Annotated in this window: 367 protein-coding genes, 7 tRNA genes, 3 rRNA genes, 4 pseudogenes and 2 riboswitches (2 of these 383 cut by a window edge); of the genes and pseudogenes, 131 read left to right on the top strand and 250 right to left on the bottom strand. The window is 70.8% G+C overall.

What is annotated here, in order from left to right:
* The 3 genes from NUT86_RS29795 to NUT86_RS29785 form a co-directional block, all read right to left on the bottom strand.
* Positions 1-1291, bottom strand: the 5' end (the start) of a protein-coding gene (locus NUT86_RS29795; RefSeq protein ID WP_174876323.1) for a DNA translocase FtsK. Its footprint begins 1484 nt before the window's first position; only the first 1291 of its 2775 coding nucleotides appear in the window; it begins with the start codon at positions 1289-1291; its stop codon lies off the left edge, out of view.
* A 93-nt stretch (positions 1292-1384) separates the two neighbouring features.
* On the bottom strand, positions 1385-2044 hold the full coding sequence (locus NUT86_RS29790) for a response regulator (RefSeq protein ID WP_018092947.1): 660 nt from the start codon (positions 2042-2044) through the stop codon (positions 1385-1387).
* Between the two features lie 255 nt (positions 2045-2299).
* A complete protein-coding gene (locus NUT86_RS29785) occupies positions 2300-7834 on the bottom strand; it encodes a HAMP domain-containing protein (protein ID WP_262040347.1) in 5535 nt (1844 codons plus the stop codon).
* A gap of 261 nt (positions 7835-8095) precedes the next feature.
* Between NUT86_RS29785 and NUT86_RS29780 the strand changes: the two genes are divergently transcribed.
* Together NUT86_RS29780 and NUT86_RS29775 are read left to right on the top strand one after the other, a co-directional pair.
* Positions 8096-10765, top strand: coding sequence for a SpoIIE family protein phosphatase (locus NUT86_RS29780; protein WP_202466543.1), 2670 nt, complete (start codon positions 8096-8098; stop codon positions 10763-10765).
* A gap of 144 nt (positions 10766-10909) precedes the next feature.
* Entirely contained in the window at positions 10910-11956 is a 1047-nt protein-coding gene (locus tag NUT86_RS29775) for a YncE family protein (RefSeq protein WP_274738430.1), read from the top strand.
* Between the two features lie 67 nt (positions 11957-12023).
* Here NUT86_RS29775 and NUT86_RS29770 read toward each other — a convergent pair.
* The 8 genes from NUT86_RS29770 to thyX form a co-directional block, all read right to left on the bottom strand.
* Positions 12024-12099: transfer RNA gene (locus NUT86_RS29770), tRNA-Thr, on the bottom strand.
* A 63-nt stretch (positions 12100-12162) separates the two neighbouring features.
* Positions 12163-12840, bottom strand: coding sequence for a DegT/DnrJ/EryC1/StrS family aminotransferase (locus NUT86_RS29765; RefSeq protein ID WP_093641463.1), 678 nt, complete (start codon positions 12838-12840; stop codon positions 12163-12165).
* 114 nt (positions 12841-12954) lie between these two features.
* Positions 12955-13071 (bottom strand): 5S ribosomal RNA (rrf, locus tag NUT86_RS29760).
* Positions 13072-13145: 74 nt separating this feature from the next.
* Positions 13146-16265, bottom strand: a 23S ribosomal RNA gene (locus tag NUT86_RS29755).
* A gap of 300 nt (positions 16266-16565) precedes the next feature.
* Positions 16566-18094: ribosomal RNA gene (locus NUT86_RS29750) — 16S ribosomal RNA — on the bottom strand.
* The 16S, 23S and 5S rRNA genes sit together here, the layout of an rRNA operon.
* A gap of 608 nt (positions 18095-18702) precedes the next feature.
* A complete protein-coding gene (locus tag NUT86_RS29745) occupies positions 18703-20388 on the bottom strand; it encodes a ribonuclease J (protein WP_018093345.1) in 1686 nt (561 codons plus the stop codon).
* A gap of 114 nt (positions 20389-20502) precedes the next feature.
* On the bottom strand, positions 20503-21402 hold the full coding sequence (gene dapA, locus NUT86_RS29740) for a 4-hydroxy-tetrahydrodipicolinate synthase (RefSeq protein WP_018093346.1): 900 nt from the start codon (positions 21400-21402) through the stop codon (positions 20503-20505).
* A gap of 197 nt (positions 21403-21599) precedes the next feature.
* Positions 21600-22358: an FAD-dependent thymidylate synthase gene (gene thyX / locus NUT86_RS29735; RefSeq protein WP_018093347.1), complete on the bottom strand. Its 759-nt coding sequence runs from the start codon at positions 22356-22358 to the stop codon at positions 21600-21602.
* A 233-nt stretch (positions 22359-22591) separates the two neighbouring features.
* On the opposite strand from thyX, the gene NUT86_RS29730 reads away from it, so the two are divergent.
* Together NUT86_RS29730 and NUT86_RS29725 are read left to right on the top strand one after the other, a co-directional pair.
* Positions 22592-22828 carry a hypothetical protein gene (locus NUT86_RS29730; RefSeq protein WP_018093348.1) on the top strand — a complete coding sequence of 79 codons (237 nt, stop codon included), beginning with the start codon at positions 22592-22594 and terminating at the stop codon, positions 22826-22828.
* Between the two features lie 101 nt (positions 22829-22929).
* A complete protein-coding gene (locus tag NUT86_RS29725) occupies positions 22930-23487 on the top strand; it encodes a PH domain-containing protein (protein ID WP_159485884.1) in 558 nt (185 codons plus the stop codon).
* Positions 23488-23564: 77 nt separating this feature from the next.
* Here NUT86_RS29725 and NUT86_RS29720 read toward each other — a convergent pair whose 3' ends face one another.
* The 6 genes from NUT86_RS29720 to eccD all read right to left on the bottom strand — a co-directional run bounded on the left by NUT86_RS29720 (position 23565) and on the right by eccD (position 30616).
* Complete coding sequence (locus NUT86_RS29720; RefSeq protein ID WP_274738429.1) at positions 23565-24020, bottom strand: hypothetical protein; 456 nt, start codon at positions 24018-24020, stop codon at positions 23565-23567.
* Positions 24021-24025: 5 nt separating this feature from the next.
* A complete protein-coding gene (gene dapB / locus NUT86_RS29715; protein ID WP_018093351.1) occupies positions 24026-24778 on the bottom strand; it encodes a 4-hydroxy-tetrahydrodipicolinate reductase in 753 nt (250 codons plus the stop codon).
* Positions 24779-24816: 38 nt separating this feature from the next.
* Positions 24817-26196: a M16 family metallopeptidase gene (locus NUT86_RS29710; RefSeq protein ID WP_093645217.1), complete on the bottom strand. Its 1380-nt coding sequence runs from the start codon at positions 26194-26196 to the stop codon at positions 24817-24819.
* Positions 26193-28412 (bottom strand): polyribonucleotide nucleotidyltransferase, encoded by a 2220-nt coding sequence (locus NUT86_RS29705; RefSeq protein WP_018093353.1) that lies wholly within the window; start codon positions 28410-28412, stop codon positions 26193-26195. The genes NUT86_RS29710 and NUT86_RS29705 overlap by 4 nt, the downstream gene beginning before the upstream one ends.
* 294 nt (positions 28413-28706) lie before the next feature.
* Positions 28707-28994: a 30S ribosomal protein S15 gene (gene rpsO / locus NUT86_RS29700; RefSeq protein WP_006602744.1), complete on the bottom strand. Its 288-nt coding sequence runs from the start codon at positions 28992-28994 to the stop codon at positions 28707-28709.
* Positions 28995-29152: 158 nt separating this feature from the next.
* Entirely contained in the window at positions 29153-30616 is a 1464-nt protein-coding gene (gene eccD, locus NUT86_RS29695) for a type VII secretion integral membrane protein EccD (RefSeq protein WP_018093354.1), read from the bottom strand.
* A 254-nt stretch (positions 30617-30870) separates the two neighbouring features.
* On the opposite strand from eccD, the gene NUT86_RS29690 reads away from it, so the two are divergent.
* Positions 30871-34827 carry a type VII secretion protein EccC gene (locus NUT86_RS29690; RefSeq protein ID WP_026170315.1) on the top strand — a complete coding sequence of 1319 codons (3957 nt, stop codon included), beginning with the start codon at positions 30871-30873 and terminating at the stop codon, positions 34825-34827.
* 113 nt (positions 34828-34940) lie between these two features.
* Here NUT86_RS29690 and NUT86_RS29685 read toward each other — a convergent pair whose 3' ends face one another.
* Complete coding sequence (locus tag NUT86_RS29685) at positions 34941-35687, bottom strand: WXG100 family type VII secretion target (RefSeq protein ID WP_274738428.1); 747 nt, start codon at positions 35685-35687, stop codon at positions 34941-34943.
* Positions 35684-35992 (bottom strand): hypothetical protein, encoded by a 309-nt coding sequence (locus NUT86_RS29680; protein ID WP_109892867.1) that lies wholly within the window; start codon positions 35990-35992, stop codon positions 35684-35686. Before NUT86_RS29680 ends, NUT86_RS29685 begins: the two co-directional genes overlap by 4 nt.
* A 239-nt stretch (positions 35993-36231) precedes the next feature.
* On the opposite strand from NUT86_RS29680, the gene NUT86_RS29675 reads away from it, so the two are divergent.
* From NUT86_RS29675 to NUT86_RS29665, 3 genes are all read left to right on the top strand, one after another.
* The gene (locus tag NUT86_RS29675) at positions 36232-36639 is read left to right on the top strand and encodes a hypothetical protein (RefSeq protein WP_018093358.1); all 408 of its coding nucleotides are present in this window, start codon (positions 36232-36234) and stop codon (positions 36637-36639) included.
* Positions 36640-37018: 379 nt separating this feature from the next.
* Positions 37019-39151 carry an ATP-binding protein gene (locus tag NUT86_RS29670; RefSeq protein WP_274738427.1) on the top strand — a complete coding sequence of 711 codons (2133 nt, stop codon included), beginning with the start codon at positions 37019-37021 and terminating at the stop codon, positions 39149-39151.
* Complete coding sequence (locus NUT86_RS29665; protein ID WP_274738426.1) at positions 39148-40479, top strand: SUKH-4 family immunity protein; 1332 nt, start codon at positions 39148-39150, stop codon at positions 40477-40479. The genes NUT86_RS29670 and NUT86_RS29665 overlap by 4 nt, the downstream gene beginning before the upstream one ends.
* A gap of 98 nt (positions 40480-40577) precedes the next feature.
* On the opposite strand, the gene NUT86_RS29660 is transcribed toward NUT86_RS29665, so the two are convergent.
* A complete protein-coding gene (locus NUT86_RS29660) occupies positions 40578-40877 on the bottom strand; it encodes a hypothetical protein (RefSeq protein WP_109892863.1) in 300 nt (99 codons plus the stop codon).
* A gap of 432 nt (positions 40878-41309) precedes the next feature.
* Here NUT86_RS29660 and NUT86_RS29655 point away from each other — a divergent pair, with 432 nt between their 5' ends.
* Positions 41310-41639 (top strand): WXG100 family type VII secretion target, encoded by a 330-nt coding sequence (locus NUT86_RS29655; protein WP_274738425.1) that lies wholly within the window; start codon positions 41310-41312, stop codon positions 41637-41639.
* Positions 41640-41784: 145 nt separating this feature from the next.
* Complete coding sequence (locus NUT86_RS29650) at positions 41785-42813, top strand: WXG100-like domain-containing protein (RefSeq protein ID WP_187413083.1); 1029 nt, start codon at positions 41785-41787, stop codon at positions 42811-42813.
* A 208-nt stretch (positions 42814-43021) separates the two neighbouring features.
* Here NUT86_RS29650 and NUT86_RS29645 read toward each other — a convergent pair whose 3' ends face one another.
* The 7 genes from NUT86_RS29645 to NUT86_RS29615 all read right to left on the bottom strand — a co-directional run bounded on the left by NUT86_RS29645 (position 43022) and on the right by NUT86_RS29615 (position 50537).
* Complete coding sequence (locus tag NUT86_RS29645; protein ID WP_274738424.1) at positions 43022-44389, bottom strand: S8 family serine peptidase; 1368 nt, start codon at positions 44387-44389, stop codon at positions 43022-43024.
* A 91-nt stretch (positions 44390-44480) separates the two neighbouring features.
* Entirely contained in the window at positions 44481-45983 is a 1503-nt protein-coding gene (locus tag NUT86_RS29640) for a hypothetical protein (RefSeq protein ID WP_274738423.1), read from the bottom strand.
* A 40-nt stretch (positions 45984-46023) separates the two neighbouring features.
* A complete protein-coding gene (locus NUT86_RS29635; protein ID WP_109892854.1) occupies positions 46024-46371 on the bottom strand; it encodes a hypothetical protein in 348 nt (115 codons plus the stop codon).
* Positions 46372-46391: 20 nt separating this feature from the next.
* A complete protein-coding gene (gene mycP / locus NUT86_RS29630; RefSeq protein WP_018093365.1) occupies positions 46392-47516 on the bottom strand; it encodes a type VII secretion-associated serine protease mycosin in 1125 nt (374 codons plus the stop codon).
* 315 nt (positions 47517-47831) lie between these two features.
* Entirely contained in the window at positions 47832-48125 is a 294-nt protein-coding gene (locus NUT86_RS29625; RefSeq protein ID WP_018093366.1) for a WXG100 family type VII secretion target, read from the bottom strand.
* A gap of 121 nt (positions 48126-48246) precedes the next feature.
* Positions 48247-48570: a WXG100 family type VII secretion target gene (locus NUT86_RS29620; RefSeq protein ID WP_026170319.1), complete on the bottom strand. Its 324-nt coding sequence runs from the start codon at positions 48568-48570 to the stop codon at positions 48247-48249.
* A 365-nt stretch (positions 48571-48935) separates the two neighbouring features.
* Positions 48936-50537 (bottom strand): type VII secretion protein EccB, encoded by a 1602-nt coding sequence (locus NUT86_RS29615; RefSeq protein WP_274738422.1) that lies wholly within the window; start codon positions 50535-50537, stop codon positions 48936-48938.
* A 344-nt stretch (positions 50538-50881) separates the two neighbouring features.
* Between NUT86_RS29615 and eccE the strand changes: the two genes are divergently transcribed.
* The 3 genes from eccE (at position 50882) to NUT86_RS29600 (ending at position 56115) form a co-directional block, all read left to right on the top strand.
* Entirely contained in the window at positions 50882-52108 is a 1227-nt protein-coding gene (eccE, locus tag NUT86_RS29610; protein WP_018093369.1) for a type VII secretion protein EccE, read from the top strand.
* Positions 52108-52950 carry a hypothetical protein gene (locus tag NUT86_RS29605; protein ID WP_148590170.1) on the top strand — a complete coding sequence of 281 codons (843 nt, stop codon included), beginning with the start codon at positions 52108-52110 and terminating at the stop codon, positions 52948-52950. The genes eccE and NUT86_RS29605 overlap by 1 nt, the downstream gene beginning before the upstream one ends.
* A gap of 333 nt (positions 52951-53283) precedes the next feature.
* Positions 53284-56115, top strand: coding sequence for an SCO5717 family growth-regulating ATPase (locus NUT86_RS29600; protein WP_274738421.1), 2832 nt, complete (start codon positions 53284-53286; stop codon positions 56113-56115).
* Between the two features lie 392 nt (positions 56116-56507).
* On the opposite strand, the gene NUT86_RS29595 is transcribed toward NUT86_RS29600, so the two are convergent.
* The 9 genes from NUT86_RS29595 to rimP form a co-directional block, all read right to left on the bottom strand.
* Positions 56508-57455: a bifunctional riboflavin kinase/FAD synthetase gene (locus NUT86_RS29595; RefSeq protein ID WP_018093372.1), complete on the bottom strand. Its 948-nt coding sequence runs from the start codon at positions 57453-57455 to the stop codon at positions 56508-56510.
* A gap of 205 nt (positions 57456-57660) precedes the next feature.
* Positions 57661-61746, bottom strand: a complete 4086-nt coding sequence (locus NUT86_RS29590) for a hypothetical protein (protein ID WP_274738420.1) — start codon at positions 61744-61746, stop codon at positions 57661-57663.
* Positions 61747-62072: 326 nt separating this feature from the next.
* The gene (gene truB, locus NUT86_RS29585) at positions 62073-63002 is read right to left on the bottom strand and encodes a tRNA pseudouridine(55) synthase TruB (RefSeq protein ID WP_018093374.1); all 930 of its coding nucleotides are present in this window, start codon (positions 63000-63002) and stop codon (positions 62073-62075) included.
* Positions 62999-63454, bottom strand: coding sequence for a 30S ribosome-binding factor RbfA (rbfA, locus tag NUT86_RS29580; RefSeq protein WP_018093375.1), 456 nt, complete (start codon positions 63452-63454; stop codon positions 62999-63001). The genes truB and rbfA overlap by 4 nt, the downstream gene beginning before the upstream one ends.
* A 65-nt stretch (positions 63455-63519) precedes the next feature.
* Positions 63520-63813: a DUF503 domain-containing protein gene (locus NUT86_RS29575; protein WP_018093376.1), complete on the bottom strand. Its 294-nt coding sequence runs from the start codon at positions 63811-63813 to the stop codon at positions 63520-63522.
* A gap of 194 nt (positions 63814-64007) precedes the next feature.
* The gene (infB, locus tag NUT86_RS29570; RefSeq protein ID WP_274738419.1) at positions 64008-67121 is read right to left on the bottom strand and encodes a translation initiation factor IF-2; all 3114 of its coding nucleotides are present in this window, start codon (positions 67119-67121) and stop codon (positions 64008-64010) included.
* Between the two features lie 161 nt (positions 67122-67282).
* On the bottom strand, positions 67283-67570 hold the full coding sequence (locus NUT86_RS29565) for a YlxR family protein (protein WP_063822565.1): 288 nt from the start codon (positions 67568-67570) through the stop codon (positions 67283-67285).
* A gap of 136 nt (positions 67571-67706) precedes the next feature.
* Positions 67707-68696 carry a transcription termination factor NusA gene (gene nusA, locus NUT86_RS29560; RefSeq protein ID WP_018093379.1) on the bottom strand — a complete coding sequence of 330 codons (990 nt, stop codon included), beginning with the start codon at positions 68694-68696 and terminating at the stop codon, positions 67707-67709.
* Between the two features lie 2 nt (positions 68697-68698).
* On the bottom strand, positions 68699-69232 hold the full coding sequence (gene rimP, locus NUT86_RS29555) for a ribosome maturation factor RimP (RefSeq protein ID WP_274738418.1): 534 nt from the start codon (positions 69230-69232) through the stop codon (positions 68699-68701).
* A 160-nt stretch (positions 69233-69392) separates the two neighbouring features.
* On the opposite strand from rimP, the gene NUT86_RS29550 reads away from it, so the two are divergent.
* The 3 genes from NUT86_RS29550 to NUT86_RS29540 are packed head-to-tail and all read left to right on the top strand — an operon-like array spanning position 69393 to position 71445.
* A complete protein-coding gene (locus NUT86_RS29550; protein WP_274738417.1) occupies positions 69393-69920 on the top strand; it encodes a hypothetical protein in 528 nt (175 codons plus the stop codon).
* 46 nt (positions 69921-69966) lie between these two features.
* Positions 69967-70482: a ferritin-like domain-containing protein gene (locus tag NUT86_RS29545; protein WP_018093382.1), complete on the top strand. Its 516-nt coding sequence runs from the start codon at positions 69967-69969 to the stop codon at positions 70480-70482.
* 51 nt (positions 70483-70533) lie between these two features.
* Positions 70534-71445, top strand: a complete 912-nt coding sequence (locus tag NUT86_RS29540; RefSeq protein ID WP_159485914.1) for an aminoglycoside phosphotransferase family protein — start codon at positions 70534-70536, stop codon at positions 71443-71445.
* A gap of 113 nt (positions 71446-71558) precedes the next feature.
* Here the strand turns inward: NUT86_RS29540 and NUT86_RS29535 are convergent, their stop codons facing one another.
* The 10 genes from NUT86_RS29535 to NUT86_RS29490 form a co-directional block, all read right to left on the bottom strand.
* Complete coding sequence (locus NUT86_RS29535) at positions 71559-73268, bottom strand: proline--tRNA ligase (RefSeq protein WP_018093384.1); 1710 nt, start codon at positions 73266-73268, stop codon at positions 71559-71561.
* 581 nt (positions 73269-73849) lie between these two features.
* Positions 73850-74386, bottom strand: a complete 537-nt coding sequence (locus NUT86_RS29530; protein WP_018087093.1) for a GNAT family N-acetyltransferase — start codon at positions 74384-74386, stop codon at positions 73850-73852.
* A 24-nt stretch (positions 74387-74410) separates the two neighbouring features.
* Positions 74411-75256 carry a GNAT family N-acetyltransferase gene (locus NUT86_RS29525; protein ID WP_018087094.1) on the bottom strand — a complete coding sequence of 282 codons (846 nt, stop codon included), beginning with the start codon at positions 75254-75256 and terminating at the stop codon, positions 74411-74413.
* Positions 75257-75432: 176 nt separating this feature from the next.
* Complete coding sequence (gene ispG / locus NUT86_RS29520) at positions 75433-76590, bottom strand: flavodoxin-dependent (E)-4-hydroxy-3-methylbut-2-enyl-diphosphate synthase (protein WP_026169182.1); 1158 nt, start codon at positions 76588-76590, stop codon at positions 75433-75435.
* Between the two features lie 173 nt (positions 76591-76763).
* Positions 76764-78065, bottom strand: a complete 1302-nt coding sequence (locus NUT86_RS29515) for a M50 family metallopeptidase (RefSeq protein ID WP_018087096.1) — start codon at positions 78063-78065, stop codon at positions 76764-76766.
* Positions 78062-79327, bottom strand: coding sequence for a 1-deoxy-D-xylulose-5-phosphate reductoisomerase (dxr, locus tag NUT86_RS29510; protein ID WP_018087097.1), 1266 nt, complete (start codon positions 79325-79327; stop codon positions 78062-78064). Before dxr ends, NUT86_RS29515 begins: the two co-directional genes overlap by 4 nt.
* 148 nt (positions 79328-79475) lie before the next feature.
* Positions 79476-81395, bottom strand: coding sequence for an acyl-CoA dehydrogenase family protein (locus tag NUT86_RS29505; protein WP_018087098.1), 1920 nt, complete (start codon positions 81393-81395; stop codon positions 79476-79478).
* 490 nt (positions 81396-81885) lie between these two features.
* Positions 81886-83346, bottom strand: coding sequence for an aldehyde dehydrogenase family protein (locus NUT86_RS29500; RefSeq protein ID WP_274738411.1), 1461 nt, complete (start codon positions 83344-83346; stop codon positions 81886-81888).
* A gap of 264 nt (positions 83347-83610) precedes the next feature.
* Positions 83611-85257 carry a PucR family transcriptional regulator gene (locus tag NUT86_RS29495; RefSeq protein ID WP_274738409.1) on the bottom strand — a complete coding sequence of 549 codons (1647 nt, stop codon included), beginning with the start codon at positions 85255-85257 and terminating at the stop codon, positions 83611-83613.
* Positions 85258-85558: 301 nt separating this feature from the next.
* A complete protein-coding gene (locus tag NUT86_RS29490) occupies positions 85559-87760 on the bottom strand; it encodes an ATP-binding protein (RefSeq protein ID WP_274740667.1) in 2202 nt (733 codons plus the stop codon).
* Positions 87761-88035: 275 nt separating this feature from the next.
* Here NUT86_RS29490 and gabT point away from each other — a divergent pair, with 275 nt between their 5' ends.
* Positions 88036-89385, top strand: a complete 1350-nt coding sequence (gabT, locus tag NUT86_RS29485; protein WP_159485922.1) for a 4-aminobutyrate--2-oxoglutarate transaminase — start codon at positions 88036-88038, stop codon at positions 89383-89385.
* Positions 89386-90055: 670 nt separating this feature from the next.
* The gene (locus tag NUT86_RS40495) at positions 90056-90694 is read left to right on the top strand and encodes a phosphatase PAP2 family protein (protein ID WP_342456263.1); all 639 of its coding nucleotides are present in this window, start codon (positions 90056-90058) and stop codon (positions 90692-90694) included.
* A 56-nt stretch (positions 90695-90750) separates the two neighbouring features.
* On the opposite strand, the gene NUT86_RS29475 is transcribed toward NUT86_RS40495, so the two are convergent.
* The 6 genes from NUT86_RS29475 to NUT86_RS29450 all read right to left on the bottom strand — a co-directional run bounded on the left by NUT86_RS29475 (position 90751) and on the right by NUT86_RS29450 (position 98114).
* Positions 90751-92169, bottom strand: a complete 1419-nt coding sequence (locus NUT86_RS29475; RefSeq protein WP_274738406.1) for an NAD(P)/FAD-dependent oxidoreductase — start codon at positions 92167-92169, stop codon at positions 90751-90753.
* A 5-nt stretch (positions 92170-92174) separates the two neighbouring features.
* Positions 92175-93020 (bottom strand): ABC transporter permease, encoded by an 846-nt coding sequence (locus NUT86_RS29470; protein WP_018087105.1) that lies wholly within the window; start codon positions 93018-93020, stop codon positions 92175-92177.
* The gene (locus NUT86_RS29465; protein ID WP_266445266.1) at positions 93020-93958 is read right to left on the bottom strand and encodes an ABC transporter permease; all 939 of its coding nucleotides are present in this window, start codon (positions 93956-93958) and stop codon (positions 93020-93022) included. Before NUT86_RS29465 ends, NUT86_RS29470 begins: the two co-directional genes overlap by 1 nt.
* Positions 93955-95118 (bottom strand): ABC transporter ATP-binding protein, encoded by a 1164-nt coding sequence (locus tag NUT86_RS29460; protein ID WP_093647034.1) that lies wholly within the window; start codon positions 95116-95118, stop codon positions 93955-93957. Before NUT86_RS29460 ends, NUT86_RS29465 begins: the two co-directional genes overlap by 4 nt.
* Positions 95119-95178: 60 nt before the next feature.
* Complete coding sequence (locus NUT86_RS29455) at positions 95179-96426, bottom strand: ABC transporter substrate-binding protein (RefSeq protein ID WP_159485930.1); 1248 nt, start codon at positions 96424-96426, stop codon at positions 95179-95181.
* A 170-nt stretch (positions 96427-96596) separates the two neighbouring features.
* The gene (locus tag NUT86_RS29450) at positions 96597-98114 is read right to left on the bottom strand and encodes a gamma-aminobutyraldehyde dehydrogenase (RefSeq protein WP_148589700.1); all 1518 of its coding nucleotides are present in this window, start codon (positions 98112-98114) and stop codon (positions 96597-96599) included.
* Between the two features lie 201 nt (positions 98115-98315).
* Between NUT86_RS29450 and NUT86_RS29445 the strand changes: the two genes are divergently transcribed.
* Together NUT86_RS29445 and NUT86_RS29440 are read left to right on the top strand one after the other, a co-directional pair.
* Positions 98316-98939, top strand: a complete 624-nt coding sequence (locus NUT86_RS29445) for an NADAR family protein (RefSeq protein WP_148589699.1) — start codon at positions 98316-98318, stop codon at positions 98937-98939.
* Between the two features lie 129 nt (positions 98940-99068).
* Positions 99069-100088 carry an adenosine deaminase gene (locus NUT86_RS29440; protein ID WP_266445272.1) on the top strand — a complete coding sequence of 340 codons (1020 nt, stop codon included), beginning with the start codon at positions 99069-99071 and terminating at the stop codon, positions 100086-100088.
* 148 nt (positions 100089-100236) lie between these two features.
* Here the strand turns inward: NUT86_RS29440 and NUT86_RS29435 are convergent, their stop codons facing one another.
* Both NUT86_RS29435 and NUT86_RS29430 read right to left on the bottom strand, forming a co-directional pair.
* Entirely contained in the window at positions 100237-101418 is a 1182-nt protein-coding gene (locus tag NUT86_RS29435; RefSeq protein ID WP_274738401.1) for a polyamine ABC transporter substrate-binding protein, read from the bottom strand.
* A gap of 121 nt (positions 101419-101539) precedes the next feature.
* Positions 101540-102994: a gamma-aminobutyraldehyde dehydrogenase gene (locus tag NUT86_RS29430; protein WP_266445275.1), complete on the bottom strand. Its 1455-nt coding sequence runs from the start codon at positions 102992-102994 to the stop codon at positions 101540-101542.
* Positions 102995-103173: 179 nt separating this feature from the next.
* Between NUT86_RS29430 and NUT86_RS29425 the strand changes: the two genes are divergently transcribed.
* The 4 genes from NUT86_RS29425 to NUT86_RS29410 all read left to right on the top strand — a co-directional run bounded on the left by NUT86_RS29425 (position 103174) and on the right by NUT86_RS29410 (position 107129).
* Positions 103174-103647 carry an Lrp/AsnC family transcriptional regulator gene (locus tag NUT86_RS29425; RefSeq protein WP_018087114.1) on the top strand — a complete coding sequence of 158 codons (474 nt, stop codon included), beginning with the start codon at positions 103174-103176 and terminating at the stop codon, positions 103645-103647.
* A gap of 2 nt (positions 103648-103649) precedes the next feature.
* Complete coding sequence (locus NUT86_RS29420) at positions 103650-105011, top strand: aspartate aminotransferase family protein (RefSeq protein ID WP_018087115.1); 1362 nt, start codon at positions 103650-103652, stop codon at positions 105009-105011.
* Positions 105012-105225: 214 nt separating this feature from the next.
* A complete protein-coding gene (locus tag NUT86_RS29415) occupies positions 105226-105966 on the top strand; it encodes an ABC transporter ATP-binding protein (protein ID WP_109892818.1) in 741 nt (246 codons plus the stop codon).
* Positions 105948-107129: a hypothetical protein gene (locus tag NUT86_RS29410; protein WP_159485940.1), complete on the top strand. Its 1182-nt coding sequence runs from the start codon at positions 105948-105950 to the stop codon at positions 107127-107129. Before NUT86_RS29415 ends, NUT86_RS29410 begins: the two co-directional genes overlap by 19 nt.
* A 254-nt stretch (positions 107130-107383) precedes the next feature.
* Here NUT86_RS29410 and NUT86_RS29405 read toward each other — a convergent pair whose 3' ends face one another.
* Complete coding sequence (locus NUT86_RS29405) at positions 107384-107812, bottom strand: RidA family protein (protein WP_148590019.1); 429 nt, start codon at positions 107810-107812, stop codon at positions 107384-107386.
* Positions 107813-107947: 135 nt separating this feature from the next.
* On the opposite strand from NUT86_RS29405, the gene NUT86_RS29400 reads away from it, so the two are divergent.
* The 3 genes from NUT86_RS29400 to NUT86_RS29390 all read left to right on the top strand — a co-directional run bounded on the left by NUT86_RS29400 (position 107948) and on the right by NUT86_RS29390 (position 110626).
* Positions 107948-108355 carry a MarR family winged helix-turn-helix transcriptional regulator gene (locus NUT86_RS29400; RefSeq protein ID WP_018087119.1) on the top strand — a complete coding sequence of 136 codons (408 nt, stop codon included), beginning with the start codon at positions 107948-107950 and terminating at the stop codon, positions 108353-108355.
* Position 108356: 1 nt separating this feature from the next.
* The gene (locus NUT86_RS29395) at positions 108357-109523 is read left to right on the top strand and encodes an LOG family protein (RefSeq protein ID WP_410177223.1); all 1167 of its coding nucleotides are present in this window, start codon (positions 108357-108359) and stop codon (positions 109521-109523) included.
* Between the two features lie 164 nt (positions 109524-109687).
* Positions 109688-110626, top strand: coding sequence for a hypothetical protein (locus tag NUT86_RS29390; protein ID WP_018087121.1), 939 nt, complete (start codon positions 109688-109690; stop codon positions 110624-110626).
* Positions 110627-110720: 94 nt separating this feature from the next.
* Here the strand turns inward: NUT86_RS29390 and NUT86_RS29385 are convergent, their stop codons facing one another.
* From NUT86_RS29385 to NUT86_RS29365, 5 genes are all read right to left on the bottom strand, one after another.
* Positions 110721-111794 carry an ABC transporter ATP-binding protein gene (locus NUT86_RS29385; protein ID WP_093647052.1) on the bottom strand — a complete coding sequence of 358 codons (1074 nt, stop codon included), beginning with the start codon at positions 111792-111794 and terminating at the stop codon, positions 110721-110723.
* Complete coding sequence (locus NUT86_RS29380; RefSeq protein ID WP_274740665.1) at positions 111795-113447, bottom strand: ABC transporter permease; 1653 nt, start codon at positions 113445-113447, stop codon at positions 111795-111797.
* A 68-nt stretch (positions 113448-113515) separates the two neighbouring features.
* Positions 113516-114592: a thiamine ABC transporter substrate-binding protein gene (locus NUT86_RS29375; protein WP_274738395.1), complete on the bottom strand. Its 1077-nt coding sequence runs from the start codon at positions 114590-114592 to the stop codon at positions 113516-113518.
* Between the two features lie 257 nt (positions 114593-114849).
* Positions 114850-115956: a 23S rRNA (adenine(2503)-C(2))-methyltransferase RlmN gene (gene rlmN / locus NUT86_RS29370; protein WP_093647057.1), complete on the bottom strand. Its 1107-nt coding sequence runs from the start codon at positions 115954-115956 to the stop codon at positions 114850-114852.
* 135 nt (positions 115957-116091) lie between these two features.
* The gene (locus NUT86_RS29365) at positions 116092-116319 is read right to left on the bottom strand and encodes a DUF7660 family protein (RefSeq protein ID WP_018087126.1); all 228 of its coding nucleotides are present in this window, start codon (positions 116317-116319) and stop codon (positions 116092-116094) included.
* 345 nt (positions 116320-116664) lie between these two features.
* On the opposite strand from NUT86_RS29365, the gene NUT86_RS29360 reads away from it, so the two are divergent.
* Positions 116665-117894, top strand: a complete 1230-nt coding sequence (locus NUT86_RS29360) for a PIN-like domain-containing protein (RefSeq protein WP_274738392.1) — start codon at positions 116665-116667, stop codon at positions 117892-117894.
* Between the two features lie 215 nt (positions 117895-118109).
* Positions 118110-118901, top strand: coding sequence for a bestrophin-like domain (locus NUT86_RS29355; RefSeq protein ID WP_239696641.1), 792 nt, complete (start codon positions 118110-118112; stop codon positions 118899-118901).
* 72 nt (positions 118902-118973) lie between these two features.
* Here NUT86_RS29355 and NUT86_RS29350 read toward each other — a convergent pair whose 3' ends face one another.
* The 5 genes from NUT86_RS29350 to rpsB form a co-directional block, all read right to left on the bottom strand.
* Positions 118974-120140, bottom strand: coding sequence for a phosphatidate cytidylyltransferase (locus NUT86_RS29350; protein ID WP_026169188.1), 1167 nt, complete (start codon positions 120138-120140; stop codon positions 118974-118976).
* Entirely contained in the window at positions 120140-120697 is a 558-nt protein-coding gene (gene frr / locus NUT86_RS29345; RefSeq protein ID WP_006602824.1) for a ribosome recycling factor, read from the bottom strand. The genes NUT86_RS29350 and frr overlap by 1 nt, the downstream gene beginning before the upstream one ends.
* A gap of 175 nt (positions 120698-120872) precedes the next feature.
* The gene (gene pyrH, locus NUT86_RS29340; RefSeq protein WP_018087130.1) at positions 120873-121643 is read right to left on the bottom strand and encodes a UMP kinase; all 771 of its coding nucleotides are present in this window, start codon (positions 121641-121643) and stop codon (positions 120873-120875) included.
* A 162-nt stretch (positions 121644-121805) separates the two neighbouring features.
* On the bottom strand, positions 121806-122642 hold the full coding sequence (gene tsf / locus NUT86_RS29335; RefSeq protein WP_159485953.1) for a translation elongation factor Ts: 837 nt from the start codon (positions 122640-122642) through the stop codon (positions 121806-121808).
* 108 nt (positions 122643-122750) lie between these two features.
* Positions 122751-123650 (bottom strand): 30S ribosomal protein S2, encoded by a 900-nt coding sequence (gene rpsB / locus NUT86_RS29330; RefSeq protein ID WP_018087132.1) that lies wholly within the window; start codon positions 123648-123650, stop codon positions 122751-122753.
* 340 nt (positions 123651-123990) lie between these two features.
* Between rpsB and NUT86_RS40490 the strand changes: the two genes are divergently transcribed.
* Positions 123991-125313 (top strand): murein hydrolase activator EnvC family protein, encoded by a 1323-nt coding sequence (locus tag NUT86_RS40490; protein WP_342456262.1) that lies wholly within the window; start codon positions 123991-123993, stop codon positions 125311-125313.
* Between the two features lie 347 nt (positions 125314-125660).
* On the opposite strand, the gene NUT86_RS29320 is transcribed toward NUT86_RS40490, so the two are convergent.
* From NUT86_RS29320 to NUT86_RS29240, 17 genes and pseudogenes are all read right to left on the bottom strand, one after another.
* Positions 125661-126200, bottom strand: a complete 540-nt coding sequence (locus NUT86_RS29320; protein WP_037740492.1) for a TetR/AcrR family transcriptional regulator — start codon at positions 126198-126200, stop codon at positions 125661-125663.
* A 127-nt stretch (positions 126201-126327) separates the two neighbouring features.
* Entirely contained in the window at positions 126328-127164 is an 837-nt protein-coding gene (whiG, locus tag NUT86_RS29315) for an RNA polymerase sigma factor WhiG (RefSeq protein ID WP_026169189.1), read from the bottom strand.
* 361 nt (positions 127165-127525) lie between these two features.
* Positions 127526-128836: a DNA-processing protein DprA gene (gene dprA / locus NUT86_RS29310; protein WP_274738386.1), complete on the bottom strand. Its 1311-nt coding sequence runs from the start codon at positions 128834-128836 to the stop codon at positions 127526-127528.
* A gap of 2 nt (positions 128837-128838) precedes the next feature.
* A complete protein-coding gene (locus NUT86_RS29305) occupies positions 128839-130497 on the bottom strand; it encodes a YifB family Mg chelatase-like AAA ATPase (protein ID WP_274738385.1) in 1659 nt (552 codons plus the stop codon).
* Positions 130497-130847 (bottom strand): annotated as a pseudogene (locus NUT86_RS29300) (YraN family protein); the annotation flags it as partial. The pseudogene NUT86_RS29300 and the gene NUT86_RS29305, both read right to left, overlap by 1 nt.
* Positions 130848-131405: 558 nt before the next feature.
* Positions 131406-131714, bottom strand: coding sequence for a DUF2469 domain-containing protein (locus NUT86_RS29295; protein WP_003980220.1), 309 nt, complete (start codon positions 131712-131714; stop codon positions 131406-131408).
* A 38-nt stretch (positions 131715-131752) separates the two neighbouring features.
* A complete protein-coding gene (locus tag NUT86_RS29290) occupies positions 131753-132229 on the bottom strand; it encodes an NUDIX hydrolase (RefSeq protein WP_266445404.1) in 477 nt (158 codons plus the stop codon).
* 163 nt (positions 132230-132392) lie between these two features.
* Positions 132393-133121: a signal peptidase I gene (gene lepB / locus NUT86_RS29285; RefSeq protein ID WP_274738382.1), complete on the bottom strand. Its 729-nt coding sequence runs from the start codon at positions 133119-133121 to the stop codon at positions 132393-132395.
* A gap of 54 nt (positions 133122-133175) precedes the next feature.
* Positions 133176-134147 (bottom strand): signal peptidase I, encoded by a 972-nt coding sequence (gene lepB / locus NUT86_RS29280; protein WP_159489010.1) that lies wholly within the window; start codon positions 134145-134147, stop codon positions 133176-133178.
* Entirely contained in the window at positions 134089-135333 is a 1245-nt protein-coding gene (gene lepB / locus NUT86_RS29275) for a signal peptidase I (RefSeq protein WP_274738381.1), read from the bottom strand. The genes lepB (NUT86_RS29280) and lepB (NUT86_RS29275) overlap by 59 nt, the downstream gene beginning before the upstream one ends.
* Positions 135326-136090: a signal peptidase I gene (lepB, locus tag NUT86_RS29270; RefSeq protein ID WP_018087147.1), complete on the bottom strand. Its 765-nt coding sequence runs from the start codon at positions 136088-136090 to the stop codon at positions 135326-135328. Before lepB (NUT86_RS29270) ends, lepB (NUT86_RS29275) begins: the two co-directional genes overlap by 8 nt.
* 96 nt (positions 136091-136186) lie before the next feature.
* Positions 136187-136534, bottom strand: coding sequence for a 50S ribosomal protein L19 (gene rplS / locus NUT86_RS29265; protein ID WP_018087148.1), 348 nt, complete (start codon positions 136532-136534; stop codon positions 136187-136189).
* 132 nt (positions 136535-136666) lie between these two features.
* The gene (trmD, locus tag NUT86_RS29260) at positions 136667-137476 is read right to left on the bottom strand and encodes a tRNA (guanosine(37)-N1)-methyltransferase TrmD (RefSeq protein WP_159485963.1); all 810 of its coding nucleotides are present in this window, start codon (positions 137474-137476) and stop codon (positions 136667-136669) included.
* Positions 137476-138021, bottom strand: a complete 546-nt coding sequence (gene rimM / locus NUT86_RS29255) for a ribosome maturation factor RimM (RefSeq protein ID WP_026169192.1) — start codon at positions 138019-138021, stop codon at positions 137476-137478. The genes trmD and rimM overlap by 1 nt, the downstream gene beginning before the upstream one ends.
* A 167-nt stretch (positions 138022-138188) precedes the next feature.
* Positions 138189-138428 carry an RNA-binding protein gene (locus NUT86_RS29250; protein ID WP_003980229.1) on the bottom strand — a complete coding sequence of 80 codons (240 nt, stop codon included), beginning with the start codon at positions 138426-138428 and terminating at the stop codon, positions 138189-138191.
* Positions 138429-138430: 2 nt separating this feature from the next.
* Positions 138431-138871 (bottom strand): 30S ribosomal protein S16, encoded by a 441-nt coding sequence (gene rpsP, locus NUT86_RS29245; RefSeq protein WP_006602842.1) that lies wholly within the window; start codon positions 138869-138871, stop codon positions 138431-138433.
* Positions 138872-139027: 156 nt separating this feature from the next.
* The gene (locus tag NUT86_RS29240; protein WP_018087151.1) at positions 139028-139618 is read right to left on the bottom strand and encodes a hypothetical protein; all 591 of its coding nucleotides are present in this window, start codon (positions 139616-139618) and stop codon (positions 139028-139030) included.
* A 523-nt stretch (positions 139619-140141) separates the two neighbouring features.
* Here NUT86_RS29240 and NUT86_RS29235 point away from each other — a divergent pair.
* The gene (locus NUT86_RS29235; protein ID WP_159485967.1) at positions 140142-141008 is read left to right on the top strand and encodes a methyltransferase domain-containing protein; all 867 of its coding nucleotides are present in this window, start codon (positions 140142-140144) and stop codon (positions 141006-141008) included.
* A 406-nt stretch (positions 141009-141414) separates the two neighbouring features.
* Here NUT86_RS29235 and ffh read toward each other — a convergent pair whose 3' ends face one another.
* The 5 genes from ffh to nsdA all read right to left on the bottom strand — a co-directional run bounded on the left by ffh (position 141415) and on the right by nsdA (position 149311).
* Positions 141415-142971: a signal recognition particle protein gene (ffh, locus tag NUT86_RS29230; protein WP_018087153.1), complete on the bottom strand. Its 1557-nt coding sequence runs from the start codon at positions 142969-142971 to the stop codon at positions 141415-141417.
* A 111-nt stretch (positions 142972-143082) separates the two neighbouring features.
* Complete coding sequence (locus NUT86_RS29225; RefSeq protein ID WP_274738374.1) at positions 143083-145587, bottom strand: [protein-PII] uridylyltransferase; 2505 nt, start codon at positions 145585-145587, stop codon at positions 143083-143085.
* Between the two features lie 202 nt (positions 145588-145789).
* Positions 145790-146128: a P-II family nitrogen regulator gene (locus tag NUT86_RS29220; RefSeq protein WP_018087155.1), complete on the bottom strand. Its 339-nt coding sequence runs from the start codon at positions 146126-146128 to the stop codon at positions 145790-145792.
* Positions 146125-147465 (bottom strand): ammonium transporter, encoded by a 1341-nt coding sequence (locus tag NUT86_RS29215; RefSeq protein ID WP_018087156.1) that lies wholly within the window; start codon positions 147463-147465, stop codon positions 146125-146127. Before NUT86_RS29215 ends, NUT86_RS29220 begins: the two co-directional genes overlap by 4 nt.
* 373 nt (positions 147466-147838) lie before the next feature.
* Entirely contained in the window at positions 147839-149311 is a 1473-nt protein-coding gene (gene nsdA / locus NUT86_RS29210) for a transcriptional repressor NsdA (protein ID WP_018087157.1), read from the bottom strand.
* Positions 149312-149798: 487 nt separating this feature from the next.
* Here nsdA and NUT86_RS29205 point away from each other — a divergent pair, with 487 nt between their 5' ends.
* Positions 149799-150467 carry a bifunctional DNA primase/polymerase gene (locus NUT86_RS29205; protein WP_018087158.1) on the top strand — a complete coding sequence of 223 codons (669 nt, stop codon included), beginning with the start codon at positions 149799-149801 and terminating at the stop codon, positions 150465-150467.
* 179 nt (positions 150468-150646) lie between these two features.
* Here the strand turns inward: NUT86_RS29205 and ftsY are convergent, their stop codons facing one another.
* Complete coding sequence (ftsY, locus tag NUT86_RS29200) at positions 150647-151876, bottom strand: signal recognition particle-docking protein FtsY (protein WP_018087159.1); 1230 nt, start codon at positions 151874-151876, stop codon at positions 150647-150649.
* Positions 151877-152021: 145 nt separating this feature from the next.
* Here ftsY and NUT86_RS29195 point away from each other — a divergent pair, with 145 nt between their 5' ends.
* The 3 genes from NUT86_RS29195 (at position 152022) to NUT86_RS29185 (ending at position 156037) form a co-directional block, all read left to right on the top strand.
* Positions 152022-153245, top strand: a complete 1224-nt coding sequence (locus tag NUT86_RS29195) for an NAD(P)/FAD-dependent oxidoreductase (protein WP_274738371.1) — start codon at positions 152022-152024, stop codon at positions 153243-153245.
* A gap of 226 nt (positions 153246-153471) precedes the next feature.
* Positions 153472-154956 carry a purine-cytosine permease family protein gene (locus NUT86_RS29190; RefSeq protein WP_274738369.1) on the top strand — a complete coding sequence of 495 codons (1485 nt, stop codon included), beginning with the start codon at positions 153472-153474 and terminating at the stop codon, positions 154954-154956.
* 97 nt (positions 154957-155053) lie between these two features.
* Entirely contained in the window at positions 155054-156037 is a 984-nt protein-coding gene (locus NUT86_RS29185; protein ID WP_274738367.1) for an LLM class flavin-dependent oxidoreductase, read from the top strand.
* Between the two features lie 251 nt (positions 156038-156288).
* Here the strand turns inward: NUT86_RS29185 and NUT86_RS29180 are convergent, their stop codons facing one another.
* From NUT86_RS29180 to NUT86_RS29165, 4 genes are all read right to left on the bottom strand, one after another.
* A complete protein-coding gene (locus tag NUT86_RS29180) occupies positions 156289-157707 on the bottom strand; it encodes a sugar porter family MFS transporter (RefSeq protein WP_159485975.1) in 1419 nt (472 codons plus the stop codon).
* Between the two features lie 302 nt (positions 157708-158009).
* Positions 158010-161891: an AAA family ATPase gene (locus NUT86_RS29175; RefSeq protein WP_274738365.1), complete on the bottom strand. Its 3882-nt coding sequence runs from the start codon at positions 161889-161891 to the stop codon at positions 158010-158012.
* A gap of 299 nt (positions 161892-162190) precedes the next feature.
* Positions 162191-162394, bottom strand: coding sequence for a hypothetical protein (locus NUT86_RS29170; RefSeq protein ID WP_006602857.1), 204 nt, complete (start codon positions 162392-162394; stop codon positions 162191-162193).
* A gap of 382 nt (positions 162395-162776) precedes the next feature.
* Complete coding sequence (locus NUT86_RS29165; RefSeq protein ID WP_274738363.1) at positions 162777-163058, bottom strand: acylphosphatase; 282 nt, start codon at positions 163056-163058, stop codon at positions 162777-162779.
* Between the two features lie 132 nt (positions 163059-163190).
* Here NUT86_RS29165 and NUT86_RS29160 point away from each other — a divergent pair, with 132 nt between their 5' ends.
* Positions 163191-164120, top strand: a complete 930-nt coding sequence (locus NUT86_RS29160; protein WP_446750788.1) for a CAP domain-containing protein — start codon at positions 163191-163193, stop codon at positions 164118-164120.
* Between the two features lie 127 nt (positions 164121-164247).
* On the opposite strand, the gene NUT86_RS29155 is transcribed toward NUT86_RS29160, so the two are convergent.
* Complete coding sequence (locus tag NUT86_RS29155) at positions 164248-164838, bottom strand: flavodoxin family protein (protein WP_274740660.1); 591 nt, start codon at positions 164836-164838, stop codon at positions 164248-164250.
* A gap of 152 nt (positions 164839-164990) precedes the next feature.
* Between NUT86_RS29155 and NUT86_RS29150 the strand changes: the two genes are divergently transcribed.
* The gene (locus tag NUT86_RS29150) at positions 164991-165416 is read left to right on the top strand and encodes a winged helix-turn-helix transcriptional regulator (RefSeq protein ID WP_093647092.1); all 426 of its coding nucleotides are present in this window, start codon (positions 164991-164993) and stop codon (positions 165414-165416) included.
* 15 nt (positions 165417-165431) lie between these two features.
* Here the strand turns inward: NUT86_RS29150 and mutM are convergent, their stop codons facing one another.
* The 9 genes from mutM to NUT86_RS29105 all read right to left on the bottom strand — a co-directional run bounded on the left by mutM (position 165432) and on the right by NUT86_RS29105 (position 175661).
* Positions 165432-166358, bottom strand: coding sequence for a bifunctional DNA-formamidopyrimidine glycosylase/DNA-(apurinic or apyrimidinic site) lyase (gene mutM / locus NUT86_RS29145; protein WP_266445356.1), 927 nt, complete (start codon positions 166356-166358; stop codon positions 165432-165434).
* Positions 166359-166451: 93 nt separating this feature from the next.
* Positions 166452-167291 (bottom strand): ribonuclease III, encoded by an 840-nt coding sequence (gene rnc, locus NUT86_RS29140; RefSeq protein WP_018087171.1) that lies wholly within the window; start codon positions 167289-167291, stop codon positions 166452-166454.
* Positions 167292-167310: 19 nt separating this feature from the next.
* The gene (gene rpmF / locus NUT86_RS29135) at positions 167311-167484 is read right to left on the bottom strand and encodes a 50S ribosomal protein L32 (protein ID WP_003951102.1); all 174 of its coding nucleotides are present in this window, start codon (positions 167482-167484) and stop codon (positions 167311-167313) included.
* Positions 167485-167486: 2 nt separating this feature from the next.
* Positions 167487-168086: a YceD family protein gene (locus NUT86_RS29130; protein ID WP_018087172.1), complete on the bottom strand. Its 600-nt coding sequence runs from the start codon at positions 168084-168086 to the stop codon at positions 167487-167489.
* Between the two features lie 200 nt (positions 168087-168286).
* On the bottom strand, positions 168287-169459 hold the full coding sequence (locus NUT86_RS29125) for an ATP synthase F0 subunit B (protein ID WP_274738332.1): 1173 nt from the start codon (positions 169457-169459) through the stop codon (positions 168287-168289).
* Between the two features lie 130 nt (positions 169460-169589).
* A complete protein-coding gene (gene coaD / locus NUT86_RS29120; protein WP_026169199.1) occupies positions 169590-170102 on the bottom strand; it encodes a pantetheine-phosphate adenylyltransferase in 513 nt (170 codons plus the stop codon).
* Complete coding sequence (gene rsmD, locus NUT86_RS29115) at positions 170099-170698, bottom strand: 16S rRNA (guanine(966)-N(2))-methyltransferase RsmD (protein WP_018087175.1); 600 nt, start codon at positions 170696-170698, stop codon at positions 170099-170101. The genes coaD and rsmD overlap by 4 nt, the downstream gene beginning before the upstream one ends.
* 196 nt (positions 170699-170894) lie before the next feature.
* Positions 170895-173939, bottom strand: coding sequence for a helicase-related protein (locus NUT86_RS29110; protein ID WP_274738329.1), 3045 nt, complete (start codon positions 173937-173939; stop codon positions 170895-170897).
* Positions 173940-173996: 57 nt separating this feature from the next.
* A complete protein-coding gene (locus tag NUT86_RS29105; RefSeq protein ID WP_446750787.1) occupies positions 173997-175661 on the bottom strand; it encodes a DAK2 domain-containing protein in 1665 nt (554 codons plus the stop codon).
* Between the two features lie 214 nt (positions 175662-175875).
* On the opposite strand from NUT86_RS29105, the gene rpmB reads away from it, so the two are divergent.
* Positions 175876-176061, top strand: a complete 186-nt coding sequence (gene rpmB, locus NUT86_RS29100; RefSeq protein WP_018087178.1) for a 50S ribosomal protein L28 — start codon at positions 175876-175878, stop codon at positions 176059-176061.
* A gap of 132 nt (positions 176062-176193) precedes the next feature.
* On the opposite strand, the gene thiD is transcribed toward rpmB, so the two are convergent.
* Positions 176194-177009: a bifunctional hydroxymethylpyrimidine kinase/phosphomethylpyrimidine kinase gene (thiD, locus tag NUT86_RS29095; RefSeq protein WP_274738326.1), complete on the bottom strand. Its 816-nt coding sequence runs from the start codon at positions 177007-177009 to the stop codon at positions 176194-176196.
* A 73-nt stretch (positions 177010-177082) separates the two neighbouring features.
* Entirely contained in the window at positions 177083-178051 is a 969-nt protein-coding gene (locus NUT86_RS29090; protein ID WP_018087180.1) for a thiamine-phosphate kinase, read from the bottom strand.
* Positions 178052-178209: 158 nt separating this feature from the next.
* Here NUT86_RS29090 and NUT86_RS29085 point away from each other — a divergent pair, with 158 nt between their 5' ends.
* Both NUT86_RS29085 and NUT86_RS29080 read left to right on the top strand, forming a co-directional pair.
* Positions 178210-178443, top strand: coding sequence for an Lrp/AsnC ligand binding domain-containing protein (locus tag NUT86_RS29085; RefSeq protein WP_018087181.1), 234 nt, complete (start codon positions 178210-178212; stop codon positions 178441-178443).
* Positions 178444-178464: 21 nt separating this feature from the next.
* Positions 178465-178944: a DUF3515 domain-containing protein gene (locus NUT86_RS29080; protein WP_208680816.1), complete on the top strand. Its 480-nt coding sequence runs from the start codon at positions 178465-178467 to the stop codon at positions 178942-178944.
* A 76-nt stretch (positions 178945-179020) separates the two neighbouring features.
* Here NUT86_RS29080 and NUT86_RS29075 read toward each other — a convergent pair whose 3' ends face one another.
* The 3 genes from NUT86_RS29075 to NUT86_RS29065 form a co-directional block, all read right to left on the bottom strand.
* Positions 179021-180157: a D-alanine--D-alanine ligase family protein gene (locus NUT86_RS29075; RefSeq protein ID WP_148587761.1), complete on the bottom strand. Its 1137-nt coding sequence runs from the start codon at positions 180155-180157 to the stop codon at positions 179021-179023.
* A 130-nt stretch (positions 180158-180287) separates the two neighbouring features.
* Complete coding sequence (locus NUT86_RS29070) at positions 180288-181289, bottom strand: NAD(P)H-dependent glycerol-3-phosphate dehydrogenase (RefSeq protein ID WP_018087184.1); 1002 nt, start codon at positions 181287-181289, stop codon at positions 180288-180290.
* Complete coding sequence (locus NUT86_RS29065) at positions 181286-182152, bottom strand: lysophospholipid acyltransferase family protein (RefSeq protein ID WP_018087185.1); 867 nt, start codon at positions 182150-182152, stop codon at positions 181286-181288. Before NUT86_RS29065 ends, NUT86_RS29070 begins: the two co-directional genes overlap by 4 nt.
* Positions 182153-182293: 141 nt before the next feature.
* Here NUT86_RS29065 and cofC point away from each other — a divergent pair, with 141 nt between their 5' ends.
* Positions 182294-183007 carry a 2-phospho-L-lactate guanylyltransferase gene (gene cofC / locus NUT86_RS29060; RefSeq protein WP_234017457.1) on the top strand — a complete coding sequence of 238 codons (714 nt, stop codon included), beginning with the start codon at positions 182294-182296 and terminating at the stop codon, positions 183005-183007.
* On the opposite strand, the gene NUT86_RS29055 is transcribed toward cofC, so the two are convergent.
* From NUT86_RS29055 to leuC, 5 genes are all read right to left on the bottom strand, one after another.
* On the bottom strand, positions 182988-183191 hold the full coding sequence (locus NUT86_RS29055; RefSeq protein WP_018087187.1) for a hypothetical protein: 204 nt from the start codon (positions 183189-183191) through the stop codon (positions 182988-182990). The genes cofC and NUT86_RS29055 overlap by 20 nt on opposite strands.
* Before the next feature lie 157 nt (positions 183192-183348).
* Complete coding sequence (locus NUT86_RS29050) at positions 183349-183999, bottom strand: HU family DNA-binding protein (RefSeq protein WP_262042044.1); 651 nt, start codon at positions 183997-183999, stop codon at positions 183349-183351.
* A 125-nt stretch (positions 184000-184124) separates the two neighbouring features.
* Positions 184125-184370, bottom strand: a complete 246-nt coding sequence (locus NUT86_RS29045; protein ID WP_018087189.1) for a hypothetical protein — start codon at positions 184368-184370, stop codon at positions 184125-184127.
* 136 nt (positions 184371-184506) lie between these two features.
* The gene (gene leuD, locus NUT86_RS29040; RefSeq protein ID WP_127153193.1) at positions 184507-185100 is read right to left on the bottom strand and encodes a 3-isopropylmalate dehydratase small subunit; all 594 of its coding nucleotides are present in this window, start codon (positions 185098-185100) and stop codon (positions 184507-184509) included.
* A 3-nt stretch (positions 185101-185103) separates the two neighbouring features.
* The gene (leuC, locus tag NUT86_RS29035) at positions 185104-186534 is read right to left on the bottom strand and encodes a 3-isopropylmalate dehydratase large subunit (protein WP_266445379.1); all 1431 of its coding nucleotides are present in this window, start codon (positions 186532-186534) and stop codon (positions 185104-185106) included.
* Between the two features lie 174 nt (positions 186535-186708).
* Here leuC and ndgR point away from each other — a divergent pair, with 174 nt between their 5' ends.
* A complete protein-coding gene (gene ndgR, locus NUT86_RS29030; RefSeq protein ID WP_026169203.1) occupies positions 186709-187425 on the top strand; it encodes an IclR family transcriptional regulator NdgR in 717 nt (238 codons plus the stop codon).
* Positions 187426-187613: 188 nt separating this feature from the next.
* Here ndgR and NUT86_RS29025 read toward each other — a convergent pair whose 3' ends face one another.
* Entirely contained in the window at positions 187614-188096 is a 483-nt protein-coding gene (locus NUT86_RS29025) for a DUF4188 domain-containing protein (protein WP_274738317.1), read from the bottom strand.
* 79 nt (positions 188097-188175) lie between these two features.
* On the opposite strand from NUT86_RS29025, the gene NUT86_RS29020 reads away from it, so the two are divergent.
* Positions 188176-188823 carry a MerR family transcriptional regulator gene (locus tag NUT86_RS29020; RefSeq protein ID WP_274738316.1) on the top strand — a complete coding sequence of 216 codons (648 nt, stop codon included), beginning with the start codon at positions 188176-188178 and terminating at the stop codon, positions 188821-188823.
* A 44-nt stretch (positions 188824-188867) separates the two neighbouring features.
* Here the strand turns inward: NUT86_RS29020 and NUT86_RS29015 are convergent.
* From NUT86_RS29015 to NUT86_RS28975, 9 genes are all read right to left on the bottom strand, one after another.
* Positions 188868-188940 (bottom strand) — tRNA-Glu (locus NUT86_RS29015).
* Positions 188941-188981: 41 nt separating this feature from the next.
* Positions 188982-189053 (bottom strand) — tRNA-Gln (locus NUT86_RS29010).
* A 16-nt stretch (positions 189054-189069) separates the two neighbouring features.
* Positions 189070-189142 (bottom strand) — tRNA-Glu (locus NUT86_RS29005).
* Positions 189143-189204: 62 nt separating this feature from the next.
* Positions 189205-189277, bottom strand: a tRNA-Glu gene (locus NUT86_RS29000).
* 21 nt (positions 189278-189298) lie between these two features.
* Positions 189299-189370 (bottom strand) — tRNA-Gln (locus NUT86_RS28995).
* 89 nt (positions 189371-189459) lie between these two features.
* On the bottom strand, positions 189460-190185 hold the full coding sequence (locus tag NUT86_RS28990; RefSeq protein ID WP_159485991.1) for an HAD family hydrolase: 726 nt from the start codon (positions 190183-190185) through the stop codon (positions 189460-189462).
* Between the two features lie 83 nt (positions 190186-190268).
* The gene (gene gltX / locus NUT86_RS28985) at positions 190269-191750 is read right to left on the bottom strand and encodes a glutamate--tRNA ligase (RefSeq protein WP_018087196.1); all 1482 of its coding nucleotides are present in this window, start codon (positions 191748-191750) and stop codon (positions 190269-190271) included.
* Positions 191743-192516, bottom strand: coding sequence for a fumarylacetoacetate hydrolase family protein (locus NUT86_RS28980; protein WP_018087197.1), 774 nt, complete (start codon positions 192514-192516; stop codon positions 191743-191745). Before NUT86_RS28980 ends, gltX begins: the two co-directional genes overlap by 8 nt.
* 81 nt (positions 192517-192597) lie before the next feature.
* Entirely contained in the window at positions 192598-192780 is a 183-nt protein-coding gene (locus NUT86_RS28975; protein WP_093647115.1) for a hypothetical protein, read from the bottom strand.
* Between the two features lie 591 nt (positions 192781-193371).
* Here NUT86_RS28975 and NUT86_RS28970 point away from each other — a divergent pair.
* From NUT86_RS28970 to NUT86_RS28935, 8 genes are all read left to right on the top strand, one after another.
* Positions 193372-197094, top strand: coding sequence for a sensor histidine kinase (locus tag NUT86_RS28970; protein WP_159485993.1), 3723 nt, complete (start codon positions 193372-193374; stop codon positions 197092-197094).
* Between the two features lie 9 nt (positions 197095-197103).
* Positions 197104-197517 carry a roadblock/LC7 domain-containing protein gene (locus NUT86_RS28965; RefSeq protein WP_018087200.1) on the top strand — a complete coding sequence of 138 codons (414 nt, stop codon included), beginning with the start codon at positions 197104-197106 and terminating at the stop codon, positions 197515-197517.
* A gap of 101 nt (positions 197518-197618) precedes the next feature.
* Complete coding sequence (locus tag NUT86_RS28960; RefSeq protein ID WP_018087201.1) at positions 197619-198029, top strand: DUF742 domain-containing protein; 411 nt, start codon at positions 197619-197621, stop codon at positions 198027-198029.
* Positions 198010-198603 carry a GTP-binding protein gene (locus NUT86_RS28955; protein ID WP_018087202.1) on the top strand — a complete coding sequence of 198 codons (594 nt, stop codon included), beginning with the start codon at positions 198010-198012 and terminating at the stop codon, positions 198601-198603. The genes NUT86_RS28960 and NUT86_RS28955 overlap by 20 nt, the downstream gene beginning before the upstream one ends.
* A 401-nt stretch (positions 198604-199004) precedes the next feature.
* Entirely contained in the window at positions 199005-202091 is a 3087-nt protein-coding gene (locus NUT86_RS28950; RefSeq protein WP_167540510.1) for a sensor histidine kinase, read from the top strand.
* A 10-nt stretch (positions 202092-202101) separates the two neighbouring features.
* Complete coding sequence (locus tag NUT86_RS28945) at positions 202102-202515, top strand: roadblock/LC7 domain-containing protein (RefSeq protein ID WP_018087204.1); 414 nt, start codon at positions 202102-202104, stop codon at positions 202513-202515.
* An 84-nt stretch (positions 202516-202599) separates the two neighbouring features.
* A complete protein-coding gene (locus NUT86_RS28940; RefSeq protein ID WP_026169206.1) occupies positions 202600-203190 on the top strand; it encodes a DUF742 domain-containing protein in 591 nt (196 codons plus the stop codon).
* A complete protein-coding gene (locus tag NUT86_RS28935) occupies positions 203171-203749 on the top strand; it encodes a GTP-binding protein (protein ID WP_073447656.1) in 579 nt (192 codons plus the stop codon). The genes NUT86_RS28940 and NUT86_RS28935 overlap by 20 nt, the downstream gene beginning before the upstream one ends.
* A gap of 142 nt (positions 203750-203891) precedes the next feature.
* On the opposite strand, the gene NUT86_RS28930 is transcribed toward NUT86_RS28935, so the two are convergent.
* From NUT86_RS28930 to NUT86_RS28915, 4 genes are all read right to left on the bottom strand, one after another.
* Positions 203892-204548, bottom strand: a complete 657-nt coding sequence (locus NUT86_RS28930) for a DUF4360 domain-containing protein (protein WP_018087207.1) — start codon at positions 204546-204548, stop codon at positions 203892-203894.
* Between the two features lie 886 nt (positions 204549-205434).
* Positions 205435-205641, bottom strand: coding sequence for an acyl-CoA carboxylase epsilon subunit (locus NUT86_RS28925; RefSeq protein WP_018087208.1), 207 nt, complete (start codon positions 205639-205641; stop codon positions 205435-205437).
* Positions 205642-205697: 56 nt separating this feature from the next.
* The gene (locus NUT86_RS28920) at positions 205698-207281 is read right to left on the bottom strand and encodes an acyl-CoA carboxylase subunit beta (RefSeq protein WP_018087209.1); all 1584 of its coding nucleotides are present in this window, start codon (positions 207279-207281) and stop codon (positions 205698-205700) included.
* A 216-nt stretch (positions 207282-207497) separates the two neighbouring features.
* Complete coding sequence (locus NUT86_RS28915) at positions 207498-209945, bottom strand: polysaccharide lyase 8 family protein (RefSeq protein WP_274738306.1); 2448 nt, start codon at positions 209943-209945, stop codon at positions 207498-207500.
* Between the two features lie 241 nt (positions 209946-210186).
* Between NUT86_RS28915 and NUT86_RS28910 the strand changes: the two genes are divergently transcribed.
* Entirely contained in the window at positions 210187-210825 is a 639-nt protein-coding gene (locus tag NUT86_RS28910; RefSeq protein ID WP_274740653.1) for a YceI family protein, read from the top strand.
* A gap of 15 nt (positions 210826-210840) precedes the next feature.
* Here the strand turns inward: NUT86_RS28910 and cimA are convergent.
* The 7 genes and pseudogenes from cimA to ureA all read right to left on the bottom strand — a co-directional run.
* Positions 210841-212466, bottom strand: a pseudogene (cimA, locus tag NUT86_RS28905) (citramalate synthase); the annotation flags it as partial.
* 281 nt (positions 212467-212747) lie between these two features.
* Positions 212748-214145, bottom strand: coding sequence for a S28 family serine protease (locus NUT86_RS28900; RefSeq protein WP_274738305.1), 1398 nt, complete (start codon positions 214143-214145; stop codon positions 212748-212750).
* Between the two features lie 99 nt (positions 214146-214244).
* Positions 214245-215576, bottom strand: coding sequence for an MFS transporter (locus tag NUT86_RS28895; protein WP_018087214.1), 1332 nt, complete (start codon positions 215574-215576; stop codon positions 214245-214247).
* 126 nt (positions 215577-215702) lie between these two features.
* Positions 215703-216320 carry a TetR/AcrR family transcriptional regulator gene (locus tag NUT86_RS28890; protein ID WP_018087215.1) on the bottom strand — a complete coding sequence of 206 codons (618 nt, stop codon included), beginning with the start codon at positions 216318-216320 and terminating at the stop codon, positions 215703-215705.
* Between the two features lie 36 nt (positions 216321-216356).
* Positions 216357-217397, bottom strand: coding sequence for an agmatine deiminase family protein (locus NUT86_RS28885; protein WP_274738304.1), 1041 nt, complete (start codon positions 217395-217397; stop codon positions 216357-216359).
* Between the two features lie 81 nt (positions 217398-217478).
* Positions 217479-219173 (bottom strand): urease subunit alpha, encoded by a 1695-nt coding sequence (locus NUT86_RS28880; RefSeq protein WP_159485999.1) that lies wholly within the window; start codon positions 219171-219173, stop codon positions 217479-217481.
* Positions 219170-219874 carry an urease subunit gamma gene (gene ureA / locus NUT86_RS28875; RefSeq protein ID WP_274738303.1) on the bottom strand — a complete coding sequence of 235 codons (705 nt, stop codon included), beginning with the start codon at positions 219872-219874 and terminating at the stop codon, positions 219170-219172. Before ureA ends, NUT86_RS28880 begins: the two co-directional genes overlap by 4 nt.
* Positions 219875-220117: 243 nt before the next feature.
* Here ureA and NUT86_RS28870 point away from each other — a divergent pair, with 243 nt between their 5' ends.
* The gene (locus NUT86_RS28870) at positions 220118-221572 is read left to right on the top strand and encodes a cytosine permease (RefSeq protein WP_159486001.1); all 1455 of its coding nucleotides are present in this window, start codon (positions 220118-220120) and stop codon (positions 221570-221572) included.
* 85 nt (positions 221573-221657) lie between these two features.
* On the opposite strand, the gene NUT86_RS28865 is transcribed toward NUT86_RS28870, so the two are convergent.
* A complete protein-coding gene (locus NUT86_RS28865; protein WP_018087220.1) occupies positions 221658-222746 on the bottom strand; it encodes a branched-chain amino acid aminotransferase in 1089 nt (362 codons plus the stop codon).
* A gap of 360 nt (positions 222747-223106) precedes the next feature.
* Entirely contained in the window at positions 223107-224147 is a 1041-nt protein-coding gene (locus NUT86_RS28860) for a 3-isopropylmalate dehydrogenase (RefSeq protein ID WP_026169208.1), read from the bottom strand.
* 129 nt (positions 224148-224276) lie between these two features.
* Here NUT86_RS28860 and NUT86_RS28855 point away from each other — a divergent pair, with 129 nt between their 5' ends.
* Positions 224277-225884, top strand: coding sequence for a purple acid phosphatase family protein (locus NUT86_RS28855; protein WP_274738302.1), 1608 nt, complete (start codon positions 224277-224279; stop codon positions 225882-225884).
* 171 nt (positions 225885-226055) lie between these two features.
* Here NUT86_RS28855 and NUT86_RS28850 read toward each other — a convergent pair whose 3' ends face one another.
* Positions 226056-226187 carry a hypothetical protein gene (locus tag NUT86_RS28850; protein ID WP_018087223.1) on the bottom strand — a complete coding sequence of 44 codons (132 nt, stop codon included), beginning with the start codon at positions 226185-226187 and terminating at the stop codon, positions 226056-226058.
* Between the two features lie 445 nt (positions 226188-226632).
* Here NUT86_RS28850 and NUT86_RS28845 point away from each other — a divergent pair, with 445 nt between their 5' ends.
* Positions 226633-227178 (top strand): Uma2 family endonuclease, encoded by a 546-nt coding sequence (locus NUT86_RS28845; protein WP_274738301.1) that lies wholly within the window; start codon positions 226633-226635, stop codon positions 227176-227178.
* A gap of 70 nt (positions 227179-227248) precedes the next feature.
* Here NUT86_RS28845 and pruA read toward each other — a convergent pair whose 3' ends face one another.
* Together pruA and NUT86_RS28835 are read right to left on the bottom strand one after the other, a co-directional pair.
* Complete coding sequence (pruA, locus tag NUT86_RS28840; RefSeq protein ID WP_018087225.1) at positions 227249-228880, bottom strand: L-glutamate gamma-semialdehyde dehydrogenase; 1632 nt, start codon at positions 228878-228880, stop codon at positions 227249-227251.
* A gap of 163 nt (positions 228881-229043) precedes the next feature.
* On the bottom strand, positions 229044-229970 hold the full coding sequence (locus tag NUT86_RS28835; RefSeq protein ID WP_018087226.1) for a proline dehydrogenase family protein: 927 nt from the start codon (positions 229968-229970) through the stop codon (positions 229044-229046).
* A 261-nt stretch (positions 229971-230231) separates the two neighbouring features.
* Between NUT86_RS28835 and NUT86_RS28830 the strand changes: the two genes are divergently transcribed.
* Positions 230232-231599: a PucR family transcriptional regulator gene (locus NUT86_RS28830; protein WP_274738300.1), complete on the top strand. Its 1368-nt coding sequence runs from the start codon at positions 230232-230234 to the stop codon at positions 231597-231599.
* Positions 231600-231720: 121 nt separating this feature from the next.
* Here NUT86_RS28830 and NUT86_RS28825 read toward each other — a convergent pair whose 3' ends face one another.
* The 9 genes from NUT86_RS28825 to NUT86_RS28785 all read right to left on the bottom strand — a co-directional run bounded on the left by NUT86_RS28825 (position 231721) and on the right by NUT86_RS28785 (position 244094).
* Positions 231721-232374 (bottom strand): RDD family protein, encoded by a 654-nt coding sequence (locus NUT86_RS28825; RefSeq protein ID WP_159486007.1) that lies wholly within the window; start codon positions 232372-232374, stop codon positions 231721-231723.
* 235 nt (positions 232375-232609) lie between these two features.
* On the bottom strand, positions 232610-233209 hold the full coding sequence (locus NUT86_RS28820) for a TetR/AcrR family transcriptional regulator (RefSeq protein WP_018087229.1): 600 nt from the start codon (positions 233207-233209) through the stop codon (positions 232610-232612).
* A 153-nt stretch (positions 233210-233362) separates the two neighbouring features.
* Entirely contained in the window at positions 233363-234010 is a 648-nt protein-coding gene (locus NUT86_RS28815; protein WP_018087230.1) for a PRC-barrel domain-containing protein, read from the bottom strand.
* A 301-nt stretch (positions 234011-234311) separates the two neighbouring features.
* Positions 234312-235904 (bottom strand): phosphoglycerate dehydrogenase, encoded by a 1593-nt coding sequence (serA, locus tag NUT86_RS28810; protein WP_018087231.1) that lies wholly within the window; start codon positions 235902-235904, stop codon positions 234312-234314.
* Positions 235905-236161: 257 nt separating this feature from the next.
* A complete protein-coding gene (ilvC, locus tag NUT86_RS28805; RefSeq protein ID WP_018087232.1) occupies positions 236162-237160 on the bottom strand; it encodes a ketol-acid reductoisomerase in 999 nt (332 codons plus the stop codon).
* A 102-nt stretch (positions 237161-237262) separates the two neighbouring features.
* Complete coding sequence (gene ilvN / locus NUT86_RS28800; RefSeq protein ID WP_018087233.1) at positions 237263-237787, bottom strand: acetolactate synthase small subunit; 525 nt, start codon at positions 237785-237787, stop codon at positions 237263-237265.
* Between the two features lie 40 nt (positions 237788-237827).
* The gene (locus NUT86_RS28795; protein WP_018087234.1) at positions 237828-239699 is read right to left on the bottom strand and encodes an acetolactate synthase large subunit; all 1872 of its coding nucleotides are present in this window, start codon (positions 239697-239699) and stop codon (positions 237828-237830) included.
* 207 nt (positions 239700-239906) lie between these two features.
* Positions 239907-242825: a putative bifunctional diguanylate cyclase/phosphodiesterase gene (locus NUT86_RS28790; protein WP_159486011.1), complete on the bottom strand. Its 2919-nt coding sequence runs from the start codon at positions 242823-242825 to the stop codon at positions 239907-239909.
* Positions 242826-243131: 306 nt separating this feature from the next.
* The gene (locus tag NUT86_RS28785) at positions 243132-244094 is read right to left on the bottom strand and encodes a 2-hydroxyacid dehydrogenase (RefSeq protein WP_274738296.1); all 963 of its coding nucleotides are present in this window, start codon (positions 244092-244094) and stop codon (positions 243132-243134) included.
* 88 nt (positions 244095-244182) lie between these two features.
* Here NUT86_RS28785 and NUT86_RS28780 point away from each other — a divergent pair, with 88 nt between their 5' ends.
* From NUT86_RS28780 to NUT86_RS28770, 3 genes and pseudogenes are all read left to right on the top strand, one after another.
* Positions 244183-245220 (top strand): aldo/keto reductase, encoded by a 1038-nt coding sequence (locus NUT86_RS28780; protein WP_018087237.1) that lies wholly within the window; start codon positions 244183-244185, stop codon positions 245218-245220.
* 242 nt (positions 245221-245462) lie between these two features.
* On the top strand, positions 245463-246641 hold the full coding sequence (locus NUT86_RS28775) for a PQQ-dependent sugar dehydrogenase (RefSeq protein WP_274738294.1): 1179 nt from the start codon (positions 245463-245465) through the stop codon (positions 246639-246641).
* An 87-nt stretch (positions 246642-246728) separates the two neighbouring features.
* Positions 246729-246924 (top strand): annotated as a pseudogene (locus NUT86_RS28770) (DUF6191 domain-containing protein).
* Here the strand turns inward: NUT86_RS28770 and NUT86_RS28765 are convergent.
* From NUT86_RS28765 to NUT86_RS28740, 6 genes are all read right to left on the bottom strand, one after another.
* Positions 246921-250076, bottom strand: coding sequence for a helix-turn-helix transcriptional regulator (locus NUT86_RS28765; RefSeq protein ID WP_274738293.1), 3156 nt, complete (start codon positions 250074-250076; stop codon positions 246921-246923). The pseudogene NUT86_RS28770 and the gene NUT86_RS28765 overlap by 4 nt on opposite strands.
* Positions 250077-250236: 160 nt before the next feature.
* Entirely contained in the window at positions 250237-250434 is a 198-nt protein-coding gene (locus NUT86_RS28760; RefSeq protein ID WP_109892732.1) for a hypothetical protein, read from the bottom strand.
* Positions 250435-250640: 206 nt separating this feature from the next.
* Positions 250641-253316 carry an ABC transporter substrate-binding protein gene (locus NUT86_RS28755; protein WP_274738290.1) on the bottom strand — a complete coding sequence of 892 codons (2676 nt, stop codon included), beginning with the start codon at positions 253314-253316 and terminating at the stop codon, positions 250641-250643.
* Between the two features lie 232 nt (positions 253317-253548).
* Positions 253549-254193, bottom strand: a complete 645-nt coding sequence (locus NUT86_RS28750) for a hypothetical protein (protein ID WP_018087243.1) — start codon at positions 254191-254193, stop codon at positions 253549-253551.
* Between the two features lie 129 nt (positions 254194-254322).
* Positions 254323-256554 (bottom strand): MMPL family transporter, encoded by a 2232-nt coding sequence (locus tag NUT86_RS28745; RefSeq protein ID WP_274738288.1) that lies wholly within the window; start codon positions 256552-256554, stop codon positions 254323-254325.
* A gap of 232 nt (positions 256555-256786) precedes the next feature.
* Positions 256787-258895: a phosphocholine-specific phospholipase C gene (locus NUT86_RS28740; protein WP_274738287.1), complete on the bottom strand. Its 2109-nt coding sequence runs from the start codon at positions 258893-258895 to the stop codon at positions 256787-256789.
* A gap of 180 nt (positions 258896-259075) precedes the next feature.
* Between NUT86_RS28740 and NUT86_RS28735 the strand changes: the two genes are divergently transcribed.
* Positions 259076-260104 (top strand): hypothetical protein, encoded by a 1029-nt coding sequence (locus tag NUT86_RS28735; protein ID WP_159486025.1) that lies wholly within the window; start codon positions 259076-259078, stop codon positions 260102-260104.
* 24 nt (positions 260105-260128) lie between these two features.
* Here NUT86_RS28735 and NUT86_RS28730 read toward each other — a convergent pair whose 3' ends face one another.
* Positions 260129-260491: an ATP-binding protein gene (locus NUT86_RS28730; protein ID WP_266444796.1), complete on the bottom strand. Its 363-nt coding sequence runs from the start codon at positions 260489-260491 to the stop codon at positions 260129-260131.
* 42 nt (positions 260492-260533) lie between these two features.
* Between NUT86_RS28730 and NUT86_RS28725 the strand changes: the two genes are divergently transcribed.
* The 3 genes from NUT86_RS28725 to NUT86_RS28715 are packed head-to-tail and all read left to right on the top strand — an operon-like array spanning position 260534 to position 262352.
* Positions 260534-261130 carry a DUF5753 domain-containing protein gene (locus tag NUT86_RS28725; protein ID WP_266444794.1) on the top strand — a complete coding sequence of 199 codons (597 nt, stop codon included), beginning with the start codon at positions 260534-260536 and terminating at the stop codon, positions 261128-261130.
* Positions 261127-261330: a DUF397 domain-containing protein gene (locus NUT86_RS28720; protein ID WP_274738284.1), complete on the top strand. Its 204-nt coding sequence runs from the start codon at positions 261127-261129 to the stop codon at positions 261328-261330. Before NUT86_RS28725 ends, NUT86_RS28720 begins: the two co-directional genes overlap by 4 nt.
* A gap of 17 nt (positions 261331-261347) precedes the next feature.
* A complete protein-coding gene (locus NUT86_RS28715) occupies positions 261348-262352 on the top strand; it encodes an aldo/keto reductase (protein ID WP_274738283.1) in 1005 nt (334 codons plus the stop codon).
* Positions 262353-262431: 79 nt separating this feature from the next.
* Here NUT86_RS28715 and gatB read toward each other — a convergent pair whose 3' ends face one another.
* The 15 genes from gatB to mnmA all read right to left on the bottom strand — a co-directional run bounded on the left by gatB (position 262432) and on the right by mnmA (position 279851).
* Entirely contained in the window at positions 262432-263940 is a 1509-nt protein-coding gene (gene gatB / locus NUT86_RS28710; protein WP_018087251.1) for an Asp-tRNA(Asn)/Glu-tRNA(Gln) amidotransferase subunit GatB, read from the bottom strand.
* Positions 263941-263956: 16 nt separating this feature from the next.
* Positions 263957-264190: a hypothetical protein gene (locus tag NUT86_RS28705; protein ID WP_030087700.1), complete on the bottom strand. Its 234-nt coding sequence runs from the start codon at positions 264188-264190 to the stop codon at positions 263957-263959.
* 5 nt (positions 264191-264195) lie between these two features.
* Positions 264196-265689, bottom strand: a complete 1494-nt coding sequence (gene gatA, locus NUT86_RS28700) for an Asp-tRNA(Asn)/Glu-tRNA(Gln) amidotransferase subunit GatA (RefSeq protein ID WP_018087253.1) — start codon at positions 265687-265689, stop codon at positions 264196-264198.
* A gap of 5 nt (positions 265690-265694) precedes the next feature.
* Entirely contained in the window at positions 265695-265991 is a 297-nt protein-coding gene (gene gatC / locus NUT86_RS28695; RefSeq protein WP_006602950.1) for an Asp-tRNA(Asn)/Glu-tRNA(Gln) amidotransferase subunit GatC, read from the bottom strand.
* Between the two features lie 200 nt (positions 265992-266191).
* Positions 266192-266539: a hypothetical protein gene (locus NUT86_RS28690; RefSeq protein ID WP_274738277.1), complete on the bottom strand. Its 348-nt coding sequence runs from the start codon at positions 266537-266539 to the stop codon at positions 266192-266194.
* Positions 266540-266739: 200 nt separating this feature from the next.
* Positions 266740-268848, bottom strand: coding sequence for a putative bifunctional diguanylate cyclase/phosphodiesterase (locus NUT86_RS28685; RefSeq protein ID WP_018087255.1), 2109 nt, complete (start codon positions 268846-268848; stop codon positions 266740-266742).
* 156 nt (positions 268849-269004) lie between these two features.
* Positions 269005-271221 (bottom strand): NAD-dependent DNA ligase LigA, encoded by a 2217-nt coding sequence (ligA, locus tag NUT86_RS28680; RefSeq protein ID WP_159486035.1) that lies wholly within the window; start codon positions 271219-271221, stop codon positions 269005-269007.
* Positions 271222-271252: 31 nt separating this feature from the next.
* Complete coding sequence (locus tag NUT86_RS28675; RefSeq protein ID WP_127153147.1) at positions 271253-272266, bottom strand: methionine synthase; 1014 nt, start codon at positions 272264-272266, stop codon at positions 271253-271255.
* 285 nt (positions 272267-272551) lie between these two features.
* The gene (locus NUT86_RS28670; protein ID WP_274738276.1) at positions 272552-274006 is read right to left on the bottom strand and encodes an MFS transporter; all 1455 of its coding nucleotides are present in this window, start codon (positions 274004-274006) and stop codon (positions 272552-272554) included.
* 153 nt (positions 274007-274159) lie between these two features.
* Positions 274160-274537 (bottom strand): MarR family winged helix-turn-helix transcriptional regulator, encoded by a 378-nt coding sequence (locus NUT86_RS28665; protein ID WP_093647177.1) that lies wholly within the window; start codon positions 274535-274537, stop codon positions 274160-274162.
* A 145-nt stretch (positions 274538-274682) separates the two neighbouring features.
* Positions 274683-275372, bottom strand: coding sequence for an SDR family oxidoreductase (locus NUT86_RS28660; protein WP_018087260.1), 690 nt, complete (start codon positions 275370-275372; stop codon positions 274683-274685).
* A gap of 47 nt (positions 275373-275419) precedes the next feature.
* A complete protein-coding gene (locus NUT86_RS28655) occupies positions 275420-275962 on the bottom strand; it encodes an LOG family protein (RefSeq protein WP_018087261.1) in 543 nt (180 codons plus the stop codon).
* Between the two features lie 67 nt (positions 275963-276029).
* On the bottom strand, positions 276030-277409 hold the full coding sequence (gdhA, locus tag NUT86_RS28650) for an NADP-specific glutamate dehydrogenase (protein ID WP_018087262.1): 1380 nt from the start codon (positions 277407-277409) through the stop codon (positions 276030-276032).
* 313 nt (positions 277410-277722) lie between these two features.
* Positions 277723-278493: a VC0807 family protein gene (locus NUT86_RS28645; RefSeq protein WP_446750838.1), complete on the bottom strand. Its 771-nt coding sequence runs from the start codon at positions 278491-278493 to the stop codon at positions 277723-277725.
* Between the two features lie 227 nt (positions 278494-278720).
* Complete coding sequence (mnmA, locus tag NUT86_RS28640; protein WP_018087264.1) at positions 278721-279851, bottom strand: tRNA 2-thiouridine(34) synthase MnmA; 1131 nt, start codon at positions 279849-279851, stop codon at positions 278721-278723.
* A 54-nt stretch (positions 279852-279905) separates the two neighbouring features.
* Here mnmA and NUT86_RS28635 point away from each other — a divergent pair, with 54 nt between their 5' ends.
* A complete protein-coding gene (locus tag NUT86_RS28635) occupies positions 279906-280625 on the top strand; it encodes an N-acetylmuramoyl-L-alanine amidase (RefSeq protein WP_274738273.1) in 720 nt (239 codons plus the stop codon).
* Positions 280626-280754: 129 nt separating this feature from the next.
* Here the strand turns inward: NUT86_RS28635 and NUT86_RS28630 are convergent, their stop codons facing one another.
* On the bottom strand, positions 280755-281924 hold the full coding sequence (locus NUT86_RS28630; protein WP_274740651.1) for a cysteine desulfurase family protein: 1170 nt from the start codon (positions 281922-281924) through the stop codon (positions 280755-280757).
* Between the two features lie 194 nt (positions 281925-282118).
* On the opposite strand from NUT86_RS28630, the gene NUT86_RS28625 reads away from it, so the two are divergent.
* Positions 282119-282973, top strand: a complete 855-nt coding sequence (locus NUT86_RS28625) for an alpha/beta fold hydrolase (protein WP_274738271.1) — start codon at positions 282119-282121, stop codon at positions 282971-282973.
* Positions 282974-282987: 14 nt separating this feature from the next.
* On the opposite strand, the gene NUT86_RS28620 is transcribed toward NUT86_RS28625, so the two are convergent.
* The 5 genes from NUT86_RS28620 to NUT86_RS28600 all read right to left on the bottom strand — a co-directional run bounded on the left by NUT86_RS28620 (position 282988) and on the right by NUT86_RS28600 (position 292469).
* Positions 282988-287811, bottom strand: a complete 4824-nt coding sequence (locus NUT86_RS28620; RefSeq protein WP_274738270.1) for an SAV_2336 N-terminal domain-related protein — start codon at positions 287809-287811, stop codon at positions 282988-282990.
* Positions 287808-288821: an AAA family ATPase gene (locus NUT86_RS28615; RefSeq protein ID WP_018087271.1), complete on the bottom strand. Its 1014-nt coding sequence runs from the start codon at positions 288819-288821 to the stop codon at positions 287808-287810. Before NUT86_RS28615 ends, NUT86_RS28620 begins: the two co-directional genes overlap by 4 nt.
* Positions 288822-288863: 42 nt before the next feature.
* The gene (locus NUT86_RS28610) at positions 288864-291038 is read right to left on the bottom strand and encodes a VMAP-C domain-containing protein (RefSeq protein ID WP_018087272.1); all 2175 of its coding nucleotides are present in this window, start codon (positions 291036-291038) and stop codon (positions 288864-288866) included.
* Positions 291035-291502, bottom strand: coding sequence for a CU044_2847 family protein (locus NUT86_RS28605; RefSeq protein WP_109892698.1), 468 nt, complete (start codon positions 291500-291502; stop codon positions 291035-291037). The genes NUT86_RS28610 and NUT86_RS28605 overlap by 4 nt, the downstream gene beginning before the upstream one ends.
* 118 nt (positions 291503-291620) lie before the next feature.
* Positions 291621-292469: a thioesterase family protein gene (locus NUT86_RS28600; RefSeq protein WP_018087274.1), complete on the bottom strand. Its 849-nt coding sequence runs from the start codon at positions 292467-292469 to the stop codon at positions 291621-291623.
* A 96-nt stretch (positions 292470-292565) separates the two neighbouring features.
* Between NUT86_RS28600 and NUT86_RS28595 the strand changes: the two genes are divergently transcribed.
* A complete protein-coding gene (locus NUT86_RS28595; protein WP_229837965.1) occupies positions 292566-293201 on the top strand; it encodes a trimeric intracellular cation channel family protein in 636 nt (211 codons plus the stop codon).
* A gap of 14 nt (positions 293202-293215) precedes the next feature.
* Here NUT86_RS28595 and NUT86_RS28590 read toward each other — a convergent pair whose 3' ends face one another.
* The 9 genes from NUT86_RS28590 to NUT86_RS28550 all read right to left on the bottom strand — a co-directional run bounded on the left by NUT86_RS28590 (position 293216) and on the right by NUT86_RS28550 (position 303792).
* Positions 293216-294622: a M1 family metallopeptidase gene (locus NUT86_RS28590; RefSeq protein ID WP_159486053.1), complete on the bottom strand. Its 1407-nt coding sequence runs from the start codon at positions 294620-294622 to the stop codon at positions 293216-293218.
* Positions 294623-294720: 98 nt separating this feature from the next.
* A complete protein-coding gene (locus NUT86_RS28585; RefSeq protein ID WP_446750786.1) occupies positions 294721-295845 on the bottom strand; it encodes an ABC transporter ATP-binding protein in 1125 nt (374 codons plus the stop codon).
* Entirely contained in the window at positions 295842-296957 is a 1116-nt protein-coding gene (locus NUT86_RS28580; protein ID WP_159486057.1) for an ABC transporter ATP-binding protein, read from the bottom strand. Before NUT86_RS28580 ends, NUT86_RS28585 begins: the two co-directional genes overlap by 4 nt.
* Positions 296954-297964, bottom strand: a complete 1011-nt coding sequence (locus NUT86_RS28575) for an ABC transporter permease (RefSeq protein WP_026169219.1) — start codon at positions 297962-297964, stop codon at positions 296954-296956. The genes NUT86_RS28580 and NUT86_RS28575 overlap by 4 nt, the downstream gene beginning before the upstream one ends.
* Before the next feature lie 78 nt (positions 297965-298042).
* The gene (locus NUT86_RS28570; protein WP_026169220.1) at positions 298043-299794 is read right to left on the bottom strand and encodes an ABC transporter substrate-binding protein; all 1752 of its coding nucleotides are present in this window, start codon (positions 299792-299794) and stop codon (positions 298043-298045) included.
* 111 nt (positions 299795-299905) lie between these two features.
* On the bottom strand, positions 299906-300904 hold the full coding sequence (locus tag NUT86_RS28565) for an ABC transporter permease (protein WP_026169221.1): 999 nt from the start codon (positions 300902-300904) through the stop codon (positions 299906-299908).
* 386 nt (positions 300905-301290) lie between these two features.
* The gene (locus NUT86_RS28560) at positions 301291-302082 is read right to left on the bottom strand and encodes an enhanced serine sensitivity protein SseB C-terminal domain-containing protein (protein WP_018087282.1); all 792 of its coding nucleotides are present in this window, start codon (positions 302080-302082) and stop codon (positions 301291-301293) included.
* Positions 302083-302155: 73 nt separating this feature from the next.
* The gene (locus tag NUT86_RS28555) at positions 302156-302962 is read right to left on the bottom strand and encodes an enhanced serine sensitivity protein SseB (protein WP_274738263.1); all 807 of its coding nucleotides are present in this window, start codon (positions 302960-302962) and stop codon (positions 302156-302158) included.
* Between the two features lie 104 nt (positions 302963-303066).
* Positions 303067-303792 carry an AAA family ATPase gene (locus NUT86_RS28550; protein ID WP_373303721.1) on the bottom strand — a complete coding sequence of 242 codons (726 nt, stop codon included), beginning with the start codon at positions 303790-303792 and terminating at the stop codon, positions 303067-303069.
* A 219-nt stretch (positions 303793-304011) separates the two neighbouring features.
* A riboswitch (glycine riboswitch) is annotated at positions 304012-304107 on the top strand.
* Positions 304108-304225, top strand: a riboswitch (glycine riboswitch).
* A gap of 33 nt (positions 304226-304258) precedes the next feature.
* Between NUT86_RS28550 and gcvT the strand changes: the two genes are divergently transcribed.
* The 5 genes from gcvT (at position 304259) to NUT86_RS28525 (ending at position 310674) form a co-directional block, all read left to right on the top strand.
* A complete protein-coding gene (gene gcvT, locus NUT86_RS28545) occupies positions 304259-305386 on the top strand; it encodes a glycine cleavage system aminomethyltransferase GcvT (protein ID WP_274738261.1) in 1128 nt (375 codons plus the stop codon).
* A 100-nt stretch (positions 305387-305486) separates the two neighbouring features.
* The gene (gcvH, locus tag NUT86_RS28540; RefSeq protein WP_018087286.1) at positions 305487-305864 is read left to right on the top strand and encodes a glycine cleavage system protein GcvH; all 378 of its coding nucleotides are present in this window, start codon (positions 305487-305489) and stop codon (positions 305862-305864) included.
* A gap of 129 nt (positions 305865-305993) precedes the next feature.
* Positions 305994-307253, top strand: a complete 1260-nt coding sequence (gene glyA, locus NUT86_RS28535; protein ID WP_018087287.1) for a serine hydroxymethyltransferase — start codon at positions 305994-305996, stop codon at positions 307251-307253.
* 236 nt (positions 307254-307489) lie between these two features.
* Positions 307490-309184 carry an APC family permease gene (locus NUT86_RS28530; protein WP_159486067.1) on the top strand — a complete coding sequence of 565 codons (1695 nt, stop codon included), beginning with the start codon at positions 307490-307492 and terminating at the stop codon, positions 309182-309184.
* 104 nt (positions 309185-309288) lie between these two features.
* A complete protein-coding gene (locus tag NUT86_RS28525; RefSeq protein WP_159486069.1) occupies positions 309289-310674 on the top strand; it encodes an L-serine ammonia-lyase in 1386 nt (461 codons plus the stop codon).
* A 99-nt stretch (positions 310675-310773) separates the two neighbouring features.
* On the opposite strand, the gene NUT86_RS28520 is transcribed toward NUT86_RS28525, so the two are convergent.
* The 3 genes from NUT86_RS28520 to NUT86_RS28510 form a co-directional block, all read right to left on the bottom strand.
* Positions 310774-311082, bottom strand: a complete 309-nt coding sequence (locus NUT86_RS28520; RefSeq protein ID WP_159486071.1) for a hypothetical protein — start codon at positions 311080-311082, stop codon at positions 310774-310776.
* 188 nt (positions 311083-311270) lie between these two features.
* On the bottom strand, positions 311271-311996 hold the full coding sequence (locus tag NUT86_RS28515) for a phosphatase PAP2 family protein (protein ID WP_274738257.1): 726 nt from the start codon (positions 311994-311996) through the stop codon (positions 311271-311273).
* Positions 311993-312193 carry a hypothetical protein gene (locus tag NUT86_RS28510; RefSeq protein ID WP_159486075.1) on the bottom strand — a complete coding sequence of 67 codons (201 nt, stop codon included), beginning with the start codon at positions 312191-312193 and terminating at the stop codon, positions 311993-311995. The genes NUT86_RS28515 and NUT86_RS28510 overlap by 4 nt, the downstream gene beginning before the upstream one ends.
* Before the next feature lie 114 nt (positions 312194-312307).
* Here NUT86_RS28510 and NUT86_RS28505 point away from each other — a divergent pair, with 114 nt between their 5' ends.
* Positions 312308-312691 carry a BlaI/MecI/CopY family transcriptional regulator gene (locus NUT86_RS28505; protein WP_274738255.1) on the top strand — a complete coding sequence of 128 codons (384 nt, stop codon included), beginning with the start codon at positions 312308-312310 and terminating at the stop codon, positions 312689-312691.
* Here NUT86_RS28505 and NUT86_RS28500 read toward each other — a convergent pair.
* On the bottom strand, positions 312688-314253 hold the full coding sequence (locus tag NUT86_RS28500) for a sensor histidine kinase (RefSeq protein ID WP_274738253.1): 1566 nt from the start codon (positions 314251-314253) through the stop codon (positions 312688-312690). The two genes, NUT86_RS28505 and NUT86_RS28500, sit on opposite strands and share 4 nt — an antisense overlap.
* A gap of 1 nt (position 314254) precedes the next feature.
* Positions 314255-315046 (bottom strand): response regulator transcription factor, encoded by a 792-nt coding sequence (locus NUT86_RS28495; RefSeq protein WP_274738251.1) that lies wholly within the window; start codon positions 315044-315046, stop codon positions 314255-314257.
* Positions 315047-315281: 235 nt separating this feature from the next.
* On the opposite strand from NUT86_RS28495, the gene NUT86_RS28490 reads away from it, so the two are divergent.
* From NUT86_RS28490 to dgt, 5 genes are all read left to right on the top strand, one after another.
* Complete coding sequence (locus NUT86_RS28490; protein WP_018087296.1) at positions 315282-316502, top strand: glycosyltransferase family 4 protein; 1221 nt, start codon at positions 315282-315284, stop codon at positions 316500-316502.
* Between the two features lie 296 nt (positions 316503-316798).
* Positions 316799-317353 (top strand): GH25 family lysozyme, encoded by a 555-nt coding sequence (locus NUT86_RS28485; RefSeq protein ID WP_018087297.1) that lies wholly within the window; start codon positions 316799-316801, stop codon positions 317351-317353.
* A 131-nt stretch (positions 317354-317484) separates the two neighbouring features.
* The gene (nadE, locus tag NUT86_RS28480) at positions 317485-318315 is read left to right on the top strand and encodes an ammonia-dependent NAD(+) synthetase (RefSeq protein ID WP_018087298.1); all 831 of its coding nucleotides are present in this window, start codon (positions 317485-317487) and stop codon (positions 318313-318315) included.
* A 622-nt stretch (positions 318316-318937) separates the two neighbouring features.
* Entirely contained in the window at positions 318938-319291 is a 354-nt protein-coding gene (locus tag NUT86_RS28475) for a hypothetical protein (protein ID WP_018087299.1), read from the top strand.
* A gap of 63 nt (positions 319292-319354) precedes the next feature.
* On the top strand, positions 319355-320680 hold the full coding sequence (dgt, locus tag NUT86_RS28470; protein ID WP_202444036.1) for a dGTP triphosphohydrolase: 1326 nt from the start codon (positions 319355-319357) through the stop codon (positions 320678-320680).
* A 189-nt stretch (positions 320681-320869) separates the two neighbouring features.
* On the opposite strand, the gene NUT86_RS28465 is transcribed toward dgt, so the two are convergent.
* The 7 genes from NUT86_RS28465 to NUT86_RS28435 all read right to left on the bottom strand — a co-directional run bounded on the left by NUT86_RS28465 (position 320870) and on the right by NUT86_RS28435 (position 327540).
* Positions 320870-321709 carry a cytochrome c biogenesis CcdA family protein gene (locus NUT86_RS28465; RefSeq protein ID WP_018087301.1) on the bottom strand — a complete coding sequence of 280 codons (840 nt, stop codon included), beginning with the start codon at positions 321707-321709 and terminating at the stop codon, positions 320870-320872.
* Positions 321706-322485, bottom strand: coding sequence for a DsbA family protein (locus NUT86_RS28460; RefSeq protein ID WP_159486081.1), 780 nt, complete (start codon positions 322483-322485; stop codon positions 321706-321708). Before NUT86_RS28460 ends, NUT86_RS28465 begins: the two co-directional genes overlap by 4 nt.
* Positions 322486-322542: 57 nt before the next feature.
* Positions 322543-323034 carry a hypothetical protein gene (locus tag NUT86_RS28455; RefSeq protein ID WP_159486083.1) on the bottom strand — a complete coding sequence of 164 codons (492 nt, stop codon included), beginning with the start codon at positions 323032-323034 and terminating at the stop codon, positions 322543-322545.
* Between the two features lie 118 nt (positions 323035-323152).
* Positions 323153-323680, bottom strand: a complete 528-nt coding sequence (locus tag NUT86_RS28450; protein ID WP_401849947.1) for an ATP-binding protein — start codon at positions 323678-323680, stop codon at positions 323153-323155.
* Between the two features lie 276 nt (positions 323681-323956).
* Complete coding sequence (locus tag NUT86_RS28445) at positions 323957-324724, bottom strand: enoyl-CoA hydratase/isomerase family protein (RefSeq protein ID WP_026169224.1); 768 nt, start codon at positions 324722-324724, stop codon at positions 323957-323959.
* A gap of 83 nt (positions 324725-324807) precedes the next feature.
* The gene (locus NUT86_RS28440) at positions 324808-326046 is read right to left on the bottom strand and encodes a L,D-transpeptidase (protein WP_229837968.1); all 1239 of its coding nucleotides are present in this window, start codon (positions 326044-326046) and stop codon (positions 324808-324810) included.
* Positions 326047-326223: 177 nt separating this feature from the next.
* Positions 326224-327540: a L,D-transpeptidase gene (locus NUT86_RS28435; protein WP_229837970.1), complete on the bottom strand. Its 1317-nt coding sequence runs from the start codon at positions 327538-327540 to the stop codon at positions 326224-326226.
* A gap of 239 nt (positions 327541-327779) precedes the next feature.
* Here NUT86_RS28435 and glgX point away from each other — a divergent pair, with 239 nt between their 5' ends.
* The 10 genes from glgX (at position 327780) to NUT86_RS28385 (ending at position 346171) form a co-directional block, all read left to right on the top strand.
* Entirely contained in the window at positions 327780-330035 is a 2256-nt protein-coding gene (glgX, locus tag NUT86_RS28430) for a glycogen debranching protein GlgX (protein WP_274738241.1), read from the top strand.
* A gap of 159 nt (positions 330036-330194) precedes the next feature.
* Positions 330195-332060, top strand: coding sequence for an ABC transporter ATP-binding protein (locus NUT86_RS28425; protein WP_274738239.1), 1866 nt, complete (start codon positions 330195-330197; stop codon positions 332058-332060).
* A complete protein-coding gene (locus NUT86_RS28420; protein WP_274738237.1) occupies positions 332057-333949 on the top strand; it encodes an ABC transporter ATP-binding protein in 1893 nt (630 codons plus the stop codon). The genes NUT86_RS28425 and NUT86_RS28420 overlap by 4 nt, the downstream gene beginning before the upstream one ends.
* A 242-nt stretch (positions 333950-334191) precedes the next feature.
* Positions 334192-335274, top strand: coding sequence for a hypothetical protein (locus NUT86_RS28415; RefSeq protein ID WP_274738236.1), 1083 nt, complete (start codon positions 334192-334194; stop codon positions 335272-335274).
* Between the two features lie 214 nt (positions 335275-335488).
* Positions 335489-337273, top strand: coding sequence for an ABC transporter ATP-binding protein (locus tag NUT86_RS28410; RefSeq protein ID WP_274738234.1), 1785 nt, complete (start codon positions 335489-335491; stop codon positions 337271-337273).
* Complete coding sequence (locus NUT86_RS28405; protein WP_274738232.1) at positions 337270-339126, top strand: ABC transporter ATP-binding protein; 1857 nt, start codon at positions 337270-337272, stop codon at positions 339124-339126. The genes NUT86_RS28410 and NUT86_RS28405 overlap by 4 nt, the downstream gene beginning before the upstream one ends.
* Positions 339127-339617: 491 nt before the next feature.
* Positions 339618-341897 carry a M4 family metallopeptidase gene (locus NUT86_RS28400; protein ID WP_159486099.1) on the top strand — a complete coding sequence of 760 codons (2280 nt, stop codon included), beginning with the start codon at positions 339618-339620 and terminating at the stop codon, positions 341895-341897.
* 289 nt (positions 341898-342186) lie between these two features.
* Positions 342187-343818, top strand: coding sequence for a M4 family metallopeptidase (locus NUT86_RS28395; protein WP_159486101.1), 1632 nt, complete (start codon positions 342187-342189; stop codon positions 343816-343818).
* Positions 343819-343925: 107 nt separating this feature from the next.
* Entirely contained in the window at positions 343926-344591 is a 666-nt protein-coding gene (locus tag NUT86_RS28390; RefSeq protein WP_037740434.1) for a response regulator, read from the top strand.
* Entirely contained in the window at positions 344588-346171 is a 1584-nt protein-coding gene (locus NUT86_RS28385; RefSeq protein ID WP_274738230.1) for a sensor histidine kinase, read from the top strand. Before NUT86_RS28390 ends, NUT86_RS28385 begins: the two co-directional genes overlap by 4 nt.
* Here the strand turns inward: NUT86_RS28385 and NUT86_RS28380 are convergent.
* Entirely contained in the window at positions 346168-347025 is an 858-nt protein-coding gene (locus tag NUT86_RS28380) for an alpha/beta fold hydrolase (RefSeq protein ID WP_274738228.1), read from the bottom strand. The genes NUT86_RS28385 and NUT86_RS28380 overlap by 4 nt on opposite strands.
* A gap of 661 nt (positions 347026-347686) precedes the next feature.
* Here NUT86_RS28380 and NUT86_RS28375 point away from each other — a divergent pair.
* The 4 genes from NUT86_RS28375 to glgB all read left to right on the top strand — a co-directional run bounded on the left by NUT86_RS28375 (position 347687) and on the right by glgB (position 355872).
* Positions 347687-349690, top strand: a complete 2004-nt coding sequence (locus NUT86_RS28375; RefSeq protein ID WP_109892648.1) for an alpha-1,4-glucan--maltose-1-phosphate maltosyltransferase — start codon at positions 347687-347689, stop codon at positions 349688-349690.
* Positions 349687-351405, top strand: coding sequence for a maltose alpha-D-glucosyltransferase (treS, locus tag NUT86_RS28370; RefSeq protein ID WP_018087319.1), 1719 nt, complete (start codon positions 349687-349689; stop codon positions 351403-351405). Before NUT86_RS28375 ends, treS begins: the two co-directional genes overlap by 4 nt.
* Before the next feature lie 320 nt (positions 351406-351725).
* Positions 351726-353234: a maltokinase N-terminal cap-like domain-containing protein gene (locus NUT86_RS28365; protein WP_093647274.1), complete on the top strand. Its 1509-nt coding sequence runs from the start codon at positions 351726-351728 to the stop codon at positions 353232-353234.
* 115 nt (positions 353235-353349) lie between these two features.
* The gene (gene glgB, locus NUT86_RS28360; RefSeq protein ID WP_274738224.1) at positions 353350-355872 is read left to right on the top strand and encodes a 1,4-alpha-glucan branching enzyme; all 2523 of its coding nucleotides are present in this window, start codon (positions 353350-353352) and stop codon (positions 355870-355872) included.
* A 113-nt stretch (positions 355873-355985) separates the two neighbouring features.
* Here glgB and NUT86_RS28355 read toward each other — a convergent pair whose 3' ends face one another.
* Positions 355986-357392, bottom strand: a complete 1407-nt coding sequence (locus NUT86_RS28355) for a cation:dicarboxylate symporter family transporter (RefSeq protein ID WP_159486111.1) — start codon at positions 357390-357392, stop codon at positions 355986-355988.
* A 165-nt stretch (positions 357393-357557) separates the two neighbouring features.
* Here NUT86_RS28355 and NUT86_RS28350 point away from each other — a divergent pair, with 165 nt between their 5' ends.
* From NUT86_RS28350 to NUT86_RS28315, 8 genes are all read left to right on the top strand, one after another.
* Positions 357558-359219, top strand: a complete 1662-nt coding sequence (locus tag NUT86_RS28350; protein ID WP_274738222.1) for a sensor histidine kinase — start codon at positions 357558-357560, stop codon at positions 359217-359219.
* 40 nt (positions 359220-359259) lie between these two features.
* Positions 359260-359949, top strand: coding sequence for a response regulator (locus NUT86_RS28345; protein WP_078518472.1), 690 nt, complete (start codon positions 359260-359262; stop codon positions 359947-359949).
* A gap of 63 nt (positions 359950-360012) precedes the next feature.
* Positions 360013-361377: an extracellular solute-binding protein gene (locus tag NUT86_RS28340; protein ID WP_274738219.1), complete on the top strand. Its 1365-nt coding sequence runs from the start codon at positions 360013-360015 to the stop codon at positions 361375-361377.
* Positions 361374-362294, top strand: coding sequence for a carbohydrate ABC transporter permease (locus tag NUT86_RS28335; RefSeq protein ID WP_274738217.1), 921 nt, complete (start codon positions 361374-361376; stop codon positions 362292-362294). Before NUT86_RS28340 ends, NUT86_RS28335 begins: the two co-directional genes overlap by 4 nt.
* A gap of 3 nt (positions 362295-362297) precedes the next feature.
* Positions 362298-363158: a carbohydrate ABC transporter permease gene (locus tag NUT86_RS28330; RefSeq protein ID WP_274738215.1), complete on the top strand. Its 861-nt coding sequence runs from the start codon at positions 362298-362300 to the stop codon at positions 363156-363158.
* 132 nt (positions 363159-363290) lie between these two features.
* Positions 363291-364001, top strand: a complete 711-nt coding sequence (locus NUT86_RS28325; protein WP_274738213.1) for a helix-turn-helix domain-containing protein — start codon at positions 363291-363293, stop codon at positions 363999-364001.
* A 190-nt stretch (positions 364002-364191) separates the two neighbouring features.
* Positions 364192-364992, top strand: a complete 801-nt coding sequence (locus NUT86_RS28320; RefSeq protein ID WP_159486123.1) for an ABC transporter ATP-binding protein — start codon at positions 364192-364194, stop codon at positions 364990-364992.
* An 81-nt stretch (positions 364993-365073) separates the two neighbouring features.
* The gene (locus NUT86_RS28315) at positions 365074-367623 is read left to right on the top strand and encodes an ABC transporter permease (RefSeq protein ID WP_274738210.1); all 2550 of its coding nucleotides are present in this window, start codon (positions 365074-365076) and stop codon (positions 367621-367623) included.
* 86 nt (positions 367624-367709) lie between these two features.
* Here the strand turns inward: NUT86_RS28315 and NUT86_RS28310 are convergent, their stop codons facing one another.
* On the bottom strand, positions 367710-368735 hold the full coding sequence (locus NUT86_RS28310; RefSeq protein ID WP_018087331.1) for an ATP-dependent 6-phosphofructokinase: 1026 nt from the start codon (positions 368733-368735) through the stop codon (positions 367710-367712).
* A 231-nt stretch (positions 368736-368966) separates the two neighbouring features.
* Here NUT86_RS28310 and pta point away from each other — a divergent pair, with 231 nt between their 5' ends.
* From pta to pyk, 3 genes are read left to right on the top strand one after another with little or no spacing between them, the layout of a single operon-like run.
* Positions 368967-371063, top strand: coding sequence for a phosphate acetyltransferase (gene pta / locus NUT86_RS28305; protein WP_159486127.1), 2097 nt, complete (start codon positions 368967-368969; stop codon positions 371061-371063).
* A gap of 44 nt (positions 371064-371107) precedes the next feature.
* Positions 371108-372343, top strand: a complete 1236-nt coding sequence (locus tag NUT86_RS28300; protein WP_266444680.1) for an acetate kinase — start codon at positions 371108-371110, stop codon at positions 372341-372343.
* Positions 372344-372403: 60 nt separating this feature from the next.
* Positions 372404-373831 (top strand): pyruvate kinase, encoded by a 1428-nt coding sequence (gene pyk / locus NUT86_RS28295; protein ID WP_018087334.1) that lies wholly within the window; start codon positions 372404-372406, stop codon positions 373829-373831.
* A 96-nt stretch (positions 373832-373927) separates the two neighbouring features.
* On the opposite strand, the gene NUT86_RS28290 is transcribed toward pyk, so the two are convergent.
* The 4 genes from NUT86_RS28290 to NUT86_RS28275 form a co-directional block, all read right to left on the bottom strand.
* Entirely contained in the window at positions 373928-375199 is a 1272-nt protein-coding gene (locus NUT86_RS28290; protein WP_274738206.1) for a hypothetical protein, read from the bottom strand.
* A complete protein-coding gene (locus tag NUT86_RS28285; protein ID WP_018087336.1) occupies positions 375189-375755 on the bottom strand; it encodes a DUF6114 domain-containing protein in 567 nt (188 codons plus the stop codon). Before NUT86_RS28285 ends, NUT86_RS28290 begins: the two co-directional genes overlap by 11 nt.
* 129 nt (positions 375756-375884) lie before the next feature.
* The gene (locus NUT86_RS28280) at positions 375885-376502 is read right to left on the bottom strand and encodes a DUF6230 family protein (protein WP_018087337.1); all 618 of its coding nucleotides are present in this window, start codon (positions 376500-376502) and stop codon (positions 375885-375887) included.
* A gap of 610 nt (positions 376503-377112) precedes the next feature.
* Positions 377113-378084 carry a tetratricopeptide repeat protein gene (locus NUT86_RS28275; protein WP_026169230.1) on the bottom strand — a complete coding sequence of 324 codons (972 nt, stop codon included), beginning with the start codon at positions 378082-378084 and terminating at the stop codon, positions 377113-377115.
* Between the two features lie 407 nt (positions 378085-378491).
* On the opposite strand from NUT86_RS28275, the gene NUT86_RS28270 reads away from it, so the two are divergent.
* Positions 378492-379136 carry a TetR/AcrR family transcriptional regulator gene (locus NUT86_RS28270; protein ID WP_167540512.1) on the top strand — a complete coding sequence of 215 codons (645 nt, stop codon included), beginning with the start codon at positions 378492-378494 and terminating at the stop codon, positions 379134-379136.
* 51 nt (positions 379137-379187) lie between these two features.
* On the opposite strand, the gene NUT86_RS28265 is transcribed toward NUT86_RS28270, so the two are convergent.
* Positions 379188-380192, bottom strand: coding sequence for a GDP-mannose 4,6-dehydratase (locus NUT86_RS28265; RefSeq protein ID WP_159486133.1), 1005 nt, complete (start codon positions 380190-380192; stop codon positions 379188-379190).
* On the bottom strand, positions 380189-381352 hold the full coding sequence (locus tag NUT86_RS28260) for a UDP-N-acetylglucosamine--N-acetylmuramyl-(pentapeptide) pyrophosphoryl-undecaprenol N-acetylglucosamine transferase (protein ID WP_026169232.1): 1164 nt from the start codon (positions 381350-381352) through the stop codon (positions 380189-380191). Before NUT86_RS28260 ends, NUT86_RS28265 begins: the two co-directional genes overlap by 4 nt.
* A gap of 57 nt (positions 381353-381409) precedes the next feature.
* On the opposite strand from NUT86_RS28260, the gene NUT86_RS28255 reads away from it, so the two are divergent.
* A complete protein-coding gene (locus NUT86_RS28255) occupies positions 381410-382132 on the top strand; it encodes a response regulator transcription factor (RefSeq protein ID WP_274738201.1) in 723 nt (240 codons plus the stop codon).
* Entirely contained in the window at positions 382129-383526 is a 1398-nt protein-coding gene (locus tag NUT86_RS28250; protein ID WP_159486137.1) for a sensor histidine kinase, read from the top strand. The genes NUT86_RS28255 and NUT86_RS28250 overlap by 4 nt, the downstream gene beginning before the upstream one ends.
* A 114-nt stretch (positions 383527-383640) precedes the next feature.
* Here the strand turns inward: NUT86_RS28250 and NUT86_RS28245 are convergent, their stop codons facing one another.
* The 4 genes from NUT86_RS28245 to NUT86_RS28230 form a co-directional block, all read right to left on the bottom strand.
* Positions 383641-385341 carry an acyl-CoA mutase large subunit family protein gene (locus tag NUT86_RS28245; RefSeq protein ID WP_093647297.1) on the bottom strand — a complete coding sequence of 567 codons (1701 nt, stop codon included), beginning with the start codon at positions 385339-385341 and terminating at the stop codon, positions 383641-383643.
* A 171-nt stretch (positions 385342-385512) separates the two neighbouring features.
* Complete coding sequence (locus NUT86_RS28240; RefSeq protein WP_274738198.1) at positions 385513-385845, bottom strand: DUF3817 domain-containing protein; 333 nt, start codon at positions 385843-385845, stop codon at positions 385513-385515.
* A 61-nt stretch (positions 385846-385906) separates the two neighbouring features.
* Positions 385907-386416: a MarR family winged helix-turn-helix transcriptional regulator gene (locus tag NUT86_RS28235; RefSeq protein WP_109892623.1), complete on the bottom strand. Its 510-nt coding sequence runs from the start codon at positions 386414-386416 to the stop codon at positions 385907-385909.
* A gap of 43 nt (positions 386417-386459) precedes the next feature.
* Entirely contained in the window at positions 386460-387830 is a 1371-nt protein-coding gene (locus NUT86_RS28230) for an MFS transporter (RefSeq protein ID WP_266444656.1), read from the bottom strand.
* An 82-nt stretch (positions 387831-387912) separates the two neighbouring features.
* Between NUT86_RS28230 and NUT86_RS28225 the strand changes: the two genes are divergently transcribed.
* Complete coding sequence (locus NUT86_RS28225) at positions 387913-388902, top strand: ArsR/SmtB family transcription factor (RefSeq protein WP_018087348.1); 990 nt, start codon at positions 387913-387915, stop codon at positions 388900-388902.
* A gap of 35 nt (positions 388903-388937) precedes the next feature.
* Here the strand turns inward: NUT86_RS28225 and NUT86_RS28220 are convergent, their stop codons facing one another.
* Together NUT86_RS28220 and NUT86_RS28215 are read right to left on the bottom strand one after the other, a co-directional pair.
* Positions 388938-389249: an MTH1187 family thiamine-binding protein gene (locus NUT86_RS28220; RefSeq protein ID WP_018087349.1), complete on the bottom strand. Its 312-nt coding sequence runs from the start codon at positions 389247-389249 to the stop codon at positions 388938-388940.
* Entirely contained in the window at positions 389246-389596 is a 351-nt protein-coding gene (locus NUT86_RS28215; protein ID WP_018087350.1) for a DUF3817 domain-containing protein, read from the bottom strand. Before NUT86_RS28215 ends, NUT86_RS28220 begins: the two co-directional genes overlap by 4 nt.
* A 203-nt stretch (positions 389597-389799) precedes the next feature.
* On the opposite strand from NUT86_RS28215, the gene NUT86_RS28210 reads away from it, so the two are divergent.
* The 4 genes from NUT86_RS28210 (at position 389800) to NUT86_RS28195 (ending at position 392454) form a co-directional block, all read left to right on the top strand.
* Entirely contained in the window at positions 389800-390438 is a 639-nt protein-coding gene (locus NUT86_RS28210; RefSeq protein ID WP_026169234.1) for an AIM24 family protein, read from the top strand.
* Positions 390438-391088 (top strand): AIM24 family protein, encoded by a 651-nt coding sequence (locus NUT86_RS28205; protein ID WP_018087352.1) that lies wholly within the window; start codon positions 390438-390440, stop codon positions 391086-391088. Before NUT86_RS28210 ends, NUT86_RS28205 begins: the two co-directional genes overlap by 1 nt.
* The gene (locus NUT86_RS28200) at positions 391085-391858 is read left to right on the top strand and encodes an AIM24 family protein (RefSeq protein ID WP_208680947.1); all 774 of its coding nucleotides are present in this window, start codon (positions 391085-391087) and stop codon (positions 391856-391858) included. Before NUT86_RS28205 ends, NUT86_RS28200 begins: the two co-directional genes overlap by 4 nt.
* Before the next feature lie 119 nt (positions 391859-391977).
* On the top strand, positions 391978-392454 hold the full coding sequence (locus tag NUT86_RS28195; protein ID WP_018087354.1) for a MarR family winged helix-turn-helix transcriptional regulator: 477 nt from the start codon (positions 391978-391980) through the stop codon (positions 392452-392454).
* Positions 392455-392510: 56 nt separating this feature from the next.
* On the opposite strand, the gene NUT86_RS28190 is transcribed toward NUT86_RS28195, so the two are convergent.
* Positions 392511-393917: a sensor histidine kinase gene (locus NUT86_RS28190; RefSeq protein ID WP_274740646.1), complete on the bottom strand. Its 1407-nt coding sequence runs from the start codon at positions 393915-393917 to the stop codon at positions 392511-392513.
* A gap of 4 nt (positions 393918-393921) precedes the next feature.
* Positions 393922-394638 (bottom strand): response regulator transcription factor, encoded by a 717-nt coding sequence (locus tag NUT86_RS28185; protein WP_018087356.1) that lies wholly within the window; start codon positions 394636-394638, stop codon positions 393922-393924.
* A 108-nt stretch (positions 394639-394746) separates the two neighbouring features.
* Here NUT86_RS28185 and NUT86_RS28180 point away from each other — a divergent pair, with 108 nt between their 5' ends.
* On the top strand, positions 394747-395448 hold the full coding sequence (locus NUT86_RS28180; RefSeq protein ID WP_159486143.1) for a PepSY domain-containing protein: 702 nt from the start codon (positions 394747-394749) through the stop codon (positions 395446-395448).
* Between the two features lie 671 nt (positions 395449-396119).
* On the opposite strand, the gene meaB is transcribed toward NUT86_RS28180, so the two are convergent.
* Together meaB and NUT86_RS28170 are read right to left on the bottom strand one after the other, a co-directional pair.
* Positions 396120-397079, bottom strand: coding sequence for a methylmalonyl Co-A mutase-associated GTPase MeaB (gene meaB / locus NUT86_RS28175; protein ID WP_109892617.1), 960 nt, complete (start codon positions 397077-397079; stop codon positions 396120-396122).
* Positions 397080-397152: 73 nt separating this feature from the next.
* Positions 397153-398328, bottom strand: coding sequence for an acetyl-CoA C-acetyltransferase (locus tag NUT86_RS28170; protein WP_026169237.1), 1176 nt, complete (start codon positions 398326-398328; stop codon positions 397153-397155).
* Between the two features lie 173 nt (positions 398329-398501).
* Here NUT86_RS28170 and mce point away from each other — a divergent pair, with 173 nt between their 5' ends.
* From mce to NUT86_RS28135, 7 genes are all read left to right on the top strand, one after another.
* The gene (mce, locus tag NUT86_RS28165) at positions 398502-398942 is read left to right on the top strand and encodes a methylmalonyl-CoA epimerase (protein ID WP_018087361.1); all 441 of its coding nucleotides are present in this window, start codon (positions 398502-398504) and stop codon (positions 398940-398942) included.
* 208 nt (positions 398943-399150) lie between these two features.
* Positions 399151-403401 (top strand): polarized growth protein Scy, encoded by a 4251-nt coding sequence (gene scy / locus NUT86_RS28160; protein ID WP_274738192.1) that lies wholly within the window; start codon positions 399151-399153, stop codon positions 403399-403401.
* A gap of 113 nt (positions 403402-403514) precedes the next feature.
* Positions 403515-404453: a cellulose-binding protein gene (locus NUT86_RS28155; protein WP_018087363.1), complete on the top strand. Its 939-nt coding sequence runs from the start codon at positions 403515-403517 to the stop codon at positions 404451-404453.
* 171 nt (positions 404454-404624) lie between these two features.
* Positions 404625-405650, top strand: a complete 1026-nt coding sequence (locus NUT86_RS28150; protein WP_026169238.1) for an ABC transporter ATP-binding protein — start codon at positions 404625-404627, stop codon at positions 405648-405650.
* Positions 405651-405653: 3 nt separating this feature from the next.
* A complete protein-coding gene (locus NUT86_RS28145; protein WP_018087365.1) occupies positions 405654-406427 on the top strand; it encodes an ABC transporter permease subunit in 774 nt (257 codons plus the stop codon).
* Between the two features lie 515 nt (positions 406428-406942).
* Positions 406943-408190: an ABC transporter ATP-binding protein gene (locus NUT86_RS28140; RefSeq protein WP_159486147.1), complete on the top strand. Its 1248-nt coding sequence runs from the start codon at positions 406943-406945 to the stop codon at positions 408188-408190.
* Positions 408187-409608 (top strand): ABC transporter permease, encoded by a 1422-nt coding sequence (locus NUT86_RS28135; RefSeq protein ID WP_342456261.1) that lies wholly within the window; start codon positions 408187-408189, stop codon positions 409606-409608. The genes NUT86_RS28140 and NUT86_RS28135 overlap by 4 nt, the downstream gene beginning before the upstream one ends.
* Before the next feature lie 12 nt (positions 409609-409620).
* On the opposite strand, the gene NUT86_RS28130 is transcribed toward NUT86_RS28135, so the two are convergent.
* The gene (locus NUT86_RS28130) at positions 409621-409938 is read right to left on the bottom strand and encodes a hypothetical protein (protein ID WP_026169239.1); all 318 of its coding nucleotides are present in this window, start codon (positions 409936-409938) and stop codon (positions 409621-409623) included.
* A 186-nt stretch (positions 409939-410124) separates the two neighbouring features.
* Between NUT86_RS28130 and NUT86_RS28125 the strand changes: the two genes are divergently transcribed.
* Positions 410125-411168: an LLM class flavin-dependent oxidoreductase gene (locus tag NUT86_RS28125; protein ID WP_026169240.1), complete on the top strand. Its 1044-nt coding sequence runs from the start codon at positions 410125-410127 to the stop codon at positions 411166-411168.
* Between the two features lie 189 nt (positions 411169-411357).
* On the opposite strand, the gene NUT86_RS28120 is transcribed toward NUT86_RS28125, so the two are convergent.
* The gene (locus NUT86_RS28120; protein ID WP_018087370.1) at positions 411358-411750 is read right to left on the bottom strand and encodes an SCO5389 family protein; all 393 of its coding nucleotides are present in this window, start codon (positions 411748-411750) and stop codon (positions 411358-411360) included.
* Between the two features lie 249 nt (positions 411751-411999).
* Between NUT86_RS28120 and nucS the strand changes: the two genes are divergently transcribed.
* Entirely contained in the window at positions 412000-412662 is a 663-nt protein-coding gene (gene nucS / locus NUT86_RS28115; RefSeq protein WP_018087371.1) for an endonuclease NucS, read from the top strand.
* A gap of 94 nt (positions 412663-412756) precedes the next feature.
* Here the strand turns inward: nucS and NUT86_RS28110 are convergent, their stop codons facing one another.
* From NUT86_RS28110 to NUT86_RS28095, 4 genes are all read right to left on the bottom strand, one after another.
* Positions 412757-415366, bottom strand: a complete 2610-nt coding sequence (locus NUT86_RS28110) for an ATP-binding protein (RefSeq protein WP_274738188.1) — start codon at positions 415364-415366, stop codon at positions 412757-412759.
* A gap of 374 nt (positions 415367-415740) precedes the next feature.
* Entirely contained in the window at positions 415741-416064 is a 324-nt protein-coding gene (locus NUT86_RS28105) for an STAS domain-containing protein (protein WP_018087373.1), read from the bottom strand.
* 147 nt (positions 416065-416211) lie between these two features.
* Positions 416212-417060 carry a 3-hydroxyacyl-CoA dehydrogenase family protein gene (locus NUT86_RS28100; RefSeq protein ID WP_109892609.1) on the bottom strand — a complete coding sequence of 283 codons (849 nt, stop codon included), beginning with the start codon at positions 417058-417060 and terminating at the stop codon, positions 416212-416214.
* Between the two features lie 156 nt (positions 417061-417216).
* Entirely contained in the window at positions 417217-417858 is a 642-nt protein-coding gene (locus NUT86_RS28095) for a TetR/AcrR family transcriptional regulator (protein WP_274738185.1), read from the bottom strand.
* A gap of 80 nt (positions 417859-417938) precedes the next feature.
* Between NUT86_RS28095 and NUT86_RS28090 the strand changes: the two genes are divergently transcribed.
* Genes NUT86_RS28090 through NUT86_RS28080 form a run of 3 tightly spaced genes read left to right on the top strand, consistent with a single transcriptional unit; the run spans position 417939 to position 420069 of the window.
* On the top strand, positions 417939-418721 hold the full coding sequence (locus tag NUT86_RS28090) for an ABC transporter ATP-binding protein (protein ID WP_274738183.1): 783 nt from the start codon (positions 417939-417941) through the stop codon (positions 418719-418721).
* Positions 418722-418730: 9 nt separating this feature from the next.
* Positions 418731-419486 carry an ABC transporter permease gene (locus tag NUT86_RS28085; protein WP_018087377.1) on the top strand — a complete coding sequence of 252 codons (756 nt, stop codon included), beginning with the start codon at positions 418731-418733 and terminating at the stop codon, positions 419484-419486.
* Positions 419487-419496: 10 nt separating this feature from the next.
* Complete coding sequence (locus tag NUT86_RS28080) at positions 419497-420069, top strand: cob(I)yrinic acid a,c-diamide adenosyltransferase (RefSeq protein ID WP_018087378.1); 573 nt, start codon at positions 419497-419499, stop codon at positions 420067-420069.
* Between the two features lie 22 nt (positions 420070-420091).
* Here the strand turns inward: NUT86_RS28080 and NUT86_RS28075 are convergent, their stop codons facing one another.
* Positions 420092-420679, bottom strand: a complete 588-nt coding sequence (locus tag NUT86_RS28075; protein ID WP_274738180.1) for a hypothetical protein — start codon at positions 420677-420679, stop codon at positions 420092-420094.
* A 171-nt stretch (positions 420680-420850) separates the two neighbouring features.
* Here NUT86_RS28075 and NUT86_RS28070 point away from each other — a divergent pair, with 171 nt between their 5' ends.
* Complete coding sequence (locus NUT86_RS28070; RefSeq protein WP_274738178.1) at positions 420851-422086, top strand: sensor histidine kinase; 1236 nt, start codon at positions 420851-420853, stop codon at positions 422084-422086.
* Positions 422083-422772: a response regulator gene (locus NUT86_RS28065; protein ID WP_274738176.1), complete on the top strand. Its 690-nt coding sequence runs from the start codon at positions 422083-422085 to the stop codon at positions 422770-422772. The genes NUT86_RS28070 and NUT86_RS28065 overlap by 4 nt, the downstream gene beginning before the upstream one ends.
* Before the next feature lie 103 nt (positions 422773-422875).
* Here the strand turns inward: NUT86_RS28065 and NUT86_RS28060 are convergent, their stop codons facing one another.
* The 25 genes from NUT86_RS28060 to NUT86_RS27940 form a co-directional block, all read right to left on the bottom strand.
* Complete coding sequence (locus tag NUT86_RS28060; protein WP_018087382.1) at positions 422876-423319, bottom strand: DUF2550 domain-containing protein; 444 nt, start codon at positions 423317-423319, stop codon at positions 422876-422878.
* A 148-nt stretch (positions 423320-423467) separates the two neighbouring features.
* Complete coding sequence (locus NUT86_RS28055) at positions 423468-423851, bottom strand: F0F1 ATP synthase subunit epsilon (RefSeq protein WP_018087383.1); 384 nt, start codon at positions 423849-423851, stop codon at positions 423468-423470.
* A gap of 108 nt (positions 423852-423959) precedes the next feature.
* A complete protein-coding gene (gene atpD, locus NUT86_RS28050; protein WP_018087384.1) occupies positions 423960-425402 on the bottom strand; it encodes a F0F1 ATP synthase subunit beta in 1443 nt (480 codons plus the stop codon).
* Positions 425402-426325: a F0F1 ATP synthase subunit gamma gene (locus NUT86_RS28045; RefSeq protein ID WP_018087385.1), complete on the bottom strand. Its 924-nt coding sequence runs from the start codon at positions 426323-426325 to the stop codon at positions 425402-425404. Before NUT86_RS28045 ends, atpD begins: the two co-directional genes overlap by 1 nt.
* Before the next feature lie 20 nt (positions 426326-426345).
* On the bottom strand, positions 426346-427938 hold the full coding sequence (atpA, locus tag NUT86_RS28040; protein ID WP_018087386.1) for a F0F1 ATP synthase subunit alpha: 1593 nt from the start codon (positions 427936-427938) through the stop codon (positions 426346-426348).
* A 216-nt stretch (positions 427939-428154) separates the two neighbouring features.
* The gene (locus NUT86_RS28035; protein ID WP_018087387.1) at positions 428155-428970 is read right to left on the bottom strand and encodes a F0F1 ATP synthase subunit delta; all 816 of its coding nucleotides are present in this window, start codon (positions 428968-428970) and stop codon (positions 428155-428157) included.
* Positions 428967-429536: a F0F1 ATP synthase subunit B gene (locus NUT86_RS28030; protein ID WP_018087388.1), complete on the bottom strand. Its 570-nt coding sequence runs from the start codon at positions 429534-429536 to the stop codon at positions 428967-428969. The genes NUT86_RS28035 and NUT86_RS28030 overlap by 4 nt, the downstream gene beginning before the upstream one ends.
* A 34-nt stretch (positions 429537-429570) precedes the next feature.
* Positions 429571-429819 carry an ATP synthase F0 subunit C gene (gene atpE, locus NUT86_RS28025; RefSeq protein WP_018087389.1) on the bottom strand — a complete coding sequence of 83 codons (249 nt, stop codon included), beginning with the start codon at positions 429817-429819 and terminating at the stop codon, positions 429571-429573.
* A 76-nt stretch (positions 429820-429895) separates the two neighbouring features.
* Positions 429896-430690, bottom strand: a complete 795-nt coding sequence (gene atpB / locus NUT86_RS28020; protein WP_018087390.1) for a F0F1 ATP synthase subunit A — start codon at positions 430688-430690, stop codon at positions 429896-429898.
* A gap of 279 nt (positions 430691-430969) precedes the next feature.
* Complete coding sequence (locus NUT86_RS28015; RefSeq protein WP_159486157.1) at positions 430970-431407, bottom strand: hypothetical protein; 438 nt, start codon at positions 431405-431407, stop codon at positions 430970-430972.
* A gap of 291 nt (positions 431408-431698) precedes the next feature.
* Positions 431699-433042, bottom strand: coding sequence for an MraY family glycosyltransferase (locus tag NUT86_RS28010; protein ID WP_266450315.1), 1344 nt, complete (start codon positions 433040-433042; stop codon positions 431699-431701).
* A 99-nt stretch (positions 433043-433141) separates the two neighbouring features.
* On the bottom strand, positions 433142-434527 hold the full coding sequence (locus tag NUT86_RS28005) for a serine hydroxymethyltransferase (protein ID WP_274738169.1): 1386 nt from the start codon (positions 434525-434527) through the stop codon (positions 433142-433144).
* Positions 434528-434663: 136 nt separating this feature from the next.
* Positions 434664-435341 carry an arsenate reductase/protein-tyrosine-phosphatase family protein gene (locus NUT86_RS28000; protein WP_026169243.1) on the bottom strand — a complete coding sequence of 226 codons (678 nt, stop codon included), beginning with the start codon at positions 435339-435341 and terminating at the stop codon, positions 434664-434666.
* Positions 435338-435985: an L-threonylcarbamoyladenylate synthase gene (locus NUT86_RS27995; RefSeq protein ID WP_018087395.1), complete on the bottom strand. Its 648-nt coding sequence runs from the start codon at positions 435983-435985 to the stop codon at positions 435338-435340. The genes NUT86_RS28000 and NUT86_RS27995 overlap by 4 nt, the downstream gene beginning before the upstream one ends.
* Positions 435986-436055: 70 nt before the next feature.
* Positions 436056-436901: a peptide chain release factor N(5)-glutamine methyltransferase gene (gene prmC / locus NUT86_RS27990; RefSeq protein WP_018087396.1), complete on the bottom strand. Its 846-nt coding sequence runs from the start codon at positions 436899-436901 to the stop codon at positions 436056-436058.
* A 112-nt stretch (positions 436902-437013) separates the two neighbouring features.
* Positions 437014-438093, bottom strand: a complete 1080-nt coding sequence (prfA, locus tag NUT86_RS27985; protein WP_018087397.1) for a peptide chain release factor 1 — start codon at positions 438091-438093, stop codon at positions 437014-437016.
* A 171-nt stretch (positions 438094-438264) separates the two neighbouring features.
* The gene (gene rpmE / locus NUT86_RS27980; RefSeq protein WP_018087398.1) at positions 438265-438489 is read right to left on the bottom strand and encodes a 50S ribosomal protein L31; all 225 of its coding nucleotides are present in this window, start codon (positions 438487-438489) and stop codon (positions 438265-438267) included.
* A 174-nt stretch (positions 438490-438663) separates the two neighbouring features.
* Positions 438664-439788, bottom strand: a complete 1125-nt coding sequence (locus NUT86_RS27975) for an LCP family protein (RefSeq protein WP_109892599.1) — start codon at positions 439786-439788, stop codon at positions 438664-438666.
* 399 nt (positions 439789-440187) lie between these two features.
* Positions 440188-442239: a transcription termination factor Rho gene (rho, locus tag NUT86_RS27970; RefSeq protein ID WP_018087400.1), complete on the bottom strand. Its 2052-nt coding sequence runs from the start codon at positions 442237-442239 to the stop codon at positions 440188-440190.
* A gap of 373 nt (positions 442240-442612) precedes the next feature.
* A complete protein-coding gene (thrB, locus tag NUT86_RS27965) occupies positions 442613-443530 on the bottom strand; it encodes a homoserine kinase (RefSeq protein ID WP_018087401.1) in 918 nt (305 codons plus the stop codon).
* A gap of 343 nt (positions 443531-443873) precedes the next feature.
* Positions 443874-444950, bottom strand: coding sequence for a threonine synthase (gene thrC / locus NUT86_RS27960; RefSeq protein ID WP_018087402.1), 1077 nt, complete (start codon positions 444948-444950; stop codon positions 443874-443876).
* An 8-nt stretch (positions 444951-444958) separates the two neighbouring features.
* On the bottom strand, positions 444959-446251 hold the full coding sequence (locus NUT86_RS27955; RefSeq protein WP_018087403.1) for a homoserine dehydrogenase: 1293 nt from the start codon (positions 446249-446251) through the stop codon (positions 444959-444961).
* A 137-nt stretch (positions 446252-446388) separates the two neighbouring features.
* Positions 446389-447780, bottom strand: coding sequence for a diaminopimelate decarboxylase (gene lysA, locus NUT86_RS27950; RefSeq protein ID WP_093642698.1), 1392 nt, complete (start codon positions 447778-447780; stop codon positions 446389-446391).
* Between the two features lie 26 nt (positions 447781-447806).
* On the bottom strand, positions 447807-448961 hold the full coding sequence (gene nrtL / locus NUT86_RS27945) for an ArgS-related anticodon-binding protein NrtL (RefSeq protein WP_274738163.1): 1155 nt from the start codon (positions 448959-448961) through the stop codon (positions 447807-447809).
* A gap of 96 nt (positions 448962-449057) precedes the next feature.
* On the bottom strand, positions 449058-449585 hold the full coding sequence (locus tag NUT86_RS27940; RefSeq protein WP_026169244.1) for a response regulator: 528 nt from the start codon (positions 449583-449585) through the stop codon (positions 449058-449060).
* 224 nt (positions 449586-449809) lie between these two features.
* Here NUT86_RS27940 and NUT86_RS27935 point away from each other — a divergent pair.
* A tRNA-Arg gene (locus NUT86_RS27935) sits at positions 449810-449881 on the top strand.
* Positions 449882-450078: 197 nt separating this feature from the next.
* Here the strand turns inward: NUT86_RS27935 and NUT86_RS27930 are convergent.
* Together NUT86_RS27930 and NUT86_RS27925 are read right to left on the bottom strand one after the other, a co-directional pair.
* Positions 450079-452664: a GmrSD restriction endonuclease domain-containing protein gene (locus tag NUT86_RS27930; protein WP_274738160.1), complete on the bottom strand. Its 2586-nt coding sequence runs from the start codon at positions 452662-452664 to the stop codon at positions 450079-450081.
* Positions 452665-452979: 315 nt separating this feature from the next.
* On the bottom strand, positions 452980-454266 hold the full coding sequence (locus NUT86_RS27925) for a cytochrome P450 (protein ID WP_037740453.1): 1287 nt from the start codon (positions 454264-454266) through the stop codon (positions 452980-452982).
* Between the two features lie 1023 nt (positions 454267-455289).
* Here NUT86_RS27925 and NUT86_RS27920 point away from each other — a divergent pair.
* The 5 genes and pseudogenes from NUT86_RS27920 to NUT86_RS27900 all read left to right on the top strand — a co-directional run bounded on the left by NUT86_RS27920 (position 455290) and on the right by NUT86_RS27900 (position 460875).
* Positions 455290-455652 carry a hypothetical protein gene (locus tag NUT86_RS27920; RefSeq protein WP_018087429.1) on the top strand — a complete coding sequence of 121 codons (363 nt, stop codon included), beginning with the start codon at positions 455290-455292 and terminating at the stop codon, positions 455650-455652.
* A 113-nt stretch (positions 455653-455765) separates the two neighbouring features.
* Positions 455766-457115, top strand: a pseudogene (locus NUT86_RS27915) (FtsW/RodA/SpoVE family cell cycle protein); the annotation flags it as partial.
* Between the two features lie 557 nt (positions 457116-457672).
* On the top strand, positions 457673-459127 hold the full coding sequence (locus NUT86_RS27910; RefSeq protein WP_274738157.1) for a penicillin-binding transpeptidase domain-containing protein: 1455 nt from the start codon (positions 457673-457675) through the stop codon (positions 459125-459127).
* Between the two features lie 147 nt (positions 459128-459274).
* On the top strand, positions 459275-459760 hold the full coding sequence (locus tag NUT86_RS27905) for an HD domain-containing protein (protein WP_234017460.1): 486 nt from the start codon (positions 459275-459277) through the stop codon (positions 459758-459760).
* Positions 459761-460092: 332 nt separating this feature from the next.
* Positions 460093-460875, top strand: a complete 783-nt coding sequence (locus tag NUT86_RS27900) for an ABC transporter ATP-binding protein (RefSeq protein WP_266450302.1) — start codon at positions 460093-460095, stop codon at positions 460873-460875.
* Between the two features lie 104 nt (positions 460876-460979).
* Here the strand turns inward: NUT86_RS27900 and NUT86_RS27895 are convergent, their stop codons facing one another.
* Positions 460980-461373 carry the 3' portion of a MarR family transcriptional regulator gene (locus NUT86_RS27895; RefSeq protein WP_274738154.1) on the bottom strand. It continues 134 nt past the right edge of the window, so 394 of the gene's 528 nt are visible here — the last part of the coding sequence; its start codon lies off the right edge, out of view — the gene reads right to left on this strand; it ends in the stop codon at positions 460980-460982.

The raw sequence follows: 461373 nt of genomic DNA, 5'->3' as shown, positions 1-461373 counted from the left end.
GCTGGAGCTGCTCGGCGCGGGCCGGCAGCTCGCCCGAGCGCTCGGGCGGGGCCTTGGTGAAGTCCGGAACGGCGGGAGTGTGCTCGGCCGCGGGCGGCTCCGGCTCCGCGTCGCGGGCCGGCGGCACCGTGCCGCTCTCCCCCGCGGTGTCCTCGCCGTCGTGGCCCCGGCGGTCCCCGGAGATGCTGCTGCTGAGGCCGGCGACGAGCGGTGAGGGCTGGACACCGTGCAGCACCGCGCCGTCCAGGGCGGCGGCGGCCGCGGCGGCGACATCCACCGCGTCCATCGGCCGGTCCGGGGCGGGCTGTGCGGAGGCCCGTCGCGGCCGGCGCCGCTTGGCCAGGGCCGCTTCCTCTATCGCGTCCGGATCGTTCGCGGCCGGTGCGGCGGCCGCGCTGCGGCGCGGCCTGCGGACGGGCTGCTCACGCCACTCCTCCGCATACTCCTCGACCTCGTCGTAGTCCGCCTCGTCCGCCACCGGGTGCACCACGCCCAGCTTGATGCCGAGCGCCCGCAGCCGCTGCGGGATGGCGTTCACCGGCGTCGCGGTGACCACCAGCAGCCCGAAGAGGGTCAGCAGCGCCAGCAGCGCCACCGCCAGGGTCTGTCCGACGGTGAAGATCAGCGGCTTGGACGCGACCCACCCGAGATAGCCGCCAGCGTCCTGTATGGCGGCCAGGCCGTCGTCCCGGCCCGGAGAGCCGCAGGCCATCGCGACCTGTCCGAGGACTCCGACGACCAGCGCGGAGAGCCCGATGACGATCCGGCCGTTGGCCTCCGGCTTCTCGGGGTGCCGGATGAGGCGTACGGCGATGCCGCCCAGCAGTATCGGTACGACCAGATCGAGCCGGCCGAACGCGCCGGTCACCAGCAGCTCGACGAGGTCACCGACCGGGCCGCTGAGGTTGGACCAGGTACCGGCCGCGATCACCAGCGCCAGCCCGAGCAACAGCAGCGCCAGACCGTCCTTGCGGTGCGCCGGATCGAGGTTCTTCGCGCCACGGCCCATACCGCGGAACACCGCCCCGATGCCGTGCGCGAGCCCCAGCCAGCAGGCGCGGGCGAGGCGGTAGACACCACCGGTGGGTGACGGCGCCGGTTTGGGAGCGGCCTTCTTGGCGGGTGCCCTCTTGGCCGGTGCCTTCTTCGCGGCCGCGGCCTTCTTGGCCGGTGGCTTCGCGGGCGCTTTCTTCGCGGCGGTCTTCTTGGCGGCGCCCGCGGTCCGTCCGGCGCGCTGCTTCGAGGGGCCCGCCGTGCTCTGGGTTCCCTTGCCGGACGTACGTGAGGCCATGGCGACGAGATTACAGGCGAAAGCAGGCATGACACGAGCGCACGGCGCTTCACCCGAACGTGTCGCGCGCCCGTCTCATGAAGGGGTGTCAGTTCACCCCGCAGCGCTTCCCGACCCCGGCTCCAGGGCGTCCAGCGCCCTGCGCAGTCCGGTCAGTTTGCGCTCCAGATGCGCCGCGGTGGCGACCGCCGCCGCATCCGCCGTCTCGTCCAGCTGCTTGGACAGCGCCTCGGCCTGCTCCTCGACCGCGGCCAGCCGCGCGGAGAGCTCAGCGAGCAGCCCCGCGGACTCCCGCGCCTCGTCGGCGCTCGGCCGCCCGCCCTCCAGCTGCAGCCTCAGCAGGGAGGCCTGCTCCCGCAGTTGGCAGTTCTTCATGTACAGCTCGACGAACACCGAGACCTTGGCGCGCAGCACCCACGGGTCGAACGGCTTGGAGATGTAGTCCACCGCGCCGGCCGCGTATCCACGGAAGGTGTGATGCGGGCCGTGGTTGATGGCCGTGAGGAAGATGATCGGGATGTCGCGGGTCCGCTCGCGCCGCTTGATGTGCGCGGCCGTCTCGAAACCGTCCATCCCCGGCATCTGCACATCGAGCAGAATCACCGCGAAGTCGTCCGTGAGCAGTGCTTTGAGCGCTTCCTCCCCGGACGATGCCCGCACCAGTGTCTGATCGAGCGCAGAGAGGATCGCCTCCAGCGCCAGCAGATTCTCCGGCCGGTCATCGACCAGGAGGATCTTGGCCTTCTGCACCATGGCCCGTCCTCCTCGCCCCGGCATGGAACCGGACGCCGCCCCAGGGGACGACTCCGTCACGCCGCCCGTCCTTGTGCCGGTCATGGTAGCTGCACCCCGCCTGTCGCCACACCCTGTCACCGCGATGTCACTGTGCACGTAGCAGAAACGCAGACAGAGACCAGAAGGTTCCCCGTATCCCACGCTTCCACACGTCCGCGGCAACACTGAGTCAGCACGCGATGATCCCCTTTCGCCTCCATACTGGACGCTCCGTCACTCCGCGCGCATCCATTGCTCCATGACCGACAACAGATGATCGGTATCCACCGGCTTGGTCACGTAGTCGGAGGCTCCGGAGTCGATGCTCTTCTCCCGGTCGCCCTTCATCGCCTTCGCGGTCAGCGCGATGATGGGCAGTCCGGCGAACTGCGGCATCCGACGGATCGCCGCCGTGGTCGCATAACCGTCCATCTCCGGCATCATGATGTCCATCAGGACCAGGACGATGTCGTCGTGCTGCTCCAGCACCTCGATGCCCTCGCGCCCGTTCTCCGCGTACAGCACCGACAGCCCGTGCTGCTCCAGGACACTGGTGAGCGCGAAGACATTGCGGATGTCGTCATCGACGATCAGCACCTTCTCACCGTGGAATCCGCCCTCGAAGGCCGGGTCCACCAGATCCTGGCCGTTGCCGATCCAGGGCTCCTCAGCGGGCTGCTGCGGGACCGGCTGCGGCGTCTGCTGCGGCGGCGCCTGCGGGACCTGCTGCGGCGCCTGCTGGGGCGCTGCGGACGGCTGCCGCCCGGAGAGCTCGAAGCGCCGCGGGGTCCCCGAAATCGCCCGGCGCCGACGCCGGCTGAGACTGCCTCCGACGCCCTGCTCGTGGTCCGGCTGCTCCTCGGCCTCCTGCTGCCCGACCTCCGACTCGCGCGCCTCCGCGTCCATCGCGATCCCGCCGGCCACCAGCTGCGGGTAGCCCTGCGGCGGCAGCCCGCCCGGGTTGTGCGGCAGGTAGAGCGTGAACGTGGAGCCGCGGTTGGGCTCGCTCGCGGCATGGATCTCGCCGCCCAGCAGCCGGGCGATCTCCCGGCTGATGGACAGGCCCAGGCCCGTACCGCCGTACTTGCGGCTGGTCGTGCCGTCCGCCTGCTTGAACGCCTCGAAGATGACTCGCATCTTGCTGGACGCGATACCGATACCGGTGTCGGTCACCGAGAAGGCGATCATGTCCGCGTCCGGGTCGCGAAGCGAACCGTGCTCCAGCAGCTGCTCCCTGATGGCCACCGGCACATCCGCACCGGCCGGCCGGATCACCAGCTCGACGGCGCCGCTGTCGGTGAACTTCACCGCGTTGGACAGCAGATTGCGCAGCACCTGCAGCAGCCGCTGCTCGTCGGTGTGCAGTGTCGCCGGCAGCTCCGGGGAGACCCGTACGGAGAAGTCGAGTCCCTTCTCCGCGGTCAGCGGCCGGAACGTCGCCTCCACGTAGTCGACGAGCTGGACCAGCGCGATCCGCGTCGGGCTGACGTCCATCTTGCCGGCCTCGACCTTGGACAGGTCCAGGATGTCGTTGATCAGCTGGAGCAGGTCGGAACCGGCGCCATGGATGGTTTCGGCGAATTCGACCTGCTTCGGGGAGAGATTCCCCTCGGCATTATCGGCCAGCAATTTGGCCAGAATCAGCAGGGAGTTGAGCGGCGTACGCAGCTCGTGCGACATGTTCGCCAGGAACTCCGACTTGTAGCGCATCGAGACCGCGAGCTGCTCGGCACGCTCCTCCAGGACCTGCCGCGCCTCCTCGATCTCGGTGTTCTTCACCTCGATGTCGCGGTTCTGCGCCCGCAGCTGCTCGGCCTTCTCCTCCAGCTCCGAGTTGGACAGCTCCAGCGCCTTCTGCCGGCTCTCCAGCTCGCCCGAGCGCTCCTTGAGCTGCTCGGTCAGCTCCTGCGACTGCTTGAGCAGCACCTCGGTCTTGGTGTTCACCGAGATGGTGTTGACGCTGGTCGCGATCATCTCGGCGATCTGGCTGAGGAAGTCCTTCTGGATCTGGGTGAACGGCTGGAAGGACGCCAGCTCGATCACCCCGAGCACCTTGTCCTCGAACAGCACCGGCAGCACGATCACATTCGCCGGCGGCGCCTCACCCAGCCCGGAGGCGATCTTGAGATAGCCGGACGGGACGTTCTCCACCAGGATCGTGCGCCCCTCCTCCGCGGCCGTGCCGATCAGCGTCTCGCCCGGCCGGAAGGTCGTCGGCATCCCGCCCATGGCGTAGCCGTACGAGCCCATCAGCCGCAGCTCGTACGCGCCGGCCTCGCCGCCGTCCGCGCCGATCTCCTGGCTGTCGGGCTGCGCCGCGAGGAAGAACGCGCCGTGCTGGGCGGAGACCGCGGGCGAGAGCTCGCTCATGATGAGCGTGGCGACGTCCTTGAGGTCGCGCCGGCCCTGCATCAGACCGGAGATCCGGGCCAGGTTGCCCTTGAGCCAGTCCTGTTCCTCGTTGGCGAGGGTGGTCTCCCGGAGCGTGGAGATCATGGTGTTGACGTTGTCCTGGAGCTCCAGGATCTCGCCGGCCGCGTCCACATCGATACGGACGTTGTGATCGCCGAGGGTGACCGCCGCGGCGACCGCGGCGATGGCCCGCACCTGACGGGTCAGGTTGCCCGCCATCTCGTTCACCGACTCGGTCAGGTCCCGCCAGGTGCCGGCCACGCCCCGCACCTGCGCCTGACCGCCCAGCTGGCCTTCCGTACCCACCTCGCGGGCCACCCTGGTGACCTGTTCGGCGAAGGACGAGAGCTGGTCGACCATCGTGTTGATGGTGGTCTTCAGCGCGAGGATCTCGCCCCGCGCATCGATGTCGATCTTCTTGGTCAGATCGCCCTTGGCGATGGCGGTGGTGACCATGGCGATGTTGCGGACCTGGCCGGTCAGGTTGTTGGCCATCGAGTTCACGGACTCGGTGAGGTCCTTCCACGTACCGGCGACGCCGGGGACGCGGGCCTGACCGCCCAGGATGCCGTCGGTGCCCACCTCACGGGCCACTCGCGTGACCTCGTCGGCGAACGACGACAGCGTCGTGACCATCGTGTTGACCGTGTCGGCGAGCTGCGCGACCTCGCCGCGCGCCTCGACCGTGACCTTCTTCGTCAGGTCTCCGTTGGCGACCGCCGCCGAGACCTGGGAGATGTTGCGCACCTGGATGGTCAGGTTGTTGGCCATCAGGTTCACGTTGTCGCTGAGGTCCAGCCAGATACCGGTGGCACCCGGCACCCGCGCCTGACCGCCCAACTGGCCCTCGGTTCCCACCTCACGGGCCACCCGGGTCACCTGCTCGGCGAAGGACGACAGCTGGTCCACCATCGTGTTGACGGTCGTGACCAGTTCGAGGATCTCGCCCTTGGCGTCGACGGTGATCTTCTTGGACAGATCACCGCGGGCCACCGCGGTCGTCACCTCGGCGATGTTGCGCACCTGCGAGGTCAGGTTGTTCGCCATGAAGTTGACGGACTGGGTGAGGTCCTTCCACGTACCGCTGACGCCCTGCACCTCGGCCTGGCCGCCCAGGATGCCCTCGGTGCCCACCTCGCGGGCGACTCTGGTGACCTGCTCCGCGAACGAGGAGAGCTGGTCGACCATGGTGTTCAGGGTGTTCTTCAGCTCCAGGATCTCGCCCCGGGCGTCCACGTCGATCTTCTGCGACAGGTCACCGCGGGCGACCGCCGTGGCGACCTGCGCGATGTTGCGGACCTGAGCCGTGAGGTTGCCGGCCATGCCGTTCACGGAGTCGGTCAGATCGCGCCAGACACCCGCGACGCCCGGCACCTGCGCCTGGCCGCCCAGCCTGCCGTCCGTACCGACCTCCCGGGCGACCCGGGTGACCTGCTCGGCGAAGGCGGAGAGCTGGTCCACCATCGTGTTGATGGTGTTCTTCAGCTCCAGGATCTCGCCGCGCGCGTCCACGTCGATCTTCTGGGACAGGTCACCACGGGCGACCGCCGTCGTCACCTGGGCGATCTGCCGCACCTGTGAAGTCAGGTTCCCCGCCATGAAGTTGACGGAGTCGGTCAGTTCCTTCCAGGTGCCGCTGACGCCGTCCACCCGGGCCTGACCGCCCAGCCGGCCCTCCGTGCCCACGTCCCTGGCCATCCGTGTGACCTGGTCGGCGAACGAGGACAGCTGGTCCACCATGGTGTTCACGGTGTTCTTCAGCTGCAGCATCTCGCCGGAGACATCGACGGTGACCTTCTGCGAGAGGTCACCGTTGGCGACCGCCGTCGTCACCTGGGCGATGTTGCGCACCTGCCCGGTCAGGTTGCGGAAGGCGGTGTTCACGGAGTCCGTGAGGTCCTTCCACGTCCCCGCGGCACCGGGCACCGCCGCCTGGCCGCCCAGCTCACCCTCGACACCGATCTCCCGCGCAACGCGCGTCACTTCGGCGCCGAACGAGGAGAGCTGACCCACCATCGTGTTGACGGTGTTCTTCAACTCCAGCATTTCACCGGCGACATCGACGGTGACGGTCTGCGAGAGGTCACCGTTGGCGACCGCCGTCGTCACCTGCGCGATGTCCCGCACCTGCGCCGTCAGGTTGCGGAAGGCGGTGTTCACCGAATCGGTGAGGTCCTTCCACGTACCGGCCGCGCCCGGCACCTGCGCCTGACCGCCGAGCTGGCCCTCGGCGCCGACCTCGTTCGCCACCCGCGTCACTTCGTCCGCGAAGGTCCGCAGCGTCTCGGTCATGGTGTTGATCGTGTCGGCCAGCTGCGCGACCTCGCCGCGTGCACTGACCGTGACCTTCTGCGACAGATCGCCGTTCGCGACGGCGGTGGTGACCTGAGCGATCCCGCGCACCTGCGCGGTGAGGTTGCCGGCCATGAGATTGACCGAATCCGTCAGGTCCTTCCACACCCCGGCGACACCGGGGACCTGTGCCTGACCACCGAGTTCGCCCTCCGTACCGACCTCGCGGGCGACGCGCGTCACCTCGGAGGCGAACGAGGAGAGCTGGTCGACCATCGTGTTGACGGTGTTCTTCAGCTCCAGCATCTCGCCGGAGACATGGACGGTCACCTTGCGCGACAGATCACCCTTGGCCACCGCCGTGGTGACGAGAGCAATGTCACGGACCTGGGCCGTCAGCCGGGACGCCATGGTGTTGACGGATTCCGTGAGGTCCTTCCACGAACCCGACATTCCGCGCACCCGCGCCTGGCCGCCGAGCTTGCCCTCCGTACCGACCTCACTGGCCACTCTCGTGACCTCGTCGGTGAATGCGGAGAGCTGATCCACCAGCCCGTTGACCGTCCGGCCGACCTTCAGGAATTCACCCCTCAGAGGGTGCTCCGAAGAGCTGTCCGAACTGCGCGAGCGCAGATCCATCCGCTGTTCCAGGTCGCCCTCGGACACCGCCGACAGCACCCGTCCCACCTCGGAGACCGGCCGTACGAGGTCGTCGACCAGCGCATTCGAGGCGTCGATCGCCGCGGCCCAGGAGCCCTCGGCGGCGCCGACCTCCAGCCGTTCCGTGAGCTTTCCCTCACGGCCGACGACCCGGCGCACCCGCGTCAGCTCGCCCGTGAGATGCAGATTGCGGTCCGCGACCTCGTTGAAGACCGCCGCGATTTCCGACATGACGCCGTCGCCGGAAACCGTGAGCCGTTTGCGGAAGTTCCCGTCCCGCATCGCGACCAACGCGACCAACAGCCGATTCAGCGCAGCCGTATCCACCTCGGTCGTCCCGTTGTTCCGGGATCGTCCGCCTTTCGCGCGTGTGCTTGCGCCCCGCGCCGCTGCGCCAGACTCCACGTTGTCCCTCCCGCAGGGTCGACCGTTCTACCCGGGCTTTCTCTTGATACTTGCCCAGTGTTTCACCATGGCTCAACCAGGCCATAACAGTTCGGCAGCATCGCACACCGTCCCGGTGCACGATTGGGGCGGAAACACACGTGACCGGCATCCTTGGGTGCGGCGAAGGTAAGTAACCTGGCATACGGCTGTCCACCGCCCCGGCCATCGAGCACGGGCGGTGGGGCGAGCACAACAGGTATTCGGAGGGGCGCCGCGACCATGGGGGAGCAGATCACCGACACACGCATGAGGAGACCAGTGATCACCGCGCGGGCCGCCGCAACCTTCGAGCCGGTCGGGCGCTCGGTCGCCACTGCCCGTGCATTCGTCCGCGACACCCTCCAGGGCTGGGGCTGCGCCGACATCGTCGACGACGCCGTCGTCCTGACGAGTGAGCTGGTCACCAACGCCGTGGTGCACGCCGGCACCGCCGCCGATGTGCTGTGTCTGCGCAACGACGGCGGAGTACGGATCTCCGTCGCCGACCGTTACCCCGAACGCGAGATTCCGCTCCAGAACGCCGGCCAGGTCGTCGTCCACCCCGACCGCGAGGGCGGCCGCGGCCTGCTGCTGTGCGGCGCGCTGGCCGCCCGCTGGGGTGTCGAGTACACCGCCGCACAAAAACACGTGTGGTTCCAGCTCGACCTCCCCGAGCGCCCGGCCGGCACCCGCTCCGCAGGCCCCGCGCTGCCCGTGGACGCCCTCCCGGTCACCGACACCCGCGTCCGGGTCGCCGTGATCCAGATCGACCGCAGCGGCTGCATCAGCTTCTGGAACGAGGACGCGCAGGACCTCTTCGCCTACGACCCCGAGCAGGTCATCGGCAAACCGCTCACCGACTTCGCCGCCTGGCCGCACACCCCCGGCACCGGCACCGGCATCGCCGAGGCACTCCAGCTGTCCCGCTGGGAGGGCTCCTACGGCATAAGGGGCGCCGACGGCCGGGTCGTCCCCGTCTACGCCTCCCACCTGCGCGTCCGCGACGCCGACGGCGAGGCCTCCACGGTCTGCCTCCTGGTGCGCGACCACGAGCGCGCGATCCTGCAGAGCCCCCAGCGCACACCCGCCCCGGACGCCGCCTCCCAGGCCTCGCAGTCGGAGGGACGCCCCTCCGACCCGTTCGAGGTCTTCATCGGCTCCCCGGCCCCGGACGACCTCGACGGCCTGCTCCAGCGCACCGTCGAACGCGCCCGCGACATGCTCGACGGCGACGCCGCCTACCTCCTCCTGGCCACCGACGACGAGACCGAGCTGGAGGTCCGCGCCTCCACGGGCCTGCCCTCCGCCCGCCAGCGGTTCGCCCGCGTCCCCGTCGAGGCCGGATCCGGACGCTACGGCTCCGCCCGGATGCCCGCCGTCCACGAGGACCTCACCGCCGTCCCCGGCGCCGTCCCCCTCCTCAGCGGCACGGGCATGCGCTCGGTCGTCACCGTCCCGCTGAAGGTCGAGGGCCGGCTGACCGGCTCCCTCGGCGTCGCCGCGGAGGGCGCCGGCCGCTACACCAACGAGGAAGCGCTACGGCTCCAGTTCGCCGCCGACCGCATCGCCCTCGCCGTCGAACGCGCCCGCCTGACCGAGCTGGAGAAGCTGCGCCGCGGCTCCCTCTCCTTCCTCGTCGAGGCCTCCGACCTCCTGGCCGGCACCCTCGACCGCGACCAGACCCTGGCCCTGATGGCGCAGATGACGGTCCCCACCCTCGCCACGTGGTGCGCCGTCTACACCGTCGCCGACCAGACCTCCGAACCCGAACTCTCCTACGTCCTGCACGAGGACGAGGACCGGATCGACGGCCTCAAGACCCTTCTGATGAAGGTCGATCCGCCCGAGCCGGTGCCCACCCCCGGCGCCCGGGTGTGGACCGCCCCCAGCGACGCCGCCCACGACGCCGCGCTGCGCACCTCGATGCGCAGCCTGGGCCTGGGCAACTCCGCCCGCCCGTCCACCGGTCCGGGGGCCACGCTCGCCACCGCCTCCGCCGTCGGCGGGGAGACGGTCGTGCTCCCCCTCGTCGCCCGCAACCGCGTCATCGGCATGCTCACCCTGGGCAAGCCCACCGAGGAACACTTCCGCCAGGAGATCCTGGAACTCGCCGAGGACCTCTCCCGCCGGGCCGCGCTCGCCCTCGACAACGCCCGCCTCTACTCCGAGCGCACGGCCATCAGCCAGTCCCTCCAGCGCAGTCTGCTGCCCCCCGAGCAGCCTGAGATCCCCGGTGTGGAGGTCGAGGTCATCTACCGCGCGGCCGGCGAGGGCAACGAGGTCGGCGGCGACTTCTACGACATCTTCCCGATCCGCGACGGCGTCTACGGCTTCGCCATCGGCGACGTCTGCGGTACGGGCCCGGAGGCCGCCGCCGTCACGGGCCTGGCCCGGCACGCGCTGCGGCTGCTCGCCCGCGAGGGCTTCGGCGGCCCCGCCGTCCTGGAGCGGCTGAACGCCGCCATCCTCGACGAGGGCGCCCGCAGCCGCTTCCTGACGCTCCTTTACGGCGAGCTCTGGCCGCAGAACGACGGCAGCGCCGTCCTCAAGGTCGTCTGCGCGGGCCACCCCCTTCCGCTCCGGCTGCGCCAGGACGGCACGGTCGAACCGGCCGCCGAACCCCAGCCGCTCCTCGGCGTCATGGACGACCTGGAGCTCTACGAACAGACCGTCACCCTCGACCCCGGCGACGTCCTGCTGTGCGTGACCGACGGCGTCACCGAACGCCGCGAGGGCACCCGCATGCTCGGCGACGACGGCCTCACCGACGTCCTGACGACCTGTACGGGACTGACCGCCGGTGCCGTCGCCACCCGCGTGCTGCGCGCCGTGGAACGCTTCGCCGCCGAACCGGCCTCCGACGACATGGCCATCCTCGCCATGCGCGTCCCCGAATTCCAGGCGGGCTGACCAGGGGGGCAGCGGCCCGTGTGAACCGGATCACAGCCCACTGGCCGCTCCCCCCAGCACCACCTGCGTCCTTGCGTACGGTGCAGGGCACCCTTGCCCGCACCGCACTGGAGTCACTCCCCACGGCCGCCCACGATACGGACCATGACTTCCACACCCGCCGGCTCGCCCGGCGACCTGCTCGCCGTCGTCAGCCAGACCGGTCCGACCGTCACCTTCTTCGACGCCGCCACCCACGAACGTCTTGAGGTGCTGCAACTCCCGCCGCAGCCGCACGAACTCTGCTTCGACCCGGACCACCGGCTGCTGTACTGCGCCAGCACCTACCGCTCCGGCTTTTACCACGCCCACGAAGGCCGGGCCCACCGGATCACCGTCATCGACGTCGACACCCGCACCATCGTCGACACCCTCGACACCAGCCCCGACCACGCCCCGCACGGCCTGGCCCTCGACCGCGCCCGCGGCCGCCTGTACGCCAGCGTCGAGGCCACCGACACCGAGCCCGGCGGCGTCCTGGTCATCGACACCCGCACCCACGCCCGCCTCGGCCGCATCTCCACCATGGCCCCCGGCCCGCACTGGTTCGCCATCACCCCCGACGGACGGTACGGCTACGCCACCAACAAGGAAGCCCCGTTCGTCTCCGTCGTCGACCTCGACCGCGGCGAGTGCACGGGCCGCATCCCCGTCCCCGGCAGCGAAGGCCTCACCATCGCCCCCGAAGGCCGTCATGCCTATGTGGCGGCTCCCAAGGCCGACTTCGCCACCCCGTCCTCGGCGCCTACGGGCATCCACGTCATCGACACCGCCACCCACGAAATCATCCGCACCCTCCCCACCAAGGGACAGGTCATGCCGGTCCACGCCACGTCGACCGGTCTGCTCCTCGCCGGCGAACTGCGCCCGGACACCACCCCCGGCGGACCGCTCGGCGCCCAACTCCCCGGAGCCCTGACCGTCTTCGCCGCCGATACTCTCGCCCCCCTCGCTGAGGTCGAGGTCGGCCGGCTCCCCCTCACCATCACCTCCTCCCCCGACGGCCGCCTCGGCTATGTCTCCGGAAACGTCTCCAGCACCGTGACCGTCGTCGACCTCACCACCCTGAGCCCGCTCGCCACCCTGGAAGTCGACCGCACCGACATATCCGGCGCCCACGGCCTGGCCTATATCGAAGCCCCGCAAAACTGACGCGTACCGCGGCACCGCGTCCCGATACGACAAAGGCCCCCGCCACTTGGCGGGGGCCTTTCTCCTCTGGAGCCCCAATACGGAATCGAACCGTAGACCTTCTCCTTACCATGGAGACGCTCTGCCGACTGAGCTATTGGGGCGCGGCAGCGGAATAGATATTACCCCAACTCGGCGACAGGTTCGAACCGCCCGGGCACCGCTCACTAAAAAGCGGGCTGCAGCAATCCGCCCAGCGCGTTGCACGCACCGACCATCTTGTGCAGCTCCCGCCGCGACATCCCCGCATGCACGGGCAGCGCCAGCGTCTCGTCCACCGCCCGCTCGGTCTGCGGCAGAAACACATCCCGTCGCAGCCCCGGCATCCGGTACACCGGCGCCAGCACGGGCACACTGCACGCCACGCCCTTGGCCCGCAACGTCCGCGCGAACGCGTCCCGGTCCGGCCGCCCGTTGCCCGGCACCCGCACCACGTACTGCTCGTAGGTGTGCCCCGCCGCCGGCGTCGGCGTCCGGACGCCATTGAGCCTGCCGTCCAGATACGCCGCATGCGCCCGCCGCAGGTCCGCGCCCGCCGGGTCCGCTCCGGGCTCGTCCTCCACCAGCACCAGCAGTCCGTGCCGCTGGCCCACTTCACGGATCCAGCCGGCGTCCGCCCGCCGCCCGAAGCGGTTGACCGCCACGACGGCGGCGGTCTGAGTCGTCACCACGTCCGCCACCGCGGCCGGATCGAGGCAGTAGCTGTCGCCGTCCACATCGGCGAACACCGGCACCGCGCCCAACTCCACCACGGCCCGGGCCACTTCGGCGCTGCCATACGCCGGCACCACGACCTCATCACCCGCACGCACACCGGCCGACTTGAGCGTTCCTACTGTCCGCATACAGCGGATCCTGGTCAGCTGAGATGAACTTCGAGTTACGCCCATCACCCGGGGGGCAGAACAAAAAAGCTCCGGTCCCTGAACCAGAGGTTCAGGGACCGGAGCTGAATAATTGTTCGGCGGCGTCCTACTCTCCCACAGGGTCCCCCCTGCAGTACCATCGGCGCTGAAAGGCTTAGCTTCCGGGTTCGGAATGTAACCGGGCGTTTCCCTAACGCAATGACCACCGAAACACTATGAAGTTAACCAACCCGGCAAAAACACAGGTCGTTACTTCAGAACCTACACAGTGGACGCGAGCAACTGAGGACAAGCCCTCGGCCTATTAGTACCAGTCAACTCCACCCGTTACCGGGCTTCCATATCTGGCCTATCAACCCAGTCGTCTACTGGGAGCCTTAACCCCTCAAAGGGGGTGGGAGTCCTCATCTCGAAGCAGGCTTCCCGCTTAGATGCTTTCAGCGGTTATCCTTTCCGAACGTAGCCAACCAGCCATGCCCTTGGCAGGACAACTGGCACACCAGAGGTTCGTCCGTCCCGGTCCTCTCGTACTAGGGACAGCCCTTCTCAAGACTCCTACGCGCACAGCGGATAGGGACCGAACTGTCTCACGACGTTCTAAACCCAGCTCGCGTACCGCTTTAATGGGCGAACAGCCCAACCCTTGGGACCGACTCCAGCCCCAGGATGCGACGAGCCGACATCGAGGTGCCAAACCATCCCGTCGATATGGACTCTTGGGGAAGATCAGCCTGTTATCCCCGGGGTACCTTTTATCCGTTGAGCGACGGCGCTTCCACAAGCCACCGCCGGATCACTAGTCCCTACTTTCGTACCTGCTCGACCCGTCAGTCTCACAGTCAAGCTCCCTTGTGCACTTACACTCAACACCTGATTGCCAACCAGGCTGAGGGAACCTTTGGGCGCCTCCGTTACTCTTTAGGAGGCAACCGCCCCAGTTAAACTACCCACCAGACACTGTCCCTGATCCGGATCACGGACCCAGGTTAGACATCCAGCACGACCAGAGTGGTATTTCAACAATGACTCCACAACCACTGGCGTGGCCGCTTCAAAGTCTCCCACCTATCCTACACAAGCCGAACCGAACACCAATATCAAGCTATAGTAAAGGTCCCGGGGTCTTTCCGTCCTGCTGCGCGAAACGAGCATCTTTACTCGTAATGCAATTTCACCGGGCCTATGGTTGAGACAGTCGAGAAGTCGTTACGCCATTCGTGCAGGTCGGAACTTACCCGACAAGGAATTTCGCTACCTTAGGATGGTTATAGTTACCACCGCCGTTTACTGGCGCTTAAGTTCTCAGCTTCGCCAACCCGAAAGTTGACTAACCGGTCCCCTTAACGTTCCAGCACCGGGCAGGCGTCAGTCCGTATACATCGCCTTACGGCTTCGCACGGACCTGTGTTTTTAGTAAACAGTCGCTTCTCGCTGGTCTCTGCGGCCACCACCAGCTCAGAGTGCAAGACTCATCACCAGCAATGGCCCCCCTTCTCCCGAAGTTACGGGGGCATTTTGCCGAGTTCCTTAACCATAGTTCACCCGAACGCCTCGGTATTCTCTACCTGACCACCTGAGTCGGTTTAGGGTACGGGCCGCCATGAAACTCGCTAGAGGCTTTTCTCGACAGCATAGGATCATCCACTTCACCACAATCGGCTCGGCATCAGGTCTCACCCTCAAGTCATCCGGATTTGCCTAGATGACGGGCTACACCCTTACCCCGGGACAACCACCGCCCGGGCTGGACTACCTTCCTGCGTCACCCCATCGCTTACCTACTACCACCTTGGATCGGCGGCTCCACCACGTCCCTTTGTCCGAAGACTCCAGGCCGGCTTCACGGCCTTAGCATTAATGGATTCGATATTGGGCGTTTCAAAGCGGGTACCGGAATATCAACCGGTTGTCCATCGACTACGCCTGTCGGCCTCGCCTTAGGTCCCGACTTACCCTGGGCAGATCAGCTTGACCCAGGAACCCTTAGTCAATCGGCGCACACGTTTCCCACGTGTGTATCGCTACTCATGCCTGCATTCTCACTCGTGAACCGTCCACAACTCGTTTCCACGGCTGCTTCACCCGGCACACGACGCTCCCCTACCCATCACAGCCTCCGTTGGGAGTATTACTGCAATGACACGACTTCGGCGGTGTGCTTGAGCCCCGCTACATTGTCGGCGCGGAATCACTTGACCAGTGAGCTATTACGCACTCTTTCAAGGATGGCTGCTTCTAAGCCAACCTCCTGGTTGTCTCTGCGACTCCACATCCTTTCCCACTTAGCACACGCTTAGGGGCCTTAGTCGATGCTCTGGGCTGTTTCCCTCTCGACCATGGAGCTTATCCCCCACAGTCTCACTGCCGCGCTCTCACTTACCGGCATTCGGAGTTTGGCTAAGGTCAGTAACCCGGTAGGGCCCATCGCCTATCCAGTGCTCTACCTCCGGCAAGAAACACACGACGCTGCACCTAAATGCATTTCGGGGAGAACCAGCTATCACGGAGTTTGATTGGCCTTTCACCCCTAACCACAGGTCATCCCCCAGGTTTTCAACCCTGGTGGGTTCGGTCCTCCACGAAGTCTTACCTCCGCTTCAACCTGCCCATGGCTAGATCACTCCGCTTCGGGTCTTGGGCACGCTACTCAACGCCCTATTCGGACTCGCTTTCGCTACGGCTTCCCCACACGGGTTAACCTCGCAACATACCGCAAACTCGCAGGCTCATTCTTCAAAAGGCACGCAGTCACGACGCAGAGACAAGTCTCTGCGCGACGCTCCCACGGCTTGTAGGCACACGGTTTCAGGTACTATTTCACTCCGCTCCCGCGGTACTTTTCACCATTCCCTCACGGTACTATCCGCTATCGGTCACCAGGGAATATTTAGGCTTAACGGGTGGTCCCGCCAGATTCACACGGGATTTCTCGGGCCCCGTGCTACTTGGGTGGTTCTCAAGCAAGCCGTTGATGTTTCAGCTACGGGGGTCTTACCCTCTACGCCGGACCTTTCGCATGTCCTTCGCCTACACCAACGGTTTCTGACTTGCCTCACAGCCGGCAGACTGCAAAAGAGAACTCCCACAACCCCAACCACGCAACCCCTGCCGGGTATCACACGTGACTGGTTTGGCCTCATCCGGTTTCGCTCGCCACTACTCCCGGAATCACGGTTGTTTTCTCTTCCTGCGGGTACTGAGATGTTTCACTTCCCCGCGTTCCCTCCACACTGCCTATGTGTTCAGCAGCGGGTGACAGCCCATGACGACTGCCGGGTTTCCCCATTCGGACACCCCCGGATCAAAGCTCGGTTGACAGCTCCCCGGGGCCTATCGTGGCCTCCCACGTCCTTCATCGGTTCCTGGTGCCAAGGCATCCACCGTGCGCCCTTAAAAACTTGGCCACAGATGCTCGCGTCCACTGTGCAGTTCTCAAGCAACGACCAGCCACCCACCACCCCAACCCGAAGGCTGAGTTCACTGGGGCCGGCATCGCGAAGGTCCAGACTCACAGTCCGTACCCTCAGATACCCAACAGCGCGCCCGGCCCACTCCATCAATCCCCACGTTCCACGCCGAAGCAGTACTAGTGACAACCAATCAAGTGCGCCGAATAGTCAACGTTCCACCCATGAGCTAACCACCGTCGAACATTTGCCGACGTAGTGGCTCTGGATCTCTTGCGAGATCTAGATGCTCCTTAGAAAGGAGGTGATCCAGCCGCACCTTCCGGTACGGCTACCTTGTTACGACTTCGTCCCAATCGCCAGTCCCACCTTCGACGATTCCCTCCCACAAGGGGTTGGGCCACCGGCTTCGGGTGTTACCGACTTTCGTGACGTGACGGGCGGTGTGTACAAGGCCCGGGAACGTATTCACCGCAGCAATGCTGATCTGCGATTACTAGCAACTCCGACTTCATGGGGTCGAGTTGCAGACCCCAATCCGAACTGAGACCGGCTTTTTGAGATTCGCTCCACCTCGCGGTATCGCAGCTCATTGTACCGGCCATTGTAGCACGTGTGCAGCCCAAGACATAAGGGGCATGATGACTTGACGTCGTCCCCACCTTCCTCCGAGTTGACCCCGGCAGTCTCCTGTGAGTCCCCATCACCCCGAAGGGCATGCTGGCAACACAGAACAAGGGTTGCGCTCGTTGCGGGACTTAACCCAACATCTCACGACACGAGCTGACGACAGCCATGCACCACCTGTACACCGACCACAAGGGGGACCCTGTCTCCAGGGTTTTCCGGTGTATGTCAAGCCTTGGTAAGGTTCTTCGCGTTGCGTCGAATTAAGCCACATGCTCCGCTGCTTGTGCGGGCCCCCGTCAATTCCTTTGAGTTTTAGCCTTGCGGCCGTACTCCCCAGGCGGGGAACTTAATGCGTTAGCTGCGGCACGGACGACGTGGAATGTCGCCCACACCTAGTTCCCAACGTTTACGGCGTGGACTACCAGGGTATCTAATCCTGTTCGCTCCCCACGCTTTCGCTCCTCAGCGTCAGTATCGGCCCAGAGATCCGCCTTCGCCACCGGTGTTCCTCCTGATATCTGCGCATTTCACCGCTACACCAGGAATTCCGATCTCCCCTACCGAACTCTAGCCTGCCCGTATCGAATGCAGACCCGGGGTTAAGCCCCGGGCTTTCACATCCGACGTGACAAGCCGCCTACGAGCTCTTTACGCCCAATAATTCCGGACAACGCTTGCGCCCTACGTATTACCGCGGCTGCTGGCACGTAGTTAGCCGGCGCTTCTTCTGCAGGTACCGTCACTTTCGCTTCTTCCCTGCTGAAAGAGGTTTACAACCCGAAGGCCGTCATCCCTCACGCGGCGTCGCTGCATCAGGCTTTCGCCCATTGTGCAATATTCCCCACTGCTGCCTCCCGTAGGAGTCTGGGCCGTGTCTCAGTCCCAGTGTGGCCGGTCGCCCTCTCAGGCCGGCTACCCGTCGTCGCCTTGGTAGGCCATCACCCCACCAACAAGCTGATAGGCCGCGGGCTCATCCTTCACCGCCGGAGCTTTCCACCACCAGACCATGCGGTCGGTAGTCGTATCCGGTATTAGACCCCGTTTCCAGGGCTTGTCCCAGAGTGAAGGGCAGATTGCCCACGTGTTACTCACCCGTTCGCCACTAATCCCCTCCCGAAGGAGGTTCATCGTTCGACTTGCATGTGTTAAGCACGCCGCCAGCGTTCGTCCTGAGCCAGGATCAAACTCTCCGTGAATGTTTACCCGTAATCGGGTCAACACACACGAGAGCGGAACGAGTGGGCGGAATAAGCCCTCTCGTTCACAGCGTCCTCGCTGTGTGTGCCACCCCGACCGCATGGGCCGTGGTGGGCTTTTCAAAGGAACCTCATCCTCCGGAGTGTTTCCGGTGGACGGGGTATCAACATATCTGGCGTTGACTTTTGGCACGCTGTTGAGTTCTCAAGGAACGGACGCTTCCTTTGTGCCTGTTTCACCAGGCTCTCCGGGCGCTTCCCTTCGGTCTTGCGTTTCCGACTCTATCAGATCCTTGCGGGCCCGATTTTCGCCGCTGCGTTTCCGCCTTCCGGCTTCTTCGCGTTTCCGACTCTATCAGATCCGATTTCGTTCCGTTTCCGGCTCGAATTCGTTCTGATTTCCCGTCGGGGGGGGGTGCCTTTCGGCTGATCCGACTTTATCAGATTGCTCTGGGTCGGAATTCCGCCCGGTCTTCCCGGGACGCTCCGTACGCACGGCGTGCGGCGCTTCCCGTTCAGGCGGAGACGTAAACGTACTGGAGCGGGGGGCCCGGATGCAAATCCGGGCGCCCCGCTCCTACTTGAGTACGTTCGTACGACTCTGTGCGTCAGACCTCGATGACCACGGGGAGGATCATCGGGCGGCGGCGGTAGTTGTCCGACACCCACTTGCCGACGGTGCGGCGGACCAGCTGCTGGAGCTGGTGGGGCTCCGTGATGCCGTCCTGGGCCGACTTGGCCAGGGCCTCGTCGATCTTGGGGATCACGCCGGAGAAGGCGCCGTCGTCGATGCCCGAGCCACGGGCGTGGATGTCCGGGCCGCCGACGATCTTGCCGGTGGTGCTGTCCACGACCACATAGACCGAGATGATGCCCTCGTCGCCGAGGATGCGGCGGTCCTTGAGGTGGGCCTCGGTGACATCGCCGACCGAGAGGCCGTCGACATAGACATAGCCGGCCTGGACCTTGCCGACGATCTTGGCGACGCCGTCGACCAGGTCGACCACCACGCCGTCCTCGGCGATGACGATCCGGTCCTTCCGTACGCCGGTCAGGGCGCCCAGCTCGGCGTTGGCCCGCAGATGGCGCCATTCGCCGTGCACCGGCATGAGGTTCTTCGGCTTGCAGATGTTGTAGAAGTACAGCAGCTCGCCGGCCGAGGCGTGGCCCGAGACATGGACCTTGGCGTTGCCCTTGTGGACCACGTCCGCGCCCCATCGGGTGAGGCCGTTGATCACGCGGTAGACCGCGTTCTCGTTGCCCGGGATGAGGGACGAGGCCAGGATCACCGTGTCGCCCTGGACGATCCTGATCTGGTGATCGCGGTTGGCCATCCGGGAGAGGGCGGCCATCGGCTCGCCCTGGGAACCCGTGCAGACCAGCACGACCTCGTCGTCGGGAAGATCGTCGAGCGCCTTGACGTCGACGACCAGGCCGGCGGGGACCTTCAGATAGCCCAGCTCGCGGGCGATGCCCATGTTGCGGACCATCGAGCGGCCGACGAAGGCGACCCGGCGGCCGTACTCATGGGCGGCATCGAGGATCTGCTGGATGCGGTGCACATGGCTGGCGAAGCTGGCGACGATGATGCGCTTCTGGGCGTTGGCGAACACCGTGCGCAGGACGTTGGAGATGTCCCGCTCGGGCGGGACGAAGCCCGGGACCTCGGCGTTCGTGGAGTCGGAGAGCAGAAGGTCGATGCCTTCCTCGCCGAGTCGCGCGAAGGCGGGGAGGTCGGTCAGACGGCGGTCCAGCGGGAGCTGGTCCATCTTGAAGTCGCCGGTGTGCACGACCATGCCCGCGGGGGTGCGGATCGCGACGGCCAGGGCGTCGGGGATCGAGTGGTTGACCGCGACGAACTCGCAGTCGAACGAGCCGATCCTCTCGGTGTGCCCCTCCTTCACCTCAAGGGTGTAGGGGCGGATGCGGTGCTCCTGAAGCTTGGCCTCGATCAGGGCGAGGGTCAGCTTCGAGCCGATGAGGGGGATGTCCGGCTTCTCGCGCAGGAGGTAGGGGACAGCACCGATGTGGTCCTCGTGGCCGTGCGTGAGCACGATGCCGTCGATGTCGTCGAGGCGGTCCCTGATGGACGTGAAGTCCGGAAGGATCAGGTCGATTCCGGGCTGCTCCTCCTCGGGGAAGAGCACTCCGCAGTCGACGATCAGCAGCCGGCCGTCGAATTCGAAGACCGTCATGTTGCGGCCGATTTCACCCAGGCCGCCGAGGGGGGTGACGCGCAGGCCACCCTTGGGAAGCTTCGGCGGAGCGCCGAGCTCAGGATGCGGATGACTCAAAAGACTCTCCTCACCACACGCGCCACGCTGCCGTCGAGGGCACGTGGCGCGCATGACATTCGTGCACTTGCTGTAGGGCGATTGTTGGTCCGTATTCAGTTATGAAGTCTGTGATCAGAGCTGTACCCCGCCGGCGGCAAGATCGCGCGTCAGCTGCTCGGTCTCCTCGGGGGAGAGCTCGACGAGCGGCAGCCGCAGCGGGCCGGCGGGCAGTCCCTGGAGGCCGAGCGCGGCCTTGGTCGTGATGACGCCCTGGGTCCGGAACATGCCGGTGAAGACGGGCAGCAGCTTCTGGTGGATCTCGGTGGCCTTGGTGACATCGCCATTGAGATGGGCGTCCAGGAGCGCGCGCAGCTCGGGGGTCACGATATGGCCGACCACGGAGACGAAGCCGACGGCCCCGACCGAGAGCAGCGGGAGGTTCAGCATGTCGTCGCCGCTGTACCAGGCCAGGCTGGAGCGGGCGATCGCCCAGCTGGCGCGGCCGAGGTCGCCCTTGGCGTCCTTGTTGGCGACGATCCGGGGGTGCTCGGCGAGCCGGACGATGGTCTCGGTGTTGATCGGGACACCGCTGCGGCCCGGGATGTCGTAGAGCATCACCGGCAGCTCGGTGGCGTCCGCGATGGCCGTGAAGTGGCGGAGCAGGCCCTCCTGCGGGGGCTTGCTGTAATACGGGGTCACCGCGAGCAGGCCATGGGCGCCGGCGTCCTGGGCGGCGCGGGCGAGCTCAAGGCTGTGGTGGGTGTCGTTGGTGCCGGCTCCGGCAACGACAAAGGCGCGATCGCCGACCGCATCGACCACCGCGCGGACCAGCTGCGCTTTCTCCGCATCGCTGGTGGTCGGGGACTCTCCGGTGGTGCCGTTGACGACGAGGCCGTCATTGCCGGCGTCCACCAGATGGGCGGCGAGCCGCTGCGCGCCGTCGAGATCGAGAGCGCCATCCGCCGTGAACGGCGTGACCATGGCGGTCAGCACCCGCCCGAAGGGGGTCTGCGGTGTGGAAGTCGGAGCCATGGGTCCCACGCTACTCGTAGCTCACCGCGGGATGCGCCTCTGGGGAGCCGGGATGTGGACACCGGCACTGCCTGCTCGGGGGTTCAAGCAGTGCCGGGTCCGTCTGTTCAGCGTAGATGAACTTCTCAAAATGCCGCAATCCGGACACTTCGCACGTCTGTCCTGCGCGCTCCGTCATCCGGCCCGCAACCTGGGCCTTACGGAGCGATCCGGCCATTCGCATTGAATGCGCCGTACGTGAGCGGCATGAGCTTGGCCCAGTGGGCCTCCATCTGCTCGCCGACCATCTCGATCTCCCGCTGAGGGAAGGAGGGCACCTTCGCCTGCTCGTGCTGCGTGCGCAGACCCAGGAAGTGCATCAGGGAGCGGGCATTGCAGGTCGCGTACATGGAGGAGAACAGGCCAACGGGGAGCACCGCGCGGGCGACCTCGCGGGCGACGCCGGCGGCGAGCATCTCCTGGTACGCCTCGTAGGCCTGGCGGTAGGAATCCTCCATGACGCGGCCGGTGAGCTCCTGCTGCGCCGGGGTGCCCTCGACGAATTCGTACTTGCCGGGGCGGCCCTGCTGGACGAGCTTGCGGTCCTGGCCGGGGACGTAGAAGACCGGATCCAGGCGGCGGTAGCGGCCGGACTCCTCGTTGTACGACCAGCCGACGCGGTGCCGCATGAACTCGCGGAAGACGAAGATCGGCGCGCTGATGAAGAACGTCATGGAGTTGTGCTCGAAGGGGCTGCCGTGCCGGTCCCGCATGAGGTAGTTGATCAACCCCTTGGAGCGCTCCGGGTCCTTCTGGAGCTCCTCCAGGGACTGCTCGCCGGCCGTGGAGACACGGGCCGCCCAGAGCACATCGCTGTCCGCGGCGCTGTGCTTGACCAGCTCGACCGTCACCTCGCTCCGGAAGCTGACGGCTGCACTGTCGGGGCTCTCAGTGCTCTCGGCAGGGGTCTGGGACACCGGCGGTTCCTTCCATTCGTTCCTCGTGCGCGCCCAGCCTACGACCCGCCGGTGACAGTCCGGGAAATGCGACGTGATGCCGCGTTAGCCGCAAAACGGGCGGCTCTGTAGCAGCCTGCGGAGCGGCAGTTGATATTTTTCACAGAAGTCCCTGAAAACGGGCACCAACCGGACGCCGCAGACGTCTAACCCTGTGACAGTGCCCACCTCGAGGTTCCTAGGAGAGCCCGCTCATGTTCCGCCGGCGAGAGCCCGTCCCGTTCGCCTTCGTTGCCGAGGCAGACCGGTTCCGCAGCAATGTCACTCCCCCGCCGCGCCAGCGCGCTTCCCGCGCGCAGCTCCTCGGCCAGTCTCTCATCACGCTGACAGTCGTGGGCGGCCTGGCCGGCGCCCTGCTGTTCGGCCTTCCTGCCCTGCAGCAGGACAGTTCCGGTCCGAGCCGGGTGCATCAGTCCGAGGCGCATCGCTGAACGGACGGGCGGGGCGTGCCGCAAAGTGGTTCCGCTCCGCCGGTCCCGATAACCTCACCGGTCACAGCTTCAGTCAGCGTGCCCATGAGTGAGGATCAGCCGTGCCCCTGCCCTTTCTGACGGCCGACCGCGACCTCGACCTCGACACCGGTGCCGCGGATACCGCCGCACTCCCGCATGACGAGCCCGACCACTGGCGCCGTCCCTACCGCCCCGGACCGTGGCGCGTAGGGGCGGCGGCGGTGCTTTTGCTGCTCGCCTCGTTCGTCCTGATCTCCGCGATGATCATCGCGATGGCCGGCTCGCTGCCCGGCGCCGCGGCCTGTGCGGTGGTGGGGGCACTGATGATCGCCCTCGCGCTACGGCTGCTGCGCGTCGGTCTGTGGGTCAGCTCGCACGGTCTGCGCCAGGTGAACCTGCTGCGTACGGCGACCGAGCCGTGGAGCGCCATCGGCTCCGTCCGTACCCGCCAGCAGCCGGTGCGCTGGCTGGGGCTGCCGCGGACGGTGCAGGGCCAGGCCCTGATCATCGAGCGGTCCCAGGGTGAGCCGCTGCGGACCCTGATCACGGACCACAACGGCGACTTCCTGTCCCGTCCGGAGGCCTTCGAGCGGGCCGCGGACGTACTGGAGGCATGGGCGGCGGAGTACCGCGCCTGAGTTCCGGGCCCACATCCGCCCCGGGCGCCGCCGCGCCTACGGATCAGGATCCGGCCGGCCCTGATCCGTAGGACGGCCTAGGCGGCCGGTACGGGCTTGTTGTCGTGCAGGGCGATGGCGCGCTGCATCGCCTTACGGGCGCGCGGGGTGTCCCGGGCGTCGTGGTAGGCGACCGCGAGCCGGAACCACGTACGCCAGTCGCCGGGGGCTTCCTCCGTCTCGGCCTGCCGCCGGGCGAAGGCCTCGTCGGCCGCGTCCCGGTCGATCCGGCCGCCGGGGGTGCGCCGCAGCTCGTCGGCGGGCAGTCCGCCCTCTGCCTCCAGCGCCCGGGACAGCCGGTGGGCGTCGCGGGCGAAGCGGGTGTTGTGCCAGAGGAACCAGCCGCCGACGCACGGCAGCAGGAAGGCCACCGCTCCCATGCCCATGGCTGCCGGCTCACCGGTCAGCAGGAGGAGTACGCCCTCCAGCGCCACCACGCCGAACACCAGGACCAGCACGGTGGCGAGGAAGAAGTACGTGATCTTTCCGCCCATACCCGTCAGCCCAGGTCGAGGAAGTTTTCCAGGCCCACGGTCAGGCCCGGAGTGTTCACCACCCGGCGCACACCGAGCAGGATGCCCGGCATGAAGCTGCTGTGGTGGAGGGAGTCATGGCGGATGGTGAGGGTCTCGCCCTCCCCGCCGAAGAGCACCTCCTGGTGGGCCAGCAGACCGCGCAGCCGTACGGAGTGCACGGGGACGCCGTCCACGTCCGCGCCACGGGCGCCGTCCAGCGCGGTGCTGGTGGCGTCCGGCTGCGGGGCGCAGCCGGCCTCCTCACGGGCCTTGGCGATCAGCTGGGCGGTGCGGGCGGCGGTGCCGGACGGGGCGTCCGCCTTCTTCGGGTGGTGCAGCTCGACGACCTCGACCGACTCGAAGAAGCGGGCCGCCTGCTGGGCGAACTGCATGGTCAGCACCGCGCCGATGGAGAAGTTCGGGGCGATGAGGACGCCCGCGCCGGGCGAGGCGGCGAGCGAGGTGCGCAGCTGCGCGAGGCGCTCATCGGTCCACCCGGTCGTGCCGACCACCGCGTGAATACCGTGACGCACACAGAAGTCGAGGTTGCCCATCACCGCGCCGGGGTTGGTCAGCTCGACCACGACCTGGGCACCGGCCTCGACCAGCGTCTCCAGCTTGTCGCCCCGGCCCAGCCCGGCGACCATCTCCATGTCCTCGGCGGACTCGACGGCCCGTACGGCCTCGGAGCCGATGCGCCCCTGGGCTCCCAGTACGGCCACGCGCAGCTTGCTCATCGTTTCCCGTCTCTCTCTTGGTGGTATCGCAGCGGGGCCTACGCGACGACGTCGTCCAGCCGGGCCGCCTGCCGGTCCTTCAGCGGGCCGATGACGGACAGCGAGGGGCGGGTGCCCAGGACGTCCCGGGCCACCTCGCGCACCTCGTCCGGGGTGACGGCGGCGATCCGCGCGAGCATCTCGTCGACCGACATCTGCTCGCCCCAGCACAGCTCACTCTTGCCGATGCGGTGCATCAGCGCGCCGGTGTCCTCCAGCCCGAGGACGGTCGAGCCGCGCAGCTGGCCGATCGCACGGCGGATCTCGTCGTCGGTGAGGCCCTGGGACGCCACCTGGTCGAGTTCGTCGCGGCAGATCTTGAGGACGTCGTGCACCTGGCTCGGGCGGCAGCCGGCGTAGACGCCGAACAGCCCGCAGTCGGCGAAGCCCGAGGTGTACGAGTACACGCTGTAGGCCAGGCCGCGCTTCTCGCGGACCTCCTGGAAGAGGCGGGAGCTCATCCCGCCGCCCAGGGCGGTGTTCAGCACGCCCATCGCCCAGCGCCGGTCGTCGGTGCGCGCCATCCCGGGCATCCCGAGGATCACATGGGCCTGCTCGGTCTTGCGGTTGAGCAGTTCGACGCGGCCGGCGGTGCGGATGGCGCGGGCGCCGGAGCGCGGCGCCATCGGGGTGGCGTCCGTCCGGTCCAGGGCCCCGGCCTGCTCGAAGGCGCGGCGGACCAGGCGGACGACCTTGGCGTGGTCGATGTTGCCGGCGGCCGTGACGACGAGGTGCGTGGGGTCGTAGTGCTTCTTGTAGAAGCGGCGGATGCGCTCGGGGGTGAGGGCGTTGACGGTGTCGACGGTGCCCAGGACCGGGCGGCCGAGCGGGGTGTCGCCGAGCATGGTGTGCGCGAACAGGTCGTGCACGCAGTCGCCCGGGTCGTCCTCGGTCATCGCGATCTCTTCGAGGATGACGCCGCGCTCGGCGTCCACGTCCTCGGCCTCCACCAGCGAGCCGGTGAGCATGTCGCACACCACGTCTATGGCGAGCGGCAGATCGGTGTCGAGCACCCGCGCGTAGTAGCAGGTGTACTCCTTCGCGGTGAAGGCGTTCATCTCGCCGCCGACCGCGTCGATGGCGGCGGAGATGTCCAGCGCGCTGCGCCGCTCGGTGCCCTTGAAGAGCAGGTGCTCAAGGTAGTGCGTGGCGCCGTTCAGGGACGGGGTCTCGTCACGGGAGCCGACGTTCGCCCAGATCCCGAAGGTGACGGAGCGGACCGTCGGCAGCGTCTCGGTGACGATGCGCAGGCCGCCGGGGAGGGTGGTCCGGCGGACCGTACCGGCGCCCGCGGTGCCCTTGAGAAGCGTTTGGGTACGGGCGACGGCCCGCCCCTCCGTGGAGGTGCGGGCCGTCGTCGTGTGCGTACGAGACGTCACTTGGCGGCGTCGTCCTTCGTGTCCGCGGCCGCGTCCTCTTCCTCGATCACGGGGATCAGGGAGAGCTTGCCGCGCTGGTCGATCTCGGCGATCTCGACCTGGACCTTGGCGCCGACCGCGACCACGTCCTCGACGTTCTCCACCCGCTTGCCACCGGCGAGCTTGCGGATCTGCGAGATGTGGAGCAGACCGTCCTTGCCCGGGAGCAGGGAGACGAACGCACCGAAGGTGGTGGTCTTGACGACCGTGCCCAGGTAGCGCTCGCCGACCTCCGGCATGGTCGGGTTGGCGATGCCGTTGATCGTGGCGCGGGCGGCCTCGGCGGCCGGGCCGTCGGCGGCACCGATGTAGATCGTGCCGTCGTCCTCGATCGTGATGTCGGCGCCGGTGTCCTCCTGGATCTGGTTGATCATCTTGCCCTTGGGGCCGATGACCTCACCGATCTTGTCCACCGGGATCTTGACGGTGATGATCCGCGGGGCGTTCGGGGACATCTCGTCCGGAACGTCGATGGCCTCGTTCATCACATCGAGGATGTGCAGACGGGCGTCGCGGGCCTGCTTGAGCGCGGCGGCCAGGACGGAGGCCGGGATGCCGTCCAGCTTGGTGTCCAGCTGGAGGGCGGTCACGAAGGTCTTCGTGCCGGCGACCTTGAAGTCCATGTCGCCGAAGGCGTCCTCCGCACCGAGGATGTCGGTGAGGGCGACGTAGTGGGTCTGGCCGTCGATCTCCTGGGAGATCAGGCCCATGGCGATACCGGCGACCGGGGCCTTGAGGGGCACACCGGCGTTCAGCAGCGACATGGTCGAGGCGCAGACCGAGCCCATGGACGTCGAGCCGTTGGAGCCCAGCGCCTCGGAGACCTGGCGGATCGCGTAGGGGAACTCCTCGCGGGTCGGCAGCACCGGCACGATGGCGCGCTCGGCGAGCGCACCGTGGCCGATCTCCCGGCGCTTGGGCGCACCCACGCGGCCGGTCTCACCGACGGAGTACGGCGGGAAGTTGTAGTTGTGCATGTAGCGCTTGCGGGTCACCGGGGAGAGGGTGTCCAGCTGCTGCTCCATGCGGAGCATGTTGAGGGTGGTGACGCCCAGGATCTGGGTCTCGCCACGCTCGAACAGGGCGGAACCGTGCACCCGCGGGATGGCCTCGACCTCGGCGGCGAGCGTACGGATGTCCGTGACGCCGCGGCCGTCGATGCGCTTCTTCTCCTTGATGACGCGCTCACGGACCAGGCTCTTGGTCAGCGAACGGTACGCGGCGGAGATCTCCTTCTCGCGGCCCTCGAACTGCGGGAGCAGCTTCTCGGCGGCCACGCCCTTGACGCGGTCCAGCTCGGTCTCGCGCTCCTGCTTGCCGGCGATGGTCAGCGCCTGGGAGAGCTCGTCCTTGACCGCGGCGGTGAGCGCCTCCAGGACGTCGTCCTGGTAGTCGAGGAAGATCGGGAACTCACCGACGGGCTTGGCGGCCTTGGCGGCGAGGTCCGACTGGGCCTTGCACAGGACCTTGATGAAGGGCTTGGCGGCTTCCAGACCGGCGGCGACGACCTCTTCGGTCGGGGCCTCGGCGCCGTCCTTGACCAGCTGGATGGTCTTCTCGGTGGCCTCGGCCTCGACCATCATGATCGCGACGTCGCCGTCCGGGAGGACGCGGCCGGCCACGACCATGTCGAAGACGGCGTTCTCGAGCTCGCTGTGGGTCGGGAACGCCACCCACTGGCCGTTGATCAGGGCGACACGGGTGCCGCCGACCGGGCCGGAGAAGGGCAGGCCGGCCAGCTGCGTGGAGCAGGAGGCGGCGTTGATGGCGACCACGTCGTAGAGGTGGTCGGGGTTGAGCGCCATGACCGTCTCGACGATCTGGATCTCGTTGCGCAGGCCCTTCTTGAAGGAGGGGCGCAGCGGCCGGTCGATCAGGCGGCAGGTGAGGATCGCGTCCTCGGAGGGGCGGCCCTCACGGCGGAAGAAGGAACCGGGGATCTTCCCGGCTGCGTACATCCGCTCCTCGACGTCGACGGTCAGCGGGAAGAAGTCCAGCTGGTCCTTCGGCGTCTTGGAAGCGGAGGTGGCCGACAGCACCATGGTGTCGTCGTCCAGGTACGCCACGGCGGAACCGGCGGCCTGCTTGGCCAGGCGGCCCGTCTCGAAGCGGATGGTGCGGGTGCCGAAGGAACCGTTGTCGATCACGGCTTCGGCGTAGTGGGTCTCGTTCTCCACCAGGAATATCTCCTCGTATGTGTCCGCTGCCCGTGTGGCAGGGGACCGTCTTCGGTGGAGCGCCGGAACGGGCCGGTCTTCGATCGAAGCACCCGGAGCGAGGGCCATGGATCTCCATGGATCATCCGGGGGCCACTACCGAGGACCGGCGGCCAGGTGGCGCTCCTACCGCGTTCGCTTTTTGCGATATGGCACCAGACTACAAAGCTTCCGTCCACCTCGCGGCGGGGCGGAGATCCGGTGCATATGGCAAAGGGAGCGGCCCCCGGTGGGAACCGCTCCCTCTACGGCGTCTTACTTGGCGCCCGCCGCGCCGCGGCGGATGCCCAGGCGCTCGACCAGCGCACGGAAGCGCGTGATGTCCTTCTTCGCCAGGTACTGCAGCAGGCGACGGCGCTGGCCGACGAGCAGCAGCAGACCACGGCGGGAGTGGTGGTCGTGCTTGTGGGTCTTGAGGTGCTCGGTCAGGTCCGAGATGCGACGGGAGAGCATCGCGACCTGAACCTCGGGGGAACCGGTGTCACCCTCCTTGGTGGCGAACTCGGCCATGATCTGCTTCTTCGTGGCGGCGTCGAGCGACACGCGGTACTCCTCTTGGTTTCGGCCCGTGAGCGCCCCTGGATTTGCTTCACAGGGAATCTTGGATGACTCGACCGGGCCGTCACACAGCGTACCAGCTGGCAACGGCCCCCCGACCGGCTGGTCGGGGGGCCGCGGAAAAGCCCGGTGCAGCGGGGGTGCTAGCTGCCGGTGAGGCCGCGCACCGTGGCGTACACGTCCAGGACCGCCAGGCACAGCGGCACCAGGGACAGCAGGATCAGACCGTCGAAGAGGTCGAAGATCCGGCCCCAGAAGGGGGTGACGCCCTTGCGCGGGACGACCAGGCCGACGCCCACCAGGAGGGCGGCGCCCGCCGCGATGCTGCTGGAGAACCAGACGGTCCGGATGTTCAGCGGACCGGAGTCCTGGAAGCGCTGCAGCTCGACGAAGATCTCCGTCGGCGGGTTCAGCGCGATGCCCAGGATCAGCAGGACGATCGTCAGGATGCCCGCGATGGTCAGGCAGGCGACCTGCGCGGTGTAGTCGAAGAGCCGGGCGCGGAGCATGATCGTGATGCCCGCGGCCATCGCCAGCAGCTGGGCCCACATGTTGTCGGAGAAGCCGAGGACGGCACCGGCCGAGCCGACGACCAGGGCGGCGCAGCCGGCGACCAGGCCGAGCAGCAGCTCGTGCCCGCGCTTGGCCTGGTTGCCGATCTTGACGAAGTCGACGGACTCGGTCTCGCCGCTGTTGTCGTAGGAACCCTTGGCGATCTGGTCGGGCGACTTGTAGCCGATGGGCAGCCGGGCGAAGCGGGCGGAGAGGCCGGGCAGCCAGGCGACCAGGGCGATGGCGACGACGGCGGTGACGGCGGCGACCTCGCTGGGCCCGGCGTCGGTGAGGATCGCGGCGAAGACCGCGAGGGTGCCCATGGCGGAGAGGAACGCGGCGGCGACGAAGGGTGCGTCACCGCGCGGCAGCAGGACCACCAGGAGCGCGGAGGCGATCAGCACGGTCACACAGCCGACGAGGAGGTGCAGCCGGCCGGGGCCGGCGCCCTCCTCGACGGGGAAGATGCCGGAGCCGGCGAGCAGCAGATGCGGAAGTGCTGCCAGGCCCAGCGCGATGGAGGAGCCGTGGTCGTCGTAGACGCGGGCGCGGACGCCGGCCAGGGCGACCAGGACGATGCCGACGACACCGGCGATGATGCCGGGCAGGCGGTGCATGTCGCGGTCGATGGGGTTCGAGAACCACAGGGCGAACGCCATCATGACGAGCAGGAGCACACCGGCGGTGAGGCCGACGACATGCATGAGGTCGTCGCTCCAGCGGCTGCGGTTGCGCTTGACCGCGGAGGCGACGGCGTCGGAGACATCGTCGAAGACCGGGAGCGGCAGCGACTCGGCGAACGGCTTCAGAAGAAGGAGGTCGCCGTCGAGGATCTGCTGCTGCGCGAGCGACTGACCGGCGTCAAGTACCGTGCCGTCGCGGCGTACAAGGTGATAGCCGGTCGGGGCGCCCTCCGCCTGGGACTGACCGGAGAGCCGCAGAATCTCCGGATAAATGTCCACGAGTGCGACGTCCTCCGGCAGAGCCACGTCGATCCGTGCGTCCGGCGCGGCGACTGTGACCCGGCAAAAGCCGGTGCCAGTGCTCGTGCTCACCTGGCGGTTCCCCCTATCCGTTGGGCGTTTTGTCGCGTCGCGCGCCCTATATATAGAGCCGTCTCCACGGGGCTGGGGCACGCTCGCGAGGCGTCAGCGTACCGTCCAATTCAGCGGCCGCCCCACCCGCCCCGAGACTTGACGCTTAACAGTAGGATCAACGCCTGCGTCGGGCCAAGTACTTGGCCCGGGGGACCGTCGAATCCAACGGGGGCGGTCCGAGACTGCGAGATGCATGAAGGACTGATGCCTCGGTGAGCGTTGTCATCGTCAAGCGCCCGCCCCGCGCGCTGCCACCCGAAGTCCCCTCGGAGGAGGTGACACTCGAGGCACCTCCGGAGCTTCCGCGTGAGGGTGAATCAGAGAACATGCTGATGACCCTTATGCCCATGATGGGCATGGCGTCCTCAGCGGGATTCTTGTTCATGGGCAATCAGCCGTTCATGAAAATCATGGGCGGCTTTATGGTGGCGTCCACTCTGGCAATGGCGATCGTGCAGATCGTCAAGGCCCGCCAAGGGCCTTCCGGGCAAATGCTCCAAGAGCGCCAGGATTACCTCAAGTACCTTACGCAGAAGCGAAAAGAGGTACGGCGCACCGCGCGCAAGCAGCGGGACGCCCAGCTGTACACCCACCCCGACCCGAGCCAGTTGTGGTCCATCGTGGCCGAGGGCAAACGGGTATGGGAGCGCCGGTCGGGCGATCCGGACTTCGGACAGGTACGGCTGGGGCTCGGGCCGCAGCAGCTGGCCACTCCCCTGCGGGCTCCGGAGACCGCTCCGGTCGACGAGCTGGAGCCGCTCACCGCGCATGCGATGAAGGAGTTCCTGGACAAGCACGGGCACTTGGACAACCTGCCGCTGGCGGTCTCGCTGCGTGCCTTCTACCACCTGACCGTCTCCGGTGACCCCGACACGGTCTACGGCGCCTCGCGCGCCGTCATCGCCCAGCTGTGCACTCTGCACTCGCCCGAGGACCTGATGGTCGCGGTCGTCGCCGCGCCCGGTGCGCAGGCGGAGTGGGAGTGGACGAAGTGGCTGCCGCACGTGCAGGACAAGACCACGGACGGCGCCGGTTCGCGCCGGCTGGTCGTCGGCGACCTCGGTGAGGTCGAGGAGCTGCTCGCGGACGACCTGGACGGCCGTGGCCGGTTCAACCCGCAGGGCACTCCGGTGACCGACTCCCCGCATGTGGTGATCGTGCTGGACGGCGGCGATGTGCCGATGGACTCGGTGATCGCCGGGGCCGAGGGCCTGCAGGGCGTCACCATCCTGGAGGTCGTACCGGGTGATCTGGACGAGATCCGGGGCGGTCTGGCCGTACAGGTCCAGCCGGGCAAGCTGGTGCTGGAGTCGGCCAGCGGCGCGGTCTACCACGGTGTCTGCGACACCCTGTCGATCGCCGAGTCGGAGTCCCTGGCGCGCCAGCTGGCCCCGCTGCGGGCGGGTTCCGGTGCCGACGGCGAAGAACCGCTGCTGTCGAACCTGGACTTCACCGATCTGCTGAACCTCGGTGACGCCGGTTCCGTCGATGTGTCGCGTACCTGGCGGCCGCGCACGCTCCACGAGCGGCTGCGGGTGCCGATCGGTGTCGACAAGGACGGCCAGCCCGTCATGCTCGACATCAAGGAGGCCTCGCAGGAGGGCATGGGCCCGCACGGTCTGTGTGTCGGTGCGACCGGTTCCGGTAAGTCCGAGGTGCTGCGCACCCTGGTGCTCGCGCTCGCGGTGACCCACTCCTCGGAGACCCTCAACTTCATCCTCGCGGACTTCAAGGGTGGCGCCACCTTCACCGGTATGTCCGAGATGCCGCACGTCGCGGCCGTCATCACCAACCTCGGTGAGGACGTCACCCTGATCGACCGCATGCGCGACTCGATCACCGGTGAACTCCAGCGCCGTCAGGAGCTGCTGCGCTCCGCGGGCAACTACGCCAACATCACCGACTACGAGAAGGCACGTGCCGCGGGTGCGCCCCTGGACCCGCTGCCGTCGCTGGTGATGGTGCTCGACGAGTTCTCCGAGCTGCTGACCGCCAAGCCCGACTTCATCGACATGTTCATCCAGATCGGCCGTATCGGCCGGTCGATGGGTGTGCACATGCTGCTCGCCTCGCAGCGTCTGGAAGAGGGCAAGCTGCGCGGTCTGGACACCTTCCTGTCCTACCGGCTGGGTCTGCGGACGTTCTCCGCGGCCGAGTCGCGGACCGCGATCGGTGTGCCGGACGCCTACCACCTGCCGAACGTCCCCGGTTCCGGCATCCTCAAGTACGACACCGAGACGATGGTCCAGTTCAAGGCCGCGTACGTCTCGGGTCCCTACCGCGGTCCCGGTGCCGGCGGCGGCGCCGGCGGCAGCCGGACGCGGCGGCTGCCGGTGCCGTTCACGGCGGCCCCGGTCGTCGAGCAGATCATCGAGGACCCCACGCCGGTCGAGCCGGTCGCCCCGGAACAGGACGACGCGCTCGCCGACACCGTGCTCGATGTCATCGTCCAGCGCATGCAGGGCCAGGGCCCGCCGGCGCACCAGGTGTGGCTGCCGCCGCTGGACGAGCCGCCGACGGTCAACCAGCTGCTGCCGACGCTCGCGGTCACGCCCGAACGGGGTGTGCACGCACCGGAGTACACCGCGCTCGGCAAGCTCGTGGTGCCGGTCGCGCTGGTGGACAAGCCGTTCGAGCAGCGGCGTGACGTGATGTACCTGGACTTCTCCGCCGGTGCCGGTCACGGTCTGGTCGTGGGTGGTCCGCAGTCCGGTAAGTCCACGCTGATCCGGTCCGCCATCGCCTCGTTCGCGCTCACCCACACCCCGGCCGAGGTGCAGTTCTACTGCCTCGACTTCGGTGGCGGCGGCATGCTGTCCATGGAGGGCCTGCCGCACATCGGTGGTGTCGCCTCGCGTCTGGACGCGGAGAAGGTGCGCCGTACGGTCTCCGAGGTCGTCGGCATCCTCAACGAGCGTGAGGAGTTCTTCCGGGCCAACAACATCGACTCGATCGGGACCTACCGCCAGCGGCGGGCCGCGGGCACCTACCCCGACCAGAAGTGGGGCGACGTCTTCCTGGTCATCGACGGCTGGGCGACGTTCAAGACCGACTACGAGCAGATGGACCCGGTGATCCTGGACATCGCCGCCCGGGGTCTCGGTTTCGGTGTCCACCTGATCATCGCCGGCGCGCGCTACACCGAGGTGCGTCCCGCGCTGCGCGACCAGCTCCTCAACCGCGTCGAGCTGCGCCTGGGTGACCCGATGGAGTCGGAGTTCGACCGCAAGCGCGCGGAGAACGTCCCGATGGGCAAGCCCGGTCGCGGTATGTCCCCCGAGAAGCTCGACTTCCTGGCGGCGCTGCCGCGGCTGGACGGGATGAGCGACCCGGAGACGCTCAGCGACGGCATCGCGAACCTGGTGTCGACGGTCAGCGAGCACTGGCAGGGCGACCCCGCCCCCGCGGTGCGGATGCTGCCGACGATGCTGCACGTCAACGAGCTGCCCAAGGGCAGCGACTACCCGGACCACGGGATCGCGATCGGTGTCGACGAGACGACGCTGTCGCCGGCGTTCATCGACTTCGAGACCGACCCGCTGCTGGTCATCTACGGCGAGAGCGAGTCCGGCAAGTCGTCGCTGCTGCGCCTGCTGACCAAGCAGATCGCCGAGCGGTACCCGTCCGACAAGGCGCTGATGGTGGTCTCCGACTACCGTCGTGCGCTGCTCGGCGAGGTTCCCGAGAGCCACCTGTACAAGTACTGCGCCGCGGGGCCGCAGTTGCAGGAGGTCATCAGCGGTCTGGCCGGTTCGCTGGGCCGGCGGATGCCGGGCCCGGACGTCACGCCGGAGCAGCTGCGCAACCGCAGCTGGTACGACCTGCCGGACGCGTTCGTCATCGTGGACGACTACGACCTGGTGGCGACCAGCAGCGGCAACCCGCTGCAGCCGCTGCTGGAGTACCTGCCGTTCGCCCGTGACCTGGGTCTGCGCCTCATCATCGCGCGCAGCTCCTCGGGTGCCGGACGGTCGTCCTTCGAGCCCGTGATGCAGCGCACCAAGGAGCTCGGTGCCCAGGGTCTGATCCTCTCCGCCGATCCGGCCGAGGGTCCGCTGATGGGCAACATCAAGGGCCAGAGCCTGACGCCCGGACGGGCCACGTTCATCACGCGTAAGCGCGGTGCGCAGCTGGTCCAGACGGGCTGGCTGCCGGCGAACGGCCGCTGACCGGCCGGACACGGAACGGCGGTGGGGCGTCCCTCCTGGGAGGGGCGCCCCACCGCCGTTTTTCTTCGGTGCGCGGTGCGTTCGCGCCGGTGCCGGCCGGTGGCCGGGCGCGGTCAGCCGAACGCGCCGTGCTGGGTGACGTCGGGAGCGGGCTGGCCCGGAGCCTCGCCGCCGGACGCCGGGGCGCCCTTGGCGCGGGCGTCGCCGCCGGTGGCGGCAGCGGCGGCGGGCTCGGCGGCCGTCCCCTTCTTGTCCTGCCCGGCCTTCGGGGTCCGCTCCTCGCCGGGGGCCGGCTCCGCGACGTCCGGCTGGGTCCGTACGCCCTTGGCGATGCCCTCGCCGCCACGCGTCTTGGCGTCGCCGTTCTTCGCCGGTCCGAACGGGTCGGGCCCCTGCGCGGCCGTGGAGGTCTCCCAGGTGTGCCGTACGACCGGTCCCCGCGACTGGCCGCCGCCCCCGCCGCGCTTGCCGAACGCGCCGCCGAGGCCGTTGGCGAGCTGGCCGAGCGCCATGAAGCCGTAGGCGACCTCGGGGCCGGACGACGACTGCGTGGTGGCGGAGTTCTTCACCGGCGGTGCCTCGTGGTGTTCCTCGCCGCCCTTGTCCTCGGAGGGTGCGGCGGCCGCGTTCTCCAGGTCGGCGGCGGCCAGTTCGAAGGCCGGCAGGGCGTCGTCGACGGACCGCTTGAGGCGGTGCCACTCCCCCGCGAACGCCTCACCGGCCGGGCCGTGCCAGTTGGCCGCGGCGGCGGTGCCGACGTGCCGGTCCAGATCGCGGACGAGCCCGTCGAGGTGCTTGCCCATCTCCCGCCAGCCGGCCGCCGCTTCGTGCAGGGCTTCGGGGTTGCGTCGCTCGCTCACTTGACGCTCCGCATCATCTCGACCAGCTCTTCCTCGGCCGCCTGCGTATTCGCGACGGTCTCCTTGATCCCTCCGCCGACCTCGGCGAGCCGCTGCTGCAGCTGGACGAGCGCCTGCTCGGCCTGTTCGTACAGCTCACGGAACGGCCGGGCCTCCTCCTCGCTGCCGAAACCGTCCCGAAGGGCCTCGGCATCGGCCCGTCGTCTGAATGCGGCAAGCTGCCGGCCCAGTTCTTCCGCGCGTATCTCGAAGGTCGCACCGAGCTTGTGCAACTCCTCTGTACTGAGCCGGACTTCGTCGGACATCATTTCTCCCCGAATTGAATGACAGCTACCTGCCAACATCGCCTCAGGTCTAGCACACCCGCAATAGGCACGAAGCCCTCTCCGGAGCGGGCGGACGGCGAACCGCGGAATGCATACGGAGCAATATGCGGCAATACCGACAAGCCCCTCCTTGACGACCTGTTCACATCCGTCATTAGACTTCAGGACGCCGGTGCAGCACACGCGGTTGCTGTGCCATCACGTTCAAGGGGGCAGGGATGAGCAACGAACGGCAGATCCAGGACGAGGACCTGATGGACGTCGCCCAGGATCCGGAGCAGGCACACCGGCTGCGTAAGGCACTGAAGGTCCTGGCGGAGAACCCCAACGTCGGCGGCAAGCTCCAGGAGATGGCCAAGGAGGTGCTCTCCGGCCGCATCGGCATGAAGGACGCGATCGAGACGCCGCGGTACATGGACGCGCTGGGTGACCGGATGAACGAGATCCGGCGGGCCGCGGAGAACCAGACCATGGCGGAGCGCGAGGAGTCGCGCGAGAAGTTCGCCGCCTGGCAGAAGGAGCAGGAAGCCAAGGAGGACGAGGAGCGCGCCGAGCGCGACGGTCCGACGGGCAACATCGTGTCCACTCCGCGGCGCGGCGGCCGGGGCGGCGGGCACCGGGGCTGACCGGCCACCGCCCGCGCGATGCCGGGCGGCGGTGCGGCGGGAGCGGCCGATCTTTTCCGCCGCCGAAATCAGTTCAAAGAGTCCATAGAGGCGATACGGAAGAAAGCAGATCGGCCGCCGGATTCCTCGGGCAGATCTGCTTCCTTTCGGCACAGGGCATTCCCGCTTTCTCCACATCACACCCAGGGGACAACTCACTTAACGCGCGACTCGCGAGCCACCTGACGCAGTCGCCCGGCAAGGTCCCGGCCTGCGTGTTCCAGTTCCGGCACAGCCACCCCCGCGCCGTCCCGTGCGCGCGGTCCGGATCATAGGATCGAGCCGGTACACGCAGGAATCCACAAAGGTGGAGGCGGGATTGATGGGGGACGAGGAAGCCATGAGCGCCTCAGATGAAGGAAACGCCGCAGCGGCCGGATACGCACCTCATCCGTTTGTCGGCGGCCGCACCGCGGCGCTCCGCGCGCTCGCGGCCTGGCGGATGCGGTGGCCCGGCGCCCCGCGCGTCGTCGTGCTCACCGGAAACCCGGGCAGCGGGCGCTCGCGCCTGGTCACCGGCTTCCTGATGATGTGCGATCCCGGCTACCGCAAGCAGCTGCCGCTGGACGACCTGGACCCGGCGACCGTGCCCCCGGACCTGCCGGCGCCCGCCGTACCGAGCCCCTCGGGGCGCACCGCGGCACAGGTGTTGTGGCTCATCGCCGATCATTTCGGACTGAGCGCGGACCGCCGTGACGACATCTGCCCCGAACTCGCCGCTCGTGAAGAGCCGGTGACGATTGTGGTGCCGGATGTCGACCGGGCCGGCCCGGTACGTGCCGCCAACGAGCCGGCCCGCCTCGTACGGGAGGTGCTCAAGCCGCTCGCCGCCGCCGAAAAGGTGCAGCTGCTCGCCGATGTGCCGCGCGAGCTGGCCGCGGAGCTGGCCGAGGCGCTGCCGCCCGGCCAGGTGCAGATCATCGATCTCGATGCGCCCGAGTGGGCCGACCCCGAGGGTCTGGTGCTGCACGCCCTGACCGCGCTCGACCCCGACGCCGGGGCGCCCGGACTCCCCTTCACCACCGACCCGGCCGTGCGCCGGACGCTCGCCGAGTCCCTCGCCCGGCGCGCGGACGGCAGTCGGCTGACCGTCCAGCTCGCCGTGCAGTCCCTGCTCATGCAGCCCGAGGGCTTCGACCCGGCGGACGAGACCCTGCTGCCCGGCAGCGTCGGCGAGGCCCTCGATCTGCATGCCCGCCGGCTGGGCGCCGATCCGCAGACCCTGCGGCTGCTGCTGGCTCCGCTCGCGTTCGCCGAGGGCGAGGGCCTGCCCGTCCAGCTGTGGGGTGCGCTGGCGAACGCCGTGGCCGGACGGGACATGAGCCAGGACCTCGCCGACGGCATGCTGCTGGCCGCGCCGTTCATCCAGCCGGTCGAGCAGGCCGGGGACGCGGACGACGAGGACGGGGCCGGGGCCGACGGCGGCCGTACGCTGCTGCGTCTGCAGCACCCGGGGATCGCCGAGGAGATCCGCTCCGGGCTGCCGGACGTCCGGGACGCCCAGACCAAGATCGCCATGGCGCTGCTGGAAGCGGTGCCGCAGCAGAACTGGTCCAAGGCCGATCCGTACATCCGCGACCATCTCGCCGCCCACACCCTCGACGCCGGTCTGCTGCCCCAACTCCTCACCGATCCGGGCCTGTTCGCCCACGCCGATCCGGTGACGATGCGGGCCGCCATCGAGGCCGTACCGCTGGAGCAGCTGGGCGCCCCGGCCCGTACGTACCTGCGCACCGCTCCGCTGCTGACCCGCTCCCAGGCCCCGGCCGGCATGCGGGCGGCGTTTCTGGAGACCGCTTTCGTCGAGGACGGGCTGGCGCCGTACGCGGAGGCGCTGCACACCCTCGACTTCGCCCTGCCGTGGCGCACGCTGTGGAGCGTGCCGCTGGCCGGCGTCCGCGCCGTGACCACCGGTTCCCTGGCCCAGGAGGGCGGGGACGGTACGACCGCGACGGCCCCGGGCGCGGACGGCGCCGGGGGCGGCGGGGAAGGACCGCTACCGGCGTCCGGCACGGCCGCGCCCCGCCCCGTTGCCGCCCTCGTCGTCCCCGAGGGCACCCCCGGCTCCCGTACGATGCCCGGCCCGGACGGCGACTCCTCCGAGGCCGGCGGCTCGGCGCTGCTCCTGCACGATCTGCTGCGGCCCGGCTATGTCGACGCCGACCCGGCGCAGGTGCGGCTGCCCTCCGAGGAGGCGAAGGCGGCGGCGCCCTTCGGGTTCAGCCGGGGCGCCGACTATCTGCGGGTCTGGGACCGCGCCGGTCAGGAGGTGGTGGCCGCGCTGCTCTCGGACACCCCGCTCACCGGCGCCGATCTCTCGCCCGACGGGGTGCTTGTCGTCGCCACCGCACGCGGGGTGACCGCCCGGCAGATCCTCGCCGCGGCACCCGCGGCCACCCCCACCGTGCCGGCCCAGCGCACCGGCTCCGCCGACTCCGACGCTTCCGACGGCCTCGAAGGAGACCACTCGTGATCAACCAGGCGCAGGCACATGCCACCGCCGCCCGCTGGCTCAACCCCGAGGGACATCAGGGTCCCCCGCGCGAGGTGGCCATGCAGGAGTTCGACCTCGGCTGGGTGGTGTGGGCCGTACCGCCGCCTCCGGAGGTCGACCCGCAGACGGGGCAGCGGCGCCCGCCCGCCGAGGTCGGTGCCGCCTGCGGCGTCGTGGACCGGACGTCCGGCGAGCTGACGGTGTGGCCGTCCGTACCGGTCGACGAGGTCGTGCGGATGTACCAGCAGAAGCACGGTGCCGGCGCCGCCGCGGCTCCGGCGGCACCCGCCGAGCCGCCGGTCACCGGCCCCGGCAACACCGCCGTCGCGACCTACCCCGACCCGGCGACCGGCGAGGAGACCAGCCTCGCCCGTGTCTCGGCGCCCGGACTGCCGCCCGCCGAGTTCCAGCTCTTCGACGAGCTGCAGCGGCTGGGTGTGCACCCCGCGAACGTCCGCGCGGTCCACACCGATCTGCGGTCGGCACTCCTGCCCGGCGGCTACCCCGGCGACTTCATCCTCCGCACCTTCCCGAACGCCACGTTCTCCTGCACCCAGGGCTACGGCATGCGGCCCAAGGAGCGCGCCGAGGGCATCACCGGACTGCTGCAGCACGTCGCGCTGATGCACCAGTTGGCGGGACAGCAGCCACCGCCGCGGCCGCACCGGCTGCCGGTGCCGCAGCGGGTCGAGGCCGCACCGCCGATGCGGGACGTGGCACTCGGCAAGCACCTCGTGGAGGTCTTCGGGCCCCAGGGCGTCACCCGCCCGGACGCCGATGACCTCGCCACCGGCCCGCTGCCCGAGGCCACGAAGAACACCCTGGTCTGGGCCGGTCTGCCGGCTCAGGTGCCGTACTTCTTCACCGCCGACCGGTCGGACTCCCCGCCCGCCGGCGGACTGTTCACGGACGTGGCGACCTACCTGCGGGAAACCGGCACCGAGGCCCAGGAACAGACCCTGGCCACCCTCGCCGGCTACGTCCGGATCGGCACCGACGGCCTCTACACGCTCGCCGTCCAGTGCACCGCCGCGGAGGAGAATCAGAACCTGGTCGGCACCGTCTGGGCGGTCCAACCGTCCTCGGGCGGCGGCCGGTTCGTCAACCGCACCCTGTCCGCCTACCTCCGCTCGCTCGCCCTGCTGGTCACCACGCGCCGGCAGATGCAGGGCATGGACCCGTACGCGGCGGGAACGGCGGTCGCCACCTTCCAGGACCAGATCGCGGCGATCGACTCATGGGCCCTGGACGATGACAGCAACTGGTGGTCGCTGGTCATTGAGCAGATGTGGCACGGGTTGTTCTGAGGGACTGGGGGTCTGGGGGTTTTGACCGGGGGCTGGGGGCTTTGATCGGGGGGCTGGGGCTGCCCTCCCCTTCTCCCCGGTCCTCCCCCGGCCTCACCTCAGGGCAACAGCAGCCAGTCCGAGGCGAGGGCGGCCGCCAGGCCGATGCCCAGCAACCAGGTGCCGAGCCGGGTGCGCCCGTTACGGCTGAGTTCGATCACCACACCGCAGAGCACCAGTGCGGCTCCGTACACCCCGACCACCAGCACCGATGTGCGCGACGCCAGGCGCACCACGAGCACCCCGGCCATCGCGGCCATCAGCACCGAGGCCAGGACGATGCGTATTCGCCGGGCCTGACGAGGCGTCAGTCCCACATAAGTCTCGGAGAGGGGCTCTTCATCGCCGGGTACGTCCATGAGCGGGAATGCTACGGGACGAGTGATCGCCGGTCCGCCCCGATCCCCGAGCCGAGCTTCAACTCGCCCCATGAAGGGGCCGGTTGGCCCGCCGACGCCGGACACTCAACACCGAACACCTAACACCGCACACCGAGAACTCACCACCGTCACTCCGCCCCGGAAATCCAAATGATTGACCAACGGCGTACCAATATTTAACCTTCCCTTTCAATACGCCGTCGCGGCACGCACATCCATGCCGCCCCACAAGATTCACCAATGCCCCAGGTGGGTCAATTCCCCCGAATCCAAACGCTGTTGATGCGACAGGACTCCCACATTCCCTCCACACCCCTCGCCTTGACATGTCTGCGTTCAGATCGCCTAATGTGGAATCGTTAAGGATGCGACAAGTATCTGCGCGGGACATCCCGCAATACGGGGGCAGTGGTGGCAGGCAAGGCGTTTGATGTAGAGCCGGATGTGCTGCGCACACAGGGCAACGCGTTCGTGCACATCGGCAGCGATTTCTCCAAGGCGTCGAAGAAGCTCCAAGACGATCTTGAAGGCCTTGGCAGCCCCTGGGAGAACTGCGACTTCGGCGATATTTTCGAAACGATCTACACGCCCATCAGGGACGGCATGTTCGAGTCGATGGACTCCCTGGGCGAACGCCTCGAAGGTATTGGCGACAAGCTCCAGAACATGGCCGTCTCGTACACCGAATCCGACGAGCAGGGCATTCACACCATCAGCGCGGTCGGCCGCCCGGCCATCTGACGCCCGTCCCGCCACCCATGAGCCCGGGCCGGCCCTTTGAGCCCCGCGCCCCGCCCCCTGATGCGCGCCATCAGCCTCTCTTCTCCTTCTTCTCCACCACCATTGCACTCCGCAATCGGCTACAACTGCACGGGGGACGATTACTGTGTCATTGACGCTGCCAAGCGAGGTAGCTTGGGTCCTGGACCTCCTCGGCTACAACTGGCCGGACGCCGACGAGGACAAGCTCCACGAATGCGCGCAGGCCTGGCGCAACTTCGCCGAGTCGGTCAATCAAGCATCCTCGCAGGGCTCTTCGGCAGCCAATGAAGTCGTCTCCGCCAACTCCGGTGATGCGATCGAGGGCTTTGCGAACGAATGGGGAACCTTCTCCGGCGGCGGAGACAGCGGGGACAACTACCTCCGCGACGCCGCCGCGGCCGCTGAAGTCATCGCTCTCGCCTTCGACGCGGCCGCCCTCGCCGTTCTCGCCGGGAAAATCGCGGTCATTGTCCAGCTCGTGATTCTGGCCGCCGAAATCATCGCGGCACAGGCCGCCGCGCCCTTCACCCTCGGTCTGTCCGAGATCGGTGCCGCAGGCGCCACTCAGGCGACGCGAGTGATCGTCCGTCAGATCCTCGACAAGATCAAACGCGAGGTCATGGAGGCGGCCACCAAGGCCATGGAGCACGCCACCATGGACGCCATCAAGAAGATGGCGAAGAAGGCCGTGTCCAAGGAAGCCCGCAAGATTGCGGCGGACTATGTGAAGAAGACGGTCAAGGAAACCGTCAAGGACAAGGTCGTCGATCAGGCGAAGGAAATCGCCCGGGACAAAATCGTCGAAGAGGGCAAGGCCAAGGCCCAGGAAGCCGCCACGGAGATGGCCCAGAACGTCGCGCAACAGGGCATCGAGAGCCACTTCGGCGCCCGCGACGGAATCGACTGGGGCGAAACCACCGACATCGCCAAGGACAAGGCCGGCGAATACGTCGACGGCATCAAGGAAGGCGCCCAGGAGTACAAGGACGGCGTCACCAGCCTCACCGACCCCGGCACCTACATCGACCACGCCAGGCAAGACCTCACCAACCGAGGCCTCGACGCCGCCCAGCGCCACACCGACCGCCACACCGGCGGCGCAGCCACCCGCAACCAGGGCGTAACGGACGAGGTCCGCTCGGTCTTCGGCTGATCCGGCGTCCCACGGTCACAGCAAAAGGGCCCACAGCCTCCTCGGCTGTGGGCCCCATCCGATTGCCCGGAACTGCGACTGCGCGGTGGCCCGCTACTACACCAGGCGCCTGCCACCAGCTCGTTTCGAGGAGAGGTGCCCTAGCGAATTGCGGCGGTCCGGCGCCTGATTACCACCCGGAGATCTCTACAGCGAAGACGAGGAGACCTCACTGCCCCGGAGGCTGAGTGGGAGGTGCCGACGGGTAAGCGCCAGGCGCTCCCGATTGCGGGTAAGCACCAGGTGCTCCCGACTGCGGGTAAGCACCAGGGCCTCCCGGCTGCGGGTAGGCACCGAACTGCTGCTGGGGCGGAACTCCGGAGCCGCCACCCGGACCACCGAAGCCAGTGCCACCAGGAGGCGGACCATTGCGGCGCTTCTTCGAGGCAACGACCACACCGATGACAATTCCCAGCACGACAACCACGCCGAGAGCCATACCGGCGAGCGCGAGGGGGCTCAGGCTGCCCGCTTTGTCGCTCGCGCTCTCCTGAGCTTCGTTCCCCGGAGCATCCGCACCCGCGCCGGCAGAAGGCTCAGAATCCTTCGGCATCGTGAGCGGCCCGTTCTTCGACCCGTCGGGGATGTCCTCCGAGAGGGCCCTGTACGGACGAATCACGCCGTAGCCGTACTTGGGGTCGGGCGACGTGATGCCCGTCTTGCCATCGGGAGTGATCGCCGTCTTCGTGAGCCGATTGGCGACCTGACCCGCGGTGAGATCCGGGAACTTCGAGCGAACGAGGGCCGCGGCGGCGGATACGTAGGCCGTGGCGTCGGAGGTGCCGGTGGCTTGCCGGTACTTCGGGGTAGTTCCGGCAGAGTAGATGTTCTCGCCCGGAGCAATCAGGCGGATGTGCGGGCCGTAGTTCGACTTGTCAAGGACCTTGCCGTCTTCGGCTACTGCACCGACCGCCAACACACCGGACGCTGCAGCTGGATACGACGCCTTACTGGTGCCTTCGTTACCGGAACCAGCAACCAGCAGCACGTCCTTCTTTACGGCATAGCTGATGGCGCTCTTTTCCTGCTCATTCAGCGCGTAAGGTCCAGCAAAGGACATGTTGATGACCTTTGCGCCGTGATCAACCGCGTAGCGAATTGGGCCATCGATGCTGTTCGCGTTTCCACCAACCGATTCGTTCCTCTTGATCGGAAGGATCTTCGCATCAGGTGCCAGACCCATGATGCCGTCAGCGTGGTTGGGACCGTGCCCATGCCCCGCGATCAAGGCGGCCATTGCTGTGCCGTGGTCATCGCCGGATTCATGATCGGCTGTACCACCCCCGTCAGCAAAGCTCTTCCCTGGAAGCACATTGCCCTTGAGGTCGACGTGATCCCCGTTGACACCGGAGTCGATGACCGCAACGGTGACGTTCTTACCGGTCGACTCTTTCCACACCTTCTGCGGATTGAACGCGTCAAGCGCCCACTGTCCGTCCCTGATGTAGTCCGCCGAAGCGGTAGGCGCGGCGGTGAAGAGCAGCGCTCCTGCCACCGCTACGCCACCCACCGCACGCAGCGTCCGCGTGAAGCCCATGCTGTAACACCTCTCCTCAACAGGTTGCGGCCCGCAGCCCGAAGGACTGCGGGCCCACCTCGTTTCCGCCGCTGTCACACCCGAAGGCTAGCTACTCAATCACCTTCGGAGCCACATTGCGCTCGGGCGTCCAGGTCTCTTCGTCCTCGACCAGGTAGTCCGGGCGCTCGCCGTTCTGCCCCTTGTCGTCCTTGGCCTTGGCACCGTGCATACCGTGCGCCCCGGGCATCCCGGCCGGACGCCGGCTACCGGAAGCGCCTTCACCCGACTGGGCGCCGCCGCGGCTGCGGTGCAAACCCGAGCCACCCTGGGTGCCGCCGACTCCCTTGCCTCCGGTACCGCCGCCGACGAGGCCACCCTTCTGGCGGGCGAGACCGCCGCCACGGCCTGCTGCACCAGCACCCGTGGCACCGCCCTTGGCGCCCGCCGCACCGGCACCGGCCATACCGGGCATGCCCGGACGGCCGGCCCCACGGCCGGCTGCCCCAGCTCCGGCGGACGTACCACCAGGGCGACCACCAACGGTCCCACCGGTGCGTCCTCCGGGCGTGCCGCGGCCGGCCATACCGCCCGGCATACCGGGAACGCCGCCCGGGCCGCCCCCGATACCGCCGGGACCGCCACCACCACTCAGGCCTCCGGTACCAGGGCCACCACCGGCACCACCTGGGACACCGACACCGCCGCCGGGACCAGTGGGCGCTTGCGGCAGAGTGACGCTGTCAAGCCCCGTACCCACACTCGGCGGCGTGAAGGAGCCCTTGCCCGGCATCGTGTTGCCGATGCCGCCGTTGATCCCCGGCGTCTTCAGGCCGTCGCTCGAGAGCCCCGGCCCCTGCCCCAGGGGCTTCATCGAACCCTTGGACATCCCCTTGGGCTTGGTGACGCTTCCCGGGAGAGGGTAATGAACCGGCGGAATACCCGGATTGTCCGGCGGCGGGATGCTGTTCGGGTCGTCGACATTGGGGGCCGTCGGCTTCCCGATAGCTGCCGAATTGGTCCGGTAAGCAGCGCCCAGATATTCCATGGTCGCCGCAGCCTTCAGCTGGGTCTCCTTCTGGGCCGACAGGTCGTCCTCGTTGTCCTCGACGACCTGAGTCGCGCTCTTACCACTGGCCAGCTGCGAGTCCGCCTTCTCGTCCTGGCGGGCGATGTTGTCGGTCGCCCAGTCCCAGGCCCGGTCGCCGAAGTCAGGCATCTCCATGCCGTCGAGGTGCTTCTTGTACTCGCTCAGGGCCTCATGTGCACGGCCCATGCCCTCGCTGACGTTCTTGGCATACAGAGCGCCGTTCCCGATGTTTTCGCTGATCCCCTTGGCGCGCTTGCGGAACGCCTCCGCCGCGTCGCCCTCCCAGTGCTCCAAGACCTCGTCGATGGCCTTGTCGAAGTACGCGCGGATACCACCGCCGTTGTCGGCCACCATCGCGTCGTGTACCTGTTTCCAGGCGTGGGAAACGCCGGCGACCGTCTCCGGCTTCGCATCGGCCACCATGGACTTCAGCGTCGTGAAGTCGATCTTGTGGAACTTCGTGGTGTTCTCGATGGCATAGCACTTGTCCTGTGGTGCGTACTTACTGTCCGCGTAACTACCCACGCCCCTGCCCCCTCTTCCTCTGCGAGCTCATTACCGTCGATCAGGAGTACTTGTTCTGCGATGAAGAGTGGCCGTTCTTCAACGCGTTGCTCGTGCTCTGCTCCTGGTCCTGATAGGCGCCATGAGTCCTCGTAGTCTTCTTCTGGAGATCATCAATCAGACCCTCCAGCTTGTTGAGCACGTGCTGCTCGATGAAGTCCTTCATCTCGCCATGCGTCTGCCGGAGTTCGCGCTCTTCCTCGAAGCCCTTGCCCAGCGCGCCGTCCGGCAGATGCGTCCCGCTCTTGGCCTTGCCCGAGGCGCTCTGCATGTCCTTGAGCACGTTGTTGAGCTTCTTGACGACCTCATCGAGTCTGTCGAGATCAACGCGATAGGAATCGTTAGCCATACCTGGCCTCCCCGTGTGTGCTATGCGTTCTTCCGACGCCAGTCGCGGAGCGCGATGGCGGAGCCGACGACCGCGGCGACGGCAAGAAGGCCGCCGCCGACAATGTAGATGGAGATGCGGGCGCGTCGTTCCTCGGCGGATTCACCGATGGTGACGGCGGCCGGCAAGATGTTGGAGCCGTCAGCCGCGTTGGAGGGCTTGTCCGGCTGGGGTTCGGCGGTGGGCCTGGTGTCGTCGTTGAGGGCGGCCACCGGGTCGACGACGCCCCAGCCGATGTTCTGGTCCGCCTTCGGGCGCACACGCTCCGCGGTCTGCTCCAGGTGCCAGATGACCTGCTGCGGGGTCCACTTCGGGACCTCGTTCCGGTGCTTCGCGATCAGGAGGGCCGCGGCGCCCGCGGCATAGGGTGCGGCGAAGCTGGTGCCCTGGTCGACGCAGTTGCCGCCATCCGGGACGGTGGAAACCATGTTCACGCCGGGCGCGGCGATGTCGACCCATTTTCCGGGCTGGGAAAAGGGGGCGCGCTCATTGTTGCGGTCCGAGGCGGCAACGGACAGGACGTTGTCGAACTCCTGGAACGCGGCGGGATACATGTTCTTTTCCTTGCCGCTCGCGCCGTCGTTTCCGGCCGACGCGACAATGAGGACGTTCTTCTGGGCGGCTCGCTGGATCGCCGCCCTGAGGGGCACCAGCTTCTCCCGGCCGGCGTCCGTGCCCTGGGAGATGTTGATGATGTCGACCCCCAGCCCGACCGCGTGGTCGATGGCGGCGGCGAGGCTCGCGGCGGTGCCGGCCTTCTCCTCGGTGGTCTGCTGCAGCGGAATGACGGTCGCTTCAGGGGCGATTCCGTGGAAACCCGAACCCGGCTTCTGAATGGCGGCGATGATGCCCGCCACCTTGGTGCCGTGGCCGACCCGATCGTCGGTCGGCTTGCCCTCGCCGGGGACGAACTTCTTGCCGCCGCCTCCGATGTTGGGCTTGATCTGCGAGTTGCCCGCGTCGATGCCGGTATCGATGACGGCGACCTTGACGCCCTTCCCTCTGGTGTCGGCCCACATCTGGTTGGTCAGGAGGCGCTGGAGCGACCAGGGGGTCTCTTTGATGTCGTTGGTGCCGAACTTGCACTCACCACTGTTGAGCGGCACGTTCGGGTCCGCGACCGCCGGTGCGGCGGTGGCACTCGACAGGCCGACGATGCACGCCGCCGTGACCAGTGCACCCGCCGCTCGGCGGCGGTGCCCGGCTCGGTGACCAATGGCGCGAGATCCCACGGGCTTTCAGCTCTCCATGTGTGGCGAATTAGGCAGGAATGAAGGGTGAGAGGAAGGAGGCGGAGGAGTGAAGGGGTGGTGGACGGCAGAAGGGCGAGCGCACTGATGCAGCGCGCTCGCCCTCATGGACCACTGTGCGAGCAGCCGGGCTGCTCAGGTCTGGCCGTATCCGGCTCGACTGACCGAAGGTCAGCCTCCCCAGATGCCGGAGTTCTTGTGCTCAGTGGCCTGGTAGTTCTGAGCGGCCTGGTCCAGCGCCTTGGCGATGGCCTCGAGCGTCGAGTGCAGGGAAGCGGCACGCTGGTCCCACTCGCGCTGGCGGGCCTGGTAGCCCTCCTGCGCCGCACCTTCCCAGCTCGCGGCGATCTTCTTGACGCCCGCCTCGAGGTCGTCGAGCTGCTGACGGATGTTGTTGGCCGTTCCGCGCACGTCGGAGCTGGCCTGCGAGATCGTCGCGAAATTAACGAGGATCTGGCCTGACATGGTGTCTCCTCAGGAGTTGATGATGCTGGTCGATTCACGCACCACAGCGGGCCGGCGGTACGACCGGCGGGCCCGGGCTGCGGCGGCTGGGCCGTGCGCCGCGGTCAGCGGCGCGGCCCCATCATCCGAACGGGGAAGCCGAGGCGGAGATGTGCGAGATCGACTGCGCCTGCTCCTCTTCGGAGGCGGAGTAGTTCTTGGTGGTCTGGTCGATCGCTTCCTTGATCTCACCCAGGAGCTGGTTGAGACGGGTGGCGTCCTCGTTCACCTTTGACTGGAGCTGGTTGTACGAGGAGGCCGCAGCACCCTTCCAACCAGACGTGATGGTGTCGACGACCGTGTTCAGGCGCGAGATCTCGCCCTGGATCGACTGGTTGACCGAGGAGATCTTGCCGCTGAACGCGACCATCTCCTCCTCGGTGGTTGTGTACTGCTGACCAGCCATAGTCAACGTCCCCCATGAGACTTGTACGTCGTACCGCACCGGGCAGCCACAGGCGCTCGCGCGGCAGGCATCTCCTGCTGACGCCTTTGGCTACTTTAACCACTCGATATGGCTGTTCCCAACAGGGGGAGCGCTGTTGTGACGGGATCACAACAATGTCAACTGGCCGTCAGTGAAACGTCGTTCACGAGAAACGGACAGATGTGCCGCTATCGGTCATTCGCCAACAGGGCCGGACCGGCGAAGATCACATCGAGAAGTCCGTCGCGGCCCCGGAAGAAAAGCGGGAGCGGGGGAATCCGGAGTACGCCGAAGGCCGCACCGAATGCCGGTTTCCCCGGGACTCGGCGCGGCCTTCGCTCATCTCAGGACGACTGCGGCTTCTTGGCGCTCTGAATGTCCAGCGACGGGCCGGCCGAGAGGAGTTCGGACCAGGCCTTCAGGATCAGCGGCGGATGCGTGCCCTCATAGCCGAGGTGGATCTTCGCCTTGTCCTGTTCGTCGTCGGCCTTGCCGGACTTGCTGTCGCTGTCGTTGTTCCTCGGCAGCGGATAACGCAGTCCGGTGTCGGTGATCAGGAACTGGCTGCCGGTCTTCGTCTTGGGGTTGCGCACCTCCGTGTACAGCAGGCCGCTGCCCGGAGTGACGTACGAGTTGGCGCCGGTGGCGATCTTGACCGGGTAGTCGTCGCCGACCCAGGTCTGCATGTCCGGCACACCGTTCGGGTAGCCGAGCTGCTTCTCCTCGCCGCCCGGGAGCTTGATGTTCTTGCCGTTGTAGACGCTGCAGGACACACCGTTGCGCGTAGGCCTGGTCAGTCCGCCGGTCATGGAGCCGTGTTCGAAGTCGTTGGCCACCGAGAGGCTTTCGGACGGCCACGGGCGGGGGAAGCCGCTGGCGATCTCGCCCATGAAGTTCGTCGCGTTCCCCGCGTCGTCCGACTTCGGGTCGACGGCGTTGACGGCGATGGGCTCGGGCTTGATCGGCGAACCGTCGCCGTTCACCTTGTCCGCGTTCGCCCCCTCCTCCAGGAGGTTCGCGATGAAGCCCGACACCTGCTCGACGCCGTCCCGCTCGACGACGTACTTCTGGCCGGTGCTGTCCTGGAGGATCGAGCCGATCTTCTTGGCCCGCTCCGGGACCTTGGGGTCGGTGGTCTCTCCGCCCGCGCCGGAGACCACGGGCATGGTGATCCCGAGCTGGCGCGGGAGGACGAGGAGGGTGTCCATGAACTCCTGCGACACCTGCTGCGGCTGGGCGGAGCCGAAGATCATGCGGCGCAGCCTGTCGTTGACCGCTTCGCTTCCGCCGTTGAACTCGAAGGCCTTGCCCTCGCTGTCGACCAGCCACCTCTTCTTCTCGGGGTCCTCGACGTACAGCGCCTGACGGGGGGCGACCCTGTTCTTGCCCTCGACGGCCTTCTTGTCCTTGCCCCCCAGGACGAACACGGCCTGCTGGGGCTTGCTGTTGAGGCCGCTGCCGGGGCGGTTGCACACCGCCCAGGTCTTCGGCTTGTCGGCGTCCTCGGTGGAAGGCAGCCGGTCGGGGGCGTAGGGAATACCGATGGCCGGACCGTGCGGGATCTTTCCGTCCAGCTCGGATTCCTTGACCTTGACCACCTTGAACTTCGGGTCGATAAGCAGCCGGGCGGAGGAGAGGTTAAGGATGGGGTGCAGCAGTTTCTGCTTGTCCTTGCCCTGCAGGACGATATAGCGCGTGGTGGATTCGTCCCCGACGATGACATTCTTCCCGATCTCGTCCCAGCCTTGCGGGGCAACCGGCTTGAGAATGCCGCAGGCACCGAATCCCACGAGGATGACAACGCCCATCACGATGCTGGGTACCACCGCCTTGAGGGGGCGGGGGGCGCTCTCGATCGAACCGTTCGGCAGCGGCTTCAGAAATGCCGCATTCGTGCGCTTTCGAGCGAACGAATACGCATTCAGCTCGTCCCGACGTGATGCCATTGTTGCTTTCTCTCCCCGCCTGTCGGATCCACATCGACCGCCCCCGGCACTCACGCCGTAGCGCCCTCTACTATGCCGTGTGTCGATCGACCCGTACGGTACGGGTGCCACCTTCCAACGCACCAGTCTCAGCGGCGGCCGATACGCCTAGAGGCCACACCACCAGTAGAGGAGCAGGCCGGGGGATGTCCAGCGCCACCAGGGCTCGACGCCGCAACGGGCGGCAACAGCAGCAACAGCCTTCCGCTGCACCGCAATACGCGGGAAATGCTGGCCAAAACGGCACAGCTCCGGGCAACAGAGAAAATGGCGGCCGGGGTTCCGCGGCCCGCCCGGCAGGTCCGGTGGCACCGCGGCTGCGCCAACAGGCCGGAACCATCGGCGGGGTGCGCGTCCAGCAGCTGGCCATCATCGAACTCGCCGCGGCCCTGGTACTGGTGGGCTGGTCGATCCACCCGGCCGCACTGACCGCGGCCATCGTGATCGCGGCCATTCTGGTCATTTTCGCGCTCGGCCGGCGGCGGAGGATTCCGCTGCCGGAATGGATCACCACCGTGCGCGCCATGAAGCGCCGCGGCAAGGAGAGCGCCGCCGCCCTCGCGGCCACGCAGGGCGTCGACCCGGCGATCGCCCCCGTGGTGGAGTGCGAACCGGCGCTGCGGACCTACGAGTTCACGACCGAGTCGGATCAGCGCGCCATCGGTTTCGTCGGTGACGGCACGTTCCTGACCGCCATCGTCCAGGTGGACGCCCGCGACGAGCCGCTGCGCCCGCAGCGCGGCAGCCACATGCTGCCGCTCGAGGTGCTGCACACCGCGCTCGACATCGAGGACATCCACCTGGAGTCGGTGCAGTTCGTCCAGTACACCCAGCCCGCACCGGCCCCGCATCTGCCCGAACAGGCCGTAGCGGCCCGCTCGTACGCGCCGCTGCAGGCCCAGTCGCAGACCCCGGGCCTGCAGTTGACCTGGATCGCGCTCAAGCTCGACCCCGAGCTGTGCGCGGAGGCGATCGAGGCCCGCGGCGGCGGGGTGGAGGGCGCCGAGCGTTCGCTGCTGCGCGCCGCCGACCAGCTCGTCAGCCGGCTGACCGCGCACGGGGTGCGCGCCAAGGTGCTCGCCGAGCGCGAGGTCGTGGCAGCGATCGGCACCGCGGTGTGCGTCAGCCCGCGGGCCGCCAACGGTGCGATGGGGCGCGACGGCCGGGCGGCCCGGCGTACCCAGGAGACGACCCGGGCGATGCGCTGCGACGACCGGTGGCACTCCACGTACTGGATCGGCCGGTGGCCCCAACTGGGCGAGGGCGGTGCGCCGCTGGCGGCCGTCACCCAGCTGCTGACCAGCACCAGGGCGATGGCCAGCACCTTCGCGCTGACCGCCACCCACGGCGGCGGCCGCGCCCCGGCGATCTCGGGTTACATCCGTCTTTCCACCCGCAGCGAGAACGAACTCTCGGCCGCACAGAGCGAGTTGGAGCGCCGTTCCGGTTCCGTGAAGGTCGGCCTCGTACGGCTCGACCGGGAACAGCTGCCCGGCCTGCTGGCCACGCTTCCCCTCGGAGGTACCCGCTGATGGCCTCTCCCACCTATCAGCCCCGTGTCAACACCAGCGGCAACGGCTGGCGCAATCCCCCTCTCGGCGGCGACGCCGGCGGCCGCCGGCTCTCCCACCAGCCGCGCCCGGACGAGGACCAGTCGGGGCCGACCGGTCCGAAGCCGCGGCCCGGTTACGGTCTGCGCGGTCCGCGGCGCAGCCCGCATGTGCTGACGGCGGAGTCACTCGCCTCACTGACCCTGCCGGTCGGCGACGACGGCGTGATCATCGGCATCGACCCGCAGAACCAGCCCGCCGTACTGAGCCTGCTGCGGCCCGCGCCGATGGAGATCGCGCTCGTCGGCAGCATGTGGATGGCGCAGGTGCTGGCGCTGCGTACGGTCGCCATCGGCGCCCGGGTCGCGGTCGAGACGGCGCGTCCGCAGGCCTGGGGTCAGATGGCGCAGGCCGCGGGCGGCGGACAGCAGTGTGTGTCCGTCCACGACGTGCGCCAGATCGCCCCCCAGGGACCGTCGGTTTCCAGCCCCGTGCTGGTCGTACGGGACATGGGCGCACGCCCGCCGCGCAATCAGCTCGCCCCGAGCCCCTGGCAGTCGGTGCTGACCGTGCTGCCGTTCCTCGGACCGCGGTCGCCGCAGATGCTCGGCCGCGCCGATGTGGTCGGTCTGCAGCGGCTTTCGCCCGAGGAGGCGGACGTTGTGACGCGAATCATGCGGCTGCCGGAGCAGGTCGGCGCGGTACTGCCGACGCTCAGCGACAACGCCATGCTGTGGTGCTCGCGCGACGGCCACCAGTTCGTCATGACGCAGCCCACGGAGGCCGAGACCAACCTGCTCGGCGGGCCACGCCGGATGGACTGACCGTCATTGCGGGCCGGTGGCCCGCGGAGCGCTGTGCGCAGCGCGTCCGCAACCGGCCGCGGGGCACGACTTACGGGCGCATCCACGGGTGCGCCCGTAAGCGTGCCGAACGGTATGAAGACGACATGACATCGACTGCCGTTATGGCCCGACTCTTGATTAGGCTGTGTGGGAGAGCCGCAGGAGCACAGCACGACGGCAGTCGATACGGGGATGGAGACAGTTAGTGTTGGCGCAACCCCGGGTGGTGTGTTCCGACTTCCGCTACATCCGATCGATCCGCCTGTATCCGGTCCTGCCGTTCAGGTGCGTTGCAGTACACCAGGAGGCACAGTGAACGAGCAGGAGGCTTTCCGTCCGGACGGAAACGATCCTGACGACGACCAGTCCGAGTTCGACCTGACCGGTGAGTTCAAGATCGATTTCGCCGCACCGGCCTGGTACGCGAGCAACGACACCAGTGGTGGCGGCACCAGTGCCACCGCTTCGTCCGCGGCTCCTCCTGCGTCCTCGCCCGCCACTCCGACCGCCGGGGCCCAGCCCCCCGTCGGGCCGCCCCTGGGCCAGCCGCTCCCCGGGCCCGCGGAGGCCGCACCGCCGGGATTCCCGACGCTGCGCCCCCAGGAAACGGGCAATGACGCCCCGGCCGCCGCCACTCCCCCGGCCACCACGCCGGAGGTGCCCACGGAGGCCGCACCGGCCGCGAACGAGGGTGCCGTTACCGGTAATCAGCGCTCGGGCACGGGCGTCGATCCGTCGGTCTCCCTCTGGGGCGACGACGATGACACGGAGCCGGAGGCGGAGAGCGCGTCCGAACCCGAGGTCACGCCCGCCGACGCGGCACCGCAGCCGGAGACCTCGGCTGCGCCCGCCCCCGTCGAGGACGGTGCACCGGACGCTGAGGCCGCGATTCCCGCGCAGCCCGCGCCCGAGGCCGCCACACAGGGCGCACAGCCCGCACCGGCCCAACCACAGCCGCAGCCGCAGCCGCAGCCGGTTGTGCCCCAGCAGGGCGTGCCCGTGCAGGGTGTTCCGCAGCAGGAGGTTTCCCAGCAGACGGCTCCGCAGCAGCAGGACGTTCCGCAGCAGGCGACGCCGCATCAGGCAACTCCGCCGCAGGGTGTGCCCCAGCAGGGCGTTCCGCAGCAAGGAGTTCCTCAGCAGGGTGCTCCTTGGGGCACCGCGGCGGAGGGTCAGCAGCAGGGTGTGCCGGGACAGGCCACGCTGCCGCCGCTGCCCCCGGAGTACCAGCCCGCGGACCCGCGGACGGCACAGGCACAGGCACAGGCCGCTCAGCAGCCGCAGCAGGGCCAGCAGCCGGCACCCGCCCAGCAGCAACCGCAGGCGCAGCCGCAACCGCAGCCGCAGCCGCAGCCGCAGGCCCAGCCACAGGCCGGGTACGCCCAGGGACAGCCCGCACAGCAGGCCGGCTACCCGCAACAGCAGCAGGGCGCGCCCGCGCAGCAGCAGCCCGCGTACGGCTATCCGCAGCCCGCGTACGGCTACCCCCAGCAGGCTCAGCCGCAACCGCAGCCGCAGGCTCAGCAGCAACCCCACGCGGCCGCGCAGCAGTCCGGTTACGGCTACCCGCAGACCGGTGCGCAGGGCTATCCGCAGCAGGGCCAGGCGCAGTCCGGTTACGCCCAGCAGCAGGCCGCCCAGCAGGCGGCGCAGGCTCAGGCCGCCCAGGCGCAGGCCCAGGCCCAGGCCCAGGCAGCGCAGGCACAGCAAGCCCAGCAGGCGCAGCAAGCCCAACAAGCTCAGCAAGCACACCAGGCCCAGCAGGCCCAGCAAGCGCAACAGGCCCAAGCGCAGCAGGCCCAGGCCCAGCAAGCGCAGCAGTACCAGCCGCTGCCCGGTCAGCAGACCGGCGACCCGAACGCCGCGGCCAACTACGCGTCGTACTCGCAGCCGGGTCAGCAGCAGCCGCAGCAGCGGGCCGCTCCCGGCGCACCGCTCGGCTACAGCGCTGCCGTCGAGCTGACCTCCGACCGGCTGCTGCGCAACCAGCCCAAGAAGCGCAAGCCGGGCGCCAATGCCCAGCCGTCCAAGTTCAAGCTGGGCGCGAAGAAGGAAGAGGCGGAGCGGCAGCGCAAGCTGGAGCTGATCCGTACGCCGGTGATGTCCTGTTACCGGATCGCGGTGATCAGCCTCAAGGGCGGTGTCGGCAAGACCACCACGACCACCGCACTGGGCTCCACGCTCGCGTCCGAGCGGCAGGACAAGATCCTGGCGATCGACGCCAACCCGGACGCCGGCACGCTCGGCCGACGGGTGCGCCGCGAGACCGGTGCGACCATCCGTGACCTGGTGCAGGCGATCCCGCATCTGCACAGCTACATGGACATCCGCCGGTTCACCTCGCAGGCTCCCTCGGGCCTGGAGATCCTCGCCAACGACGTCGACCCGGCCGTCTCGACGACCTTCAACGACGATGACTACCGGCGGGCGATCGATGTCCTCGGCAAGCAGTACCCGGTCATCCTCACCGACTCGGGAACCGGTCTCCTCTACAGCGCGATGCGCGGAGTCCTCGATCTCGCCGACCAGTTGATCATCATCTCCACCCCGTCCGTGGACGGCGCGAGCAGCGCGAGCACCACCCTGGACTGGCTGTCCGCGCACGGCTACGCCGACCTGGTGCAGCGCGGCATCACGGTCATCTCGGGTGTCCGTGAGACCGGCAAGATGATCAAGATCGATGACATCGTGTCGCACTTCGAGACCCGTTGCCGCGGTGTCGTGGTCGTCCCCTTCGACGAGCATCTCGCCGCCGGTGCCGAGGTCGACCTCGACATGATGCGGCCCAAGACCCGCGAGGCGTACTTCAACCTCTCCGCCCTGGTGGCCGAGGACTTCGCGCGGGCGCAGCAGGCGCAGGGCATGTACCCCCAGCAGCAGATGGGCGGGGATCCGTACGCCCAGCAGCAGATGGGCGGCGACCCGTACGCGCAGCAGCAGTACGCCCAGCAGGGCCAGCCGCAGCAGCCGCAACAGGGCCAGCCGCCGGCCGGCTACCCGCCGCAGCAGGGTGGCTGGACCCAGCAGCCACAGCAGGGCCAGCCGCCGGCTCACTGGCAGCAGCAACAGCCCGCTCCGGACGCACCGCAGCCGGACGGGCCCGGTCTGGCGCCCGGGTGGCAGCAGCAGCCGCCTCCGCAGTGAGGCAGGCGTAGCGCAATACGGGGCGGGGCCCGGCACTTGTGATGTGCCGGGCCCCGCCCCGTATCACGTCATCCCCCGGTCGAGTGAACCGATCCCGGCCGAACTCCACCTGATATCAGCCGAGTTGGGACGGCGGGACCGCTGAATCCGCCCACCCCGAAGCTGCCGCACCTCTCCTATACCCGCCCACCCCCCGAAGGGGGGTGGGCGGCGGGGAAAAAACCAGCGGGGGGTAGGGGGTGGGGGGGGGAAGGCGGCAGCCCCTGGGGGGAAGTAACGCGGCAGCCCCCGGAAGAACGGCGGCAAGGAGCAACCCAGAGGCAAAGGAAAACCCCGGCAAGGTGAACACCCCAGAGGCAGGAGAAGCAGAGGGAACTAACCCACCCCTGCGCTCACCCCGCCGCCGCGATCAGCCCCCGCGCCAGCTTCACGTCGACCGCCATCCGCTCCAACAGGGCGTCCAGCGTGTCGAACTTCTCCTGGCCGCGGATGTAGGCGAGGAAGTCCACCCCGACGTGCAGGCCGTACAGGTCCAGGCCGACGCGGTCGATGGCGTATGCCTCGACGGTGCGCGCCTTGCCGTCGAACTGCGGGTTGGTGCCGACCGAGATGGCCGCGGGCATCGCCTCGCCCTCCACCTGCAGCAGCCCCGCGTAGACACCGTCGGCCGGGATCGCGGTGTGCGGCAAAGTCTCCACATTGGCCGTCGGGAAGCCCAGTTCACGGCCGCGCTGGGCACCGCGTACGACGACGCCCTCGACGCGGTGGGGCCGGCCGAGGACCTCCATCGCACCGGCCACATCGCCCTCGGCGACCAGGCGTCGGGTGAGCGTGGAGGAGAACGGCTCGCCGCCGCCCGCCGCACCGCGCTCGAAGAGGTCGATGACCTCCACGGTGTAGTCGTAGGTGGTCCCGAGCTCGGCGAGGGTCTCGACGTTGCCGGTCGCCTTGTGCCCGAAGCGGAAGTTGGGGCCCTCGACGACGACCTGCGCGTGGAGCTTGTCGACCAGCACCTTGACCACGAAGTCGGCCGGGGACAGCTTCGAGAACTCCTTGGTGAACGGGAGGATCAGCACCGCGTCCACCCCCAGACCGGCCATCAGCTCCGCGCGCCGGTGGTGCGGCGCCAGCAGCGGCGGGTGGGTGCCGGGCCGCACGACCTCGCTCGGGTGCGGGTCGAAGGTGACGACCACCGCGGGAATCCCCAGCTCACGGGCGCGCGCGACGGCCTTGCCGATGATCAATTGGTGGCCGCGGTGCACTCCGTCGTACGAGCCGATGGTGACGACGCTGCGCCCCCAGCCCTCGGGGATGTCCTCCAAGCCACGCCAGCGCTGCACTGTGCCCGCTCCTCGCCCGAACCCTTGTCCGTCCATTGCGCCACGTCGGCATGGCGCAGGTCTAAGACTGCCATGCCGTGGGTGGTGCTCCGCGCGAAGGGTGGCTCAGGACGGCCGTCAACCGCCGGTGCGCGGGACGGCCGGCAGGTGCGAGCCGGTGCGTCCACGCGGGCCGGGCGGCGTGTCCGGCCCGCTCGCCCGCCGGTCAGCCGAGGGACCCGGCGAGCGTGGCTCGGGCGCCGGGGCCCACCACTGCCGCCCACTCCCCCGGCTCGTCCGCCACCCAGTCCTGCACCCGCCGCGCGAAGCCGGGCACCCGCCGCCCCAGTTCCACCAGCCGCCGGTCGAAGCAGTCCGCGCCCTCGGGCGTACGGGCCAGCAGCATCCCGGTGCGGTGCACCAGCTCCCGGGTGCGCTCGGCCGGCCGCCGCTCCGCTCCCTCCGCGGCCGCCTGCAGCAGCGCCTCCAGCACACGGGTGTCCCGCCCGGTCTCCTCGTACCCGCCGTGCGGTGCCGCGTACGACGCCTCCTGCGTCAGCAGCACCTCCAGCAGCTCACGGCGCAACGGGGCCGAGTCGCCGGAGCCGACCTCGGCCACCACCGCAGCGAGCGCGCACCGGACCGGTACGGGGTATCCGGTCAGCAGCTCGGCGGCGAGCGGGCGGAGCGCCGCACGGGCGGCCGGTCCGCGTTCGAGACGGCGCTCGACGAACTCCGCGACCGGCCGCGCGGTGCGGTCCGGGCAGTGCCGGGCACAGTCGCGGACCAGACCGTCGATACGGGCGGCGAGCACCGGTTCCTCGGTGCGGGCGAGCATCCGCAGCAGCCCGGCGGCCACCGGCGGACCGGCGCCTCCGACCAGCCGGGCCCGGAAGGCGTCCAGCACCGGCCCGGGATGGTCGGTGAGGGCGGCCCGGAACGCCATGGGCGGCAGCTGTGGATCCCCCGCCACGAAGCGGGCCAGTGCCCGGTCCAGGAAGCGGGCGCGGGTGGCCGGATCGCCGATCAGCAGGGCGAGCGCGGAGCCGTGGTGGGCGCTGTCGGCGGTCCGGGCCAGGAGGCAGAGGGCGGCGTAGCGCAGCAGGGCGCGGTCGGCTGCGGCGGTCACGTACGGGGCGGCCCGCAGGCCGTAAGACGCGGCGGCGGCCCGGCGCTCGGGGCGTTTGTCGTGCGCCCAGCGGTCCACGGCCCGGCACACCGCCGCCGGATCGTCCTCGGCGAGCGCGTCCATCAGCTCGTCGCCCTTGGGGTGCGCGGCCTCCACCAGCGCCTCCGTGAGGGCGTCGAGCGCCTGTCGGCGGTGGGTGTGCAGCAGGGCCTGCGCGGCGGCGGCCACGGTGATCTCGCGGGGCAGGGCACGGCGAGCCGGGCCGCCGGCCTCGTCGCCACCGGGGCGCTGCAGCGGGCGGGTGTCGTCGAACCAGGCGCACAGCAGCGGCTGCATCCGCTCCGGGTCCGCGCACAGCAGCTCGGCCGCTGCGTCGAGAAAACGCGAGGAGCGCGGTGCGCCCGTCTCGGTCATGGATGCTCCGGCGGCCTCGTCCTCGCCGGACGGTCCGTCGCCGGTGTCCGCAACAGGAGTGGGGCGGGGCGCTCCGGCCGGGTGCGTCCGGCCCCGCGAGGTCTCGCCGTCCCACCGGCCGGCGGACGGGTCATCGGTGGGATGGACGCGTACGCGCGGGGGTGGGGCGAAGGCGCGGCCGGAGCACTGCCCGTCGTCGGACGGCACCGGATCGCCCGACGACGGATCGCCCGACGACGCATCGCGCGACGACAGGTCACCCGACGACGGACCGGACGACGCCAGACCGGTCGTTGACGGACCGGACGACGCCAGACCGGCCGATGACGAGCAGGACGACGAGAGCCCAGCCGGAGGAGCAACGGCAGCGGACGCGGACGCGGACGCGGACGACCGGCTGCGTGGCACCGACGGACCGGCCGGCGCACCGGCCGTGGCGCCCGCCGCTCCTGCCCGCTGCGCGCCACCCCGCTCCCCACCACCCGGCACCCGGCCCGCCCCCGCCGGTGGCCCGTCGGCCGGGAGCAGGCGGCGCAGCAGATCCATCCGGTCCTCGTCCGGCAGCGCCAGCCGCTCCCAGAACCACGGCCCGAAGGCCTCCAGCCCGGTGTGCGGGAAACCGCCCGCCCGGAGCGACCGTTCGGTGATCCGGTCGGCGAGCAGCCGCAGCACGCCCGTGTACGGCCTCGCGTCGGGGACCCGGAGCAGCACCCCGGAGAGCACGCGGGCGGCCCACCAGCGGCCGTCCACGGCGTGCGGGGCCGGTGTACCGGCGGTGGGGGCGGTCGCCATCGGCACCAACTCCGCCAGCCGGAAGGTCAGTTGTACCGAGCCCTCCCGGGCGGCGAGCCGCAGCAGCGCCTGGACGACCGGCCCGGGGCGGCGTCCGGGGACGGGCAGCAGATCGAGGTCGGCATGGGCACCCTGCAGCCACTCCGCCAACTCCTCGTGCGCGAAGCGGTATCCCGTGCCCGCCGGGACCAGCAGCCCCTCGGTGAGCACCGCAGAGGCCCAGCCGGCCGCCCGCGGAAAGACCTCCTCGAAGGACGTACGGTCCAGCGCGCCCGGGCCGGGGCCGAGACAGCGGCGGGCCGCCTCGTGCACCTGGCCGGCGACCTGGGCGGCCAGCCTGCGTACGGCGGTGCCGCGCAGCACGGGCCGGTGGGCGGCCGCGATCCGTACGGCGATGCGCAGGCACACCAGGTCCAGGTAGGCGTCGAAGATCTGGTGGCGGTCCGGAGTGCCGAGGCCGGTGTCCCGTCCGGATGTGTCCCCCTTGGGCAGCGCCGCCCGGACCTCCGCGAGCAGCCGCAGGGCCAGCGGATGGCGGGCGTCCGGCGCGGCCGGTGTGCCGGGTGGCAGGCCGTAGCGGGCGCGGGCGCGCTCCGCCGCCTCCTGGGGGAGGTCTCCGAGCTCCACGCAGGCGGGCAGCGCGGGCACCGGACGGTGCGGGCGGTGCAGCAGGCCGGGCGGGAAGAGCGCACCGGCCCGCTCCCAGTACTCGGGACGGCAGGCGATCACCAGCCGCACCCCGGCCGTACCCAGCCAGTCGGCCGTCGCCCCGGTCCACTCGGCCAGCCGCCGCAGCAGGCCCGTCGGCATCTCCTCCGGCCCGTCGAGCAGCACGAGCAGCGGACGTCCGGCCGCGGCCGCCGCGCGGGCCACGCCCTGCGCCGTGATGTCCGCCGGATCACCGGCCGTACGGCCGGCGTCGGCGACGGTCCGGCCCGCGGAGCGCAGCGCGCGCTCGACCGCGCTGCGGATGCCGTCGTCGCCGGGCCGCAGCTGCGCACCGCGCAGCCAGACGGTCGGCGCGGGGGCCGGACCCTGGGCCCGGCGGCCGGCCAGCCCGGCCAGTTCGGTGCTCCGCCCGGTCCCCGGCTCCCCCACCAGTGCCAGTACGCGTGCGCCCGCTGCCCCGTCGTCGTCCCCGAAGCGCGTGAACTCCGCCGCCACGTCCGGCCGTTCGACCGGCTCGCGCCACAGTCGTGGCCGCGCGGCGGAGCCCAGCGCCACCTCGGCGAGGTGCCACGCGCCGGCCTGGTTCAGCTCGCTGCCGTAAGCCGGTACGTGCGCCGCATTGCGCTCCAGCAGCGCGGCGAGCGGGCCGCGCGGTGCGGCCTCGGCGACCGCGCGCAGCGGGATCGCGAAGCCGTCCGCCCGGCGCCCTGGGGTCTGCCCCGCCCGGACAGCGCCGGGGGCCTGGGGGTGCAGCGCGGTGCCGAGGACCCCGAGCACCGCCCCTGTCCGTGCGTCCAGCACCGGTCCGCCGACCGCGGGACCGCCCAGCCGCAGCGCCTCCCGGCCGCCCGCGCAGAGGCCGAGTTCCAGCGTTTCGTCGAGCAGGTGGACGCGGGCGGTGGCCGTGTACATCACCCCGGAGCCCGGCCCGACGACCGTGCCGTCCAGCCAGCCGCCCGCCCAGAGCCGGGCGCGGGTGCCCGGCGCCGGCCGGCCCGTGGCGAGGGGCAGCGGCGCGAGCCGGTGCGGTCCGAAACTGTCGGTCCGTACGAGGGCGAGCCCGGCCTCCGGAAGGGGCGTGATCGCATCGGCCGCCACCAGGCAGGTCCATCCGCCGCCCCCGGCCGCACCCCCGCCCGCGCCGTCCGCCATGGGCTGCAGCACCAGCTGTGCCGCGCCGTCCACCGCTTCGTGGCTGGTGACCACGGTGCCGTCGTGGTCCGCAAGGAAGCCCGTACCCCGCGTCCGACCTGCCAGATCGCGGATACGCACCAGTGCCACGTCCGCATCGGCATCCAGCAATGCCATCGCCGGTCCTCTCGCCCTGTCCGTCCTCCGAACGGTAAGCAGGCGGTGATCGTCCCGACAGGGAGCGCTGCCAACGCGCCCCCGTCCACTCCTTGATTCACTCCGAGCGCCTCACCGAATGAGTGAATGGCCGGAACCTGTCGGAGTGGAGGGGCAGGGGCGGGTGGCGCGCGGGCCGGCGCCGGTGCCGGTTGCGGCGGCACCCGCATGCCCTCGCCGCCGCCGGGTGGCCTTCGGTGTCCCGTGTGCGGCCATGCAGAAGGCCGGGTCCCGAGCGCGTCTCCACGCTCCGGACCCGGCCCTCGATATCAGGCCACGAACCCGCCCTAGACCGCGAACACCGCCAGGCTCTTGGCCTTCCCGCCCTGGTTCTCCACCAGCGCCAGGAACCGGCCGTCCGGCCCGAACGCCGCGACCGGGCCGCTGCCCTCGAAGCGGGGCATCGGGATCCGCGCGCCGTTGAGCAGCAGCCGCGCCTGCGGCTCGGCGACATCCCAGCGGGTGAACGCCGCGGCCGCCGCGTCGCCGAGCGGCATGACCGGCAGGCCCTCGCCCTCGGTGTCGTCCACCGCGGCCTGGAGCTGTTCGAGCGTGCGCGCCCGGTCCAGCTTGTACGGGCCGACGCGGGTGCGGCGCAGCGCGGTCAGATGGCCGCCGACGCCGAGCCCGGCCCCCAGATCGCGGGCCAGCGCGCGGATGTAGGTACCGGACGAGCACTCGACGGAGACCAGCAGATCGGTCACCGGGGTGCCGTCCTCGGCCTCGGCCTCGTGCGCGGAGTGCACCACGAACGAGGAGACGGTCACCGGACGGGCCGGGATCTCCACGTCCTCGCCCTCACGGACCCGCGAGTACGAGCGCTTGCCGTTGATCTTGATGGCGCTGACCTTGGACGGGACCTGCATGATCGCGCCGGACAGCTCGGCGACGCCCGCGTCGATGTCCTCACGGGCGAGGCCGTGCGCCGGCTTCGACTCGGTGATCTCGCCCTCGGCGTCATCGGTGACGGTCGTCTGGCCGAGCCTGATCGTGCCGACGTACTCCTTCTCCGTCAGCGCGAGGTGGCCCAGCAGCTTGGTGGCCCGCTCGATGCCCAGGACGAGTACGCCCGTCGCCATCGGGTCGAGGGTGCCGGCGTGCCCGACCCGGCGGGTGCGCGCCATACCGCGCATCTTCGCCACCACGTCGTGCGAAGTGAAGCCGGACGGCTTGTCGACGATGACGAGCCCGCCCGGCTTGTTGCTCTCACGCTTCATTCTGCCGCGGTGCCCTCGTCGTCCTCGTCCTCGCCCGGCTTGCGGTACGGATCGGCCTCGCCGGCGTACTGCGCGCCCGAGGAGACCTCGCGCACCTTGGCGTCCGAGGCCCGTGCCTTGTCGAGCAGGTCCTCGATGGTCTTGGCGGTCTCCGGCAGGGCGTCCGCCACGAACGCCAGGGTCGGCGTGAACTTCGTGCCGGCGGCCGCACCGACCGCGGAACGCAGGATGCCCTTGGCGCTCTCCAGTCCGGCGGCGGCGCTGGCGCGGTCCTCATCGTCCCCGTAGACCGTGTAGAAGACCGTAGCCTCCCGCAGGTCGCCGGTGACCCGGGTGTCCGTGATGGTCACATGCGAACCGAGCCGCGGGTCCTTGATACCGCGCTGCAGCTTCTGGGCGACCACCTCCCGGATGAGGTCCGCCAGCTTCTTCGCCCGCGCATTGTCGGCCACTGGTCCGTCTCCTTCTTTCTTCCACAATTGTGCTTCCGCCGGCGGCGGGATGCCTGGTCATCAGGTCAGTCCTCGTCGCCGTGCAGCCGTCGGCGTACCGACAGCAGTTCCACTTCGGGCCGTGCGGCGACCAGGCGCTCGCAGCGGTCCATGACATCGGTGAGATGCCCCGTGTCCCCGGACACCACCGCCAGGCCGATCCTGGCCCTGCGGTGCAGATCCTGGTCCCCGACCTCGGCGACGCTCACCGCGTATTTGCGGTGCAGCTCGGCGACGATCGGGCGGACGACGGAGCGCTTCTCCTTCAGCGACCGTACGTCGCCGAGAAGCAGGTCAAAGGACAGCGTCCCTACGTACATGCAAGACGGGTCAAGCCACCCGCGAGGCCCTGGGGTCACCGCCCGGCGTGCGCCGGAGGGTCATTTCGAACCGTACACGGAACGGCCGGGGCCGATCGACGGAAATTTCTCCGCCGACCGGCCCCGGCCGGCCACCCGCCCGTCGCCCGGCCACCACCTCGGGTGGACCGCGCTACGGGCGGGCCGCTGCACGATCAGCCGCGCGGCTTCTCGCGCATCTCGTACGTCGCGATGACGTCGTCGATCTTGATGTCGTTGAAGTTTCCGAGGTTGATACCGCCCTCGAAGCCTTCGCGGATCTCGGTGACGTCGTCCTTGAACCGGCGCAGACCCTGGATGTTGAGGTCCTCCGCGACCACCTTGCCGTCGCGGATGAGGCGCGCCTTGGTGTTGCGCTTGACCTCGCCGGAGCGGATGAGCACACCCGCGATGTTGCCGAGCTTGGACGAGCGGAAGATCTCGCGGATCTCCGCGGTACCGAGCTCGACCTCCTCGTACTCCGGCTTGAGCATGCCCTTGAGGGCCGCCTCGATCTCCTCGATCGCCTGGTAGATGACCGAGTAGTACCGGACGTCGACGCCCTCGCGCTCGGCCATCTGCGTCGCACGGCCTTCGGCGCGCACGTTGAAGCCGATGACGATCGCGTCGGAGCCGGACGCCAGGTTGATGTCGGTCTCCGTGACCGCACCGACGCCGCGGTGCAGCACGCGGATGTCGACCTCTTCGCCGACGTCGAGCTGGAGCAGCGAGGACTCCAGGGCCTCGACGGAACCAGAAGCGTCACCCTTGATGATGAGGTTGAGCTGCTGGACCTCGCCGGCCTTGAGCACCTTGTCCAGGTCCTCGAGGGACACCCGGCGGGTGCGCTTGGCGAAGGCGGCGTTGCGCTCGCGCGCCGCGCGCTTCTCGGCGATCTGACGGGCCGTACGGTCCTCGTCGACGACCAGGAAGTTGTCTCCGGCACCCGGGACGTTGGTCAGACCCAGGACCAGGACGGGGGTCGACGGACCCGCTTCCTCGACGTTGTTGCCCTTGTCGTCGAACATCGCACGGACTCGGCCGTACGCGTCGCCGACCACCATCGTCTCGCCGACGCGCAGCGTGCCGCGCTGGACCAGGACGGTCGCCACGGCGCCACGGCCACGGTCGAGGTGGGCCTCGATCGCGATGCCCTGCGCGTCCTGCTCCGCGTTGGCGCGCAGGTCGAGCGAGGCGTCCGCGGTCAGGACCACGGCCTCGAGCAGCTGCTCGATGTTCAGACCCTCACGGGCGGAGATGTCGACGAACATGGTGTCGCCGCCGTACTCCTCGGCCACCAGACCGAACTCGGTGAGCTGGCCGCGCACCTTGGTCGGGTCGGCGCCCTCGACGTCGATCTTGTTGACCGCGACCACGATCGGCACCTCGGCCGCCTTGGCGTGGTTCAGGGCCTCGATCGTCTGCGGCATGACACCGTCGTTGGCCGCCACCACGAGGATCGCGATGTCGGTCGACTTGGCACCACGGGCACGCATGGCGGTGAACGCCTCGTGACCCGGGGTGTCGATGAAGGTGATCCGACGCTCTTCGTCGTTGACCTCGGTCGCGACCTGGTAGGCACCGATGTGCTGGGTGATGCCGCCGGCCTCGCCCGCGATGACGTTCGTCTTGCGGATCGCGTCGAGCAGTCGCGTCTTACCGTGGTCGACGTGACCCATGACGGTCACCACCGGCGGACGCGCGACGAGCATGTCCTCGCCGCCCTCGTTCTCACCGAAGTCGATGTCGAAGGACTCGAGCAGCTCGCGGTCCTCCTCCTCCGGGCTGACGATCTCGACGACGTAGTTCATCTCTTCGGCGAGCAGCTGCAGCGTCTCGTCGGAGACCGACTGGGTCGCGGTGACCATCTCGCCCAGGTTCAGCATGACCTGGACCAGCGACGCCGGGTTGGCGTTGATCTTCTCGGCGAAGTCCGTCAGCGAGGCACCACGCGACAGGCGAACCGTCGCGCCGTTGCCGCGCGGCAGCATGATGCCGCCCACCGACGGGGCCTGCATGGCCTCGTACTCCTGACGCCTCTGCCGCTTCGACTTGCGGCCACGGCGCGCCGGACCGCCGGGACGGCCGAACGCACCCTGCGTGCCACCACGGCCACCGGGACCGCCGGGACGGCCACCGAAGCCGGGACGACCGCCGAAGCCGCCGCCACCACCGGGACCGCCGCCACCGGGACGACCGGCGAAACCGCCGCCGCCACCCGGACGACCGCCGCCACCACCGGGACGGCCGGCGAAACCGCCGCCACCACCGGGACGACCGCCGCCACCACCGGGACGACCGGCGCCGCCGGGACCACGGCCACCGCCACCGCCGGGGCCCGGACGCGGGCCGGCAGCGGGACGCTGCGGCATCATGCCCGGGTTCGGGCGGTTACCGCCGCCACCACCGGGACGCGGGGCGCCACCGGGGGCCGCACCCTGCGGACGGGGCATACCGCCCGGGGTCGGACGCGCGCCGCCCTGACCACCCTGGGGACGGGGGCCGCCCTGGCCGCCGCCCTGCGGACGGGGACCGCCGGGACCACCCTGGCCGCCGGGGCGCGGAGCGCCACCGGGACGGGGGGCCTGCGGACGGGCCATGCCCGTGGAGCCACCGGACGTGAAGGGGTTGTTGCCCGGACGGGGGCCGGACGGACGGCCGCCGGGACGCGGGCTCGGACGCTCGCCACCGGGACGCGGAGCGTTACCGCGGCCCTGACCACCCTGACCGCCCTGACCGCCCTGGCCGGACGCCGGACGGGCCGGACGCGGGGCGGGGGCACCGGGACGGGGAGCCGACTGGCCGGCGGCGGGAGCGGCCGGCGCGGACGGCGGAGCCTGGAACTCGGGCTGCGCGGGGGCGGCCGGAGCGGGCTTGGGCGCCGGAGCCTTCGGGGCCGGCGTGGGCCGCGGACCCGGGGTGGGGCCGGCGGCGGGAGTGCTCTTGGGAGCCACCGGGGCCTCGGGGGCCTTCGGTGCCTCGGGGGCTGCCGGAGCCGCGGGGCCCGGCTTGGGGGCGCCCGGCTTCGGGGCAGCAGGACGCGCCGCCTGCGCCGGAGAGGGCGCGGACGGCTTCGCGGGGGCCGACTTCCGCGGCGCCGCGGACTTACCGGCGGCGCGGCCATTGCCGCTGCCTGCCTGGAAAGCGTCGGTCAACTTGCGAACAACCGGCGCCTCGATCGTCGAGGACGCCGAACGGACGAATTCACCAAGTTCTTGGAGCTTGGCCATGACGACCTTGCTCTCAACACCGAACTCCTTGGCGAGTTCGTATACCCGGACCTTAGCCACTTCGCTCCTTCTAGGTCCGGGTTTGTCCACCGGACCGTCGCTACTTCATGGGCGTACTCATCGCGTACTCATCGAGTGCTCATCGCAATCTCGACCTACTTCCGACTCGCGAGGTACCTGACCGCACGGTTTTCCGTGCGCTGTGCATTTCGTGCTGTGCGTTATTGCAGGGGCTGCTCGGCGCGTTCGACGTACTGGCGCAAGGCCGTCGTGTCGAACGGTCCCCGGGCCCGGTAGGCCCGGTTGAACGCCCGGCGGCGAACCGCCGGGTCGAGGCAGACCAGTGTCGGGTGCACATAAGCACCCCGGCCGGGCAGCGTACCGCGAGGATCGGGGACACACTCACCCTCGATCTCCACGATGCGCAGCAAATCGCCCTTGGCCGCTCGCTCCCGGCATCCCAGACAGGTGCGCTCAGGGCATGCGCGGGCATGCGTCCGGCCAGACACTGCTTAAGTCTACCTCCCCGCGCCGGCCCGGCCCCGCTGGGGTGAAGGCCGGAGCGCTGCTCAGAATTCCCGGCGGAGCGCCGCGGCACCACCGATTTTTCGGGGGCCGCGGCGCAGCCGGCTGCCTCGGACGGTCTCAGTCCTGCGGCGTGTGCTCGGTGTCCGGACGGATGTCGATCCGCCAGCCCGTGAGGCGGGCGGCGAGCCGGGCATTCTGCCCTTCCTTGCCGATGGCCAGTGACAGCTGGTAGTCGGGCACGGTGACCCGGGCGGAGCGTGCCGCCAGGTCCACGACCTCGACCTTGCTGACCCGGGCCGGCGACAGCGCGTTCGCCACCAGCTCTGCCGGGTCGTCCGACCAGTCCACGATGTCGATCTTCTCGCCGTGCAGCTCGGCCATCACGGCGCGCACCCGGCCACCCATCGGGCCGATGCAGGCGCCCTTGGCGTTCAGGCCGGAGCGCGTCGACCGTACGGCGATCTTGGTGCGGTGGCCGGCCTCGCGGGCGATGGCGGAGATCTCCACCGAGCCGTCCGCGATCTCCGGGACCTCCATGGCGAAGAGCTTCTTCACCAGATTGGGGTGGGTGCGCGAGAGCGTCACGGACGGGCCGCGGACGCCCTTGACCACCCGTACGACGTACGAGCGCAGCCGGGTGCCGTGTGCGTAGTCCTCACCGGGGACCTGCTCCTGCACCGGCAGGATGGCCTCCAGGCGGCCGATGTCGACCAGGACGTTCTTGGGGTCCTTGCCCTGCTGGACGACGCCGGTGACGACATCGCCCTCCCGTCCGGCGTACTCACCGAACGTGATCTCCTCCTCGGCGTCCCGCAGCCGCTGCAGGATGACCTGCTTGGCGGTGGTCGCCGCGATCCGCCCGAAGCCGGAGGGGGTGTCGTCGAACTCGCGGGGCTCCTCGCCCTCCGTGAGGTCCTCGGGGTCTTCCTTCGCCCACACCGTCACATGGCCGGTGCTGCGGTCCAGCTCCACCCGCGCCCGCCGGCGGCTGCCTTCGGTGCGGTGGTAGGCGATGAGGAGGGCCGACTCGATCGCCTCGACCAGCAGGTCGAACGAGATCTCCTTCTCCCGCACCAGACCCCGCAGGGCACTCATGTCGATATCCACGGCTACGCCTCCTCCTTGTTCTCGTCGATCTTCTCGTCGTGCTGCGCGTCGCGCTTGTCGGACTTGCGGTTGAACTCCAGCTCGACGCGCGCCTTGGCGATCTCGTCGAAGGAGACCCGGCGTGCGGTCGGCTTGCGGCCCTTGACGCCCGGCACCTCGAGGTCCAGTCCGGACTCGTCGACGGCGATGATCCGGGCCACCAGCTCGCCGCCCTCGTGGAGTTGGGCCTTGATGAGGCGGCCGACGGCGCGGCGGTAGTGCCGCAGCTCGGTCAGCGGGCGGTCGGCGCCGGGTGAGGTCACCTCGAGGGTGTACGGGGCGCCGCCCATCACATCGGAGTCGTCCAGGACCTCGGAGGCCTCGCGGCTCAGCGCGGCACACTCGTCCAGCTGGACGCCCTCGTCGGAATCGACCACGATCCTCAGCACCCGCCGCTTGCCTGCCGGTGTCACCTCGATCTCTTCCAGATCCAGGTCGCGCGCGGCGATGAGCGGTTCAAGCAGTCCGCGCAGCCTCTCGCTCTGGGTGGTGCTCATCCGGGTGACTCCTCGGCCGCGTGTGCTGTTGTGGGTAGGTCGCGTGTCGGGTCAAAGCCTATCGGTTCCGGCGGGGTACTGACGATTCGGTGGGTGGTCACGGATACTCTCGCCTGCGGTGATCACTACGGAAGACCCCGGGAAGTGCAACGTGCCGAAAGTGGCGTACGCGCGTAGAAGGACCCTGCTGGCCGGCGCCGCCCTCGGGGGCGCGGCCCTGCTCACGGGCTGCTCGGAGGACTCCGGCCCCGAACGGGCCGAACACTCCTCCGCCGCCGAACGGCTGCGCAAACGCTCGGCCCGCGACAGCACCACCCTGCTGGCGCGCTACGACGCGACACTGGCCGCGCATCCGGCACTGGAGTCACGGCTGCGCCCGCTGCGCTCCGAAGTCGCCCGGCACGCCGAGGCGTTCGGCGACGACCGCACCTCGCCCTCCGACGGCCCGGCGCGCGACGCCGGAGCGCCCGCGTCCGGTCCCTCGCCGCACGGCGACCGGCCGTCCGGCCCCCCGGTCCCCCAGGACGAGCGGGCCGCCCGCTCGGCGCTCGCCGACGCGGAACGCCGGCTCGCCGATGTCCGCACCAAGGCGCTGCTCGCCGCGCCCCCGGAACTGGCCCGGCTGCTGGCCTCGGTCGCGGCGGCCGGTGCGGTGCATGCGTATCTGCTGGCGGAGCGGGCCGGATGACGGGCACGGCGGGACACCGGGCAACGACCAGCGAAGGGGCGTGCGGATGACGGCCGGAACGGCTCGCGGCAGCAGGCGCGACAACGACGACAGCGGCCACGAGGAGCTGACGGCGGTGCAGGCGGCGCTGGCCGCCGAGCATGCGGCGGTGTACGGCTACGGGGTGGTCGGCGGGCGGATCGCCGGTGACCGGCGCGAGGAGGCCCAGGCGGCCTACGACGGACATCGCGCCCGCCGGGATGCGCTGCGCCGCGTGGTGCGCGACCTGGGCGGTACACCGCAGGCCGCGGCCGCCGCCTACAAGCTGCCCTTCCCGGTGCCGGACGCGGCCGCCGCGGCCCGGCTGGCGGCGGAGCTGGAGGACCGGCTGGCCGCCGTGTACGCGGATCTCGTACGGGCCGGCGGCTCGGTCAGGCGCCGGGAGGCGGCGGCCGCGCTGCGCGAGGCGGCGGTGCGGTCGGTGCGCTGGCGCGGCGGCGGCGTAGCCTTCCCTGGGCTCGTGGAACGGGCCGCGGACGCCGCTCCGTCCGGCTCCGCGAGCGCCCCCGCGGGCGCGCTCTGAACGACCGGCCGCCTTTGCGGTCCCGGCCCCCAGGAAAAGGACAGCTCAAGCATGGCAACGGCACCCATCGAACCGCCGCAGCGGTTGGTGAGTTCGCTGAGCAGCGATCCGGAAAGTCCGGTGCGGCAGTGGCTCACGGCGCTCCCGACGCTGGTTCAGCAGCGGCTGGAGGCCTGGGAGCTGACGCTGGAGCGGGTGCACGCGCCCGGTGGCCGCAGCAGTCTGCTCGCGCTCGTGCGGCAGCAGGACGGAACGCCCGCGGCGCTGAAGTTCCCGGTGCCGGGGCGGGTGTCGGCGCACGAGGCGGCGGCGCTGGAGGTGTGGGACGGCTGGGGCGCGGTGCGGCTGCTGCGGTCCGACGACAAGAGCGGTGCGCTGCTGCTGGAGCGGCTGCAGGGCGGGGTGTCGCTGCGTTCGCTGCCGGAGGCCAAGGCGCTGCTGGAGGCGGCCGGTACGGTGCGGCGGCTGTGGGTGCAGCCCGGCCCGGGCCATCCCTTCGAGACGCTGGCCGCGCGTACGGAGGAGGCCGCGGAGGGGCTGCGCACCGCCGGGGCCCTGACCCGGGCCGCCGGGCCGCTGGTGGAGCAGGCGCTGGAGCTGCGGCGCGGCCTGCCGGACGGGTCCGACGAGCAGTTTCTGCTGCACGGCGCGTTCCGTCAGGGCAAGGTGCTGGCCGGTGTGCGGGCGCCCTGGCTGGCGGTCGGCCCGGCGCCGGTGGTCGGCGAGCGGGCGTACGACCTGGCGGCGCTGGTGCTGGACCGGTTCGAGGATCTGCTGGCCGGTTCCGGCGCGGCGGCCGCGGCCCGCCGCCGGGTGGCCAAGCTGGCCGACTCCCTGGAGGTGGACCGGGACCGGCTGCGCGACTGGACGCTGTACCGGGCCGTGGACACCGGCGTGCGGGAGGCGGCCGTGGGCGACCGGCAGCGCGGTGAACAGCTGCTGGAGTTCGCGGCCTGGCTGTAGGGGCCGTCCACTGGATCGGCGTGAGCCCGTGTCCCTCCACCGGACCGGCTCGCTGCGCATGCGAACGGGCCGGCCGGGGCGTACCCCTGGCCGGCCCGTTCGTCGTGCGCCGGTTACGCGCTGAGGCGGGCGACGGCCTCCTCGACCGTCAGCTCCTCGCGCTCGCCGGTACGGCGGTCCTTGACCTCGACGACGCCTTCGGCGGCACGCCGGCCGGCGACCACGATGGTCGGGACGCCGAGCAGCTCGGCGTCGGTGAACTTCACGCCCGGCGAGACCCCGGCCCGGTCGTCGACGAGCACCCGCAGGCCCGCGGCGCCGAGCTGCTCGCCGACCTCCAGGGCGAGCTCGGTCTGCTTGGCCTTGCCGGCCGCGACGACATGCACATCGGCCGGGGCGATCTCGCGGGGCCAGCACAGGCCCTTGTCGTCGTGGGTCTGCTCGGCGAGGGCGGCCACCGCACGGGAGACGCCGATGCCGTAGGAGCCCATGGTGACCCGGGCGGGCTTGCCGTTCTGGCCGAGCACATCGAGCTCGAAGGCGTCCGCGTACTTGCGGCCGAGCTGGAAGATGTGGCCGATCTCGATGGCACGGTCGATCTTCAGGCCGGTGCCGCACTCGGGGCAGGGGTCGCCCGGCTCGACGACGACCACGTCGAGGTAGTCGTCGACCTCGAAGTCCCGGCCCGCGACGACGTTCTTGGCGTGCTTGCCCTCCTCGTTGGCGCCGGTGACCCAGGCGGTGCCGGGGGCGACGCGCGGGTCGGCGATGTAGCGGAACGCCTTGCCGGCCAGGCCCTGCGGGCCGACATAGCCGCGGACCAGGTCCGGGCGGTCGGTGAAGTCCTCGGCGGTGACCAGCTCGACGGTGGCCGGTGCCAGGTGCTCACCGAGCTTGCCGAGGTCGACCTCGCGGTTGCCGGGGACGCCGACCGCGACGATCTCGCCGTCGACCTTGACCAGCAGGTTCTTCAGGGTCGCGGCGGCCGGCACACCGAGGTACTCGGCGAGGGACTCGATGGTCGGGGTGTCGGGGGTGTCCAGCACCTCGACGGGGCCGTGCGCGGCGCCGTCGACCGGCTCGACCTTGACCGTGACGGCCTCGGTGTTGGCGGCGTAGTCGCAGGCCGGGCAGTCGACGAAGGTGTCCTCACCGGCGGCCGCGGGGGCCAGGAACTCCTCGGAGGCGGAGCCGCCCATCGCGCCGGAGACGGCGGAGACGATGCGGTAGTCCAGGCCGAGCCGCTCGAAGATCTTGGTGTAGGCCTCGCGGTGCAGCGCGTAGGACTGCTCCAGACCCTCGTCGGTGGTGTCGAAGCTGTACGAGTCCTTCATCTGGAACTCGCGGCCGCGCAGCACACCGGAGCGGGGACGGGCCTCGTCGCGGTACTTGGTCTGGATCTGGTAGAGGATCACCGGCAGGTCCTTGTAGGACGTGCACTGGTCCTTGACCGTGAGGGTGAAGATCTCCTCGTGGGTGGGGCCGAGAAGGTAGTCGGCGCCCTTGCGGTCCTTGAGGCGGAAGAGCAGGTCGCCGTACTCCTCCCAGCGGCCGCTGGCCTCGTAGGGCTCCTTGGGCAGCAGGGCCGGCAGCAGGACCTCCTGGCCACCGATGGCGTCCATCTCCTCGCGCACCACGCGGGAGACGTTCTCCAGGACCTTCTTGCCCAGCGGCAGCCACGTCCAGATGCCGGCGGAGGAGCGGCGGACGTAACCGGCGCGGACGAGCAGCTTGTGGCTGGCGGTCTCGGCGTCGGCCGGGTCGTCGCGCAGTGTCTTGATCATCAAGCGGGACATGCGCTGGACCTGTGCGGCGTGGGCCATGGGAGATTCTCCTGCGTAAGAAAGGTGACTCCCTGGAGGTTAGCTGGAGGGGTATGGCACAAGGAAATGCGATGCCGCTGCGCTTGGGCTTCCTTCCCGCGTTTTCGGCTGTCCCGCCGTGGGGGTTGCTCGCCGTTTGTGGCCCGCTGCGCGGTGCCCGCGCCGTTGCGCCTGGCGGCGGGCCGGGTCCGCTGCGCGGGGCTGTCGGGGTGCGGTGACGGGCCTCCGCGGGTGGGGGTGTCCGGACTGCTTCGCTTTACGTCCGGACACCCCCACCCGCTCCGACCCGTCCCCTCCCGTTGAGGGGTGGGTAAAACGGTGGGTGGGGGTGCACGCCGGTGGTCCCGTGCACGTCGTAGGGAGCAGTGAATCGTCCTACGGACGCCCGCCCCCACCCACCTGTAGTCACTCCCCCAACGGGAGGGGACGGGCCGGAGGGGCAGGGTTTCCGGACGTAAAGCGAAGCAGTCCGGAAACCCTGCCCCGGAGGCCCGTCACCGCACCCGACACCCACCCAGCCCGCCGCAGGCGCAACGGCGAGCAACAACCACGGCGGGAAAGCCGACAACGCGGGAGGAAGGTCAAGGCCGCTTCAGAGGGAGGGGCGCCCCCATCACCGCGTACGGCGTGGGGGCGCTCGGGAAGAGGACGCGGCGGGCCAGGTCGTGGTAGCCGAGGGAGCGGTAGAGGCGGCGGGCGGGGCTCTCGGTGTCGATGGCCGAGAGGATGGAGCGGGGTTCGGTGGCCTCGTCGGTGATGCGGGTGATCAGTGCCCGGCCGATGCCGCGGTGCTGGTAGGCGGGGTGGACATGCAGCTCGGTGATGGTGAAGGAGTCGTCGAGCCAGTGGTCGAGTCCCTCGCTGCGGAGGTAGGGCTCGACGACGGTGGACCACCAGTGGGCGCGGTCGTTGGGCATGCCGTAGACGAAGCCGGTCAGCCGGCCGTCGGGGGTGGTGGCACCGAGCGCCCGGGCGCCGGGGCAGCGGAGGTGACGCAGCACGATGTGCCGGCGGACGGCGATCTCCTCGTCGCTGAGGCCGAAGGCGAGCGCCTGGACGGCCAGCGCGTCGTCCACGCGGGCAGCGAGATCAAGGGGGCCGACCGCGACGTCATCCATGCTCGGAGCGTACAAGGCGGTGCGTCAGAACAGTACGCTCATGAACGCCCCGACTTCCTCGAAGCCCACCCGGCGATAGGAGGCGCGGGCCGCGGTGTTGTAGTCGTTGACGTAGAGGCTGACGACGGGGGCGACGTCGCTGAGGGCGTAGCGCAGTACGGCGGCCATCCCGGTCTCGGAGAGGCCCTTGCCGCGGTAGGCGGGGTCGACCCAGACGCCCTGGACCTGGCAGGCCCGCTGGGTGGCGGCGCCGATCTCGGCCTTGAAGATGACCTTGCCGTTCTCGATACGGGCGAAGGAGCGTCCTGCGCCGACGAGTTCGGCGACCCTGGCCTGGTAGAGGAGCCCGCCGTCGCCGGCCATCGGGGAGATGCCGACCTCTTCGGTGAACATGGCCACGCACGCGGGCATGATCAGGTCCATCTCGTTCTTGCGGATCCGCCGGACGTACGGGTCGGGGGCGATCTCGGCGGAGGGTGCGGTGGTGACCATCAGGGGTTGGTGGGCGCGGATTTCGCGGGCCGGCCCCCAGTAGGGCTCCAGGAGCGACCACAGTTCGGCGGTGGCTTCCGCGGGGCCGACGATGGACGAGCAGCGGCGGCCCTGGCGGCGGGCGCGCTCGGCGAAGCCGCGGATGGCTTCGGAGGTGGCGCAGACGGGGACGAGGTTGGCACCGGCGTAGCAGAGCGACTCCAGGTGACCGTCCACGTACCAGCCCCACATCTCACCGCCGAGCCGCCAGGGGTCGAGGCCGGCGATCTGTACACGGGCGGCGACAAAGGCATTGGCGACCGGATCGCGGTCGAGGACCGCGAGGGCGTCGTCGAGCTCCCCGGGCTCGAGGACCTTGATGGCGGTGGTCGTCAGCACGTGTCGGAAAGCCTCACCGTTACGGGCCTGGGAGGCCAGGCGGGAGCAGGTCCTGGCACTTTACCTCGCGCCTGCGGGGAGCACCCGGCCGCTGCGGGACGGATTGTCCGGGCAGCGCGGAGCCCCGCGGCCCGGGGCGGGCGGCGGGGCTCGGCGGCGGTGCGGTGGGCCGTGGGTCAGCCGGCGATGGCCACGGTCGGCTCGCCGGAGGCGACGCCGTCCTTCTCCATCTGCTCGGCGATCTTCATGGCCTCTTCGATGAGGGTCTCGACGATCTTCGACTCGGGGACGGTCTTGATGACCTCGCCCTTGACGAAGATCTGGCCCTTGCCGTTGCCGGAGGCGACACCGAGGTCGGCCTCGCGGGCCTCGCCGGGGCCGTTGACGACACAGCCCATGACGGCGACGCGCAGCGGCACCTCCATGCCGTCCAGGCCCGCGGTGACCTCGTCGGCGAGCTTGTAGACATCGACCTGGGCGCGGCCGCAGGACGGGCAGGAGACGATCTCCAGCCGGCGCTGGCGGAGGTTGAGCGACTCCAGGATGGAGATGCCGACCTTGACCTCTTCGGCGGGCGGCGCGGACAGCGAGACCCGGATGGTGTCGCCGATGCCCTCGCTGAGCAGCGCGCCGAAGGCGACGGCGGACTTGATGGTGCCCTGGAAGGCGGGGCCGGCCTCCGTGACACCGAGGTGGAGGGGGTAGTCGCACTGGGCGGCGAGCTGGCGGTAGGCGTTGACCATCACGACCGGGTCGTTGTGCTTGACCGAGATCTTGATGTCGCGGAAGCCGTGCTCCTCGAAGAGGGAGGCCTCCCACAGCGCGGACTCGACGAGCGCCTCGGGGGTGGCCTTGCCGTACTTCTGCAGCAGGCGGCGGTCCAGGGAGCCGGCGTTGACGCCGATCCGGATCGGTGTGCCAGCGTCGCCCGCGGCCTTGGCGATCTCCTTGACCTGGTCGTCGAACTGCTTGATGTTGCCCGGGTTCACCCGGACCGCGGCGCAGCCCGCGTCGATCGCGGCGAAAACGTACTTCGGCTGGAAATGGATGTCCGCGATGACCGGAATCTGCGACTTCCGGGCGATCACGGGCAGCGCGTCGGCGTCGTCCTGCGTCGGGCAGGCGACCCGGACGATCTGGCAGCCGGAGGCCGTCAGCTCGGCGATCTGCTGCAGCGTCGCGCCGATGTCGGACGTGCGTGTGGTCGTCATCGACTGCACCGAGACCGGTGCGTCTCCGCCCACGGCGACCGGCCCGACCTGGATCTTGCGGCTGACCCGGCGGTCGGCAAGCTTGGTCGGTACGTCCGGCATTCCCAGTGAAATGGCAGTCATCTGGCGAGCAACCCCAAGGTGTGGATCTAGGCCCCGCAGCGGCGGGCTCCGGTCTTCGAGATTACGGCACAGGAGTCGCGGCAAGCACATCGCGCCCGTGTGGCGCCACGAATGGGGACGGCCGGGCACCTCCAAACGCCACAGAGGTGCCCGGCCGCCGCCAAACGTGCTTTCTAGGTCAGCTTCACCGGATTCACCACGTCGGCGACGAGCACCAGCAGCGTGAAGCAGATGAAGATCCCGGCGACGACGTAGGCGACCGGCATCAGCTTGGCGACGTCGAAGGGGCCGGGGTCGGGTCGCCGGACGATCTTGGCGAAGGCCCGTCGGACGGACTCCCACATGGCGCCCGCGATGTGCCCGCCGTCCAGCGGCAGCAGCGGCAGCATGTTGAACAGGAACAGCGAGAGGTTGAACCCGGCGACCAGGAAGAGCATGGTCGCCACCCGCTGCTCCGGCGGGATGTCCAGGGAGAAGACCTCGCCGCCGACCCGGGCCGCGCCGACCACGCCCATCGGGGAGTCCTGCTTGCGCTCGCCGCCGTTGAAGGCCGCGTCCCACAGGTCCGGGACCTTGGCGGGCAGGTTTATCAGCGAGGAGACACCCTGCTCGACCATGTTGCCCATGCGGTCGACGGACTGGCCGAAGGACTGCTGGACGACGCCGCTGGCCGGGGTGAAGCCGAGGAATCCGGCGGTGACGAATTCGCCGGGGACATAGCCTCCGCGGCCGTCGGTCTTGGCGACCTTGTTCTCGATGAGGTCGGCGTGCAGGGTCGCGCGCGCGCCGTGCCGCTCGACGACGAGGGTGGCGGGCCCGGTGGTGTCACGGATCTGCTGCTGCAGGGCGCCCCAGTCCGGCACGGGGTGGCCGTTGAACGAGACGATCTTGTCGCCGGCCCGCAGGCCCGCGGCCTTGGCCGGGGAGTCCTTGGCGCCGGCCGGGCACTTGTCGGTCTTGGCGGCGGCCGAGATGACGCACTCCGAGACCGAGCCGACCTGGGTGGTCTGGGTGTTGATCCCGAAGCCCATCAGCACGCTCATGAAGATCACGACCGCCAGGATCAGATTCATGAACGGCCCGGCGAACATCACGATGATGCGCTTCCAGGGCTTACGGGTGTAGAAGAGCCGCTTCTCGTCGCCGGGCTGCAGCTCCTCGAAGGCCGCCGAGCGGGCGTCCTCGATCATGCCGCGGAACGGCGAGGTGGAGCGGGCCTGCAGCTTTCCGTCGTCGCCGGGCGGGAACATGCCGATCATGCGGATGTAGCCGCCGAGCGGGACGGCCTTGATGCCGTACTCGGTATCGCCCTTCTTACGGGAGAAGAGCGTCGGCCCGAAGCCCACCATGTACTGCGGCACGCGGATACCGAACATCTTGGCCGTGGAGAGGTGGCCGAGCTCGTGCCAGGCAATGGAGAACAGCAGGCCGACGACGAAGACGACTATGCCGAGGATGGTCATCCAGGTCGTCATGCGCGAGCCTCCGAAGGTGTCCGTGCCGCACGGGCGGCCAGTTCGCGGGCGCGGGCGCGCGCCCAGGTTTCCGCCTCCAGGACGTCCGCGACCGTCAGGGAAGTTCCCCGTGCGGGCGTGCCGTGCTCGGCAACCACTGCGGCGACCGTATCCACAATCCCTGTGAACGGCAGCCCGCCCTTGAGGAATGCCTCCACACATTCCTCGTTCGCCGCGTTGAAGACGGCGGGGGCGGTGCCGCCGAGATCACCGACCCGGCGGGCGAGCGGGACGGAGGGGAAGGCCTCCTCGTCCAGCGGGAAGAACTCCCAGGTCTGCGCCTTCGTCCAGTCCACGCCCGGGGCGGCGTCCGGGACCCGCTCGGGCCAGCCGATGCCCAGGGCGATCGGCATCCGCATGTCGGGCGGGCTGGCCTGGGCGAGCGTGGAGCCGTCGGTGAACTCCACCATCGAGTGGATGTAGGACTGCGGATGGACGACGACCTCGATGCGGTCGAAGGGGACGTCGAAGAGCAGATGCGCCTCGATGACCTCCAGGCCCTTGTTGACGAGGGTCGCGGAGTTGATGGTGACGACCGGGCCCATCGACCAGGTGGGGTGGGCCAGCGCCTGCTCGGGCGTGACATCGGCCAGCTCACGCTTGGTGCGGCCGCGGAACGGGCCGCCGGAGGCGGTGACGACCAGCTTGCGGACCTCGGCCCGGTCGCCGCCGGTGAGCGCCTGGAAGAGCGCGGAGTGCTCGGAGTCGACGGGGAGGATCTGGCCGGGGCGGGCGATCGCCTTGACCAGGGGCCCGCCGACGATCAGCGACTCCTTGTTGGCCAGCGCGAGCACCCGGCCCGCCTTGAGGGCGGCCAGCGTGGGGGCGAGCCCGATGGAGCCGGTGATGCCGTTGAGGACGGTGTGGCAGGGGGAAGCGGCCAGGTCGGTGGCGGCGTCGGGGCCGGCCAGGATCTCGGGCAGCGGCTCGCCCGCGCCGTAGCGGTCCGCCAGCGCCGTACGCAGCGCGGGCACCGCGTCCTCGCGCGCCACGGCGACGGCGTTCACCCGCAGCTGGTGCGCCTGATCGGCGAGCAGCTCGACCCGGCCGCCGGCTGCGGAGAGCGCGGTCACCCGGAACCGGTCGGGGTTGCGCAGCACGATGTCGATCGCCTGGGTGCCGATCGACCCGGTCGAGCCGAGGATCACGATGTCGCGCGGGCCGTCCGGGCCGGTGGCGGCCGGCTCGAAACGCAGATGCGGGTGGGCGAGGGAGTCCGTCATGTGGTCCATTGTGGCCGGTCGCCGAGGGGGCCAGGACACCTAGGGGGCGTCTTCCCGATCATGTGGCCCGGTGTGCTCCGCGGGACATGCTCCAGGGCCGGTCCGGTGGATCGCTGCCGGACCGGCCCTGGGCGTGCGGCCGAGACGTTCAGCGGATGGGGCGCCGGACGTTGTCGGTCATGCTCGGGCCAGGCGTGGCGTCGGCGATCCAGGGGCCGTCGCCGCTGGGGTCGATGATGCCCTCCTCCAGCCAGGCGTAGCTGCCGTCGAGGACGCCGGAGACGACCTTGCGGTCGAGTTCGTCGGTGTTGGTCCACAGCCGGCCGAACAGCTCCTCGACGCGGATCCGCGCCTGCCGGCAGAACACATCGGCCAGCTGCTGCGCCTCACGGCCGTGGTCATCGGTCTCCCGCAGGTATTCGGCGCGTACACAGGCGGCGCTCATCGCGAAGAGTTCGGCGCCGATGTCGACGATCCGGCCGAGGAAGCCCTGTTTGGTCTCCATCCGGCCCTGCCAGCGGGACATCGCGTAGAAGGTGGAGCGGGCGAGCTTGCGGGAGGTCCGCTCGACATACCGCAGATGACCCGAGAGGCGGCCGAACTCCTGGTACGTACGCGGGAGTTGGCCCGGACCGGCGACGAGCTTGGGCAGCCAGCGGGCGTAGAACCCGCCGGCCCTGGCCGCCGCCCGGCCCTTGTCGGCGAGGGTCTTGTCGGGGTCGATGAGATCGCCGGCGACCGACAGATGGGCGTCCACCGCCTCGCGGGCGATCAGCAGATGCATGATCTCCGTGGAGCCCTCGAAGATCCGGTTGATGCGCATATCGCGCAGCATCTGCTCGGCGGGGACCGCGCGCTCGCCGCGGGCGGCGAGCGAGTCGGCGGTCTCGAAGCCGCGGCCGCCGCGGATCTGGACCAGCTCGTCGGCCATCAGCCAGCCCATCTCGGAGCCGTAGAGCTTGGCGAGGGCGGCCTCGATGCGGATGTCGTTGCGGTTCTCGTCGGCCATCTGGGAGGACAGGTCGACGACCGCTTCGAGGGCGAAGGTCGTCGCCGCGATGAAGGAGATCTTGGCGCCGACGGCCTCGTGCTTGGCGACCGGCCGGCCCCACTGCTCGCGGGCCCCGGACCACTCACGGGCGATCTTCAGGCACCACTTGCCCGAGCCGACGCACATCGCGGGCAGCGACAGCCGGCCGGTGTTGAGGGTGGTCAGGGCGATCTTCAGTCCGGCGCCCTCGGGGCCGATGCGGTTCGCGGCCGGGACCCGTACCTGGTGGAAGCGGGTGACACCGTTCTCCAGGCCGCGCAGGCCCATGAACGCATTGCGGTTCTCGACGGTGATGCCGGGCGAGGCCGCCTCGACGACGAAGGCCGTGATGCCGCCCTTGTGGCCCTCGGACGCGGGCACCCGCGCCATCACCACCAGCAGATCGGCGACCACCCCGTTGGTGGTCCACAGCTTCACACCGTCGAGCACATAGTCCGTGCCGTCCGGGACGGCCATGGTCGCCAGACGGGCGGGGTCCGAGCCGACATCGGGCTCGGTCAGCAGGAAGGCCGAGATGTCCGTACGGGCGCAGCGCGGCAGGAAGGTTTCCTTCTGCTCCTTGGTGCCGAACAGCTTCAGGGGCTGCGGTACGCCGATCGACTGGTGCGCCGAGAGCAGCGCGCCGATGGCGGGGCTGGCCGTGCCGACCAGGGACAGGGCCCGGTTGTAGTAGACCTGGGTGAGGCCGAGGCCGCCGTACTTGGGGTCGATCTTCATCCCGAACGCGCCGAGCGCCTTGAGCCCGTCCACGGTCTCGTCCGGGATCTGCCCCTCGCGCTCGATCCGGGCGCCGTCGACCTCCGCCTCGCAGAATTCACGCAGCGTGGCCAGGAACTTCTCGCCGCGGCGTACGTCGTCGACCGCGGGGGTGGGGTGCGGATGGATGAGGTCGAGCCGGAAGCGCCCCAGGAACAGTTCCTTGGCGAAGCTGGGCTTGCGCCAGTCCTGCTCGCGTGCCGCCTCGGCGACCTGGCGTGCTTCGCGCTCGGAAACGTTGCGGATGGATGGAGCGGTCATCAGGAGCTCACCTCGCCGCTGGGTCGGGAGTTCAGCGCCGGCGGCCGGTCGGCCGCTGGACAGCGCTACTTGTGAGAGTTACCCGATCCGCACGGGTTGCACCACTGGAGCTACCGGGCGCGGGGAAGTGTTCGGGCCACCGCAGACCAAGCGGGACCTGCCTCCCGGCACCGGACCGGTCCGGCCGGACGCCCTCCGCCCTTCGGGGGGTGCGGCATACCGCGGGAGTTGTACGCGCGGCGGCGTCTCCCCCCTGGGGCAGCGCCCCCCGGCTCCCCCTCAGACAGGAGGAAGCGGAGGGGGCGCGTCCCGTACCGTCAAGATCCGGCATGGCGGTGCCGGAAAACGGGGGACGCGGCGCGCTCCGGAACAGGGTGCCGGAGCGCGCCGCGTCGAGGCCGGCGCCGGGGGGTGCGCCGGCCGGGGCCCGGACGGCGATACGGCCCAAGGGATGGCCGTCGCTGTCCACCGGTCCGGGCCGGGCCGGGTGTTACAGGGCCAGGCCGGTGAGGACCAGCACCCGCTCGTAGGTGTAGTCGTCCATCGCGAAGCGCACGCCCTCGCGGCCCACACCGGACTGCTTGACGCCGCCGTAGGGCATCTGGTCGGCGCGGTAGGACGGCACATCGCCGATGATCACGCCACCGACCTCCAGCGCCCGGTGGGCGCGGAAGGCGGTCTGCACGTCGTGGGTGAACACCCCCGCCTGCAGGCCGAACTTGGAGTCGTTGACGGCCGCGAAGGCCTCGGCCTCCCCGTCAACCTTCTTGAGCGTGAGCACCGGGCCGAAGACCTCTTCGCAGGCGAGGGTGGCGTCGGCGGGCACGTCCACCAGCACGGTCGGCGCGTAGGAGGCGCCGTCGCGCTTGCCGCCCGCGAGCAGCTTCGCCCCGCGCTCCACGGCCTCGTCCACCCAGGACTCGACGCGCTTGGCGGCGTTCTCGTCGACCAGCGGGCCGACCTCGGTCGCGTCGTCCGACGGGTCGCCGGTGACCTGCGCCTCGACGGCCGCCACGATCTTGGGCACCAGACGGTCGTAGACGGAGGCGTCGGCGATCACCCGCTGCACCGAGATGCAGGACTGGCCGCCCTGGTAGTTGGAGAAGGTGGCGATGCGCTGCGCCGCCCAGTCCAGGTCCGCCTCGGAGGAGAAGTCCGGCAGGACGACGGCCGCGCCGTTGCCGCCGAGCTCCAGGGTGCAGTGCTTGCGCGGCACCGAGTCCAGGATCGCGTAGCCGACCTTCTCGGAGCCGGTGAAGGAGACCACCGGCAGCCGCTCGTCCTGGACCAGCGCCGGCATCCGGTCGTTGGGCACCGGGAGGATCGACCAGGAACCGGCCGGCAGGTCGGTCTCGGCCAGCAGCTCACCGAGGATCAGACCGGAGAGCGGGGTGGCCGGGGCGGGCTTGAGGAGGATCGGGGCACCGGCCGCGATCGCCGGGGCGATCTTGTGGGCGCAGAGGTTCAGCGGGAAGTTGAACGGGGCGATGCCCAGGACCGTGCCGCGCGGGAAGCGGCGGGTCAGCGCCAGCCGGCCGGCGCCGCCGGCGTCGGTGTCCAGGCGCTGCGCCTCGCCGCCGTTGAAGCGGCGTGCCTCCTCGGCGGCGAAGCGGAACACGGAGACGGCCCGGCCGACCTCGCCGCGCGCCCACTTCATGGGCTTGCCGTTCTCGGCGGAGATCAGCCGGGCGATCTCCTCCGTACGCTCCACCAGCCGGCGGTGCACATGGTCCAGCGCGGCGGCCCGCACATGCGCGGGGGTCGCGGCGAGCTCGTCCTGGACGGCGACGGAGGCGGCGATGGCCTCCTCGACCTGGGCCTCGGTGGGGACGCTCACCGTGCCGACGAGACGTCCGTCCCAGGGGGAGGTGACATCGAAGGTGGCCTCGCCGGTGGCCTCGCGGCCGGCGAGCCAAAAGGCGGTGGGGGCTGCATCAGTGGGGATCGGCACAGTGGAACCCGGCCCTTCAGAAGTGGTGGGTGGTGCGCATGGCTCAGGGAGCGTCTCTGCGGTTTTGACTCTGGACCCACGGTAGGGGTGCGGCGCCGTCGTGGCGTTTGTCCGAAGCGTAGTAATCACCGCCCCCGTCCCTCCGCGGTGGAGGGGGCGTACGAGGCGGATCCGGGGCGCGTGGAGGTACGGGCCCCAGAAGCGCCCGCGCCCGTCCGCCCAGGGGCTGCCACCTGCGGGGAACGAGCAGGAGGCGCCCCGCCCTCACTCCCCCTGGGGCGCCGAGGTCGCCTTGAGCGCCAGCCACAGCTCCATCCGCACATCCGCGTCGTCCAGCGAACGCCCCAGGATCTCCTCCACCCGCCGCATCCGGTAGCGCAGGGTGTGGCGGTGCACTCCCAGGTCGGCGGCGGCCGCGTCCCACTGGCCGTGCCGGGCGAGCCAGGCCCGCAGCGAGGCCACCAGATCACCGCGACCGGTCGCGTCGTGCTCGCGCAGCGCCCGCAGCAGCCCGTCCGCGAACGCCCGGACCGCGTCGTCGGCGAGCAGCGGCAGCACGGACCCGGCCGCCACGTCCTCGTGCTCGACCAGCGCACGGCCGCGCCGCCGCGCCACCGACAGCGCCTGTTCGGCCTGGCGATAGGCGTTCGCGGCGGCGATCGGCCCGGTCGGCGCCGACAGCCCGACGGCCACCCCCTCGCCATGGGCCGCCTCCGTCCGCCCCGCCCGGCCCCGCGCCCGCGGCCGCGCACCGGCGCGGGCCTCGGTCTCGGCGGCGTACGCGGCACAGGCGTCCGCGGCCGCCCCGCCGTCCGCGACCAGCACGATCAGCCGGTCGCCGTCCGGGACGGCCAGCACCGCCTCACCGGTCCGCGCGGCCGCCGAGTCCATCGCGTCGGCGAGCCCGTCGAGCACCCCCACGCCCCCGGCGCCCGCGGCCACGCCCGACGACGGTTCCTCACCGGCCACCGGCTCGGCGACCACCACCCGGAACGGCGCGTCCAGCAGCCCGCCGTAGAGCCGCCCCGCCACCGCCCGCGCATGGTCCGGCTCCCCCGCGAGCAACATCTTCAGCACCGCGTCACCCAGCCGCTGCTCGGCGTCCTGCAGTGCCCGGGACCGCTCGGTGGTCAGGGTGAGCAGCGCGACCGCGGAGTGCACGGCATAGCGCCCGGCCGTGCCGAGCGGCGCACCGGTCCCCACCGCGAGCACCCCGCGGGCCCGGCGCCCGGTGCCCAGCGACTGCAGCTCGACCCGGTCGTCGCCGTCTGTGTCGCTGACGACCGAGCTGGCGGGCGCGGGCCGCTCCCGCAGCCGCCCGACGTCGTCCGACAGCCGGGCCGCGCGGCGGGCCGCCCAGTCGGGAGCGGCGGCCACCACCGCACCCGACGCGTCGTAGAGCGCGGCCCAGCCGTCCAGATGGGCCGCGAGCCGGGCCAGCAGCTCGGCCGGCCCCTCGGCGCTGAGCGCCGCCCGGGTCAGCTCCCGCTGCGCCTCGAACCCCGCCGTGACCGCGCGGTACTGGTCGGCGGCGACGGCCGCCGACACCGCCTTGCTGATCGCGATGAACGGCGTCCTCCGCGGCACCCCGAGCAGCGGCAGCCCCTGCTCCCTGGCCGCCTCGACCAGCGGCTGCGGCACACCCTCGTAATTGACCCCGACCGCGAAGCCCAGCCCGACGACCCCGGCCTCCGCGACCCGCCGCACATACCTCCGGGTCGCCTCCGCGTCCTCCGCGTCCAGCTTGAGCGCGGTGATCAGCAGCAGCTCCCCGCCCTCCATGTACGGCACCGGATCGATCAGCTCACTCGCATGCGCCCAGCGCACCGGCGCCTCCAGCCGCTCCTCGCCGGCGAGCACGGTCAGCTTGAGCGCGGTGTGATTGACCAGGGAAGCCAGGGTGTGCGGCATGGGACCTTCATGACGTCGACGACTACGAGGGCGGCCGAACGACAACCGGCCACGAACCGGCCGATGACCGCTCGCCACCCGATTGTTTACGCCGCCTCGTATGAACGGCCAGTGCCGATTCTGCCTCAGCGGAGGAATCGGGGGGACCCATGGCACCGGATAGCCCGTCCGGCCACCGGTCCCGGGCCCACGACCAGGCAGCAAAGGCGGCACCGCGCCGAAATCCACCGGCCGTGCCCGCCGGACACGGCTTGGTGGCGACCACGGCGGCGGGATTCCGGGCGCTCCCCCGCCCCGCCGGTCAGGAACGCAGGTCGATGAGGACGGGCGGGGCATGCTCCCCCGCTACGGATGTCACCGAGAGCACCGCGTGCCCGGCCGGCACGGAGTTGGCCAGGTCGGAGGCGGACCAGCGCTCCCGTTCGACGGTACGGACGGTGACGGCCTTGGCGGTGGCCGCCTTGCCGGTGACCAGTTGGCGCACCATGTGGAACGCCTTCCCCGCGGCGCTCTCCGCGATGATCTGGCGGTCGGTCACATCGCGGGTCTCCACCCACTCCTTGCCCCACACCTCGGCGAACCGCGCGCCGTCCCAGGTCGTGACGCCCGCGAACGCCATCCGGCAGCCGACCGCGCCGAGCAGCGTGCCGCGCAGCGCGTCGGGGACCTCGTCCAGGGAACGCAGGGTCAATACCGCGCCGGCATTCGCCGAGCGCAGTCGCTGCAGCCCGCGCAGGGCCTCGGCGGTGATCGTGTGCGCGGCCTCGTCGATGACCAGACACGCGAACAGCGAGCGGTCGCCGCGGGCCACCGCGCACTCGGTGAACTGTGCAAGAACCAGCCGGGCGAGAATCCGCGAAGCCTCCGCATGCCCGCGCTCCGGCAGTTCGATGCGGACCCGCAGAGGGTGGTCGAGGGCCCGCAGGGAGACCTGACGGGTGTTTCCCGTGGGGTCGAAGAAGGCGGCGAAGGCCGGCCGGTCGAGCAGCGCGATGCGGTCGGCGAGCAATACGGCGACATCACCGGGGCGGTCCGACTGGCGTACGCGGGCGTCCAGTTCACGCAGCAGGGTGTGGGCCTCGGCATCCTCCAGCGCGGTGCGCAGAGCGGCCAACGCCCGGGGCGCGCCGTCCAGCAGTTCCCGTAGTTCGGGCACCGTGGGGAAGCGGTCGTGGGCGGCCCGGAACGGACCGAGCAGCTGGGAGAGCGCTGTCGCCGCGCGCCGGCTGTCACCGCCGGGCAGCTGCTCGGCAAGGTCACCGACCAGCGCCTCGGCGAGGATTCCGGACGCCTCGTCGGGGTCGGTGGTGCCGCCGTACAGGTCGAGATCGCACTCCGGTTCCGGGCGGCCGACCCTGACCACCACGTCGAATGCGTCGTCCGGCCCGAGGTCCGACCCCGCCGGGCCGACGGCGATCACCGCGCACTGCCCGGCCAGCGCCTGCAGACACATCGACTCCACGACCGGCTTGACGATGCGGGTGGTCTTGCCGCTTCCGGCGGGGCCCACCGCCAGCAGCGAGGTGCCCAGTACCTCGGGCGACAGAGCGCTCCCCACGCCGCGGTGCTGATACGGATTCCGCGGGTGTTCGGCGGCGGTGCCGATCCGCACCTGGTGGGCGAGCAGATCGTGGTGGGCGGCCCTGCGGGACAGATCGCGCCGCCCCGAAGGGTGCGCACAGGCCGCCGCGCCGTGGCGGAGCACGGTGTCGGTGAAGGAGGCGGTGGAGTTCTTGCCGGACCGCACCGACTGCCAGGCGCGCTCGATCCTGGCCACGTCCACATCGTTCATCCGGCCGGCACGTGCCTCGGCCGCGAGCTTGTCGGCAGCATCCGAGGCGCCTTGGGAACGCAGCTCGGGCCACAGTGCCCGGTCGGCGGCGGGCTCGGGCTTGGGGGCGGGGGCGCGCTTACGGCGGAAAGCCGGGAGCACGTACCGGCGTGCCACCTCCGCCCACCGGCCGAGGCGCCCGAAGACGACCACCAGGCCGGCGATCCACAGGCCGTAGTAGACGCGGGAGGCAATGGCATAGGCGAGCTGGTCGCCGGAGGTCGCTCCGAGCACCCAGGAGTCGGGGAAAAGAACTGCCATGGGCCAGGCCCAGTACGGCCCGAGGTAGCCGTTCCACAACAACGACCACAGCAGCCACCCGCACAGGAACGAAATCGCCGCCCCGATGATCAGCTGCCGTCCGGGGACCCGGTCGGGATCCTCTGCCGCCCGGGGCCGGTGGCCGTACGTCCAGATCCCGGGTGCGGCGGAGGGGCGGGGGGTGCGCAGCCAGCCCAGCAGCGGCGGTTCGGCGGCGGAGCCGGTGGGCGCGGTGCCCGGTGGGGTGGCGGGCAGGGCGGGCGGGGTGGCGGGTGGTGGCGGGGTGTGCGGCGCCGTGGCCGGTGGGGCGGGCGGTGCCGCGGGGCGCGGCACGGTGGGTTCGGGTCGGTGCGCTCCGCCGGACGGCTGGGGAGCGGTGTGCTGTGCGTCGTGCGTGCCCTCGGTGTCCATCCGGTGCCCCTTGTCCCCCTTGAGCCGTGGCCTGCTGCGTGGTGGTGCGGCGGCCGGGGTGTGCGGCCGCGTGTCCATTGTCATGCCCGCGCTGATGGCCGCCGTTGCCGGGCGGGCCGTCGTTCAATCTACTGGCCGTGGGGCGTCGCTATGTCCGGTGCGGACAACGCAACACGCGCACTTCTCCCGAACGGAACATGCCAGACCCGCCCGGCCGCCCCTAGCCTGCGAGAACAACACCTTTGTACGTCCCGTTCCACCCCCAGGAGACTGCCATGACCGAACTGTCCGGAGGCCCCGCCCTCCCCCAGGAGCGTCGCGTCGTCACTGCGATTCCCGGCCCGAAGTCGCAGGAGCTGTGGGCCCGTAAGCAGGCCACGGTGGCCGGTGGCGTCGGTGCCGTGCTGCCCGTCTTCGTCAAGCGCGCGGGCGGTGGCGTCCTGGAGGACGTGGACGGCAACTCCCTGATCGACTTCGGCTCCGGCATCGCGGTGACCTCGGTCGGCAACAGCGCGGAGGCGGTCGTCCGCCGGGCCACCGCGCAGCTGGCGGCCTTCACCCACACCTGCGCCATGGTGGCGCCCTACGAGCCCTACATCGAGGTCTGTGAGCAGCTGGCCGAGCTGACGCCGGGCGACCACGCGAAGAAGTCGGCGCTGTTCAACTCGGGCGCGGAGGCCGTGGAGAACGCGGTCAAGATCGCCCGTGTGCACACCAAGCGCCAGGCGGTCGTGGTCTTCGACCACGGCTACCACGGCCGGACGAACCTGACGATGGCGCTCACCTCCAAGAACATGCCGTACAAGCAGGGCTTCGGACCGTTCGCGCCCGAGGTCTACCGCGTGCCGGTGGCCTACCCCTACCGCTGGCTGACCGGCCCGGAGAACTGCGCGCAGGAGGCCGCGGACCAGGCCATCTCGCAGATCACCAAGCAGATCGGCGCGGAGAACGTCGCGGCGATCATCATCGAGCCGGTGCTCGGTGAGGGCGGCTTCATCGAGCCGGCCAAGGGCTTCCTCCCGGCGATCGCGAACTTCGCGAAGGAGAACGGGATCGTCTTCGTCGCGGACGAGATCCAGTCCGGCTTCTGCCGCACGGGCCAGTGGTTCGCGTGTGAGGACGAGGGCATCGTGCCCGACCTGATCACGACCGCCAAGGGCATCGCCGGTGGTCTGCCGCTGGCCGCCGTCACCGGCCGCGCCGAGATCATGGACGCCGCGCACGCGGGCGGCCTGGGCGGCACCTACGGCGGTAACCCGGTGGCCTGCGCCGCGGCGCTGGGCTCGATCGAGACCATGCGCGAGCAGGACCTGAACGCCAAGGCCCGCCGGATCGGCGAGGTCATGAAGGCCCGGCTGAACGCCATCGCCGAGAAGTACGACATCGTCGGCGAGGTCCGCGGCCGTGGCGCGATGATCGCGATCGAGCTGGTCAAGTCCGGCTCCAAGGAGCCCAACCCGGAGGCCACCGCCGCCCTCGCCAAGGCCTGCCACCAGGAGGGCCTGCTGGTGCTGACGACCGGCACGTACGGCAATGTGCTGCGCTTCCTGCCGCCGCTGGTCATCGGTGAGGACCTGCTCAACGAGGGCCTGGACATCCTCGAAGGCGCCTTCGCCGCGCTCTGAGCGGCACCCACCCGCTCACCGCGCGCCGCGGGAGGGACCCCGGCACGGCCCGGGGCACGGCTCATGCCGCGCCCCGGGCCGTGCGCCGTTCCGGCCGTGCCCCGTTCCGGAACGGCGTGAGTCCCCTTTCCGGCCCCTTTCCGCTCCTCTTTCCGGCCCCGTTCCGTCCGCCGTTCTGTCCGTCTTTCTGCCCTCATTTCTGCATGGACGCGCGTAGCTGGAGACATGGCGTGAAGAAGATGTGCGGGGCCGATGGCGGCCGGGTGATGCGCCTGTCGGGTGCGCTCCCCGTGCCGTACGGTTTCTGCAGATGAGAGAAACACCCCGCTCGCAGGGGACTGCGGGCGACGCCCGGTCGGCGCTTCCCCGGCTCCGATCAGGCCGTGCCCTCGCGCACAACACCGGAACCCCCGGTTCCGGGAATCCTCACCGATCGGATGTCCGCCCGCCCCAGACCCCCCGGGGCGCGCGGGACACCGGTCAGCGCGGCCGCCTCGGAACCACCCCCCCTGTTCCGAGGCGGCCGACCCTTTTCCCGGGCTCCGACGGCCCGTCCGATGGCCCATCCGACGGCCCGTCCCATGGCCCATCCGACGTCGGCTCCCGGCGCTTCTCCCCGTGGTGGATCTGTCTGGCCGGTGCGCTGCTCTTCGCCGCGCTCACCTGGCAGGTGGCGGACCACGGCCCGCTGCGCACCCTCGACGAACGGCTCGGCCGCGCCGTCGCCGCCAGTGAACTCCCCGTCGGGCCGGCCGAGTTCTGTGCCGATCTCGGCAATACGGCCGTGGCGCTGCCGGTGTTGTGCGTGGTGATGGTGTGGGCGGGGTGGCAGGGGTGGCGCCGCCGGAGCCAGGAGGCGTCCGACGGGGGTGCTCCGGTGCGGTGGTGGCTGCCGCCGCTCGCCGCCGGCCTCGCCCTGGCCGCGGTGCCCGCACTGGTCGTCCCGCTCAAACTGTGGCTCGCCCGGCCGGGCCCGCCGCAGATGGCGGGCGGTGCGCACGACGGCTTCTATCCGTCGGGGCATGGCGCCACGGCGGCGGTGGCGTACGGCGTAACGGCGCTGTTGGTGCTCCGCGGTCGGCGGCGGATGCGGGCGGGCCGCCCCGCCGCAGGCCCGGTCATGCCGGCGGTGATCACCGCTGTGGCGCTGCTCAACGCGGCCGTCGGCATCGGTCTGGTGCGTCGTGGCTATCACTGGCCGCTGGACGTGGTCGGCAGCTGGTGTCTGGCCGAGGTGCTGCTCGCGGTGTGGTGTGCGGTGTGCGACCGGTGGTCGGGGACGGGCGGCGGGCAAGCACCGGGGCGCTGATGCTCGCACGGGGGCGGGCGGCTTCCCGGCCGCCCGCCCCCTCCTGTGCCGGGGCGTCAGCTGTCGAAGCCCAGGCCCACCTTGTCCATGGCCTTCAGCCACAGGTTGCGGCGGCCGCCCCGGGTGTCGGCCTGGGTCATCGACCACTGGGTGATCCCGATGCCGGCCCAGCGCAGCGGCTCGGGCGGGAACGGCAGCGGCTTGCTGCGGACCATCTCCAGCTCCGTACGCTCGGTGCGCTCGCCGGAGAGCAGGTCGAGCATCACCTCGGCGCCGAAGCGGGTGGCCCCCACGCCGAGGCCGGTGTAGCCGGTGGCGTAGGCGACCCGGCCGGCGTGCGCGGTGCCGAAGAACGCGGAGAAGCGCGAGCAGGTGTCGATCGCGCCGCCCCAGGTGTGGGTGAAGCGCAGCCCCTCCAACTGCGGGAAGCAGCGGAAGAAGTGCCGGGCGAGCTTCTCGTACGTGGCCGGGTGGTGGTCGTACTCGGCCCGCACACCGCCGCCGTAGCGGTAGACGATGTCGTAGCCGCCCCACAGGATGCGGTTGTCGGCGGTGATGCGGAAGTAGTGGAAGTGGTTGTTCGAGTCCGACAGGCCCTGGCGGTTCTTCCAGCCGATGGCGGCGAGCTGTTCGTCCGAGAGCGGCTCGGTCATCAGGGCGTGGTCGTAGACCGGGACGATGTACGGGCGGACCCGCTTGACCAGGGACGGGAAGGCGTTGGTGCCGAGCGCGACATGGCGGGCGAAGACCCGGCCGTAGGGCGTGCGGACGGCCATGCCCGTGCCGTCGGAGGCGAGACCGGTGGCCGGGGTGCGCTCGTAGATGCGGACGCCGAGGCCGAGGCAGGCCTGCTTCAGGCCCCAGGCGAGCCGGGCCGGGTTGAGCATGGCGACGCCGTTGCGGTCCCACAGTCCGGCGCGGAAGGTCGGCGAGTCGACCTGGGCGCGCAGCTCGTCCTCGTCGAGGAAGGTGTGCCGGTCCAGGCCGATTGTGGCGGCGTCCTCGGCGAACTCCCGGAGTTCGGCGATCTGGTGGGGCTCGGTGGCGATGTCGATCTCGCCGGTGCGCTCGAAGGCGCAGTCGATGTCGTAGCGGGCGACGGCCTCCTCGATGGCGTCGAGGTTGCGGATGCCGAGCTCTTCGAGGGTGGCCAGTTCGTTCGGCCAGCGCGCCAGGCCGTTGCCGAGGCCGTGGGTGAGGGAGGCGGCACAGAAACCGCCGTTGCGTCCGGAGGCCGCCCAGCCGATCTCGGCGCCCTCGACGAGGACGACCTCGCGCTCGGGGTCGCGTTCCTTGGCGATCAGCGCGGTCCACAGGCCCGAGTAACCGCCGCCGACGACCAGCAGATCGCAGGTCTCGTCACCGACGAGGGCGGGCCGGGCGGCCGGCCGGTCCGGGTCGGCCAGCCAGAAGGGGGTGGGTTCGGCGTCCGCGAGCGCATGCGCGGCGGACGGGGTCATGGCAGCTCGTGCCATGGTTCTCAGCTCCTCTTGCTCCTTTTGCGGGCCCCGGCCAGCTGGCCGACGACTACACACAACACGGCGACCAGGAACATCGCCGTGCCGATGACGTTGATCTGAACGGGCGTGCCACGCTGCGCCGAGCCCCAGACGAACATGGGGAAGGTCACGGTGGAGCCCGCGTTGAAGTTGGTGATGATGAAGTCGTCGAAGGACAGGGCGAAGGAGAGCAGCGCGCCGGACGCGATGCCGGGGGCGGCGATCGGCAACGTCACCCGCAGGAAGGTCTGGAGGGGGGAGGCGTAGAGGTCCTGGGCGGCCTGTTCCAGACGCGGGTCCATGCTCATCACCCGTGCCTTGACGGCGGTGACGACGAAGCTCAGACAGAACATGATGTGCGCGATGAGGATCGTCCAGAAGCCGAACTGGATGCCCATGTTGAGGAAGAGGGTCGCCAGCGAGGCGGCCATGACGACCTCGGGCATCGCCATCGGCAGGAAGATCAGGGTGTTGACGCCGGAGCGGGCCCGGAAGCGGTAGCGGGCCAGCGCGAAGGCGATCATGGTGCCGAGGACGGTCGCGCCGACGGTGGCCCACAACGCGATCTGCAGGCTCAGGCCCAGCGAACCGCACAGGTCGGCGACGCCGCACGGATCGCTCCAGGCGTCCGTGGAGAAGCGCTGCCACTGGTAGTTGAAGCGGCCGTTGGGCTTGTTGAAGGAGAAGACCATCACGACGATGTTGGGCAGGATCAGATAGCCCAGCGTGCACAGGCCCGCGATCGCGATGATGTTGCGGCGCAGCCAGCGCAGGCCCCGGTTCGGGGTGCGGACCGCGGTGGCTTCGGTGGTCCCGTGGACGGCCATCAGACCAGATCCTCCGTCCCCGACTTGCGGATGTAGAGCGTGACCATGGCGAGGATGGCCGCCATGAGGATGAAGGAGAGGGCGGCGGCGGTCGGATAGTCCAGGACCCGCAGGAACTGCGACTGGATGACGTTGCCGATCATCTTCTGGTCGGTGGAGCCCAGCAGTTCGGCGTTGATGTAGTCACCGGCGGCCGGGATGAAGGTGAGCAGGGTGCCGGCCACGACACCGGGCATCGACAGCGGGAAGGTCACCCGGCGGAAGGTGGTGGCCGGGCGGGCGTAGAGGTCCCCGGCGGCCTCGTGGAGGCGCGGGTCGATGCGCTCCAGCGAGGTGTAGAGCGGCAGCACCATGAACGGCAGGAAGTTGTAGGTCAGTCCGCAGACCACCGCGAGCGGGGTGGCCAGCACCCGCTGTCCCTCGGTGAGGCCCAGCCAGCTGGTGACGTCCAGGACGTGCAGCGAGTTCAGGAGGCCGACGACCGGCCCGCCGTCCGCCAGGATCGTCTTCCAGGCGAGCGTACGGATCAGGAAGCTGGTGAAGAACGGGGCGATGACCAGGATCATCACGACATTGCGCCAGCGGCCTGCCTTGAAGGCGATGAGATAGGCCAGCGGGTAACCCAGGAGCAGACAGAGCGCGGTGGCGGTGGCGGCGTAGCCCACGGAGCGGAGGAACTGCGGCCAGTATTCGCCGAGCGCGTCCCAGTACGTCGCGAAGTGCCAGGTGACCTTGAAGCCCTCTTCGAGGGAGCCGGTCTGGATCGAGGTCGACGCCTGGTAGACGAGCGGGGCGGCGAAGAAGACGATCAGCCACAGGATGCCGGGCAGCAGCAGCCAGTAGGGGACGAGCCGTTTGCGGGCGGGGGTCCTGCGCACCTCCAGGGGCGCGGCCCCGGCCTCTCCGTCCGGTGGCGCGGGCTTCTCGGTGGTGGTCACGCGGCCTCCTCGTCGAGGTCCGCACCGGCCTGGATGTCCTGTGCGGCGTCGAGGCCGAAGGTGTGCGCCGGGCTCCAGTGCAGGACGGTCTCGGCGCCGGGGACGAGGCGCCCGTCGCGCTCGACGTTCTGCTCGTAGACGGCGAGTTCGCCCAGACCCGGCACCGTGACGACGTACTGGGTGGAGACGCCGATGAAGCTGGCGTCCTTGATGCGGCCGGGCAGCCGGTTGCGGCCGTCGGCGACCGAGCCGGCGTCGTCGGCGTGCGTCAGGGAGACCTTCTCGGGCCGTACCCCGGCCAGCACCTTCTCGCCCTTGCGGGCCGCGGCGCTGCACCGGGCGGCGGGCAGCCGCAGGGTGGCGTCCGCGGCCTTGAGGAGCAGCTCCTCGCCGCCGGCCTCGACGACCTCTGCCTCGATGAGGTTGGAGGTGCCCAGGAAGTTGGCGACGAAGGTGGTGGCGGGGTTCTCGTAGAGGTCGGCGGGCGCGCCGAGCTGTTCGACCCGGCCGCCGTTCATCACGGCCACGGTGTCGGCCATCGTCATGGCCTCCTCCTGGTCGTGGGTGACATGCACGAAGGTGATGCCGACCTCGGTCTGGATGCGCTTGAGCTCCAGCTGCATCTGGCGGCGCAGCTTGAGGTCGAGGGCGCCGAGCGGCTCGTCGAGCAGCAGCACCTGGGGGTGGTTGATCAGCGCGCGGGCGACCGCGACGCGCTGCTGCTGGCCGCCGGAGAGCTGCTGCGGCTTGCGGCGCGCCATCGGGCCGAGCTGGACCAGGTCGAGCATCTCCTCGACCTGCTTCTTGACGGACTTGATGCCGCGGCGGCGCAGACCGAAGGCGACGTTCTCGTAGATGTCCAGGTGCGGGAAGAGCGCGTAGTTCTGGAAGACGGTGTTGACCTGGCGCTTGTACGGCGGCAGGACGGTGACGTCCTGGCCGGACAGCTCGACGGTGCCGGTGGTGGGTTCCTCCAGCCCGGCGATCATGCGCAGAGTGGTCGTCTTGCCGCAGCCCGAGGCGCCCAGGAGCGCGAAGAAGGAGCCCGCGGGGACGGTCAGGTCGAGCGGATGGACGGCGGTGAAGGAGCCGTAGGTTTTGCTTATCCCGTGGAGGCGGACGTCGCCGCCGCTGCTCTGGGGGGTCGCGGTGTGGGTCATATCGGTCGTCCCGTGGGTCGGAGGGCGAAGCGGCTCGGACAGGGCCTGGGAGGTGGGGGCTCAGGCGCCGGTGAGGTCGGAGAACTTCTGCGTGAACGCCTTGTTCTCCTTGGCGGACAGGGCCCGGAAGGAGTGCGACCGCTCGGCCATCTCCCGGTCCGGAATGATCAGCGGGTTGTCGGCCGCCTTCTTGTCGATCTTGGCGAGTTCCTCGCGTACGCCCTCCACGGGGCAGACGTAGTTGATGTACGCCGCGATCTTCGCCGCCACCTTCGGCTCGTAGAAGTAGTCGATGAGCCGTTCGGCGTTCTCCTTGTGGCGGGCCTTGTTCGGCACCATGAGGTTGTCGCTGGACGTCATGTAGCCGGCCTCGGGGACGGCGAAGCCGATGTCCGGGTTGTCGTTCTGGAGCTGGACGACATCGCCCGCCCAGGCCACACAGGCGGCGAGGTCGCCCTTGTCCAGGTCGGTGGTGTAGTCGTTGCCGGTGAAGCGGCGGATCTGCTTGGAGTCCACGCCCTTCTGGATCCGGGCGATGGCCGCGTCGAAGTCGTCCGCGGTGCAGTCCTCGGGCCGTTTGCCCATGTCCAGGAGGGTCAGTCCGACGCTGTCGCGCATCTCCGAGAGGAAGCCGACCCGGCCCTTGAGCTTGGGGTCCTCCAGCAGCTGGCTGATCGAGTCGACCTTGCGGCCCCCGGTGGCCTTCTTGTTGTACGCGATGATCGCCGGGATGCCCTGCCAGGGGTAGGAGTGCGCGCGGCCCGGGTCCCAGGCGGGGCTGCGGAACTGCGGCGAGAGATTGGCGTAGGCGTGCGGCAGGTTGGCCGGGTCCAGCGACTCGATCCAGCCGAGGGAGATCATCCGCGCGCACATCCAGTCGGTGAGCACGATCAGATCTCGGCCGGTGTCCTGGCCCGCCGCGAGCTGCGCCTGGATCTTGCCGAAGAACTCGTCGTTGTCGTTGATGTCCTCGGTGTATTTGACGGCGATGCCGGTGCGCTTGGTGAAGCGCTCCAGGGTCGGCCGGTGCTTGCCGTCGTCGCTGACGTCCATGTACTCGGTCCAGTTGGAGAAGCTGATCCGCTTCTCCGCCTTGGAATGATCCGTGGAGCGGCCGGCGTCCGTACGGCCCGCGGGCGGGATTCCGCAGGCCGACAGGGCACCGAGCCCGCCGACCGTGGCCGCCATGGCACCGCTCGCACGCAGCAGGGAACGGCGGGTCATGGCGAGCCGGCCGTCGGTCAGGCTACGGCGCATGGCGGTGAGTTCGGCCGGGGACAGGGGTTCGGGCTGCTCGTGGTGCTCCATGCGCAGTGCCCTTTCAGGGGTGAGCCCGGCGCTCGGCCGGTGGTGACGATGCCGCGCGGCGCTGGCCGCTGGGTGGGCCCATGGAGTGGGACCGGTGGGGGGCTCGGTGGTGCTCGGTGGTGCTCGGTGGTGCTCGGTGGTGCTCGGTGGTGCTCGGCGGGGAGCGTCCCTTACGGGCGGTCCCCGAAGATCGTGCGGTGCCAGTCCTTCCGCACGACCGCGGTGTTGTCGTACATGACGTGCTTGACCTGCGTGTACTCCTCGAAGGAGTAGGCCGACATGTCCTTGCCGAAGCCGGATGCCTTGGCGCCGCCGTGCGGCATCTCGCTGATGATCGGGATGTGGTCGTTGACCCAGACACAGCCCGCGTTGATCTCGCGGGTGGCGCGGCCGGTGCGGTAGACGTCCCGGCTCCACGCGGAGGCGGCCAGCCCGTAGGGGGTGTCGTTGGCCAGCGCGATGCCCTCGTCGTCGCTGTCGAAGGGCAGCACGACCAGCACCGGACCGAAGATCTCGGACTGCACGACCTCGCTGTCCTGCGCGGCCCCGGCGATCAGCGTCGGCCGGTAGTAGGCGCCCTTGGCCAGCTCGCCGCCGGGAGCCTCGCCGCCGGTGACAACGGTGGCGTAGCCACGCGCCCGGTCGACGAAACCGGCCACCCGGTCGCGCTGGGTGTGCGAGATCAGCGGACCCAGGTCGGTGGACGGGTCGAAGGGGTCGCCGAGCCGTACGGTCGCCATCAGGTCGGCGACGCCGCTGACGAAGGCGTCGTAGAGCGGGCGCTGGACGTAGGCGCGGGTGGCGGCGGTGCAGTCCTGGCCGGTGTTGATCAGCGATCCGGCGACCGCTCCATGGACGGCGGCCTCCAGATCCGCGTCGTCGAAGACGACGAAGGGGGCCTTGCCGCCGAGTTCGAGGTGCAGTCGCTTGACCGTGCCGGTGGCGATCTCGGCGACCCGCTTGCCGACGGCCGTCGAGCCGGTGAAGGAGGTCATCGCGACGGAGGGGTGGCCGACGAGACGCTCACCGGCGTCCCGGCCCGCCCCGGAGACGATGTTGAGCACCCCGTCGGGCAGGCCGGCGCGCTGGGCGGCCTGGGCGAACAGCAGCGAGGTGAACGGGGTGATCTCGGCGGGCTTGAGGACGATGGTGTTGCCCGCGGCGATGGCCGGCAGCACCTTCCAGGCGGCCATCTGCAGCGGATAGTTCCACGGGGCGATGGAGCCGACGACGCCGAGGGGCTCACGGCGGATGACGGAGGTGTGGTCGGCGCTGTATTCGCCGGCCGCCTTGCCCTCCAGATGGCGGGCGGCCCCCGCGAAGAAGGCGGCGTTGTCGATCGAGCCCGGTACGTCGAACTCGTTGCTGAGCTTGATCGGCTTTCCGCAGTTCAGCGATTCCGCGTAGGCGAGATCGGCCGCGTCCTCGGCGAGCGCGGCGGCGAAACGGTGCAGGGTGTCGGAGCGCTCCCCCGGAGTGGCGCCGCCCCACTCCGGGAACGCCTGCCGGGCGGCCTCCACGGCCGCGTCGACATCCGCTGTTCCCGCGAGTTCGTAGGAGTACACCGTCTCGCCGGTCGCCGGGTCCACGACGTCCTGGGTACGGCCGGAGCTGCCGCCGCGGAGACTGCCTGCGATGAATTGCGCGCCCTCGGCGAACCGCTCGGTGACATCGAATCGGTGATCCATGGTGCTCTCCTCCGCCGGGCGCCGGCGCCGCTCAGCGGCTCTGCCTGGCGTAGCTATTTCCGGAATCGATGGCTGATCTTGACAGAGGAGAGGAGCCTCAACAAGGGATTCCGTTGTTGCCTTTTGGTTACGCGACGGATTACGCGATTTCATCCGCAGGGGCCCCGACACGTTGTCAGTGCCCGCTGACAGAATCCCGGCATGATGCACGACGGCACGGGGATCACCACAGGGGACACCGCCGGGCGCACCGCGGACGGACCGCGCTCGGTCGAGGAAGCGCGGCAGGCCACCGCCCGCGGGAAGCGGCTCAAATACGTCTATTTCTGGGGCCACAGCCCTCGCCGCGACGGCAGCCTCGGCGCGAGCTGCTTCAGCCAGTGGTGGCCCGCCCCCTTCACCGTCGACGGCGTCCGGTACGCCACCGCGGAACACTGGATGATGGCCGGCAAGGCCCGGCTGTTCCATGACGCGGAAGCGGAGCGGCGCGCGATCGCGGCGACCCACCCGAAGCAGGCCAAGGACGCCGGGCGCCGGGTCCGCGGCTTCGACGAGGAGACCTGGCAGCGGCACCGCTTCGGCCTGGTCGTCGAGGGCAGCGTCCAGAAGTTCGGCCAGGACGCCGCACTGCGCGAGTACCTGCTCGGCACGAACTCCCGGGTGCTGGTCGAGGCCAGTCCGCTGGACCGGATATGGGGCATCGGCCTCGCCGCCGACGACGAGCGGGCCGCGGACCCGGCACGCTGGCGGGGTCTGAATCTGCTGGGCTTCGCGCTGATGGCGGCCCGGCAGCGGCTGCGGGAAGAGGCCGGAGCGGCGTCGTAGGACAGGCCGTGGCTCCGGCCGGGCGCTTGGGAGAGGTCCGCAAACCGTCGCCCCGGGCCGCCCCCGCCCGGCTTAGCATGGCCAGGCCGTTCCCCGCACCCCGGCGCACCCTTTGACCAGGAGGAACCGTTGTCCGATCTCGATGCCTTCATCGCGGGCCTGCCCAAGGCGGAGCTGCACGTCCACCACGTCGGATCGGCCTCGCCGCGCATCGTCTCCGAACTGGCGGCGCGGCACCCCGACTCCGCCGTCCCCACCGACCCCGAAGCGCTGGCCGACTACTTCACCTTCCGCGACTTCGCGCACTTCATCGAGGTCTATCTCTCCGTCGTGGACCTGATCCGCGATGCCGAGGACGTCCGGCTGCTGACGTACGAGGTCGCCCGGGACATGGCGCGGCAGCAGATCCGCTACGCCGAGCTGACCCTCACCCCCTTCAGCTCGACCCGCCGCGGTATCCCCGACGCCGCGTTCGTCGAGGCCATCGAGGACGCCCGCAAGGCGGCGGAGTCGGAGCTGGGCGTGGTGCTGCGCTGGTGCTTCGACATCCCCGGGGAGGCGGGCCTGGAGGCCGCGGAGGAGACCGCCAGGATCGCCTGCGATCTGCAGCCCGAGGGACTGGTCTCGTTCGGTCTCGGCGGCCCGGAGATCGGGGTGCCGCGCCCGCAGTTCAAGCCGTACTTCGACCGCGCCCGCGCGGCCGGTCTGCGCTCCGTACCGCACGCCGGGGAGACCACCGGCCCCGGCACGATCTGGGACGCCCTCAACGAGCTGGGCGCCGAGCGCATCGGCCATGGCACCAGCGCCACCCAGGACCCCCGGCTGCTGGCCCATCTCGCCGAGCACCGCATCCCGCTGGAGGTCTGCCCCACCTCCAACATCGCCACCCGCGCGGTGCGCACCCTGGAGGAGCACCCCCTCAAGGAGATGGCCGACGCGGGCGTGCTGGTCACCATCAACAGCGATGACCCGCCGATGTTCGGCACGGACCTCAACACCGAATACGCCGTCGCCGCCCGGCTGCTGGGGCTGGACGCCACGGGCCTGGCCGCCCTGGCCAAGAACGCCGTCGAGGCCTCCTTCATGGACACACCGGCCAAGGCCCGCCTGTCGGCCGAGATCGACACGTACACGACGTCATGGCACTGAGCATCACACAGCACCGCATCACTCAATACGAGGGAACTGACTACTCTCCGTAATCGTTGCCGGGATATAAGGAGGCGCCGCACGGCAGAGAACACCGCAGGTTGGGGCGGGCGCAGCGGACACCGCACAGCCGGCGCAGCCGACATGCTCACAGCCCCACGATCGCGTTCCACTCCTTGGCGAACGCGGTCCGCTCCTTCGACGTGATGTCGCGGGCGATGACCAGCCGCTTGCGCATCGCGTCATCGGGGAAGATCAGCGGGTCCTCGGCGAGTGCGGCGCGCTCCTTGTCCTTGGAGGAGGCGAGGACCTCACGCGCGGCCGGCACGGGGCAGACATAGTTGACCCAGGCGGCCAGGTCCGCGGCCACCTCCGGGCGGTAGTAGTAGTCGATCAGCCGCTCGGCGCTGCGCTTGTGCTCGGCGAGGTTGGGGATCAGCAGGCTCTCCGCCCAGAGTTCCGCGCCCTCCTGCGGCACCACGAACTCGATGTCCGGGTTGTCCGCCTGGAGCTGGATCACATCGCCCGAGTAGGCCTGGGCGGCGAGCACATCCCCGGAGTCCAGGTCCTTGATGTAGTCGTTGCCGGTGAACCGCCTGATGTGGCCCTTGCTCACGAGGCGGCGGATCTGGTCGGTCATCCGGTAGAAGTCGTCGGCCGTCCAGCGGGTGATGTCCACCCCGTTGCCCTGCATGAGCATCGCGAATGATTCATCGAGCCCGGAGAGCAGGGTGACCCGGCCGCGCAGATCGTCCTTCCACAGGTCGGCGGTGTGCTTGATCTCCCGGCCGAGCTTCTTGCGGTTGTAGGCGATACCGGTGATCCCGGACTGCCAGGGAACGGAGTGCTTGCGGCCGGGGTCGAAGTGCGGGGAGCGCAGCAGCGGATCGAGATGCCGTGCGACGTGCGGCTGGGCGGCACGGTCCATCTCCTGCACCCAGCCCAGCCGGACGAACCGGGCGCACATCCAGTCGCTGATGACGATCAGGTCGCGGCCGGTGCTCTGGTGGTTCATCAGCGCCGGGCTGATCTTGCCGAAGAACTCGTCGTTGTCGTTGATCTCCTCGGTGTACGTGACGGAGACCCCGGTGCGCCGAGCGAAGGCGTCAAGGGTGGGACGGCGCTGCTTGTGCTGGTCGTCGACGTCGATGTAGAGCGGCCAGTTGGCGAAGACGAGCTTGCGGTCCCGTGCCGAACGGTCCGGGCCTCCGCGGTCCGCCGCCTCGACATAGGCCGGCGGCACCCCGCATCCGGTCATGGCGGCCAGCGCCCCCGTCACACCCAGTCCGCCCATACCCCGGAGCAGCGCCCGCCGCGAAAGATCAGCCATGGCGAGCACTCTCACGCGCCACGGGCGGAGGCGGCAAGAGACAGAGCGTCAGTTGCCGGGCCTCCGCCCGCGACGGTGTGTCGAGCGTTCCGTGGCGCCCGACGGGAGGGGGTCCCCCGGCTCAGCCGTCGAGGGAGGTCATCACGTGCTTGATCCGGGTGTAGTCGTCGAAGCCGTAGGCCGAAAGGTCCTTGCCGTAACCGGACTTCTTGAATCCGCCGTGCGGCATCTCGGCGACCAGCGGGATGTGGGTGTTGATCCACACACAGCCGAAGTCGAGGCTCTTGGACATCCGCATGGCGCGGGCGTGGTTCTTGGTCCACACCGAGGACGCCAGGGCGTACTCGACGCCGTTGGCCCACTCCACGGCCTGCTTCTCGTCACTGAAGGACTGGACGGTGATGACCGGGCCGAAGACCTCCTGCTGGACGATCTCGTCGTCCTGCTTGAGGCCCGAGACGACGGTCGGGGCGAAGAAGTAGCCCTTGTCGCCGACCTGTTCGCCGCCCGCCTCGATCTTGGCGTGCGCGGGCAGGCGCTCGATGAAGCCCTTGACCTGCTTGAGCTGGTTGGCGTTGTTCAGCGGGCCGTAGAGCACGTCCTCGTCGTCGACCGCGCCGGTCTTGGTCTCCGAGGCGGCCTTGGCCAGCGCGGTGACGAACTCGTCGTGGATGGACTCGTGGACGAGGACGCGGGTGGCGGCCGTACAGTCCTGGCCGGCGTTGAAGTAGCCGGCGACCGAGATGTCCTCGACGGCCTTGGGGATGTCGGTGTCCTCGAAGACGACGACCGGCGCCTTGCCGCCCAGCTCCAGGTGGACCCGCTTGAGGTCCTTGGAGGCGGACTCGGCGACCTGCATACCGGCCCGCACGGAGCCGGTGATCGAGGCCATCGCCGGGATCTTGTGCTCGACCATCAGGCGGCCGGTCTCGCGGTCACCGCAGATGACGTTGAAGACGCCGCGGGAGTGGCCGAGTTCGTCCAGCACGCTGCCGATGATGTCGGCGATCAGCACCGTGGAGGCCGGGGTGGTGTCGGACGGCTTGATGACGACGGTGTTGCCCGCGGCCAGCGCCGGGGCGAACTTCCACACGGCCATCATCATCGGGTAGTTCCACGGCGCGACCTGGGCGCAGACGCCGACCGGCTCGCGGCGGATGATGGAGGTGAAGCCCTCCATGTACTCACCGGACGCGCGGCCCTCCAGCATCCGGGCGGCACCCGCGAAGAAGCGGATCTGGTCCACCATCGGCGGGATTTCCTCGGAGCGTACGAGCGCGATCGGCTTGCCGCAGTTCTCCGACTCGGCGGCGATCAGCTCCTCCGCCCGCTCCTCGAAGCGGTCGGCGATCTTCAGCAGGACCTTCTGGCGCTCGGCCGGGATCAGGTCACGCCAGGCGGGGAACGCGGCCTCGGCGGCAGCCATCGCGGCGTCCACGTCGGCGGCGGCCGAGAGCGGGGCGGTGGCGTACGCCTCACCCGTAGCGGGGTTGACCACCTCCGTGGTCCGCCCGTCGGCGGCGTCCCGGAACTCCCCGTCGATGTAGTTGCGCAGACGACGCAGTGCGGTGGTCACTGTGCGCCCCCTTCAGTCAGAAGTCTGGTGGTTTGGACATCCACCCTAGCCATGGTTCCCACGTTTTCAACACACCCGCCACCCAGGAACAACGGAATCAGTGAAATTTCGATCGCGACACGACTAATTTCATCGCTTTGGGGTTGCAAGACAGACGAGGCTCGTGCACAGTGAACGGCGTGGCCACTCGTGACAGAAACGGCACCCCGTCGATTGACTCCGTCTCCCTGGCGATCATCGAGCAGCTCCAGGAGGACGGGCGCCGTCCGTACGCCGCGATCGGCAAGGCCGTCGGCCTGTCCGAAGCGGCGGTACGCCAGCGCGTACAGAAACTGCTCGACCAAGGCGTGATGCAGATCGTCGCGGTCACCGACCCCCTCACGGTCGGTTTCCGGCGGCAGGCAATGGTCGGCATCAACGTCGAAGGTGACCTCGACCCCGTGGCCGACGCCCTGACGACCATGGAAGAGGTCGAGTACGTCGTCATGACGGCAGGCTCCTTCGATCTCATCATCGAGATCGTCTGCGAGGACGACGACCACCTTCTGGAAATGATCAACAAGCGGATCCGCACGCTTCCCGGCGTCCGATCCACCGAGAGCTTCGTTTACCTCAAGCTCCGGAAGCAGACCTACACCTGGGGAACGAGATAGCAATGAGCGGCGACCTCTCCAAGACGGCATACGACCACCTGTGGATGCACTTCACCCGCATGTCGTCGTACGAGAATGCCCCCGTGCCCACGATCGTGCGCGGTGAGGGCACCAACATCTACGACGACAAGGGCAAGCGCTACATCGACGGCCTCGCCGGCCTCTTCGTGGTCAATGCCGGCCACGGCCGGGTCGAGCTCGCCGAGACCGCCTACAAGCAGGCGCAGGAGCTCGCCTTCTTCCCCGTGTGGTCCTACGCGCACCCCAAGGCGGTGGAGCTCGCCGAGCGACTGGCCAACGAGGCCCCCGGCGACCTCAACAAGGTCTTCTTCACCACCGGTGGCGGCGAGGCCGTCGAGACCGCCTGGAAGCTGGCCAAGCAGTACTTCAAGCTCGTCGGCAAGCCGATGAAGCACAAGGTGATATCCCGCGCGGTGGCCTACCACGGCACCCCGCAGGGCGCCCTGTCCATCACCGGCCTGCCGGGCCTGAAGGCCCCCTTCGAGCCGCTGGTCCCCGGCGCGCACAAGGTCCCGAACACCAACATCTACCGCGCCCCGATCCACGGTGACGACCCCGAGGCCTTCGGCCGCTGGGCCGCCGACCAGATCGAGCAGCAGATCCTCTTCGAGGGCCCGGAGACCGTCGCCGCGGTCTTCCTGGAGCCGGTGCAGAACGCCGGCGGCTGCTTCCCGCCGCCCCCCGGCTACTTCCAGCGGGTCCGCGAGATCTGCGACCAGTACGACGTGCTGCTCGTCTCCGACGAGGTCATCTGCGCCTTCGGCCGCCTCGGCACGACGTTCGCCTGTGACAAGTTCGGCTACGTCCCGGACATGATCACCTGCGCCAAGGGCATGACCTCGGGCTACTCCCCGATCGGCGCCTGCATCATCTCCGACCGCCTGGCCGAGCCGTTCTACAAGGGCGACAACACCTTCCTGCACGGCTACACCTTCGGTGGCCACCCGGTCTCCGCGGCCGTCGGTGTCGCCAACCTCGACATCTTCGAGCGCGAGGGCCTCAACAAGCACGTCCTCGACAACGAGGGCAACTTCCTGAGCACCCTGCAGAAGCTGCACGACCTGCCGATCGTCGGCGACGTCCGCGGCAACGGCTTCTTCTACGGCATCGAGCTCGTCAAGGACAAGAACACCAAGGAGTCCTTCAACGAGGAGGAGACCGAGCGTGTCCTGTACGGCTTCCTCTCCAAGGCGCTGTACGACAACGGTCTCTACTGCCGCGCCGACGACCGTGGCGACCCGGTCATCCAGCTCGCCCCGCCGCTGATCGCCGACCAGTCGGTCTTCGACGAGATCGAGCAGATTCTGCGCACAGTCCTCACCGAGGCCTGGACCAAGCTCTGACCCTCGCGGCACCTCCCGGTCCACTCGTACACAATTGAATATCCAGCGGCTCAGATTCACTCACTTCAAGCCATACGAGTGAATCTGGGCCGTTGTGCTGCCAAGCGGCGAATACCGGGGGTCACCAATCCTTACCGTGCTTGTGACCGATACCCTCCATGGTCGTTCACCCGGTCGGGGGAACGATTCGACGCCTACAACAAGAGGTGCGCAGATGGTGGCCCCGCCTGACAACGACGTTCTCTGGGCCCGCGGCCTGCACCACACGTACGGCGGCACCTCCGCCCTCGCCGGAGTCTCCGTCGGCGTCCGCGAAGGCGAGATCCTCGCCGTCACCGGCCCGCGCGGCAGTGGTAAGACCACCCTCCTGAAATGTCTCTCCGGTCAACTCGTCCCGGCCGAGGGCGAGGTCTGGTTCAACAGCGCCCCCGTGCACACCCTCTCCTCCCCCAGCCGCGAACGGCTGCGTCTGGACCGGTTCGGCTGGATCGACACCGAACCGCACCTCGTCGGCGAACTCACCGCCTGGGAGAACGCCGCCCTCCCCCTCCTGCTCCGCGGCACCGGCACCCGCTCCGCCAAGCACACCGCGATCGAATGGCTGGACCGCCTCGACGTCGGTATGTGCGCGAGCCGCCGCCCCGCGCAGCTCGACCAGTCCCAGCGCCAGCGCGTCGCCATCGCCCGCGCCCTCGCCACCACCCCCCAGGTGCTGTTCGCCGACGAGCCGACCGCCCCGCTGCACCGCGCGGACGGCACGCAGGTGCTGCGCACTCTCACCACCGCGGCCCGCTCACACCAGATCACCGTGGTCCTGGCGACCCATGACCCCGATGTCGCCACGCTGGCCGACCGGTCCCTCGCGCTCCTCGACGGCCACCAGTCGACCGGTGCGCCCGCCGGCACCGGTTCCTCCGATGAGGAAAGCAGGGCAGCGTGCTCGCTCTCCGTCTAGCCCGCGGCTCTCACCCGCTCGTCCTGCTGCGCCGCCTCTCCGTCACCGCCGCGGCGGCCGGCACCGGCTTCCTCCTGCTCTCCACCGTCGGCCATGCCGCCGGCCACCCGTCCGCGGCCGACGAGTCGTTGGTGCGCCTGCTGTGGTGCGCGGCCCCGCTCGCCGCCACCGCCCAGTTCGCGGTGTCCACGGCGCGTACGGACCCCGCCGCCCGTCTCCAGCGCGGGATGACCGCCGCCGGCCTGGGACCTCTCCGTCTCACCCTGCTCGCCACCGCCTCCACCGCACTGACCTGCTTCCTCGGCGTCCTGCTGTCCCTGCTGGTGTTCTTCCGGCTCCGCGGCGACCTCGGCGGTCTGGGCCACCTCGGCCGCCCTTCCTCCCTCGGTATCGACGCCGACCTGCTCGGTGCCGGCCACCCGGTGCCTCTCGTCGGCGCCCTGATGCTGCTGGCGACCGTGCCGCTGACCGCCGCCGCCGCGACCGCCGTTTCCCTGCGCCCCCGCGACGAGGCCGGCTCCCCCGAGACCGGGACCCGCCTCAGGACCGCCCCGCCCTCAGGTCTCCCCTGGGGCATCGCCCTGGCCGCGGCCGGCCTGGCGATCGAGGCGTACACCAGCCGCGGCGCCCACGCCGCCGGCGGACTGCTGCCGCTCCCCGGCCGATTGGTCGGCAGCCCCCCTGGTGTACTCGCCGGCTGGGCGATGTCGGCCTTCGGTCTCGTGCTGGCCGGTCCCGGTCTGGTGCATCTGTGCGGCCGACTGCTCTGCGCCGGCCGCCCCGGCGCACTGCGTCTGCTGTCCGGGCGCGTACTCCAGGAGGAGTCGCACCGTCTCGGCCGCCCGCTCGGGGTCCTGTGTGCGGTCGGCTCCGCCGCGTATGCCGCCGTGAAGGTGTACGAAGCCTCTCCCTCCCGTCCGTTCGGACCGCTCACCGCCGTGGGCGCGGCAGTCGTCCTCGCCTGTGTCACCGCCAGCGCGCTCACCGCCGCGCTGGAATCCCGCTCGGCCCGCGCCCACACCACGGCAGCCCTCCGCCGCCTGGGCGCGTCCGCCTCCGTCCTCCACCGCGCCGCGGCCCTGCGCTTCCTGGCTCTGGTCCTCGTCCTGGCCCCCCTGACCTGGACCGTCGCGGAGATGGCCACGCTTCCGCTGGTGCATTGAGGGGTGTGGGTGTGGGGGGCAAGGGCGGCCCGTTCCCGTGACGGCGTCGGCCATGTCAGCGCGGCCGGCGGGCCGACCGGCCGACCGCCCCACCGCCGGCCGACCGCCCCACCGCCGAGCGACCACCCCGCCGTCGAGCAGCGGCCCCGCCCGCCCGGGACTGCACAACAGCCCGCGGCACCACCGGGAATGAGCTGCCCCCGGCGCCCCCGTCCGTACCACCGCGTGATCCGGTGCGGCGGGGGCGGCGCTCCTCAGCGCGCGAGCGCCGTGGCCTCCACCTCTATCCGCCATTCCGGCTGGGCCAGCGAGGACACCTCCACCAGCGTCTCCGCGGGATAGGGCTCGGACAGGAACTCCTCGCGCAGCGTGAGGAGCTGGCCGGCGTCGGCAGCCATGTCCGTGATGAAGACGCCCACCTTCACCACATCGGCGAGCGAGGCACCAGCGGCGGCGAGCACCCGCTCGACATTCGCGAACGCCTGGCGCCCCTGCGTCAGGAAGTCGTCGGCGACGGTCCGGCCCCGCTCGTCGATACCCGCCTGGCCCGAGACATGGATCAGTCCGCCCGCCCTGATGGCCTGCGAGATCTTGTGCGGCTCATACCAGTCGGGAGTCGTGGCGATCCGCTCGATCTCTCGCCGGCCCTGCCCTTCGGCGGCAACGTCCACCGACATCGTCATCACTCTCCCCCTCGGATCCATGCACATACATTCCTTGCATGCGCATACATAAGTTTCTGCTGCATGTACGCTGCTGTCAAGAGCCCGGCGACGCACGGTGAAAACGCAGAAGAGAGCGGCAGAAGGCAGAGGGCGATGGACGCGGAGCACTGGGACCGGCTCGGAGCGCTGCACACACGCGTCGAGCAGGAGCTGGCGAAGGCCCTGCAGCAGCACCACAGCATCGGGCTGTCCGAGTACCGCGCGCTGGCCAGGCTGGCCGAGGCGGACGACGGCGAGCTGCGGATGCAGGAGCTCGCCGACCTCATCGGCCTCAACCAGAGTTCCGTGAGCCGGCTGGCCTCCCGCCTGGAGTCGTCCGGGCTGACCCGCCGCGATCTGTGCCCCGATGACCGGCGCGGCGTGTACAGCGTGATCACTGACGAGGGCCGGGACGTACAGCGGCAGGCGCGCCCGACCTACGACAGTGCGCTGCGCGCCGCACTCGACGCGGCGGCCGCGGACGGACACCTCGGCCCGCTGGTGGCCACACTGCGGTCCTAACATGACGGACGTGCAGTCGAATTCACAGCCCTCAGCGTCCCGCCGCACCCACACCCACCACGACCACGACGACCGCGAGATCGAGTCCCTGGAGGAGTTCGACCAGGTCGTCGCCTCGGGCAGCCTCGCCGGACATCGCGTCCAGTCGGTCGATCTGACGGACCGTACCTTCGCGCTGCTCAGCGCGGACACCACGGAGTCCGTGTTCCTCGGCTGCGTCATGGAGCCGGACGCCGCCGCCAAGATACGCGCCGGTGGCGCCCTGGTCTTCCCTCCCGTACCGGGCCTGCCGTTCGATCCCTACCGGGGCGGCCTGTACGGCCCGGACGAGCTCTTCGACGGGCTGGCCGGCACCGGCTTCGACGCCACGCCGGACGCCCGCACCTACCGCTGGTATCAGGACACCAAGTCGGACGGCGACATCTTCGCCTCGATGCTGCGCAGCATCCATGACGACGCCGTCTCCGACGCCCTGGACGAACACCTCGCCGGTACCCAGGTGGTGGGCGTCATGGGTGGCCACGCCCTGGAGCGCGGCTCCGCGGCCTATGCGGGCGCGGCCCGGCTCGGCCGCCGGCTCACCCGCGACGGGCTGACCGTCGCGACCGGTGGCGGCCCCGGCGCGATGGAGGCGGCGAACCTCGGGGCGTACGCCGCGCCCTTCGAGGACGAGATGCTCGACTCGGCGCTGGAACTCCTCGCCAAGACACCGCACTTCACCCCGTCCGTCACGGACTGGGCGCGGGCCGCCTTCGAGATACGGCACAGCCGGCCGGGCGGCGGCGCCTCGGTCGGCATCCCCACCTGGTTCTACGGCCATGAGCCGCCGAACGCCTTTGCCTCCCACATAGCGAAGTACTTCGTCAACGCGGTGCGCGAGGACGGCCTGCTGGCGCGCTCCACCGCCGGCGTCGTGTTCCTGCCGGGCGCGGCCGGGACCGTCCAGGAGATCTTCGACAATGCGACGCCGAACTACTACCAGTCGCGGGGCGAGCCGACCCCGATGGTGCTGGTGAACCGCGCGCACTGGACCGAGAAGCTCCCCACCTGGCCGCTGCTCCAGGCACTCGCCGCGGACCGGCCCATGGCGACCCGGATCGCCCTGGTCGACTCGGTGGACGAAGCCCCGGACGCGCTGGCCCGCCTCCGCACCCAGACGCCGTCCTGACACGGTTGTCGCCCTCCGCCTCTCCTGCGCCGAAGGCCGGACGCCGCCTCCGTAGGCCGACGACTCGATGTGTTGGCCACCGGAGGCAACTCCCGTCCCCAAATGCACGTCTGCCAGGAAGGTAATGAACAGGTAATGCAGACAGCGGGCGAACGGAGCTCTTGGTGATCATCGGTCTTCTGACGGCCGTGGCGGCGTCGGCCTGCTACGGCACGGGATCGGTCCTGCAGGCGGTGGGCTCCCGCAAATCCGCCCGCCGGGAGGCGGCCAAGTCCTCCGCCTCCGGTGTCACCCAGCATGGCGGGCCCAGCCTGTCTTCGACCGCGAAGGCGGCCGTGACCTGGGAGTTCATGGTGGGCACGGTGCTGGACTTCGTCGGGTTCGGGCTGGGCGCGCTGGCGGCCCGGCTGCTGCCGCTGTTCCTCTCCCAGACCGTGATCAGCGCCAATCTCGTGATCACGGCCGTACTGGGCATCAAGCTTCTCGGCATCCGGCTCAGCCGGGCCGAGTGGTCCTCCATCGGCGTGGTCTGTGCGGCACTGGTGCTGCTGGCCACGGCCGCGGGGCCGGAGGGCAGCGGCCACACACCGATCGCCACACACTGGTGGCTGCTCGTCGCCACCGTCGTGCTCATCGGCGGCGGCACGCTGATCGTGCGTCTGCTCGGCGGACGGGCCGCGATCCTGGCGGGCCTGCTCTCCGGTCTGGGGTTCGGCGCGCTCGGTGTCGGCGTACGGGTGCTGAACGGTGTGGACCCCTTCCACCTGCCGTCCCTGCTCGGCGACCCCGCCCTGTACGCGATTCTCGTCGCCGGTATCGGGGGCATGTATCTGCACACCGTCGCCCTGCAGATCGGCTCGGTGAACGGCGCCACGGCGGCGCTGGTGGTGGGCGAGACGGTGGTACCCGGCATTCTCGGCGTGCTGTGGCTGGGGGACTCCTCCCGTCCGGGCTTCGCCTGGGTCGCCGTCCTCGGCTTCGTGGTGGCGGTGGCCGGCGCCGTCGCGGTCGCCTGGTTCGGCGAGCCGGAGCCGGAGCCCGGCGCGCCTCAGGCCGGGTCACCGGAGGCCGACGAGCTGCCCACGGAGGTCGCGGCCCGCTGAGGCCGCCTCCGGTCCTGCACGGCACAACTGGCGGACGCGGGGCGCCCGGTAGCGGCCCACGGCCCGGCGCCCCGCCGGCCGCCCCTCCGCGCGGTCAGCCCGCCGCGGCGGAGGCGTCCAGCACCACCACGTCCTGCGCATGGAAGGCGATGCCCACCCGCTCGCCCACTTCGGGCGCGTCCCGCAGCGCGCAGGCCGCCTCCACCTGCGGTCCGCCGGACGGCTGGAGCAGCAGCGCGACATGCGTGCCGCGGAAGGTACGGGCGGCGACCGTGCACGGCAGGCCCTCGGGGGCGGCCGTCAGCCGTACCCCGGCCGGACGGACGAGCAGCCGGCACGGCCCGTCCGGGGTGGCCGCCGGGACGGGCACCTTCCCCCAGGGGGTGGCGGCGGCCTCGCCCTGCACCGTCGCCTCGACCACGTTGTCGAAGCCGAGGAAGCGGGCGACGAATTCGGTGGCGGGCCGCTGCCAGACCTCCAGCGGGGTGCCGGTCTGTGCGATCCGGCCGTCCTGCATCACCACGACCCGGTCCGCGAGCGCGAAGGCCTCGCCCTGGTCGTGGGTGACGGCCAGCACGGTGGTGCCCAACTCGTGGAAGAGCCGTCGGAGTTCGACGACCAGCCGTTCGCGCAGTCCGCGGTCGAGCTGGCCGAGGGGCTCGTCCAGCATCAGCAGACGGGGGCGCGGGGCCAGGGCGCGGGCCAGGGCGACCCGCTGCTGTTCGCCGCCGGACAGGGATGCCACGGCGCGCCGCTGGGCGCCCGGCAGCCCGACGAGATCCAGGAGTTCGGCGACCGTACGCTCCTGGTCACCGCGCGGGGAACGCCGCATCCGCAGCCCGAAGGCGACATTGCCCGCGACATCGCGCTGCGGGAAGAGCTGGTGGTCCTGGAACATCAGGCCGACCCCGCGCCGGTGGGTGGGCACTCCCGACTGGTCCCGCCCCTCCAGCAACACCTGTCCCGCGTCGGCCTGTTGGAGCCCGGCGACCACCCTCAGCAGAGTGGACTTACCGCTGCCGCTCGGCCCCAGGACGCACACGATTTCGTGGGCGGCGACCTCCAGATCCACCGCGTCCAGCGCGGGGCGCCCACCCGCGTGGAAGCGGACGGTCACCCCGCCCAGCCGCAGCAGCTCCTGTGCCGTGCTCCCGGCCCGTGCCGTCATCTAGAACTCCCCGGATCGGTCGATGGGGCGGAGGCGCTCCAGTACCAGCAGGGCGGCGGCGCACACCACCATCAGGATGGTCGACAGGGCCATCGCCTGCCCGTAGTTGAGCTCCCCCGCACGCCCCAGCAGCCGCGCCACGGCGACCGGCAGCGTCGGCTGGTCCGGCCGCGCGATGAAGACCGTCGCGCCGAACTCACCGAGCGACACGGCGAAGGCGAAGCCCGCGGCGATCAGCAGCGCCCGCCGCACCAGCGGCAGGTCGACCTCGCGCCACACCCGCCAGGGCGAGGCGCCGAGCACGGCGGCCGCCTCCCGCAGCCGGCTGTCGACCGCCCGAAGGACCGGCAGCATCGTCCGGACCACGAACGGCACCCCCACCAGCGCCTGGGCGAGCGGGACCAGCCACCACGAGGCGCGCAGATCGAGCGGGGGTTCGTCGAGGGTGATCAGGAAGCCGAAGCCCACGGTCACCGCGGAGACCCCCAGGGGCAGCATCAGCAGCACGTCGAATCCGCGGACGAACCGGCTGACCACGGGGGTCCGCCCGGACGGGCCGCGGCGCAGCCTGGGGAGGGTCAGGGCGGCAGCCGCCAGTCCGCCCACCACCAGCGCGATCACGGTGGCCGCGGCCCCGTAGGCGAGGGAGTTCCACAGGGCGTCGAGGGGGGCGACGGCGAAGGTGCTGTCGGCGCTCGCGGCGGAGGCCAGCGAGGCGTAGAAGACCGCTCCGTAGCCGTCCGGCCCGGCGAACGACCGCTCCACGAGCACCACCAGCGGCACGAGCAGCAGCACGGCGATGACGGCGAACGTCCCCCACAGCAGCGCCCACTGGCCGCGGCCGCGCGGCCGGCGGGCCGTCTGCGACGCGTCCACGAGCCGGAGCGCGGATTCCCGGCGGCGCACGGTCCAGGCGTGCAGCGCCAGTACGCCCAGCACCGCGGCGAATTGGATCATGGTGAGGACGGCGGCCGTCGGCAGATCCAGGAAGTCCGCGGTCTGCCGGTAGATCTCCACCTCCAGCGTCGAGAAGGTGGGGCCGCCCAGGATCTGCACCACCCCGAAGGAGGTGAAGGTGAACAGAAAGACCATCAGGGCGGCGGCCGCGACGGCCGGCCCCAGCGCGGGCAGGGTGACCCGCCGCCAGGCCTCGAACCGCCCGGCTCCCAGCACCCGCGCCGCCTCTTCCTGACGCGGATCGAGCTGTCCCCAGAGCCCGCCGACGGTCCGTACGACCACGGCGTAGTTGAAGAAGACATGCGCCAGCAGAATCGCCCACACCGAGGTGTCCAGGCGCACGCCCCACAGGTCGTCCAGCAGTCCGCCCCGCCCGACCAGCGCCAGGAAGGCCGAGCCGACGACGACGGTCGGCAGCACGAACGGGACCGCCACGACCGCCCGCAGCAGTTGTTTGCCGGGGAAGTCGAAGCGCGCGAAGACATAGGCGCCGGGCAGCGCGATCAGCAGCGTCAGCCCGGTCGAGGCCGCCGCCTGCCAGACGGTGAACCACAGCACATGCACGACGTCCGGGTCGCTCAGCACGGCACCGAACCGGCTGAGCTGCCACTGCCCGCCGTCCTTGAGGCCCCGTCCGACGATCGCCACTACGGGATAGGCGAAGAACAGCGCGAAGAAGGCGAGCGGCACCGCCATCAGGCCGAGCCGCACCGCCGTCCCCCGCGCGGGCCTGCCGCGCCGGGCGCCGGTGACGTCCGGAGGCGTTACTTCAGAACGAGCGAGGACCACTGCTTGATCCACTGTTCGCGGTTCTTGGTGATCTTCTCGGGGGCCAGCGTCGCCGGCTTGTCGATCGTCGTGCCGTACTTGGTGAACAGCTCCGGCACCTCGGCATCCTTGCGGGCCGGGTTGACGAACATCTGCAGCGGTACGTCCTCCTGGAACTCCTTGCTCAGCAGGAAGTCCAGCAGCGCCTTGCCGCCCTTCTCGTTCTTCGCGCCCTTGAGCAGACCGCCGAATTCGATCTGCCGGAAGCAGGTGCCGGCCGCGACACCGGTCGGTGCTTCCTTGGGCGCGGGCTTCTTGCCGAGCACCTCGGCGGGCGGGCTGGAGGCGTAGGAGACCACCAGCGGCTTGTCGCCCTTGCCCTTGCCCGCCGCGGAGCCGGAGAACCGGTCGTTGTAGGCCTGGTCCCAGCCGTCGACGACCTCGACGCCATTGGCCTTGAGCTTCTTCCAGTAGTCCGGCCAGCCCTTCTCGCCGTATTTGGCGATGGTGCCGAGCTGGAAGGCGAGCCCCGGGGAGGAGGTGGCGGAGTTCTCCGTGACGAGCAGCCCCTTGTACCGGGGCTTGATCAGATCGTCGAAGGTCTCCGGCGGCGCGATCTTGTGCCGGTCGAAGTAGCCGCGGTCGTAGTTGACGCAGATGTCGCCGAAGTCGAGCGGGGTGACCCGGTGCTCGCCCTTGTCGAGCTGCAGCCCCGCGGGGACCTTGTCCAGCCCCTTGGCCTGGTAGGGGCTGAAGAGGCCCTCGTCCAGACCGCGCGAGAGCAGGGTGTTGTCGATCCCGAAGAACACATCGCCCTGGGGGTTGCCCTTGGACAGGACCGCCTGGTTCACGGCCTTGCCGGCGTCCCCGCCCTTGAGCATCGTGACCTTGTAGCCGCTCTCCTTCTCGAAGGCGGCCAGCACGGACTTCGAGACGCGGAACGAGTCATGGCTGACCAGCGTGACGGTTTTGCTGTCCGCACTCCCGCCGCCCGAGCTGCCGCACCCGGCGAGGGCGGCGATACCGACCGCGGCGACGACCGCCGCCGCGGTGATCCTGCTGGTGGTGCTCACTGATTTCCTCCTGGCTGGCCAGGAAGAGACGCGGCCCTGCCCGATGTCCACGGCTTCCGACGTCCGAGGACGTACGGAGGGGACTTCGGGCAGGGCGCAACAGCATGAGTGACGACCGAACTTCCTACCCGGAATGACCCGGGCGAGGTTCAAGGGTCTGCGGGCACCGTAGGACTACGACGCTTCCGCACTCTCAGCGCTGTGGCGCTCCCCTGTCGGAATGTGCATTTGTTCGACCACACCGTACCAGCGGGCGGTCAGCGCTCCGAGGCCGCGAGCTGCCCGCAGGCGCCGTCGATCTCCTGGCCGCGGGTGTCGCGGACGGTCACCGGCACCCCGTGCGCCTCGATGGCCTGGACGAACGCCCGCTCGTCCTCGGGACGCGAAGCGGTCCACTTCGAGCCGGGCGTCGGGTTCAGCGGAATCAGGTTCACATGGACCCGCTTGCCCTTCAGCAGCCGGCCCAGCAGATCACCGCGCCACGCCTGGTCGTTGATGTCCCGGATCAACGCGTACTCGATGGAAATCCGGCGGCCGGACTTCTCGGCGTACTCCCACGCCGCGTCCAGCACCTCCCGCACCTTCCAGCGCGTGTTGACGGGCACCAGCGTGTCGCGCAGCTCGTCGTCCGGGGCGTGCAGCGACACGGCCAGCCGGCACTTGAAGCCCTCGTCGGCGAACCGCAGCATCGCCGGCACCAGCCCGACCGTGGAGACGGTGATCCCCCGCTGCGACAGCCCCAGCCCGTCGGGCTCGGGGTCCGTCAGCCGCCGGATCGCCCCGACCACCCGCTTGTAGTTGGCGAGCGGCTCGCCCATCCCCATGAAGACGATGTTGGACAGCCGCGCCGGCCCGCCCGGCACCTCACCGTCGCGCAGCGCGCGCATCCCGTCGACGATCTGGTGCACGATCTCGGCGGTCGAGAGGTTACGGTCCAGCCCCGCCTGCCCCGTGGCGCAGAACGGGCAGTTCATACCGCACCCGGCCTGCGACGAGATGCACATGGTGACCCGGTCCGGGTACCGCATCAGCACCGACTCGACGAGCGTCCCGTCGTGCAGCTTCCACAGCGTCTTGCGCGTGGTGTCGTCATCGCACGAGATGTGCCGCATGACCGTCATCAGCTCCGGCAGCAGCTCGCTCGCCAGCTTCTCGCGCGCGGCCGCCGGGATGTCGGTCCACTGCGCCGGGTCATGCGCATAGCGGGCGAAGTAGTGCTGCGACAGCTGCTTGGCGCGAAACGGCTTCTCCCCGATGGCGGCCATCGCTTCGCGACGCTCGACGGGGCTGAGATCGGCAAGGTGCCGCGGAGGCTTCTTGGCCCCGCGCGGCGCTACGAAAGTGAGTTCTCCGGGTGCAGGCATGGTGCGTCCAGTGTGGCAGATCGTCTACGGCGGCCCAGGCCACAGCGGGGTGGGGCCGGTCACCTCCTGTGGCCCTCTGTCACTGGCGGCCGGCCTCACACGGCTCGGGGACGGCCCAGGGTTCGGGCCGGGGTGCTACTCGTACACGGTGGCTGCGCTCAGCGCTCTGGCGAAGAAAGCCCAGTCAGCGTTGTCAGGTAGGTCATGGCCGGTGTTCCTGTACCAGCCAGCCGCATCGTCGATCCAGGCGGCGAGAGCCTCCAGGAAGTCACCGAGATCGGCGTTGTCCCACGCGGCGGCATTTTCGGCATGGTCACGGTGCAGGGAGCGGACAAACGACGCCAGCGCTTCCCTGCTGTCCACACGATCAGGAGACGAAGTCATGGGCGTGGACGTTACTGCCCTCGGGACGACTGCTTTGTAAGCCTGATGGTGGCCTCCAGCGCATCCGCGATGGTCGCGCCACGCGTCGTCTCCTCCCGTCGGCAACGCAGTCGCTGCACTTCGATGAACCTCGTTGGCCGTGGCCGACCGCCCGACCAGGCCGGCGCCGCAATGGAATATTTCCCTGATTCGTAGAGCCGCCCCAACAAATCAAGGAATCACAGCGTTCAGCTCCCTGCAGCGCTCATAGTGCTCTAACCTGATTCAGAAGATTGCGAACGATCATAGGTGTCGCACAAGGGGGCGATTCTTATCAGCTCTTTCATGGAGCCATTCTCCAGTCACTGGAGAATGGCGAAAGGGGAACTTTCACAGGCACTTAAAGAGTCGCTCGTCGTGATCGACTCCAGCGTCCTACTGGACCTCTATCGCGTCACACCGATCGCCAGAAAGGAAATGATCGAGAGCCTTCTCACGGTCAAGGAAAACATTTGGGTTCCACATCAGGTTGCACTTGAATTTCATCGCAACAGAGTCGAAGCTGCACGCGATCAGCTCGCTTTCTACGACGAGACGTGTAAGTCGCTTGAGACAGCACAAAATCAGGCCCTGCAGCGTCTTAATGAGTTTGCAAATCGCTCGGCCCTCGATGGTAACGAGAAGAAGAGGCTCAAGGAGCCACTTGAGGATGCCTTTCGCGCTGCCATCGACCGAGTTAAATCCCATCAAGGAGTGTTCGACCTGACAATCAGTAGAGTGCTCAATGATGACCCTGTATTGAGGGCACTAGCAGAGCTTCTTGACGGGAGGGTCGGACAGCCCCTTCCCGAGGACGATTACGTTAAGGCACAAGCTGAGGCTGCCCACAGGAGAGACAACCGGATACCGCCAGGGTATAAGGACAGGGCCAAGAGGACTAACCCTGATGGGGATTACCTGTGGTGGGAGCAGACTCTCATCAAGGCGGCCGACGTGCGTAAACCCGTACTCATCATCTCCAACGATGAGAAAGAAGACTGGGTCAACAAACGACTCGACTTCTCCCTGGGGCCACGTGAGGAGTTGGTGGAAGAGATTAGGCGGCGCGCAGACGTTGCTTTACGGATCGTGAATTTCGCTACCTTCTTGGAGAGCGTAAAGGTCGGCACCGCAGTTTCAGTAAGCCGCGAAACGCTATCTCAAGCAAACATTGCGAGACGGCAAAGCGAGAAGCGGTCCAGGAGAATTATTGTGAGCCGTGCCGTCGTTGAAAGCTTTGAGGAATTCGCTGTGCGGGCGCTTGAGGGAAGAGGGCAAGAGCTCAGTGAGAGTATGGCGAGGCAAGCCAAGGCGGCTGACGATCCAGACATGAAGGAGCTACTGGACACTGAGGTCGCCCGCCATCAGGACGCAATCGAGATGTACCAAAGGTGGCTACAACAGCTGCGAGAGGCCGTCTCTCGAGCATCCAGGCTGAAGGATGACCTAGTTATTCATCTCGAGGATGACGCTTTGCGGCGTACGCTTCTCAAGCGCGTATATGAGGCGAGGGAGGGGGGCGCAGACAATCCGTGAGGTCGATGGAGCGGTTTTGGGCGGGAGCTGCTTTGGGGCGAGTGATCGTGGCCCCGCTCGCGGTCGCAGCCTGTCCCCTCCCCCGTGGATGCCGCTCCTGCGCGGCCGTCGCTCACCGAAGAGACGAACCATGCGTGTCCGCAGCCCGGTGCCTTCGTTGGCCACCGCGCCATGGTGGCTGGTGTGGGGTACGTCAGGAGCGTGGAACAGTGGCCGTGACCCGTTGGATCGTGATCAACCTCCCTCCCTGGTTGCTGCTGACAGGGCTCGTCGTCGTGATCGCGGGCGGGACCGCAATCGTCCAGGCACTCGTCCGGCACCGTGTCCCCCGCATCAAGCAGGGCGAGCAGAACGAGATCGCGCAGTTCCTCTTCCCCGTGATCGCGGTCGTCTACGGGTTCCTCATCGGCTTCATCGTCCTCGCGCTCTGGGGTCAGGTGAACACGGCGGACCAGACGACACGGACCGAGGGCGCCGCGGCGACGGAGCTGGCCGGAGGGCGCGATGTGTTCGGCAGGGCCGAGAGCGCGCGGATCAGGCAGAGCCTGTTGGCGTACGGACGGGCGGCGGCGGCCGAGTGGCCCAGCGCCGCGGTCGGCGAGACCACGCCCGAGGCCGAGAACGCGCTGAGCCGCCTGTACCACACGTACGAGAGCATCCGGCCCCGCAACGACACCCAGCGAGCCTTCCTCGCCAGCTCGGTCGCGTCGCTGAAGGAATTGAGCCTCGCACGCACGGAACGGCTGCTCGAGGCACGCACCAACATCGGCCCACCCCTGTCCCTGTGGATGGCGATCCTTCTGACCAGCGGACTGGTCCTCGGATTCTCCGCCACCTTCGGCTCCGAGCAGGCTCTGATCCACTACGGGATGGTCGCGGCGGTGAGCGTCCTCGTTGCCACCAACCTGTTCCTGGTCACGGAACTGTCGTATGCCTTCCTCGGCGAGTTCGCCACTTCGCCGGAGCCGCTGCGCGCGGTGGTCGACGCCCTGTCGCCGCCTCGGTAGACGGCAGGCGGACATGGAAGAGGGCAGGGAGAGGAATCCCTCTCCCTGCCCTCACCTGCGAGAACCCTGCGCTCAGCCGGCTCCCACGAAGACCACGAACAGCAGCCAGACGACAGGCGCGGTCGGCAGCAGGGAGTCGAGGCGGTCCATGATGCCGCCGTGACCGGGGAGCAAGGTGCCCATGTCCTTGATGCCGAGGTCACGCTTGATCATGGATTCGCCGAGGTCGCCGAGGGTCGCGCTGGCCGCGACGGCGAGGCCGAGCAGCAGGCCCTGCCACCAGGCGCCGTCCACGATCAGGAACTCCATGCACAGCGCGCCGGCCGCCATCGCGAAGAGCACCGCGCCGACCAGTCCCTCGCGGGTCTTGCCGGGGCTGATGCGCGGGGCGAGCTTGTGCTTGCCGAACCGCCAGCCGACCGCGTACGCCCCGGTGTCGCTGACGACCGTCAGCAGCAGGAACGTCAGCACCCGCAGCGGGCCGTCGGCCTCGGCCGCGAGCATCAGCGCCACGAACGTCGCGAGGAAGGGCACATAGAACGCCGCGAAGACACCGGCGGTGACATCCCGCAGGTAGTTCTCGGGCGCCTCGGTCATCCGCCAGACGAGCACGGCGAGCGCGGTGAGCGCCATCGCCACCCAGGCTCCCTCGGCGCCGCGGACATATCCGGCGACCACCATGGCGGTGCCGCCGACCGCGAGCGGCACCAGCGGCACCTTGATGTCCTTGCGCTCCGCCAGCCGCGAGGTCAGCTCCCACAGGCCCACGACAACGGCGATCGCTATCACGCCGATGAAGACGGGCTTGTAGACGAAGAGCGACGCAACAATGATCGCGCCGAGGCCGACACCGACCCCTATGGCAGCGGGCAGGTTGCGGCCCGCGCTCTTCTTCTTCGGCTTCTCTGAGTCCGGCGAGTTGTCGGACCCGGAAAGAGAGGTGGGCATGGGCTCCTGCGGCTTTTCGTCGCGGAACAGGGGGCCGCTCCGTCGAGCAGCCCCCCGGTCGTCCAGGTGGTCCCGGTTATCCCGGATGTCCCGATGTTCCCGGTTGTCATCCTGGTATCCGCCTTGCCCGGGCACAAAGGGCATGGGCCGAGTCTGCGCCGCATCGCCCCAGTCGTACACCGGACCCGCCGGGGCGGGGGGCGCCGCACCGCGAAGCGAGGAGGCCGGTCCGTGGTCGGGCGGTCCCCATTGACCGGCGCCGGGCGGGGCCCCCCAGGAAGACTCGTTCATCAGACCTCGAGGAGCTCGGATTCCTTGTGCTTGAGCAGCTCGTCCACCTGCGCGACGTACTTCGCGGTGGTGTCGTCGAGCTCCTTCTCGGCGCGGCGCACCTCGTCCTCGCCGCTCTCCTTGTCCTTGACCAGCTTGTCGAGGGTCTCCTTGGCCTTGCGCCGGACGCTGCGGATCGAGATCTTCGCGTCCTCGCCCTTGTTCTTGGCGACCTTGATGAACTCCTTGCGGCGCTCCTCGGTCAGCTCCGGGAACGTCACTCGGATGATGTTGCCGTCGTTGCTCGGGTTGACACCGAGGTCGGAGTCGCGGATGGCCTGCTCGATGTTGCGCAGCGCGCTCTTGTCGAACGGGGTCACCACGGCCATCCGCGGTTCGGGAACCGAGAACGACGCCAGCTGGTTGATCGGCGTCATGGCGCCGTAGTAGTCCGCCACGATCTTGTTGAACATCGCCGGGTGCGCACGCCCGGTGCGAATCGCGGCGAAGTCCTCCTTGGCGACCACGACGGCCTTCTCCATCTTCTCCTCGGCCTCGAGGAGGATCTCTTCGATCACCACTTGCTCCTGGTCTTTTCGGTAAGAAGCAGAGCCTCGCCCCTGCCGCGCGTCTTCTCCTGCACGGTGTCCGACCGGCAGGCAGTTGTCCATCCCCGTACCGAGGTCTTCCCCCGGCCGGGAGTTGCCGCCCGTACGGGGCGATGCCCGTACGGAATCGCGGCAGTTGAGGCCGTCAGGCCCGGGTGTCCTGATCGCTGACGAGCGTGCCGATCTTCTCACCCTTCACCGCACGCGCGATGTTGCCCTCGGCGAGCAGCTCGAACACGAGGATCGGGAGCTTGTTGTCCCGGCACAGCGTGATGGCGGTGGCATCGGCGACCTTCAGGTCGCGGGTGATCACCTCGCCGTATTCGAGGGCGTCGAACTTCACCGCGTCCGGGTTCTTCTTGGGGTCGGAGTCGTAGACGCCGTCCACCCCGTTCTTGCCCATCAGCATGGCCTCGGCGTCGATCTCCAGGGCGCGCTGGGCGGCGGTGGTGTCGGTGGAGAAGTACGGCATCCCCATACCGGCGCCGAAGATGACGACCCGGCCCTTCTCCAGATGGCGCACCGCGCGCAGCGGAATGTACGGCTCCGCGACCTGGCCCATGGTGATAGCCGTCTGGACGCGGGAGTCGATGCCCTCCTTCTCCAGGAAGTCCTGGAGGGCCAGACAGTTCATGACCGTGCCGAGCATGCCCATGTAGTCGGAGCGGGCCCGGTCCATACCGCGCTGCTGGAGTTCGGCGCCGCGGAAGAAGTTGCCGCCGCCGATCACGATGGCGATCTCGTAGCCGTCGCGCACCACGGCGGCGATCTCGCGGGCCATCGCGTGCACGACGTCGGGGTCGACGCCCAGTCCGCCGCCACCGGCGAATGCTTCGCCCGACAGCTTCAGCAGGAAGCGTCGCCGGCCGCCGTGGCCGGCATGGTCTGTGTGCGCGCCGTCGGCACCGTGAATCATTGAGCTCTCCTCGTGCACATACGAAGAAGGCCATTGCCGTGGGTCTGGTTCAGATCCCTCTGCGGCAATGGCCTCCTCGTCACATCTGCGGCCGGCCGTTGAGCGGCCGACTGCGTACGACCCTAGCGGGGTCGTAGGTCATTCGCTGCCTTCGCGACAGGCTCAGATGCCGACCTTGATGCGCGAGAAGCGCTTCAGGGTGACACCGGCCTCCTGGAGGACCTTCTCGACGGACTTCTTGTTGTCGAGCGCGTACGGCTGACCGAGCAGCGTCGCGTCCTTGAAGAAGCCGTTGATGCGGCCTTCGACAATCTTCGGCAGAGCGGCTTCGGGCTTGCCCTCCGCGCGGGTGGTCTCCTCGGCGACACGCCGCTCGGCCTCGACGACCTCGGCCGGGACGTCGTCCTTGGCGAGGTACTTCGGGGCGAAGGCCGCGATGTGCTGCGCGATGCCCTTGGCGACCTCGGCGTTCTCCTTGTCGAGCTCGACGAGGACACCGATCTGCGGGGGCAGGTCGGGCATGGTGCGGTGCATGTACGCCGACACGTAGCCGTCGGAGAACTGCGCGAAGCGGTCCAGGACGATCTTCTCGCCGAGGGTGGCGTTGGCCTCGTCCACGTACGCCTGGACGGTCTTGCCGGCCTCGATCTCGGAGGCGAGCAGGGCCTCGAGGTCGGCCGGGGAGGTCTTCGCGACGTGCGCGGCGATCTCGTTGGCGACGGCCTGGAACTTCTCGCCCTTGGCGACGAAGTCCGTCTCGCACTTCAGCTCGACGATGACGCCGGAGGCGTTGTCGCCGGCGATGAGGGAGACCACGGCGCCGTTCTCGGCGGAGCGGCCCTCGCGCTTGGCGACGCCCTTCTGGCCCTTGATGCGCAGCGCCTCGACGGCCTTGTCGACGTTGCCCTCGGCCTCGTCCAGGGCCTTCTTGCAGTCCATCATGCCGGCGCCGGTGAGCTCGCGGAGCTTCTTGACGTCAGCGGCGGTGTAGTTCGCCATGGTCTGTGAATCTCTTCTCGAAATCTCGAAGTCGAAAGATCTACGGGTGGACGGCGGGGGCGGCGCTTGTGGCGCCCTCCCCCGCCGTCATCAGCCGGATGCTGCGGGTCAGGCCTGCTCGGCGTCCGCGGCCGGCTTCTCGGCCTCGGCGGCGGGGGCCTCGGCGGCCGGGGCGGCCTCCTCAGCGGGCTTCTCCTCGGCCTTGGGGGCCTCGTCGTCAGCCTTCTTCTCGCCCTCGAGCAGGTCGCGCTCCCACTCGGCCAGCGGCTCGGCGGCAGCAGCCTTCTCGCCGGGCTTCTGGTCGCCGGTGGCGGCACCGGAGCGGGCGATGAGGCCCTCGGCGACGGCGTCGGCGATCACGCGGGTGAGCAGGGTGACGGAGCGGATCGCGTCGTCGTTGCCCGGGATCTTGTAGTCGACCTCGTCCGGGTCGCAGTTGGTGTCGAGGATCGCGACGACCGGGATGTTGAGCTTGCGCGCCTCACCGACGGCAATGTGCTCCTTCTTGGTGTCCACGATCCAGACGGCGCTGGGCACCTTCTGCATCTCGCGGATACCGCCGAGGGTCTTCTCCAGCTTGGCCTTCTCGCGGGAGAGAACCAGGAGCTCCTTCTTGGTGAGGCCGGAGGCGGCCACATCCTCGAAGTCGATCTGCTCGAGCTCCTTCAGGCGCTGCAGGCGCTTGTAGACGGTCGAGAAGTTGGTCAGCATGCCGCCGAGCCAGCGCTGGTTCACGTAGGGCATGCCCACGCGGGTCGCCTGCTCGGCAATGGCCTCCTGGGCCTGCTTCTTCGTGCCGACGAACATGACCGAGCCGCCGTGGGCGACGGTCTCCTTGACGAACTCGTAGGCGCGGTCGATGTACGACAGCGACTGGAGCAGGTCGATGATGTAGATGCCGTTGCGCTCGGTGAAGATGAAGCGCTTCATCTTCGGGTTCCAGCGGCGGGTCTGGTGCCCGAAGTGGACGCCGCTCTCCAGCAGCTCCCGCATCGTGACGACGGCCATGGCCGTACTCCTTGTTGTTCTCGGTTCCACTGCGGCCGGTCGGCCGCGGTGCCTGACGCCCCGACGCGCCTGCCGGGGATGACACCTTGCGGAGCCGTCCGAGGACCGAGGGGCGCGGCCGTCGTGCTGCCCGAAGGGGACTGGTGCACTGACGGCGGGGCGTGCGAAGTCGACCCGGTGACCCGGATCGCCACCAGAAGTGTACGGGACGGCCGATGCACCGGGCGACACGCTCCGTTTCGAGCCCCGGGCGGGTGACACCGTTGTCCACAACCGGCCGGTCATCCACAGCTTCGGACCAAGATCCGCACGCCGCGACGGACTGCGTCACCGTCAGCACATGCGACGAATCACGCGACGGAATCCCGGCCCGCCGAGAACCCTCCACGCCTTCACCGTCCTCCGCGGACGCCTCCCCCGACCGGCAGACCGCAGGCGGCCAAGGCCCAGGCCTCACAGCCAACCGGGACGCGGGCCGGGCCCCCTTCCTCCTCCCCGGTTCCGGTCCCCGTCCTGGCCCCGGCCCCCGTCCCGGCTCCGGCCCCGCTCCCGGTCGCGCACGCCTCTCCCGCCGGTACCGCGCCGGCAACCGAACGGATACGGACCGACCTGCTTCTTCCCCGCCCACGCGGCAGGTGTCCTCCTGGCCCCGACCGCGGCTGCGGCTGCGGTCCTCACGTTCTTCACCCCGGCGCTCGCGAACGCTGCTGCCGTTTCGTCCGTGAGCGCGACGGCAGGGCATGGGGTGGCACGAGGGGTGGAGCGCGCGGCGGAGCACGGGTCGAGGGTCGTGGCGGGTCGGCCGGTGGAGGTGATGGATCGGGTGGCGGGTCGGGCTGCGGGTCGGGCTGCGGGTCGGGCTGCGGGTCGGGCTGCGGGTCGGGCTGCGGGTCGGGCTGCGGGTGTGGAACGTGGCGAGGTTGCAGGGCGTGCCGAGGGTGTGGCGCCGGTGGTGCGTGCCGTGCCACCGGCCGAGGGCAGGTCCTGGCCGGTGGGAGGAGCAGGGGGTATACGGCCCACCGTGGTCAGAGGCTGGGAGCCGCCTCCTGCCCCGTGGACGGCCGGACACCGCGGGGTGGATCTGGGCGCACCCGCCGATGCCGTGGTGCGAGCGGCGGCCCCTGGCCGAGTGGCCTACGCCGGGACCGTCGCCGGGCGTGGCGTCCTGACCCTCGAGGTGTCCCGCTCGGGCCGCCCTCCCTTACGCACCACCTACGAACCCGTACGCTCCACTGTCCGGAAAGGTCAGCGCGTCACGGCGGGCCAGCCGGTCGCCGTGCTGCAACACGGCGGCCCGTTCCATTGCCGGGAACCCTGCCTCCACTGGGGCCTGCGCCGCGGGAAGACCTACCTGGACCCGTTGTCGCTGCTGCCCCCGAGCATGCTCGGCGGCGGCCCCTCGCGACTGCTGCCGATCTTCGGGGTTCCCATACCTGCGGGCGGCCACACACTTCCCCCGCCTCCGGAACCATCGGAGCCCACAGCTCAAGCGAGCAGTCCGGCCCCGACGACGACTGCCCTCGCAGAGGCGGTCGGTCTCGCGGCGGTGACGATCTGGGCGCTCGCCCGGCTTTCCTCGGCTCGGTCTGCGCTTAGCGAGGAAGGCACGCGACGACGGTGGCGGGGTTGGGGTTGGCGCCTCCTCGGGCGAGGTGGTGGCTGAGCGCGAGACGGCCATGATCACGGCGGAGGAGTGAACGCGACACGGCGAGAACAGCCAGGTCAGCGGGGTGGTGGTGCGGGCCCGCTCGTGCAACAGCGCACGCCCCGGCCCAGGCACAGGCGGCGGGAAAGCCGCACAGCGCACGGACACAACACGCCACAGGAGCCGGCCGGGCTGCGGGCTGCGGGCTGCGGGCTGCGGGCTGCGGGCTGCGGGCTGCGGGCTGCGGGCTGCGGGCTGCGGGCTGCGGGCTGCGGGCTGCGGGCTGCGGGCTGCGGGGCAAACGAGCGTGGAGGTGGTGGAGGTGGGTGGGTGGGCCGGGGGCCCGGGGGGAAGGGCCCCCGAAGTCAGCCGCGAACCCCCCGGAGCGCCATCGCCACCGCCGCCTCCGTGATCTCGCCCGGGTCCTCCGCGGCGCCCAGTTCGATGCGGCGGACCGCGGCGTCGACGACTCCCTGGAGGAGCATGGCCGCGAGCCGGGGTTGTTCGTGGCCGAGGGCGGCGAGCGCCTCTACGATCATGGCGATGAGTCCGCCGTGCGCCGCGCGGATCTTCTCGCGTGCACCCGCGTCCAGCTCGCCGGCCGAAATGGCCACGACGGCACGGTGGCGCCGGTCGCCGACCAGCGCGAGTTGCCGGCGCACATAAGCCTCGATCTTGTCCTCGGGCGTGTCGGCACGCTGCATCGCCGCTTCGACCTCCGCGGCCCAGACCGGGAAGTCGACGGCACACAGCTCTTCGACGACGGCGGCGCGCGAGCGGAAGTACTCATACACGGAGGAGCGCGCGAGACCCGTGCGCTCGGCGAGGGCGGGGAAGGTCAGCGCTTCCGTTCCGCCTTCGGACAGCAGGGTGCGGGCGGCGTCCAAGAGGGCGCCGCGCTGCATCGTCCGGTGCTCGGCCACAGAGGCCGCTCGAATCCTGGGCACGTCACCACTCTACGGATGGCGCGCCCGCCGTGGCACTCCGCATGGCGACACCGAAGGGGAAGAACCGTCACCCGCAGCCCGTGACTCAGCGTCCGACGTCGGCGAGCTTCGCCCTGAGCTGGAGCACGGATTTGGTGTGGATCTGGCTGACTCTGCTTTCCGTGACACCGAGGACATTGCCGATCTCGGCAAGCGTGAGGCCTTCGTAGTAGTAGAGCGTGACCACGGTCTTCTCGCGTTCAGGGAGGGTGTTGATGGCGCGTGCGAGCAGCCGCCGCAGCTCACGGTCCTCGGCGATCTCGACGGGGTTCTCGGCGGCCGTGTCCTCGAGCGTGTCCATCAGGCTCAGGCGTTCGCCCCCCTCGCCGCCGACGTGCAGCAGTTCCTCCAGCGCCACGACGTTCGCCAGGGACAGCTGGCTGAACACCCCGTGGAGTTCCTCCAGCCCGATGCCCATCTCCTCGGCGACCTCCGCCTCGGACGGGGTGCGGCGTAGTTGCGCTTCGAGGGTGGCGTAGGCGCGTTCTACGGCGCGGGCCTTCTGCCGTACGGAGCGCGGGATCCAGTCGAGCGCGCGCAGCTCGTCGATCATTGCGCCGCGAATACGGGTGATGGCGTAGGTCTCGAACTTGATGGAACGTTCGGGCTCGAACTTCTCGATGGCGTCGATCAGTCCGAAGACCCCGGAGGAGACGAAGTCGGCCTGTTCGACGTTGGGGGGCAGGCCGACGCTGACGCGGCCGGCGACGTACTTGACCAGCGGCGAGTAGTGCAGGATCAGCTGCTCCCGCAGCCGGCCGTCGCCTGATGCCTTGTAGGCGCGCCACAGCTCGTCGAGCGAGGTGGGCGGAGCGGGGCGCACGCTGCCGCGTGCGGCGGGTGGTACAGCCGCACGGTCAGACCCGGAGGTGTGCTGGGGCATTCGTCGCCTTGAGCCGTTCTGCCGAGACGCGGGTGGATGGATGTATGAGGGTTGAATTGCCTGTGAGCGTAGCGTGACCACAGCGTCGCGGTGCGCGAGGAAGGCAGGTTCGGGGGTGCGCAGATACGTTCCGCTGCCCGCACCCCAGGGTTACCTCGTACGGCGTGGCGACATCCGGACACGGTGCCGGGCGCGGGCTTCCGGAGGGCCGTGCGGGCGGACGCGGTGACATGACGGGCGGGGCCTCGTGCGTCCCCTGCGCCACATCGCCGTCTCCCCACGGGTCGGGCCCGCGCCACGAAGCACGGCAAACCTGGATTCTGCGGTCATTCCCCTCACCCTTTCACCCGTTCGCCCCAGGTCAAGTACCGCCTCGCCGGGAACCTCCGGTCGCCTCGGCGCGTCGCGCCAACTCCCAGCGGTCACCGCACCTTTGAACGAATCCGAGGGACAGCAGCTCGAAGAGTTTGGCGCGGGTGACCTCGCGGGGCGTGCCGGCTTCCTGGGCCAGATGGCCGGTGTCCGCGGTGCCGCGCGCGGGCAGCGCCTCGAGCACGAGGGCCGCGACGGGGTCCAGGAGGTCGCGGATGCGGGTCTGCCCTTGTCGTTCGGGGGCGAGGTCGCCGATGGTGCCGACGAGTTCGATGACCTCGTCGGCGTCGGTGACCACCGCGGCCTCGCCGCGCAGGAGTTGATGCACTCCGGCGGACAGGCCGCTGGTGACCGGGCCCGGCATGCCCATCGTGAAGCGCCCGAGGGTCTGCGCCCGCCGGGCGGTGACGAGTGAGCCGCTGCGGAGTTCGGCCTCTACGACGACGGTGCCTCTGGTGAGTGCGGCGATCACGCGGTTGCGCTGGATGAAACGGCTGCGGGTGGGGTGGTCGCCGGGAGGTAACTCGGCCACCACCAGGCCCTGTCCGGCGATCCGGCCGATCAACTCGGTGTGGCCGCGCGGGTAGGGGTGGTCGACTCCGGAGGCCATGACGGCGATGGTCGCGCCGTCCGCGGCGAGCGTGCCTCGGTGGGCGGCGCCGTCCACGCCATAGGCGGCACCGGAGACGACGGTCCAGCCGCGGTCGGCGAGTCCGGCGCCGAGGGTGGCGGCGAGGTGGGCGCCGTATTCGGTGCAGGCACGGGCGCCGACGACGGCGACCGAGCGCAGCGCCCACAGTCTGAGGTTGGCCGTCCCGCGCACCCACAGGCCGATGGGGCGGGCGTCGCCGAGGTCATCGAGCTGGCCTGGCCATTCGTCGTCCCCCGGGCAGATGAACCGGCCGCCGAGCGCGGTGACGGCGTCGAGGTCCGCGGTGGGGTGTGCCCGGGTGGCGCGCAGCCGCAGGCCCGCGATCTTGGCAGGGCTTGCGCCCGTGGGCAGGTCCGCATCGTCGTCGGACAGGGTGTGCCACAGGGCTTCCGGGCCCATGTCGCGCAGCCAGCGGCCGGTGGTTTCGTCGCCTGGTTCGAGGATGCGGGTGAGGGCCGCACGGGCGGTGCGCTGTGGGTCGGGTGCCTCGCCGGCGGCGGGCCGTGGGTCGGCGGTCGCGGGGCGGTGCTCGGTCCTCGTGGGCATGGTGTGGCCCGGCCCGGCCGTCGGGTCGGGTGTGCGGTCCCGGTGTGTCCCGGCCGGCTCCGGCCCGTCGGTGGCGAAGCCCCATGCGTCGATCCCGTTCATGGTCACCTCTGCTCGTGCGGCGGCCGGGCGGTCGCGGTCTCGTGGCGGTCTCCGACCCCGCCGGCCGCCGTCAGCGCGCCGCGGCGTACGCCGGTGCGGAGTTCCAGGGCCCAGTTGACGTCTTCCCTGGTGGGGCGGTCGCGGCCGGCGAGGTCGGCGGCGGTCCAGGCGACGCGGAGGACGCGGTCGAGGCCGCGGGCGGTAAGGAGGCCGCATTCGAGGTCGCGTTCCGCCTGGGCCAGTGCACCGGGGTGGACCTGCCAGCGGGTGCGCAGCTCGTGCCCGGGGACCTCGCTGTTGGTGTGCCACGGTGTGCCGGCGAAGCGGGCCGCGGCGCGTTCACGGGCGGTCCGTACGCGTTCGGCCACTGCCGCGGTGGATTCCGCGCCGCGGCCGAGTGCGATCAGTTCGGCACGGGCGACCGGTTCCACGGCGATCCGCAGGTCCACCCGGTCCATCAGGGGCCCGGAGAGCCGGGCCCGGTAGCGGCGGATGGTCGACGGCCGGCATTCGCAGCCGCCGCCAGTGGCGCCGTGCCGTCCGCAGGGACAGGGGTTGGCCGCGAGGGCGAGGAGGATGCGGGCGGGCATGCGCATCATGCCCGCGGCGCGGGCGACGACGACATGACCGGACTCCAGTGGCTGGCGGAGTGCGTCCAGGACGCGTGGGCTGCACTCCGCGGCCTCGTCCACGAACAGCACGCCGTGGTGGGCGAGGGATACGGCGCCGGGGCGGGGCAGTCCGGTGCCGCCGCCGACGAGGGAGGCCATCGTCGCGGAGTGGTGCGGGGCGCAGTAGGGCGGCCGGTGGACGAGCGGCTGGCCCGGCGGGAGGGTGCCGGCCACCGAGTGGACGGCGGTGACCTCCAGGGATTCCTTGGGCGACAGGGGTGGCAGCAGCCCGGGGAGGCGTTCGGCGAGCATGGTTTTGCCGGCGCCGGGCGGGCCTTTGAAGAAGATGTGGTGGCGTCCGGCGGCGGCTACTTCCAGGGCGCGTCGGGCGCTGTGCTGACCTGCGACGTCGGCGAGGTCGGGTGTGTGGTCCCCGGGTGGCAGGCCCGCACCGACGCCGGTTCCGGGCACGACCAGCCCGGCGAGCGAGGGGTCGGGGCGGCCTTCGTCCCGGGGGTCTTCCTCGTCGGGCACGGGTTCGTCGGCGAGGACGGCGATGAGCTGGCGCAGGGTGCGGACGCCGAGGACGGAGATGCCGGGGACGAGCGAGGCCTCGGCAACGGTCTGTTCCGGGACGACGACCTGGCGGTATCCGGCGTCGGCGGCGGCGAGTACGGCCGGCAGCACTCCGCGTACGGGGCGGACGCGGCCGTCCAGGCCCAGTTCGCCGATCATCATCAGGTCGGTGAGTTCGCGGGGGTCCAGGCGCTCGGCGGCGCCGAGGACCGCGCAGGCCACGGCCAGGTCGAAGCCGCTGCCGCCTTTGGGTACGGAGGCTGGGCTGAGGCCGACGGTGAGCTTCCTCTGCGGCCATTCGGCGCCGGAATTCACGACGGCGGCGCGGACCCGCTCCCGGGACTCGATGAGGCTCTTGTCGGGGAGGCCGACGAGGGTGAAGGCGGCGACACCGGGTTCCAGGTCGGCCTGGACCTCGACGACGACGCCTTCGACGCCCACCAGGGCGACGGAGCAGGTGCGGGCGAATCCCATCAGGCCACCCCTCGCGCGTGCTGGACGACCGGGGCGCCGCGGGCCGGCAGCAGGACGCCGATGACATCGATCCGTACGCCGCCGGGTGGCGGGCCGCCGTGTCGTTCCAGCCAGCGTTCCGCCAGCAGCCGCAGCCGGGCGGTCTTCTCGGGGCGTACGGCCGCCATGGGGTGTTCGTACCAGCCGGCGCGGCGGGTTTTGACCTCGCAGACCACCAGGGCGTCGCCGTCGGCCGCGACGATGTCGATCTCTCCGTCACGGCAGCGCCAGTTCCGGTCCAGGATCCGCATTCCGGACTCGATGAGCCGCCGGGCGGCCAGGTCTTCGCCGTAGCGGCCGAGGGCGCGGCGCCGGGTGTCGGCCGGTTTGGCGGCCGTGGGGCCGGTACCTGGCGGGTCGGTGCCCGGTGGCCCGGCGGCGGTCCGCTCGGCCGTAGGGGGCTTACGTCCTGGGGGTGGCGCTCCGCCCTTGCGGCAGTCGGCCGGCGTGACCTTCGCGGCCTGCCCCGGCCCCGTGCCCGCCTTCGCTTCGCCGACCGGGCCGGAGCCGATTCGCGCCTCGCCCTGACCACTCGTCGAGGCCGGCCCGAGCGTTTCGTCGCGCCCGCTCTTCGGGGCCGGTCCGAGCGCCTCGCCCGGCCCGCCTCTCGAGCTCGTCGCCCGTGCCGCGTTCCGGTCCCTTGCGGAGCGCGTCCTCGGCGGAGCCTCCGTGATCGGTGCGTTCTTCCCGGCCTGCCGGCCGGCGTGCATGGCGTTCATGCGGTACCACCTCCGGCACCGACTGTGACGCCCCCGACACGATCTGTTGGATCTTGGTGGACAGTGAGCCGGTTGTGGATAACCCGCTCACCCGTCCGGGGCACGGTGGGCCGGCCCGGGGGGCCGGCCGCGCCGCAGCCTCCGGCCGCCTCAGCTCCCCGGAAGATCCAGATCGCTCTTGTTGAGCTCCTCGATATTCACGTCCTTGAACGTGAGTACCCTCACCTGCTTGACGAAGCGGGCCGGACGGTACATGTCCCAGACCCAGGCGTCAGCCATCGACACCTCGAAAAAGACCTCGCCCTGGACCGAGTGCACCTGCATCTCGTAATCATTGGTGAGGTAGAAGCGACGCTCGGTCTCGATCACATATTTGAACAGCCCGACGACGTCGCGGTACTCCCGGTAGAGCTTCAGCTCCATCTCGGTCTCGTACTTCTCGAGGTCCTCGGCGCTCATGGCAGATCCCCTTCAGCCGTGCGTCCCCCCATTGTGCGTCAGACCCGCTCGGTCTCCAGGAGCACCGGCGCATCGGGGGGCCCTTCGTCGAGCAGCGTGCGCAGCAGCTCGGCGAGTCTGGTCGGATACACCGTCTCATGGGATGCGGACAGTTCCTCCGAAGTCCACCACCTCAGTCCCGAGACGCTGCGTCGCTCCAGGTCCGTCTGCCCGCCGGCGTGGGTGGCAGTCCGTTCGGTTCTTCCCAGGTAGTACCACTCATCCTGCTCCCAGCGCCGCCCGTCGAAGGGGAAGGCGCAGTGACGCTTCCACAGGACGGGCCCGAGGACGACGTCGGTGATGCCGGTCTCCTCGGCGAGCTCGCGGCGGGCCGCCTCTTCGCGGCTCTCCGTGCCTTCGAGGCCGCCGCCGGGGGTGAACCACCAGGTGTCGGTGGGGCGGTCCGGTTCGAAGCCGTGGAGCAGCAGGATCCGGTCGTCGGGGTCGAGCAGCACGACGCGCGAGACCTGGCGCACGCTGGTCGTCTCCGGTGCGTCGTCGGCCGCGCCCTCTTGCCCGTCGGCCGTCGCACGGCGCTCGGAGGCCTCCTCAGCGGCCGCACGGCCCCCGTCGGCCCCGGCGCCGGCCGCCGCCCCGCGCCCCGCGGGCTCCTCGGCGCCCCCTCCACGCGCCCGTCCCTCAGCCACGCTTGCGCGCCGTACGTCGGGCGACGGGCCCGTAGGCCGCACCGGCAAGGATGAGGACCGCACCGGCGACCACGGCGAGGGTGATGGGCCGCACCGGGCCGGGCTGCGAGATACCGCCGGGGAGGTCGGAGAAGCTGGTCGGGCGCTGCATCACCCCGACGCTGCCGAGCGGCCAGGCGCGCGCGTCGACCCGGGCGTCGACGGCGCTGCGCGGCACCGAGCCGTGGTCGCTGTCGGTGAGGTGGACGCGGGAGTCGAGGGAGTCATTGCGGTGGTCGCCGAGCAGGAAGAGCTGTCCGGCGGGGACCTTGGCCTTGAAACCGACGGGTGAGGCGGGCCCACTGCCCTGCAGATACGGTTCTTCGACGGGGGTTCCGTTGACCGTCAGCAGGCCCCGCTTGGTGCAGCAGGTGACCTTGTCGCCGCCGACGCCGACGACGCGCTTGACCATCGGCATATCGCCCCAGACGGAGTCCTTGAAGACGACGACATCGCCGCGGCGTATCTCGGAGCCTTCCACCCTCTCGGCCAGGACCCGGGCACCGGCCGCGATGGTCGGCGACATCGAGTCGGTCGGCACCGTATAGGGGCGGTAGATCAGCGCCCCCCATACAAAGCCGCCCAGGAACAGCACACAGCCGACGGCCACGGCCAGACCGGACAGCACACTGCCCGTCGTCCGGCCGTGGCCGTCGGTCCTGCGTTCGGTACTGCTGCTCATCCCAGCGCTCCCACCCCGCGGACCCGGCCCGCGTCGAAGATCCGGGACGGCACCTTACCTGGGGTTACGCGCTCCGGTCAGCCTCCGGCGGCGCCACAGCACGATCGGCACCGCACCGGCCAGGCCCAGGGCGGCCGGAGCCACCCCCATTGCCTTGTTGATCCCGGGCTGGTCGAAGGTGTCCGGTACCGGCAGGGTCGACCAGCGGTTGATCGGCCACGCGATGGTGAACGCCCGGCCGACGACCTCGTCCTCCGAGACCGTGCCGTTGCCCTTGAGGTTCTGGTGGTAGCGCGAGTCGAGGGAGTCGTCGCGGTGGTCACCCATCACCCAGATCCGTCCCTTGGGGACGTGGATCGGGCCGAACGCGCGGTCACCGCAGGGGGTGTTGCCGGGGAAGATGTACGAGTCTTCCTTGAGGGGCTTGCCGTTGACCTTGACCGGGCCGGTGCCGTGGCACTCGACGGTGTCGCCGCCGACCGCGATGACCCGCTTGATCAGGTCCTTCTCCTCGGCCGAAGGCATCAGCCCGATGAAGCTGAGGACCTTCTGGACGGGGTTGGGCTCGGGGGTCGGCGTCTCGTTCAGCCAGCCGCCCGGATCGTGGAAGACCACGACCTCGCCGCGCTCCGGCTTGGAGCCGAACCACGGCGTCAGCTTGTCGACCAGGACCCGGTCCCCGCGCTGCAGGGTGTCCTGCATCGAGTCGGACGGGATCGAGAACGCCTGCACCAGGAACGTCTTGATCAGCAGCGCCAGGAGCAGAGCGATGCCGATGAGGATCGGCAGCTCTTTCCAGAAGGCACGCGGCTTCTTGGCCTTCTTCATGCCGCCGCTCACTTCCTCGCCCACTGACCTGTCCAACGTATCGGATGTGTCCGATTCGTCGGCCGGAGCCGAACGCTGCGACTGTGTCCCTGACTGCGCTGGTGACTGATGCACGGAACTCGTCGCCGCTCCCGCGGTCTCACCACGCCCTGCCGGCTCTTCGGGCTCTTCGGTTCCGGACCGCGCGCCGACCGCCAAGTCCCCCACATCTGCTCCTCACTCCACGCACTCGCCCGCCCGTCAACCGGTGCAGGCCCACCACTCCCATAACGAGCGGGAGTTCCGCAGGGGTCGGGAGTACGGACAAACTCTCGGATGACACCTTATGCGGCGTACCTGCCGAGGACGCCTTGGCGCCCGGCGCGTCGCGCACGGTCGTGAAGGTGTCCGGCTCTTCGAGGCGCCGCCAGTGGCTGAACGGCCAGGCGATCACGACGGCCCGGCCCACGACATTGTCCTCCGAGACCGTGCCACGGTACGGCTCGTCCAGGTGGAAGCGCGAATCCGCGGAGTCGGAGCGGTGGTCGCCCATCACGAAGATCCGGCCGGTGGGGACGGACACCGTGAACTTCAGTGTGGAGGGCGGATTGCCCGGATGGACATACGGTTCGGTCAGCGGTTCGCCGTTGACGGTGACCCGGCCCTGCTTGTCGCAGCACTTGACGGTGTCGCCGCCGACCGCCACGACCCGCTTGATCAGGTCCTGTTCATCGGCCGACGGCAGCAGCCCGATGAACGTCATGGCGTCCTTGACCGGCTGGAAGGCGCCCCCGCCGGCATCGGGCTTGATCTGCTCGCCCTTGAGCCAGCCTCCCGGGTCCTTGAAGACGACGACGTCACCGCGCTCCGGCTTGGAGCCGAACCACGGCGTCAGCTTGTCGACCAGCACCCGGTCGCCGATCTTGATCGTCTGCTCCATGGAGCCGGACGGGATGACGAAGGCCTGGACGAGGAAGGTCTTCAGGACGAGGGCGATGGCCAGCGCCACGCCAACGAGGATCGGGATTTCCTTCAGGTAGGAGCGTTGCCTGCGGCGCTTGATGCGCTTCGCCTGGCGCCGCCGCTCGGCACGCCCGCCGGCCGCGGTGCGGGCCGACCGCCTACCGCCGTGCCCGACAGCGTTCTGAGGGCCGCCGCGCGGACCGGTGTCGCTGTACGGTCCCTCACCGCTGCGCGCACCGGAGTCGCTGTACGGGGCCTCGCCGCCGCGCGCACCGGAGTCGCCGTACGGTCCCTCACCGCCGCGCGCACCGGAGTCGCCGTACGGGGCGTCTCCGTACGGGGCATCGCCCTCCCGTGCCGGCCGGTCGGTGCCCTGCGCCCGGCTCCGCTTCGGCCGGCCGGTGCCCGGGCTCCCGTGGCGGGGGCGTCCGCGGCTACCCATGGGGGCCTGCCGCGGCGGGTATCCGGTCGAAGGTTCCTGGGGCGTCGAAGGTGCGCCAGCGGCTCACCGGCCAGGTGATCAGGTCCGCGCGGCCGATGACCTTGTCGAGCGGGACCGTGCCGCCGCCCGGCTGGCCGAGGTGGTCACGGGAATCGCTGGATCTGGCGCGGTGGTCCCCCATGACCCACAGCCGGCCCTCCGGCACCACGATGTCGAAATCCACCGAGGACGGCGCGTCCCCGGGGTGGAGATACGCCTCGCTCACGGGCTCACCGTTCACTTCGATCCGCCCCCGTTTGTCGCAGCAGGTCACATGGTCACCGCCGATGCCGATCACACGCTTGACGTAGTCGGTCTCGGCGGGCCGGGCCAGGCCCAGCGCCGCTCCGGCGCCGCGCACCAGTCCCGTGACGGGATTCTCCCCCTGCTCCCTGTGAACGAAGGACCCGGTGCCGTCGAACACCACCACATCGCCCCGCGCCGGCTCGCTGCCGAAACGGTACGCCAGCTTGTTGACCAGCACCCGGTCACCGATCTGCAGGGTGTTCTCCATGGAGGAGCTGGGGATCAGAAAGGGCTGCGCGATGAACGTACTGAGCAGCAGCACAAAGGCCAGACAGAGCGCGAGCAGGGTGACCGGCCGGTGGCGCAGACCGGCCGCACGGGCGCGGAAACGCGCGAAGCGCGACCCCTGCTCCGGCCCCTGGTCGGGGGTGGGAGAGGGGTCGCGCTCCGTGAGCTGTGCGTCGGTGTCCATCGGGCCCTGAGCCTATCCGGCCGGATCCGGACACCGTACGCGAGCGTCGGTTTGCGTTGCCCCGGCACAAAAAATCGTGCTCCGGGGCGGCCCGGCTCAGTTGTCGCGCTTCTCCTTGATCTTCGCGGCCTTGCCGCGGAGCTCACGAAGGAAGTACAGCTTGGCGCGACGGACGTCACCGCGGGTCACGACCTCGATCTTCTCGACGATCGGGGTGTGCACCGGGAAGGTGCGCTCGACGCCGACGGAGAAGCTGACCTTGCGGACCGTGAAGGTCTCGCGGACGCCGGCGCCCTGACGGCGGATGACAACGCCCTTGAACTGCTGCACACGGGAGCGGTTGCCCTCGATGACGCGGACGTGGACGTTGACGGTGTCACCCGGGCGGAAGGCCGGGATGTCGCTGCGCTTCGACGCGGCGTCGACGGAGTCGAGAAGGTGCATGACCTACTGCTTTCTTCGCTGATGCCACAGGTCATCAACGGGATATGGGAAGGATGTTTCGGATGCCGTTCCGCCGGGCGGGCGTCGTTCCCCCTGTGGCAGGGGCGCGCGCCGGACGCACACAGCAGCGGCCTATTCTTCCACGGCCTCGCTCGTCCGCCCAAATCGGCCGTCGTCGCCCGTCGACCAGCCCAGGGCGGCGAGTATCGCGCGGTCGTGTTTGTCGAACGCGGCGGGGTCGGCGCGCTCGATCAGATCGGGGCGGTTGCGGTCCGTGCGGCGGAAGGCCTCGTCCCGGCGCCAGCGGGCGATCTTGCCGTGGTGGCCGCTGAGCAGGACCTCGGGGATACCGCGGCCGCGCCACTCCGGGGGCTTGGTGTAGACGGGGCCTTCCAGGAGGTCGGCCATCGCGCCGGGGGCGAAGGAGTCGTCCTGGTGGGAGGCGGCGTTGCCGAGGACTCCGGGCAGCAGCCGGGCCACCGCCTCGACCATGACCAGGACCGGTGCCTCGCCGCCGGCCAGGACGTAGTCGCCGATGGAGACCTCGCGGACGTCGACGCGGTCGCCGTACTCCTCGATGACGCGGCGGTCGATGCCTTCGTAGCGGGCCGGGGTGAACACCAGCCAGGGCTTGGCGGAGAGTTCGACGGCGAGCTGCTGGGTGAACGGGGCACCGCTGGGGGTGGGGACCACGATCACCGGTTCCCCGTCACCGGACGCGAGGATCTCGTCGAGCGCCTCGCCCCACGGCTCGGGCTTCATGACCATGCCGGGGCCGCCGCCGTAGGGGGTGTCGTCGACGGTGTTGTGCTTGTCGTGGGCCCATTCGCGCAGGTCGTGGATGCGCACATCGAGCTGTCCGCGGGCGCGGGCCTTGCCGACGAGGGAGACGTTCAGTGGCTCGAGGTACTCGGGGAAGATCGTGACGACATCGAGCCGCATCAGCTGTCCTCGCGGCTGCTGGCGATCTCGGCCTGGCTGTCGTCGAGGAGGCCGGGCGGCGGGTCGATGACCGCGCGCTGCTCCTCGAGGTCGATCTCCGGGACGATTTCGGCGACGAACGGGATCATGACCTCGCTGCCGTCGGGCCGCTGGACGATCAGCAGGTCCTGGTAGGGCAGGTGGGAGACCTCGGAGATCCGGCCGACGTCGGTGCCGTCGCGGGTGACGACATCGAGGTCGATCAGCTGGTGGTCGTAGAACTCCTCGGGGTCCTCGGGGACTTCCTCGGGGTCGACCTCCGCGATCAGCAGGGTGTTGCGCAGCGCCTCGGCGGCCGTACGGTCCGCGACGCCCTCGAAGCGCAGCAGCAGCCGGCCGCTGTGCACCCGGCCGGTCGCGATGGTCAGCGGTCCGACGGAGGACGGTTCGGTGGCGAGGACGGCGCCCGGGCCGAGCCGCAGTTCGGGCTCGTCGGTGCGCACCTCTACCGTGACCTCGCCCTTGATGCCGTGGGCGCGGCCGATCCGCGCCACTACCAACTGCACGCTGTCTTCTCCCCTTTTGTGCTGAACCGCCGCCGCTGTCGCGGAGGTGGCCGAGGACCGTTGTGGTTCCTCAATGAATGGTGGCGGTCGTGGATCAACGGTCGCCAACGAACTCGGGCCGGGGACGGCCCGAGGGCCCTCCCCGGCCCGAGCCGGTGTTCAACTTGTCAGCGGACCTGGTCCACGTCGACGAGGTCGACGCGGATGCCACGGCCGCCGATGGCGCCCACGACGGTCCGCAGCGCGCGGGCGGTCCGGCCGTTACGGCCGATCACCTTGCCGAGGTCGTCGGGGTGGACCCGGACCTCGAGTACGCGCCCGCGGCGCAGGGTGCGCGAGGCTACCTGCACGTCGTCGGGGTTGTCGACGATGCCCTTGACGAGGTGCTCGAGGGCTTCCTCGAGCATGCTCAGGCCTCGGTCGACTCGGAGGTGGACTCGGCCGCAGCCTCGTCCGCCTTCTTGTCAGCCTTCTTCGCCTTCGGGGTGATGGCCTCACCCTTCGGCTCGTCTCCGGAAGCCTTGGCAGCGGCCTCGAAGAGGGCGCGCTTGTCGGCCTTCGGCTCGGCAACCTTCATCGGCGCCGGGGCGGGCAGGCCCTTGAACTTCTGCCAGTCGCCGGTGACCTTGAGGATGGCCATGACGGGCTCGGTCGGCTGCGCGCCGACACCCAGCCAGTACTGGACACGCTCGGAGTCGACCTCGATGCGCGAGGGGTTCTGCACCGGGTGGTACAGGCCGATCTCCTCGATGGCCCGGCCGTCACGGCGGGTACGGGAGTCGGCGATGACGATGCGGTAGTGAGGCGCGCGGATCTTGCCCAGACGCTTCAGCTTGATCTTGACTGCCACGGGAGTGGTGTCTCCTGGTCTTGACGTGGTGGGGCACAACGGGATGCCACGTGGGGTTGCGGTACTCGGGGTGCCCGATGGACGCGTCAGCCGGAGGAGAGAGGGGTCCTGTGCGACTGTCGAGTACAGCTAGCCATTGTGCCACACGCCCCCGGGTCAGCCGACCGCGGCCACCTCGGGGATACGGAAGGGCTTGCCGCAGCCGCCGCAGACGATCGGCGCCTGGGCGAGCACGGACGGCACGACGCGAACGTTGCGCCCGCAGTCGCAGACGGCCTTGACGCGGACGCCGCCTCCGGAGGAGCCGTGCCGTGCGGCGGGGCCGCGGAAGCTGCGGGCGGTGTCGGTGGCGGTGGCGGCGGTGTGCGCCTTGAGGGCTCTGGCGAGGCGTTCGATGGTGGAGCGGTAGCGCCTCCTGGCTTCGGGGTTGAGCGTGACCAGGGAGAAGCCGCTGCTGGGGTGCGGCTCGTCGATATGGTCCAGGCCCAACTCCTCGGCGATCGCCAGGAATCGGCGGTTGTGGTAGCGGCCTGCACGGGAGGTGTCGCGGACGCCGCGGGCGGCGGCGATGCCATGGACTGCCTCATGGAGCAGCCGTTCGAAGGAGAGCTCCGCGCCACAGGCGGACGAGGACTCTCCGATCAGGGACTCGGGCGCGGCCAGATCCGGCAGCTCGGGGTGGTGCCGTTGAATATCGGCCCAGGCGAGCGCCAGTTCGGCGGCGAGGACAGGCGGTGTCGTGCTCACGTCGTGACAACGAGCCGGGGTCGCCGAGTGTTCCGATTCCGGGGCATCTCAAATAATTTGCACGTACCAGTCAGTTTCTGGTCATGAGTCGTGCCGAGGGCGGGGTGCGCAGATCTGCGCAGAAGGCGCCCAGCAGCCCTCAAGCCGGTACGTATCCCCGCGTACGCCGCATGGCGTAGCCGGTCGTATACCGGGGCAACGATCTTCGCGGCGATGGTACGGGGCGTTCCTCTGCCCGGCCGCACCGGCTCGGACCCCACCGTAGACCCGGCGAGCGCGGACGTCCGGGCCTCCGGGTGGCGGGCGTTGCCGTGGCGGAACGGCGCCGGCCGGGGCACCCTGGAACGGCGCTCCAGGGAGCGGGCCCGGCGCACACGGGGGCGCGCGGGAGACAACCCCGGCGCATCCCCTGGACGCTTGGGCGAATGCGCAGTTGTCTGGATTGCGGGGGCGCACAACGCGCGAACACGGGGGCGATCGGTACGGAACAGCTTCGGGTTCTCGGCGAATAGGGGCGCTATCGATGTCACCGACGCTCGTGCGGCACCAGCTTCCGCACTCCGGATCCACGCGCTGCGACGACCCGCCCGCTCCGGCCCGGTCGCGGGCGCGTACCCGCGACTGGGCCGAGATCCAGGAGCGGATGCTGGTGCCGCTGTACGAAGCCGCGTACGACCGTTTGGGGGTCGGTCCCGGTACCCGGCTGCTGGGGCTGGGCTGTGGGTCCGGTCTGGCGCTGCTGCTCGCGGCGGCGCGCGGCGCGCAGGTCAGCGGGGTGGATGCGGACGAGTCCCGGCTGGAGCTGGCGCGTGAGCGGCTCACGCCGGACGGCATGCCGGAGCACACCCGCGTGGTCAGCGGCGGCCTGGAGGCCGCGGCGCCCGGGGACGCCGCGTTCAACGTGGTCACGGCGTTCCACCCGGTGGGCTGTGTGAGCACGGTCGAGGGGCTGACGGCGTCGCTGACCGCGGCGGCCGGGCTGGCGGAGCGCGGCAGCGCGGTGGTGCTGGGCGGCTGGGGTCCGGTGGAGCGGTGCGCCACGGCCGGTGTGCTGCGGGTGGCGGAGCGGCTGGCCGATGCCCCGGGCGATTACGTCGTCGGCTCCGCCGGGTGGCGGCCCAGCGGACGGGACGATCTGGAGGACCTGGCGGACCGGGCCGGGCTGCGGCCGGACGGTTCGGGGCGGGTGTCCTGCCCGTTCGGGTACGCGGATCCGGCGAGTGCGGTGCGGGGGCTGTTGTCGACGGGGCTGTTCGATGCGGCGCTGGAGGCTGCCGAGCAGCGCCAGGTGGAGAAGGAGCTCGCGGAGGCGCTGCATCCGTATCAGCGGGCGGACGGGACGGTGTGGATGCCGAATGTGTTCCGCTATCTGATCGCGCGGACCAGGTAGGGGGGCGGGAGGGGCGGCAGGCCCCGGGCAGCAGACCCCGGGCGGCAGACCCCGGGCAGCAGGCCCCGGGCGGCAGACCCCGGGGGCGGCGGCAGACCCTGGAGCGGCGGGGGGCGGGCGTTCGGCGGTATTCGGATCCGGTGTCCTGGATTCTCCCGGCTCGTATCGCTCGTATCCCCCCGCCGGACTTTCCCCCTCCGGTTTTTCCCCGCCGCCCACCCCCCTTCGGGGGGTGGGCGGGTAAGGATGCTCGGTTTCGGCACGCGCGGCAGAAACAGGCGGGCAGAGATGCCTCGGTTTCGGCATGCGCGGCGGGGATGGGCAGGTAGGGATGCCCGCCCCCGGCACGCGCGAGCCCCCGGCCGCGGTGTGAGGCCGGGGGCTCGCGAAGCGGAGCTGTGGGGGGTCAGCCCATGAACTTCTTGAATTCCTCGGGGAGTTCGAAGTTCTGCGGGTCCTGGCCGCCCTGCGGCAGGCCCAGCGGGTTGCCGGACTGGGCGGCCTCGCGGCGCGCGGCCGCGGCCTCTTCCTCGGCCTTGCGCTTCATCGGGTTGCCGCTCTTGCGCTTGCCCTTGGCCTGCTTGACCTGCTTCTTCTTGCGGGCACCACCGCCCATGCCAGGCATCCCCGGCATGCCGGGCATCCCGGGCATGCCGCCGCCCTGGGCCATCTTCGACATCATCTTGCGGGCGTCGAAGAACCGCTCGACGAGGCCCTTGACCGCGCTGACGTCGACACCGGAGCCCTTGGCGATACGGGCCCGGCGCGAGCCGTTGATGATCGTCGGCTCCTGGCGCTCGGCCGGGGTCATCGACTTGATGATGGCGGCGGTGCGGTCGACCTCGCGCTCGTCGAGGTTGTTGATCTGGTCCTTCATCTGGCCCATGCCGGGCAGCATGCCGAGCAGCTTGGAGATGGAGCCCATCTTGCGGACCTGCTCCATCTGGGCCAGGAAGTCGTCGAGGGTGAACTCCTTGGGGCCCTTCGCCAGCTTGGCCGCCATCTTCTCGGCCTCGGCCTGGCTGAAGGTCTGCTCGGCCTTCTCGATGAGCGAGAGCATGTCGCCCATGCCGAGGATGCGGGACGCCATGCGGTCCGGGTGGAACGCGTCGAAGTCGTCCAGCTTCTCGCCGTTGGAGGCGAACATGATCTGCTTGCCGGTGACATGCGCGATGGACAGCGCGGCACCACCGCGGGCGTCACCGTCGAGCTTGGAGAGCACCACACCGTCGAAGCCGACGCCGTCGCGGAAGGCCTCGGCGGTGTTGACCGCGTCCTGGCCGATCATCGCGTCGACGACGAAGAGGACCTCGTCGGGGCTGACCGCGTCGCGGATGTCCGCGGCCTGCTGCATCAGCTCCTGGTCGATGCCCAGACGGCCGGCGGTGTCGACGATGACGACGTCGTGCTGCTTGCCGCGGGCGTACTCGATGGAGTCCTTCGCGACCTGGACCGGGTCGCCGACGCCGTTGCCCGGCTCCGGCGCGAAGATCGCCACACCGGCGCGCTCGGCGACGACGGAGAGCTGGTTGACGGCGTTGGGGCGCTGGAGGTCACAGGCGACCAGCATCGGGGCGTGGCCCTGGCCCTTGAGCCAGCGGCCGAGCTTTCCGGCGAGGGTGGTCTTACCGGCACCCTGCAGACCGGCCAGCATGATCACGGTCGGCGCGGTCTTGGCGAACCGCAGCCGGCGGGTCTCGCCGCCGAGGATGCCGATGAGCTCCTCGTTGACGATCTTGATGACCTGCTGGGCGGGGTTCAGCGCCTGCGAGACCTCGGAGCCGGTGGCCCGCTCCTTGACCTGCTTGATGAAGGCGCGGACGACGGGCAGGGCGACATCGGCCTCGAGGAGCGCGATCCGGATCTCGCGCGCCGTGGCGTCGATGTCCGCCTCGCTCAGGCGGCCCTTGCCCCGGAGGTTTTTGAAAGTACTCGCCAAGCGGTCGGAAAGCGTATCGAACACGGCGGTCGTCGATCCTCGGGGTCGGGGGCGGGGTCCAGTCGGGTTCTAGGGTATCGGCCTCCGCAAGCAAACCATTCCTGCCCTGTATTCCCGGCCGCTCATTCCCGGCCGCTACTGAAGGGCGCGCTCCACGGCCACCGCCACTTCATGGGCCGCGGCGTCCGTGAGGGGAGCCCCGTCCTCCCCCGTGACATAGAACGCATCCACCGCGTTCGCGCCCAGGGTGCTGATGTGGGCGCTGCGGACGGCGACGCCGGCCGTCTCCAGGGCACGGCCGATGCGGTGCAGCAGGCCGTGGGCGTCCTGGGCCCGGACCTCGATGACGGTCGCGGTGTCGGAGCTGCCGCCGGCGACGGTGACCCGGGGTGGCGGGGCGAGCACGACCCGGGAGCGGCGGGCGTAGGCACGCTCGCGTTCGGCGAGGCGGGCGGGGACGTCGAGGGAGCCGTCCAGGGCGCGGAGCAGGTCGGCGCGCAGCCGGTCGGCCTGCGGCAGTGAGCCGTATTCGGCGGCCACCCGCCAGCTCAGCAGCAGGACCGGCCCGTCGTCGATCGGGTCGAGGAGGAGCAGGTCGGCGGCGCGGACGGTGAGCCGGTGCAGGGCCAGCACCCCGGCCGCGGCGGGCAGGACGCCCGGCTGGTCGGGGACGGCGATGAGCAGTTCCACACCGACCGGTTCCTGGGCGGGCGCCGGTGTCTCCGGCCCGGTGGCGGCGTCGGTGGGGGCCTCGGCGCGCGCGTGCAGGGCCAGGACCGGACCGCCGGTGCGCCCGGCCTCGATCGCCAGCCGTTCCTGTTCCGCGGTCGGCTCGCCGGCGCCGCGCACCTCCGTGTCGGGCTCCCCCGCGAGCCGCGCGGCGACCCGTTTGACCAGGTCGGCGACGAGTCCGCCGCGCCAGGCGCTCCAGGCGGCGGGCCCGGTGGCCAGCGCGTCGGCCTCGGTCAGGGCGTGCAGCAGCTCCAGGGTGCGGGTGCTGCCGACCGCCTCCGCGACCGCGCCGACGGTCGCCGGGTCGTCCAGATCGCGTCGGGTGGCGGTCTCGATGAGCAGCAGGTGGTGTCGTACGAGGGTGGCGATCACCGTCGTGTCGCGGGCGTCGAAGCCGAGCCGGGCCGCCACATCGCGGGCGATGGTCTCGCCGGCCACCGAGTGGTCACCGGGCCAGCCCTTGCCGATGTCGTGCAGCAGGGCGGCGACCAGCAGCAGGTCGGGGCGGTGCACCCGGCGGGTCAGAGCGGAGGCCCGTACGGCGGTCTCGACCAGGTGGCGGTCGACGGTCCAGGTGTGGACGGGGTTGCGCTGGGGGCGGCAGCGGACGCGCTCCCAGTCGGGCAGCAGCCGCGTGATGATGCCTTCGGCTTCCAGGGCCTCCCATACGGGCACGGTGTGCGTGCCGGCGCCCAGGAGCGTCACCAGCTGTTCGCGGGCCTCGGCGGGCCAGGGCACGGGCAGTGGCTTGGTGGCGGTGGCCGTGGCGCAGCGGCGGATCGCGTGGGTGGCCAGCGGCAGCCCGGCCTGGGCGGCGGCGGCCGCGGCGCGCAGCACCAGTACGGGGTCGCGCTCGGGGCGCGCGGTGCGGGCCAGTACCGCCTCGCCGTCGAGTTCGACGACGCCCTCGGCGAGCGGGGAGCGCTCGCCCTTGCCGGCGGTACGGCCGTGCAGCAGCCCGCGCAGCATGGGCTTGAGGGAGCGGGCGCGCAGCACCCGGCCGACCTCGCGCCAGGTGACATCGGCCGCGTAGGAGATGGTGCGGGCGGATTCGTAGGTCTGCCGCAGCAGCGCGTCCGCGTCGAGCATGCCGAGGGCGGTGGCGACCTGGTCCTGTTCCTGGAGGGAGAGCCGGTCGGTGGCGCGGCCGGTCGTCAGGTGGAGCGCGTCGCGGGCGTCGAGCAGCCGGGTGCGGGCGGCTTCCAGGCCTCCGCGCGGGGCGTCGGCGAGCCAGGAGGCGGCGACGGCCCGCAGCGCGGTGGCGTCCCGCAGCCCGCCCCTGGCCTCCTTGAGGTCGGGTTCGAGGAGGTACTGGAGTTCGCCCTGCCGCTCGGCGCGCTCCTGGCACAGGTCGTGGAGTTCCGGGAGCCGTTTGGGGGCGCTCTCGCGCCAGTCGGCATAGGCGGTGGTGCGCAGTGCGGCGGTCAGGTCGGGGTCGCCGGCCAGGTGGCGGGCGTCGAGCAGGCCCAGCTGCACCTTCAGGTCCTCGCGGGCCGCTTTACGGGCCTCGGCGGGGGTGCGTACGGAGTGGTCGAGGGCGAGGCCGAGGTCCCAGACGGGGTACCAGAGGTGGTCGGCGAGCGTGGCGAGGGCGCCGGCGTCGGCGCGGCCGTCGTGCAGCAGGAGCAGGTCGAGGTCGCTGCGCGGGGAGAGTTCGCCGCGCCCGTAGCCGCCGACGGCCACCAGGGCGGTGCCGGACAGGCCGGCGGCGGCGCCGTGCCGGGCCAGCAGGCCGGCCAGCCAGTCGTCGGTGAGCCGGGCGAGGGCGGCGCGGCGGTCGGGTCCGGTGGGGGCCTCGTCCTGGAGGAGCCGCAGCCGGGCCGCCGGATAGCCCCCTTCCGGCGCGGGAGTGTTCCCCGGGCTCCGTGCTCCGGCCGGTCCTGCCGTTTCCTCGACGCTTTCCGTCACCTCGCGCGCTCCTTGGTCGTGGTCGTCCCCCGCCGTCACCGTCGCCCCCGTGCGGCCGTCCCCGTGCCGGCCGGGCCCGCAGGCCCAGTCTGTGCCGCTGCGGGGCGGTCGGCCATCCGCCGCTCGGGCGGCCGCGCCCCGGCTCCGGTCCCCGACGGCGGACAGCCGCCCGGGGCCGGAGCCGGAGCCCGGCCGTGGCGCCTCACAGGGCGTCCGGCCCCCGCTCGCCGGTCCGCACCCGTACCGCGTCGTCGACGGGGATGCTCCACACCTTGCCGTCGCCGATCTTGCCGGTGCGGGCCGCCTTGACGATGACGTCGGTCAGTTCCTCGGCGTCGGCGTCCTCGACCAGCACCTCGATGCGGATCTTCGGGACCAGGTCGACGGTGTACTCGGCACCGCGGTACACCTCCGTGTGCCCGCGCTGCCTGCCGTATCCGCTGGCCTCGGTGATGGTCAGTCCGTGCACACCGAATGCCTGCAGGGCGTCCTTCACCTCGTCCAGCCGGTGCGGCTTGATTACTGCCGTGATGAGCTTCACGCGTCCACCTTCTTTGTCAGGGCCTCGCCGAGTGCCGGTCCCTTGCGGCCGATCGAGCCGCCGCCCGCGCCGGTGAAGTCGTATGCGGTCTCCGCGTGCGCGGCCTGGTCGATACCGGCGACTTCCTCGTCCTCGCCGACCCGGAAGCCCATCACCAGGTCGATCACCTTGGCAAGGACATACGAGACGACCAGGGAGTACAGCAGCACACAGACCACACCGACGGCCTGCCTGCCGAGCTGGTCGAAGCCGCCGCCGTAGAACAGGCCCTTGGCCTTGCTCTGCACCCCGCCGGTGGCGAACAGGCCGACCAGCAGCGATCCGGCGACACCGCCGACGAGGTGGACGCCGATGACGTCGAGGGAGTCGTCGTAGCCGAACTTGTACTTCAGGTTGACGGCCATGGCGCACAGCACACCGGCGATCGCACCGACCGCGATGGCCCCCAGCGGGCTGACCGCGCCGCAGGCCGGGGTGATCGCGACGAGTCCGGCGACCGCGCCGGAGGCCGCGCCGAGCGTGGTGAACGAGCCGTGCCGGAGCTTTTCGTATGCCAGCCAGCCGAGCATCGCGGCGGCGGTGGCGACCTGGGTGTTGACGAAGGCGACCGCACCGATGCCGTCGTCGTTGCCGAGCCAGGAGCCGGCGTTGAAGCCGAACCAGCCGAACCACAGCAGACCGGCGCCGAGCATCACCAGGGGGAGGCTGTGCGGCCGCATCGGGTCCTTCTTGAAGCCGATGCGCTTGCCGACGACGAGGAGCACGCCGAGCGCCGCGGCACCGGCGTTGATGTGCACGGCCGTACCGCCCGCGAAGTCGATGACCTGCAGCTCGAACAGCCAGCCGCCCTCGCCCCAGACCCAGTGGGCGACCGGGAAGTACACCAGGGTGACCCACAGCGCGATGAACAGCGCCCAGGCGGTGAACTTCACCCGGTCGGCGAGCGCACCGCTGATCAGCGCCGGCGTGATGATCGCGAACATCAGCTGGAAGACCGCGAAGACATAGACCGGAATGGTGGTGGCGCCCCACAGCTCCGTCAGGCCGATACCGCTGAGTCCGGCGAAGTGTCCGTCCCAGCCGATGAAGCCGCCCTTGTCGGTGCCGAAGGCGAGTCCGAAGCCGTACAGGACCCACAAGATCGTCACGATGCCCAGGCTGATGAAGCTCATCATCAGCATGTTGAGCACGCTCTTGACCCGGACCATCCCGCCGTAGAAGAAGGCGAGACCGGGTGTCATGACCATCACCAATGCGGAGCAGATCAGCATGAACCCGGTGTTGGCCGGGCTCAGTGTCGCCTTGTCTGCTGCGAGCGTCAGGATGCCTGGGGGCATCGGCGTCTCCTCGTCGTCGATGCGGCCCGTGCGGGCGTGTTTCTGGTGGGCCGACTTCGCGATGAGGTTGTCGCAGCGTGGTTTCGGCCAAACCTTGCGGGTGTTTCACCCCAGTGACGAAGACGGCCTCCGTGTTACGCCCCGATGAACTGCCAGATCAGCACCACTTCACCCGTTCAACCCACAGAAACCATGAATTGAGCAACCCCCACGGCGCGCAGCCACCACCGCGAGAGCGGCGCCGGTTTAGGCGCAAGGGGGAGCCGCAAACACGAGCCCGGCCGCGGCTGCCGCCCGCGTGACCTGGCATGGGGGAGCCGAGTCGGGCTGTACGGGGCGGTGGCCGCGGCCGGTGTTCTGGGGTGGGGTGCCGTCAGACGGCCTCCGCGGTTTCGGGCAGCTGGCGGCTGAGCTCGTCGCTGAGCCGGATCACCTCGGCGACGCCGCCGAATTCCCGCGCCGCGTTGTCGACGGTCTTGCGCAGCCGGGTGTTGACCCGCTCGGAGCGGACCTGCCGGGCGAACGGGATCGCCTGCTGCGCCATCGCCGCGCAGGCCTCGGGCTCCTTCTGCAGCAGGTGCACGGTGGCCATCCCGATCAGGTTGAGCGCATACGAACGCTGGTGCTCGGGGTCCTTGCCGAAGAGCTCCACGGCGCGCTGCATGACGGGCTCGGCGAGCGAGGCGTAGGTGGGGCTGCGGCCGGCGACATAGGCGAGGTCGCGGTAGGAGTGGGCGTTCTCGGCGTTCAGCTCGGCCTCGGAGAAGAAGCGGATCCAGTCCGGCTCGGGCTCGCCGGGCAGGACGTCGGAGAAGGTGTCCTCGGCCATCCGGACGGCCCGCTTGACCTTGCTGGGCTGGCCCATGCCGGCGTAGGCGCGGGCCTCCATCGCATACAACATGGCCTGGGTGCGGGGGGTGGCGGTTTCGCGGCTGCCGTACTGGGCGAGGTGGATCAGCTCCAGCGCGTCGTCGGGCCGGCTGAGGTGGATCATCTGCCGGCTCATGCTGGAGAGGATGTACGAGCCCAGGGGCCGGTCGCCGGCCTCCTTGGAGGCGTGCAGGGCCAGCACGAAGTACTTCTGCGCGGTGGGCTGGAGCCCGATGTCGTAGCTCATCCAGCCGGCGAGTTCGGCGAGTTCGGCGGCGACCTTGAACAGCCGCTTGGACACCGCCTCGGGCTGCGGCTCCTGGAGGAGGTCGGTGACCTCGTGAAGCTGGCCGACCACCGCCTTGCGCCGCAGCCCGCCGCCGCACTGCGCGTCCCACTGGCGGAACATCGCGGTCGTCGACTCCAGCAGGTCCAGCTCCGGCTTGGACAGCCGCGCGGGGCGCCGGGCGCGGTCGGGTTCCTCCGCGCCGCCCTGGCCCGCGGGCACCGGCACCAGCCAGCGCTGCATCGGCTCGATGAGGCTGGGTCCGGCGGCGAGCGCGAGGGAGGTGCCGAGGAAGCCGCGGCGCGCCAGCATCAGGTCACTGCGCGAGAACTCACTGATGAGGCCGACCGTCTGGGCCCCGGCCCAGGGCAGGTCCACACCGGAGACGGACGGGGACTGGTGCGCGGAGCGCAGGCCCAGCTCCTCGATGCCGACCACACAGCCGAAGCGTTCGGAGAACAGCTCGGACAGGATCCGCGGGATGGGCTCGCGCGGCTGCTCACCGTCGAGCCAGCGGCGCACCCGCGAGGTGTCGGTGCTGATGTGGTGGGCGCCCATCTGGCGGGCCCGGCGGTTGACCTGCCGGGCCAGCTCGCCCTTGGACCAGCCGCTGCGCATGAACCACGAACCCAACTGCGCGTTGGGTTGCTTGACGGCGTCGGTGCCGCCCGTGCCGCCGTTGCCGCCCACTGGAAGCCCCCATCCCGATAGCTGGCTTGGTGCCTGGTGCCTGGTGTGTGCCGCGAACTACCCACAGGACGCCGTCGGTTACGACGCCTGTCCGGGGTACATCTACCCGATCACGGTTTCCGGCCACACCTTTTGGCCTGTGCTCGACCTGTGCGTTGCCACCGGCATACCCGTGCGAAGGGTGCCTCTCCGGGGTTCGCGCACCGAAAGTAATCCTACGATCACGCCCGCCGCGAGGGCGATCGCGGAAACGCCACCATTCGCCACCCCTTCGAATGAACTCCCCGCCCAGCTCTCGCGATTGACTTGACACAGGCCGAAGAACGCCGGGCGGAACGAAGCGCAGAAGGGCTCACGCGGCACACCGCACCACCCGGCACACCACGTCACACCACCGCACCACGGGCCGCCGGCGGAGCGTGAACGGCGCCGGACCGTCAACCCGCCGACTCGTAACCACTGGCACGCACCACCCGTTGGAGGGGGCATGGGCTTCACGATCGGCGGCATCCGAGAGATGCGTTCCAGCTCCCGGCGCCGCGCCCGCTCGACCGAGATCTCGGCGGTGGCGGAGTACACGGGACTGTGGGGCTGGGATGTCGTCCCCGGCGCCCGGGCGGTGCGCGCGGGCAGCGGCCGTACGGACTGCTCGTGCGGCGCCGCCGACTGCTCCTCCCCCGGTGCGCATCCGCTGGCCTTCGGCGAGGAGCTGGCGGCCGGTGCCGGCTGGGAAAAGGCCGCCGTGGCGTGGGCCGAGACCCCGGGCGCCGCCATCCTCCTCCCGGTGGGCCGGTCGTTCGACCTCCTCGACGTGCCGGAGGCCGCGGGCCGCAACGCGCTGGCGCGGCTGGAGCGGATGGGTCTGCCGCTGGGCCCGGTCGCGGTGACCCCGACCGGCCGTGCGCTGTTCTTCGTCGCGCCCGGCGCGGCCGGACAACTCCCCGATCTGCTCTACCGGATGGGCTGGGACGACGCCTCGCTCGACCTGCACCCCCTGGGCCCGGGCGACCATCTCACCGCGCCCCCCTCCGACCTCGGCGGCCACGGCCCGATGCGCTGGCTGCGCCCGCCGTCCCTGGACACCGCCGACCGGCCGCCGCAGGCGCGGCTGATGGTGGGCACCCTGGCGTACGCCTGCAACCGCTCGGTGGTCTGAGCTCTCCTGTCGGCGCGGCTCTCGTCCGCCGGAGGGCGTACGGGTGCCCGGGCGAGGCGGTGCGGGGCCGGCCACCCCGGGCCGGGAGGTGGCGGGCGGACATGGACCGGCCCCCGGTACCCGCCGTGTGCGGGTCCGGGGGCCGGTGACGGTCCGGGCGTGGTGCCCTGGTGGCGGCGTCAGTCGATCAGGGCGTCGACAAAGGCCTGCGGCTCGAAGGGCGCCAGGTCGTCCGCCCCCTCGCCCAGGCCGATGAGCTTGACGGGAACGCCGAGTTCGCGCTGGACGGCGACGATGATGCCGCCCTTGGCGGTGCCGTCGAGCTTGGTGAGCACGACCCCGGTGATGTCCACGACCTCGGCGAACACCCGGGCCTGGACCAGGCCGTTCTGGCCGGTGGTGGCGTCCAGGACGAGCAGCACCTCGCCGACCGGGCCGTGCTTCTCGACGACCCGCTTGACCTTGCCGAGCTCGTCCATCAGACCGGTCTTGGTGTGCAGCCGGCCCGCGGTGTCGATCAGGACGACATCGGCGGCCTCGGCGATGCCTTCCTTCACCGCGTCGAAGGCGATGGAGGCGGGGTCGCCGCCCTCGGGTCCGCGGACCGTACGGGCACCGACCCGCTCGCCCCAGGTCTGGAGCTGGTCGGCGGCCGCGGCGCGGAAGGTGTCGGCGGCGCCGAGGACCACGGACTTGCCGTCGGCGACCAGGACCCGGGCGAGCTTGCCGGTGGTGGTGGTCTTGCCGGTGCCGTTGACGCCGACGACCATGACGACGCCGGGGATCTCGTCGCCGCCGTTGCCGATGCCGTTGGCGGTGTGCACGGTGCGGTCGGCGTCCGTGCCGATGAGGGCGAGGAGCTCCTCACGCAGCAGTTCGCGCAGGCCTTCGGGGGTGCGGGTGCCGAGCACCTTGACCCGCTCGCGCAGCCGGTCGACCAGCTCCTGGGTGGGGGCGACGCCGACGTCGGCGGTCAGCAGGGTGTCCTCGATCTCCTCCCAGGTCTCCTCGTCGAGGTGTTCACGGGAGAGCAGGGTCAGCAGGCCCTTGCCCAGGGTGTTCTGGGAGCGGGAGAGCCGGGCGCGCAGCCGGACCAGCCGGCCCGCGGTGGGCTCGGGGACCTCGATCGCGGGGGCGGCGGGCGCCTCGGGCTCGGCGGCCGGCGCTTCGGCCACGGGGGCCTCGGCGGTGGGCAGCGTGACTTCTTCGATGGTGCGACGCTCTTCGTCGCGGGGGGTCTCGGCCTCCTCGCCGACATGCGGTTCGGCGGGGGGCGCGGTAACGGAGGGCTTCGGGGCAGCCGGCGGGGACGGCGGCAGCTGCTTCTTCTTGCGGCCGCTGACGACGAGCCCGCTGATCGCGCCGAGCACGACCACGGCGATGACTACAGCAAGGATGACGATGTCCATAACTCCTCCAGTATCAGCCACGCTCCGCCCGTGGGGACTGCACGCGCCGAACCTGGATGAGCAGTGTCCTGAATGAATTCTGGATGTGTAGTATCCGGATTTACTCCCCGGGACCGCCCCGCGGAGCATCAGGAGGGGAATCCGGATGATTGATGTCCTGGTTTTGGGCGGCGGCTTCGCCGGTCTGTGGAGCGCCGCCGCGGCGACCCGGCTGCTGCGCGCCCAGGGGAGCGCGCGCTCCGTGGCGCTGCTCACCCCCGACCCCGACCTGGTCCTCCGCCCGCGCCTCTACCAGGCCGATCCGGCCCGGATGCGGGTGCCGCTCGACCGGGTGCTGGGGCCTGCCGGGGTGCGGCGGATCGCCGCCACCGCGACCGCCGTGGACACCGCACGGCGCCGGGTCACCGCCCTGACGTCCGACGGCAGCCGCACCGAGGTGGCCTACCGGAGCCTCGTACTGGCCACCGGGAGCGCGGTGGTGCGGCCCGAGCTGCCCGGCGCCGCCCTCCTGCACGACATCGACACCCTCCCGGCCGCGGTCCGGCTGGAGGAGCATCTGCGGGGGCTGCCCAAGGCACCGGCCGGGCCCGAACGCTGGACCGCGGTGGTGGCCGGCGCCGGTTTCACCGGGCTGGAGATCGCCACCGAGCTGGTGGGCCGGCTGCGCGCGCGGGCCGCTCCGTACGGTGCGGCGGACGAGGTGCGGGTGGTGCTGGTCGAGCGCGCGGCCGTCGTCGGGGCGGGGCTCGGCGCGGCGGCCCGGCCGGTGATCACCCGGGCGCTGGACACGCTGGGCATCGAACGGCGTCTTGGCACCACGGTCACCGGTCTGGACGCGCGCTCGGTGCATCTCGCGGACGGCAGCACCGTGCCGGCCCGTACGGCCGTATGGACCGCGGGGATGCGGGCGAGCGCCCTGACCGCGCAGATCCCCGCGCCCCGGGACGCGCTGGGGCGGCTCGCCGTGGACCGCGGGCTGCGGGTGCGCGGTATCGAGGGCCTCTACGCCGCCGGGGACACCGCCGCGGCCCTGGCCGAGGAGGACCACCCCGTCCTGCAGAGCTGTCAGCACGCCATCCCCCTCGGCAAGGTGGCGGGCCACAACGCCGCGGCCACTCTGCTCGGCCTGCCGCCGGTGGACTTCGCGCCCGACCCGTACCGCACCTGTCTCGATCTCGGCGAGGCCAGCGCGGTGGCCACGGCCGGCTGGAACCGGACACTGCGCGAGGGTCCCGAGGGCTTCGCCAAGGACCTCAAGCGGGCCATCAACGAGACATGGATCTCCCCGCCGGTCGACGATCCGCAGGAGCTGCTGCGCCGGGCCGACCACCGGGTCGGCACGCGGCAGGAATCGGCGCCTTCTGCCTGATCGGAGGGGCCCGACTGGACCCTTCGACGAGGTTCGGCGACACTCTTCCTCGTCGTGGGGTCCAACAGTGCGTACCGGCACAAGTTGGATCAAAGTACGATGGTCGACGGCCGCGCAACGCGCGTAGAGTCCTGGCAATCAATTCTGGCCAGGCATCACAGCCGCTGCCTGCACCCCCTCCCCCGTGGGGGTGCGTCCAGATCCCCGCACGGAGATACCTGCACCAATGGGCACCACGTCCTCCACTTCCGCTCCCGCACCCGAGGGCGCCGTCGAGACCCGCGGCATCGAACCCGTCCCCGACAACGAACGCCAGGGTCGCGTCCGCGAGCTCTTCCCGACCTGGGTCGCCGCCAACATCAGCGTGTTGTTGCTCACCATGGGCGCCTCGCTCGTGGTCAACAACGGGCTGAACTTCTGGCAGGTCCTGCTGGTGGCCGCGATCGCCGCGGCCGTCGCCTTCGGCATGGTGGGCGTGCTGTCGGTCTCGGGCAAGTGGGGCGGTGCGCCCGGCGCGATGCTCTCCCGGGCCGCCTTCGGCGTCCGCGGCAACTACTTCCCCGGCGCGATCCTGTGGGTCGCCCGCTTCGGCTGGGAAACGATCAACGCGGTCACCGGTGCCTACGCGGTGCTGACCGTGCTGCATCTGCTGCTGGGCGTCGAGAGCAACAACGTCCTCGTCGTCGTCACCCTGCTCGCCTTCGTGGCTGTCACGTATCTGGTGAGCGGTCTGGGCCGCAAGGCGCTGAACGTCTGCAACAAGTACTCGACGTATCTGTTCGGCCTGTTCAGCATCATGGTGCTGGTCTACCTGGTCGCCACGATGGACTGGGACGCCGTCTTCGCCAAGAAGGCCGGCACCACCGCCATGGTGATCGCGGGCATCGGCACCATCGCGGCCGGCGGTATCAGCTGGGTGCCCACCGGCCCCGACTTCGCGCGGTACCTCCCGCACTCCGCGTCCGGCAAGAAGATCGTCGGCGCCACCGTCTCCGGCGCGGCCCTGGTGCTGCTGCCGATGGTGCTGATGGGCGGCGTGATGGCCGTTTCCAGCCCGAAGCTGGCCGGCCAGAACACCGACCCGATGTCGTTCCTCGGCAGCATCCTGCCGTCCTGGCTCGCGGTGCCGTACCTGATCACCGCGCTGGTCGGCATGGTGCTGATCAACAGCCTGTCGATGTACTCCGCGGGCTTCACCGCCCAGACCATGGGCGTCAAGCTGCCGCGTGCCCTCGCGGTCAGCATCAACGCCGTCATCAGCCTGGTCGGCGGCCTGTTCATGATGCTGGTGGCCAAGGACTTCATCGGCCAGTTCATCGCCTTCCTGACGCTGCTCGCGGTCTCCTTCTCCGCCTGGATCGGCGTCTACGGCATCGACATGGCCCGGCGGCGCAAGCTGGCGGTGCGCTATGACGCCGACAGCCTGATGAACACCGACCGCACCAGCCGCTACTGGTACGTCGGCGGCTTCTGCTGGCAGGCCATGACCGCCTGGGGCGTGGCGCTCGTCGCGGGCCTGTGCTTCACCAAGGTCCAGTGGTTCACCGGCCCGTTGGCCACCACCTGGATCGGCGAGAACGGCCTGGGCTGGGCGGCCACGATCGCGATCGCCGCGCTGGTCTTCGCCGTACTGCCGTCGCCGAAGGAAACCGCCCCGGCGGCCGGAACGGACGAGGCGTCCGAGGCCCGGCAGCCGGTCGAGGTGGGCTGACCCGCCCCCCGGCCGACCGGATCCCGCCTCTAGTGATCTGACGCAACGTCAGCTAACGTCCCCTTCGCCAACCGCCTTGGCGAAGGGGACATTTGCGATGATGTCGGTTCTGCGGATCAACCTCGTCGACCCCGCACCCACACCCGCCACGCTGTCCGCGCGCTACCGTGCCGCCGTCGAGATGGCGGCGTTCGCCGACGACCGCGGCTTCACCACGGTCCAGACCGAGGAGCACCACGCCACCACCAACGGCTGGATGCCCTCCCCGCTCACCTTCGCCGGCGCCGTCTTCGGCGCCACCCGCCGGATCGGTGTCACCGTCTCCGCGATGATCACCCCGCTGCACGATCCGCTGCGGCTGGCCGAGGACCTCGCCTCGCTCGATCTGCTCGGCGGCGGCCGGCTGGTCACGGTCGCCGGCCTCGGCTACCGGCCCGAGGAGTACGCGGCGCACGGCAAGGACTGGCGGGGCCGGGGCCCGCTCCAGGACGAGGTGCTTCAGACCCTGCTGTCCGCCTGGACCGGCGAACCGTTCACGTACCAGGGGCGTACGGTCCAGGTCACCCCGCGCCCGTACACCCAGCCGCATCCGCTGCTGCTGATCGGCGGCAGTTCACGGGCCGCGGCCCGGCGCGCGGCCCGTCTGGGGCTCCCCTTCTTCCCCAGTGCCCACCTCCCCGCACTGGAGGCCTACTACCACGAGCAGCGCGCCGCCTTCGGCACCGACGGGTGGGTGATGCAGCCGCCCGAGCGGACCGCGCTCCTCCACCTCGCCGAGGATCCGGACCGCGCCTGGGCCGAGTACGGCGGCCATCTGCTGCACGAGGCCCGGATGTACGCCTCCTGGCAGTCCGCCGGTAGCCGCTCCGCGGTGCGCTCGTCCGCACAGGACGTCGGGGCGCTGCGCGAGGAGGGCGTCTACCGCATCGTCACCCCCGACGAATGCCTCCGGCTCGCCCGGCGGACGGGCGACGGGGGCGCGTTGATCCTCCATCCGCTGTGCGGCGGAATGCCCGTCGACGAGGGCTGGCGCTCGCTCCATCTGTTCGCCGAGCAGGTGCTGCCCCGCCTCAAGGGCTGACGGGTTCAAGGGCCGACAGACCTCAAGGACTGACGGGCCTCAGCCTTCCGGGTGGAAGACGAAGAGCCTGCCGGCAGGCGGACGGCGGGCCGGACCGCCGTGGCATGCCCCGCCCCACGGCCCCCGCATCGCGTGCCGCCGCCGGCACGCCCGGTCCCGGCCGGCAACTCGGGCACAAAAAAGGGGTACTGCCCGGGGTCCCTGATGACCCGGGGCAGTACCCAGTGCTGAGGAGAAGGACTGGCGGGGGGTTAGCCCATCTCCTCCAACGCCTTGCCCTTCGTCTCCTTCACGAACTTGAGCACGAAGGGGATCGAGAGCAGGGCGAAGACTGCGTAGATGACGTACGTACCCGAGAGGTTCCAGTCGGACAGGCTCGGGAAGCTGGCCGTGATGGCCCAGTTGGCGATCCACTGCGCCGAGGCGGCGACGCCCAGCGCGGCGGCACGGATCTTGTTCGGGAACATCTCGCCGAGGAAGACCCAGACCACGACGCCCCAGGAGAGGGCGAAGAAGAGCACGAAGACGTGGGCGGCGATCAGCGCCACGGTGCCTTCGGTGGGCGGCAGGGTGCCGGCCGCGGTCTTGGCGGAGAAGGCCCATGCCTCCAGGGCGAGCGAGACGGCCATACCGGCCGAGCCGATCAGCGCCAGCGGACGGCGGCCGATCCTGTCGACGAAGACCATCGCGATCACGGTGCCGATGATGTTGATGATCGACGTCGTGAAGCTGTAGAAGAACGAGGCGCTCGGGTCGATGCCGACGGACTGCCACAGCGCCGAGGAGTAGTAGAACGCGACGTTGATGCCGACCAGCTGCTGGAAGACCGACAGGCCGATACCGACCCAGACGATCGGCAGGAAGCCCATCTTGCTGCCGAGCAGGTCCTTGAACGACGACTTGTGCTCGCGGCGCATCGCGTCCTGGATCTCGGTGACCCGGGTGTCGAGGTTCACGGTGTGGCCCTCGACCTCGGTGAGCACCTCCTTGGCGCGGGAGACCTTCCCGACGGAGATCAGGTAGCGCGGCGACTCGGGGATCGCGAAGGAGAGCAGACCGTAGAGGACGGCCGGGACGACCATCACGCCGAGCATCCACTGCCAGGCCTCCAGGCCGGCGAGGGTGCCGCGCTGGTTGCCGTCGGCGAGGTTGAGGATGCCCCAGTTGACGAGCTGGGAGATGGCGATACCGACGACGATCGCGGCCTGCTGGAACGAGCCGAGGCGGCCGCGGTAGGCGGACGGCGAGACCTCGGCGATGTAGGCCGGGCCGATGACCGAGGCCATACCGATGGCGAAGCCACCGATGATCCGCCAGAAGGCGAGGTCCCAGAGGGAGAACGGCAGAGCGGAGCCGACGGCGCTGATGGTGAACAGCACCGAGGCGATCTGCATCACCCGGATGCGGCCGATGCGGTCCGCGATCCGGCCCGCGGTGGCGGCGCCGACGGCACAGCCGATCAGCGCGACGGCGATCACCTGGGCGAGGACGGCGGACCCGACGTCATAGCGGCTGCGGATCGCCTCGACGGCGCCGTTGATGACGGAACTGTCGTAGCCGAAGAGAAAGCCGCCCATCGCGGCAGCCGCGGTGATGAAGATGACATGGCCGAGATGGTCGGGATGGGCCTTACGGCCTTCCGGAACCGTCGGCTGCGCGGTGCTGGTCAACGTGAACTCCAGTGGCCCGGCTGCGCTGCCGGGCGTAGGGGGCTGGCCCTTCTAGTGGTGCATAGGTTGGGGGTACCCACCACTTGAAGGTAAAAGCAACGTTGCAGAGACTATGCCTTCAAGTTTCGAAGTCAATAGGGCGTAATGAATTTGTTTCTCGGACGCCTTGGGGGCCGTTCGTTCAAGTTGTGAACTGATGGGGTATCGGACACTCCGGGCGATCAACAGCGGGGCCGAGTGCGGACGCCATGCCCGCCGGCACCGGCCCGCGGCCGCCGCGGAAACCCGCCGCGCGAGCGCGGTCAGTGCAGTCGCTGGCTGATGACCTTCGAGACGCCGTCACCTTGCATCGATACCCCGTAGAGCGCGTCCGCGACCTCCATCGTCCGCTTCTGATGCGTGATCACAATCAGCTGGGAACTCTCCTGGAGTTCCTCCATGATCCGGATCAGCCGCTGGAGATTGGTGTCGTCCAGCGCGGCCTCCACCTCGTCCATCACGTAGAACGGGCTGGGCCGCGCCTTGAAGATCGACACCAGCAGCGCCACCGCGGTCAGCGACCGCTCACCGCCCGACAGCAGCGACAGCCGCTTGACCTTCTTCCCGGGCGGACGCGCCTCCACGTCCACCCCCGTCGACAGCATGTCGTCCGGATCGGTGAGCACCAGCCGCCCCTCACCGCCCGGGAAGAGCCGCGCGAAGACGCCCTCGAACTCGCGCGCGGTGTCGTGGTACGCCTCGGTGAAGACCTGCTCGACCCGCTCGTCGACCTCCTTGACCACCTGCATCAGGTCGGCCCGGGTCTTCTTCAAGTCTTCAAGCTGTTCGCTCAGGAACTGGTGCCGCTCCTCCAGTGCCGCGAACTCTTCCAGCGCCAGCGGGTTCACCTTCCCGAGCTGCTGATACGCCCGCTCGGCGGCCTTGAGCCGCTTCTCCTGATCGGCCCGTACATAGGGCACCGGCTGGTTGCGCGGATGCTCCGGATCGTCCGGCAGCACCTCGCCCTCGGCGGGCGGCGACGGCGGTACCAGCTGTTCGGGGCCGTACTCGGCCATCAGCCCGGTCGGCTCCACCCCCAGCTCCTCCAGCGCCTTGGTCTCCAGCTGCTCGATCCGCAGCCGTTTCTCCGCGCCCAGCACCTCACCGCGGTGCATCGAGTCCGTCAGCTTGTCCAGCTCGGACTTCAGCTCCCGGCCCTGGTTGCGCTCGGCCACCAGGGCCTGTTCCCGTCCGGCCTTGGCCCGCTCCGCGGCGCCCCGCTCCTCCTCGGCCCGTACGGCCGACACCTCGACATGCGCCAGCAGCTGCCGGGCACCGGCCGCGACCGCCCCGGCCACCGCCGTCTCGTGCCGCAGCCGGGCGCGCCGCCGCTCGGCCCGCGCCCGCGCCTCGCGCTCCGCCCGCGCTCCCCGGTCCAGTGAGTCCGCCCGCCCGGCGAGCGCCTTCACCCGCTCCTCGTGCGTACGCGCCTGGAGCCGGGCCTCCATCTCGGTCTGCCGCGCATTGGCACCGTCGGCCGCCAGCCGGTCCCGTACGGAGGTGTCGGGCTCCTCATCGCCGACGCCCGGCTCCTCCTGTGCCACCGCGAGGCGCTCGGCCAGCTCCTCGGCCTCCTCGGTGGCCCGCAGCAGCGCCTCCTCGGCCTTGGCCGCCGCCGCGTCGCAGCGCTCGGCCTCGCCCGCGGCCGCCCGCGCCTGTCCGCCGAGCCGGCCCAGGTCCCCGGCGACCTTCGACTTCTCCCGGTCCGCCGCCCGCCGCCGCTCGGCCAGCTCCTCGACCAGCTCGGCGCCCGCCGTACGGCGTTCCGCCGCGGCCCGCTGTGCCTGTGCCAGCTCCTCGCAGCGCGCCGCCAGTTCCTCCAGCTCGGCCGCGGCCTCGTCGACGGACGCCTGCACCTCCAGCAGGCTCGGCGCACCGGCGGAACCCCCCTGCGCGAAATGCGCCCCGAGCAGATCGCCCGCACCGGTCACGGCCATCAGCTCCGGCCGCGCGGCCACCAGCTCCTCGGCGTCCTCCAGCGTCCCGACCACCACGACATCCCGCAGCAGCCGGGCCACGGCGGCCGTCAAATCCCCGGGTCCCCGGACCAGTTCCGCCGCCGGTACGGGCTCCGCACGCGGCCCGGGGACACGGTGCCCGGCCGGACCGGGCACCCCCGGCGCCCCGGCCGCCCCCGCACGGACGCCCACCACGGCCCCCTCAGCCGCTCCAGCGAACCCTTCACCCCCACCGGTCCCACGAACCTCACCAGCCCCCTGAGACACGGTGGCTCCAACAGCCCCGACAGCCCCAGCAGCCTGACTCCCCGCCGACACCCCAGCAGCCCTGACAGCCCCAACCACCTCACTCCCCGCCGACACTCCAGCCGCCTCAACAGCCCCAACGGCTTCCTCAGCTCCCCCGCCCTCCGTGGCCTCCACGGCCCGTGCGGGCGCAGGCACCCTTCCCGTCCCGCTCCGGCCCCCGCTTCCCCCCAGCACCATCGCCGCCCGCCCCGCGTCCTCCTTGCGCAGCAGCCGGATGGCCTCGGCGGCGGTGGCCGGGCCGGTGACGGCGACGGCGTCCGCAGCCGCGCCGAGCGCCGCCGCCACCGGGATCTCGAAGCCGGGGGTGACGGTCAGCAGTTCCGCCGCCGGCCCGAGCAGTCCGGTCAGGCGGTCCGCGGCGGCCAGCAGCGCACCGGTACCGTCCTTGCGGCGCAGCCCGAGCGCCAGCGCGTCATGCCGTGCGGCGGTCGCGGCCCGCTCGCGCTCGGCCGCGGTCAGCGCCTCGCGGGCGGCGGTCAGCGCGGTCTCCGTCTCCGCCAGCTCCCGGCGGGCCGCCTCGTGCCGCTCCGCGATCTCCTCGTCGTCCGCGTCCAGCCCGTCGACCTCGGCCTTGAGCTGCTCGTACTCCTCCTGGGCGGTGTCCGCCCGGCGCCGGGCGGCGTCCCTGGCCTCGGCGAGCCGGCCGATCTCCGCCTGCGCCGAGGCGGCCCGGCCACGGGCGGCGGTGACCTGGCCGCTCAGCCGGGCCAGGCCCTCGCGCCGGTCGGCGATGGCGCGGGCCACGTCCCGCAGCCGCCGCTCCTCGTCCGCCAACTGCCGCTCCAGCCCGGCACGGTGTTCGACGGTGTCCTCCAGCGCCCGGCTCGCCGCCTCCAGCGCGGCCGTCAACTCCGCCTCCTGCTCGCGGATCCGGGCCGCTTCCCGCTCCATGTCCTCGGGGTCGCGCCCGTGCCGCTCCTCCGGCGGGGCCGCCGTGGCGCTCTTGACCCGCGCCTCGGCCAGCGAGATCGTGCCGCGCACCCGCTCCGCGAGCTGCGACAGCTCGTACCACGTCTGCTGCGCGCGCTGCACCCGCGGCGTCAGCGTACGGACCTCCTCCTCCAGCGCCGCCTCGCGCTGCTGGGCGGTGCGCAGCCGGTCCTCGGCGGCCTGCTTGCGTTCCTTGAGCGCCGCCTCGTCCGCGATCTCGGCCTCCAGCGCCCGGCGCAGGGTGACGAGATCGTCGGCGAGCAGCCGCAGCCGGGCGTCGCGCAGGTCCGCCTGGATGACGGCGGCGCGCCGGGCGACCGCGGCCTGCCGCCCCAGCGGCTTGAGCTGGCGCCGCAGCTCATCGGTCAGATCCTGGACCCGGGCGAGATTGGCCTTCATCGCCTCCAGCTTCCGCAGCGCCTTCTCCTTGCGCTTGCGGTGCTTGAGGACGCCGGCCGCCTCCTCGATGAAGGCGCGGCGCCCCATCGGGTCGGCATGCAGCACGGAGTCGAGCTGGCCCTGCCCGACGATGACATGCATCTCCCGGCCGATACCGGAATCGGAGAGCAGTTCCTGGATGTCCAGCAGCCGGCAGGTGTCACCGTTGATCTGGTACTCGCTGCCGCCATTGCGGAACATGATCCGGGTGAGGGTGACTTCGGCGTACTCGATCGGCAGTGCACCGTCGGAGTTGTCGATGGTGAGTGAGACCTCGGCGCGGCCGAGCGGCAGCCGCCCGGTCGTCCCGGCGAAGATGACGTCCTCCATCTTCCCGCCGCGCAGCGACTTGGCGCCCTGCTCGCCCATGACCCAGGACAGCGCGTCCACGACATTGGACTTGCCGGAGCCGTTGGGACCCACGACGCAGGTGATGCCCGGCTCGAAGCGCAGCGTCGTGGCGGAGGCGAAGGACTTGAAACCTCGCAGGGTCAGACTCTTGAGATGCACGCCTTTGGACTCTACCGGCCGCTCCTCGGCGGGTGACCCCAACATTCCGGGGCGCCCCGGCCCCGTACGGCCCCCGGGTATACCGCGCCGTTCATTTTCGGTTTCATTGCCGAAAGTGCAGGGCACATCATGCGGTAAGGGAGGGCCGGTAAGGCTGAAGTGAGCACGTGGTTCGGGGGAAAGCCGCAGGAAGAAGAGCCGGGAAACGACGAAGGGACGCCGAAGCGTCCCTTGCAGATCTTGAAGAGAGCGGTGCCTCAAGCGGCTGGCGAGCAGCCCTACCGGCCCTGGGGTTGGGGTCAGGTGAGCGCGGGCTCCGCCTGGGGTACGTCGATGTCGAGCATCGAGTCGTCGCGACGTGCGGCAGCGGACAGCATGTCGTTTTCGGCCTGCATCCGAATAAGCTCGGATTCAAGGTCTTGGACGCGCTGCTGAAGCCGTCGCATCTCGGAGAGGACTCGGGGGTCGGAGCCGCCGACGTAACCGAGAAGCGCCTTTGCCATGATGGATGGTCCTCCACAATGAGTGACCGACCGAAGCGGTGTGGGTCGTGAGGGATTCGCACCCGCGGTGCTTGTCATTCTCTGGTGTACTCAATGCCAAACAGCTAAGGTGCGCGGGGATTCCAGAGTCTCACCAAACGGTTTGACGGTCAACACGATCACACCCCGTATCCTCGGGCACCTGAGAGTGCGCGGCCGCGAGGGCGCTGCGCCGACTCCCCAGAAAGGTCCCGCGGGGGCGTGGAGATCATCCGTACAGCGGCAGCCTTGCACGGGTCGGCCGAGTTGGCAACCACCAGGCCTTATCTCCCGTAAGCAGCTGACAAAGACACATCCGCAAGATCGCCTTTGACGGCCGTTCGGACCGTTCCGGCGGGTCGGATCAGCGGATCTCGAAGCCGCCATAACCCCCGCGGGGCGTGTCCCAGATCTCAGTGACTCCGTCGACCCGCCCGGGCGTGTCTCCGGTGCGGAGCCAGTCGAGCAACTGGTCGCAGTGATCCTTCGGGCCCTCGGCGACCACCTGGACGCGGCCGTCACCGAGATTGACGGCAAATCCGGCGAGTTCGCCGATGCGAAGAGCGTTGGCCCGGGTGAACCAGCGGAACCCGACACCCTGGACCTGACCACGTACCCACGCGGTCACTCGGACAGCTTCATTCATGTGTGCACGCTAACCGGCCAATTGCTCAGTGGTCACTTCTGCCCCTTGCGCCATGGCGTACAGTCCCCCGACAGCGAGGCTCACTCTTATGGGTGAGCCATGTTGACGCTGAGGACGGAAGGAAGACAGCGGATGGGCCGCCATCGACGCTCTGCTCCCCATGCTCCCGAGGCCCCCGGTGCGGGGCCTGTTGACGCTCCGACGGCTGCCCGGCCCGGCGCGCCGGACACCACGCGGCACCGTGGGCATCGCGCGGCGCGCGGCCGCGGTATGACCCCCGTTCGCACCGGACTGCTCGGCGCCTCGGCGGCGGTGGCGATGGGAGCCGTGGCGGTCGCCTCCGGACTGATCCCCGGCAACGGCCAGTTCGACGGGGGCCCGGGCGACCAGGGCGACCGCGTCCGGGCGGGTGCGCTGCCGGAGGCCTCCCGGCCGCTGGGCGGCATCTCCGCGTCCCCGACCGACCGCGGCACGGACGAGGTGAGCCGCGGCAGTGCCCGCCCCAAGGCCCCCGGCACCGGCCATGCCTCCGCCGTCACCACCCCTTCGGCGTCCCCCTCACCGCAGCGGCCGTCCAAATCCCCCACCGGGAAGACCGGTTCGCACCGGTCCGCCAAGCCCGCCGACCGCCCGTCCTCGGCCTCGCCCGAGCGCACCGCGGCAGCGTCGAAAACCCCCGACGCCCAGTCGTCCGCGGAGGCCCAGGTCCTGTCCTTGGTCAATCAGGAGCGCGCCCAGGCCGGCTGCTCCCCCGTGACGGCGGACAAGGAATTGGCCGGTCTCGCACAGGATTTCAGTGACGACATGGCCCGGCGCGACTTCTTCGACCACACCGACCCGGACGGCGACACGCCCTGGGACCGCGCCCGTGACGCGGGCATCGACGACCTCGGCGGCGAGAACATAGCCCGCGGCCAGGCCAACGCCCAGTCCGTCATGGACTCCTGGATGAACAGCCCCGGCCACCGCGCCAACATCCTCAACTGCGAGTACAAGACCCTCGGTGTCGGCGCCCACTTCGGGTCGGGCGGCCCGTGGTGGACGCAGGACTTCGGCTTCTGAGGCAGCCCGTCCGGCGGTGACACCGCCGCACCCGGATGAACGCCCGCGCCGCCCCGTGACGGATCGCGGGGCGGCGCGGGCGTTCCGCGTACCGGGGACCGGAGGCCTGTGGCCCGTAGTACGCCGGTCAGGCGGCGAGGGCGGCGCGGCCCGCGACGACGATGCGGGCCTGCTCGGTGATACGGCGTCCGAGGTGCTCGGCGGTGGCGATATCGGCCTTGTGGACCCCCTCGGCGCCCTGGTCGTTGGGGGACTGGGCTGCGGCACCCAGGAAGAAGCCCAGCCGGTTCAGATCGTTCTCGGACGTGGTGGAGGAGTTCCAGCCGGGGAGCAGGTTGAGGCTGACCCAGCTCATGCCGTGCTGGGCGGCGAGCACCGTGAAGAACTGCAGGGTGTGCAGCTTGTCGCCGCTCTTGGAGGCGGAGTTGGTGAAGCCGGCGGCGAGCTTGTCCTGCCAGGCGCGGGTCGCCCAGCGCTTGGCGCTCGCCTCGGCGAAGGTGTGGAAGGCGCCGGAGGCCGTCCCCATGTAGGTCGGCGAGCCGAAGACGATCGCGTCGGAGGCGTCGAGCTGCTCCCACTGGGCTTCGGTGATCTCGTCGACCTTGATCAGGTGAACGGTGGCACCGGCCTCGACGGCGGCGGCGCGTACGGCCTCGGCCAGTACGGCGGTGTGGCCGAAGCCGGAGTGGTACGCGAGCGAGACGACGGGGGCGGGCAGGGCAGGCGTGGTCACGGCGGTTCTCCTCAAGGTCACGGCATCCCGGGACGGTCGGTGCCCGGGAACGCCGGGCTGCGATGAGGAAAAGAGAAGCACTAACTTTTAGAAAGCGCAACCTAATGGTTAGCGCTGCGCGAGGGTATGGTGTGCCTATGGCGACCGAAACCACCGGCGAGACGGCCGAGGAGCCCACCCCCGGCTGTACGGACGGCCTGGCCTACGACGTCTTCGGGCGCGACTGCCCGTCCCGCGACGCGCTCCGGCACATCACCGACCGATGGGGCAGCCTGACGCTCGGCGCCCTGCTCGACGGGACCTTCCGCTTCAACGAACTGCGGCGCCGGGTGGCCGGGGTGAGCGAGAAAATGCTGGCCCAGACCCTGCACGCACTGGAGCGGGACGGACTCGTGCACCGCGAGGCACAGCAGACCAACCCGCCCCGGGTGGATTACGCGCTGACGCCGCTGGGCGACCAGATCGCCCGTCAACTACGGCTGCTGATCGACCTGGTGGAGGACCGGATGCCGCAGGTCCTCCAGGCCCGCGAGCACTACGACGCCCAGCGCACCGCGGAGTGAGCCGCCGGCCCGCGCTCAGGCGCGCGGCGGCCGCTGGCAGCGGGGGCAGAAGTAGCTGGAGCGGTTCATCCAGGGACGGCGGCGGATCGGGGTACCGCAGCGGCGGCAGGGCTCGTCCTCGCGGCCGTAGGCGTCCAGGGAGCGCTCGAAGTAGCCGGACTCACCGTTGACGTTGACATAGAGGCTGTCGAAGCTGGTGCCGCCGACGGCGAGCGCGGCGTTCATCACGTCCCGTACGTGGCCGAGCAGCTCCGCGGTGCGCGGGCGGGTGAAGGTGGCGGTCGGCCGCTCGTAGTGGAGCTTGCTGCGCCACAGCGCCTCGTCCGCGTAGATGTTGCCGACGCCGCTGATCAGCGTCTGGTCGAGCAGCGCGCGCTTGACGGTGGTCCGGCGGCGGCGCAGCGCGTCGTGGAACGCGGCGTCGTCGAAGGCGGGATCGAGCGGGTCCCGGGCGATGTGCGCGATGACGTCGGGCAGGTGGTCGGTGTCGCCGGGGACGGTGTCGTGCAGCGAAAGACCGCCGAAGGTGCGCTGGTCGACGAAGCGGAGTTCGGTGGCCAGATCGTCGGCGAAGCGGATCCGGATCCGCAGGTGCTTCTCCTCGGGGGCGTCCTGCGGCTGGACCAGCAGCTGGCCGCTCATGCCGAGGTGGGCGAGGATCGCCAGCCCGTGGGTGACGGAGGGCGTGACCATCGGGCTGATGCCCTCCGCCGCGGTCTGGGCGGCCGGACCGCCACCGGTCACCGGGAGCCAGAGGTACTTGCCGCGCCGGCGCGCCGTACCGAGGCGCAGCCCCTTGAGCCGGGCCGCGAAATCGGCCGCCCCGGCCGTGTGCCGGCGGATCGCCCGCGGATGCCGCACCTCGACGGCGTCGATCGTGCGGCCGCTGACCCAGCGCTCCAGTCCGCGGCGTACGACCTCGACCTCGGGCAGCTCGGGCACGGAGGGCTCCTTGGGAACGACGGTGGGGCGAAAGACTTCTGACCCCGTCCGGGGCGACGCGCGGCCGCCCCGGACGGGGTCAGAATCGGTGCTTCAGTGTGCCGACGACGAACCGTCGCCGGCGGCCGGAGCCGAGTTCTCCGCTTCCGGCGACACCTCGTCGCCGGAAGCTGCCGCCTTGGCCGCCTCGTCCGCCGCGGCGCGAATCGCACGCCACGCGGACTCGGCCGCCTGCTGCTCGGCTTCCTTCTTGCTGCGGCCGGTGCCGGTGCCGTACGAGACACCACCGACGCGGGCGGCAGCAGTAAAGGTCTTCTCGTGGTCGGGGCCGGTCTCGGTGACCAGGTACTCCGGAACGCCGAGGCCTTCGGTCGCGGTGAGTTCCTGGAGGCTGGTCTTCCAGTCCAGGCCCGCGCCCAGGCTGGAGGACTTCTCGATCAGCGGGTCGAAGAGCCGGTGCACCAGCTCGCCGGCCGCGTCGAGACCCTGGTCGAGATAGACCGCGCCGATCACCGCTTCAAGGGTGTCGGCGAGGATGGAGGCCTTGTCCCGGCCGCCCGTGCCCTCTTCGCCCCGTCCGAGGCGGATGAAGGCGCCGAGGTCGAGGCCGCGGCCCACCTCGGCAAGCGCACGCGAGTTGACCACCGCGGCCCGGAGCTTGGCCAGCTGGCCTTCCGGGAGATCGGGGTGGATGCGGTACAGCGTGTCCGTGACCACCAGGCCGAGCACCGAATCCCCGAGGAATTCGAGCCGCTCGTTGGTGGGCAGACCGCCGTTCTCGTATGCGTACGAGCGGTGCGTCAGCGCACGCACCAGAAGGGCGGACTCGAGCTGGTACCCGAGCCGCCCTTCCAGAAGCGTGTGGGACGAGGCTGTGTCCGCCGGAGTCGGTTCATCCCCGCGTTTGCGGGAAGTCGAGTTGGCGTCTGACATGGAGCCTGTCACCAGCCGCTCAGACCTCGAGGACCTGGCGCTTGTTGTAGGTGCCGCAGCTCGGGCACGCGATGTGCTGCTGCTTCGGCTCGTGGCAGCGCTCGCACGCCACCAGGGTGGGGACCGCAGCCTTCCACTGCGACCGGCGGTGGCGCGTGTTGCTGCGCGACATCTTCCGCTTCGGAACAGCCACGGCTACTTCTCCTGCTTCTCGTCGACGCCCGCTTCGGCGCCGCCCATGTTGTCCTTCTCGCCGTCCTTGACGGTCCCGGCGAGTCCCTGCAGTGCCGCCCAACGGATGTCGACGGCGTCGTGGTGGTGGTCCGGGTCGTCCGCCAGCCGCACTCCGCAATCGGAGCACAGACCGGGGCAGTCGTCCTGGCACACCGGCTGCATCGGCAGTGCAAGCACCACCGCGTCACGCAGCACGGGTTCGAGGTCGAACAGGTCGTCCTCGAGGAAGAGGGTGTCCTCCTCATCCTCGGCGTCGTCGCCGGCGTCCGCCTCGCGGACCCGGGCATCGGCGTCGGGGTAGGTGAACATCTCCTGGAAGTCCGCGTCGAGCTCTCGCTCCAGCGGCTCCAGACACCTTACGCACTCCCCCTTGACGGTTGCACGGCCGGTGCCTGTGACAAGCACCCCGTCCATGACCGATTCCAGGCGGAGGTCGAGCTCGATCGGTGCGCCCTCGGGTACGCCGATGACCTCATTGCCGAGGTCCCGGGGGGCCTCGGCGGAGCGGGAGACCCTCTTGAGCGCACCGGGACGCCGGCCCAGCTCGCGCGTATCGAACACGAGAGGGGAACGGTGGTCGAGGCGGGCGTTGATGGCTTCCTGCTTTCTACGGGGATTGCGTGCCGCCGTATGCCAGAGGTACTGGATTAGGGCAGCAGAGATCGCGGGAATACGCGCGACCGAAGAGCCAGGATACTGGACGGGCCCCGATAGGCCCAATCCGCTACCGGCCCCCGCCCCGGCCCCGCGGGCAGGACCGCCTACTGGCGCCTCTCCTCGTACTGCCGGAGCTGGTCCAGGTCGATCACGCTGGTGTCGAAGAGGCTGGTCTCGTCCAGCGCACCGGGCCGGGCGGCGGGGTCGTGCGGGGCGTGCTGGGGCTGCTGGGGCACCTGCTGCTGGAGATACGCGTGCGGGTCGTAGCCCTGCTGCTGGGCCTGCTGCTGGGCCTGCTGCTGCCAGTCGTAGCCGTACAGATTCTGGTGCTGGGCGTCCTGGGCGTAGGCCGCCTCCTGCGGCTGCTGCTGATAGCCGTAGACGTCCTGCTGCTGCGGGTAGGCCGCGGGGTCGTAGTAGCCCTGCTGCTGAAGCTGGGGCTGGAGGGGCTGCTGGTGCTCCTGAGGCTGCTGGTGCTGGGGCTGCGTCTGGGGCATCGGGGGCACCTGAGGCGGCTGTGGTGCCTGGGGCGGCTGTGGTGCCTGGTCGGCGCCGATGTCCGCCAGGCCGGCGAGGTAGTCGGCGTCGGCCTGCGGATGCCCGGACCGCGGATCGCCCTGCGCCGCCAGGTGGACGGCCAGCTCATCGATCGCCTGGGCGCCCTGGAGCTTGTCGCGGCCCCGGCCGACCGCCTCCAGCGTCTTGGTCAGCACGGCCTGGAACGCCCCGAACTTGGCGTCCACATAGGCATCGGCGCGCTGCCTGAGGGTCTCCGGGTCGCCGCTGCGCTCCGGGGCCTCGGTGTCCTCGTAGCCCTGCTCGTCGAGCCCCGGGCCGCGGCCGAGCAGCTTCTCGCGGCCGCGGTCGACGGACCCGATGGTCTTGGTGAGCACGACCTCGAAGTTGGCGAGCTTGCTGTCCACGTAGTCGTCGGCCTCGGCGCGGATCTCCTCCGCCTCCCGGCGGGCCTCCGCCAGGATCCGGTCCGCCTCCTCCTGGGACTGCCGGGCGACCTCGGTGTCGGAGATCAGCGATCCGCGCTGGGCGTGCGCGGTCTCGATGATCCGCTCCGCTTCCGCCCGCGCCTCCTCGACCATCTGCTCCCGCCCGCCGAGCAGCTCCTGCGCCTGTGCGAGGGAGCCCGGCAGCGCCGCGCGCACCTCCTCCAGCATGGCGAGCAGCTCGGCGCGGTTGACCACGCACGAGGCCGACATGGGCATGGACCGGGCACCGCCGACGGTCGCGACGATGTCGTCGAGCTTCTTCTGCACGTCCACCTTGGACTCGCCACTCTCTGAAGGGTTTTGAACGACGGAACGGGACGACTGTACGTCCACCGGCCCTCCGCCCGACACCACCTGATGCCCCATCAGTCCGGCATCGCGCGGGGTGCGCCGAGTGCGGTGATCAGTCCTTCTTCCGCAGGCGCTCGGTGAGGGCTTCGAGGACGAACGGCGGGACCAGGTGGGAGACATCGCCGCCCCAGGCGGCGACCTCCTTCACGAGGCTGGAGGAGAGGAAGCTGTAGGTCGGATTGGTGGGGACGAAGAGCGTCTCCACCCCGGACAGGCCGTTGTTCATCTGGGCCATCTGCAGCTCGTAGTCGAAGTCGCTGACGGCCCGCAGTCCCTTGACGATCGCGGGGATGTCGCGCTGCTTGCAGAAGTCGACGAGGAGTCCGTGGAAGGCCTCCACCTCCACGTTGCCGTACTCGGCGGTGGCCCGGCGGATGAGGTCGATCCGCTCGTCGACCGTGAACAGCCCCTGCTTGGACTGGTTGATCATCACGGCGACGTGGACGACGTCGTACAGCTTGGAGGCACGGGCGATGATGTCCAGGTGCCCGTTGGTGATGGGGTCGAATGACCCCGGACAGACGGCGCGGCGCAACTCGGTTTCCTCGCTCTCCGATCCGGTCATGACACGCTTGCTGACGTCGATACGGCGGACGCCGAAGCGGCGCGACCGTACCAAAGCGTCCCCTCGCCGTAGCGACGGGCCTTGATCGCTTCGAAACCGTCCGGCCATGGGAACGTGCCGCCTCTGGTGCTGCGCTCCACGGTGACGAGTGCCTGCTCCGCAAGCCACCCCTGACCACGGAGTGTGAGCAGGATCTCGCAGAGTTCCGCGTCGGACACCACGTAGGGCGGGTCCAGGAAGACGATGTCGTACGGCTCCCCCGGTGCGGGGGCGGCGGCGGTCTGCTCGGCCTTGCCGGCCCGGACCTCGACGCCGGGGAGGCCGACCGTACGGACGTTGTCCCGGATGGTGCGCACCGCGCGGGCATCGGCCTCGACCAGCAGGACGTGCGCGGCACCGCGGGAGAGCGCCTCCAGGCCGACCGCACCGGAACCGCCGTACAGATCGAGGACCCGGGCACCGGCCAGCGGTCCGTCGAGCGACTCCCAGGTGGAGAACATGCCCTCGCGCGCCCGGTCGGAGGTGGGGCGGGTGCCGTTTCCCGGTGGTACGGCCAAGCGGCGGCCGCCGGCCGTACCGGCGATCACGCGGGTCATGGGCCCGTCCTTACGTTGCGCGTGGTCGGTGTGCTGAGGGGGAGCCGGGCAGGCTCCGCACCTCCACGATATTCCGTCAGCCGACGGCCGACGTCCGGCCGGAGCTTCCGGGAAGCGCGGTGCACGGTGATCGATCTCACGTGGCGGCGGGCCGCCGGACCCTGCCCGCCGCGCTCCACTCTCGCCGCGGCCTCTCTCACCCCTTGTCCAGATACTGCTCCCGTTCGTCGTCCAGCAGGGCGGACAGGGCGATCCGCAGCTCCGGATATCCGGACAGCTCGGGGTCGGCGGTGACGAGTTCGGTGGCCTCGTCGCGGGCGGCCGCGATCACCTCCTCGTCCTCGATGACCGCGAGCATCCGCAGCGAGGAGCGGACCCCGGACTGCGCCTGGCCGAGGACATCGCCCTCGCGCCGCTGTTCCAGGTCGATACGGGAGAGTTCGAAGCCGTCCAGAGTGCCGGCCACGGCGGCGAGCCGGGCGCGGGCCGGGCTGGCCTCGGGCATCTCGCTGACCAGCAGGCACAGACCGGGCGCGGAGCCACGGCCGACCCGGCCGCGCAGCTGGTGCAGCTGGGAGACGCCGAAGCGGTCCGCGTCCATGATCACCATGGCGGTGGCGTTCGGGACGTTCACCCCGACCTCGATGACGGTCGTCGCGACCAGCACATCCAGCTCGCCGGCGGCGAACCGGCGCATCACGTCGTCCTTGTCGTCCGGCGCCATCCGGCCGTGCAGGACCGCCACCCGCAGGCCGTCGAGCGGGCCGGCGGTGAGCTGCCCGGCGATGTTGAGCACCGCGAGCGGCGGGCGCTTCTCCTCCGCGTCCTCCGGTGAACTCGCCTTGGCCGCCGCGCCCTTGGAGCCTGCCGCGCCCTTCTTCGCCCCCTTGGGCGCGTCCTCCTCGTCGCCGATCCTCGGGCAGACCACATAGCCCTGGTGGCCGGCCGCGACCTCTTCGCGGACCCGCTCCCAGGCGCGCGCGAGGAAGTGCGGCTTGTCCTTGGCGGGCACCACATGGCTGGCGATCGGTGAGCGTCCGGCGGGGAGCTGGTCCAGGACGGAGGTCTCCAGATCGCCGAAGACGGTCATGGCGACCGTGCGCGGGATGGGCGTCGCCGTCATCACCAGCAGATGGGGCGGCTGTTTGCCCTTGCCGCGCAGCGCGTCCCGCTGCTCGACGCCGAACCTGTGCTGTTCGTCGACGACGACCAGCCCCAGGTCGTGGAACTGCACCTTGTCCTCGATCAGGGCATGGGTGCCGACGACGATCCCGGCCTCGCCGGTGACCAGGTCGAGCAGGGCCTGGCGGCGGGCGGCGGCCCCCATGGAGCCGGTCAGCAGCACCACTTTGGTGCCCCGCTCCGCGCCGCCGAGCATCCCGCCCTCGGCCAGCTCCCCCATCATCTCGGTGATCGAGCGGTGGTGCTGCTGGGCCAGGACCTCGGTCGGCGCCAGCATCGCGGCCTGGCCGCCGCTGTCGACCACGCCGAGCATGGCGCGCAGCGCGACCATGGTGTTGTGCGTGACGGTGAAGTGGTCGGTCACATAGGCGTGGCCGGGGTGCCGGACGCTGATGCACTGGACGGGTTTGCGGCCGGCGTACTCGATGACCCGGATGGCGCGCCGGAAGCCGGTGCCGTCCTCCGGGCGGCCGGCGGACCCGCCGGGCACCGCATGCTCACGGCCCGCGTCGCGGAAGGGCGGATACCCGGCCGGCAACGCCACCGAGACGTCGTACGCGCCGTCCCGTACGGGATGGAGCCGGGCCCCGCCGCCCAGGGAACGCACCAGCCAGGCCAGGTCGTCAGCCAGGGGGCCGGCCGCCGCGCGGTACACCGCGGCGCCCCCCGCGCGCATGCCACCGGCGTCCATCAGGCCCTGCACCACGGCCAGCCGGTCCTTGAGCGGGGCGTTGCGGTACGCGGACGGCACCCGGTCCGCCGGGCGGCCGGCGCCGGCCTCGCCCAGCGCCCGCCCCACCTCGTAAGGGTCGAGCGGCCGGGCCTCGCCGCCCTCCAGGTCCACCGGCGTGGCCGGGGCGATGGACCACTTGGGGCGGCCGTCGGCCCGCAGCAGATCCCCCCGCAGTTCACGGGTGGTCAGCACCTGCTCCCCCGTACCGCGGGTCCCGACGATCCACAGATGCTCGTCATCGCACTCGACGGTGCTCCCGTCGGACAGCACGAGGCGCCACACCTCCCGCTCGCCCTGCGGGAAGACGCCGTCCACCACGGCGAGCTCGCCGCTCGGCACCACCACCTCGGTGCCGACGGTCATCTCCCCCATGGGACGGAAACCGCGCGGCGTCAGCACCAGTGCGTCCAGCGGCTGCGCCTTGCCGGAGCCCACCTCGCCCTGGAGGAGGCGGTGCATGGGGTGCTCGGTCGCCAGGTCGTCGAAGATCTCCTGGCTGACCTTCTGCTGGCCTTCGGTGAGGGTGAAGGGCAGCTTGGCGTCGAAGGCGTCGAGGATGCCGCCCTCGGTCAGGGTCCGTGCCACGGCGGGGAGTTGGGTCTCGGCGCGGCGGCGCCGGGCGAGCGCGACCTGGAGGACGAAGGCCTCGTCCCACTTCAGCCGGGCCCGCGCATCGGCGATATCGGCCTTGGTGGCCGGACGGTGGATCTTCAGCAGGGCCTCGGTGAGCGGGACCAGCGCCCGGCCCTCGCGCAGCGATTCCGGCAGCGGGTCGATAGCGTCCCGCGCGCTGGGCAGCACCGCGTCGACCGCCTTGGCGATCTTCCAGGACGCCATCTGCTGGCAGGCCGGGTAGATCGGCATGAGCTGGTTGGCGAAGGCGCTGACGGCGTCCTCCCCGTCGTCGGCCGTGCGGTCGAGGAGCTCGTATTCGGGGTGGGCGAGCTGCAGTTTGCGGTTGAAGACCGAGACCTTGCCGGCGAACATCGCGCGGCGCCCCGGGAGCAGGTCCTTGTGGGGCTTGTGGATGCCCTTGCCGAAGAAGACCAGCCGGAGCCGCCCGCTGCCGTCGGTGAGCGTCACCTCCAGGCGCTGTCCCCGGCCGCCGTTGAACTTCAGCACCCGGGCGTCCGCGACCTGCGCGACGACCGTGACGTGTTCGTCCAGCGGGAGGTCCGCGAGACGGGTCAGCTCACCGCGCTCGGCATAGCGGCGCGGATAGTGGTGCAACAGGTCGCCGACCGTATGCAGGTCGAGATGCTCGGCCAGCACCTTCGCGGTGGTGCCACCGAGGATTTTCTTCAGGGGTTCGTCGAGCGCTGCCACGCATCCATTGCACACCACACCTGTGACAATCGCGGTTCACCCACCGGTCCGGTGCGCTCACTCCACGCCGATGAGCAGCGGCGCCGCGTGCTGTCCGCCCTCGTAGACGACCGTGTCCACGGCGAGATGGCGCTCGCGGACATGGCGCTCCAGCCGCTCTGCGAGCGCGCCGGGCGCGTCCGCGCCGAGGACCAGGGTGACCATCTCCCCGCCCGCGGACAGCATCCGGTCGAGCACGGTCATCGCGGTGCGGGTGAGGTCGGAGCCGATCACCACGACATCGCCGTCGATCAGGCCGAGGACGTCCCCGGCCTGGCAGACCCCGGCCATCGTCCACGACTGCCGCTCGGCGACCGCCAGCTCGGCGTAGCGGGTGGCGCCCGCCGCCGCGGTCATCGCGACCACGTCCTCGTCGAAGCTGCGGCCCGGTTCGTGCACGGCCAGCGCCGCGATGCCCTGGACGGCGGCGCGGGTGGGGATCAGCGCGACCCGGACTCCTTCGGTGCGGGCCTGTTCGGCGGCGGCCGCCGCGGTGTGCCGCAGATCGGGGTCGTTCGGCAGCAGCATCACCTCACGGGCGTGCGCCTGCCGGATCGCCTGCACGAGTTCGCCGCTGGCGGGCGGCTCCCCGGGGCGTACGGCGACCGGCATCGCGCCGGCCTCCGCGCACAGTCCGGCGAGCCCGGCGCCCGGCACCACCGCGACCACGGCGCGCGCCGTCATGGCCGGCTCCTTGGTGCGGGAGGCGCCGCCGAAGTGCGTGATGCGCACCCGGTAGGGGCGGCCCGCCTCGATGCCGGCCTCCACCGCGGCGCCCGCGTCGTCGACATGGACATGGACGTTCCACAGGCCGTCCCCGCCGACCACCACCAGGGAGTCGCCGAGCCCGTCGAGCCGGGTCCGCAGCCGCGCCACCGCCGCGTCCCCGGCCTCCAGCAGATAGATCACCTCGAAGGCGGGCCCCTCCGGGTCCCCGCGGCCCTCCGCCGCCGCCCCGTCCGCGACCTCGCAGCCGGCGGCCTCGGGGAGCGGGGCGTCGGCCCGTACGGCGACCGGTGTCACCGAGACCTCCCCGGACAGCGCGTCCGCGAGCGCCCCCAGCAGGGCGACCAGTCCACAGCCGCCGGCGTCGACCACACCGGCCCGGCCGAGGACCGCGAGCTGGCCGGGGGTCGCCTGCAGCGCGGTGCGGGCGCCCTCGTGGGCGGCGCGGGCGACCTCGGCGGCACCGGCAGCACCGGCGGCGGCCCGCTCCGCGGCGTCGGCGGCGGCGGTCGCGACCGTCAGGACGGTGCCCTCCACGGGGTGGGCGACGGCCTCGTACGTCGATGCGGCGGCCCGGCGCAGCGCCCGCCGCAGCGCGTCGGCCGAACCGTCGGTGGCCGCGAGCACCTCCGTCATCCCGCGCAGCAGCTGCGCCACGATCGTGCCGGAGTTGCCGCGCGCCCCGATGAGCGCGCCGTGGGCCATGGCGCCGATGGCGTCGGCGAGGCAGGGGGCGGTGCCGGCCGAGGTGTGTCCGTCGAAGGCGGCCTCGACCGCGCGGGCGGCCGATTCGAGCGTCAGATAGAGGTTGGTGCCGGTGTCGCCGTCGGCCACCGGGTAGACGTTGATCGCGTCGATCCGCTCGCGTTCCCGGCCGAGCGCCTCCAGAGCCAGCCCGCACCAGGAGCGGACCGCGGCGGCGTCGAGCGGGTACGGCACGTCGTCCTCCTGGGTCACGGGATGCACCGCACAGTAGCCGCGCTCCGGCAGGGCGGCCGGGGCGGGGGCCCGGGGGTGCGTGGTAGTTTCGTTCTACGGGAGCGGTCGTTGTATGCTGCTCCGGTTGCCCGATGAGAATCGGGCCATTCCTCTCCTGACGGTGCCGGTAGGGCAATGCACTCGGCTCGTCGGGATTTCACCGTAAGTGCATCTGAAGTCTTTGGAGTGACCCGTGGCTGCCAACTGCGACGTCTGCGGCAAGGGGCCGGGCTTCGGCAAGAGTGTCTCGCACTCGCATCGCCGTACCAACCGTCGTTGGAACCCCAACATCCAGACGGTGCGTGCAGTGATCGGGCGCACGCCGAAGCGGCTGAACGCCTGCACCTCGTGCATCAAGGCCGGCAAGGTCTCGCGCTGACGTCTTAGCCGTAGCGCAGCCCAGCCGGTTGCTTGTGAAGCCGGTCCACCTTCGTGGTGGGCCGGCTTCTGCCGTTCCCGGAGCCGGACACGGACCCGGCGGCGCCCCGCCGTGGCGCCGCCGTGAGCGCCGTCAGTGCGCGCCGCGCCAACGCCAGCCGTGATCCACGGGCCCGATCCCCGCGCCCAGCCGGAAGCCGGCCGCGAGGGCGCCGGTGACGTAGGCCTTCGCCGCCGCGGCGGCCTGCGGGACGGTGTCCCCCTTGGCGAGCTGCGCGGCCAGTGCGCTGGCGAGGGTGCAGCCGGTGCCGTGGGTGTGCCGGTTGTCGTGGCGGGGCGCACGCAGCCAGTGCTCCTCGGTGCCGTCGGTGAGCAGATCGACGGCGCTGTCGCCGGACCCGCGGCCGGCCGTCAGATGGCCGCCCTTGATGAGGGCCCAGCGCGGCCCGAAGTCCAGGATCGCCCCGGCCGCCCGCCGCAGGTCGGCCTCCTCCTCGACCCGTACGCCGGTCAGCTGGGCGACCTCGTCCAGGTTGGGGGTGGCGACGGTGGCGGTCGGCAGCAGCGCGCCGCGGACCGCGTCCAGGGCGGTGGCGGCGAGCAGCGCATCGCCGTGCTTGGAGACCCCTACGGGATCGACGACGACCGGGACCCGCAGTCCGGCGAGCAGTTCCGCGACGGTTTCGACGAGTTCGGCCGAGGAGAGCATCCCGGTCTTCACCGCCTGCGCGCCGATGTCGTCGACGACGCTGCGGAACTGGGCCCGTACGGCCTCGGCGGGCAGGTCCCACGCGCCCTGCACGCCCAGGGAGTTCTGGGCGGTGACGGCGGTGAGCACGCTCATGCCGTGGGTGCCGAGCGCCAGCATCGTCTTCAGGTCGGCCTGGATGCCCGCGCCGCCGCCGGAGTCGGACCCGGCGACGGTCAGGACGCGTGGAGGTATGTGCATACCGCCGAATCTACCGGCGGCACACCTCGGTCCTGCGGGCGCCCGTCCCGGGCGGCCCGTATCCCTTGGGGGACTATTCGGCGTCCCCGTTGTCGCCGAAGTGGTCCCAGCCGGCCTTCACCCACGGGGCGCCGTCCACCGTCACCTGGGGCAGCGCGGAGGGGTGGAGCACCTCGCCGATGACCTTCCACCGGGCGGGCAGCTTCACATCGGGCGGGAAGGTGGCCACGATCGCATGGTCCTCACCGCCGTTGAGCACCCACTGCATCGGGTCCACGCCCACGGCGGTGCCGATGTCGGACATCTGCGTGGGGATGTCGATGCCCGCGGACCGCAGATCGATCCGGACCTTGCTGGCCTCGGCGATGTGCCCGAGGTCGGCGACCAGGCCGTCGCTGACGTCCGTCATGGCGGTGGCGCCGAGTCCGGCCGCCGCGGGGCCCGCGTGGTACGGCGGCTCGGGGCGGCGGTGGGCCTCCACGAAGGCGCGCGGCGAGCGGAAGCCGCGGGAGAGGACGGCGTGCCCGGCGGCGGACCAGCCGAGCCAGCCGGTCACCGCGACCACGTCGCCGGGCTGGGCGCCGGCCCGGGTGACCGGCTCCTGGTTGCGCAGATCGCCGAGCGCGGTGATGGCGACGGTGATGGTGTCGCCGCGTACGACGTCCCCGCCGACGACCGCGGCGCCCGCCACCTGGCACTCGTCGCGCAGCCCGTCCATCAGCTCGGTGGGCCAGGTCGCGGGGAGTTCCGCGGGGACGACCAGGCCGAGCAGGATCGCGGTGGGCACCGCGCCCATCGCCGCGATGTCGGCGAGGTTCTGCGCTGCGGCCTTGCGGCCGACGTCGTAGGCGGTGGACCAGTCGCGCCTGAAGTGCCGGCCTTCCAGGAGGATGTCGGTGCTGGCGACCACCCTCCGGTCCGGCGCGGTGACCACCGCGGCGTCGTCACCCGGCCCGATCCGTACGGCCGGAGTGGAGGTGAGCCGGGAGGTGAGCTCCCTGATCAGCCCGAACTCCCCCAGCTCGCCCACGGTGCCCTTCATGCTGTTGCCCTTCCCATGTGTACGGACGGTCCGTACGTGGCTGACGACTGTGCCGCACTTGCCGAGTTCACCGCGCGGGTCTCCCCGCTCCGCACGGTGACGCGGTACCGTGGCGTCCCTTCTTCCCACATGATCCTCGTAGCCGCCCTGGAGGTTCCGTGGTACAGGCCTACATCCTGATCCAGACCGAGGTCGGCAAGGCCTCGGCGGTAGCTGAGGTGATCTCCAAGATCCACGGCGTGCTGCAGGCCGAGGACGTGACCGGGCCCTATGACGTCATCGTGCGCGCACAGGCCGACACCGTCGATGAGCTGGGCCGCATGGTGGTCGCCAAAGTCCAGCAAGTGGAAGGCATCACCCGCACCCTTACCTGCCCGGTCGTGCATCTCTAGCTCCCCCGTATCCTCGGCCGGGTGATCTCTGCGCGCCGTCGGCACCTGGCCCTGCCCGCGCTCACCGTGCTGTTCGCCGCGGTGAGCTGTTCGCCTTCCGAAGACGTGGCCGTCCCCTCCCCCGAGGGTGCGGCCGCGCGGTATTGCAAGGCGCTCCACCAGGAGTTGCCGCACACCGTGGACGGACTGAAGCGGGCCACCGCCGAACCGGTCTCCGACTTCACTGCCATGTGGGGCGATCCTGCCGTGAAACTGCGCTGCGGGGTACCGAAGCCCGACGTCCTGACGCACGGGAGTGAACATTACAACCCCTACGCCGACGCGGCGGAAGTCAACGGGGTCCGATGGCTCTTCGAGAAGCAGGACGACGGCTACCGCTTCACGACCGTGCTGCGCAAGGCCTATGTCGAGGTGACCGTGCCCGGGAAGTACGCCCCCGAGGTCGATGCGCTCACCGACCTCGCGGGCGCCGTGAAGAAGACCGTTCCCGTAGGGGTCTAGGGCTTGCCCTCGTCCAGGGCCTGCCCTCAAGGATCAGCCGGATCAGGGCAGGACCGGGCCCGGGAACCCGCGTGGCTCAGCGCAGCCCCGTGGAGCGGTGCAGCGCGGCCTGGAGCAGCCGGTCGATCAGCTCCGGGTAGCTCACCCCGCTCTCCTGCCACATCCGCGGGTACATCGAGATGGGCGTGAATCCGGGCAGCGTGTTGATCTCGTTGATCACGAACTCGCCGTTGTCCTGCAGGAAGAAGTCCGCGCGCACCAGGCCCTCGCAGGACGCCGCCTCGAAGGCCGCGACCGCCAGCTCCTGGACCTGCGCGGTCTGCTCGGCGGTCAGCGGCGCGGGCACGATCCCGTCGGCCGAGTCGATGTACTTGGCCTCGAAGTCGTAGAAGTCGTGGGCGGTGACCGGCGGGATCTCGGCCGGCACGCTGGCCCGCGGGCCGTCCTCGAACTCCAGCACCCCGCACTCGATCTCGCGGCCGCTCAGCAGCGACTCCACGAGGATCTTGGGGTCGTGCGCCCGGGCCTCCTCGATCGCCTCGTCCAGGCCGCCGAGATCGTCGACCTTGGTGATGCCCATGGACGAGCCGGCCCGGGCGGGCTTCACGAAGAGCGGCCAGCCGTGCTCCGCGGCGAAGTCCACGATCTTCTTACGGGCGGCGGCAGGGTCCTTTTCCCACTCCCGCGGGCGGATGACCTCGTACGGGCCGACCGGCAGCCCGAAGGAGGTGAACACCCGCTTCATGTAGTCCTTGTCCTGGCCGACGGCGGAGGCGAGCACGCCCGAGCCGACGTAGGGCACCCCGGAGAGCTCCAGCAGGCCCTGCAGGGTGCCGTCCTCCCCGTAGGGGCCGTGCAGGACGGGGAAGACGACGTCGACCTCGCCGAGCGCCTTGGGCACCGAGCCCGGCTCGCTGTAGACGACCTCGCGGTTGGTCGGGTCGACGGGGAGCACCACGCCGCCCTCGGTGGACTCGGCGAGCGCGGCCACGGTGGGCAGCTGCCGGTCCGCGATGGCCATCCGCTCGGGGTCGTCGGCGGTCAGCGCCCAGCGGCCGTCCGTGGTGATGCCGATGGGCAGCACGTCGTACTTCTCGCGGTCGATGGCACGCAGCACGGCGCCGGCCGTGAGCACGGAGATGGCGTGCTCGGAGCTGCGGCCGCCGAACACGACGGCGACGCGGGGCTTGTGGGAGGAGGTCTCGCTGCTCATATCGGGTTGAGGGTACCTGCTGACCGGCACGGAGTCAGTGCTGCGGCGGCCGTTGGTGGCGTCGCGCCGGGGTGCCGTGGGCCACGGGACCCCGGCGAACGGCGCCGGACCGGGTCATTCGGTGCCGATTTCAGTGCCGCTCGGACTTGGCGCTGCGCGACATCAGGTCCTTGAGGGCGACCATCGGCGGCTTGCCCTCGTGGACGATCTCCACCACCGTCTCGGTGAGCGGCATGTCGACGCCGTGCCTGCGGGCCAGATCCAGCACGGATTCGCAGGACTTGACGCCCTCGGCGGTCTGCTTGGTGACCGCGATGGTCTCCTGGAGCGTCATTCCCCGGCCGAGGTTGGTGCCGAAGGTGTTGTTGCGCGACAGCGGCGAGGAGCAGGTGGCGACGAGGTCGCCCATGCCGGCCAGGCCGGCGAAGGTGTGCGCGTCGGCCCCCATGGCGAGGCCGAGCCGGGTGGTCTCGGCGAGACCGCGGGTGATCAGGGACGCCTTGGCGTTGTCGCCCAGGCCCATACCGGTGGCGATGCCGACGGCGAGCGCGATGACGTTCTTGACCGCGCCGCCCAGTTCACAGCCCACCACGTCGGTGTTGGTGTACGGGCGGAAGTAGGACGTGTGACAGGCGGCCTGGAAGCGCCGGGCGACCGCCTCGTCGGCGCAGGCCACGACCGCGGTGGCGGGCTGCCGGGCGGCGACCTCCTTGGCGAGGTTGGGGCCGGTCAGCACCGCGACCCGCTCCGCGGGCACCTTGGCGACCTCCTCGATGACCTCGCTCATGCGCTTGGCCGTGCCCAGTTCGACGCCCTTCATCAGGGAGACCAGGACCGTGTCGGCGGGCAGCAGGGGCGCCCATTCGGCGAGATTGGCGCGCAGCGTCTGGGCGGGGACGGCCAGCACGGCGAACTCCGCGCCGCGGGCCGCTTCCGCCGGGTCGGTGGTGGCCCGTACGGCCGCGGGGAGCTCGACCCCCGGCAGATAGTCGGGGTTCGTACGGCCGTTGTTGATGGCGTCGACCAGGGCCTCGCGGCGCCCCCACAGGGTCACCTCGCATCCCGCGTCGGCGAGCACCATCGCGAAGGCGGTACCCCAGGACCCCGTGCCGTAGACGGCGCAGCGCGTCACTTGCTTTCATCCTCCTGTGCCTGCTGGGTGCTTCGGGCCTGCTGCGGGCCGACGGCCGGTTCGGTGGCGGCGGCCGGTTCGGCGGGGGTCCTGTCCGCTCCGGCGCCCTGGGTGGCCTTGGCGGCTTCCCGGGCGGCGCGGCGCTCCCGGGCGATCGCCTTGCGCCAGTCGTACGGTTCGGCCGGCGCGGGCTCGCCGCGGACGACGGCCAGCTGCTCGGTGATCGCGGCCATGATGACGTCGGTGGCGGCCCGCAGCACCTCGGCGGTCGGTTCCCGGTCGTAGAAGGCGCTCAGGTCGACCGGCGGTCCCGCCTGCACCCGCAGCGTCTTGCGCGGGAAGAGGCGGAGCTTCTTCTCCTTGGCGTACGGCGGCATCGCGTCGTTGGCGCCCCACTGCGCGACGGGAATGACCGGCGCCTTCGTCAGCAGCGCCACCCGCGCGGCACCCGTCTTGCCCTGCATGGGCCACAGCTCGGGGTCGCGGGTGAGGGTGCCCTCGGGGTAGAAGGCCACGCATTCGCCCTTGTCGATGGCGGTGACGGCGGCGCGGAACGCGTTGGCGGCGTCGGTGGTTTCCCGGTAGACGGGGATCTGTCCGGTGCCGCGCATCATCAGGCCGACAAAGCCGCTCCGGAAGAGTCCGGCCTTGGCGAGGAATCGGGGGACCCGCCCGGTGTTGTACTGATAGTGCGCATACGAGAGCGGATCGAGATACGAGTTGTGGTTGACCGCGGTGATAAATCCGCCGTCGGCCGGAATGTGGTCCATTCCCCGCCAGTCCCGCTTGAACAGAACCAAGAGCGGCGGTTTGCAGATGACCGCGGCCAAGCGGTACCAGAAGCCGATTCTGCGGCGGGACACTGGGACACCCTCCTTGTGGGGACCTGCGAAGCTGCTGCGGGCCGGCAGCCGCACAAGTGTCGCCCCAGGTACCCGCTCTGTCGAGGACACCGTAACCCCGACGCTCCCGCGGAGCGGCGGCAGCAGGTGAGAATGGCGGCGATGCGACGAGACGGAGCGGATGTGGGATGGAGCCTGGTGGTGCCGCTGAAACCACTGGTGCGGGCCAAGAGCAGGCTCTCCCGGGCCGCGGGGGAAGAGTTCCGGCCACGGCTGGCCCTCGCCTTCGCCCTGGATACCGTGACAGCGGCGCTGGCCTGCGACGACGTCCGGGATGTGGCGGTTGTCACGGATGACCAGCTGGCCGGGGAGCGTCTGGCGGCGCTGGGCGCGCGGATCGTGCCCGACACACCGGCCCGCGGTCTCAACGCGGCGCTGGCCCATGGAGCGAGCGTGGTCCGGGCGCGTCGCCCGGGCGCGGCGGTCGCCGCGCTGAACGCCGACCTCCCGGCACTGCGCCCCGCCGAACTGGAACTGGTGCTCCATTCCGCTTCGCTATTTCCCCGTGCATTTCTCGCGGATGCGGCGGATATCGGGACAACACTTCTGACCGCGACTTCCGGAGTGGAATTGGAACCGGCATTCGGAGGTGCGTCGCGGGCCCGTCACCTGGCATCCGGAGCGCGGGAGATCACCGGCCCTGAGGTGCCCTCGGTACGCCGGGACGTGGACACCGGCGAGGATCTGCTGGCCGCCCTGGCGCTGGGCGTGGGCCCGCACACGGCGCTCCAGGCGCCGCGTCCCGCCCCGGGGGCGGCCGCGCCGGAGGGGTCGGAGCGGCCGTCGCCTCCGCAGGTCAGAGCGTCTGGAGCGTGATCAGGACGATCCGGCGGGCGTCGCCTTCGCCGGTGAGGTCGATACGGACCCGCTGACCGGGCCGCAGCAGCAGCAGACCGCCGGCGTCGAAGGCCGCCGCGTCGAAGGGCAGCGGGGTGCCGTCGTCCAGCAGCACGCTGCCGGAGCGGGTCTCGGAGTCGTACGTATACGCGGTGGCCTGCATGGGAGAGAGCCTAGACGAGGAGGTCCCGGGCCCCTTCGGCCGCCCGTACGGCGAGCGAAGGAGCCCGGGACCTGCTCGCCGGACGGCGGCCGAACGCACCGCGGGCCGGGCTCCCCGAAGGGAGACCGGCCCCACGCGTGGCGTCGCGGTCGCTGAATTACCGCTTGCGGGCGGTGGTCTTCTTGGCGGTGGTCTTGCGTGCGGTGGCCTTCTTCGCGGGGGCCTTCTTCGCCGTCGTCTTCTTCGCGGGCGCGGTCTTCTTCGCCGTCGCCTTCTTCGCGGTGGTCTTCTTGGCCGTGGTCGCCTTCTTGGCGGCGGCCTTCGCCGGGGCCTTCTTCGCCGTCGTCTTCTTGGCGGTGGCCTTCTTCGCCGCGGTGGTCTTCTTCGCCGCGGTCTTCTTCGCCGTCGTCTTCTTGGCGGCGGCCTTCTTGGCGGTGGCCTTCTTCGCGGCTGCCTTCTTGATGGCGGCGCCGCCGGTGAGGCTGCCCTTCGGGGCCTTCTTCACGGAGACCTCGCCGCCCTTGGGGAGCTTCTTCGAGCCGCTCACCAGGTCCTTGAAGCCCTGACCGGCGCGGAAGCGCGGCACCGAGGTCTTCTTGACCCGCACGCGCTCACCCGTCTGCGGGTTGCGGGCATAGCGGGCCGGACGGTCGACCTTCTCGAACGAACCGAATCCGGTGACCGAAACGCGGTCGCCGGAGACAACTGAACGGACGATTGCGTCCAGTACAGCGTCCACCGCGTCCGCGGCGTTCTGACGGCCGCCGAGCTTGTCGGCAATGGCTTCTACGAGCTGCGCCTTGTTCACGTCTTCCCCTTCGGAGACATTGCTGGAACGAAAGTTTCCAAGCTTTTTCGCACGTTAGGCAGATATATACCGCAAATCAAACACGAAACGGGCTAATCACCCTTGTGCCGCAACGAACTCGACCTTCACGGACTTCTGTCGGCGTGCACATCTTCGGGATAACGACCTTCGTCGAGGTCATCCATGAACCACTCCAGACGCCTTGCCGCGTCCGCAAGATCGTGTTTAGCCGCGGCCGTGATGACGAGCAGCTTCCGGGTCAGCGCCATCCGTACGCCCTCCGGGACTTGCAGTGTCCGCACTCTTGTATGTGCGTCCTTGAGCCGGTCGGCGACGAGACCGTAGAGCTCGAGTTGGTCGTCGCGTTCCATGCGCTAATTGTGCCATCTGCGGCGAGTTGTCGCTTCACGGGGCCTCAACAGCCGCCTCAACACGGCGATGCGCCCCCTGCCAACTGCACAGGGGGCGCATCGTACGCAATATAGCTTTGAGCCATAAAACCCGAGGTCAGACCTCGATGGTACGCGGCTTGAACGGCGGCCGGTTCGCCTCGTACTCCACGATGGACGACTCCTCCCGAAGGGTGAGGCTGATGTCGTCCAGCCCCTCCAGCAGGCGCCAACGCGCGTTCTCGTCCAGCTCGAAGTCGGCGGTGACACCCTCGGCGCGAACCTGCCGGCCGACCAGGTCGACCGTCACCTCGGCGGTCGGGTCGGCCTCCAGCAGCGTCTGCAGCCGGTCGACGGTCTCCTGCGGCAGGACCACCGTCAGCAGCCCGTTCTTGAGGGAGTTGCCGCGGAAGATGTCCGCGAACCGCGAGGAGATGACGGCCTTGAACCCGTAGTTCTGCAGCGCCCAGACGGCGTGCTCACGTGAGGATCCGGTGCCGAAGTCGGGGCCGGCGACCAGCACCGTGGCGCCCTTGTAACGCTCCTGGTTGAGGACGAACTGCGGGTCCTTGCGCCAGGCCTCGAACAGCCCGTCCTCGAAGCCGTCGCGGGTGACCTTCTTGAGCCAGTGGGCCGGGATGATCTGGTCGGTGTCGACGTTGCTGCGGCGCAGCGGGACGGCCCGGCCGGTGTGGGTGGTGAAAGCTTCCATGGTTCAGACTCCCGCGGGCGTGGCGACGGCGACGTCGGACAGATCGGCCGGTGAGGCCAGATGGCCGAGAACCGCCGTTGCGGCGGCGACCTGCGGCGAGACCAGGTGCGTACGGCCGCCCTTGCCCTGCCGGCCCTCGAAGTTGCGGTTCGAGGTGGATGCGGAACGCTCACCGGGCGCCAGCTGGTCGGGGTTCATGCCCAGACACATCGAGCAGCCCGCGTGCCGCCATTCGGCGCCCGCCGCGGTGAAGACCTTGTCCAGCCCCTCGGCGACGGCCTCCAGGGAGACCCGCACCGAGCCGGGGACGATCAGCATCCGTACGCCGTCGGCGACCTTGCGGCCTTCCAGGATCTCGGCCGCGGAGCGCAGGTCCTCGATACGGCCGTTGGTGCACGAACCTACGAAGACGGTGTCCACGCCGATCTCGCGCAGCGGCTGACCCGCCGTCAACCCCATGTATTCCAGGGCCTTTTCGGCGGCGTACCGCTCCGAGGCGTCCTCGTACGAAGCCGGATCGGGGACGTTCGCCGAAAGCGGCGCGCCCTGGCCGGGGTTGGTGCCCCAGGTGACGAACGGCGCCAGTGCGGAAGCGTCGATGCGCACCTCGGCGTCGAAGACCGCGTCGTCGTCGGTGCGCAGCGTCTTCCAGTACGCGACCGCGGCGTCCCAGTCCTCGCCCTGGGGGGCGTGGTCGCGGCCCCGCAGGTAGTCGAAGGTGGTCGCGTCCGGGGCGATCATGCCGGCCCGCGCGCCCGCCTCGATCGACATGTTGCAGATGGTCATCCGGGCTTCCATCGACAGCTTCTCGATGGCCGAGCCGCGGTATTCCAGGACGTAGCCCTGGCCGCCGCCGGTGCCGATCCTGGCGATGATCGCCAGGATCAGGTCCTTGGCGGTGACGCCCTCGGGCAGCTCACCGTCGACGGTGATCGCCATGGTCTTGAAGGGCGCCAGCGGCAGCGTCTGGGTGGCCAGTACGTGCTCCACCTGGCTGGTGCCGATGCCGAACGCCAGCGCGCCGAAGGCTCCGTGGGTGGAAGTGTGGCTGTCACCGCAGACCACGGTGGTGCCGGGCTGGGTCAGTCCCAACTGCGGTCCCACAACGTGGACAACGCCCTGCTCGACATCGCCCAGCGGGTGCAGCCGGACCCCGAACTCCGCACAGTTCTTGCGCAGCGTCTCCAGCTGGGTGCGCGAGACCGGGTCGGCGATCGGCTTGTCGATGTCGAGGGTCGGGGTGTTGTGATCCTCGGTGGCGATGGTCAGGTCCGTACGGCGCACCTGGCGGCCGGCCTTGCGGAGGCCGTCGAACGCCTGCGGGCTGGTGACCTCGTGCAGGAGGTGGAGATCGATGAAGAGAAGGTCGGGCTCGCCTTCCGCGCGCCGGACGACATGGTCGTCCCAGACCTTCTCCGCGAGTGTCCGTCCCATCGCTTTCCCTCCGGCCGGCCTCAGTGCCGGCTTTTCTCGTCCGTGCGCGATGCCCGTAGAAATCCCCTTGCCGGGCCTTGCGCCGTGCCCTGGTCCAGGGCCACACCTACAGATTGACGACTTCCCTGGAAAATTGAACTTGCGTTTCACAGTGTGAGACGCGAGTATCGTTGCATGGACAACTCTAGCGGCGTCGGCGTTCTCGACAAGGCAGCTCTGGTTTTGAGTGCCCTGGAGTCCGGTCCGGCCACCCTCGCCGGGCTGGTCGCGGCGACAGGGCTTGCACGACCCACGGCCCACCGGCTGGCCGTGGCTCTGGAACACCACCGGATGGTGGCGAGGGACATGCAGGGCCGGTTCATCCTGGGCCCACGGCTGTCCGAGCTGGCCGCGGCGGCCGGCGAGGACCGCCTGCTGGCCACGGCGGGTCCGGTACTCACCCACCTCCGCGATGTGACGGGCGAGAGCGCCCAGCTCTATCGCCGGCAGGGCGATATGCGGATCTGTGTGGCGGCGGCGGAGCGGCTGTCCGGATTGCGGGACACCGTCCCGGTCGGCTCCACGCTCCCCATGAAGGCGGGCTCGGCCGCCCAGATCCTGATGGCCTGGGAGGAGCCCGAGCGGCTGCACCGCGGTCTGCAGGGCGCCCGCTTCACGGCCACCGCGCTGTCCGGCGTACGGCGCCGCGGCTGGGCCCAGTCGATCGGCGAGCGGGAGCCGGGCGTGGCCTCGGTCTCCGCCCCCGTGCGCGGCCCCTCGAACCGTGTGGTGGCCGCCGTATCGGTCTCCGGCCCGATCGAGCGGCTGACCCGCCACCCGGGCCGGATGCACGCCCAGGCGGTCATCGACGCGGCGGCCCGCCTCTCCGAGGGCCTGCGGCGCACCGGCTGAGCACCCGGCGGCGGGGCGGGCCGGGGCGGGGGCCGTTGCCGCTTGCGGTCACCATGCCGAAAAGGCCGCGCACCGACTGAGCACCCCGCAGTGGGGCGGACCGAGGCAGGGGCCATCGCCGCCCGCGGTCACGATGCCGAAAAAAGGCGGCCCCGTGCGGACCGTCCGCACGGGGCCGCCCCAGGCCCTCAGGCCGCCATCCGGTCCACGGCCCGCTCCCCGCGGCGGCCGACCGGCACCACCCCCAGGGCCTCCCCCAGCCCGAACGACGGCATATTGACGTAGATGCTCTCGTACGAGCCCGCCGGGACCACATAGGTCTCGTGCCAGAAGCCGACCTTGTTCCGCCCCTCCCGCACCCGCCGGTTGAACGCCGCCCAGGCCGGCCGGTGCTCCCCGTTCTGATCCGCGGCGTAGGCGAAGAGCTTCTCCTTCGAGTCCCAGTACTGCAGGACGGCGAAGTTCCTCGGCAGTCCGGGAAGCAGCCGGTAGCCGATCATCCCGCTGTCCGGATCCCGGGCCAGCTCCTTGATCATGCGCGGCATGGCGAGGAACACCGGCAGCCAACTGCGCACCGCGCGCCAGCTGTTGAAGCGCATCCCGATGAGGAAGACCACCACCTCCCGGCCACCGTCCGCCGTCATCCGTCCCTGCACCGGCTTGCCACTCATGACAGCCCCCTTCCGACATTGGATAGCGTCGCTATCCATGATTAGATAGTGACACTCTCCAATGGAAGGTGCAAGGGGTATGCGACTGGCGGAGCTGAGCGAGCGCAGCGGGGTGTCCACCGCCACGATCAAGTACTACCTGCGCGAACGGCTGCTGCCGCCGGGCCGCCGGGTCACCGCCACCCAGGCCGAGTACGACGAGGAGCATCTGCGGCGGCTGCGACTGGTCCGGGCCCTGATCCAGGTCGGCCGGATCCCGGTGAGCACCGCCCGGGACGTCGTGGCGGCCGTCGAGGACGACTCCCGCGACCAGCTCTCCCGCCTAGGGATCGCCGTGGAGGCACTCCCCCACGGCCCGGAGCCCGACGAGAGCGCCCCCTCGACCGCGGTCGCCCGGCGCACCGCCACGGAGCTGCTGAGGCGGGTCGACTGGCACTTCAACCTGGAGATCGCCGACAGCTCCCCGGCCTTCGGCATGCTCGTCACCGCCATCGCCGCACTGCACCGCCTCGACTACGCCTGCGACCTCCCGCATCTGCTGCCCTACGCCCGCCAGGCGGCACAGCTCGCGGTCGTCGACCTGGATCTGGTCGAGGAGTTCGGGACCCCGGCGGAGCAGGTGGAGGCGGCGGTCGCCCTGACCGTGCTCTACGAGCCGGTGCTGCTCAGCCTGCGCCGGCTGGCGGAGGCCGAGGAGTCCAACAGGCGCTTCGGAAGCGGCAGTTGACGCAAGAAGGCCCCCCGCATGATGCGGGGGGCCTTCTCTTTCTGTACCCCCGACCGGATTCGAACCGGCGCTACCGCCTTGAGAGGGCGGCGTGCTAGGCCGCTACACAACGGGGGCAAGTTTTCCTGCAGTTGGACGTGTCACGAGGACACACCGCGCTGGGCTACCAGGACTCGAACCTAGACTAAATGAACCAGAATCACTCGTGCTGCCAATTACACCATAGCCCATGGTGGTTTAGACCAGTACCCCCGACCGGATTCGAACCGGCGCTACCGCCTTGAGAGGGCGGCGTGCTAGGCCGCTACACAACGGGGGCCCTAGCGATCCTGCATGAGTGACAGTGGGTGCGACCCGGACTGTCCCCCTGGGAAGGATCTGTACCCCCGACCGGATTCGAACCGGCGCTACCGCCTTGAGAGGGCGGCGTGCTAGGCCGCTACACAACGGGGGCTTTGCAGATAAGCTCTGCGAGCTGGCCTACCAGGACTCGAACCTAGACTAACTGAACCAGAATCAGTCGTGCTGCCAATTACACCATAGGCCATCAAAGCGCAACCCCCCGTGGGGGGTTTCATTTTGACTTACGCTTCCCGGCCGGGCCTTTCGGCCCTCTCGGGCGGCGCAGGAAGAACATTACCTGATCGTGGACGGCGCACCAAAACCGATAACCCCGTGCAACAGCTCGGGGAGCTCCGCCAGGCTCGCGATCCGACGCACCCCCGCGGGCGGGTCCTCCCCGGTGCCCGCACGGTCCAGCCATACGGCCGTCAGCCCGGCGTCCCGCGCGCCGAGGGCGTCGATGTCGAGCTTGTCGCCGATGTGGAGGACCTCGTCGGGGGTTAGGCCGAGCGCCTTACAGGCCCCCTTGAACGCCTCCTCGGCCGGCTTGGCGTGCCCCAGTCCATCGGCGCAGAACACCGCCTCGAAGTGCGTACGGATCCCCAGGGCGGCCAGCTTGCGCTCCTGGTTGGCGGTGGCGGCATTGGACAGCACCGCCTGCCGTACCAGCGGGGCCAGGGCCGCCAGAGCGGGAGCGGAGTCCGGGAAGAGCGCCCAGGACGCTTCGTAGTGTGCGAGGTACCGGCCGAACCAGGCGTCCGCCTCGGGGTCGGAGAGCGGCGTCCCCAGAAACGTCCGGGTCCGGCCCCTGCGGTGATCGAGGAAGCCCACCTCGCCGGCGAGGAAGCGGGCGAACTCGGTCTCCATGGCCGTCCGCCAGCGCTCCAGCGCCACCTCCTCTCCGCCGTACGCGTCGAGGATCCCTTCGGTCCGCAGATGCCGCAGCACCCCGGCCCGGTCCGAGCCGGTGTAGTCGAAGAGGGTGTCGTCGAGGTCCCACAGGACGGCGCGCAGGGGCATGGCGGCAATCTAGCGAACCGCACCGGATATGCCACGGGCCCGGAAGCCGTGCGGCATCCGGGCCCGTAGGGGTGCGTACGAGGTCAGCCGGCCAGCTTGGCCAGGGCCGCGTCGATGCGCTGGAGGGTGCGCTCCTTGCCCAGGATCTCCAGGGACTCGAAGAGGGGCAGGCCGACCGTGCGGCCGGTGACGGCCACCCGGACGGGGGCCTGCGCCTTGCCGAGCTTGAGGCCGTGCTCCTCACCGGCGGCCAGGACGGCCTCCTTGAGGGGCTCGGGGCCGGAGGTCCAGTCGGCGGTCCCGAGCTTGGCGCGGGCGGTGGTGAGCAGGCCCACCGGGTCGCCCTTCATCGCCTTCGTCCAGGACGCCTCGTCCTCGACCGGCTCCTTGAGGAAGAGGAAGTCGACATTGGCGGTGATGTCGGAGAGGACCGTGAGGCGGGTCTGGGCGTGCGGGGCGATGGCGCGCCAGGCGGCCTCGTCGAAGTCCTCGGGGGCCCAGTTGGCGTGCGGGGCCTTCAGCCAGGGCTCGCAGGCCGTGATGAAGGACTCCAGGTCCAGGCGCCGGATGTGGTCGGCGTTGATCGCCTCGGCCTTCTTCAGGTCGAAGCGGGCCGGGTTGGCGTTGACGTCCGCGATGTCGAACTTCTCGATCAGCTCCTGCACCGAGAAGAGGTCCTGGTCGGCGGAGAAGGACCAGCCGAGCAGCGCGAGGTAGTTGAGCAGGCCCTCGGGGAGGAAGCCGCGCTCGCGGTAGAGGTTGAGGTTGGCCTGCGGGTCGCGCTTGGAGAGCTTCTTGTTGCCCTCGCCCATGACGTAGGGGAGGTGGCCGAAGGCCGGGATCTCCTTGGCCACGCCCAGCTCGATCAGGGCCTGGTAGAGGGCGATCTGGCGGGGGGTGGAGGAGAGCAGGTCCTCGCCGCGCAGGACGTGGGTGATCCCCATCAGGGCGTCGTCGACCGGGTTGACCAGGGTGTACAGCGGGGCGCCGTTGGCGCGCACGATGCCGTAGTCCGGGACGTTCTCCGGGGTGAAGGTCAGCTCACCGCGCACCAGGTCGGTGAAGGTGATCGGCGCGTCGGGCATCCGGAAGCGGACGATGGCGGCGCGGCCCTCGGCCTCGTACGCGGCCTTCTGCTCCGCGGTCAGCGCACGGCAGGTGCCGTCGTAGCCGGAGGGCCTGCCGGCCTTGCGGGCGGCGTCGCGGCGCTCGTCGAGCTCTTCGGTGGTGCAGTAGCAGTGGTAGGCGTGGCCGGCGGCGAGGAGCTTGTCGGCGATGTCCTTGTAGAGGTCCATGCGCTGCGACTGGCGGTAGGGCTCGTGCGGGCCGCCGACCTCGGGGCCCTCGTCCCAGTCGAAGCCGAGCCAGTGGAAGGACTCCAGCAGCTGCTGGTAGGACTCCTCGGAGTCGCGGGCCGCGTCGGTGTCCTCGATCCGGAAGACCAGGGTGCCCTTGTTGTGCCGTGCGTAGGCCCAGTTGAACAGGGCGGTACGGATCAGGCCGACGTGGGGGTTACCGGTCGGGGAGGGACAGAAACGGACGCGGACGGGGGTCGCGTTAGCCACGCTTGATCACCTTGTTGGTGAGAGTGCCGATGCCTTCGATGGTGACGGCGACCTCGTCGCCGACGTTGAGGGGGCCGACCCCGGCCGGGGTGCCCGTGAGGATGACGTCGCCGGGGAGCAGGGTCATCGCCTCGGTGATGTGGACGATCAGGTCCTCGACCGGGCGGACCATGTCGCTGGTGCGGCCGAGCTGACGCTGTTCGCCGTTGACCGTGCACTGGACGGCGAGGCCCGCGGCGATGTCGGCGGGGTCCAGCCCGGTCTCGACCCAGGGGCCGAGCGGGCAGGAGCTGTCGAAGCCCTTGGCCCGCGCCCACTGCTTCTCGCGCTGCTGCACATCACGGGCGGTGACGTCGTTGGCGCAGGTGTAGCCGAGGATCACGTCCTTGGCGCGCTCGCGGGGCACCTCACGGCACATCCGGCCGATGACGACGGCGAGCTCCGCCTCGTGGTGCACCTCCTGGGAGAAGGAGGGGTACGCGATGGGGTCGCCGGGGCCGATCACCGAGGTGGACGGCTTGAAGAAGGTGACCGGGACGTCCGGGACGGCGTTGCCCAGCTCGGCGGCGTGTTCGGCGTAGTTGCGGCCGATCGCGACGACCTTGTTGGGCAGGACCGGCGGCAGCAGCCGGACCTTGTCGAGGGGGACCTTCTGGCCCGAGCGCTCGAATTCCGCGAAGGGATGCCCCTTGATGACGTCGAGTTCGTCGCCTTCGAGGACGCCGAAGCCGACGTTGCCGTCGATGGAGAATCTGGCGATGCGCACGGGTTGCTGTTGCCCCTCATTGATCACTGGCCGGAGTTGACACTCCAGGCTATCGCGGGGCTGCTGCCGGTCCGTCCCTGATTACGCCAGGACGTCCTGCTGGGGAGCCTCCATCAGGACCGTACGGCGGGGGTTGGCGGTCTGGGCCGGCAGCTCGACGGTGTGCTCCGGTGCCTCGATGCCGAGCTCGTCGGCGTCGGTGAGGTGGGCCAGGGTGGTGCGCCGCGGGTTGGCTATGTTGCGGAACATCGTCGTCGTCTTCACTGCTGCATGCCTCGCGTCATCGAAGTCGGGAAAGGGCTTGCGGAAAGCTGCCTTGTCATTCTTGGCAACTGTGTAAAGCGTCAGGCTAAGCGCGCTATTCCCTGCGAAGTGCGGGGAGACTCAATGATCTTCCTGTGAGTTTGCTCACGAAGTGTGTGACAAATGCCGCATTTCCCATGATCAACAACCTTGGGCGAATCGGACAATGGCGGATTGAAGTGCACGTTCCGCTCCCGATCACCGCACCTGGGACAGCCTGGAGGGGCGGACGACTCGCGGATAAAAGTCCGTTATCGACGGGCGAACCTTCTACAAGTCGTGACGCCGTCCGTACATTGCGTCACCCAAGTCACAGTGCGGGACTCCGCTCTTGTTGGAGATCCTGCACTGTGCTGGAATTCCACGGACCGCCGCACGTTTCAGCCGGCGCGCAGGGCGCAACGAAGCGCCGCGCGGTGGTGCCGTTCTCTTCCACCGGAGAGATCAGCCCGCCGGTCATTCACGACCGCCATGGGGGGACTTAGCGGTCCCCCATACGACTCGACACCGTCCCGCCGAGGTGGGACGCCTGGTCCAGAGGTTGCGACGCTAGTGCAGGGACGTTTCAAGAGGGATGGCAGCGCTGCGGCGGACCCGGAGCTGCGCGGCGGAACCGACCGCGCCTCCTCGCCCCAGCGCGCCCAGGGCAACGGTTCCGCCGGGGGCAGCACGCTGCCCGTCGACGGAGGCGGCCAGGCGCCGGGCAATGACGCCGCGGACAGCGGTAAGCCCAAGGCGTCGAAGGGGGCCAGTGGCCCCGGTTCGCGAATAGCGCTGCGCAACTGGCGCATCAGCACCCGTCTGGTCTCCCTGCTCGCGCTGCCCGTGGTCGCCGCGACCACCCTGGGTGGCATGCGCATCGGCACGTCGCTGGAGAACATCGACCAGCTCGACAAGATGCAGCTGCTCACCGAGATGACCCGGCAGGCGACCGAGCTCGCCGACGCGTTGCAGGTGGAGCGGGACAAGTCGGCCGGTCCGCTGGCCGGCAGCGGGAACGCCAAGGACGACGCCAACGTCGTCGCCCCCCGGGAGGCGACCGACCGCGCCCGGCTGTCGTTCAACCAGGCCACCGATGACATCCGGGGCCAGGACGCCACGATGACCGGTGTCCGGGCGACCGTCCTGGAGATCACCCGCCAGCTCAACACCCTCAACGAGATCCGCAACGGCGCCTACAAGGACGAGGACAACTCGGCGCGGACCATCACCAGCTACAACCAGCTGATCAACTCGCTGCTGTCGCTCTCCCAGGACATGGCGCAGGCGACCAGCAACCCCGAGATGATCCGCAGTACCCGTGCGCTGGCGGCGTTCTCGTCGGCCAAGGAGTACGCGTCGATCCAGCGCGCCCTGGTCAGTGCCGGCCTCGCCCACGAGGGCGGCCCGCAGCTGTCCTCCAACGACCGGCTGGCCGGCCGTAACGCCGAGGACAACGAGAAGGCGGCCCGCGACCGCTTCTCGCAGATCTACACCAGCAACGGCGAGAACAGCGCCGGCGCGCTCACCCGCGGTCTGGACGGCAACAACGACGAGATCAAGGCCGCGGTCGCCTTCGCGCACCGCGCCTTCGCCAGCGGCTCCGGCATCCGCAGCCAGGACTACCGCTACCTCGACTGGTACGACTCCGACACCGTCAAGGTCGACGAGATGTCCCGGATCGAGACCACGCTGCTCTCGGAGATGGAGCAGAAGTCCCGCGAGCTGCGCAACGAGGCGACCCAGACCGCGATCATCAGCGGTGCGCTGATCCTGCTCGTCCTCGGTGTCTCGCTGGTCGGCGCGTTCGTCGTGGCGCGGTCCATGGTCCGCTCGCTGCGCCGGCTGCAGGACACCGCGCAGAAGGTCGCCCAGGACCGGCTGCCCGAGCTGGTCAAGCAGCTGTCCGAGTCCGACCCGCAGGACGTGGACACCTCCGTCGAGTCCGTCGGTGTGCACAGCCGGGACGAGATCGGCCGGGTGGCCGCGGCCTTCGACGACGTGCACCGCGAGGCGGTCCGCCTCGCCTCCGAGCAGGCGCTGCTGCGGGGCAACGTCAACGCGATGTTCACCAACCTCTCGCGCCGTTCCCAGGGTCTGATCCAGCGTCAGCTCTCGCTGATCTCCGAACTGGAGTCCCGCGAGGCCGACCCGGACCAGCTGTCCTCCCTCTTCAAGCTCGACCACCTCGCCACCCGCATGCGCCGTAACGGTGAGAACCTCCTGGTCCTCGCCGGTGAGGAGCCGGGACGCCGGTGGACGCGGCCGGTGCCGCTGGTCGACGTGCTCCGTGCCGCCGCCTCCGAGGTGGAGCAGTACGAGCGGATCGAGCTCAACGCCGTACCGCAGACCGAGGTCGCGGGCCGGGTCGTCAACGACCTCGTGCACCTCCTCGCCGAGCTGCTGGAGAACGCCACCTCGTTCTCCTCGCCGCAGACCAAGGTCAAGGTCACCGGCCACGCCCTGCCCGACGGCCGGGTGCTGGTCGAGATCCACGACACCGGTATCGGCCTGTCGCCCGAGGACCTGTCGTCCATCAACGAGCGGCTCGCCAGCCCGCCGACCGTGGACGTCTCGGTCTCCCGGCGCATGGGTCTGTTCGTGGTCGGCCGGCTGTCGCTGCGGCACGGCATCCGTATCCAGCTGCGGCCCTCCGACTCCGGCGGCACCACCGCGCTGGTCATGCTGCCGGTGGACCTCGCCCAGGGCGGCAAGAAGCCGGCGCCGAGCAACGCCAAGGGCGGCTCCGGCGACCACGGCGGCGGGCAGTCCAGCCGGCTCGCGGGGCTGCAGCCGCGCGGTCAGGTCGGTTCGGGCCCCTCGGCCGGCGGGCGCCCCGCGCTGCCCGGCCGCGGTGGCCCCGGCGGCGGTGCGCCGAACGCCTTCGGTGCCCCGGCGCCGTCCGGCCGTACGGCACCTCCCGGCGCGAACCCGCCCGGTGCGGGCTCCCCCGGTGCCCCGGCGCAGGGCGGCGACGCCCGCCCGGCCGCCGGCCGCCCCTCCGGCTCGCGTCCCTCGCTGCCCACCCGCGGCGCGGACAACGGCCCGGCGCCCACCGTGGCCCCGCCGACCGGCGCACCGCGCCGCGAGGAGCGTCCGCAGCTGCCGGCACGCGGTGCCGCGGCCGAGCTGCCGGGCGGTCCGCCCGCCGGCGGTCAGGGCGGCCAGGGTGCACAGCAGTCGGGCGGTACGAGCTGGGGTGCGCGCCGTGACCGCGGCGCCTCCGACGACTGGCCGCTGGCGCCCCGCGAGACCCAGGACCGGCCGCGTGGCCACGAGGAGCCGGAGACCACCGGCAGCTTCGAGCGGCCCGCGCCGGGCGGCGGCCCCGGTGACACCGCGGCGTTCGCCCGTCCCGACTTCAACGGTCCGCCGCCCGCCGCGGACGGCTCCCGGGGCGGACAGCGCCCGCAGGACGCACGTCCGGCCGGCCAGGGCGCGGGCAACGGCCCCGGCGACACCGGGCAGTTCGCCCTGCCGGGCGGAAGCACGGGGCAGTACGAGACCGGTCAGTACGAGACGGGCCAGTACCAGCGGCCCGACAGCGACACCGGGCAGTACCAGCGGCCCGACAGCGACACCGGCCAGTACGACACCGGGCAGTTCGACACCGGCCAGTACCAGCGGCCGGACGCCGACCGCGGCGCCTACGCCGACGAGTCGCAGGGCACCGGGCAGTTCCCGGTGCAGCAGCCGCAGGACAGCGGTGCGCCGTCCGCCGATGTGCTCGGCGACGCGGACGCCGGTCCCGGTGACGGCCGTACGCCGATCTTCGACACCATCGAGTCCGACTGGTTCAACCACCCGGCGGCCGCCGCTGCCGGTGTACCGCCCCAGGGCGCCGCCGAGCCCGAGGCACCGCGGCTGCCGCGCCGCGGGGCCGCACAGGACGGCGAGGCACGCAACGACACGCGCAACGAGGCCCCGGTCAACGGCGCGCGTCACGACGCACCGGTCAACGGTGCGCGCAGTGCCGCGCCGGCCGAAGCCGCCTCCCAGTGGCGCAGCTCGCCGAACGACGAGACGTGGCGGCAGGCGGAGCAGATCCGCCAGCCCGCCGCGGGCGGTATCACCACCTCCGGACTGCCCCGCCGGGTCCCGCGCGCGAACCTCGTCGCGGGCACCGCGCAACAGCAGCAGTCCACCCAGAGCGGTCCCCAGGTCTCGCGTGCGCCCAGTGATGTGCGCGGGCGGCTGACCAATCTCCGTCGGGGTATTCAGCAAGGCCGGCAGGCCGGGACGTCGTCCACCGGCACCCACGGCATTGTCGATCCCACTCACCAGCAGGAGCGTTAGTTGAGTCCGATGAGCCAGGCGGCGCAGAACCTGAACTGGTTGATCACCAACTTCGTGGACAACACCCCCGGGGTGTCACACACGGTGGTGGTCTCCGCGGACGGTCTGCTCCTCGCCATGTCCGAGGGCTTCCCCCGCGACCGCGCCGACCAGTTGGCGGCGGTGGCCTCCGGCCTGACCTCGCTGACCTCCGGCGCGTCCCGCATCTTCGAGGGCGGGACGGTCAACCAGACCGTCGTGGAGATGGAGCGTGGCTTCCTCTTCATCATGTCCGTCTCCGACGGATCGTCGCTGGCCGTACTGGCGCACCCCGAGTGCGACATCGGCCTCGTCGGCTACGAAATGGCTCTCCTGGTCGACCGCGCGGGGACGGTACTGACGCCGGATCTGCGCGCCGAACTGCAGGGCAGCCTGCTGCACTGAACGGCGTCCGCAGCGCCGCTCCGTCCAGCACCAACCATCCATGTGCCGCACCCCCCACCGGCCCAACCCGACGACAGTCAGTTGTCCCGCCCGGAGGACCCATGACCCCGCCACCCGCCACTTCCGACCCGTATGGCGCTTATGGCCAAGCGCCGTACGGGAACGAAGGTGACCAGCCGCTGGTGCGCCCGTACGCCATGACCGGAGGCCGGACCCGGCCGCGCTACCAGCTCGCCATCGAGGCGCTGGTCAGCACGACCGCCGACCCCTCTCAGCTGCCCGGGCTGCTGCCCGAGCACCAGCGGATCTGCCACCTGTGCCGTGAGGTGAAGTCGGTCGCCGAGGTCTCCGCCCTGCTGCACATCCCGCTGGGTGTGGCACGGATCCTGGTCGCGGACCTGGCGGAGGCCGGGATGGTGGCGATCCACCAGCCCGGCGGCAGTGGCGAGGCCGGTGGCACGCCGGACGTGACCTTGCTCGAGAGGGTGCTCAGTGGACTTCGCAAGCTCTGACAGCGGTTCGGACGGGAATACGGCCCGCGCCACGACCTCCGCCAAGATCGTGGTGGCGGGTGGCTTCGGCGTGGGCAAGACCACCTTCGTCGGGGCCGTATCGGAGATCAACCCGCTGCGCACCGAGGCCGTGATGACCTCCGCCTCGGCGGGCGTCGACGATCTCAGCCACGTCCAGGACAAGACCACGACGACCGTGGCGATGGACTTCGGCCGGATCACCCTGGACCAGGACCTGATCCTGTACCTCTTCGGTACGCCGGGTCAGGACCGCTTCTGGTTCATGTGGGACGACCTGGTCCGTGGTGCCATCGGCGCGGTGGTGCTGGTCGACACCCGCCGTCTCGCCGACTGCTTCCCGGCCGTCGACTACTTCGAGAACAGCGGACTGCCGTTCGTCATCGCCCTCAACGGCTTCGAGGGGTACCAGCCCCATACGCCCGACGAGGTGCGTGAGGCGCTGCAGATCGGCCCGGGGACGCCGATCATCGCCACCGACGCCCGGCACCGCAACGAGGCCAAGAGCGCGCTCATCACGCTCGTGGAGCATGCGCTGATGGCGCGGCTGCAGTAGTCCGCGCACCGGCCCGCACCGGATCCGGTGCGGGCCGCACGGCAGTTGCCACCGGCGGGGCTGCGCCCGCCTGCCCCGGACCGGATTCCGGCATCCGTGAGTGGATCTGTGTCCTTCGACACGCCCACAATTTTGCTTCATAACGTTTCGACAGTGAATCAGCTGGGTTTCGACACCCCGTGCGCACATCCGGCTTCGCTGCGCTCACAATTCTCCTGCATTTTGGCGCGGCTCGCCCTTAACGCCCCTTTTATCTCAGGCCCTTTCGCGCCTCCTCCGCCTTTACCCAGTGTTTGGAACGCACCGCCCTGACGTGCTGAAATTCGCTGAACTCCGGAGTAGGAACGCCCAGAAGAAACGGCACAGCAAGACAGTGCCGGCGCCGAGAGGTTGTTGGTCGAGTGAGGCGAAGCAAGGCGAGCCCCGAGCCGCAGGAACCGCGGCGGGGCAACTTCACCCCGCCACCCAGAGGTGGCCTACCGGCTTCCGACGCGCCCGAAAATACGGTCGCGAAGCCTCCGGTCAGTGGCGGAAAGTACTCCCCGCGCAACTGGCGCGTGGCGACCCGCCTGAACGCCATTCTGCTGATCCCCGTGGGGCTCGCCCTGGTCTTCGGCGGTCTGCGGGTGGACAGCTCGTTCGCCACATGGCAGGAAGCCCAGGACGCGGAGAACACCGCGAAGCTCGTTCGCGCCGCGCTTTCCTACAGCAATGCCCTGATCGACGAGCGGGACCGCACCGCGGCGCCGCTGCTGAAGGGCAAGAAGGACGACCCGGCCGTGCTGGGGGCGCGTGACGCCACCGACGCCGCCGCCGACAAGTTCCACCAGGTCGCCAAGTCCATGCCGGACAAGCCGGGTCTCAAGCGCCGTCTCGCCTCGTTCGAGAAGGCCGAGCCCAAGCTCCAGCAGCTGCGCCAGGCCGCCTACACCTCCAAGCTGCGCGGTGTGCAGACCGAAGAGGGCTATGTCGAGGTCCAGCACCCGCTGATGGAGTTCGCCAACGAACTCGGCCTGGGCACCGGCAACATCACCTCCTACGGCCGCACGGTCTACGCCGTGGCGCTGGCCAAGGCGGCGGAGTCGCTGGAGCGCTCCATCGGCACCCACCTCCTGGTCGACCCGGCGTCCCCGCAGGGCGGCAAGGAGCACAAGCTTCAGCTCACCGCCTTCGCGTCGTACCGCTACCTGGAGGGCATCGCCATCGGCGAGTACACCTCCGGCGGTACGCCCGAGGACGTCGAGCGCCTCAAGAAGGACGCCGCGGGGCTCAAGCAGGCCGCGCAGCAGAAGGTCGCGCGGGCGAAGGAGCAGGCCCAGGCCGCCGGCCGGCCGTTCCGCGCCCCGCCGTCGATCGACCAGATGGGCACCCAGATCGCCACCGGCGCCGCGCCGGAGTCGCTCGGTCTGCGCGGCATCACCTCCGACACCTACTTCGCTGCCGCGACCGGCAAGTTCGACATGTACCGGTCCATCGAGAAGGACCTGTCGGACAAGGCCGTGAACGAGGCGGCGCAGATCGCCGAGGACGCCCGCCAGTCCACCTTCGTCGACTCCGCCATCGTGCTGGCCGCGCTGATCATCGCCTTCGTCGTGGCCGGTCTGATGGCCCGCCGGATGAGCCGCAACATGCGCGAGCTGCGCACCGCGGCCTTCGGCATCGCCGAGCAGCGGCTGCCGATGCTGGTCGACCAGCTCTCGCGGACGGACCCGGGCCGGGTCGACACCCGTGTGCAGCCCATCCCGATCTCCACCACCGACGAGATCGGCGAGGTCGCCCGCGCATTCGACCAGGTGCACCGCGAGGCCGTCCGGCTCGCCGCCGAGCAGGCTCTGCTGCGGGGCAACGTCAACGCGATCTTCACCAACCTGTCCAGCCGTAACCAGGGTCTGATCGAGCGCCAGTTGGAGCTGATCACCGACCTGGAGAACAACGAGGCGGACCCGGACCAGCTGGAGAGCCTCTTCCGGCTCGACCACCTCGCCACGCGTATGCGGCGCAACGGCGAGAACCTCCTCATCCTCGCGGGCGAGGAGCCCGGCCGCCGCTGGAACCAGCCGGTGCCGCTGGTCGATGTCCTGCGGGCGGCGATCAGTGAGGTCGAGTCCTACGAGCGAATAGACCTCACCGGCGTCCCCGAGAGCGAGATCCACGGCACCGCCGTGACCGACCTCGTGCACCTGCTGTCCGAGCTGCTGGAGAACGCCACCACGTTCTCCTCCCCGCAGACCAAGGTGCGGGTGGCCGCGACCCGGCTGCCCGACGGCCGGGTGATGATCGAGATCCACGACAAGGGCATCGGGCTCACCCCCGAGGACTTCGCGGACATCAACCACAAGCTGGCGAACCCGCCGAGCGTGGATGCCGCGATCTCCCAGCGCATGGGCCTGTTCGTGGTCGGCCGGCTGGCCGACCGGCACGGGATCCGGGTGCAGCTGCGCCCCTCCGGCGAGCAGGCGGGCACCACGTCGCTGGTCATGCTGCCCGAGGCGATCACCCACGGTGGTGGCGGCGAGGAGCAGTTCGAGGACGACTTCACGGTGTCCCGGATCGTGCCCGAGCACCAGCACGCGGCGTACGAGAGCCAGCAGCGCACCGCCGCCGAGCTGGGCTTCGACGACAGCCGCTACGGCCGTGCGGACGGCGCGGAGCTGGACATGATGGGCCGCTCGATGCTCCGCGAGGAGCGCCGGGCCGCCCTGGAGGCCCAGGCCTCAGGTGAGCAGGGTTCCGAGTACCAGCAGGACGAGCGTCCGCTCTTCCGTGACGAGGTGTCGTCCGGCGGCGCGTACCAGGACTACCCCGCCCAGGCATATGCGGAAGCCGATCAACCGCTCTACGACGACCGGTCCCACGGCAACCAGGCATTCGGCGAGTCGAGCTTCGCGGAGACCACGGGCCAGCAGCCCTACGTCTCCCACGAGACGGCACAGCCGGACGAATGGGCCGAACGCCCCGCATTCGGGGGCTACTTCGGGACCGAAGCGGAATCTGACCGGAATACAACTGCCGCTCCCGCTGGCGCCGCTGAGCGCGTACCATTCGAGCGTCCGGGCCCCACACCGAGCGACGCCTCATCGCTGACGGACGCCGGCCTTCCGCGCCGCGGAGGCCGCGACCAGCAGGCACCCCAGGTGCACGAGCAGCGGAGCGCGCCGGAGACCGGCCAGGACGGCTCGGACTGGCGCAGCTCCAACGACGAGCGCTGGGAGCGGGCGGAGCAGCTGCGTGAGCCGAAGGCGGGCGGAGTCACCTCTTCCGGCCTCCCCCGGCGGGTGCCCAAGGCCAACCTGGTCGAAGGTGCAGCGGAGCAGACCCCACAGGGCGGCCCCCAGGTCTCCCGCGCCCCGGAGGACGTCCGCGGCAGGCTGAGTAACCTGCGCCGCGGTGTCCAGCAGGGACGCAACGTCGGCACGGACTCCTCCGGGGTCCCCCAGAATGACCAACAGGGCTTCGGCCCCGGCAGCACCTACGATCAGGAGCGTTAGTGTGAGCCCGATGAGCCAGGCGGCGCAGAATCTGAACTGGTTGATCACCAACTTCGTGGACAACACCCCTGGGGTGTCCCACACGGTCGTGGTCTCCGCGGACGGTCTCCTCCTCGCCATGTCCGAGGGTTTCCCTCGTGACAGAGCCGATCAGTTGGCGGCGGTGGCCTCCGGCCTGACGTCGCTGACCTCCGGCGCGTCCCGCATCTTCGAGGGCGGTAGCGTCAACCAGACCGTGGTGGAGATGGAGCGTGGTTTCCTCTTCATCATGTCCGTCTCCGACGGATCGTCGCTGGCCGTACTGGCGCACCCCGAGTGCGACATCGGCCTGGTCGGCTATGAGATGGCCCTGCTGGTCGACCGCGCGGGCACGGTACTGACGCCGGATCTGCGCGCCGAACTGCAGGGAAGTCTTCTCAACTAAAAGACAGGCAGTGCGTTTCCCGCCACCGCGCCTTATGGTTCGGTGGCGCGACCGGCGTCAGACAGGCAAGTTGGAGGAGGAGACGTGGCAACGCCCCCGAGCGGATACCCGTATGGTTCCGGGCAGGAGTCCGGGCCTGTGGGCGAGACCCATAACAACCGCTTCAACTTCCCGTCTGCGCCGAGCCGCCGGCCGCAGCGGCCCCCGCAGCAACAGCCCCGGCCGTACGACTCCCAGCCGTACGAGCCGTCGGTGTACGACCAGCCCCAGGCACCGCGCATCCAGCCGGTGCAGCCGCGACGGCGCGCGCCCGAGCCCGCCCCCACCGGTGCGAACAACCCGCTGGTGCGCCCGTACGCCATGACCGGAGGCCGGACCCGGCCGCGCTACCAGCTCGCCATCGAGGCGCTGGTCAGCACGACCGCCGACCCCTCCAAGCTGCAGGGCCAGCTGCCGGAGCACCAGCGCATCTGCCACCTCTGCCGTGAGATCAAGTCAGTAGCCGAGATCTCCGCGCTTCTCTCCATCCCCCTCGGCGTCGCCCGGATCCTCGTCGCCGACCTGGCAGAGGCCGGACTCGTCGCCATCCATCAGCCCGGCGGGGACGAGACCGCCGGCGGACAGCCAGATGTGACACTGCTCGAAAGGGTGCTCAGTGGACTTCGCAAGCTCTAGCGGTGCAGCCCGCTCCACCACCTCCGCGAAAATCGTGGTGGCGGGCGGCTTCGGCGTGGGCAAGACCACGTTCGTCGGGGCCGTCTCAGAGATCAACCCGCTGCGCACCGAAGCCGTGATGACCTCCGCCTCGGCGGGCATCGACGACCTCACGCACGCGCCGGACAAGACGACCACCACCGTGGCCATGGACTTCGGCCGGATCACCCTGGACCAGGACCTGATCCTGTACCTCTTCGGTACGCCGGGTCAGGACCGCTTCTGGTTCATGTGGGACGACCTGGTCCGTGGTGCCATCGGCGCGGTGGTGCTGGTCGACACCCGCCGTCTCGCCGACTGCTTCCCCGCGGTCGACTACTTCGAGAACAGCGGACTGCCGTTCGTCATCGCCCTCAACGGCTTCGACGGACATCAGCCCTACACGCCCGACGAGGTGCGTGAGGCGCTGCAGATCGGCCCGGACGCGCCGATCATCACCACCGATGCGCGGCATCGCAGCGAGGCCAAGAGCGCGCTCATCACGCTCGTGGAGCACGCGCTGATGGCGCGGCTGCGCTAGCAGGACGCGTCCGGGCTCCCCCGTGCCCGCACGCGCGCAACGACGAAAGGCCCCCACACCGTTTTCCGGTGCGGGGGCCTTCGTCGTGCCGTTGGGGCCCGTTACGCACCGGTGTACGGGCCCCTGGGACGGTCACCCGCCGTCAGCGGCGCCCGGGGCACTCCTTCCATGCGAAGTGGTACAGGGTGTTGATGCTGCCGTCGGTGGAGTCCATGGCCATGTAGCTGGTGGTCTTGGGGTCCGCGGACTTGGCGTCCACCCGCATCTCTGTGTTGATGTTGAAGTAGCGCTCCTCGCCGCAGGGTGCGTACACCAGCGCGTCGATGTCGGTCTCGTCCGAGGTCTGCCAGTTGGAGTCGTAGGGGCCGGTGAAGCTGTGGCTCTTACGGGCCGTCTGCTGCTGGCCCTGGAAGTAGTAGCCGGCCGTCTCCAGCCCCTTGGCGCCCGGGGCCAGGGAGGCGTAGCCCCGGTAGTCGGCCCGGGCGATCGCGTAGGTGAAGCCCTGCGGGACATGGACGTTGAGCGCGATCTGGCAGTTCTTGCGGGAGTCGGTGGGCTTGCTGCCGCTGCCCGCCTGGGCGAGGTATTCGCTGTACGTGACGGTGAAGGCGGTGTTGTCGGGGGCGATGGCCACCGCGGCGCTGCCGGGTCTGCAGCCCGAACCGTTGACCGTGGCGACGGTAATGGTGATCTTTCCGGTCGGCGGGTCGTCGCCGAACCGGGCTGTGGTGGTGGGGGATGCCGATCCGGTGAGGAGCAACGATGCCACTGCGGCACCAGCACTGAGCGTGCTGAGCATGGGCTTTCCTTCCGGTCGTCCTAGGCCCGCGGGGCGGGAACACCAGGAGATGGGATGACGAGCGCATGCCAGCATGGGGATCGCGGCTTGAACAGCTCTGCTCCCCAGGGTTGAGGCGAACCTACGCCTTGATCCGGACGCGACATGCCAAACCGGAACACCACGTCCGAAAAAGGGGGTTGCCGTTGGCTGGGGCCGGTGCGGGGTTGCCGTGGGCTGGCGCCGTTTCGCCTACGGGTTGTGGGTGGTGGGTCGGAGGGGACGCCCGGTAACCCTCCCCCAGCCTTCGGCCGGGAGGTGCCCCCACGGCGCGGGCGACGCGGGTCCCAGAGGTTCTTCACCCCGTTGTTCGCTCCGGGTCCTGCGGGCGGCTCACCGGACATCCCCTCCGACCGCCGTACGTACGCGGCTGACCCGCCGTACCGATCACCGTTACGACCAATCCGCGGCACCCCTTGGCAGGGAACTGGCCGGACCGCCCGCAGATGGGGCGCGGCCAGGGTCTGGGCCGTAACGGACGGTGTCACCGGGCCGCAGCCGGCAACGCTGAACGGTTGGAGGGGATGTACCGGTGCCCGCCCGCAGGACTGGAGCGAACGCCGGGGTACTCAATCGCACGTAGCCGCGTCGCCCGCGCCGAGGACGGGTACCGGTGCGTCCCCTCCGACCCCCGCGGCAACCACGCACCCCGCAAAACCCCAGCCCCCACCACGCCGCACCGCCCAGAAGCAAGTGACGGATCGGCCGCGCCACGAAGGGGCGCGGGGAACTGCGCGACCAGCCACCACCCACCCGCAGACAAACAACGGCCACGCCACCCCAAACAACCGCGAGGGACCCCGCACCACCGCAGGGCCCCTCGTCGGAAACAGCGCGCGTCAGCGCGTTACCGCTGCCAGCTGGTCGCCCCATGGAAACCGTTCTGACGCTCCAGGCGCCGCCAGCGCGCCGCGGTGGCGTGCGGACGGGCCGGGGCGGCCGCCGGCTGGTGGGCGGCGCGGGCCAGCAGGACGGCGGTCAGGGCGGCGAGCTCTTCCTCGCTGGCCTGGCCCTTCTCCACGCGGATGGGATCGGTGCGGTGGGCAGGATTCACGGTGTCTTCTCCGTCGTCGCGGTGGGCGTGGTGCCGGGTGCGGGTGCGGGGCGTGGCTACTGGGGCGGGTTGCCGTGCTTGCGCGCGGGCAGGTCCGCGTGCTTGGTGCGCAGCATCTCCAGGGCGCGGATGAGGGTGTGGCGGGTTTCCGCCGGGTCGATGACGTCGTCGACCAGACCGCGCTCGGCCGCGTAATAGGGGTGCATCAGCTCGGACTTGTACTCCTTGACCATGCGCACCCGCATGGCCTCGGAGTCGTCCGCCTCGGCGATCTGCTTGCGGAAGATGACGTTGGCGGCGCCCTCGGCCCCCATCACCGCGATCTCGTTCGTCGGCCAGGCATAGGTGAGATCCGCACCGATGGACTGCGAGTCCATGACGATGTAGGCGCCGCCGTAGGCCTTGCGCAGGACGAGGGAGATCCGCGGAACGGTCGCGTTGCAGTAGGCGTAGAGCAGCTTGGCGCCGTGCCGGATGATGCCGCCGTGCTCCTGGTCGACGCCGGGCAGGAAGCCGGGGACGTCGAGCAGGGTGACGATCGGGATGTTGAAGGCGTCGCACATCTGGACGAAGCGGGCGGACTTCTCGGACGCCTCGATGTCCAGCACACCGGCCAGCGACTGCGGCTGGTTGGCGATGATGCCCACCACGCGGCCGTCGAGCCGGGACAGCGCGCAGATGATGTTGGTCGCCCAGCGCTCGTGGACCTCCAGGTACTCGCCGTCGTCGACGATCTCCTCGATGACCTTGCGCATGTCGTACGGGCGGTTGCCGTCGGCCGGGACCAGGTCCAGCAGCGCGTCACCGGAGCGGTCGGCGGGGTCCTCGCAGGGCACCGTCGGCGGGTTCTCCCGGTTGTTCGCGGGAAGCAGCGAGAGGAGGTAGCGGACCTCTTCCAGGCAGGTGGCCTCGTCGTCGTACGCGAAGTGGGCCACGCCCGAGGTCTCGGCGTGCACATCGGCGCCGCCCAGGCCGTTCTGGGTGATCTCCTCGCCGGTCACCGCGCGCACCACGTCGGGGCCGGTGATGAACATCTGCGAGGTCTCGCGGACCATGAAGACGAAGTCGGTCAGGGCCGGGGAGTAGGCGGCACCGCCGGCGCAGGGGCCGAGCATGACGGAGATCTGCGGGATGACACCCGAGGCCTTGGTGTTGCGCTGGAAGATGCCGCCGTAGCCGGCGAGCGCGGAGACACCCTCCTGGATACGGGCACCGGCGCCGTCGTTCAGCGACACCAGCGGCGCACCGGCCTGGATGGCCATGTCCATGATCTTGTGGATCTTGGTGGCGTGGGCCTCGCCCAGCGCACCGCCGAAGATCCGGAAGTCGTGCGCGTAGGTGAAGACGGTCCGGCCGTGGACGGTGCCCCAGCCGGTGATCACGCCGTCGGTGTAGGGCTTCTTCGCCTCCAGGCCGAAGCCCGTCGCCCGGTGCCGCCGCAGCGGCTCGACCTCGTTGAACGAACCCTCGTCCAGCAGCAGCTCGATCCGCTCGCGGGCCGTCAGCTTGCCCTTGGCACGCTGCGCTTCGGTGGCACGCTCGCTGGGGCCTCGCCGAACCTGCTCACGGATGGCGTGCAGTTCGGCGACGCGCCCGCGGGCGTCGTTGGCGCCGGCGGGCACATCTTCGACAGTGGTCATGTATCGACGGTACGTGGGCGAGGCGCCGCACACCGATGTCGGTTTCGTACAACGTCGCATGCGATTTGGTGGGCAGGCAGCACAGAACCGTGCTGTACGCGCCCTGCGTCCCGGCCTCCGTTCGGGTGGCGGAGCCGTTCGGCGTCTGTATGGGCCCCACAAACAGCGACGGCGCGCTGTTGTCGTGACCGGCTGGTCGGGCGGGCCGGTTTCCGGTCACCGCAACCGCACGGTGCAGGTGTGGGTGGCGCAGCTCGTACCGGGGGTCAGGCGCAGTCGCAGGGCCCGCCCGGTGGCCAGTACCTCGATCGCCGGGTCGTGGGTGAGCACCGCGCGCACCGGCCGTGACCAGGTGATCTCCAGGGTATCGCCGGAGCGGTCGGGGGCGGCGAGGCACAGCCGGGCCGTGCGGCCGCGGCCCGCCGGCCGCCCGCCCGGCCGCTCCCGGACGAGCACGCTCGCCGGGCCGCTGCTGGTGAGCGGCCCCGCGCCGCCCGCCCGCCAGAAGTTGGCGGCCGTTACGCCGAGCGGGTCGACGGCGATCGCCTGCCGGCCCGCGTCGTTGGCGAGCACGGTCAGCCAGCGCCGGTCGGCGGCGCGGGCGGCGAGGGTGCGGGCGGTGGCGCCCGGCATGAGGAGGTAGGCGTAGCCGGCGTCGGTGGGGTCGGTGCCGTGGTCGTGCCAGAGGGTGAGATAGCGGCGGGTGAAGGGCTGCGGGGAGGAGGTGCTGTTGATGTCGTGCCAGGAGCCGGTGCGGGCCTCGCGCAGCGCCTTGAGGGGGGCGCCGCCGGGGGATCCGAGGAAGACCCAGCCGCCGTGTCCGGCGAGGTGGGCCCAGTGGGCGCGGCGGAAGGCGGTGGTCTCGCCGAGTGTGCCGGGCTGCGGTACGCCGTCGACGGTGAGCGCCGCGGCGCCGGACTCGCCCAGGCAGCGGTTGTCGACGACGGTCTCGGCGGGCACCCCGTCGCGGGCGGTGATGCCGGCGCCCAGGCAGACGACACAGTCCGCGAGCGCGAACCAGGACTTCCGGGCGGTGAGGGTCGAGGCAAGACCGCGCAGGTCCTGTCCGAGGGCGGCGAATTCCCCATCGGTGGTGCCGCCGACCCAGCGCGCGGCGGGTTTGGGCTCGCCCCAGCCGCCGCCCTCGTTGTCGGCCAGCCGCTTGGTGGAGACGGTGGTGCCGGGGAGCCGGTAGGGGTCGACGGTGGGCCAGAAGGCATCCGTGTACTGGTCGCCCCCGAAATCCGCGCCCCACCAGGAGAGCATGCCGGCGCCGGTGTGCCAGCCGCGCGGGTTCTCGCCGTTGCCGTTCTCGTAGTACGCGATGCGGTCGGAGGCCATGGCCAGGCCGGCGGCCCAGCCGGGGCGGCGGTGCACGGCGCGGTCCATGGCGGGGAACAGCCGGTGGCCGACGGGTTCGGGGGCGGGGGCCGCGGAGCTCGCGGCGATCGTGTGGAGCCGGGCGAGGTCGGCGACGGTGTACTGCCGGTCGGTGAGCACCGGCAGCGTACGGTCGCGGGCGATCCAGCCCTTGATCATGCCGTGCCAGCGGTCCCGCTCGGCGCTGCTCGCGCTCCGGGCGAGCAGCGCGACGGCGGCGATCAGCGCATGGCCGTGGTAGTGGTCGCTGCGCAGCACATGCCGTTCGTCGCTGCGCAGGTAGCCGCGGCTGATGGCGCGGCCGTTGACGAGGTCCATCATCAGGCCGTTGTGGAGCAGCGGGGCCCAGGCCCGCTCGACGCTGTCGAAGATGATCTGCCGGGCCGGGTCGGTGATCTGCCAGGACGAGCCGCCGAGCAGGGTGAACAGCCGGCCGAGGCCGTCCAGCAGGACATAGCCGTAGGTACCGGAGTAGGCCACCCAGGTGTGCTGGATGAAGGAGCCGTCGGCGTAGAGGCCGTCGCCCTTGGTGACGTACGGGAAGACCGGTGAGAGGGCGTCACGGGCCAGGGCGATCTTGCCGGGGGCGCGGCCGAGGACGCCGCGCAGCGCGACCACCCGGCACAGGTCGACGCGGTTGGCGCCGGTGCTGGTCCCGGTGTAGTCGCCGAGCAGGGTGTCGGGCACGAAGTGGTCGACGGCGGCCAGACAGCGGCCGCGCAGTGCGTCGCCGAGGCCGCCGGGCAGCCGCTCGTCGAGGAGCGCGACGGTGTCGAGCAGGAGTCTGGGGCTGCCGATCTGCCACTCCCACCAGTTTCCGTAGCGGGTGGTGGCGGTGTTGTAGACGGTGGCTTCGAGGTGGCCGAGGCCGGTGACAAGGGTTTCTGCGAGGCCGGGGTCGCCGGTGCGGCCGGTGCCGGGCTGGGAATAGGCCTGGGCCATGGTGTGCAGCCGGCTGTAGCTCTGGGTGATGCCGGACGGCGGGTCGTAGCGGCAGTCGGGCCAGAGGGAGCCGGCCTCCGGGCGCATGCTCGCCTGGAAGGTGCTCGCGAGGGCGCCGGTCTCCTGGAGGGCGGCGGCGTAGGGCGGGGCGGTGGGGTCGAAGCCGGTGCCGAGGGCGAGCTCGCACCAGCGGCGGCGGAGGGTGGCGAACTCGTCGTCAGCCGGTGCGGCCGTCCCGGGGGTGGCGTGTGCGGGGCCGGCGGCGAGGCCGAGCGCACCCGCGGTGGAGGCGGCGAGAAATCCTCTGCGTGACCAGACGGGCAGGGCGGGGACTGGTGGCACGGTCGGTCCTCTCCACGGCGTCAACTGGGCGGTGGCGCTGCGCACTTGGGAGTTCCCGATGGTCTAGCACGGGCCGCCGCCGAGCGGCAATGACCGCGCCGGACCACCGGCCGCCACCCGTCCGGCCGAGCCCGGCCGAGGAGAGAGGTTGAATGTTGAACCAGATGGGGTTACGGTGAATCTCGTTGAAGCTTAAACAAAACCTCGCGCACACCGAGTGCACCGTCTTTGAGGAGGAGCCATGGCTCTGTTCAACCGCAAGCGCACCGCCGACACCGTCGGCAACACTGCCCCCGCCGCCACCGCTGCCGTCCTCGACGCGGACCCCGCGCTCGCGGCGCTGACCGGCGACTACACCATCGACCCGGCCCACAGCAGCATCGGCTTCACCGTCCGGCACGCCATGGTCACCAACGTCCGCGGCGCATTCGGCACGTACGAGGGCGCGCTCCGCCTCGACGGCTCCGACCCGTCCCGCTCCACCGCGTCCCTCGACGTCACGATCGCGAGCATCGACACCGGGATCGCGGACCGCGACAACCATCTGCGCAGCGCCGACTTCTTCGACGCCGAGTCCTTCCCGCTGATGACCTTCCGCAGCACCGCCGCCGAGCGCGTGGACGGTGACCGCTACCGCATCACCGGCGACCTCACCCTCCGGGACGTCACCAAGCCGCTCACCATCGACCTGGAGTTCCACGGCTCGGCCACCGATGTCTACGGCGCCGAGCGGGTCGGCTTCGAGGGCAGCGCCGAGATCCTGCGCTCCGACTGGGGCCTGACCTGGAACGCCGCGCTGGAGACCGGCGGCGTCATGGTCAGCGACAAGGTCAAGCTCCTCTTCGACATCTCGGCCGTCAAGGCGGCCCCGCAGGCCTGAACGGCTCCGCCACATGACCGCGGCCCGCAGCAGCCCGTACGCATAGGCGTCGTCCAGGGCCTGCCAGGACGCGGCGATGACGTTCTCCGCGACCCCGACCGTGGACCATTCGCCCCGGCCGTCGCTGGTGGAGACCAGGACCCGGGTGATCGAGCCGGTGCCCAGGGCGCCTTCCAGGATGCGGACCTTGTAGTCGACCAGCTCCATGTGCGCCAGCTGCGGATAGATCCGCTCCAGCCCCACCCTCAGCGCCCGGTCCAGCGCGTTGACCGGGCCGTTGCCCTCGGCGGTGGCGACGATCCGCTCCCCCTTCGCCCACAGCTTCACGGTCGCCTCGTTGGCGTGCGTACCGTCCGGGCGGTCCTCGACGATCGCCCGCCAGGACTCCACCGTGAAGTAGCTGCGCGGCCGGCCGCCCTCCGCCCGCTGCAGCTCGGCGCGGAGCAGCAGCTCGAAGGACGCGTCGGCGGCCTCGTACGTGTAGCCCGCCAGCTCGCGCTCCTTGACCCGCTCGACGACCCGGCCGACCAGCTCGCGGTCGCCGCTGAGATCGATGCCCAGCTCCTTGCCCTTGAGCTCGATGGACGCCCGGCCGGCCATGTCGGAGACCAGCATCCGCATGGTGTTGCCGACCAGCGCCGGATCGATGTGCTGGTAGAGATCCGGGTCGATCTTGATGGCGGAGGCGTGCAGTCCGGCCTTGTGGGCGAAGGCGGAAACCCCCACATAGGGCTGGTGGGTGGAGGGCGTGAGGTTGACGACCTCGGCGATGGCGTGCGAGATCCGGGTGGTCTCGGCGAGCTTGCCGTCGGGCAGCACCTGGCGCCCGTACTTGAGCTCCAGGGCGGCGACGACCGGGAAGAGGTTGGAGTTGCCGACCCGCTCGCCGTAACCGTTGGCGGTGCACTGGACGTGGGTGGCGCCGGCGTCCACCGCGGCCAGGGTGTTGGCGACGGCGCAGCCGGTGTCGTCCTGGGCGTGGATGCCCAGCCGCGCGCCGGTGTCCGCGAGGACGGTCCGTACGACGGCGGTGACCTGCGCCGGGAGCATCCCGCCGTTGGTGTCGCAGAGCACCACGACATCGGCGCCTGCCTCGCTCGCGGTGCGGACGACCTGCTTGGCGTAGACCGCGTCCAGGGCGTAGCCGTCGAAGAAGTGCTCACAGTCGAGGAAGACCCGGCGGCCCTGTGCCCGCAGATACGCGACGGTGTCCCGCACCATCGCGAGGTTCTCCTCGGGGGTGGTGCGCAGCGCCAGTTCCACATGCCCGAGATGGGACTTGGCGACCAGCGTGATGACCGGGGCCTGGGACTCCAGCAGCGCGGCGACCTGCGGATCGTCCTCGACGCGGACACCGGCCTTGCGGGTGGCGCCGAACGCGACCAGCTGGGCGTGCCGGAAGTCGATCTCCTCGCGGGCGCGCTGGAAGAACTCGGTGTCGCGCGGGTTGGCGCCGGGCCAGCCGCCCTCGATGAAGCCGACGCCGTATTCGTCGAGGTGCCGGGCGATGGTCAGCTTGTCGGCGACCGTGAGGTTGATGCCCTCGCGCTGTGCACCGTCGCGGAGCGTGGTGTCGAAGACGTGGAAGTCGTCGGACACCGCGCCGGCGGGCCGGGGGGAGGGTTCGTGTGCGTCCGTCATGCTGGTCTGGCTCCTGTCGGGATCTCGGTCTACCGGAATAACCGGTTCCACCGTCCCTCCATGATCCCTCGCGCTCCGCCTCCGGTGGGTGTGGGCCGGAAACGAAAAAACCTCTCGCGGGTGCGAGAGGTCTGCGCGCGGGTCTGGGACGACGGTGGCCACGCCGTACTCGGTTCGTACGGGGCGGTCACTGCGGACCGGCGCGCCTGCTGCCAATAATCATGGCGAACGAGAGCACGGTCCGCAGTGTGCCACACCCCCGGGCCGGACACGCGGAAGTCTCACGATGCGGGCGGACTGTCCACGGCGGCCCAGCGGCGGAGCGCGGCGGTGGCCCGTGCGCGGTCCCGGGACGCCAGCTTGTCGATGCTCGCGAGGTGGTTGGTGTGCGGGGCCAGGTAGACGTGCGCGTCGCGGCTGCCCTTGCCGGTACGGAAGGGCTCGGCCCGGGTGGGATCGTTCTCGCCGTACACGAAGAGCAGCTCACTGCCGTGCCGGCGCACCCAGCGGTCGATGTCGGGCATGGCGTCCGGCTGGAACCGCAGCGGAATGCTGCGCGGCACGTAGGTGCGCATCTCCTGGAGTCCGGGGTGGCGCAGCATTCCGGCCAGGTGCGGGGAGGCGAGCGAGACGAAGCCGAGCTGGGTGCCCAACTGGTAGTAGGACGCGGTGACGGGGGCCAGGTGGCGGTCGGCGTAGGCCGGGAGACGGGTCACGCCTTCGAACCAGGTGTACAGCGCGTCGCCGGCGGCGGAGGGCCGGGGGATGCGGCCGCAGTCCTCCGCCTCGTCCTTCTGCATCCAGAAGTGCAGGGGCAGCTGCAGCGCGGCGAGTTCCAGTACCCGGTCGGCGCTGCCGATGGTGCGGAACGTGTAGCCGTGGCCGGCGGCCCAGCGGGTGAGGCGGCCCGCCATCTCCGCCCGCCGGGTCCCCAGCAGCGCGCGCTGCACCGCCGTGAGCGCGCTCCGGCAGGCGGGGTTGCCCACCCGCCGCAGGAAGCGGTCCTCGGCGGTGTCGTCCCGGTCGTCGGTGTTGTCGGGTGCCGAGTACGCGACGGAGCCGGCCACGTCGTGCGGGTGGAAGCGCCGGTGGTAGACGGTGGCCATACCGCCCTTGCTGCCGCCGGTGGAGATCCATGCGGCGCGGTAGACCTTCTTGAGGGCCCGGATCAGCCGGTGGTGATCGCCCGCCGCCTGCCGGATGTCGAGTTTCGACCAGTCGGTGGGGCGGGGGCGGGACGTGCCGAAGTACCGCTGCTCGACGCTGATCTGGTTGCCGTCCACGATCCGGGTCGGCTCGGCCCGGAACCCGGGGTCCTGGTAGGTGAGGTCGTAGCCGTTGGTGTACAGCACCATCGGCCGGGCGGTGGACCGGTGGAGCAGCGACAGCCGCTGCTCGAAGCTGCCCCTGCCGGGGTGCCGGTGGTCGACGGGCTGGCGGTAGACCAGCGCGAAGGAGCGGTAGCCGGCCGGGGCGGGGTTCTCCTTGATCACCCGCATCCCGGGTACGGCCGCGAGCCTGGCACGGAGGTCGTCGGCGGCCGGGCGGGACGCGGCCGGGGACGCCGTGGCCGGGTGCGCCCCGGCGGGCCGGGCGGCCGCCACGGGCGGCGCCGCGACGCCTGAGGCCAACAGCCCCGTCAGCAGCAGCGGCAGAAGTGAACGCCTGGTGTTCTTCATGCCGTCCAGCCAAGCCGCCCGGCGCCGGACACGGATCCCCCGAGAACGGCAAACGGCCTCCCCCGGGCGGGGGAGGCCGTTTCGGCCGGGACGGAATCCTCAGTCGGCGACGGGTGCCCCCACCCGCCCCCGGTCGGTTCCCGCGGCCTCGTCCTGCTTGCCGACCCGGTGCAGATCGATGGACCGGGTCTCGCGCATCGTGACGTAGACGATCAGCGAGACCGCGGCGCAGCCGGCGACGTACCAGTAGTAGCCGGACTCGATACCGCCCTCCTTGAACCACAGGGCGACATACTCCGCGGTGCCGCCGAACAGCGCGTTGGCGATGGCGTACGGCAGGGCCACCCCCAGCGCGCGGATGCCGGTCGGGAACAGCTCGGCCTTCACACAGGCGTTGATCGAGGTGTAGCCGGTGACGACGACCAGGGCGAGCAGCGAGAGCCCGAGGGCCGGCCAGAAGCTGCCGGCGTGCTTGAGCAGCGTCATGATCGGCACGGTCAGGAACGTCGAGCCGACCGCGAAGGTGATCAGCAGCGGACGGCGGCCGATCCGGTCGGACAGCTTTCCGGCGAGCGGCTGGATGCACATGAAGATGAACAGGGCGCAGAAGCTGACCAGGGAGGCGGTCGGCTTGGGCAGTCCGGCGCTGCCCGAGAGGTACTTGGTGAGATAGGTCGTGTACGTGTAGTACGCGACCGTGCCGCCCATGGTGAGCGCGATGACCAGGAACGCCTCGCGCTTGTGGGCCAGCAGCGCCTTGAGGGTGCCGCGTGCCGGGTCGGCGTTGGCGCTGTCGTCCGCGGCGTACACCTCGGTCTCCAGCATGTTGCGGCGCAGGTAGAAGACGATCGCGGCGCCCAGCGCACCGATGATGAACGGGATCCGCCAGGCCCAGCTGTGCAGCGCGTCCTCGGACAGGGTGCGCTGCAGCACGATCTGCAGGCCGAGGCCGAGCAGCTGCCCGGCGGTCATCGACACGTACTGGAAGCTGGAGGCGAAGCCGCGGCGGCCGGGTGCGGAGGCCTCGGTGAGGTAGGTGGCGCTGGCCGCGTACTCGCCGCCGACCGACAGCCCCTGCAGCATCCGCGCGATGAGCAGCACGGCCACGCCGCCGTAGCCCGCCACCCCGTAGGTGGGCGCGACGGCGATCAGGACCGCCGAGGCGGACATCAGCGTGACGGTCAGCGTGAGCGCGGCCTTGCGGCCCCTGCGGTCCCCGACCCGGCCGAGCACCCAGCCGCCCACCGGGCGCATGAAGAAGCCCACGGCGAAGATCCCCATGGTGTTCATGAGGTTGGCGGTGTCATTCCCCTTCGGGAAGAACGAATCCGCGAAATAGACCGCAAAGCTCGCATACACGAACCAGTCGAACCACTCGACCATGTTGCCGGCCGAGCCGACCCAGATCTTCTTCCATTGCTCTCGTCCCATAGCCGGTTACGGTCGCGGACCCGGAGGCCCTGGGCAAGAGCGCGGGCGGCAACGATCGTGGGTACTTACGTGCGTTGTGGTCATGGGGCGGGCGCGACCCCGGCCCGACGGGGGGCCGTGCCGGGGTCAGCTCTCCCGGGCGGACAGTGACTCGTCCAGGAATTCCCGTATGTGGCCGCGCACTTCTTCCCGTTCCGTGCCGGGGAGGCCGACGACGAGCTGGGAGCCGAAGCCGTCGAGCAGGGCGCGGGTGCGGGTGGCGAAGCGTTCGGCGTCGACGGGGCGGAACTCACCCTTCGAGATGCCCTCGACGAGCAGGGCCACCAGGTCGCGGTGCCAGGCCAGTTCGAGTTCCAGCTGGCGTTCGCGGGTCTCGTCGTCGGCGTTCTGGGAGCGGTTCCACACCTCCAGCCACAGCGTCCAGCGCGGGTCGCGGTGGCCTTCGGGGAGGTAGAGGTCGACGAGGGCGTCCAGCCGTTCGCGGGCCGGGACGCGGCGGGAGAGGGCGGCCCGGCGCTCGGCGCCGAGCTGCTCCTCGCTCCACTGGAGGGTCTGCAGCAGCAGCTCGTCCTTCGTACCGAAGTAGTAGAGGATGTGGCCGCTGCTCATGCCGACCTCGCGGCCCAGTCCGGCCATGGTCAGCCGGTCCAGGCCCTCCGCGGCGATGGTCGCCATCGCCGCGGCCAGGACCTGCTCGCGGGGCTGGTTGAGCCGGCGCCGGGGACGGCGCGCGGGACCGGGCACGGGGACCTCCGGGGTCGGCTGGGGCGGGTCTGCGGATCAGACCTTCGGCTGCTGCTGGGTGATGCAGTGGATACCGCCACCCGCTGCGAAGATCGTACGGGCGTCCACGAGGGTCACCGTCCGGTCGGGGAAGAGCCGCCGGAAGATCGCGGCCGCCTCCTCGTCGCGCGGGTCGTCGAAGCCGCACAGCACCACGCCATCGTTGCAGAGGTAGTGGTTGATGTAGGAGTAGTCGACCAGCTCACCGTCCTCCTCGATGACGGTCGGGGCGGGCACCTCGATGACCTCCAGCTGCCGGCCCCTGGCGTCGGTGGAGCCGCGCAGCAGCTTGGCGATCTCGGAGCAGATCGCATGGTCGGGGTGGTCCGGGTCGGGCTGGGTGTGGACGAGCACGGTGCCGGGGCGGGCGAAGGCGGCGACGATGTCGACATGGCCGCGGGTGCCGAACTGCCCGTAGTCGGCGGCCAGTCCGCGCGGCAGCCAGATCGCCTTGGTGGTGCCGAGGTGGGCGTGGATCTCGGCCTCCACCTCCTCCTGGGTACGGCCGGGGTTGCGGCCCGGGTCGAGCTGGACGGTCTCGGTGAGCAACACGGTGCCCTCGCCGTCGATGTGGATGCCGCCACCCTCGTTGACCAGCGGGGTCGCGTAACGGCGGGCGTCGGCCAGTGCGCAGACCTGCTCGGCGATCTTCTCGTCGAGGTCCCAGCGGGCCCACTCCTGGGCGCCCCAGCCGTTGAACACCCAGTCGGCGGCGGCGAGTTGTCCCGTGCCGTCGGTGAGGAAGGTGGGGCCGATATCGCGCATCCAGGCGTCGTTGAGCGGGCGTTCGACGATCTCGATGTCCGCGCCGAGCAGCGCGCGGGCGCCTTCCGACTGGCCCGTTCCGGCGACGACGGTGACCGGCTCGAAGCGGCGGACCGCACGGGCGACGGCCGCCCAGGCGCGGCGGGCCCCGGCCAGCGTCTCGCCGCCCTCCTCGCCGAAGGTGAAGCTCGGGCCGGGCCAGGCCATCCAGGTGCGCTCGTGCCGGGCCCACTCCGGGGGCATACGGAAGCCGTCGGCGACAGGGGTGTTCATGCGGAGGTCCTCAGGTCTGTGTCGGTGTGACAGGCGGGGTGTTCACGAGGTCGGCCACGGGGGCCGGTCCACAGGGCGTGGTCACAGGAAATAGAGCCGGGACAGCGACACGGTGTCGGCCGGTTCCGAGCGCATCGGATCACCGTCGAGGGTGACCAGCCCGCTGTTCCCGTCGACCTGGACCTGCCCGACCCGGGAGTTGTGGACGAGGTTGCCGGGGCCGATGCCACGGGTGCCGCGGACGGCGACCCGGCGCCGGCGGGTGGGCATACCGTCACCGCCCTGTTCGGCCGCGGCACGCGCGACGAAGGCGACGGAGATCTCGGCGGGGGTCGCGCCGTACGCCCCGAACTGCGGGCCGAGCACCAGCGGTTCGCAGGTGTCGGTGGCGGCGTTCGGGTCGCCGGTGACGCCGTAGGCGGGGAATCCGGACTTCAGCACCAGCTGCGGTTTGGCGCCGAAGAACTGCGGCTTCCACAGCACGATGTCGGCCATCTTGCCGACCTCGATCGACCCGATCTCGTGCGAGAGGCCATGGGCGATGGCGGGGTTGATGGTGAGCTTGGCGACGTAGCGCAGCACCCGGGCGTTGTCGTCGTGGGCGCCGTCGCCCTGCATCGGGCCGAGTTCGGCCTTCATCTTGCCCGCCATCGCGAAGGTGCGGCGGACGGTCTCGCCCGCGCGGCCCATGCCCTGGGCGTCGGAGGAGGTGATGCCGATCGCCCCGAGGTCGTGCAGCACGTCCTCGGCGCCCATCGTGCCGGCCCGGATGCGGTCGCGGGCCATGGCGGCGTCACCGGGCAGATCGGTCTTCAGGTCGTGGACGGAGACGATCATGCCGTAGTGCTCGGCGACCGCGTCCCGCCCGAAGGGGAGGGTGGGGTTGGTGGAGGAGCCGATGACGTTGGGGACCCCGGCCATCTTGAGGACGTTGGGGACATGACCGCCGCCGCAGCCCTCGATGTGGAAGGCGTGGATGGTGCGGCCGTCCAGCACCCGCAGGGTGTCCTCGACGGTGAGGCACTCGTTGAGGCCGTCGCTGTGCAGCGCGACCTGGACGTCGTGCTCCTCGGCGACCCGCAGCGCGGTGTCCAGGGCGCGGGCATGGGCGCCCATGTCCTCGTGCACCTTGAAGCCGCAGGCGCCGCCCTCGGCGAGCGCCTCGACGAGCGGGGCGTCGCCCGAGGAGGAACCGCGGCCGAGGAAGCCGATGTTGACCGGCCAGGCGTCGAAGGCACTGAAGGCGTGCCCCAGCGCCCAGGGGGAGTTGACGCCGACGCCCCAGACCGGCCCGAATTCCTGGCCGATGATGGTGGTCACGCCGGAGGCCAGCGAGGCCTCCATGACACGCGGCGAGAGCAGATGGACATGGGTGTCGACGGCGCCCGCGGTGGCGATCATGCCCTCGCCGGAGACGATCGACGTACCCGTGCCGACGACGACATCGACACCGTCGAGCGTGTCGGGGTTGCCGGCCCGCCCTATGGCGTGGATGCGGCCCTCGCGGATGCCGATGGACACCTTGCGGATGCCCTGGACCGCGTCGATGACCAGGACGTTGCTGATCACCACGTCGCAGGTCTCGCGGACCGCGGCGGCCTTGAGGAGCAGCCCGTCGCGGGCGGTCTTGCCGAAGCCGGCGAGGAACTCGTCACCGGGCTTCTGGGCGTCGGACTCGACCCGGACGACCAGGCCCGAGTCACCGAGGACGACCCGGTCACCGGCCCGCGGGCCGTGCACCGACGCGTACTCGTGGGGGTCGATGCTGCCCGTCATGCCTTCTCCTCCGCTCCCAGGTAGCCGCAGGCGGCGGCCCGCCGCAGCGCTTCCGTCCTGGCCCCCGGCGCATCCAGCGGGCCGTCGACGAGACCGGCGAAGCCGATCGCGATCCGGTCGCCGCCGATCGGGACCAGACCGACCTCCGAGGCACCGCCGGGGTCGAACCGCACCGACGAGCCGGCCGGGACGCACAGCCGCATGCCGTACGCGGCGCCGCGGTCGAAGTCCAGCCGCGGGTTGGCCTCGAAGAAGTGGAAGTGCGAGGTGACGCTGATGGGCACCGTCGCGGTGTTGCGCACCGTCAGCACCACCGCGGGCGCGGGCTCCGGGTCGGCCGGGCCGGGGAGCACCGCGCCGGGCGCGGGGGTCTGCTCGCTCCGCCCGGCCGACGGGCCGGCGCCGATCGGGTCGCTGACCACCGCGAGCCGGGAGCCGTCGTCGAAGACGGCCTCCACATGCACCTCGGTGACCACGTCGGCCACGCCCGGCAGCACATCGTCCGGGCCGAGCACACCGCGTGCCGCCTCGATGGCCTGAGCGAGGCGGCGCCCGTCCCGCGCCGCCTCGCAGACTGTGTCCGCGATCAACGCGGTCGCCTCGGGCACATTCAGCTTCAGTCCGCGGGCCCGGCGCGTCCGCGCCAGCTCGGCCGCGCCGAACAGCAGCAGCCGGTCGCGTTCCGTCGGGGTCAACCGCATCCCGCCACACCTCCAGCTCGATTTGAGCATCACTCTAACCATGAAAATCGCCAAGAGGAAAGCATTGACCGATGGCCTAGGCATGAGTCACATTGAGCGCTGCTCTAAATATGCGGCGAGTAGAGCGCCGCTCCAATAGATCTCGCTGCGCGGCACGGCCCCGGCGAGCACTGTCCACAGCCCGGAGCACGGCGCACGGAGCGCTGCTCACACACTGTTGTCCGGCCTCTCAGGGGAGCCCTCATGCCGATCGAACAACGCGGAGTCGACACCATCCCGGACGAGGAACGCACCAGCGGCCCTCGCGACCTGATCTCGATCCTGCTCGGGTCGAACCTCGCCCTGGGCGTGGTGATCTTCGGTTGGCTCCCGGTCTCCTTCGGGCTCGGCTTCTGGCCCTCGGTGACCTCCCTGGCGGCCGGCACCCTCGTCGGCACCCTGCTGACCGCCCCGCTCGCGCTGGTCTCGCTGCGCAGCGCCACCAACCTCTCCACCAGCAGCGGTGCCCACTTCGGTGTGCGCGGCCGGCTGATCGGCTCGGTCATCGGCCTGCTGCTGTCGCTGGGCTACACCGCGCTGACCCTGTGGGTCGGCGGCGACGCGGTGGTGGGCTGCCTGCACCGGCTGACCGGACTGCCGACCGGCGGCGCGACCTACGCCCTGGTCTACGCCCTGCTGGCGGGCGCCACCGCCGTCGGCGCGGTCTACGGCTACCGGGTCCTGCTGCGGCTGAGCAAGGTGCTCGCCATCGGGCTGACCGTCCTGCTGGCCCTCGGCGTCGTCGCCTACGCCGACACCTTCACCACCGCCGCACCGCACGGCAGCTCGTATCTGCTCGGCGGCTTCTGGCAGACCTGGCTGCTGGCCGCCGTCTCCGCGGGCCTGAGCGGCCCCATCGCCTTCATCACCCTGCTCGGCGACTACAGCCGCTACATCTCCCCGCGGCGGCACAGCTCCAGGAAGGTCTTCGGCGCCACCTGTCTGGGCCTGATGGTCGGCCTGCTGGTGCCACAGCTCTTCGGGACGTTCACCGCGCTCGCGGTCGGTGCGGGCGCGGACTACGCGGGCCCGCTGGTGGCCGGCGCGCCGCTCTGGTACCTGGCGCTGCTGCTGCTCAACGCCTCGGCCGGCTCCGTCGGCAACGCCGGTCTGATGCTCTACAGCATGGGCCTCGACCTCGATGCGATCCTGCCGCGCGCGACCCGCACCCAGGCCACCTATGTCGTCGCCGCGACCGCGACCGCGCTGGTCTACGCCGGCCACTTCCTGTGGGCGGCCCAGGAGGCGATGACCTCGTTCGTGCTGCTGATGACCGCCGTCGGGACGCCCTGGGCGGTGATCACCGTGATCGGCTTCGCCCGCTGCCGCGGTGCCTACGACCCGGAGTCCCTGCAGGTCTACAACCGCGGCACCCGCGGAGGCGTGTACTGGTACCGGGCGGGCTGGCACGTCCGGGCGACGCTGGCCTGGGCGCTGGGCTCGGCGGTCGGCCTGATGGGCGTGGACACACCGCTCTACCAGGGGCCGCTGCTCCCGCTGACCGGCGGCATCGACCTCAGCTTCCTGCTCGCGGCGGCCGTGGGCGGGGTCGCGTACCTGGCCCTGACCGCCCGGGACCCCCGTCCGGTCGCGGCGCTGCGCACCGCACCGCCCGCTCCCCCGGCCACCGCGGCGGAAATCCCCGCGGAGGCCGGCTGAGCCGGCCCGGACAGGACCGAGGCCGCCGCCGACGCGCTGTCGGGGGCGGCCTGGGTCATGTCCGGGCCCGCATACGGGGGCGGGCTCAGCCCAGCTCGTGCATCCAGCCGTGCTTGTCCTCGGCGACACCCCGCTGGATGTCGAGGAGCGCCTCGCGCAGCTTCAGCGTGACCTTGCCGGGCTCACCGTCGGACTGGGTCCACTCGCCGCCGGCGCTCTTGACCGTGCCGACCGGGGTGATCACGGCGGCCGTGCCGCAGGCGAAGACCTCGGTGAGGGTGCCGTTCGCGGTGTCGGTCTTCCACTGGTCGATGGAGACCCGGGCCTCCTCCGACGCGTAGCCCAGGTCGCGGGCGACGGACAGCAGGGAGTCACGGGTGACCCCGGCGAGCAGCGAGCCGGTCAGGGTGGGGGTGACGATCTTGTCGCCGTAGACGAAGTACAGGTTCATCCCGCCGAGCTCCTCGACCCACTTGTGCTCCACGGCGTCGAGGTAGGCGACCTGGTCGCAGCCCTGCGCGGCGGCCTCGGCCTGCGCGAGCAGCGACGCGGCGTAGTTGCCGCCGGTCTTGGCGTCACCCATGCCGCCGGGGACGGCGCGCACCCGGTTCTCGGACAGCCAGATGGAGACCGGCTTGACGCCGCCGGCGAAGTACGCGCCCGCGGGCGAGGCGATGACCACGAAGAGGTACTCGTTGGCGGGCTTCACGCCCAGGCCGACCTCGGTCGCGATCATGAACGGGCGCAGGTAGAGCGACTCCTCGCCGCCGTGCGCGGGCACCCAGTCCTTGTCCTGCTGGACGAGCAGGTCGCAGGCCTCGATGAAGGTCTCGACGGGCAGCTCCGGCATGGCCAGCCGGCGTGCGGAGGCCTGGAAGCGCCGGGCGTTGGCGTCCGGGCGGAAGGTGGCGACGGAGCCGTCGGGCCGGCGGTACGCCTTGAGGCCCTCGAAGATCTCCTGGGCGTAGTGCAGGACATTGGTCGCCGGGTCGAGGGAGAGCGGGCCGTACGGCACGAGCTGTCCGTCGTGCCAGCCGCGGCCCTCGGTCCACTTGATCGTCACCATGTGGTCGGTGAAGTGGCGGCCGAAGCCGGGGGCGGCCAGGATCTGCTCCCGCTCCGCGTCGGACAGCGGGTGCGAGGAGGGCTTGAGCTCGATCGTGGGCGTCGTCATGAATGCATGTCCTTCACTGCGTGTGCGATACCTGGGGGTACCTCCCAGCGTCGGCTGGGGAGCATCACCGGCCCAGCCCTCCGGCCGGGGGTAAGGGGTTCGGCCCCCACCGTGCGGTTGTGGCGGCCGCGCCCATGAGGGCTCTTGAACGTACCGGTCGTTACTGGGACGTCCGAGTTTCCTCGCGGGCAACGATGCCACGTCCGATTATCGCCCGTGGGTCCGCGCCGCCGGAACCGCGTGCGCGGTCCGGGTCCGATGGTCGCACCCGACCGTGCCGTGCCCCCGGCCGGGCCCACGCGAACAGCGCCGGCCCTGGGAGGCCCGGCGCTGTCCATGGTGCGTGAGTGCGCGAGGGGCCTAGCCCGCTACTCGTGCGGCCAGTGCGTCACCGATCTCGTCGGTGCTCCGCGCCGATCCGTCCCTGGCCTCCAGATCGGTGGCCACGGCCTCCTCGATGCGGGCGGCCTGCGGCTCGTAGCCGAGGTGGCGCAGCAGCAGCGCGACGGAGAGGATCGTGGCCGTCGGGTCGGCCTTGCCGGTGCCCGCGATGTCCGGCGCGGAGCCGTGCACCGGCTCGAACATCGAGGGGAAGTCGCCGGTCGGGTTGATGTTCCCGGAGGCGGCCAGGCCGATACCGCCGGTGACGGCAGCGGCGAGGTCGGTGAGGATGTCGCCGAAGAGGTTGTCGGTGACGATCACGTCGAACCGCTCGGGCTGGGTGACGAAGAAGATCGTCGCGGCGTCGACGTGCAGGTAGTCGGTGGTGACCTCGGGGTACTCCTGGCCGACCTTGTCGAAGATGTTCTTCCACATGTGGCCCGCGTACACCAGCACATTGTTCTTGTGCACCAGCGTCAGCTTCTTGCGCGGGCGGGCGTTGGCCCGCTCATAGGCGTCGCGGACGACCCGCTCCACGCCGTAGGCGGTGTTGAGGCTGACCTCGGTGGCGACCTCGGCGGGGGTGCCGGTGCGCAGGCTGCCGCCGTTGCCGGTGTAGGGGCCTTCGGTGCCCTCGCGGACGACGATGAAGTCGATGTCGGGGCGGCCGGCGAGCGGCGTGGAGGTGTTCGGGAAGAGCTTCGACGGGCGCAGGTTGACGAAGTGGTCGAAGGCGAAGCGGAGCTTGAGCAGCAGACCGCGCTCCAGCACCCCGGAGGGTACGGACGGGTCGCCGATCGCGCCGAGCAGGATGGCGTCGTGCTGCTTGAGCGCCTCCAGCTCCGCGTCGGGGAGGGTCTCACCGGTCGCATGCCATCGCCGGGCACCGAGGTCGTACTCCTTGGTTTCCAGCTTGACGTCCTGCGGGAGGACCGCGGTCAGGACCTTCAGGCCCTGGGCCACGACTTCCTGGCCGATACCGTCACCGGGGATCACTGCGAGGCGAATGCTGCGAGACATGTCTGGACCCTACTCTCCGTCCCATTGATTGACACGTAACGTCCGCCATACGGACACATGGGGAGCCGGTCAGCTGCCGTTCACCCCATGTCCCCACTGCGGTCGGGTCACGCTGAGAAATTCGGCGGCATGACTGGAAATCCCCGTGGGGCCGCCCCCCTGCCCTCGCACACCCCCCGCGTCGGCATCCCGGAGCAGTTGGCGGCCCGGATGAGCATGCCGGAACAGCATGACTACCTCCGTACGAAGCTGAGCCGCAGAGGCCTGCTGCGTACCTCGGCCGCCACCGCGGGAGTCGTCGCGGGCTCCGGACTGCTGGCCGGTTCGGCCCAGGGCGTCTCGCCCACACTGCTGTCCTCGCCCACCACGGCCGCCGTCGACGGTTCGCTGGTCGCCCCCTTCGGCCGCCATCTGGCCTTCGGCGCCGACCCCAAGAGCCAGATGCGGGTGAGCTGGCAGGTGCCGTTCGCGGTCAAGCGGCCGTATCTGCGGGTGGGAATCGAGCCCTGGGACCTGGGGCGCAAGATCGAGGCCGAGGTCCGCGATCTGCACACCCCGTCGCTGTCCGCGAAGCTGCCGGCCGTGCAGCAGTACTACCTGCACGCCGCGCTGGACGGACTGCGCCCGGGAACGACGTACTACTACGGCGTCGGCCACGAGGGCTTCGACCCGGCCGACCCGCGCCACTTCTCCACCGTCGGCACCTTCCGTACCGCCCCGGCCCGTCCCGAGGCCTTCGTCTTCACCGCCTTCGGCGACCAGGGAGTGAGCTACCACGCCCTGGCCAACGACCAGTTGATCCTGGGTCAGAACCCGTCCTTCCACCTGCACGCGGGCGACATCTGCTACGCGGACACCGACGGCGACGGCTCCGAGCACGACGCCTACGACGCCCGGGTCTGGGACCAGTTCCTCGCGCAGACCGAGTCGGTGGCCAAGTCCGTGCCGTGGATGGTGACCACCGGCAACCACGACATGGAGGCCTGGTACTCCCCCAACGGCTACGGCGGCCAGAACGCCCGCTGGACGCTGCCCGGCAACGGCCCGGACGCCAAGAACGCCCCCGGCGTCTACTCGTTCACCTACGGCAACACCGCGGTCGTCGCCCTGGACGCCAACGACATCTCCTACGAGATCCCCGCCAACCAGGGCTACACCGACGGCCGGCAGACCCGCTGGCTCGACCGCCGCCTGGGCGAGCTGCGCGCCGCCGACGGCATCGACTTCCTCGTGGTCTTCTTCCACCACTGCGCCTTCTCCACCACCAACTCCCACGCCTCCGACGGCGCGGTGCGCGACGCCTGGCTGCCGCTGTTCGAGAAGCACCAGGTGGACCTGGTCGTCAACGGCCACAACCACGTCTACGAGCGGACCGACGCCCTCAAGAGCGGGCGGGTCGCCAAGAAGATGCCGATCGGCGCGAGCGTGGACACCACCCGCGAGGGCATCGTGTACGTGACCGCGGGCGGCGCGGGCCGGGCCCTCTACGACTTCCCCGTGCCGGACAGCTACGAGGGGCACGTCAAGGACCTCGACCACGTGGACACCTACCACTGGTCCAAGGGCCAGAAGAAGACCAAGGAAACCGTGGAGTGGTCCCGGGTCCGCTACACCGGCTACTCCTTCATCGCCGTCGAGGTCACACCGGGCCACCACCCGCGGATGAAGGTCACCGCCCTCGCCGAGTCCGGCGAGCGCATCGACCACTTCGAGGTGACCCGCTCGCCCGCGCGGTAGCCAGGGGACGATCGCCTGTAGGGGCGCCCGGGATCCGGGCGCCCCGCACGTTCAGGACGCGTTCAAGAGAGAAAGAGCCACCGGGCCACGGACAGCCGGATCCGCCAGCAGCAGCGGCAGGGCATCGACGCCGGCCTGGACAGGACCGACCCGGGTCGCGCACGCATCGGCTCAGTGCCCGGTGGAGCCGCCGTTGTCACGGCGGTCGAGGGCACGCTGGAGGGCGGCCGCGGCATTCCTGCGGTCGGCGTCGCCGGTCGTACGGGCGGAGTGACGGGTCCTGCGGACGGCAGTCTCAGCCATGATTCACGTCTCCTAAGCCAGAGCCCCGAGATGAAATGGGATGCGTCGATCCACAAGCGGCCGGAAGAGGCGGGGGCCTCGGCACGGCAGGGGTCACCTGCGCTTGCGCACCGGGCCGCATCCGCACTCGCTCGATGGAGCGTTACGTTCGGCTCCTACAACGCTAGGACAGCTCGGCCGTGATGTCTGCACAATTACTTGGGCTTCCTACTATCTGAGACGGCAGGCGTGTGCTCGAACGAGTGATCCGGGAACATTCGCTGGTCATGGCGGTCCCGGCGCTCCCTAGCGTGGCGGTGTCGCTTGTGCCACCAGGCCGAGCCCGCCCGCACTGAGGAGGTGCTGCACCATGACCGCGCTCACGCAGGAAAAGCCCGTGACGACGCCAGAGGCCACGACACCCGGGCCCGATCTGGATGAGGTCCTGTGACAGGCATGGAAAGCCATGGAACCCCCCGAGGGCCTTCACGCCGAGATCTTCGAGGGGTCCATCAAGGTGTCGCCCACCGGACGTTTTGCACACGGCCAGATCGCCAACCGGCTTCGCCGGGCCGTCGACAGGCACCTGGACGAGGGTGAATGGGCCGCGTACCAAGACATCAACGTCGTTCACGATCGCAAGGTCTGGATCCCTGACTGCTTCATCGCGCCGGAAGACTCCGAGGCGCATGTCACCGATGACGGCATCGGCATCAAGGCGTCCGCCGTCCACTTGATCGTGGAGGTGCTCTCGCCAGGTCACGATGGCACCGAGCGTGACCGGGAGCCCAAGCGCCGTGCCTACGCAGGCGCCGGCATCCCCGTCTACGTCCTCATCGATGACTACGACGGCCATGGCACGGTCACCGTGCTCGCCGCACCGCGCCCCGACGAGGCGGTCTACACGGACGTGCACCGCGTGGCGTGCGGCATCGACGTGATCATCCCCGAAGGCCCCGCCAAGGGCTTCGTCATCGGCGAGGCGATCACCGGCCCGGCGCGGGGCGCCTGAAGCAACGCCGAACGGCCCGGCGCCCCCGGGGAGAGGGGAGCCGGGCCGTCGGCGTGCGGCCGGTCGGACGTCAGCCCATGTGCGGGTAGCGGTAGTCCGTCGGCGGGACCAGGGTCTCCTTGATGGAGCGGGTCGAGGTCCAGCGCATCAGGTTCTGCTTGGCGCCGGCCTTGTCGTTGGTGCCGGACGCACGGCCGCCGCCGAAGGGCTGCTGGCCGACGACGGCGCCGGTCGGCTTGTCGTTGATGTAGAAGTTGCCGGCCGCGAAGCGCAGCACCTCACAGGTGCGGGCCGCCTCGGCACGGTCCTGGGCGATGACGCAACCGGTCAGGCCGTACGCCGAGGCGGACTCCATCTGGGTGAGCATCGCGTCGTAGTCGGCGTCGTCGTAGACGTAGACGCCGAGGATCGGACCGAAGTACTCGTCCTTGAAGATCTCGTTCTCCGGGTCGGTGGAGACCAGGACCGTCGGGCGGACGAAGTAGCCCTCGCTGTCGTCGTACGTACCGCCGGCCACGACCTCGACGGTCGGGTCGGCCTTGGCACGGTCGATCGCCGCCTTGTTCTTGGCGAACGAGCGCTCGTCGATGACGGCGCCGATGAAGTTCGACAGGTCGGAGACATCGCCCATGGCGAGGGCGTCGACCTCGGCCGCGAACTCCTCCTTGAGGCCGCTGTTCCACAGCGAGGCCGGGACGTAGGCGCGGGAGGCCGCGGAGCACTTCTGGCCCTGGAACTCGAAGGCGCCACGGGTCATGGCGGTCTTCAGCACGGCGCGGTCGGCCGACGGGTGGGCGACGATGAAGTCCTTGCCGCCGGTCTCGCCGACGAGCCGCGGGTAGGTCTTGTAGTTCTCGATGTTGATGCCGACCGTCTTCCACAGGTACTGGAAGGTCTTGGTCGAACCCGTGAAGTGGATGCCCGCCAGGTCGGGGTGGGTCAGTGCCACCTCGGAGACGTCCTTGCCGTCGCCGGTGACGAGGTTGATGACGCCCTTGGGCAGCCCGGCCTCCTCCAGCAGCTGCATCAGCAGCACGGCGGCGTAGGTCTGCGTCGGGGACGGCTTCCAGACCACGACGTTGCCCATGAGCGCGGGCGCGGTCGGGAGGTTGCCGGCGATCGCGGTGAAGTTGAACGGCGTGATCGCGTAGACGAAGCCCTCAAGAGGACGGTGGTCCGAGCGGTTCCAGACACCCGGGGAGTTCGCCGGGGGCTGCTCGGCGAGGATCTGGCGCGCGAAGTGCACGTTGAAGCGCCAGAAGTCGATCAGCTCACACGGGGTGTCGATCTCGGCCTGCTGGGCGGTCTTGGACTGGCCGAGCATGGTGGCGGCGGCCAGCGTCTCGCGCCAGGGGCCGGAGAGCAGGTCCGCGGCCTTGAGGATGATCGCGGCACGGTCGTCGAAGGACATCGCGCGCCAGGCCGGGGCGGCGGCCAGCGCGGCGTCGACCGCGTCCTGGGCGTCCTTGACCGTCGCGTTGGCGTACGTGCCGAGACGGGCGGAGTGGTTGTGCGGCTGAACGACGTCGAAGCGCTCGCCGCCGCCCATCCGGTGCTCGCCGCCGATGGTCATCGGCAGCTCGATCGGGTTGCCGGCCAGCTCCTTGAGCTTGGCCTCCAGGCGGGAACGCTCCGGGCTGCCGGGGGCGTAGGTGTGGACCGGCTCGTTCACCGGCACGGGGACCTGGGTCACAGCGTCCATAGCGGCCGTGTCTCCTTCGATTTCGCTCGTCGGTTTTCGTACGTCGGTGGTGCGGCCGCGGCCGCTTCGGGTGGGCGGCTGCGGGCGGCGCCGTCCGGGAGCATCCCCCGGCTTCCAGCATCCACCCGCGCCCGCCTCCGCGGGGCGATCAGGCGCGAGGCGATCAGCCGCGGGTCGCCAGCGACCTCAAGAAGAACGCGAGGTTCGCGGGGCGCTCGGCCAGGCGGCGCATGAAGTAGCCGTACCAGTCGGTGCCATAGGGGATGTACACCCGCATACGGTGTCCCTCGGCGACCAGCCGCTGCTGCTCGGCCTCGCGGATGCCGTACAGCATCTGGAATTCGTAGTCGGCCGGCTTGCGGCCGTTGCGGTGCGCCAGCTCCTGGCCGATGGCCACCATCCGCGGGTCGTGCGACCCGATCATGGGGTAGCCCTCCCCCGCCATCAGGATCTTCAGGCACCGCACATAGGCCTTGTCGACCTCCCGCTTGTCCTGGAAGGCGACGGTCGCGGGCTCCTTGTACGCACCCTTGACCAGCCGCACCCGGGAGCCTTCCCCGGCGAGCGCATGGCAGTCGTCCTCGGTGCGGAAGAGGTAGGACTGCAGCACCGCACCCGTCTGGGGAAAGCGTTCCCGCAGGTCGGCGAGGATCGCGAGGGTGGAGTCGACCGTGGTGTGGTCCTCCATGTCGAGGGTCACGGTCGTACCGGCCTCGGCGGCGGCCTCGACCACCGGGGTGACGTTCTTCAGCGCCAGTTCGTGGCCGCCGGCCAGCGCCTGACCGAAAGCGGACAGCTTGACCGACATCTCGGCCTTGACGCCGAGTCCGTGCTCCTTGAGGGCCGCGGCCAGCTGGAGGTAGGCATCGCGGTTGCGCAGCGCCTCGGCCGGGTCGGTGATGTCCTCGCCCAGGTGGTCGAGGGTGACCTCCAGGCCTCGCGCGGCCAGGGACCGCACGGCCGCCATGGACTCGTCCAGACGCTCTCCGGCGACGAACCGGTCCACCACGGGCCGGGTGACCGGAGCGGCCGCCACAAGCCGGCGGATGCTGTCACTGCGCGCTGCGGCCAGGAGCACGGGACCCAGCATGGGCACCTCCACGATTCAGAGTGACAAGTACCGGGCGGACACCGGGCGGGCGAACGCGTCGGCAATATTGAGCCACCTGAAACTTAAGGATCGCGCTACTTCCCGGCCATCGACAGCTGTCACGCCTTCGTGGTCGGGATCTCAGACAGATGTATGAGAATGAGGGTGAGGTGACCGTGCCAGTGGTGACAGTGGTGTGAGAGGTGTCCGAGACACCGGCGATGCCGGTGGTGTGACGACAGGAGAGGAGCCGGGCGGGCGATGCGGGGCGATTACCAGCAGCTCGTGGACGAGATCTCGGCGGCGCTCGGCGCACCGGCGACGCTGGAGGACCGGGATTTCGGACTGATCGCGTTCGGCGCGCACGAGGGCGACGACGACGAGGTGATGGACCCGGTCCGCACCCGCTCGATCCTCCAGCGCCGCTCCTCGGCGGCGGTACGGGCCTGGTTCGAGGCCTTCGGCATCGCCCGCGCCAAGACCGCGCTGCGCATTCCGCCGGACCCGGCCGCCGGGGTCTTCAAGGGCCGCATCTGTCTGCCCGTACGCCATCGGGGCATCGTGCACGGCTACGTCTGGCTGCTGGACGACGGGCATCTGACCGACCTCGAACTGGGCAGCCGGGGCACGCCGCCCGACCCGCGGATCGCGCAGGCGATGGAGAGCGCCGCCCGGATCGGCGCCCTGCTGGCCGACGAGGCCCGCGCCGGGTCCGAACTCGGCGATCTGCTGCGGGAGTTGCTGGCCGCCCCGCCCGACGGACAGCCGGCCGCTGCGGCCGCGCTGCGCGATGCGCTGCGGGACAGCCTGCGCTTCACCCCGGGCGCCCCGCTCACCCTGGTCGCGGTGGTGCCCTGGGACACCTCGGACACCGACGCGGCGCCGCTGCCGAGCCTTCCGGGCCTGCTCGCGGCGTGTGCGCTGCCGGCGGGCGGCGGCCCGGCGGACGGCCCGGCCGCGGGCGCGGACGAGCCGGAGCCCGCGGCGCGCCCCGGCTCGGGACGCAACGGCCGCGCCGGGTCCGCCGTCCTCCCGCACTCCGCTGCGCCCGTGCCCGCCCTGGCCGCGCTGGTGCGTCTGCGCGCGTCCGGCGCGTCCGCCCCGGCCCACACGGTGGCCGAACATCTGCTGCGCTCCCCGCGCGCGTCCGCCGGACCGGCCGAGGGGCGGGCGCCGCGCGGTGGCGCGCGCGACGGCTCCGCGCATCCCCCGCCGCCGCGGCCGGGCGCCGCCGGAATCGGCCTCGGCACAAGGGAGTTGACCGACCTTCCGGCCACCTGGCGGGAAGCGCTGGACGCGGCCCGCGCGGCCCATGCCGAGCCCCGGCTGGGCCCGATCACCCAATGGGACGCCATCGGCCCGTACCGCATGCTGACCGCCCTGCCGGGCACCGCACCCGACCCGGCCATCGGCCCGCTGCTGGCCCCCGCCCACGCGGAACTCGCGCGCACCGCCGAGGTGTTCCTCGACTGCGCGGGCCAGGCGAGCCGCACCGCACACGCCCTGGGCATCCACCGGCAGACGCTCTACTACCGCCTGGGCCGGGTGGAGAAGCTGACCGGCCTCGATCTGGACGACGGCGAGCACCGGCTGCTGCTGCACATGGCGCTCAAGGCGGCGCGGTTGTGAACGGCGCGGGACGGTCCGCCGTGAATGGCGCGGGACGGTCCGCAGCCCCCTGCACAAGCCTCTGACCTCGGCCTTCGGGCCCGCGGAGAGCGTCCGTCCCCTCGCTCACCCGGCTCAGCGCTCACTCCGGTAGCGAGGCGGCCGGCGGACGGGGCGGGCGGAGCCGGTCCTCGGGGTCGGTGATGACCAGCGTGGTGGCCATCTTGTCCCACAGCTCCTGCCGGTTGCGGTCCCAGAGCAGCCAGAAGTAGGGGATGAGGAGAGTGACGGAGGCGAGGAGTCCGATGATGCCCTTGGCGATGAACTCACGGAAGAACATCCGCCACCAGCGGGCCGCGCGGGCCTCCGGAATGTAGATGACCCGCATGTGCAGCAGTTGCTTGGCCGGGGTCTGACCCCGCGGGAAGACGAGGAAGGCCCAGATGAGCCAGCCGATGTACAGCGTGCAGATCATCAGGAGGTTTTCGAGCAGGAACCCGCCGAACCGGAGCCCCACGGTGGACAGGTGTATCCCGTGCGGAAGCACCATGACCTGCCCGCAGAACTGACAGGTGAGCTCACCCTCCACCGGGCCCCCGCAGACGGGGCACACGGTGGGCGCGGCGACCGGGGCGTAGGCACGTGCGGACGCCGGTCCCCGCTGCGACCATCGCGGTGCCGGCCGCGGGCCGGTCCGAGGCGGGTGCTCCGCGTTCTTCTGCTCCGCCTTCTTCTGCTCCGCCTTCTTCTGCTCTGCCGACTTCTGCTCTGCCGGATCGTGCGGATTCTCGGTCATGCGCAGGCCCTTCGTCACCGGCATCCAGTGAGCAGGGACTGGCGTGCCGTGGAGGGTGGATCGGCCGCTCAGCACCCACGGGCGCCGGCCGGGTGGAGGGCCGGCCCTGTACTGACGGCCGCTCAACCACGGTTCACCACGCCCGCGGGCGTCGACTGCGCAACCTCTTCACTTCAGGACAGCACGCAGGACAAGCCGCCGCAAATCTCCACCGGACGGGCGCCCGGGGCGTCCGTCACTCCTTCTTGCCCAGCACCTCGCCCGCGGTGACCCGGCGCAGCGCGGTCGCCAGGTCCCGGCCGGAGGGCATGGCCTCCGGCGTGAGCAGCGACTGGACCATCAGGCCGGTGAGCAGGGCCTGATAGAAGGAGCCGACGACACGGGCCGCCTCCGCGTCGACCTCGGTGTCCGGCACCCCTTCGAAGACCGCGACGAGCCCCTCGCCGCCCTCCGGGAGCACCTCACCGATCGCCTCGCGCAGGGCCGCGTCGCGCGGCAGCAGCCCCAGCACCTCGACCTGCGCGGCGATGAACTCCCGTTCCGTGGCGATCCGTTGCAGGAACAGGTCCCAGACCGCGGCGAACCGCTCCAGCGGAGCGGCGTCCTCCGGCACCGCCTCGTCGGCGCCCGGCACCTGGGCGACACCGGCCCCCCACTCCTCGCTGGACGCGATGATCGCCTGGCGCATCAGGGCGTCCTTGGAGCCGTAGTGGTATCCGATGGACGCGAGGTTGGCGCCGGACGCGGCCACGATGTCGCGGGCGGTGGTGCGCGCGTATCCCTTCTCCAGGAGGCAGCGCTTGGCGCCCTCCAGAAGATCTTCACGGTGTCCCATGAGGGCAGCCTATCGCCGCACATACGCTCGTACCAGACACCCGTTTTAGACGTACGTATACGTCGCTTGCCACGCCCCGCGAAGGGCGGTGGCCGGAGAGTGGATGTGCGACCGCGGCCTTCGCCGCTCGCCGGGCCGGACACCCCACCCGGGTCAGCGCGGCCGGTCCGGCCCCTCGCGCCCGCCGCCCGTACCGTCGTCGCGCCCCTTTTCCCGCTCGCCCGGGTGGCGGCCTCTCTCGCGCTCCTCGGCGCCGGTCTCGGGCATCTGCTCCTTGCCGCGCGCGGTGTCGCCGGTGTCGCCCGCCTGCGGTCCGGCCCGGGTACCGGCTCCCGCGCCCGCTCCCGCGCCCGCCCCGGCCATCGGCCCCTCGATCAGCTTGTTGCGCTCGCCGCCCGTGGGGGTGGGAGGCCCGGTGTCCCCGGTCGCCCGGGGGCCGGGCCGGGACGTGGGGCCGGCCGCATCCGGGGCGGCCATGCCCGGCCGGGTCATCCCGTAGTGGCGGTACAGCTCCTCTTCCTCGGAGGGGTCGAGATGGCCGTTGGCGTCGATCCGCGGTGCGTTCTTGATCGTGGCCTTGGCGTGCGGAACATGCAGTTCGTCGCCGGTCCGCCGGGCGCCGGCGAGCGGGATGAAGGTCTCCTTCATGCCGAACAGCCCGGTGCGCACCGTGATCCACTCGGGCTCGTTGGTGGCATCGTCCCGGTAGACCTGCTGGACCGTGCCCACCTTTGCACCGTCCGCATCGACCACGTGCAAGCCGGTCAGACTCTGCGGGGCGTCCCCCAGGGGTGCGTTCATGGCGTCTCTCTCCTTCCGCACGCACCGGCGGGGGCACGCGCAGTTCCCATTGCGCGACGCGAACATCTCCCCAGCGACTCGGGAGGACCGGCGGCCGACGGCCCCGGCGGCCCCACGACCGCGCCGACGGCCCCCGCGACCTCACCCTCGGATAGGCCATTCGGGTGAATGGTTGAGGTGTGAGACCTCGCCGGGCGCCCGGTCGCGGACCGCGACGGCGCCCGTACGATGCGGGCACGCAAACGGGCCCGGACCCCGCACAAGCGGGGCCCGGGCCCGTTGACCTGCGAAGACCTGGCGGTCAGTCGCCGAGGTTCACCGCGCGCACCGAGGTCGCGCCGATCTCCTCGGCGATCTCGCTGAGCACGTTCGGCGGAATGGTGTCGTCGACGGTCAGCGCGACCAGCGCCTCACCACCGACATCGGCCCGCGAGACCTGCATATTGCCGATGTTGATGCCGGCCTCGCCCAGGATCTTGCCGACGGTGCCGACGACACCGGGGCGGTCGCTGTAGCGCAGGAACGCCATGTGGTCGGCGAGCGCCAGGTCGATGGAGTGCTCCCCGACGGCGACGACCTTCTGGATGTTCTTGTGACCGGCGAGCGTGCCGGAGATCGACACCTCGTCGCCGCCCGCGAGGGTGCCGCGCACCGTCACGACGTTGCGGTGCTCGGGCGACTCGCTGCTGGTCGTCAGCCGCACCTCCACGCCGCGCTCCTGCGCGAACAGCGGGGCGTTGACGTAGGAGACCGTCTCGTCCACGACGTCCTCGAAGACGCCCTTGAGCGCGGAGAGTTCCAGCACCTTGACGTCGTGCTGGGTGATCTCGCCGTACACCTCGACATCGAGGCGCATGGCGACCTCGCCGGCCAGCGCGGTGAAGATCCGGCCGAGGCGCTCGGCCAGCGGCAGTCCGGGCTTGACGTCCTCGGCGATCACCCCGCCCTGGACGTTGACCGCGTCCGGCACCAGCTCGCCGGCCAGCGCCAGCCGCACCGACCTGGCGACCGCGATACCGGCCTTCTCCTGCGCCTCACCCGTCGACGCACCGAGGTGCGGGGTGGCGACGACCTGGTCGAACTCGAAGAGCGGCGAATCGGTGCAGGGCTCGGTCGCGTAGACGTCCAGGCCCGCGCCGGCCACCCGGCCCTCCTTCAGCGCGCTGGCCAGCGCCGCCTCGTCGACGATCCCGCCCCGCGCGGCGTTGACGATCCGGACCGACGGCTTGACCTTGTGCAGCGCCTCGTTCCCGATGAGACCGACGGTCTCCGGGGTCTTGGGGAGGTGCACCGTGATGAAGTCCGAGACCTGGAGCAGCTCGTCGAGCGTAAGCAGCTTGACGCCCATCTGCGCGGCACGGGCCGGCTGGACGTAGGGGTCGTAGGCGACGACCTTCATGCCGAACGCCGACATCCGCTGGGCGACCAGGACGCCGATCCGGCCGAGGCCGACCACACCGAGGGTCTTCTCGCTGAGCTCGACGCCGGTGTACTTGCTGCGCTTCCACTCGCCGTTCTTCAGGGCGGTGTTGGCCTGGGGGATATTGCGGGCCGTGGCGACCAGCAGACCGCAGGCCAGCTCGGCGGCGGTGACGATGTTGGAGGTCGGGGCGTTGACGACCATCACGCCGGCCTTGGTGGCGGCGGAGACATCGACATTGTCCAGGCCCACACCCGCGCGGGCGACGACCTTCAGCTTCTTGGCGGCGGCAATGGCCTCGGCGTCGACCTTCGTCGCGCTGCGCACGAGGATGGCGTCGACATCGGCAATCGCGGGGAGCAGCTCGGCGCGGTCCGCGCCGTTGCAGTGCCGGATGTCGAAGTCCGGACCGAGGGCGTCGACCGTGGCGGGCGACAGCTCTTCGGCGATCAGTACGACAGGTTTCGAGCTCACGTGGTCTTCAGTCCTCACTAGTCCTTCGCGGACGGCCGTCCCGACGGCCGAAGGCGGTGAAGGGGGCATGCCGCGTGGAAGACGCACGACGCTGTGAGCCTGACGCGCTTGTGCTTGGCAGTGTAGTGGCGGTGGGGGGCGCGTCCTGTGCCGATGCGGAAGGATCACCCGTGCGTGGTTCTACGCGGCGGACAAGGCGCCGCGGGGCGCCATGGACGAGGGGGCCGCAGCATCGCCGCGACCCCCTGTCCCCGGGCTTACGCCTCGTCGTCCACCCAGCTCATCAGCTTGCGGAGCTTCTTGCCCGTGGTCTCGAGCAGGTGGTCCTCGTCGGCCTTCTTGTACTCGTTGTACTTCGGCAGACCGGCGTTGTACTCGGCCATCCAGTTGTTGGCGAAGGTGCCGTCCTGGATCTCGGCGAGCACCTTCTTCATCTCGGCCTTGGTCTGGTCGGTGATGATGCGGGGACCGGTGATGTAGTCGCCCCACTCGGCGGTCTCGGAGACCGACCAGCGCATCTTCTCCAGGCCGCCCTCGTACATCAGGTCCACGATCAGCTTCAGCTCGTGGAGGCACTCGAAGTACGCGATCTCCGGCTGGTAGCCCGCCTCGACCAGGGTCTCGAAGCCGGCCTTGACCAGCGCCGAGGCGCCACCGCAGAGCACGGCCTGCTCACCGAACAGGTCGGTCTCGGTCTCCTCGGTGAAGGTGGTCTTGATGACGCCGGCGCGGGTGCCGCCGATGCCCTTGGCGTAGGAGAGCGCCAGCTCGAACGCCTTGCCCGAGGCGTCCTGCTCGACACCCGCGATGCACGGCACACCGCGGCCTTCCTCGTACTGGCGGCGGACCAGGTGGCCCGGGCCCTTGGGGGCCACCAGCGCGACGTCCACGTTGGCCGGCGGCTTGATGAAGCCGTAGCGGATGTTCAGACCGTGGCCGAAGAACAGCGCGTCGCCGTCCTTCAGGTGGTCCTTGATGGACTCCTCGTAGACCTTGGCCTGGATCGGGTCCGGCACCAGGATCATGATGACGTCGGCCTCGGCGGCCGCCTCGGCCGGCGTCACCACGCGCAGGCCCTGCTCCTCGGCCTTGGCCTTGGACTTGGAACCCTCGTGCAGACCGACCCGCACATCGACGCCCGAGTCACGCAGCGACAGCGCGTGGGCGTGGCCCTGGCTTCCGTAGCCGATGACCGCGACCTTGCGGTTCTGGATGATGGACAGGTCGGCATCGTCGTCGTAGAACAGCTCGGCCACTTCGGGTATCTCCTTGGATCTAGCGGGGTGCCCACACAGTACGTCGGGCGGGGCGGGGAAAGGCGGTGGGTCTCGCCATACGGTCCGGTCGGACCGCGGCGGTCAGGCCGTACGGTCCAGTGCGCGCAGCGAGCGGTCGGTGATGGACCGGGCGCCTCGGCCTATGGCGATGGTCCCGGACTGCACCAGTTCCTTGATGCCGTACGGCTCCAGCATCTTGAGCATCGCCTCCAGCTTTTCACTGGATCCGGTGGCCTCGATGGTGACGGCCTCGGGCGAGACGTCCACCGTCTTGGCGCGGAAGAGCTGGACGATCTCGACGATCTGCGAACGGGTCTCGTTGTCGGCGCGGACCTTGACCAGGACCAGTTCGCGCTGGATGGCGGAGCCCGGCTCCAGCTCGACGATCTTCAGAACGTTGACGAGCTTGTTGAGCTGCTTGGTGACCTGCTCCAGCGGCAGCGACTCGACGCTGACCACGATGGTGATGCGGGAGATGTCGGGGTGCTCGGTGACCCCGACCGCGAGGGAGTCGATGTTGAAGCCGCGGCGGGAGAACAGGGCGGCGATCCGGGCGAGGATGCCGGGGGTGTTCTCCACCAGGACGGAGAGCGTGTGCTTGGACATGGTCTTCTCTCTTCTTCCGTGCGTCCGTGACGTCCTGGGCTCAGTCGTCTTCGTTGTCGCCGAAGTCGGGACGCACGCCCCGGGCGGCCATGACCTCGTCGTTGGAGGTGCCGGCGGCGACCATCGGCCACACCTGGGCGTCCTCGTGGACGATGAAGTCGATCACGACCGGGCGGTCGTTGATGGCATTGGCCTTGGCGATGACCGCGTCCAGCTCCGCCGGGTCCTCACAGCGCATCGCGACACAGCCCATCGCCTCGGACAGCTTCACGAAGTCCGGGACGCGGGTGCCGCCGCTGGCCTTGCCCGCCGTCACCAGGCCGTTGGACTCGGGGCCGCTGTGCAGCACGGTGTTGGAGTAGCGCTGGTTGTAGAACAGGGTCTGCCACTGGCGGACCATGCCCAGCGCGCCGTTGTTGATGATCGCGACCTTGATCGGGATGTTGTTGAGCGCGCAGGTGACCAGTTCCTGGTTGGTCATCTGGAAGCAGCCGTCGCCGTCGATCGCCCAGACCGTACGGTCCGGCTGCCCGGCCTTGGCGCCCATCGCGGCGGGGACGGCGTAGCCCATGGTCCCGGCGCCGCCGGAGTTCAGCCAGGTCGAGGGCTGCTCGTAGCCGATGAAGTGGGCGGCCCACATCTGGTGCTGGCCGACGCCCGCGGCGTAGATGGTGTCGGCGGGGGCGAGCTCGCCGATCCGCTCGATGACCTGCTGCGGGGAGAGACTGCCGTCCTCCGGCAGGTCGTAGCCGAGCGGGTAGGTGTCGCGCCAGCGGTTGAGGTCCTTCCACCAGGCGCTGTAGTCGCCCCGGTGGCCGGCGTCGTACTCGGCCTGGACGGCGACGATCAGGTCGGCGATGACCTCACGGGCGTCACCGACGATCGGCACGTCCGCGGCACGGTTCTTGCCGATCTCCGCGGGGTCGATGTCCGCGTGCACGACCTTGGCGTACGGCGCGAAGGAGTCCAGCTTGCCGGTGACCCGGTCGTCGAAACGGGCGCCGAGGGTGATCAGCAGGTCCGACTTCTGCAGCGCGGTGACGGCGGTGACCGCACCGTGCATGCCCGGCATCCCGACGTGCTGCGGGTGGCTGTCGGGGAAGGAGCCCAGCGCCATCAGGGTGGTGGTGACGGGGGCGCCGGTCAGCTCGGCGAGCACCTTGAGCTCGGCGGTCGCGCCGGCCTTCATCACGCCGCCGCCGACGTAGAGCACCGGGCGCTTGGACTCGACGATCAGCCGGGCGGCCTCACGGATCTGCTTGGCGTGCGGCTTGGTCACCGGGCGGTAGCCGGGGAGCTCGGTGTGCGGCGGCCAGGCGAAGGTGGTCTGTGCCTGGAGCGCGTCCTTGGCGATGTCGACCAGGACCGGGCCGGGGCGGCCGGTGGCCGCGATGTGGAATGCCTCGGCGATCGTCCGGGGGATCTCGGCGGGGTCGGTGACCAGGAAGTTGTGCTTGGTGATCGGCATCGTGATGCCGCAGATGTCCGCTTCCTGGAACGCGTCCGTGCCGATCGCCTTGGACGCGACCTGACCGGTGATCGCGACCAGCGGGACGGAGTCCATGTGGGCGTCGGCGATCGGGGTGACGAGGTTGGTGGCACCCGGACCCGAGGTCGCCATGCACACGCCGACCTTGCCGGTGGCCTGCGCATATCCCGTGGCGGCGTGACCGGCGCCCTGCTCGTGACGCACCAGGACGTGCCGGACCTTCGAGGAATCCATCATCGGGTCGTACGCCGGAAGGATCGCACCGCCGGGAATGCCGAACACGGTGTCGGCCCCGACCTCCTCGAGCGAACGGATGAGGGACTGCGCACCCGTGACGTGCTCGACGGTGGCGGGCTGCTGCGGTCCGCCGGCGTTACGGGCCCGCGGCTGCGGATGGTGGGCCCCGGAGGCCTGCTCGGTCATCTGCGTCTCTTCTCGAAGCTGAGGGTTTTGACGGGATTTGTGAGGTTGCTGTGCAACAAAAAACCCCCCGTGCCAGGTGGCAAGCGAGGGGAGCGCGTCGGTGCGATGAGCTGGTTTCGTCAGGGACCAGCTTCAGCCGACGCGCTTTCCAAGTACGAGAATTCGGGTGCGCATGGCACTGACCCTCCCCCCGCCGTGCACCGAGTGTCAAGTGGGTGGGACGGAGGTCTCACTATTTGAGCGCAATGGCGGATGCACGAGCGATTCCGGACCCACGGGGCCGCCCTGCCGGGCGGGCAGACCGCTGCCGGTGAGCACCACCGCGCGGCCCTGGCCCGCCACGTCCGGCACCGGATAGTGGGCGTGTGTCAGGGACCGCCGCAGCCGGTGTTCGTCGAGCGGCCCGGAGAAGGCCGCGCCCATGCCGTGCGTACAGCCCATGGAGCGCAGCGCGAGGACCTGCTCGGGCAGATCGACGCCGTCCGCGACGGACTGCATGCCCAGGTCGCCGGCGATCCGCAGCAGCCCCGCGGTGATCTTGTGCAGCCGGGCGGACTCCACCACACCGTCCACCAGCCCGCGGTCCAGCCGCAGTACGTCGACCGGGAGCCGGCGCAGCGCGCTGATGGCGGCGTACCCGCTGCCGAAGCCGTCGAGGGCGATCCGTACGCCCAGCCGGCGCAGCGCGACCAGCCGGCGCTCCAGGTCGTCCAGCGGGATACGGGGATCGCTTTCGGACAGCTCCACGACGAGCGCGCGCGAGGGCAGACCGTGCCGGGTGAGCAGCGACTCGACACCCTTGGGGGACAGCGCGTGGTCCAGCAGCCGGCGGGCGGAGAGCCGGACGGCGACCGGGACCGGATAGCCGGCCCGGTGGCGCGCCGCGGCCTGCTCGACGGCCTCCTCCAGCTGCCAGCGGTCCAGCTCCGCGGCGCGGTCGCCGTCCTCGGCGAGCCGGCCGCGGTCGCCGACCCGCAGGAATTCGGCCGGGGTGAAGAGAATGCCCTGGGCCGAGCGCCAGCGGGCGTGTGCCGCGACCGCGGTGACCTGTCCGGTCGCCAGCTCCACCACCGGCTGGTGCAGCAGCGCGAACGCGCCGTCGGTCAGGGCCGTACGGAGTTTGCCGGCGAGCTCGGCGCGGTGCGCGACCTCGTTCTGCATCTGCGGGGCATAGAGCTCCACCCGGCCCTTGCCGGCCTGCTTGGCGCGGTACATCGCGAGGTCGGCGTTGCGCAGCAGGCCCGCGGGGGTCACCCCGGGGTCGGCGAAGGCGACGCCGATGCTGGCCGCCACCCGCACGTCCCGGCCGTCGATGCGGTACGGCTCGGAGAGCTTGATGCGCAGCCGGTCGGCGATCTCGTGGATACGGAACTCCCGGGCGGCCCGGTCGCGGGTGCCGTCGCCGGTGATCAGCGCGGCGAACTCGTCGCCGCCCAGCCGCGCCGCTATGTCGCCGGAGCGCACCGAGTCGGCGAGCCTGCGGGCCGCCTGCACCAGCAGTTCGTCGCCCGCCTGATGGCCGATGGTGTCGTTGACCTGCTTGAAGCCGTCGAGGTCGATGTAGAGCACGGCGGTGTCGTGGTCGCTGGCCCGGCGGCCGGTGACGGCCTGGGTGACACGTTCGGTGAACAGCGCGCGGTTGGGCAGGTCGGTGAGCGCGTCGTGTGAGGCGTTGTGCTGGAGCTGGGCCTGCAGCCGGACGCGTTCGGTGACATCGCGGGAGTTGAAGATCAGGCCGCCGTCGTGGCGGTTGACCGTGGATTCGACGTTCAGCCAGCCGTCACCTCCGGAGCGTTGCTCACCGGCGCGGAAGCGGCATTCGATGCGGGTGGTCGGTTCCTCCTCGGGGGACGCGGCGAGGAATCTGCGGACCTCGTGCACCACCCGGCCCAGGTCCTCGGGGTGGATCAGCGAGGCCAGTTCGGAGCCGACCAGTTCCTCGGCGTCGCGGCCGTAGACACCGGCGGCGGCCGGGCTCACATAGCGGAGCACACCGGTCGGGGCGGCGATCATGATGACGTCGCTGGAGCCCTGCACCAGGGAGCGGAAGTGGTTCTCCTTCTGCGCCAGCTCCTGGGTGAGGGTGATGTTGTCGAGCAGCATGATGCCCTGGCGGACGACCAGCGCGAGGACGACCGTGCAGCCGGTGAAGAGCACCACGCGGTCGATGCGCCGCCCGTCCAGGACGTTGGTGAGGATGCCCAGCGTGCAGACGGCGGCGGCGAGATACGGGGTGAGCGCGGCGAGCGAGCCCGCGATGGGGCGGCTGCCGTGCGGCTGGAGCCGGCGGGCCGCGGGCTTGGCCTCCTCCGCGGTGCACTCCTCACCCGCGCGGCGGGCGACCCAGGGCGCGTACGCGAGCAGCATCGAGCCGGCGAACCATCCGGCGTCCAGGATCTGGCCGGAGCGGTAGTGCTCGCGCAGCAGCGGCGAGCTGAACACGGCGTCGCACAGCACCGTCAACGCCAGCGCCGCGACAGCGGTGTTGATGGCGGAGCGGTGCACCGAGGAGCGCCGGAAGTGCAGCGCGAGCACCATGCTCACCAGCACGATGTCCAGCAGCGGATAGGCCAGCGACAGTGCGCTCTGGGCCACGCTGCGGCCCTGGAAATGGGCGGTGTGCGCGAGCGCGAGGCTCCATGAGAGAGTGACCAGCGACCCTGCGATCAGCCAGGAGTCGAGACCCAGGCAGACCCAACCCGCCCTGGTCACCGGCCTCTTGGCGAGCACCAGCAGGCCCACGATGGCCGGCGGTGCGAACAGCAGGAAACAGAAGTCGGCGAGGGAGGGGCTGGGTACCGTGATCCCTTCGATGACCTCGTACCAGCCCCATACGCCGTTGCCGAGGCCGGCCATGCAGGAGGACGCGGCGAACAGCATCCAGGCCGGACGGAACCGGCTGCGGCGCTTGCGTGCGTACAGCCCGCAGGAGACGGCCGCCAGGAACGCCGCGAAGCTGAGGCCGAAGTCCCCCATGATGGCCGCGACTTCGGGCGATCCCCAGCCGAACGCGGCGCCGATGGCATAGCCGCCGCAGACCACGGCCAGCACGATCTGGGGCACCGCGCTCGGTGGACTGCCGGCCGATGCCGGTGGCCTGGAGAGCATCGCCCCGGGGGCGCTCACCGGATTCTCCCGCTCACCCGCACCGGGCGCCGTCGCGAGCGATGCTCCTGGGGTCCTCGCAGTATTCCCGCGGGCGCTCGCGGATCGTGCTTCTCGCTACTCGTCCATCGGCCGTACATCGCCCGTCGCCCCCCTCGAGTCCCGGATCGTTCGCACGCGCCGCGTCTTTCCCGGCGTCGTCCCCGCTCGGGACGATACACCAGTTCCGTCACTCAGGGACATAGCGTCTCTACGGAGCGTGACTAAGAGCGAAGAGCGAACACTCCTTGCAGTCGTACGGCCTCGTAGCGCTACGCGCAACTGCTTTCAGTGGGCGGTGGCGACCACGTTTCGCAGGGGCTCTCCGGCCGCGAAAAGCGTCAACTGGTCCCTCAGCAGCCGCTTCGCACGGGGCAGAAAGGCAGAGCTGGGGCCGGCGACGTGTGGAGTGATGAGTACGCCGGGAGCGTGCCACAGCGGATGTCCGGCGGGCAGGGGTTCCGGGTCGGTGACATCGAGCGCCGCGTACAGCCGTCCGGATTCCAGCTCGGCGAGCAGTGCGTCGGTGTCGACGACTCCGCCGCGCGCGATGTTCACCAGCAGTGCGCCGTCCTTCATCCGCCCCAGGAATCGGCTTCCTACCAGGCCACGGGTGGCGTCGGTGAGCGGAGTCGCCAGCACGACGACGTCCGCGTCGGGCAAGAGGGCGGACAGGTCGGAGAGTGGATGCACAGGACCGCGCACTGTGTCACGCGCGGTGCGTGCGATGCGCACGACCCGCGCACATTCAAAGGGTGTGAGCCGGTCTTCGATGGCACTGCCGATCGAACCATAGCCCACAATGAGGACCGACTTGTCGGCGAGCGCCGGGCGGAAGTCCGGCCGCCACTCCCCCGCGTCCTGGGCCCGGACGAAGCCCGGGATGCCGCGCAGCGCCGCGAGGATCAGGGTGAGCGCCAGCTCCGCGGTGCTGGCGTCGTGGAGCCCGCGGGCGTTGCACAGTTGGGCACCGGACGGCATGTCGGACAGCCCCGGGAGTATGTGGTCGATGCCGGCGGTGAGCGTCTGCACCGCCCGTACCCGGCTCATCCGGGCCAGCGGGCTCAGGAGGATCTCCGGGCTCTTCATATAGGGAACGGCATAGAAGGCGCACCGGGCGGGGTCGGCCGGGTAGTCGGGGCCGGCGTCCCAGTGGACGTAGTGGAGACCGTCGGGGAGGCCCTCGATCTCGTCGGGCGGGATCGGGAGCCATACGTCGCGTGCGTCGGTGCGCTGGTCCGGTGTTGCCATGCCCCGAGGCTATGCGAAGAGACGTTCTGTTCAGACGTTAGTTTGGTCTGGCCCTTGACCGGGGGCGAGGGGACGGAGGCACAACCAGGTGGAGCGCAGGACAATCGGTGCGGCGGCCCTCGAAGTGGGCGCCATCGGACTCGGCTGTATGCCGATGAGCTGGGGGTACACCGAGTCGCAGCGCAGCTTGGACAGCTCGCTGCAGGCCGTGCACACCGCGCTGGACCGGGGCTGCAGCCTGCTGGACACCGCCGACATGTACGGCCCGTTCACCAATGAGCTGCTGGTGGGGCGGGTGCTCAAGGAGCGGCGGGCGGACGCGTTCGTGTCGACCAAATGCGGACTGCTGGTGGGTGAGCAGCACATCGTCGCCAATGGGCGGCCCGGCTACGTCAAGCGGGCCTGCGATGCCTCGCTGCGCCGGCTGCAGACCGACCGTATCGACCTCTACCAGCTGCACCGGGCCGATCCCGAGGTGCCCATAGAGGAGACCTGGGGGGCGATGGCGGAGCTGGTGGCGGCCGGGAAGGTGCGGTCGCTGGGGCTGTGCGCGGTGGGCGCACGGGCGGTACGGCCGGCCCGCACGGCCCGTACGGAGCGGCGGCCGGCCGGCGCGGGGCGTCGCCGCTCCCGGATGCACGACGGCACGCTGGCCCAACTGGAGCGGATCCAGCAGGTGTTCCCGGTCAGCAGTGTGCAGGCCGAGCTGTCGGTGTGGTCGCCGGAGGCGCTGGAGGCGCTGCTGCCGTGGTGTGAGTCGCGGGGTGTCGGCTTCCTTGCGGCGATGCCGCTGGGGAACGGCTATCTGACCGGCACCCTCACCCCGGGGCAGGGCTTCGAACGGGAGGACATACGGGCCCGCCACCCCCGCTTCACCGCGGAGATGATGGCCGCGAACCAGCCGGTGGTGGCCGGGCTGCGGCGGGTCGGCGCCCGCTACGGTGCGACGCCGGGGCAGGTGGCGCTGGCGTGGGCGCTGGCGCAGGGCCGGCATGTCGTCCCGGTACCGGGCACGAAGAAGGAACGCTGGGCGGCGCAGAACGCCAAGGCGGTGGATCTGACGCTCACCCGCGAGGATCTGGCGGAGATCGCCGCGCTGCCGCCGGCGCGCGGGTCCTGGTACTAGGGGGCGTCTTCGCCTGAGCCCGTTCCCCCGTCCGGCCGCGGCGAGGCGTCGCCCCGTGAGCCCGACGCGCCCGCCACGGGACCTGCCGCGCCCGGTCCGGTCCGCGGGCCCGCCCCGCTCGCGGCCCGGCCGGCCGCGCCGGATCATGGCAGGTGGGAGTGGCTCCGGAACCCACAGGGCGCGGCGCCGCGGCGCGCGATGTGGTGTTCTTGTCCACGCCCTGCCGACGAGAGGACCCTGCCGTGCAACGCCGTTCCCAGACCGCCGTGTTGGCCGCCGCTTCGCTGCTCCTGGTAGCGGGCTGCTCGTCCGGCGGCGCGCCCCAGGGCGGTGACAACTCCGCCGCCGCCCCGTCGAAGAGCCCCGGCGCCACCGCTTCACCGGGCGCCAAGCCGTCCTCCACCGCACCGCCCGCCAAGGGCTCGGTGAAGGTGACCAGGACCCTGACCACCGGCCTGACGTCGCCGTGGGGTGTGGCGGTGCTGCCGGGCGGGGATCTGCTGGTCGCCTCCCGTGACACCGGAAAGATCGTCCGGGTCTCGGCGGACACCGGGAAGAAGACCGAGCTGGGGTCGGTGCCGGGTGTGGACCCGGGGGGCGAGGGCGGGCTGCTGGGGATCGCGGTGTCCTCGACGTTCGGCGCGGACCACCAGGTGTACGCGTACTTCACCACCGCGTCCGACAACCGCATCGCCCGCATGAACTACGACGAGAAGCGTCCGCAGGGCAATCAGCTGGGCGCGCCCGACACGATCTTCAAGGGCATCCCCAAGGGCCAGCTCCACAACGGCGGCCGGATCGCGTTCGGCCCGGACAAGATGCTCTACGTCGGCACCGGCGAGACCGGTGACAGCGGGCTGGCCCAGGACAAGGACTCCCCGGCCGGCAAGATCCTGCGGATGACGCCGGAAGGCGAGCCGGCGCACGGCAACCCCGAGGCGGATTCGGTGGTGTACGACTACGGCCACCGCAATGTGCAGGGGCTGGCCTGGGACGGCGACAAGCGGCTGTGGGCCTCGGAGTTCGGGCAGGACACCTGGGACGAGCTCAATCTCATCGAGCCGGGCAAGAACTACGGCTGGCCGGAGGTCGAGGGCGAGGCCAAGGGCGGATCGAAGGGCCCCGGGTTCGTGGACCCGGTCGAGCAGTGGAAGACCGCGGACGCCTCGCCCAGCGGGATCGCCTACGCCAAGGGCTCGATCTGGATGGCCTCGCTGCGCGGCGAACGGCTGTGGCGGATCCCGCTGAACGGGACGAAGCCGGTGGCCGCTCCGCAGGCCTTCTTGAAGGGCACCTACGGAAGGCTGCGGACCGTCGTGGCGGCCGACGACGGGGCGTTGTGGCTGGTCACCAGCAACACCGACGGACGGGGCACCCCGCACAAGGGCGATGACCGGATTCTCCGCCTCAAGGTGAGCTGATCCGGCAGATCCCCTTTTCGGATGTCCTGCCTACACTCGGGTGGCAGGGGGACGGGTGCGCTCACGCCGAAGAGGGGGCAGGGCACCATGTTCAACATCGCGGAGGAACTGTTCGCACCGGGGGCGCAAACACACCGACGAGGAGCGGCAGAAGATGTCGCTCGTCGTCGATGACGTGGGTGACGGCGACCCCGGCAGGGGCCCGATCGATCTCTCCTCGGGCACCGTCGTCGTCAGGACGCCCGGGCGGCCGCGGGGCCATGACCCATCGGACCCGGCCTAGCCCGGTGTCGGCTCGCCGAACAGGCGCAGGCGGTGCGCCACCGCGCCCGCCTCGCCCCGGCCGGAGACGCCCAGCTTGGCGAGGATGTTGGAGACATGGACGCTGGCGGTCTTCGGGGAGATGAAGAGGGCGTCGGCTATCTGGCGGTTGCTGCGGCCGTCGGCTACCAGCCGCAGCACGTCGCGTTCGCGCGGGGTCAGGCCGAGGGATGCGGCGGGGGCGGTGTCGGAAGGGGCAGGCGCCTGGGTGGCGGCGCGGCCGTTACCGGCGGGCGTACCGGCCGTCCCGGCTGTGTCAGCCGGTGTCAGGCCCGGCAGCGGGATACGGGCCCGCTGGGCGAGGAGTTCGAGTTCGTCGGCGAGCGGGCGGGCGCCCATCGTCACGGCGGCGGTGTGCGCCTGGGTGAGGAGGAGGACGGCGGCCTCGCGCGGGGTGCGGCCGTGCAGTCCGGCGGTGGCCCGCTCGCTGCCGTGGAGGAGTGATTCGGCCCAGCGGTAGCAGGCCCGGGCGAGTTCGTGCGGGCGCTCCAGGGGCTCGAAGGCGGCGACCGCCCCGGCCCAGGCGTCGGGGGTCTCGCGGCCCTCGGCACGGCGGAGTTCGGCGTCGACCGCGAGGCCGTACGCCGACCAGACCGGGCTGAGCTGCGGCAGCCGCTTGGCGGCGTCCCGGATGCGGGCGAGGATCACGGCCCGGCCGGGCTCGGCGGCGGGCAGTCCGCGGGCGTCCGCTTCGGCGGTGGTGGCCGCCCACAGCAGCGGCCAGGCATAGCGGTGGGTGCCGGGCGGGAAGCCGGCGTCCAGGGCCTGCTGGAGGATGCTGCGGGCGTCGAGGAGGCGGCCCTGGCGGGCGGCGACGCGCAGGGCGTGCTGCGCCATGACGATGGCGTGCTGCGGCTGGGGATCGTGGGTGCCGTAGTGCTCCTGGGCGACGGCCAGTTCGCGCTCGGCCTCGGCGAGGTCTCCCTCGTTCAGCGCGAGATCGATACGACGGCTGGCGGCCAGCGCGATGGCCCGGTGGCTCTGCGCGAGGCGGCGGGCGTCGGCGACGGCCCGGCCCGCCTCCTTCCAGCGGCCCAGCGACTGCAGGGATTCGGCGCGGTTGCCCAGCACCCAGCTGGTGCTGTCCTTGAGGCCGTAGCGGGTGGTGAGTTCGACGCCCCGCTCGGTGACCTCGACGGCTTCGCGGGAGCGGCCGACGCCTTCCAATGCGGAGGGGAGGTTGACATGGCCGCGGGCGATGACGGCGAAGTAGCCGCGGCAGACGGCGCGGTCCAGGCTCGTACGGAAGTCGGCGAGGCCTTCCTCGACCTCGCCGGAGTCGACCCGCAGCCCCGCCAGGGTGAGCCGGGAGTTGAGCTCGGCCTCTTTGTCGCCGACCAACTGGGCCAGCTCCACCGCGCGTTCGGCCGTCGCCAAGGTGTCGGGTCCCGGCTCGTGCAGCACCGCCCAGCTGGCGACGGCGGCCATCACCTCGGCGTGTACGGAGGACGGCGGCAGTCCGCGCACCAGCTCCTGTGCGGCGCCCAGGTCGGCCCAGCCGTTGCCGCGGCCGGTGCTCTGGCAGAGCCGGGAGCGCTGCACCAGGAACCAGGCCTTGCGAAGGGGGTCCCCCCTGCTCGAACCGTGTTGAGAGCTTGGGGGAGGGTCGTTCTCGTCGCGCAGCGAGCGCAGGGCGCGCTTGGTGATCGTGAAGGCGCGTTCGTTGTCGCCGGACAGCCGGGCGGCCACCGCGATCTCGGCGAGCAGGTCCAGGAAGCGCAGGGCGTCGCCGTCGTCGCATCCGCAGGCCGGATACGCCTCGGCGTAGTCGACCGGGCGCACGCCCTGGCGGACCTCCTTGGGCGCGTCGTCCCACAGCTCCAGGGCGCGGTCCAGCAGCCGCAGCTGCTCGGCGTACGCATGGCGACGGCGGGCCTGGACGGAGGCGGCGAGGACGGCGGGCAGGGCCTTGGCGGCGTCATGGGCCTTGTACCAGTAGCTGGCCAGCCGGGCGGCGCAGACCTCGGTGCGGACCAGCGAGGGGTTGGCCTCCAGGGCCTCGGCGTAGCGGCGGTTGAGGCGGGTGCGCTCGCCGGGCAGCAGATCGTCGACGACCGCCTCGCGGGCGAGGGCGTGCCGGAAGCGGTAGCCCGTGCCGTCCTGGGTGGGCACGAGGGTGTTGCTGCCGACGGCCGCCCGGAGCGCCTCGATGAGGTCGTCCTCGGGCATCCGGCAGACGGCGGCGAGGAGTTCGTGTTCGACCGTGGAGCCGCCCTCGGCGGCCGTGCGCACCACCCGCTGGGCGTCCTCGGGCAGCGCCTCGACGCGCACCAGCAGCAGATCGCGCAGGGGGTCGCTGAGCCCGTGCAGACAGCCGTCGGCGAGGCCGCGGGCCAGTTCCTCGACGAAGAAGGCGTTGCCCTCGGAGCGCTTGTAGACGCGGTCGACGGTGTCCTCTTCGGGTTCGCTGCCGTTGATCCCGGCGATCTGGGAGCGGACCTCCTCGCGGTTGAAGCGGGCCAGCTCGACGCGCCGGACCGTGCGCATCCGGTCGATCTCGGCGAGGAAGGGGCGCAGCGGATGGCGGCGGTGGATGTCGTCCGAGCGGTAGGTCGCCACCAGGAGGACGTTGGCGTCGTGCAGGGCCTTGAGGAGGTAAGCGAGCAGCTCGCGGGTGGAGCGGTCGGCCCAGTGGAGGTCCTCGACGACGAGGACCAGGGTGCGGTGCGCGGCGAGCCGCTCCAGGAGGCGGGCGGTCAGCTCGAAGAGGCGGGCGCGGCCGATCTCCTCGTCATGGGCCTCGCCGGGGGTCTCCCCCAATTCGGGCAGGATGCGGGAGAGTTCGCCCTCCTGGCCGGCGACGGCGGCGGCGAGCTCGTCGCGCAGATGCCAGTTGAGGGTGTGCAGGATCGCGGAGAACGGGGCGAAGGGCAGGCCTTCGGAGCCGATCTCGATACAGCCGCCGAGCGCGACGAGCGCGCCGCGGGCGCGGGCCAGCTCGCCGAACTCCTCGATGAGACGGGTCTTTCCGACCCCTGCCTCCCCGCCGATCAGCAGGGCCTGGGGCTCGCCGGACGCCGCGATGTGGTCGAGCGCGTCCCCCAACACGGCCAGCTCGGCCGCGCGGCCGACGAACACGGGACTGACGGACCTGGTCTCCACGCTGCTGAGCATCGCACAGGGGTCTGACAATCCGGCAGGGGGTTTCACTGCGCGCAGCGAGTGGCCCGGTACCCGGAACGCCCGGCCCGGTGCGGTGAGCACCTGGGGCCGGGCGTGGGGCGGTCGGGCCGGCTGCGGGGCCGGCGTGTGGTGTGGCACGGGGGCCTCGGGGTCAGGCGGTGGCGCGGCGTACCCGCGCCCGCCGGCCCCGTGCACTCACCCGCCCCTCGGGTTCGTTCGCCCCGGACCGGGCGGCGCCGCGGATCCCGGTGCGCCGGGCCTCGGTGGCCTCGCGCACCAGGCGCTGCCGGTCGGCGGCGCGGCGCAGCTCTTCGTAGCGGACCCGCATCTCCAGTTCGGAGTGGTACATGGTGTCTCCCCTGACGGCGGTGAGGTGCTTCCCCGACGGTGTGCCGAGTGGTTCCAGCCTCGTCGCCAAGGAGGGTCCGCCACATCGGGAGACTTCCCGATCTTCGTGCCCGTACGGTCCTTAGGAACTGGTGGCGGCATCCGGACGGATGCCTAGGGACGGTGTCCGGGGGCCGTAGGGACCCCGGAAAACGGATGCGGTGAGGGTCAGTCGCGGCAGGGCGAATCCTGCTGCTTCGGTGCCGTCAGGCTGTACGCCCCGCAGGCGACCACCGCTTCGGGCTCGCCGGCCGACTGCCGGAGGATCACCAGGGTCTTCCGCTTCGGGGGCCCGCTGCTGAACTCGGAGAAGCTGACCACCCCGGTGGCACCGTCGAAGGTGATGTTGTTTCTCAGGGCGGTCAGAACGGATTCCCGCCGCACGGTGCTGCCCGCATTGTCCACAGCCCTGGACAGGACGTGGAAGGCGTCGTAGGAAACCGCGGAGTGCCCGTCCTGCCTCCAGGGGTCCTGCGGATACTGCCGGTTGTACTGGCGCACGAAGTCCTTGGTCTTCGCGCTGGCGCGGCTGTCCTCCTCGGGGAGGCGGTGCGCGGAGTGGTACAGCCGCAGCCAGTCCTTGTCGGCATACTGGCCGGTGAGCGCCACATTCGTCAGCTCATTGCCGCCGAGCACGGTGAGATCGTTCTCGATGCAGGTCCCGTTGGTGTCCATGGCCCTGACGAAGGCCGTGAAGTCCTTCGCCCGTGCGGTCCAGTAGACGGCGGTGTCCGGTTCGGCCTTCAGGGCCTGGCACACCTGGCCGACGAGCTGGTCGGCCGTGGTCGCCTTCTGCGTACCCGCTTGCGTGGCGAAGGGCTGTGAGTCCTGGCGGAAGCTGATGACCGTCTCACCCCCCTTGAAGGCCTGCTGGAACCTGTCGGCGAGGCTCTCGCTGTAGAGGTCGTCGGGGGTCCGTACGATCACCGCGTGCCCGGCGGGAACGCATTCCACCGGCGCGTGCGGGTCCGTCTGCCCCGGCTTCGCCACGAGGGGGGAATGGGCGGCGAAGGCGGCCTCAACGCCTGCTTCCGTGCTGTTGGCCGGCGTGAAGGGCCAGTAGGAACCGCTTTGTTGCATCTCGTCCGCCGTCGCGGTGGTGCCGACCATCGGCATGCCGATGCCGCCCAGTTCCTTCACGGCCTCCTGGGTCTCCTTCGTGCTCTGCGCGAAGCCCAGGACGCCGACGATCTGCTCGTACGCCTTTCGGGAGTTCTCCTGCCCGACTTCCCTGATGAGGTCACGCACGGCGCGGACGGCTTCGCGGAAGCCCGCACCGGCCTTCCGCACTTCCACCCGCAGCGGTACCCGGGAGGCGTCCGAAGCGGCGTCCTCTATCAGCCGCTGCTGCCACATGGCGACCCCGCGCAGTTCGGGGATGGCCCCGTCGAAGATGGTGTCCTCGGCACTTGTCGGAGGGGTCGATTCGAAGAGCACGACAGTGCGCACCGCGCGGGCGTCGGCGTACTTCTCGGCCTCCTCGTTCTGCTTTTTGATCCGGTTCAGCACATCCTGGTACCACTCCTTCGGCCTGACCTCGACGCGCTCGGTCTGACTGCCGGCCGCGGCCGGCCGGTCCCCGCCCACGCACCGGGTGTCCGGCGGCGTTTCCCAGAAACCGGGCGCGAAGGCGCCGCCGACCAGGAGCGTGGCCAGCGCGGTCAGTTCGACGACGGTCACGGCGCGCCAGCCCATCGTGAACTTCCGCGGCTGTACCGGGGGAATCTGCAGTCCGGGGCGCTCGAAGGGCTCGTCCTCCAGGGGCACCAGGACCGGCCGCGGGTTGCTGGAGTGGAGCAGGCTGCTCGCCCGGCGGAGGTTGGTGCGCTCCACGCCCAGATCGGCCTGCAGGGAGCCGGAGGGATGGCCGACCGCGATGACGAGCGGACCGGGCCCGTCCAGCCCGGCCTGCAGGGTGTGTAACGCGCGCAGGAACCGCTCCGCCGCGTCGGCTCCCGGGGCGCCCTCCGGCGGAATCTCCACCAGCAGTACGGGGCGGGCCACCCTGCGGCGGCGCTTGGGCAGCAGCCGTCCGACGGCGGGTTTGCGCAGGTCCTCCAGCAGGGCGCGCAGCAGCAGGAGTTCGAGGGCGGCGAGGCCCTCCTTGTGGCGCGGATGGCTGGGCTCCAGACTCAGCCGGGGCGACTGGCGGGCCCCTACCTGGTCGAGGAGTTCGAACACCGGCGCCCCGCCGGCGGTCGCGTTGAGGTGTTTGCCGAGCCAGCCGCTGCGCTTGGACCTGACGAGGCGGCGGTTCTGCCGCCGGGCCCAGATCCACCGGGGCAGGGTCCGGGTGAGGGAGTGCCATACGAGCCCGACGAAGAAGCCGTACACCCCGCCGATGGGCGCGGTGTCCGTGCCGCCCATGTGCCACAACAGGCCGGGGAGGCCGCCCCGTTCGGCCCGCTGGCGGTAGACGTGGTCGCGTAACTTCCGCGCCCCCAGGCCGCCGCCGCCCGGACGGCTTTCCTGTATCTGGGCGATGACATCCGCCATCAGCCAGAAGTTGGGGAAGCGGTCAGGGGTCGAGCGCCGCGGGATGTCGAATCCGAGGCCCGTGCCCGCCTGGACGGTGAGCAGGGGCACGTCGCCCTCGGCGTACAGCACCGTGTGCGGAACGCGCTTGTATTCGGGTCCGAGTGCCCAGCGCAGCGCTTCGAGGACCCGGTGGGTGTGGGACTCCGGGGCGTCCGCCGACGTACTGAGGAGGAGCAGCGGCGGCTTGTTCTCCAGGAGGTCGCGCCGGGCGGGGTTCACGGCGGTGCGGTACTCGCGGATGAAATAGTCCGCTCCGGAATCATCCGGAAAGGAGGAGGGTTCGACGGAGTTGTTCGCGGATCTCACCTCATCGGCCGACTAGCGGCCTTCCGGCCAACTAATGATCTACACAGGGTAGTTACCCATGTTAGTTCGGTGACTGTGAGGGCTCAATCAACTTGCGGCTTCCGGTGTGACACGGGGTGGTAACTGTCGCTTCGGCCACCGGAGCGGAGGCAGCGGGGCCGCCGCGCCCCCGCCGAACGGCAAAGACCCACCGGACGGACCGGTGGGTCTTGGGCGGGCGTCGGCTTCCGTGTTACGGAGCAGCAGGTCCGCCGGCCGGCATCTTGGGGACGGTGGGCATGCCGCCGAAGAGGTCGAGGTACATGCCCGCGGAGATCAGGATGCCCAGCGCGCCCAGCGCCAGTCCGCCCCAGGCCACGGCCCGCACCCAGGTGGCGCGCGAGCGGGTGAGCACCACGGCGCCGGCGATCACGGCGAGGAGCGCGAAGAAGCCGTTGACCATGGCGTTGGTGTGCCAGGAGGCGCCGTAGACGGCGGAGATCTGCTCGGCGGCCTGGGCCTTGCCCGACTGGAGCTTGATCTGCCCCAGCAGGTTGGCCCGCTCGGCCATCGTCGTACCGAGCCAGGTGCCGGTCACGGACGCGAGGCCGAGCCCCGCGGCGACGACGGCACCGGCGCCGGCGGCGATCCCGTTGGAGGTCGCTGCGGGGGTGGTGTCCGGGCCGGGCTCGTCGGTGCCGTCGCCCGCGTCGAGGTCACTGGCCTCGTCCTGCGCGGCGAGGGCGGCGTTGTCATCGGTCTGCTCGTCGGCCTTGGCGGCGGCCTTCCCGGCCGCCTCGGCCTCGGTGGCCTCCGGGATCGCGGCCGTCTCCGTGGCGGTCTGCGCCGGCACGGTCTTCTCGTCGTCGGTCTTCTTCTCGGTCGTCCTGGTACCCATGGGCGCGACCGTAGGCGCCGCGTCTGAGAGTCGGATGAGAACGGCGGCGGTGAGCGGGCGACAGTCGGCGACACGCCGGTCGTGGACATCGCGCACCGGCGGCCCGGGACCGGGGTCCAGGTACCGGCCCTAGGCCCTCACCAGCGGCTTTTCCCCGTCCTGGGGGCCGGGCAGCCGTACCGCGCCCGGCTCCGGCGGCGGCTCGATGCTGATCCGGGGCAGCCACCGGTCGAGCCAGGACGGCAGCCACCAGTTGGCGCCGCCCAGCAGATGCATCAGGGCGGGCACCAGCAGTGTGCGGAGTACGAAGGCGTCCAGGGCGACGGCGGCGGCCAGGCCGATGCCGAACATCGCGATGATCCGGTCGCCGCTGAGGACGAAGGCCCCGAACACCGCGATCATGATGACCGCCGCAGAGTTGATCACGCGGCTGGTCTCGGCGAGGCCGACCCGTACCGCCCGGCGGTTGTTGTGCGTCAGCTGCCACTCCTCGTACATCCGGGAGACCAGGAAGACCTGGTAGTCCATGGACAGGCCGAAGAGCACCGACACCATGATGACCGGCAGGAACGGTTCGATCGGGCCGGCGCTGCCCAGCCCCAGCAGTTCGCTGCCCCAGCCCCACTGGAAGACCGCGACCACGATCCCGAAGGACGACGCCACGGCCGCGACATTCATCAGCGCGGCCTTGAGCGGGATGCCGATGCTGCGGAAGGCGAGCAGCAGCAGGACCGAGCCCAGGGCGATCACCACGCCGATGAAGAGCGGCAGTTTGCCGACGATGAGGGAGGCGAAGTCGTCATAGCTTGCGGTGATCCCGCCGACCTGTACCCGCAGCGTGGCCGCGCCCCCGGCCTTGGGCAGCACCTCCGTCCGCAGGCGTTCCACCAGGTCGGAGGTCTGCCGGGACTGCGGTGAGCTGGTGGGTACGACGGTGATCACGCCGGTGCTGTGCCCGCCGTCGAACGCGGGACGGCTGACCCGGGCGACGCCGGGGGTGTCCCGCAGCCGGTCCGGCAGGGCGTCGAACGCGATCCGGTCCTTGGCGCCGTCCAGGGTGCCGACGAGCGTCAGCGGCCCGTTGGAGCCGGGGCCGAAGCCGCTCCCGTGACCGTCGCCCGCGAGCAGGTCGTACGCCTTGCGGGTGGTCGACGTGGCCGGGTTGTTGCCCTGGTCGGAGGTGCCCAGATGCAGACCGAAGGCCGGCAGCGCCAGGGCGAGCATGACGGCCGCCGCGACGGTGCCCAGCAGTTTGGGATGCCGCTCGACGAAGCCGGACCAGCGGGCGGCGATACCGGTGGTCCGCTCGGGCCGCGGCCCCTGCTCGGCCAGCCGGCGGCGCTCGCGACGGCTCAGCGCCCGCATCCCGATCAGCCCGAGGAGCGCCGGCAGCAGGGTGACGGCGGCGGCCACGGTCAGGACGACGGTGAGCGAGGCGGCGAGGGCGACTCCGTTGAGGAAGCTCAGCCGCAGGATCAGCATGCCCAGCAGGGCGATACAGACCGTGGCACCGGCGAAGACGACCGCGCGCCCGGACACCGCGACGGCCCGGGTGGCCGCCTCGTCGACCGGCAGGCCCTCCCGGAGGCCCTTGCGGTGCCGGGTGACGATGAACAGCGCGTAGTCGATGCCGACGCCGAGCCCGATCAGCATGCCGAGCATGGGGGCGAAGTCGGCGACGGTCATGGCGTGGCTGAGCAGGGTGATACCGGCCGAGGCGGTGCCGACGGCGGCGAGCGCGGTGATGATCGGCAGGAAGGTCGCGGCGAGCGAGCCGAAGGCGAGGAAGAGCACCACGGCCGCGGCGCACAGCCCGATGATTTCCGGGAGCTGGGCCCGGGGCGCCTCGGTCAGCGCGATGCCGGCGCCGCCCAGCTCGACCTGGAGGCCCGGGCGGGACGCGGTCTGCGCGGTGTCGACGACCTTCTGGACCTGGTCGACGTCCAGGTCGTCGGTGCGCCGATCGAAGAGCACGGAGGCGTAGGCGGTGTGCCCGTCCTTGCTGATCTGCCGTGCGCCGGCGCCGTCGGCGTGCCTGCCGTAGGGGCTCTCCACCTCGGAGACACCGGGCAGGGCGGCGATCTTCTCCAGGGTGTGCCGCATGGTCTTCTTCACGGCGGCGGAGCGCACCGTTCCGGAGTCCGTGTGCCACACGAGGGTGTCGCTGTCCCCGGAGCGCTCCGGGAAGGCCTTCGCCATACGGGCGCTCGCCTGCCCGGATTCGGTCCCGGGTACCTCGTAGTTGTTCGAGTACGCGGCCCCCGTCACCCCGGCGGCCACGGCGACCCCCGCGAAGGCGGCGAGCCAGAGCACGATCACCACGATGCGGCGCCTGAGACACCACCGAGCCAGAGCGGTCACGGACCTCGTCTGCTTCCCGGGTTGTGCGTCGATATCTCCCGGGGACGGGCGGTGCCGAGCGCGGATGTACGGGGACGGGGCGGGCCGTCGCCCGCCCGAAAGCGGAAGCGCCCGGTCCGCCTCTCCGGAGCAGAATCGCAGCCGGAAGAGATCCTTTGACCTCTTTGTGGACTTCCCCACAAAAGAGGTCAGAAAAGGACCTCGTCCCCTTCCCCGCCCCGTACACCGCGTCTCAGCCGGTGACCGACTCCTTGCCGTTCTCGACATGCCCCATCAGCCGGCGGCGGAAGGACGGGTCCTCGGCGACCGTGAGAGCGAGGTCGTACCAGCCGTGCGCGGCCGCGGCGGGATGCGCGACGGTGCGGCTGCCGCCGGCCTTCACCTTCACCGTGCGCGGCGCGGCGTCCGTATAGGCCAGCGGGGCGAGGGTGAAGGTCAGCTCGGTACGGCTGTGGTTGAGGACGGTCAGATGGAGCTCCTGCCGCCCGGCGTCGATCCGCGTGCTGATCGTGACGGCCGCGGCCGCGCCCCTACCGGTACCGGCGAATTCCCGCCGGAAGCCGTTCGGCCCCGTCACCGCGAAGCGGTACCTGCCCTCCTTCACCGGCACCTCCCACTCCCCCTTCCCCCGCACATCCCGGTGCTGCGGCGCGTCGAATTCCTTCGCGTACGGATAGAGCGCCAGATGCGCGGAGGCCTTGCCGGCGTTGCGGACGGCCATCCGGAAGACCGCGGCGCCCGGGTCGAGGCCGCCGTCGGCGTCCGGCTGGTAGGGCAGCGCCCTGGCCGGGCGGCTGCCGCGCTCCTGCCGCGGCAGCGTCTGCCGGGCCGGGGGCCGCGGCGCCCAGCGCCCGCTGAACGCCGGGACCGGGCCGGGCTGCCGGACCGACGGCTGCCGGCGCCCGCGGGAGAAGTCGAAGGCGGCGGTCAGATCGCCGCAGACGGTACGCCGCCAGGCGCTGATGTTGGGCTCCTCGATCCCCGTCCAGCGCTCCAGGAACCGGGTGATCGAGGTGTGGTCGAAGACCTGGGAGCAGGCGTAGCCGCCGACCGTCCACGGCGAGATGACGATCATCGGCACCCGGATGCCCAGACCCGTCGGCCGGCCGTCCCAGAATTCCCCGTCGGTCCCGGCGGGCGGCACCGGCGGCGGCACATGGTCGAAGAACCCGTCGTTCTCGTCGTAGGTCAGGAAGAGCGCGGTGTGCCGCCAGACGTCCGGGTTCCTGCCGAGCGCGTCCAGCACCTTGTAGACGATGGTGGCGCTCTCGACCGGGGAGGACGAGCCGGGGTGCTCGGAGTCCGCCGCGGACGGCACGAGGTAGGACACCTCGGGCAGCGTGCCGCGCGCCACGTCCGCGGCGAACGCGCTCGCCGTGGTGTCCGGCTCGCCCCGCCGCAGCGCCCGCTCGAACAGGCTCCGCTCCGCGCGGCTCAGCCCCTTGACGCCGTCCTCCAGCAGCCCCTGCAGCCGCGTGCGCCCGGCCTCGTCGGCGCCCGCCACCTTCCCGTAGAAGGCGGTCATGTTCTGCACCCCGTCCACCTTTGCCAGGGCCTTCTTCGCGACCGCCTTGAAGGGGGCGTAGAACTCCAGGTTGTTGTCGGTGAAGTTGTCCCACTCCTGGTAGACCCGCCAGCTGCGGCCGGCCTGCTCCAGCCGCTCGGCGTAGGTGGTCCAGGTGTAGCCGGGGTGGGTGTCCTCCTCGTAGGCGTCGTTGCCCACCGCCCGCTTCCCGTTGGGCTCGTAGCCCGTCCAGCCGCTCACCAGGTGGTTGCGGTTGGGGCTGGTGGAGGAGTGGATCGAGGAGTGGTAGGCGTCGCAGACGGTGAAGGTGTCCGCGAGCTCGTAGTGCAGCGGGACGTCCTGCCGGTCGTAGTGGGCCATGGTGGCGGCCGTCTTGGCGGTGACCCAGCCGTTCATCCAGCCGCCGTTCCACGCCACGGCCCCGCCGAACCAGCTGTGGTCCAGCGCGCCGATGTACTGCAGGTCCTTCTTCTGCACGGCGGCCGCCTCACGCACCGGGAAGGGCAGCACGGTCCCGAGGCCCAGCAGCCCCGGCTGCTCGTAGACGCTCCGGCCGCCGGGCAGCTCGATCGCGTTGCGGTCGGCGTAGCCGCGTACTCCCCGCAGCACCCCGAAGTAGTGGTCGAAGGAGCGGTTCTCCTGCATCAGCACGACGACGTGCTTGACGTCCTCGATTCCGCCCCCGCCACGCACCGGCCGCGCCGCGTCGTCCGCCAGCGCCCGCTGCAGCGACGGCGGCAGCAGCGACCCGGCCATCGCCGCGCCCGCCGCCGCGCCCACTCCCAGTACCCGTCTACGCGATACCTCAGGTGCCACGCCCGACCTCCCAGTCGACGGTCCATCAGTCAGCCAATGGTCTGCACTCAATCCATTGCGATGGGGCGACGGGGACGCTAGCGGACTCCCGTGACCGGCGATAGGCAGCGGGGTGACAACTCCGGGAACTGTCCACAGGCGGTTGCGGCGTCAAAGGACCACAACCTAGGTTCAGTTGGCATGGGGGAAGTCGAACATCCGGCGAACACGGGAGGCCGCGCACCGCGCCTCAAGCAGCTGTGGGCAGCGGTCGCCCTGGCCACGGCCGCGCTGCTCCTCGCCGTCTGGGTCACGGTGAACGACAAGTGGCCCTGGAGCGGCGCCCTGCCCGACCGGGCGTGCTGGAGCTCCCTGGACCGCTCGCTGCTGACCAAGGCGGCCCCGTCCGGCGACGCCCCCTGGGAGGTCACGGAGACGAAGGACCGGTGGGGCGACCCGGATTGCACGGTGCAGCGGGGCGATTGGCGGCTCGACGCCACCGTCATGAAGACCCCGCTCAAGGCGCACCTGTGGTGGGGCCTCGGCACCGTCCCGCTCCGCCACGGCCTGCCCGGGATGATCAAGCCGAACCGCAACCGGGTCGACGGCTGGCTCCGCCTCCCCCAGTGCCACAACAAGCTGGCGCACATCAACGTCCCCAGCGCCGGGGCGGACCGGCACACCGCCTCGGACTTCGCCGCCAGGAGCCTGCTCGCCGTCGGCAACGCCCAGATAGCCCGGTGCGGCGGCAAGCCCTTCCCCGTCCCCCGGAGCTTCACCTGGCCCGCGCCGAAGCCCGTGCGCCTCTCGCGCGGCGAGACGCCCTGCGGCGTGGCGGACGCCAGGACCGTACGGAAGTGGGCCGACGGGAAGGTGTACCGGTTCGGCGGCTTCAGCGACGACCCGGTCAGCAGGTGCTCCGCCCTGGAGGAGGGCGACGACGCGCTCGACCTGGGACTGTTCTCGGCGCTCGTGCTGCGCGACCGGGCGACCCTGGACGCCTTCTCGCCGACCGGCGTCCGGGCCCGGGTACAGGTCTCGTCCGCCCGGCCCTCGAAGCTGACGGACAAGGACCTCCGCTTCGACCGCGACGCGGCCACGGCACTGGAGTGCGCCAAGGGCCCGGGCAGCCGCTATGTGCACGTCATAGCCACGGGTTCGGACGCACAGTACGCGGCGATCAAACGCGCCGTCCTGACCAAGGTCGCCGACACCATGGGCTGCCGCTGACCCGCGCCGGCCGCCCCCGCCCGGTCACCGCGGACCGCCCCCGAACTCCGGCCACCACTCACACCACACGACCTTTCCCGGATCGCGCTCCCCCACCCCCCACTTGTCCGCGAGCGCGGAGACCAGCAACAGGCCCCGCCCGCACTCCTCTTCCGCCGCGCCCCGTACCGGAACCCGCGGCTCGCCGCCCCCGCTGTCGTGCACCTCCGCACGCAGCAGCCCGTCCTCGTACAGCGACAGACACAGCCGGTACTCACGACCGGGCGGCACACCGTGCAGCAGGGCATTGGTCGCCAGTTCGCTGACGCAGAGCAGAACGTCGTCCGCCCGGCCCTCCAGGTCCCAGTCGGCGAGCGCATGACGGGCGAACTCCCTTGCCAGCGGCACGGATCGGCGCTCCCGCCGGTAGCGCACCCGTTGGCGGTCGCGGTGGCGAAGGTCCCGGAGCGGGAGAAGCTGCCGGCGTTCGTGCAGGACCTGGTGGAGCATGAGGAGGAGGCGCTGACGCTGCTGTCGTATCAGAACCAGGTGGTGCCGGGGCTTTTGCAGACCGAGTCGTACGTACGAGCAACCTTCGACTCCCTCTACCCACCACTGGACGAGGAACAGGCCGAGGAATGGGTTTCAGGACGCATCAGCCGACAGAAGCTGCTGGAGCGTAAGACGCCCCGCCCCATGCTCAACTTCATCCTGGAAGAGGCGGTCCTCCATCGACCGATCGGCAGTCAGGAACTCCTGCGCGCACAGCTCCGCCATCTCCGCTCCTGCGCCGAACTCCCTTTCTTAGGGCTTCAGATCATGCCGACGGCCCGATGCACCCATGCCGCCCTGGACGGCCCGCTGGTCCTGCTGGAGAAACCCGATCATGAGTATCTCGCCTACATCGAAGCGCAACGGATCAGCTTCCTGGTCGACGATCCAGATCAGGTCAGCGTGTATCAACAGGTATATGGGATGCTGCGGTCGCAGGCCCTCACCCCTGAGGAGACGAAGAGCCTGCTGGACGACTTGCTAGGAGAGTCATGACCAGCACAGCAGCCCAGCACTTCTCTCGCGGTCTTAACTGGTTCAAGTCCAGCTACAGCGGCAGCGCAGGCGGCGACTGCGTAGAAGTGGCCACCTGCCCCCACGCCATACACATCCGCGACTCCAAGAACCCCGGCGGCCCGATACTCACCCTGAGTGCCGCCGCCTGGTCCGCGTTTCTGACCGACATCGCCAACTGACGGGCGCAGAGGTGACGATGAAGGTCCGCCAGCTGGGCGCCCACGGCCCGGCCGTCTCCCCGCTCGGCCTCGGCTGTATGGGGATGTCCACCTCGTACGGCGTCCCGGACGACGCCGAGTCGCTCCGTACGCTCGACCGCGCCGTCGAGCTCGGCGTCACGCTGCTCGACACCGCGGACGCCTACGGGCGCGGCGCCAACGAGGAGTTCCTCGGCCGCTGGCTGCGCAGCCGTACCGCCGCGCAGCGGGACGAGCTGGTGCTGGCCACCAAGTTCGGGCTGCGGCACGACGCCACCACGGGGCGGGTCAACGAGGTCGACACCTCCGCCGCCTGGGTGCGCGAGGCCTGCCACGCCTCGCTGCGCCGCCTCGGTACGGACCACATCGACCTCTACTACATGCACCGCCGTGATCCGGCCGTCCCCATCGAGGAGACGGTCGGTGCGATGGCGGGGCTCGTCGCCGACGGTGCCGTACGCCACCTCGGCCTCAGCGAGATCAGCCCGCAGACGCTGCGGCGGGCGCATGCCGTCCACCCCATCAGCGCCGTGCAGTTGGAGTACTCCCTCTTCACCCGCGAGGTCGTGGAGGGCGAGATGCTGGCGACCTGCCGGGAACTCGGCATCGGCATCGTGGCGTACTCACCGCTCGGGCGCGGGATGCTGACCGGCGCGCTCGCCGCACGCGACGATCTCACCGCCGAGGACGCCCGCCGCCGGTGGCCGCGGTTCGCCGAGGAGAACATCGACCGCAACCTCGGCCTCGTCCAGGCCGTGCGGACCACCGCCGAGTCCTTCGGCTGCACCCCTGCGCAGGCCGTCCTCGCCTGGCTGCTCGCCCAGGGCGAGGACATCGTCCCGATCCCCGGCACCAAGCGCCGCGCCTACCTGGACGAGAACGCGGCGGCGGCCGGGATCACCCTGACCCCCGAGCAGACGGACCAACTCCGCGCGGCCGTACCCGCCGACGCCGTCGCCGGCGAACGCTATCCACTCGCCGCACTGGAACGGCTGGGCCACTGAGCGGGCCCCGGAACGACGAAGCGGCCGCCCCTCCGTAGAGGGACGGCCGCTCGGCCTCACGCACAAGAAGCAGCGCGCGTCAGCCCTCGACGCCCAGCTTCTCCAGGATCAGCTCACGGACACGGGCCGCGTCCGCCTGGCCCCGCGTGGCCTTCATGACCGCGCCGACCAGGGCGCCGGCCGCGGCCACCTTGCCGCCGCGGATCTTGTCGGCGATGGCGGCGTTGGCGGCGATCGCCTCGTCGACGGCGGTGCCCAGGGCGCCCTCGTCGGAGACGACCTTGAGACCGCGCTTCTCGACGACGGTGTCCGGGTCGCCCTCGCCGGCCAGCACGCCCTCGATGGTCTGGCGGGCCAGCTTGTCGTTGAGCGAGCCGTCGGCGACCAGCGCGGTGACCCGGGCGACCTGCTCGGGGGTGATCGGCAGGGCGGCCAGCTCGACGCCGTCCTCGTTGGCGCGGCGGGCCAGCTCGCCCATCCACCACTTACGGGCCGAGGCGGAGTCCGCACCGGCGTCGACGGTGGCGGTGATCAGGTCGACCGCGCCCGCGTTGAGGATCGACTGCATGTCGTGCTCGGAGATGCCCCACTCCTCGCGCAGCCGGTTGCGGCGCACCCGCGGCAGCTCGGGGAGCGCCGCGCGCAGTTCCTCGACCCACTCACGGGAGGGGGCCACCGGCACCAGGTCCGGCTCGGGGAAGTAGCGGTAGTCCTCGGCGTTGTCCTTGATGCGGCCGGCCGTCGTGGAGCCGTCCTCCTCGTGGAAGTGCCGGGTCTCCTGGACGATCGTGCCGCCGGAGGAGAGCACCGCGGCGTGCCGCTGGATCTCGAACCGGGCCGCACGCTCCACGGAGCGCAGGGAGTTGACGTTCTTGGTCTCCGAACGCGTACCGAACTTCTCGGTGCCGTTGGGGCGCAGCGAGAGGTTCACGTCGCAGCGCATCTGGCCCTGCTCCATGCGGGCCTCGGAGACGCCCAGCGCCTTGATGAGCTCGCGCAGCTCGGCGACGTACGCCTTGGCGACCTCGGGGGCCCGCTCGCCCGCGCCCTCGATGGGCTTGGTGACGATCTCGATGAGAGGGATACCGGCGCGGTTGTAGTCCAGGAGCGAGTGCCGGGCTCCGTGGATACGGCCGGTGGCGCCACCGATGTGGGTGGACTTGCCGGTGTCCTCCTCCATGTGGGCGCGCTCGATGTGCACCCGGAAGATCTCCCCGTCCTCCAGCTGTACGTCGAGGTAGCCGTCGAAGGCGATCGGCTCGTCGTACTGGGAGGTCTGGAAGTTCTTCGGCATGTCCGGATAGAAGTAGTTCTTCCGGGCGAAGCGGCACCACTCGGCGATGGAGCAGTTCAGCGCCAGGCCGATCTTGATCGCGGACTCGACGCCGATCGCGTTGACGACGGGCAGCGAGCCGGGCAGGCCCAGGCAGGTGGGGCAGGTCTGCGCATTGGCATCCGCGCCCAGGGTGGTGGAACACCCGCAGAACATCTTGGTCTTGGTGCCGAGCTCGACATGGACCTCAAGGCCCATGACGGGGTCGTACGTCGCGAGGGCGTCCTCGTACGACACCAGGTCAGTGACAGTCACGGTGAAACTTTCCCTCTCAGCCCAGCAGGACGTCGTCGTCGCCCAGGCGCTTCAGTTCGCGGTAGAGGATCGCCAGGCCGGTGACGATCGCCGCGGCCGAGACGGCGGCGTCGATCAGTCGGAGCGTGTCGTTCTCCTGACGGGCCAGCTTGGCCTGCTTCGCGACGCTGAGGGCGCCGAACGCGGTGCTGCCGATCGACAGATACAGGCCGCCCTTGGACTTCTTGAAGTTCTTGGCCTTCTTGGTCATGGCGCTCACAGTGCAGGTGCCTCCTCAAGCAGCGGGTGGCCCCACTTGGCGGTGAACGCGGCCTCGACCGCGGCACCGACCTTGTAGAGCCGGTCGTCGGCCATGGCAGGAGCGATGATCTGCAGGCCCACCGGCATCCCGTCCTCGGGGGCCAGGCCGCAGGGCAGCGACATCGCCGCGTTGCCTGCCAGGTTGGTGGGGATCGTGCACAGGTCGGCGAGGTACATCGCCATCGGGTCGTCGGCGCGTTCGCCGATCGGGAAGGCGGTGGTCGGCGTGGTCGGCGAAACGATCACGTCGACCTGTTCGAAGGCCTTCTCGAAGTCGCGGGTGATCAGCGTCCGCACCTTCTGGGCGGAGCCGTAGTACGCGTCGTAGTAGCCGGAGCTGAGCGCGTACGTACCGAGCATGATCCGGCGCTTGACCTCGGGGCCGAAGCCGGCCTCACGGGTCAGGGCCGTGACGTCCTCGGCGGACTTGCTGCCGTCGTCGCCGACCCGCAGGCCGTAGCGCATGGCGTCGAAGCGGGCCAGGTTGGAGGAGCACTCCGAGGGCGCGATGAGGTAGTACGCGGACAGCGCGAGGTCGAAGGACGGGCAGTCCAGCTCGACGATCTCGGCGCCCAGCTCCTTCATCAGCGCGACCGACTCGTCGAAGCGCTGGATGACACCGGCCTGGTAGCCCTCGCCGCGGAACTGCTTGACGACGCCGACGCGCATGCCCTCGACGCTGCCGTTGCGGGCCGCCTCGACGACCGCCGGGACCGGCGCGTCGATGGAGGTGGAGTCCAGCGGGTCGTGGCCGGCGATGACCTCGTGGAGCAGCGCCGCGTCCAGGACCGTACGGGCGCAGGGCCCGCCCTGGTCCAGGGAGCTGGAGAAGGCCACCATGCCGTAGCGGGAGACGCCGCCGTAGGTGGGCTTGACGCCGACCGTGCCGGTGACGGACGCGGGCTGGCGGATGGAACCGCCGGTGTCCGTGCCGATGGCGAGCGGGGCCTCGTAGGAGGCGAGGGCGGCGCTGGAGCCGCCGCCGGAGCCGCCGGGGATCTTGGTCAGGTCCCAGGGGTTACCGGTCGGCCCGTAGGCGCTGTTCTCCGTCGACGAGCCCATGGCGAACTCGTCCATGTTGGTCTTGCCGAGGATGACGACGTCGGCGGCCTTGAGCTTCTTGGTCAGCGTCGCGTCGTACGGCGGCAGCCAGCCTTCGAGGATCTTCGAGCCGACGGTGGTGGGAATGCCCTCCGTCGTGAAGATGTCCTTGAGCGCGAGCGGGACACCGGCCAGCGGGCCGAGCTTCTCGCCGCGGGCCTTCTTCTCGTCCACGGCGCGGGCCTGGGCGAGCGCGCCCTCTCGGTCGACGTGCAGGAAGGCGTGCACCTTCTCGTCGACGGCCTCGATGCGGGCCAGGTGGGCCTCGGTCACCTCGACGGCGGTGAGCTCGCCGGAGGCGATCTTCGCCGCGATCTCGGCGGCGGTGAGCTTGATCAGGTCTGCCATGTCGGTCACTCCTCCCCCAGGATCTGCGGCACCTTGAAACGCTGCTGCTCCTGGGCCGGGGCGCCGGAGAGCGCCTGCTCGGGGGTCAGCGACGGACGGACCTCGTCCGGCCGCATGACGTTGGTCAGGGGCAGCGGGTGGGAGGTCGGCGGTACGTCTTGATCGGCGACCTCGGAGACGCGGGCGACCGCGCCGATGATGTCGTCGAGCTGTCCGGCGAAGTGGTCGAGCTCTTCGGCCTTCAGCTCCAGACGTGCCAGCCGGGCGAGGTGAGCGACCTCCTCGCGCGTGATGCCAGGCATGCAGCGATCCTCTGGTGTTCTTGGCGGAGTGTTCCGGGCGGAATGTCCAGGCGGAGTCTTCTCGGCGAATGCTCCTGTGAACTTTTCCGGCCCAATCCTATGGCGTACGGAAGAGCTGCCGCGAAACCGTTTCGCCGGGGGCGGCCGCGGGCGCCGCGCACGGACCGTTTTCAAGATCCCCCGACGCACACCGCGGCCTGCTAGGGAGCCTCCGGCGGGGACGGCTCATCGGCGTCTTCCGGCCCGTCGTCCGGCGCCTCGTTCGGCACGTCGTCCGGTGCCTCGCCCGGCTCCTCGTCCGTCGCCTTGGGCTCGTCCGGCTCGTGGGACGGGGCGGGCCTGGCGGGGTTGTCGGGCGAGGCGGGGTCGCCGGGCCGGGTGGGCTCGGTGGGATCGTCGGGCGAGGCGGGCTCGGTGGGCCGGGTGGGCCGGGTGGGCCGGGTGGGCTCGATGGGATCGCGGGGCGGGGCGGGCTCGTCGGATGCGTCGGACTCGACATGCGCAGCGGGCTCGTCGGATACGCCGGGCCCGTCGGGCGGGGCGGGCACCGCGGGCGGGCCGTTCGTGCCGGGCTCGACATGCGGGGCGGGCTCGATGGGCGCGTCGGACGTATCGGACTCGGACTGCCCGGAATCGGACCCGGACTGCCCGGACGGCGGTCCGTGCTCTTCCTCGTCGGGCCGGTCCTCGGCCGTGGGCGGCTGCGCGGGTTCTTCGGAGCGGGGACACGGGACGGCCGGTGGCCGGGTCAGTTCAAGACCTGTCCCGAAGGGCGCTCGGCGGCCTTCTCCGCCGCAAGGGCGGCCGTCTCCGATTCGCGCTGCCAGCCGCGTTCTCCGCGGGCTCTGAGCCAGGCCGTGGTTTCGTCCGGTGGCATCGCCGCGGCCACCAGCCAGCCCTGTACGGCGTCGCAGCCGAGGTCGCGCAGCCGCTCCCAGGTCTCGTCGTCCTCCACGCCCTCCGCGACGACCAGGAGGCCGAGGGAGTGGGCGAGGTCGAGGGTGCAGCGGACGATCTCCGCGTCCTCGGTGTCGACGGCCAGCCGGGCCACGAACGAGCGGTCGATCTTGAGCTCGCTGACCGGGAGGCGCCTCAGGTGGACGAGGGAGGAGTAGCCGGTGCCGAAGTCGTCGAGGGACATCTTGACGCCGTGCGCGGTGAGCCCGGCGAGGGTGTCCGCGGCCCGCTGCGGGTCCTCCAGGAGGACATGCTCGGTTATCTCCAGTTGGAGGGCGCCCGGTGGAACCCGGTGCCGGGCGAGCCGCGCGGCGACCGCTCCGGCGAAGCCCGGGGAGTGCACGTCCCGCGGGGAGACATTGACGGCGACCGGCACCTCCAGGCCCATCGCGCGCCAGCGCGCCACCTGGGCGAGCGCGGTCTCCAGGACGTACTCCGTCAGCCGGGGCATCAGTCCGGAGGACTCGGCGATGGCGATGAACTCGTCCGGTGGCACCCGGCCGCGGTCCGGGTGCACCCAGCGGACCAGTGCCTCCAGTCCGGCGACATGCCCGTCGAAGCCGACCTTGGGCTGGTAGTGCAGCTCGACGTCGCCGGCGTCCAGGGCGCGGCGCAGATCGCCCAACAGGCCGAGCCGGTCGGGGGTGTTGCCGTCCCGCTTGGCCTCGTAGAGCTCGACACCGCTGCGGTCGCGCTTGGCCTGATACATCGCCACATCGGCGCGGCGCAGCAGCCCCTCGGCGTCGAGGGCGTGGTCGGGGAAGACGGCGACCCCCGCGCTGGCTTCGAGCACGAGGGTCAGTCCGTCGAGGTCCAGCGGGGAGCCGAGGGCGGCGACGAGGTTGCGGGCCGCCCGCTGGGAGCTGGTGAGGGAGTCGGTGGTGGGCAGCAGGACGGCGAACTCGTCGCCGCCGAGCCGGGCCGCCTCGGCGCCGCGCGGGAGGGCGTGCCGCAGGCGGTCGGCGATCTGCAGCAGCAGGCGGTCGCCGGCGAGGTGGCCGAGGGTGTCGTTGACGGAGCGGAAGCGGTCCAGGTCGATGAGGACCAGCGCCGAGCGGGCGCCGACGCGCTCGGCGTCGTCCAGGGCGGTCCAGGTGCGCTCCAGCAGCCACTGGCGGTTGGGCAGGCCCGTGAGCGGGTCGCGCAGCTGCTCCTCGGCGCGGGCGCGGGCTATCCAGAGGGTGGAGTCCAGCGCGATGAGCGGGACCGCGAACAGCGGCAGCAGCAGGGGGGCGTGGATGGCGCAGACGGCGATCAGCGGGGAGATGCCGAGCAGCGCGATACCGACGAGTGCCTGACGGACCACGGCCGTTCGGGGGATGGCGGGCAGCTGGCCGGTGCGGGGGGTGAGGCTGACCCAGAGCAGACCGCGGCTGACGAAGAGGTAGCCGGCGGCGGTGACGACGACTTCGGGGAGGACGGCGAGGTTCCAGGACGGCGGGGCCCAGGGGTGGCGGACGCTGGAGACCACGCCGAACGCGGCGAGGCCGAGCGCCGCGGTGCCGAGGCCGAGGATGTCCACGGCACCGTGCACCACGGCCTGTCGCCAGCGGTGGCGCCGGGCGGCACCGACCAGGACGACCACGGAGAGGCTGACGAGGACGGCGGGCATCCAGCCGTACAGCAGCAGGACGGCGAGCGCGAGGGCGGCGCCGGAGCCCGTGCCGCCCCACCAGCGGTCCCGGCCGAGGGCGACCAGGTGGCCGACGATGATGCCGGTGAGGATCGCCAGCGACCAGCCCACGGAGCCGCCGGGGAACAGTGCCTCACCCTCCCCGAGAGTCACGATGACGCCCGTGGCGAGCGCGAGGCCCGCCACGGTGACGATGGTCGCGGGCAGCGCGGGCACGACGAGCCGCCGGAGCCGCGACGCCGGAGCGGCGCTGTCGGTCGGTTTCATTCCGATCCCTCTCACAGCCGGCTGTGCCCGCGCCACGGCAGGCGCACTCCTCAACAGTAGGCCGCGGAAGGCCGCGACGGGCAGCGATCGACGACGGTTGCCCGAATGCGACCCGGCGTCGCGGATCAATCTGGTATGCGCCGATGAGGTGACACCTCACTCCTCCTCAGGTGGAGTGACAGCTACCGCTCGCGCTGCGTCAGGACCCTGCTCCAGCAGCACCGCGAAGCCATCATCGTCCAACACGGGGACCTTCAACTGCATGGCCTTGTCGTACTTCGAACCAGGGTTGTCGCCCACCACTACGAATCCGGTCTTCTTCGAAACGGAACCGGTCACCTTCGCTCCGAGGTTCTGGAGGGCCTCTTTCGCGCCATCTCTGGTGTGTGACTGAAGTGTGCCCGTTACGACGACGGTGACGCCTTCCAGCGGCCGCGGGCCCTCTTCACCCGTTTGCTCCTCCTCCATTCGGACGCCCGCGGCCCGCCAGCTCTCGATGATCTGCTGGTGCCACTCCTCGGCGAACCACTGCTTCAGCGAGGCGGCGATCGTGGCCCCGACACCGTCGACGGCAGCCAGCTCCGTCTCGTCCGCCTCCCGGATGCGGTCGATCGAGCGGAACTCCCGCGCCAGCGCCTCGGCCGCCACCGGGCCCACATGCCGGATCGACAGACCGGTGATGATCCGGGCCAGCGGGCGCTGCTTGGCCGCCTGGATGTTCTCCAGCATGGCCAGGGCGTTCTTCTTCGGCTCGCCCTTCTGGTTGGCGAAGAAGGTGACGACCTTCTCCTCGCCGGTCTTCGGGTCCCGCTTGGGCAGACCGGAATCGGGGTCGAGGACATAGGACTTGATGGGCAGCAGCTGTTCGATGGAAAGGCCGAAAAGATCGCCCTCGTCCTTCAGCGGCGGCTCCGCGGGCTCCAGCGGCTGGCTGAGTGCCGTCGCCGCGACATAGCCGAAGTTCTCGATGTCCAGACATTTGCGGCCGGCCAGGTAGAACAGCCGCTCACGGATCTGGGCGGGGCAGGCGCGGGCATTGGGGCACCGCAGGTCGATATCGCCTTCCTTGGCGGGCTGCAGCGCCGTCCCGCACTCGGGGCACTCGGCCGGCATCACGAACTCCCGCTCGCCGCCGTCCCGCAGATCGACGACCGGTCCCAGGATCTCCGGGATGACATCGCCGGCCTTGCGGATCACGACGGTGTCCCCGATCAGCACCCCCTTGGCCTTGACCACGTCCTGGTTGTGCAGGGTGGCGAACTCCACCTCGGACCCGGCCACCGTCACGGGCTCGACCACGGCATACGGCGTGACCCGTCCCGTACGGCCGACGCCGACGCGGATGTCGACCAGCTTGGTGTTGACCTCCTCCGGCGGGTACTTCCAGGCGATCGCCCAGCGCGGCGCCCGCGAGGTCGAGCCCAGCCGCCCCTGGAGCCGGATCTCGTCCAGCTTGACGACCACGCCGTCGATCTCGTGCTCGACGGCCGTACGGCGGGTCTCGGCGTCGCCGTAATGGTCGATGAACTCCCGTACGGACTCCAGGGAGTCGACGACCCTGTTGTGCGTGGCCGTCGGCAGGCCCCACTCCTTGAGCAGGTCGTAGGCCTCCGACAGCCGGTCGATCTCCAGGCCGTCGCGGGCACCGATGCCATGGACGACCATGTGCAGCGGGCGGCTGGCGGTGATCTTGGGGTCCTTCTGGCGCAGCGAACCGGCCGCGGCGTTACGGGGGTTGGCGAACGGCGGTTTGCCGTCGGCCACCAGCCGCTCGTTGAGCGCGAGGAACTTCTCCATCGGGAAGAAGACCTCCCCGCGCACCTCGACCAGATCCGGGATCGTGTCGCCCTTCAGGCGGTGCGGGATCTCGGCGATCGTACGGACGTTGGGGGTGATGTCCTCGCCCGTACGGCCGTCGCCGCGGGTGGCGGCGCGGGTCAGCCGGCCCTGCTCGTAGGTGAGGTTGACGGCGAGACCGTCGACCTTCAGCTCGCACAGGAAGTGATACCCCGCGCTCTTGGGATCGCCGCCCAGCTCACCGGCGATCCGCTCGGCCCAGCCCGCCAACTCCTCGTTGTCGAAGGCGTTGTCGAGCGAGAGCATCCGTTCGCGGTGCTCGACCTCGGTGAACTCCGTGGCGTAGGCCCCGGCGACCTTCTGGGTCGGGGAATCGGGGGTGCGCAGCTCGGGGTGCTCGTTCTCCAGGGCCTCCAGGGAGCGCAGCAGCTTGTCGAACTCCGCGTCGCTGACGACCGGGGCGTCCTTCACGTAATACCGGAAGCGGTGCTCCTCGATCTGCTCAGCGAGCTGCGCGTGCTCCTCCCGCGCCGCGGCGGGCACCTTGGATTCCGCTGCGTGCTGTTCGCCAGCCACCGTCTTGTCCTCCCGTGGTCCTTGAGTGCGGTCACTCAGGGTTGTCTGCGAGTGATCTCGCCGCCCGGACGCAGTGGGCGAGAGCAGAGCGGGCATAAGCGGGCGAAGCGCCCGCCAGACCGCACGACGGAGTGATGACCACGGACTCGCTCAGAGTCCCCGGCGCCAGCCCCAGCCTGCGCCACAGCGTCCTGACACCCATGACGCTACCGGCAGGGTCTGACAATCGGCTGTCCACGCCCGGCACCACGCCCGCGAACAGCGTCGTCCCGCCCTCGACGGCCTCCCCGATCGTCTCCTCCTCACGCTCGGTGAGCAGCGAGAAATCGAACGAGACGCCCGTGACACCGGCCCGCCGCAGCAGCCCGAAGGGCACCTCGGGCGCGCACGAGTGGACGACCACGGGGCCGCCCTCCGCCACCCCGACAAGATCACGCAGCGCGCCCTCGACGACCGCCCGGTCCACCGCCCGGTGGGTGCGGTAGCCGCTCGCCGTCTTCACCCGCCCCTGGAGCACCGCCGTCAACGACGGCTCGTCGAGCTGCAGCACGACCCGGGCGCCGGGGATCCGCCGCCGTACGTCCGCGAGATGGCCGCGCAGCCCCTCCGCCAGGGACGCCGCAAGATCCCGGCAGGCACCGGGGTCACCGACGGCCGCCTCGCCGTTGCGCAGCTCCAGGGCGGCGGCCAGGGTCCACGGGCCGACCGCGGAGACCTTCAGCGGGCCCTCGTACCCCTGGGTGAACTCCTCCAGGGCGTCGAGATCCTCCCCGAGCCAGGAGTGCGCCCGCCGGGTGTCCCGGCCCGGCCGGTCGCTGATCCGCCAGCCGCTGGGCTCCACATGGCCGTAGACCTCGACCAGCATCCCGAGGGTCCGGCCGATCATGTCGGCACCGGGCCCGCGGGCAGGGAGCTCCGGCAGATACGGGAAGGTCTCCAGCGATCCGGTGACGGTCTTGGCCGCCTCCCGCGCGTCACCGCCCGGCATCGATCCGATCCCGGTCGCCGCGCCCGCGGTCCACTTCTGCGTGCTGTTCTCGCTCACTCAGGCAGGGTATGCGCCGGTGGGCGGGGCAGGGTGCGGCAGGTGTGCGGGGCAGGGTGCTGCGGTGGGTGTGCGTGCGTGAGGTGGCGCGGAACGCCGCGGTCCGCCCCGCCCGCGAGCGTACGGCGGTCACGCTCCGGTGCGTACGCCCGCCACACCAGGCGGAGTACGGCCCGCACGCCGGGCCGTGGACGCCGCTGATGCCCGGGTGCGTATGCCCGCCCGCCTCACGCCCGGGTGCGTATGCCCGCCCGCCTCACGCCCGGATACGGATCCCCATCCGCCTCACGCCCGAGTGCGGATGCCCATCCGGCCGACCACCGCCGCGACGGCCAGCGCGCCCGCCGTCAGGGCGAAGGCGAAGGCCGCGCCCTGGTAGCCGTCGCCCGCCCCCGTCAGGACCGCGCCCATACCGGCGATGCCCACCAGGGAGCCGATCTGACGGTTGGCGTTGAGGGTGGCGCTGCCGATATCGGTGTGCTCGCGGCCCGCGGCCGCCATCAGGACCCCGGTCAGCGCCGGGGAGCTGACCCCGCCGCCGATGTTGGTGAGCGCGAGCACCACCGCGAGCACCCAATACGGCAGGCCGGGCGCGAGGATCAGGAACAGCAGGACGTAGCCCACGGCGGAGAGCGCCAGAGAGGCGGTGAGGGCCGTCCGGTTGCCGATCCGCGGGCCGAACCGGGCGTAGAGCATGTTGCCGAACGGGAGGACCAGCACCGCCGGCAGCATCTGCAGCCCCGCCGTCACCGGGCTCGCCCCGCGCGCGGTCTGGAGGAAGAGGCCGAGGACGAACAGCGCCCCGTAGAACGCGAAGTTGAAGAGGAAGCCGACCGCATTGGCCGCGGCGAAGCTGCGGTCCGCGAAGAGCGAGACCGGCAGGATCGGGGCGCGGACGGCCCGTTCACGGACGAGGAAGCCGGCCAGCGCGACCGCCGCGACCGCGAACGCCCCCAGGACGACCGGTGCGGACCAGCCCCTGTCGGGCCCCTCGATGAGCGCGTAACTCAGCGCCCCGAGGGCCAGCAGGCCCAGGACATGACCGCTGCCGCCGAGCGCCGAGCCGCGGGCCGGGACCGCCGCGATCACCCGACGGGTGAGCAGCAACCCGGCAAGGCCGATGGGGAGGTTGACGAGGAAGATGCTGCGCCAGCCGAGCGTGCCGACCAGGAGGCCGCCGACGGTCGGCGCCAGCCCTACGGAGGTGGAGACGATCGCCGACCAGATGCCGAGGATCTTCGCCCGGCGCGCCGGTTCGGGGAAGGCGTGCATCAGCAGCGACAGCGAGCTGGGCATGAACAGCGCCGCGCCCACTCCCTGGACGAAGCGGGCCGCCACCAGGACCGCCCCGTTCGGCGCGACGGCGCCCAGCAGGGACGCGGCGGTGAACACGGCGAGCCCGACGAGATAGATCCGCCGGGCGCCGAACCGCTTCGCCAGCGATCCGGCGAGCAGCAGCAGCGCGGCGAAGGCGAGGACATAGCCGTCGACGACCCAGGTGAGGCCGGACATGGTCAGTCCGAGCCGGGCCCGCAGATCGTTCGCGGCGACGTTCATGATGCCGGTGTCCAGGCTCGCCATCACGAACCCTAAGGCCAGGACGAGGAGTTGGACACCGCCGCGGGACCGGCCCGGAGGGGAAGCGGGCGCCTGCGCCTGGTCCTCACCCTGCCCCTGCCCCTGGGTGGCCGTCCCGGCCTCGTGCGCCGTCGCGTGCGGCGCAGCTTTCTCAGTGATCATTGTTTTAGTTAAAGCTGTAGCTATCCACGGAGGCAATAGTTACAGCTATAACTTTACTGAACGCATACGAACGGAACGCATACGAAACCGCCGGGGCCCCGGGATGCGGTGTGCACCCCGGGGCCCCGGCGGCGCGTTGCTCCCGCGAGCGGATCAGTCGCCCCGCCCCAGCGCCTTCAGCAGGTCATCGCGCAACGCGGCCCGCTCCTCGCGCGAAAGATGATCGAGCGGCGAGGCCGTACCCATCCGCCGCAGCAGATCGAGCCGCAACTCCCGGCCCGCATCGGTGAGTACGAGCTGTTTGGCCCGCCCGTCCAGAGGATGCGGCCGGCGCACGACCATGCCCTGCTTCTCCAGCTTGGAGATGACATAGGTGACATTCGGCGGCTCACAGCACAGCACCGCGGCCAGCTCCCGCGCCGTCTTCGGCTCGCCGAGCTCCTCCAGCGCCTTGGCCTGCGTCGGCGTCAGATCGAGCTCGGCGATCCGGCTGCGCTGATGGGCGTCGAGCCGACGGCTCAGCTCCGTCACGAGCCCCCGGATCTCCCGGAACCCGCACCCCGCCGCCGCGGTCGACTTCGCTTCAATGGTCACTCATGCAGCGTACGTCGCCGCGGCGAAAGCAGCGGCGCCCGTACGGAAGCTGTGGAAAACCGCCAAAGAGGCAGCCCGGGCCTCAGCGTCCGGGCCGCACCGACACATCGTTGATCTCCGCGTCCCGCGGCAGATCGATGGCCGTGAGGATGGCCGTCGCGACCGACTCCGGGTCGATCCAGCGGGACGGGTCGTACTCCTTGCCCTCCTGGCGGTGGGTGCTCTCCTGCATCGGCGTGGCCGTACGCCCCGGATAGACCGAGGTGACCCGGACGCCATTGTCGTGCTCCTCCGCCCGCAGCGAGTCGGCCAGCGCCTTCAGACCGTGCTTGCTCGCCGCGTACGCACCCCACTGGGCACGCGCGCTTAGCCCGGCACCGGAGTTCACGAAGACGACATGCCCCTGAGCGACTCGCACCAGCGGCAGCAACAGACGGGTGAGCTCGGCGGGCGCGACCAGGTTGGCGGCGAGCTGCCGCTGCCAGGCCTTGGCCGGCAGATCGGCGACCGCGCCCAGCTCGATCACGCCCGCACTGTGCAGGAGGGAGTCGATACGGTCCGGCAGCGGCTGCTGCCCGAAGGCCCACGACAGCTTCTCGGGGTTGGCGAGATCACCCACGAGCGTACGGGCGCCGGGGAACTCCGCGGCCAGCTCCTTCGCCCGGACCGCGTTGCGCGCCAGCAGCCACAGGTCCTCCCCGCGGTCCGCGAGCCGCCGTGCGACCGCCGCTCCGATGCCCGATCCTGCGCCCGTGATCAAGTGCGTACCCATGGGGCCGATCCTAACGAGCGGGACGGCCGGACGCGGGGCGCGGCGGCTCAGGCCTGGAAGCCCGCCTTCTCCTCCAGGTAGGCCAGCGCACCGACGCCGTCCGCCGCGAAGAAGACCAGCTCGGTGAGGGGAAGCGGCAGGAAGCCCTCCGCCTCCATCCGCTCGAACTGCTCCTTCAATCCGTCGTAGAAACCAGCGGTGTTGAGCAGCACCACCGGCTTGCTGTGCATCCCGTGCTTGCGCAGCTCCAGGATCTCGGTGGCCTCGTCCAGGGTGCCCGTGCCGCCGACCATGACGACGACGGCATCGGCACGCACCAGCATCTGCGCCTTCCGCTCGGCGAGGTCCTTGGTGACGACCATCTCATCGGCGCCTTCGCGCGCCTTGTGCGCCAGGAACTCCACGGAGACGCCGATCAGCTTCCCGCCGGCCTCCTGCACCCCGTCGGCCATGACCTTCATCAGGCCGGCGTCCGAACCGCCCCAGACCAGCGCATGCCCGCCCCGGCCGATCAGCTCGGCGAACTCACGGGCAGGGGTGACATAGCGGTCGTCGAGATCGGCGGCGGAGCAGAAAACACAGATATTCATGCGGTCACCATACGATCGGCCGGCCGGGCGGTCCGGTGCGGACCGCCCGGCCGGCCACGGCCTCCGGCTAGATCAGTCCCTGATCCAGCATCGCCTCCGCGACCCGCTCGAAGCCGGCGATGTTGGCGCCGGCGACATAGTCACCCGGCAGCCCGAAGCGTTCCGCGGTCTCGTAGCAGCGGTGGTGGATCCCGCGCATGATGGCCGCGAGCTCGCCCTCGGTCCGCTCGAAGGCCCAGGCCTCGCGCGCGGAGTTCTGCCGCATCTCCAGCGCGCTGGTCGCCACACCGCCCGCGTTGGCGGCCTTACCGGGGCCGAAGGCCACACCGGCCGACTTGAGGAGCGTCACCGCCTCCGGTGTGGTCGGCATGTTGGCGCCCTCGGAGACCGCCTTGACGCCGTTGCGGACCAGGATCCGGGCGGCGTCCGCGTCCAGCTCGTTCTGGGTCGCCGACGGCAGCGCCACATCGCACGCGACATCCCACACCCGCCCACCGGGTACGTATGTGGCCGACACTCCCCGCCGCGTGGCGTACTCGCTGATCCGGCCGCGCTCGACCTCCTTGATCTGCCGCAGCAGGTCCAGATCGATGCCCTTCTCGTCGACGACATAGCCGCCGGAGTCCGAGCAGGTCAGCACGTTGGCGCCGAGCGCCTGTGCCTTCTGGATGGTGTAGATCGCGACATTGCCGGACCCGGAGACCACCACCTGCTGCCCGTCCAGCTCCTCACCGCGCTGCTTGAGCATCTCCTCGGTGAAGAGGACGTTGCCGTAACCGGTGGCCTCCGTACGGGCCTTGGAGCCGCCCCAGGCCAGCCCCTTGCCGGTGAGCACACCGGCCTCCCAGCGATTGGTGATCCGCCGGTACTGGCCGAAGAGAAAACCGATCTCCCGGCCGCCGACGCCGATATCGCCGGCCGGTACGTCCGTGTGCTCCCCGAGATGACGGTGCAGCTCCGTCATGAACGACTGGCAGAATCGCATGACTTCGGCGTCCGACTTGCCGTGCGGATCGAAATCACTGCCGCCCTTACCGCCGCCGATGTTCAGCCCGGTAAGAGAATTCTTGAAGATTTGTTCGAAGCCGAGGAACTTCACGATCCCCAGGTTCACGGACGAGTGGAAACGCAGACCGCCCTTGTACGGGCCGAGCGCGCTGTTGAATTCCACCCGGAAACCGCGGTTGATGTGAATCGCCCCGGAATCGTCCTGCCAGGGGACCCGGAACATGATCTGCCGTTCCGGCTCACAGATCCGCTCCAGGATCTTCGCCTCCGCGAACTCCGGACGGGCCGCCAGCACCGGGGCCAGCGTCTCCAGCACCTCCAGTGCCGCCTGGTGGAACTCGGGCTCCCCGGGATTCCGCCGGACCAGCTCGGCGTACAGGGCTGCCGCCGGCCCGGCCGTATGAATACCGGGCTTGACCTCAGATTGAACAGTCGACATTGACTTCCGTTCCCTTCGTGGCCGCGGAAAGGCCGCCTGCGGTCCGGACCCTGACGAGTCCTCACAAGGCCTATAACTCCTTGCCAGTCCTTGTCGTCACCATTTCCCGGTCCGACTGCCGCCGGCGTTCCTTCGCTTTGCCGACCCTATTTGGCGGCACCCCGCTGATCGACTGTGGGATATACGACACGTCGTTCCCGTGCGCAATCGCCCGACTCCTGCGTTCCGCCCTTCCCCGCCGCATGCCCGCAGGTCAGCGCACCGGTGACGGCTGCCGCGCACCGGTCGCCCGCATCGCACGCTGTGCGGGACCTCACAGTTGACCAGCCATTTTCCCGTCGTTGCGCACGACGCCTGTGCGCCGGCGCGCAACGCCCGGGTCTCCCGTCAGGACACCCGAGTGGACCGCGACCTCGGCTCCGACCAGGACCTCGGCTCCGGCCTCGGCCTTGACCATCTTCTCCATCGGGTCGGCGCAGCTGCCCCCGGCGATGAGCATCGCCGCCAGGACGGCCACCACGGTCAGTACCGTGCCCAGCCAGACCATGGTGTGGACCGGCACGGTGTAGGCGCCGATGACCTTGACCACGCACTCGGTCAGCAGCGCCGTCCCCCATATCGCCGAGAACCGCCGCTCGGCCCGTCGGAACCGCTCCGATCCGGCCATCAGCCGGTCCCAGGCGGCGTTGCCGGCCGCGCTGCCCTTGGTGACCCACGGCTTGAGTCCCGCCGTCATCAGCGGCCGCTTCGTCCGCACGGAGAGGAGGATCGCGATCCCGACCACGCTGCTCACACCGCTGTCCTTGGCCATCATCAGCCGTGGATCACCGGCCACCGCGCTCAGCGCCAGGCCCACCGCATTGACGGCCAGCATCAGCAGTGCGAGGCCGTTGACGCTGCGGCTCATGACCAGGTCCCACACCGTCCGCAGCGCCGGTACCACGCTGCTCCAGCCCAGTGCGGCCATCGTGCTGAAGCCGAAGCCGTCGCTGAGGACGTAATACAGGGCCACCGGAATGCCCGCGTCCACGATCAACGGCGTAAGGCTCTTCAGCAGCGGATTGCCGCGCTCCCCCTCGGCCACCGGCCTGCTCCGACTCACGGCGCACTCCCCCATGTTGCTGTGCACTGATGCTCTCCGCGCTGCTTTCCGCGCTGCAATCAGCTTGGTGCACAGCCGTGGCCGGCAACAGTTTCACCTGTCCCGGGATCGCCATGACATTTGTCAGTTCGGCGCGACGCACGTTGTCCGTTCGGCGCGACGCCCCGTGGTGGCTCGCGCCTCCCCCGGAGCACCTCCGGGAGGCCCGGCTATGCCTCGGCGCGCACCGCCCGCTCCGTGGTGGCGATGGTGGCCGAACCGACCACGCGGGTGCCGTCGTAGAGGACGATCGCCTGGCCGGGGGCCACACCGCGGACGGGCTCGGTGAAGGACACCTGGAGCTCGGCGTCGCCGATCAGCTCGGCGGTGACCTCGGTCTCGCCGCCGTGGGCACGGAGCTGGGCCGTGTACGTCGCGGGACCGGCCGTCGGGGGACGGCCGCACCAGCGGGGGCGGATCGCGGTCAGCGCCATGACGTCGAGGGAGGCGGCGGGGCCGACGGTGACGGTGTTGTCGACCGGGGAGATGTCGAGGACATAGCGCGGCTTGCCGTCGGCGGCCGGGTGGCCGATGCGCAGGCCCTTGCGCTGGCCGATGGTGAAGCCGTACGCGCCCTCGTGCGTACCGAGGCGGTTGCCGGACTCGTCGACGATGTCGCCGGGAGCCGTGCCGAGCCGCTTGGCCAGGAAGCCCTGGGTGTCGCCGTCGGCGATGAAGCAGATGTCGTGGCTGTCCGGCTTCTTGGCGACGAACAGACCGCGGCGGGCGGCCTCTTCGCGGATCTCCGCCTTGGTGGTGAGGGTGTCGCCGAGCGGGAACATGGCGTGCGCGAGCTGGCGGTCGTCGAGGACGCCGAGGACGTACGACTGGTCCTTGGCCATGTCGGAGGCGCGGTGCAGCTCGCGGGTGCCGTCCTCGCGCAGGACGACCGTGGCGTAGTGGCCGGTGCAGACGGCGTCGAAGCCGAGTGCCAGGGCCTTGTCCAGGAGCGCGGCGAACTTGATCTTCTCGTTGCAGCGCAGGCAGGGGTTCGGGGTGCGCCCGGCCTCGTACTCCGCGATGAAGTCGTCGACGACGTCCTCACGGAAGCGTTCGGCGAGATCCCAGACGTAGAAGGGGATACCGATGACGTCGGCGGCGCGGCGGGCGTCGTGGGAGTCCTCGATCGTGCAGCAGCCGCGGGCGCCGGTGCGGAACGACTTCGGGTTCTCGGAGAGCGCGAGATGCACACCGGTCACGTCATGGCCGGCCTCGGCGGCGCGGGCGGCGGCAACGGCGGAGTCGACGCCGCCGGACATGGCGGCGAGTACGCGGAGGCGGCGGGGGGCGTCATCAGTCATAGCCAGTCCAGAGTAGACGGAACCGCCGACAGGGCCGAAAGCGTTATGCAGCGCATGGGGAAGAGGGACGGGGAGAAGGGCGGCGGCCAGGAGGCCACATCCGCCGTCACGCGGCGCCGGGCCTTGTGGATCGGGGGTGGTGGGGCGGTCGCCGCCGGGACCGCGGCGTTCGCGGGGCGCGATGTGCTGGCGCAGTGGTGGTGGCGGCTGCCGGGGAACGACAAACCACGCAAGGCCGGCGCCGTGGATCACCGGGGCGCGCAGTGGGTGGCGGCGTCCCCGGAGAACTACCGGCGGGCGGACCGGCCGGCGGATTACGGGATCGACCGGGTGGTGATCCATGTCGTCCAGGGCAGCTATGCGACCGCGCTGGACGTCTTCCAGGACCCGGATCACGAGGCCGGCGCGCACTATGTCGTCCGCAAGGACGGGCATGTCGCGCAGCTGATCCGCGAGCTGGACGTGGCGTTCCACGCGGGCAACCGCGGCTACAACGAGCGGAGCATCGGGATCGAGCACGAGGGGTTCGTGGACCGCCCGGAGTCGTTCACGGATGCCATGTACGCGTCGTCGGCGCGGCTGACGGCGGGGATCTGCCGGCGGTACGGCTTCCCGGCCGACCGGGAGCACCTCGTGGGGCATGTGGAGGTGCCGGGAACGGATCACACCGATCCGGGGCCGCACTGGGACTGGGACCGCTATCTGCGGCTCGTCCGGGCCGAGCTGCGCAAGCCCGTACGGACGGGGGAGAGCCCGCCCGCACGGAAGACCTGAGGCGCACGGGCCCCGGCGCCGGGCGCCACGGGCCCACACCACCCCTCGGACAGGCCCTCGGAAACCCCCTGGCTCAGGCCCGCACTCCTAGCTCACAGTCCCGCACTCCCAGCTCTCAGGAGCGCACTCCTAGCTCAGGCCCGCGCTCCGTGCCCGCTCGACGACCGGCCCGATGGCCTCGGCCAGGGCCGCCACGTCCTCCGCGGTGGAGGTGTGCCCCAGGGAGAACCGCAGAGTGCCGCGGGCGAGGTCCGGGGACATGCCGGTGGCCAGCAGGACATGGCTGGGCTGGGCGACACCGGCGGTGCAGGCGGAGCCCGTGGAGCAGGCGATGCCCTGGGCGTCCAGGAGGAGCAGGAGGGAGTCGCCCTCGCAGCCGGGGAAGGAGAAGTGGGCGTTGGCGGGGAGCCGGCCCGCGGGGTCCGGGTCGCCGCCGAGGACGGCGTCGGGGGCGGCGGCGCGGACGGCCTTGACCAGGTCGTCGCGGAGCGCGCCGATGTCGCGGGCGAAGTCCTCGCGGTGGGCGACGGCATGGCGCCCGGCCGCGGCGAAGGCGGCGATGGCCGGGGTGTCGAGGGTGCCGGAGCGGACGTGCCGTTCCTGGCCGCCGCCGTGCAGCACCGGCACCGGGGCGTATTCGCGGCCCAGCAGCAGCGCGCCGATGCCGTACGGCCCGCCGATCTTGTGGCCGGAGACCGTCATCGCGGCGAGCCCGGAGGCGCCGAAGTCGACCTCCAGCTGGCCGACGGCCTGCACCGCGTCCGCATGCAGCGGAATGTCGAACTCCGCGGCGACGTCGGCCAGTTCACGCACCGGCTGGATGGTGCCGATCTCGTTGTTGGCCCACATGACCGTGGCGAGTGCGACATCGGCGGGGTTGTGGGCAATGGCCGTGCGCAGCCCCTCGGCGTGCACCCGGCCGTAGCTGTCGACCGGCAGCCACTCGATCTGGGCGCCTTCGTGCTCGGCGAGCCACTCCACGGCGTCGAGGACCGCATGGTGCTCGACGGGGCTGGCGAGGACGCGGGTACGGGCCGGGTCGGCGGCCCGGCGCGCCCAGTACAGGCCCTTGACCGCGAGGTTGTCGGCCTCGGTGCCGCCCGCGGTGAAGACGATCTCGCTCGGGCGTGCGCCGAGCGAGACGGCGAGGGACTCGCGCGCCTCCTCGACGGTACGCCGGGCCCGCCGGCCGTCGGCGTGCAGCGAGGACGCATTGCCGGTGACGGTCAGCTGGGCGGTCATCGCCTGCACCGCCTCCGGGAGCATCGGGGTGGTGGCGGCGTGGTCGAGGTAAACCATGGTGCGCACGATTCTACGAGCTGGCGCGGTCGGCTCCGGGGGCGCATCCGCAGCGCGCGGGAGCGCCGTACGCCGGGGAGCGGGACGACAGCCCACCGGCCGGCTTCCCCTGGCGGCCCATGGGACGACCGACCGGCCCCTCGACGAAGCCCGACCTCTCGACACCCCTGTAAGGAGTCACTAGCCTGACACTCATGACACAGTGGCTTCTGGACCGGACATTCCGCAGCACGTCGGGCGACGAGGTGCGGTGGGCCGTGCTCGGGGAAGGTCAGGAGGACACACCGGCGGTGGTCCTCCTGCACGGGACGCCCTTCTCGTCGTACGTCTGGCGGGGTGTCGCCCGCGCCCTCGCCACACGGCACCGGGTGTTCGTCTGGGACATGCCGGGCTACGGCGCCTCGGAGAAGCACGTCGGCCAGGACGTCTCACTCGGCGCTCAGGCCCGTGTCTTCACGGAGCTGCTCACCCACTGGGGCCTGGCCACGGAGGCGGCCCGGCCGGCCGTGGTCGCGCATGACTTCGGCGGCTGTGTCGCCCTGCGGGCACATCTGCTGCACGGTGCCCGCTATGCGCGGCTGGCCCTGGTCGACCCGGTGGCACTGGCCCCCTGGGGCTCGCCCACGTACCGGCTGCTGGGCGCGCACCCCGAGGTGTTCGGACAGCTGCCGCCGGACCTCCACCGCGCGCTGGTGCGCGAGTACATCTCCTCCGCGAGCCGCCCCGGCCTGCACCCGGCCGTCCTCGACCGGCTGGTCGAACCGTGGTGCACGGACGAGGGCCGGCCGGCCTTCTACCGCCAGATCGCCCAGAACGACCAGCGCTTCACGGACGAGATCGAACCCCGCTACGGCGAGCTCGCCCTGCCGACCCTGATCTGCTGGGGCACCCAGGACACCTGGATCCCACCCACCAGGGGCCACGAACTGGCCTCCCGCATCCCCGGCTCCCGTCTCCACCTGATCGAGCACGCGGGCCATCTGGTCCAGGAGGACGCACCGGCGGAACTGGGGGCGGTGTTGGGGGAGTTCGTGGGGGGTGGTGGGTGAGCGCTCCGGCCCTCCTACGGATCGATGCGCCGTGCGAGTTCGCGGACCGCTGTGGCGGCCTCGGTGATGGCGGGTGACGAGGGTGTCGGCAGGGCCTCGGGGGAGGTGAGGGATTCCAGGGAGGTGCGGAGGCGGTGGAGGTCGGGGCGGGGGAGGTGGGTCGTGGGGGTGAAGTCGGCCAGTGTGGTGGTGAGTTCGGCCTCAAGGGTGTCGAGGGCGGGGAGGGGGGTGGGTCGGCCGGAGAGGTCCTGGCCGGGTTCCTCGTCGGCCGGCTGGAGGCGTAGTTGGTCGGTCAGGGTGCGGACGGCGGCGGTCAGGTCGCGCAGGGCGGTGCCGGTGCGTGCGGTGTCCGCGGTGCGGGAGGGGCCGGGCCGGCGGGGGCCGGTCGTCGGCGTTCCCGTCTTGTCCCGTAGCAGCGCGCGGAGGGTGCGGGCCTCCGGGGCGCCGAACGCCTCGTGGACGGCGAGTGCTTCGCGCCAGTGCGCCTGGGCGCCCTGTTTGCGGCCCAGGGCGGTCTCGGCGTGGCCCAGGGCGGTCAGCGCGTCGGCGCGCCACCGCTCGCCGCCCGGCACCAGCAGTCGTTTCGCCGCGTCCTCGGCGGCGGTCACCGCCTCGCCGGGACGGATCAGGGCGACCATCGCCTCGGCCATCCGGCAGCGGGTACGCCCTGCCCAGAGCCGCTGTCGGTCCTCCTCGAAGAGGGGCAGAGCCTGCAAGAGTTCACGGAGCGCCTCGGCGGGCCGGCCGGCCGCCGACAATGCTTCGGCCAGGGCGTACCGGCCGTGCGCGAGGCGCGGGGAGCCGCGGCCGACGCGGTGGTGGAGGGCTACGCTCCGCTCGGCGAACAGCACAGCTTCGTTGCTGTTGCCGGTCGCCGCCCAGAGCCGGGCCAGTGCGCCGAGTGCGGCAGCCTCGCCGAGTTCGTCGCGCTCGGTGCACTGCTGCCATGCCGCGACCAGATGCCGCTCCGCGGTGTCGTGCCGCCCCTGTTGGAGGGCGACGATGCCGCGCGCATACGGTGCGCGAAAGCGCGTCAGAGGGTCGCCGCAGCGGCCGGCCAGCTGCTCCGCGCGCCGCGCCTCGGGCTCGGCCTCGGCGCACTTGCCCAGCGTGAGGTACGCCTCGGCGAGCGCGACCCGGGCCCGGCCTTCCGCCCGTGCGTCGCCGTCCCGGGCCGCCCGCGCCGCCACCGTCCGGGCGGCCGGCTCGTAGGCGGCGGAGAGCGCCCCGGAATCCGCCGTCACCTGGGCGAGCAGAAGGAGGTCTGCGGCCTGGCGGACGATCCCCGGTGTGCGGAGCGCGGTCCGGCGGACGAGTGCGAGCAGCCCAGGGGTCTCCTCGGCCCAGACGGCCAGGGCCTTGGCCCGGTCCTTCGTGGTGGGCAGGGGGCCGGCGGAGGGGGCGCGGGCGAGGTCATGGAGCATCCGGTCGCCCGGGCACCGGAGGGCGTGCACCTGCCGGCCCAGGGCGAGATACCAGGTCAGCAGCCGGGTCAGGGCCTCGTCGCGCGCCGCCTCGGACAGCTCGTGAGCGGCGGACCGGGAGGCGAGGCGCCGCAGTTGGCCCGTATAGCGGTAGCGACCGGAGCCCGCTTTACGGAGCGCGCCGACGGCCAGCAGCTCGTCCAGCAGGGCGCGGGTCCGCTGTGCCGTGGCATCGAGCAGTGCGGCCGCGGCGCCGGACGAGAAGGCGGCGGACGAGAAGGCCTCGGACGAGACCTCGGCGGGGTCCGTGACGGCGAGCAGGCGGAAGGCCCGTCGTGCCTGCTCGGAGAGTTGCGCATCGAGCCACCGGAGCGTCGGGGGGCCGGGGTCGGTGAACAGCTCCTGCGCCTCGGCGGGGGTCAGTCCGGCCAGCTCGACGGCTTCGGCGGGCGGGGGAAGCGGCGGGCACCCACGGCCGGTGAGCAGGACGGCGCCGCCCCGGCCTCCGGGCTTGCCCGTGTGACCGGGGAGCAGGGGGGCCAGGGCCAGGGCCGCCGCCTCGGACGCGGCGGACGCATCGGCGTCAGGTGCGTCGTCCAGCACGATGAGGACGCGGCGTTCGGCCAGCAGCGAGCGGTAGAGGGCCGCCCGGCCGTCGCGCCACAGGGGGATGTGGCCGGCCGGCACGCCCAGCGCACGCAGCAGCGCTTCGAGGGCACCGGTCGCCGTCACCCGCTCCCCCGCCTCGTCGGCGCTGCCGCGCAGATCCAGGAACAGCTGTCCGTCCGGGAAGTGCTCCGCGACCTCGTGCGCGACCCGCAGCGCGAGGGCCGTCTTGCCGGCCCCGGCCGGCCCGTGGACGAAACGGCAGGCCGGGGCGTCGCTCGTGCCGCCCGTCAGTCCGGCGGCCAGCCGGGAGAGCGGCCCGCTCCGCCCGGCGAACGGCTCCGGCGCCGGCGGCAGGGCCACCGCGTCGGCCCGGGGCCCGGCCGGATCGGGCGCGGGCTCCTCGGCAAGGGGGCGGTAGTTCTCGTCCAGGAGATCGCTGCGCCAGCGTGCCAGCCGGGTCCGCCAGTCCGCGGCGAAGGGCCCCGGCAGCCCGGCGAGCGGTTCGCCGTCCCACAACGCCAGTGCCTCGTCGCGCAGTCGGCGGGCCACGGCCGGCTCCACGGCGCGGCGGGCCCGGTCGACCAGCTGCTCGGCCCGGTCGAGATCGACGTCGAGGACGGGCGCGCTGCCGTCGGGACGGCGCAGGGCATAGCCCCCGTCCTGCTCCCTGACCAGGAGGTCCGCGCCGCCGGTGGTCGCCCCGGCGTCGGCGCCGAGCGCCGTGTTCAGCCGGGTGGCGCAGGCGTACAGCGAGGAGAGTGCGCCACGCGGCGGCCGGTCGCCCCAGAGGTCGGGCAGCAGCTCGCTGGCGCTCGCGGAGTGTCCCGGCCGCAGCAACAGGGCGGCCAGCAGCGCCCGTTCCTCCGGGCCGCCCAGTTCGAGCGGTGTCGCACCGCGCCAGGCCCGCACCGGACCGAGGACGCCGAAGCGCGGTGACGGCGGGGGCGGGGGCGTGGGGCGGCGCTGCGGGGGCACCGTGTGGTCCGTCTGCTCCGGCACCACACCGCCCATCCGCTCCAGCACCGGACTGGCCAGCACCGCGAAGGCCCGCGCCGACGCCTGGAGCCGCAGCTCCCCTTCCTCGTCCCCCATCAGGACCGGGAAGTCCGGAAGCCGTCCCATGTACGGCTCCAGGGACCGGCCGACCGCCTCGACGACCTCCACGGCCTGTTCGGCGCCGAGCCCGCTGAACAGCAGCTCCCGTACGCCGGGCCGGAAGTCGTAGACGGGCTGGGTGAGTTGGCCCGGTGGCGGCGCGCCCAGGGCACGGTCCAGGATGTGGGCGGCGGCCGCGCCCCGTGCCTGGTCGGTGCGCTCCAGCAGGCCGCCGAGCAGGATCTCCGCGACATGGGTGGGCCCGGCGTCCCGCATCGTGGCGGCCCGTACCAGCTGCATCAGGGGTGTGGTCAGGGGACGGATGGCGGAGAGGCGGACGGCGAGACGGTAGGCCTCGGGGGAGAACGCCCCCCGGAAGTGGGCCAGCAGCTCCTCGGCCGTGCCGTGTGGTGCGGCAGGCCGCGCCGACGCGGGGGGCGCCTCGTCCAGCAGCACCGTTTCGATCAGATGCGGCACGCCGGGGCGGGTGAGCAGCCCGGCCCACTGCTCCAGCGCGGAGGCGGTCGGATGCAGCACGGGCAGCGCGAGGAGGCCGTCCGCCTCCGGATCGCGCTCACCGCTCAGCCCATCGCAGACGATGAGCCGTCCGAGGGGGTCGAACTCGCCCGGTGCGGCGAGGAGCCGGGGCCGTGCGTCCAGGGCGGTGCCGCGCCACAGCCGCCGGGGCAGCGGGTTCAGTACGGCCAGCGGGCCGCCGCGGCCCCAGGCAGCCAGGGCGCGTACGGCCTGAGGGCTGCGCCAGCCCGGGCTCGTACCGTCGGTCAGCAGAAAGGTCACCGCCGCGCCCGCGGACCGCCGGCGCCCCGCCGGGCCGCTCGGGTCCTGGGGGTCGACCGGAAGGATGCGGACGGAGCGGAAGACCGTGCTCCGGGCGAGCAGCGCGCGCAGCTCGGCCGCGAGCGGCCCCCAGACCTGCATGGACGGTGAGCAGTCCACGAGCAGCACGGCCGACCAGCGCCGCTCCTGGTCCGGGCGGGAGACGACATCGAGGAAACCGGTCTCGGCGGCGAGGCGGACGGTGGCCTCGATATCGGTGACGGTGCGGTGCGGGTGGTCCCGGGACCTGCGCAACGGGCGCAGCGCCCGGCCCAGTTGCTGGGCGTCGGGCAGCGCTCGCCCGCCGGGGACCCGCGCGGTCCGGGCCCGGTCCGCGCCCGGCTCACCGCCCTGGCTCCCCATGGCGTACAGCGCGCGACGGGGCGGGACGGCGGGCGTCAGCGGGTCGCAGGGCCCGGACGAAGGCTCGTCGCCGGGCGCGGCCGTGCCGCCGGGTCCGGCGGTGGGGGTGGGGTCGGTGCGATCGGTGTGGTCGGCGAGGTCGCTGCGATCGCCAGGACTACGGGCCGGGTCGGCGTGATCCGAGGACTCGCCAGGGCCCTCGGAGCCTGCTCGATCGGCGACCGTATCGGCCGCATCCACCGCCCCGGCCCCGGCCCGCCCGTCGGACGAACCGCCGTCCTCGGCAACACCTTCCCCCCGCGACTCCTCCGGCACCCCGGCCCCGTCGGCCCCGGCACCGCTCCCACTCCCCGTCCCACCCACACGCTCCCCCGACTCCCCCGACTCCCCCGGCGCCTCGGCCGCCGTACGTCCCTCCATCGCCCTCGACAGCCACAGCACATCGAGGAGTTCCGTGGCCCCGAGGTCGTAGCCTGCGGCCGACATCGCCTGTCGCAGTCGGTCGATCATGGCGACATGGACTCGTCGAGGCGGTGCAGCACGGCGGCGAGGAGTTCTTCCTTGGTGAGGTCGGCGCCGCTGATGCGCAGATGGACCGCGGCCAACAGCTGGTCGGTGGCCAGTGTCTGGGTCTTCGCGCGCTGGTGGAAGACCTCGATGAGGTCCTCCGCCGCGGCGACCGCGTGCTCGCCCAGGTTGTGTTCGATGATCTTCCGCAGCCGGTCGCCGGTCGGCTCCGGCAGATCCAGCCGTACGCAGCGGCGCAGGAAGGCGGGCGGGAAGTCGCGTTCGCCGTTGCTGGTCATGATGACGACCGGGAAGTGGGTGCAGCGGACCACTCCGCGGTGGACCGCGACCCGCTCCCGGCTTCCGCTCAGCAAGACCTGGACCTCCTGTTGGTGCTCGGGCAGCCGGGCCAGCTCCGGGATCTCGAACTCGCCCTCCTCCAGCACGACCAGCAGGTCGTTGGGCAGATCGATATCGGCCTTGTCGAGTTCGTCGACGAGCAGGACGCGGGGGCGGTCGGCCGCCAGCGCGCTGCCGAGCGGGCCGAGGCGCAGGTACTGCCCGATGTCGCCGGCCGCGGTGGCGCGCCGTGCCCGGGGGCGGCGCGCGGAGCCGTGCGGGACCTCGCGCTCACGGCGCAGTGAGGCCTCCCGGAGGCGGCCCACGGCGTCGTAGCGGTAGAGGGCGTCCTGGAGCGTGGAGCGGCTGTTGACCGACCAGCGCAGTACGTCACCGAGCCCGAGCTCCTCGGCGACGGCGCGCGCCAGCGAGCTCTTGCCGGCGCCGGGGCGGCCGGTGACCAGCAGCGGACGGTGCAGATGCAGGGCGGCGTTGACGACGGAGATCTCGTTGCGCTCCAGGAGGTACGGGGCGCGGGGCGCCGTCCCGCGGCCGGAGGGCAGGTGGCGCCAGGGCGGCGGGGCGGGCAGCGGGGCGGGCCCGCGGAACACCCACCAGTCCTCCGGCTCCGCCCCCGGGTCGTCATGTGCGCCTGCTGCGCTCTGTCCGGTCACCGCACGTTCTCCTCGTTCATTACTGCGTCCACGCTCCGGTACTCAGGGCTGGGTCAGCACCCAGGCGTCCGGGGCGAGTTGTGGGGGCCGATGGTCGGGCGCGTCGTAGAGCAGGGACAGCCGGCGGCCGTGGTGGACCACGCTCTCCGGCTCGGCCATCGCCTTGGCCCGCTCCAGGCGCACCACCTCGGGTACCTCGGCGTGGTCGGTGCCGTCGACCAGGGCCAGCAGGTCCTGGGCGATGTGTGCGCCGTGTTCGGCGCGGTGCCACAGCACGGTGTGGACGCCTGCCTGGACGCACTGGCGCAACAGCGTTCCGTGGTGGTCCGGTTCGCAGCACACGATGACCGTACCGGCGTCGCGGTGCACCTCCAGTTGGGCGCGGGCCACCTTGCGGTCGGTGTGCCGGTGGTCGAGGACCAGGCGTTTGGCGTGCGGCAGGGCGGCGGTGCGCTGTTTCCAGCCGGCGTAGCTCTCCCGGGAGCGCTCGGTGGTGCGCACCACGACCCGCCGGGTGATCCCGGGCGCGAACGGCCCGTCCTCGTCGCTGTCGGGCGACTCCCAGGAGTCGACGTCCAGACCGAGCCAGGCGGACGGCAGGAAGTACTCGACCAGGGCGGTCTCCGGGTCCTCCCGGACCTCGGTGCGCAGCACCCGGCGGATGTCGTCGACCACCTGCTCGCTGCCCGCCTCGGCATCGCGGACCAGCGCGAGCCGGTGCGGCTGACGGTCGGCGAAGGTCCAGATCTGGTACGTGAAGCGGCGGCCGGTCGGGGTGGGCAGCAGCTCCACCTGGACGCGGGGGGCGGTGGCCGGTGTTCCGGTGGCCGGCGGGCCGGCCGCCGGGGTGCGGACCGGGGCCGCGGCGGCCGTGACATCGGCGCGGAACTGGCTGACCGCCGCCTCGTCGACCCCCGACCGGGCGGCGATCCGTTCGACCCAGGCGTCGAGGTCCTCGGCCGGATACGCACCGGCCGCGCGCTCCTCGACGCTGATCCGCACCACGCCCTGCAGCAGCGGGGGCACCGGCGCCCCGGTGGTGGAGCTGAAGCCCTCCAGGGCGTCCATCGCGTCGGCCAGGCCGGTGACGGCGGGCAGCTCCGGGGCGTGCGGCAGGACGCGTTCCAGGAGGGTGCGGGGGTCCGTACGGGTGCAGTGCGCCAACAGGCCGGAGAGGTCGCGGCGCTGGCGGGTGGTCAGGTACTCGCCGGGGCGGACCGTACGGGCGGCGCGGCGCAGCCGCTCCCAGTCCTCACGGGCCCCGTAGAGGCCGGGCCGGGGGTGCGGGTCGTAGGGGTCGGCGGCCGGCGGCTCGTGGTCCCGTACCAGGTCGAGGAGTTCGGGGATGCCGCGGCGGACGCTCACCGCCAGGCCGGCCAGCCGTTCCAGGTCGGCCGCCGGGCCCGCCGAGGGCCGGCCGAGCCGGGCGGCGAGCCGCTCCTCGCAGGCCAGGACCGCCTCGCGGCCCTTCAGTACGCGCTCCAGCGCGGTGAGCAGCTGCTGGACCCCGCGCCGGGCGGTGGGCACCGCCGAGGGCGGGAGCGTGGGGAGTTCGGCCTCGATGGCCGGGACGCTGATGGCGTACATCGTCGTCGGCCGGCTCCCGGGTGCGGCCCCTTCGGGGGCGCGGTGCACGGCCGCGACCAGGCCGACCACGGCCTGCCGCTCGCGGTCCCACAGCGGCCCGCCGCTGAAGCCCTCGGTGACCTGGGCGCCGCCGAGCACGTCCAGGGCGATCCAGGGCGGCGCCGAGACCCGGGGCACGGCCCGCACCGTGGGCAGCGGATTGCCGCTCGCCCATAAAGCGATGGTCTCGTTGGCGTAGCTGTGCTGGAGGAACGGAGCCGGTTCGGCGCCCTCGGGGGCGGCGCCGGTCAGCTCCAGGACGGCGAGATCGCCGTGGTAGGGCACCCGTCCGGGCTCGACCGGGGCGCTCCCGGCCGCCGTGGCCCGCGGCGGCACCCACATCTCCCGTAAGACCCGTGCGGTCAGGTCATGGCCGGCCGCGACGTGGGGCAGCCGGAGGGTGACGGTGTCGCCGGGCCCGGGGGTGTCCTGGGCGAAACGGTCCCTGCCCAGTGCGCTGTTGACGACATGGGCGCAGGTCAGGACGAGGCGGTCGGCGACCAGCACCCCGGCGCCGATGGCGTGGTCGCCATGGCGTACGGAGGCGAAGGACTGCTGGAGCGGGGTGTCCGGGCCTGCGCCTGCGATCACGGGGCCGTCCCGCCGGGCTCCCCCGTGCCGCTGCCGAGATTCCAGGTGGCCGAGACCTTGAAGCTCGCGTCTCCCTTGCCGGAGAACACCCCGAGGCTCAGATCGGAGCCGAGGGTGACGCCGAACTCCACGGTGACCTCGTCGGGGCGGTGGCTGCCGCTGGAGATCGAGCGATGGATCTGGCCGAGGACGCCGCCGAGCGGCCGCAGGGCCTCTTCGAGGGCCGCCCCGCCGCGGGTCAGCGCCCGGCTCATCCGGCTGTCCACGCTGACCGGCTGGGCGGAGCCGAACTCCTCGGGCAGCTCCAACTCGCCGTCGGTGTCGGACTGCTGCCGTCGGCCGCCGCCGGACGGCGGCTGTGCGCCGGACTGTTCGTGCGTGTCCGGCCGGCGGGTGGCGGCCGGGTCTTCGGCCCGCAGCCACACGACGGTCGCATCATCAATTCTGAGAGCCACGTCCCCCATGCCGCTCAGTCTGACACGTTCCGCAGTGCCACCGCCCGCACTTTTGCCGCCCATTTTCCGTCTCCGTACCCGGAGTCACCTGCGAAAAGGAGACGGAAGCGGCATCCGGGGCGACCCGTTACCCCTGCAGGACCGCGCGCGCCAACTGCCGTGACTGGGCGACGAGTCGGTCCTCGGAGTCCCAGACCTCAGCGTCCTCCTCCAGGAAGCCGCCCGCGAGGTTACGGGTGGTGATGGCGACCCGCAGCGGGCCGGGGGCCGGGCGGTGGCGGATGTGGGCGGTCAGTTCGACGGTGGGGACCCAGCCGGACAGGCCCATCTCGAAGGCGGTGGGCGGTAGCGCGTCGACCGTCAGCAAGAGGGAGAGCGGGTCGGGTTCGCGGCCGTCGGCGAGGCCGAACCAGGCGCGCATCTCGCCCTTGCCGGAGGGGGCGCCGACGGCCCAGCCCGCGGTCGCCGGGTCCAGGCGGAGCGCGAGCCGCTCGGCGATGGCGGTGCTGCCGGGGATCGCGGGGCGGCCGCCGGGAGAGCTGTCCGTGCCCAGGCAGTGCTCGTACGGCGGGATGGCCGGAGGTTTGGCGGTGGTCCGCACATCGTCGGGCAGCGCGCCGAGGTCGCCGTACGCGGCGAGCACCCGCAGCCGCTCGACCTCGCTGCCGTCCTCCGCGAACTGGATGAGGCTGGCGGTGCCGGTCGACATCGTGCGGCCGGTGCGGACCACTTCGGTGCGGATCACCGCGGGGCCCGGGACCGAGGCCGTCAGATAGTGCGCGGTGACCGACATCGGGTCGGGGTGCGGGAGGGCGTCGCCCAGGGCGCGGCCCATGAGGGCGAGGAGGTAGCCGCCGTTGACCGCCTGGATGATCGTCCAGCCGGCGGAGAGGTGGGCGTCGTACACGCCGGGGGCGCGGCGGGTGACCGCCGTATCGCGGTCGAACTCGCTGTTGCCGTGGGTCACCAGAGCCATGGGTTGCACGCTACACCGGATAGTTACCGACCGGTAGTGTCAGTTTTGACGGCCTCGAACGGAACCGTTCCTTCCGGGCCTGCGATGATGAGCGCCATGCTTCACGTCCTCTACCTGGCCGGCGTCGCGGCCTTCGCGGCGAGCGGGGTGCTGGCCGCCTACCGCGCCAACATGGACCCCTTCGGCGGCCTGGTGCTCGCCTTCGCCGCGTCCATCTCCGGCGGCACGCTGCGCGATCTCATCCTCAACCGGCAGCCGCTGTACTGGACGCACGACTGGGTGCTGCTGACCGTGATCATCTGTGTCGGCGTCGGCACCATGGCCTATCTGCGGTTCTGGCAGCTGCCGCACAAATCGCTGCTGGTGGTCGACGCGATCGGGCTGTCCGTCGTCACGGTGATCGGCGCCCGCGCCGCGATCGACGCGGACGCCACCCCGCTCGCCGTGATCATCCTGGCGGTGCTGACCGGAGTCGCCGGTGAGGTCATCCGCGATGTGCTGTGCGGGGAGTTCCCCCCGCTGCTGCTGCGCGAGGACGTCTACGCCATCGCCGCGCTAGCCGGCGGCTGCTGCTATCTGCTGCTGCACCACCTCGGCACCGCACCCACCCCCGCCGCGGCGATCTCGGCGGGGGTGGTGTTCGGCCTGCGGATGGGGGCCGTCTACCTCGGGCTGCATCTGCCGCGGCCGCAGCAGCTGCGCCCCCGGGGCGGACGGCCCGACGCCGACTGACCGGGGGCCGGGGCCTACTGCGGCAGCGCCGGCCTGCTGTCCGTCTTCAGCCAGGCGTCGAAGAGGTCGTCCAGCTGCTGCCCGGAGATCTTCTCGGCGAGCGCGATGAACTGGGAGGTCTCCGCGTTGCCGTAGCGGTGGCGGGCGGTCCAGGCCGGCAGCAGCTCGAAGAACGCCTTGTCGCCGATCCGCTCCCGCAGCACCTGGAGCGTCATCGCGCCCCGGACGTAGACCGCCCCGGCGAACATGGTGTCCCGCTGCGGATCGGCGATCTTCACCTTCCAGAAGTCGTTGCCGGCCGGGATGTCGGCGTACTGCTGGCGGAGGGTGTCACGGGCGCTGCGGGTGCCGCGGTGCTCGGCCCACAGCCACTGCGCGTAGGTGGCGAAGCCCTCGTTGAGCCAGATGTTCTTCCACCGCTTCACGGAGACCGAGTCGCCGAACCACTGGTGCGCCAGCTCGTGGACGATGGTCGACTCGCTGCGCACGGCCGAGTAGACCGGCTTGGACTGCACCTCCAGCGAGAAGCCGGCCTGCGGCATGTCGTCGACGATCGCCCCGGTCACCTCGAAGGGGTACGGGCCGAAGACCTTCGACCAGTAGTCGGTGGCCTCCGCGGTGATGCCGTAGACGTCGACCTTGCCGGTGGGCAGGGTGGGGTCGGTGGCGACGTAGATGGGCGTGCCGCCGGGCGTGGTGCCCGTACGGACGTCGAACTTCCCGATGGTGGCGGTGGCGAGATAGGTCGCCATCGGACGGTTCTCGCGCCAGTGGGCGTACGCGCGGCCGTGTGCCTCCCCGGAGCTGATCAGCCGGCCGTTGGAGACACCGGTCAGCCCCTTGGGGGCGTCGATGCGGATGTCGTAGGTCGCCTTGTCGTCCGGGTGGTCGCTGGAGGGGAACCAGGTCGAGGCGGCGTTGGGCTCGCAGGCGACGAAGACGCCGTCCTTGGTCTTCATCCAGCCGTAGTCGGAGCCGAAGACGATCGGGCCGCTCAGCGGCTTGGGGACACCGTGGTAGGCGACGGTGACGGTGAACTTCTTGCCGCGGCGCAGCGGGAAGTCGGGGCGGACGGTTATCTCGTCGCCGGATCTGCCGAAGTGGGCCCGCCGGCCGTTCACCCGGACCGTGTCGACCGTCAGCTTCTGCAGGTCGAGGTCGAAGGCGGAGAGGTTCTGGGTGGCGCGGGCGGTGAGCTTCGTCCGGCCGTCGAGCCGGCCGCTGCCGGGGTGGTAGCTGACCCCGAGGTCGTAGTGCAGGGCGTCGAAGCCGCCGTTGCCCAGCCCGGGGAAGTAGGAGTCACCGACGCCGGGGGCACCGGGGGAAGCGCCGGGGGCGGCGGCGAGGGTGGCGGCCGAGGCCACGGCGGTGGCCAGGGCGAGCCAGCGGGAGGTGCGACGCGCAGAACGGGAGAGTGCCATGAGCCGTCCTTTCGGACACACGAGCGGATGGGGAACAACCGCGCCGACTCTGCACCCTCCCGTCCCGCTACGTCCGGGACTTTGCCAATTCCTCGGTGTTACTTACCGGTTGGCGCCTTGCCGGCCGGGCCGCCGGACGCCGTGGCGGCGGCCGGGGCCTGGTCGGGCGCGTTCTCGGGGTGGTGGCAGGCCACCTGATGGCCGGTCCGCAGCGCGACCAGCGGCGGCTCGGTGGTGGCGCACACCTCGGTCGCCTTCCAGCAGCGGGTACGGAACCGGCAGCCGGACGGCGGGTTGATCGGCGAGGGCACATCGCCCTTGAGCAGGATCCGGTCGCGCTGGGTGCGCCGCTTGGGATCGGGCACCGGTACGGCGGACAGCAGCGCCTTGGTGTACGGGTGCATGGGTGTCTCGTAGAGCGCCTTGCGGTCGGCCAACTCCACGATCTTGCCGAGGTACATCACCGCGATCCGGTCCGACACATGCCGGATGACCGAGAGGTCATGGGCGATGATGACGTACGTCAGGCCCAGCTCCTCCTGGAGGTCGTCCATGAGGTTGACGACCTGGGCCTGGATCGACACGTCCAGCGCGGAGACCGGCTCGTCGGCGACCACCAGCTTGGGCTTGAGCGCCAGCGCACGGGCGATGCCGATGCGCTGCCGCTGGCCGCCGGAGAACTCGTGCGGATAGCGGTTGTAGTGCTCCGGGCTCAGGCCCACCAGCTCCAGCAGCCGCTGCACCTCCTTCTTCACCCCGCCCTCGGGCTCGACGCCCTGGAGGCGGAAGGGGGTGGAGACGATCCCGCCGATGGTGTGCCGCGGGTTCAGCGAACCGTACGGGTCCTGGAAGATCATCTGCACGTCGCGGCGCATCGGCCGCAGCCGGCCCTGGGACAGATGGGTGATGTCCTGGCCCTGGAACTCGATGGAGCCGCCGGTCGGCTCGTCGAGCCGGGTGATCAGCCGGCCCATCGTCGACTTGCCGCAGCCGGACTCGCCGACGACGCCGAGCGTCTCCCCCGGCCGTACGTCGAAGTCGATGCCGTCGACCGCCTGCACCGCGCCGACCTGCCGTTTGAGCAGGCCCTTGGTGATCGGGAAGTGCCGGACCAGACCGCGGACCTTGAGCAGCGGCCCGTCGTCGGAGGGGGCGTCGGCGGAGGCCTCCGCCCCCTTCTGGAGCGGGATCTTCTTGTTCTGGTCGTCAGTCGTCTCGGTCACAGCTTCGGCGCAATCTCTTCGGTCCAGATACGCTCCCGCTCCTCCTGCGACATATGGCAGGCGGAGGAGTGCCCGCCGCCTGCCTCGCGCAGCTCGGGGCGGACCGTACGGGTGAGGTTGTCCTTCGGCACGTCCGCATACGGGCAGCGGGGGTTGAAGGCACAGCCGGACGGGACGTTGATCAGGCTGGGCGGGGAGCCCTTGACCGGGATCAGCCGGTCCGTCTGCTCACGGTCGATGCGCGGCATGGACCCGAGCAGACCCCAGGTGTAGGGGTGCTGCGGCTCGTAGAAGACCTTCTCGGCCGGGCCGCGCTCGACACACCGTCCGCCGTACATCACCAGCAGGTCGTCGGCGAGCTCGGCGACCACCCCGAGGTCGTGGGTGATGATGATGACCGCCGAGCCGAACTCCTTCTGCAGATCGCGGATCAGGTCCAGGATCTGCGCCTGGACGGTGACGTCCAGTGCGGTGGTCGGCTCGTCCGCGATCAGCAGCTCGGGGTTGTTGACCAGCGCCATCGCGATCATGGCGCGCTGGCGCATACCGCCGGAGAACTGGTGCGGATGGTCGTCGACCCGCTTGTCGGGCTGCGGGATGCCGACCCGGTCGAGCATCTCGACGGCCCGCTTGCGCGCGGTCTTCTTGTCCACGTCGTTGTGGACGCGGTAGGCCTCCATGATCTGGTTGCCGACCGAGTAGAAGGGGTGCAGCGCGGACAGCGGGTCCTGGAAGATCATCGCCATCTCGCGGCCGCGCAGCCGGCGTACCTCGTCCGGATCGGCGGAGACCAGCTCCTTGCCGTCCAGCCAGATCTCGCCGGACATGTCGACCTTGCTGCGCTGCTGGCGGGAGGCGCGGTGCAGACCCATCACGGCGAGCGAGGTGACGGACTTGCCCGAGCCGGACTCGCCGACGATGCCGAGCGTCTTGCCCTTCTCCAGGCTGAAGTTCAGGCCGTCGACGGACTTCACCAGCCCGTCGTCGGTGCGGAAGTGCACCTTCAGATCACGCACCTGGAGGAAGGCCGCCGTCTGCGGTGCTTCCTTTGCGGTGGCCGCGGCGGGTTCGGCCACCGCGGTCTCGGTCTTGTCCTCGGAGGAGTCGGTCACGAGAGCCTCACCCGCGGGTCGACGGCGGCGTACAGAACGTCCACCACCAGATTGCACATGACGATGAAGAACGCGGCGAGCAAGGTGACGCCGAGGATGTTCGGCAGGTCGTTGGCGGTGATCGACTGGACCGCGAAGGCACCGACTCCCTGGAGGGAGAAGACCTGTTCGGTGATCAGCGCACCACCGAGCAGCAGGCCCAGGTCCATGCCGAAGACCGTGATGATCGGGGTGAGCGCGGCACGCAGACCGTGCCGGACGACCACCTTGCGCTCGCGCAGGCCCTTGGCGCGGGCCGTACGGATGTAGTCCTCGCTCAGCGTCTCCAGCATGCCCGCCCGGGTGAGCCGGGCGTAGAGCGCGGAGTAGAGGAAGGACAGGGTGACCCAGGGCAGGACCAGGGTCCGGGCCCACAGGAACGGATCCTCCAGCAGCGGTACGTAGTCGCTGCGTTCGAAGATCGGCCACTGGTAGGTGAACAGGGCCAGCGCCAGGGCGCCGGTGAAGAACATGGGGAGGGAGACACCGGCCAGTGCGACGCCCATCGCCATCCGGTCGAAGAGCGAGCCGGGGCGCAGCGCGGAGAGCACGCCGGTGGCGACACCGGAGACGACCCACAGCACGGCCGCGCCGGCGGCCAGCGAGAGGGTCACCGGGAGCCGGGACTGGATCTCCGGCCAGACCTCGATATGCGTCTTGAAGGAGTAACCGAAGCACGGCACATGGCACTTGGCCGCTTCCGGACCGAATTTGTAGTCGACGCCGACGAAAATGCCCTTGAGGAAGTCCCAGTACTGCTCGTACACGGGCTTGTCCAGGCCGAGGTTCTTCTTCACCGCGGCGATGTCCGCGGGCGTGGGGGCCTTTCCGATGTACTGCTGGGCAAGCTGGTCGGTGCTCTGCCCGGCCAGCTTCGGCAGCAGGAAGAAGATGCCGAAGGTGACCGCGCTGACGATCAGCAGCAGCACCACTGCGCTGATCAACCTGCGGATGATGTACGAGAACACGGGGATGCGGCGTCGGCGCCGCGGACCGGCCGGAACCGGCCCGCGGACACCAATGCCTTCACCTGCCTTCCAGGGCTGCTACTTCTTGACGCCGATGTTGAGGTAGTCGTACTGACCGCTGAAGGCCGAGGTGGACACCAGGTTGGTGGCCTTGGGCGAGCGGTACATCAGGACCTTGAAGTAGGTGAGCGGAACGATCGCCGCCTGCTCCATCGTCTTCTTGTCGATCTCGGCGTACGCCTTCTCGCGGGCCGCCTTGTCGGTGTTGGCGATGGCGTTTTCGAGCAGCTTGTTGATCTCCGGGTCGTCCAGCTCCGACAGGTTGGTGTTACCGGACTGGCTGATCGCCTTGCCGTTGAGGATCTGCTGGAGGTAGCCGTAGCCGGTCGGGAAGTCCGAGCCCCACTGCATCATGATCAGACCGACGTTGTTCTTCTTGTTGAACTTCGGCACACCGGCGTAGTCCGAGAAGTACTTGCTGGTCGGGTAGGACTGGATCTTGGCGGTGACACCGATCTTCTTGAGCGAGTCGATGACCGTGGTGGCCGCGTCGACCTCGTCCTGGCGGTCGTTGCGGGCCAGGATCGTGGTCGTGGTCTTGCCGGCGCCGCACTTGTCCCAGTGCTTCTTGGCCTCGGTCAGATCCAGCTTGTCGCCGTCGTACTTCTGCGGGTACAGGTCGTACTTCTGGTAGCCGTCGATGTCGGTCGGCAGGACCGTGGAGGCCAGCTCACCGCGTATCGGGCCGCCGAGCGAGGTCTGTACGGCCTTCTTGTCGATGGCGTACTCGACGGCCTTGCGGCACTCGATGTTGTCGAACGGCTTCACCTTGGTGTTGAGCGCCGTGTAGACGAGCCGCTGACCGAGCGTGTTGTCGGTGTTGGCCTTCTCCTTGGGGTCGGTCAGGAGCTGGGCCTGCGTCTGCCCGTCGACACCACGGCCGGCCAGGTCCACCAGGGTGTTGCCGGACTTGAGGTCCTTGTCGATCGTCGACTGGGCGACCTTCAGGTTCAGGACGATCTTGTCCGGCAGCTGCTTGCGCAGCGGGTCGGTCTTCGCCGACCACTGCGGGTTGCGGACCAGGGTGAGCTTCTTGCCCTCCTGGTAGCTCTCGAACTTGTACGAGCCGGTGGACAGCACGGACTTGGTGTAGTCGGCGCCCTTGTCCTTGGCCTGCGGGACCGGAGCGGTCTGCGGGGCGCTCACCAGGTAGTCGAACTCGGCGAACGGCTTCTTCAGGTGGAAGACGACCGTCTGCTCGTCCGGGGTCTCGATGGACTTCAGACCGGCCTTGCTCTTGTCCTTGTAGGGGCCCTTGTAGCCGCCCTCGTTGTCCTTGAGGAACTGCTGGAAGTAGTTCGGGCCCAGCGAGAGGGTGTCACGCGCGAAGTTGCTCCGCTCGACGGCGTACTTGACGTCCTGCGAGGTGACCTCGGAGCCGTCGTCGTACTTGACGCCCTTGCGGATCTTGTACGTCCAGGTCTTGCCGCCGTCGCTGGGCTTGCCCATCGACTCGGCGAGGTCCGGGACCAGCTCGTTGCCCTTGGTGCCGGGGCCCGGCTTGAAGGTGGTGAGCGGGCGCGCGTAGAGCCGGCTGAAGTTGTAGATGAAGGCGTAGTACGTGTTGCCCGGGTCGAACGACTCGGGGGCGTCACTGATCGCGTAGGTGACCGTGCCGCCCTTCTCGTCCGAGGCGTTGACGATGCCCTTGGTGGCGGCGTTCGCCTCGCCCGAGCCTTCCGAGGAGCCCTTGCCCCCGCTGCAGCCGGCCAGCAAAAGGCCCGCACTGGTGATGGCCGCGACAGCCGCGACCGGAACTGACCTTCGCATGATGGTCGGTGTCCCCTTCGTTCGTCGAGCAACGGCGTTACTCGATGCGTCGAAACTTCAGAACTGCGAAAAACGCGGGTGAGACTTCTGAGCGGGTGCCAGGCACGGCCGTCAGCGGCTGCGCGGGTCCAGCGCGTCCCTCAGACCGTCACCGAGCAGGTTGAACGCCAGCACGGTGACGAAGATCGCGAGGCCGGGAACGATCATGTATTGAGGGTCGACCTCGTAGTACTTGACCGCCTGGTTGAGCATGCCGCCCCAGGACGCCTGAGGCGGTTGGATACCGACGCCCAGGAAGCTCAGCGCCGCCTCGAAGAGGATGTTGGAGGGGATCAGCAGCGTCGAGTAGACGATGATCGGACCCACCAGGTTGGGCAGCAGCTCCCGGAAGAGGATGAACGGCCCGCGCGCTCCCATGCCGCGGGCGGCGTCCACGAATTCCCGCTCGCGCAGCGACAGCGTCTGCGCGCGCACGATCCGCCCCATGTACGGCCAGTTGAAGAAGCCGATCACGAAGATCAGCACCGAGATGTGCAGCGGCAGACCCTCCAGACCGAAGGCGCCGCCCTGCAGCGAGGCAGAGATCGCGATGGCGAACAGCAGCAGCGGGAAGGCCAGGAAGACATCCATCATCCGGCTGATGAAGGCGTCCACCCGCCCGCGGTAGAAGCCGGCGACCACACCGAGGACGGTGCCGATGGCGACCGACAGCAGGGTCGCGCCGAACGCCACGATCAGCGACACCCAGGAGCCCTCCAGGATCCGGGCGAGCAGATCGCGGCCGAACTTCGGGTCCACACCCAGGGGGTGGTCCCCGCTCATGCCGCCGAAGTCGCCCTTGGGGAGCGTGGTGTTGGGGTCGATCAGCGACTGGTTGGGGCTGTTGGGGTCCAGCCCCAGCAGTGACTGGAGGGGGCGGGAGAGGGCGGCGATGGCGATGAGCAGGATGACAACGATGGCACCGGCCACCGCGACCTTGTCCCGCCGAAAGCGCAGCCAGGCGATCTGACCGAGCGAGCGCCCCTCGATCCGCTTTCCTTCCACGCCTTTCAGCACCGCTTCCGGCTGCGCCTCAGCAGCTGCTCCGGTGGTCTCGATCGGTGCGGTCACGGTGCCTTTGACCCCTCTCGGCCGACGGTGGCCGGCCCATGCGACGCCGCGGTAGCGGCCTGATTCACATCACTGGTGCAAGTCCTGCAGGCATCGCGGAAGTTCGCGTATATGGAATTTCGAGAAGGTGCGCGCGACGCCGTTCCGGGATGACGCTCGGACAAAGGGCCGAGACCCTGTGTTGCGGGAGTCTTCATCCGATTCGCGATCAGTCACCAGCCCTGAAGGGGAAAGGATGCGTAACTGTGATGTGATCCGCGGCATTCCGTTATACGGACAAGAGTTCGGGCTGAGCGGAGTGCATACCCACGGGAAAGGGGCTCAACTGCGGGGCGCCTGGGGCGAATTCACCCCAGGCACCGACGGCGGAGCGGCACCGTCAGGCGTCAGTAGGGACGCGGGTAGCCGTAGCCGTAGGAGGGCGCGGGAGCCTGCGGCTGGACATAGCCGTCACGGTCGAAGAAGGGGCGCGTGGAGGCCCGCATCCACATGCCGACCGGGTCGTACTCGTCGTTCATCGCGACCGTGGAGACGGGCAGACCGTCCGGAACCGCGCCGATCGACTGCTGGATCATCAACCGCACCGAATCCACCGCTTGTTGGCCGGTGTCGTACAGATCCAGACCGATCGCCAGATATGGGGCACCGAGCGCGGGCTGGACCCAGGCCCGGCGCAGCGACCGTACGGCGGGCGTGCGATGGGCGTTCTGGGCGAGGAGCGCGTAGAACTGCGGGATGTCGATGACCGGTTCCGAGATCCGCAGCGGCCCGGCGGGCAGCCGGTCGAGGCCGCCGGCGATACGGCGCAGGTCCAGCCAGGGGATGCCGACGCCGCCACCGGGAGCATGCGGATTCAGCCACAGGCCCCAGCGGTCGGGGAAGAGCGCGGCGGCGATCTCGGTGCCGGTGACGACCTCGTGGTCGCGGTTCCAGCCGGAGGCGGCGAGCTCGGGCGCCGAGGTCACACACGGCGCATAGCCGAGGCCCTCGACCTCCATGTTTCCGTACTGCGCATCGGGCATACCGGCCCGGCCGTGCCAGAGCAGCATCCAGACCTGGCCCGCGGCGAGCGCGTGCAGCAGTGCCTCATAGGCGTCGTAACGGCCTGGCGAGACCTGCTGCAGCAGCTGCTCCAGCTGTCCGGCCGCCGCCGGCCCCTGATGCGCACCCGCGCTCACGTGGTCCGTCCCTTCTCTCAGCAGGGCACGTGTGGGTGCGCCCGCCTGTCATCCAACCAGCTTAGGGCTTGCCCTACGAGTGGTCCCGAGAGTAGAAGGGGCGCACACGCTCCAGCATCCAGTCGGCGACCGGGTCACCCTGGGCGAGGTCGAGCATGACGAGCTGTACGGGCCAGGGCAGCGGTACTGCGCCGAGCGCACGTCCGAGGGCTGACAGTACCCTCTCGCGCGCGGTGCCGTCCTGCAGCGCCGTGGGATCCGCCGCGACCTGAACACCGACGAACAGTGCGGGCGTGTCGCCCTCGACGCTGGCCAGGGCACGCCGGGCAGTCAGGACAATTCCGGCGCCGGAGAACTCCAGCCCGGCGGAGGCCAGGAAGTCCACCGGCTCGTCCTGCCAGTCCGGTTCGAAGAGCCGCACCCGGCCGCCGCTCGGCAGCCCGTCGAACTCCTGATGTCCGTGATGCCGCTCCCGGCACAGTTCGGCCACCGCGGGCGGCGGCAGCGGGACGCCGACCGTCCCGTCGGGGTTGACCGCGATGCCGATCTGCGGCGGCAGTCCGCGGGCGAACTCCCGGGCCGGGGCCACGGTGAACGACATGTGCGAGCCGACCACCCGCAGGAACTCCTGCTCGGAGCTGTAGACCGGGACATAGGGCGCGCCGTCGAGCTCGACGGTGGGCAGATCGAGGCCGCGGGCGCCGAAGCCCGCGCTCTCCGGGCCGCCGCCGCTGGGCAGCGGCACCCACAGCCAGCTGCGGCCGAGGATCTCGACGATCCGGCCGCCGGCACCCGGGTGCCCGACCGACGCGGACAGCACCTCTTCGAGCTCGTTCGCCGGCCACGCCAGCTGCGGTATCCCCTGCTCCGGAAATGTCATGTGCACCCACCCGTTCCAAACCGCGCCATCTGGCCAAAGACCCTAAACGAGAAGGCGCGCGGTGCGGTGTGCGGGGGCGTGCCCGGCAACACACGGGACAGCCCTCAGTGGAAGCTGACCGTCTCCAGGGCGCTCGCCGCCCGCCGGTCGAGGAGGACGGCCGAGCAGAAGCCCTTCGGCAGCCGGGCCGACTCCGCGGCGCCGACCAGCCGGCCCACCGCCCTGCGGTGCCGTGCGAAGGCGTACCCCGACACCCCGCGGCCCCGTGACTCCTGGCCGGAAAGCGCCACCTCGGGTGCCACATCGAGCAGCACCAGATGCGCCCCGCGGCCGCCGCGCAGCGCCGAGCGCGCGATCCAGCGGCGCACCCACGCCAGCGTCCCGCAGTCGTGCACCACCACGCTGTCGCCGGAGCGCAGCGCACGGCCCAGGGCCAGATAGTGGGCGGCCCGGACCAGCGGGCGGTAGAGGCCGTACGGCAGCCGGTGCAGTCTGCCGCGCTCCCAGCGCTCGCGGACGTCCTGGGAATCGATGCGGTGCACCGCGGCGCCGTGCCCGTCCAGGGGCGGTACGACACGGTGCATGAGGGTGCTCTTGCCGCTGCCCGGCAGCCCGGAGACCACGACCAGGTCACCGGCCGGAAACCGCAGCTCGGCGGCGTCCGGCGGCCGGCCGTCGCTCCGCAGGTCCACGACCTCGGTGCGGCGCCCCGGCCGGATGACGGGCCGCGGCGCACGGCCGGCCCGGGACATGGCGGCGGACGGCGCCGACCGCACGGCGTCCGGGGGCACGACCCCTGAAGTCGCCCCGAATGCCGCTTCGCTGTGCACCGTGATCGCCCTCCCCGTCCGTTCTGGTCCGGTTCGAGTCCGTCCCCTACCCGCAGAGTGTCAAGAAAAGGTAATGCCCATCAAGGCGATTGTCCGATCTGCCCACGTCGTGGGCGGGGCGGCGGTGGGGGCTCCTTTTCCGGCGATCCCGTGCAATGATGTGGCCGCCACGTGCACATCGGAGCTCATCCGTGCACCGCCAACTGCATACCGGCCGCTTGAACCCGTGCGGGAGAGTCCCCGGCCGCCATGGCGGGGCGCCGAAGGAGCAAGTCCTCCCTTGAATCTCTCAGGCCCCTATACCGCGCGGGCGAGGCAGATCTGAAAAGCGAGCCACTGCCCGGCCTACGGGGCGGCTCCACCCAAGGTGCAAACCGGGTCCGTTCGCGGGATCCCGGTGAACCTCTCAGGTTCCGATGACAGATGGGGAGAACGTCTTGTCACCCCTGCCTGGGAGCCCAGAACCATGACTGATGCCCCCCGTCGCACCGCGCTGGATGCCACCCACCGCGCGCTCGGCGCGACCATGACCGACTTCGCCGGCTGGGACATGCCGCTGCGCTACAGCAGCGAGCGCGACGAGCATGTCGCCGTCCGTACCCGCGCCGGCCTCTTCGACCTCTCCCACATGGGCGAGATCACCGTCACCGGCCCGCAGGCCGCCGACCTCCTCGACTACGCGCTGGTCGGCAACATCGGCGGCGTCAAGACGGGCCGCGCCCGCTACACCATGATCTGTGAGGCCGAGGGCGGCATCCTCGACGACCTGATCGTCTACCGCCTCGCCGACCAGGAGTACATGGTCGTCGCCAACGCCTCCAACGCCCAGGTGGTGCTGGACGCGCTGACCGCGCGGGCGGGCGGCTTCGACGCCGCGATCCGCGACGACCGGGACGCCTACGCACTGCTCGCGGTGCAGGGCCCGGAGTCCCCCGCCATCCTCAAGACGCTGACGGACGCCGATCTGGACGGTCTCAAGTACTACGCCGGGCTGCCCGGCACGGTCGCCGGTGTGCAGGCGCTGATCGCCCGTACCGGCTACACCGGTGAGGACGGCTTCGAGCTGTTCGTCCGGCCGGCGGACGCGGTCGCCCTCTGGGAGGCCCTGACCGAGGCGGGCAAGGACGCCGGTCTGGTGCCCTGCGGGCTCTCCTGCCGCGACACCCTGCGCCTGGAGGCGGGCATGCCGCTCTACGGGCATGAGCTCACCACCGCGACCACGCCGTTCGACGCGGGCCTGGGCCGGGTCGTGAAGTTCGAGAAGACCACCAACAACGGGGACTTCGTGGGCCGTGAGGCCCTGACCGCGGCCGCCGAGCGGGCCGAGACCCGGCCGCCGCGCAAGCTGGTCGGTCTGGTCGCCCAGGGCCGCCGGGTGCCGCGTGCCGGATACCCGGTCGTCACGGCCGACGGCACGGTCATCGGCGAGGTCACCTCCGGGGCCCCGTCCCCCACGCTCGGCAAGCCGATCGCCATCGCCTATGTCGACGCGGCCTACGCCACACCGGGCACCGAGGGTGTCTGCGTGGACATCCGTGGAAGCCATGAGCCGTACGAGGTCACCGCTCTGCCGTTCTACAAGCGGCAGAAGTAGCGGTTCCCCCGCGGCAGACACGGCGGCGGCGCGCGCCCGCGCGTCTCACTGCGCAAGACCCCATTCACGATCACACCCTCGCGTACAGGAGAATCGAGCCATGAGCAACCCCCAGCAGCTGCGCTACAGCAAGGAGCACGAGTGGCTGTCGGGCGCCGAGGACGGCGCCTCGACGGTCGGCATCACCGAGCACGCGGCCAACGCGCTCGGCGACGTCGTCTTCGTGCAGCTCCCTGAGGTCGGCTCCACGGTCGCGGCGGGCGAGACCTGCGGCGAGCTGGAGTCGACGAAGTCGGTCAGCGATCTCTACTCGCCCGTCGACGGTGAGATCACCGAGATCAACGAGGATGTCGTCAATGACCCCTCGCTGGTGAACTCCGCCCCGTTCGAGGGTGGTTGGCTGTTCAAGGTGAAGATCAGCGGCGAGCCGGGCGAACTGCTCTCGGCCGACGAGTACGCCGCCTTCATCCAGAGCTGAGCCCCGGCTCTCCCCCGCTTCCGGCCTCGCCCGGACGGGGGACCTCCGACCCGCCACCGCCCGCGGGGAAGCTCCCCCGGATTCCGTCCCGGGGGACCCCCTCGCGCCCCTGACTCCCCAGGAAGACTCATGTCGCTTCTCAACAGCTCCCTCCATGAGCTCGACCCCGACGTCGCCGCCGCCGTCGACGCCGAGCTCCACCGCCAGCAGTCCACCCTCGAAATGATCGCGTCGGAGAACTTCGCCCCCGTCGCCGTCATGGAGGCCCAGGGCTCCGTCCTCACCAACAAGTACGCCGAGGGCTACCCCGGCCGCCGCTACTACGGCGGCTGCGAGCACGTCGACGTCGTCGAGCAGATCGCCATCGACCGCATCAAGGCCCTCTTCGGCGCCGAGGCCGCCAACGTCCAGCCGCACTCGGGCGCGCAGGCCAACGCCGCGGCCATGTTCGCGCTGATCAAGCCGGGCGACACCATCCTGGGTCTCAACCTCGCCCACGGCGGGCACCTGACCCACGGCATGAAGATCAACTTCAGCGGCAAGCTCTACAACGTGGTGCCCTACCACGTCGACGAGAAGACCAACCTCGTCGACATGGAGGAGGTCGAGCGCCTCGCCAAGGAGCACCGCCCCAAGCTGATCGTGGCCGGCTGGTCCGCCTACCCGCGCCAGCTCGACTTCGCCGCCTTCCGCCGCATCGCGGACGAGGTCGGCGCCTACCTCATGGTCGACATGGCGCACTTCGCCGGCCTGGTGGCGGCGGGTCTGCACCCCTCCCCCGTGCCGCACGCCCACGTGGTCACCACCACCACGCACAAGACCCTCGGCGGCCCCCGCGGCGGTGTGATCCTCTCCACCCAGGAGCTCGCCAAGAAGATCAACTCGGCGGTCTTCCCGGGCCAGCAGGGCGGCCCGCTGGAGCACGTCATCGCGGCCAAGGCGGTCTCCTTCAAGGTCGCCGCCTCCGAGGACTTCAAGGAGCGCCAGCAGCGCACCCTGGACGGCGCCCGCATCCTGGCCGAGCGCCTCGTGCAGGACGACGTCAGGCAGCACGGCGTCTCGGTCCTGTCCGGCGGCACCGACGTCCACCTCGTCCTGGTCGACCTGCGCGACTCCGAGCTGGACGGACAGCAGGCCGAGGACCGCCTCCACGAGGTCGGCATCACCGTCAACCGCAACGCCATCCCGAACGACCCCCGCCCGCCGATGGTCACCTCCGGCCTGCGCATCGGCACCCCGGCCCTGGCCACCCGCGGCTTCCAGGCCGAGGACTTCCGCGAGGTCGCCGACATCATCGCCGAGGCCCTCAAGCCCAGCTACGACACCGACGCCCTCAAGGCCCGGGTCACCGCGCTCGCGGACAAGTTCCCGCTCTACCCGTCGCTGTGACGCGTCTCATGCGGTGAGATCCCGGACCGTCCGCGCAGGGCGGTCCGGGAGTGAACGGGCCGTGAGCCCGGGGCCGTTGGCCCCGGGCTCGTGGTCTGCGGGGACCGGTGCGCGCCGGTGCTCCGGCAGCGCAGTGCCATTCCCGTCAATTGGCCGAAATAAGGTGTCGGCGGCACACGTCAACGGCCCTTCGGCAGCGAGGGGCATGCGGCACCAGCAGGACGGACGACACTTCCATGGACATGAGCGCCGGCGGGCGCAAGGGGCTCAGCCTCTTCGCCCTCATCATGATCGGCATAGGTTCGATCTTCGGCTCCGGATGGCTCTTCGGGGCCGGCGCAGCAGCCCAGGTGGCAGGCCCCGCGGCGCTGGTCGCCTGGGTGATCGGTGTCGTCTTCATCGGCATGATCGCGATGTCGTACGCGGAGGTCGGCTCGGCCTACCCGATCCCCGGCGGGATGGCCCGCTACGGGCATCTCTCGCACGGCCCGGTCCTCGGCTTCCTCACCGGCTGGGCGGTGTGGATCGCGACCGCCTCGCTGATCCCGATCGAGTCGATCGCGGCCACCCAGTACATGACGTCCTGGAGCTTCGACTGGGCGAAGGGCCTGGTCGATCCGGCCACCCACCAGCTGACCCTCTCCGGCACGGCGGTGGCGCTGGTCCTGACCCTCGCGCTCTGGCTGACCTGCTTCTGGTCGGTCCAGCTGCTGGCCCGCGCCAACACCGTGCTGACCCTGGTCAAGTTCGCCATCCCGGTGCTGGCGGTGCTCGCCCTGATCGGGTCCGGCTTCCACACCTCCAACTTCACCGCCCACGGCGGCTTCGCCCCGTACGGCTGGCCGGCCGTGCTCACCGCCGTCACCACCTGCGGTGTGGTCTTCGCCTTCAACGGGTTCCAGGCCGTGGTCAACCTCGGCGGCGCCGCCAAGAACCCGGGCCGGGCCATCCCGCTCGCCCTGGTCGGCGCGCTCTCGCTGGGCCTGGTGATCTATCTGGCGCTGCAGGTCGCGTACCTCGGCTCGGTGCCGCCGGAGCTGCTGGAGCGGTCCGGCGGCTGGCAGGGCGTGAACCTCAACTCGCCGTTCGCCGACCTGGCGGGGCTGCTGATGCTGCACTGGGTGGTCACCATGCTGCAGTTCGGCGCGTTCATCTCGCCGGCCGGGTCCAACATCGCCAATGTCGCCTCGGCCGCGTACATGGTCACCAACCTCGCCGAGACCGGGTTCTTCCCCCGGAAGCTGGCGGCCGTGCACCCCCGCTACGGCACCGCCCGCCCCGCGATGTGGCTCAACCTCGGCTTCTCCGTCCTGCTGCTGCTCACCGTCGGCCGCAGCTGGCAGGCGCTGGCCGGTGTGGTGTCGGCGGCCATGGTCATCTCGTATCTGATCGGCCCGGTCGCGGTCGGGGTGCTGCGGCGGACCCGCCCTGACCTGCCCCGTCCCTTCCGGCTGCCGGCCGCCGGGGTGCTGTGCCCGGTCACCTTCGCCTTCGCCGCCTGCGCGCTGTACTGGTCGAAGTGGCCGGAGACCGGCAAGATCACCGTGCTGACGCTGGTGGCCGTTCCGGTCGCGGCGCTGGTGCTGTGGCGCCGGGGCGAGCTCGCACAGGGCGGCGCGGCGTCCGGCAGGGGCGGGCGCGGGGCGAGCCTGCTGCGGCAGTTCGCTCCGGCCTGGTGGATGGTCCTCTTCCTGGTGTGGACGGCCACGGTGTCCGCGCTGGGCGGCCGGGAGTTCGGCGGCCGGGGCCTCCTCCCGGGCGAGCTGGGCACCGCTGTGATCGCGGTCACCGCCCCGCTCTTCTACTTCTGGGCGGTGCGCTCCGGGGTCAGGGCCCACGCACGGGGCCTGACCGGCACCCTCTCCCCCGCCGAAACCACCCCGGCACCCACTGTTACCGCCGACGACGGACGCCCGATGGTTTCCGTCTGAGGGCACCGCGCCGGGTCCGCGTTACGCTCGAAAACCGGCGCAAAATCTCCCCTCACCCCCCCAGCTCCACCGTCCACCACGAGCAGACAAGGGAGTCCGCCCCCGTGGCCATCTCCGTCTTCGACCTCTTCTCCATCGGCATCGGCCCCTCCAGCTCCCACACGGTCGGCCCGATGCGCGCCGCCCGGATGTTCGTCGGACGCCTCAAGAAGGACGGCCTGCTCTCCGGGACGGTCCGCGTCCGCGCCGAACTCTTCGGCTCGCTCGGTGCCACCGGCCACGGCCACGGCACCCCCAAGGCCGTGCTCCTCGGTCTGGAGGGCCACTCCCCCCGTACCGTCGACGTCGAATCCGCCGACGGCGAGGTCGAGCGCATCCGCTCCACCAAGCGGCTGCGGCTGCTGGGCGCCGAAATAGGCAGCGCCCACGAGATCGACTTCGATGAAGACGGCGAGCTGATCCTGCACCGCCGCCGCGCGCTGCCGTACCACGCCAACGGCATGACGCTCTTCGCCTACGACGCGGCGGGCACCCCCCTGCTGGAGAAGACGTACTACTCGGTGGGCGGCGGCTTCGTCGTCGACGAGGACGCCGTCGCCGGCGAGAACCCGATCGTGCCCGACGACACCGTCCTGACCCACCCCTTCCGTACCGGCGACGAGCTGCTGCGGCTGGCCCAGGACACCGGCCTGTCCATCTCCGCCCTCATGCTGGAGAACGAGAAGGCCTGGCGCACCGAGGACGAGATCCGCACCGGGCTGCTGGAGATCTGGCAGGTCATGCAGGCGTGTGTGAGCCGCGGTACGAGCCGCGAGGGCATCCTGCCCGGCGGCCTGAAGGTCCGGCGGCGGGCCGCCCACTCCGCCCGCCAGCTGCGCTCCGAGGGGGACGCGGCCGCCCGCGCCATGGAGTGGACCACCCTCTACGCGATGGCCGTGAACGAGGAGAACGCGGCCGGCGGCCGAGTGGTGACCGCCCCCACCAACGGTGCGGCCGGCATCATCCCCGCCGTCCTGCACTACTACATCAACTTCGTGCCCGGCGCCGACGAGGACGGGGTCGTCCGCTTCCTGCTCGCGGCCGGTGCCATCGGCATGCTCTTCAAGGAGAACGCCTCCATCTCCGGCGCCGAGGTCGGCTGCCAGGGCGAGGTCGGCTCGGCCTGCTCCATGGCCGCCGGCGGCCTCGCCGAGGTCCTCGGCGGCTCCCCCGAGCAGGTGGAGAACGCCGCGGAGATCGGCATGGAGCACAACCTGGGCCTGACCTGCGACCCCGTCGGCGGCCTCGTCCAGATCCCCTGCATCGAGCGCAACGGCATGGCCGCCGTCAAGGCCGTCACCGCCGCCCGTATGGCGCTGCGCGGCGACGGCCGCCACCACGTCTCCCTCGACAAGGTCATCAAGACCATGAAGGACACCGGCGCCGACATGAGCGTCAAGTACAAGGAGACGGCGCGGGGAGGGCTCGCGGTCAACATCATCGAGTGCTGAGGAGCTGACGGGTTCGGGCGCGGTCATTGACGACCCGCCGGCCCGGCAGTCGGGGTCGGGGCGCCGTGTGGTCACGGCGCCCCGACGCGTACCCGGGGGCTATCTGCCGATCTCCCAGGCGAAGGGCGGAAGTTCACGGGCCCGGGAGTAGACGTCCAGGGCCTGGGGCGCGGGGACGAAGGGGTGCACACGGGCGCCTTCGAGGCCGGCCAGCAGGCGGGCGCAGTGGTGGACACAGCCGGCGGACTCCCGGCCGTGGCGGTCGACGATGGTGGCCGCGTCCCGCGGTCCCTCGCAGGGCGTGGGGTCCTTGGCGGCGGCGGCCGGGCAGCGGCCGTGGGGCGCGGCAGGCACGGCGGTCGTGTCGGCGGCCCGCCGCGGCGGCGGGGTGTCGAGTGGCTGGTTCATCGGTGCGTTCCCCCTGATGGTGCGGTGGTACGTGCCGTGAGCGGCGCCGTGGCGGGATCGCTTCGCCGCCCCGGCGCCCAGGACAGTGCTGCTCGGCGCGGGACGCGTCCATGCCGCCTTGGGGAAGACCTGGACCGATCGTCAGCTATTCATGGGAATGTGCGCCGCGGGGGCGCGTACGGGCCCGGTCAGGAGCGGCCCGGGCGGCCGAGGGCGAACGGCTCCAGGAGCAGCGCGAGGGCGAGCAGTCCGGCCGCCAGGAACCAGCCGCCGAGGACATCGCCGGGCCAGTGGACGCCCAGGTAGATGCGGGTGAGGCCGACTCCGGCGGCCCAGAGGGCGAGCACCGCGCACCAGGTGCGGGCCAGGGCGGGGCGGGCGCGCCGGGCGATGCCCCAGGCGAGGATTCCGGCCGCCAGCACCGAGGTGGTGGCGTGGCCGGAGGGGAACGCGTATCCGGAGGCGGACCCGGTCCAGTCCCCGGCCGGCGGGCGGGGGCGGGCGAGCAGCTCCATCAGGCCGTAGCGGATCGCCTGGCCGGCGGCGAGGACGGCGACGGCGCAGCACACGGCGCGGAGCCGGCCGCGCGCCCGCTCACCGGCCAGCAGCCCGGCGAGGACCGCCATCAGATACGGCACCGGGCCGCTGCCGGTGGCGGTCAGGGCCCCGGCCATGGAGCGTGACGGCTCCCCCTGGTGCGCGCCGGACCAGCGGACGGCGGCCTGTTCAGCGGCGAGCGGGGTGCCGTTGCGGAGCGACACGGTCAGGGCCGTGGCGGCGAAGAGCGCGGCGCAGACCGCGGCGAAGGTGAGCAGCGCGGCGGTGCCGGGGCGGGGGCGCGTCCCGTGGCCCTGGGCCGGCTCCGGCTGTGGCCCGTTCGCCGCCGGTCCCGGTTCCGGCCCGGCCGCCGTCACCGCGCGGCCGCCAGGGGGCGGGTGGCGGGGAGCCGGCCGGCGGCGGGGGCGGCACGGCGGGCGAGTGGGGTGGACAGCCGGGCGGCCGGGGCGAGGCCGCCGTCGGTCCGGTGGGCGAGGGGCAGGGAGCCGGCACCGCGCCCGTCCACGGCCTGGAAAGCGCCCGTCACCTGCGCAGATGCGGCGGCTGCTGCCATGTCGGCGGGCCCTCCCATAATGGGTTGCGGGCCTGCCGTGAAGCCGGCCCGACCGACTACAGTCACGTAGACGGTCTACGGCACTGTAGACGACGAACAGGTGGAGGGCGTGCCATGTCGGAGACATCACCCGTGCAGCGGCGCCCGTCCGGTGAGCTGGAAGCGAGCGTGCTCGCGGCGCTCTGGGCGGTCGAGGGTCCGCTGAGCCCGGCCGAGGTGCAGAGCACGCTGGGCAGGCGGCTCGCGCGCACCACCGTCACCACGATCCTCACCCGGCTGCACCACAAGGGGGCGGTGTCCCGCTCCCGGGCCGGCCGCGGGTTCGTGTACTCGCCCATACAGGACTCCGCGGGGCTGACCGCCCGGCGGATGCGCAGTGAGCTCGACAAGCAGGACGACCGCGGCACCGCGCTCGCCCGCTTCGTCTCCCAACTGACCAGCGAGGACGCGCAGTTGCTGCGGAGCCTCCTGGAGGGGGCGGGGGACCGCGCCCCCTAGGAACCGAGCCCGGTCTCCGCATGTGCCCCGCCGGAACCCGTGCTGCTCCCCGTCCCCGTCCCCGTCCCCGTTCCGGTGCCGACCGTGAAGCCCAGGGTGGCGCCCCCTCCTGGGCGGTGGGTGGCGAAGGCGTGGCCGCCGTGGGCGGTGGCGATCTCGCGGACGATGGCGAGGCCGAGGCCGGAGCCGGGCAGGCCGCGGGCGGCCGCGGCGCGGTAGAAGCGGTCGAAGACCCGGGTGAGATCGGCGTCCGCGATGCCGGGGCCGCGGTCGAGGACCTCGACCCGGGCGCCGGTGACCACGACCTCGATCGGCTCCGTGCCGCCCGCGTCGAACTTGGCGGCGTTCTCCAGAAGATTGGTGAGCGCACGGTGCAGCGCGGCGGGGCGGCCCTCGACCACCGCCGGGCGCACGGTCCGTACGGTGATCTCGCGGCCGGTGCGGCGGCGGGCCGAGGCGGCCGCCTTCTCCGCGGACTCGGCCAGGCCCACCTCGGCGAGCGGGTCGTCATCGCGCTGTCCGGCGGCCAGATCGACCAGCTCATTGACCAGATCGCTGAGTTCACGGGCCTCGCCCGCCAGATCGGCCAGCAGCTCCTCACGGGCGTCCGACGGCAGTTCGTCGAACCGCTTCAGCAGCGAGATGTTCGTACGGAGCGAGGTCAGCGGGGTGCGCAGCTCGTGGCCGGCGTCCTGGACGAGGCGCTGCTGGTCCTGGACGGCGCTGGCCAGCCGGCCGAGCATGTCGTCGAAGGCCCGCCCGAGCCGGGCGACCTCGTCGCGCCCGGCCACCGGGACCGGGACGTCCAGCCGCCCGTGCTCCGCCACGCTCTCGGCGACCGCGGTCAGCCGCACCAGCCGGCCGGTGATCCGGCGCGCCAGCCACCAGCCGCCCGCTCCGGCCAGCGCGATCACCGCGGCGGCCAGCAGGGCGGTGCGCTGCTGGAGCGCGGAGAGCAGATCCTCGGTCTCGCTGAACTTCTGGGCGACCTGGACGGCCCCGCGGCCGCCGCCGAGCGCGACGGTCGCGACGTGGTACTCCTCGTCGCCGATGTCCGCCTCCCGCTCCGCGTGCTCGCCGGCCCGTTCGTCGTCGGCGATCCGGCGCTCCGCGGGACCTGCCGGGAGCACCGGGCGCCCCCGCTCCACGATCCGGCCGCCGGGCCCCAGGATCTGCACCTCGGTACGGCTGGGCCGGGTGAGGTCGTCGCGCGGCCCGTCGTGGTCGGGGTCGGCGGTCGCGTAGTCGGCGGGCCCGAACGGCTTCTCCTGGACCTGGATCCGCAGATCCCGTACGACCTGCGAGAACACCGACTTCTCATCGACCCGCACCAGCCGGGCCGCGGCGTCGTAGCTGAGGAACCCGACGAGGACGGTCACCGCGGCGGCCCCGGCGGCGAACGCCACCGCGAAGGCGGTGCGCAGACTGGCGGGCCTGCGGGTGCGCAGCCAGGCCGCCGACCCGCCGCGCCGCCAGGACCGCAGCCAGGCCCGGAGCCGGAGCCGCAACCGCCGGCACCCGGCGCGGGGCCCGGTCCCGGCGCGGTCGCGGGGGCCGGGCATCTCAGTCCTCCCGCAGCACGTAGCCGACGCCACGCACCGTGTGGATCAGCGGGCGGCTGCCCGGGACATCGACCTTGCGCCGCAGATAGCCCACGTACACCGCGAGGTTCTTCGATCCCGGCCCGAAGTCGTACCCCCAGATCCGGTCGTAGATCGTCGAATGGTCCAGCACGATCCCGGCGTTGCGAGCCAGCAGCTCCAGCAGCTCGAACTCGGTCCGGGTCAGCTCCAGCTCCCGCTCGCCGCGCCAGGCACGGCGCGAGGGGCCGTCGATCCGCAGATCCGCGGCCTCGACGACACCGCTGTCCGCCACCCGGGCCTCGTACGCCCCGCCCACTTCCGCGCCCCCGCCCGCCTCGCCGGGCTCATCGGCACCGTCGGGACCGGTCCCCGGCCCTCCGCCGTCCTCCGCCCCGGCCGAGCCGGCCGTCGTCCGGCGCAGCAGCGCCCGCAGCCGGGCGAAGACCTCCTCGACCTCGAACGGCTTGACCACATAGTCGTCCGCCCCGGCGTCCAGACCGGCGATCCGGTCCGCGGTCTCGACCCGGGCGGTCAGCATCAGGATCGGGGTGCGGTCCTGCTCGGCCCGCAGCACCTGGCACACCTGCAGGCCGTCGATCCCCGGCATCATCACGTCCAGCAGGATCACATCCGGCCGCTCGCGGTGCGCGGCGGCCAGCGCCTGGATGCCGTCGGCGACGGCGGTGACCTGGTACCCCTCCAGGGTCAGGGCACGCTCCAGCGCGGTGCGGATGGGGCGGTCGTCCTCGGCGAGCAGTACGGAGTGGGTCACCCGGCAAGTCTGCCAAGGGTCCGGCGGTGCGGTGACGGGCGGCCGGTGGGACGGCGGCTTTCTTACCCGGCTCTCACCGCCGGTTCTTACCGGGCTCTCACCCGGGCCACGCCCTCGGCTTACCCCGTGGCGACACGGTGGCCCGGTGCCGGACGGGCCGAGTCATCCCGACCGGCCGCGCAGGTACCGGCCGGTCGGAATGACTCGGCACATCTCGGGGAAGACACCACACCGCATGAAGATCACCCTCCTGCTGCACAACGCCTATGCCATCGGCGGCACGGTCCGCACCACCCTCAACCTCGCCGCCGCGCTCGCCGACCGGCACGACGTCGAGATCGTCTCGATGCTGCGGCACCGCGAGGTCCCGCGGTTCACCGTGGACCCCCGGGTGCGGCTGGTGCCGCTGGTGGACACCAGGGTCGGCAGCGAGGACATGGCCGATCCGCTGTTCGGTGAGCCCGCGCAGGACTTCCCGCTCGCCGAGAAGCGGCACCACCAGTACAGCCGGCTGGTCGACGTCCGCGCCGCGGAGTTGCTGCGCGCCACCGACGCGGACGTGCTGATCGGCACCCGGCCCGGCATCAATGTCTACCTGGCCCGGTTCGCCCCCCGCCGGGCCCTGCGGATCGCCCAGGAGCACCTCCGGCACGACGCACACAGCAAACGGCTCCGCACCGAACTCGCCCGCCATTACGGGACGCTGGACGCCGTGGTCACCACCACCGAGGCGGACGCCGCCGTCTACCGCGCCCGGATGCCGCTGCCCGGCGTACGGGTCCTGGCGGTGCCCAACATCGTGCCCGCGCCGGCCGGGCCGCCGTCCGAGGGCACCTCGAAGGTGATCGCGGCGGCCGGCCGGCTGGTCCGCGGCAAGCGCTTCGACCTGCTGATCGAGGCGTTCTCCGCGGTCGCCGCCAAGCACCCCGAGTGGCAGCTGCGGATACACGGCGGCGGCACCGAGCGGGCGCGGCTCCAGGGGCTGATCGACGGACTCGGGCTGAGCGGGCAGGCGGAACTGACCGGGCCGCGCTCGCCGATAGAGGCGGAGTTCGCCAAGGCGTCGATCGTCGCCTCGGCCTCGGACGCCGAGTCGTTCGGCATGACCATCGTCGAGGCGATGCGCTGCGGAGTGCCCGTCGTCAGCACCGACTGCCCGCTGGGCCCGGCCGAGATCATCCACGACGGTACGGACGGGCTGCTGGTGCCGCCCGGCGACGGCCGGGCGCTGGCCGGTGCCCTGCTCACCCTCATCGAGGATCCCGGGCGCCGCCGCACGATGGCCGAGCGCGCGCGGGAGAGCTCGCACCGCTACGACCCGGAGCCGATAGCCGAGCGCTATCAGGTCCTCTTCGGGGAGTTGCGGTCGACGCGCGGACGGCGGACCCGGCAGCGCATCGCGGCGCGTGTCCGCGCCCGCGCACGACGGCTGCTGCGGCGCGCCCTGCGGCGCTGAGACGCGCCCCCGGGCGGCGGGGCCGGTCCTGTCGGCGGGACCGGCCCCGCCTCAACTTGACCGCGGCACAAGGAACTTCCCGTCCCGAATCTGGCGTCCCCGGTAGCGAACATGCTGAACTGCTGGAACGAAACTGAATCGCACGGAACGCAGAAGCGCTGGATCACCGCACCGGATCACAGCGCCGGATCACCGAAACGCCGCATCACGGAACACCCGGGACACGCGGCAACGCAGTTGACGCTTCGAGCAGTTGACGCTTCGCATCCGCAGGTCCGACCGGCAGGAGGCCACTCATGCTGCACGGTGTCGATGTCAGCTCCTACAACACCTCGTATTCCACCGCGGGGCTGGACTTCGTTTTCGTCAAGGCCACCGAAGGCCGCTCCTACATCAACCCGCACCAGTCCGCGCAGGCGTCAAAGGCCCGTAAAGCGGGCTGCGTGGTCGGTTTCTACCACTTTCTGTGGCCGGGAAATATCGCCGCCCAGGCGAAATACTTCGTCGAGAAGTGCGCCTCGGTCCAGGGCGACCTGCTGGCCTGCGACTGGGAGCGCACCGGCGAGGGGACCTATGCGAGCAATGCGCAGAAGGACCAGTTCCTGGTCGAGGTGAAGAAGCTGCGCCCCACGCACCGGGTGATGCTCTACTGCAACCGCGATTTCTGGCTCAACCACGACACCACGTCCTACGCGGCCGACGGCCTGTGGATCGCCGACTACGTCTCCGCCGGGCATCCGCGGATCAAGGCGAAGTGGCGCATCCACCAGTACACCGACCGGCCGCTGGACAAGGACGTCGCGGACTTCACCAGCAAGGCCGCCCTCAAGAAGTGGGCGCACCCGGCATAAGGTTCCTCCTGGCACGCGTGTTCGTGTCGCCAGGTACCGCCCGTACGCGGCAGAGGAACGCTGCGTACGCGGCTCAGGAACAGCGCGTCACCGCCCCCGCGCGACGCAGCACGAGAACAAGAGGAGCAGCCGTGACCGACCCGGCGTCCAAGGCCCTGCAGCAGGAGATCGCCCGGGATCTCCAGGTGACCGCGTCCTTCGACGCCGAGCAGGAGATCGAGCGCCGGGTGAGCTTCCTCACGGAGCGGCTGACCTCCACGGGCCTGCGCTCGCTGGTCCTCGGGATCAGCGGCGGCGTCGACTCCACGACCACGGGCCGGCTCTGCCAGCTCGCCGTGGAGCGGGCCCGCGCCGCCGGGCACGAGGCGACGTTCTACGCGATGCGGCTGCCGTACGGCGTCCAGGCGGACGAGAAGGACGCCCAGCGCGCGCTGGAGTTCATTCGCGCCGACCGGGAGCTGACCGTCGACATCCGCCCGGCGAGCGACGCGGCGCTGCAGGCCGCACTGGACGGCGGGCTCACCTTCCGCGACGCCCACCACCAGGACTTCGTCCAGGGCAACATCAAGGCCCGGCAGCGCATGATCGCGCAGTACGCGGTCGCGGGGGCCCACAACGGGCTGGTCGTGGGCACCGACCATGCGGCCGAGGCGGTCTCCGGCTTCTTCACCAAGTTCGGGGACGGCGCGGCCGATGTCGTGCCGCTCACCGGGCTGACCAAGCGCCGGGTACGCGCCGTGTCGGCGGCGCTGGGTGCCCCGGCGGAACTGGTCCAAAAGGTTCCGACTGCCGACCTGGAGACGCTCGACCCGGGCAAGCCGGACGAGGACGCGCTCGGCGTGAGCTACGACCAGATCGACGACTTCCTGGAGGGCAAGCCCGTCGACGAGGCGGCCGCCCAGGCCATCGTCCGCCGCTACCGCCTCACCGAGCACAAGCGGGCACTGCCGATCGCTCCCTGAGCGGACCGGACCGGGTTCGGGGTTCTCGCCCTGCCTCCTTCCTGGGGGCTCTCCCCGCCCCGTTCAGGAGCTCCCCCCGCCCCCTCCCTGGCCTTCCTGGAGCTCTCCGCCGCCCCCCTTCCTGGCCTTCCTGGCCTTCCTGGAACTCTCCCCCGCCCCGTTCCTGGCCTTCCTGGGGCTCTCCCCCGCCCGGTTCCGGAGCTCTCCCCCGCCCCCTCCCCCTCTCCCCCTTCGGGGGAGGGGGCGGGGGGTGGGTTCGGGGGTGGGGGGGAGCGGCACGCCCGCCAGCGGCACCTTGGCAGCGGCACGCCCGCCAGCGGCACCTTGGCAGCGGCACGCCCGCCAGCGGCACCCGGCCAGCAGCACCTCCGTCGGCGGCACCCCGCCGACAGCGCCCCCGCCGGCGTCACCCCGGCACCCAGCGCCCCCACCCCGTCGCACCACCCCCACGCGCCGCCCCCCACGCACCGCCGCCCCACCCCGTCATGTCATGACCCGGCTAGGGGACCGTCACCATCTCGGTGCTAAATCGTGGGTGTGAGCGGGCATGCATCCGGCCATGGGAAGCCGCGAAATGCGATCGGAAGATCAACTGTCAGTGGGGCCGCCTACGCTCCGAGACATGGGTTACGCAAACCTGCGCGAACTCCAGACCGCGCTGACCACCGCCTCCGACCTTGCCTCCGCCCTGCAGTCCGCGCCCACCCGGCGCGATGCGGACCAACTCGTCGACGTCCTCCGCCAAGCACTGACCGCTGCCGGCTCGCTGGGCGCGGAGACCGGCCCGACCGGCTGCGCCCTGCATCCGCACGGTGCGGTCGACCCGTTGTACGGCGACCCGGAAGATCCCCTTCCGCCGGGCTACGGGAAGTGCCTGCTCTGCAACGACCGCCGGCGCCGGGCGGACGCCCACCCTCCGCACACCCGCCCGTATGCCCGTCCGCATCCGCGCTGGCGGCGACGGCTGAGTGCCTAGGGGGGCGAGCCCCCGGGTGCCCGGGGCGGGCCCCGGCGGGCCGGGCAGGACTACCATCCGCGCATGCGACCTGCCAGATACAGCGATGAGGATCTAGAGCAGCACTCCCTGCGGCGACGGGTGCCCGACGACGGGCAGCGGTCCGGGTTCGAGCATGACGTCGACCGGATCCTGTACTCGACGCAGTGGCGGGCGCTGGCCGGCAAGAGCCAGGTGGTGGCGAGCGCCGAGCTGGGCGCGTACCACACCCGGCTGACGCACTCGATGAAGGTGGCTCAGCTCGGCCGGCGGATGGCGGAGCGGCTGGAGCGGCAGTACGGCGGGCCGAATCCGGCGCTCGTCGAGGCCGCGTGCATGGCGCATGACATCGGCCATCCGCCCTTCGGGCACGCGGGTGAGCTGGCACTGCGCGCCACGATGGACGAACTGCACTTCGCCGACGGCGTGCTGGACAGCTTCGAGGGCAATGCGCAGACCCTGCGGGTGCTGACCTTCCTCGCCGCCCACAAATACCCGGGCCATCGCGGGCTGCATCTGACCCGCGCCTGTCTGGACGCCTCCACGAAGTACCCCTGGGAGCGGGCGCCCGTCGACCAGGACCCGGCGCGGCATGTGAAATGGGGCGTGTACGTCGCCGACCGGGAGGCGTTCTCCTGGGTGCGGGCCGGCCGTACGGACTCCGCCGTTCCGGTCGAGGAGCAGGTCATGGACTGGGCGGACGATGTCACCTACGCCTGCCATGACGTCGAGGACTTCTATCGCACGGGCCTCATCCCGCTGGCCGCGCTGTTCCCGCCGGACGGTGCCGCGGGCAGCGACACCGAGCGGGAGACCTGCCGTTTCCTGGACTATGTGCAGGCCAAGCGGGCGCGGTCGGGCGAGGCCTTCGACCGGGCGGCCGCGCTGGTGATGATGGAGGACATCGGCAAGCGGCTGGCGGTACCCGCCCCGTACAGCGGCAGCCATGAGGACGCGGTGGCGGTCAACCGCCGCACCGCCGATCTGATCTCGTACTTCACCCGTGGCATCGAGCTGGAGGTGGGCGGCGCGGCGGCGATCCGCTACGGGGCGCAGCTGGTGATCCCGCCGGACCGGCGGGCCGCCTGCGATCTGCTCAAGGAGCTGGTGTGGTGCTATGTCATCGACCGCCCGGCGCTGGCCACCCAGCAGCACGGCAAGCGGCGCGTGGTGAGCGAGCTGCTGCGCTGGAGCCATGACGCACCCGAGCTGCTGCCGCCGGACCGCGCCGAGGAGCTGGCGCTGCACGGCGACCGGCTGCGGGCCGCCGCGGACCATGTCGCCTCACTGACCGAGGATCAGGCGCTGGCCCTCCACCGGCGGCTGTCCGGCACCGGCCTGGGCTCGGTCAACGACAACGTGTGGCTGTGAGGCCGGGGAACACCGCGGGACGGTGAGCCCGCGGACGCCTTGGGACGGTGAGCCCGGAGAACGGGCAGGAGGCCGGGGAACGGGCGGGAGGCCGGGGCACCACGCGCCCCGTCCTCCCGGTCGTCCAGGAGCGCTCCGGTGCGCCCCTCGACGGCCCGTTCCCGCCCCGCGGCCATGGTCCCGCCCCGGCTATTCGGTGCCGTCCCGCTGCTTCTTCTCCGGCCGAAGCGCGAACCGGGCCAGCACCCCGGCGACCACCAGCGCGGCCACCGCGATCAGCACGGCGTCCGGGACGCCGTTGCCGATCCGCGTCGCCCATTCCTCGGCCCGGAATTCGGCGTCCGCGTCGAGAATTCCGGGCAGCGCACTGGTCCCGTTGAAGCGCAGGAAGAGCACGCCGATACCGATGAAGAACACCCCGGACAGCAGCGAGGTGGTGTGCAACCGCAGCTTGCCGAGGGTGAATTCACGGCCCCGCAGCCAGCCCCGGGTGCCGAGCTTGCAGCGGTCCCACAGCAGCGCCAGCACGAACAGCGGCAGCGCCATGCCCAGCGCGTAGACGGCGAGCATCGAGGCGCCGTACGCCGGTGAGCCGCTGACCGCCGTCACCGTCAGCACCGCGCCGAGGATGGGGCCCGCGCAGAAGCCGGCCAGGCCGTAGACACAGCCGAGCAGAAAGGTGGAGACGGCCGACCGCGGGGTGATCCGCGCGGCGGCGGCCTGGGCCCGCCGGGAGGCGAAGCCCAGGCCGAGGATCTGGGCGAGACCCATGGCGATGACGACCCAGCCGCCGACGGCGATCAGCAGATCGCGGTGGCCGTTGAACAGCCTGCTGGCCGCCGTGCTTGCCGCGCCGAGCGGCACCAGTGTGGTGGCCAGTCCCAGATAGAACACACCGGTACGGGCCATCAGCCGCCCGGGCGTGGCCAGGGAGTACGCGAAGAAGGCCGGCAGCAGCAGGGCGCTGCACGGGCTGAGCAGCGCGAGCGCGCCGCCCAGGAACGCCGCGAGGTAGCCGATGTCGGTCACTTGGTCCCCTTGGCCGCCGGTCCGTGCCCGGCCCGCTCGGCGGCCTGCTCGACGGCCTGTGCGAAGACCTCGTAGGGCTGGGCCCCGGCCACCGGCCTGCCGTTGACCAGGAAGGACGGTGTGGACTGCACTCCGAGCTGGTAGCCCTCGTCCTGATCCTTCTTCAGCGCCCGCTCGGCGTCCGCGCTCTTCAGATCGGCACGGAACTTGTCGAGGTCGTCCACACCACTGGTGCGGGCCAGGTCGACGAGCTTGTCCTCGGCGAGCGCCGCGCCCTTGCGGGTCTTGGAGTACAGCGCGTCGTGCAGCTGCCAGAACTTGCCCTGCTGCCCGGCGGCCCAGGAGGCGCGGGCGGCCCGCTCGGAGTCCGCGCCGAAGACGGTGAAGTTGCGGAATTCGATGCGCAGGGTGCCGTCGTCGACGAACTTCTTGATCAGGCCGGGCTGGGTCTCACGGGTGAAGCGGCCACAGAACGAGCACTGGTAGTCGGCGTATTCGACCAGGACCACCGGGGCGTCCTTCTTGCCGATGGCCAGCGGGTCGCCGTCCGCGCGCCGGCTGGTCCGCTTGGCGAGGTCGTCGAACATCTTCTGCTGTGCGGGGTCCTCCTGGGGACCGGCGGAGGCGGCGGCCTCGGGGGCGTCGGCGCGGCCGGTGTCACGGTCACCCTCGACGGAGGTGCCGATGGCGACACCGATGGCGATCACGGCGACGACGAGGGCGATGACCGCGCCGATGGCGGCCAGTTTGCGGGTGGGAGAGGCGGAAACGGGCATGCGGAAGCTCCAGACGTACGGAGGGGGAATTCAGGCCTTGTGCGTCGGGGCAGCGGCCTATATCCGCAAGACGGGGAGGAGCGCGGTGTGGTCGACGGCGGACGCGGTGTCCGTCGGTGGCCGGGCCAGCGCGTACTGCGCGGGCAGATCCGCGGCGAGCGGCCCCGGGCCGGTGGTGGCGGGGGCGAGGGGCTCACCGCGGTGCGGTGCGGGCGGCGGGGCGGATTCCTCGGGCCCCGGCGCATGCCGGTCCGAGCACCTCTTGGGCGCATGGGCGACGGCAACGGGGGCGTCGGGGCCGAGCCGTGGGCCGCTGTGGGCGGCGGCCGGCCGCGCGGTGGCGGTGCGGTCCGCCGGGCCCGTGGCGTCCGCGGCAGCCGCGGGAGGCACGTCGGCCGCCCGCCACGCCGCTGCCGCCGTGGTCGTGGCCGTGGTCGCCCGGCCCGCCGGCCAGGCCTGGCCGCCGCCGGTCCGGCACAGCAGCGGCCCGAAGGTGACGGCGAGGAGGAGCAGCAGCGACAGCGCGGCCGACCGGCGCAGCTGGTGCATGTCCCTCCCTCTCCGTACCTGGCGCGAGCATGAACAACCCATCCTACGGATCGCCGCCACGCGAGCGGAGCACCGCCGTGCCCCGGCGCCTGTCGTGGACCTCTGGGGGATGCGGCGCTCAGCGGTCAGCGATCCGCATCTCGAACCAGGTGGTCTTGCCACGGGGCAGCAGATCCACGCCCCAGCGTTCGGAGAGCTTGTCGACGAGGAAGAGCCCGCGGCCGCTGAGGTCCATCTCCTGGACCGGCATCAGGCACGGCAGACCGCGGGAGGGGTCGCGCACCTCGATCCTGAGCCAGCCACGGCGGCGGAGCATCCGCAGGCCGAAGGTGCGGGCGCCGGTGTGCCGTACGGCGTTGCCGACGAGCTCGGAGACGAGCAGCACGGCGTGCTCGGTGAGCTGGGGCGTCAGGGACCACTGCTTGAGGAGGACCGCGGCGGTCAGCCGGCGGGCGATACCGGCGGACTGGGGGCGCGAGGGGAGCCGGACCTCGCCGAGGGCCGGATCGCCGGCTGGTTCGGGGGCCGCGGACACCGGTCTGCGGGGTGCCGGCGCCCGGTCCCGGTCCGCGCCGGGGGTGCCCCGTCGTGCGGCGGCCGAATCGCTCCGCGGCCGCGGCTGCTCCATTCCTTCGAGGCCCGCCATGCCCCCCATCATGGCCGCTACTTGACGGTCACGGGGGTGGAACCGACGGAATCCGCTGCCCGGAATCGCCGGTTCCATCCCCTCGCCGAGACATATGCCAAAGGCAGTTAAGGTTCCGGCTCGCACCGGCTGACCTGCAACGACATCCGGCAGTCGCGAGGCCGCCGGGAGTCGTCAACAAGGTTGCCTTAAGGCGCAATTAAGTTTTGCACCATTCCCCCACAAGGGGCATCACGTCCCGGCCAAACCTCAGATGTCCCGTCAACACCAGCTGTTTCAGCGGAACTTGGCCTTGCCGGGACCTTCCTCGACGAAGCTGCGCATGCCGGTCTCGCGGTCCTCGGTCGCGAACAGCCCCGCGAACCAGTTGCGTTCAATGGTGAGACCGGTGTCGATGTCCGTCTCCAGGCCCGCGTCGACGGACTCCTTCGCGGCCCGCAGCGCCAGCGCGGGGCCCGCCGCCAGCCGCGCCGCCCAGGCGTGCGCCTGCTCGTAGACCTCGGCGGCCGGCACCACCCGGTCGACCAGACCGAGGGTGAGCGCCTCGTCGGCCTTCACCTGACGGCCGGTGAAGATCAGATCCTTGGCCTTGGACGGACCCACCAGCCGCGCCAGCCGCTGGGTGCCGCCGGCACCGGGGATGAGCCCCAGCAGGATCTCCGGCTGGCCGAGCTTGGCGTTGTCGGCCGCGATCCGGATGTCGGCGCAGAGCGCCAACTCACAGCCGCCGCCCAGCGCATAGCCGGTGATCGCGGCGACCACCGGCTTGGGGATCCGGGCCACGGCGGTGAAGGAGTCCTGCAGGGCCTTGGACCGCACGACCATCGCCGCGTGGTCCATGACCTGCATTTCCTTGATGTCCGCGCCGGCCGCGAACACCTTCTCACCGCCCCAGATGACGACGGCGCGGACGTCGTCGCGGCGGGTGGCCTCCTCGGCCAGCTCGCGCAGCCGGTCCTGGGTGGCGATGTCCAGTGCGTTCATCGGCGGACGGTCCAGGCGGATGGTGCCGACGCCGTCGGCGACCTCGAGATTCACAGTCATGCCGGAAGGTTAGTACGCGTTAACGCCGTCGGGCCCGGTGCACTCGGTCACAGTGCAGCGGGCCCGGTCGCCTTCCGGCCGTCCTACTGAGCGGCCTTCCACTTCTCCCAGGAGAGGTTCCAGTCGCTGAAGCCGTTGTCCGGCTGGATCGTTTCGTCATGCGAGTTCTTGACGACGACCACATCGCCGATGACGGAGTTGCGGAAGAACCACGCCGCCGGGGTGGACCCGTCGCCGCCACCGCGCTGGTCGAACAGGCCCACACAGCCGTGGCTGGCGTTCCGGGTGCCGAAGGCCGCGCGGCCCGACCAGTAGTTGCCGTGGATGAAGGTGCCGGACGTGCTCAGTCGCATCGCATGCGGTACGTCCTTGATGTCATACTCCCCGCCGAAGCCGACGGTGTCCCCGTTCATCCGCGTCACGAGGTGCTTCTCGCTGATCACCATCTTGCCGTTGTACGTCTCGGTGCCCGGCGCGCCCGCGGTGATCGGGATGGTCTTGACCGTCTTCCCGTCGCGGACCACGGTCATCTTCTTCGACTTGGCGTCGACCGTGCTGACCTGGCTGCGGCCGACGGTGAACGAGACCTCCTTGGCCTGGGTGCCGTAGACACCGGGGCGGCCCTCGACACCGTTGAGGTTGAGCTTGAGGGTGACCTTGGTGCCGGGCGCCCAGTACTTCTCGGGGCGGAAGTCGAGCCGGTCGTTGCCGAACCAGTGGCCCTCGATCGGCACCGACGGCTCGGCGCTGACCTTGATGGCGTCCTCGACGGCCGCGGGGTCCGTGATACCGCGGGTGAAGCGGATCGAGACCGGCATGCCGACGCCGACCCGCTGGCCGTTCTCGGGGCTGTACTGGCCGATGAAGGTGTTCTTGGGGACGAGTGTGGTGAAGCCGGAGTGCTCGGCGGCCTCCCGGCCCTGGCCGTCCACCGCTATCGCGTCGACGGTGTACTTCGTCGAGGCGCCCAGATGGCCGCTCGGCTTCCACACGGCGCCGTCGCCCGATATCTTCCCGTCGACCTCATTGCCCTTGCCGTCCTTGACCTTGACGGACTTGAGCCTGCCCTTCTGGGCGGTCACCTTCAGCGCGCCGCTGGTGGCGACGTCGTCCGCGCCGTCCTTGGGCGCTATCGTCACGGCCGCCTGCGAGGCGTCCTTGCCCCCGCCCGCCTTGCCGGCTTTCTTGTCGTCACCGTCATCGCCACCACACCCCGTCACCAGCAGCAGCACGGCGGCGAGCAGCACGGCGAGCGGGCCCCCGCCCTGGTGGCGCCACCGACGCCGGCGAGCCGGCACCCCCGAATTCGGCTGGACGTTCACGACTGGCCCCTTTTCCCCTCGCACGGCCCGCGGTCCCCCGCACGCGGATGCGGACAGCCGCGCGCTTGCCGTTAGATAACCACACCGCGGTGACAGTGAACTCCCCGTGAATGTCACTGTTTAGTCCCAAGTGCGGGGGTGGTGCGGGGCACTCGTTCCGGCGGGCCGCGCCCCGGATCAGCGCAGCGCGGATCCGGCCCGCCACAACTGCCACGGCATGTTCCAGCCACCGAGGCCGTTGTCCGGCGCGACCGTACGCTCCGGGGAGTTGTGCACCACCACGGTGTCGCCGACGATCGACTGGCCGAAGAACCAGCCGGCCGGGGTGTTCGGGCCGCCGCCCTTGATGTCCTTCAGCCCGACGCAGCCATGGCTGGTGTTGACGCCGCCGAAGACCTCGGGCGGCGCCCAGTAGTTGCCGTGGAGGAAGGTCCCCGACCTGGTGAGGCGCATGGCGTGCGGCACGTCCGGGATGTCGTACTCGCCGCCGAAGCCGACGGTGTCACCGTCCATCCGCGTCATCGAATGGCGCTCCAGGATCACCATCCGCCCGTTATAGGTGGGGCTCTCGGCATCGCCCGCGGTGACCGGCAGCACCGCCACGACCCGGCCGCCCCGCCGCACGGTCATGGTGTGCCGGGCGGCGTCGATGGTGCTGACCTGGTCCCGGCCCACCCGGTAGCGGACGGTTCTGCGCTGGGTCCCGTAGGCGCCCGGTGCGGCCTTCACGCCGCGCAGCCGCAGCTGCACGGTGATCTCGGTGCCCGGACGCCAGCGTTCACGGGGCCGGAAGTCCAGCCGCCGGGGGCCGAACCAGTGGGCGGCGATCTCGACGCCGGGGCGGGCGCTGACCCGGACGGCGCGTTCGACGGCCGCACGGTCGGCGATCGGGCGGTTGAAGACCATCGAGAAGATCAGGCCGGTGCCGACGGTGGCATCGCGCTGGGGCGAGAAGTGGCCGACGAAACGGCGGGCGGGCGCGGAGGTGGTGAAGGTGGTGTGGCGCGCGGAGCGATGGCCCGCGCCGTCCAGCGCCACCGCGTCGACGGTGTACCTCGCGCCGAGTTGGAGGCGTCCGGGCGCGGGCAGCCAGGTCATGCCGTCCGGGGAGATCCGCCCGGCGACGGGCTGCTGGCCGGCCTCACCGGTCCGGCTGACCTCGACCCGCTCCAGCCGCCCCGCCGGCACCCGGACCTCGAACCGCCCGTCGGCCCGTACGCCGTGCGCGCCATTGTGCGGGACGACTCTGATCGTCTCCTCCGGGGAGCGTGGTTTGCCGCCGACGAAGGCCTCCGGGCCTCCGCAGCCGGCCAGCGCCGCCGCCCCGGTGAGCCCGGCCAGGACGACGAGGGCGACGCGGGTGCGGCGGGCCGCCCGCAGCGCCGCGCCACGGGGTGCCCGGCCCGCCGCCCGGTCCGGCAGCCGGCCCCGCACACGGGCTCGGCCGCGGCGCTTCGCTCGGTCCTCTGCTCGGTCCTGCTGATGGGCGGTCATATACCGGATTGTGACGGATAAGGCTTGCATTAGGAGGTATGCCGCGTAACGGAATGTCACGGACAGAACGGAGCGGAGCGAGGAGCCGCCCACGGGAAGCGTGAGGCAACGGCCGGTTGCGGGAAGAACAACGGGGAGGGCGGACCCCTGCACGGCCGGAACTCCCAGCGCACGCCGGGAGGCCCACCGTGCCGGGGACCCACCGCCCGACCGAGCCATGAGCCGCAGGAGGCGGGCACGTGTCGAGCGCACCCGAGCAGGAGGCAGTGGCGGACGAACCACTCGCCCCACCTGCGGACATCCGTCCCGGCAGCCCCACGCCGCTGGGAGCCCGGTACCGCACCGCCCCCGATGGCACCGCCGGCACCAACTTCGCCCTGTGGGCGGGCGGCGCCGAGGCCGTCGAGCTGTGTCTCTTCGACGACGCGGAGCGCGAGACGCGCCATGCGCTGACCGAGCTCACCCATGAGATCTGGCACGGCTTCCTGCCCGGAGTCCGCCCCGGGCAGCGCTACGGCTTCCGGGTGCACGGCCGCTGGGACCCCTGGTCCGGCGCCCGCTGGAATCCGGCGAAGCTGCTGCTCGACCCGTACGCCAGAGCAGTGGACGGCGACTTCGGCACACGGACGGAAGCGACCGGCTCCGGGGCCGCGCTGCCCGCCCAGCTCTACGGGCATGTCCGCGACTGGCCGCAGCAGCAGGCCGCCGACACCGTGCGCGACGACCGGGACTCCGCGCCGTACGTCCCCAAAGGCGTCGTGGTCGGTGACGACACCGGGGACGAGGGCGGCGCCGACGAATGGCGGGACGACCGCCGGCCCAAGACGCCCTGGCCGGATTCGGTGCTCTACGAGCTGCATGTGCGCGGTTTCACGATGCGTCACCCCGGTATCCCGGAGCGGCTGCGCGGCACGTATGCCGGGCTGGCGCACCCGGCGGCGCTGGAGCACCTCGTACGGCTCGGTGTCACCGCCGTCGAGCTGCTGCCGGTCCACCAGTTCGCGCACGAGGACCATCTGGTGCGCCGGGGGCTGCGCAACTACTGGGGCTACAACTCCATCGGCTACTTCGCGCCACACGCCGGATACGCCGCCACCGGTACCCGGGGGCAGCAGGTCGGCGAGTTCAAGCGGATGGTGCGGGCGCTGCACGACGCCGGTATCGAGGTGATCCTCGACGTCGTCTACAACCACACCGCGGAGGCCGGTGAACTGGGCCCGACGCTCTCCCTGCGGGGCATCGACAACCGCGGCTACTACCGTCTGGCCGGCGACGCCCGCCGCTATGCCGACTACACCGGCTGCGGCAACACCCTGCATGTCGTCCAGCCCCATGTGCTGCGGCTGATCACCGATTCGCTGCGCTACTGGGTCACCGAAATGGGCGTGGACGGCTTCCGCTTCGACCTGGCGGCCGCGCTGGCCCGCTCCATGCACGACGTCGACATGCTCTCCCCGTTCCTCGCCGTGATCGCCCAGGACCCGGTGCTGCGCCGGGTCAAGCTGATCGCCGAGCCCTGGGACGTGGGCAACGGCGGCTACCAGGTCGGCGCCTTCCCCCCGTTGTGGACGGAGTGGAACGACCGCTACCGCGACACCGTCCGGGACTTCTGGCGCGGCGCCCAGCACGATGTGCGCGATCTGGGCTACCGCCTCTCCGGATCGAGCGACCTCTACGCCTGGGGCGGCCGCCGCCCGTACGCCTCGGTCAACTTCATCACCGCACACGACGGCTTCACCCTGCGCGACCTGGTCACCTACGAGCACAAGCGCAACGCCGACAACGGCGAGGGCAACCGCGACGGCACCCACGACAACCGGTCCTGGAACTGCGGCGCCGAGGGCGAGACCGACGACCCGGCCATCACCGCACTGCGCCACCGCCAGCTACGCAACCTCCTGACCACCCTGCTGCTGTCGACGGGCGTGCCGATGCTGGTCGCCGGCGACGAGATGGGCCGCACCCAGCAGGGCAACAACAACGCCTACTGCCAGGACAACGCGACCAGTTGGCTCGACTGGTCGCTCCTGGACGACCCGCAGTGGCGCCCGCTGGCCGGTCTCGTCGCCCGTCTCATCGCCCTGCGCCGCGCCCACCCGGTCCTGCGCCGCCGGGCGTTCTTCTCCGGCCGGCCGCAGCAGCAGGGCGGTCTGCGCGACCTCGCCTGGTTCACCGCGGACGGGACGGAGATGACCGAACAGGACTGGTACACCCCGGGAGCCACACTGGGCATGTACCTCTCCGGGAACGACATCTCCCAGCGCGACGCCCGGGGCATCCGGATCGTCGACGACAGCTTCCTCGCCGTGCTCCATGCCGCCGCCCAGCCACGGCCGTTCACCCTCCCCGGGCCGCCCTGGGCCGGTGGTTACGAACTCCTCGTCGACACCGCGCGGGAGGACCAGCCGGGGGCGGCGGAGCCGCCGTACGCGGCGGGCGGCCCGATCACGCTTGCCGGGAGGTCGGTGACGCTCTTCCGGGCGGTGCCGGGCTGAGGCGTAGGGCCCGACGTGAGGCGTACGGCTCGACGGCACGGGGCGGGACGGGGCGGCGCGGGGCCTGGCGGGGCGGGGCGGCGCGGGGCGGGGCGGGGCGGGGCCGTCGGCCGAAATCCGCATGAGCGTTGTCAGTGCCGCGCCTTACGCTCGCGAGTGATGGCCGATACCGCGCAGACGACGACCCGTACCGACCCGACCGACTTAGCCCAACGCTCCGCCGTGCGCTCGCTGTTGCGCCTGTGGCCGTTCGCCCGGCCCGTGCGGGCGCGGCTGTTCACGGCCGCGTTCGTGGCGGTGCTCGCCTCGTGCGTCAGCCTGGTCATTCCGCTGGTGCTCAAGTGGCTGGTGGACGGGCCCGTGGCGGAGCGCGATCCGGGCGGGGCGTGGCTCGGCGGCGCGTATCTCCTGCTGCTCGGGCTTGCGGAGGCGCTGCTGTTCGGGCTGCGGCGGTGGCTGGTGGCGCGTCCGCTGGCCGGGGTCGAGGCGGCGATGCGCGAGGCGCTGTACCGCCATGTGCAGCGTCTTCCGGTCTCGTTCCACGACCGCTGGTCGTCGGGCCAGTTGCTGTCGCGCGGCACGACCGATCTGCAGCTGCTGCGGATGTTCCTCGCCTTCCCGCTGACCTTTCTGCTGGTCAACGGCGTCACCATCCTGGTGGGCGGGGTGCTCCTGCTGGCCCAGCGGTGGTCGCTGGGGCTGGTGCTGCTGGCGCCGGTGCTGCCGCTGATGGTGCTGTGCTCGGTCTTCGAGGCGAAGTACGGACGCGCGGCGCGACGGACCCAGGACCAGCTCGGCGACCTGACGACGGTGGTCGAGGAGTCGGTGCTCGGCATCCGCATCATCAAGGGCTTCGGGCGCCATCGCAGCCAGGCCGACGCCTTCCGGAAGCTGACCCGCGCGCTGCGTACGTCCGAGCTCCGCAAGGCGCGGCTGCTGGCGTGGATCTGGGGGTGCAACACCACCCTGCCGGAGCTCGCGATCGGCGCGGCGCTGGTGCTCGGCACGCTCCAGGTGGCCGACGGCGCGCTGTCCGCGGGCACCCTCGTCGCCTTCCTGTCCACCGCCCTGGCGCTGCGCTGGCCGGTGGAGTCGATCGGCTTCCTGCTGGCCATGAGCAACGAGGCGGCGACGGCCACCGACCGGTACTTCGAGGTCCTGGACGAACCGGCCGTGGACGCACCGGCCCGGGCGGCCGTGGCCGTGGACGCAGCGGCCACGGACACACCGGCGCAGGACGCAACGGCCGTGGACGCCCCCGCCCGGGCCGCACCGGCTCCCCCCGGCCTGGTCTTCTCCGGTGTGCAGTTCCGCTACCCCGACGCGCCGCCGGACTCCCCGCCGCTGCTCCGGGACATCACCCTGCACATCCGGCCCGGCGAGACGATGGCCCTGGTCGGGGCGACGGGCAGCGGGAAGACCACACTCACCGCGCTGGTGCCGCGGCTGTACGACCCCACCGCGGGCCGGATCAGCCTCGACGGGCGCGATCTGGCGACCCTCGGCCGGGAGGAGGTCCGTGCGCTGGTCGCGGTGGCCTTCGAGGAGCCGACGCTCTTCTCGGCGACCGCCGCGGAGAACGTCCTGATGGGCGGGGAGGATGTCCAGGAGAGCGATTTCCGGCGGGCGTTGGAGGTGGCGCAGGCCGACGGCTTCGTCGACGCCCTCCCCGAGGGCGGTGCCACCCAGGTCGGCGAGCAGGGCCTGAGCCTGTCCGGCGGACAGCGGCAACGGCTCGCCCTGGCCCGTGCCGTGGTCGGCCGGCCGCGCTTCCTGATCCTCGACGATCCGCTGTCCGCCCTCGATGTGCACACCGAAGCGCTGGTGGAGGCGGCGCTGCGCCAGGTCCTGGCGACCACCACCGCGCTGGTCGTCGCCCACCGGCCGTCCACGGTCCTGCTCGCCGACCGGGTGGCGCTGCTGTCCGGCGGCCGGATCACCGCCGTCGGTACCCACCACGCACTGCTCCGGGACCACCCCGAGTACGCCACGCTGATGTCCGGCGAGGGAGAGGGCGCCCGATGACCACCACCACGACCGGCCGCCCGTCCGACGGCCCCGAGGACCACCCCGGCGCCCGGCCGCGGCCCGCGCCGCACCCCCCGGAGTCCGGGGACCCCGCCCCCGACGCGTTCGCCCAGGATGCCCTGCCCGCCCCCAAGGGCGCCTCGCGCTCCCTCCTCGCGTCCCTGCTGGCCCCGCACCGGCGCCGCGTCGGTGCGGTGGCCGTGTTGCTGCTGCTCCAGCAGGCCGCCGTGCAGGCCGGTCCGCTGCTGGTCGCCTATGCGCTCGACCGCGCGGTGCCGGCGCTGCGGGCCGGTGACCACGGGCCGCTGCTCGCCGTGGCGGTGGCCGGGGTGCTCTGTGCGGTGCTGTCCGGCGGGCTGCAGTTCGGCTTCATCGAGCTCGCGGCGCGGGTCAGCCAGGACGTGCTGCTCGACCTGCGCGGCCGGATCTTCCGGCACGGGCAGGCGCTGAGCCTGGACTTCCACGAGCGCTATACGTCCGGCCGGCTGATCTCCCGGGCCACCACGGACGTGGAGTCGCTGCGCGAACTCCTCGACGAGGGGCTGCAGGAGCTGATCACGATCGTCCTCTCGACGGTCTACATCACCGTGACCCTGGTCTGGCTGGACTGGGGCCTGGGCGCCGCCGCCCTCGCCTCCGCCGGGCCGCTCGCCCTTCTCGTACGCTCCTTCCGGCGCCGTTCACACCAGGTCTACAGCGCGAAGTCCACGGCGATGGCGGCCGTCATCGTGAAGTTCACCGAGACCCTCAACGGCATCCGCCCGGTGCAGGCGTTCCGCCGCGAGCGCCCCAACGACGCCGCCTTCGCCCGGCTGAACCACCGCCACGAGCGCATCAACGGCGACACGCTCCTGGAGATGGCGCGCTATGTCGTTGCCTCCCGGCTGGTGGCCAATATCGCGGTCGCCGCGATCGTCCTGTGGGGCGCCTACCGGGTGGCCACGGGAGGTCTGGCGCTCGGCGTCCTCGCCGCCGCGGTGCTCTATCTGCGCCGGCTGTACGACCCCATCGACCGGCTCGGGATGTTCCTCAACTCCTATGAGTCCGCGGCCGCTTCCCTACAGAAGATCGCCGGACTGCTCGCCCGGCGCCCCGGTGTCCCGGAGCCGGCCGTATCCGCCGCGCTGCCGCCCGTCGCGGGCGGCCGGCCGGGCCGCGAGGTCACCTTCCGCGACGTCCGCTTCGCCTACCGCACCGGCGGCGAGGTGCTGCCCCGCTTCGATCTGACCCTCGCGGCCGGGACGACCGTGGCCGTGGTGGGCGCCACCGGCGCCGGCAAGTCGACCCTCGCCAAGCTCCTGGCCCGCTTCTACGACCCCACCGAGGGCCAGGTGCTGCTCGACGGGGTCGATCTGCGCGAGCTGTCCACGGCCGTCCTGCGCCGTGGTGTCGTCATGGTCACCCAGGAAGCGTTCCTGTTCTCCGGCACGGTCGCCGACAACATCGCCCTGGGCCGCCCGGACGCCACACGCGCTCAGATCGAAGGCGCCGCGAAGGCCATCGGCGCCCATGACTTCATCACCGCCCTGCCGGACGGCTACGACACCGATGTCCGTAAGCGCGGCGGCCGCATCTCCGCAGGCCAGCGCCAACTGGTGGGCTTCGCCCGGGCGTTGCTCGCCGACCCGGCCGTTCTCCTCCTCGACGAGGCCACCAGCTCCCTGGACATACCCGGCGAACGGGCGGTACAGCGCGCCATGGACACTGTCCTGGAGGGCCGTACGGCCCTGGTGATCGCCCACCGCCTCTCGACCGTCAACGTCGCCGACCGGGTGCTGGTCATGGCCGACGGCCGGATCGTCGAGGACGGCCCGCCGGACGAACTCATCGCCCGCCGGGGCCGGTTCGCGCAGCTGCATCAGGCGTGGCGGGACAGCGTGGGGTAGGGCGGACGACGCCGCAGCGGCGGTCGCCCACCTCGCGTCAGTCGACGCGGCGTGTGTCACCGACATCCCCGTCGATGGCGCGGTGCTGATCGCCACCAGGGAACTGCACAAGGCATTGCGGGGCGGCTGAGGGGTGTTCAGTCGCCCGGTTGCGCGAAGACAAGCGCAACTCCGCTGGCTGTGACCATACTTGACGGTACGTACAGGGAGTTCCGCCTGACCGGGACCGACGGGGGAGCCGCATGGAGCCGACTGGTTTAGCAGCGCTGGCGATGCAGTTCGTCACGGGCATGGCGTCGGCCGCGGGCAGCGCTGCGGCGACGGAGGTCTCGGGGCTGGTGCGGAACAGGCTGAGCAGCAGCCAGGACGGGGATGCGGCGCTGACCGCGCTGGATGAGGAACCGGCGGCTGACGAGCGGCAGGCGGCGGTGGAGAGCGCACTGGCGGCGGCACTGGGCGACGATCGGGAGTTCGCCCTCCGACTGACGCGGGCCGTGCTTGCCGCGACCGCCGCGAGCCCGCCCCAGGTGCCGTCGGGACCGGTCACCCAGATCAATCATGGATCAGCGAGTGGCAGCGGCAGCCTGATCAACTTCCTGGTCCACGGGGATGTGAACGGCGGCACCATCCAAGTGGGGCCAGTGAGCGCCCCGGCCACACCCGGTACCCGCCGGGCACTGCTCGCCGTGGCGGTGGTGCTGCTCCTGATGGTGGGCCTTGGGGTCTACGGGGCCACGCATCTGATAGGGGGCCGGCCCTCAGCACCCGCCGTCGAGGGGGCGAACGGCCGGCCCGCCGATCAGCCCGACCGCCGACTGGCGAGCGAGGATGCCGTCATGGGGGTGTTGCCGGACCTGGGTGACCTGCCCACAGGGTGGACGGCGGACCGGCCGAAAAAGACCTTGGACCGTAGCAAGGACCTGCCGGACGAGTTGCGGCTCGGTGAGGTGCAGTACCTCTCGCCGGGCGGCGGGGACAGCGTGCTGTTCACCGTCACCTCGCACTCCGACGAGGACGCGGCCCAGCATGACGTCGACTATATGCAGCGGCACTGGACCGACAAGCTCGGCGGGAGCGTGGTGGACCTGCCGCAGATCGGGTCCGGGAGCGCTGCCGTAGGTACGCGCAAGGACGATGTGGTCAACCTATTCGTGATCTTCAAGTCGGGGCCGGTCACCGGCCTGATCAGGTTCGCCGGCCGCCGGCCCTCGTCGACGTACGAGAACGCCGTGGGCAATGCCGTCCAGCCACTGCTGGAACGCATCACGCAGGCGCAGCGGGGCGACCGGCCCACGGCGAGGTTCACCACCCTGAGCCTGACCTGAAGGGCGGACCACACATGGCTGATGAATCCCCGTTAGAGAAACCGCAGCCCCGAGACAATCAATAACCCAACGTGACCGACCTGTCCTTGAAGGAACATCCGATTGCTCGACATCCGCCGACAGACCGACTGCTCACCGAGCCCGGATCCCAACGTTTGCCCAGGAAGCGGTGCGCACGAAGTTGCGGACGCCACAGACGACGCGAGGGGGCGGGATGACCACGACCGCAAGGGGACCGGGGATCCCCGACCACCGCGGTCCCGGACGGTATGTGTGGTGGCTGGTGACCAGCCAGCGGGGGCGGGTGGCGGCGGGTGCCTCGTACGGGAGCCTGTGGATGGTGGGGCTGATGCTGCCGCCCTATGTGCTGTCGCGGGCCATCGACGAGGGGCTGGTACCGGGCCGGATGCCGGTGCTGACCGGCTGGGTGGCGGTGCTGCTCGGGGTCGGGGTGGCGAACGCCTGGCTGGCGGTCATGCGGCACCGCACCATGACCAGGATCCGTATGGACGCCACCTTCCGCACCGTGCGGGTCCTCGTGGCGCACACCCTGCGGCTGGGGGCGGCGCTGCCCCACAAGACGACGGCCGGGGAGGTCGTCACGATCGGGATCGGCGATGTCGCGGTGATCAGCCAGACGCTGACGATGACCGGGCCCGGGGTCGGCGCGGTGCTGGCGTACGGGGTCGTCGCCGTCCTGCTGCTGTCCGTCTCGCCGCTGCTGGCCACAGTGGTGCTGCTGGGTGTGCCGCTGCTCGCGGTGCTGGTCGGGCCGTTGCTGGGGCGGCTGCAGGGGGCCGAGACGCGCTACCGCGAGCGGCAGAGCGGGCTGGCGGCCCGGCTGACGGACCTGGTCGGCGGGCTGCGGGTGCTCAACGGCCTGGGCGGCAAGGAGGTGTTCGCCGACCGCTACCGGCGCGATTCGCGGGCGCTGCGGAGCGAGGGCTACCGGGTCGGTTCGGTAACGAGCTGGGTGCAGGCCCTCGGGGTCGGCCTGCCGACGCTGTTCCTGGCCGCGGTGACCTGGCTCGCGGCCAGGATGGCGGCCCAAGGGACGATCAGCGTCGGCGAGTTGGTGGCGGTCTACGGTTACGCGGCGGCGCTGGTGGTGCCCGTGTCGTTCTTCATCGAGGGCGGCTACGACCTCACCCGCGGGCTGGTCGCCGCCCGCCGGGTCGTCCGGTTCCTGCGGCTGGAGCCGGATGCCGCGGACGGCCCCGGGGACCCGGCCGGGGACGCCCCCGAGGCCGCGTCCGCGCTGCGTGATCCGGCGTCGGGCGTCGAGGTGGTGCCCGGGCTGCTGACCGCGCTGGCCGCCGCCCGGCCGGCCGAGTCGGCGGCGGTGGTCGACCGCCTCGGCCGGTTCGCGGATTCGGCCGCGACCTGGGGCGCGGTCCGGCTCGACGAGATCGCGCTGTCGCAGGTCCGCGACCGGATCGTGGTCGCCGACAACGAGGCCGAGCTGTTCGCCGGGACGCTGCGCGAGGTGGTGGGCGGGCGCCGGGACCGGACCGAGGAGGCGATCGGCCGCGCCGTCCGTACGGCCCTGGCCGAGGACATCGTCCGCGGTCTGCCGGACGGGCTCGACTCGGCGGTCGAGGCGCAGGGCCGCAATCTCTCCGGCGGGCAGCGGCAGCGGCTGCGCCTGGTGCGGGCACTGCTGGCCGACCCCGAGGTACTGCTCGCGGTGGAACCGACCTCGGCGGTCGACGCGCACACCGAGGCCGGTATCGCGGCCCGGCTGCACCACGCGCGGGCCGGCCGTACGACCGTCGTCACCAGCACCTCACCCCTGCTGCTCGACCAGGCCGACCGGGTGTATTTCCTCGTCGACGGCCGGGCCGTCGCCGTCGGCAGCCATCGTCAACTCCTGGACGAACAGCCCGGATACCGCCGTCTGGTGTCCCGCGGCGAGGACGGGGACGGCGCGGACGACGGCACGGGGCCCCGGCCCGCGGGGATGGCCGAGGCGCCCGTGACGCAGGAGGACGCACGATGACGGCGACCGCCGCCCGTCCCGGGCGGTCCGAGGACGCCCCGCCGGACGGTGCGGCGCTGCCGGTGGCCGGTCCGGCCGCGACCCGGCGGGCGGCGCTCCGGCTGATCCGACGGGACGGCCGGGCCTTCGCCCTGATGCTCGCGCTGAACGCCCTGGCGGCCGGCGCCGGTCTGGCCGGCCCCTGGCTGCTCGGCCGGATCGTGGACACGGTGCGGGCCGGCGGCGGGGTGCGCACGGTGGACCGGCTGACGCTGGTCATCCTGGCGTGCGGGCTGGCTCAGCTGCTGCTGGCGCGCTATGCCCGGTACGTCGGGCACCGCTTCGGTGAGCGGACCGTGGCGCGGGTCCGCGAGCAGTATGTGGACCGGGCGCTCGCGCTGCCGGCCGCGGTCGTGGAGCGGGCAGGTACCGGTGATCTGACGGCCCGCGGTACGTCGGACGTCACCTCGGTCGCCCGGACGCTGCGGGACGCCGTGCCGGAGGTGTGTGTCGCCGCGGCGCAGGCGCTGTTCCTGCTGGGTGCGGTGGTGGTGCTCGATCCGCTGCTCGGTCTGTGCGGGCTGGGGGTGCTCAGCGGTGTGTTCGTGGTCCGGTGGTATCTGCGCCGGGCGCACGGCGCGTATCTGGCGGAGGGCGCGGCGACCTCGGCGCTCGCGGAGCTGCTGGCGGCCACCGCCGCGGGCGCCCGGACCGTCGAGGCGCTGGGGCTCCAGGAGCGCCGGACGGCGGCGGGCGAGGAGGCGGTCGAGCGGTGCCGCCGCACCCGCACCCGCACGCTGTTCCTGCGCAGTGTGCTGCTGCCCGCCGTGGATGTCGCGTATGTCTTCCCGGTGGCCGGTGTCCTGCTGGCCGGCGGGGCGCTGCACGGGCGGGGCGGGATCAGCCTGGGCGTGGTGATCGCCGCGGCGCTGTATCTGCGGCAGCTGTCCGACCCGTTGGCGACGGTCCTGTTCTGGGCGGAGCAACTGCAGAGCAGCGGCGCCGCGTTCGCCCGCGTCGAGGGGCTGGGCCAGGCCCCGCGGGCCCCGCGGACCGTCCCCGCGCCCCTCCTGCCCCGTCCCTCCCCGGAGGCCTCCCCCGCCCCCGCCACACCCGTCGACGACCGCATCGATGTCACCGGCGTCCACTACGCCTACGGGGACGGCGGCCGGAGCCCCGCCGCGCACCGCGACGTCCTGCACGGAGTGGACCTGTCCGTCCGCCCCGGCGAACGCCTCGCCCTGGTCGGCCCCTCCGGCGCCGGCAAGTCCACCCTGGGGCGGCTGCTGGCCGGGGTCGATGCGCCACACCGTGGCTCGGTGACGGTCGGGCGGGTGCCGATCGCCGCGCTGGACCCGGCGGTGCTGCGCCGTCAGGTCGTCCTCGTCACCCAGGAGCACCATGTGTTCCTGGGCACGCTCCGGGACAATCTGCAGATCGCCGCGCCCGAGGCCAAGGACGCCGCGCTGTATGCCGCGCTGGCCGCCGTGGGGGCCGACTGGGCCGCGGAGCTGCCGGCCGGCCTGGATACCGAGCTGGGCGCCGGCGGCCACCGCCCCGACGGCTCGCAGTCCCAGCAACTGGCCCTGGCCCGGGTGGTGCTGGCGGATCCGCACACGGTGATCCTGGACGAGGCGACCGCGCTGCTCGACCCGCGGACGGCCCGGCACACCGAGCGCGCCCTGGCCGCCGTCCTGAAGGGCCGTACGGTCATCGCCATCGCGCACCGTCTGCACACCGCGCACGACGCGGACCGGGTGGCCGTCATGGAGGAGGGCCGGCTGACCGAACTCGGCACACATGACGAGCTGGTGGCGGCGCGGGGGGCCTACGCCGCCCTGTGGCACTCCTGGCACAGCCAGGGGCCGTCCTAGGGCCCGCACTGCCCCTAGGGGGCGTCACACGGTCAGCAAGGCCGGGGACGGCGGGCCGTGGACGGCGGGCCGGCCCCGGCCGCCCGCCGTGCCGGTCGTGATCCGGACAGCTGTGAACTGCTGTCCGGGCGGTTTCCGGCGGCGGGAGGGGGCGGGGACCGTTCCCGCCGCCGATCACGGGCCGTCCGGCTTCCGGACACCGATTTCGCGCAACGGACGGATTCCGGCCAATTAGTTGAACGGAGCCTGACAACAAGCCACTGGTGGTGGGACTCTTCCCGGCAACCGCCGCACGGATCCCCACAGCACCAACTCCCTGCGGCCGGAGGTTCCACGCGCACCACCCGTTCCACCCGTAACACCGAGCACCCCACGTACGTCTCCCCCCACACGCTCCAAGAGTTCTGCCTCGCTCTGCCCGGACGGCCGCTTCGCCGCCCGGTCCCCCTCGGCCGCAGCGTCATGTGGCGGCCACCGCAGAAGGAGTCAGTGTGAGACGCACCCCCCATGGACGCGCCGTTGCGACCGGCGCACTGGTCGCCGTCACGGCGATGCTGGCCGTCGGCGTTCAGGCCGGTACCGGAACGGCGGCCGCCCCGCGGCCGGGCACCACGCATGCCACCCCCGATCCCGGCGCACTGCCGGCCAAGCTGTCCCCGTCCCAGCGTGCGGAGCTGATACGGGCAGCCGGCGCCACCACCGCCGAGACCGCGCGGCAGCTGAAGCTCGGCGCGAAGGAAAAGCTGGTCGTCAAGGACGTCTCGAAGGATGTCGACGGCACCGTGCACACCCGCTACGAGCGCACCTACGACGGGCTGCCCGTCCTCGGCGGCGACCTCGTGGTGCACGAGAGCAAGGGCGGCACCCTCAAGGGCGTCACCAAGGCCGTCCGCTCCCAGCTCAAGGTCGCGGGCACCACCGCGAAGGTGAAGCCGGCCACGGCCGAGGCGAAGGCCGTCAAGGCGGCGCAGGCGCTCGGTTCGAAGAAGACCGAGGCCGCGAAGGCGCCGCGCAAGGTGGTCTGGGTCGCCGACGGCAAGCCGGTGCTGGCCTACGAGACGGTGGTCGGCGGGCTGCAGGACGACGGCACCCCCAACCAGCTGCACGTCATCACCGACGCCACGACGGGCGCCAAGATCTTCCAGTACCAGGGGATCGAGAACGGCGTCGGCAACACCCAGTACAGCGGCAAGGTCACCGTCGGATCGTCGGGCTCGGCGCCGAACTTCTCGCTGACCGACCCCACCCGCGGCAACCACAAGACCTACGACCTCAAGCACGGCTCGTCCGGCACCGGTTCGCTCTTCACCGACGCCGACGACACCTGGGGCGACGGCACCCCGCAGAACGCCCAGACGGCGGGTGCCGACGCGGCCTTCGGTGCCCAGGTGACCTGGGACTACTACAAGAACGTGCACGGCCGCAGCGGCATCAAGGGCGACGGCGTCGGCGCCTACTCCCGGGTGCACTACGGCAACAGCTACGTCAACGCCTTCTGGGACGACGGCTGCTTCTGCATGACGTACGGCGACGGCAGCGGCAACTCCGCCCCGCTGACCTCCATCGACGTGGCCGGCCACGAGATGTCGCACGGTGTCACCGCGGCCACCGCCGACCTCACCTACAGCGGGGAGTCCGGCGGCCTCAACGAGGCGACCTCCGACATCTTCGGCACGGCGGTGGAGTTCTACGCCAACAACACCTCCGACCCCGGTGACTACCTCATCGGCGAGAAGATCGACATCAATGGCGACGGCACCCCGCTTCGCTACATGGACAAGCCGTCCAAGGACGGTGCGTCGGCCGACTACTGGTCGAGCAACGTCGGCAACAAGGACGTGCACTACTCGTCCGGTGTCGCCAACCACTTCTTCTACCTGCTGTCCGAGGGCAGCGGCCCGAAGGACATCGGCGGCGTCCACTACGACAGCCCGACCTTCGACAACCTGCCGGTCCCGGGCATCGGCCGGGCCAACGCCGAGAAGGTCTGGTTCAAGGCACTCAGCCAGTACATGAGCGCCAACACCAACTACGCGGCCGCCCGCACCGCCACCCTCAAGGCCGCCGCCGACCTGTTCGGTGAGGGCAGCGCCTCGTACAACACGGTCGCCAACACCTGGGCGGCGGTCAACGTCGGCTCCCGCGTCCCGGACAGCGGCGCGGTCTCCGTCACCAACCCGGGCAGCCAGACCAGCACCGTGGGCCAGGCGGCGAGCCTGCAGATCAAGGCGAGCAGCGGCACCGCGGGCGCACTGTCGTACGCGGCGACCGGGCTGCCCGCCGGGCTGTCGCTCAACGCGACCACCGGTCTGATCTCCGGTACGCCGACCACGGCCGGCACCGGCAGCGTGACGGTCACCGTCACCGACGCCGCGAAGAAGACCGGTACCGCCACCTTCACCTGGACGGTCAACCCGGCCGGCGGCGGCAATGTCTTCGAGAACGCCGACGATGTGCAGATCCCGGACGCGGGTTCCGCGGTCACCTCGCCGCTCAACGTCGGCCGCAGCGGCAACGCACCGAGCACGCTGAAGGTCGGGGTGGACATCGTGCACACCTACCGCGGTGACCTGGTCGTGGACCTGATCGCCCCGGACGGCACGGCCTACCGGCTGAAGAACTCCAGCGCGTTCGACTCGGCGGCCAACGTGAAGACCACGTACACCGTCAACGCCTCCTCGGAGAAGGCGAGCGGCACCTGGAAGCTGCGGGTCCAGGACGTCTACTCCCAGGACTCGGGCTACATCAACGGCTGGAAGCTGACCTTCTGATACTCCGGCAGCACCCAGCGGTCACCTTTGTGTGACACAGGCGGGTCGACAGATCACGCCACCGCACAACTGGCACAAGGGGCACATGCGTTGGGCGTCGTTCCCGGGAAATCCGGGGGCGGCGCCCAGCTCCGTTATGCGAACGGCGATCACCTCTCTACGGACAATTTTCAGCCAATCCGTTAACACCCTCCTGACATGCACGCGTTCGAATGGCAGTCTTCCCGAACGCACGTCACACCCGCATCGCTTTGCACCCCCACCACTTGGCAAAGTTGAAGGAGCACGCGTGACCCCCCGCATATCCCGTAAGACCCGTGTCGCCGGTACCGCAATCGCCGCCGCGGCCCTCCTGGCCGCCGGCATCACCGCAGGTACCGCCGGCGCCTCCCCCGCCTCGGCCCCCACGCCGGACGGTTCGCCCCTCAAGCTCACCGCCTCGCACCGTGCGGAACTGCTGCGCGACGCGAGCGCCACCAAGGCGCAGACCGCCAAGGAACTGGGCCTGGGCGCACAGGAGAAGCTGCTCGTCAAGGACGTCATCAAGGACGCCGACGGCACCACGCACACCCGCTACGACCGCACCTACGCCGGCCTGCCGGTGCTGGGCGGCGACATGATCGTGCACACCGCCAAGGGCGGCGCGATCAAGGACACCACCAAGTCGACCGAGAAGTCGGTCAAGGTGGCCTCCACCACGGCGAAGATCGCCCCGACCGCCGCCGCGAAGTCGGCGCAGGGCACCGCGGTGAAGTCGCTCAGCGCGAAGAAGGCCGACGCGCAGACGCCCAAGAAGGTCGTCTGGGCCGCCTCCGGCACCCCCGTCCTCGCCTACGACACCGTCGTCAAGGGCGTCAAGAAGGACGGCACCCCCAGCCGGATGCACGTCATCACCGACGCCAACAGCGGCAAGAAGCTGTTCCAGTACGACGAGATCCGTACCGGCAAGGGCGAGAGCGAGTACAGCGGCAGTGTCGAGCTGGGCACCTCCAAGGAGGGCAACGGCTTCACGCTGACCGACAAGGAGCGCGGTGGCCACAAGACCACCAACCTCGAGAACGGCGAGTCCGGTGACGGCAAGCCCTTCACGGACGAGGACGACAAGTGGGGCACCGGCAAGCCGGACGACCCGCAGACCGCGGCCGTTGACGCCCACTACGGTGCGGGCGTGACCTGGGACTACTACAAGAAGGTCCACGGCCGCGACGGCATCAAGGGTGACGGCAAGGGCGCCTTCTCCCGCGTCCACTACGGCAAGAGCTACGTCAACGCCTTCTGGGACGACGACTGCTTCTGCATGACGTACGGCGACGGCGAGGGCGACAAGGCCCCGCTGACCGCGCTGGACGTCGCGGCGCACGAGATGTCGCACGGTGTCACCTCCGCCACCGCCAACCTCACCTACAGCGGTGAGTCCGGCGGCCTGAACGAGGGCACCTCGGACATCTTCGGGACCTCGGCCGAGTTCTACGCCAAGAGCGAGAAGGACCCGGGCGACTACCTCATCGGCGAGAAGATCGACATCAACGGTGACGGTACCCCGCTGCGCTACATGGACAAGCCGTCCAAGGACGGTCAGTCGCAGGACAACTGGGACTCCAAGACCGGCGGTCTCGACCCGCACTACTCCTCGGGTGTCGCCAACCACTTCTTCTACCTGCTGTCCGAGGGCAGCGGCCCGAAGGAGATCGGTGGCGTCAAGTACGACAGCCCGACGGCGGACGGCAAGAAGGTCGAGGGCATCGGCCGGGACAAGGCCGAGAAGATCTGGTTCAAGGCCCTGACCGAGTACATGACCTCGAACACGGACTACAAGGCCGCGCGCGAGGCGACCGTCAAGGCCGCCACCGACCTGTACAAGGCCGGCAGCGCCGAGGTCAAGGGCGTCGAGGCCGCTTGGACCGGTGTCGCCGTCAAGTGACGCAACGTGCGGGAACGTGCTGATCGTCCCGGGGTAACGTAACCCCGGAGCGGGCGGTGTCCGGAGAACCTCCGGGCACCGCCTTCGCGCGCGTGGGGGGGGTCCCGATGAACCACAAGACGACAGTGCTGCTGGCCGACGACGAGACGCTGATGCGGGCCGGTGTGCGCGCGATCCTCGGCGCGGCACCCGATATCGAGGTCGTCGCGGAGGCCGCCGACGGCCGCGAGACGGTCGACCAGGCGCTCCGGCACCGGCCCGATGTCTGTCTGCTGGACATCCGCATGCCGCGCCTGGACGGCCTGGGCGCCGCCGCGGAGCTGGCCAGGGTACTGCCCGCCACCGCCGTCGTGATGCTGACGACGTTCTCCGAGGACGAGTACATCGCCGGCGCCCTCGCCTCGGGCGCGGCCGGTTTCCTGCTCAAGTCCGGCGATCCGCGGGAGCTGATCGCCGGGGTCCGTGCCGTCGCCGAGGGCGGCGCCTGCCTCTCGCCGTCCGTCGCCCGGCGCGTCATCTCCCACCTGGGAGGCGGGCAGTTGGGCCGCGGGGTGGCCGCCCGTGCCCGGGTCGCCGAGCTGACCGGGCGGGAGCGCGAGGTGCTCGGGCTGGTCGGCGCCGGGCTGTCCAACGCGGAGATCGCCCAGCGGCTGTTCCTGGTCGAGGGCACCGTCAAGGCGTATGTCAGCGCGATCCTCGCCCGGCTGGGCTTCAAGAACCGCGTCCAGGCGGCGATCCTCGCCCACGAGGCGGGCCTGGTCCCGGCGTCATGACGCCGTGGAGGCGCCCGGACGCCCGGCAGTTGCACGCCCGGCGGTTGTACGCCCGGGCCCCCGGGCTGGTGCTCTGGCTCCTGGTGTGCGGTCCGCCGGCCCTCGCCTTCGGCTCCCTCGCCCACACGCATCTGTGGGCCACCGCGGCCGCCTTCCCGCTGCTCGGCGTCTGTGTGCTGCTGCGCAGACGCCGGCCGCTGACGGCGCTGGCGCTGCCGATCGCGCCGAGCCTGGTGATCTCGCTGGATCTGTTCACCGTCGCCTACTGCGCCGCGCTGGCCGTGTTCGGCTATCTGGCCGGTATCCGGATGCCCCGGGCCCGCCCCGCGCTGTGGTTCTTCTCGGCGGTGGCGGCCGGCGGGCTGCCGCTGTCCGCGGTCGTGGGCCGCACGGTGTGGCCGTGGTTCTCCCTGCTGCTGACGCTGCTGCTCAATGTGATGCTGCCGTGGCTGCTGGGCCGCTACCGCCGGCAGTACGCCGAACTCGCCCGTACCGGCTGGCAGCTCGCCGAGCGGATGGAGCGCGAACAGCAGGCCGTCGCCGACCGCACCCGGCTGCGCGAACGCGCCCGGATCGCCGGCGACATGCATGACTCCCTCGGCCACGACCTGGCCCTGATCGCCCTGCGGGCCGGGGCGCTGGAGGTCGATCCGCGGCTGGACGCGGACCGTCAGGCGGCGGCCGGTGAGCTGCGGGCCGCCGCCGGGACGGCGACCGAACGGCTGCGGGAGATCATCGGCGTGCTGCGCACGGATGACGAGAGCGCGCCCCGGGTACCGGCCGACGAGAGCGTGGAGCGGCTGGTGGACCGGGCGCGGGCGTCCGGGATGACGGTGACTCTGGAGGAGGCGGACGACACCGGGGCCAGGACACTTCCGGCCATGACCGGACACGCCCTGCACCGTGTCGTCCAGGAGTCGCTGACCAATGCCGCCAAACACGCGCCCGGCGCGGCCGTCCGGGTGCGGATCGGACGGGCCGCCGGGCAGGTGCGGGTCACCGTGGCCAACACCGCACGGCCGGACGGGCCGGCGGCCGATCCGGTCTCCGGCGGCAGCGGGCTGGTGGGCCTGGACGAGCGGGTGCGGCTGGCGGGCGGCACGCTGCGGGCCGGCCCCGCCCCGGAGGGCGGCTTCAGGGTCTCCGCGCGGCTGCCGACGGCCGACGGCGCCCCGGCAGAACCTCTTGAGCGACCCGAACCCACCGCTGCGGAACGGGAGTTGGACCGTGCCCAGCGGCAGGTGCAGCGAAGGCTCCGGCAGACGGTGATCGTCCCGCTGGCACTGCTGGCGGCCCTGGTGGTGCTGACCAGCAGCTTCCACCTGGTCAGCCCGTCCTGGACGGTACTGGAGCGGGAGCACTACGACGCGCTCCGCCTCGGCGCCGACCGCTCCCGGATGGATTCCCTGCTGCCGTTCTTCGCACTGGACGCCCCACCGGACGGCACCCCGCCGCCCCCGCACGGCTGGACCTGTGAGTACTACAGCGTCCGCCCCGGCTCCGACACCGCCTACGAGCTCTGCTTCACCGACGGCGACCGGCTGGTCAAGAAGAGCGTGGTGCACCGGCGGGACCGCTAGGGGGTGTCCGGCGGGCCGGCGTCGGCCCGCCCACCGGCCGGACCCTGGGCCGTGCCGTCCCGCAGGCCGTCCCCCCGGCCCCACAGCTCCCGCAGCGCCGCGTTGACCTCCGCCGGCCGCTGGGTGTGCGGGTAGTACCCGGGCACCACGAGATGGCCGGCGCCGATCGCCTCGGCGAGGAACTCCGCGCAGGCGATCAGCGGTTCGCCCGCGTACTCCTTGTAGAGCGGGGGCGCGCCCGCCCAGTCCCCGGAGATCAGCAGTTTCGGCCAGGGCGCGGCCGCCAGCGGCTCCAGCGGGATCTCGGCGTCCCAGCAGGGGCGTTCGGCCATCGACGAGGCGGCGGCCCGCAGCCGCTGCGGGGTGGGCTCCGGCGCGGGCATGCCGAGCGCCTCGGTGGAGGCACGCAGGAATTCCTCCGGCGGGTAGTCCTCGGGCAGCTGTGTGGTGGCCTTACGGGCCCGCTCCAGTGCTGCCGCGACCACCGGGTGGCCGGCCGCGGGCCGTAAGGCGCCGGGCTGGATGAGGGTGAGCGAGCGCACCAGATCGGGCCGGCGCGCGGCGGCGACCAGCGCGCTCACCCCGCCGTACGCATGCCCGACCAGATGGCCGCCGTCGCCCAGCAGCCGGATGAGGTCGTCGGCGTCCGCCTCGTAGTCGCTGTGGGCGATATCGGGGCTGCGGCCGTAGCCCCGGCGGTCCATCAGCAGCAGGCGGTAGCGGTCGGCGAGCGGACGTTGCGCCGCGAAGCCATAGCGCTCGTCGTCGCCCCAGGTCAGAATCCCGTGGGCGAACACGGCCCGCGGCCCCCGTCCCGCCGTCCCGTCCCATTGCGTCACATGCACGTCGTCCATGCCCGTCCCCTCCCCACGGCCACCGGCCGCCATGCCGTACCCACTCGCCCGGACCGGCCCCCTCCGAGGCCGAATCCGCAGACGACATCATCAACTGAGCCGATATTCAGGGCAGTTGAGCGTTTCCACGCCACCCGAGACCCTCCCTACCGAGGCGTCCGCCGATATGGCCGATTCCACCCCCTCATGCGCTCTTGTACGGACCACCTCCTGGAGAGAGGCTGCGGTGTGGCGCCGATGGGCCCCGGCGCGGCACCGGACATCCGCACACCGCAACTCCGCTGTGATCACACCGAGTTGAGGAGGCGAACGCCGACCGTGTCAGCGCAGCGCCGCAGTCGCCCGCGCGGGGGCGGGAAGTCGTCCGCCGGGCCGCGGCGGAACCGGGATGACGGACCGGTGGGCAGCCTTCCGCCCGATTTCCCGGCCGTCACCCGCGGGAGAGGTTCTCGGGTACACCCGTCACCCGCACCGCACACCTGCACAGGATCATCGGGGGAACCACCGACCGGAGACCGGGGGAGCACCGACCCGCCCCGCCGTGCCATCCGCCAGCCGAGTGAAAGCGGACAGGAGCGCCCATGCCCGCACCCGGTCCGCCCGCTGCGGAGCGGATACAAAGGACAAAACCCCGCAAAGCATCACAAGCCCAGGTGAGCCCATGATCGGTCGCATTCCTGTTCTGGACATCCGCCCGCAGATCGATTGCGGCCGCCGCCCGGCGAAGGCCGTGGTGGGTGAGACCTTCGAGGTCTCGGCCACCGTCTTCCGTGAAGGGCATGACGCCGTCGCGGCGAATGTGGTGCTGCGCAACCCGGCGGGCCGCTGCGGCCCCTGGACACCGATGCAGGAGCGGGCACCCGGCTCCGACCGGTGGAGCGCCGAGGTCACCCCCGCCATCGAGGGCCGCTGGACGTTCACCGTCGAGGCCTGGTCCGATCCGGTCACCACCTGGCGGCGGCATGCCGCCATCAAGATCCCTGCGGGGATCGACACCGAGCTGATGCTCGCCGAGGGCGCCGAGCTCCATGAGCGGGCGGCCGCGGAGGTCCCCAAGAGCGACGGGCGCGAGGCGGTGCTCGCCGCCGTGGACGCGCTGCGCAACGCCGGGCTGCCCGCCGCGACCCGGCTGGCCGCCGCGCTCTCCCCCCAGGTCACCGAGGCGCTGGCGCGCCATCCGCTGCGCGAACTGCTCACCGTCTCGCGCCCGATGCCGCTGGTCGTCGAGCGCCGGCGGGCCCTGTACGGGTCGTGGTACGAGCTCTTCCCGCGCTCCGAGGGCGCCGCCGTCACCCCGGACGGCACGGCCGTCAGCGGCACCCTGCGCACCGCCGCCGAGCGGCTGCCGGCCGTCGCCGCCATGGGCTTCGACGTGGTCTATCTCCCGCCCGTGCACCCCATCGGCACCGCCTTCCGCAAGGGCCCCAACAATGCGCTGTCGGCCGGCCCGGACGACGTCGGCTCCCCCTGGGCCATCGGCTCACCGGCCGGCGGCCATGACGCCCTCCATCCGGACCTGGGCACCTTCGACGACTTCGAGCACTTCGTCCGCACCGCCCGCGACCTGCGGATGGAGGTGGCCCTGGACTTCGCGCTGCAGTGCTCCCCGGACCACCCCTGGGTCACGCTGCACCCCCAGTGGTTCCACCACCGCGCGGACGGCTCGATCGCCTACGCCGAGAACCCGCCGAAGAAGTACCAGGACATCTACCCCCTCGCCTTCGACACCGACTTCCGCGGGCTGGTCCGCGAGACCGAACGCCTGCTGCGCTTCTGGATGGCCAAGGGCGTACGGATCTTCCGGGTGGACAATCCCCACACCAAGCCGGTGGCCTTCTGGGAGAAGGTGATCGGCGAGATCAACCGCACCGATCCGGACGTGCTCTTCCTCGCCGAGGCGTTCACCCGCCCCGCCATGCTGCACACCCTCGCCCGGATCGGCTTCCACCAGTCGTACACCTACTTCACCTGGCGCAACACCAAGGAGGAGCTGACCGACTACCTCACCGAGCTGACCGGCGAGGGCGCCTCCTATCTGCGGCCGAATTTCTTTGTGAACACCCCGGACATCCTGCACGCCTACCTCCAGGAGGGCGGCCGCCCCGCCTTCGAGGTACGCGCCGTACTGGCCGCCACCCTCGCCCCCACCTGGGGGGTCTACGCCGGATATGAGCTCTGCGAGTCGGTGCCGGTACGCCGCGGCAGCGAGGAGTACCTCGACTCGGAGAAGTACCAACTCAGGCCGCGCGACTGGGATGCGGCGGCCAGGGAGGGGCGCACCATCGCCCCCCTGATCACCGCGCTGAACCGCATCCGCCGCCGGCACCCTGCCCTGCAGCAGCTGCGCAATCTGCAGTTCCACCACGTCGACAACGAGGCCGTCATCGCCTACTCCAAGCGCGAGGGGCACGGCGACCGGGCCGACACGGTGCTCACGGTGGTCAACCTCGACCCGCACCACACCCACGAGGCGACGGTGTCGTTGGACATGCCGGAACTCGGCCTCGGCCGGCACGAGTCCTTCCCGGTGCGCGACGAGCTCACCGGCGATACCTACCACTGGGGCAGGGACAACTATGTGCGCCTGGAGCCGGGCCGCTCGCTCGCGCCCGCCCATGTGCTGTCGCTGCGACCGTCCTCACCGATCGGAGGGTCACCCAATTGATCGTCAATGAGCCTGTCCCCGACACGTTCGAGGACACCCCGGCGAAGGACCGCGATCCCGACTGGTTCAAACGGGCCGTTTTCTACGAAGTCCTGGTGCGCTCCTTCCAGGACAGCAATGGCGACGGAATCGGCGACCTCAAGGGCATCACGGCCAAGCTCGACTATCTGCAATGGCTGGGGGTGGACTGCCTCTGGCTGCCGCCGTTCTTCAAATCCCCGCTGCGGGACGGCGGTTACGATGTCGCCGACTACACCGCGGTGCTCCCCGAATTCGGCGATCTGGCCGACTTCGTAGAATTCGTGGACGCCGCGCACCACCGCGGTATGCGGGTCATCATCGACATGGTGATGAACCACACCAGCGACCAGCACCCGTGGTTCCAGGAGTCACGCACCGACCCCGAAGGGCCGTACGGCGACTATTACGTCTGGGCCGACGACGACAAACAGTATGCCGACGCGCGCATCATCTTCGTCGACACCGAGGCCTCCAACTGGACCTTCGACCCGGTCCGCAAGCAGTACTACTGGCACCGCTTCTTCTCCCACCAGCCGGACCTCAACTATGAGAACCCGGCGGTCCAGGAGGAGATGATCTCCGCCCTGCGCTTCTGGCTCGACCTGGGGATCGACGGTTTCCGGCTGGACGCGGTGCCGTACCTCTACGCCGAGGAGGGCACCAACTGCGAGAATCTGCCCGCCTCGCACGGCTTCCTCAAGCGGGTCCGCGCCGAGATCGACGCACATTACCCGGACACCGTGCTGCTGGCCGAGGCCAATCAATGGCCCGAGGACGTCGTCGACTACTTCGGTGATTACGGCGTCGGCGGCGACGAATGCCATATGGCCTTCCACTTCCCGGTCATGCCGCGCATCTTCATGGCGGTACGGCGCGAATCGCGCTATCCGGTGTCGGAAATCCTCGCCAAGACCCCGGCGATTCCGTCCGGCTGCCAGTGGGGCATCTTCCTGCGCAACCACGACGAGCTGACCCTCGAAATGGTCACGGACGAAGAGCGCGACTACATGTACGCGGAGTACGCCAAGGACCCGCGGATGCGCGCCAATATCGGTATCCGCCGGCGACTGGCCCCGCTGCTCGACAACGACCGCAATCAGATCGAGCTCTTCACGGCCCTGCTGCTGTCCCTGCCGGGTTCGCCGATTCTCTATTACGGCGACGAGATCGGCATGGGCGACAACATCTGGCTCGGCGACCGCGACGCGGTGCGCACCCCGATGCAGTGGACGCCGGACCGCAACGCCGGCTTCTCCTCCTGCGACCCGGGCCGGCTCTTCCTGCCGACCATCATGGATCCCGTCTACGGCTACCAGGTCACCAATGTCGAGGCCGCGATGAGTTCGCCCTCCTCGCTGCTGCACTGGACCCGGCGGATGATCGAGATCCGTAAGCAGAATCCGGCGTTCGGGCTCGGCAGCTATACCGAGCTGTCCTCCACGAATCCGGCGGTGCTGGCCTTCCTGCGGGAGGCGCCGGGCACCGGCGGCGCGGACGACGACCTGGTGCTGTGCGTGCACAACTTCTCGCGCTTCGCCCAGCCCACGGAGCTGGACCTGCGGTCGTTCAGCGGCCGCCATCCGGTGGAACTCATCGGCGGGGTGCGCTTCCCGGCCATCGGGGAGCTGCCGTATCTGCTGACCCTCGCGGGCCACGGGTTCTACTGGTTCCGGCTGCGCAGAAACGCGGGTTAGCCGGTGCCCTGACCGGCACGGGCGCCGGGACGACGCCCGTACGCGGCCACATGGCGCGTACGGGCGTTTTTTGACCTTTCGCTCGGGCAGTCTCCCTACTACCGCACGGGCCGGGTGAGCCCCGTCGACCCCCGGGCCGGGAGGGGACCGCCGCGCAGCGGAGCAGCGCACGCCGGAAGACCGCTGCCGTACGGACGATCCCGCCCGAGGGTCCCCGGACTCCGTCTGGGGGTACCCCCACCGCGCCGCCGCACAGTCAAGGCCGCATTCCGGGACACTTTGCCCTATATGTCGTGTGCCCGGGGAAAGGACGCGACGCCATGTCGGACACCGCCTCGACCCGTGCCACCCGAAACACCCCTGATCGACGCCCGCTCGTCTCCGCCCCCGATCTGCTGTCCTCGCTGGCTCCCCTGCTCGCCGACTGGGTGCCACGCCAGCGCTGGTTCGCCGGCAAGGGACGGCTGATCACCGGCTTCACGCTGCTCTCGGCGACCGAGCTGCTGCCGTGCACGGGCGACGGCACCGCACCGGGCCTGCTGCAACTGCTCGTCCGCGCCCAGCAGAGCGCACCACCGAGCCGTACGCCGTCCGGCGGCGACTGCTACCAGCTCCTGCTGGGGGTGCATCCGGCGCCGCCGCCCCAGCTGGCGCCCGCGGTGATCGGACGCCCCGGCGGGGGCCCACTGCGCGGCCGCACCGTCTATGACGCGCTCCTCGACAGCCGGCTCTGCGGGCTGCTGCTGGAGCGGCTGCGGGTCCCTGGCCGGCTCGGCGCGCTGCGCTTCTGCCGTGAGCCCGATGCCGACATCCCCTCCGGGCTGCCGGGCCGGCCGATCGCCGTCGAGCAGTCCAACTCCTCGATCGTCTACGGCGATTCCTTCATCCTGAAGGTCTTCCGGCGGATCGAGCCGGGCATCAACCCGGACCTGGAACTGCCGCGGGCGCTCGCGGACGCCAAGTGCGCGCGGGTGCCCGCGCCCGCGGCATGGTTCGAGTCGGCGGCCGCCGACGAGGACGGCGAGCCGACGACACTGGGCGTGCTGCAGCCCTTCCTGCCGGGCTCGGCGGACGGCTGGAAGCTGGCGCTGAACGCACTGGCCGTACGCGCCGACTTCACCGGCTCGGCGCGGGCACTCGGCCATGCCACCGCCGAGGTGCACACCGCGCTCGCCCAGACGCTGCCGACCACCGAGCTGCGCCGCCCGCAGCTGGAGGTGATCGCCGCCCAGATGAACGAGCGGCTGGCGGCCACCGCCCGCGCCGTGCCCGTGCTGCAGCCCTACCGAGCCCGGCTGCGTACCGCCTTCGACGCGCTGGCCGCGGTCGGCCACGACGGCCGCAGCTGGGCCGCCCAGCGCATCCACGGCGATCTGCACCTGGGCCAGACGCTGCGCTCCGCCGACGAGGGCCGCTGGTCGCTGATCGACTTCGAGGGCGAACCGGCCCGCCCGCTGGCCGAGCGGCGCCGGCCGCAGCCCGCGGTGCGCGATGTCGCGGCGATGCTGCGCTCCTTCGACTACGCCGCGCGCAGCGGACCGGCGGGCGGCGACCCCTGGTCGCTGGAGTGGGCGCGGCGCACCCGCGACGCCTACTGCCTGGGATATGCGGAGGCCGGCGGGCTCGATCCGCGCTCCGCACCCGAACTGATGCGCGCCTATGAGACCGACAAGGCCGTCTATGAAGTGCTCTACGAGGCCCGGCACCGGCCCGACTGGCTGGCCGTCCCGATGGCCGCCATCCGGCGCCTGGCGGCGGGCGGGGAGCGGGCCGTGGGACTGGACGGGACCGGCCCGACCCGGTCCGCCGGGCCCGACGGCCGGGGGTGAGGGGCCTGGGCCGAACCGCCGCACCACCGCCCGCCCCTGAGCTCCGACCGATGCCCCGCCCCGAGGAGGCCCTCTCGTGACCGCCCGCCCGTCACCCGCGAATACCCCGGCCGGAATGGCTCCGCCATCCCCTTCCGGCTCCCCGTCACCCCACACCCCGGCCGGAACGACTCCGTCATCCCCCTCCGGCTCCCCGCCGCCCCGCCCCACCGCTCCCGGCACCGCGCCCGCCCGGGGCGCGGCCGACGACCGCGCGGCGGGGCGGTCCGGCCACGCGGCCACGCCCCGGCCGCCGGCCTCCGGCACCGCGCCGACGGGCCGGAGCACCGCCGGTGCCACCTTCGCCGCCCGGCCGCCCGGCCTCCGGGACACGGCCGCACCGCCCGGCCGGACCGCCGGGCCCGCGGACCCGCCCCGCACGGAGCGGCCGAACGGCAGCCACGGGGTCCGGGCCGCCACACCGCTCTCCGACGAGGACCGCGGCCGGCTGCTGGGCGGTGCCCATCACGATCCGCACGGCCTGCTCGGCGCCCACCCCGTACGCGGCGGGCTGCTCATCCGGGTCCTGCGGCCGTATGCGAAGGGCGTCACCGTCCTGGCGAAGGGGCTGCGCGCCGATCTGCCCGCCGAGGGGGACGGGCTGTTCGCCGGGGTGCTGCCGCTGCGCACCGTCCCGGACTACGAGCTGCTGGTCGACTACGGCAACCACACCGTGACCGTGCAGGACCCCTACCGCTTCCTGCCCGCGCTCGGCGAGCTGGATCTGCATCTGTTCGGCGAGGGCCGGCACGAGCAGCTGTGGCAGGCGCTCGGCGCGCGGATCATGGAGCACCAGGGCGTGACCGGCACCCGCTTCACGGTCTGGGCGCCCAACGCGCAGGGCGTGCGGGTCGTCGGCAACGTCAACTACTGGGACGGCACCGGCTTCCCGATGCGCTCGCTGGGCTCGTCCGGTGTCTGGGAGCTCTTCCTCCCGGGCCTCGGCGAGGGCGAGCTGTACAAGTTCGAGATCACCCGGCCGGACGGCTCACGGACCCTACGTGCCGACCCGATGGCCCGGCGGACCGAGTGCCCGCCGGACACCGCCTCGGTCGTGGAGGCGTCGCACTACCGCTGGATGGACGCCGACTGGATGGCCCGGCGCGGCGCGCGCCCCGTGCACGAGGCCCCGTTCTCCGTCTACGAGGTGCACCTCCCCTCCTGGCGCCCCGGCCTCACCTACCGTCAGCTGGCCGATCAGCTCCCCGCCTACGTCAAGGACCTGGGCTTCACCCACGTCGAGTTCATGCCGGTCTCCGAGCACCCGTTCGGCGGCTCCTGGGGCTATCAGGTGACCGGGTTCTACGCGCCCACCGCCAGGATGGGCACCCCGGACGACCTCAGGTTCCTGATCGACGCGCTGCACCGGGCCGGCATCGGGGTGCTGATGGACTGGGTGCCGGCGCACTTCCCGCGCGACGACTGGGCGCTGGCGGAGTTCGACGGCCGCCCGCTCTACGAGCCCCAGGATCCGGCCCGGGCCGCGCACCCGGACTGGGGCACCCTGGAGTTCGACTACGGCCGCACCGAGGTCCGTAACTTCCTGGTCGCCAACGCGGTCTACTGGTGCGAGGAGTTCCACATCGACGGTCTCCGGGTGGACGCCGTCGCCTCGATGCTCTATCTCGACTACTCCCGCGAGGACGGCGGCTGGACCCCGAACGTCCACGGCGGCCGGGAGAACCTCGACGCGGTCGCCTTCCTCCAGGAGATGAATGCGACGGTCTACCGCCGCTGCCCCGGCGTCGTCACCATCGCCGAGGAGTCCACGGCCTGGGACGGCGTCACCCGCGCCACGCACCATGTGGGGCCCGGCGGCTTCGGCGGTCTGGGCTTCGGCCTGAAGTGGAACATGGGCTGGATGCATGACTCCCTCGGCTATGTCTCCAAGGAGCCGGTGCACCGGAAGTACCACCACGGCGAGATGACCTTCTCCATGATCTACGCCTACTCCGAGAACTATGTGCTGCCGATCTCCCATGACGAGGTGGTGCACGGCAAGCGCGCGCTGGTGTCGAAGATGCCCGGTGACTGGTGGCAGCAGCGGGCGAACCACCGGGCCTACCTCGGCTTCATGTGGGCCCACCCCGGCAAGCAACTCCTCTTCATGGGGCAGGAGTTCGCCCAGGGCGCGGAGTGGGCGGAGAGCCATGGACCGGACTGGTGGCTGCTCGATCCCTCGTACGGGGCGGAGGCGGACCACCGGGGCGTACGCGATCTCGTGCGCGAGCTGAACCGCCGGTACGCCGCCACGCCCGCGCTGTGGGAACGCGACACCGATCCGGCCGGTTTCTCCTGGATCGACGGCGAGGCGGGCGAGGACAATGTCTTCCCCTTCCTGCGCTTCGCCGCCGACGGCTCCCCGCTGCTCTCGGTCACCAACTTCTCCCCCGTCGTCCGCCATGCCTACCGGCTCGGCGTCCCCGACCACCTCCCCGCCTGGCGCGAGGTCCTCAACACCGACGACCCGCGCTACGGCGGCAGCGGCGTCGGCAACCCCGGCGTCCTCACGACCGAACCGACCCCCTGGAACGGCCGCACCGCATCCGTCTCCCTCGTCCTCCCCCCGCTGGCGACCCTCTGGCTACGACCGTCCTGACCGCCTCACGGCCGATGGTTGTCGGCGGTCGCGCGGTCGCCCGCCGCACGGTCACGCCGAAGGGGCGGGCGCCTTCTGCGGCACCCGCCCCTTCTCCCCTCCTTGGGCCTGGGTCAGACCTTGGCGGACGTCTTCTCCAGCCCGCCGTCCCGCGGCGCGACGACCTCCGCGGCGACCGGCTCGGCGGGCGCGTCGTCCACCAGCGTCTTCTCGTCGAACGGCACCTGTCCGGCGAGCACGTCCGCCGCCCGGGCCTTGTCGATCTCCTTGGTCCAGGTGCCGATCAGCACGGTGGCCACCGCGTTGCCGGCGAAGTTGGTCAGGGCGCGCGCCTCGCTCATGAAGCGGTCGATGCCGACGATCAGGCCGACGCCGTCGACCAGTTCGGGGCGGTGCGACTGCAGTCCGCCGGCCAGCGTCGCCAGGCCCGCGCCGGTGACCCCGGCCGCCCCCTTCGACGCGATGACCATGAACACCAGCAGCGAGATCTGCTGGCCGAGCGGGAGCGGCTTGCCCATCGCCTCGGCCACGAACAGCGAGGACATCGTCAGGTAGATGGCGGTGCCGTCGAGGTTGAAGCTGTAGCCGGTGGGGACGGTGATGCCGACCACCGGCTTGCTGACGCCCAGGTGCTCCATCTTCGCGATCAGCCGCGGCAGCGCCGACTCCGAGGACGAGGTGGAGAGGATCAGCAGGAATTCCCGGCCGAGGTACTTCAGCAGCAGGAAGATGTTGACACCGGCGACCAGCCGGAGCAGCGCGCCGAGCACCACGATCACGAACAGCAGACAGGTGATGTAGAAGCCGACCATGATGACGGCCAGCGACTTCAGCGCGTCCAGGCCGGTCTCGCCGACCACCGCAGCGATGGCGCCGAAGGCACCCACCGGCGCCGCCCACATGATCATGGCCAGGACCCGGAAGACCAGCTTCTGGATGTGTCCGACACCGCGCAGCACCGGCTCGCCCGCCGAGCCCAGCGCCTGCAGGCCGAAGCCGACCAGCAGCGCCACCAGCAGCGTCTGGAGCACCTCACCCTGGGTGAAGGCGGAGACCAGCGTGGTGGGGATCATGCCCAGCAGGAACTCGGGCAGCGACTCCCCGCCGCCCTCGGTCTGGGCGTGCCCGGCGTGCTTGACGGTCTCGGTCAGATGGAGGCCGGAGCCGGGGTCCAGCAGATTGCCGACGACCAGGCCGATGGCCAGTGCGACGGTGGACATCACCATGAAGTAGCCGAGGGCCAGTCCGCCGACCGCGCCGACCTTGGCGGCCTTCCGCACCGAGCCGACGCCCAGCACGATGGTGCAGAAGATGACCGGCGAGATCATCATCTTGATCAGGTTCACGAACCCGGTGCCGAGCGGCTTGAGCTGGACGGCGACACCGGGGGCGGCGAAGCCCACGATGATGCCGAGCAGCACCGCCCCGATCACGGCGATGTAGAGGTAGTGGGTCCGGTCCCGCTTCACCGGCGCGGTCTCCTCGGTGGTGCCCCCACGCGGCGGGGTCTGTGCAGCCACGGCTGCCTCCTCGGTCTACGGCTGTGCGCTGATCTGCGGCTCTGTCACACAACAAGTCCCGGCGACTATGCACGTCGCTGTGGCGCCCGTCACCCTTACGTACATTTCGTTCACGTAAAAGTGACCGTGCAGACGGTTCTTCGGTAACCGTGCAGACTGTTCTGCATGCGACTCCCCCGACCCCGGCCTCCCCGTCGGCTGCGCGGCCCCCGCAGCCTCGCCGGGCAGCTCTTCGCGATGCAGGTCGTGCTGGTCGCGGTGGTCGTGATGGGCTGCGCCGTCTTCGCTTACGTCAGCGCCGGCCGGCAGGCGGAGGAGACCGCGCGGCGGCAGGCGACCGCGGCGGCCACCGCCGTCGCCGACTCCCCGGCGGTCGTGGCGGCGGCCCGCAGCAAGGACCCGACGGCCGCGCTCCAGCCGTACAGCGAACGGCTGCGGCGCGACGCCGGGGTCGACTTCGTGGTGATCATGTCGCCGAAGGGCATCCGCTGGACGCACCCCGAGCCCTCCGCGATCGGCAAGAAGTACTTCGGGCACATCGGCCCGGCGCTGCGCGGCGAGATCTTCCCTGAGACGCATCTGGGGGTGCTCGGGCCGTCCGTACGGGTCGTGGCGCCGGTCCGGGACCCCGGGCACGGCGGCCGGATCACGGCGCTGGTCAGCTCCGGGATCACCATCAAGACGATCAGTGCGCAGCTGCGTGACCAGGTGCTCGCGCTGGTGGGCGTGGCCGCCGCGGCGCTGGCGCTCGGCGGCCTGGGGACGTACGTCATCAACGCCCGGCTGCGGCGGCACACCCACGGGATGAACGCCCAGGAGCTCAGCCGGATGCACGACTACCACCAGGCCGCGCTGCACGCCGTGCGCGAGGGGCTGTTGATGCTCGACGGGCAGCGCAGGGTCGCCCTGATCAACGACGGCGGGCGGGAGCTGCTGGGGCTGTCCGACGACGCGGTGGGCCGACGCGTCACGGAGCTGGGTCTGCCGGAACCGCTGACCGAGACACTGCTGGCGCCCGGCCCGCGGGTCGACGAACTGCAGCTGACCAGCGAGCGGGTCCTGGTGGTCAACTCCGCACCGGTCTCCGGCGGTGAGCGGCGCGGCAGCGTCGTCACCCTCCGCGATCACACCGAACTCCAGGCGCTCTCCGGGGAGTTGGACTCGGTACGCGGTTTCACCGAGGCGCTGCGCTCACAGGCCCACGAGGCCGCCAACCGGCTGCACGCCGTGGTCTCGCTGATCGAGCTGGGGCGGGCCGAGGAGGCCGTGGAGTTCGCCACCACGGAGCTGGAGCTGGCGCAGGCGCTCACCGACCAGGTCGTCGGCGCGGTCGCCGAGCCGGTGCTCGCCGCGCTGCTGCTCGGCAAGGCGGCCCAGGCCAACGAGCGTGGTGTCGCCCTGATCCTCACGCCCGACAGCCGGATCGACGACGGGCTGCTGCCGCCCGGTCTGCCGGCCCGCGATCTGGTGACGGTTCTGGGCAACCTCCTCGACAACGCCATCGACGCCGCCGCGCCGACCCAGGAGCACGGCGCCACCGAGCCGCCTCGGGTGCAGGTCACCGCACGGGTGGCCGACGGCGAGCTGCTGCTGCGGGTGGCGGACAACGGGCCGGGGGTGGCCGCGGACGCCGCCGAGGAGATCTTCCGACGGGGCTGGACCACCAAGCCGGGCACCGGCGCGCCCGCCCGGGGCCGCGGTCTGGGCCTGGCCCTGGTCCAGCAGGCGGTACGCCGCAACGGCGGCACCGTCACGCTGGACCGGGCACCGGAGGGCGGCGCGCGGTTCACCGTGCGGCTGCCGCTGCGGACGGGGGCCGCGAGATGAGCGGGGTGCCGCCCTGCGCGGGCCGTCCCGCGGGGAGAGGATGGAAGCGGTGACCCCCTCCGACATCCGGGTCCTCGTCGTCGAGGACGACCCGGTCGCGGCCGACGCCCACGCCCTGTACGTCGGGCGGGTGCCCGGCTTCAGCGTCTCCGGCACCGTGCACTCCGGCGCCGACGCCCGCCGCCATCTCGAACAGCACGCCGTCGATCTGCTGCTGCTCGACCTCTACCTGCCCGACGGCCACGGGCTGCAGCTGGTGCGTACGCTGCGGGCGGCCGGGCACACCGCCGACATCATCGCGGTCACCTCGGCGCGGGATCTGACGATGGTGCGCGAGGGCGTCTCGCTCGGTGTGGTGCAGTACGTCCTGAAGCCGTTCACCTTCGCCACCCTCCGCGACCGGCTCACCCGCTATGCGGAGTTCCGGGCCGCCACCGGCGAGGCCAGCGGGCAGGACGAGGTGGACCGGGCGATCGCCGCCCTGCGCGCGCCGCGTCCGGCCGCGCTGCCCAAGGGGCTGACCGCGGCCACCCTCCAGGCGGTGACCACGGTGCTGCGGGCGGCCGGGAGCGGGCTGACGGCGACCGAGGCGGCGGCCGACGTGGGCATCTCACGGATCACCGCCCGCCGTTATCTCGAACATCTCGTGGAGAGCGGCCGGGCCGCCCGCGCCCCCCAGTACGGCCAGGTCGGGCGCCCCGAATTGCGCTATCGCTGGTCGGGCCATTGACCCACTGTGACCGGTGACTTACTTTCAGCGGGCAGGACACCGTGGTTAGTTGGAGGTCGTGCCGTGCGCCCCATCGCCCCGCTGATGCTTCTCACCGCCACCGTCGTGGCCGCCGGCACGCTCACCGCCTGCGGCGGCGGGTCCGGGAGCGACCCCGGCACCGTCAAGGTCGCCTTCATCAAGGACACCAACAGCAGGGTCACCGTGCGGGACGACTACGTCCGGCTGGTGGCGCGGCAGTTCGAGAAGGACCACCCCGGCAAGAAGGTCCGGCTCATCCCGATCCAGGCGTCCGAGAACGACTACTACACCAAGATCCAGCAGATGATGCGCTCCCCGCGGACCGCACCGGACCTGGTCTACGAGGACACCTTCCTGGTCAACTCCGACATCACCGCCGGGCTGTTGCGGCCGCTGGACGACCACCTCCGCACCTGGGACGCCTGGCGGCAGTTCGAGCCGGCCGCGAAGGCCGCGGCCAAGGGGCAGGACGGCAGGACCTACGGCGTCCCGGACGGTACGGACACCCGCGGGCTGTGGTTCAACAGGAAGATCTTCAAGAAGGCGGGGCTGCCGGCCGACTGGCGGCCCAAGGACTGGGACGAGGTCCTGGCCGCGGCCCGGACGATCAAGCGCAAGGTCCCCGGCGTCATCCCGCTGAATGTCTTCACCGGCAAGGGCGCGGGCGAGGCCGCCGTGATGCAGGGCTTCGAGATGCTGCTGTACGGCACCGGCGAGCATCAGCTCTACGACCCGGGCGCGAAGAAGTGGGTCACCGGCACCCAGGGCTTCAAGGACAGCCTGGCCTTCCTCGACACGGTCTACAAGGAGCGGCTCGGGCCCGATGTCTCCGATGCGCTCAGCCCCAACATCCAGACCAATGTGGCCGCCGAGCTGCTGCCCGAGGGAAAGCTCGCCATCGATCTCGACGGCTCCTGGCTGGGCCAGCAGTGGCAGAAGACGGGCGGCGGCAACCCCTGGCCCGAGTGGTCGGCCACGCTGGGGCAGGCGCCGTTCCCCACCCAGCACGGCGCCCCGCCCGGCCGGGTCAGCCTGGCCGGCGGCTGGACCTGGTCGGTACCGCGCAAGGCCCAGCAGCCCGATCTGGCCTGGAAGTTGATCGAGACCTTCCAGTCACGGCCGAACGCCCTCGAATGGTGTGTACGGGGCGCGCAGATCGCGGTGCGCAAGGACGTCGCGGCCGACCCCCGCTACCGGAAGTCGGTGCCCGGCATCGGTTTCTTCACCGGCCTGGTCAAGATCAGCCAATACCGGCCCGCGCTGCCCGAATACCCCCGGGTGGCCGCGGCGATCGGCGAGGCGATGGAGGCGGTCACCGCCGATGACGCCTCGCCGGACAAGGCGGCCGCGGACTATGACGCGACGCTGAAGTCCCTGGTCGACGGCCGGACCGTCGCCAAGCCATGACCGGCGTCCTGGCCCGGACCGCGGCCCGCGCCCGGACACCCGGTGCCCCGTCGGTCGGCTTTTGGACCCGGCTGCTGCGCTGGTCCCCGCTCGTCCCGGCCACCGTCCTGCTGCTGCTCTTCCTCGTCGGCCCGATCGGCTACTGCGTCCTCATCGCCTTCACCGACACCCAGCTGACCGGCCAGGAGTCGGCGTCCTTCGTCGGACTGGCCAACTTCCGCCGGGCGTTCGGCGATCCGGCGTTCCGCAACGCCGTGGTGCTGACCCTGGTGTTCACCGTGTTCTCCTCGCTCGTCGGGCAGAACACCCTGGGCCTGGCGCTGGCCGGTCTGATGCGCCGCGCCTCACGGCCCGTACGGTCCCTGACCGGTGCGATGGTGATCACCGCGTGGGTGCTCCCGGAGATCGTCGCGGGCTTTTTGCTCTACACCTTCTTCGAGCGGCGCGGCACCCTCAACGCCCTGCTGGAGTGGCTCCAACTGCCCGCTCAGAACTGGCTGTTCACGCTGCCCATCATGGCCGTGTCGTTCGCCAACGTCTGGCGCGGCACGGCCTTCTCGATGCTGATCTACTCCGCGGCGCTGGCCGGGATCCCCCAGGAGGTCACCGAGTCCGCCGAGGTCGACGGGGCGGGCGGGCTGCGCCGGCTGTGGCACATCACGCTCCCGATGATCCGCCGCTCCATCGGCACCAATCTGATGCTCAACACCCTCCAGACGCTCTCCGTCTTCGGGCTGATCTGGGTGATGACACGGGGCGGTCCGGGCAACCGCAGCCAGACGCTGCCGGTGTTCATGTACGACCAGGCGTTCCTGAAGTCCCTGATCGGCTACGGCACCGCGGTGGCGCTGCTGTTGCTGCTGGTGGGGGCGCTGTTCTCGGTCGGCTATCTGCGTCTGCTGCGCGAGGAGGTCTGAGCCGTGCCGCTCCCCCGCCACCGCCACCACCGGCACCACCGGCACCACCGGCACCGGCACCGGCTGGCCGCCGACGCCGGGCTGCTGGTCGCCGCGGTGGCGTTCGCGGTTCCGCTGGTCTGGCTGGTGCTGGCGTCCCTGGACGCGGAGGCGACGCTGCGGGTGCGGCTGCCCGAGTCCCCGACACTGAACAACTTCTCGGCGGTGCTGACCGACGAGATCACCTTCACCCCGATGCTCAACAGCCTGCTGATCTGCGGCGGCGCGACGCTGCTGACGGTGGTCTGCGCGGCATTGGCCGCCTATCCGCTCTCCCGCTTCCGCTCGCGTCTGGCCCGCCCGTATCTGCTGACCGTCCTGTTCTCCACCTGTCTGCCGGTCACCGCGGTGATGGTCCCGGTCTACGGGCTGTTCGTGCAGATCGATCTGATCGACACCCGGTACGGCACCGCGCTGTTCCTGGCCGCCGCCCAACTCCCGTTCGCCATCTGGCTGATGAAGAACTTCATGGACGGGGTGCCGAAGGTCCTGGAGGAGGCGGCGTGGACGGACGGCGCCTCCTGGCCGCAGACCCTGCTGCGGGTGATTCTGCCGCTGATGGGACCCGGTGTCGCCGTCGTCGCGATCTACACCTTCATCATGATGTGGGGCAATTTCTTCGTGCCCTTCATGCTGCTGCTCTCCCCCGAGCAACTGCCCGCCTCGGTGAGCATCTTCACCTTCTTCGGCAATTACGGCGCCATCGCCTTCGGTGAACTGGCGGCCTTCTCGATCCTGTACTCGACACCGGTCGTCGCGCTGTACATCCTTGTCTCCGGACGGCTCGGCGGCGGCTTCGCGCTCGGTGGCGCCGTGAAGGGCTGAGGGGACGTTGCCGGATGCCGCCGGCGGAAAGCCCCCAGACAGGACCGGGAAACCGGCCGGCTAGTAGCTTCCTACGACTTTCCGGCTTGGGTATCCGCACGATAGGTGTGGCCGCACCCCGTCACTTACCGTGTGCCGGTGAACACGCAAGCCGGGGAGCCCCGCCGGCCCCCTTTCAACGCCGAGGCCGCCCGCCGGCTCCGCGAGGCCCTCGGCATGACCCCGGCCCATGTCGCCTACGGCATATGGGCCGCCTTCGGCATGCGGACAGCGCCCGAAACGGTGGCGTCCTGGGAATGGGGGGAGAGCAGCCCCTCGGAAGCCGAACTGACCGCGCTGGCCGGCGCCCTGTGGTGCACACCGGGCGAACTTCTCGGCGCACCGGGCACCCTGCGTGAATACCGTCTGGCGCTCGGCCTCGCCCCGGTGGACCTCGCGCGGCGGATCGGCATGGAGGCGAGCGCGTACGAGCGTCTGGAGGCCGGCGGGAAGTGGCGCGGCAACGACCGGCAGGCCGCGGCGCTCGCCGAGGTGCTGCGGCTGCCGCTGCCCGCACTGCTCCGCTTCACCGGCCGGGACGAGAAGCTGGCCGAGCTGCTGACCAGCGCGGCCACCACCCGCTGGCAGGCCTATGTCCGGCCGGTGGGCAAGCTCGTCCCGCTGCCCAGGCAGCAGATCCAGGGCGTTCTGCGGGATCTGCACGGCGAGTACCAGGCGACCATGACCGCTACGCTCAACTGGGGCGACGGGGGCAGCGCCGAGGAGTCCGGCAGGGCGGGGCGCGCCCTTCTCGACGACATCGTGGCGGAATTCTGGGCCCGGACCGGCAGGCAGGACCCCTGAGCGCGGGCGACGGCCCTGTCCTCTCCCGTCGGCCGCTGGGCGGACGGCCGTCCGTCCAGAGGATGACGCCGGGTCCGGTGATGGCACTTCCGGCCGGTCCGGCTTTCGGTCCCTGCGGGTGAGGACCGGCTGACCTGCGCCTTCAAGAATAGGAACGTCGAAAACTTCCGTTCCTTCTCCAGGAGTCCCCGTGTCCCACGCGGCCGCCCTTCCGGGTTTCCCCGGTTCCCCCGCCCCCGCCCGCGCCACCGCTGCCGTCGCCGCCCGCGCCACGGATCTGAGCAAGGTCTACGGCCAGGGGGACACCCGTGTGGTCGCGCTGGACTCCGTCTCGGTCGAGTTCGGCAAGGCCCAGTTCACCGCCATCATGGGCCCCTCGGGCTCCGGCAAGTCGACGCTGATGCACTGCATGGCGGGTCTGGACGCGATCTCGTCCGGCTCGGCCAGGATCGGCGATGTGGAGCTGGCGTCGCTGAACGACAAGCAGCTGACGCGGCTGCGCCGGGACAAGATCGGCTTCATCTTCCAGGCGTTCAATCTGCTGCCGACGCTGAGCGCGCTGGAGAACATCACGCTGCCCATGGACATCGCGGGCCGCAAGCCGGACCGGGAGTGGGTCAGCCGCGTCATCGAGACGGTCGGCCTGTCCGGGCGCCTGGCGCACCGGCCGGCGCAGCTCTCCGGGGGCCAGCAGCAGCGGGTCGCGGTCGCCCGGGCGCTGGCCGCCCAGCCGGAGATCATCTTCGCGGACGAGCCGACCGGCAACCTCGACTCCCGCTCCGGCGCCGAAGTCCTGGGCTTTCTGCGGGAGTCGGTGCAGGCCATGAGCCAGACCGTGGTGATGGTCACCCATGACCCGGTCGCCGCGGGCTACGCGGACCGGGTGGTCTTCCTCGCGGACGGCCGGATCGTCGAGGAGCTCCACCAGCCGACCGCGGACACCGTCCTGGACCGGATGCGGCTCTTCGACTCCAAGGGCCGTACGAGCTGACACCGGCGCACCGCCCTCCCGCGCTCCCCGGCGCGCTGCCCTCCATCCCGAGCCACCGGACCCAGGACTGACACCACCACCATGCTGCGAACCGCCCTGCGCAACGTCCTTGCGCACAAAGCCCGATTGATGATGACCGCGCTCGCGGTCCTGCTCGGCGTCGCCTTCGTCGCCGGCACCCTCATCTTCAGCGACACCGTCGGCTCGGCCGTCAAGAAGGCGTCCGAGAAGAACCTCGACGGGGTGGCCGTCTCCGTCCAGGCCGAGGCCGCCGACAACTCCCCGGACGTCGGCAAGGACGGCAAGCGGACCACCCTTGTCGACGAAAAGCTGGCGGACACCATCCGCGCACTGCCCGGCGTGGAGTCCGTACGCCGCAACGTCAACGGCACGGCCACCGTCGCCGGCCCGGACAATGTGCCGCTCGGCCACGACTGGCAGAACCTCGCCGCCAACTTCCAGCCGGGCAAGGACGGTCACGACCCCCGCTACCCGCTGCTGAAGGGCCGCGGACCGGCCGCCGGCAACGAGATCGCGCTGGACGAGGCGACCGCGAAGGCGTCCGGCCGCAAGATCGGTGACTCCGTGCGGCTCGCCACCGACGGCCCGGTGCTGACGAAGAAGCTGGTCGGCATCGTCTCCACCGACGACCCGCAGGTCACCGCGGGCGGCAGCCTGACGCTCTTCGACACCGCCACCGCGCAGAAGCTGTTCCTGCACCCTGGCCAGTTCGACGAGCTGGTGATCGGGGCCGCGCCCGGCGCCGATCAGCAGGCACTGACCGCCAAGGTCAGCGAGGTGCTGCCCAAGGGCCGCGCCACGGCGACCAGCGGCACCGATCTCGCCGCCGAGCAGTCCAAGATGGTCGCCAGCCAGAACGAGGCCCTGACCCAGACGCTGCTGACCTTCGCCGGGATCGCGCTGTTCGTCGGCGTCTTCATCATCGCCAACACCTTCACCATGCTGATCTCCCAGCGCAGCCGGGAGATCGCCCTGATGCGCGCGATCGGCGCCTCCCGCCGTCAGGTCGTGCGCTCGGTACTCGCGGAGGCGGCCCTGCTGGGCCTGATCTCGTCGGCCGTCGGATTCGCGCTGGGCACCGGCCTCGCGGTGGGCCTGCGGGCGGTGCTCGAAGCGAATGGCGCGGGTTTCCCGGACGGACCGGTCGTCATCAGCCCGGCCGCGGTGCTCTCCGCGCTCGGTGTGGGCGTCGTGGTGACCGTACTGGCCGCCTGGCTGCCGTCCCGTAAGGCGGCGAAGATCGCCCCGGTGGAGGCGCTCAACACCGTCGAGGCGCCGCCGGCACTGCGCAGCCTGGTGCTCCGCAACTCCCTCGGCGCGGTCATCACCGGCCTCGGCATCGCGACCATGTGCTACGTCTCCACGCTGAAGGACGCCGACGACCTGCCGATCGCGATGGTGGGCGGAATGCTGACGCTGACCGGCGTCATCATCCTCGCGCCGCTGCTGTCCCGGCCGCTGGTCTCGCTGGCGGGCGTCGTCACCACCCGGCTCTTCGGCATCAGCGGCAAGCTGGCCAAGGAGAACACGCTGCGCAACCCCCGCCGTACGGCGGCGACCGCCTCGGCGCTGATGATCGGCCTCACCCTGATCACCGGTATGACCGTCGTCGGGAACTCGGCCGGGCAGGCCATGGACAAGATGACGGCCCAGGGGCTGAAGGCCGACTACAAGATCGGGGCCACGTCGTCCGGTCTGGACCCCAAGCTGTCGCAGAAGGTGGCGGACGTCCCGGGCGTCGAGGTGGCGGCTCCGCTGCGCAATACGGGCTTCGAGACCCCTGATTCCATCATGAGCCTGATGGGCACCGACCTCAGCACGATCGGCAAGGTCGCCCAACTGGACTTCACCAGCGGTTCGTTGAAGGGCGCCGGAGGCAACGACATCGCGGTCTCCCAGAAGATGGCCAAGATGAAGGGCTGGCACACCGGCGACACCCTGGACGCCACCTTCTTCGACAAGAAGAAGGCGAAGCTCAAGATCGTCGGAATCTATGCGGACAACCAGCTGCTCGGCGACTCGATCGGCGCCACCTCGCTGGCGGCGCCGCACCAGCTCGTGCCGATGGTCGAGTCCCTGCTGGTGAAGGCCCAGGACGGCCCGTCGGAGGGGCTGGAGAAGCAGATCCGGCACGCCCTCGGCGACAGCCCGCTGCTGAAGGTCCAGGACCACGCCGACCTGCGCAAGGAGAACGCCGCGGACATCGAGATGGTGCTCAACGTCTCCTACGGGCTGCTGGGCATGGCCGTCATCATCGCGGTGGTGGGCGTCGTCAACACCCTCGCCATGTCGGTCTTCGAGCGGACCCGTGAGATCGGGATGCTGCGGGCGATCGGCCTGGCACGCAGCGGTATCAAGCAGATGGTCCGGCTGGAGTCGGTGGTCATCGCGCTGTTCGGCGCGGGCCTGGGCATCGCGGTGGGTGTCTTCTGCTCCTGGGCCGCCGGCAACCTGGTCAGCCAGGGCCTGCCGACCTACGAGCTGCTGCTGCCCTGGGGCCGGCTCGCGCTGTTCGTACTGCTCGCGGCGGCCGTGGGGATGCTGGCCGCGCTGTGGCCGGCCCGCCGGGCGGCCCGGCTGAACATGCTGGAGTCCATCGGCGCACAGTGACCGCGCACACGAACGAACGGCGGCGCGCCTTCCCTCGGTCGAGGGGAGGCGCGCCGCCGTTGTGGTGGGTGCGGAACCGCCGGGGCTCAGAAGACCGACTCGGCCTCGTCCATCCGCCACTCGGGCACCGTCTTGAGCTCGGTGACCGCCTCGGCGAGCGGCACCATCGTGATGTCGGTGCCGCGCAGCGCGGTCATCCTGCCGAAGTCGCCGCGGTGGGCGGCCTCGACGGCGTGCCAGCCGAAGCGGGTGGCGAGCACCCGGTCGTACGCGGTGGGGGTACCGCCGCGCTGGACATGGCCGAGAATGACCGGGCGGGCCTCCTTGCCGAGGCGCTTCTCCAGCTCGATGGCGAGGTGGTTGCCGATACCGGAGAACCGCTCGTGACCGAACTGGTCGATCGCGCCCTTCTTGTAGTCCATGGTCTCCTCGGCGGGGTGGGCCCCCTCCGCGACACAGACGACCGCGAACTTCTTGCCCCGGGCGAACCGCTCCTCGACCATCGTGACCAGGTCGTCGACGTCGAAGGGGCGCTCGGGCAGGCAGATGCCGTGGGCGCCGCCGGCCATCCCGGACTCCAGCGCGATCCAGCCGGCGTGCCGTCCCATCACCTCGACGACCATCACCCGCTGGTGCGACTCCGCGGTGGTCTTGAGGCGGTCGATCGCCTCCGTCGCGACGCCGACGGCGGTGTCGAAGCCGAAGGTGCGGTCGGTGGAGGAGATGTCGTTGTCGATGGTCTTGGGGACGCCGACGACCGGCATCCCGGCGTCCGCCAGCATCCGCGCGGCGGTGAGGGTGCCCTCGCCGCCGATCGGGATCAGGACGTCGATGCCGTAGTCCTTGGACATGTCCTTGGACTTCTCACAGGCCTCACGGAGCCGGTTGCGCTCCAGCCGGGACGAGCCGAGGATGGTGCCACCGCGGGCGAGGATGCCGCTGACCGCGTCGAGGTCGAGCTTGCGGAAGCGCCCTTCGAGCAGCCCCTTGAAGCCGTCCTCGAAGCCTATGACCTCGTCGTCGTGCCCGGTGAGGGCACGGTGGACAACAGACCGGATCACAGCATTGAGGCCGGGACAGTCGCCGCCTGCGGTGAGGACTCCGATACGCATCGTGCTGTGTCTCCTGTGCTCGCTGTTGGTTCGTGTGAGCCGGTCCGATTGTTTCACGGGCCGGCCGGCCCTCCCCGCACACAGACCTCACCCCTACTGTCCCCGTACCGGCTCCACAAGGGAAACTGGGAGAGCGGCTTATCCACCGCCGCAGGTATTGTCAAGAGGGGCAAGCCCACGATAACGGCTGATTTTGTCCTTGCGGCCCACGGAATGGATCGGAGAGCACGCGTGACGCGCAGCGTGTACGTGACCGGGATCGACCGCGGCGACGGCCGCCAGGTCGTCGAGCTGGGAGTCATGGAGCTCCTGACCCGCCATGTCGACCGGGTGGGGGTCTTCCGCCCGCTGATGCACAGCGACGGACCCGACCGGCTCTTCGACCTGCTGAGGGCCCGCTACCGGCTCACCCAGTCCGCCGACACCGTCTACGGCCTGAGCTACGACGAGGCGGCCACCCTCCAGGCCGAGCGCGGCACCGATGAGCTGGTCTCCCGGCTCGTCGAGCGCTTTCACGCCGTGGCCAGGGACTATGAGTACGTCCTGGTCCTCGGCTCGGACTTCGCGGCCACCAGCCTCCCGGACGAACTGGCCCTCAACGCCCGGCTCGCCAATGAATTCGGCGCCTCGGTGCTGGCCGTCGTCGGCGGCCAGGGCCAGGAGGCCGAGTCCGTCCGCGCCGAGGCCCGCAACGCCTACCGCGCCTACGACACGCTGGGCTGCGACGTCGTGGCCATGGTCGTCAACCGGGTCGCCCCCCAGCACCGCGAGGCCATCGTCGACCGGCTCTCCGCCCGGCTCCCCGTGCCCTGCTACGCGCTCCCCGAGGACGGCTCGCTCTCCGCGCCGACCGTCGGCCAGATCGTGCACACCCTCGGCGCCGAGGTGCTGCTCGGCGACGACTCGGGGCTCGCCCGGGACGCCCGGGACTTCGTCTTCGGCGGCGCCATGCTGCCGACCTTCCTCAAGGCGCTCACCCCCGGCGCTCTCGTGGTGACCCCCGGGGACCGGGCGGACCTGGTCATCGGCTCGCTCGCCGCGCACAGCGCCGGTGCCCCGCCGATCGCCGGTGTGCTGCTCACCCTCGACGAGCGGCCCGGCCCCGACATCATGGCGCTGGCCGCCCGCCTCGCGCCCGGCACCCCGGTGATCTCCGTACCCGGCGGCTCCTTCCCGACCGCGGGCGAGCTGTTCGCGATCGAGGGCAAGCTGAATGCCGCCTCCCCGCGCAAGGCGGAGACCGCGCTCGGCCTCTTCGAGCGGCATGTGGACACCGTGGAGCTCACCAACCGCATCTCCGTCGCCCGCTCCGGCCGGGTCACGCCGATGATGTTCGAGCACGAGCTGATCGAGCGCTCCCGCGCGGGCCGCCGCCGCGTCGTCCTCCCCGAGGGGAGCGAGGAGCGGGTGCTGCGCGCCGCCGACGTGCTGCTGCGCCGCGATGTCTGCGATCTGACGCTGCTGGGCGAGGAGGAGGCGATCCTCAAGCGCGCCGCCGACCTGGCCATCGATCTGGCCGGCGCCCAGATCATCGACCCGCAGACCTCCGAGCTGCGCGAACGGTTCGCCGAGCGGTACGCGCAGCTGCGCGCCCACAAGGGCGTCAGCGTCGAGCTGGCCTTCGACGTGGTCGCGGACGTCTCCTACTTCGGCACGCTGATGGTCCAGGAAGGCCTGGCCGACGGCATGGTCTCCGGTGCGGTGCACTCCACCGCCGCCACCATCCGCCCCGCCTTCGAGGTCATCAAGACCAAGCCGGGCGCCCAGATCGTGTCCTCGGTGTTCTTCATGTGCCTGGCCGACCGGGTGCTGGTCTACGGCGACTGCGCGGTCAACCCGGACCCGAACGCCGAGCAGCTGGCGGACATCGCCATCCAGTCGGCCACCACCGCCGCCCAGTTCGGCGTCGAGCCGCGGATCGCGATGCTGTCGTACTCGACCGGCACCTCCGGCTCCGGCGCGGACGTCGACAAGGTCCGCAAGGCCACCGAGATCGTCCGTGAGCTGCGCCCCGATCTGCTGGTCGAGGGCCCGATCCAGTACGACGCGGCGGTGGACGCGGCGGTCGCGCGCACCAAGCTCCCCGAATCCGATGTCGCGGGCAAGGCCACCGTGCTGATCTTCCCGGACCTGAACACCGGCAACAACACCTACAAGGCCGTGCAGCGCTCGGCCGGTGCGGTCGCCGTCGGTCCGGTCCTGCAGGGTCTGCGCAAGCCGGTCAACGACCTCTCGCGCGGCGCCCTGGTCCAGGACATCGTCAACACCGTGGCCATCACCGCCATCCAGGCCCAGGGTGCCCAGCCCGGCGCCGCACACACCGCCTGACCCAGGCCCCCGCCCGTCTCCCCCACCCCATCGGAAAGCGCTACATGACTGCCACTGCCACCCGCGTTCTCGTCCTCAACTCCGGCTCCTCGTCGGTGAAGTACCAGCTGCTCGACATGAAGCCGGATTCGGCCGGCGGCTCCGCCGCGGGCACCCGTCTCGCCGTGGGACTGGTCGAGCGGATCGGCGAGGAGACCTCGCGCCTGGCCCACACCCCGCTGGCCACCGGCGGCGACAAGCGGGAGACCGAAGGCCCGATAGCCGACCACGAGGCCGCGCTGAAGGCCGTCGCCGCGGAGCTGTCCGCCGACGGTCTCGGCCTCGACTCCCCGCAGCTGGCCGCGATCGGGCACCGGGTGGTGCACGGCGGGCTGAAGTTCACCGCACCGACCGTGATCGACGACGCGGTGCTCAAGGAGATCGAGCGGCTGGTGCCGGTCGCCCCGCTGCACAACCCGGCGAACATCACCGGCATCAGGACCGCCCAGGCCCTGCGCCCCGACCTGCCGCAGGTCGCGGTCTTCGACACCGCCTTCCACACCACGATGCCGGAGCACGCGGCCCGCTACGCCATCGACGTGGCGACCGCCGACGCCCACCGCATCCGCCGCTACGGCTTCCACGGCACCTCGCACGCGTATGTCTCCCGCAAGACCGCCGAGCTGCTGGGCAAGGACCCCTCCGAGGTCAATGTCATCGTGCTCCACCTGGGCAACGGCGCCTCCGCCTCGGCGGTGGCCGGCGGCCGCTGTGTGGACACCTCGATGGGGCTCACCCCGCTGGAGGGCCTGGTCATGGGCACCCGCTCCGGCGACATCGACCCGGCGGTGACCTTCCACCTCAAGCGGGTCGCGGGGATGTCGGAGGACGACGTCGATGTGCTGCTCAACAAGAAGAGCGGTCTGGTCGGGCTGTGCGGCGACAACGACATGCGGGAGATCCGGCGCCGGATCGACGAGGGTGACGAGCGCGCCCGGCTCGCCTTCGACATCTACATCCACCGGCTGAAGAAGTACATCGGGGCCTACACCGCGGTGCTCGGCCGGGTCGACGCGGTGGCGTTCACCGCGGGCGTCGGGGAGAACGCCGCCCCGGTGCGCGCGGCCGCCGTCGCCGGCCTGGAGGAGATGGGTCTGGCCGTGGACGCCGACCTCAACGCCGTGCGGTCCGGCGAGCCCCGGCTGATCTCGCCCGAGTACGCCCGGGTCGCGGTCGCCGTCGTACCGACCGACGAGGAACTGGAGATTGCCCAGCAGACATACGCCCTGGTCAACGCCTAGACATTGGTGTTTCCACCTACCGGAATATTCCGCTCTGAAACAAACCGATAGGATTCCGCCATGCGCCGTTCCAAAATCGTCTGCACCCTGGGCCCCGCCGTCGACTCCTACGACCAGCTGAAGACGCTGATCGAGGCCGGTATGAACGTGGCCCGTTTCAATATGAGCCACGGGACCCAGCCGGAGCACGAGGAGCGGTACCACCGCCTCCGCAAGGCCTCCGAGGAGACCGGCCGCGCCGTCGGTGTGCTGGCCGACCTCCAGGGCCCCAAGATCCGCCTGGAGACCTTCGCCGACGGCCCCGTGGAGCTGGTGCGGGGCGACGAGTTCGTCATCACCACCGAGGACGTCCCCGGTGACCGGACCATCTGCGGGACGACCTACAAGGGTCTGCCCGGCGATGTGTCCAAGGGCGACCCGGTCCTGATCAACGACGGCAATGTCGCCCTCCAGGTCGTCGAGGTCGACGGCCCGCGCGTGCGGACCATCGTCATCGAGGGCGGGGTCATCTCCGACCACAAGGGCATCAACCTGCCCGGCGCCGCGGTGAACGTCCCCGCGCTGTCCGGGAAGGACATCGAGGACCTCAAGTTCGCCCTGCGGATGGGCTGCGACATGGTCGCGCTGTCCTTCGTGCGGGACGCCAAGGACGTCCAGGACGTGCACCGCGTCATGGACGAGGTGGGCCGCCGGGTCCCGGTCATCGCCAAGGTCGAGAAGCCGCAGGCGGTCGCCAACATGCAGGAGGTCGTGATGGCCTTCGACGCCGTCATGGTCGCCCGTGGTGACCTGGCGGTGGAGTACCCGCTGGAGAAGGTCCCGATGGTGCAGAAGCGCCTGGTGGAGCTGTGCCGCAGGAACGCCAAGCCGGTGATCGTCGCGACCCAGATGATGGAGTCGATGATCACCAACTCCCGCCCGACCCGCGCCGAGGCGTCCGACGTCGCCAACGCCATCCTCGACGGCGCCGACGCGGTCATGCTCTCCGCCGAGTCGTCGGTGGGCCAGTACCCGATCGAGACCGTCAAGACGATGTCGAAGATCGTCGAGGCGGCCGAGGAGGAGCTGCTCTCCAAGGGCCTGCAGCCGCTGGTGCCCGGCAAGAAGCCGCGGACGCAGGGCGGTGCGGTGGCCCGTGCGGCCTGCGAGATGGCCGACTTCCTCAACGGCAAGGCGCTGGTGGCCTTCACCAAGTCCGGTGACACCGCCCGCCGGCTCTCCCGCTACCGCGCGGCCCAGCCGATCCTGGCCTTCACCACCGAGGCGTCCACCCGCAACCAGCTCACGCTGAGCTGGGGCGTCGACGCCTTCATCGTGCCGCACGCCGACAACACCGACGCGATGGTCGACCTGGTCGACGCCGAGCTGCTCAAGCTCAAGCGCTACAGCAAGGGCGACACCATGCTCATCACCGCCGGTTCGCCCCCCGGCGTCCCCGGCACCACCAACATGGTCCGGGTGCACCACCTCGGCGGCGAGCAGGTCTGACGCACCGGCGCACGAAAAGGCGGTGGGCCGCCCCTGTGGGGGTGGCCCACCGCCTTTTCTGCGGCTCCCGAACGGGCCGGTGGCCCGGGGCATTCCTCAGGTCATGAACTGGTGCAGACCCGGGACGTGGAGGTTGCCGCCGAACTGGCCCGCCTGGTCGATCTTCACCTTGGTGAAGTAGGCGAACGGGACATTGAGCGGCGGCGGGTGCTCGGGGTCGAAGACGATCGGGATCAACCCGAAGAGGTTGCCCTGCAGCCGCTCGGTGTACATCGTCACCTTGCCGCCGCGGATCGTGGACGTGGACCCCTGGGACGCCTGTACGTGGTACTTCTTGCCGGACGCCCGGTCGTCGACGGTCTGGTGCAGATCACCGATGTCGACGCTGTCCGCGGTGAACTTCAGGGCCTGCTTGGTGTGGCCGTTCTGGGTTTTGACATTGACGACGCCCTCGTAGTTCAGACCGCGCAGGGTGAGCGCGCTGGACTCCAGGTGCCAGGGGTCGTCGGGCAGGGTGACGGGCGTCTGCTCGTCCTCGCCCTTCTGCTTGTTCTCGACGACGCAGGGGTACGCCTTCTTGCCGTCGGCGTCCTTGCCGTCGACGCCACCGCCGGGCAGGGCGTTGTCCGCCGCGCCCACCGCGCCGTGGACGGTGTCGTTGACCGTCTTCGACCCGTTCTTGACGGTGTCACCGGCCTTGTCGGCGCCGTCCTTGAGGCCGTCGACGGTGTCCGTGACCGGCTTCGTGGCCTTGTCGGCCGCGGAGCCGGCGTCCTTCGACGCGGACGCCGAGGGGCTCGGGGAGGCCGTCCCGGACGCGGAGGGGCTCGGCGAGGCGGCCGCCTCCTCGTCCTTGTCGTCCCCGCCCAGGAGACCGCCGAGCGCATCACCGATGCCGCCCAGCAGGCCCCCGTCGTCCTCCTTCTCCTCGGAGGGAGACGGCGACGGGGTCGCGGAGCCCGAGGGCTCGTCGGTCTCCCCGGAGCCGGACGGTTCGGGCTCGGGCGTCTTGTCCGTGTCCTTGCCGGCCGAGGGGGAGGGCGAGGCGGAGGGCTCGTCCGACGGCTTGGCGTCGTCCTTCCCGTCCTTCGCGCCGTCCTTGGACGCGCCGTCCTTCTGCTCCACCTTGTCCGGAGCAGTGACGCACGGGCCGTCCTTGAAGGGGCTCTTGGGCGCCGGCTTGGCTATCGCCATCTGGGGCGTCAGCCCCATCCCCATGAGCACGGCGGACGGCATGGCGGCGATGGCTATCGCCTTGCCCGCGGGCACATGGAACCGAGTCAGCAGCGGCTTCTTGGGCGCCGCGTGCCTCGGCCCGGTTCTCGCCCCGGTAGCTGCGCTCTCCTCGTGCAGCTCATCACCCGGCACGGTGCCTCCTGTTGGTTCCGTTGGTCGGGCTCGTTCCTGACAGGTCGTCCAGTCCATTGCCCGACCCGGGACCGGCGGCAGGCGCCGGGTGCGTGGCGACCACCGGTCCGGCGACCGTGTGACGGGCCGGCTCCTCGGTGTCGTTCCCGCCCTGAGAGGTCCTGCCCGGCGCCCAGGAGACACCGAGCGCACCGCCGATCAGCCCCAGAAGGAAGCCGATCAGGAAGGCGCCGAAGTTCGAGACGACCAGGGAGACCAGGGAGAGCAGAATCGCCGCCACACCCGCGAAGACACGCGAGGCGGGCTGGAACCACATGGTCAGACCGAGCACGACCAGCAGTACGCCGATGATCAGCGAGCCGGCGCCGGCGGTGGTCGCCATGCGGACGGTCAGGGAACCGATCGTGAGATTCGCGTAAGGGATGTACATGATCGGGATGCCGGCCAGCAGAGTCAGCAATCCGCCCCAGAACGGGCGGTGTCCGCGCCACTCCCGGAACGAAATCCGCTTCCGGCCGATGGTCTCGATCAGCCGTGGTCGCGTTTCGGCGCTCATGTCGTACAGCTCCTCGGGACTGGCAAATCGGTGGTTCTGTGCTGGGTGTCCTACTGAGCGCTACCCGCGTACGGGCACGGGGAACGGCAACTGCCGTACAGCTCGCCCCGCGCCCGCACGCCTAGTGCGTCAGAAGCACTCGCTCTTGCCCTTGGCGACGCTCATCTTGAGGCCGCTGAGCTTGAACGTGCCGGCCGTCGTGGCCCAGGCAGTCTGCTTGACGTGGGTCAGCGTGGCCGAGTCGGCCTGCTGGGCGAACGAGCCCGGGTCGGCCTTGTCGCCCTTGTGCATGCCCGGACCCTTGGTCGTCGAGCCTGCAGCAACACCGATGTCGATGTTGTTGAAGGTCGCGTCCGCGTCCAGCTGGTCGAGGTCGATGTAGAGGTTCTTCGCCTCGACAGGCGTGGCACCGCCACCGGCCGACAGCTTCATCGACACATCGCCGAAGACCGGGACCGGAACAACTACCGACTGGCACAGGTTCTTGATCTTGGCGTTCGAGAACCCCGAGACCGCCACCGGGACCTGCTTGCCGCCCTTCTGGGCGTCAATGGCTCCGTACTGAACAAAGCCGGTGCCGTCCAGACGGTCCGTAGTGACCTTGAACTGCTGACCGGACACACTGAACGATGCCGCGAGCGCACCCTGCGAAAGGGCGACGCCGATCGCGGCGGTCGCCGCGACGCTGGGCACCATGACGACGGCGAACCGCTTCCATCTGGTCCCGCCACGAGCCAGGGACTCCATGACTTTCCTCCTTCTCGGACGTACATCTCCGGTACCGGCCGCCCGAGTTGGGAGCGGTACCTGGGATGGGAGAAGTGCTACGTCCTCGGGAAGGAGAGCGCCTGTTCTCGGAGGCACATCGTGTTCCGAATACCGGCGATCACCCCCGAGCGACAACCACTGGCCACGCTCTCGCGCAACCTCCTGGACAGGCCCTGCCGGGTGGGGCAGAGACCCCCCTGTCCACGGCCGGCGCCACTGCCGCCGACCACTCGGTGGGGACCCAAGTGCCCCGCCGCACCGACCGGATGCCGGGCTGCGGGAATGGACCGAGCGTGGCCGATCGTGGTCCATTCACGGCCGCCGCACAAGGGGCTCGTTACTTGCGGGTAACGGCCCGATAAACACGCCACGACACGGCGAAATCAACTGGACACACACCGTCGCCGTTAACAGCGAGGGGACATGAGGCAATTGCGGACACAGTGCCGCAAGAGGGTCGCCAAGACTTACTTGAAGTAACAGCGGCCACGTTTACCAAGTTTTGGTAAAACGTGGCCGCTGCTCCGTTTGTTTGGTCAACTCGCGGAGGCCGTACTGGTCAGAAGCGGGCGAGTCAGAAGACAGCGGGTCAGAACAGCACCCGGGCAAGCGCCGTACGGGCCGCCGTCACCCGCGGATCGTCCGCGCCGATGACCTCGAAGAGCTCCAGCAGCCGCACCCGCGCGGCCTCCCGGTCGTCCCCCGCGGTCCGCTTCACCGCGTCGACCAGCCGCCCGAAGGCGTCCTCGACATGGCCGCCGACCAGGTCGAGGTCCGCGGCCCGGATCTGCGCCGGCACATCGGCCGGGTTCTCCGCGGCCTCCTTGCGCACCGCCTGCGGATCCAGGTCCTGCACCCGGCGCAGGAGTTCGGCCTGCGCCAGACCGAGCTTGGCCTCCGGGTTGCCGGGGTCGTCGGAGAGCACGTTCTTGTAGGCCTGGACGGCACCGCCCAGGTCGCCGGAGTCCAGCGCCTGGTTCGCGGCCTCCAGCAGGGCGTCATAGGGACCGGCCGGAACCTCGGCCTCGGCCTCCGCCGGCTCGCCCGCGGCCTGCGGGTCGACGGGCGCCCCCACGATGCCGAACTGCTGCTCGGCGGCCTGCACCAGCTGGTCGAGCACATCGCGGATCTGCGACTCGGGGGCCGCGCCCTGGAACAGCGGGATCGGCTGGCCCGCCACCACCGCGAAGACCGCCGGGATGCCCTGCACCCCGAACTGCTGGAAGAGCATCTGGTTGGCATCGACGTCGATCTTGGCCAGCACGAACTTGCCGGCGTACTCCCCCGCGAGACGCTCCAGCAGCGGACCGAGCTGCTTGCACGGCTCGCACCACTCGGCCCAGAAGTCGATGACAACCGGAACCTCGGTGGAGCGCTGCAGGACGTCCTGCTGGAACCCCGCCTCGTCGACGTCGAACACCAGGCGGGCACCGCTCGTCGGCGCCCGGCCCGTACGGGCGGCCTCGGCGCGTGCCTGCTCCGCCTTCTGCTTCGCTTCCCCGGCCGCCTTCACCGCTGCGAGGTCGACGACTCCACTCATGGACATATTGCGTGGCTGCATGGGTCCATCCTCCCCCCTGGGCGGCCCGTTCCGAAAAGCGATCCGGAAAGCGGTGCGGTCGGCGATCTGATCGGTACTGCGGTCGGTGGTGCGGAAGGCGGCTCCGGCGGCGCAACCGGGCCTTTCGCCGGGCACCGCACCCCGTCCGCACACCCCGCCGGAATGCCGGTGTACGTCCGGGACCGCTGCCCCTCCGGTCCCGAGGAGGACCGTCGTTCGGCCCCGAGGAGGGCCGTCGTGCGCGGCCATGGGTCCCCACCCACGGCCAGTGGTTATCGCTCTTACGCTACGACCCGTAGCGTAACTCCCCGCCACCCCCGCGCAACCACCAGTTCCGGCCCCACGCCGAGTGATCTCCCTCACGGAGGGCGCCGTCCGGCCTCGTACTGGCCGGTATGGTCGCCCGCATGCACCACTCCGCCAGCCCCCGCAAGGGCCGCACGGGCCGCCCCCGCAGCGCCGAGACCGACCAGGCGATCCTCTGCGCGACCCGTGCGGCGCTCGTCGACCTGGGCTGGGGGCGGCTCACCATGAGCGATGTGGCGGCCCGCGCCGGCGTGGCCAAGACGACGCTCTACCGCCGCTGGGCCAACAAGAACGAGCTCGTCGTGGACGCCGTGGCGGTCCTTTTCGACGAGCTCGAACTCCCCGACCGGGGCTCTTTGCGGTCCGACATCGAGGGCGTGGTGCTGCAGTTCGGCGCACTGCTGGCCCGGCCGGAGACCAAGACGGCGCTGATGGCCGTGGTCGCCGAGTCCACCACCGACGAAGCGCTGCGCGAGCGGATCCGCTCGGCGATCGTCGACCGCCAGAAGCGGCTGGTCCTGCTCGGCCGTTCGCGCGCCCAGACCCGCGGCGAACTGCCCCCGGACACCCCCGGCGAGGAGGGCGAACGGGCGGCCACCCGCAACATGGACCTGATCTTCGATGTGATCGCCGGTGCGATCGTGCACCGCACCCTGGTCAGCGGCGAGCCCGTGGACGCCGCGTGGGGGCGCGACTTCACGGCCCTCTTCCTCACCGGTCTGGGCGGTCTGGGCGAGCACGACTGAGGCCGGGCGCCCCGCCGCGGTGCGGCGGCGGACACCCGGCCCCGGTGCCGGTCAGACCTGGTAGCGGTCCACCGCGAAGAGGTGCAGGTGCTCCGCCACCCACTCCGACGTCCGCTTCAGGCCCTGCTCCAGCGAGACCTCCGGCCGCCACGAAGCCCACTCGCGCGCCCGGGAGTTGTCCGACAGCAGCCGCTCGACCTCGCTGCCGGCCGGCCGCAGCCGCTCGGCGTCCACCACCACCTCGGCCTCCCGGCCCGACGCCGCGATCAGCGCCTCGGCGAGCGCACCGATCGCGATCTCCCGGCCGGTGCCGAGATTGACGACCTCGCCCAGCGCCCGGTCGCAGTCGGCCATCGCCAGGAACCCGGCCGCGGTGTCCGTGACATAGGTGAAGTCGCGGGTCGGGGTGAGCGAGCCGAGCTTGATCTGCCGGGCGCCGGCGTGGAGTTGGGCCAATATCGTGGGGATCACGGCCCGCGCAGACTGCCGCGGCCCGTAGGTGTTGAACGGCCGCACCACGGTCACCGGCAGCCCGAAGGCGTGCCGGTGGGACAGCGCCATCATGTCCGCGCCGATCTTCGAGGCGGAGTACGGCGACTGCGGCTGCAGCGGGTGGTCCTCGCCGATCGGCGCGGTCAGCGCCGTCCCGTAGACCTCGCTGGTGGACGTGTGCACCAGCCGGCGCACCGCATGGCGCCGACAGGCCTCCGCGACGTTCTCCGTCCCCACCACGTTCGTCTGCACATACGCGCCCGGGGAGTCGTAGCTGTACGGAATGCCGATCAGCGCGGCCAGATGGAAGACGGTGTCGCAGTCCGCGACCGCGTCCATCACCCGGCCCGCGTCCCGGACATCGCCCGCGATCATCTCGACCGGACCGCCCGGCACGAGATAGCGCGCCAGATTTCCCTTTTCGGCGTACGGCTTGTAATGGACGAACGCGCGCACCTCGGCGCCGGCCTCCACCAGCATGTCGACCAGGGTCGAGCCGATGAACCCCTCGGCCCCGGTCACCAGGACCTTGCGGCCCGTCCACTGCTGCGTCGTGCTGTTCATGCTGTCTCCTTCAGGGTGAGGGGGTGTGCGGTCTGCGGGTGGCCGGCCAGCGCCAGCACCTTGGCGGCCAGCAGGTCGGCGGCCTGCGCATGGGTGCCGGGGTCGGCGGCCGCGCCCATCGCGGCGAGCCGGCCGGGATCGTCGAGAAGCGGGGTGACCAGCGCGTCCAGCCGCTCGTCCGAGGTCTCCGGGTCGGGCAGCAGCAGCGCCGCCCCCGCGTCGGAGAGCACCCGCGCGTTATGGGTCTGGTGGTCGCCCGGCGCATGCGGATACGGGACGAGGACGGCCGGCATCCCGATCGTGGCCAGCTCCGCCACGGTCGCCGAACCGGCCCGGCACACCACGAGATCGGCGGCGGCATAGGCCAGATCCATCCGGTCGAGGTACGGGACGGCCTCGGCGACCGCGTCCCCGCCGTTGGCCGCCAGCCGGGCCCGGGTCTCCTCCAGGGCCGTGGGCCCGGTCTTGATCAGCAGCCGGAGATCCGTACGCGACCGGTAGCGGCCGGCCAGCCCGACCGCCGCCTCGGTCAGCCGGGCCGCGCCCAGGCTCCCGCCGTTGAACAGCAGCAGCCGCGCGTCGTCCGGGACGCCGAACGCCTGGCGGGCGGTGGGCCGCAGCCCCTGGCGGTCCAGTTGGGCCAGCGGGCCGACCAGCGGCATCCCGACCGTCTCGGCCCGTTCGCCGCCCGCCAGATGCTCCCGGCTGCGGTCGAAGGCGAGGGCGAGATGCGGGGTGAGCCGGGCCGCGAACTTGTTGGCCCGGCCGGGCACCGCGTTGGACTCATGGATCAGGCTCGGCAGCCCGGCCAGCCGCGCCCCGACGATCACCGGGGCGCTCGGATAGCCGCCCATACCGACCGCGACCTGGGCGTTCTGTTCCTTGAGGAGCGCCCGGCACTGGCCGCCCGAGCGCAGCAGCGCGGCCGGCAGCAGATAGCGTCGGGCGCCGAGTGCGGGATCGAAGGGGATCATGTCAACGGTGTGCAGCCGGTATCCGGCCTGCGGGATCAGCCGCGTCTCCAGTCCGCGTTCGGTCCCGACGAAGGAGATCACCGCCTCGGGCACGGCCCGGCGGAGCGCGTCGGCAAGAGCGAGACCGGGATAGATATGGCCGCCGGTGCCGCCCGCACCGATCACGACAGAGAGTGGTGTGCGCATGGCCGCCACGCTCGCGATGTGCCCTAAGAAGCTTCTAAGAGAGGTGTTTGGCAGCCTATGTCCATGCCGCCCACCCCCGGGAACACCCCAGCCCCCAAGATCCTCGTCGTCGACGACGAACCGGAGGTGCGTGCCGCCGTCGAGGACGGCCTCGCCGTGGAGGGCTATGCGGTGCGCGGCGCCGCCGACGGCCTGGCCGCCCTCTCGGAGGTCGCCGCCTGGCAGCCGGACGTCCTCGTCCTGGACGTGCTGATGCCCGTCCTGGACGGTCTGGCCGTCTGCCGCCGGCTGCGCGCCCTGGACGACCGCACCCCGATCCTCGTCCTGACCGCGCTGGACTCGGTCAGCGAGCGGGTCGACGGGCTGGACGCCGGCGCCGACGACTACCTCGTCAAACCCTTCGCCCTGGACGAACTGGTCGCCCGGGTCCGGGCCCTGCTGCGGCGGGTCTCGGCCACGACCGTGGAGGACACCCAGCTCTCCTTCGGCGATCTGGTCGTCGACCCGCTGACCCGCACCGGCCACCGGGCGGGCCGTCCCCTGGAGTTCAGCCGCACCGAATGGGCGCTGCTGGAGCTGCTGTTGCTGCACCCCGGGCAGGTGCTGCCGCGCGAGGTGATCCTGGAGCGCGTCTGGGGCCGCGACTTCGGCCCGGACTCCAACTCCCTGGCCGTGTACATCGGTTATCTGCGCCGCAAACTGGAGGCGGGCGGCGAGTCCCGTCTCGTCCACACCGTGCACGGGGTCGGCTACCGCCTGGACCACGCGGAGGGCACATGACCGGCACCCGTGGCCTGGGAGCCCGCTGGCGGCGCCGCCGCCCGCTGCGCGCCCGGCTGGCGCTCGCGGCCTCCGCCGCGGTGGCGCTGGTGGCGGTCGGTGTCTGCGCCGCGGCGTTCACCATCATCGACTACCAGATGACCCGTCAGCTGAAGCTGACCCTGACCCAGACGGCCACCCAGATGATCCGGGACCGCCACGACTGGGGCCCGACGCCCAGTGACACCCTCTGCCAGTACCCGGCCTCGTCCTGTGTCCAGATCGTGCCGTCCGACCCCGCCAAGGATCCGCGCAAGCCGTATGTGCTGCGCGTCTCCGACGCCACCCGGCAGGTCGCCGACGGCCGGCGCGCGGCGTTCTACGAGAGGCGGGAAGTGGCTGGCCGGCCGGTCCTGATGCTCACCACCCGCCTGGGGGAGAAGGACGAGGCGGTCCAGGTCGCCCAGCGCTCCGACACCGTCGACCGGGGCGTGGAACAGGCCGCCTGGGCGCTGGCCGCGGTCGGCGGCGCCGGCGTCCTGCTGGCCGCCGCACTGGGCTACTGGGTGTCCCGTACGGGCCTGGCCCCGGTCGCCCGGCTCACCGCCACCGCGGAGCGCATCGCCGCCACCCGCGACGCCCGCCACCGCATCGAACTCCCCGCGGGCCCGGCCGCCCGGGAGGACGAGATCACCCGGCTCGCCACCAGCTTCAACACCATGCTCGGCGAACTGGAGCAGTCCGTCACCGCCCAGCGCCGGCTGGTCGCCGACGCCTCCCACGAGCTGCGCACCCCGCTGACCGCGCTCCGCACCAACGCCGAACTCCTGGCCCGCGCCGACCGTTTGACCGACGCCCAGCGCGACCGTGCCTCGGCCGCCCTGGGCCGCCAGCTGCGCGAGGTCACCACCCTCGTCAACGATCTGATCGAACTCGCCCGCGACGAGGAACCCCAGCCGCTGGTCGAGCAGGTGCGCCCGGCCGCCCTCCTGGAGCATGCCGTGGGCGCGGCCCGGGAGCACTGGCCGGAGCTCACCTTCACCGCCGCCATCGACCCCGCCGCGGCGGACACCGTGATCCCCGGAGTACCGGCCCGGCTCGCCCGACTGCTGTCCAACCTGCTCGACAACGCCGCGAAGTTCTCCCCGCCGGGCGATCCGGTCGAGACCGGTCTCTCCTGCACAGCGGGCGCGTTGGAGCTGTCCGTACGCGACCACGGCCCCGGTATCGAGGCCGGTGATCTGCCCCATGTCTTCGACCGCTTCTACCGGGCGAAGGCGGCCCGTGCCCTGCCCGGCTCCGGTCTGGGCCTGGCGATGGCCCGCCAGATCGCCCGCGCCCACAACGCCGACCTCACCGCCGAGCAGGCACCGGGGGGCGGGGCGCTCTTCCGGCTGCGGATTCCGCTGCCGTAGCCCGGCCGGCGGGCTGCGGGGCGGCGGATGCGGCGCCGGGGTCCCGCGCAGAGGGGCGGGGCGGCAGGCAGGTCGCCCGCCGCCCCGCCCCGGGCCGCTCGTCCCGGCCGGACGTCAGAACCCGGCGGGCTCGGTGTAGATGCCCCACTCGTCGCGCAGGGCCCCGCAGATCTCGCCGAGGGTCGCCTCGGCCCGTACGGCCTCCAGCATCGGCTCGATCATGTTGCTGCCGCCCCGGGCGGCCTCCAGCATCGTCTTGAGGGCGGCCTGTACCCGGGCGTCGTCCCGCGCCGCCTTCCGCGACCCGAGCACCCGCACCTGCTCCCGCTCGACCTCGTGGCTGACCCGCAGAATCTCCAGATCGCCGGTGACCGAGCCGTGGTGGCAGTTGACGCCGACGACCTTCTTGTCGCCCTTCTCCAGCGCCTGCTGGTACCGGAAGGCGGACTCGGCGATCTCGCCGGTGAACCAGCCGTCCTCGATGCCGCGCAGGATGCCGGAGGTGATCGGGCCGATCGGGTGCTCACCGTTCGGCACCGCCCGCCTGCCGCGCTCCTTGATCTGGTCGAAGATCTTCTCGGCGTCCGCCTCGATCCGGTCGGTCAGCGACTCGATGAACCACGAACCGCCCAGCGGGTCCGCGACATTGGCGACGCCGGTCTCCTCCATCAGCACCTGCTGGGTGCGCAGCGCGATCTCCGCGGCCTGCTCACTGGGCAGCGCCAGGGTCTCGTCCAGGGCGTTGGTGTGCAGCGAGTTCGTGCCGCCGAGCACGGCCGCCAGGGCCTCGACGGCGGTGCGTACGACGTTGTTGTACGGCTGCTGGGCGGTCAGCGAGACACCGGCGGTCTGGGTGTGGAAGCGCAGCCACTGCGCCTTCTCGCTCGTGGCGCCGTACACATCGCGCATCCAGCGGGCCCAGATCCGGCGTGCGGCGCGGAACTTGGCGATCTCCTCGAAGAAGTCCAGATGCGCGTCGAAGAAGAAGGACAGGCCGGGGGCGAAGGTGTTGACGTCCAGCCCGCGGGAGAGGCCGAGCTCCACGTAGCCGAAGCCGTCGGCGAGGGTGTACGCCAGCTCCTGCGCGGCCGTCGCGCCGGCCTCGCGGATGTGGTAGCCGGAGACCGAGAGCGGCTTGTACGCGGGGATGCCGCGGGCGCAGTGCTCCATCAGGTCGCCGATCAGCCGCAGATGCGGCTCCGGCTGGAAGAGCCACTCCTTCTGCGCGATGTACTCCTTGAAGATGTCCGTCTGGAGCGTGCCGTTCAGGACACCCGGGTCGATCCCCTGCCGCTCGGCGGCCACCAGATACATGCAGAAGACCGGTACGGCGGGACCGCTGATCGTCATGGAGGTCGTGACATCGCCCAGCGGAATGTCCTTGAAGAGGACCTCCATGTCGGCGGCCGAGTCGATGGCCACGCCGCAGTGCCCGACCTCGCCCAGCGAGCGCGGATCGTCGGAGTCACGGCCCATGAGGGTCGGCATGTCGAAGGCGACGGAGAGGCCGCCGCCGCCCGCCTTGAGGATCATCTTGTAGCGCTCGTTCGTCTGCTCGGCGTTGCCGAAGCCGGCGAACTGGCGGATCGTCCACGTCCGCCCGCGGTAGCCGGTCGGGTACAGCCCCCGTGTGAAGGGGAACTCGCCCGGCCAGCCGATCCGCTCGAAGCCCTCGACCGAGTCGCCGGGCCGGGGTCCGTACGCCGGCTCGACAGGATCACCCGAAAGCGTGGTGAAGTCCGCATCCCGCTTACGGGCGGAGTCGTACCGAGCCTGCCAGCGGCGGCGGCCCTCATCGATCGCGTCAGCGTCCATACCCCTGAATTTACTAGGACGTCCTAGTAGTTGTCGACGGGAGGGGCTGATGAGTCGCCTTATGCGTCACGATGCTCACTTTCCGTCACGATCAGGAGTCACGCAAAAGCGCCCGCCCCTCGAAGGGACAGGCGCGTTCCGCGGGGTTTCCGGGGGTGGCCGGGGCGGCCGTCAGGCCTGCATCGGCTCCGGGGCGTCACCGGCGATCAGCGGCTCGACCTCCCGCACCACCTGGCGCTCCACGAAGAACGCCGCGGTGGGGATGGTGCCCGAGATCAGCACCCACAGCAGCTTGCCGAACTTCCACTTGGCCTTGGAGCCCAGGTCGAAGGCGAAGACCAGGTAGATGATGTAGAGCACGCCGTGGATCTGGGAGACGACGAGGGTGAGGTCCTTGCCCATCCCGAAGCCGTACTTGAAAACCATGCAGGTGCAGAGCACCAGCAGCATCACCGCGGTGACGTAGGCCATCGCCCGGTAGCGGGTCAGGACGCTTCGCTTCATGCCCCGAGCGTAACCAGCCGTTCCGGGGCGATCTTCGCCGCCCCCCTGCGAACGCCGGGACCTACTCGTCGGTGAAGTCGTCCGCCGCCACCCGCAGCGGCCGCAGCAGCGCGAAGATCTCCGCGCACTCCTCGGCGTCATAGGCCCCGAGCCCGAATTCCATCGCCATCAGGTCGCGGGTGGCCGCGTCACACACCTCGCGGCCCTTGTCCGTGATGGTGGCGAGGGTGCCCCGCCCGTCGTTCGGATTCGGCCGCTTGGCGACGAGCCCGGACTTCACCAGCCGGTCGACGGTGTTGGTCACCGAGGTGGGGTGCACCATCAGCCGCTCGCCGATCTTCGACATCGGCAGCTCACCGGCCTTGGAGAAGGTCAGCAGCACCAGCGCCTCATAGCGCGCGAAGGTCAGTCCGTACGGCTTGACCACCGCGTCCACCTCGGACAGCAGGATCTGATGAGCGCGCATGATCGAGGTGATCGCGGCCATCGAGGGCACGGCGCCCCATCGCTGCTGCCACAGTTCATCGGCGCGCGCGATGGGATCGAAAGCAAGGCTGAGCGGCTTCGGCACGCCTCCGACACTACCCGGCGGTCATATGGTGGTCAGCCGCGTCTCATTTTCCGGTCTCCGGAACCGGCCCGTCCGTTCCGCGCACCGCTCCGGCGCACGCCCGGTCCGCCCCTGCCGGCCTCCGCTCCGTCCGCCGCACCTCGAAGATCACCGCGAGCACGCAGACCGCCCCCAGCACCCCCGCGGCCGGCATCACGACCCGCAGGGGTGCGTACTCCGCGCCGACCCCGGCCAGCCCCATCGCCAGCCCCATCACCGTCATCCGCCCCGCCTGCATCACCGTCATCGCCTGGCCCAGCAGCTCGTCGGGGACCGCGGCGACGAACCAGCGGTCGACCCCGAAGTTGTACGAGATCCCGGTGCCGGTCAGCACCAGCAGCAGCACCGCCCAGCCGAGCGAGGGCTGCGCGGCAAAGCCCAGCGAGGGCAGCACCGCGAAGACGCCCATGGGGAAGGTGAGCCGGGCACGGGCCCGCGGCCCCAGGAACGTGCCCACCAGGCTCTCGGCCACCACCGCGCCGACGGGCATGGCGCACATCAGCAGCCCCGTGCCGGCCGGCCCGACGCCGAGCAGACCGGCGTAGGCGACCAGCAGCGCCTCGGGGATCACGACGAACGCCGGCGGCAGCCAGGTCAGCAGCAGCAGCGCCCGCACCCGGCGGTCGGCCAGCAGCCGCCGGATCCCGCCCAGCGAGGCCGCCAGCAGCGCCCCGCGCTCCGCTCCCCGCGCCCCGTCCCGCGCCGGCCGCGCCAGGGTCCCCAGCCGCAGCAGCAGCGCCGACCCGAGGAACGCACCGGCGGTGAGCGCGAGCACCGCCCCCGGCGACACCACGACGAGCAGCAGCCCGCCCGCGGCGAACCCGGCGAGCTGCGCGCTCTGGTTCACGATGCGGATCACCGAGCGCCCCAGGACGAACAGCTCCCCCTCGCCGAGGATCTCCCCCAGCGTCGCGGCCCGGGTCCCGGCGAAGACCGGCGCGATGGCCGCGAGCACACAGCGCAGCACCAGCAGCACCACGACCGGGGTGCCCGGCACCACCATCCCCGCCGCCGCCAGCGCACACAGCACATCGCAGCCGACCAGCACCCGCCGGGCCGGATACCGGTCGGCGACCGCCGACAGCAGCGTCCCGCCGACGACGTACGGCAGCAGCCCCAGCGCGAACGTCAGGGCGCTCAGCAGCGGCGAGGCGGTGAGCCGGAAGACGAGGACGGACAGCGCGATCTCGCAGACGACCACGCCGAGCGACGACAGCAGATGCGCCGCGAAGACGAAACGGAACTCGGGGACCGCGAAGACGGCGCGATAGCCGTCCGGGCGGGCCGGTCCGCCCTGTGGTCCAGTGTCGGCGGCGCCCGTATCGGGGCAGACGGGGAGGCGGCCCGACGGCGCGGGCCCGGAAGGCGAGGGCATGTCCGCAGACTGCCGGACCCCGGTGCCGCCCCGTAGTCTTTCGGCTACAGCCGAATCCTGTGTCCGGGGGGAGCGTGCGGCCGTGCCGGTGAACCTGCATTTCGGCGCCGATGACCTGCTCCGCATCCGGTTCGCGGTCTCCCCGCTGTGCGAGACCCATGAGGCCGTACGGACCCTGCGCCACGCCGACCGGCACGGCTATCACACGCCGTGGCTGCGCCGGATGCGCGAGACACTGGCCGGGCTGGACCTGACGCCGCTGTGGCTCTTCATGCCGTCGTCGCCGCCGGGGGGCTACACACCGGACTTCCTGGGCCGCCCGCCGGACACCCCGATGGCCGGCTTCGACGAGGAACTGGCGCAGCTGCGCGCTACCGACCCGGCCCTGGCCCGGGCGGAGATGGCCAAGTCACTGGCGGGCCGGCCGGAGGCCGCGGAGTCGGCACGCGGCCGGGCAGCGCTCGCCGATCCGGCGCGGGCGGTCCAGGAGCTGGCCGATGTCACCGAACGGGCCTGGCGGGCGCTGCTCGCCCCGGACTGGCCGCGGCTGCGGGCGCTGCTGGAGGCCGAGATCGCCTACCGGTCGCGGCAGTTGGCGGGCGGCGGACTCCAGCGGCTGTTCGCCGATCTGCATCCGCGGCTGTCCTGGTCGGGTGACACGCTGACGGTCCGCACCCGTACCGACTTCGCCCAGATGCAGGATCTGGACGGCCGCGGGGTGCTGCTGCTGCCCAGCGCCTTCGTGTGGCCGGACGTGGTCAGCGGTTTTGATCCGCCGTGGCAGCCCACCGTGATCTACCCGGCGCGCGGGATCGGCGGGCTGTGGACCGAGCCGGAGACGGGTCCGGCGCTGGCGCGGCTGCTGGGGGCGAACCGCGCGGCCGTACTGGCCGCGCTCGACGCGCCGTCGACCACGACGGCCCTGGCCCATCGCCTCGGCCTTGCGCCGTCCTCCGTCTCGGGGCATCTGTCCGTGCTGCGCGACGCCGGTCTGCTGGCCTCGCGCCGGCACGGACATCAGGTGCTGTACGAGCGCACCCCCCTGGGGATCACCCTGGCGGGGGGCGGCTGACGCCCCGAGGGGTGCTCGGGGGTGTCGGGGACCGGTCAGGTCCGGGGGTTGCCGCCCTCGGTGAGATACCGCTCCACGGTCTCGACCTTCGAGGTCAGTCCGTCGGTGACGCCGGGCCGTATGTCGGCCTTCAGCACCAGCGAGACCCGCCCGGCGCGGGCCTCGACCGCCGCGACCGCGCGCTTGACGACGTCCATGACCTCGTCCCATTCACCTTCGATGGAGGTGAACATGGCGTCCGTACGGTTCGGCAGCCCGGACTCGCGGACCACCCGGACCGCGTCGGCGACATACTCACCGACGTCCTCGCCGACGCCCAGCGGGCTCACCGAGAAGGCGACGATCATGCGCTGACGACCCCTTCCTTGCGCGCCCGGGCCGCGATCACTCCGGCCTCCTCCTCGCGCTTGAGGATCCGGTCCCCGAAGAGGCCGCCGAACGGCAGGATCGCCAGCACGAAGAAGAAGGCGACGCGCTTGAAGGGCCACTTGGTGCGGTTCCACACGTCCAGCAGCAGCACCACATAGGTGATGAAGAGCAGACCGTGGATCATGCCGAGCGGCATCACCAGGGAGTCGTAGTCGAAAGCCAGGCGGAAACCGGTGCCGAAGATCAGCAGCGCCGGGAAGGAGATCGCCTCCGGGATGGAGGCCAGGCGCAGTCGGTGCAGGGCGGCGGCGGTCTTGATGTCCACGGGAACCTCGTTCGAGTGGCGGGCGAGGAGCAAACTGCTTGTGCAAGAGTTCACAAGCTTCGCCCTATTGTGACAAGTCACCCCTGCGGTCGACGCGCCGGGGGGCGGCAAGGGCCACCGACCGGCGGCCGGGAGGAGATTCCGGGCCATGTCAGGGACAAAGGGCCTGCCCCGCGCGGCCCCGGCCGACTACCGTCTGACCCGTGGCTCAGTTTCGGCTCCAGGGGAGCAAGGTGCTCGCCGTCGACATGACGGGCGATGCCGTCAAGGCGAAAAACGGTGCGATGGTCGCGTACGACGGCCAGATGGCGTTCAAGAAGATGTCCGGCGGCGGCGAGGGCCTGCGCGGCATGGTCACCCGTCGGCTCACGGGTGAGCAGATGACCGTGATGGAGGTGAAGGGCCACGGCACCTGCTACTTCGCCGATCGCGCGAGCGAGATCAACCTGGTGCAGTTGCAGGGCGAGAAGCTGTTCGTGGAGGCCGGCAATCTGCTGTGCACGGACGCCGCGCTCCGTACGGGCACGACCTTCACCGGACTGCGCGGCGCCTCCCAGGGCAACGGCCTGTTCACCACCACCGTCGAGGGCAGCGGCCAGGCGGCGATCACCTCCCACGGCCCCGCGGTGGTGCTGCGGGTCACCAAGCAGTACCCCCTCCAGGTCGACCCGGGCGCCTATGTCGCCCACACCGGCGACCTCAAGCAGCACCTCCAGTCCGGGGTGAATTTCCGCACCTTCATCGGGGAGGGCTCCGGCGAGGCCTTCCAGATCCGCTTCGAGGGCGAGGGCCTGGTCTACGTGCAGCCCAGCGAGCGCAACACCGTGGGCGGTGAGGTCTGATGCCGTTCACCCTGCTCAACTCCCGCATGGTGGAGGCCAGGATCGGTCCGGGCCAGCGGATGTTCAGCCAGCGCGGCGCGATGCTCGCCTACCGCGGCGAGGTCTCCTTCACCCCGAACATCCAGGGCGGCCAGGGCGGCGTCGGCTCGATGATCGGCCGCCGGATCGCCGGCGAGGCCACGCCCCTGATGACCGTCGAGGGCACCGGTACGGTCATGTTCGGCCACGGCGGCCACCACGTCCATGTCGTCGACCTGACCGGCGAGACGCTCTACGTCGAGGCCGACCGGCTGCTGGCCTTCGACGGCTCGCTGCAGCAGGGCACGATGTTCATGGGCTCGCAGGGCGGGGTGATGGGCATGGTCCGCGGCCAGGTCACCGGCCAGGGCCTGTTCACCACGACCCTCAAGGGCGTCGGCTCGGCCGCGGTGATGGCGCACGGCGGGGTGATCGAGCTGCCGATCACGCCCCAGCGCCCGGTCCATGTCGACCCGCAGGCCTATGTCGCCCACCGCGGCGACGTCCGCAACAAACTGTCCACGGCGCTCGGCTGGCGCGACATGGTCGGCCGCGGCTCGGGTGAGGCCTTCCAGCTGGAGCTGTCGGGCCAGGGCACCGTCTACGTACAGGCGTCGGAGGAAAAGCTGTGACCGGTCCCGTCGTCCACGACGTCCATTCGCTCCCCGCCGACGACAACGTCCATGCGTACGCCTTCAGCGTCGAGCTGGACGGCCAGTGGTTCCTGCAGAAGGGGAAGATGATCGCCTACTACGGGCAGATCGACTTCCACGGCATCGGACACGGCCGTCTGGACCGCCTGATCGCCGGAAGTTTCCATTCGCCACTGCACGCCGCGGACTGGGTCGTTGCCGAGGGCCGCGGAAAGATGCTGCTCGCGGACCGTGCCTTCGATGTGAATTCCTTCGATCTGGAGGACGGCAATCTGACGATTCGCTCAGGCAACTTGCTCGCATTTCAGCCATCTCTGTCGCTGAAGCAGTCGATCATCCCGGGCTTTCTCACCCTCATCGGCACGGGCAAGTTCGTGGCCGCGTCCAACGGTCCGGTGGTCTTCATGGAGCCGCCGATCCGGGTGGACCCGCAGGCGCTCGTCGGCTGGGCGGACTGCCCCTCCCCGTGCCACCACTACGACCACCAGTACCTGCAGGGATTCCTGGGCGGACTGCGGGCGCACACCGGGATCGGCGGGGCGTCCGGAGAGGAGCACCAATTCGAGTTCGTCGGGGCCGGCACGGTCCTGCTGCAGTCGACGGAGCAGTTGATGCCGGAGCTGGAGACCGGTGCGGTACCCACCGAAGCGGGCGTTCCGGGCGGCGGCGGACACGTCCCGCAAAGTGGCTCACAACTGCCCCAGCTCCCCGGCAACCTCGGGAGCCTCCAGCGCCGCTTCGGGCTGTGAGCGGTACTCTGCGGACGGTGACCTCGAACGTCTGACCAACAACCGGCCCCCCGCCGGACGAGGCACCACCCCCGGCCTGATTAATTCACTATTCAACTTTTACGGGTAGAATTCACTCCATGACGACCGACAGCGACACCCCCTGGCTGACCGACCAGGAGCAGTGTGCCTGGCGCACCCACCTCGATGTCAGCAGGCTGCTGATGCACCAACTCGAGCGCGATCTGCAACCGTTCGGCCTGACGAACAACGACTACGAGATCCTGGTCAACCTCTCCGAGGCCGAGGACCGACGCCTCCGGATGAGCGACCTGGCAGCCAGCACCCTGCAGTCCAAGAGCCGTCTCTCCCACCAGATCACCCGGATGGAGAACGCCGGCCTGGTGCGCCGCGAGAGCTGCGAGTCGGACCGCCGTGGCCTCTACGCCGTCCTCACCGACGAAGGCTGGGACACCATGCGCCGGGTCGCCCCGCACCATGTCGCCTCGGTCCGCAAGCACTTCATCGACCTCTTCACCTCCGAGGACCTCCAGGCGCTGCGGACCTCGCTCACTCCGGTGGCCGAACACCTCCGCAAGGAGCGCGGCGGCCTCTGACCGGCCGGCCTCGGCCCCGGACCGGGCCGAGGCCCCGTCGCCGGGCCGCCACGGGCTCAGTCGGCCACCGGCAGCCGCAGCTCGAACACCGATCCCGTGCGCACGGCCAGCGAACCGCCGTGCCGCACCGCGACATCGCGCGCGATGGCCAGCCCCAGCCCGGCCCCGCCGTCGTCCCGTGCCCGTGCGTCATCGAGCCGGACGAACCGCTCGAAGATCCGCTCCCGCTCGCTCTCCGGCACCCCGGGCCCGTCGTCCTCGACCCGCAGCACCGCCCACTCCCCCTCGCGCACCACGGCCACCCGCACGGACGAGACGGCATGCCGCTGCGCGTTGTCCAGCAGGTTCCCCAGCACCCGCCCCAACTGACCGCGGGATCCGGCCACTTCCGCACTCGCCAGCTCCCCGGCCCGCACCGGGATCCGGTCCGCGACCCGCTGCGAGCTCTCCTCGCGCACCATCGCCGCCAGATCGACCCGGGCACCGGCCGGCCGCTCCCCCGCGTCCAGCCGGGCCAGCAGCAGCAGATCCGCCGCCAGCCGCTGCAGCCGCACGGTGTCCTCCACCGCGCCCGGCACATCCAGCAACTCCGGGTGCGCCACCCCCACTTCCAGCTGCGTCCGCAGACTCGCGATCGGGCTGCGCAGCTCGTGCGAGGCGTCCGCGACGAACCGCCGCTGCCGCTCCACGGACGACTCCAGCGCCGCCAGCGTCTCGTTGGTCGTCCGCGCCAGCCGGCCGATCTCGTCCTTCGACGACGGCACCGGCACCCGCCGGCTCAGATCCGTACTCGCCGTGATCGCGGCCATCTCCCCGCGAATCCCCTCCACCGGCCGCAGCGCCCGCCGGGTCACCAGCCAGGTCACCCCCGCCACCACCACGAGCAGCAGCGGCAGCCCCACCAGCATGGCGTCCCGCACCGACCCGACGGCGTCCCGCTCCGGCGCCAGCGCCGACCCCGCGCGCACCGTCGCCTGCTCACCGCGGATGTCCTTGGCCTCGACCACCGCGAACCGGTAGTCGGCCACCGTCCCGTCGACGTCCGCCGTCCCGTCCCGGTACACGACATCGTCGTCGACCTCGCCCGACTTGAGCCCCTGCTCGTCCTCGTCCTCGCCGTCCTCGTCATCCCCCGACGGCGCGACGCTCCCCGCGCCCTGCGACGTCTTCGCCACGCGCTTCCCGTCGACGGCCCGCACGTCCTCACCGACCGCCAGCACCCGCCCGTTCTCGGCGGCGACCACCACCGGATGGTCCTCACCGTCCGGCAGATCCAGCTGGTCGTACGGCTTGCCCGTCGCGATCTGCTCGGCCACCGAGCGCGCCGCGACCTGCGCCTGCAGACCGGCCTGGTCCTGCAGATTGCCCTGCAGCACCAGCAGCACCGCCGTACCCGCCGCGATCAGCGCCAGGGCCACCACCACGGTCGCCCCGGCCGCCGCCCTGGCCCGTACCGAGCCCAGCACGCTACCCACCGGCCACCAGCCGGTATCCCGCGCCGCGCACCGTCACGATGTGGCCGGCGCCGAGCTTGCGCCGCAGTGCGCTCACGTACACCTCGATGATGTTGACATCGCCCTCATAGGCGAAGTCCCAGACGTGCTCCAGGATCTCCGCCTTGGAGACCACCTCGCCCGCCCGCACCGCCAGCTGCTCCAGCACGGCGAACTCCTTCGTCGTCAGCGTCACTTCGACGCCGTCCCGCTCGACCCGACGCGCCCCCTGGTCGATGGCCAGCGACCCCACCTGCAGCACCGGCGGCGCGGTCCGGCCGCGCCGCCGCAGCAGCGCCTTCACCCGCGCCACCAGCACCACATACGAGAACGGCTTGGTCAGATAGTCGTCGGCGCCGGTGTCCAGCCCCTCGGCCTCGTCGTACTCGCCGTCCTTGGCGGTCAGCATCAGAATCGGCACCTCATGGCCGGCCGCACGCAGCGCCCCGCACACGCGGTAGCCGTTCATGCCCGGCAGCATGATGTCGAGCACGACCAGGTCGTAGCTCTCCTCACTCGCCTGATGGAGCCCCGCCAGACCGTCGTGCACCACATCGACCGCGTACCCCTCGGCCATCAGCCCCTTGGCCAGTGACAGGGCCAGCCGCTTCTCGTCCTCCACGATCAGGAGACGGTAGGGAGGGTGAGCGGCGGATCCGGGCGGGCGGTGCTGCGTGACGTGCGGGTGCATGCGCTCACCATGTCATCCCCTTCCTGAAGCTCCCTTCAGGCACCTTCAGGTCCCCTTCAGCTTCGTTCGGCCAGTGTGTGGCCACAGCCGATCGCAAGGGGAGACACCATGAAGCGCCAACTGATCATCGCCACCGCCGCCGCGGCCGCCCTCGTCGCCGCCGGCACGGTCACCGCCGTCGCGGTCAGCAACGACGGCTCCGGCACCGCCCGGTCCGGCGCACCGGTCACGGCACAGCCGGCCGCCCATGACGCGGGCTCCGGCACCGCCCAGGTGCAGGACGGCCGGTCCAGCATCCGTATGCAGGACGACGACGCCAACGGCCAGGAGGACATCCGCGAGGCCCGCACCGCCAAGGTGACCGCGTCGGACGCCGCGGCCGCCGCCGTCAAGGCCGTCCCCGGCACCGTGGCCGGCCTCGACCTGGACGCGGACCGTCCCGGCCTGGTCTGGGACGCGGACGTACTGGGCAAGGACGGCAAGTGGCACGAGGTCACCCTCGACGCCGGCAACGCACGGGTGCTGAACCAGCACATCGACAACGAGGACGACGACGCCCGCGAGCGCGCCGCCCTCCACAACGCCCGGACCGACGCCGGGGCCGCCGCCCGTACCGCCGCGGCCTCGCACGGCACCGTGACCTCCGTCGAACTGGACGACGACCGGGCCAAGGCGGTCTGGGAGGTCGAGACGGTCACGAACGACGGCAAGGAGCACAAGCTGCTGGTCGACCCGCAGTCCGGCAAGCTGAGCGCCGTTCCGGCGCATGACGCCGACGACGACAACGACGACGACGGCGCGGACGACTGACCCGCCGCTCCACCAACTTGGGCCCCACCCACCTCACCGTGGGCGGGGCCTTCGGCTGTGGCTGGGGCCGGTGCGGGTTTGCCGTGGGCTGGGGCCGTTTCGCCTACGGGTTGTGGGTGGTGGGTCGGAGGGGACGCCCGGTAAGCCGTCCTCGGCGCGGGCGACGCGGGTCCCAGAGGTTCTTCACCCCGTTGTTCGCTCCGGGTCCTGCGGGCGGCTCACCGGACATCCCCTCCGACCGCCGTACGTACGCGGCCGTCCCGCCGTACCGATCACCGTCACCAACCCCATACGGCACCCCTTGGCAGGGACCTGGCCATTCCACCCGCAGATTGGGCACGACCGAGGTGGGGGCCGTAACGGACGGTGTCACCGGCCGGCAGCCGGCAACGCTGAACGGTTGGAGGGGATGTACCGGTGCCCGCCCGCAGGACTGGAGCGAACGCCGGGGTGCTCAATCGCACGTAGCCGCGTCGCCCGCGCCGAGGACGGGTACCGGTGCGTCCCCTCCGACCCCCGCGGCAACCACACACCCCGCAAAACCCCAGCCCCCACCAGCCCGCAGAAGTCAGGCAACGGATCGGCCGCGCCACGCAGGGGCGCGGGGAACTGCGCGACCAGCCACAACGCACCCGCAGACAAACAACGCCACCCCCCGGGCGGCACCCGCCTCAGTCCCCGTTGGTCAGCCCATCGACCAGCTCATCGGCCGCCCGATAGGGATCCGTCTCGCCGGAGACGATGCGCTCGGCCAGCGCATCCAGTCGGCGATCGCCACGCAGATCGCCGATCCGCTCGCGGAGCGCCGTGACCGCGATCGTCTCGACCTCGTGGGCCGCGCGGGAGCGGCGCCGCTGGGCGAGGACGCCGTGCTCCTCCATCCAGGCCCGGTGCTTCTCCAGCGCCTCGACGACCTCGTCGACACCCTCGCCACGCGCCGCGACGGTCTTGACGATCGGCGGCCGCCAGTCACCCGGCGCACGGGATTCGCCGAGCCCCAGCATGTGGTTGAGCTCGCGGGCGGTCGCATCGGCCCCGTCCCGGTCCGCCTTGTTGACGACGTAGACGTCGCCGATCTCCAGGATCCCGGCCTTGGCCGCCTGAATGCCGTCGCCCATGCCGGGCGCGAGCAGCACCACGCTCGTATCGGCCTGGGAGGCGATCTCCACCTCGGACTGGCCGACGCCGACCGTCTCGACGAGGACCACGTCACAGCCCGCCGCGTCCAGGACGCGGATCGCCTGTGGTGCGGCCCAGGCCAGGCCGCCCAGATGGCCGCGGGTGGCCATGGAGCGGATGTAGACGCCGGGGTCGGAGGCGTGCTCCGACATCCGGACCCGGTCGCCGAGCAGCGCGCCGCCGGAGAACGGGGAGGACGGGTCGACGGCGAGCACGCCGACCCGTTTGCCCATCTTGCGATAGGCCGTCACCAGCGCGGAGGTGGTGGTGGACTTGCCCACACCGGGCGAGCCGGTCAGCCCGACCACATAGGCGTTGCCGGTGAGCGGCGCCAGGGCCGCCATCACCTCGCGCAGCTCCGGTGACGCCCCCTCCACGAGGGAGATCAGCCGCGCCACGGCCCTCGGCCGGCCCTGCCGTGCCTGTTCCACCAGCTGGGGGACGTCCACCATCGCCGCTCGGCTCCTTCGACTCGCTCGTATCGCGATTCGGCCCGCTCGTACGCACCGGCGTACGAGCTCCCGCTTACTTACCCGGTACGCGGATGATCAGCGCGTCGCCCTGACCGCCGCCACCACACAGCGCGGCGGCACCCACGCCACCGCCCCGCCGGCGCAGCTCCAGCGCGAGATGCAGCACGATCCGGGCGCCGGACATCCCGATCGGGTGACCCAGCGCAATGGCGCCGCCATTGACATTCACCTTTTCCGGGGACACCCCCAGGTCCTTCATCGACTGCACGGCGACGGCCGCGAACGCCTCGTTGATCTCGATCAGGTCAAGATCGTCGACGGCGAGGCCGTCCTTCTTCAGGGCGTGGTTGATGGCGTTGGAGGGCTGGGACTGGAGCGAGTTGTCCGGGCCCGCGACATTGCCGTGCGCACCGATCTCCGCGATCCATTCCAGGCCGAGCTCCTGGGCCTTGGCCTTGCTCATGACGACGACCGCGGCGGCGCCGTCGGAGATCTGCGAGGAGGTGCCGGCGGTGATCGTGCCGTCCTTGGCGAAGGCCGGCCGGAGCTTGCCGAGCGACTCCGCGGTGGTCTCGCCGCGGATGCCCTCGTCCTGGCTGAAGACGACCGGCTCGCCCTTGCGCTGCGGGATCTCCACGGGGGTGATCTCGGCCTCGAAGAGCCCGTTCTTCTGGGCGGCGGCGGCCCGCTGGTGGGAGCGCGCGGCGACCTCGTCCTGCTCCGGTCGGGCGATGCCCAAACGGGTGTTGTGCTTCTCGGTCGACTCGCCCATGGCGATGCCTTCGTAGGCGTCCGTGAGGCCGTCGTGCGCCATCGCGTCGAGCATCTCGACCGCGCCGTACTTGAAGCCCTCACGGGACTTCGGGAGCAGGTGCGGGGCGTTGGTCATGGACTCCTGGCCGCCGGCGACGATGACATCGAACTCGCCGGCGCGGATGAGCTGGTCGGCCAGCGCGATGGCGTCGAGGCCGGAGAGACAGACCTTGTTGACGGTCAGCGCGGGGACGTTCATGGGGATCCCGGCCTTGACGGCGGCCTGGCGTGCCGGGATCTGCCCTGCCCCGGCCTGGAGCACCTGGCCCATGATCACGTACTGCACCTGGTCGCCGCCGATGCCCGCCCGGTCGAGTGCCGCCTTGATGGCGACGGCGCCCAGGTCGGCGCCGGAGAAGGTCCGCAGGGATCCCAGGAGCCGGCCCATGGGGGTGCGCGCTCCCGCCACGATCACTGAGGTGCTGCCGTTCGTGCCGTTCGTTGCAGACATGCGGTGCGGCCTTCCTTTGCAGGGAAGTTAACGAGGGTTCCCGTCAATGTACTGAGCGGTACCCGCCGGGTCACCGGCAAGCGGGTGTGATCGCGCGCACGTTGCGTAACCAGCCGTGTGGGCGGTGCACTGGAGCCATGCTGACGCGAATCGACCACATCGGGATCGCCTGTTTCGACCTCGACAAGACTGTCGAGTTCTACCGTGCCACGTATGGCTTCGAGGTGTTCCACACCGAGGTCAACGAGGAGCAAGGGGTCCGGGAGGCCATGCTCAAGATCAATGAGACGTCGGACGGCGGCGCCTCGTATTTGCAGCTTCTGGAGCCCACCCGCGAGGACTCCGCGGTGGGCAAGTGGCTTGCCAAGAACGGCGAGGGGGTGCACCACATCGCCTTCGGCACCGCGGATGTGGACGGCGACTCCGAGGCCATCCGCGGCAAGGGCGTCCGGGTCCTCTACGACGAGCCCAGGACGGGTTCGATGGGGTCCCGGATCACCTTCCTGCACCCCAAGGATTGTCACGGAGTGCTCACCGAACTCGTCACCGCGGCGCCCGCCGGCTCGGCGGACCACTGACCTTCACCTTCCCCGGCCGGTAGAGTGCAGCTTCGGCCGGGGTAAGGGAGTGGGGCTCGGTCCATACCCTGCCGATGATCTGACACCATTTCTTCGGAAGGGTCAGCTCCGATGGGCGCGAGTCCGGTACGACGTGACGTGTACGGGACGAGCGCCGCAGGACCGGAGACGGCCGCCACCATGACCAGGGGACGGATGGGACCGCGCAGTGCGGGGCAACGACCGCTACGAGGCTGACGACCACCTCTCGCAGTTCGAGGCCGAGATGGAGCGGCTGAAGACGGAGCGGGACAAGGCCGTTCAGCACGCCGACGACCTCGGCTATCAGGTCGAGGTGCTGCGCGCCAAGCTCCATGAGGCGCGCCGCAACCTCGCGACCCGTCCTGCCTACGACAACGTCAGTCATCAGGCCGAACAGCTGCTGCGCAATGCGCAGATCCAGGCGGACCAGCTGCGTACCGATGCCGAGCGTGAGCTGCGCGAGGCACGGGCACAGACCCAGCGGCTGCTGCAGGAGCAGGCCGAGCGGCAGTCCCGGCTGGAGGCCGAGCTGCACGCCGAGGCGGTCAGCCGCCGGCAGCGGCTCGACGAGGAGCTCAACGAGCGCCGGCAGACCGTCGAATCGCATGTCAACGAGAACGTCGCCTGGGCCGAACAGCTGCGTGCCCGTACGGAGTCGCAGGCCCGCCGGCTCATGGAGGAGTCCCGCAGGGAGGCCGAGCAGGCGCTGGCGGCCGCGCGGGCCGAGGCACAGCGGCTGGCCGAACGCGCCCGTGAGCGGCTCGGCACCGAGGCCGAGGAGGCCCGCGCCGAAGCGGAAAGCATCCTGCGCCGGGCGCGTACGGACGCCGAGCGGCTGCTGAACGCCGCCTCCAGCCAGGCCCAGGAGGCCACCGACCAGGCCGAGCAGCTGCGTACCAGCGTCGGCACCGAGTCGGAGGAGGCCCGCCGGCAGGCCGCGGAGCTGACCCGCACCGCCGAGGCCCGCGTCCAGGAGGCGGACAAGGCGCTGCGCGAGGCGCGCGCCGAGGCGGAGAAGCTGGTCGACGAGGCGCAGCAGAGCGCCACCAAGCGGCTGACGGCGGCCGAATCGGACAATGAGCAGCGCACCCGTACGGCCAAGGCGGAGATCGCCCGGCTGGTCGGTGAGGCCACCAAGGAGGCCGAGGCGCTCAAGGCCGAGGCCGAGCAACTGCGGTCGGACGCCCGCGCGGAGGCCGACCGGCTGGTCGCCGAGGCGCAGGAGTCCGCCCGGTCCAAGGCGGCGGAGGACTCCGCGGCACAGCTGGCGAAGGCCGCGCGCTCCGCCGAGGAGGTGCTGACCAAGGCGTCGGAGGACGCCAAGGCCACCACCAAGGCCGCCGCCGAGGAGGCCGAACGGCTGCGCAAGGAGGCCGAGTCCGAGGCGGACCGGCTGCGCGAGGAGGCCCACGACACCGTGGCGCAGCTCAAGGGCGCCGCGAAGGACGACACCAAGGAGTACCGCGCCAAGACCGTCGAACTCCAGGAGGAGGCACGGCGGCTGCGCGGTGAGGCGGAGCAGCTGCGCGCGGACGCGGTCGCCGAGGGCGAGCGGATCCGCGGCGAGGCCCGCCGGGAGGCGGTCCAGCAGATCGAGGAGGCGGCCGGGACCGCCGAGGAGCTGCTGGCGAAGGCCAAGTCGGACGCCGAGGAGACCCGTTCGGGTGCCGTCGCGGAGAGCGAGCGGGTGCGGACGGAGGCCATCGAGCGTGCCTCGGCACTGCGCCGGCAGGCCGAGGAGGCGCTGGAGCGGTCCCGTTCGGAGGCCGAGGAGCTGCTCACCGAGGGCGCCCAGGCCGCGGAGATGGTGACCACCGAGGCGGAGGAGTCCGCCGCACGGCTGCGCGCGGAGGCCGAGCAGGCCGCCGAGGAGCGGCGCGCCGAGGCGCAGGACGAGCTGGACCGGCTGCACAGCGAGGCCGAGGAGAAGGTCACCGCCGCCGAGCGGTCGCTGCGCGACGCCCGCGCGGAGGCCGAGCGGCTGCGCCGGGAGACGCAGGAGGAGGCGGCCCGCCTCAAGGCGGAGTCGGCGGAGCGGCGCCGGACGCTGCAGCAGCAGGCCGAGGAGGAGGCCGAGCGGCTGCGCACGGAGGCCGCCGAGGACGCGTCGTCGGCGCGTTCCGAGGCCGAGTCGGTGGCCGTACGGCTGCGCACCGAGGCGTCGGCCGAGGCGGAGCGGCTGAAGGCGGAGGCGCAGGAGACCGCGGACCGGGTCCGGGCCGAGGCGGCCACGGCCGCCGAGCGCACGGGTGCGGAGGCGGCGCAGGCGCTGGCCGCCGCCCAGGAGGAGGCCGCACGGCGGCGCCGGGAGGCCGAGCAGCTGCTGGGCGAGGCCCGCGAGGAGGCCCACCAGGAGCGCACCGCGGCGCGCGAGCAGAGCGAGGAGCTGCTGGCGTCGGCCCGTACGCGGGTGGGCGAGGCGCAGGAGGAGGCCCAGCGGCTGGTCGAGGACGCGGACCGGCGGGCGGGCGAGCTGGTGGCGGCGGCCGAGCAGACCGCGCAGCAGGTGCGGGACTCGGTCGCGGGGCTGCACGAGCAGGCCGGTGAGGAGATCGCCGGGCTGCGTTCGGCGGCCGAGCACGCCGCGGAGCGCACCAAGGCCGAGGCGCAGGACGAGGCGGACCGGATCCGCAGGGACGCCTACGAGGAGCGGGAGCGCGCCTCGGAGGACGCGGCGCGGGCCCGTGCGGAGGCGCAGGAGGCGACGGAGGCCGCGAAGTCCCTTGCCGAGCGGGCGGTTTCCGAGGCCATCGAGGAGGCCGACGGGCTGCGCGCCGAGGCGGCCGGGGTGGTGGACGAGGCGCGCCGGGAGGCCGACGCGGCGCGGACCGAGGCCGCCGAGCAGGCCGACCGGCTGGTGTCGGAGGCGACCAACCGGGCCGAGAAGCTGGTGGCGGACGCCACGGCGAAGGCACAGCAGCTGCGTACCGACGCCTCGGACGCGCTGGCGGCCGGCGAGCAGGACGCGGCGCGGGCCCGTGCGGAGGCGCGGGACGACGCGAACCGGATGCGCTCGGACGCCGCGGAGCAGGCGGACCGGCTGATCACCGAGGCGCGTGCGGAGGCCGAACGGATTGTCACCGAGGCCACCGAGCTGACGTCTTCGGCGCAGGACGACGCGGACCGTACGGTCCAGGAGGCCCAGCAGGCCGCCGAGCGGCTGCGGGCCGACGGCGAGCAGCAGGCGCAGCGCCTGGTGGCGGAGGCGACCGAGACGGCGGAGCGGCTGCGGGCCGAGGCGGCCGAGGCGCTGGAGGAGGCCCGCAGGGACGCGGACCGCACCGGCGACGAGGCGCGCAAGGCGGCCAACAAGACGCGTTCGGACGCCGCGGAGCAGGCCGACGAGCTGATGTCGGAGGCCGCGACCGAGGCCGAGCGGCTGCGCACGGAGGCGGCGGAGACGACCGCGGACGCCGAGCGGGACGCGGACCGTACCCGGGCCGATGCCCGGGAGCAGGCCGACCGGATGCTGGCGACGGCCACCGCGGAGGCGGACCGGCTGCGGACGGAGGCGGCCGAGACGGTCACCGCCGCGCAGGAGCACGCCAACCGCACCCGTAACGACTCCGCGAAGCTCAAGGAGGACGCCGAGGCGGCGGCCGAGCAGACCCGGAACGAGGCCCAGCAGGAGGCGGACCGGCTGCTCGACGAGGCACGCAAGGAGGCCGCCAAGCGCCGCGGGGACGCGGCCGAGCAGGCGGACCAGCTCGTCGCCAAGGCCCAGGAGGAGGCGCTCAAGGCGGCCACCGCCGCCGAGGAGCAGGCCGACACCATGGTCGGGGTGGCCCGCAAGGAGGCCGAGCGGCTGGTCTCGGAGGCCACCACCGACGGCAATGCCCGGGTGGAGAAGGCCCGTACGGACGCGAACACGATGCTGGAGGAGGCCCGCCGCGACGCCACCGGTATCCGGGACCGCGCCGAGGAGCTGCGGCAGCGGATCGAGTCCGAGGTCGAGGAGCTGCACGAGCGGGCCCGCCGGGAGTCGGCGGAGACGATGAAGAACGCCGGCGAGCGGGTCGACAAGCTCATCGCGCAGGCCACCGCCCAGCAGGTGGAGGCCGAGGAGAAGGCCGACCGGATGGTGGCCGACGCGAACAGCGAGGCGAGCAAGGTCCGGATCTCGGCGGTGAAGAAGGCCGAGGGCCTGATCAAGGAGGCCGAGAACAAGAAGGCCGAGGCGGTGCGCGACGCGGAGCGGATGCGCACCGAGGCCGAGGCGGAGGCCACCCGGATCGTGGACGAGGGCAAGCGGGAGCTGGAGGTGCTGGTGCGCCGCCGGGAGGACATCAACGCCGAAATCTCCCGCGTTCAGGACGTTCTGGAAGCCCTGGAATCGTTCGAGGCACCCGGCGGGGGCGGGGAAGGAAAGGGTGCTGGTGTGAAGGCGGCCGCGGGGGCGGGTGCAACTCGTTCGAGTGGCAAGCAGTCTGAGGGGTAGCCACTCAAATGAGGGGTCATTCTCCAGATCAAACGGGCAATGACTCGATGACACGCCGTTGTGACCCCTAGGATTCTCCTTATCACCTCACCGGTCTCTTCGACAGGAACCCCATGAGCGACACTTCCTCCCCCTTCGGCTTCGAGCTCGTGCGGCGTGGGTACGACCGCGGTCAGGTGGACGACCGCATTACGAAGCTCGTCGCCGACCGCGACAGCGCGCTGGCCCGCATCACGTCGCTGGAAAAGCGGATCGAGGAGCTGCACCTCGAAACGCAGAACGCCCAGGCGCAGGTCAATGACGCCGAACCGTCCTACGCGGGCCTCGGTGCACGCGTGGAGAAGATCCTCCGGCTCGCCGAAGAGGAGGCGAAGGATCTGCGCGAGGAGGCCCGGCGGGCCGCCGAGCAGCACCGGGAGCTGGCCGAGTCGGCCGCCCAGCAGGTCCGTAACGACGCCGAGTCGTTCGCCGCCGAGCGCAAGGCGAAGGCGGAGGACGAGGGCGCCCGGATCGTCGAGAAGGCCAAGGGCGAGGCGTCCACGCTGCGCGCCGAGGCACAGAAGGACGCGCAGTCCAAGCGCGAGGAGGCGGACTCCCTCTTCGAGGAGACCCGCGCCAAGGCCGCGCAGGCCGCCGCGGACTTCGAGACCAACCTCGCCAAGCGCCGTGAGCAGTCCGAGCGCGACCTGGCCTCGCGTCAGGCCAAGGCCGAGAAGCGGCTCGCGGAGATCGAGCACCGCGCCGAGCAGCTCCGCCTGGAGGCCGAGAAGCTGCGTACGGACGCGGAGCGCCGGGCCCGCCAGACGGTGGAGACCGCGCAGCGCCAGGCCGAGGACATCGTGGCGGACGCCAACGCCAAGGCGGACCGGATCCGCAGCGAATCCGAGCGCGAGCTCGCGGCGCTGACGAACCGCCGCGACTCCATCAACGCGCAGCTGACCAACGTCCGCGAGATGCTGGCGACGCTGACCGGTGCGGCGGTGGCCGCGGCCGGTGCCCCCGGTGAGGACGAGACGGTCTCCCGCGGCGTCCCCGCCCAGCAGAGCCGCTGACCTCCCCCAGCTATCGCTGGGAGGTGCCCCCGGGCAGCTCCGCTTCCGCCCAGCTGTTGCGCGCCCCCGTACCGCCCCTGAGGCGTTGCGGGGGCGCGGTGCGTACCGGGGGTCAGCCGGGCGGCCCCGCCCCGGTGGCAGGGGCCCCCGGGCGCGCCTAGCGTGCTCTACATGATCGAGCTCGAGGGGCTGACCAAGCATTACGGCGACAAGGTCGCCGTGGACCACCTCACGTTCACGGTGCGGCCCGGTATCGTCACCGGCTTCCTCGGCCCGAACGGCGCGGGCAAGTCGACGACCATGCGGATGATGCTCGACCTGGACAACCCGACGGCGGGGACGGTCCGGATCGACGGCAAGCACTACCGGCAGCTGAAGGATCCACTCACCTATATCGGGGCGCTGCTGGAGGCGAAGGCGGTGCACGGCGGCCGGAGCGCCGCCAACCATCTGCTGTGTCTGGCACAGAGCAACGGCATTCCCCGCAGACGGGTCGCCGAGGTGCTGGACACCGTCGGGCTGAGCGCGGTCGCCAAGAAGCGCTCGAAGGGCTTCTCACTCGGTATGAGCCAGCGGCTCGGTATCGCCGCGGCGCTGCTCGGCGACCCCCAGGTGCTGCTCTTCGACGAGCCGGTCAACGGGCTCGACCCCGAAGGCATCCATTGGATCCGCAATCTGATGAAGAACCTCGCCGGCCAGGGCCGTACGGTCTTCGTCTCCTCGCATCTGATGAGCGAGATGGCGCTGACCGCGGAGCATCTGATCGTGATCGGGCAGGGCCGGCTGATGGCCGACACCTCGATGAAGGACTTCATCCACCAGAACTCGCGGTCGTACGTCCGGATGCGGTCCCCGCAGCAGGAGAAGCTGCTGGATCTGCTGCACGACGAGGGCATCGACGCGGTGGCCGTGGGCAACGGGTCGCTGGAGATCGACGGGGTCCCCGCCGACCGGCTGGGCGAACTGGCCGCCCGGCATCAGCTGGTACTGCATGAGCTCAGCCCTCAGCAGGCCTCCCTGGAGGACGCGTTCATGCAGCTGACGGCCGAGTCGGTGGAGTATCACGCGCACGACGGCGAACCGGTGCCGGACCGGCCCGCCGCACGGCCCGCGGGAGAACCGCAGCCGGCCGGGGCACGGCCGGGCAAGCCGCAGCCGACCGGCTGGGGCGCGGACTGGCAGAAGAAGAGGAGCTGACGGATGGGGGCGCTGGGGCAGGTCATTCGGTCGGAGTGGACCAAGATCAGGTCGGTGCGGTCCACGGTGTGGACGCTGGGCATCGCCGTGGTGGTCACCATCGGGCTGGGCGTGCTGATCTGCACCCTGGCCACCAACGACTTCAGCTCGATGCCGGCCCGGGACCGGCTGGCGTTCGACGCCACCAACATCAGCTTCGCCGGGATGGGCCTGGGCCAGCTGGCGATGATCGTCTTCGGGGTGCTGGTGGTCTCGAACGAGTACAGCACCGGCATGATCCGCGCCTCGCTGGCAGCCGTACCGCAGCGCGGCACCTTTCTGTTCTGCAAGCTGCTGGTGGCCACCGCGCTGGTCTTCGTCGTCGGACTCGCCACCAGCTTCGTGACGTTCTTCGCCGGCCAGGCGGTGCTCGGTGACCTCCGGGCGCACCTCGGCGATCCGGGCGTGCTGCGCGCGGTGATCGGCGGCGGGCTCTACATGACGCTGATCGCGCTGTTCTCGATGGCGGTGGCCACGATGCTGCGCAGCCCGATGCTCTCGCTGGGCATCCTGATGCCGTTCTTCTTCCTGATCTCGAACATTCTCGGAAATGTCTCGGCGACCCGGAAAATCGGCCGCTATCTGCCGGACCAGGCGGGCTCGAAAATCATGCAGGTGATCCCCCGGGCCAACGACGAGGTGCCGTACGGCCCGTGGGGCGGGCTCGGCATCATGATCGCCTGGACGGTGGTCGCGCTGGTCTGCGGGTTCGTGTTGTTGAAGAAGCGCGACGCGTAGCGCTGCGCTGGGCTTTTGGCGTACGTGGTTGGGTGCCGGTCCGCTGCGCTTTGCCTGCGGCGTACGTTGCCGGGGCGGCGCCGATTCGCCTGCGGCGGGCTCTCTGTCCGCTGCGTGGGCTGTTGGGTGCGGCGCCGATTCGCCTGCGGCGGGCTGTTTGTCCGCTGTGCGGGGCTGTTGGGTGCGGCGCCGATTCGCCTGCGGCGGGCTGTTTGTCCGCTGCGCGGGGCTGTTGGGTGCGGCGCCGATTCGCCTGCGGCGGGCTGTTTGTCCGCTGCGCGGGGCTGTTGGGTGCGGTGACGGGTCTCCGGGGCTTGGTGTGTGGACTGCTTCGCTTTACGTCCACACACCAAGCCCCGGAGACCCGTCACCTCCCGTGGGTGGTAAGGGTTGGGGTGGGTGGGGTGGGTGTCACCTGTGGCGATTGACGGGAACCGTCAATGTCCGGATAGCCTCCTAACCCTCACGGGGGTACGAGGGCGCCTCTGCCCCGACCATCTTGCGAGGGGCGGAGAATGATCGAGGCAGTCGGCCTGACGAAGCGCTACGGCGCCAAGACGGCCGTGTACAACCTGTCGTTCCAGGTACGGCCGGGCACGGTGACCGGCTTCCTGGGGCCCAACGGCTCCGGCAAGTCCACGACGATGCGCATGATCCTGGGCCTGGACGCACCGACCTCGGGGCGTGCCACCATCGCCGGCCGTCCCTTCCGCAGCCTCCCCAACGCTCCCCGCCAGGTGGGCGCACTGCTCGACGCCAAGGCCGTGCACGGCGGGCGCAGTGCGCGTCAGCATCTGCTCTCGCTCGCCCAGGTGTCCGGCATCCCGGCCCGCCGGGTCGACGAGGTGCTCGGCGTGGTCGGTCTGCAAGACGTCGCGGGGCGGCGCAGCAACGGCTTCTCGCTCGGGATGGGCCAGCGGCTCGGTATCGCCGCGGCGCTGCTCGGCGACCCCCAGGTGCTGCTCTTCGACGAGCCGGTCAACGGACTCGACCCCGAAGGCATCCTGTGGGTGCGCAATCTGATGAAGCAGCTGGCGAGCGAGGGCCGTACGGTCTTCGTCTCCTCGCATCTGATGAGCGAAATGGCGCTGACCGCCGAGCACTTGATCGTGATCGGCCGGGGGCAGCTGCTGGCGGATATGTCCGTGAAGGACTTCATCTCGGCCAACTCCGCCGATTTCGCCCGGGTCCGCACCCCGGACACCGAGCCGGAGCAGCGCGAGAAGCTGACCGCGGCGATCGGTGAGGCCGGCGGGCAGACCGCGCCCGAACCGGACGGTGCGCTGCGGGTGACCGGGCTGCCGCTCCCCCGCATCAGCGAGCTCGCGCATCAGGCCGACGTCCGGCTGTGGGAGCTGTCGCCGCACCAGGCCTCCCTGGAAGAGGCGTACATGCAGATGACGCAGGGCGCCGTGGACTACCGCTCGACGGCGGACGCGCGGGCCGGCCTCCAGGAGGCCCCCGCCGGGTACGCCCCGCAGGGTGGCGCACCGCAGGGGTTTGCGGGCGGCCCGGGGTACCCGGGTGGCCAGCCGGGTCTTCCCGGCCAGGTGCCGGCCGGTGTTCCCGGTCAGGGGCAGCCGAATCCGTACGCCCAGCAGGCACCGGGCTATCCGCCGCCCGCGCAAGGCCACCCGTACGGGGGACCCGAGCCGTACGGTGCGCCTCACCCGTACGGGCAACAGCCCGCCGCGCCGATGCCGCCCGCGGCTCCCGCCGCCCCCGCCGCCCAGCCCACGCCGCACCACGAGGACGCCCGATGACCAGCCCTCAGCAGCCGCAGCCCCAGCCGCAGCCTGAGCCCGGCCCCCACGACACCGGCGCACAGGAGCAGCCGGCACCGGCCGCGCCGCCGATGCCGCCCGCCGCGCCGCAGGGCATGCCGCCGCAGACGCCGCCCGCCCAGCAGCAGCCCGCCCAGCAGCCGGCACCGGAGCAGCCCGCGCCCGCCAAGGAGGCCGGGACGATGATGCTGCAGGCCCAGGCGGCGCCCGGGCAGCCCGCGCCCGCCAAGGAAGCGGGCACGATGATGCTGCAGGCCCAGGGCCAGCCGCCCGCTCAGGGGCAGGCGCCCCAAGCGCAGGCCCCGGCTCAGGGCGGGCAGGCACCCGCGCCGGCCCAGGGCCAGGCCCCCGCGCAGCCCGCCCCGGCCAGGGAAGCCGGGACGATGATGCTCCAGGCCCAGCAGTACCCCGAGCCGCGGCCGCTCGCGGCGCACGGGCCGGGCAAGGAAGCGGGCACGATGATGCTCCAGGCCCAGGCGCCCGCCCAGGCACCGGCACCGCCCCAGGCCCAGGCACCGGCACCGCCCCAGCAGCCCCAGAACCAGCCGCAGCAGCCGCCGGCCCAGCCGCACCCCCAGCAGTCGTTCGCCGGTGCGGGCGGCTACGTCTCGTCCATCCCCGTGCGCCCCACCCACCTCGGCCATGCGCTGCTCTCCGAGTGGACGAAGATCCGCTCGGTGCGCTCGACGATGTGGACACTGGGCGTGATGGTCCTGCTGACCGTGGGCATCGGTCTGCTGACGGGCGCGGTCATCGCCGGGCACAGCGACTCGCTCGGCCCCGAGTCACCGCTGAACTACGGCACCTTCGGCATGATGATGGGCCTGATCCCCCTGATCACGCTGGGCGTGCTGGTGATCTCCTCCGAGTACAGCACCGGAATGATCCGCACCACCCTCACGGCGAGCCCGGCCCGCGCCCGGGTCCTGACCGCCAAGGCGATCGTCTTCTTCGCCCTGAGCTTCGTCGTCACCCTGGTGACCACGACCGTGGTGGCCGTCGCGCAGTACTCCATGCTCAGCGACATGGCCAAGAGCGCACCGACCGGCGCGGAATGGTTCAAGGCCACGGTGGGTGTGAGCCTCTTCACCGCCATGATCGGGCTGCTCTCACTGGCCGTCGGTGCCCTGCTGCGCCACTCCGCGGGCGCGATCACCCTCATGGTCGGCGTCTACCTGCTGCCGTTGGTGCTGGCGATCTTCATGCAGGCGGAGAGCCTCAAGGACATCCAGACCTGGCTGCTGGAGTACGCGCTGCCCAGCCAGCTCAACGTGATGTACGACGTCGCCCTGACCTCGTCCGGCCCGTCCGGCTGGGAGCCCCTGTGGATCGTGACGGGCCTCGCGGCCGTCACCCTCGGGTCCGCCTACGCGGTCATCCACAAGCGCGACGTCTGAGACAGTCCGCCCCTAGTAGCGGGGCGCATTCCGGGACCGCTGGAGCCGCGCGCTCCGGCGGTCCCGTGCGTTCCAGCACGCCTTGTGCCAGTGCCGGCGGTCGTCGACATCGCCGTGCTGCGGCCAGGCGACGACATGCGGCACCCCGGGCGGGATCTCCTGGTCGCAGCCGGGGCAGCGGTAGTGCTTGGCGGCGCCGCCGCCCCCGACCATCCGGACGACCCACTCCTCGCCGCGCCACTCCTCGGTACGTTCCAGGCCGTAGCGGTCACCGCCCATGCGGTCAACGGGCTTCGCGCCGCCGTGCTGGCGGTTTCGACGCGGGGACACAGAGCACCTCGGAGAGTTACGGGGTCACGGGCTGTCACCAGCGTACGCGGCGCGGTCACGGCCGAACGCCCCTCGCCAGGATTCTGCGATCATCAGGAAATTTACCGTCAGGCCGTGCCCTTGGCACGTGTCACACGTTGTTGCCTGTAAGGGGGAGTCGCGTCGGCTGCGAGGAGGCAGAGAGCGATGCGCGTTGGGGCTTTCATCCTGGCCGCTCAATTCCCCGGTCAGGGACAGGGGGAAGCACTGCACCGCGCGGTGCGCTCCGCGGAGGTCGCGGAGGAGGCCGGACTCGACGATGTCTGGCTCGCGGAACACCACTTCGTACCGTACGGCGTCTGCCCGAATGCGGTGACGCTGGCCGCGCTGCTGCTGGGGCGGACCCGCCGGATCGGTGTCGGGACGGCGGTGAGCGTGCTGCCGACCCAGCATCCGGTAGCGCTCGGTGAGCAGGCGGCGTTGCTGCACCTCACCTCCGACGGCCGGTTCACGCTCGGCGTCGGCCGGGGCGGGCCCTGGATCGATCTGGAGGTCTTCGGCTCCGGGCTCGCCGCGTACGACCACGGCTTCCCGGAGTCACTCGATCTGCTGATGCGCTGGCTGCGGGAGCCCCGGGTCGGCGCGCAGGGCGAGCGCTATGCGTTCCGGGAGGTGGCGGTGGTGCCCCGGCCGGCCGAGGCACTGACCGATCCGGACGGATCCGGCCCGCCGGGCCCGCCGGTGGTGGTGGCCTGCACCTCCGCCTCGTCGGTCCGGACTGCCGCCGAGCGCGGACTCCCGATGCTGCTGGGGATGCACTGCGGCGACGAGGAGAAGGCGGAGATGGTCGCGCTGTGGCGGTCGGCCGCCCTGGAGGCCGGCCGGGACGGCGACGAGGTGGCCGCGGCCGCGCACGTCTCGGCAGGCGTGGTGCAGATCGCCGACGACCGCCAGGCGGCGGCGGAGACCCTCATGAAGGCGATGCCCGGCTGGCTGCAGCAGGGCCTGGGGGCGCATGTGACGGTCGACGGCCGCTATCGCGCGATGCGTGATCCGCTGGCCTATACGGAGCTGCTGTGCGGGCTGCATCCCGTCGGCCCGCCGCAGCTGTGCGCCGACCGGCTGGCGGCGACCTCGGAGCGTACGGGCATCACACGGTTCGCGCTGCTCGTCGAGGGCTCCGGCGACCTCGCGGCGACGGAGGAGAACGTACGCCGACTGGGCACGGAGGTCCTGCCCCAGCTGGGGTGACCGGTCCGGGTACGGCGGCCGCCTGCGGCTGCCGGGGACGGGTTGACCGTGCCTGTCGTGCGGTGGGCCTGTCGTGCGGTGGTGCGGTGGCGCCGTACTCGGAGGTCGGCGTGCTGTGGGTGGTGCTGCCGCTGGCGCACCGGCACGGTGCGTATCACAACCGTGTGCGGGCAGCGGCAGCAACTCCGTTCAGCAGTCGCGGAGTTCGGGCGACTGGTTCAGCAGCTGACCGCGGATGGACGTGAAGCGGGCCAGACGGTCGTCCACCGCCGGGTCGAGCGGGAAGACCGCGACCCGGTGGCAGTTCTGAAAAGCGAGCCGCACACCGAAGTGGCGCTCGAGCGAACCACGGATGGCGTCACTCGCCAGCGCGCGCAGCAGCTGGCCGCGCGCCTGCTCGTCCGGCGGCGGCGTCTGATTGTCGGCGAACTCTCCGCCGTCCACCTTCAGCTGGGCCACCAGAGAGCTGATCATCCCCCATGCGAAGGGCAGGGAGGTCCGGACGCAGTCGACAAATGCGGCTTCGTCGACCTCGCCTCGCTCGGCCTGTTCGAGGAGGGCCGGTGAGACGTCGAGCGACATGAGGTTCTCCTCTCGCGGCCCCGCCGGGACGGACGGGGCCTAGGGACGGGACAAGGGGCTTTGCGACGGAGCGTGTTCGCCTCACAACCCCCCGCTTCAACGGTATGCCGCGCAAGAGGCCCGCACCAGGAGATTGCACATACAACCGGCCATTGGCGAACGCCGGGGGTGCGGGGATTTCCCCCGTAAAGGCACCGTGATCCAGGGCGAATCGCGTAGGTGGCCCCTGGTCGAGTAGCGTGACGCCCCATGCGTCTCGTCATCGCCCGCTGCTCCGTGGACTACGCGGGCCGGCTCACCGCCCACCTCCCTTCCGCCCCTCGCCTCATCCTGGTGAAGGCGGACGGCTCCGTCTCCATTCACGCGGACGACCGGGCCTACAAACCCCTCAACTGGATGTCGCCGCCCTGCACTCTCAAGGAGGGCGACGGTGATGTGTGGACGGTCGAAAACAAGGGCGGGGAGAAGCTCATCATCACCCTTGAGGAGGTCATGCACGACTCCTCGCACGAGCTCGGCGTCGACCCGGGCCTCATCAAGGACGGTGTGGAGGCCCACCTCCAGGAGCTGCTCGCGGACCGGATCGAAACCCTTGGGGAGGGATACTCCCTGATTCGGCGTGAATACCCCACTGCCATTGGCCCGGTGGATATCTTGTGCCGGGACGCCGACAACCAGACCGTCGCGGTCGAGATCAAGCGACGTGGTGAGATCGACGGTGTCGAGCAGCTCACCCGCTACCTCGAACTCCTCAACCGCGACCCGCACTTGGCGCCGGTGAAGGGTGTCTTCGCGGCTCAGGAGATCAAGCCGCAGGCGCGGGTACTGGCCACCGACCGCGGTATCGGCTGCGTCGTGCTGGACTACGACGCCCTGCGCGGCATCGAGGACGACAAGCTCCGCCTGTTCTGACCCCGCCCGCCCTTCAGGGGCGGCACAGCGCAACGGCCCGGCAGATGACCGGGCCGTTGCGCTGTGCCGTGCTGCGCCGCTTCCTGCGGGGCCGTCAGGTGGTCGGGGCGCTCTCCGTACCGGAGGAGGTGGCCGTACCGTCCGACGGGGTGCCACCGGAGGGAGTCGTCCCGGACGTACCGCTCGCGGAGGGGCTGCCGGCCGACGGGCCGGAGGCGGACTGCGAGGGGCTCTGGGTGCTCGGCTTGTCCGTCGGATCCTCGGTGGGCGTCGGACCCGTCGGCGTGGAGTCGGTCGGCTCGTCCGTCGGCGTCGGGTCGGTCGGCTCGTCCGTCGGCGGGTGCGTGGGGCGGGTCGGCCGGCCGGTGGGGCTGGTGGGCCGCTCGGTCGGCTCCGTCGGGCCGGTCGTCGGGTCCGCCGACCCGGTGCCGGGGGCGCTGGGCGAGCCGCTGGGGGCGGTTCCGCTGGGCGACGGGGACGGGCGGTCCGACTGGCCGGCGGTGCCGGGCCGGGACGTGCCGGGGCCGGTGGGCGGCAGGCTGGAGTCCGTGGCGGGCTGTTCGGCCGGCAGGTCGGTGCCGTCGCTGTCGTCCGTGGTCTGTTCCGTGTTGACCTTGTCGTTGGGGGTGTCGTCGCCGCCCGTCGCCCCGATGGTAACGACGGTGCCCAGGACGGCTGCCAGCAGCGCACCGGCGCCCGCGGCCACGACATTGCGCCGCGCCCCGCCGAAGACCCGCCGGACGCCCTTGCCGGCTCCGGCGCCGCTGTCGGTCGCGGCCGGGACGCCCGTGGTGGCGGTCGTCGAAGAAGCACCCCGGGCGATGAGCGTCTGCGCGGTCTGCTCGGTGCGCGACTTGCGCAGCTTCGGGGCCGAGGCGGCGTCGAAGGGATTGGCGGCCGGTTCCTTCGGTGCGGCCCGCCGCGATGCGGAGGCCGCGCCCGCCGCCTGGGGCAGGGCCGTGGTGGCCGCTGCCGCGGAGTCGGCCCGCGTCCGGTCGGTGACCAGCGCCAGGGCGCGCCGGCCGGCCACCGCGCCATTGCGGTCGGAGAGCACCCCGCGCAGCCCGATGGACGCCTCCAGTTCGGCGCGCGCCCGGTCGAGGCTGCCGGTGCACAGGGCCAGCACTCCCAGCTCGTGGTGGAAGTAGGCCTCCTCGGCGACCTCACCGGCGAGCCGCGCGGCCTCCTGGCCGTGCCGCAGGCTGCGCTCCCAGGCGCTCCAGTGCAGTGCCGCGGCGAACGCCGGGGCGGCCGTACGGGCGAGCAGCACGGCCGCGCTGGCGTGCCCGCTCTCCCGGCTGCCGGTCAGTACGCCCATCGCGACCAGCGCCACATCGGACTCGGCGGCGGCCCGCTCGGGCGTCACCGAGGGGTGCCCGGCCCACCAGGCGTAGTGCTGGGCGACGGTGTGGGCCCGGGCGGGGGCGCCGTCCGCGTAGCCGGCCGCCGTCAGCTGGTCCTGGACGGTGGCGGCGAGCCGGTAGTGGCTGCCGGCCGGGGTGATCAGGCCGCAGGCCAGCAGCTCGCCGAGGGCGGCGTCGGCGTGGGTGTCCTGGGTGAGGGCCGGCAGATGCGCCTGGTGCGGCAGCTCGCCGCCGAGGGCGACGGCGAAGCGCAGGGTCTCCCGGGCGGCCTCGGTCAGCCGCGAGGCGAGCAGCGGGGCGGGAGCGGCGGCCTCGCCGAGGGACGGCAGCGGCACCTCCGGCTGCTCGGCGGGCTCGGCGTCCTCGGCGGCCGGGTCGGCCGTGGCCTGACCGTCCTCGGGGAAGAGGCCGTAGCCGTCGTCGAGGGCGCCCGGTGCGGCCCGCAGCCGGTCGTACTGCCGCAGCAGGGCGGCGGCCTGGACGAACCGCAGGGGCAGCCCCTCGGACTCGAACCAGAGGTCGGCGGCCCAGGACTCCTCGTCGTCGGTGAGCGGCCGGTCCACGGCGCGCTCCAGCAGCCGGCCGCAGGCGCCGCGGCCGATGCCGCCGAGGAAGACCTCTTCGAGGTGCGAGCCGGCGCTGGGGGCCGCGACGTCGGGGGTGGCGGCGATCAGGAAGGCGCATTCGGGGGTGGCGTCGAGCAGCTCGTCGAGCGCGGCGCCGCCGAATTCCAGGTCGTCCAGGACGACGATCGCGCCGATCTCGGCGACCATGCGCAGCATCTCGGCCCGCTCGGGGCGGTGCTGCGGGGCCCGGTAGACGGCCGCGAACAGCGCGTACAGCAGGTCGGTGGAGGTGTGGTGGTAGCCGGAGAGCCGGACGACGCCGTCGGGGGCGAGGTCGGCGCAGGCGGTGGCGACGGCGTCCAGCAGCCGGGTGCGGCCGGAGCCCGAGGGGCCGGTGACGCGGACGGAACGGCCGCGGGAGAGCAGCCGGACCAGGCGCTCGGTGTCCTCGGTGCGCTCTTCGAGTGCGGTCTCGTGGCCGGCGAATCCGGACGGGCCCGGCGGCAGCGGGGGTGCGGCGGCGCGGGCGGCCGCGGCGCGTTCCTCCGGGTCGAGCCTGCCGGGGGCGGCGGGGCGCTCACCGGGCGGGCAGGGCTCTATTTCGCTGCCGTCGACGGGGTTGACGGTGACGAGGTAGGGGCCCGAGACGAGCCGGACGACACGGGCGAGCCCCGTGGAGCCGCTCTGCGCGCCGCCGAACGCGGGGGCCGGTGGCTCGGCAGGGCTGCCCTGCTCGCCGTACTCCTCGGGTCCCCGGTGGGTGTTCGGGTCCATGCTGCAAGCTCCCAGATGCTTCGTTCCGCTCCGCCTCCGCCAGGCGTCCTCGGCCCAGGAGTCGGAACGGCGTGCCGACTGCGCTTCCGGCCGTCCGCACTCCCCCGGCTCCGGCAGGTCGTCCTCAGCCGTCGCGTCTGGTCCGGTACCCGCCGCGGATGATGGCATACGGGCGGGAACCGAACCTTAGACCTGCACAGCGGGCGGACGCACTGCCGGGGGCCGGTCCTGACCGGAACTTCCGGGATTGTGCGGTATCCCGCGCTTTACGACATTTCCGTCGCTCAGCTCTGCATCTTTCGGCACTCTTTGTCCTGCAAGCCTGATCGCCCCGGGGGCGCCGTGAGGCCGTCGGGCGGCGCACCGCCCTTGCCTCACACCCGGGGAATCGATTCCGCTTCGATACCGCCCTCGATCGCGAGGATGCGGTGCAGCCTCGTGGCGACCAATAGGCGCTGCATCTGGGGCGGCACTCCGCGCAGCACCAGCCTGCGGTTGACCCGGCCGGCGCGACGGTGCGCGCCCATGATCACGCCGAGGCCGGTGGCGTCCCAGGAATCCAGCTCGGTCAGGTCCAGCACGAGATCGCCCCGACCGGAGTCGACGGCGGCGTGCAGGGCCGTACGGGCGTCCGCCGCGCTGCGGACGTCAAGGCGGCCCCCGACGACCAGCTCGGCGTGGTCGCCCCTGATGTGCATATGCGCTCCCCGGTGTCATGGGTGGTGATGCCTGGACGTCTACAGATCTGACTGCCTCTCGCGCGGCGAAGTTGCCGCCTGTAAGCGAACCGATACCGAATTCACCCCACAGGGTGACGCCATCAGGCCGATGGGCCTGACGCGGTATCAGTGCTCGTAGAAGCCCTGCCCACTCTTGCGTCCGATATCGCCCGCATCGACCATCCGACGCATGATCTCCGGCGGTGCGAACTTCTCGTCCTGGGACTCGGTGTAGATGTTGTCGGTGGCGTGCAGCAGGATGTCGACGCCCGTCAGGTCGGCGGTGGCCAGCGGTCCCATCGCGTGGCCGAAGCCCAACTTGCAGGCGGTGTCGATGTCCTCGGCGCTGGCCACGCCGGATTCGTAGAGCTTGGCGGCCTCGACGACCAGCGCCGAGATCAGGCGGGTGGTGACGAAGCCGGCCACATCGCGGTTGACGACGACACAGGTCTTGCCGACCGACTCGGCGAACTGCCGGGCGGTGGCGAGGGTTTCGTCGCTGGTCTTGTAACCGCGGACCAGCTCGCACAGCTGCATCATCGGCACCGGCGAGAAGAAGTGCGCACCGACGACCCGCTCGGGGCGGGAGGTGGCCGCGGCGATCTTGGTGATCGGGATGGCGGAGGTGTTGGAGGCCAGCACCGCCTCCTCCTTGACCAGCTTGTCCAGCGCCTGGAAGATCTCCCGCTTGATCTCGATCCGCTCGAAGACGGCCTCGACGACGATATCGGCGTCGGCGACGGCCTCCAGGTCGGTCGTGGTGGTGATGCGGGCCAGCGCCTGCTCGGCGTCGGACGCCGCCAGCTTGCCCTTGGCGACGAACTTCTCGTACGAGGCCTCGATGCCACCCTTGCCCCGGGCCAGCGCCTCGTCCGTCACGTCGCGGAGGACCACGTCCCAGCCCGCCTGGGCGGAGACCTGCGCGATACCGGACCCCATGAGTCCGGCGCCGATGACGGCGAGCTTCTTTGCCACTGCTGTCCCCTCACACCCTGTGCATTTGACGGTCCTGGGTGACGTTAGCGGTCGTGAGCGATCCTTTGGAGGGGAAGAGATGCGCGTCACGTCTCAGATGACGGACGTCACACTCGCGAGGTGTGCGCCCGTGGGACCTATCCGGACAGTCCGCCGTCAGTCGGCCATCCGTACGGCGTAGTTGAGGACCTTTTCGCCCAGTAGCTCTTCCATCTCGTCGAGCAGGACCAGGGCCTCCCGGGAGACCTCGGCGGGCTTGCGGCCGTCGAGCATCTCGTGTGCGATCCACCCCATCAGACTCTGGTGCACCCAGCTGATCTGGCCGGCCATCAGGCCCGGCAGCGGATCGCCGGCCGCGGCGCCGGTCTCCTCCCGGAGTGTTTCCTCCAGGTTGAGGTGGATCTCCTGCTGCATGTACCAGAGGCGCGCCTTGAGGGTGGGCGCCCCGTGCACCACCCGCATGAACTGGTCGTAACCCTCGATCAGACCGACCCGCGGCGAGACCGCCTCGACCTCTTCGCGCAGTTCCCGCAGCACGGCGGAGGCCGCGGACTCGCCCGCCGTCCGGCCCCGTACGAAGCGCGAGAGGCGGTCCACGAGGCCCTTGCTCCGATCGAAGAAGAGGTCCTCCTTGGCCGGGAAGTAGTTGTAGACGGTGTTGACGGAGACCTCGGCCGCGTCGGCGATCTCCGCGATGGTCACCGCATCGAAGCCGCGCGCCAGGAACAGGCCGGTGGCCACGTCCGAGATGTACTGGCGGGTCTGCCGCTTCTTCCGCTCCCTGAGTCCCTCTGCCATGCCCTCACCCTATCCCTCGATGGGCACACTGCATTTTTGGGGGCGTTGCAATTTTTAAGTCCCTCTGTTTTTCTGTGGGCATGCCAGTCCTCAGCGCGTCCGGACTCGCCCGGACCTTCACCACCAAGCGCGGCGCCGTCGAGGCCGTCCGCGGTATCGATCTCACCGCCGAGCGCGCCGAGATCCTCGGCTTCCTCGGCCCCAACGGAGCCGGGAAGACCACCACTCTGCGGATGCTCACGACCCTGCTGGCGCCCACCGGCGGCACCGCGACCGTCGCCGGCTGCGACCTCGTCCGCGACCCGGCGGGCGTACGACGCGCCTCCGGCTACGTCGCCCAGTCCGGCGGCGTCGACCCCCACGTCTCGGTCCGCGAGGAGCTGGTCACCCAGGCCCGCCTCTACCGCCTCGGCAAGGCCGAAGCCCACGCCCGTACCGAGGAGTTGGCCGCCGACCTGGGCCTCGACGGGCTGCTCGACCGCAGGACCGCCACCCTCTCCGGCGGCCAGCGGCGGCGGCTGGACATCGCGATGGGGCTCACCCACCGTCCCCAGGTGCTCTTCCTCGACGAGCCCACCACCGGGCTCGACCCGGGCAGCCGCGCCGACCTGTGGGAGCTGGTCCGCCGGATCCGCGCCGAGCACGGCACCACCGTCTTCCTGACCACCCACTACCTCGACGAGGCCGATGCGCTGGCCGACCGGCTGGTGATCGTCGACAAGGGTGTGGTGGTCGCGGAGGGCACCCCGGAGGCCCTCAAACGCGCCCATGCCGGCTCCCCCGACGCCTCCCTCCAGGACACCTTCCTCGCCATCACCGGGCGCGGTGCCACGCCCCACGACCAGGCCCCCGTCGCCGTCTAGGAGCTCCCCTTGTCCACCCTGCTCTCCGACACCGCGCTGATCTTCGGGCGGTACGCCCGCCAGACGCTGCGCTCCAAGCTCCAGATGCTCTTCGGCGTGCTGATGCCGCTGCTGTATCTGCTCTTCTTCGGTCCGCTGCTGACCGATCTGCCGCTGTCCTCGTCCGGCAGCTCCTGGCAGGTGCTGGTGCCCGGGCTCCTGCTCCAACTCGCCCTGTTCGGGGCCTCGTTCTGCGGTTTCGGCATCATCGTCGAGAAGCAGTACGGGGTCGTGGAACGGATGCGGGTGACGCCGGTGAGCCGGCTGGCGCTGCTGCTGGGACGGGTGCTGCGCGACGCCCTGCTGTTCGTCTTCCAGGCGGTGCTGCTGGTACTGGCCGCGCTGGCCATGGGACTGCGCGCACCCCTGCCCGGCATCCTCATCGGCTTCGCGTTCGTCGCCGTGCTGACCGTGGCGCTGGCCTCGCTGTCGTACGCGCTGGCGCTGAACGTCAGCACCCCGCAGGAGTTCGGGCCGGTCATCAACGCCGTCACCATGCCCTCGATGCTGCTGTCCGGGCTGATGCTGCCGATGGCGCTGGGGCCCAAGTGGCTCGATGTGCTCTCGCACTTCATGCCGTTCCGCTATCTCGTGGACGCGGTCCGCGCGGCCTTCGTCGGCTCCTACGCCTCCTCGGCCATGCTCTACGGCGTGCTGGTGGCGGTCGCGTTCGCCGCACTGTCCGTGACCTATTGCACCCGGGCTTTCCGCAGGTCCGCGGCGTAGGCTCGCTCCTATGGTGAATCTGACGCGCATCTACACCCGCACCGGCGACAAGGGCACCACCGCCCTCGGCGACATGAGCCGTACCGCCAAGACCGATGCACGGATCGCGGCGTACGCGGACGCCAACGAGGCCAACGCGGCGATCGGCGTGGCCCTGGCGCTCGGCTCGCTCCCCGAGGACGTCGCCGCGGTGCTGCTGCGGGTGCAGAACGACCTGTTCGATGTCGGCGCGGACCTGTCGACGCCGGTGGTGGAGAACCCTGAATTCCCGCCGCTGCGCGTCGAGCAGGGCTATATCGACAAGCTGGAGGCCGACTGCGACCGCTTCCTCGCGGAGCTGGAGAAGCTGCGCAGCTTCATCCTCCCCGGCGGTACCGCCGGCGCCGCGCTGCTGCACCAGGCGTGCACGGTCGTCCGCCGCGCCGAGCGCTCCACCTGGGCGGCCTTCGAGGAGCACGGCGAGACGATGAACCCGCTCACCGCCACCTACCTCAACCGCCTCTCCGACCTCCTGTTCATCCTGGCCCGTACGGCCAACAAGGAGGTCGGGGACGTGCTGTGGGTGCCGGGCGGCGAGCGCTGACCGGGCCCAGGGGGCCTCTCCCCTAGCGCAGCGTCTTCTGCGGTGGCCGGTCCGCTTCCCCGGTGACGGCGGTCCGGCCCGGGTCCTTCTTCTGCCAGATGAGGTAGCTGAGCGCGATCACCCCGTGGAGGGCGACGATCCGCAGCGTGGTGAGCTGCCACTCGTGCAGCGACCCGGTGTCGCCGCCGTCACCGACGTACCAGATCGCGATCTGCAGCAGCGCCGCGGCGACCACGGCCATCGCCACCGTGCGCACCCACAGCTTCCCCTCGTGCTGGGCGCGGGCGAGTCCGTAGCACGGCGCCTTGACCGGCGGCGGGCCGCCCGCGAAGCGGTGCGAGAAGTGTCCGTCGACCCACTTGATCGTGTAGTGGCCGTAGGCGACCGTGAAGCCGATGTAGACGGCGGCCAGGCCGTGCTTCCAGTCCGCCGGCGCCCCGTTCTTCAGGTCGATCGCCGTGACGATCAGCAGGATCAGCTCCAGCAGCGGCTCCATCAGCAGCACCGCTGCTCCGCTGCGCGGCATCCGTGCCAGGTAGCGCAGTGCCAGACCGACCGCCAGCAGTACCCAGAAGCCGACTTCGCAGGCGACGATCAGCACGACGATCACGGCTGTCTCCTTTCAGACCTTCCACCGAACACCTCAAGCCTTCCAGCGGCCGCCGGCCGGTTCCTCGTCGCACGCGATGATCCGGGACTGCATCTTTCGATGTAGCGCAGGCCGTACGGGGATGACCCGGACGTGGAGGCAGCGGTCCCCGGCGCCGTGTTTGATGGTGGGGTGACCGCCAGACCCCGCGCCGCCGTCGGCCGCCCGCCCCGCTTCGACGTGCTCATCGCGGGCGGCGGGCTGCTCGGCGGACTGCTGCTCTGGACACTGGATCTGCACGGCGGTCCCCCGCGCCTGGGGCTGCCCGCCGCACTGACCCTGGTCTCGCTCACCACCATGTCGGCGGCGGAACTGATGCGCCGTACGGCCCCGATGGCGGCGCTGGCCCTCGCGGTGCCGGCGCTGGCGCTGGACCTCTGCGCCGGCACCCTGGTCGCCACCGTCCTGATGTTCACGGACGTGGTCTATGCGGCGGTGCTCCACGGCCCGGCGCACGTGGCCCGCCGGATCCCGCCGCACTCCGTCCTGGTGACGGTCCTGGCGGCCATCGCGCTGGCCGCACTGTGGCAGAAGCCGCAGGTCGTGATGGCCGTCATCGGTATCGCGCTGATCACCATCGCCCCGGCCTGGACCGGCATCATGCTCCGCAACCACCGCGACGCCGCCCAGGCCGCCCGGCTGCAGGCCGAGCAGATCGCGCTGCTGGCCGAGCGGGACCGGGACCGGGCGGTGGCCGGCGAGCGGGCGCGGATGGCCCGCGAACTGCACGACATGGTCGCCAACCATCTGTCCGCCATCGCGATCCACTCCACCGCGGCACAGGCCATCGACGACCCGGCGGCGACCCGGGAGGCGCTCGGGGTGATCCGGGAGAACAGCGTGCAAGGTCTGGCCGAAATGCGCCGTCTGATCGGGCTGTTGCGGGGCCCGAGGACGGCCGAAGGGGACACGGAGCCCACCGCGACCCCCACCCTCGACGGACTGGAAGCGCTGATCGAGCAGGCCCGTACGAGCGGCAGGAGCAGCGGGCTGGCCTTTGTACTGGACGACGCCCGGAGCCCGACCGGCCCCGGGACCGGGCCGCATCAGGCGGCGCCGGCCGAGCTGGCCGCCTACCGCATCGTCCAGGAGTCCTTGACCAACGCCCTCAAGCACGCCGCGCCCGGCGAGGTGCTCGTCCGCCTCGCCCAGGACCGCGGCGGGGCCCTCACCGTCGCCGTCCGCAGCCCGTTCGCCGACCGCCCCGGCCCCCGGGCGCCCGGCACCGGCACCGGTCTGGTCGGGATGCGGGAGAGAGCCGCCCTGCTGGGCGGAGCCTTCGAGGCCGGTCCGGAGAGCGGGCCGGCCGGCAGAGTCTGGCTGGTGCGGGCGGCGTTGCCCGCCGCCGGGGAGGAAGTACGACGATGACAGGTGCCGACGCACAGCCGATCCGGGTTCTCGTCGCCGAGGACCAGTCCGCCGTACGGGCCGGTCTGGTCCTCATCCTGCGCTCCGTCCCCGACATCGAGGTCGTCGGGGAGGCGGAGGACGGCGCGGAGGCGGTACGGCTCGCCCGCGAGCTGCGCCCTGACCTTGTCCTCATGGACATCCAGATGCCCCGCCTCGACGGGGTCTCCGCCACCCGCCAGGTGGTCGCCGAACAGCTGGCGGATGTGCTGGTGCTGACCACCTTCGACCTGGACGAATATGTCTTCGGGGCGCTTCGGGCGGGTGCCGCGGGCTTTCTGCTCAAGGACAGTGACGCGGCCGCGCTGCTGACCGCGGTGCGCACCGTGGCGTCCGGCGAGGGGCTGATCGCACCGGCGGTGACCCGGCGGCTGATCGCGGAGTTCGCGAGCCCGCGGACGGCGGGGCGGCCCGCGCGCAGCGGTGCCGGGCCGGACCGGGCGGTCCTGGACGCGCTGACACCGCGCGAGCTCGAAGTGCTGGGATGTCTGGGGCGGGGCCTGTCGAACGCCGATATCGCGCTACGGCTGGCGATGGCGGAGGCCACCGTGAAGACCCATGTCAGCCGGCTGCTGGCAAAGCTGGAGCTGCGCAGCCGGGTACAAGCGGCCGTACTGGCACAGGAGTTGGGGGTGGACGGGCCGTAGGGGGCGGCCGAACACATCCCGTAGGGGACACACGGCCCCCCTGCGGGGCCACAATGCGGCGGGGGCCGAGGCTATTCCCGGGGCCCCCTCGGTTCAGGTCGGTTCAGGCCACATTGACTCTCTGCCCTGGCGGTGCCGCCTCCAGCCAGGCGAGGAAGCCGGTGAGCGCGTCCTCGCTCATCGCCAGTTCCAGGCGGGTGCCGCGGTGCCGGCAGGCCAGCACGAGGGAGTCGGAGAGCAGCGCCAGCTCCTCCTCACCCTGGGGGGTGCGGCGCTCCAGGACCTCGATGGCGGAGCGCTCCAGGAGGTGGCGGGGCCGGGGCGCGTACGAGAACACCCGGAACCACTCGATCCGGTCTCCGTTGTAGCGGGACACGCCGTAGATCCAGCCCTTGCCACCGGCCTCGTTCTCCGGGACGTTCCAGCGCAGGCTGCAGTCGAAGGTGCCACCGGACCGCTGGATGAGCCGCCGCCGCAGCCCGAAGACGAACAGCCCCAGCAGTACCAGCACCACGACGATGCCGCTCACAAGCAGAGCGAGGAACATCTCGACCGACCTCCTCGCCTCGATGGGGGTCCCCCCGCGCCGTTCGGGCGCGAGGGACGGAAACGCACCTGCATTGCCTCAGCCGCGGGCCGCTCCGGAGAATTCCGGGCAGCCCGCGGCTGAGGATCGATCTCGTCGGTGGCGGGGCTCAGTGAACGCCCGTCACCGCACGCAGCCGGACATCGGCGCGACGCTCGGCGGCCGCGTCAGCGTCCGACTTCGCTCGCTCCAGGGCCCGCTCCGCGCGCTGGACATCGATCTCGTCCGACAGTTCCGCGATCTCCGCGAGCAGAGACAGCTTGTTGTCGGCGAAGGAGATGAAGCCGCCGTGCACGGCGGCGACGACGGTGCCGTCCCCGCTCTCGCCGGTCGTACGAATCGTCACCGGGCCCGACTGCAGCACGCCGAGCAGCGGCTGATGTCCGGGCATGACGCCGATGTCGCCCGACGAGGTGCGCGCGACGACCAGGCTGGCCTCGCCGGACCAGACCTGACGGTCCGCGGCGACCAACTCGACGTGCAGCTCAGCCACGATGGCTCCTCGGGTCTCCACCTGCCTGGCATGGCAGATGTTGGGTCAAATACTAGTGGTCGTACGGGCCGGGGGCGGCCAGGGCCGCCCCCGGGACCGGTGCCGGGGTCAGGAGACGCCCAGCTCCTTGGCATTGGCCTTCAGGTCCTCGATGCCACCGCACATGAAGAACGCCTGCTCGGGGAAGTGGTCGTAGTCGCCGTCCGCGATCGCGTTGAACGCGGTGATCGACTCGTCGAGCGAGACGTCCGAGCCGTCGACACCGGTGAACTGCTTCGCCACGTGGGTGTTCTGCGACAGGAACCGCTCGATACGACGGGCGCGGTGGACGGTGAGCTTGTCCTCCTCGCCGAGCTCGTCGATACCCAGAATCGCGATGATGTCCTGGAGGTCCTTGTACTTCTGCAGGATCGTCTTGACGCGCGAGGCGCAGTCGTAGTGCTCCTGCGTGATGTAGCGGGGGTCCAGGATCCGGGACGTCGAGTCCAGCGGGTCGACCGCCGGGTAGATGCCCTTCTCCGAGATCGGGCGCGACAGAACGGTCGTCGCGTCCAGGTGGGCGAAGGTGGTGGCCGGCGCCGGGTCGGTCAGGTCGTCCGCGGGGACGTAGATCGCCTGCATCGAGGTGATCGAGTGACCACGCGTCGAGGTGATGCGCTCCTGGAGGAGACCCATCTCGTCGGCCAGGTTCGGCTGGTAACCCACCGCGGAGGGCATACGGCCGAGCAGGGTCGACACCTCGGAACCCGCCTGGGTGTACCGGAAGATGTTGTCGATGAAGAAGAGCACGTCCTGCTTCTGCACATCGCGGAAGTACTCCGCCATGGTCAGACCGGCCAGGGCGACGCGGAGACGGGTGCCCGGGGGCTCGTCCATCTGACCGAAGACCAGCGCGGTCTTGTCGATGACGCCGGAGTCCGTCATTTCCTCGATGAGGTCGTTGCCCTCACGGGTGCGCTCGCCGACACCGGCGAACACCGACACACCGTCGTGGTTGTTGGCCACGCGGTAGATCATTTCCTGGATCAGAACGGTCTTGCCGACACCGGCACCACCGAACAGACCGATCTTTCCACCCTTGACGTACGGGGTGAGCAGGTCGATGACCTTGACGCCGGTCTCGAACATCTCGGTCTTGGACTCGAGCTGGTCGAAGGACGGGGCCTTGCGGTGGATGGGCCAGCGCTCGGTGACCTCGACCGTGGACGGGTCCACGTTCAGGATCTCGCCGAGGGTGTTGAACACCTTGCCCTTGGTGACATCGCCGACCGGGACGGTGATCCCGGCGCCGGTGTCGGTCACCGGGGCCTGGCGGACCAGACCGTCGGTGGGCTGCATCGAGATCGCACGGACCAGGCCCTCGCCCAGGTGCTGGGCAACTTCGAGGGTCAGGATCTTCTTCGCCCCGGCCTCGGCCGGGTCGGCGACCTCGACGGTCAGCGCGTTGTAGATCTCCGGCATCGCGTCGACGGGGAACTCCACGTCGACGACCGGGCCGATGACCCGGGCGACGCGGCCCGTGGCGGCGGCCGTCTCAACAGTGGTCGTCATTACTTGTCACTCCCCGCGGTCGCGTCGGCCAGGGCGCTGGCGCCACCGACGATCTCGCTGATTTCCTGGGTGATTTCGGCCTGTCGGGCCGCGTTGGCAAGCCGCGAGAGCGACTTGATGAGCTCTTCTGCGTTGTCGGTCGCCGACTTCATCGCACGACGCGTGGCGGCGTGCTTGGAGGCGGCGGCCTGCAGGAGGGCGTTGTAGATCCGCGACTCGACGTACCGCGGAAGCAGGGCGTCGAGGACGTCCTCGGCCGACGGCTCGAAGTCGAACAGCGGAAGGATCTCGCCCTTGGCCGTTTCCTCCGACTCCGCCAGCGTCTTGTCGAGGCTGAGCGGCAGCAGACGGTCGTCGATCGCCGTCTGCGTCATCATCGAGATGAACTCGGTGGTGACGATGTGGAGTTCGTCCACCCCGCCCTCGGCGGTGTCCTGCTGGACAGCGCCGATCAGCGGTGCGGCGATCGCCTTGGCGTCCGCGTACGTCGGGTTGTCGGTGAAACCGGTCCACGACTCCACGACCTTGCGCTCGCGGAAGCTGTAGTACGACACACCCTTGCGCCCGACGATGTAGGCGTCGACCTCTTTGCCCTCGGCCTTGAGCCGCTCGGTGAGCTGCTCGGCGGCCTTGATGACGTTGGAGGAGTAGCCGCCGGCCAGACCGCGGTCGCTCGTGATGAGCAGCACCGCGGCCCGCGAGGGCTGCTCCGCCTCCGTCGTCAGCGGGTGCTGGGTGTTCGAGCCCGTGGCAACCGCTGTCACCGCGCGGGTCAGTTCACTCGCGTACGGCGTCGACGCCGCCACCTGGCGCTGCGCCTTGACGACGCGCGAGGCGGCGATCATCTCCATCGCCTTGGTGATCTTCTTGGTCGCGGTGACGGAGCGGATGCGACGCTTGTAGACCCGGAGCTTGGCTCCCATGGATCAGGTCCCTTCCGTCGTCACTTGCTGGTGCCGGCCGGGGCGTCCTCGCCGAGCAGCTTGCCGTCCGAGGTCTCGAACTGCCGCTTGAAGCCTTCGACGGCCTCGGCGATCGCGCCGATGGTGTCGTCGGACATCTTGGCGCCCTCGCGGATGCTGGTCAGGAGGTCCTTCTTCTCCCGGTGCAGGTGGTCGAGGAGCTCCCGCTCGAAGCGGCGGATGTCCTCGACCGGCACGTCGTCCATCTTGCCGTTGGTGCCGGCCCAGATGGAGACGACCTGGTCCTCGGTCGCGTACGGCGAGTACTGAGGCTGCTTGAGCAGCTCGGTCATCCGCTTACCGCGCTCCAGCTGCTGCTTGGAGGCCGCGTCCAGGTCGGAACCGAAGGCGGCGAACGCCTCCAGCTCGCGGTACTGGGCGAGGTCCACACGCAGACGGCCGGAGACCTGGCGCATGGCCTTGTGCTGGGCCGAGCCACCGACACGGGAGACGGAGATACCCACGTTCAGCGCGGGACGCTGGTTCGCGTTGAAGAGGTCCGACTCCAGGAAGCACTGGCCGTCGGTGATGGAGATGACGTTGGTCGGAATGAACGCCGACACGTCGTTCGCCTTGGTCTCGACGATCGGGAGGCCGGTCATCGAGCCGGCGCCCATCTCGTCGGAGAGCTTGGCGCAGCGCTCCAGCAGACGCGAGTGCAGGTAGAAGACGTCGCCCGGGTAGGCCTCACGGCCCGGCGGACGGCGCAGGAGCAGGGACACGGCGCGGTAGGCGTCGGCCTGCTTCGAAAGGTCATCGAAGATGATCAGGACGTGCTTGCCCTGGTACATCCAGTGCTGGCCGATGGCCGAGCCGGTGTAGGGCGCCAGGTACTTGAAGCCCGCCGGGTCGGACGCCGGGGCGGCGACGATGGTGGTGTACTCCAGGGCGCCGGCCTCCTCCAGCGCACCGCGCACGGACGCGATGGTGGAGCCCTTCTGGCCGATGGCGACGTAGATGCAGCGGACCTGCTTCTTCGGGTCGCCGGTGCGCCAGTTGTCGCGCTGGTTGATGATCGTGTCGACGGCCAGGGCGGTCTTGCCGGTCTGGCGGTCACCAATGATCAGCTGACGCTGGCCACGGCCGATCGGCACCATGGAGTCGACAGCCTTGTAGCCGGTCTCCATGGGCTCGTGGACCGACTTACGGACCATGACGCCCGGGGCCTGCAGCTCCAGGGCGCGGCGGTCCTCGGACTCGATCTCGCCGAGGCCGTCGATCGGGTTGCCCAGCGGGTCGACGACGCGGCCGAGGTAGCCCTCGCCCACGGCGACCGAGAGCACCTCACCGGTGCGCTGCACCGGCTGGCCCTCCTCGATGCCGCTGAACTCACCGAGGACCACCGCACCGATCTCGCGCTCTTCCAGGTTCAGCGCAAGACCGAGCGTGCCGTCCTCGAACTTCAGCAGCTCGTTCGCCATCGCCGAGGGAAGGCCCTCGACCTTCGCGATGCCGTCTCCGGCCTCGCTTACCGTGCCGACCTCCTCGCGCGAGGCCGCGTCCGGCTTGTACGCCTGGACGAAGTTCTCCAGCGCGTCCCGGATCTCCTCCGGCCGGATCGTGAGCTCCGCCATCTGGGTTCCCTGCTCTCCTTGTTGGGCCCGAAGTTACTTGCGGGTGTCCGGGGGGCTGTCCCCCGGGGGGGTTCCGCTTACGGCCCAACTCGGGCCGCCGTCATGCTTGTGCTGGTCCCCGGGGCTTCTTCCGGACCTCAGCCGGACCTCGTGGTCCGGCCGGCGGGTCCGGCGCCTGACCGCCGGTTGTGCAGCTCTTGAGTTGGTGTGGCTGGGTCAGCCGGCCATCCGCCGGGCCGCCTCGTCGAGGCGCTCCGCGATGGTCCCGTTGATGACCTCGTCGCCGATCCGGACCTGGACTCCGCCGAGGACCTCGGGGTCCACGTCGAGGTTCAGGTGGACCTGCCGTCCGTACAGCTGCGCCAGGGAAGCGCCCAGGCGCTGCCGCTGCCCTTCGCTGAGGGGCACCGCGGAGGTGACCACCGCGACCATCCGGTCCCGGCGGCTCGCCGCCAGCTTGGAGAGGGCGTCGAGCCCCGCTTCCAGGCTACGGCCCCGCGGCTGTGCGACAAGACGGATCACGATGCGCTCGGTGACCGGGTTGGCCCGGCCGCCCAGCAGCGCATGCAGCAGCTCCGTCTTGGCCGCTACCGTCGCGTTCCGGTCGGTCAGCGCACCGCGCAGCTCGCTGTTGGAGCCGACGATCCGGCCGAACCGGAAGAGCTCGTCCTCGACGTCGTCGAGCTGGCCGGTCCGCTGCGCGGCGACCAGGTCGGCGCTGTAGGCCAGCTCCTCGAGCGCGTCCGTCAGGTCGCGCGAACGCGACCAGCGGGCGCGGACCATGCCGGACACCAGGTCGACGGTCGGGCCGCCCACCTGGGTGCCCAGCAGTCGTCCGGCCAGTTCGGCACGCGCCTCGGCGGCCTGCGCCGGGTCGGTCAGGACCCGACGCAGCGACACCTCGCGGTCGAGCAGAGCGGTGACGGCAGCCAGCTCCTCGGCGAGCTTCGCGGCGTCGACGGAGGTGTCGTCCGTCAGCGCGTTGAACTGCTCGCGTGCGGAGGCGAGTGCCTCGCGGCTCGCTCCGTTCATCGTCCGGCCTCAGCCTTCGTCGCGTCCGACGCCGCCTTGGCCTCGACGTCGTCGAGGAAGCGGTCGATGGTCCGGCTCTGCCGGGCGTGGTCCTCGAGGGACTCCCCGACGAGCTTGCCGGCCAGGTCGACGGCGAGCTTGCCCACGTCCTGGCGCAGTGCCTGCGCGGCCTGCTTCCGGTCCGCCTCGATCTGGGCGTGACCGGCAGCGATGATCTCCTCACGCTGCCGCTGGCCCTCGGCGCGCATCTCAGCGATGAGCGTCGCGCCCTGCTCCTGCGCCTCCTGGCGCAGTCGCGCGGCCTCGTGGCGGGCGTCAGCCAGCTGTGCCCGGTAGTCCGCGAGCACCTGCTGAGCCTCGGCCTGATTCGCCTCGGCTTCCTCCATGCGGCCTTCGATGAGCTGCCGGCGCTCTTCCAGAACCTTGTTGATGTTCGGGAGGAGCTTCTTGGCCAGGATGCCGAAGACGATGAAGAAAGCGATCAGGCCGATGACCAGCTCTGGAATCGGCGGGATCAGGGGGTTCTGAGGAACCTCCGCCGCCATGTTGAAGCCCAGGGCGTTCACATCAATGCCTTCCGTCGGTGATTGCAGCAGTCCGTCAGGCCTTGAAGAGGAAGCCCATGACGATGCCGATCAGGGCGAGCGCCTCACAGAAGGCGAAACCCATGATCTGGTTGGTGCGGATCAGGCCGGCGGCCTCGGGCTGACGGGCCAGGGCCTGGGTGCCGTTACCGAAGATGATGCCGACGCCGACGCCGGGGCCGATCGCGGCGAGGCCGTAACCGATCGAACCGAGGTTGCCGGTGACGCCGGCGGCGAGGTTGACAGTCTCGAGAGCAGCGGACATGCCGTTACTTCCTTCTCTTTCACGGACCGGTGGGGGTTGGCCACCGGGCGTCTATAGGGGCGGGGAAAGCGGGGGCTCAGTGGTTCTCGGCGAGCGCGCCCTGGAGGTAGTTCGCGGTCAGGAGCACGAAGACGTACGCCTGGACGGCCTGGATGAACAGCTCGAACGCGGTCAGCAGGATGGTCATGATGAACGAGGCGCCGGCGTAGACGACGCCGATGCCGTTCAGCAGGTACCAGGTGCCGATCGTGAACATCAGCAGCAGCAGGTGGCCGGCGAACATGTTCGCGAAGAGCCGGACCGCGTGAGTGAAGGGCCGGATGATCAGGTTCGAGAGGAGCTCGATGACGATCAGCATCGGCAGGACCGCGCCGAGCGACTTGTCGTAGCCGCTGAAGTTCTTCAGCGCACCGACGAAGCCGTGCCTCTTGAAGGTCAGGGTGACCCACGTGATGTAGACGATGGCGGCCAGACCGGCCGGGAAGGCGATGACCGACGTCACCGGGAACTGGGCGACCGGAATGATCGACCAGATGTTCATGATCCAGACGAAGAAGAACAGCGAGACGATGAAGGGGACGTACTTCTCGCCCTCCTTCTTCCCGAGGGCGTCATAGACGATCCCTCGGCGCACGAAGTCATAGCCCGCTTCGCCGATCATCTGCAGCTTGCCCGGGACCACCTTGGCCTTGCCGAACGCCGCCCAGAAGAACCACACGACCACGACGGTGCTGAGCAGCGCCAGCAGCATGATCTTGTTGAACTCGAAGCCGTTGATGGTGAACAGCGGCTTGAAGACGAACGAATGAAGCCCGGGAGCAGGGAAGCCGCACCCGGAAAAGATGTGGCAGTCGGTCTCGAAGGCGAGCATCGTTTCAGCACTCACCGCGAGCTCCTTCAGCGTGGCGCATGGGTACGGCAACCTCGTTGTGTCGGCGCGGCGTTGAGCCACGGAGCGGCACTGGACTGGTCTTACGGATTAGGGGGCGGCTGGCGGGCGCTGGGCCCGGCCACATCACAGGCATCGGCCGCGGAAACCGCCCGTTCCATCGAGTGGAACTCGGGAGCTCAGCCGCCTGCGCCAACTGTGCCGCAGTTGGAACCGGACGATAGCAGGCCCGCAAGTGGGCGTTTATCTCGGCCCTACGTGTCACGTCGGCGACCCCGCCGTCTCCGCCTTCTTCATCTCGGCGGAGTCGGGTTCCACGTACAGGATCTTCGCCTTCATGTGGCCGCGGGTCTGTGCCGCGATCCACACGAGAGTGGCGCCGAGCAGGGTGAACGCAAATGCCTTGGTGTCGAAGAACGTGGTGTCCTTGAACACGATCAGGAAGACCGCCACGAACAGGATCTGCACCGTGTACAGCAGCAGCCCCATCATCTGGAACAGCTGCGGGTGGTTCTTCGCGGTCTTCTGCAGGACGACCAGGCCGGCCCCCATGACGAGCAGCACCAGCACGGTGCCGACGACGGCGCCGAGCGCTCCCGTCACGCCCGCGACCGCACCGCTCACGGCAACGGCGACAGCGCCGATGGCGAGGGTGGGCACAACGGCGTGAAGGAGTAGTCGGGCGTCATTCGACTGCATGGCGGCGCTCCGGCAAAAGATGTGGGGTGTGTGTCGTCATGGACGAGCGTAGACCCGGCCTGAGGCGGAACCTGCGGCCCAAGGACAGTCGCACTACGGCCCTTCGGCTCTGTCGCCGGGTTTCGTGAACGGTATCACAAACTATTTGATGAGGTCTTTACCTGGTTCGTGTGGACCCTGTCACACCTGAGCGTGAACGTGCGCGTTGGTGCACTGACGGGCGCCTTTATGTCTGATATGGAGTCAACCGCCCCGATTCCTGATGCACGTTCGGGCGAGCGAACCCCTGGATCAGCGGTGACTGTCCGCCTTCCGGCGACCCACGAAGCGTGAGCGGTCCCCGATCGCGGTGGCACCGTGGATGCCCGCGGGGACCGGCTCCCGCTCCTCCTCCGGCTCGACGGCGCTCTCGTCGTCCGTCGCCGGGGCCGTCGCGGCCGTCGCCGCCGCGGGGGCGACCCGGCGGTACCGCGGCGGAACCATCCACTCCGCCCAGAGCGGTGCCCGCGGTGTGAAGCGCGGCAGCAGAAGCAGCACCAGACCCACCGCGCTCAGCAGCACGATGCCCAGCACGATCCACATGCTGGCGTTGTTCGCGGAGTAGGCGACCGCGCCGAAGGCGATCAGCGCCGACCAGAAGTACATGATCAGCACGGCCCGGCTGTGCGAGTGCCCGATCTCCAGCAGCCGGTGGTGCAGATGGCCGCGGTCGGCGGCGAACGGCGACTGGCCCTTCCACGTACGGCGCACGATCGCCAGGATCAGGTCGGCGACCGGCACCGCGATGACCGTCAGCGGCAGCAGCAGCGGGATGTAGACCGGCACCATCGCGTGGGTCGCCTCACGCAGACCGCCCGCCTTCAGGTTCAGCAGGTCCGGGTCGACCTGGCCGGTCACCGAGACCGCGCCCGCGGCCATGACCAGGCCGATCAGCATCGAGCCCGAGTCGCCCATGAAGATCCGCGCCGGATGCATGTTGTGCGGCAGGAAGCCGAGGCACATGCCCATCAGAACGACCGAGAACAGCGTTGCGGGCGCGGCCGCCTCGATGCCGTAGCCGAACCACATCCGGTACGCGTACATGAAGAACGCCGCGGCCGCGATGCACACCATGCCGGAGGCGAGACCGTCCAGGCCGTCCACGAAGTTGACCGCGTTGATGGTGATCACGACGAGGGCGACGGTCAGCAGGGTGCCCTGCATCGGAGTGAGGGAGACCGTGCCGACACCGGGGATGGGGATCCAGAGAATCGTCAGGCCCTGAAGGACCATCACACCCGCGGCGATCATCTGGCCGCCGAGCTTGACCAGCGCGTCCACGCCCCACTTGTCGTCCAGGACGCCGAGGATCCAGATCAGCGCGGCGCCGGAGAGCAGCGCCCGTGGCTCGTTGGAGTTCTCGAAGACGCTCTTGAGGTTGGTCAGATGCGAGGCGACCAGAAGGCCGGCGCACAGCCCGCCGAACATCGCGATGCCGCCGAGCCGTGGCGTCGGCTCGCGGTGCACATCACGCGCGCGGATCTCCGGCATCGCCCCGGCCGCGATCGCGAACTTCCGCACCGGGCCGGTCAGCAGGTAGGTCACCGCGGCCGTGACGCACAGCGTCAGCAGGTATTCACGCACGGGCTGCCCCATTGGTATAGCTGGCCATCACAGCCCCACACCCTATGCGGGTCAGCCCCCTGGCCGTGAATACAGGAAAAGACGCCTGGCGTCAGCGGATGGTTCCCGCCGTCATCCGTGATCGGGATAAGGCGGAAAGCCGTGGACCAAAGCGACGGTCCGGGAGCGGACCGCGCCGTCCTCCTCCAGCGCCGCCACGATCAGCTCGGCGACCGACTTCATCTCGGCCTCGCCCATGCCCTGGGTGGTCACCGCGGCGGTGCCCAGGCGCAGACCGGTCCGGCAGGGCACCGGGTGCTCGGCACACGGCAGCGCGCAGGTGTCCAGCACGATACCGGCGGCGGCCAGGCGGCCCCGGGCGGTGCGGGCGTCCAGGCCGAGCGGGGCGGTATCGGCGGTGATCAGATGGGTGTCGGTACCGCCGGTGGTGATCGTCAGACCGTGTCCGGCGAGCGCCTCGGCGAGCGCGCGGGCGTTGGCGGTGACCTGATGGGCGTACGCGCCGAAGGCGGGCGTGGCGGCCTCCGCGAAGGCCACGGCCTTGGCGGCGACGGCGTTCATCTGCGCGCCCCCTTGGGTGAAGGGGAACACCGCGCGGTCGATCCGCTCGGCCAGCTTCGTGCCGCACAGGATCAGCCCGCCGCGCGGTCCGCGCAGCACCTTGTGTGTGGTTCCGCACACCACATGGGCGTACGGGACGGGGCTGGGCGCCGCTCCTCCGGCGATCAGCCCCAGGGGGTGGGCGACATCCGCGATCAGGTAGGCGCCGGTCTCGTCGGCGATGTCACGGAAGGCGGCGTAGTCGAGGTGGCGGGGGTAGGAGATCGAGCCGCAGACGATGGCCTTGGGGCGGCGGGCGCGGGCCAGGTCGCGGATCGCGTCGTAGTCGAGGAGGCCGGTCTCCTCGTCGACGCCGTAGCCGACGAAGTCGAACCAGCGGCCGGAGAAGTTGGCGGGCGATCCGTGGGTGAGGTGTCCGCCGTGCGGGAGGGACATGGCCAGGACGGTGTCTCCGGGGCGCAGCAGGGCGGCGTAGGCGGCCAGTACGGCCGAAGACCCGGAGTGGGCCTGGACGTTGGCGTGTTCGGCGCCGAAAAGGGCCTTGGCGCGCTCCACCGCGATCCGCTCGGCGAGGTCGACGATCTCGCAGCCGCCGTGGTGCCGGGCACCCGGATAGCCCTCGGCGTATTTGTTGCCCAGAGGGGACCCGAGGGCGGCGAGGACAGCAGGTGAGGTGAAGTTCTCCGCGGCGATCAGCTGCAGTCCGTCGCTCTGCCGGGCGCTCTCCCCGAGCAGTACGCCGGCGATCTCCGGGTCCTGGCGCAGCAGGGCGGCGAAGTCCGGGGCGCCGGCCGGCCGGCTGCCGGCGTCTCGGGCGGCGGCCCGCGCCCGCTCCTCGATGGTCGTCCCGGCCGGGTCGGCGCCGGGAGCCGGTCCGGTGGCCTGGGAACGGGTGTCCGGGGTCTCGCTACGGGGTGACGCGGTGGTGGCAGGCATCGCTTGCTCCGGGCCTCGTACGGGGACGTAGTCCCAATGTAGGCGCGGCAGGGCGATCGGGCGCGGTGTGCGGGCCGCACGGGGGCCCGGATGCCCCGTCCGGGGCCCGGACGCCCCGAACGGACGCGGGCCCGCCCTAGGCCCGCGCCGGGAGCCCCGTGAGTGCGGTGACGACCGGGTCGAGCGCCTGGTTGATCTCGTCGCCGATGGAGCGGAAGAAGGTGATGGGGGCGCCGTAGGGGTCGTAGACCTCGTCGGACTCCGGGTTGGGGGCCAGCAGCCAGCCGCGCAGCGCCGCGGCGGCGCCGACCAGCGCACGGGCGCGCTCGACCAGCCCGCCGTCCGGCAGGTCCGGATCGGGCTCGGGCAGCGTGGCGGGGTCTATGGCCCGCACCAGCCGGTTGAACTCCTTCAGCGTGAAGGTGCGCAGACCCGCCGAGTGGCCCATCGAGATGACCTGGGCGCGGTGGTCGCGGGTGGCGGTGAGCACCAGGTCGGCGCGGATGACGTGCTCGTCGAGCAGCTCACGGCCGAGGAAGCCGGCCGGGTCGGCGCCGTAGTCGGTGAGCACCGTGGCGGCGTGCGTCTCCATCGGGGCGCCCTCGTGGCCCCAGGTTCCGGCGCTCTCCACGAGCAGCCCGCCGCTGCGGGCCTCACCGAGCCGCAGTTCCAGGGCATGGCGGTGCAGCCGCTCGGTGATCGGCGAGCGGCAGACGTTGCCGGTGCTGACGTGGAGAATCCGAAAAGGGGAGGAATGGGGTACCGAGGTGTCGTCGCCTGGTCCCGCTATGCCACGCCCCAGGGGCGCCATCAATTGGCCACCTCGAGCTCGGGTACCACCTTGCGCAGTTCTTCCGCGCTGATCGCGCCCTCGCGCAGCAGGACCGGGGTCCTGCCGGTGACATCGACGATCGAGGACGGTACGGCGGCGGGCGTCGGGCCGCCGTCCAGGTAGACGGAGACCGAGTCACCCAGCATTTCCTGTGCGGCGTCGCAGTCCTGCGGGGACGGGTGGCCGGTGAGGTTGGCGCTGGAGACGGCCATCGGACCGAAGTCGGTGAGCAGCTCGATCGCGACCGGGTGCAGCGGCATCCGCACGGCGACCGTGCCACGGGTCTCGCCCAGGTCCCAGGTCAGCGACGGCTGGTGCTTGGCGACGAGGGTGAGCGCGCCGGGCCAGAAGGCGTCGACCAGCTCCCAGGCCTGCTCGGAGAAGTCGGTGACCAGGCCGTGCAGGGTGTTGGGGGACCCGACGAGGACCGGGGAGGGCATACCGCGGCCGCGGCCCTTGGCCTCCAGCAGGTCGCCGACGGCCTCGGCGCTGAAGGCGTCCGCGCCGATGCCGTAGACGGTGTCGGTCGGCAGCACGACCAGCTCACCGCGGCGGACGGCCGAGGCGGCCTCGCGCAGACCGGTGGTGCGGTCGGTCGCGTCGCTGCAGTCGTATCGCCGTGCCATTACGGGACCTCCTCGTGCGAAACGAATACTTCGGATGCATCGGCTGCATCAGGCGCCGAAGCGGGCCACGTCATGGCGTCGCCCGGCGCGCGGTGGCGAAACGGGGCCTGTTGTTGAGGTCCGGGTGATCGGCCGCATCGGCCCAGCCCCGCTCCTCGGTGAAGATCCACGGCACCTGCCCGCCCTGGGTGTCGGCATGCTCGATGACGACCACACCTCCGGGCCGCAGCAGGCGGTGCGCGGTCCGCTCGATGCCCCGGATGGTGTCCAGGCCGTCCTGGCCCGAGAACAGCGCGAGCTCGGGGTCGTGGTCGCGGGCCTCGGGTGCGACGTACTCCCACTCGGTCAGCGGGATGTACGGCGGGTTGGAGACGACCAGGTCGACCTGCCCGTCCAGTTCGGGAAGCGCGGTCAGCGCATTGCCGTGATGGAGAACGACGCGGGACCCCTCGACGTTCTTGCGGGCGTAGTCCAGGGCCTCTTCGGACAGCTCCACGGCGTGCACCCGCGAGCGGGGCACCTCCTGCGCCAGGGCGAGCGCGATCGCCCCGGAGCCGGTGCACAGGTCGACGATCAGCGGCTCGACGACGTCCATGGCCCGTACGGCGTCTATCGCCCAGCCGACCACCGACTCGGTCTCCGGGCGGGGGACGAACACCCCTGGCCCCACGGAGAGTTCGAGGTAGCGGAAGAACGCCCGGCCGGTGATGTGCTGGAGCGGCTCCCGGGCCTCGCGGCGGGCGACGGCCTCCCAGTAGCGGGCGTCGAAGTCCGCGTCCTTGACGTGGTGCAGCTCACCCCGTTTGACGCCGTGCACGAACGAGGCGAGTTCCTCGGCGTCGAAGCGCGGCGAGGGCACACCGGCGTCGGCCAGCCGCTGGGTGGCCTGGGCCACCTCGGCGAGCAGAAGGTTCACGGGGCCTTCCTCCTAGTGCGCTGCGTCTTCATGGTGCGGTTCGCCGTCGATCGGCCGGGGGTCCCCCGGGGGGATTGCTGTCTCCAGCCGGTGCGTACAGGGTCGTGCGGGCTTACTGGGCGGCGGCGAGCTTGGCGGCCGAGTCGGCGTCGACACACGCCTGGATGACCGGGTCGAGCTCGCCGTCGAGCACCTGGTCCAAGTTGTACGCCTTGAAACCGACCCGGTGGTCCGAGATCCGGTTTTCCGGGAAGTTGTACGTACGGATGCGCTCCGAACGGTCTACCGTGCGGACCTGGCTGCGCCGGGCGTCCGACGCCTCCCGCTCGGCCTCTTCCTGGGCGGCGGCCAGCAGCCGGGAGCGCAGGATGCGCAGCGCCTGCTCCTTGTTCTGGAGCTGGCTCTTCTCGTTCTGGCAGGAGACGACGATGCCGGTGGGCAGATGCGTGATGCGCACCGCGGAGTCGGTGGTGTTGACCGACTGGCCGCCGGGCCCGGAGGAGCGGTAGACGTCGATCCGCAGGTCGTTGGGGCCGATCTCGACCTCGACCTCCTCGGCCTCGGGCGTGACCAGCACACCGGCCGCTGAGGTGTGGATCCGGCCCTGCGACTCGGTGGCGGGCACCCGCTGGACGCGGTGCACCCCGCCTTCGTACTTCAGCCGCGCCCAGACGCCCTGTCCGGGCTCGGTGGCGCCGCCCCCGCCCTTGGTCTTCACGGCGACCTGGACGTCCTTGTAGCCGCCGAGGTCGGACTCGTTGGCCTCCAGGATCTCGGTCTTCCAGCCGGCCCGCTCGGCGTAGCGCAGATACATCCGCAGCAGGTCGCCGGCGAACAGCGCGGACTCCTCGCCGCCCTCACCGGCCTTGACCTCGAGGATGACGTCCTTGTCGTCGCTGGGGTCACGCGGGACGAGCAGCAGCCGCAGCTTCTCGGTGAGCTCCTCGCGCTGCGCGTCGAGCTCCTTGACCTCGTCGGCGAAGTCCGGGTCGTCCGCGGCGAATTCGCGCGCGGTCTCCATGTCCTCGCCGGTCTGCTTCCAGTCGCGGTACGTCGCGATGATCGGGGTCAGCTCGGCATAGCGCTTGTTGAGCCGCATGGCCTCACGCTGGTCGGCGTGGACCGCGGGGTCGGCCAGCCGCTTCTCGAGATCGGCGTGCTCGCCGATCAGTTCTTCGACCGCCTCGAACATCGTGGAGTTCCTCTGCTGGCTGCTGGGGTGACGGGTACCGGGGCGCCGGCCCGTCGGGTGCTGCGCCGCGGGCCCCGGGCCCCCCGTACGGGAGCCAAGGGCCAGGACGACAAAACGCCGGTCCGGTCACCCCTGAGCAGGGGCGACCGGAGACCGGCGCCTTGAGGGTCGCTACTTCTTGGCGGCTGCAGCGCCCTTGCCGAAGCGGGCCTCGAAGCGGGCCACGCGGCCGCCCGTGTCCATGATCTTCTGCTTGCCCGTGTAGAACGGGTGGCACTCGGAGCAGATGTCCGCGCGGACGGAACCGCTGGCGACCGTGCTACGGGTGGTGAAGGACGCGCCACAGGTGCAGCTGACCTGGGTCTCGACGTACTCCGGGTGGATGTCGCGCTTCAAGGGATTCTCCTAGGTTCGGGAGTGCACCGGGTCGTGTCGCGGGTTGCGTCACGTGAACCGGGGCCGACGGTCCAGTCTGCCAGGACTAGCCGTATCTCCCAAAACCGGGGTAGGTCCGCAAGTATTCCCCCGGCCCGTTCCGGGGCGGCCGGGCCCCGGAACCCCGCCTTCCGGCTACTTCACGTACTTGTCCGTGCCGCCCTGGTCACCGGCCGAGCCCTTGATCGCGGACTTGGGGATTTCCTTGTCCACCCGCAGCGCGTCCCAGACCTGATCGCTCTTCTTCGTCAGTGGCACCACACGGTCCGGGTTGGCCGGGTCGTACGTCACCGGCAGCGTCACCATGTCGATGTTCTCCGACCCGATGTTGCCCAGGCTCTTGGCCAGGCCGGTGAGTTCACTGACCGAGTTGAGCTCGGTGTCGGTGGTGATGGCCTTGGTGGCCGTATCGGCGATGTCGTAGAGCTTGGTGGGGTTGGTGAGCACCCCGACGTTCTTGACCTGGTTCATCAGGGCCTTGATGAACGCCTGCTGCAACTGGATGCGGCCCAGGTCGCTGCCGTCGCCGCCGGGCACGCCGTGCCGGGTCCGGACGAGGCCGAGCGACTGCTCGCCGTTGAGGGTGTGCTTGCCGGGCTGCAGATGCAGATGGCTGTGGTCGTCGTCGATCGCCTTGCTGGTGGTGATGTCGACCCCGCCCAGCGCGTCGATGAGCTTCTTGAAGCCGGTGAAGTCGACCTCGACGAAGTGGTCCATACGGACGTCGCTGATCGACTCGACGGTCTTGACCGCGCAGGCCGGCCCGCCGACCTCGAACGCCGTGTTGAACATCGCCCGCTGCGCGCCGGGGACGTCCTTGCCGTCCTTGGTGCAGTCGGGGCGCTTGATCATGGTGTCCCGGGGGACGCTGACCACGCTGGCCTTCTTGTGGCCCTTGTAGACGTGCACGATCATCGCCGTGTCGGAACGCGCGCCGCCCTCGTCCTTGCCGTACTCACCGTTCTTGCCGGCGCGGGAGTCGGACCCCATCACGAGGATGTTCATCGAGCCGTCGTCGATGTTCTTCGGGCGGTCGTGTCCGAGGGCGGCGTTGATGTCGACGCCCTTCAGATTGCCGTTGAGCTTGAAGTAGACGTAGCCGAGTCCGGCCCCACCCAGCAGTACGGCGCTGGTCAGCGTGCACAGGGTGATGGTCACTGCTCGGCGGCGCCTGGTCGGGCCCTTGCGCCGGCGGCCCGTGGCACGTATGCCGCGGGCACGGCTTTCGGCCGTCTTCGCGGTCCCGCTGCTGTCCGCCATCTGCTCCTCAGTCCTCGGTTCGCTCGGCTGCCCCTCGCCGCCGCCGTGCTGTGTGCTGCCACGGCCTTTTGCTCCATGTCAGACGGGAGGTCGACGGGAAGGGTTGCACAGCGGGTCATGAGCGCTTTCTTAGAAATCCGCGGCGGCCCGGCGGGCGGGCCCAGGACCTTCGCCTCCCCCACCTGCACTTTCGGCACCTTTTCCGGCATGGCTGGAACCGTGTGGGTTGCACGGATCTGTGCGGAAGGTCTCAAGCGCGGCAGCGGTGCGGCCCGTGGGGCGCGGCCCAGGTCACAGATCACCCTCGCGCCCGTGCCGTACGGGGCGCCCAGCACGAAGCCCCCCTCACCCGTGAGGGCGAGGGGGGCTCGGTGGACGGCGCGGCGCGCCCGGCGGGCGTCAGTCGTTGCCGTTGCCCGCGGTCGGCGTCGTCTTCTGGATCTGCAGCAGGAACTCCGCGTTGGACTTCGTCTGCTTCATCTTGTCCAGCAGCAGCTCGATGGCCTGCTGCTGGTCCAGGGCGTGCAGCACCCGGCGCAGCTTCCACACGATGGCGAGCTCGTCGCTGCCCATGAGGATCTCTTCCTTACGGGTGCTGGACGCGTCCACGTCCACCGCCGGGAAGATGCGCTTGTCCGAGAGCTTGCGGTCGAGCTTGAGCTCCAGGTTTCCGGTGCCCTTGAACTCCTCGAAGATCACCTCGTCCATCCGCGAGCCGGTCTCGACCAGCGCGGTGGCCAGGATGGTCAGCGAACCGCCGTCCTCGATGTTGCGCGCCGCACCGAAGAAGCGCTTCGGCGGGTAGAGCGCGGTCGAGTCGACACCACCGGACAGGATGCGGCCCGAGGCCGGGGCGGCGAGGTTGTACGCACGTCCCAGACGGGTGATCGAGTCCAGCAGGACGACCACGTCGTGACCGAGCTCGACGAGGCGCTTGGCGCGCTCGATGGCCAGCTCGGCGACGGTGGTGTGGTCCTCGGCCGGGCGGTCGAAGGTCGAGGAGATGACCTCGCCCTTCACCGACCGCTGCATGTCGGTGACCTCTTCCGGACGCTCGTCGACGAGGACGACCATCAGGTGGCACTCGGGGTTGTTGCGGGTGATCGAATTGGCGATCGCCTGCATGATCATGGTCTTGCCGGTCTTCGGCGGAGCCACGATCAGCCCTCGCTGGCCCTTGCCGATCGGCGTGACCAGGTCGATGATCCGGGTCGTCAGACCGCCCGACTCCCCCTCCAGGCGCAGTCGCTCCTGCGGGTAGAGGGGCGTCAGCTTCCCGAACTCCGGCCGTCCGCGGCCCTGTTCGGGCGCCACGCTGTTGACCGTGTCGAGCCGGACCAGCGCGTTGAACTTCTCGCGCCGCTCGCCGTCCTTGGGCTGGCGGACCGCGCCGGTGACGTGGTCACCCTTGCGCAGACCGTTCTTCCGGACCTGGGCGAGCGAGACGTAGACGTCGTTCGGGCCGGGCAGGTAGCCCGAGGTCCGGATGAACGCGTAGTTGTCGAGGATGTCGAGGATGCCCGCGACCGGGATCAGGACGTCGTCCTCGGACACCTGCGGCTCGTTGCCGAAGTCCTCACGGCCGCCGCGACGGCCCCGGCGGTCGCGGTAGCGGCCGCGACGGCCCCGGCGGCCGCCCTCGAAGTCGTCGTCGTCATCGGTACGGCGGTCCCGCTGGCGCTGGCCGCCCTGACCGCCCTGGCCGCCGTCGCCGGCGTCGCCGCCCTTGCGGCGGTCCCCGCGGTCACGGTCACGCTGGCGCTGGCCGCGCTCACCGCGGTCGCCACGGTCACCCTTCTGGCCGCGGTCCTGGCGGTCGCCGCGCTCCTGGCGCTCGCCTCCCTTGCCGGGCCGGCCCTCGCCGGTCTCCTGCGGGGAGGTCGCGGTGTCGGTCTTGGCGTCCGCCTTGACCTCGGTCTTCGCCTCGACCTTGGTGTCGGTCTTGAGGTCGCCCGAGGCGGCCTCGGGGCTGCCCGCGGCGGCGGTGGCGCGACGCCGGCGGCGCTCACCGGCCGGCTGCTCGTCGCTGACCGGCTGACCGGGGATGTCGATCTGCTGCTGGGCCGCGGCCTGGTCAGCGGCCTTGGCGCCCTTGTCGGACTTGGCGGCCTTGCCGGCGGCCGGCTCCGCGCTGTCGTCGCCGGTGCGGGCCTTGGAGGTCGTCCGGCGCTTGGGCTTGGTCTCGGTGTCGGCGGGCGCGTCGGCCTTGGCGGCGGAGCCTGAGCCTCCGGCCTGCTTCTCCTTGATGACCTCGATCAGCTGGCTCTTGCGCATCCGCGCGGTGCCCTTGATACCGAGGCCGGAGGCGACCTGCTGCAGCTCTGCCAGGACCATGCCGTCAAGGCCGGTGCCGGAACGGCGGCGCCGCGTAGGCGCGGCGGGAGCGTCCGTGGCGGGCGCGGTGGCACTGCCATCGGTGCGCGCGCCCATCAGATCGGTGGTGTCGCTCACGAAGGGTCCTTCCCTGGAGCGGGCGTCGGCCTGTCTGGCTCGGCGACCGGTTGTGCTGTCCGGCTGGGTCCTTGGTCTTGTGGACCGGTGCCGGGGCGGTGGTCCCGCCGGAAGTGGCGGAGAGATCAGTTCATGGCGCCGGCGTGAAGAGATGCAGAGTGGCCCATGTCGTCACGCCGATTCCGGAGCGTGCTCACTCCTGCTCAGGCCATTGCTCCAAGCAGTTTGGGAGGCTCCCGGAAGAAAGTGGTCCCTATGGGGGACACGAAGCACCGCGCCACTCAGGCGTCGAGTACTGACTTGAGGTTAACACTACCGGGTCCAACAAACATTCCCCCTCTCCAAGACCGGCAATCGTCGATCACCCGCGTGATCACCCGGCGAGCGGCAGTACGCAGGTGCCTGCCGCATCGAGGGTCAGCCGGTTGGCCGCCCACCCCTCTCCCGCCAGTGCCGCGACCTTCTCGGCCGCCGCGTCCTCGACCAGTGCGAGCACCGTGGGGCCCGCACCGGACACAACTGCGGGGACGCCGTCCGCACGCAGTCGGTTCACCAGGGCCACGCTCTCCGGCATCGCGGGGGCGCGGTACTCCTGGTGGAGTCGGTCCTCGGTCGCGGCGAGCAGCAGCTCGGGGCGCCTGGTCAGGGCCTCGACGAGCAGTGCGGCGCGGCCGGCGTTGGCCGCGGCGTCCACATGCGGGACGGTGCGCGGCAGCAGTCCTCGGGCGGTCTCGGTCAGCACCGGCTTTCCGGGCACGAAGACCACCGGAACGATGGAATCGGCGGGATCCATCCGGATCGCACGCGCGGTTCCGGTGTCCATCCAGGCGAGCGTGAAACCGCCCAGCAGACAGGCGGCGACATTGTCGGGGTGGCCCTCGATCTCGGTGGCCAGCTCCAGCAGCGCGGTGTCGTCGAGCTTTTGCTCACCGCCTATCGTCACGGCGCGGGCGGCCACGATGCCCGCGCTGATGGCGGCCGAGGAAGACCCCAGGCCGCGGCCGTGCGGGATGCGGTTGGCGCAGACGATTTCCAGGCCGCGCGGCTGCCCGCCGAGCAGCTCGAAGGCGGCGCGCATCGACCGTACGAGCAGGTGGCTCTCGTCGCGCGGCAGGGTGTCGGCACCCTCACCTGCGATGTCGATGTGCAGCCCGGAGTCGGCGACGCGCACCACGACATCGTCGTACAGGCCCAGGGAAAGACCCAGGGCATCGAAGCCGGGACCGAGATTGGCGCTGGTAGCGGGGGTGCGCACCCGGACGGCGGCGGCGCGGAACGCGGGACCGGCCATCGCTCGATGACTCTCCTTGATTGATGCTGCGGTACTGCCCCGGAGCGCCGCGGCACCGAAGTGCCCGGCCGGCTTCCTGGGGTCTGTTCTGACCTGCCCTGAACACCACTGCGTTATGCCGTGGGGAGGGGAGTTGGCTGCCAGCCTATCGAAGGAAGGTTCTGTCGCGACATAGGGCGCACAGGAGGCGCACGATGCGTGTCGCGCGCCTTCCCGTGCCTCGACGCTGCCTTCCGTGATCTTTGCAGCCTTTGCACAGTTTGCTGTGCGTGGGGTGACGGGACGTGGGCCGCCCCGTCACCGTGTGCCGTACCCGCGTATCCGCCGGTACGGCCGCCGGGTCCTAGGCGAGGCCCAGGCGCTCGGCCGCGGCGTCCGCGTCGATCGGGACCGTGACCGGCTGCGGCGCTCCGGCCACCGCCCAGTCCGGGTCCTTGAGACCGTTGCCGGTGACCGTGCAGACGATGCGCTGGCCCGGGTCGACCTTGCCCTCCTCGGCGGCCTTGAGCAGACCGGCGACCGAAGCGGCCGAGGCGGGCTCCACGAAGACGCCCTCCCGCGCCGCCAACAGGCGGTAGGCGGCCAGGATTTGACGGTCGGTCACGTCGTCGATGAAGCCGCCGGACTCGTCCCGCGCCTGCTGGGCGTACGACCACGAGGCCGGGTTGCCGATGCGGATCGCGGTGGCGATGGTGGTCGGGTCCTTGACGACCTCACCGCGCACGATGGGCGCGCTGCCGGAGGCCTGGAAGCCCCACATCCGCGGGGTGTGCGTGGCGATGCCGTCCGCCGCGTACTCCTTGTAGCCCCTCCAGTACGCCGTGATGTTGCCGGCGTTGCCGACGGGCAGCACATGGATGTCGGGGGCGTCGCCGAGCATGTCCACGATTTCGAAGGCCGCGGTCTTCTGACCCTCGATCCGCACCGGGTTGACGGAGTTCACAAGTGCGACGGGGTAGTTGTCGGACAGGCTCCGGGCCAGCGTCAGACAGTCGTCGAAATTTCCGTCGACCTGCAGGATCTTCGCGCCGTGGACCAGTGCCTGGCCCATCTTGCCGAGCGCGATCTTGCCCTGCGGGACGAGGACGGCGCAGACCATGCCGGCGCGGACCGCATAGGCAGCGGCCGAGGCGGAGGTGTTGCCGGTGGAGGCGCAGATGACCGCCTTGGCGCCCTCCTCCTTGGCGCGCGTGATGGCCATCGTCATGCCGCGGTCCTTGAAGGAACCGGTGGGGTTGGCACCCTCGACCTTGAGGTGCACCTCGCAGCCGGTGCGCTCGGAGAGCAGCTGCGCCGGTACGAGCGGGGTGCCGCCCTCGCGGAGGGTGACGACCTCGGTCGTGTCGCTGACCGGCAGCCGGTCACGGTATTCCTCGATGATTCCGCGCCACTGACGGCTCGCGGTGGAATTGGCAGACATGGGTTCCTTTACTCCCCTTCGACCCGCATGATGCTGGCGACACCGCGCACGGTGTCCAGCTCGCGCAGTGCCCCGACGGTCGACGACAGGGCCGCGTCCGCCGCTCGGTGGGTGACGATGACGAGGGATGCCTCGCCGTCCTTGCCCGACTGACGGACCGTATCGATCGATACGCCGTGTTCGGCGAAGATGGTCGCGACCTGCGCGAGCACGCCGGGCTTGTCGGCCACATCAAGGCTGATGTGGTACCGCGTGATGACCGCGCCCATGGGGCTGACGGGCAGCCGGGTGTAGGCGGACTCGCCCGGTCCGGTGGCTCCGGCGAGCTTGTTGCGGCAGACCGCGACGAGGTCGCCGAGGACCGCGGAGGCGGTCGGCGCACCGCCCGCACCCGGCCCGTAGAACATCAGCTGGCCGGCCGCCTCGGCCTCGACGAAGACCGCGTTGTACGCCTCACGGACCGAGGCGAGCGGATGCGTCAGCGGAATCATCGCGGGGTGCACCCGCGCGGTCACCGACGCGCCGTCCGCGGCCCGCTCGCAGATGGCCAGCAGCTTGACCGTGCAGCCCATCCGCTTGGCGGAGGCGATATCGGCCGCGGTGACCTCCGTGAGGCCCTCGCGGTGCACATCGTCGATGGTCACGCGGGTGTGGAAGGCGATACCGGCCAGGATCGCGGCCTTGGCGGCGGCGTCGAAGCCCTCGACATCGGCGGTCGGGTCGGCCTCGGCGTAACCGAGCGCGGTCGCCTCGTCGAGCGCCTCGCTGTAGCCGGCCCCGGTGGAGTCCATCTTGTCGAGGATGAAGTTGGTGGTGCCGTTGACGATGCCGAGCACCCGGTTGACCTTGTCCCCGGCGAGCGACTCGCGCAGCGGCCGGACCAGCGGGATCGCACCGGCGACGGCGGCCTCGTAATACAGGTCCGCGCCATTGGCCTCGGCGGCCGCGTGCAGCGCCGCGCCGTCCGCCGCGACCAGCGCCTTGTTGGCGGAGACCACGCTCGCACCGTGCTCGAAAGCGGTGGTGATCAGCGTGCGGGCCGGCTCGATCCCGCCGATGACCTCGATCACGACATCAATGTCGCCGCGTTTGACGAGCGCGGTCGCATCGGTGGTGACCAGCTCGGCCGGGACGCCCTCGCGCACCTTGTCGGGGCGGCGGACGGCGATCCCGGCGAGCTCCACCGGCGCACCGATGCGGGCGGCGAGGTCGTCGGCGTGCGTCGTCATGATGCGCGTCACCTCTGAGCCGACAACACCACAGCCCAGGAGCGCCACTTTCAGCGGACGCGTACGCATCATTCGACCTCTGCTTCTCATCGATCAGCGAATTCCAACTTGCTCATGCACAAGTCTCACGCACCGGACGGCAGTTTCCGCCCATCGTCCAGATGCCGAGACATTTATTTCATCCGGGACGGGGATCCGGCGATCCGGCCCTACCCGACATCCAACCGCAGGAGATCTTCCTCCGTCTCCCGCCGGACGATCACCCTGGCGGCACCGTCCTTGACCGCTACGACCGGGGGCCGCAGCGAGTGGTTGTAGTTGCTCGCCATGGAACGGCAGTACGCACCGGTCGCCGGCACCGCGAGCAGATCCCCGGGCGCCACGTCCGCCGGCAGGAAGGCATCGCGCACGACGATGTCGCCACTCTCACAGTGCTTGCCGACCACGCGCGAGAGCATCGGCTCGGCATCGGAGGTGCGCGACACCAGCGCCACGCTGTACTCCGCGTCGTAGAGCGCCGTGCGGATGTTGTCCGACATCCCGCCGTCCACGGACACATAGGTCCGCAGCCCTTCCAGCTCCTTGACCGTGCCGACCTCGTACAGCGTGAAGGCCGTCGGGCCCACGATCGCGCGCCCGGGCTCGACCGACAGCCGCGGCATCCGCAGCCCCGCCGACTCGCACTCCCGGCGCACGATCTCCCCGAGCGCCGTCGCGATCTCATGCGGCTCGCGCGGATCGTCGTCCGAGGTGTACGCGATGCCGAGGCCGCCGCCCAGGTCGATCTCGGGCAGCTCGATGCCGTGCTCGTCCCGTACCTCGGTCAGCAGCTGCACCACCCGGCGGGCCGATACCTCGAAACCCGCCATGTCGAAGATCTGCGACCCGATATGGCTGTGAATTCCGATGAGCTCCAGGCCGTCCAGCTTGAGCGCCCGGCGCACGGCCTCCGCGGCCTGTCCGCCCGCCAGCGCGATGCCGAACTTCTGGTCCTCGTGCGCGGTCGCGATGAACTCATGCGTATGCGCCTCGACACCGACCGTGACGCGGATCTGCACCCGCTGCCGCTTGCCCAGCCGCTCCGCGATATGCGCGACCCGCACCATCTCCTGGAACGAGTCGAGCACGATCCGCCCGACGCCCGCTTCCACGGCCCGGGTGATTTCCTCGGTGCTCTTGTTGTTCCCGTGCAGGGCGATCCGCTCGGCCGGCATTCCCGCCGCCAGCGCGGTGGCCAGTTCGCCCCCGGAACAGACGTCGAGATTCAGTCCCTCTTCGTTCAGCCACCGCACAATGGCCAGGGACAAAAAAGCCTTTCCGGCGTAGAACACATCGGCTTCCGGCCCGAAAGCGTCCTTCCAGGCCCGGCAGCGCGCCCGGAAGTCGTCCTCGTCCAGGAAATACGCCGGTGTACCGAATTCCTCGGCGAGCGCGGTGACGTCCAGCCCGCCGACGGTGACCACACCGTCGGCATTGCGCCCGACCGTACGGGACCAGACCCGCGGGTCGAGGGTGTTGAGATCGGCGGGCGGCCCGGCGTAATGGCCCTCGGGCAACACATCGGCGTGCCGGGGCCCTGCGGGGTGCGCGGAACGGCTCATGACAGTGGAGATCCCCTCAAAATCGTTCAGAGGTGTTCGGGAGCGGAGATGCCGAGCAGACGCAGGCCGTTGGCGAGCACCGTTCCGCCGGCCTCGGCAAGGGCCAGCCGGGCGCGATGCACGGCCAAGGGTTTCTGCTCCCCGACGGGCAGCGGCGGACAGACGTCATGCCACCGGAAGAACGCGTCCGCCGTCGCTTCCAGATGCCGCACCACCCGGTCCGGCGCCCGGAGCCGCGCGGCGGTCTCGATGGCGGAGGGGTAGGTGGCGAGGAGGGTGTGGAAAGTCTGCAGGTTCTGAGCAGCGGATACGGACCCGTCCGACGGGCCCTCGCCCACGGCTTCACCGCGCGCCGGAGCACCCACGTCCCCCGGCTCGCTCCCGAACCCCAGCTCCTGCGCATAACGCCCCAGCGCCCGCGCCCGCGCGGCCGCATACTGCACCCGGAACCGCGGATTGCTCTCCCGCTGCACGGGCCGCTCGGGCACCCGCACCGGATCCTGCGCGGCAGGCCGCAACAACACCCAGCGCGCTTCATCGACTCCGAGACGGGCAATGAGGGCAGTCAGGTCGGGCGGGGTGGCCACGGGGGCGGCCTGACCACCGTCGACGGCCACTACTCCGGCCGCTGCCTGGATGCGGGCCAGCGCCTCGGCGACGACGACGTCACGGGCACTGGGGGCGGGGCCGGGGGCAGGGCCGCGGTCGGGGTCGGGGTCGGGGTCGGGGTCGGGGTCGGGGCCGCGGCCGGGCTCACGGTCGGGGGCGGGCTCACGGTCGGGGCTGGAGCCCGGGCCGGCAACATCGCCTGCGCCCACGCCGCGGGCACTCCGTACACTCCGGTCCCCGTAACGGTCCCCCTGCGCCAGCACCTCCCGCACCAGCGCGGCCTGCGCCCCGTCCCCCAACGTGAAGTTCAGAAAACCCGGCCCGGCGATCTCGACCCGGGTGATCCCGGCGCTCCCGATCAGCCGCTTCCGCAGAATCTCGGCGACCTCCCGGGCCGGCCGGCCCGCCTGCCGGGCGAGCTGCAGCGCGACATTGGAGGCGTAGTCCCCACACCCCGGCCGCGGCGGCGGCTGCACCACGATCCGCGCCGGTACGGGCACGGAGAGCTCCTGCTCCTCCACCGCACCACGCACGGAGCGCAGGACGGTGCGGGAGAGCTCAGCGGGGGTCACAGGACAAGCGTATGGGAGACCAGGGGTACCTATGCGACCCGGTTTCGCCCTGTGGACATCCGCACAGCGATCCAGGACGCCCGGTCACCTCTCCGGCTATTCCCCGCCCGCATCCACCATGCCGACCCCACCGGACGCCGCGACCTCACCGGACGAGGCACCGCGCCCCGCCCCTCCCCCGCCCCCGTCGCTCTCCCCGTCCTCTTCCTCGGCCCCACCCGCGGGCCCACGCTCCCTCTGCCGCTGCCGGCCCTCACGCACCAGCATCCCCACGGTCCGTACCAGCTCGGCCGGCTCGAACGGCTTCGCGAGGAAGGCGTCCACGCCCACCGTCTCGCCGTTGTCCACCTCGCCCTGGGTGCACGCGCTGACGATGGCGATCGGGATGTCCCACGTCCGCGGATCGGAGCGCAACCGCGCCGCGGTGTGCAGACCGTTGAGCCGCGGCATCACGACATCAAGGGTCACGACATCAGGTCTCACGTGGTGCACGACATCCAGACATTCGGCACCATCAGCCGCGGTCACGACCTCGAAGCCCTCCAGCTCGAGATTGACCCTGATCAACTGGCGGATCACCTTGTTGTCGTCGACAACAAGGATCCGACCGGACAAGCCAGGCACACCATGAGACTAGGACCCCGCCTGTGACTGCGTCCCGGTTTTCCCCACTTCCGCCCCCGTGCGAGGGACCTTTCCCCGAGCGTCACGCACCACGGCCCTCAGATGCGCTAGGACCCCCGGCCACCCCTTCCAGCCCCTCACCCGCCTCCCGCGAAACCTGTTCATGAACACCCCATCAGAGCTGGTAGTGTTCTACCCGTCGCCACGAGAACACAGGCGGCAACGCCCCCGTAGCTCAGGGGATAGAGCAACGGCCTCCGGAGCCGTGTGCGCAGGTTCGAATCCTGCCGGGGGCACTTCGCAGGAAGTGCCCGAAGGACCCTCTGTCCAGTGAAAACTGGGAGAGGGTCTTTTCGCGTTCGGCTTCTCTTTACTCAGTGCGCACTTCTCCATTCATCCTTCTGTCCGCGCTTCTCCGCGAACTGTGTGCGCACTTCTCCAAGCGCCGAAGGGCCGGCATCGCCTCGCTCCGCGGCCCCCGTTGCGGTCCTCTTCACGTGCGGGCGGCGGGAACGTCGCCGTCGGGCGTTCGGTGCGCGGTCGCGAGCACCACGGTGTGGAGGAACCATTCCAGTACCGCGGAGATGTCGTCCCCCTTCTCGGCGAAGACCTCGACCGGGAAGGATGGGCGCAGGTCGAGTTTCGCTTCGGCCAGGTCGATGCCGTCGATGTCGTTCAGCCGCGTCATCAGCTCGCGGCGCAGGGGCTCGTCGTCGAACGGCGGGCGGCGCTTCAGATGCTGGAAGACCACCTCGACGGTTCCGGTCACGGGGTAGATCGCGATCGGCCACAGGGCCGGTGCCCCGGGTGCATTGCCTACGGTGATCAGAGGGGAGCAGCTGGTCTCGCTCGCCCTGCCGTATGCGCGGTGGCCGCCCTGACGTTCCCAGAACCGGAGGGCGGTCAGGACCCCTTCGACCGTCTCCGGGGTCTGGTTGTCGCGCAGCAGCGTCTCGAAGCGGGTCGCTGCCTGCGGCTCGTCGTCCGCGCGGGCTGCCGGTGGCGCCTCCTCGGAGCCGTCCTTTCCCACCAGAGCCGCCAGGTCGGCGGTGGTCAGGCGGTGGGCGCGATCGGCCCGGCGCTTGCCGTCGAAGGGCACCCCCTCCGCCTCCAGCAACGCCTGCGGGTCGCCCGTGTGCTGGTCGTCGGCCCAGCGAAAGCCCTCCGCGATGCGGCCGTCCGAGGTCATGACGCGGTAGGAGCAGTGCAGACCGGGCTTGGACGCGACATGGCCGGCGACCGAGATGGCGGCGGTGCCGATGAGCGCGGCCAGATCGCCGTACGACGTCCATGTCCCGGCCGGCATGGCGAGCAGGGCGGTACGCAGTTCACGCCAGCCCGGCCATTCGTCATCCGCGTGGACCATGCCCTCGATGGGGCCGGGCCACAACTGCACGGCCTTCTCGGCGAGCTCGGCGGCCCGGGTGAGGATTTCCGCCCGGCCCCAGCGCTGCTGTGCCGCGATCTGCTGGTTCATGCGCAGGGCGCTGGAGTCGAGGATCTGCTGCTTGCGGCGGAAGGGGTGGTTGGACAGCCGGGCGTTGTCCGCGGAGAGGGTGAGGTTGCCCAGGGTGTGCACCAGCAGGCCGTGGAGCTCGTCCGCGCTCTGGCCGTCCTCGGCCTCCTCGGCGAGCAGGTCGAACCACTGCTGTGCCGGGCGCTGCGGCAGGACGTGCTCCACCGTGAGGTGCGCCTTGTCGTAGTCGACGGGCTCGGTGGGGCAGTAGCTCTCTTCCAGGCGGCGCAGTACCTGGAAGCGCTGATTGCTCCGGCCCGCCTTGTAGAAGGGCCGGGTGCGGATCGCTTCGCGGACGGATTCGTCGCCGGGCCAGACACGGGCTCCCGTCTTGTTCCTGGACAGGAACCGGCGTACGGCTTCAGCCGGTGAACCGCCCTTTTCCAGTTCCTTGGGGAGCTCCATGAAGACCCGGTTGCTGCCGGTGGTCGACAGCCCGGTGATCAGGCGCCGGACCATATAACTCTCCGCGTACGCCAGGGCATCGGCCGCCTCGCGCGCCGTGGTCCGGCCGGTGTCGACCAGGTCGAGAAGACCGAGTGCGAGCGGGTAGTGCGTCTGGCCGCCCCAGCGGGACAGCCGCTCCAGGACCGCCCGCAGTTCCTCATCGGTCTCACGCGCCGGTTCGAGGATGCGCATGAGCCGCTCCGCCCGCTGTGCCAGCTGACCGATCTCGACCTGGAGCGCGTCCTCGTCACCGCTGAGCGGCTCCAGGCGCTTCTTCTGGTCTCGGTAGATCTCGCTCTGCTTGGCCCTGCTGTTCCCGGCGACGACGAGGTCGAGCCAGACCAACAGCTCCAGGTTCTCCGGGCCGAGGAGTTCCTGCATGGGCAGCCAGAGATGCCGGTAGACCGATTCGCCCCGGTTCGGCAGGCACATGAAGAGGTAGTTGCGCAGCAGATCGCTCTGGCTGAGGCCCACACCGGTGTTGTTGATCGATTCGAAGATCCGGTAGACGTTGTCGCCCTCGGCCGCGGTGATCTCGACGATCGACAGCAGGCCGCCCAACACCGTCTCCACCGCGTCCGTCCACGCCTCGCCTCCGTTCTCCTCGCCCTCGGTCAGGGCTCCGAAGAAGAACCGGTAGGCGGCACCCACATTGCCGGGGCCGCCCGCTTTCGGTGAGGACTCGACGCAGGCGGTGAATGCGTCGCGGTCCGCCTGGGTCGGCAGCAGCCGGTAGCGGTCCTCCCCGTCCCGGTAGCTGTTGACCAGCAGGAGGTCATGGATGCGCGCGGCCTTCTTGTCGGCGCCGCGCTCCCGGTGCCGGTCGCGCAGGGCGGTGAAGGCGAGCATGAGCGTGGTGAGCCGTTGCTGGCCGTCGACCACGAGCCAGCGCTGTATGCCACCCGCGGTGATCCGGCCCGGCGCAAGGACCACCGATCCCACGAAATGCGCGGCCGGCTGCCTGCCGTCCAGATGGTCTTCGACCAATTCCAGTACGTCGTCCCACAGTTGCCGCAGCTCTTCTCGTTGCCAGCTGTAAGTGCGCTGATACAGCGGAATCTGGAACTGCTTCTCACCCTGGACGATTTTGCTGAACGTGGTCTCCTGCGCGTGCACGCGTCCCCTCCCGACGTGGTCCCGCTGACAGCCATGGTCTCGTAGCTGCGTGCCGCGGTCAGGGGAACCGGGGACGTCGTCCGCTTTTCCCGTGACGGAATGTGCCAGGCCGTGTGTCGGTCTTCTGGCTAGGAGGTACCGCCTTCCCGTGAGGGAGGTACCGCGCGTGTCGTCATGGCGTGGCGTGGCGTTCGGCGCTCGGTGGCCGGGGGGGGAGCGCGTGCGCGTCCGTCGGCGGGCCGGACAGCCAAAAACCGGGCACCAAGCCGCTCGGCCAAGTGCCCGGTCAGTGGGGGACGCGGAGCCGGTGTGGGGTCAGCCGTTCAGGCGTACCGGCAGGGATTCGATTCCGTAGACGATGGAGAGCTTGCGGAATTCCAGGTCCTCCGGATTGGCGGCGAGGCGCATGTTCGGGAAGCGGCGCACCAAAGCGGGGTAGGCGGCGCGGAGTTCCATGCGGGCCAGTTCCGCGCCTACGCAGCGGTGAATTCCGTAGCCGAAGGCGAGATGGGAGGGGACATTGCGGGTGGGGTCGAACTGTTCCATTTCCGGGCCCAGTTTGCCGTCCCGGTCCGCACCGCTCAGTGAGCACAGCACCACATCTCCGGAGGCGATCTGGACGCCGCCGATTTCCAGGTCCTCGCGGGCGAAGCGCGGGAAGGCCACCTGTACGACGGTCAAGTAACGGAGGAGTTCCTCGACGTAGCTGTCGACGACGTCATCGCCGTCGTGAAGGGCCGCGAAGTGCTTCGGGTCCTGGAGGAGAACCAGGGCGCCGAGCGCCAGCATGCTGGCGGTGGTCTCGAAGCCGCCGGTGAGGACACCGTCGGCGAGACCTGCCAGTTCTTCGTCGCTGACCGAGTCGCCGTGTTCCTTCACGATCATGCCGAGCAGGCCGTCGCCCGGGTTTTCGCGCTGCTTCTTGACGATGTCCCGGAAATAGGAAAGCGATTCGGATATGGCGCCGAAGGAGGCGTTTGCTCCGCTGAAAAGGTCGAAGCGGGCGGCGCTGAGTCGTTCGAAGTCGGCGCGGTCCTCGTAGGGGACGCCGAGGAGTTCGCAAATGACGAGGGAGGGGATGGGGAGGGCGAATGAGTGGACGATGTCCACCGGGTCACCGTCTTTGCCCGCCTTTTCCATCGCGTCGAGGCGTTCCTCGACGATCTCATGGATGCGGGGCGTGAGCCGCCCGAGGCGCCGCATGGTGAATTCGGGGGTCAGGAGCCGGCGGAGACGGGTGTGCACGGGCGGGTCGGCGAATCCGAGTCCGCCGGGATTCTGTTCGGCACCGGCGCCGGCCTTGCCGACGAGGTTGGTGAAGTCCGAGCTGAAGGCATTGGCCTTTCCCAGCACCGCCTTGACCTCGTCGTAGCCGGTGACCAGCCAGACGTTGGCAGCTATCGGCACGGGAAGCTTGCTGACGGGCTCCCGCTCCCGGACGGCCGCCAAATCGCCCACAGGGTTGAGGCCGTCGCGCCGCAATGGCATCAGGACGGACTCGGGCAAGAAAGACATTCGAGACAGGTCGAAGCCTTTCTTCTGTGTTCTCGCCAGATACATACGGCCGGCCCAGGCGATGATCCGGGAACGGAGAGTCGTCATGACGCTAATACTGCCTTTCGTCGAGGGGGACGGTCACCCGCGCTCGGCGGCCCAAGACGGCCGGTGCAGCACGGAACCTCCACTCGGCGTGCACGGGTGTGACGTACGCCATAGCCCCTCGCTTACGGTGGTCATGGCACAGGTCCATGCCATCGACCGGAGTCTTCGGTCGTCCGCATCAGCGTGACGAGCTCGGCCTCGGCCTTCTTCTTCTATTCGGTCTGGACGAGTTTACAAAGTGCCATTGTCCGCGTTCACGGAACAACCCGGGATGCCCCTGGGGGACCCCTGGTTCATCCCTGACACTTCCCTTAGACATGCCCCCACCGCTCCACGCGCCCGCCGCCCTCGCGCACTTCCCCGCATGACGGCGAACTGGCGCTCCCAGTAGGCCGGCACCGTCGCCATTTATGCCGTACAGCCGCTTGCCCTTGCGGCGGGGGGCGGGCCTTGTGGGGTTGTCGCTCGATGGTGGGTGCGGTGGGCGGGCGCTCGGGGTGCCGCGCGGGGTGCCGCGCGGGGAGGTGAACGGCACTTTGGGGAGGATGAGTTAAGGCGGCGGGGCGGCGAGCCTCCGTGGGCCTCGGGCGGGACGTTGGGGCGTCGGGACGTCGGGGCGTCGGGGCGCTGCGGGCCTCATGGTGGCACCCCGTCGACTCCGGCCCCGACCTCGGGCCCAGATCCGACTCCGACCCCGGCCCCGGCTCCGGCCGGGATTCCGACGCGGGCCCGACCCCAATCCCCGACCCCCACCTCACCCCCCACTACAGAGCGTGATGAGTTGCGGACTCTCCGCGGCCTCCTTAGCGTGAGAGGGGAGCGAGGTAGGCGGCACGGCGAGCGCGGCGTGAGAGGGCGGCGCGCGGCAGAGGGAAGCCGCACTCGCAGCCGGGGAAGGGTGCGCCAGGCACCGCACCGGCGGGGCTTCGGCCCCGGCCCGTCCGTCCAGTGACGCCCGGCAACTCCGCTCGATTCACCCCACAGGGACTCCCCTGGGACTCTCCCCTTCGCAGGAGGAAGCGCATGTTTCCGAAGTCGAAGTCCGGCAAGTTCGGCACGTTCGCCCTTTGCTTTCTGACCGGTGCGCTGGCCGGGGTCCTCGCAGCCGGCCCTGCCCTGGCGGCCGACGACGGCGAGGACGACGAGCTCGTCGAGTACGAGGGCCGGGTCGTCGCCAAGGAGGGCCTGGTGCTGCGTACCGGGCCGAGCACCGAGTACAGCGCGATCGGCATGAAGGAGTACGGGGCCGTGGTGGGGATCACCTGCCGGGTCAACGGGCAGCGCGTCGAGGGCAACCCGGTCTGGTTCAGGCTCAGCGATGCCTCGTACGTCTGGTCCTCGACGCGCGACATCGTGAACGACGGGGAGGACCCTCGGTGGTGCTGAGGCGGGGCCACCTGAGGCGGAACCGGCATGCGGGGGCACGTACGCCCCGAACGTCGCATCCGGCATAACGGAAATAACGGTCGCCGCTTGCTACGTTGCCAGGCATGACGGCAATGGCAAGGACGGCGGCCGCACGCCCGGCGGACACTCCCCCACCCTTGCCGCTGCTGCCCAAGCGACGGGGCATCGAACTGGCCCTCCTCGTAGGCGCGGTCCTGATCAGCGTCTGCGGATATGTGGTCGTGGGGCTGGCCAAAGGGCATGCGCTGCCGGGCGGCGCGGTCCGGTACGGGGCCGGGCTCGGCGCACTCGCGCTGCTCGCGCATCTCGCCGTCCGCTTTCGCGCCCCGTACGCCGATCCGCTGCTGCTGCCCACCGCCGTGCTGCTCAACGGGCTCGGGCTGGTGCTGATCTTCCGGCTCGATCTGGAGACCCCGGCCGACCATGCCGCGCCCACCCAGCTGATGTGGTCGACGGTCGGCGTCGGGCTCTTCATCACGGTGGTGGTGCTGCTGCGCGACCACCGCATGCTGCAGCGGTACGCCTATGTCTGTGCGGCGCTCGCGCTGCTGCTGATGGCGGCGCCGATTCTTTTCCCCGCCATCAACGGGGCGAAGATCTGGATCCGTATCGCCGGATTTTCCATTCAGCCGGGCGAGTTCGCCAAGGTTTTGATCACCGTCTTCTTCGCGGCCTATCTTGCCGCCAACCGCAGCGCGCTGGCCCACACGGGACGCCGGGTGGGGCGGCTCCGGCTCCCCACCGGCCGGGTGCTGGGACCGATCGTGGCGATCTGGCTGATCAGCGTCGCGGTGCTGGTCCTGGAGCGTGATCTGGGCACCTCGCTCCTCTTCTTCGCCATCTTCGTCGTCCTGTTGTACGTGGCCACCGGGCGCATCGGCTGGATCGCGGTCGGGCTGGTCCTGGCGGGCGTCGGGGCGGCCGCCGTCGGCACGCTGGAGCCGCATGTGCACAGCCGGGTCGAGGACTGGCAGCATCCGTTCGCCGGTATCGCGGCGGGCCGGGGGCCCGGGCAGCTCGCCCAGTCGCTGTTCGCGTTCGCCGCCGGCGGGATGCTCGGCACCGGCCTCGGCCAGGGCCACTCCTCTCTGATCGGCTTCGCCATGAAGTCCGACTTCATCCTGGCGACCTTCGGCGAGGAACTCGGGCTGGCCGGGCTGACCGCGCTCTTCCTGCTGTACGCGCTGCTGGTGGCCCGCGGCTACCGGGCCGCGCTCGGTCTGCGGGACCCGTTCGGCAGCCTGCTGGCCGTGGGGCTGGCGGTGCTGCCCGCCCTTCAGGTCTTCGTCATCGCGGGCGGGGTGACGGGACTGATTCCGCTGACGGGGATGGCGATGCCGTTTCTCGCGCAGGGCGGGTCGTCCGTCGTCACGAACTGGATCATCATCGCGCTGCTTCTGCGGATCAGCGACCGGGCGCGGACGCCACGGCCGGAAGGGATCGGCGGCACGGGGAGTGGGACAGGGGGCGGCACGGGGAGCCGCGGTACAGGGAGCGGTGTGGGGGGGCGTACGGGCAGCCGTGCCGGGGCGGGGGCGGTCGCCTCGTCGGGCACCTCGTCAGTCGCCTCGTCGGGCAGCGCTTCGGGGAGCCCTCCGGGGGGCCCGACGGCGAGCCCGGCGAGGGGCCACGGGGCACATGAGGCCGGAAGGGAGGCACGGTTCGGGGCGGGGAGCTGGGTGGTGGGGTTTCTGAAGCCGACGCGGTCCCAGGACCAGATGCGGTCCTCGGACCAGACGCGATCCCAGGGCCAGACGCGATCCCAGGGCCAGACGCGGTCCCAGGCCGGGAGACAGGGGCAAGCCCCGACACAGGCGCAGGGACAGACACAGTCGCAGGGGCAGGGGCGGGGGCAGGGGCAGAGGCAGGGGCAGACGCAGTCGCACACGCAGGCGCACGCCCAGACCCAGTCGAAGGCCCGCCCCCAGGCTCAGGACCGGCCCCCGGCAGCCCCGCCGCCGGCCGTCGCCGATGACGCCCCCTCCCCGGAGGCCGGCCGTTGATCCGCTGTATTCGGCACACCGCGGCGTTCTCCTTCCTTCTCCTCGTTGCGCTGCTGGTCAACGCCGCGCGGGTGCAGGTCGTCGAGACGGAGAGCTACGGCGCCAACCCGGCCAACCGCCGGGGGCCGATCGCCCGTTACGAGCAGCCGCGCGGCGCCGTGCTCGTCGCGGGCCGGCCGGTCACCGGTTCCCGGGACAGCGGCGGGCGGCTGCGCTACGAGCGCACGTACACCGAGGGACCGCTCTATGCGCCGGTCACCGGCTACTCCTCGCAGATCTACGGCACCTCGCTGCTGGAGAGCGCCGAGGACGGCGTCCTCGCCGGCTTTGACGACCGGCTCGCCACCTTCCCCTGGTGGGACCAGCTGACCCGCACCCACCGTCCGGGCGGCAGCGTCCACACCACCGTCAACCCCCGGATGCAGCGCGCCGCGTTCGACGGGCTGGGGGGCAAGAAGGGCGCGGTGGCCGCGATCGAGCCGCGTACGGGGAGGGTCCTGGCGCTGGTGAGCACGCCCTCGTACGACCCGGGTGAGCTGTCCGGCAACGACGCCGCGGTCAGCGCGGCCTGGCACCGGCTGAACCGTGCCGGGCCGCGGCCGATGCTCAACCGGGCGCTGCAGCAGACCTATCCGCCCGGCTCCACCTTCAAGGTCGTCACCGCGGCGGCCGCGCTGGAGAGCGGCAAGGTCACCGATATCGAGGCCCCTACGGACTCGCCCGATCCCTACCCCCTGCCCGGCACCGCCACCCTGCTCGGCAATGACGCGGAGGGCTGCGAGGACGCCCCGCTCAAGGACGCCTTCCGGGCCTCCTGCAACTCCGTCTTCGCGCGGCTGGGTGCCCGGATCGGGCTGCGGGACATGGCCGCCATGGCCCGGCGGTTCGGCTTCAACGACCCTCGGCTGCGCATCCCCTCGCCGGTCGCGCCGAGCAACTTCGATACCCGGATGGATGCCTCCCAGGTCGCGCTGTCCGCCATCGGGCAGTACGACACCGCCGCCACGCCGCTCCAGATGGCGATGGTCTCGGCGACGGTCGCCAACGGGGGCCGGCTGGCGCCGCCGTCGCTCGTCGACAAGGTGACCGATGCCAGGGGTGTCGTGATCGCGGCCGGTCCGCCCCGTCCCACGCGCCAGGTGATGGGGCCGGTCACCGCGCAGCAGCTGCAGGAGATGATGATCGACGTCGTCGCGCACGGCAGCGGCAGACGGGCCGCCATCAAGGGCGTCACGGTCGGCGGCAAGACCGGCACCGCGCAGCACGGTGTGCGCAACGAGGGGACGCCGTACGCCTGGTTCATCTCCTGGGCGAGGGCGAAGGACAGCTATGAGCCGGCCGTGGCGGTGGCCGTGGTGGTCGAGGACGCGGCCGCCGACCGTGCGGACATCAGCGGCGGGGGGAGCGCGGCGCCGATCGCGCGGGCGGTGATGGCGGAGGCGGTGCGCTGAGGCCCTTGCGCGCTGACGCCCCTCCCGGCTCCTGGGACTCCGGCCGCTTGCGCATCACCACGGTCCGCCGAACGTCACCAGGACCGCCCCCGCGTCACCACGGTCCGCCGAACGTCACCAGGGCCGCCCCCGCGTCACAATGGCCGTATGGCTGACGCGATCCCGCCCATGGAACCCGCCCCGCCCCCGCTGCTGTCCCTGGCCGAAGTGGAGGCGCTGGCCCGGCGCGTGCACTCGGGGCAGACCGACAAGGCGGGCCGCCCGTATGCCGAGCATCTGGCGGCGGTCGCGTCGGGCGTGCGCGAGCGGGGCGGCAGTGACGAGCAGATCGCCGCGGCCTGGCTGCACGACGCGGTCGAGGACGGGGCGCTGAGCGAGGAGTGGCTGGCAGGTGCGGCGCTGAGCGGGGCGGTCAAGGCGATGGTCCTGGCCGTCACCAAGCGGGCGGACGAACCGGTCGAGGCGTACACGGCGCGCATTCTGGCCACGCCGGGGGCGCTGTTGGTCAAGGAATCCGATCTCGCGCACAACGCCGATCCGGACCGGCTGGCCGTACTGGACGCGCCGACGCGGGAGCGGCTGACGGCGAAGTACGCCCGGGTGCGGGCGCTGTTGGGACTGTCCGAGCCGTAACAGCCGCCGGGGCCCGGCCCGCGCGGGCTCGTCCGCCGGGGACGGGCCCGCCGCACTCGCCTGCCGGGCCCGGCCCGCGCGCTCGTGCGCCGGAGCCCGCCGCGCTCATCCGCCCGACCCCGCCCGACCCCGGCCGGCCGCGCTCGTCCGCCGGGTCCGCACCGCGGACACCCACACAGAAAGATGCCCTACGCAGCTAATCTGCGGCGATGAGCCCTACGCAGCCTTCGCAGCCTTCGCAGCCTTCGCGGCCTTCGCCGCCTCGGGAGCCCGCACAGTCCGCACCGTCGTCCGGACGGACCGCACCTCATCCGGCTCCCGAAGCCGCCCGTGTGATCGCCGCCCTGGAGGGTGTCGGCGTCCGCCGCTACACCACCGGGCAGGTCATCCTCGACGCGATCGGCTGGACCGTACGGTCCGGTGAGCACTGGGCGCTGCTCGGTGCGAACGGCGCCGGCAAGACCACCCTGCTGCGTCTCGTCGGCGCGCTGATGTTCCCCACCGTCGGCACCGTCGAGGTGCTCGGCCACCGCCTCGGCTCGGTGGACGTCCGCGAGCTGCGCGCCGTCATCGGGCTGGTCTCCGGCGCGCAAAAGGTGCCGCAGGACGCGACGGGGCACACGGTCGTGCTGACCGGCGCGACCGGCACCGTCCAGCCGCTGTGGCGCAAGTACGACGAGGCCACCCGTGAGCGCGCCCACGAGCTGCTCACCGAGCTGGACTGCAAGGAGCTGGCGGACCGCCCGTTCGGAGTGTGCTCGGGCGGCCAGCGGGCCAGGATCCTGATCGCCCGGGCGCTGATGGCCGAACCCCGGCTGCTGCTGCTCGACGAGCCGTTCAACGCCCTCGATCTGCCGTCCCGCGAGGATCTGATCGATGCGCTGCACCGACTGGCCGTGGGGCGCCCGGAGTTGGCGACCGTGACGGTCACCCATCACCTGGAGGAGCTGTCCCCCGCCATCGGCAACGCCCTGCTGCTGCGCGACGGCCGGGTGCAGGCATCCGGCCCGGTGGACGAGGTGCTGACCGGTGAGCGGATGACGGCCTGCTTCGGCCGTCCTATCGAGGTGTCCCGGCACGAGGGCCGCTGGCTGGCGCGGTCGGGCAAACGCTGAGGGTTCCGGGGAGGTGCCGGGAGGTGCCACTCAGCGGCCGGCGGCCCAACGCCCCCTCCTAGGCCCCCGCCTAGGCCTCCCCTACGCCCCCTCCCAGGCCTCCCCTACGCCCCTTGCTCCCTCACCGCGTCCCGCACCCCGCTCAGGAACCGCCGGACCGCCGCCTGTTCGCCGGCCTCGAAGGTGGCGAGCAGGGCGAGGGTGCGGTCGATCAGCGGGCCGAAGAACGACTGGCCCAGGGCGAGCGCGCGGTCGTCGACCTCCAGCAGGACGCGGCGCCGGTCTCGGGTGTCGCGGACCCGGCGGACCAGACCCAGCCGCTCCAGGCGGTCGATGAGCGCCGTGGTGCCGGCGGAGTTCAGGCCCAGCCGGTCGCCGAGCCGGCCGGGGGTGGACTCGTCGCCGGCCCGCGCCGCGTCCAGCAGGCTGATCAGGGCCCGGAGATCGGTGGGGTGCAGGCCGTTGCGTCCGGCGAACCGCGCTCCCGCGAGATCGAGT

This window comes from Streptomyces sp. G7(2002), from assembly GCF_028870195.1.
GTDB lineage: Bacteria > Actinomycetota > Actinomycetes > Streptomycetales > Streptomycetaceae > Streptomyces > Streptomyces nigrescens.
Note: the sequence above shows the minus strand (reverse complement) of the source record. Positions and strands in the feature narration are given on the sequence as shown.

Bases quoted from the DNA above. Each gene is read 5' to 3' on its own strand.
- NUT86_RS28120 (WP_018087370.1), bottom strand. From the start codon at position 411,750: ATGTCGCTCGACGTCTCACCGGCCCTCCTCGAACAGGCCGAGCGAGGC.
- NUT86_RS29195 (WP_274738371.1), top strand. From the start codon at position 152,022: ATGATTGATGTCCTGGTTTTGGGCGGCGGCTTCGCCGGTCTGTGGAGC.
- NUT86_RS28715 (WP_274738283.1), top strand. From the start codon at position 261,348: ATGAAGGTCCGCCAGCTGGGCGCCCACGGCCCGGCCGTCTCCCCGCTC.
- gcvH (WP_018087286.1), top strand. From the start codon at position 305,487: ATGAGCAACCCCCAGCAGCTGCGCTACAGCAAGGAGCACGAGTGGCTG.
- NUT86_RS29165 (WP_274738363.1), bottom strand. From the start codon at position 163,058: ATGAATGAAGCTGTCCGAGTGACCGCGTGGGTACGTGGTCAGGTCCAG.
- NUT86_RS29025 (WP_274738317.1), bottom strand. From the start codon at position 188,096: ATGAGTGGCAAGCCGGTGCAGGGACGGATGACGGCGGACGGTGGCCGG.
- NUT86_RS28350 (WP_274738222.1), top strand. From the start codon at position 357,558: ATGCGACTCCCCCGACCCCGGCCTCCCCGTCGGCTGCGCGGCCCCCGC.
- thrB (WP_018087401.1), bottom strand. From the start codon at position 443,530: ATGGCCGGTCCCGCGTTCCGCGCCGCCGCCGTCCGGGTGCGCACCCCC.
- atpA (WP_018087386.1), bottom strand. From the start codon at position 427,938: ATGGCGGAGCTCACGATCCGGCCGGAGGAGATCCGGGACGCGCTGGAG.
- NUT86_RS29415 (WP_109892818.1), top strand. From the start codon at position 105,226: ATGGTGGCCCCGCCTGACAACGACGTTCTCTGGGCCCGCGGCCTGCAC.
- NUT86_RS28620 (WP_274738270.1), bottom strand. From the start codon at position 287,811: ATGATCGACCGACTGCGACAGGCGATGTCGGCCGCAGGCTACGACCTC.
- NUT86_RS28485 (WP_018087297.1), top strand. From the start codon at position 316,799: ATGCTGCACGGTGTCGATGTCAGCTCCTACAACACCTCGTATTCCACC.
- NUT86_RS28265 (WP_159486133.1), bottom strand. From the start codon at position 380,192: ATGAACAGCACGACGCAGCAGTGGACGGGCCGCAAGGTCCTGGTGACC.
- NUT86_RS28110 (WP_274738188.1), bottom strand. From the start codon at position 415,366: ATGGACCCGAACACCCACCGGGGACCCGAGGAGTACGGCGAGCAGGGC.
- NUT86_RS28090 (WP_274738183.1), top strand. From the start codon at position 417,939: ATGCCAGTCCTCAGCGCGTCCGGACTCGCCCGGACCTTCACCACCAAG.
- lysA (WP_093642698.1), bottom strand. From the start codon at position 447,780: ATGAGCCGTTCCGCGCACCCCGCAGGGCCCCGGCACGCCGATGTGTTG.
- NUT86_RS28520 (WP_159486071.1), bottom strand. From the start codon at position 311,082: ATGAACCAGCCACTCGACACCCCGCCGCCGCGGCGGGCCGCCGACACG.
- NUT86_RS27975 (WP_109892599.1), bottom strand. From the start codon at position 439,788: ATGGCGGACAGCAGCGGGACCGCGAAGACGGCCGAAAGCCGTGCCCGC.
- NUT86_RS29305 (WP_274738385.1), bottom strand. From the start codon at position 130,497: ATGGGATTCGCCCGCACCTGCTCCGTCGCCCTGGTGGGCGTCGAAGGC.
- gcvT (WP_274738261.1), top strand. From the start codon at position 304,259: ATGACTGATGCCCCCCGTCGCACCGCGCTGGATGCCACCCACCGCGCG.
- NUT86_RS29790 (WP_018092947.1), bottom strand. From the start codon at position 2,044: ATGGTGCAGAAGGCCAAGATCCTCCTGGTCGATGACCGGCCGGAGAAT.
- NUT86_RS28900 (WP_274738305.1), bottom strand. From the start codon at position 214,145: ATGAAGAACACCAGGCGTTCACTTCTGCCGCTGCTGCTGACGGGGCTG.
- rplS (WP_018087148.1), bottom strand. From the start codon at position 136,534: ATGCACCTTCTCGACTCCGTCGACGCCGCGTCGAAGCGCAGCGACATC.
- ispG (WP_026169182.1), bottom strand. From the start codon at position 76,590: ATGACTGCCATTTCACTGGGAATGCCGGACGTACCGACCAAGCTTGCC.
- NUT86_RS29170 (WP_006602857.1), bottom strand. From the start codon at position 162,394: ATGGCAAAGGCGCTTCTCGGTTACGTCGGCGGCTCCGACCCCCGAGTC.
- NUT86_RS28015 (WP_159486157.1), bottom strand. From the start codon at position 431,407: ATGCAGTCGAATGACGCCCGACTACTCCTTCACGCCGTTGTGCCCACC.
- NUT86_RS27955 (WP_018087403.1), bottom strand. From the start codon at position 446,251: ATGATGCGTACGCGTCCGCTGAAAGTGGCGCTCCTGGGCTGTGGTGTT.
- NUT86_RS29320 (WP_037740492.1), bottom strand. From the start codon at position 126,200: ATGCAGCGCGGCGCCCTCTTGGACGCCGCCCGCACCCTGCTGTCCGAA.
- NUT86_RS29090 (WP_018087180.1), bottom strand. From the start codon at position 178,051: ATGAAGGGCACCGTGGGCGAGCTGGGGGAGTTCGGGCTGATCAGGGAG.
- rsmD (WP_018087175.1), bottom strand. From the start codon at position 170,698: ATGACCCGCGTGATCGCCGGTACGGCCGGCGGCCGCCGCTTGGCCGTA.
- NUT86_RS28820 (WP_018087229.1), bottom strand. From the start codon at position 233,209: ATGGGACACCGTGAAGATCTTCTGGAGGGCGCCAAGCGCTGCCTCCTG.
- NUT86_RS28895 (WP_018087214.1), bottom strand. From the start codon at position 215,576: ATGGGACGAGAGCAATGGAAGAAGATCTGGGTCGGCTCGGCCGGCAAC.
- NUT86_RS28385 (WP_274738230.1), top strand. From the start codon at position 344,588: ATGACGCCGTGGAGGCGCCCGGACGCCCGGCAGTTGCACGCCCGGCGG.
- NUT86_RS28460 (WP_159486081.1), bottom strand. From the start codon at position 322,485: ATGCCCGTTTCCGCCTCTCCCACCCGCAAACTGGCCGCCATCGGCGCG.
- pruA (WP_018087225.1), bottom strand. From the start codon at position 228,880: ATGGACGCTGTGACCCAGGTCCCCGTGCCGGTGAACGAGCCGGTCCAC.
- NUT86_RS28555 (WP_274738263.1), bottom strand. From the start codon at position 302,962: ATGACATTTCCGGAGCAGGGGATACCGCAGCTGGCGTGGCCGGCGAAC.
- pyrH (WP_018087130.1), bottom strand. From the start codon at position 121,643: ATGATTCACGGTGCCGACGGCGCGCACACAGACCATGCCGGCCACGGC.
- rimP (WP_274738418.1), bottom strand. From the start codon at position 69,232: ATGAGCACCACCCAGAGCGAGAGGCTGCGCGGACTGCTTGAACCGCTC.
- NUT86_RS28855 (WP_274738302.1), top strand. From the start codon at position 224,277: ATGACTGGAAATCCCCGTGGGGCCGCCCCCCTGCCCTCGCACACCCCC.
- NUT86_RS28005 (WP_274738169.1), bottom strand. From the start codon at position 434,527: ATGCCTGCCACCACCGCGTCACCCCGTAGCGAGACCCCGGACACCCGT.
- NUT86_RS28505 (WP_274738255.1), top strand. From the start codon at position 312,308: ATGTCGGAGACATCACCCGTGCAGCGGCGCCCGTCCGGTGAGCTGGAA.
- trmD (WP_159485963.1), bottom strand. From the start codon at position 137,476: ATGCGGCTCGATGTCGTCACGATCTTCCCCGAGTACCTCGAGCCACTG.
- NUT86_RS28105 (WP_018087373.1), bottom strand. From the start codon at position 416,064: ATGCACATCAGGGGCGACCACGCCGAGCTGGTCGTCGGGGGCCGCCTT.
- NUT86_RS28035 (WP_018087387.1), bottom strand. From the start codon at position 428,970: ATGAACGGAGCGAGCCGCGAGGCACTCGCCTCCGCACGCGAGCAGTTC.
- NUT86_RS28275 (WP_026169230.1), bottom strand. From the start codon at position 378,084: ATGCAGCCACGCAATATGTCCATGAGTGGAGTCGTCGACCTCGCAGCG.
- NUT86_RS29190 (WP_274738369.1), top strand. From the start codon at position 153,472: ATGGGCACCACGTCCTCCACTTCCGCTCCCGCACCCGAGGGCGCCGTC.
- NUT86_RS29445 (WP_148589699.1), top strand. From the start codon at position 98,316: ATGATGCACGACGGCACGGGGATCACCACAGGGGACACCGCCGGGCGC.
- NUT86_RS29380 (WP_274740665.1), bottom strand. From the start codon at position 113,447: ATGGCGGTGCCGCTCGCCTTCTTCGCGCTGTTCTTCGCCTATCCCGTA.
- NUT86_RS40490 (WP_342456262.1), top strand. From the start codon at position 123,991: ATGCGACGAATCACGCGACGGAATCCCGGCCCGCCGAGAACCCTCCAC.
- NUT86_RS28670 (WP_274738276.1), bottom strand. From the start codon at position 274,006: ATGATCACTGAGAAAGCTGCGCCGCACGCGACGGCGCACGAGGCCGGG.
- NUT86_RS27925 (WP_037740453.1), bottom strand. From the start codon at position 454,266: ATGACGACTCTCCGTTCCCGGATCATCGCCTGGGCCGGCCGTATGTAT.
- mnmA (WP_018087264.1), bottom strand. From the start codon at position 279,851: ATGACTGATGACGCCCCCCGCCGCCTCCGCGTACTCGCCGCCATGTCC.
- NUT86_RS28830 (WP_274738300.1), top strand. From the start codon at position 230,232: ATGCGGGGCGATTACCAGCAGCTCGTGGACGAGATCTCGGCGGCGCTC.
- NUT86_RS28845 (WP_274738301.1), top strand. From the start codon at position 226,633: ATGGAACCCCCCGAGGGCCTTCACGCCGAGATCTTCGAGGGGTCCATC.
- mce (WP_018087361.1), top strand. From the start codon at position 398,502: ATGCTGACGCGAATCGACCACATCGGGATCGCCTGTTTCGACCTCGAC.
- NUT86_RS28625 (WP_274738271.1), top strand. From the start codon at position 282,119: ATGACACAGTGGCTTCTGGACCGGACATTCCGCAGCACGTCGGGCGAC.
- NUT86_RS28255 (WP_274738201.1), top strand. From the start codon at position 381,410: ATGTCCATGCCGCCCACCCCCGGGAACACCCCAGCCCCCAAGATCCTC.
- NUT86_RS29020 (WP_274738316.1), top strand. From the start codon at position 188,176: ATGCGACTGGCGGAGCTGAGCGAGCGCAGCGGGGTGTCCACCGCCACG.
- dgt (WP_202444036.1), top strand. From the start codon at position 319,355: ATGCGACCTGCCAGATACAGCGATGAGGATCTAGAGCAGCACTCCCTG.
- gdhA (WP_018087262.1), bottom strand. From the start codon at position 277,409: ATGTCGACTGTTCAATCTGAGGTCAAGCCCGGTATTCATACGGCCGGG.
- NUT86_RS29645 (WP_274738424.1), bottom strand. From the start codon at position 44,389: ATGGGCTTCACGCGGACGCTGCGTGCGGTGGGTGGCGTAGCGGTGGCA.
- NUT86_RS28095 (WP_274738185.1), bottom strand. From the start codon at position 417,858: ATGGCAGAGGGACTCAGGGAGCGGAAGAAGCGGCAGACCCGCCAGTAC.
- nucS (WP_018087371.1), top strand. From the start codon at position 412,000: ATGCGTCTCGTCATCGCCCGCTGCTCCGTGGACTACGCGGGCCGGCTC.
- NUT86_RS29535 (WP_018093384.1), bottom strand. From the start codon at position 73,268: ATGGCCCACGCCGCACAGGTCCAGCGCATGTCCCGCTTGATGATCAAG.
- NUT86_RS28445 (WP_026169224.1), bottom strand. From the start codon at position 324,724: ATGACTGTGAATCTCGAGGTCGCCGACGGCGTCGGCACCATCCGCCTG.
- NUT86_RS28720 (WP_274738284.1), top strand. From the start codon at position 261,127: ATGACCAGCACAGCAGCCCAGCACTTCTCTCGCGGTCTTAACTGGTTC.
- NUT86_RS28760 (WP_109892732.1), bottom strand. From the start codon at position 250,434: ATGTACCACTCCGAACTGGAGATGCGGGTCCGCTACGAAGAGCTGCGC.
- whiG (WP_026169189.1), bottom strand. From the start codon at position 127,164: ATGCCCCAGCACACCTCCGGGTCTGACCGTGCGGCTGTACCACCCGCC.
- NUT86_RS28140 (WP_159486147.1), top strand. From the start codon at position 406,943: ATGATCGAGGCAGTCGGCCTGACGAAGCGCTACGGCGCCAAGACGGCC.
- NUT86_RS29435 (WP_274738401.1), bottom strand. From the start codon at position 101,418: ATGGCTGATCTTTCGCGGCGGGCGCTGCTCCGGGGTATGGGCGGACTG.
- dxr (WP_018087097.1), bottom strand. From the start codon at position 79,327: ATGACGGACTCCCTCGCCCACCCGCATCTGCGTTTCGAGCCGGCCGCC.
- meaB (WP_109892617.1), bottom strand. From the start codon at position 397,079: ATGGTGGACGTCCCCCAGCTGGTGGAACAGGCACGGCAGGGCCGGCCG.
- rlmN (WP_093647057.1), bottom strand. From the start codon at position 115,956: ATGCCTGCACCCGGAGAACTCACTTTCGTAGCGCCGCGCGGGGCCAAG.
- NUT86_RS28600 (WP_018087274.1), bottom strand. From the start codon at position 292,469: ATGGCTCTGGTGACCCACGGCAACAGCGAGTTCGACCGCGATACGGCG.
- glyA (WP_018087287.1), top strand. From the start codon at position 305,994: ATGTCGCTTCTCAACAGCTCCCTCCATGAGCTCGACCCCGACGTCGCC.
- NUT86_RS28705 (WP_030087700.1), bottom strand. From the start codon at position 264,190: ATGACCAAGAAGGCCAAGAACTTCAAGAAGTCCAAGGGCGGCCTGTAT.
- NUT86_RS28435 (WP_229837970.1), bottom strand. From the start codon at position 327,540: ATGACCGCCCATCAGCAGGACCGAGCAGAGGACCGAGCGAAGCGCCGC.
- NUT86_RS29385 (WP_093647052.1), bottom strand. From the start codon at position 111,794: ATGACGGCACGGGCCGGGAGCACGGCACAGGAGCTGCTGCGGCTGGGC.
- NUT86_RS29295 (WP_003980220.1), bottom strand. From the start codon at position 131,714: ATGAGCGCCGAGGACCTCGAGAAGTACGAGACCGAGATGGAGCTGAAG.
- NUT86_RS29495 (WP_274738409.1), bottom strand. From the start codon at position 85,257: ATGCCGCACACCCTGGCTTCCCTGGTCAATCACACCGCGCTCAAGCTG.
- lepB (WP_274738382.1), bottom strand. From the start codon at position 133,121: ATGAGCAGCAGTACCGAACGCAGGACCGACGGCCACGGCCGGACGACG.
- glgB (WP_274738224.1), top strand. From the start codon at position 353,350: ATGGCTCCGCCATCCCCTTCCGGCTCCCCGTCACCCCACACCCCGGCC.
- NUT86_RS29515 (WP_018087096.1), bottom strand. From the start codon at position 78,065: ATGACGACCTGGATGACCATCCTCGGCATAGTCGTCTTCGTCGTCGGC.
- thiD (WP_274738326.1), bottom strand. From the start codon at position 177,009: ATGCACATACCTCCACGCGTCCTGACCGTCGCCGGGTCCGACTCCGGC.
- NUT86_RS29045 (WP_018087189.1), bottom strand. From the start codon at position 184,370: ATGGAACGCGACGACCAACTCGAGCTCTACGGTCTCGTCGCCGACCGG.
- NUT86_RS28490 (WP_018087296.1), top strand. From the start codon at position 315,282: ATGAAGATCACCCTCCTGCTGCACAACGCCTATGCCATCGGCGGCACG.
- NUT86_RS28315 (WP_274738210.1), top strand. From the start codon at position 365,074: ATGCTGCGAACCGCCCTGCGCAACGTCCTTGCGCACAAAGCCCGATTG.
- NUT86_RS29395 (WP_410177223.1), top strand. From the start codon at position 108,357: ATGACGGACGTGCAGTCGAATTCACAGCCCTCAGCGTCCCGCCGCACC.
- truB (WP_018093374.1), bottom strand. From the start codon at position 63,002: ATGAAGCGTGAGAGCAACAAGCCGGGCGGGCTCGTCATCGTCGACAAG.
- NUT86_RS28655 (WP_018087261.1), bottom strand. From the start codon at position 275,962: ATGAATATCTGTGTTTTCTGCTCCGCCGCCGATCTCGACGACCGCTAT.
- NUT86_RS28335 (WP_274738217.1), top strand. From the start codon at position 361,374: ATGACCGGCGTCCTGGCCCGGACCGCGGCCCGCGCCCGGACACCCGGT.
- NUT86_RS28750 (WP_018087243.1), bottom strand. From the start codon at position 254,193: ATGGGTACCAGGACGACCGAGAAGAAGACCGACGACGAGAAGACCGTG.
- NUT86_RS29780 (WP_202466543.1), top strand. From the start codon at position 8,096: ATGGGGGAGCAGATCACCGACACACGCATGAGGAGACCAGTGATCACC.
- dprA (WP_274738386.1), bottom strand. From the start codon at position 128,836: ATGAACGGGATCGACGCATGGGGCTTCGCCACCGACGGGCCGGAGCCG.
- NUT86_RS27920 (WP_018087429.1), top strand. From the start codon at position 455,290: ATGTTTCCGAAGTCGAAGTCCGGCAAGTTCGGCACGTTCGCCCTTTGC.
- NUT86_RS29460 (WP_093647034.1), bottom strand. From the start codon at position 95,118: ATGACCCACACCGCGACCCCCCAGAGCAGCGGCGGCGACGTCCGCCTC.
- NUT86_RS28060 (WP_018087382.1), bottom strand. From the start codon at position 423,319: ATGTTCCTCGCTCTGCTTGTGAGCGGCATCGTCGTGGTGCTGGTACTG.
- NUT86_RS28240 (WP_274738198.1), bottom strand. From the start codon at position 385,845: ATGAAGCGAAGCGTCCTGACCCGCTACCGGGCGATGGCCTACGTCACC.
- NUT86_RS28300 (WP_266444680.1), top strand. From the start codon at position 371,108: ATGACTGCCACTGCCACCCGCGTTCTCGTCCTCAACTCCGGCTCCTCG.
- NUT86_RS28415 (WP_274738236.1), top strand. From the start codon at position 334,192: ATGGAGCCGACTGGTTTAGCAGCGCTGGCGATGCAGTTCGTCACGGGC.
- NUT86_RS29635 (WP_109892854.1), bottom strand. From the start codon at position 46,371: ATGGCTAACGATTCCTATCGCGTTGATCTCGACAGACTCGATGAGGTC.
- NUT86_RS29450 (WP_148589700.1), bottom strand. From the start codon at position 98,114: ATGGATCACCGATTCGATGTCACCGAGCGGTTCGCCGAGGGCGCGCAA.
- dapB (WP_018093351.1), bottom strand. From the start codon at position 24,778: ATGAGCAAGCTGCGCGTGGCCGTACTGGGAGCCCAGGGGCGCATCGGC.
- NUT86_RS29455 (WP_159485930.1), bottom strand. From the start codon at position 96,426: ATGGAGCACCACGAGCAGCCCGAACCCCTGTCCCCGGCCGAACTCACC.
- NUT86_RS28155 (WP_018087363.1), top strand. From the start codon at position 403,515: ATGAGCGACACTTCCTCCCCCTTCGGCTTCGAGCTCGTGCGGCGTGGG.
- NUT86_RS29775 (WP_274738430.1), top strand. From the start codon at position 10,910: ATGACTTCCACACCCGCCGGCTCGCCCGGCGACCTGCTCGCCGTCGTC.
- NUT86_RS28135 (WP_342456261.1), top strand. From the start codon at position 408,187: ATGACCAGCCCTCAGCAGCCGCAGCCCCAGCCGCAGCCTGAGCCCGGC.
- NUT86_RS29625 (WP_018093366.1), bottom strand. From the start codon at position 48,125: ATGTCAGGCCAGATCCTCGTTAATTTCGCGACGATCTCGCAGGCCAGC.
- NUT86_RS28570 (WP_026169220.1), bottom strand. From the start codon at position 299,794: ATGCGAAGGTCAGTTCCGGTCGCGGCTGTCGCGGCCATCACCAGTGCG.
- NUT86_RS29660 (WP_109892863.1), bottom strand. From the start codon at position 40,877: ATGGACGTACCCGGCGATGAAGAGCCCCTCTCCGAGACTTATGTGGGA.
- NUT86_RS28990 (WP_159485991.1), bottom strand. From the start codon at position 190,185: ATGCCCCTGCGCGCCGTCCTGTGGGACCTCGACGACACCCTCTTCGAC.
- NUT86_RS28280 (WP_018087337.1), bottom strand. From the start codon at position 376,502: ATGGAGTCCCTGGCTCGTGGCGGGACCAGATGGAAGCGGTTCGCCGTC.
- NUT86_RS28870 (WP_159486001.1), top strand. From the start codon at position 220,118: ATGCCGATCGAACAACGCGGAGTCGACACCATCCCGGACGAGGAACGC.
- NUT86_RS29590 (WP_274738420.1), bottom strand. From the start codon at position 61,746: ATGGCATTGCTGGATGCCGATGCGGACGTGGCACTGGTGCGTATCCGC.
- NUT86_RS29185 (WP_274738367.1), top strand. From the start codon at position 155,054: ATGATGTCGGTTCTGCGGATCAACCTCGTCGACCCCGCACCCACACCC.
- atpB (WP_018087390.1), bottom strand. From the start codon at position 430,690: ATGCTCGCCTTCGAGACCGACTGCCACATCTTTTCCGGGTGCGGCTTC.
- NUT86_RS28685 (WP_018087255.1), bottom strand. From the start codon at position 268,848: ATGAAACCGACCGACAGCGCCGCTCCGGCGTCGCGGCTCCGGCGGCTC.
- NUT86_RS28365 (WP_093647274.1), top strand. From the start codon at position 351,726: ATGTCGGACACCGCCTCGACCCGTGCCACCCGAAACACCCCTGATCGA.
- pyk (WP_018087334.1), top strand. From the start codon at position 372,404: ATGCGCCGTTCCAAAATCGTCTGCACCCTGGGCCCCGCCGTCGACTCC.
- NUT86_RS28150 (WP_026169238.1), top strand. From the start codon at position 404,625: ATGATCGAGCTCGAGGGGCTGACCAAGCATTACGGCGACAAGGTCGCC.
- NUT86_RS28045 (WP_018087385.1), bottom strand. From the start codon at position 426,325: ATGGGAGCCAAGCTCCGGGTCTACAAGCGTCGCATCCGCTCCGTCACC.
- NUT86_RS29730 (WP_018093348.1), top strand. From the start codon at position 22,592: ATGTTCCGCCGGCGAGAGCCCGTCCCGTTCGCCTTCGTTGCCGAGGCA.
- NUT86_RS29160 (WP_446750788.1), top strand. From the start codon at position 163,191: ATGGGCCGCCATCGACGCTCTGCTCCCCATGCTCCCGAGGCCCCCGGT.
- NUT86_RS28250 (WP_159486137.1), top strand. From the start codon at position 382,129: ATGACCGGCACCCGTGGCCTGGGAGCCCGCTGGCGGCGCCGCCGCCCG.
- coaD (WP_026169199.1), bottom strand. From the start codon at position 170,102: ATGACCGGATCGGAGAGCGAGGAAACCGAGTTGCGCCGCGCCGTCTGT.
- NUT86_RS29605 (WP_148590170.1), top strand. From the start codon at position 52,108: ATGGCCTCTCCCACCTATCAGCCCCGTGTCAACACCAGCGGCAACGGC.
- NUT86_RS28510 (WP_159486075.1), bottom strand. From the start codon at position 312,193: ATGGCAGCAGCCGCCGCATCTGCGCAGGTGACGGGCGCTTTCCAGGCC.
- NUT86_RS29680 (WP_109892867.1), bottom strand. From the start codon at position 35,992: ATGTCCGACGAAGTCCGGCTCAGTACAGAGGAGTTGCACAAGCTCGGT.
- NUT86_RS29215 (WP_018087156.1), bottom strand. From the start codon at position 147,465: ATGCCCCCAGGCATCCTGACGCTCGCAGCAGACAAGGCGACACTGAGC.
- NUT86_RS29490 (WP_274740667.1), bottom strand. From the start codon at position 87,760: ATGGACACCGAGGGCACGCACGACGCACAGCACACCGCTCCCCAGCCG.
- leuC (WP_266445379.1), bottom strand. From the start codon at position 186,534: ATGGGACGGACACTCGCGGAGAAGGTCTGGGACGACCATGTCGTCCGG.
- NUT86_RS28595 (WP_229837965.1), top strand. From the start codon at position 292,566: ATGCTTCACGTCCTCTACCTGGCCGGCGTCGCGGCCTTCGCGGCGAGC.
- ndgR (WP_026169203.1), top strand. From the start codon at position 186,709: ATGGACAACTCTAGCGGCGTCGGCGTTCTCGACAAGGCAGCTCTGGTT.
- NUT86_RS29055 (WP_018087187.1), bottom strand. From the start codon at position 183,191: ATGCAGGCCACCGCGTATACGTACGACTCCGAGACCCGCTCCGGCAGC.
- ilvN (WP_018087233.1), bottom strand. From the start codon at position 237,787: ATGTCCAAGCACACGCTCTCCGTCCTGGTGGAGAACACCCCCGGCATC.
- NUT86_RS28920 (WP_018087209.1), bottom strand. From the start codon at position 207,281: ATGACCACTGTCGAAGATGTGCCCGCCGGCGCCAACGACGCCCGCGGG.
- NUT86_RS28660 (WP_018087260.1), bottom strand. From the start codon at position 275,372: ATGGGTACGCACTTGATCACGGGCGCAGGATCGGGCATCGGAGCGGCG.
- rnc (WP_018087171.1), bottom strand. From the start codon at position 167,291: ATGTCAGACGCCAACTCGACTTCCCGCAAACGCGGGGATGAACCGACT.
- NUT86_RS29675 (WP_018093358.1), top strand. From the start codon at position 36,232: ATGAGCAACGAACGGCAGATCCAGGACGAGGACCTGATGGACGTCGCC.
- NUT86_RS27905 (WP_234017460.1), top strand. From the start codon at position 459,275: ATGGCTGACGCGATCCCGCCCATGGAACCCGCCCCGCCCCCGCTGCTG.
- NUT86_RS28765 (WP_274738293.1), bottom strand. From the start codon at position 250,076: ATGCTCAGCAGCGTGGAGACCAGGTCCGTCAGTCCCGTGTTCGTCGGC.
- ureA (WP_274738303.1), bottom strand. From the start codon at position 219,874: ATGCGGTTGACCCCGACGGAACGCGACCGGCTGCTGCTGTTCGGCGCG.
- NUT86_RS29545 (WP_018093382.1), top strand. From the start codon at position 69,967: ATGACGGCCGGAACGGCTCGCGGCAGCAGGCGCGACAACGACGACAGC.
- NUT86_RS28450 (WP_401849947.1), bottom strand. From the start codon at position 323,680: ATGGCGGGCCTCGAAGGAATGGAGCAGCCGCGGCCGCGGAGCGATTCG.
- NUT86_RS28785 (WP_274738296.1), bottom strand. From the start codon at position 244,094: ATGGCAACACCGGACCAGCGCACCGACGCACGCGACGTATGGCTCCCG.
- NUT86_RS28965 (WP_018087200.1), top strand. From the start codon at position 197,104: ATGAGCCAGGCGGCGCAGAACCTGAACTGGTTGATCACCAACTTCGTG.
- NUT86_RS28145 (WP_018087365.1), top strand. From the start codon at position 405,654: ATGGGGGCGCTGGGGCAGGTCATTCGGTCGGAGTGGACCAAGATCAGG.
- NUT86_RS29475 (WP_274738406.1), bottom strand. From the start codon at position 92,169: ATGGCACGAGCTGCCATGACCCCGTCCGCCGCGCATGCGCTCGCGGAC.
- NUT86_RS29350 (WP_026169188.1), bottom strand. From the start codon at position 120,140: ATGAACGAGTCTTCCTGGGGGGCCCCGCCCGGCGCCGGTCAATGGGGA.
- NUT86_RS28390 (WP_037740434.1), top strand. From the start codon at position 343,926: ATGAACCACAAGACGACAGTGCTGCTGGCCGACGACGAGACGCTGATG.
- NUT86_RS28885 (WP_274738304.1), bottom strand. From the start codon at position 217,397: ATGAACACCCCTGTCGCCGACGGCTTCCGTATGCCCCCGGAGTGGGCC.
- NUT86_RS29150 (WP_093647092.1), top strand. From the start codon at position 164,991: ATGGCGACCGAAACCACCGGCGAGACGGCCGAGGAGCCCACCCCCGGC.
- ftsY (WP_018087159.1), bottom strand. From the start codon at position 151,876: ATGGACATCGTCATCCTTGCTGTAGTCATCGCCGTGGTCGTGCTCGGC.
- NUT86_RS29075 (WP_148587761.1), bottom strand. From the start codon at position 180,157: ATGAGCAGCGAGACCTCCTCCCACAAGCCCCGCGTCGCCGTCGTGTTC.
- NUT86_RS28860 (WP_026169208.1), bottom strand. From the start codon at position 224,147: ATGTCTCGCAGCATTCGCCTCGCAGTGATCCCCGGTGACGGTATCGGC.
- NUT86_RS28270 (WP_167540512.1), top strand. From the start codon at position 378,492: ATGCACCACTCCGCCAGCCCCCGCAAGGGCCGCACGGGCCGCCCCCGC.
- NUT86_RS28960 (WP_018087201.1), top strand. From the start codon at position 197,619: ATGACCCCGCCACCCGCCACTTCCGACCCGTATGGCGCTTATGGCCAA.
- dapA (WP_018093346.1), bottom strand. From the start codon at position 21,402: ATGGCTCCGACTTCCACACCGCAGACCCCCTTCGGGCGGGTGCTGACC.
- NUT86_RS28380 (WP_274738228.1), bottom strand. From the start codon at position 347,025: ATGGACGACGTGCATGTGACGCAATGGGACGGGACGGCGGGACGGGGG.
- NUT86_RS28945 (WP_018087204.1), top strand. From the start codon at position 202,102: ATGAGCCAGGCGGCGCAGAATCTGAACTGGTTGATCACCAACTTCGTG.
- NUT86_RS28285 (WP_018087336.1), bottom strand. From the start codon at position 375,755: ATGAGCGCCGAAACGCGACCACGGCTGATCGAGACCATCGGCCGGAAG.
- NUT86_RS29615 (WP_274738422.1), bottom strand. From the start codon at position 50,537: ATGGCATCACGTCGGGACGAGCTGAATGCGTATTCGTTCGCTCGAAAG.
- NUT86_RS29360 (WP_274738392.1), top strand. From the start codon at position 116,665: ATGGAGCCATTCTCCAGTCACTGGAGAATGGCGAAAGGGGAACTTTCA.
- NUT86_RS28230 (WP_266444656.1), bottom strand. From the start codon at position 387,830: ATGCCCTCGCCTTCCGGGCCCGCGCCGTCGGGCCGCCTCCCCGTCTGC.
- NUT86_RS28530 (WP_159486067.1), top strand. From the start codon at position 307,490: ATGGACATGAGCGCCGGCGGGCGCAAGGGGCTCAGCCTCTTCGCCCTC.
- NUT86_RS28220 (WP_018087349.1), bottom strand. From the start codon at position 389,249: ATGATCGTCGCCTTCTCGGTGAGCCCGCTGGGCGTCGGCGAGGACGTC.
- NUT86_RS28880 (WP_159485999.1), bottom strand. From the start codon at position 219,173: ATGACGGGCAGCATCGACCCCCACGAGTACGCGTCGGTGCACGGCCCG.
- NUT86_RS28080 (WP_018087378.1), top strand. From the start codon at position 419,497: ATGGTGAATCTGACGCGCATCTACACCCGCACCGGCGACAAGGGCACC.
- gatC (WP_006602950.1), bottom strand. From the start codon at position 265,991: ATGCCTGGCATCACGCGCGAGGAGGTCGCTCACCTCGCCCGGCTGGCA.
- NUT86_RS28930 (WP_018087207.1), bottom strand. From the start codon at position 204,548: ATGCTCAGCACGCTCAGTGCTGGTGCCGCAGTGGCATCGTTGCTCCTC.
- NUT86_RS29470 (WP_018087105.1), bottom strand. From the start codon at position 93,020: ATGGCCGTCCACGGGACCACCGAAGCCACCGCGGTCCGCACCCCGAAC.
- NUT86_RS29235 (WP_159485967.1), top strand. From the start codon at position 140,142: ATGTCACCGACGCTCGTGCGGCACCAGCTTCCGCACTCCGGATCCACG.
- NUT86_RS28205 (WP_018087352.1), top strand. From the start codon at position 390,438: ATGCCGTTCACCCTGCTCAACTCCCGCATGGTGGAGGCCAGGATCGGT.
- NUT86_RS28735 (WP_159486025.1), top strand. From the start codon at position 259,076: ATGGGGGAAGTCGAACATCCGGCGAACACGGGAGGCCGCGCACCGCGC.
- NUT86_RS28065 (WP_274738176.1), top strand. From the start codon at position 422,083: ATGACAGGTGCCGACGCACAGCCGATCCGGGTTCTCGTCGCCGAGGAC.
- NUT86_RS28420 (WP_274738237.1), top strand. From the start codon at position 332,057: ATGACCACCACCACGACCGGCCGCCCGTCCGACGGCCCCGAGGACCAC.
- lepB (WP_018087147.1), bottom strand. From the start codon at position 136,090: ATGGACACCGACGCACAGCTCACGGAGCGCGACCCCTCTCCCACCCCC.
- atpE (WP_018087389.1), bottom strand. From the start codon at position 429,819: ATGTCCGCTGCTCTCGAGACTGTCAACCTCGCCGCCGGCGTCACCGGC.
- NUT86_RS28825 (WP_159486007.1), bottom strand. From the start codon at position 232,374: ATGACCGAGAATCCGCACGATCCGGCAGAGCAGAAGTCGGCAGAGCAG.
- NUT86_RS28425 (WP_274738239.1), top strand. From the start codon at position 330,195: ATGGCCGATACCGCGCAGACGACGACCCGTACCGACCCGACCGACTTA.
- tsf (WP_159485953.1), bottom strand. From the start codon at position 122,642: ATGGCGAACTACACCGCCGCTGACGTCAAGAAGCTCCGCGAGCTCACC.
- NUT86_RS28865 (WP_018087220.1), bottom strand. From the start codon at position 222,746: ATGACGACGCCCACGATCGAGCTCAAGCCCTCCTCGCACCCGCTGTCC.
- NUT86_RS29205 (WP_018087158.1), top strand. From the start codon at position 149,799: ATGGGCTTCACGATCGGCGGCATCCGAGAGATGCGTTCCAGCTCCCGG.
- NUT86_RS29720 (WP_274738429.1), bottom strand. From the start codon at position 24,020: ATGGGCGGAAAGATCACGTACTTCTTCCTCGCCACCGTGCTGGTCCTG.
- thrC (WP_018087402.1), bottom strand. From the start codon at position 444,950: ATGTCTGCCAATTCCACCGCGAGCCGTCAGTGGCGCGGAATCATCGAG.
- gabT (WP_159485922.1), top strand. From the start codon at position 88,036: ATGACCGAACTGTCCGGAGGCCCCGCCCTCCCCCAGGAGCGTCGCGTC.
- NUT86_RS28475 (WP_018087299.1), top strand. From the start codon at position 318,938: ATGGGTTACGCAAACCTGCGCGAACTCCAGACCGCGCTGACCACCGCC.
- atpD (WP_018087384.1), bottom strand. From the start codon at position 425,402: ATGACGACCACTGTTGAGACGGCCGCCGCCACGGGCCGCGTCGCCCGG.
- NUT86_RS28195 (WP_018087354.1), top strand. From the start codon at position 391,978: ATGACGACCGACAGCGACACCCCCTGGCTGACCGACCAGGAGCAGTGT.
- NUT86_RS29420 (WP_018087115.1), top strand. From the start codon at position 103,650: ATGAGCGGCGACCTCTCCAAGACGGCATACGACCACCTGTGGATGCAC.
- NUT86_RS28500 (WP_274738253.1), bottom strand. From the start codon at position 314,253: ATGCCCGGCCCCCGCGACCGCGCCGGGACCGGGCCCCGCGCCGGGTGC.
- NUT86_RS28850 (WP_018087223.1), bottom strand. From the start codon at position 226,187: ATGGCTGAGACTGCCGTCCGCAGGACCCGTCACTCCGCCCGTACGACC.
- NUT86_RS28635 (WP_274738273.1), top strand. From the start codon at position 279,906: ATGGGGAAGAGGGACGGGGAGAAGGGCGGCGGCCAGGAGGCCACATCC.
- NUT86_RS29405 (WP_148590019.1), bottom strand. From the start codon at position 107,812: ATGACGATGTCGGTGGACGTTGCCGCCGAAGGGCAGGGCCGGCGAGAG.
- rpsB (WP_018087132.1), bottom strand. From the start codon at position 123,650: ATGGCCGTCGTCACGATGCGGGAGCTGCTGGAGAGCGGCGTCCACTTC.
- cofC (WP_234017457.1), top strand. From the start codon at position 182,294: ATGCGACGAGACGGAGCGGATGTGGGATGGAGCCTGGTGGTGCCGCTG.
- prfA (WP_018087397.1), bottom strand. From the start codon at position 438,093: ATGTTCGAGGCGGTCGAAGAACTGATCGGCGAGCACGCCGATCTCGAG.
- lepB (WP_274738381.1), bottom strand. From the start codon at position 135,333: ATGGGTAGCCGCGGACGCCCCCGCCACGGGAGCCCGGGCACCGGCCGG.
- NUT86_RS29575 (WP_018093376.1), bottom strand. From the start codon at position 63,813: ATGTACGTAGGGACGCTGTCCTTTGACCTGCTTCTCGGCGACGTACGG.
- NUT86_RS28310 (WP_018087331.1), bottom strand. From the start codon at position 368,735: ATGCGTATCGGAGTCCTCACCGCAGGCGGCGACTGTCCCGGCCTCAAT.
- NUT86_RS28185 (WP_018087356.1), bottom strand. From the start codon at position 394,638: ATGCACCCGCACGTCACGCAGCACCGCCCGCCCGGATCCGCCGCTCAC.
- NUT86_RS29765 (WP_093641463.1), bottom strand. From the start codon at position 12,840: ATGCGGACAGTAGGAACGCTCAAGTCGGCCGGTGTGCGTGCGGGTGAT.
- NUT86_RS28835 (WP_018087226.1), bottom strand. From the start codon at position 229,970: ATGCTGGGTCCCGTGCTCCTGGCCGCAGCGCGCAGTGACAGCATCCGC.
- NUT86_RS28260 (WP_026169232.1), bottom strand. From the start codon at position 381,352: ATGCGCACACCACTCTCTGTCGTGATCGGTGCGGGCGGCACCGGCGGC.
- NUT86_RS28125 (WP_026169240.1), top strand. From the start codon at position 410,125: ATGCGCGTTGGGGCTTTCATCCTGGCCGCTCAATTCCCCGGTCAGGGA.
- NUT86_RS29540 (WP_159485914.1), top strand. From the start codon at position 70,534: ATGGCAACGGCACCCATCGAACCGCCGCAGCGGTTGGTGAGTTCGCTG.
- NUT86_RS28375 (WP_109892648.1), top strand. From the start codon at position 347,687: ATGATCGGTCGCATTCCTGTTCTGGACATCCGCCCGCAGATCGATTGC.
- gatA (WP_018087253.1), bottom strand. From the start codon at position 265,689: ATGGCAGACCTGATCAAGCTCACCGCCGCCGAGATCGCGGCGAAGATC.
- NUT86_RS28795 (WP_018087234.1), bottom strand. From the start codon at position 239,699: ATGACCGAGCAGGCCTCCGGGGCCCACCATCCGCAGCCGCGGGCCCGT.
- NUT86_RS28245 (WP_093647297.1), bottom strand. From the start codon at position 385,341: ATGGACGCTGACGCGATCGATGAGGGCCGCCGCCGCTGGCAGGCTCGG.
- leuD (WP_127153193.1), bottom strand. From the start codon at position 185,100: ATGGAAGCTTTCACCACCCACACCGGCCGGGCCGTCCCGCTGCGCCGC.
- NUT86_RS29530 (WP_018087093.1), bottom strand. From the start codon at position 74,386: ATGGATGACGTCGCGGTCGGCCCCCTTGATCTCGCTGCCCGCGTGGAC.
- NUT86_RS28630 (WP_274740651.1), bottom strand. From the start codon at position 281,924: ATGGTTTACCTCGACCACGCCGCCACCACCCCGATGCTCCCGGAGGCG.
- NUT86_RS28455 (WP_159486083.1), bottom strand. From the start codon at position 323,034: ATGCACCAGCTGCGCCGGTCGGCCGCGCTGTCGCTGCTGCTCCTCCTC.
- NUT86_RS28405 (WP_274738232.1), top strand. From the start codon at position 337,270: ATGACGGCGACCGCCGCCCGTCCCGGGCGGTCCGAGGACGCCCCGCCG.
- NUT86_RS28010 (WP_266450315.1), bottom strand. From the start codon at position 433,042: ATGGGGCAGCCCGTGCGTGAATACCTGCTGACGCTGTGCGTCACGGCC.
- NUT86_RS29250 (WP_003980229.1), bottom strand. From the start codon at position 138,428: ATGCTCGAGGAAGCCCTCGAGCACCTCGTCAAGGGCATCGTCGACAAC.
- NUT86_RS29505 (WP_018087098.1), bottom strand. From the start codon at position 81,395: ATGACCGCTCCATCCATCCGCAACGTTTCCGAGCGCGAAGCACGCCAG.
- NUT86_RS29620 (WP_026170319.1), bottom strand. From the start codon at position 48,570: ATGGCTGGTCAGCAGTACACAACCACCGAGGAGGAGATGGTCGCGTTC.
- NUT86_RS28410 (WP_274738234.1), top strand. From the start codon at position 335,489: ATGACCACGACCGCAAGGGGACCGGGGATCCCCGACCACCGCGGTCCC.
- NUT86_RS28605 (WP_109892698.1), bottom strand. From the start codon at position 291,502: ATGGGGGACGTGGCTCTCAGAATTGATGATGCGACCGTCGTGTGGCTG.
- NUT86_RS28590 (WP_159486053.1), bottom strand. From the start codon at position 294,622: ATGGCACTCTCCCGTTCTGCGCGTCGCACCTCCCGCTGGCTCGCCCTG.
- NUT86_RS29670 (WP_274738427.1), top strand. From the start codon at position 37,019: ATGAGCGCCTCAGATGAAGGAAACGCCGCAGCGGCCGGATACGCACCT.
- NUT86_RS28910 (WP_274740653.1), top strand. From the start codon at position 210,187: ATGGCTCTGTTCAACCGCAAGCGCACCGCCGACACCGTCGGCAACACT.
- NUT86_RS29400 (WP_018087119.1), top strand. From the start codon at position 107,948: ATGGACGCGGAGCACTGGGACCGGCTCGGAGCGCTGCACACACGCGTC.
- NUT86_RS27995 (WP_018087395.1), bottom strand. From the start codon at position 435,985: ATGGCACGGCGATACGACTGCAGCGACGCGACCGACCGCACCACCGGT.
- NUT86_RS28345 (WP_078518472.1), top strand. From the start codon at position 359,260: ATGGAAGCGGTGACCCCCTCCGACATCCGGGTCCTCGTCGTCGAGGAC.
- NUT86_RS28180 (WP_159486143.1), top strand. From the start codon at position 394,747: ATGAAGCGCCAACTGATCATCGCCACCGCCGCCGCGGCCGCCCTCGTC.
- NUT86_RS28815 (WP_018087230.1), bottom strand. From the start codon at position 234,010: ATGAACGCACCCCTGGGGGACGCCCCGCAGAGTCTGACCGGCTTGCAC.